Source organism: Sessilibacter corallicola, assembly GCF_021290925.1.
Taxonomy (GTDB): Bacteria; Pseudomonadota; Gammaproteobacteria; order Pseudomonadales; family Cellvibrionaceae; genus Sessilibacter; species Sessilibacter corallicola.
In genome coordinates this window covers 448014-909386 of sequence record NZ_JAJSLX010000002.1, presented here as the reverse complement: position 1 = coordinate 909386, position 461373 = coordinate 448014, and the positions used below count along the sequence as shown (strand labels likewise).

Genomic DNA, 461373 nt, shown 5'->3' with positions numbered 1-461373 from the left:
GGAATTAACGGGAATGAAAGCGGTAACTGAGATGTTGGTTTCTTAAATAAGAGGAAGTTGGGCAAAAGACAGAAGAAAGGAGCAAACAGAAAAGATGGGAAATTAAAGGAGAAAAAAGGCCGCGAAAATGATTCGCGGCCGGGATCGTATCAGTAATTACAGAGCATCAGAAATGTAAGAGTGCACTTTTTCAATATCGTTTTCTAAAACGGTGTATTTTTCTTCGCGTTCAAACAAATCGCTCATGTGATGCGGTAATGGTGGTTCAGCGATATCAACCGCTTTTTTGACCGCATCAGGGAATTTAGCCGGATGCGCAGTTGCTAGGTTTACTACCGGAGTTTCTTGATCTGCCCGAACTTCACGGCCTGCCTTTAGGCCAATAGCCGTGTGCGGATCTAACAAGTATTCGGTTTCTTCAAACACTTCGGCGATTACCTTAACGGTTTCGTCGTCGTCCAAACGGTAACTGCTAAACTGGCTTTGCAAACGCTCCATCACGGTGTCGGTCAATGCCATACCGCCAGACTTAAAGCCGTCCATTAACTGCGAAATTGCAGAACCGTCACGGTCGTACAAATCAAACAGCAAGCGCTCAAAGTTACTGGAAACCATAATGTCCATAGACGGCGACAGCGAATGCACCAAGGTCTTTTTGGTGTGATCGTTGGCGCTGATACAACGGTGCAAAATATCGTTTTGGTTGGTCGCGACAATCAACTGTTTGATCGGCAAACCCATTTGCTTAGCGAGGTAGCCCGCAAAAATATCACCGAAGTTACCCGTTGGAACCGAGTAAGACACTTCACGATTAGGAGCCCCTAGCGCGATGGCCGAATAAAAATAGTAAACAATTTGCGCCATGATTCGGGCAAAGTTGATTGAATTCACAGCCACCAAGCGTCGGTCACTCGGTAAAAAGGACTGATCGGCAAAGCTTGCTTTGAGCATGTTTTGACAATCGTCGAAGTTGCCTTGCAAGGCAATATTGTGAACGTTCTTGGCGATAACGGTCGTCATTTGACGGCGCTGAACATCACTCACTCGCTCATGCGGGTGCATGATGAAAATATCCACGTTATCGCTGTGACGACAACCTTCAATTGCGGCTGAGCCTGTATCGCCCGAGGTTGCACCAATGATAACAACCTTTTGATCGCGCTTTTTCAAGATGTAATCCAGTAGATTACCCAAAAACTGCAACGCAAAATCTTTAAACGCCAAAGTTGGCCCTTGGAACAATTCCAACACCCACTCGTTGTGACCGGTTTGCACCATCGGCGCAATGGCTTTGTGGCGGAACGTTGCGTATGACTTATCGATCAAAGACTTAAGGTCTTCCTCAGCCATGCAATCGGCCACAAATGGCTTCATCACTTTAAACGCCAGTTCTTGGTAAGAAAGACCAGCCCAAGACTGGATTTCTTCGGCACTGAATTTTGGCAACGACTCAGGCACATACAGGCCGCCATCAGAAGCAAGACCGGTTAATACGACATCCTCAAAATTTAAGGCAGGCGCTTGTCCACGTGTACTTATGTATTTCACTGCTGTATTCCTGAACGGTTTATTTTAGAGATTCAACGCGAATGTGGCGGACATCACCAACCACAGACGGCAAGCTCTGAATTTTTTCTACCGCTTTCATTAAGTCTTTTTCAATGGTGCGGTTTGTTAGAAGAATCACTGGCGCAGTCTCGGCGGATTCAGGTTGTTCTTTTTGAATCAACGCTTCGATACTGACCCCAGCATCACTCAAGATTTGGGTAATCGTAGAAAGCACACCTGGCTTATCCACAGCACTTAAACGGATGTAGTAAGAAGTTTCCGTTTCAGTGATAGGCAAAATTTCTAAGTCGTTGAGAAGATCTGGCTGGAAGCCTAAATGCGGCACGCGGTGCTCTGGATCGGCAGTGAGTGTGCGAGCAAGATCAACGACGTCAGCAATAACAGCAGAAGCGGTTGGCTCATCACCAGCACCAGCGCCGTAATACAGGGTTGGCCCCACTGCATCACCTTGCACTAATACAGCATTCATAACGCCATCGACGTTAGCAAGTAATCGCTCTTTAGGAATCATGGTTGGGTGAACACGCAATTCAGCGCTGTTACCCACACGTCGAGCAATGCCCAAATGCTTGATGCGATAGCCTAATTCTTGAGCGTAGGCGACGTCTTCTTCGGTAATTTTGGTGATGCCTTCGGTGAACACTTTGTCGAATTGCAAAGGAATACCAAAGGCGATTGACGCGAGAATAACCAGCTTGTGAGCAGCATCGATTCCCTCAACATCAAATGTTGGATCTGCTTCGGCGTAGCCAAGCTCTTGCGCTTCTTTTAACACATCTTCAAAGGCACGACCCTTGTCGCGCATTTCGGTAAGAATGAAGTTACCAGTGCCGTTAATGATGCCAGCCAACCATTCAATTTTGTTCGCCGCCAAACCTTCTTTAATAGATTTGATGATTGGAATACCACCGGCAATACCGGCTTCAAAGGCGACAGTAACGCCCTTCTCTTTTGCAGCCTTAAAGATTTCATTGCCGTGCTCGGCAATCAATGCCTTGTTGGCAGTCACTACGTGTTTGCCGTTCGCAATGGCTTTTAGAACTAATTCTTTGGCTACCGTTGTTCCGCCAATAAGCTCAACAACGATGTCAATATCAGGGTTCACAACCACATCGAAAATATCGCGGGTGATAGAGATTTGACTGGTGTCGCAGTTAGGATTGTCTCTTCGGGCACCAATTTGCTCGATAATAATATTGCACCCAGCACGAGAGTTAATTTCACTTGCGTTGCGCGATAGAACGTTAACTGTACCACTGCCAACGGTGCCAAGACCGCAGATGCCAATTTTTACCGATTTCAAAATCTCTTCCTCTGAATTACGTGGCGAGTCACCCCAGTTGAATAGCAATTGACCGCCTTTTAAAAGGGTAGGCAACATTACTGAGGCAAACACTTACTGTCAAATGAGCAGAGGAATTTGGCACAATTTTATTGAAATCAGGTTACTCGTCCTGAAGTTTTGAAAGTTTGTTTTTCGCTTCAATCCACTGAGACATAAACTGAGTTGCACGGTGATGCTGATGCCTCAGAATCTGACCCACGAAATTACCCGAGCGATGCCGATCAACATCGGCGCTTATTTGAGCAATAGCATCAACCAGATTTTGTCCCCATTGATCCGATCCATAGCGTTCTTGAGCGATCATTAATGACAATTCGTGACGACTCTGCCAAGCGGATTTATTGGTGTACAGCTCCACGGCTGACTGCGCAATCTCATTATCCGACTCAGCCAACAGACCGGGCCACTGATCATCCGTCATGGATTCTGCGCCAACGGCGGTAGTGACACTGGGCGTGCCCGCCGACATAGCAAGTAATAACTTCCCTTTCAGTCCAGCACCGAAGTGCAGCGGCGATAAACACACTCTGGCTTGCTGCATGACCTCGTAGGCATCATCGACCCAGCCGTGAACCAAAAACCCTTGTTTTTGGTTGTGAAGCTCCGAGGCTTTTTTCGGTAGATAAGCGCCATAAATATGCAAATTAACACCGGGGAGCTGTCGTCGAATCTCGGGCCACAGCTTTTTCAACCAGAGAACGGAATCCCAGTTTGGCGGATGACGAAAGTTACCAATGGTGATGAAATCTTTGCGCTGTTCAAACTCTGGGGTTTCTTGACTCGCGACCTTAGACTTATGAGCCTGGGGTAAACAAAACGGTAAGTGATGAAGAATACTCTGCGGCAACTGATAGGTGTTCTGGAGCAATTCAAACTCCGCCTTGGAGATAATCAAAGACAGGTCACAGCGATAAATAGACGCCACTTCTCGTATGCCTTTGTCAGAATGAAGCTGCGCATTCTCAGATAAGGCTGTGTTGTCGTTATTGGAGCCCGCCTTGGCTTGTTGTTGACGATATTCGCGCAAACTGTGTAAATCTTCGGTATCCAATACCCGAATTGCGTCAGGGCACACCTTCTCTACCCGCCAACCAAATTGCTCTTCCATCATGTAGCGATCAAACACCACTAAATCGGGATTGAGTTGCTGTAAAAACGCGTCGAAAGACGCATCATTAACTTCGATTGCCTGACAATGAACGCCGATGGATTCCAGTGGCGCGGATAAATCGGTCTTCTGAGCGGGACTGGCGAACGTGATCTGGCAACCTTGCGCCTTCAACAACTGCAAGATAGACAACATGTGATCCCCGGCCGCAGACGCTTTTGGCTCAGGCCACACCCAGCCAATCACCAACACATTTTTTGGGAATTCACCGTTTAACATTCACTAATCCTTCCTACTCAGACCCTGTGGTTTTTACCGAACACTTAAAACAAAAAACCCCGCATAAGCGGGGTTTTGACGACATGATAGAAGCTGAATTAGTTAACAGCAACACCAATGCGCTCGGCCAATTCTTTCGCAGGTAAATAACCTGGTAGCAAAGTGCCGTCAGCTAGCAATAACGCTGGAGTACCGCGAACACCGATTTCATTACCAAGTGCGAAATGTTTCGCTACTGGGTTGTCGTTACAAACATTAGTTTCGATAGTTTCACGAGACTTAAGCTTATCCATGGCTTGCTGTTGATCTTTTGCACACCACGCTGAGGCAATCTTGTTGTACGAATCACCTTGAAGACCGCTGCGTGGGTAAGCCAAGTAACGAAGCTCAATACCTAATTCGTTGAGCTCAGCAACTTCACGGTGTAAACGCTGGCAGAAGCCGCAATCAACGTCGGTAAATACGTTAACGACGCCTTTTACTTCACCTTTTGGTGAGTAAACAATCAAGTCTTCGTGATTCTCTTCAAGGTCTTTTGCCAGTACAGCGCGCATTTCTTGGCGCTCAACTTCTTGAAGGTTAACAAAACCACCAGCGACAACTTGATACATATCAGTAGCTAAAACGTACTGGCCATCGCCACTGACGAATAACGTCGGGCCATTTTCGATGTGAGCCCGGTACAAACCATCAACAGGACTCTTGGAGACAGATTCTACAACCAACTGAGGACGTGCTTTGCCGATACCTGTGATAATTGCTGTTTCTACTTCTTTTGAAACGCTATCACTTTTCTCCTGAGCAAACGCAAAACCCATGGTGACAGCCGCAACTACCGCAATTGCCGCTTTCATTGAAGAGCGAAACGCAGCGCGACCATTTGAAAACAATTTGAAACCAGCTTGATTTTTACCCATTTTGATAACCTTTGATATTTCTAACCGCGTCGAATATTCGCGATTCAATGAGTTTTGCACTATTAGACTCGAAAAGCGTTGTTAATATCTAACCAACATTCGGGGATTTGGAACACTCGACCTCAATGTGGTTCCACACAATAACAACATTTCTTTAAATTTAATCGAATTACCTAATATAGATAAAACCACAACGTAGAAAATCGACCGTAAAAACGAAAAAAGCCGGCTATTGCCGGCTTTTTAAGCGATTAATCTATCTTAGTTAAGCTTTTCTTTAATACGAGCCGCTTTACCAGTCAAGTTACGCAAGTAGTATAGTTTCGCTTGACGAACATCACCACGACGCTTAACGGCAATGCTGTCAACTAACGGGCTGTGTGTTTGGAAAGTACGCTCAACACCAACACCGTGAGAAATCTTACGAACGGTAAACGCAGAGTGTAGACCACGGTTACGCTTACCAATAACAACACCTTCAAAAGCCTGAAGACGCTCACGGCTACCTTCTTTTACTTTTACTTGAACTACAACGGTGTCGCCTGGGCTGAATTCTGGAACGTCTTGCTTAATCTGTTCGCTTTCGAGTTCCTGAATAATCTTGTTAGTCATCTTATGCTCCTAACCTTAGCATGGGTGTGTAGCTTCACAGCTATACAAATTAAATTCTATATCAGTCTTTCAAAACCGCTGCTGTCAGCCTTTAACTCGGTGACGCTTGGTCTTGAAGATAGTCATTCAGTAACGCGCTTTCTTCTTCACTGAGTGTTCGATTGCTCAGGAGATCAGGTCGGCGCTGATAAGTACGAATTAATGATTGCTTTAGTCGCCACTTGCGGATTCTCTCGTGATCCCCGGATAACAATACCTCCGGTACTCGCTGACCTTCGTAAACTTCCGGTCGCGTGTAGTGCGGACAATCCAACAAACCTTCAGCAAAAGAATCTTCTTGTGCTGACGCACTGTGCCCTAAAGCACCAGGTAATTGACGAATCAATGTGTCGATTAACACCATTGCCGGCAACTCACCACCACTTAACACATAGTCACCAATAGAAATTTCGGTATCGATCATCGAATTAATAATTCGCTCATCAATGCCTTCGTATCGGCCGGCAACTAACACCAAGTTATGAATTGGTGAACTCGTTAAATCATTCACGATCGACTGATTTAACGGCGCGCCTTGGGGGCTTAAGTAAACCACGGTCACTGAACCAGTTTGGTCGCTGCACCACGCTTTTGCTGAATTGATTGCATCCTGTAAAGGCTGAATCATCATCAACATACCTGGGCCGCCACCATAAGGGCGGTCGTCGACTGTTTTGTGTTTATCCATAGCGTAATCTCGAGGATTAAAACACTGAATATCTGCGATACCTTGCTTTATTGCTCGGGAGGTAATCCCGTAGGCAGTAATAGCGTTAAGCATTTCAGGAAACAGTGTCACTACCGCTAAACGCAACCCAATCACTCCTTTACGTTATCCGAAGGTTTCTCACCGATTTAGAATTCACTATCCCAATCGACGAGAATCTGTTCATTGTTCAAATCAACTTCAACAATGAATTGCTCGGGCACGTATGGAATTAAGCGCTCGCGGGTATCAATACTGTTTTGGTCGCCTAAAACAACCAGAACATCATTTGCGCCCGTTTCAATAATGCGCTTAACAACGCCGAGATCTTTTGGTTCGTGACCACCGAATTGGGTTGCTACACGAAGCCCGATTAACTGACTCCAGTAATATTCACCCGAATCCAATGGCTCAAGTTGTTGCTGGTCAATCGCAATCTCAACACCCACTAATTGTTCAGCGGCGTTTCGATCATCTACCCCTTTAAAGTGGGCGATTAAACCATTTCCGTGTGGCTGAAATTGATCACACTCATACACTTTGACGCCGTGTCGAGTTTTCAACCACCAAGGATCGTACTTAAAAATATTCTCTTTTGGCTGAGTATCAGAATGAATCTTTACCCACCCTTTAATACCGAAGACTGTGGTAATTTTTCCAACCGGTATTAAGCCAGACTTCTTAGCAACCACAGGTTTCAATCACTTATGCAGCTTTTTGAGCGTCTTTCAAAAGCTTGCTTACGCGATCTGATACTTGCGCACCTTGGCCAACCCAGTATTCAATACGGGCGGTATCGATACGCAAACGTTCTTCTTGACCACGTGCGACAGGGTTGAAGAAACCCAAACGCTCAATGAAGCGACCATCACGAGCTTTACGAGAATCAGTTACAGTCACGTGATAAAAAGGACGTTTCTTAGAACCACCGCGAGCCAATCGAATGCTTACCATTGAATTTTTCCTGTAATAAAACCTTTTTGTGCCTTGCCTCCCGGCAATGCGAATTTACAACGTGTAAATAAAAAGAAAGAACAACGACGAAAACCAGTTTAGTAAAAGCCAATTTTTACGTTGCTTAGTTGCGGGCTAAAACCAAAAAATTGATCCAGAGCCCGCGAGGCGCGCGATTATAGAGGAATCGCGCAGAATTGTATAGATCTGAGAAGAGATATTGGCAGGAATTAGCGACCAAAACCCGGTGGAAGATTGCCACCGCCAGGCATACCACCCATCATGCCGCCAAGGCCACGCATCATTTTGTTCATGCCGCCGCCTTTCATTTTTTTCATCATTTTTGCCATTTGCTTGTGTTGCTTTAACAAACGGTTCAAATCTTGAACATCAGTACCAGAACCCATGGTGATTCTGCGTTTACGAGAACCATTAAGAATGTCGGGGTTTCGGCGCTCTTCGGGAGTCATGGAGCCAATAATCGCTTCCATTTGCTTAAACTGATTAGAAACGTTGGCCTGCTCAGCCATTTGCGCCATATTGCCCATACCTGGAAGCTTCTCCAACATAGAAGACATACCGCCCATGTTGGCCATTTGTTGCAGTTGGTCGCGCAAATCTTCAAGGTCGAACTTCTGACCTTTTTGGACTTTCTTAACAAGCTTTTCGGCTTTCTCTTTATCAACCTTTTGCTCGGCTTGTTCAATCAGTGACATGATGTCACCCATGCCGAGAATTCGCGACGCAATACGCTCTGGGTGGAATGGCTCTAAGGCATCAACCTTTTCACCAACCCCCAAGAATTTAATGGGCTTACCGGTAACATTTCGTACCGATAAAGCCGCACCACCACGTGCATCACCATCCGCTTTGGTCAGGATAACGCCAGTGAGCGGCAAGGCTTCATTAAATGCTTTCGCCGTATTCACGGCATCTTGACCGATCATGGCATCGATAACGAAGAGTGTTTCTACCGGCTTAACCGCTGCGTGTAAGCCTTGAATCTCTTCCATCAACTCTTGGTCTACGTGCAAACGACCGGCGGTATCAACGATAACAACATCGAAAAACTGGCGTTTTGCATGATCAATTGCGTTGTTGGCAATATCGACGGGCTTTTGATCGGCACTGGATGGGAAAAACTCAACCTCAATTTCGTTCGCTAAGGTTTCGAGCTGATCGATCGCGGCTGGGCGATAAACGTCCGCACTGACAACCAATACTTTTTTCTTTTGACGATCTTTGAGGAATCTTGCTAATTTCGCAACAGAGGTAGTTTTACCCGCCCCTTGCAAACCGGCCATAAGAAGAACCGCCGGCGGTTGGGTTGCCAAATCCAAAGATTCATTGGCCTCCCCCATTACACTGACTAACTCACCTTCAACAATCTTCAAGAATTGCTGACCAGGATTCAGTGCTTTAGAGATTTGCTGGCCTAACGCTTTCGAGCGAACTTGGGCGATAAAATCTTTAACAACAGGCAGCGCAACATCCGCCTCAAGAAGTGCTTTTCGAACTTCTCGCAAGGTTTTTTGGATATTGTCATCGGTAATTCGAGATTTACCGGTAATTGAACGTAACGATTCCGTTAGGCGATCTGAAAGACTTTCAAACATAGAATTAGCAAATTGGCTGAAATTAGAATGAATTTTTAATTGGCGGCAAGTATACCCAATGCGTTGGGAAATGCACGGACAAGCGCAACATTGCCGCAGATACTGAACCAAACGGCAACACTGATCAATGACAATACCGTAGCCTCAATTATTGCTAGTAATGGCTGCTAATAAACAGAAGCAATCGACCCCCAAATAAGCTCCCAAAGCCCGTGAGCCGTTAGAATTTGATCATTATCCCCCAAATAAGAAATTTTCTTGGTAAGGAGCCTCTGATTAACCTCAAGATCACTCAGGCCAAGGAGTTTTTTTCTGATTAAGGCGTGCTTTTGAAGGTCTAACGGGTTAAATCGAAAAAGCACAACGCAAAGCAGGAAAAAACTGGCAGGCCCCGAAGGGCGTGATCTCAAACGCACATTTGCGGCGTTGCCGTTTTTATTAAGGACTAAGGCCATTAATTACAAACGGCGCCTTGCAACTGCATGCTTGAGATCACGCTGAGTAATATTGAGGTTAGTCAGAAGCTCCTTAAATTCTTACCACTGAGAAAATTACACCTTCAATTGATACTAACCTTATGACACACTTGTTAGCTTGATTCCAAACCCATGTATTAAATAGTTGAAACCCTATCGAAATGATCGCTTCAGCGCCGAGTATTACAGCTATCTTGCTTTATCTGGTTTCCGGTGGTTATTTATCGGTCCAAATCGCTAAACTTCAACAAATTCAACGCAACTGGCTGATTCCACTGAGTTGTATCGCCGTTGTCGCCCATGCCCTTGGAATCTATCACTTAGTATTTGTAGACGAAGGCTACCGACTGGGTTTCTTCACTGCGTTGTCGCTGATTACCTGTGTGGTGAACCTGCTGGTTGCTTTGAGCGGATTGCGGCTGCCTATTCTTAACCTATTTGTATTTTTGTTTCCGTTTTCAGCCTGTGTGGTCTTGGCATCACTGTTCACGGAAAGTCCAATCACACCGTCGCACAACATTTCTCCGGGATTATTTACCCACATAACCCTGTCGGTATTGGCCTACAGTCTGTTGACCATCGCTACTCTGCACGCGCTGCTATTGGCGTGGCAAAACCATCAGCTCAGAGCCAAACATATGACCGGCCGCGTGCGCTTACTGCCGCCGCTACAAACCATGGAATCACTCCTGTTTGATGTCGTCTGGGCCGGACAAATTACTTTGACATTGTCTATTTTTTCCGGTTTTCTCTTCCTGGAAGACATGTTCGCACAAACTTTGGTACACAAAACGATCCTGTCCATTCTCGCCTGGGTACTGTTCGCCATATTATTGTGGGGAAGGCACATTTGGGGCTGGAGAGGTAACAGCGCAATTCGTTGGACTCTGGCGGGTTTCTGTTCGCTGATGGTGGCGTATTTCGGAAGCAAGCTGGTGATTGAGTTTATCTTGAATAGACCCATCGTTTAGACCGAAGACATATAACGAAAACACGTTATAATCGCGACCAGATTACAAAATTCACATAACAACTAATTCACATAACAAATATAGGTTACTCCCTGCTTGAACGACGTACCCATTAGCATACTATTTGGTGTCCTTGCCGGATTAATCGTGTTGTCAGGTTTCTTTTCAAGCTCTGAAACCGGCATGATGTCTATTAACAGATATCGTTTAAAACACGCCGCCAATAAAGGGGAGAAGTCCGCAATGCGGGTGATGCACCTATTAGCCCGTCCTGATCGCTTGATTGGCGTCATCTTAATTGGCAACAATCTAGTCAATAATATTGCCGCCGCACTCACGACCATTATTTGTATCCGCCTTTACGGTGAAGGTTACGTGCTCCTTGCCAGCACCGTTTTAACCATCGTCGTGCTTATCTTTGCGGAAGTAACCCCCAAAACAATCGCAGCACTGCACCCAGAGCGAGTCGCCTACCCGTTCAGCTGGGTTTTGTTACCCCTGTTAAAATTATTTTATCCACTGGTATTGGTCGTTAACTATTTGTCCAATTCTTTGGCAAGAATTTTTGGCGTCGATCCAGACAAGGCTTCCAAGCAAGACCATTTGGCGCCGGAAGAGCTTCGCACCGTGGTCGACGAAGCTGGCGATCTGATTCCTGATCAACACCAAGGCATGCTGCTGAACGTTCTCGATCTGGAAAAGTCCGTGGTCGAAGACATCATGATTCCACGCAACGAAGTGGTAGGACTCGACCTAAACGCAGACATGGAAAGCTTGATCGAACTGATTCGCTCAACGGATTACACACGCCTTCCTGTTTATGAAGGCGACATCAACAATGTGATTGGTACGCTGCATTTAAAACACGCCTCGCGATTCTTAACCGGTGACGACAGCACCGTCACCCACGCATCGATTCGACGTTTCACTCGCAAACCCTACTTTGTCCACGAAGGCACGCCTCTGAGCAATCAGTTGCTGAACTTCCAAAAAGAGAAAAGCCGAATGGGTATCGTGGTGGACGAATACGGCGAGGTGCAGGGTTTAGTTACCCTGGAAGATTTGCTGGAAGAAATCGTCGGTGATTTCACTACCAACACCGCAGAGGACAAACACGAAGATATCACCGAACAGGAAGATGGCTCTTACTTGATTGATGGCAGCACATCAATCAGAGACATTAATAAGCTTCTCGATTGGAATTTGCCCACCGAAGGCCCAAAAACCCTAAACGGTTTAGCGGTAGAATTCTTACAATCCATTCCAGATGGCGTGATATGTTTTCAACTGGCGGGTTACGTGTTTGAAGTTACCAAACTTAACGAGAAGATGATCGAAAAAGCCCGAGTTGCACCTATCAAGCAATAACGGATTTAGATCAAAGCACTAAAAACACTAAAGAAACGGATTCATCTTGCGGGCGCGACCGTGACACTCACTGAGCACGGCGCGCTTGCCATCGTTGTCCAACCGTCCCCACTTTGAAATCTCTTCGCCGGTTCTGTAACAACCGACACAAATATCTTCGTCGTTTAACACGCAAACCGAGACACATGGCGATTTCACCATCGCTTCGGCAGGTGTCGCCTCGACATGGCCGGTAACTTGAGATTTCGAAGACTTTAAGGTTTTGAACGTCATAAACAACTGCGCACTTAATAAAATTTGGCGAAGTCTACCAATATTAGAACGTTAATTGAAAACCCTTTCTGGCGCGGAATGCGATCGATCCAGCTTGACGCCGAATCCGTAATCGAGCAAATCGACGAGAATTCTTGCGGTTAAGCCCCAAACTTCAAAATGTTCGAACTGCCACGCAGGTGCCCAATGACTGGCACCGCCGCGCTTGAAAACATCGGTTCTGATGCGATTATCGGATACGAGGTATTCAACCGGAATCAGAAAGACCTCATCCAACTCGCCTCTGTTCGGGGTAAACACCGGTTGGCCTTCAATCACACCAACCACTGGCACAACACGAACCCCCAGTTTTGAGATTCGCTCAGGCAAACAACCGACAACGTCAACCAGATGACGGGGTAAATCAACCTCTTCTTCCGATTCTCGCAATGCCGTTTCAATCAGCGTTGAATCGTTTGGTTCCCACTTACCACCGGGCAAAGAAACTTCACCGGCGTGTGAGTTTAAGTGCAAGGCACGCCGTGTTAAGACGATGGAATAACCGCCAAACTGCTGGATTAAACCCACCAGCACAGCAGCCATTCGAGGCGAATTCGCTTGAACAAGCTTATTTTCTTTAGAAATCAAGTTATTTTCTAACAATTTAGACATAAGACAATAAAGTTACTGAACTCCTTGAAATTAGCCAACATTGGAACGAATTTCTAGATCCCGTTCCTAAAGGAATGATAGGTATCCTTTAAGAGCAAAGATGATCACTTTTGGTTCGATTAAATTTCTTTTCGTTATAATAATTTATTATTTAAAACCTATTTTAACGATTGATACCATCAAATGCGTTAAGTTAATTAAATTCTAGAAGCACAACCCAAGGATTGAAAAATAAAACCAAGGATTGTTACAAATGGAGTCGATTATGATCAGTGAATTACCAGACTTTGACACACTAATGGAAATGGCCAAGTCAAACCCAGAAGGCCTAGAAAAGCTTCGAGAACAACACATCCAATACTTGATCGAAAACGCCACACCAGAACTGCAAAATCGTCTTCGCGGTTTACAGTTTCAAATAGACGCGAAACGAAAAATCAGTGGCACACCTCTGAACGCCTGCATCGAAATATCGCAAATGATGCACGAAAGCTTTTTTGAGCTGCGCAAAGCCCTTAACGAAGGCATGGAATCCGAGCAACCTGCACAGCCTGAAAACACGACCAGCGCAAAAATTTTATCGTTTGAGGCACCTGCAGCCGTCCACTAAATTAGGTTATACTGCAAAACTCATTCTCGGAAGCAGTTCATGAAATTTTGCAGTATTTGCGGCTCAGCCGTCACGTTGAAAATCCCACATGGCGACGACAGACAGCGCTATGTTTGTGATGAGTGCAACACAATCCATTACCAAAACCCAAAAATTATTACTGGGTGTTTGCCCGTTTACGAAAATAAAGTGCTGCTTTGTAAACGTGCGATCGAGCCTCGCTCTGGGTTGTGGACTCTGCCTGCAGGTTTTATGGAAAACGGCGAATCCATGGAACAAGGTGCTGCGCGTGAATCTTGGGAAGAAGCCCGTTTAACACTGAAAAACCATACGCTTTATCAAGTTTTTAGCCTTCCACACATCAGCCAAGTTTACGTTTTTTACTTGAGTGAAATCGCGTCATTAGATTTTGGTCCTGGCCCCGAATCTTTAGAAGTCGAGTTATTTACCGAAGCAGAAATTCCTTGGGATAAGCTCGCCTTTCCAGTAGTAAGATCAACGCTAAAAGACTACTTTGCCGATTTTCCTAACAAAGAATTCCCCATCAGAAACAGCACCGTTACTACAAACGATTAGTAAATTTCTGTTTTTCTATACAATTTTTCCACACAAAAAGTATTGGAAAATTTTTTAGAAACTGAACATCCATTTAATTACAAATTTTCCAACGTAAAAAAAGGAATAATTTGATACGCAGGTTGTTCATAAGGATGAGCAACCAACATGGATGTTATCGCTGCTTTAATACACTGCTCAGTGCAAACCAGTTCTAACTTTGTTTCTTTGATCTGTTCAACCTTGCCAACAACACCTATAAATGGGTCACTGCCCTCACCCGGTTTAAATTGACCAATCCCTTCACTCTGCCAACAACATTGTTCGTAATTACCTATTTTCCCGGCGCCACTGTCAAACAAAGCACGCTTCACTGAATCAACGGATTCACAAGGAACATAAACAATAATTTTGTACATACATCACCTAGGGCCTGTTCACACTAACCAACGTGGAATAAATGCACGCCAATAATCATACAAGAGAAAGAAAACAGAGGGCAGTGTAAATAAAAAAGAAAGGCGGAGAGATACGAGGAAAACGAACAATAAAAGGAAGAATAAAAAAGTGGGGACTAAACGTCCCCACTAGCCAGGAAAGGTTTCTGAACGATGCTCATATAATTCAAAAAAACCCGGAAAATAATTTGACGTCAAATTATTGGAAGTTTGACACCATTGAAATCATAACGCCCGCTGCAACCGCAGAACCGATAACACCAGCAACGTTTGGACCCATCGCATGCATCAACAAGAAGTTGTGTGGGTTTGCGTCCATACCCACTTTATTGGATACACGCGCCGCCATTGGAACCGCCGATACACCCGCTGAACCAATAAGGGGGTTAATTTTCTTCTCACTGAGTGCGTTCATCAGTTTCGCCATCAATACACCCATGGCAGTACCGATACCGAAAGCGACAATACCCAGCGCTAAAATACCCAATGTTTTTGGATCCAAGAACTTATCAGCTGCAAGTTTAGAACCGACGGACAAACCCAAGAAAATAGTGACGATGTTGATCAGAGCATTCTGAGCAGTATCGCTCAAGCGGCTAACCACACCACACTCTTTCATTAGGTTACCGAAACAGAACATACCTAATAACGGTGCCGCTGACGGTAGAAATAGCGCAACCAACACCAATACAACGATTGGGAAAACAATCTTTTCGCGCTGAGAAACCGGACGCAACTGGCTCATTACGATTTTGCGCTCTTCTTCGGTAGTCAGAGCTTTCATAATTGGCGGCTGAATCATAGGAACCAACGCCATGTATGAGTATGCAGCAACCGCAATAGCACCCAACAAATCAGGAGACAATAAAGAAGCCACGTAAATCGCGGTTGGGCCATCAGCGCCACCGATAATGCCGATTGCAGCTGCATCAGCGACGGAGAAATCCATGATACCGAAATGCCCGAGTGCTGCCGCACCCATCACCGTAGCGAAAATACCGAACTGAGCAGCGGCCCCTAAAAATAGGGTTTTAGGATTCGCCAACAGTGGACCGAAATCGGTCATCGCACCAACGCCCATAAAAATAAGGAGCGGGGCCACACCAGAGGCAATCGCAACAGAATAAAAGTTGTACAACATCCCGTTGCTGTAGTTGTAGTTGGATGCGATTTGCTCCGCAGTCAACAACGCCTCAGCGGATGCATTTCCGTATGCCTCTTTGAGAAGCTTCACGTTTTCCCATTGCTCAACCCCAAAAGCGGCTGCCAGGGCTTTCAGCACCTCAGGATCACCACCGGCAATCGCAGATTCGGTGGCTGAAATTGCCAACTCAGCACCTGGGATATTGGCTAAGATACCGCCAAAACCAATCGGTACAAGCAATAGAGGTTCAAAGTTTTTGTTGATAGCCAGGAACAACAGCAGCATACCAACGACGATCATGACTAACTGACCGCCGGTGAGGTTATACAGGCCAGAGTCCTGCCAAAGAGTAAGTAAACTTTCCACAACAGACTCCGCTTATGCGATGCTCAATAGACAATCGCCAACAGCAACGGCATCGCCGACTTTGACGTCAATGGTGGTAACCGTGCCAGACTTAGGTGCGGCAATGTTGGTTTCCATCTTCATAGCTTCAAGAACGATGATTGTTTCACCTTCTTCAACCGCTTGCCCTGGCGCGGCAATAATCTTCACGATATTCCCCGCTAAAGGCGCAGGTACTGGATCACCGCCAGAAGCAACAGGAGCCGCAGAAGAAGACGCAGCCGCTGGTGCAGAAGCGCCACCTACTGGAGAAAGCGCAGAAATTTCACCGCCGTTGGCAACAGCTACGGTGTAGCTTTGACCTTCAACAGTGACTGTGTAGATCTCTTCGCCTTTTTCGTTTTTAACCGGTTCTGGCTTACCAGGCTTCGGTTCGAACGCATCAGGGTTGCCACGGTTTTCTAGGAACTTAAGACCAACTTGTGGGAACAAGGCGTAAGTCAGTACATCGTCAATCTGACCTTCACCTTCGGTCAATGAAATGCCTTTTTCAGACGCAAGACCTAAAAGCTCGTCGGTCAATTTCGAGACTTCTGGCTCTAGCACGTCAGCAGGACGGCAAGTGATTGGCTCCGCGCCTTCAAGTACTTTTGCTTGAAGTTCAGCGTTTACTGGCGCCGGAGTTGCACCGTACTCGCCCTTCAACACACCTTGAGTTTCTTTCGAAATAGACTTGTAACGCTCGCCAGTCAACACGTTCAGTACTGCTTGAGTACCGACAATTTGTGAGGTCGGCGTTACCAATGGAATAAAGCCCAAATCTTCGCGAACGCGCGGAATTTCTTCCAATACAGCGTCGAATTTATCGGTTGCACCTTGGTCACGAAGCTGGTTTTCCATGTTGGTCAACATACCACCAGGGACTTGAGCCGTTAGAATTCGGGAATCAACACCGCGCAAAGAGCCTTCAAACTTAGCGTACTTCTTACGCACTTCACGGAAGTAAGCCGCAATTTCTTCAAGGAGTTTCAAATCCAAGCCGGTATCGCGCTCGGTGCCTTCAAGGATTGCAACAACAGATTCGGTAGGGCTGTGACCGTAGGTCATGGACATCGAAGAAATCGCGGTATCGATGTTATCGATTCCAGCTTCGATACACTTCAGAGCTGTCGCAGTAGAGAGACCCGTGGTTGCATGGCATTGCATGTGAATTGGAATATCGCACGACTCTTTCAAGCGCTTGACCAATTCGTAGCCGTAATACGGTTTAAGTAGACCTGCCATGTCTTTAATGGCAATGGAGTCAGCACCGGCATCTTCGATACGCTTACCCATGTCTACCCACATTTCTAAGTTATGAACCGGGCTGATGGTGTAAGAGATAGTGCCTTGAGCGTGCTTACCGACTTTTTTAACGGCTTTCAAAGCGGTCTCAAGGTTACGCATGTCGTTCATTGCGTCGAAAACACGGAATACATCTACACCGTTAACGGCGCAGCGCTCAACGAACTTTTCAACAACGTCATCGGCGTAGTGGCGGTAGCCAAGAATGTTTTGACCGCGAAATAGCATCTGCATAGGAGTCTTAGGCATCGCTTTTTTAAGCTCGCGAATACGCTCCCATGGATCTTCGCCCAAGTAACGAATACAGGCATCAAACGTTGCCCCACCCCAGGTCTCTAAAGACCAAAAACCAACTTGATCGAGCTTCTCAGCAATTGGAAGCATGTCGTCTAAGCGCAAGCGGGTCGCAAACAAGGACTGATGCGCATCACGCAGCACCACATCGGTTATTCCTAGCTTATTTTTCGTGTTAGCCATAACTAATCTCTCAACTTCTCAAAAAGGCCGCTTATTGTTTGCGGTGTTGATCTATCGCTGCTTGGATAATTTTCATTAACTTCGCATCAACTGTCGGTTTCGCAGCACCTGGTTTTGGTGCCTCTACCATCTCTTCGGCGGGTAGTTTTGCTACCACGGAAGACATAATCATGGTTGCTACAACTAACAACGCTAGGAACACAAACACCGTTCCCATGCCGTATAGCAATAGATCAAAGCCTTGCTGAATGAGCGTATCTTTCATAACTGCGTTACTCGTTTTTGTTCTCGTTCGCGTAGGAAATCTGGATTAAGAAATTTCCATGGTATTCGCGGCGAAGCTTGCGTAATCCTTGTATTTAGAGGTTTTCTATCGGTTATTTTGAAAATAAAAAACTTCTAAATAACAAGGGGTTAGCACCCTAAATTAGCGTCGGCCAATGTAGCCAGGAAAAAATTTGTAGGCAAGTAACGAAAAGAACTACAAAATCAAAATAGACAAAATATATAAAAAAAAATTTTTATATTTCAAAAGGTTACAGACTAAAGAAATTAACCGATAAAAAATTTATAATAGCTAAAATCAGCCTAAATGTAGTTAAAACAAACTATCACTACAAGTTAAAAACCGGGGACAAACTCGCAATTTTATGAAGAAAAAGAAAAAATATTTTTACCTCAAATAAAAAATTAGAAACTGCGTGTTTTTAAAATATGACCAATCAAACAACTTGATCCTCCAACGCCGTTATTACCGAAAAAACAACATGAATGTACTGCTCGCACCGATGGAAGGTGTCATTGACTTTAATATGCGTCGCATATTGACCCACATTGGCGGTTTTAGCCGTTGCGTTACTGAATTTATTCGAGTGACTGATCACGGTCTGCCCAATCGAGTATTTTTACGACATTGTCCAGAATTAGACCAAAATTGTGAAACCGCTTCGAACGTTCCTGTAGCCGTTCAATTACTCGGCAGCAATCCCGAGGCAATGGCGAGTAACGCCCACAGGGCTGCCATTCTTGGCGCAAAAACCATCGATATCAATTTTGGTTGCCCAGCAAAAACAGTGAATAAAAATGAAGGCGGAGCAAAACTTCTGAATTCACCGGAAACCATGTACCAAATTGTTCGCCACATAAAACAAAGCCTCCCCGAAGGTATTAAGCTTTCAGCGAAAATGCGCCTGGGCTACGAACAAAGACACGGCTATCTGGAAAATGCGATTGCCGTAGAAGCGGCAGGGGCCGATGAACTGTGCGTGCACGCGCGCAGTAAGACCGACGGTTACAAACCACCGGCATACTGGGACCTAGTCGACAAGATTCAACAACAACTGTCTATTAACGTGGTGATAAACGGCGAAATATGGAATCTTGACGATTGGCAAGAAGCAAAACGTCAAAGCGGATGCAGCGATACCATGATTGGTCGAGGAATTCTTGCCCAACCCGACCTAGCAAAACAAATACAAGAATTTCAACAAGGCATATCACCAAAACCATTAACATGGGAAGAGATTATGGTGTATGTTCACGAATACTTTTTAACAACAACGGTATGCTACCCGAAAAAATTTTTAGGTAACCGGTTAAAACAATGGCTATCCTATTTAAAAATCAATTATCCTCAAGCGGCGAGATTATTAGAGAACATAAAGCGAAGTAGAGATTTTGAATTTATAGACCATCATCTTAAAAATGAAATGAATGGCAAACTTTAACGCCTCAAAATTCGAAAAATAAATAACTGAAGAATTTCAAATAATAACAATACATATTAATTCAAGCTTTTATTATCAACTACAAGCACCGCAGGTCACAGTTATGAACATGGTATTTCCAGCGACAACACCAGCAACATTACCCGTTGTTGGCAGTGACAATCGATTTCCGGTAAGAAGAATTTATTGCGTAGGCAGAAACTACGCCGAGCACGCTCTCGAAATGGGCGCCAACCCAGACCGAGACCCACCTTTTTTCTTCACAAAACCTGCCGATGCCGTGGTGCCACCAAACCACAAAATCACTTATCCCACAAAGACCAACGAACTGCATCATGAAGTCGAAATGGTGGTTGCTCTGCAACGTGGCGGCAGCAATATAAATACCGACGACGCCTTACAAGTAATTTTTGGTTACGCCGTTGGCTTAGATTTAACACGACGCGATTTGCAACGAGCTGCCAAAGAAAAAAGTCATCCTTGGTGCACGGCCAAAGCATTCGACCATTCAGCCGTGGTCGGTGCAATAACACCAGTGCAAATTTGTGGTCACCTCGATAAAGGTGCCATCTCTCTAGACGTTAACAACGAATTACGTCAATCAGGTGATATTAATCAAATGGTTTGGAGTGTAGCCGAGATAATCTCTAAATTATCGGAATATTTTTTATTACAGCCTGGAGATTTAATTTTTACCGGAACACCCGCTGGTGTTGGCGAGCTAAACAGAGGTGATCGACTCGAAGCACAAATTGAAAACTTAGAACCCTTAACAACTCAAGTTGAATAAAGAAAAAGAAAAAAGAGAGAATAAAAAAAGCCCGGGAAACCCGGGCCACAACTACAAGCGCTACAACAAGTTGATGGATATTAAAAACAGAAAATCTGACGTTAATTTAATATCGAAAACTACGAACTAAACATAAAAACTCAATACTTTAAAAGGTGTTGCATTAAGTGTTTCGTATAAATTCAACTTGAATCAATAATAATAGCTGCTAGCAATTCGGTAGCCGTCAATGAAAATCAATTAACGGCAATTTTAAAACTCATTAGACTTCAGCAAATTAATTTGAAATAAAAGTGCTCAACTCAAAACTCGTTATGTTAAATAATTAGAGTTTACGTTAAGCGTAATGAATCTGGATTACACACCAGATTCATTACCAATTTAGGCTGTTGTACTGCTTGACTCAGTTGCTGCTTTCGCAGGCGCTTTAGATTTAGCAGGAGCTTTTGCTCTTGTTGTTTTTGTTGCCTGCGGCGCTACTGCCGCATCAAACTTTTTTATTTCTGAAAATGCTCCATTAACAATCTCGGATACTTTTTCAGAGGTATCAGTCATAATTTCGTAGGTTTCTTTCGCATTAGTCATCATTTTCTCTTGAAGACCTTCTGCGTAAGTTTTTTGAGTCTCATAGATGCCAGCAAGATCTTTTTGAGACGCTAGATCTTTAGCATACTCGATACCGTCGTTCATCATACCGGTGAACAACGAGGTTTGTTTCTCAGCCAACTTTTCCATAACTTCAGCATTGATGCTCATGATTTCGCTAAATGGTTTAGAGGCTGATTGCGCTTGTTCTACAATTTTGTCAAACATGGGTTATCTCCTGGTACTTATTTCTATTAATGCTGCAATGCACAATGAAGCTGTTGAGAATAATAAGACCATAGGTTTCTATGTTCAACCACTTTTTGCTGCAAAGCAGCAAAAAGAAAAGACAATTTTATAATAAACGCATTTTCGATTATTCCTTAGGGTTTTTATCCTCTTCTTTAGCCGCCACATTGCGCCAAAAGTCCATATTCTTCTCGAACATTTGACCAAATATCCCAATTGGAGAGGAATCCAGAATGTTTTTCATGACATGCTGCATTGCGTCTTGCTGCTCCAGGAAATTGGCCATGCTCTGCTCTAAATACATTCGCAAAAACACTTGCATATCGGAATCGTAGAAACGGATAAGCTGCTTGAGTACTTGATTGGTTAACACAGACTGTTGATCGTTCGTTTCTTGTTCAGAGATGATTTGCAGCAAGATACTCTTGGTCAAATCTTCCTCAGATTTAGAATCAATAATCTGAAACTCCTGGTGCTGCATGACCAGAGTCTTGATGTACTCTAAATTGATATACTGGCTTTGCGAAGTATCATACAAACGTCGATTTGGGTATTTTTTGATAATAATCACAGAGATTCTCGCATTGGTATAACTATGCCTGAGTATAGCGAGTTTGATGAAGGTGTGACAAAAAGTTGAAGGTGGTTAGGAGGACTATTTTATATTTCAGCACGCCTATAAACCGGTCGTGCTCCAGGATCAACGGATGAATCCCTTCATAATGTTGCGGGAGCCAGCATTCACCGGCCCCCTCAAACTCAAACCCTAGTGGACAGCATCAGCGGTTTCTTGCTGACTGCTTTTTTCAGATTCTGACTTCTCAACTCGTACCTTCACATATCGACCTGGTGCGGACTCAACGATGGGGTACTTGCGGCTGCCAGACACAGGCTTAGCGTCGATTTGATCGCCAGATAGCGGCGCCAACCAATCCTTCCAATCCAACCACCAAGAACCGTCGTGTTGCTTAGAACCAGTGAGCCACTCTTCCGCCGATTTTGGCATTTGAGTGTTGGTCCAGTGACCGTATTTACCATCGTCTGGTGGGTTCACAACACCTGCTACGTGGCCAGAACCGGCCAAGACAAAGCGCATTTTTGAATTGGAAAGCACTTTTGCACTTTCATACGCCGCTTGCCACAAAACGATATGGTCGTTGGACGTCGCGAGCGCATAAACGGGAACATCAATCTGAGACAAGTTGATGTCAACTCCGGCAATGTTCAGTGCATCGGGAACTCGAACCTGATTATCCATGTATGTATTGCGCAAGTAATACAGGAACGCCTCGGCAGGAATATTGGTCGAATCACTGTTCCAATACAAAATATCAAACGGCATTGGATCTTTGCCTTTGAGGTAGTTATCCACAAAGAACGACCAAAATAAGTTATTTTCTCGCAGAAGACTGAAACAATACGCCAGAATTCTTCCGTCAAAATACCCCTTGGTGCGAGCGGTTTGCTCAACCAACGCGTAGGATTGCTCGGAAATATAGTTGCCCGCCTCACCCGGCTCAGAAAAATCGTACAGGGTCGTCAAAAGTGTCATGGAATTGATTTTCTTGCTGCGCTTTTTCTTCAGCACAGAAGCTGCGATCCCAAGCACCGTACCACCAATACAATAACCCAAGGTGTTTACTGGTTTGCCGCCACTAAGCTCAGAGGCGACGTTAATTGCAGTGATCACCCCTTCGGTAACATACGACTCAAAGGTCTTGTTAACGTGGCGAGAATCTGGATTTACCCACGAGACAAGAAAAACGGTAAAACCTTGGCTCGACAGCCAACGAACCATCGATTTACGTTCGTCTAAATCCAATATATAGAATTTGTTAATGAATGGCGAAACAATCAGCAAAGGCTTTTCATGAACCTTTTCTGTCAGTGGTTCATATTGAATCAGCTGCAACAAATCGTTTTCGTGGACGACCTTACCGGGCGTGGTCGCAAGATCGCGCCCTACCTCAAAATCGTCAACGCCAACCTGGCCAATTTTGAACGCTTCAAGAGGACTGTTTTCTAAATCGCGAATAAAGTTATCGACGCCTCGGGCCAAACACTCGCCTTCGGATTCTAAAATGTCACGACACACCTCTGGATTGGTCAAAACATAATTAGACGGAGACATGGAATTTATGTATTGGCGAGTAAAAAACTTTAATTGTTCTGCGGTTTTTCCATCTTCGAATTCAAACAAATCGACCATGTTTTGCATCAGTTTAGAATTCAACAAATACGCTTGTTTGAAGTAACTGAACATTGGGTTGCTCGCCCATTGATCGTCTTTAAAACGGCGATCACTGCGATGGGGTTCAACAATGGATTCTGGTGGTTGATTATTCAAATAAGCTTGAGCAGTACTTTGTAACAGAGCCATTTGCGACTCAATAAAACTCATTTGCTCTTGTAGGATTTTACTGGGATCAACTTTTACCCCACGGGATAAAGCAGTCATAAATTTATCGGCATTTGTTAGCGGATTGACTTCAGCCTTACCTCCAGCTAAGAACCGTAACATCACTTCATTAGTAATCTCGTTGAATATACCTCGATATTTATCTAAATATTGTAGGATTTGTTTCTGTTCTTTTTGATCGACTTGATCCACCTGGACTACCCCCGAAGAATATAGCGCTTGATGTCCTTACTGCATAACTCGTTTTTATTGACTACCTCTATTACCCCAAAAACCAAGATTTACCACTTTATAATTCGAAAAAATAATTAAAAAATATTTTTTAATTATTTTTCAGATTTATTTGACCCAACAGTCTCCATGCTCTTTGTGTACTTTTCTACCGCTTCTCTACTTTGATTTAAAAACGTCTGATAGAGATCAAACAGCGGATGAGTTTCTTGAGACGCTTGATTTTGCAGAGCATCAAAGAAAAAGCGCTGGGCATTGTCCATAGCGCTCATTCCAAATAACTCGCGCGCTTCTTGCGGTGTCAAATCAATTTCAACATGAATTTTCAAATTGCCACCTCCGTTAATCTCTAACCAACTCTAAAATGGCGTTAAGCAATTCTAGAGTCGATTAGTATTTATAAATTTACCGAGCAGTCCAAGCGCCATCAAGCACTATTGTTTGAGCGGTCATATTTTTTGCGACAGGTGATATTAAATAATCAACAGCACCACACAATTCTTCAACAGAAATAAACGATTTCTTAGGCATTGGTTGTAACATAATATTATTAACCACTTCCTCCTCAGAAATACCGTGCTCTTTTGCCGACGCTTCAATTTGTTTTTCAACCAACGGCGTTTTTACATAAGCGGGACACAAGGTATTTATCGTAATATCAAACTCTGCTACTTCTAAAGAAATTACTTTAGAAAAACCCAGCAAACCGTGTTTTGCCGCAACGTAGGCACTTTTAAATGGCGAGGCAATTAATGCGTGTATCGATCCGACATTAACAATTCGACCTTTACCCGCAGCTTTCATACCGGGTAATACCGCACGAGTGAGCATGGCGGGACCAGTTAATAAAATATCAATTAATAGTTTCCATTTATCAACGGGAAATTCTTCGAGGCGAGCGACATGCTGAATGCCGGCATTGTTCACCAAAACATCTACTGTTCCAGCAAACTCTATCGCCGCATCAATGTCTTCTTGGCTGGTAACATTAAGCGCAAATGGCGCAGCCACTCCACCAGAGGCAACAATTTCATTGGCAGCGCTTGTCGCGGCATCAATATTTATGTCGGTAACCAATACTTTATGGTTTTGTTCCGCGAGGTGTTGAGCAATACCAAAACCAATACCACTTCCGGCTCCGGTGACGAGTGCTAACGGTAAATTGGACGACTGAAATTCTGAAGTTGACATAAAAATCCTCTGACGAAATAAAGCGAGTAATGTGAAATGCCAATAATAATATGCACAAATAGGAATGAGTCTCCTACTTTAATAGGATTCCCATCGATTACCGTACGATTATAATTTTGTTACTGTGCCTTTTTGTTGGAGCAATAGACAGTAATTAAAAGCCCGACAAATACTCAACTTATTGTTTTTATTTTCAATGATTATTTCTGTGCAATGTGCACATTTAACCCTACACAAACCCTTAAACAATCGCAATTGAATTAAGAGGCCAGTTTAACAGTCTGCTGAGCTGGGGCTACTGAGAAAAGCTTTAGGTTGCAATTGGCCAAGTAACCATTCTGGATCATCCAACGGCAAGTCATGGCCTGCGGTGGGATGAACCAAAAGGCGGCCCTGGTAATAAGATGCCAAGGTGTGGGAACACACCGGAGAAACCAACTTGTCACAATTGCTGGCAAGAAAGGTTAAGCGGCAATGCTGCAGAAGCTCTGGGTTAACCACTGGTGCTCTCGCGGCCAAATACAATTGTCGAAGCACTTGTTTGATATGAATGGGTCGACGACGAGCAATCTCTGACCACAAGCTCAGTACCTGTTTGGATTTCATCTCGCAATTACTGACAATCGACAAAATTTTCTCTTCTCGATGGTCTTCGTTTTTATCGCCAATGAAAAAACGCATCAGCTGCCAAACTTTCTGGGGTTGAATTCGTTGATGAAAACGATTTAAGCGCGAACTGGAGTTGACCGCAGTTACCGATGCCACACGGCTATCAGCACCCGCCCAATTCAATGCCACCAAACCGCCTAGCGACACCGCAAGAATATTAATAGAAGTGAGGTGTTGAGTTTGAGCAATGAGAAACGACACCATTTCTCTCATATCGATGGGACAGTTTTTGTCGGCGTTGCGACCGAAACCTGGCAAATCGATGGTAATCACACGCTCCCCCAGCGCTTCTTCTGCTCGCCGAGGCAAACCACCCCAATGCCCAGATTCCCGTGCCAAACCCCGTAACCACACCCAAGTCATAACAGATCCTGATACCAAAGATTAACCGCTGATTGCCACAAGCTGTCGCGATTGTGGTCGTTGGGCAACCAAGATTCGTAACTGGCGGCTGCACTCAATAAAAATTGCAGCAACATCTGATGGTCACGCACGGCCCTGCGCAACCGATGAGGAACCATCGGATGGAACAATCCGAGTCGACGAAACAACTGGCTCGGACGTTTGCGCACCCAATTCCACGATCCCAATTCCAACGTTAACGGTAAAAACAAATCGTCGTCGCCCATCTCCAAGTGCAAGTAATCCCAAATGTCACCGTGCGTTAAATACTGGCTCGATTGCGGCTCAAACTGGTAGTTGTGGTGAGGGCAACTGCGCTGCCACAACAGCTTAAGCGCCATCGTCTCAGACAAACACGACCAAGGCGTTCGACAATGGGCGTAGGGAAACCAAATACGGTCATAAAACCCAAAACCCGAGTGCACATCCAAACTGATCGACGCCGGCCTGCCACTTAAATTTCGCTGCACCAAATTGCGTAGCGTGACGTTTTCGGGTTCGAGCTGATCGGTATTGCCGCGATACCAAGGCAAACGCGAGGTCATGGTTTGGCCACCGGCCAACCAATGCGGTCGCTGACGATCAATAAAAGGCACATCAACTGGCGAATTACGATTCAGATCTACGCCGTTTTTATTGGCTCTGGTGCGCAAATACATGCCGCTGGGATTGAGAATGGGCACCACAGTGAGCGATAAACGCTCAAACAGCATTTGATAATTTTTGTCCCACTCCAAACGCTCCAGCAGCGCCTGCAAAAAACCAATAATGACTTGCGTACCAATGCGCTCCACGCCGTGCATACCTGCGGTAAATAATATCGCAGGATTGGTTTTATCGGCATTGCCGACATTGACAGAGTAAATAGGTAGCTGAATCTCTTCGGTGAGCGGTATTTGATGTTCAACACGCCAATGAACCGAGTCATTGGGTTTGGCGATCATCTGTTCGAGGGTAAGTAGCTCTGGCAGGTTGAGTTGCAACAGGCGCTTGGCACTGCGCGAGCGTTCGGGTATTCGAACCGATCCCGGCTCGCTGGGAACACAGGGCTTGGGAACAGAATTTAAAAACGCCGATGGATTCAAAAAAGCACCCCGAAACAAGAGTCGCTTGTTCAGTATAGCCAAACGACTTGTTAATAATGTGCTTTCTAACAGAATTCGCGGTGACAAATCGGTCGGAACTTTCTATCATCGCCGCCTTTATAGCGCAGCGTGTTCTTCCGTGCACAAAGAGCACGCAACTGCGTCCACCAAAGTCGTCATTCGGTGGATTCAAATGAGCCGCACCGTTCATTAGCATCACAATAAACCAAGCAGAAGTGGAGAGAGTTTTGTCTGATTTTCAGTACGCAGTAGGACAAAGATGGGTAAGCAACGCCGAAAAAGAATTGGGATTGGGAGTTGTTATTGAAATACAAGAACGACGACTTACCGTTTCCTATCCTGCTTGCGGAGAATTGCGGACTTACTCGGACAGAAACGCTCCTTTAACTCGCGTGCGTTACGAAGAAGGCGATTTTGTCTTCGATATGGACGACAAACGCTGGAAAGTGATTTCTCTCGAAGAACGCGGTCACATCGTTTATTTAGTCGAAGACGAGGACGGCAACGATCAACCATTGAGCGAAGTCGAGCTGAATCCCTTCGTTCATTTCAGTGGCCCACTGGAACGCCTGTTGGCAGGCAACCTCGACAAGCCACGCCATTTTCAACTTCGCCTAGACACCCTCTCCCACCACCAAAGACTGCAAAGTGCCGGTTCAAGCGGCTTACTGGGCGCTCGCGTGGATTTGTTGGAACACCAACTCTACATCGCCAACGAAGTAGCCAACCGTTACGCACCGCGCGTATTGTTGGCCGACGAAGTGGGCTTGGGTAAAACCATTGAAGCCGGATTGATTTTACATCACCAGCTGCACAACCAACGCGCCGAGCGCGTGCTTATTGCCGTACCAGACAGCTTGGTGCACCAATGGTTGGTTGAGATGTTGCGCCGATTCAATCTCAAGTTCGTGGTTATGAGCGAACAGCGCGCCCAAGACATCGAAGAAAGCCAAGGCATCAATCCATTCGAATCCGCGCAGTTGGTATTGTGCCCATTGAGTTTATTTGTCGAAAACGAACTGCGACTCGACCAAGCCTGTGCTGCGGGCTGGGACATGCTCTGTGTTGACGAAGCTCACCATCTAGAGTGGAGCGAAGAAGACGCCAGCGAAGATTATCGCGCGGTGGAAGATTTGGCCTCGTGCAGTGAAGGCTTACTGCTGTTAACCGCAACACCAGAACAGCTTGGACTGGAAAGCCACTTTGCCCGCCTGCGCTTACTGGACCCAGATCGATACCACAACCTGGCAGCGTTTATTGAAGAAGAACAACGCTATCGCCCGATTAACGACGTTATTCAAACCTTGCTCAGTGACGACGGCGCCGATCAGCTCATTTCCAATACAACCATTCAAGCCCAGCTCGCGGAATTTGTCGGCGCAGATGTGGTAGCCGATCTGGTCAAAAAACTGCAAACCTTAAATTCCGAAGCCGAAATTCAAGAATGTATTTTTAGCCACGTTCGCGAATTGTTGGATCAACACGGAACCGGTCGCGTGTTGTTCAGAAACACGCGCTCCAGTGTACAAGGCTTCCCAAAACGTCTGCTAAATACTTACGCGTTAGAGCTGCCTGAAGGCTGGTCAAACACGAACCTTTACCCCGAAACCGAACAAGACAGCGATTGGCTCGAACACGACCCACGCCTACCCTGGTTAAAAGAATTCTTGAAAACCAAAAAACAAGAAAAAGTTCTTTTAATTACCGCCAATGCCAATACCGCACTGGATCTCGAAGCCTACCTGCGCCTTCGCCAAGGCATTCGCACCAGTGTTTTCCATGAAGGCATGAGCCTATTAGAGCGCGACCGCAGTGCCGCTTACTTTGCGGATTTCGAAGGTGGCGCTCAGCTGTTGATCTGTTCGGAGATCGGCAGTGAAGGCCGTAACTTCCAATTTGCCCACGACCTGATCTTGTTCGATCTGCCCAATAATCCCGATCTATTGGAGCAACGCATTGGTCGCTTGGACCGAATCGGTCAAACCCAAGACGTTCAGATTCACGTGCCTTACTTTGAAGAAAGCGCCGGTGAAGCACTTTGGAATTGGCTGCACAAAGGCATTAATGCCTTCGAATCAACCTGTGCCACGGGTGCCGCCATCAATGAAAAATTTAAGTCCGAATTAACCGAGTGCTTAAATAATCCACAAGATCATCAGTTGTTGGACCAACTCATTGATAAAACCAACGCCTACAACCAGTCACTCTCCGAAGAGTTACAGTCTGGTCGCGATCGCTTGTTGGAATTAAATTCGTGTAATTCACAAGTTGCACTAGAAACTATCGCCAGTATTCGCGAAGCCAGTGCCGAAGACCAACTGCAAGAATACATGTTGCGCGTTTTCGACCAGTTTGGCGTCGATCATCAAGATCACAGTGAACAAACCCTGGTACTTCGCCCTAGCGAAACCATGCACAGTCCGTTTCCTGAATTACCCGAAGACGGCATCAGCGTTTGCTTTAATCGCGAAAAATCCCTCAGCCGAGAAGAGCTATCATTTTTATCCTGGGAACACCCCATGGTCACGGCGGCAATGGACAACATCACCAGCGGTGAACACGGCAACGCCAGCTTCTGTACACTGAAATTACCGGCACTTCCGGCGGGCACTTGGTTGTTGGAAGCAAACTTTGTCACCCATTGCCCAACCTCAAAATCACGACAATTGAGTTATTACTTGCCAACAACACCGATTCGCTTATTGCTGGATCAATCCGGTAAAGATCTCAGTGGCGTTATTGCCAGCCAGCAACTGACGCAAATGGCGAAAACCATTCCGCTAAAACAAGCTCAGAACATCATCAAACACATACGTGAAGATGTTCGCGATCGATTGGAGCTGGGTAAAACGCAAGCGGATAAAACTGCGAAAAACATCATGGATGCGGCGCGTAAAAAGCTCGAAGAATCTCAAGCCTACGAACTTGGCCGACTCGAAGCCTTGGCGAAAGTAAACCCGAACATTCGCCAGCAAGAAATTGAGTTGCTAAAAACTCAGAATGACGAGTTAAAAGCTATTTTGGATCAGGCACAGCTTAGACTCGACGCTATTCGAGTATTAGTACTAACTGAATAGCATTAACTGAATAGAACCAAACCCTAAAAAACCTCCATAAAATAAAAGCGAGTTAATACTCGCTTTTATTTTTTCTGAATTCTCGATCGCAACTTACAAGCTTACTCATCGAGTGTGCTGTAAAGCGTGGATACCCAAACATTGGCTTTAATACCGCCTTTGTTCCAAGTTTTGTCGTAATCAGCCGTCGGCGCCTTTGCTAGAACCTCTTGCCTGGACAATCCCTGCGCTTTCATATCAGCAACGCGCTTTAGCGTTGTTTTCAGCATATCCAAATACGCCTCAAGATCGGCACGATTACTCAACGGGCCGTGACCTGGGATAATCTTTGTTTTGCCGTCGGCTTTTTCCAGCATTTTCTCAACCGCCGAAATCACACCCTGAACCGAACCGCCGTTGCCAATATCAACGAACGGGTAAACACCGTTAAAGAAAATATCACCGGCATGAATCACATTCTCTTTTTCAAAATAGATCACGCCGTCGCCGTCGGTATGGGCGCTGGGGTAATGTTGGAGAGAAACGGTTTCGTTGTTAACGTGAAAAACCATGCGGTCATTAAAGGTGATGCTTGGCAAGCCAACATCGGCTGTGGCTTCAAAAGTACTGTTGAAAGCTTTAATTTCACCGCCTGTTGAGAGTGTTTTTCTGACATTATCGTGGGCCACAATGATTGCACCGGTTTTACCGAAATGCTCATTGCCACCAGTGTGATCGCCGTGAAAATGCGTGTTTAACAAATATTCCACCGGTGAATCGGTAATTTCAGCAACCGAAGCAATAATAGGCTTTGCTAATGGCGCGAATTTATCATCGATTAAGATGGTAGTATCTTCGCCAAAAAATAGCCCGACATTACCGCCACGTCCGGTAATCATATAAATAGAATCCGTCACCTTTTCGGTCGAAACCTTCGGCTTTTTCTCTTCGCCATAGCTTTGGGCGGACAATGTTGTCGCTGCGACCAAAGTCATCGCGTATCGTTTTACTAATCCCCACTTCATACCGGTTCCTTATCTGTTTTATGCTAATGACACTAAATTTCTCACACCGAGCGTACAACCTACCGCGCTTATGCGATAATTGCAGTTTGATGACGGCATTACGGACCCTCGTTTTACCTCAGAAGCAACCCCAGCCAAACACAGCTGGGTAATAACTGAGTAAAACCGAGGTGCCTAAGCCAAAACAGGGCTTAACGCTGCCGCTTATTAGACGCTCATACTTCATTGAACCATAATTCGTTCAAATTAAAGTCACGCCGTTTGTCTGTACCGCTAAGCTTTTAAAATTCGTTATACATTTGAGGCCAGCCTTGAGCGAACCAACAACCACTTTCAGTAACTTCAATTTCGATCAAAAGATTAACGCAGCGCTTGCGAACCTAAATCTTTCTGAGCCGACCGCCATTCAGCAACAAGCCATTCCTACCATTCTCGAAGGCCGCGAAGTCATTGCCTCGGCACAAACGGGAACAGGAAAAACCTTGGCGTTTTTGCTACCGATCATGCAAAAAATGCTGACTCAGCCCTCGCCTCGCACCGGTTGCCGAGCACTGATCCTGACGCCTACGCGTGAGCTAGCCGAGCAAATCGGTCAGCAAATCAAAAACTTTGCAGCGCACGTGCATTTGAATTACACCTTGCTTACCGGTGGCGCAGAATTTAAATACCAAGCGGCATTACTGCGGAAAAATCCCGAGTTTATCGTAGCAACACCGGGCCGACTCACCGACCATTTACGCCGCAATTCCACCGATCTCAACGATCTGGAATTTTTGGTTTTCGACGAAGCCGATCGAATGTTAGATCTCGGCTTTAAAGACGACATCGAAGCCATCGCCGAACAAGCCAACGACCAACGCCAAAATCTGCTGTTTTCCGCTACATTAGAAAACCCTCAACTGGTCAGAATCGCCCATTCGATTTTAGACAATCCAGTGACCATCAAAGATCGCGAGCGCCTAAAGAGCAACTCAAACATTACGCACCAGTTTGTTTTGTGTGACGATGAAAAATTTAAGCAAAAAGCGATTGATCAGCTGCTAAAAACCAGCGACTTCGAAAAATGCATTGTCTTTACCAACACCAAAGCACAAGCCAATCGCTTGAGAGGCGTGCTCGATTATTTGGGTCATCACGCAGGTTGCTTACACGGCGACATGACTCAAGATCAGAGAAAGCAAATTCTCAAGGCATTTCGAACCCATAAGTTTAAAGTACTGGTTGCCACCGATGTTGCCGCGCGAGGATTAGACATCACAGGCGTTAAAGGCGTTATCCAATACGACATGGCCCGCAGCACCGAAGACTATATTCACCGCTCGGGAAGAACAGGCCGCGCCGGCGCCACCGGTTTATCGGTTTGTTTTATTTGCGCTCCAGATTGGAACAATAAAGCGCGCTGTGAAAATGCCGTGGGCGAAACCTTTACCAAAATATCGGTACCCGGCCTGACAGCAAAATACAAAGGTCCAGAAAAATTAAAATCGTCAGGAAAAGCCGCCGGTAAGAAAAAAACTGCATCGAAACCTGAGAAAAACGCGAAACCCAAAAACAAAGTTAGGGCGCGTGACACACAAAATAAAGGTCGACCAAAACGATTTGGTCCTGCGCCGAAGAAATCCCAAACCGCAGAAAAAGCACCAGATCGATCATTAGACGACGGTTTTGCGCCCTTTAAAAAGGCAAAAAAAGATTAAATAGGCAACTTCAAAATATAGGCACGCATCAATCAATGATTTGCCGGTACTTTAAAGCCTTTAGCTAGATCCTAGCTAGGAACCTCTGAGTAACTCCAAAATTACTCAGCGTGATCTCAAGCGTGCAGTTGCAAGACGCCGTTTGCAATTAATGGCCGTAGTCCTTAATAAAAACGGCAACGCCGCAAATGTGCGCTTGAGGCCACGCCTTACAGGGCCTTCCGGTTTTTTCCTGCTCTGCGTTGTGCTTTTTCGATTTAACCCGTTAGACCTTCAAAAGCACGCCTTGATCAGAAAAAAACTCCTTGGCCTGAGTGATCTTGGAGTTATTCAGAGGTTCCTAATCAGCCTCTGAGTAACAATAACGTTGACCAGAGGCTTTTTTGTATCGAAATTTTGCTCATTTCCCTCAAATTAGAAACACATTTCTTCTCATACCCCACAAATGGCATAACTATTGAAAGCTCTATTCAATATGAACGATTAGACCGAGAGCACTATTACTCAACAATTTTCATGTCGAGTGAATCGGAGTTTAAATCTAATTTCGCCTTTACCTAAATGAGAGCAGTGTTACCATGCAACTGACCAAGCATACTGATTTTGCCTTTCGAACTCTGATTTATTTGGCGTCTCACGATGAATCACTGACAACCATACAATCCATTGCCGATACCTTTGAATTATCGAAAAGCCACTTGATGAAAGTAGTCAATAAATTGGTCAATATTGGTTGGGTGGAATCTGTTCGAGGAAAAAAAGGCGGTATTCGCTTGGCCGTGGCACCACACGAGATTGAAATAGCAGACATTATTATACGAATGGAAAAAACGCTTTCGCCGGTAAATTGCGAAACCCCTAAATGCACACTTAGCAGCAACTGTTCGCTAAAAACCTATTTATGGCAGGCACAACGAGAATATTTAAGGCATCTAAAAAAGTATACCCTTGCCGATGTCGTTAATGATTCAACAATGCAAATTTTGAAATTTGCTTAGTGTGATTACCATCAAACTGAATCGCAAATAACGTTGATACGCCTAAAAGTAATCAAGCTACTCCGCAACTGGGCATACAAGTCATTTTAGAACCAAACGTCTGCAAAAGCCTTTCAATAAAATCGCTATTAAAACGCATTAAACTCAACAGACGTTGTGATTTTAAAATGACTTCACCAAGCTGAACAAATCAGCGATCTAGTGTAAGAAAATAATCAAAAATTTCTGGCACATTGCCACTTCCCATATCGGCGTTTACAGCGGCGCTCAAATTGGACGACGTTCCTTCAGCAATTAACGCACGCGTACCCAAGTCGTTAACCATTTCTAGGAAATAACCCAAATCTTTGTTGGCATTCGCAATCGAGAAACCTAGATCACTCACGCCATCAACCGCGTAGTTCTTACAAAATTGCATGAAAGGAGAACTCGACGGACCCGTCGACATAATGTCGAATAATTGTTGACGATCAACGCCCGCGCGATCTGCGACAGCAAAGGCTTGTGACATAGTACAAACGGTCGTCATCCCCATAAAATTATTGATAAGCTTTGTGGTATGGCCTGCGCCTAACGCACCAAGGTAAAAAACATTTTCGCCCTGAATTTCTAACACTGTTTTAACCTTGTCGAAATGTGGTTTATCTCCAGCCGTCATAATATTCAGCAAACCCTCTTTGGCGTGTGCAGGAGTACGCCCCAGTGGTGCATCTACCATACCTGCACCTTTCTTCGCTAGATCGGCACCTATTTTTCGGGTAGATGCGGGAATTGACGTGCCGTAATCAACAACAACCGCGCCTTCTTTAATACCCGCTAAAATTCCATCTTCCGCATACATTAATTTTTCTACCACCGCAGAAGTGGTCAGACAGAGCATGATAATATCACACGCCGACGCAAGCTCCGCAGCGGATGTTGCTTCCGTTGCACCACGAGCAACCACCGCAGCAACGGCTTCTTTATCTAAATCCATTACTATGGGTGCAAAGCCATTTTTTTGCAGGCATTCAACCATATTACCGCCCATAAGGCCCAAGCCAATAAAACCAATCACAGGTTTAGTCATAATAAACTCCTAATATTTTAGACTTTGCTCGTAAATCAATATCTATTTTTGAGACAAGCGAACCCGTCACGCCCAATTAATCGAGCGAAGCGAAATAGAAGTTGATCTGTAAGCGGTTAATGACTTCCAGCAACACCCAGAGATTGTCAGTTAGCTGGTTTAAGGCGTTAGCCTAAGTCGTTTCGTACTGTTTAATTTACTTTCAGGAAAAACGGCCCTTGCCATTTGTAGGTTGTATTTGAGATTTTAATTCGATGACTTTTGGAATCATTGGCATCGGTGTTTGCAACGATCAATAGCATTTGTCCACCGTTGACAGTTTTTATATCAACCGCCGTGTAATGTTTGTCATCGCGCACCACATTTATACGGTCAACATTACTGTTGGAATTAAGTGATAATTCCGTCACAGGACTGTAGCTACCATGAGGTTCGATAATAGACGCAAAAACTGTGTTGCTTGTATTTTTTCTGCGCAGCATAAAACCTGCGTCTCTGCGAAGATTAAACTTCGGATCATTGGCACCCAAACGGGTTAACAAAAGTTCGTCTGCTTGATCAACCACCGAGGTTAACGTGTAATATTTGTGATTTCCCAACCAGGTGAATTGAACATTATCGCCGGCAGCAGACCCTTTGCCTTCTAAATACAAATGCTGATAACCGTTGGATTTACCCAGTGCTTGCAGCTGTTGCGGTGATTGATAATCAAAGTTGGTATCAATCATTTGTCCTAGATAATAAAATGGTAAATCGTATTGGTTTTTACGCTTTGACGAAACTTTTAACAGATCTAATACGAATGGCTTTTCGAAATCGTGGTGTTTAATCATCGCCATCGTGCGATGAAGTTCAGTACCTGGATAAGCGTTAGTTTCTTTAGCACTGACAATTTGAATATTTTCGTTGTCGTCATTGTAAAAATGCAAAAACGAATGATATTGGCTGCCAGTGGCATAATCGCCGTTAAAATGGGACGTTTCGTTTTGAACCAGGGTGTTATGAGCAACGGTTTGCTTTGCCCAGGTATTATTTTCTTTTAGATAATTGCCACCACCTTTTTGCTCAATGTTAACAAAACGCACCAGTCCGTAATCTTGGAGAACTTCATTACCGTGTTCAAAAAGGGAGAACGATAATTTATCGTAATGACCGTGGCTTAGCCCATGCGCTGTGTATTTAAACACCAGCGATAAATCCTCATTACCATACCGAATAACGCTCACACCACCTTGGTTGCCGCCAGGGCCATCCGATAGATTAACTGACTTCTTAATAAAAGTTTGCGCTTTACCTGAATGAAGGTCTTTCGCCACAGCCAACCCTGCTTGATCTAACGTAACTTGATTTTGCGCTTTGGCGACATCCAGCAATTGAGGATTAAAACCACCGTAATAATAAGCAATGTCGACCGCTGTCACTAATTCACGTGATTTATAAGACATTCCCTTTTGAGCATCATTCAGGAGAAAAAACTCACCATCGGCGTCCGACAGGTTTAATAACGCAGTAACGGCTTTCATTAATACGCCATTTTTGTGCTCCAGCACAGCCAACTCCGGCTTTTTATTGTGCATTGCTAATGAAAAAATAAGGAACGGATACATGGCGTAACGCTGATAATACGGACCTTCGGTAAAATAGCCATCGGGCGAAAATGGCTCCTCTAAATTCGCCAGAAAACCGGCTTTTTGACCTTCAACCTTAATAAAACCGCCATCGTTATCTTTTAAACCAGCCTCAAGGCCATCGTTTTCAATTCCGTACAGAGCCCTTTCAATGAGTTCTTGATCGTCAAGCACTAATCCGAGCATTCCGACGGCAGCATTACCCCAAGTACTGTGATTATGAATTCGATTATAAAATTGAGGGTTTTCTATAGAAATAAAATCGGCAAATGGACGAAATAAATTATTTTCTAATTGCTGACGCTCACTTGGTGAAAGCCATTCGTAAATCGTATCGTACGCTTGGCTCATAAAAACCAGCCAATTGCTGTCGTTCAAGCACTGCCAAAATAATTTTCCGCGAGCATAAGATCGTGTCTGCGGATGAACAGGTAGATCTTTGTACATAGCTTCATATTGAAACAACATATCGCGAACGTATTTCGCATACTTTTCGTCTTGAAGAATTTGAAAAAGCACACCCGCTTTTTGCGCAACAATGAAATTTCGCTTATGTCGCTCATGGGTATAACCGCCCGAATAATCTTTGGGAATCGGCATGTAAATACCTGTGGCAATCTCAGCATCAATCTCTTCTTTGACATCACGTAAGGTCTGATCAAATAAAGGAACGCTGCCCAAATTCGTTCTTATTTCTTCGACGCCCGATTTTGTTAAAATTAATCCCGGATGATTTTGAGCCTGTGAAATCACTGAAAAACACAGTATTGAGGCAACTAAAAATAGCTTGATTAAACCCTTATTGTTCATTGGCGCAGTCCAACTTAAACCGTTGAAGATGAATTAGGCATGCTATGCATGGGAATAATAGCCCCGCGGTGCTGAATCACTACCGATGCTAAATTGTGGCCTTCCAATGCCGCTTCCTGTGGAGAACTGCCTTTTAATCGAGCCGCCAGATAACCCGCGTTAAAAGAATCTCCGGCAGAGGTGGTATCAATCACATCGACTTTATGCGAGGCAACCAATTCACTCTTATCATTACACACCACCTGACAACCGGTGCCGCCCATCTTCAACACAATTTCTGAAACGCCCCATGTTTTAATTCTGTTGATAATCTCGTTTTTATCGTTATCACCAAACAGTGCTTGTTCGTCTTCGAGCGTGGGTAAGGCTAAATCAGTTAGCTGATACATCGATTGATACGCTACCTGGGCACTGGCCACGCTCTCCCATAATTTGGGGCGATAATTACTGTCGAATAAGACTTGTCCACCGGCAGCTCGATAACGGGCAATTAAATCAAATAAGCGTTGACGCGATGACTCTTGATAAATTGCCAGTGTAATTCCCGATAAACAGAGCCAATCGTATTCTTTGAGCTCAGCAAATAAATTTTCCGATTTTTTTTGATCGTCAAACAAACGTCGAGCCGGTGCGCTGTCTCGCCAGTAAGAAAATGATCGTTCACCAGAATCATCAACTGAAACCAAGTAAATACCGGGCACACTGTCGTGAATACGCTCAATTAATTCACAACCCACGTTTTCATCACGCCATTGCTGAATCATCCAAGCACTCATGGCATCATCGCCCAAGGCGGTAACGTAATCTACATCGACGCCTAAGCGAGCCATGTAGACGGCGGAATTTAACGTATCGCCACCGTAGGATAAATTCATGGATAAATTACCGGACGACAACTCACGAGATTGTCGAGAAAGCTCCAGCATGCTCTCTCCGATTAAGGCGACTTTTTTAGACATCGGTCATTACTTCTCAATTTTTTGCGAATCAGAATGGAAATTGACAATCGTTGCGTTTAGGAAAATAGCAAACCGCCATTCACATCTAAATTAACACCGGTTATAAAACTCGATTCATTAGATGCTAAATAGGCAACAACATCCGCCACTTCGCTTGATGTTCCCTCGCGACGCAACGGTGTTCCACTGGCAATATTTTTACGGCCTTCCAATGTATTGAAGGTATCGTGAAAGGTGGTACTGATTACGCCACAGCACAAAGAATTAACGCGAATATTTTTCGGTCCTAATTCTTTTGCCAATGAACGAGTAAAGGTAGTTACCGCGCCTTTAGACGCCGCATAGGCAGACGCCCCAGGTCCTCCACCATCTTTCGCTGCTTGAGACGAGAAATTAATAATCGAACTACCCTCAGGCATATAAGGAAGCACCGCTTTGGTGACCAAAAAAGTACTGTTTAAATTGAGCTGAATAACGTTATTAAAAAATTCGAGATCCATTTCAGGCAGGGTTTTACGAGCAACCAATCCCCCCACTACATTTACCAAAATATCAATAGAGGCACCAAATGCCGCTTGGGTTTTTTCAACCATTGCCTGAACATCGGCTTCGACAGTCATATCACCCTTGAAGAGAATGGCTTCACCTCCAGCGGATTGAATCTCCGCAAGTGTTTCATCTGCCGATGCTTGGCTTCCGTAATAATTCACCACCACCTTCGCGCCTTGAGAAGCTAAACGCAAAGAGATAGCTTTACCGATATCTCGGGCACCGCCGGTAACCACCGCAACTTTGTTGGTAAAGTTCATAATCATTTGTACCTCTAGATTACTTTTATAGCGTTAATGAAATGGATACTAACTTGTGGCCGTATTTTTAGATTGTTCATCGTCACGAGAGGACTGCTTTGGCGAAAGCGGTCCGATGTTGGGGCATAAAATCCAAATGCTTGCCATGGCCGTTACCGCGAGCGACGCACCAATGACAAATGCCGGTGTGTAATTACCACCGGCTGTCAGCCAAGGCACTAAAGAAGTTAAAGCAGCAGCGCCTAATTTTGCTGCCATGCCCGCAAAACCGGCTAAGGTGCCAACGGTATCACCGCCGTAAAAATCGCTCGGCAGGGTTTGTACGTTGCCAATAGCGGTTTGAAAACCGAATAAAATAACAGCCATAAGTATTACCGCGATAACCGGCTCACCTGGGTTTGCCATAGCGATTAATGTTGGCAACATAATTAAACAACCAAGCGTAATCGTCAGCTTTCTCGCCCGATCAACACTCCACCCTATTTTTAATAAATTTTGAGCAAGCAATCCGCCAAACCAGGCACCCAACATGGCTCCTATATAAGGCACCCAGCCGTAAATACCGATGGTTTTTACGTCCATCGCGTAAACTTCTGAGAGATAAATAGGTATCCAGAAAACAAACAGCCACCAGATTGGGTCGATTGCCGCAGAAGCGATAATGACGCCCCAACTTTGTTTACGCGATAACATTTCCTTGGTTGAAGGGTTGTAGCCCTCGTCGGCATTGCCTTTTTCATCAACCGAGACATTTTTTTGGCCCGTGAGAATGTACTCTCGTTCTTCTGCCGTAATCCACGGATGAGTCTTAGGCGGTGCTTTCACCAAAATTACCCAGGGAATTAACCACAACAATCCGACCAAGCCGACTAAAACGAAAATGGCTTTCCAGCTAAAATAAACCGATAAAAAGGCAATTAGTGGAATCGAAATAATTCCACCAATAGCAGCACCCGAATTAAAAATACCCTGGGCTAGTGCTCGCTCTTTCGTGGGAAACCACTCAGCGTTTCCTTTTGTTGCTCCCGGCCAATTACCTGCCTCTGCGATACCTAAAATTGCTCGGAAAATACTGAAGGTAATAATGCCTCGGGCAAACGCATGAAGCGCGGTAGCAATCGACCAAATACCAATCGAAAGCACAAAGCCCAGACGCGTACCAACCCAATCAAAAATTCTTCCGAAAATTGCTTGGCCAAAGGCGTACGAAAAAACAAATACTACGGAAATAAAGGCGTAAATTTCCTTTCGTTCATCGGTGGTTTTGTCCGGATAAAGATCAACCGCAATCTCAGGCCAAAGCACATTCAATGATTGGCGGTCGATGTAATTAATAACGGTGGCCAGGGCAATAAGAGCAATGACCCACCAGCGCAAATTTCTAAGCTGCACTACTCGCCTCCTTTTAGAAAGTCTTCTCTAACGGGGCTAAAAACATCAATTAATACGCCTGACTGCTTACAAATGGCACCGTGGGCAATGTTTGGCTCCATAAAAAAGCAATCACCAGCGGTTAAGGTTTTCGTTTCATTACCAACGGTTACTTCAAATTCACCTCTTTCTACATAAGCCACTTGAGAGTGAAAATGATCGTGAATGTAACCTTGACTGCCTTCTTCAAAATACACTTTGACCATCATAATTTGGTTATTGAATCCCAGTATCTGACGGGTAATGCCTTCATCAACCATTTCGTGTTTAATTTCTTTACCAAATAAAAACGGAGCGCTTTGCATAATCTTTCCTAATTTTTAATGTTCGATGATGAATCAGCGATTGTCGTTAGCAACCAAACCTAGCCATCATTACTGGTATTATTTTCGATTAAAGCGGTATGTTCTTTGTCGCTAAAGTGAAACTCAACAACCGCGGGCAACGGCGTATTAGAGAACGAGTTATCAACAATATGAGTTTTTGGATCGCCAACAGTGTGGTTAACCTTAATGGGACTACTGTTGATAAAGCGATTATTTTGTAGGGTCGACACTTGAACACCGTGCAAATAAATAGAGGCTTGAGACTTATTTCGGCTACCCAAGCCAACACGGTTTAACACAGAATTTGTTAACGAAAAATGCGGACCAAAGGTGCTTTCGTCAGTGCCACCACGATAAAAATCAACCAGTGATCCCTGAATATTTTCGAAGCTTGAGCCAGAGATAGTGACGTATTCAGCGTTATAAATTCCAAAATCGTCAGACTCTTTATCCAGCTTTAAAATTGACCCACTGACATTGCGAAAATTAGAATTAATAATCTCAATGTTATCGGCCATAGTGCTTTTGGAAACACTCAAAAAATTGAAAAAGCGATTGACGTCTAAGTCAGACACCTCACAGTCTTCAATTTTTATCTGGTAGTTATTCAACATGGAATAACGACTGGTTCGAATCACCGAATTACCAACGTAATCAGGAGAGTTCTTACCCGTTATCGACAAACCTTTCAGATACAAGCTGCCACCGTTAACAATTTCAAACAGAGTGGATCGCGCAAACTCGACCGTTACCTTACCGTTACCAATAACAGTTAATGGTTTATCAACGGTTAGAAATTTATTAACCAAATAATTTCCAGGTGATAAATAAATACTGTCTCCCGTTTGAGCGTTGGCAACGGCACGCTCAAATTCTCCCGCGCCTGGAGTAACATGAATTGTCTTACCGGTTGAGAAAGTTTCCGAGGCTTCTGTCTTGGCATACCAAGACACACCTGTTTTATTTTTCGCGATAGGATCCAGTGTTCGCGCCACACCCACATCAGAGAAAGATTTCTTAGTTGGGTAAAAAAGCCTGTTTTTAGCGCGTTTTATTTTTACGTTTTTACTCTCAAAACCTTCTTTTATCTGAAAATCTTTAACCTTGTGCACTAGGTTATTATTAAAACTGATGCCACTGATATCATCGTACACAGTAAACGTGTTTTTCTTATCTTTGTGATAAAAAAGGTTATTGTTAAATTGAGTACGAACAGGAACCGCGCTTCGTTCAGAGTCACTACCTGCAGCCAATTGCACGTGATCACTGTTAATTAAGGTGTTGTTTTCAATAATAGAATCTTCAACACGGTCGTAGCGGTTTATTGGTGAATTAGGCACACCATTCATCACCACAAGTGCGCCACCAAAACGGTACCCGGCAAGCCCTTCTAAATAGTTGTTTCGAACCGTTTGGCGCTTGTTAATCACCCGAATACCGCCGGTATGATCGGCGTTGTTGCCGAAAAACACGTTGTTTTCGAGAAGATTATCGTGGCCGTGACGAAGCGTTAGCGTACCTCTTGATTGATAGAACACGTTTCCTCGAAATACGTTACTGCCGGATTTGTTAGAAATAATTTCTAATTCACCGTCGCACCGATCAAAATAATTATTTTCAACCGTGGTGAACGAGTTACTGCGAGAATAATGACTGGTGCCAATTCTCAGCGTTTCACCACCATTGGAACCCAAGATGGGTCTTGGACCAAAATAATTATGATCAATACGATGGTAATTTTCTCGACTGGCTTCTGAGTCTAGTCGTACCGCTAAGGTCACACCTTTATTGCGTTTACCCTCAAGGTGATTGTGATCAAAGCGATTGTGTTTACCATAGATTGCCACCCAATAATCTTGTTCAAAACGCTCTGGATTATTAAAGCTGTCGATGACAACTTCTGTTACTCGAGAATAATTGGCTAACTGGATTTTACTCTTTCTGAAAGAAATAACGGAATCGGTTGGCGTATACCCGTCTTTAAAAATTAAGCCTGAAACAACCAGGTATTCACCGGTCAACTTTAAATTCGATTTCCCGGTAATAAAAACACTGCCTTTGTTTTGTGCTTTCAAGGTAATTGGTTGTTCTGCCGTTCCGTAGCCTTCAAAAACGATTTCAAAATCATTCCAAACACCGTCTGCCAAAATTAATGTATCGCCAGGCGCTAAGCCTTGGGCACGACTGTGATAATCGCTTTTATTTTTTACAACGTATTCCGCCGCCACAGCCACATTGGAGATCACCAAGGTGAGTACGACAGGAATGATTATTTTTCTGAAAATATCCATGAAATTAATTGTTCCGCTGACGTCATTATTTTTATTTTTGTTTCTTTTATGTTGCACCCAGCTTGTTGCTACCAAGTAGCAACTGAGTCGCAATCAGGAGACTCATATTAGACATAACGCTCAATCACGCTGAACGACCAGAATTATCTTTTCCAAGTGCCTATGAGCGACGATTGAAAGGCACTATAAACCGCTCAAGATTATACTGTCAACAAAATTGGTCTTAATTTTTATCTTTAAATTGTATTACCAATTTGGTTAAAAACCAATAAATCAACGTACAATGCCGCTTTTATACCCAATACTGGCATTAAAAATAGGAAACAACGCCGGCAAATGCCAAAAATGCGTAAGCCAATGAACAAAGAGGCATAGAGAAAGAAGCACAGAGAAAGAAGCGAAGAAAAACAGAGAAAACAGTAAAAAATAGGAAGGAAAACAGTGGAAGGAAAAACATGACAAGGCTCTGAAGAATTTTCAGAGCCTCTCAACGGTACTAACCTCAACCCATAATGCTTGCGCCAGAAGAAACGAACAATAAAAGCCGAGATTTACAACGATTCTATCGTTCCACCTTGATCAACATTGACCAAACGGTCTGACGAAAAACGCTCTCGGGTTTCAGATAACTGACGACGAACCGCTGCCACCGCTTCGGCCTCAGCGGCATTGTGAAGAGCTTCAATACCGCGCGCAAAATGCTGACGCATCGCCATTCTTGCTTCGTGAGAATCACCCGCTTCGAGCGCCTCAACTATCGCCCGGTGTTCTTTTAACCGCTGTATGGGATTTTCCTGACAAAGCGATAAATGCGCCTGCTTGATATTGCGCTGCTCTTCTTGAGCGGCCCACAAATTCTCAACCATCCAGGAAAGCACTTGATTATTAGTGGCCTCAGAAATAATAGCGTGAAATCTTCGGTCGGCGTCATCGGAGCCAAATTCGCGCTCTTTATTTTCATTTTCCATATCGACCAAAACATCTTTAAGTGCAGCAATTTGTTCCGCTGAAATCATCGACGCCGCCAGCGCAGCAACCTCGCCTTCCACCAACACTCTGGCCTCCAGCAACTCAAATGCACTCAGCCGAGAGCTGATATCTCTGGGCTGCTTTTTATCGGTGACGTAAATTCCCGAACCAGTTTTCACTTCCACTCTTTCATTGGCTTCTAACGCAATGATGGCTTCGCGAATGGTAGGACGACTGACGCCAAAACGTTCGGCGAGTTCTCGCTCAGGCGGAAGACGAGATCCTGCGGGAAATTCGCCTGAATTAATTAACGCCGACATTTTTTCCACAACCTGTCGGTACAACCGCTTTTCACCCATGTCTCAATCCTGAATTTGTGCGACCTAATGATGTCGAGATTAACGTATTCATCATAATACACCGAATTATTGGTAAGACAATACAGAGCTAAGGTTCTTAAAAACCGTAAGACTTATTCTCTCACTTACCGTTAAAACCAAATTTTAACCCTCTCTTTTGCCTTTTCCATACAACAACCCTCTCAATGAGCACATCAAAAACCCAATAAAACACGCATTGCATTGCTTACCAATAACTGTGATCAGCTAACAACCAATCGCTCATTCAACACAACCTACAGTAAGATCACTCAGTGAGATCAATGGTCCAAAAACACTCAAAAAGAGCAGAAAAAACATCAAAACCTAATTGGTATTACCAATTTAATTGACTAAAAAGACCCTAAATCGGCGCTATTCGTAATTTATTTTGCGTCAATAACTATTAAAAAATAAATGATAAATAACGACTTAATTACTTGTTTTTTATAGCTTTAATCACATAAACCAAAACAAACCATCCTGTTTTTTGAACGCTTTTCGAACATAATCGAGTTGACAGGCGATTTATCAAGCGCGAGAATCACTTTGCGCTACAAATACTTACCAATTTGACTACCATAAAAATAAAATTGGTAAACACATACAAAACCGCTCTGATAATAATTTATTCAAGGGAGCATCTAATGAGTAAATCTCGCTATACCAAGCTAGCACTCGCTTGCTGTCCTCTATTTCTGATCAGCTGGAATACAGTTGCACAAGAAGAAGAAAAATTGCTTGAAGAAGTTGTCGTTACTGCTAGCAGCATCCGAGACTCCCTTCAAAGTGCGCTTGACCAAAAACGCGACGCGGCGAGTTTGGTCGAAGTAATTAAAGCCGAAGATATCGGTAAACTTCCCGATCAAAATCTTGCCGAGGTGCTTGAAAACGTAACCGGCATACAAATTACTCGAACAGCCGGTGTCGGCACCGGTGTTCAAATTCGCGGAACCAGCTCCAATCGCACCGAAATTAACGGTGTCTCTACAGTTGGTTCTGGCACCGGGCGCAGTGGCATCAGTTTCGAAGACGTTTCTGCGGCAATTATTGCTAGTGTAGAAGTCGTTAAATCGCCAGAAGCCAAAACCATTGAAGGCTCTGTCGGCGGAACCATTAATTTAAAAACCATTCGTCCGTTGGATCTTGATGAGCCACTGGTTGCCGCACGAGTTCAAGGCGAACAAAGCAGCTTGTCAGAAGACGGCGGCACCTCACCGCGCTACTCCGGCACCTTTGGTAATGTTTGGGAAACCGAGTACGGCGACTTTGGCGCAGTCATCAGCGCGAGCTATTCCGAGCAAGACGCCAACGCGTTCCGACCTCGCGCAGACCGCGATAATTTTGTGGCCGCAGGCGAAAGCGCCAGCGCCGATTTTGATTTTCTTCCCGCTCAATTTTTTGTGCAGGATTACGATGACTTTGAATTTGAAACCACTAACTTCGCCGGTGCTTTCGAATGGCAAGCCAACGATAATTTAAAACTGTATTTTGATGCAGTGTTAAATGATCAAGAGCGCAATGAAGAAAGTTCACGAGTTCAAACCTCGGGAATCAGCACTCAACGATTCGCGGCAAATATTACAGAATTTGAAACTGTCGATTTTGGTTCTCTTCAAGGCATCAACGGATCACAAGATTTAGGCAGTATTGCCGCTGCGGTTCGCGGAATTATTCCAGCGCAAGTTGACGATCGCTTCGACCCTAATTTACGTTTATCCGGCGACACCAATTCGCGAAATACTGAAAGTGAAATTTTCCGTTTCGGCGGCGAATGGGAAAATGAAACATTAAAATTACGCGTAGAAGCGTCGACATCAACTTCCGATACTCGCACACCCAGCATTAATACCACGCTCAACTTTATCAATCCGAACACACCCATCGGCGACGATAACGAAAACGCAACCCCTATTGAGTTTGACCTTACCGGTGGATCACTCACGTTTGGTATTGCCGAGAGCGAAGCGAATGCACCAACCACAGCGCAATTGCTTGATCCAGCAAATTATCGTTTGCGCGATGTTAATGTACGACGCGATATTGCCGAAAATACCGAAGACGCTTTCCGCATTGATTTATCATATTACCTAGACTGGAAAGGTATTCGATCAATCGACGTTGGTTATCGTTACAACGAAACCACAAGCCTGCAAGACCAAGTGCGATCCAATCTTGGATTACGCAGCTTGGATGACTCGCCATCGGGTGATACTTTTGCAAGCCTTTTAACCGCCGGACCGGATAACTTTGATGAAGCCGACGGCAGAGATTTATTTTTCCCTGATTTTCTTACTATCGATCCATCACAAGTAATTTCTAATCAGGACGCAGTATTAGAAACTTTAAACGCCGCCATTCTTGCTCACCAGGCAACAACAGGATCAACGCGCGGAGGTATTGATTCTCCGTCATCAAGTACCGGAGCATTTTTTGATGTTACCGAAGAAACTGATGCGTTTTACGCCCAAGCTAATTTTGATTACGACGTAGTGCGCGGTAATTTCGGTTTACGTTATGTCGATACCGAAATTAATTCGCGCGGTAACGCAGTTCTCGACGGCGTTGCGACACCAACATCGTCAAGTGCAGACTACGATTTTCTTCTTCCACGACTTAATTTATTAGTGGATGTTACTGAAAATGTATTGCTACGTGCCGGTTGGGGAGAAGACATTAGACGGCCAGATTTCAACGATCTATCGACCGCATTTTCTTTTAGCACCAGTCCAAACCCTGCCGTTAGCTTAGGTAATCCAGGCTTAGTGCCCGAAGAAGTTGAATCGTTTGATATATCCGCAGACTGGTATTTTGCTCCTGCCAGTGTAATCAGTATTGGTTATTTCCATAAAGAGCGCGAAGGTGTGTTCACGGTACAGGATTCAGATCCGGTTGAAGACGCAAACGGTTTCCGAGACACAACAGATCCCTGTGAAGACGGCGGTATTTTTAATCCCATTGCCGATCCGAATGTTTTCGCACCACCAGGCACACCGCCCGGAGTGTGCGTTCCAACCTCACAAGTGGTTAACGGCTCGGCAGAAACCACCCAGAAAGGTTACGAAATTACTTTCCAATATGACCTGGGTCAGTTTGAAGAACAATTGGGTTGGGCATCGGGCTTTGGGTTTATTGCTAATTTAACCGAGCAGGAATTCAGTCGCAGTGGCGGCGATGAATTTTTCCAAGCAACCTCGCGAGCACAAACGATCTTTAATTCATTGGGTGCAATAGACACCGTAACTTTTGAAGCGCCTCTCGTAGATTTGTCCGAAACCGCTTACAACTTAACGGTTTATTATGAAAAGTACGGACTTTCTGCTCGCTTACGTTATACATGGCGAGACGAACACCGATCCAATGATTTTGGCAGCACTCAGAGTCGGCCCTTTGGATTCCCGGTCGTTCAGGAAGAAAGAGGACAACTCAACGCCAGCATCAGTTATGACATTAATGAAAAATTTAATATTGGCTTAGAGGCGGTTAACATTACCGAAGAAGAAACCGAGCAAAACTGTGTTAACTCGGGTTCATTATTGTGTTTCCAAGGCTTAACTGATCGCCGAATTACCTTTGGGGTTAGCTACCGAATGTAAGGCAGCAAGAATTGCATCAATCCTTAGGCGCAAGTGTGTTTCGTTGCGCCTCTTTTTTTGCGGACTATGGCACCCAGTCTTTGCTTAATGTTAGAAACATTAATGCAAAAGCCACGCTGTTCGTCCTGAAGAATCACGTTTAGCTTTCTTCTCCTATTCAGGACGAATCTATTTTCCACGCAGGTTGCACCCGTGTTTGGTGCAGCCTTTTTTCAACGACCGTTATTTCAAAACAGCTATTTCAGAAAATCTAATTCAGCAAACTCTTAAATTAAATAAACCATAAATTCTCGGTCAGCAAACTTCCGTTAATTTTTTATTGTCGATAAAACGATAATTCACCGGACAACTCCCGCTTGCGCACACATATACAAAAACCAAACACAAATTAAACATAAGACCGTTAACACCCAATCACTCGCCGCCCTTTTATTTACGCAACATAAAGTTATGTTTACTTAAAACAAATAACTGCCCTCACAAATAATTCACACAACTTATTCTTAAGTTTCGAATCCTACTAATAAATAAAATTCTTCAGAAATAATTACAAAGCTTATAAAAAATCACTCATTTTCCATAGGGAGAAAAATAATTTTCTAAAATAAAAAATATTAAAATACATATATTCATATATTAATTTTAATATTTGCACCAAATACAAACAACTTATTCGTTTCATTCAATATACGCCATGGGAAATTTATTTTTTTAAATAATTTCTAAACACAAATCGACATTAAAAAAACAAACCTAAGAAAATAATTTTTTCCAAAAATCACGCAATAAAATATCAAATATGTCATCAACCATATTTGGAATATTCGATCAATAACAAATGTGTAATTTTCCCGGTGATAAAATTTTTCCTTCCTATCAACCGAAGGTAAATAACTACAATGTTAAAAAACTTGTCTATAAATAAAAATTGCTTTTCGTCGTTATGCAAAAGTGTAACTGCGGCCAGCGTTTTATTGCTTTGTTCACATACAACAACTGCGCAAGTTGATGTCCCTGTACACTTAATTCCGGCCGACGGAAGCTATTATTTATCAGCTCGATCTACCGACGAATTACTTGAAAACGCCTTAGGAAAAGGTGACGAATTTCTCGATTCCATTGATGAACAAGCAGGCGACCTTCCGTTCTGTGACGACGCCCCTCAAGCTGGGTTAAAACTGCTTGAGTCTTTCTTTAAGTTCGTTCCCGGCGCAGGAAAAATACCTGAGCTTGTTAAAATATTTACTCAGTTTGGTGTTATTGCGACGTGTAAAGGTGGCGGTCTTAATTACACCTGGGATGAGATCATGGAAGCGGTCGATAAAAAAATCGACATTGCTCTCACGGATTTACAACGCCGTCAGATGAAAGATTTATACGGTTACTTTTCACTAGAATTTGCTTCTCAAACCGACTTGATAGAACTTGCCGGTGAAGGCCAGTTGTCCGAAGATGAAATTCTTCTCGTTATCGGCCAACTTGAAAATATTATTACCGATGTCGAAGCCGCTGAGGTTATGTTTGGTGTCGGTAAGAAATGGGCGCAAGTAACCTACCTGCCCTACTTATACTCTTTAAAGTACAACATTCAATTGGTTTTGGTTGAGCTGTATTCCGCTCATGGAAATTTAGAAAACTTAGCGCAAAATCATTTGAATCTTAGTATTCCTCAATCGCGTATGAGAGCGATCAAAAATCTCGAAGAAGCCAACGATCACTATGGCCGATTTGTATACGATTACAGTAAAGCAAATGCAACCTATCAACTGAAAGTGGGTCAAACTGGGCCATTCAGCAGCTACGAGCGCTTCTTTACTCTCGATATCTACCAGCCTAACGGTGATCGAAATCGATACGAAAGCGAATGCCACGGTGCTCTGTGTAACGGTTCGGTGAGCAGCTGGTACAACCACGTTGACGACAAACTTGCCGATGCCGCTGACACCTATAAAAACATGTGGAAAAAAATCTACTCCACAAGAGATGAGACTTTCCGCGATTTTGTTGAAGCCAGCAATTATTTTAAAGGGGAACAATTAGTTCTGGTTCCGTTCAGCTCAAACATCCCGTTTGCTGGAGAGCGCAACGCTTGTATGCGTGCCGATAACCACAACTACAAATCAGCTGATGTAAAAATGGCAGTGTGCGAAATGAATCAAGGACACAACCATTTGAGCGGATTAAACATTGATGATCGCAACAATAATCCAGACACCTGGCGTTTCCACGACAAATCAGGTTTATTGATTAACGAAGCAACTGGTCTTTGTTTGGACATTGCATCGAACGATTCAGACATTGTTCTCAATCAATGTAACTACGACTTAGACCCAGAGCGCGAAGAAAAAACCAGCCAAGAATGGGCGGTTCTCGAACACGGATTTATCGTAAACCGCAAGACAGGCCAATGTTTGAATACGCCGTCTGACAACAGTAGCTTTGCTGTATTGGGTACTTGTAAGGTCGCCAATCTAAAAACCAGAACCGTTGATTTAGGCGATCACATATTCAGACCAACCCAGGGTTATCGATGGAAAGTGCTTCGAACTGAAAACTGTGACGATACCGGTGCTTGCGAACTTGATCGTAACAACTGGCCTTACTCGACCGAAACCTCAGTACCAAGTCGACGTGAGCAGGCGAAAGATCGTTTCGTATTGCCAGCGGATACTATCGATAAATTCCACCGTTATGCACGCATAGATGACGTAACCAATGGTTTTACCGATACCGGGTTTTTGGAGATGTCCAGAGACAAAGACTACGCCCAATGGGAAGACCTTGAAGTTATCGCCGGTAAATACCAAATGACGGTTTATTACAACGGCGGTAAAAAAGGTACTCGCAGCGGATTGACTATTGATCTTAAAGTTAATGAACAACTGATTGATGCTAACTTAGCGGTGCCTGAGCTGAACGCGGGCGATACCCAAGCTGAGACCTACATTATCGACCTGCCTAAATTCGGCAACAAAGTTGCTCTTGCTTCAAGCGGTAACTCGGGAATTTTCTTGATCGATAAAGTGATTTTCACTCCGATCTCGGAATAATACCAACAAATCGTAAATACTGATTAACGCTTAGAACCCTTGGTTTGCTCAATAAAACCAGGGGTTCTAACGCTTAACAACATTGCCGATACACGTAAACGGTGAATTTTCTCAAAGACGAGAAATACCAGTCGAAAGTAATTTTTACACTAGTCGTTAGAATAAATTTTGGCAGTTGTTTTTCGCGCACTTAATTATCGAACCGTCGATAAATTAATTCGAAAGCTCTGACACCAACGCGGCGAATAATTGCTCTATTTTCTCAAGCACTGGGTGGCCTTCTAGCTGATAATTGCGGCAGTAATCTTCAGTGGTCATATGAACAACCAAGGTGTCGCCACCGTCTTCTACAACCGAAATACGAAGCGGCAAATCCAAACTCGCAGCAATGTCTTTTTGCATGAGCTTGGTTCCGGCCAACGGATTACCAAAAATCAAAGCTCGCGCAGCGGGTAGCTCCAAATCGACGGAATTGGCATTAGCCTGATGATCAATATCACAAAAGAGGGTGAAACCTTTTTCCTGCAGTGATTGCTTAATGCGCTCAGCGGATTCAGCTACTGACAAATCAACTTTGACCTTTTTCATTTTTTATTCCTGTATTAACTTGCTCGTTAGGGATTTGAATGAGTCAACGACCGCTCCGTATTTGAATAGTTTCACAATGGCAGAGAGAATATTTTCAGGTAGAAAAATAAAAAGTTACACACTTCGACTTTATTGATACACACAAAAATATATTAGAAATTTGTAGGGAATATAAAAAGAGAGGAACCAAGTTAATAACTATAAAACAAATAAGCTTAGGCAAAACTGCTTGAGAAGATAACTCAGGGTTTAACTATCAGAGAAACTAAATTTTAAAAGTTCTTAAAGAATCAGAAATGATTTTAAAAACTATTTTAGAAACAATCTTAAAAACAATTGCAGAAGAAGAAAATGGTGGGTCGTACTGGATTCGAACCAGTGACCAATTGGTTAAAAGCCAACTGCTCTACCAACTGAGCTAACGACCCGGAAACAGAATTCAACCTTTCTGTGGAGGCAGCTTAAAATTACCGAAGTAATTTCACGCTATTTTAAAATGGTGGGTCGTACTGGATTCGAACCAGTGACCAATTGGTTAAAAGCCAACTGCTCTACCGACTGAGCTAACGACCCCGGAAGAGGCGCATATAGTACTGATATAAAAACAAAACTCAAGTAGTTTTTTCGATTTATTTTTTATAAATATTCACTCGAAACAAAGGCTTAGCATCATTGGCTAATTTTGATACATAGTGGGGTCATTTACACCAGCATCAGCAAAACCTTGCTTTCTTAATCGACAACTATCGCAACGTCCACACGCTCTACCCTGCTCGTCTGCCTGGTAACATGAAATAGTCTTCGAGTAATCGACACCTAGCTTGCTGCCCTTTTGAATAATTTCAGCTTTGGTTAGGTTGATTAACGGCGTCTGGATACGCAGCCCTTTGCCTTCTACGCCTGCTTTAGTGGCAAGATTCGCCATACATTGGAAAGCGGCGATAAAGTCAGGGCGACAGTCTGGATAGCCAGAATAATCGACAGCGTTCACACCAATAAAGATATCAGATGAGCCTAATACCTCGGCCCAACCCATCGCTATCGACAAGAAAACGGTATTGCGTGCCGGTACATATGTGATCGGGATTTCGCCTTCCGCAGTTTCTTCCTCTGGCACAGCGATATTGTCGTCAGTCAGAGCAGAGCCGCCAATGGCACTGAGATCGAGTTTGATGACTTTGTGGCTCTTCGCCCCCAAAAGCTCGGCGGTATCGTTAGCCGCACGCAACTCTGAGCGATGGCGCTGACCATAATCAAAGCTCATGGTGTAGCATTCAAACCCTTGGGACTTGGCAATTGCCAATACTGTGGTGGAATCAAGTCCACCGGAAACTAAGACGACAGCTTTCTTCATTGTTTTAAATAGGTTTCGGTAATTAAGACTGGATAACAGTCAATTTAAGGGATGAGCAAACCGCCGCAATTAACGACCCGGCTCATCTCCCCAGAGAATTTTGTGCAACTGGAGCTGGAAACGGACATTCAATTGATCTTTCAAGATCCACTGAGCGAGATCAGCGGCGTCTACTTGTCCGAAACTCGGTGAAAAGAACACCGTTGTAATAGAGTCTAGACTGCATTCAGCAAGCTTAAAACGGGCCCATTCGTAATCGTTGCGACTGCAAATGACGAATTTTAGCTGATCGTGCGGAGTTAAATGTTGCAGGTTCTGCCAGAGATTTCTGTCGACTTCACCGGAATCGGGGGTTTTGATGTCAACCACCCGTGAAACTCGAGTGTCAACGTCTTCAATGGGCATCGCGCCACTGGTTTCTAGCGAAACCTCAAATTGTTCGTCGATGAGTCGGTTAAGCAGCGACAAACACGCTTTCTGCGCAAGCGGCTCGCCACCGGTAACACAGACATTGCGTGCATTGTGCTGGCGCACTTGCTCAACAATGGCGTCTATCGATAAGCGTTCACCACCGTGGAAAGCGTATTCAGAATCACAGTATTGGCACCGCAAAGGGCAACCGGTCAGCCGCACGAAGACCGTAGGCACCCCCACCGTTAGGGATTCCCCTTGGAGCGAATAGAAGATTTCTGTAATTTTTAAACTCAAATCAGGCATGAACGATGTCGACAACAGATCAAATATAGGTTTCTCCACCGCGGCGGAAAAGCGGCGCAGTTTAGCTAATAATTGACCAATTGAGCAACTACTTCCAACAGAAATTTACGGGAAAGTTCAGGAAAAACAACACCATAAACGGTGGGGAGATGAGACTAAAAAGGCAGCCAATAAGCGAGCTGCCTTTTTATAGAATCGTATTATTTGATCGCGGATTAAAGCTGATTGGCGGCCATAAAGTTGCGAGCCAATTCAGCAGCAGCGGTTCCGCTTTGAGATACTTCAACCAATAACTGGCGCGCGGTTGCGGTATCACCCTGCTCAAAGTGGATTTTGCCCAACTTAAATTTCGCGTCTGGAATTTTTGCGTGTCCGGGATAATCATTCAGTAATTTGCTGAACCAGCTTTTCGCCTGTTCAGTCTCGCCATTACTCAAATGGATTTCGCCCAACCAATATTGGGAATTCGGAGCAAATAAGCCTTGCGGGTAGTATTCCAAGTACTGTTCCAATCGCTGTGCAGAACCTTGGAAATCTTTCTGTTTGAGCAGCAAATCAATAGCTTGGCGATACAACTGACGTTCGCTTGGAATGTCGGCTGTGCCCGCAGTAGCGGTTTGATTGTTCGGCAAATCAGGTTGCGTGTTTTGCGTCTGATTTGGCAGCGGATTAATGCCTGGATTGATCGCAGGAACAGCTTTACCGTTGAGTAGTGCCGAAATTCGCTGATCAAGATCGGTGTAGTCATCCAAGCGCTGTTGTTTCAAACGCTTTATTTCGAATGCTTGTTGCTCCACCAATCCCCTGAGTTCCAACACTTCTTGTTGCAGCAGCTCCATACGGGTGAGCAAATCTGCGCCGGGAGAAACCGGTGCCACGGCAGTGGTTTGAGTTTGTGCGGCGGTTACTGGGGAGGAATCAATGACTTTGACTTGCGCGTTACTCGGCAAAGCGGCGACCGATAATGTCGCCGCAAAGACCCAGAGTGTAGACCTTATTGGGTTAACCATGTCTGAGTTTATTTCTCACTTCTCGAAGATTATTACTTGATTTCTACGCGACGGTTTTGAGACCAAGATTGCTCGTCACGGCCAAGAACCGCTGGCTTTTCTTCACCGTAGCTTACGGTTTCAAGCAAGCTGCTATCAACGCCTTGAAGTACTAGGAAATCACGAACCGCGTTAGCACGACGCTCACCTAGAGCAATGTTGTATTCGCGAGTACCGCGCTCATCGGCGTGACCTTCTAGACGAACAGAACGTGGGTTAGCTTTTAGCGCTTCTGCGTGTGCAGTCAAAACAGAACGGTATTCTGATTTGATGGTAAATTGGTCGAAATCGAAATAAACAGTGGTTTCCAACGCAACTTCTGTAGGCTCGTCAGTGGTTACAGAAGAATTATCAACTGCACTGGATTCTGCACTTGAAGAAGTCTCAGTAGCAGAAGGGGTACCGGTGTTGCCGTCAGTATTAGTAGCTGTAGAACTACAACCCGCTAAAACAGCTGACAGAACAACTAAACCTAACCCTGTCTTAAAAACATTCATGGTCTTACACTCCCAATAATTATTGTCGGATCGACTCTTAATTTGCGTTGAAAATAGTAACGATAAAAATAAATTATCCTTAGCGGTTACTCCACTAATTATTAGTAAAAATAGTTAGTGATGAAAGAAGTGTGATCACAAGGAAACCTAATTAGCTGGAAAACTCATACATACTGACTAAATTTCGCACAAATTACACTTCTTACCTTTAGAGTTTATCCACTAATTAAAAAATGGAGACCAAGCGGGTTCTCGAACATCACCACGCTTTGATGGTAATCGGAATTTTACCCCAGCATCCAAAGATACCGCGGCAAGTATACCTTTACCGTTGGCCTGTGTCGCGTACAGTAGCATAGCTCCATTAGGAGCGATACTTGGTGATTCATCTAACTTGGTTTCCGTCAATACTCGAAGGTCTCCGGTCTTCACATTTTGCGCAGCAATGTGAAAGATTCCATTTTCTCGATGAACCATGACCATTGTTTCGCCATCGGGCGACAAACTCGCACGCGCATTGTAGTCACCGTAGAAGGTTAAGCGTTCTATGCGACCACTGGCAAGGTTCATTTGATAAATTTGCGGCTGGCCACCACGATTAGAGGTAAAGATAATTCCCTTGCCGTCGCCAGAAAAGCTTGGTTCTGTGTCGATACCAAAGTGACGGGTAATTCTTTGGAAATTACCGGTGTTTAAATCCATGGTGTAAATTTCCGGGTTGCCATCTTTCGACAACACAAACGCCAATTTTTGACCGTCGGGCGACCATGCAGGTGCACCATTTAGACCTTTAAAATTCGTCACTTGTCGGCGCTCGCCGGTACTGATGTTTTGAGTGAAGATCGCCGCGCGCGACGTTTCAAACGAAACATAAGCCACTTGTTTGCCATCGGGAGACCAGCGCGGTGACAACAGTGGCTGGTCCGACTTTAATAATTCTCGCTCACGAGCGCCATCGGCATCTGCGTGAATTAAACGATAGGTTGCTTTGGTTGGATCGTTTGGATTACGCAACACTTCCACATAAATAATTTTGGTTGAGAAAGCGCCGCGAATTCCGGTAATTTGTTCGTATATTTCGTCCGCCGCGTAATGTGCCAAACTTCGTAAATCGCCAGCACCTGCGGTGGCAAACTTTTTAAAGACTTGTCTTTGATTGAGTACATCGTAGAGCTCAACGCGTAATTGATAGCCGTTAGCCACACGCTCTACGCCACCAATCACTAAATACTCGGCACCTAAAATGCGCCAATCGCGATAAAATACATCGGCTTCTTTTTGCGGCAATGACAATAAATTCTCCCGATCAACCGGGGCGAATTGTCCGCTGCGTCTTAAGTCTGCCGAGACAATGGATGCCACATCTTCGGGCAGAGATTCAATTCCCTGAAATGGAATGACTGCGATGGAGGTTGGATTATCCACACCACGGGTAATCTCAATGGTTAATTGGGCAAAACTCATTGAGCTAAACAGGATTAAATTTAAAGCGATCAGTAGTCGCTTAAAAAATAACATCACTAATTCCACCTTTTATTTTTTATAAACGCAGATCCTGGGGATTAAACACAATTCGTAATTCACGAAAATAACGTTCAAACACCTCGGGTTCCAGTTGTTGTAATTCTCTAAATTGTTCTGCTTTCAATACGGCTTGCTCTGCGGAGCGATCAAAAGCGCTGTTTCCGCTGCTCGATGCGATACTGACATTAACAACGCGCCCGGTGGGCACTAACTGAATAAGTAATTCACATCGCATGCCGGTTCGCGCCGATGGCGGTCGACTCCAAAATTGCTCAATTCTCTGAGAAATTAACGCAACGTAACTCTGTGCGGTTGCCTCTGCTTGTTGCTCTGCAATTAGCGCCCGCTCGGCGGCCTCTGCAGCTTCGATTTCTTCCTGCAATTGTTGTTGAAGCCGCTCTTGCTCGACGCGCTCCAATTCTTCTTCCAACGCTTTTTGTCGCTTTAACGCCTCAGCTTTAGCCAGTTCTTCCTGTTTTCGTTTTTCTTCGGCTTTCTTTTTCGCTTCTCTTTTTTTCTTTTCTTCTAATTCTTTCTGACGTTTCTTTTCCGCAATTTGTGCTTGGCGTTTTTTCTCAGCCAATTCTGCTTCGCGCTTTTTCTTGGTTAAGTCGATTTTTTTGGGCTTGGGTTCTTCCTTGAGCTTTGTCGCTTGGGTCGGGGCTTTTTGGGTCAATTCAACAATCGTAGCTTGCACGACTCGAGGCGGGTTTCGCACTTCGGACTGCTTGGTTTCTTCCCAACCCAGCGCCACGAGATAAATTAATATCCCGTGAAAAATCACGCTCACTGAAATAGAAACCATCAATCCGGGTTTAGCCAACGCCGTGCGCATTATTGTTGTGGCTCCGTCACTAAACCGACCGACGGCGCACCAGCAGCTTGCAAACTGGTCATAACACCGACGACTTCACCGTAAGGAACGCGATGATCACCCCAAACGAGAACAGGCGTTTGAGGTTTCTCTCGCAAAACTTTGCCAACGATGTCTTGGATTTGTGTCATGGCTTTGGGCGAGTTTTGATCTTGCCCTAGGTTTAAATAAAAACTGCCGTCTTGTTTTACCGACACAATCAACGGTTCGTCTTGCTCGCTATCGAGAGGTTCTGACGGCGCTTGCGGTAAATCGACTTCCACCCCCTGCATCAACAAGGGCGCAGTAATCATGAAAACAACCAACAGTACCAACATCACGTCGATGTAAGGTACGACGTTGATCTCAGCCATGGGTTTGCGTTTTTTATTTCGTACGGCCATAGCGCAATAACTCAGGCAACGTTGGAGTGAAGTTTACGGTGCAAAAACGACGACAACTCTTCAGAGAACGTCTCGTAATTACCGGCCAAAGATTCGGCTCGGGCAGAGTAGCGGTTGTAGGCAAGTACCGCAGGAATCGCGGCAAATAAGCCCATCGCAGTAGCAACCAAGGCCTCTGAAATTCCAGGCGCAACAGTTGCTAAGGTTGCTTGGTGAACATTGGCCAGGCCGCGAAACGAGTTCATGATTCCCCAAACCGTACCGAACAAGCCAATGTAAGGGCTAACAGAAGCAACACTGGCGAGGAACGCAAGGTTGGCTTCTAGCTTTTCTTCTTCGCGGGCAAGGGCAACGCGCATTGCCCGTTCGGTTCCTTGCATGACCGCTTCGGCATCCACCGCACCTTGCTGGCGTAAACGAGAAAACTCTTTAAAACCCGCTCTAAAAATATTTTCCACACCGTCAATAGCGCCGGCATTCGCCCGATTATTACCTTGTTTGTAGAGCTGGGTTAGATCAATGCCCGACCAGAACCGCTTTTCAAATTCGGTATACAAGCGTTTTGCTCGACGTTGATACATGCCGCGATTGACGATCATTACCCAAGAGACCACGGACGCTAACAATAAAATTGCCATTACAGCTTGAACAAGAAAACTCGCTTGTACAATAAGCGACCATATAGAGAGGGATTCTGACGCCTGCATGGGCTGAGGTAACTCCAAATGACTGAATGTTAATTATGGACAATAGTATCAAAGGATTAGTTTAGTGTGGGAAGATCAAAAACGAACCAGTACGGCACTATAGCTTGAAATGAATGTTTGGACATTTATGTGTGTTTGGGCATTTAAGTGGTTCACAAAATGATGGGTAAACTTTTATTAACGCCGCCTGACCCAATCGAAAATACAACAAGATGCATGAGCGCTGTTAGGGTGCAATTCGAGCGAACGGTTCCACCGTATTGAAAGAATTGCCCCTAATAAGAGTCAATTGTCGAATTAAGAGCGGATTTTTTCCAACATTTCTTTTGGCAACGACATGGGCCGCTTTGTAGCACTGTCAACACAGGCAACCTTGATGGTTCCAGTGCACAGTAATTCATCGTCGCGCCACACTTCTTGCTTAAACACCACGTAAACCCGAGCCACTTTTTCTATTACAGCAGTGACTCTAATTTCGTCGTCGAGGGTCGCAGGGCGTTTGTAATCGACATTAACCGATGTCACCACCAGTAATCCGCTCTCCCCCACCAATGCAGGTTTTGGGAACCCGTGACTGCGCAATAATTCCGTGCGCGCACGCTCCATATATTTTAAATAATTCGCGTAAAAAACAATGCCACCGGCGTCGGTATCTTCAATGTACACACGCACGGGGATAAAAAAATTCGACATAATGAATGATCAGTTGAAATACTAATGGGAAATTTAGGCGTCTGAGTCTGGATCAGAAGCGATGCCGAAGTGATCGTAAGCACGTTGTGTAGCGATTCGACCTCTGGGTGTGCGAGTGATGTAGCCCTGTTGAATCAAATAGGGTTCAAGCACATCTTCGATGGTGCCTTTCTCTTCACTGATGGCGGCGGCGAGACTTTCTACACCCACTGGGCCTCCGCCGAATTTCTCCATGACCGCAAGCAGCATGCGTCGATCCATATGGTCAAATCCGAGAGAATCTACATTCAGCATATTTAATGCAGAATCGGCTATTTCGGCCGTGATAACACCGTCGCCTTTAACCTCGGCAAAATCGCGTACCCGTCGCAACAGTCGCAGAGCAATTCGAGGAGTGCCCCTTGAACGTTTGGCAATTTCGTGGGCGCCGTCTTGCTCGACCGAAATCGACATCAATCGCGAAGCGCGCAGCACAATGTGAGTCAAATCACGAACGCTGACGAATTCTAAACGCTGCACAATTCCGAATCGATCGCGCAGCGGCGAGGTTAGCAATCCAGCTCGGGTGGTGGCACCGACCAAGGTAAACGGCGGTAAATCAATTTTGATCGACCGCGCTGCGGGGCCTTCGCCGATCATAATATCCAGCTGAAAATCTTCCATGGCCGGATAAAGCACTTCTTCGACAACAGGGCTTAATCGATGAATTTCATCGATAAACAAGACATCACCAGAATCTAAGTTGGTCATTAAAGCCGCTAGATCACCGGCTTTTTCAAGCACCGGGCCAGACGTTGTTTTCAGTTCTGTTCCCATCTCTGCGGCAATAATGTTGGCGAGCGTGGTTTTACCGAGCCCGGGTGGGCCAAAGATTAAGGTGTGGTCGAGAGCTTCACCGCGTTTTTTTGCAGCACCTATAAATATTTCCATCTGCTCGCGAACCACAGGCTGACCGACATAATCGGCCAACTTTTGCGGCCGAACCGTTCGGTCAAGCACCTCTTCGCGTTGATCGGCAACGGAGGAAACAATTCGGGGAGCGTCGATTTGATCTTTATCGATCATACAATGGCAATGGCCTCAATCTAGAATTAACACAGCTACGCAGGAAGCATGCTCTTTAGCGCCAAACGAATCAGTTCTTCACTTCTCGATGGCGTGTGCTCTTTACACACTCTTGCGATCACTTTTGCGGCTTCGGTAGGCTTGTAACCCAGTGCGACCAGCGCACTTTCAGCCTCGGCGATCATATCATTTTGAGAGAGGCCTTGTTGGCCCGGATTTTCGCTGGCCGATGTGTCTTGAGAAGATTCGGTTGGCGCAACCGACCAATCTTTGAGTCGGTCTTGCATTTCCACCACCAAACGTTCAGCGGTTTTTTTTCCCACACCGGGAATTTTCACCAACCGCGTACTTTCGCCATTCAATACCGCTTGCACGAATTCGTTGGCTTCCATCCCCGATAAAATCGCCAGCCCTAATTTTGGGCCGACGCCACTTACTTTTATTAGATGGCGAAATAACAACCGATCATCTTTATCTTTAAAAGCGAAAAGCTGCTGAGCGTTTTCGCTGACGGAAAAATGCGTAAACAAGGTGACTCTTTCACCGAGCGCAGGCAATTGATAAATACTTGTCATGGGTGCCTGAACTTCATACCCCACACCGTTGACGTCAATCAGCAAAAAAGGAGGTTGCTTCTCTGCCAACACACCGGTTAAACGACCAATCATAATTACGATAATTCCTTATTTTTACGGTGTATAAGCCACTGAACAAATGGAATTCACACTAAACGACCACGGCGATAAGTCACCGAACGCGTGCTGCGAATCAGCTGTTGTTGTGTGTGTGAGTGACACAATGCAACCGCGAGCGCATCGGCGGCATCTTCTTGCGGCACGGAAGAAAGTTTTAGTAGGTGAGTCACCATGTGCTGCACTTGGAATTTATCCGCAGCGCCCGTGCCCACCACCGATTGCTTCACTTTTCTGGCTTCGTACTCAGCCACGGGTAAATTTTGATTCACTCCCGCCACAATCGCCGCGCCACGCGCCTGTCCGAGCTTTAACGCAGAACCGGCGCTTTTTGCCATAAACACTTGTTCGACGGCCATCTCATTGGGCTGGTACTCAATAATGACATCGGTAACGGACTGAAAAATAATTTTCAAACGTTCGGGCAAGGATTCATTCGCTGGCAGGCGAATAACACCGCTGGCGACGTATTCATTTTTGCCGCCAACCGAATTAACGATACCGAAACCTGTTTTTAAGGAACCCGGATCGATTCCCAATACCAATGCCATAGATAACACCTGAATTTATATCCAGTGTAAGTCTGTCAGGCAAAGTAAGGTCGGTCAAGAAATGGAATCAGATTGAACGAAAGGAGGAAGGTATTCAGGCGCCCGAACAGCGCCTGAATTGGGGGTAATGTTAAGGGTTTTCCGTTGCCGGCATCACTCGAATAAGCTCGCCATTGGATTCAACGATTTGGCTGGATTTGGTGCTGATAGGAGCGTCACCAACGACAATGGGTAAGGCAAAACTGCGCGATTGCTTATCGCCTTTTACCATCGAATCAACCATAACATTCAGGTAATAGCGACCTTCAGAGCCTGATTGAATCAGCACGGGAATGTTCACCGGTTGTTGACCGATTGCCGGCCCCTGAAAAGAAATATCGCCACCGACCATGATGCCATCCACTGAGGTGATGCGTACGCGTAAGGTTTCCATATTGAACGAAGGCAATATTTGTACATTGACCAACTCTTGTTCCGACACGTCGGTTTTACCGTCGTAGTCGTGATCAAACAGTACCGCCGCGCCTGGTTTTAAATAATGACGACCAAGACGTAAACCACTTTGTTCATCAACGGTTTCGGTATGTGAATCTACCTCGGGGGCAGAAACCGACGCAGTCAGTCTGTCATCGCTCGATTCACTGCCGCAGCCAATCAAACCAACTCCAAGAGTTAATACTAAAGGCAATAATAATTTTGACGTATTCATAAGATTTAACCCAGTGGGTTGCCTAACTCATTTATGTAATTGCTCGCAAAGTACGCTTTTACTTTACCCGCTGTTTGTATTTTCCAATTAATTAAAACTCACCCGATAACATGCATCAGCACGGTTAAAATCGAAAACATTGAGCACAAAATTACCGCTGGGTAATTGGCCAGACCAGAACTCGGTATTAGCAGCCCCGGTTTGCGCAGCGGCAACAAAATTACCCGACTGCAAAATAAATAAATCTGGGTCTGTCACCGGGTCACCGGAAATACGGTCAACTCGAATCGTGTAGTTACCAGCAGTTAAACCTTCGAGCAAAATATAGCGGAAGTTTCCTAAACGATTTTGGGGTCCAAAATCATTAATCAAGCAAAAGTCTGCCGTTTGCCCCTGGCTTAGCATCATATAAACCGGCAAGGTCACAGGATTACCACCATCGTTAGTCTCACCTGTAGCTATGGCGTCATTAACCGTAACATCTTGGCCTGCGGCCAAGCGGTCAATGGCATCGGCATCACCGGGGAAGACCGCTTTGTATTCGGCCAAAAACAGATGCAAACTGGTGAGCAGGGGTGAATTAACGTATTCGTCGCTTCTTAGGATTTCGTAAATTGGCGCAAGCCCTGCGGAAATTTCATCGCTGGCTTCGGGATCGCCGACAGGCACAACGGTAATTCCATCGAAGATATCGTAAATAATTGATTGTACGGTGCCTTCATTAAACCAACCAATATTAACGTTATCGTTGCGTTCTACGTCAATTTGAAAACCAAACAGCTGTCTGACACCCAAACTGTCAATATAGCGAGAATCATTGAGAATAATGCCAGATAGCGCATTACCGAATCCTTCACTGAACGCTAAACGCATGTCTAGTCGATCATTAATTGAGTGGGAACCGCCTAAGGAATCCGAGCGCGACATGATGTCCTCAAAATAATGTCCCCACTCGTGAACAATCACGTGACTGTCGTATTCGTCCGTGTCTTGGTCAGCACCGCCCAAGATATAAATCACCTGCTGAGCAGGACTGTAAAAGGAGGTGGAAATCATTCCGTTGGCTAAATCGGTGGCAGATCCATTACCCGTTGGCACATTGTTTTCACTCCAACGCACTTCTAAGGCCGGCAATTGAATGGTGGAGTCTATGGCAACAAACGCTTGAATGGCTTCGTAAATAGCATCCAAAATAGCAAAGGGTGCAGCCGCTCGCGGATCGAGATAATCCATCTGGCTCAGATCCCAACCAGATGCAGCGTGGAGATTGCGAGTGACGTCTGCGTCGCCCGAATTAAAAGCTTGGCCATCGAGAACATACAAAGCGTTGCTGTTGGTGTTATCGGTAATGGCCACTTCCCACGAAGAAGAACCCGCTGGCGACAATAATTCCGCACGGGCGCGAATAAACACTTGAGTGTCGACGCCAACTGTCAATAAATAATCGCCATTACCATTGGTGACAGTTTCATCAATCACAGCACCGTTAACATCAATGGCCTGAACAACAACACCGCGTGCGGGTTCGATGGTGGTCGATTCAAAATCAAGACCTAATGTGAGTGGATTATGGGGTACGCTATCAAATGTTACGCTGCCTGATACATCAACAAACGAGGGTGCGTCCGATGATGTTGACGACGAACCGGTATCGCCTCCACCGCCACCGCCGCCTCCACCACAAGCTGTTAAAGCAAAGGCTGCAACGAGAGCGAATAATTTGGAGTTCCGTTTAATCATATTAATTCCAACATCAAATTAAATAAGCGAGGTAATCGTTCGTGTGAAGATTACATACTGAATATAGGAGCCTCTGATTAACCTCAAAATTACTCAGCGTGATCTCAAGCGTGCAGTTGCAAGACGCCGTTTGCAATTAATGGCCTTAGTCCTTAATAAAAACGGCAACGCCGCAAATGTGCGCTTGAGAACTCGCCCTACGGGGCCTGCCAGTTTTTTCCTGCTCCGCGTTGTGCTTTTTCGATTTAACCCGTTAGACCTTCAAAAGCACGCCTTAATCAGAAAAAAACTCCTTGGCCTGAGTGATCTTGAGGTTAATCAGAGGCTCCTCTAGGTTTTCGGCCAAAAATTTCGAAAAATTACTTTTTGATTCGAAATTTTAAATTACTTATATAAGCGGCCGACACCGATAAAATAACTATCGACTGAATTGATATTAGTTTAGGTCATCTTGACATTAATTTAATGAGCAATGATCCGTGACTTACAAAAAATCGAGTTTTTCAACGGTTATAGATTGTTAAATTTAAATAACTAAACTGCGCACGTTCTAATATATTCGTGAAAGTTTTCCCCAACAGAAATGCTTAAATAGAGTGTAAATAAACCCTAATTTACGCGTTAAAAATTTAGGTAGTATCAAACCTCGAATTCAGGAAAATAGTGATCACAATTTGTTAAAATATTCGAAAAAAGCGAAATAATTTTTATACAAAGCAGATGTTTTTTCTTTAGTGATCTACCACCATTTTTATTTTTAAACATCGCTCAAAATTAACCAACATTAACAGTCCATATTTCATCATTGTGAAACAACAATGAAGGTCAGTATTTAGACGCGGATAAAATATTCTCTGAGTTTCATAACATCTCGTCTAATTTAAATTTCTTTGATTCTTTTCCAATTACAGCGGCTGAGCCGATTTACGTTTGCTTGGGCTCTGTTACACTAGGGCCTGTTAACACTCATTTGAAAGTGCCCTGCTGTTTTTATTACTGGCTACTGATGTTACTGGTCATTGATGCTGCTCGTTACTGATTTAGAATGACTAAATCACGTGCCTCGCGCCTCAATCAGGACATATTCAGAGACAACAGAAACGGCTTAATGAGTATTAACAGGCCCTAGCCTTAATTTAGAATTAGAAGACTGACTAGAATATGAATCTCAATGACTTTTCTCTAAGAAAGCTGTTCCCACTTGCGTTGATCAGCACCTGTCTTGCCGTACCGTTAGCAGGTTGTGACTTCCAGTTAGGTCCAAGCGACGATAACAACAATGGCGGTAATAATGGCGGCGGAAACAACGGTGGCGGTGGCAGCATCGGCGGTGGCAACGACGGTGGCGCGACTATCGGCACTCTCACTGACGCCTCTGACCTTGAGGTTAATTTCGACAGCAACTTCTCCCTAGGCAACATTGATATCTCAATTGATGACATTCCCGCCGTCTCTTCAGATTTAGAAGATGGTATGGTCGTCACATTAATCATCGAAGACGGCGCGCCATCAAACCTAGCAACGGGCACGGTGACAAGCCTTGAAGTGAATCACCTGTTGGTTGGCCCTGTTACCAGCTTGAACCCATTCGAGGTGTTATCTCACGAGGTGATCACTACTGCTGACACCGAACTTCGAGATATTTCTGGTGAAGATGTAACCAACTTAGCCATTGGCGATATCGCCCGAGTGAGCGGTTTTGCCAATCGCCAAAACGGTATCTTGGCGACCCGAGTTGACTTGCAACCGGGCCAATTCAGTATTTGGAAAATGACCGGTACTGTTGAGAATTTAACCGCCAACCAATCATTCACCATCGCCGATCAAAACATCATTTTAAATGGTACCTTCCCCGATTGCGGAACTCGTGAACTTGCCGAAGGAGACTACGTTGAAGTTACGGCAATTCCCGAAGAAAACTTCAGTCCGGGCGATGACCTTTCCACTCTACTTGCCGTTGAATGTCTAACCGTTGCCTTACCCGCACTGCGCGCCGACGACGATGACATTGAAACCCTACCGGCGCAAATGGAAGGCACAGTCACCAGCATTAATTCGATCACCGAAATCTTTGTCGACGATCAGGAAATCGAGCTGGGTTCAAACGTTAGCTATTTAGGCGGCACGGCAACCGATTTAATTGTCGGCGCAAAAATTGAAGTAGAAGGCGATCTTGATCTCGATACACAAGTACTTACCGCCAATACAATTATTTATCACGAGCGTCGTATTTTGATCGAGGCGCCGTTAGCGTCCAGCGATGTTACCGTAAACACTTCGGTAAATTTCTTCGGCTTAGATATTCCAATCACTAACTTAACCGTTGACGACGATTTAATTGTTAGCTCAGGTATTGCTGATCGCCAAGTACGCCTGTTTGGTTTTACCGACGAAGATCAAAACCCGTTCGCAATTTCATTGAGCAATGAAGGCGTGATTGATGACGAAGATGTTACTCTTCAGGGGCCGGTATCGCGTGTGGGTGGCAACGAAATTGAAATTATCGGCATTTCGGTTGACGGCGGCAACGTACTTAATATTCAAGGTTCTGTTGAAGAAGAAGACTTAGTAATTGTTGAAAATGCCGAAGTAGATGGTAGCACCAGTATTACCGACGGTGTTGTCAGCGAAATTGAAACTGTATTCGAGCAAAGAGAAAATAACTAATCTTTTGCCAATCTGGCAACCCATCCAGATTGGCAAAGCCATAAAAAATACCGAGGGTATTATTATGAGTCAGTTTATTATCACCTACTTTGGCGGAGAACATCCCAAAACCCCCGAAGAAGGCAAAAAGCATTTCGAATCTTATCAACAATGGTTGCAATCATTAGGCGAAGACGTTGTAAAGCCAATGGTGCCTTACAAAAACAGCCGCACTCTCAATGCCGATGGCTCCCTGATGGAATCCAGCGCAACGAGCATGAGTGGTCACACCATCATTAAAGCTGCAAACATTGACGAGGCTATTGCAAAAGTAAAGTCATGCCCATTTTTCGACATCAATGGCACGCTTGAAATTGCAGAAATTGTCGAAATGTAATTTTACGACTCAGTAATCATATCTCTGGCTATTAAAAAATTTCTCAGAGTACAAAAACAAAAAAACCGGCAGTTGCCGGTTTTTTTGTAGAAAAGAGTATAGAAAATTATTTAATTAACCTTCTTTTTCCTTTTCTTTCTCTTTTTTGCGCAACTGAATATTCAACTCTTTAAGTTGATTTTTATCAGCCATTCCTGGCGCGTCAGTCATAACACACGCTGCGGTTTGCGTTTTCGGGAAGGCGATAACGTCGCGAATTGAATCAGCACCGGTCATTAACATGACTAAGCGATCCAAACCAAAAGCCAAACCACCGTGTGGCGGTGCACCGTATTTTAGAGCGTCCAACAAGAAGCCGAATTTTTCGTTTTGCTCTTCTTCGTTGATACCAAGCGTTTCAAAAACAGCTTGTTGCATTTCTTGACGATGAATACGAATCGAACCACCACCTAATTCGGTGCCGTTTAAGACCATATCGTAGGCAACAGAAAGCGCTTCAAGCGGCTTCGCTTTTAGCTCTTCTGGTGTGCAAGAAGGTGCGGTAAACGGATGGTGAAGTGCGGTCATGCTGCCATCGTCGTTTTCCTCAAACATTGGAAAATCAACAACCCAAAGTGGCGCCCACTCAGAGGTTAATAGATCGAGGTCATGACCAACTTTGATTCGAAGTGCGCCTAACGCTTCGGTCACAACTTTGGTTTTGTCGGCGCCGAAGAAAACGATATCGCCATTTTTAACATTCAGGCGTTCCATTAATTTCAACGTAACGTCGTCGCCAATAAACTTGATGATTGGCGATTGCAAACCTTCGATGCCTTTTTCAAGTTCGTTGACTTTAATCCACGCCAAACCTTTAGCGCCATAAATACCGACAAACTTAGTGTAATCGTCGATTTGTTTTCGAGACAACACCGCACCGCCATCAACTTTTAATGCTGTGACGCGACAAGCAGGATCATTAGCCGGACCTGCGAACACTTTAAAATCAACATCTTTTAAGTATTCTTTGATGTCGACAAGCTCTAGTGGAATACGCAAATCAGGTTTGTCAGAACCGTATTTTTCCATTGCCTCAGCGTATGGCATTCTTGGGAATTCACCGAGATCAACACCCTTCACCTCTTGGAATAGGTTTTTGATCATTTCTTCGGTTAAGCCCATGATTTCTTCATCGTTTAAAAACGACGTTTCGATATCAATTTGGGTAAATTCCGGCTGGCGATCCGCACGTAAATCTTCGTCGCGGAAACACTTGGCAATTTGGTAGTAACGGTCGTAGCCAGAAACCATCAACAGTTGCTTAAATAACTGAGGCGATTGTGGCAACGCAAAGAACTTACCGTCGTGGGTACGCGAAGGTACTAAGTAATCGCGAGCACCTTCTGGAGTAGCGCGAGTTAGAATCGGCGTTTCGATGTCTAAAAAGCCGTTTTCGTCGAGGAACGTGCGGATAGCACTGGTAACTCGGGCACGCAAGCGAAGGTTATTTTGCATTTCACCGCGGCGCAAATCGAGAAAACGGTACTTTAAGCGAACGTCTTCACCAACATTGGAGTGCTCATTTAGCGGGAACGGAGGCGTCTCAGCAGCGTTTAAAATTTCGAGGTCATTGCCGTAAACTTCAATTTCGCCGGTGGCCATGTTCGGATTCACGGTCTCTTGCGAGCGCGCACGAACACGTCCGGTAACTTTTAATACGTATTCACTTCGAATCTTATCTGCAGTTTCAAAGTCTGCGCTATCAGAATCAAAAACTACCTGTACGATACCATCGCGATCACGCAAATCGATAAAAATGACACCACCGTGATCACGTCGGCGATCTACCCAGCCACACAATGTGACTTCCTGATCAATGTATGAAGCGTTAAGAACGCCACAATACTGAGAGCGCATATTACTTTCCTGTTGTTTACCAATGAGCCATTTGGCTGCTTAAATTTTGTCGAGAGCGACCCGTTGCAAACTTAACTGGTCGCCGCTGGTGTACTTTTTGTCTTACTCGAACCTGAAGACTGCGTTCCAGACTCTTGGGATTTGCTATCAGACGAAGAAGTGAGGTTTTTCTTCTTACCGGATTTGAAGTCTGTTTCATACCAGCCACTGCCGGATAACCGAAAACCTGCCGCTGAAATCTTCTTGGTCAAACTTAAATTATTACACTGTGGGCATTGAGTGAGAGGGTCGTCAGACATTTTCTGTAATGCTTCAAACTCATGGTCACACGACTTACATACATACTCATAGATAGGCATAACAATCTCCTAGTCCTTCCACATACCGCTTTACACGTGGCTTCGGCGAAGCTGGAATACAACTCTCAAGCCCGAAACGCTCGCCTAGCGTCAATCGGCGCCTGAACCCTGTGCAAAGTATTTTACATCTGCAAAAGCGGCGCATTATAGCGCAATAGCCAACGATATAAACATCAAAAAACACCATTTAACCGTTGTATAAATAGCTTTTGCCTTATCTCGCAGATACAGACTATTTCGGGACAGTTAGCGCTATTTTAAAGGTTGATGAGTTCAACTTTTCGAAACCGGTGCAGACCAAAGACCGAAAACACAAATAAATCCCACCCAGAAGACTAACCGAACAAATTATTCACCAATATCAAATTTTTGATTGTTTATTACACATATAACTCACTGATTTATATACTAAAGTCTTGGTAGCTACTGGTGAAGTAAAAGCGTCATTTTCCTCTGCTAGTCTGAAATACAACAATTCAAATTGGCTCGATTCTCTCGTTTATGACGCATAAAGCCAAAGGAACGGCAGCAACACGCTTTTCATCAGAGGAGTCTCACAGATAATGCTATTTAGCTCGCCAGAATTTCTAGAAGAAAGTTCAGGAATGGACCTGCTAGAAAATATTGATCAGTTTCATACAACCTGTACGCAATTGCTCTTGCATCTTGAATTTTCCCCCAATGACAAATCGGCACTGGAAAATTTGAATCAATCGGTACGTCAAATAAAGAGCTTGTTGTTAGTTGAGCGAGTTAACGTTTTATCGCCACTGATTCAAAGTGTAGAAGACTTACTGGAAGAACTGAGTTCAAACACATTAGCGTTAACTACTGCGCTTAACGATGTCTTGCTGTTGTGTTTGCTGCTCATTCGAGAAACTGTCGAGAAAATCACATTCGGTAAAATTGAAGAGCACGAAAGCCAAGAAATTAAAGATTTGTGTCGACACACAACAAAAATTGTTACCGCCGATGAACATCAAGTAACACAACAAATTGAAAATGCTCTGAGCCAGTTATTACTCGAACATCAAACCGTCCCAACTCAGTTACTGCCGACATCCGCAACAACAACCACGCTTGAAAAATTGCCTCAGTGGTTGACCAATTTTGGCATCGACCATCACGACGATTTACTGTTGATGCTCAATCTTACACCGGCTGTCGAAAGTCGATCGCCGCGCTGGGCAGGTCGAACAGAATTAATTACTAAATTATCGCTACTGATGAATCAGAAGGCGAATAATCCGTCAGACCCAAATCAATTAGCCATGGCGGCAATCGCCCACGATCTTGGAATGACATTTATTCCGCTTGAGATTCTGCATAAAAACCAGCCGTTTAACGACTTAGACCAATGTACTATGCGAGACCATTTACGCTTGGGAGCAGAACCGCTAAAACGACTGGGTTGGCTCGAAGCCAGTGAGATGGTTTTACAGCATCATGAGTACCATGATGGCTCCGGTTATCCGGTAGGCTTAGAAGAATCTCAAATTTGTGACGGCGCTAAAATTCTCGCCATTGCAGACAGTTATTTTGCGTGTAGTGTTGGTAATGAATATCGACAACAACGTCAAAGACCCCAATATCGCGCGATCATGGAAATCAATCGTTTCAGCGGCACTCGATTCAGTCCATTTTGGGTAAAAATGTTTAATCAAGTGACTACTCAGTAATTTTTTATCGAAAAAAATAGGGCAAAAACGTATTTTTTCAAATAAAATTATTGCGGAGCTTATTTTTATACTATATATAATGTGCTGCGGGCGCTATTGCGCGTCTAAGATGTAATTCTATACTTTAAATACAGTATTTCTTAGCCACAATAAGCGCACCTGTAGTTTTAAATTTCAACCTGCGCCCGTGTTTCAAACAAATATCAACAACAAGGAACCCAGTATGGCCGTCCGCAAATCTCCAGCTGCCGCTAAAGCAGCGCCTGTTAAACGTATTAAGCCTATTGCAGAACGTTACACTAAAACCCAAATCTTGACTCAAATCTCTGAAAACACCGAAGTCCCTAAAAAACAAGTACAAGCTGTTCTTGACGAATTATCGGACATCATGGCTGGCCATCTTAAAAAACGTGGCGGCTGCGGTGATTTCGTTCTTCCTGGTCTCTTAAAAGTAACTACTGTTAAGAAGCCTGCGAAAAAAGCACGTAAAGGTATCAACCCATTCACTGGCGAAGAGACCGTGTTCAAAGCAAAACCTGCTAGCATACAAGTTAAAATTCGTCCGCTTAAAAAATTAAAAGAAATGGCCGAATAAGTGCCGCCTGGCCAGACTCTGGGCTCACACTACACGCTACATCTGTTGATGAAACAAAAAAAGCAGCGATAACATCGCTGCTTTTTTGTCTTTATTTACTTACCTTTTCAATCGATCATGAAACTTTCATGACAATTTTCAATACAGAGTTTGTAATTTGTTAATAACCAACTGATTGCACGTACAATACATTTAATTAAGTTTTACTCTCACCCTTTCGAATTGACCCAATCAAGAATCCATCCCAGATAAACAATCCACTTTACATACCAGTGTTTGTTTTCAGCTTGTCGAATATCCTCAATTGCGCATCTCACAAAAATCTAGATGCTCGCCATCAAAACCCATGTTACGACTTACGTAGAATCCCTCTGGTAAAAATACCGACAGAACTTTTTGTGGCAGAGCGTTACTCGCCTTGCAAACAACACCCACTCTTTTTTGCAGTGCACAATTTGAGAGTCACAAGGCTTGGGGTTAATCACAGGTTTCTTAAGAATGTGTAGAAAACGTTTTACCACTGGCGTAACAGACCGAAATTATTTCTACCGGTGTCCCAGCTAGGTTCTTCAAGTTTGATATGATAGTCATCACACACGCCCGACTTGTTGTATTACCGAGGTTGATTTGACTCCAGAACAAACCCAAGCCTACTACCAAGACAATTCCAAAGCCCAAATCTACGCCATGCTCGTTGTTAGCTTTGGAGCTTTTTTGGGCCCGGTCACCTTGGCTACGGTCAACGTTGCTCTGCCAACGATTGCCAATGCATTAAATGCCGATGCGGTTTTGATCGGCTGGGTTCCGACTATATTCTTGCTGGGTAATATCGCGCTGATGCTACCGTTCAGCAAATTGGCCGATAACATCGGTAGAAAGCGCGTGTATCTGATTGGCATTATTACCAATACCGTCGGCACATTATTGGCTGCGATGGCCAATGACATTTACTGGCTGATCGCTTGTCGCTTTATTCAAGGTGTCGCCAGCGCCATGATTTTTGGCTGCTCCATGGCGATACTGACTTCCGTGTTTCCACCCAACAAACGGGGCCTTCCCTTAGGTGTTAATGCATTTGCACTTTACTGTGGTTTGGCCGTCGCGCCTGCGCTCGGGGGCTGGGCAACGGAGTATTTAGGTTGGCGAAGTGTTTTTTGGATTCAAGTTCCAGCACTGTTTTGCTTGATGATTGCCATTACTCGATTAAAAGGTGAATGGAAAAACCCGAGCGTCGGCAAATTTGATTGGCTCGGTTCCAGTATTTTTGCGGTTTGGAGTGTGTGTTTAGTCGTGGGTTTATCCGGCTTACCCAAACTTGAATATTCCGCCTTGTTACTGGTGGGCATCGCCTGCTTAGTTTGGTTTATCAAACATCAAAAAACAGTCGCGAATCCGCTGGTCAGGCTCAGTTTATTCACAGAACACAAAGGTTTTACGCTGTCTTTGATTGCGACTGTGGCAATGTACGCCGCCAGTTATCCGATTTCGATCATTGCCAGTATGTATTTACAATACATTCAAGGCATGAGCCCAAGCCAAGCCGGTCATATCATGCTCTTACAAGCCGTCGCAATGGCGCCACTAGCGCCAATTGCTGGCAAACTGTCTGATAAATTCAATGCTCGAATCATCGCCGCTATCGGCTGTGTGTTCGCGCTCGCCTCATTTATTTCATTCTCACAGGTACACGCCGATTCACCGGCAATGGTGATCAGTTTAATTATGCTGGGATTGGGGGTTGGTTACGGCTTCTTCACAACACCGAATAACAACGTCGCCATGCATTCAATTGAGCGAAAAGAACTGGGGGCGGCTGCAGCACTGATCAACTTATCGAGAACAACTGGCAACACTATTGGCATGGGTATCGTGACGCTTTTGATTAGCCACTACATCGGCTCTACGCCCATTACCGAGAACGAAAGTCCATTATTGTTGCAAACCATTCAAACCAGTTTGGTATTTGCCTCGGTTTATTGTTTTATCGCACTGTGTTTATCGCTGGCGGGAAAAAAGGGACAGTATTAAGATTGGATTGGCTACGCTGATTATGGTGAAACTGCAATCAGCGTTACCAATAATGGCACCAGAATGTGATTAATCTAACGCTTCAATTTTATTAAAACCGCTGAAAGCAACGCGATGCTGCTTTTCTCCTGACTCTGAAATTTGAGTCATAATTTTAAGCCGAATCATTCCGGCGAACGGAATCTCAAAAACTCTGAACTGCTCAAACGGCATTTTTAAAATATGCAGCAGCAACACACGCATCGCCGCCCCATGCATTACCTTTAAAACATGCTCGCCCAAATGGTCATCCACCACCTTCTGCCACGCAAGCGCCAAGCGTTTTTGAACATCGCTTATGTGTTCACTGTTGGGAGGAAAATAATTTTCAGGGTCGTTATAAAACTTTAATACAAACTCAGGATCGGCCTTATAAATTTCTTTCGTTAACTGACCTTCCCAATCGCCGAAACTCATTTCGCGGATATTTTCTTCGATTCGAAGAGGCACATTCCACTGCTCGGAGTGATGCTTGGAAAAAAGCAAGCAACGCTTTAAAGGCGAAGAAATAATTTGGCTCCAAGGAGCTTTGCCGTCATCGTTGAGTAACGGCTGCAAAGAATTAGCCATCTGCTGCCAGCCCAACTCAGTTAATACAACATCGGTTGAGCCCCGATAAATTTCACCGCCCTCACACTGACCGTGACGCAAAACATCAACCACGGTTGTTATCGTATTTGTTGAATTCATACTCTAGATTCTGTTTAATTTTAACAAATCAGTTAAGTTATTGATCGATACCACTACCCTAGTTTATCGGTCTCAACACTACATCGTCCAACCAAACTGCAACGCAGCGGCACTTGAATCACTACTTTCACTGATCGCTGCGTCCATTAAGAATCGACGCCAACGAAAGCCAAATCCTAGAGAAACTTGGCTGTCGGCGTCCGATGCCTGATCCTGTCGAAATCCAGCGCGCAAAGAAAACGTACGCCATAACTGCCAATTAAAACCGAGCGCAATTTCTTGGGTTTCAGACTCAGTTCCGACGGGTTTAATCGGGATTAAATCGTAATCTAAACCCAATTGAAAACGCTCACCTCGATAGGCAAGGCCCAATCTTGGCTTGGTACCAATAAACACTTCGTTGCCCAATTCGGTGTCGATACTGCGCTCAAACACATCTTTGACGGCAATACCAGCGGCCCAAGGACCGTAAGAGCTGGCGACACCAACGTCCAGATTTAACACTCTTTCACTCTGATCCGAGCTTTCAGTAATCACTTCGTTGTTTTGAATATCGAGAATCGCTTCGTAGGTGAAAATATTTGAAAATTTCGGCGTCAACCCAAACGCCACTGGCTGCCCCCAAACATCAAATTCGTAAGCAAAGCTAACCCCTACCTCAAGCGCTGCTGCACCCACAGCGCTGGCGCCACTGGTTAAACTGGTTCGTGGATCAATCAAACTGCCGTCGGCATTGAACAGTTCCGGGTGCGCCTCTCCTCGCGCACCGGCACTGGCGATGAATTCAAGCCCTTCGCTGTAATCGTTAAGAAGCTCCAGGTCTTGTGGCGTAATATCAATTTCTCCGCCGCCGAGACCACGAGCACCTAGGTAAAAACCGCCACCTTGGCGCACACCTGGTTCCACCAACGCTACGCCTGCGAAGCCATCGAGGGATAGATTTGAGTCTGATAAATTATTCAATGCAGACAGTAAATCATCGGCAGAGACTACCACCGCCGAGGCATTATCAACGCCTGGAGCGGCGTTAAATTGATCCACAGAATCGCTGAGTTGATCAACTAATTCGTCATCGTCAATGTCTTGAATATCAAACGCTGCTTCAGGAATTTGAATACTGGAGGTGGGCAGATAAAAGCGCCCGGTATTTTTAACGTCTTCGTCGGTGTCGTGAAACGCAAGCAACGCCGGGTTATAAAATTGGGCGTTGTCGATAGAAGAAACTGCAACGCTTGCGCCACCCATAGCTAGCGCCTTCGGTTCAAAAATTCCGAAACTGGAACTATGAGCGTGCTGAGTAAAAACGGTCACCGCAGAAATTACTGCAATTGCTCTGATCGGTTGAACAGTTTGTCTTAAAAGAGATTCCCAATAACTGCATTCCATTTGATGTGTTCCAAACCATTGATTGTCGAGCAGTACCTAAAAAACCGCACTGTCTGTTATTAAATCGAATAAATCCTAATATGGTACGAAATTCGTTACAGAAGTTCGCACACAGTTCATGGTTTTTGAACATTTAAATCGTTTCGAAGGGAGTTAATGCTGAAACCTAGAAGCAATCGACATTTCTGACTATTGATGAGGGAAATCGACAGAAAAGGAAACTTATAAAAACGCAGCCGATAAAATAACCACCCGGCTATTTTAAAACTACCGCACAAATTTCAGACACAAAAAAGGGTAGCAACGCTACCCATTAAGACAGAGAACAACTTTTGGTAAAATTGTAAAAAATTAGCTGGCTTTAATTTCTATTGATTCTCCGTTTTTACGCACAGAGAACGTTTTAATTGACACCTCAGAGTCTTCGACACACTGACCTGTCTGTAAATCAAAATGTTGCTTATAAAGCGGGCTAGCAACAACAATTGATTCGCCAATAGAACCAGTCATACCACGCGCCAAGACATTGGCATCACCAATAGGATCGTAGTTACTGACTGCAAATAATTGGCTGTCTTTACGAATTTTAAAAACAGCAACTTGCTCACCTTCAACCAAGGCACACAATCCCGTTCCCGGAATTAGATCTTGATCTTGACAAACTGCAACCCATTTTTCAGACACAGGACTCTCCTCTACCACGAATTTCAATGTGATATGTAATGACTAATCAACAAGCTCAATTAAATTGACTTTGTCTTCACGTTCTTGTTTTGTTGCCGGACGACGCTGACCACGTTCAGCGACAAAAGCAATATTGCTATCGGATTCGTCAGAATTAATAAAATGACTAAAGCGCTTTAATTTCTCGGGTGACTCTAGTGTTGTTTTCCACTCACACTGATAATTGGCGATATTATTTTTCATTTCAGCTTCAAGCTCATCGCCAATATTTAAGGAGTCGTCTAGGATCACTTTCTTGAGATAATCTAAACCGCCTTCAAGATTTTCTAACCATACCGAGGTTCTTTGTAAGCGATCTGCCGTTCGAATATAAAACATTAAGAAGCGATCAATTGTCTTAATTAAAGTTTCAGTATCCAAATCAGTAGCGAATAAATCCGCGTGTCTCGGACGCATACCACCGTTACCACAAACGTATAAATTCCAGCCGTTATCGGTTGCGATAATACCAACGTCTTTACACTGAGCTTCGGCACATTCGCGCGTACAACCCGAAACCGCAAATTTTAATTTGTGCGGAGCGCGCAAACCTTTGTAGCGATTTTCGATATCGATAGACAAGCCAACGGAATCGTCAACACCGTATCGACACCACGTACTGCCAACACAGGATTTAACGGTTCGAACTGATTTACCGTATGCGTGACCGGTTTCAAAACCTGCGGCAACAAGTTGTTTCCAAATTAGGGGTAACTCGTGCAATTGCGCACCAAATAAATCGATACGCTGACCACCGGTAATTTTGGTGTATAAATTAAATTCTTTTGCAACTTCACCAATTACAATTAATTTATCCGGTGTAATTTCACCGCCAGCAATACGAGGAACTACCGAGTAGGTTCCATCTTTTTGCATATTGCCGAGATAAATGTCGTTGGTGTCTTGCAAACCGATATGATTGTCTTCAAGAACGTAGTCGTTCCAGAAAGACGCTAAAATAGAACCAACGGTTGGTTTACAAATATCGCATCCGTGGCCTTTACCGTGACTTTCTAGCAATTCATCGAATGTGCGAATTTTTTTCACGCGCACAATGTCGGCAAGCTCTTGACGTGAATACGCAAAATGCTCACAAATATCGGTATTAACTTCGTAACCCAACGACAACAAAGACGCATCCAATACTTGTTTTGCCAGTGCCGCACAACCACCACAACCGGTCGAAGCATTGGTGACTGATTTAATCGCACCCATATCCGTTGCACCTTCGGCAACAGCGGCGGCGATATCGCCTTTAGTAACATCAAAACAAGAACAAATTACGGCGGTATCTGGCAGTGTATCCACACCCAGACCTGCAGCTTCGCCACCTTCAACCGACGGCAATATCAACGCTTCTGGTGATTCTGGCAATTCCATATCGTTGAGCATTAATTGCAGTAAACTGCCGTACGCGTCAACGTCGCCAATCAATACAGCGCCAACGACTTTTTTGCCGTCTTCAGAAACAATAAGGCGCTTATAAACTTGCTCGACATCATCGCTGTAGGTGTAGCTCAAACAACCGGGTGTTTTCCCGTGAGCATCACCAATACTTGCTACATCAACACCCAACAGTTTTAGCTTGGTGCTCATATCGGCGCCAAGAAATTGCGATTCTCCAGATTCAGTGATGGTCTCGGCCGCCACTTTTGCCATGGAATACCCAGGAGCAACCAAACCAAATATTTTTCCGTCCCAAAGCGCACATTCACCTACGGCATAAATATTGGGATCATTGGTTTTACATTGATTATCAATAACAATTCCGCCGCGCTCACCAATCTCTAAACCCGATTGTTTCGCTAACGCATCTTGTGGTCTGATGCCTGCGGAAAATAAAATCATATCAGTTTCTAGGTGAGAACCGTCGGCAAAATTCATGCGGTAACGACACTGTTCGCCCGCAACGATTTCGGTGGTAGCTTTTTCAGTATGAACACCTACCCCTAAATCTTCGATTTTCTTTCTTAATAATTCACCGCCGCCCTCATCGAGTTGAACCGCCATTAAGCGCGGTGCAAATTCTACAACGTGAGCTTCAATGCCAAGATTTTTTAACGCGTTTGCCGCTTCTAAACCCAGCAAACCACCACCGACAACAACACCGACTTTTGAACACTTCGCCGATTCGGTAATCGCCTCAAGGTCTTCAATCGTTCGATACACTAAACAGTGTTCTTGATCGTTACCCGGAATTGGCGGAACAAATGGATAAGATCCGGTAGCCAGCACCAAAGAGTCATAAGCTTCTTTTCTGCCACTGTCGGTAACTACGTATTTTTCTTCGCGATTAATTTCAGCAACGCGCTCATTGAGTACATAGTTAATACCGTTATCTTGGTAGTAGCCTTCGCTCGTTAGCATTAAATCATCTGCCGTAGCGCCAGAAAAATAACTGCTTAACTGAACACGGTCATAAGCCAAGCGAGGCTCTTCTGAAAAAGTAATAACTTCATATTGATCTATGCTAGAAGTTGCAAGCATGGAATCAATGAATTTATGCCCAACCATGCCATTACCGACAACCAATACGCGTTGCTTCGCCATAGTTATATCCTGTGTTAAACCAAATGTAGGTGTTGCTGAAAAGTATTAAGATTTTTTAATAACGTGAGTTCTTTCGCGACGGAAATAACCTTACCCACCACAATCAAAGCGGGCGCCGATATTTCGTGCGTGCTAACTGTTTTGAATAATTTATCCAATTGATCGGAATAAATTTTTTGATCAGGAGTGCAGCCTTTTTCTACGATCGCAAATTCTGTGGTTGCCGGCATGCCTGCGGCTATTAACTGCTCTTGAATCAAACGAGCTTTGCCAAGCCCCATATAAAAAACAAGCGTGTTGTTACTTTTGACCAAGCTGGACCAATCCACATCTAAGTGTTGTTCCAACCCTCGCTCCGTGCGTGCGTGCGCAGTAACAAAGGTGCAACCATGAGAAATACCGCGATGAGTCAGTGGAATACCCGCTGAGGCAGTACAACCAACCGCAGCGGTTATGCCGGGAATAACGTGCCAATCAATTCCAGCTTTCGACAGAGCTAACGCTTCTTCAGAACCACGCCCAAAAACAAAAGGATCACCACCTTTTAATCGACACACAGTTCGACCTTGTCTGGCCTCTTCGATTAATAGCTCACACAGTTCTTCTTGACTGACACTGTGATCCGAACAGCGTTTACCGACATAAATCGCCTGAACATTGGCTGGAAATAATTCTTTTATTTCTTCACTCACCAAGGCGTCGTAAAAAATTACGTCGCACGATTGAATTGTTTTAAGTGCTTTTACAGTGAGTAAATCAGGGTCCCCTGGCCCTGCGCCAACCAGAAACACACGGCCAAGATTAATGTTGGTTTGATCGAATGGCATTTATCACGGTACCAATTAAAAATTAGCTTATTGTTTGATTCGAATGCACCGATTTTCTGCCTTATAAAAGGTTTCACCAGAAAACCAGGTTGTATCGGATTTATTACATGCACTCGTAATTTCTGTATTCACTAACAGCAAGCTAAATGCCACTCTATTATTTTTTCCAGAGCATTAAATTTTTTCTATATATTTCAATAAGTTAACAAAACTCGAATTTTACTTACCGATTTTTCTGGGTTATTACGCCAATATCATTTTGCACCACATAAAACCAATAATTATGGAATACTTATTTTATGGTTTTATTTGGTGCAATTATTAATGTTATATTTTGCACCAATTTAGATCATTGATATTTTCACCATTCCAATAAAGGTACATAAAACCGAAAATACTCAGATATACCGGGCAATCTTCCTATAATAGGTGCTAGTTTCGCGCCATAGCCGTGCAAAAAAATGAATTTGGTTCGCTTATTGCACTTCGTTTCTCTTATAAAACTTCATGAGCTCAATAAATCAGGAGAAACGGGGTGAGCCTGACTTCATCTGTTAACTTAGACTGGATAAAAACCACGTGCGCCTATTGCGGCGTGGGCTGCGGAATTGAAGCGAAAGCAGAAGAAGTTTCGCCCGGCGGCGAAATTATTGTAAAAGTCAGAGGCGACGAAGATCACCCAGCTAACTTTGGGCGTTTGTGCTCTAAAGGGCTCGCGCTGGGCGAAACCGCAATCTCTGATGGCAGATTATTAAAACCCAGCATCAATAATGTCGATTGCACTTGGGATCAAGCGCTGGATCACGTCGCGGATAAATTTAAAAATATAATTGCTGAACACGGCCCGGATGCTGTGGCTTTTTATGTAAGCGGCCAGTTGCTCACCGAAGACTATTATATTGCCAATAAATTAATGAAAGGATTTATTGGCACCGCCAACATCGACACCAATTCCCGATTGTGTATGTCTTCGAGTGTGGCTGGGCATAAACGAGCGTTTGGATCAGACACCGTTCCCAATGTTTACACCGATTTTGAATTATCAGATTTAGTTATTTTGGTCGGTTCGAATTTAGCTTGGTGCCATCCTGTTTTATTCCAGCGATTAAAAGAAACCAAAGCACAGCGCCCAGAAATGAAAGTTGTTGTGGTTGATCCAAGAGCAACCGATACCTGTGCTATTGCCGATCTGCATTTAAAACTGCAACCGGGAACAGACGTCGCTTTGTTTAACGGGTTATTGGTTGAACTGGCAGAAAAAAATTGCCTCGACTCAACATATATCGATTCGTTTACCGAAGGTTTTGAATCCGCATTAACCAGCGCACGCAATGAATTTTCATCTCAACAAGCGCGCAGCGAGGCTTTAGGGATTCCTTTAAATGATCTACAACAGTTTTACGATTGGGTTTGCGCAACCGAAAAAACACTGACGGTTTATTCCCAGGGGGTTAATCAGTCAAGCGCAGGCGTCGATAAAGTTAACGCCATTATTAATACCCATTTTGCCACAGGCCGAATCGGTAAACCTGGTTGTGGCCCGTTTTCGATTACCGGCCAACCCAATGCAATGGGCGGCAGAGAAGTGGGCGGACTGGCCAATACCTTAGCGGCTCATTTAGAATTTAACGACGAAACCGCGTACAAAATTGTCAGTGAATTTTGGCAAACCGATCGTCTGGCACAAAAACCCGGTTTACGAGCGGTTGAATTATTTGACGCTATTGATGAAGGCAAAGTAAAAGCGGTTTGGGTAATGGCGACCAACCCTGTGGTCAGTTTACCAAACGCCAACAAAGTTATTTCCGCACTGCAAAAATGCGAATTGGTTGTGGTCAGCGATTGCATTGAACACACCGATACCGCCGAATACGCACACGTAAAATTACCCGCCCAAGGCTGGTCAGAAAAATCTGGCACAGTAACTAATTCAGAACGCAGAATTTCAAGACAACGCAATATTCTGCCCCCCAAAGGTGAAGCGAAACCCGATTGGTGGATTATGTCGGAAGTCGGCAAGCGCTTGGGCTTCGAATCGGCGTTCAGTTACAACAACGAAGCCGAAATTTTTCAGGAACACGCGCAGTTAACAGCGTTTAAAAATAATGGCAGTCGAGATTTAAATTTAGCGGGACTGTCTTCTTTAAATCTCGAGAAATACAATCAGTTATCGCCGGTACAATGGCCGTGTGACTCCCAAGAAAAAATTGCCGAACAAAACACCGACTCAGCACCCATTCGATTATTTTCTGAAGGCGGCTTTTTTACACCGTCGGGTCGCGGACAATTTATTGCTGTTGAACAAAAAGCGCCAAAAACAAAAACCTCAAAAGAATACCCACTGGTTTTAAACACCGGGCGCATCCGCGACCAATGGCACACCATGACTCGTACCGGATTAGCATCGCGTTTAGGTGCTCACAAACCGGAGCCGTTTTTATCCATTCACCCACAAAGCGCTGAGTCTATTAATGCCAAAAAAGGCGACATTATAGAAATCACCAGTCGCTGTGGTTCTGCTCTTGCCCGCGTTAACATTACCACCGATGTATCGCCCACTCAGGTGTTTATGCCAATTCACTGGACCAACATGACCTCCTCAGCCGGACGCGTGGGTGTGGTGGTAACACCAGAATACGATGATATTTCCGGTCAGCCTGAAGCTAAATTCACACCGGTTAACATCAAAAAGCACGATGTAAACGCCGAAGCGATGGTCGTCTCTAGAGACGATTTAGACCTGCCGTCGTCGATTTATTGGGCGCGACAAACCATTAATAACGGTTACTTATATTATTTGGCCACGCAAGACTCCCCACAGCAGTTGAAGCAAATCATCGACACCGTCCTCCCCCAAGAGGCCGACGTGAACAAACTTCAATTCAACGACAGTGGCAGTAATGGCGGATCGCGATTCGCTCGAATTCGAGCTGAGCAAATTTTGGATTGCGCCATTGTTGCTGAAAGCTTGGCAGAGCAAGATTACAGTTGGTTGGGTGAATTGCTGTCATCCAAACCGGACATTGAAGCGAAGCGATCGATCTTGAGTGGAACACCAAGCGGCCGCTTGGCAACCGGTAAGCTGATCTGTGCCTGTAAACAAATCGGCGTTAAAACTATTCAGTCGGCGATTGAGTCTAAGAACTTGTCGACAGTAAAAGAAGTTTCCTTGGCAACAACGGCAGGCACCGGGTGCGGCACCTGTATGAGTGAAATTGAACAAATTTTGAAAGAAACACTCAGTGCTTAGTGTGTAGTATTAAGCGTCTTTTTATGTCATGTTGGCGTTGATCTCCAGCATGACAGAAAGAACGCTCTTATATTCAATATTTGTTATTCAATAGGTTAGCATTTGTTTGGAACAACTCAGTCATCCCATGAGAATCGTCAAAATAACGCGTTGATTGATTCTTTTGGTAGAAAAATCAACTACCTACGCCTATCGGTGACTGACCGCTGTGATTTTCGTTGTGTCTACTGCATGGCCGAAGACATGACATTTTTGCCCAGAGCCCAGTTGTGTACGCTTGAAGAGCTGGTACACATTAGCCAGAGCTTTGTCGCACTGGGTATCCGTAAAATTCGAATTACCGGCGGCGAACCCTTAATTCGCAAAAATATACAGAGCCTATTTCAAGCGCTCGGCGAGATTGAAGACCTCGAAGAGCTGGCCATTACTACCAACGGCGCTCACCTTATTGAGCACGCGCAATCACTGCAAGCTGCAGGCGTAAAACGCATTAACGTCAGCCTTGATAGCCTTGATTCGGCGCAGTTTACTCAGCTAACGCGAACCGGAAACCTCGATAACGTGCTTTCAGGTATCGATCACGTTAACAAGCTCGGATTCGCCAAGATTAAGCTCAACGCAGTAGTTCTCAAAAACCGAAACGTTGATCAAGTTATTCCTCTCGTTCGCTTTGCCATCGATAACGGCCTTGATTTGAGCTTTATCGAAGAAATGCCTCTGGGCAATATCAGCGAGCACAATCGCAGTGAAGAATTCATCAGCAGTGAAGCCTTGCGCGAGTTAATACAATCGCAACTGAGCTTACTGCCCAGCTCTGAATCCACCGGCGGCCCTTCCAGATACTGGCAGGTGCCCCATTCAAACACCAAAATTGGCTTTATCTCCCCACACAGTGAAAACTTCTGCGACGCTTGCAATCGCGTTAGAGTCAGCGCCGAAGGCAAGCTGCTACTGTGTTTGGGCAATGAACATGCCGTCGACTTAAAACAGATCATTCGTGCGAATCCAGGCCAGCCGAAACAGGTTCAACAGGCGATTATTAAAGCCATGGAGATCAAACCCGAGCGCCATTACTTTGATAATGACGATGTACAAATAGTAAGATTCATGAATACCACTGGCGGCTAGCCGATAATTTTCACGTGTAATGAATACAATTTATGACAGCAGCAAAAGAATTCACACCGCTTAACATCGCGGTATTGACCATCAGCGACACTCGCGACGAATCCACAGACACCTCCGGCGACCTCTTAGTGAAAGGGGTAAAAGACGCAGAACATAACTTTGTCGAAAAAGTCATCGTCAAAGACGACATCTACCTAATTCGCCGCGAACTCTCTCGCTGGATTGCAGACCCGACTATTCACGCGGTGCTCACCACTGGCGGCACCGGTTTTTCCGGCAGAGACAGTACGCCCGAGGCCGTCACGCCTTTGTTTGATCAAGAAGTGGTTGGATTTGGCGAGTTATTTCGCAGTGTCTCCTACCAACAAATTGGCAGCTCAACAATTCAATCACGCTGTGTTGCGGGAATGGCGAATAAAACCGTAATTTTCTGTCTTCCAGGTTCAAACAACGCCTGTGCAACCGGCTGGAACGAAATCATTAAAGATCAATTAGACAGCCGACACCGACCATGCAACTTTGTCGGTCAGCTCACCTAATCATACAACTCACCTATTTACGTATATAACCTATTCACGTACATAAATAGGAATTCGTACCTGCACCACAAGGGTTCGCATTTATTATACGTTTCAGAATAATGACCAATTTCGAGTCAATTTGCGTCATTATTCTGAAAAACTTGCCGTTTAACCCCTATTTTCATACTTAGGTGTAGACTTATCGCCTACTTTTGTCTAAGAATACGGCACAATTCACGTTGCAACAGACAACGAACTTCTCGATCGGTATCTTTAACAGCCCCGGCCAGTTTGGTTACCTGAGAGAGAAACACAAAAATACAGCGGTCTTAGGGTTCTACCATATCCACTTTGAGCATTTCGGTATTTGGTGATGAACCTAAAATACACAATTACATATCCTTATATTTTCTATGTCCGTCAACTCGTTGTGACCTTAGTGTCACTGGCTTTGATTGCGACATCCACGGCGGACGAAAACAGTAACAACCATGAAGAATTACCACTATTTATCGTAACCACTCCGTCGCCGATCACCGACTACTCAACGATCTCAAACTCTCATATCCACATTTTAGAAAGTGTTTTCGAAAAGCTCGGTTTAAAACTGCAAATGCAATTGGTGTTGGCTGAAACCACCCAGAAGCAGTTCAAAGCGAATCGCTACGACGGCAGCATCTTCATTGAGGGCAAAAGTGAGCACGCTGGCGGAATAAGAATTGAAGAGCCTCTCGAGTATGTTTACTTCGATATGTTCTGTTTAGTGGAATCCTGTAAAGATCCTCACAGCATTCCCAACAACGCCGTTATTGCCGCAACGGGCCTTGGCAAAAACATCATTGATCGCTACTTCGGTGACAACAACTTGGATGTTGTGGTCGCCAATCACCCAGAACACTTATTAAGATTGGTGAAGTCTGGTAGAGCGCAATACGGGTTTACCGGCAGACCGCTGCTGCGTTCAGCGTTAGCGCGTAACGAAAACAACAAGAGTCTATTCACGACTGTGAAAGGTGCGTCGATAAAACGAGGCTTGTACTTGCATTTATCCAACACTAACGCCGAATTCACCGAACGGCTCGAACAATTGTTGCTCGAAGATTATCACCCGAAAGCGAAACACATCAGCAACAGCGACTAGTCACTGAATTTCCATGGTTATATCTATCGTTATGCCGATCGTTACATGACATCAATCGTTGCGTGAAAATCTGACAAATCAGTCTTGATCTTTCAGGTAGTTTCCCTAGAAACTACCTGCTACAAAACCTTTATTTCCTAGTCGACGTATTACCCTCAGTCATGCATAAACTCGAACAAATACTACCCTCAATTCTCGATCAAGCCACACCATCAACCGACGTTGAAAATACGCCACTTGCCGACGCCTGCAACTCTGTGGTGGCACAGCCGCAAATATCCCAAATCAATGTGCCACCGCAAGACAACAGCGCCATGGACGGGTTTGCTTTCAACTACGATCAGATTGAAGAAAATCAGCCCGTAACAGTCAGCCAAATTATCTACGCGGGCACCAGCCCAACACCATTAGCACCGAACACGGCCGCGCGTATTTTTACCGGCAGCGAAATTCCCGCTGGCGCCAACACCGTGGTAATGCAGGAAAACTGCGAATACGACGCAGAATTAAAACAGGTTATTATTAAAAAATTGCCTGCCGCTGGAGACAACATACGTCGCCAAGGCCAAGACATCGCCATTGGCCAAACCGTCTTGGCTCAAGGAACACGCCTTAAACCTCAAGATATTGGCATGTTGGCATCCATTGGCATTGATAAAATTCCAACCATCAAAAAACCCACCGTGGCTATTTTCTCAACCGGAGACGAACTGGTTGAACCCGGACAAGCGCTGGCGCCTGGAAAAATATACAACTCCAATCGGTTTTTATTGGCAACCTACTTACACGCCCTTGGCTGTAACACCGTTGACCTTGGCATTGCCAAAGACACGCACGAAGATACCGTCAACATCTTAGAAAAAGCCAGCCAATACGACTGCATTATTACTTCAGGTGGAGTCTCGGTAGGAGAAGCCGACTTTGTTAAACAGGCGGTTGAACACTTAGGTAAGCTAGATGTTTGGAAGCTCGCCATTAAACCGGGCAAACCGCTGGCTTTTGGCAACATAAACGATACGCCCTTTTTCGGATTACCCGGTAACCCGGTCGCTGTATTCGTGACTTTTTTGCTGGTGGTAAAACCGTTTCTTCAGAAAACTCTCGGCAACAACACACCGCTTACTACCCGAAAATTCCAAGCAAAATTTACCGTGAAAAGACCGGGTATTCGTCAACATTATATGCGAGTCAAAATAAATGCCGAGAATCAATTAGAATCGTTTCCTAATCAAAGCTCGGGTATTTTATCGTCTGTTTCGTGGGCCGATGGCCTAGCTATTATTCCCATTGACACAACCGTACAAGAAGGTGACTGGCTAGACGTTATACTGTTAAACGATTCCGTTTTTTAAATAACGGTAAACAACACTCACACTTCAAGCACTTAAATTTGAAACACTTACATTTAAAACACTTATATTGAAAACAATAGCAACCTTTGATCCACACAAGTGATCTTGGCGTTTATCAAAGGTTCTTACACACAGCTTAGGGTAAGATCATGTCAGAATATTCTCAAACCGAAATTGAATTACAAGCAGCCGCCTTTCGTAAATTATTAAGTCATTTAGACAGCCGCAAAGACGTTCAAAATATCGATTTAATGATTCTTGCAGGATTCTGCCGAAACTGCCTCAGCAAATGGTACATGGCCGAAGCAAAAGACAAAGGTATAGAAATGGATTATGACAAAGCTCGAGAAATAGTTTACGGCATGCCATACAGCGAGTGGAAAGAAAAATACCAACTCGAAGCCACACCCGAACAAATGGAAAAGTTTAACGCAGCTAACAAAAAGTAAGTTAGTGATTAGAAACATTTACGTATCAAAATAAGTACACCAGCCAAGTACGCCATATAATATAGAAAGTTATACGTACCAATAGAAACTCAAAAGCAGAAACCCCATAGCAGAGAAACTTGAGAACCAATAAGGGCCAATCACGTCTCTCTGCTTTTATCCAATAACGGATTTTTCTGTAAGGCAGCTCAGAAAGAAAAAGTTAATCTAAACAATCATTGGTTCTGGGAATTATTACTCAGAATTGAATATTCGTTTCCTGATTTTTAAACCAGTAAAAAAACTTCAACAATTCACCCGTATTTTGAGCTCACGAAAAGCACCCTAAAGCGGATTTCCGCTTCCGATAACATCCATCTAAGGTAAGCACATGAGAACAACCAAAATACTGGTTAACCTTATTCCATTGTTGCTTGTTGGTTTCTTCTCCAACGCAGCAGTGAGTGAAGCAAACAGAGAGTTTAATAAGTCATTTAAATTTAAACCCACCGCCCAAGTTGGCGCCAGACCGCAATTTTTAATTGATGGTTTACCCAATGGCAAACTAAAGCGAACCCTGCAACGGTGTGAAAACCGACGATTTGTGAAAACCGATTTTTCCATTGGTCATCGCGGCGCGCCGGCACAGTTCCCAGAACACACCAAAGAATCATACCAAGCGGCAGCAACAATGGGCGCGGGAATTCTTGAGTGTGACGTTACCTTTACTTCTGATGGCGAACTGGTTTGCCGTCACGATCAATGCGATCTTCATACAACAACCAATATTATTACCACCGACTTGAACAATCAGTGCACGGTTCCTTGGAACGCAGACGCTCCCAATCCAGGTTCGGTAAAGTGCTGTGCCAGTGACATTACCTTAGCACAGTTTAAAACTTTACAAGGCAAAATGGATTCGTTTGATCCCAATGCCACAACCGCAGAAGAATTTCTTGGCGGGGTTGCGGATTGGCGAACCGAATATTACGACAGTCGCGGTCAATTGATGACCCACAAAGAAAGTATCGCACTGTTTAAAAAATTAGGCCGAAAATTCACCCCAGAATTAAAAGGTCCAGATCGAGACGCCAACTTACAAATTGAAGACGTGTTCGGCTCACAAGAAAACTACGCCCAAAAAATGATTGACGAGTACCGAGAAGCAGGCGTGTCTCCCAGAAAAGTTTTTCCGCAATCGTTCAACTTGAATGACATACTTTACTGGATTGAAAACGAACCCCGTTTTGCCAAACAAGCGGTATTTTTAGATGGCCGCTACGCTACCGGTATTGATCCCAATAATGCAGAAACATTTTCGCCCAGCATGGAAGAATTAGTTTCTCAAGGTGTTGAAATCATTGCGCCACCAATTTTTATGTTGCTAGCTGTAGAAGACAACGGTGATATCGTTCCGTCGGTTTACGCCAAAGAAGCGAAAGCCGCTGGTTTAGAAATTATTACCTGGTCGCTAGAACGTTCTGATATTCGTCAAGGTTCCCGCACTGGGGTTGATGGCAACGGCAACATTACTGCGGATTTCTATTATCAGTTTGACGTAAACCCAGAAATACAAACCGTTAACAACGACAGTGATATGTACACCGTGGTTGATGTTCTGGCCCAAGACGTTGGTGTTATCGGAATCTTTTCCGATTGGCCTGCTACCGTGACTTACTACGCAAACTGTATGAACCTTCGATAAATTAAAATAGCTTCATAATTTATCGACCTCAAAAAACCAACAGCGCGAATACATGCTGCGTTGTTGGTTTTTCGCATTTAAAGAACCTAAAAAGAGCCTAAAACACTTTAGAGCTCTTCTGGCGTGCGCAAGGATTTCAAAAAGGCAATTAATTTAGCCTGATCTTCATCGCTTAAACCTCGGAACGCTTCGCGCTGATCAAACGCATCACCATCGTGCTGTAAAATGGCCTCAAACAACGTAGGAGCACGTCCGTCGTGCATATACGGCGCGGTATCGGCTACCCCCCAAAGGCGCGCAGTAATAAAACTGCGATTGACTTCATCCGAAACGCCACTGGCTTTTTCTTCCAATCGCGGCCCCATATTATGCACTTTCAAATCTGAAAAAGCGGGCACCTTAATTCCACCACGACCATTAGCTTGAAAACCAATGGTGGTTAAATCAACTTCGTAGAATTTGGTTTCAGGCGTAAATATTTTTAAGCCAGGCGAAAACTCTGGGAAATGGTAAGACAGAATTTTGCTTTTAGATTGAAGTTTCAATTTATGGCAATCCGCACAACCAATATCTTTAAATAAACGGCGACCTTGGCGCGCTTCACGACTTAAATGTTCCTGAAATGGCGGCGGTGTTGTGGTGTTGAAAATCGCCAAGGCTGACATCTGACCAATGGTAATTTCTTTTATGTAACCATCGCCGTCGTGGTCTTCATTGCCGAAGATTTCTTCTGCTTCAATACCGTGGTGAAAATGCATGGCATCGCAATCAAATTCGCGAGTTGTCACCCGGCTGGCTTTGCGACCAAAAGGACGAATGATTAAATCAGCTCCCACGCCCTCAACTTTGGAAACGTCCAAATGCAAAACAGAGCCGTATTCATTTTCTGCCCATTGGTCTGGAATCTTGTGTCGCTCACCAAAAATTGGGCTACCAACAGCGAGACTGGTTCCTTCAGGATTACACGCGTGAGCAAAACGCAATTGACTTTGATCTTTAACTTTCGCTAAAGCTTCTGCGGTTGCCTCATGCTCTTGCCAGCGGATTTTACCGAAATTCACACCGTGGGTTTTAAGATCATAGAAAACGCCAGGATTTCTTTTCGCGCGGGCTTTAATGCGATGCAACCTTTGGGTCATTTCCATCGCAACCAATTCAAGACCACCGGAGCCAAAAACAAACGGCGGATTAATTGGCCGACCATCGACGCGGGCGTAACCGTTACCGGCTTCGTCTGCGATATCAAAATCCGTCGTCGCCAATACATTATTCGAAATACTGCCGACACCGCCGACGGTAAATCGCATCGGAATCTCTGCCGCACTGCCAATACCATGGCACTCTAAGCAGGATTGAGCATCGCCACCGTTCACCCGACGAGGAAAAGGAAAGATAAGATCATCGTTGGGTTCAACGTAGGAAGGCCGACCACCCAGTGTTGCATTATTTTCTTGATTTAACGGTCCATCACCTAAGCCATCAAAGGTATTAAATGGCGTGGAGAACATTTGCATACCTTGCTGAAATATCGTGCCTAATGGAATTTCCCCAGAAGCAATTTCTTCTTGAGTAATGCTAACGGTATTATTGGCAGATTCTCCTGGAGGAGGAAGTAATGATTCATCCGTTGGATCAACGGGTTCAGCGGCAAATACGGAAGATGACGATGCACAAATTAATACTACTAACGATTTTTTGCGTAGGAATTGTGAGATAAACATCAGCGATATCCTTGGACTTTTCCGTTTTTTATTAGAAGTAAACTCAAAGTCTTACAACAAACAGGAGAACACCAAGGGAGTGGAATAGAACAATGAAGGGATTGACAGAGTTGTTAAATAACAATCATTAAAAGACAGAAAAAATTAATACACTAAATACCGATTACTTTTTTTGCATTCAGAATACAGGACAGAAATCGCCAAACTTGGCAAAAAAGAAAAACGTTACATAACCGATAAACCACTTGCAACTCTATTATCCTTGCAACCAATCCAATAAAAACCTCCAACCACGATTAAAGACTTACACACATTTTTCACCAGGAAATATAACGATTGCCAACCACCTTGTAAAGCGACACAAAATGAATCACAGCCGTTATGGTGGATAAATTCATTAATCAAATTCTTTATTTCAATCGCCGATATACATTGGCATGCAAAAAATTGAATCAGAACTTTTCTCGACTAACAATTCAAGAAATAAAAACAACATCTGAAAATTAAGCAATAAAAAAGGCGAACCAAAACAGTTCGCCTTTTTGAAGATTTAATCCAAGCTAATTATTAATGGTTGGAATGCGCTACCTGAGAATCTTGCTTTGCACTTTTTACCCAAGCATCAATTTTAGCTTCCAACATGGATAACGGCATTGGGCCATCTTCCAAAACCAAATCGTGGAAACGGCGAATATCGAACTTGTCACCAAGTGCGACCTTGGCACTTTCTCGCAATTCCAAAATTTTGATTTTACCGATTAAATACGCCGTCGCTTGCCCCGGATAAACAATGTAACGCTCGATGGCTTTAACGGTATCGTTTGCAGGGTTCGGAGTATTGTCTTGCAAATATTGAATCGCTTCTTCGCGGCTCCACTGCTTTGAATGAATACCGGTATCGACCACCAATCGACACGCACGCCACAATTCCATAGCTAAACGACCAAAGTCAGAATACGGATCTTGATAAAACCCCATTTCTTTTCCGAGGTATTCGCTGTACAAGCCCCAGCCTTCGGTGAATGCAGTAAAACGCGCGTTTTTCTGAAATTCTGGTAAGCCTTGTAATTCGGCAGTAATCGCTAATTGATTGTGATGACCGGGAATTCCTTCATGGTAAGCTAGAGCTTCCATTTGGTATTTCGGCATATCGGCCATTCGGTACAAATTAACGTAGTAGATACCAGGACGACTGCCATCCGGCGGTGGTCCTTGATAAAACGCCTTACCGGCACTTTTTTCTCTAAATTCTTCCACGCGTTTTACGGTAAGTTCTGCTTTCGGCAAAATACCAAAATATTGCGGAAGAACCTCGCGCATTTCGTCAATGGCTTTAACAGAGGCCGCTAAATAATCGGCGCGACCTTCGTCGGATTCTGGATAGAAAAACTGCTGGTCTTCACGCATGAAGGCAAAGAACGCCTGCAAATCGCCCTCGAAACCCACTTGCTTCATAATCACACGCATTTCGTTGTGAATGCGTTCAACATTTTCAAGACCTAGCTGGTGGACTTGCTCTGCATTCAAATCGGTTGTGGTGTAGTGGTTCAATAAGCGGTTGTAATAGGCTTCGCCGTTAGGCAAACGCCAAACACCGTCACCTTCTGGAGCCACTTCCGCTTGGCTTTCTAGCTCAGCTATAATTTTATGGTAAGCCGGTAAAACAATATCGGTTAGCGCAGAAGTCGCTTTTTCAAGATACGCCACCGAAGCTTCGTCATCTAACGATAAACTCTCAAGCTTTGCTTTAAAGTCAGAATAAATTGGGTTCTCGGTGTTACTGTCTTTATCGAAGGGCACGCCGCTAATGATATTTTTCGACGCCTCTAGCATTTGCGGGTAACTCCACTGGGGAGGATAAACACCCAATTCTGCTTGAGCCTTCATCAATGTGATCACTTGATCAAATAACGGACCGACCTTTTCTAGCCGGGAAACATAGGCTTGCAGTTCTTCTTCCGATGACACTCGATGTATATTGATCAACAAGCTTGGAACCAAGGTATGCCAAGCTCGGAACTGCTGCATAACGTAATCGTTATCACTGAATTCGTAGATTTTAATCGACCGATCCAAACGAGACTTAGAAATTGCCAAAGTGAGCTTGGCTTGATCGTCGAGGGCACTTTCATCGATTTGATTCAAGGCTTCACGTCGATTCAGATTTATTTGATGAGTTTCCTCGTCGTATTCGGCACTCAAATCACCCCACTGATCGTATCCCAGCTTTGAACCGCGAAATGACGCAAAAATAGGAGACCGCTCAAGGTTCTCTTGATAGTAACCGTCGAGTAATGCAATCAGTTTTTCTTTTTCAGAGACCACGGTTTGTTCGTTGGACGCAGTTTTTTCTTGCACTGAAGATTCTTGCGCGGACGTTTGTGCTTGTTGGGAAGAATCACAACCCGCCATAATCAGTGAAACCGTCGCGATCACAGCCCCTAACGCAGTTTTCATATAGATATTCATATCTTTTATAATCCCATTGATGGAAAAATCATCTCGCCCTAAAGGGTGACACCTGCAACCATTTAATTTGTGTTAACAGGCCCTAAGACAATGAACGAAACTAAGCCCGTCGACCTCAATAGCAGAACTAGAATCAATATCAACGAAGGTCTCGTTAAAAACAACGTTCAACAGATCTTTTATCTATGAAATAACCGGATCGTCTGAGAAGAGAATTAAGGCAGGAACTGAAACAAGAATTAAGGCGGAAACTGAAAAATAGACTTGGAGAAAATAAAAACTCTACGTAAACCGTCAAGCAAAAAGTACGACTGTAAGCTCAACTGAGAATACGATTAAAAGTATAATTAAGAACACAACTAAAAGACAAAGCAAGCCAGTTAAGCTTGCGGTATTTTAATCACTTTGTTTTATTGAGGTTCAATCAAACGATCGCGCGTAATCCATTCTTCAAAGATAGAAACCTTCAACGGTTTTTCGGGCTCAAATTGTGTGACGATATAATATTCTTGTGCTTCTTCGATGGGTAAATCAAACAACTGAATCAACTGCCCTTCTCGAATGTAATCGTGCGCTTCAAAGGTATTACACAAAGCTACACCGTACCCTAGGCGCGCGGCGGCTAACGCTTGGCTGGTATTGGAAAAATAAATGTTGGAATTCAGTTCTTCAATATTAACGCCGTACTTTTCAAACCAGCGCGACCAAAGCACTTCGCCATCGTGAATAATGGTGAAGTTAGTAATATCTTGCGGGCGCGACGCCGGTGCACGCCCCTGCAACAAAGCGGGACTGCAAACCGGAAATAACGGTGGTGCACCTAATTTTTTAACTGCGCGATTACCCGAATTTGGTCGGCCGTAGCAAATGGCAATATCGACGTCTAAGGGAATGTCTTGTTGTAAGGGTTCAATCTCTCGAACATGCAACTCAATGGTGGGGTACTTTTGGTAAAATTCGCAAATATGCCTTGCCGCCCAACTGGCCGCAATGGTTTGTGTGCAGGCAATGACAAGAGAGCCGCTTAACTCTTGGGGATTAATATTGCGAGCACCATCAATTATTTTATCGAACCCCTCTTTAACCGATTGATACAATCTTTGCCCGGCAGGAGTTAGCGCCAACTTATTGTGAGCGCGAGAAAATAATTTTACGGCTAATTGCTCTTCTAAAGCACGAACCTGATGGCTGATTGCGCCGTGACTGACACCCAGTTTTTCGCCAGCTCGCCCCAGGTGTAGGCATTCAGCAGCGCTCTCAAAAGCGCGAAGTGCAGACAAAGGCAATGTTCTGCGATCCAAGAGTAACTCCTAGAAATGAAATAATTGGCTGTTTATGATTTTTTAACAAAGGGTGAATAATTTTCACTAGAAGAGATTAATACGATTGATAGATTTTAACAAGCACGGTTAACCACAATTCTATATTACCGAGCGCAACATCAACTTTGTTAGTGAAAGCTAATTAATGCGAACATCTAAAAATATAATGGGTTAATAAATTTTTCAAAAATAAAAAAGCCTGTAAATATAGATTAAAATTAATAACACCTTTAATGACAGGCATAAATATTTCAAAACAGAAAAACACGATATACGTAATATCTAAAAATATATTTTACAAAACGCACTTTTAATCAGTCATTGAATTTAACAGAGTCGCCAAGCGTATTCCCGCAATCTGTAATCTTTGTCTGACGTAATTAGCATGCTTATCTGCGTATTGGGTCGTTACTTTTTGTGTTGAATCCAACTGTGCATAAATCAATTTAACCTGCTCGTAAGACTCTTTTGCCCATAGGTGAACATCTTGTTGCTCACTCCACGTTTGCTTTTGAGAGTTTGAAATATTTTTATTCAAAGAATTTGCAGCTTGCCTCCAATCCGACAATGACAATGTCTCTAACAACCAAGAATCCCAAATTTGGTGCAAGTTACTTGCTAGTACAGCACCAAATTTATTTTCCGCTGCCATTTTTATCTTGTTACCACCCCAATCCTGGGCGTAGCTGACGTGTAATGGTTGGTGAATATCCCCCACAAAATGAGATAACAGAAGCAAAGATTGTGACAAGTTTTTTCGTTCTGTTTTCAAATTAATTATGTGTGTGGTGATTGCTTTGGTCACGCAGGATTTTTTCCCACATATTGCAATTTCTTGGGAGTATTCACCGGCGTTTTTAGGAACGTTGACATAATGCATCGGCGCCAAATAGTTGAAACGATCATCACCGCGAATTTGATCGGCCCAGTTGCACGATTGGGCAAAGGTATCGAAACCTTTTTCCTTGTACAAAGGCTCAACCCAAGCTTGTGTTTTCTCAGTTAAATTTTGCCAGGCAATTTCACAAATAATTGCGTGCCCCGAAGATCCCCACGCCGATGCGCGAGTCGCGGAAAACATGAACAGAATTAAAACGGGTACCATTAAAAAATAGTTTGAACGAATCACGATTTGCATTCCTTGTTAAGCACGGTTCGCACCTGTCAATTTTTAACAGTTAATATGCATTTTTCACAGGCGAAAAAAAACCCGCCGAAGCGGGTTTTTCATTTGCGAAGCAGTTACTCTTCGCCAGCGTTAGAACCGTTAGATTCTGGCGCTGGTTGTTCAGGTGCTGGCTTTTCAAGAGTCTCTTTGATCGACAATTTAATGCGACCACGATTATCTACGTCCATGCACTTAACCTTAACGATTTCGCCTTCTTTTAGATAATCAGAAACGCTGTTGACGCGCTCATGAGCAATTTGAGAAATATGCACAAGCCCGTCTTTGCCCGGCAAGAAGTTTACAAACGCACCGAAATCAACAATGCGAACAACCTTACCTTCGTAGGTTGTGCCGATTTCAGCTTCTGCTGTGATCTCTTGAATGCGATCAAGAGCCGCTTGTAGAGACTCGCCTTCACCGTAAACTTTTACAGTGCCGTCGTCATCGATATCGATAGACGCACCGGTATCTTCGGTAATAGAACGAATGGTTGCACCACCTTTACCGATGATGTCACGGATTTTATCCGGATCAACTTTCAAGGTTTCAATGCGCGGTGCGCTTTGAGCAACAGAACCGCGAGACTCAGAAATAACTTTGTTCATTTCAGCAAGGATGTGCAAACGCGCATCTAAAGCTTGCTTCAATGCAATTTCCATAATCTCTTCGGTAATACCTTCGATTTTAATGTCCATTTGCAATGCGGTAACACCGTCGGCGGTACCAGCAACTTTAAAGTCCATATCACCGAGGTGATCTTCATCACCAAGAATATCGGTCAGAACAGCAAAACCGTTGTCTTCTTTTACCAAGCCCATTGCGATACCCGCAACTGGAGCTTTAAGAGGAACACCTGCGTCCATTAACGCAAGGCTTGAACCACAAACCGAAGCCATGGAGCTAGAACCGTTAGATTCGGTAATTTCACTCACAACACGCATGGTGTATGGGAATTCTTCTTCGCTTGGTAATACAGCACCAACACCGCGACGAGCAAGACGGCCGTGACCAATCTCACGACGACCTGTACCACCCATGCGGCCGGCTTCACCGACAGAATAAGGAGGGAAGTTGTAGTGCAACATGAAGTTGTCGCGACGCTCACCTTCTAATGCATCGATAATTTGCGCATCGCGAGTAGAACCCAAGGTTGAAACAACCAATGCCTGAGTTTCGCCGCGAGTGAACAACGCTGAACCGTGAACTTTTGGCAACACACCAACTTCAACCGCGATAGGACGAACGGTTTTGTTGTCACGGCCATCAATACGTGGCTCACCGGCAACAACGGATGAACGTACGGTGGTTTTCTCCAATTTGGAGAATTCTTTTTTCACGTCATCAGCGCTGTATTCGCTTTCTTCGGTAGCGATAGCTTCAACAGCTTGGCCGCGCAATTCACCCAACTTGGTGTATCGCTCTTGCTTATCGGTAATTCGGTACGCTTCGGCAACTGGAGCGGCCATCAATTCAGAAACAGCAGCTTTAAGCACCTCATCAACTGGCGGAGCAACCCAATCCCAAGCTGGCTTGGCAGTTTCACGAGCAAGCTCTTCTACGGCTGCGATTACCGCTTGTAGCTCTTGGTGAGCGTACAAAACAGCGCCGAGCATAATGTCTTCTGGAAGCTCGTTCGCTTCAGATTCCACCATTAATACTGCGTCTTTGGTACCCGCAACTACCATGTCTAGCTCAGAAGATGCGATGGCAGAATAGGTAGGATTCAGCAAATAACCGTCTTCTTGGGTATAGCCCACACGCGCAGCGCCAATTGGTCCGTTAAACGGAACACCTGAAATTGCTAGAGCGGCAGAAGTACCAATCATAGCGGCGATATCTGGATCGACATTTTTGTTTGCTGACAATACGGTACAAACAACTTGCACTTCATTGAAGAAGCCATCTGGAAAGAGCGGACGAATTGGACGGTCAATTAAACGTGAAGTTAATGTTTCTTTTTCACTTGGGCGGCCTTCACGCTTGAAAAAACCACCTGGGATTTTACCTGCTGCGTATGCTTTTTCTTGATAATGCACAGAAAGAGGGAAAAAATCTTGGCCCTCTACGGCTTCTTTTGCACCAACGACTGTGCACAGTACCGACGTGTCACCTACGGTCGCAATAACTGCACCGCTTGCTTGCCGAGCAACTCGGCCTGTTTCAAGGGTTACGGTGTCATTGCCGTATTGAAATGTTTTTATTACAGGATTCACGACAATATCCTTATGATTAAGTAGGTGCGCTCATTCGTGTTGATATCCACGACAATAAACAGAGCACACCAGAGAACTGAGAAATAACAAAGTGCCCGCAAAAGCGGGCACTTTGAATGGGATTAACGACGAAGACCCAGCTTTTGAATAAGAGCTGCGTAACGATTGACATCTTTCTTTTTGAGGTAGTCAAGCAACTTACGACGTTGGTTTACCATGCGGATCAAGCCACGACGAGAATGGTGATCTTGTTTGTGGTCGGCAAAGTGACCTTGCAACTTGTTGATGTTTGCCGTTAAAAGAGCAACCTGTACTTCAGGAGATCCAGTATCAGATTCTGAAAGTGCGTGTTCTTTTACGATTTCCGCTTTTTCTTGAGCACTTAGTGCCATGGTATTTTCCTCTAAACATTTAAAAATATGCCCACGATCAACTGTTAAAAACACATGATCATTCATTAGGCCTGCCCGCGCATATTTACAGACAGGTCAATACACTTGGAGCCACTACTTTTACTGCTCCAAGCTAGGAAGCCCTAAGGCTCCACATTCTTGCTACGTTGCTGAGTATTAAGCCTTGCTGATAATACTCAGCAAATCGATCAAACTTTGCAGTTTAACCACAAAGTACGGCTCAAAAACAACCATTCAATGGAACGCTGGCCTGGAATGACTTGCCCAGTGACCAGTTAAAAACCAAACCTATAAAACAACTAGGTTTATAAAACCACTAAGCGTTTCGGTTGAATTCGGCCATCATCGGTCACCGAACCCAACCCTAAAAACTGACCGCCTGTGGAGAAAACACGAACGGATTGCTCCACCGGTAATCCGCAAAATTGAGCATCGAACACGGATTGACCATGACTGAATTCTGTCTCGGTAAAATCAGGTAACGTCACTGACTGCAAATCCGCCACTGGTGAATCAATCGGCATTAAAAAATCGATTGAATCATCGCCGTCTTGCTCAAGTTTAGTGGATAATTCCTCCAAACTCATTGTTTGCGACAAATCGTAAGGTCCAGCCTGTGTGCGCCTCAACGACGTAACGGTTGCGCCAACACCTAATTTAAATCCAAGATCCAATGCCAACGATCGAATGTAAGTGCCTTTAGAGCAGGCAATCTCAACATCAATTTGGGCTTTTTCACCGGGACGAAAATCGTGCAGTTGGTAGCGATACACTCGAACACTGCGCGCTTTTCTTTCAACCTGGACGCCATTGCGAGCCAATTTGTACAGCGGCTGACCTTGGTGTTTCAGTGCTGAAAACATCGGCGGAACCTGTTCAATATCGCCAGTAAACAGCTCAATCGCAGATTCTACTTGTTCAACCGTGACCTGACTTGCATCGCACTCTTTAACGATTGGCGCATCCAGATCGCCACTTTCGGTTTCTAATCCTAGCTGAAATGTGGCTAGGTAGGTTTTGTCCGAATCCAATAAATATTGGGAAAATTTAGTCGCTTCCCCAAAACACAAAGGCAAAACGCCTGAGGCTAAAGGGTCAAGTGCGCCAGTATGTCCGGCTTTTTTTGCTCTTAATAAGTATTTTGCTTTTTGAAGGGCTTGATTGGATGAAAGCCCTAACGGTTTATCCAATACCAGCACACCATGAACTGGTCGGCGTTCAATACGAGGTTTTTTAGACATAAACTTCTGTATTAATCGTCGTCTTTTGAATTTGCACGATCAGCCGCAACGGCTTTATCGATAAGGTGTGATAACGCCTGACCTTTGGTGCTAGTTTCATCAAAAATGAACTGCAATTTAGGCGTAGCGCGAATATCCAACTCTTTTGCTAACAGTGATCGCAAAAAGCCAGCAGCTTTATTTAACGCAGCTACCGATTCATTGCGCTCGTCGTCGCTTTCGCGATCAACCAAGGTGACATAGACCTTAGCAAAAGAAAGGTCGCGGCTAACCACGACCTCATTAATGTTGACCATCCCAATGCGGGGGTCACGAACTTCGTTTCGAATAGTCGATGCCAAAATTCGCATAATGGCATCGGCTAAACGATCAGTACGATTGTATTCTTTAGACATATAAGTGATTCAGTTTCCAACAATACGTTTCAGAGATTAAAGCTCGCGAGCGACTTCTTTAATATCGTAAACTTCGATTTGGTCACCCACTTTTACATCGTAATCTTTCACGCCAATACCACATTCCATACCGTTTCGTACGTCGGCAACATCGTCTTTGAAGCGACGAAGTGACTCAAGCTCGCCTTCAAAAATTACTACGTTGTCGCGCAAAACGCGGATTGGCTTGGAGCGATAGACTGTACCTTCAACCACCATACAACCGGCAACCTGGCCGAACTTAGGTGATCTAAATACTTCACGAACATCGGCGATACCAACAATTTCTTCCACACGTTCTGGTGCCAACATACCGGCAAGTGCAGATTTAACTTCGTCTAATAGTTGGTAAATAATGCTGTAGTAGCGAATTTCAACCGAAGACTCTTCCGCCAAGCTACGCGTAGCCGCGCCCGCACGAACGTTAAAGCCTAAGACAACCGCACCGGAGGTTACCGCAAGGTTGACGTCGTTTTCGGTAATTCCACCAATACCGGAAGAAACAATGTTCACTTCTACTTCGTCGTTACCAACTTCAAGTAACGCTGCGGTAATGGCTTCTAGAGATCCGCGTACGTCGGCTTTTAATACAACAGGAAGAACTTTCTTCTCATTGCCACCGATATTGGCAAACATATTTTCAAGTTTAGCCGCTTGTTGACGACGCATTTTTTCTTGCTGTTCACGTTCTGCACGCTGCTCAGCCACTTCACGGGCTTTGCGCTCATCGGCAACAACAATGAAATCATCACCAGCATCAGGTGGTGCATCCAAACCGAGGATTTCCACAGGAGAAGATGGACCCGCTTCCGTGGTTGCCTTACCAAATTCGTTGGTCATTGCACGTACGCGACCGAAGCTCTGACCGGCCAATAAAATATCGCCGCGCTTCAATTCACCGCTTTGTACAAGAACGGTTGCTACAACACCGCGACCGCGTTCCATACGAGATTCGATGACCACACCGTTTGCAGGAACACCCACTTGCGCTTTCAGCTCAAGTAATTCTGCCTGGAGAGAAACCGCTTCAAGAAGATCGTCAATACCTTCACCAGTGTGAGCAGATACATTGATAAATTGCGTATCACCACCCCACTCTTCAGGAATGACTTCCACGGTGGTTAATTCATTGCGAACGCGATCTGGATCGGCTTCTGGCTTATCAATTTTGTTGACTGCAACAACGATAGGTACGCCAGCTGCGCGGGAGTGTTCTACCGCTTCACGAGTTTGCGGCATCACACCATCGTCGGCTGCAACGACAAGAATAACAACGTCGGTACACTGCGCTCCACGAGCACGCATAGCGGTAAACGCAGCGTGCCCTGGTGTATCTAGGAAAGCGATTTCGCCCTGAGAGGTTTTAACTCGGTAAGCACCAATGTGCTGGGTAATACCACCCGCTTCACCGGAAGCAACTTTGGTATCGCGAATGTAGTCGAGCAAAGAAGTTTTACCGTGGTCAACGTGGCCCATTACGGTCACAACCGGCGCTCGGCCAACGGTTTCGCCTTCAGCGTCGCTAACAGATTGGATTAAGTCGTCTTCAAGTTGGGTTTCGCTGACGTGCTTAATTTTGTGACCCATCTCTTCGATGATCAGCTCTGCAGTGTCGCGATCAATGGCTTGGTTAACCGTAGCCATTGTGCCCATCTTCATCAGATGCTTAACAACTTCTGCGGCTTTAATCGACATTTTCTGGGCGAGTTCAGATACGACGATCGTCTCACCAACTTCAACTTCATGCACTTTTTTACTCGTTGGCTTCTTGAAGCCATGTTTGTTTTTACTGCGAATCGGCGCTTTAGAACGACGGCGGGATTTACCATCTAAATCATCGTCATCGTCATCAGCGTAATTTAGTAAAGCTTTAAGGTTGGTTTTCTTCGGCCCCAAACCTTTAGGCTTAGCAGCCTTACCGCCCTTCTTCTTAGGCTCGTCACCATCATCTTCAGCAGTTTCACCATGGCGCTTCTTGCCAGGTTTTGCTGTAGTAGTCGCAGGAGCTTCAGCTGTTTTTGCCTTAGGTTTAGGCTTAGGCTTGGCAGCGTCGTCTTTTTTCTCTGCGGCTTTGGCTTGATTGTTTTTCTCTTCTAGAGCGCGTTTCTTTTCTGCCAGCTCAGCAGCCGCTTTTTCATCAGCTTCTTTGCGTGAGCGCATTGCTTGCAAACGGCGTTCTTCAAAGTCATCTAAGGTAAACGATGGTTTTGGCGCTTCTTGTGGTGCTGATTCCGGCTCAGCTTGTTCAGCTGTAGGCTCTTCTTCAACAGCAGATTCAGGCTCTGATGCTTGCTCTTCAACAACCTCGGCAACAGGCTCTGGTTCTGGCTCAGGAGTAGGCTCTGGTTCAACCGCTTCGGGTTCAGGAGTCTCTACTTCAGCAGCTTCCGCTTCGGCCACTTCGGCTTGTTCGGTCACGGTTTCAGCTTCGGCTTCTACGCTTTGCTCAACAATTGCTTCTGCAACTGGAGCTTCTACCTGACTCTCAACCACTTCATCGACAACCGCTTCTGATACTTCTTCAGCATCAGCGTGTTCGGCAACAGGCACGTCAACATTGCGTTTAACGTAAGTACGCTTTTTACGCACCTCTACGTTTACGGTTTTCTTGTTGCCGGTTTTCAATGTTGTGGTGGTTTTGCGTTTGAGGGTAATTTTTCGTGGCGCCTCAGACGCTTCGCCATGACTGCTTTTCAAAAATGACAGCAGTTTCTGTTTCTCTTCGTCGGATACCAATGAATCCGGGCTTTGATGCTCTAATCCAGCGTCTTTCATTTGACTCAGCAGGCGATCCACTGAGGCACCTACTGATTTGGCAAGTTCGCTTACTGTTACTTCAGCCATTATCACTCCTCAGTCTTTAACTATCTGCGCTGTCTGAATCTGAAAACCACGGCTCACGAGCTTTCATAATCAGCGCGGCGGCACGTTGTTCGTCCATGCCATCGATATCTAACAATTCGTCAACCGCCAACTCAGCCAAATCGTCCATAGTGGCAACACCACGGCTGGCTAGCAAAAAGGCAAGGTGACGATCCATTCCTTCCATATTCAGAAGATCTTCAGCAGGCTCTGCGTTTTCTAGCTTCTCTTCGCTGGCAAGCGCTTGAGTAAGCAACGCGTCTTTAGCACGTGCGCGAAGTTCTTCTGCAATATCTTCGTCGAACCCTTCGATTGAAAGCATTTCATCGAGAGGTACGTAAGCAATTTCTTCGAGGGTGGTGAAACCTTCTTCGACAAGCACTTCGGCGATATCTTCATCGATATCCAACGCTTGCATGAAGGTTTCCATGTAAGTGCCAGTTTCAGCTTGCTGCTTGCTCTGCCACTCATCCAAACTCATGACGTTGATCTCCCAACCGGTAAGATCACTGGCCAAGCGAACGTTTTGTCCACCGCGGCCAATTGCCATAGCGAGATTGTCTTCTTGAACGGCGACATCCATAGAATGGGCGTCTTCGTCCACGACGATAGATTCGATTTCAGCCGGCGCCATTGCATTGATCACAAATTGCGCTGGGTTATCGTCCCAAAGCACAATGTCAACGCGCTCGTTGCCTAATTCGTTAGAAACCGCCTGTACACGAGAACCACGCATACCAACACAAGCGCCAACTGGGTCAATGCGGCCGTCGTTGGTGGTCACGGCGATTTTAGCGCGTGAACCTGGGTCGCGAGCAGCGCTTCGAAGTTCGATCACTTCCTCGGCGATTTCCGGCACTTCGATGCGGAATAATTCGATGAGCATTTGCGGGCAAGAACGGCTTAAGAACAACTGAGGGCCGCGCATTTCGGTGCGAATCTCAAGTAAGATAGCGCGAACACGATCGCCCATGCGGAAGATTTCACGGCCGACCAATTGGTCTCGCGGCATCAAGCCTTCGGCATTATTGCCAAGATCAATGATGATGTTATCGCGCGTTACCTTTTTCACGGTTCCGCTGATCAATTCACCAACACGATCACGGTATTCATCCACCACTTGAGCACGTTCAGCTTCGCGAACTTTCTGAACAATAACTTGCTTGGCAGTTTGAGCAGCGATTCGGCCAAAGCCGACGTTTTCTACTTTTTCACGGTAGACATCGCCAACCACTAATTTGGGATCTTTTTCGATCGCCTCTTCCGTTGTAAATTGGGTACCAAGTTCCGCAACGACGTCGTCACTTACCACTTCCCAGCTACGGTAGGTTTCGTAATCACCGGTTCTGCGATCGATGATAACTTCGATGGTGGAGTCTTCGTCGTAACGTTTTTTAGTTGCCGTTGCTAAGGCAATTTCGATTGCTTCGAAAATTAAGCCTTTGTCGACACCCTTTTCATTGGATACCGCGTCGGCAACCAGTAGGATTTCTTTGTTCATTCTCGCCTCGTTCTACTCCACCCCTAAAACTGGGGAACAATTGTGGCTTTTTCTATGGAACTGATGGGCAATAGGTATTCCTCTTCGTCAACGGCTACCACGACGTCTTCGTTTTCGACGCCTCGCAGCTGACCCTTAAATTTGCGTTTTCCGTCAAATGCGGTGCGCAAACGAATACTGACTTGCTCGCCAATAAACTGTGTGTATTGCTCAAGTGTGAATAAGGTGCGGTCAGCACCAGGGGAAGAAACTTCCAATACGTACTCACCGGAAATAGGATCTTCAACATCTAGCACGCTGCTCAACTGTCGACTGACGCGTTCGCAATCAGTAACACTGACGCCGGAAGATTTTTCGATAAAAATGCGCAAGGTACTATGGCGACCTTGGGAAAGGTATTCGATACCCCAGAGGTCACAATCTAATGCCTCAACGGAAGGCTTTAGGAGTGCGGTTAACTGTTCAAGTCTCGCTGACATATATGTGCTTAACAATCTCTCCAGTGAGTAAGAAATAGGGATGTGTCGTCCCCAGAAAGTAAAAAAGGGCCTTAGGCCCATTTTTAGCTCCCGAACGACCGGGTAGAAATTTTAAATATGAAAAAGCCCCTAGACATTGAGGGGCTTTTTCATAACTAAAATTATAAGTGCAAGAGAGTAATAACCACTTGCAGCGAGGAATTAGCAATTCATGACTTAAGTCACACCTAAACAGGTTAACGAAGTAGGAAGCAATCCGACTTCACAAAATTATCTACGCTGCGACTCCAGTCTTGGAATCCACACTGAATTTACCCGGCACGTTACTTTCATAGAACCTTTGAGCGACTGAACAGATTAACATTCAGACCAGCTAAGTCTCAGATCAATTCAACTAAATCTCAGATCGACTAAGTTGTGTTGAATACTTAGATTGTTTCAGTAATAACGAAGTTACTTAAAAATAACGATATTACTTAAAGGTTCTTTAAGAGGGAGCCCGTACATCAGGTCGCGGATTATAACGACACAATCACGTTAATTCAATAACATCACCACTGTTGAAGCAAATTCTTATCGGGTTGTGAAACCGCATTCAATTCTCTGTCGCAATCGAGTAATCACTTTCTGTTTGCAAAGATTTTAGCGCGGTATTAACGTTTCCAACTCGGTACTCATAAGAGGGCTTTTCGCCCACCTTTAATGGCCTCTGAGGCGAGAAAAATCTACAACGATTTTCCCATCGGAATCCAGAAAACACGAGTAACTCAGTTTGAAACGGGTTTAGAAACCCCAAGCTGTCGACTTAATCCTTAGGAGATTCAATGACTTTCACTGCATGTATAACCGGTGCAACCTCAGGTTTCGGCAGAGCAGCCGCCGAAAAATTTGCTCAACAAGGTTGGCACTTGTTATTAACTGGGAGACGCGAAGAAAGGCTGAAAGAGATCAAAGAGCAGTTGTCTCAATACACGGTTGTTGAGACGATGGTTCTCGATGTTCAAGATACCGAAGCCTGCAAAGAAAAGCTCTCGCAGCTCCCTCCATCTCTCGCACCGTTAAAAGTACTCGTCAACAACGCCGGGCTCGCATTGGGTACCGCGCCTGCTCAAGACGCGAGTTTGGATCAGTGGCATCAAATGATAGATACCAATGTGAAGGGCCTATCAACAGTAACCTACGTTTTACTGCCAAAGCTCATCGAATGCGGCGCGGGCGCAAGCATTATTAATATTGGCTCAATAGCCGGTTTGTATCCTTACCCAGGCGGCAATGTTTACTGCGGAACAAAAGCATTTGTCGAACAATTCTCAAAAGCATTGCGCTGCGATTTGTTAGGCACAGGCGTACGGGTATCGAACGTAGCACCGGGTATGGCGGAAACTGAATTTACCCTGGTCAGAACCAGCGGTAATCAGCAAGCCAGCGATGACCTCTACAAAGGTGTTGATGCCATTCAAGCAAGCGACATTGCTGACACTTTGCTGTACTTGGCCAACTTACCAGACCATTTAAACATCAACGAACTGGAAATCATGCCGACACAACAAGCGTGGTCGCCTTTTGCAGTAAATAGAAAATCGTAAATATTTTATTGTTGTGCTTTTCATTTGAGCTCAACAGCCCTGAATGCAAGCTTCGATAATTTTTCAATCGAACACACATTCAGGGCGCTCAACACGCAGCGCTAATCCAAATCAGCAAATGGGTTTTTACTTAAACCCTGGGTATTGAAGTGATCGTCAATATGCATGGAAGTAACCGACTGAATATTGTTCGGTTCGTACTGAGGGTTTTTGTCTTTATCGACCAACAGTGCTCGCACACCTTCTCTGAAGTGACTTAAACGCAAGCAATTCACGGCAATGACCCAATCTTGATAGAACACTTCTTTCAGCGACATATGCAACGCTTTTTGCAGTAATACAGGCACTAATGCAACCGTAACTGGGCAGCCATTTTTAAGTGTCTTAGACGCTCTTGTTAACCACTCATCTTCGCCGCTGTAGCTGGCGATATTTTGGTAGGTCTCTTCAAACGTAATACCAGAGGTCAGCGTTTGAATTTCATCGAAATGCTCGCGAACAATGGAATCCGGGCGGTCGACAGACTGCGCTTCAAACTGAGTGATCAAACGTGAAATCTGAGTGTGATGCTCACTTGAATCACCCCACGACAGTGAAATCAAGCCGTCGAAAAAAGAATCCCACTGATCGTTATTTAAGAAATGATCGGCAAGACCAACAAACAAGGTATCGGCGGCATTAATTGGAACGCCTGTGAGCGCCATAAACAATCCCACGCGACCCGGCATTTTATTCAAAAACCAAGCAGCGCCAACATCGGGGAAAAGACCAATGGTCACTTCTGGCATAGCCAGGCGTGTAGTTTCGGTAACAATTCGATGGCTCGCACCCGCCATAAGACCAAGCCCGCCACCCATAACAACGCCGCTGCCCCAAACAATGATCGGTTTGGAATAGGTATGAATCGTGTAGTCTAAACGGTATTCTTTCGCGAAAAACTCCGCACCGACGCCGTCGTTGGCAATGCTGGATTCACGCAAGTGCACAACATCACCACCGGCGCAAAAGCCACGTTCACCCGCACCGCGCAATACAACACAAGCCACACTGTCATCAGTCTGCCACTGCGCCAAACGACTGAGCAGCAAATTAACCATTTCAAAGGATAATGCGTTAATGCTCTTAGGCGCATTTAGTGTTGCCACAGCAATTTTCAAATCGTTTTGACCGATAATTTCTTGAAAATCAACAGGCGACTTTAACTCTGTATCTGACATTAAGCCTCCGCAAAACAATGGGTTATGTACCTATAGGAGCTTCTGATTAACCTCAAGATTACTCAGGCCAAGGAGTTTTTTTCTGATCAAGGCGTGCTTTTGAAGGTCTAACGGGTTAAATCGAAAAAGCACAACGCGGAGCAGGAAAAAACTGGCAGGCCCTGAAAGGCGCGGTCTCAAGCGCACATTTGCGGCGTTGCCGTTTTTATTAAGGACTCAGGCCATTAATTGCAAACGGCGCCTTGCAACTGCACGCTTGAGATCACGCTGAGTGATGTTGAGGTTAATCAGAGGCTCCTATAGATCCTATATATACGTCTCAAATGATGTTAGCGGTTAAAAGTTACCAAAAACAACCCGACAAAAGTGCAACAAACGGTTAACATTTCTTTAAGCGCAAATAGAAACATAAAAGCTGTGCCGACAAAGTTGACCAAAGTCGCTTTTCGGCAGCTAAAAATCCATGTCCGTATTCCGCCAGAATTGCGGCGGTTGTCGGTTTAGTATTGGCACTATGCAACCGATTCCTAACAATTACCTTAAAGCTTTTTTTTCTCGCGACGAGCGATTTGACGGCATATTTTTTACCGGCGTAAAAACAACCGGCGTTTACTGCCGTCCTATTTGCAGTGCTCGTAAACCCAAGCAAGAAAATTGCATTATGTTTGATTCCGCCGCGCAAGCAGAACAGTCAGGTTTTCGCCCTTGCCTTCGTTGTCGCCCCGAATTAGCACCCCTGCCAAGTTTTCAATCCAGCGAACAAGACAACGCTCAACGAATTATTGCTTTTGTGCAAATGAATTTATCCTACGGAAAGGATTGCTTAACGGCAACACAATCCAATTTAGGCATTGGCGAACGGCAATTGCGCAGAATGACGGCGGAATTATTTGGTGTTACACCCACGCAATTAATTCAAACCTATCGTCTATTACTTGCCAAACAATTACTGACCGACACACAGTTGCCAATTACCGATGTCGCATTAAGCAGTGGTTTTGATAGCATCAGGCGCTTTAACGAAGTGTTTAAATCAAACTACAAACTAACACCATCGCAATTACGCCGCGAAACCGTCAATCACGGCAAGAAAAGCCAAACGGTAAAACTCAATGTAAGTTATCGTCGGCCTTTTTTGTGGTCTCGCTTATTAAATTTTTTAAGCAGTCGAACATTAAAAGGTGTCGAACTGATTCACGGCGACAGTTATTTTCGTACCATCGAAATAAATAATCACCGCGGCATTGTTAATGTGACCAACAATGAAAAACGCTCGGCATTGGAACTCACCATCAGTGAGGAATTAACGCCGGTCATTTCACAGGTTTTGGTCAGAATTAAACACCTATTTGATGTTAACGCGCAGCCAGAACTCATCGCCACTCATTTAAATCAAAAAAACTTACCGGGTAATTTCAGTGAAAACAGTTTTGGCTTGCGAGTTCCCGGCGCTTTCAACGGATTTGAGCTAGCCATCCGCGCCGTGCTCGGGCAACAGGTAACGGTCAAAGCAGCGAGAACGTTATCGGGAAGATTCAGCGAATATTTTGGTGACCCAATCGAAACCGATTTCGAAGAACTCAACCGAATGAGCCCATCGCCTGAAAGAATTGCCAGAGCAACACTCGATGAAATTTGTTCATTAGGCATCGTCAGCGCGAGAGCCAACGCCATTATTGAAATCGCACAACGTGTGTTGGATCAACGACTGACATTAGAACCCGGAGGGGATCCCAATTTAGTCATACAACAATTACTCGACATTAAAGGTATTGGCCCTTGGACCTCGCAATACATTGCCTTTCGAGTTTTACGCTGGCCCGATGCATTTCCGAAAGAAGATATCGGTATTCGCAACGCCTTGGGCAGACCAAGTCCTAAACAGGCACTGGAAATTTCACAAAGTTGGAGTCCTTGGCGCAGCTATGCGGTACTCCATTTATGGGATACATTAAATGACCAATAAAGTTTTAGATACAGAAGTTTCAGCCGTAATTGCAAGCCCACTGGGAGAATTGATTCTCACCGGAATCCCACTCAGTGATTCAGAAGTGGAATTGACGGGAATATTTTTTCCGGAGCATAAAATTTACGATCGCGTTTCTGAGTTACCCAAAAATAAAAAATTATTCGAAAATACGATCATACAATTAAACGAATATTTCGAGGGTACTCGACAAGAGTTCGATCTTCCGCTGCGACCTCAAGGCACCGAATTCAGAAAAACGGTATGGGAAAAGCTCGTTAATATTCCTTACGGAGAAACGCGAAGCTATCACGACATCAGTGTCGAAATAAATAACCCCAAAGCTTGTCGAGCAGTGGGCGCCGCCAACGGAGCCAATCCAATTTCCATTATTATTCCCTGCCATAGAGTGATTGCGCAAAACGGCGCATTAACAGGTTATGCCGGTGGCATGGACGCAAAACAATGGCTTCTCACACACGAGAAAAAATTCTCGAACAAGCAGCGTTAAAAAGTCAGCGTTAATAATCTACGATTAAATTATCTAAAGTTAACACAAGATTTACATTTAAATTTTCTTTATAAAATTAAATGTAAATCAAACACAATAATTATTAACGCTGCCTGCGGCAGAATGTCACACTTATTTTTAAGCCCCAGCCATTATTATTTCACACATTAAATTTTTGATTTAACGGTGAAACAACAATGGCCATCAAAAACCGAAAACTTCCTGTAAAATTCAACGCACTTTTTTTAGCAACCGCGGCTTTTTCTTGCTCACAAGCTTTCGCGCATCCAGGTGCGGCTATCGCCGGTAATGTTGATGCGATTAACGCAGATTCCCACGCCCCAATTGGTGTTATGGGCGATCACATGCACAAAGCAGGCGAATGGATGTTGTCTTATCGATACATGGAAATGGAAATGGACGGCAACCTCAACGGTGATGACTCCATTACACCCACAGAAATCGTAAATACTTTGGCAAATCCATTCGCTGGTCCGGCCAATGTTCGCGTAGTGCCAATCAACATGACCACCAAAATGCATATGATTGGCTTAATGTACGCGCCGACTGACAATCTAACGTTGATGGCAATGGTTAATCACACCACCAAAGAAATGGATCACATCACATTCCAAGGCGGTATGGGCACAACAGAACTGGGCAGATTCACCACCAAAGCCTCGGGTATTGGCGATACTAAAATTGCTGGTTTATATCGACTGTTCGACGATCCAACTCACCACGTGCATTTAAACGTTGGCTTTAGTTTACCGACAGGTTCTATCAAAGAGACTGACGATGTTTTATCGCCGATGAATACGCGTCCGAACTTGCGTCTGCCTTACCCTATGCAATTAGGCACCGGCACCTTCGATTTTGAACCAGGATTAACCTACACAGGAAAACGCAATCAGTGGGCTTGGGGCGCACAATACAAAGCGATGATTCGTCTTTCTGAAAACAGCCAGGATTACACGTTTGGCGACGCCCATCAGATTTCAAGCTGGGCGAGTTACAGCTATTCACCCTCAATCAGTTTTTCTGCACGATTGACTGGTAAAACCGTCGATGAAATTGACGGACAAGACGACAACATTACCGCCCCGGTTCAAACAGCAAATCCAAACAACCAAGGCGGCGATTACGTAAATCTCGGCTTTGGATTTAACTCAGTATTTCAAGAAGGTTGGTTGCGAGGGCACAGAATCGCGCTTGAATATTCAATGCCAATTATGCAAGACGTAAACGGCATTCAATTAGAAATGGAAAATATGCTGACTTTTGGTTACCAATACGCATTTTAATAAATAATTAAGAATACTGTGATTAACACAACGGACGCGTTAATCACAGCACTTCAATTACAGCGGGTATTTATGGGTAATTCAAAAAAGTTACAGTAAATTTTTTGCGTGGAATTTAATATGTTCGCCAATAAAACTGGCGACAAAAAAGTAACTGTGATCGTAACCAGATTGAATACGCAAAGAAATAGGATAATCCGCAGCCATTGCGGCTTGCTCTAACAATTTAGGCTTTAATTGTGCTTCTAAAAAGTTATCGGCGTCACCTTGATCAATTAAAATGGGCAAACGCTCAGTCGATTTTCTAATTAATTCTATGGTGTCGTACTTTTTCCAACGGCTTTCGTCGTCACCTAAATAATTACCGAATGCTTTTTGCCCCCAAGGACACTGCATTGGCGAACAAATTGGCGCAAAAGCAGAAACTGAACGGAACAGTTCAGGATTTTTTAACGCAATGGTCAGCGCACCGTGACCACCCATTGAGTGACCAGAAATAGAAGACAAATCGCTGTTGATTGGAAATTCAGAAGCAATTAATTGTGGTAATTCATGAACGATGTAATCGTACATGTTGTAATGTTTAGACCAAGGCTCTTGTGTAGCATTTAAATAAAAGCCCGCACCCAAACCAAAATCGTATGCCTCTTCTGGATCATCTGGTACATCTATTCCGCGAGGGCTGGTATCTGGCGCAACAATAGCAACACCAAAATCGGACGCGTATTCTTGCGCACCGGCTTTGGTAACAAAATTTTCATCGGTACAGGTTAAACCAGACAACCAATAAATAACTGGAACGGCACCTTCTTTTGCTTTTGGCGGAAGGAAAATAGAAAATTTCATTTCGCACTGCAAAACATCTGAATAGTGGACGTATCGCAACTGCTCACCGTCAAAACATTTTGCACTGCTGATTTTCTGCAATTTCATTTTTCGACTCGTAACCATTAGAGAATGACAGATTACCGTTTACTGTATTAGGTACAACGCATTTGCGAGTACGCCATTGTTAGCAAGAAAGAATAAAAAACAACGGCCCTATTACACCAGCGGATAAAAAATGTCGCAGATTACTGAATTAATCGATTAGTTCAAGTAGTTTTGTACCTGCCAACCGTATTATTTTTTGAAAGCCGATTATTAACCACACAAACAACCATGATTAATAATCCAAAAAAGCCTCTGACTAACTCCAAAACAACTCAGCATAATTCATCAAAAACAATGAATTAGCGTGAACAATCTTGAAGTTAGCCAGAGGCTCAAACACCCTACTACCCTTTTTTATTTAATCTTAATCGTATAAAACAACCGATCGAATACTTTCACCCGAATGCATCAAATCGAACGCTTTATTAATATCGTTCAATGGCATGGTATGAGTAATTAGATCGTCGATATTAATTTTGCCATCCATGTACCAATCAACAATTTTTGGTACATCTGTTCTACCACGCGCACCACCAAATGCCGTACCTTTCCAACTGCGACCAGTCACCAATTGGAATGGACGTGTACTGATTTCTTGGCCAGCACCGGCAACACCAACAATACAGCTTTCGCCCCAGCCTTTGTGGCAACATTCCAACGCCTGACGCATCACTTCAACATTGCCAATGCATTCAAAACTGTAATCCACACCACCGCCGGTGAGCTGAATGATGTGATCAACCACATTGTCGACTTCTTTTGGATTAATAAAATCAGTCATTCCAAAACGCTTGGCTAATTCCACTTTTGACGAATTAAGATCGATACCAATAATTCGCGTGGCGCCAACCATTTTCGCACCTTGAATAACATTCAAGCCAATGCCACCCAAACCAAACACGGCAACTGTTGAACCGGCCTCGACCTTCATGGTGAAAGCAACAGCACCAATGCCGGTAGTTACACCACAACCGATGTAACAAATTTTGTCGAAAGGAGCGTCTTCGCGAACTTTTGCCAGGGCAATTTCTGGCAAAACGGTATAATTTGAAAAGGTTGAACAACCCATGTAATGCAAAATTGGCTGGCCATCTAAGGAAAAACGGCTGGTGCCGTCAGGCATTAAGCCTTGCCCCTGAGTGGTTCTGATGGATTGACACAAATTGGTTTTTGGATGCAGACAGAAATTGCACTCTCTACATTCCGGAGTATACAACGGAATCACGTGGTCGCCCGGTTTTAGGCTCTTAACACCTTCACCGACATCAACAACAACACCGGCACCTTCGTGGCCGAGAATGGCTGGGAACGCGCCTTCGGGATCATCGCCCGATAAGGTAAAAGCGTCTGTGTGACACACACCCGTGGCTTTAATCTCTACCAACACCTCTCCAGCTTTAGGGCCATCCAGGTCGACATCAACCACTTCCAGTGGTTTACCGGCTTCAAATGCAACGGCCGCACGAGTTTTCATATCACGGTATCTCTTTTATGTAACGTTTTAATATGAGGAAGCATATCGGTTTCAGAAAACAGTATAAATATGCTAAATTTCATAACACTGTTGCACCACAGAAACAATAATAGAGAATCACGATGAGCCGCTGGGAAACCATTGAAGCTTTTGTCGCCGTGGTAGAAAACGGCAGCTTTTCCAAAGCCGCGGATAAATTAGAGGTGTCTAAATCTCATATCAGCCGACAAATCAGCCAATTGGAAAACCGATTGGATGTGCAGCTGTTAAACCGAACCACCCGCGTTATTTCCTTAACCGACATTGGCCAGAGTTTTTTCCCAACCTGTAAAGAGATTTTGGCAACCCTGGAAGACGCCGAACGCGCGCTGATCGACCAACAGCAGAAACCTCGCGGACTGCTAAGAATCAGCGCTGCCGGTTTGTTTGGTGAAGATTTTGTCGCGCCAGCGGCTATTCAATTTATGCAAAAATACCCAGACATTAAAATTGACATGGATTTTAGCAATCGCGTTGTCGATGTAATTTCAGAGGGTTATGACATTGCTATTCGAGCTGGCCGACTTCAAGATTCATCATTGATTGCCCGCCGAATTGCCCCACGCCGATTGGTGGTTTGCGCAAGCCCAAAATATTACGAAAAAAAAGGTAAGCCTAATAACATTCACACGTTAACAAACCACAATTGTTTAATGGGCACCCTACACACTTGGCGTTTTAAAGAAAATCAACGCCACATTGACCTTCGTTTAAGCGGAAGCTGGCAGAGCAACAATGGTCGTGCGTTGGTTCACGCCGCCTTAGAAGGATTAGGATTGGTTCAGTTACCGCTGTTTTATGTGGAAAAATATTTAAACCAAGGCTTGCTTGAAACCGTGTTAGAAGACAACAACCCAACAGACACAGGAACCTGGGCGGTGTACCCAAGCAGCCGTCACCTGTCACAAAAGGTTCGTTTATTTATTAATTTTTTGGTGGAAGAATTTTCTAAAATCTAGGGCCTGTTCACACTAATTTAACCGCACCTGTCGCCCCTAAAACGCGTCAGTCTAGGCGTGAGGAGTGCAGTTTAGCGCGCTAAATAAGCGACGAACAACAACGAATGGCGTGTTTTAGGGATGACCCTAGGGGCTCGGCGTATTTTTCCCGTATTTCGTGTTGCAGCTCGTTCATTTGGAACAACCAAATCACACTCACTGCGCCTAAAATACGAAAAAAATACGCTCCAGCAGGTGTGATTAAATTAGTGTGAACAGGCCCTAGAAAACTTCTTATAAAAACCGCTGACAAAAAACCTAATATTATTAACAAAAAACGAACACCTAAAATAACTCCCAGAAACATTCACATCGCTCTAACATTCTCGCTATTATCCTTTCACACTATAAAAACCCACTTAAAACCAAAGATTTTAAAATAAAAAATAACTGCCTAATAAAAAGTTATTGTTTCGTTAATTCTTAACCATCAATTGGCACCAATGAATCTTGTTCGAAATCATTAACGGCGATAATCTTGAAGTGATCTCCGCTGGAACCGAAACAACTCGGCACAACACATCCAATTACACCAGCAAAAACTTTAATTTTTCGATCTAAATTCAGTAGCGCATTACACACCTAACTTCATGCACTTGGTTTCGTATACTTAAAAGGAATAAAGCTGTGCCTACACACGGAAGAATCGAGTTAATTGATATTATTCGAGGCATCTCTATTTTATTGGTGATTATGGGGCATTTACCCAGTGTCTTTGGCTACGGCGGGCCGTTATCTGATTTGTCGTTATTTAGAATGCCGCTGTTCTTTTTTATTTCCGGCACGGTGTTTTCTCTTAACAAACCCACCACTATTTTTGTACTTCAAAAAACTGACCAATTACTTAAGCCCTATTTTGTTACCCTGTTTGCGCTTGTTGCCCTAGAAACTGTACTGACTCATCAGTTACCGTTGCAAGCAATCATGGGCGTTATTTACGGAAATCGAGACACCATAGAATGGAAGCCGTTATGGTATTTAACGCATTTATGGTTGGTGTTTATTTTTTGTTTTTTATTCAGCAAATCAATTCAACTGTTTCATAAAAGCCTTTTCCAAAAATCACTTGTTATCAGCACATTATTTTTGACAGGGTATTTTATCAGTTACTCTCTATCGCCTATTTCAGTTTCATTGCCAATTTTTCAAGAAGGTGCAAACCCTAACACTTCATCCGGTTTGCCATTCAGAATGGAATCTTTATTCATCAGTGCGAGCTTTTTTCTCGCCGGATCAATAACCAAAGAACGCGTAAAAAATTACCAGCCTAACATTGTCTATGCTGCTTTCTCGGCAATCGTATTTTTAATGATAGCCATTTTAACACCAGCCTACGTAGACATTGGTAAGGGAGAATATCGCTATCCTTGGTATTCGTTACCGGCATCTGTAGCGGGAATTTATTTAGTGGTTTATGTTTCTTACTTTATTAATCGAACCGTATTTGCAAAACGATGGTTGATTTTGTGTGGAGAATCGAGCCTTTTTATTCTTATTTTTCACTGGTTTGTGCAATTCAAAGCCTACGCTATTTTAACGAAGTTTTTTGGCGAAGAGTTTGTTGTTATCAACTCGATAATATCGTTTTTATTGGGCGTTTTTATTCCGGTGATGATTCGCTTTGTTGTTAGAATGAGCCCTTTACTCTCTATTTTTTACTTACCCGTGGTTGGTAAACCTATCTCCATTCAGTTGATAAGAAAACCGATTAAAGTTGATTACTCATAAAAAAACCGCCCTAAAAAGGGCGGTTTTTGCGCGTTTAGCATTGCAGCAAGGCAAGTTTTTGAAAACAGAAAACGTGTTATTCAAACAACACCTTGCTTTATCAATTGCTACTTAGCCAAGATTTGCAGCAGCGAAATCCCAGTTAACAAGATTCCAGAATGCGTCCATGTATGCAGGACGAGCATTGCGGTAATCAATGTAGTACGCGTGTTCCCAAACATCAACAGTCAACAATGGCGTTACACCTTCGTGAGTCAATGGGCAACCTGCGTCGTCAGTGTTAAGAAGATCGAGAGAACCGTCGGCTTTCTTAACCAACCAAGTCCAGCCAGAACCGAAGTTGTTGATCGCACTGTTGGTGAATGCTTCTTTAAAATCAGCAAAAGAACCCCAAGTTGCGTTGATTGCATCAGCTAGCGCACCTGTTGGCTCACCACCGCCACTTGGGCTTAGGCAGTTCCAGTAAAAGGTGTGGTTCCAAACTTGAGCTGCGTTATTGAATAAACCACCGCTAGAAGATTTGATGATTTCTTCTAATGATTTAGACGCGTTTTCAGTACCTTCAACCAAACCATTTAGCTTAACCACGTAAGTGTTGTGGTGTTTTCCATAATGAAAATCAATAGTCTCTGCAGAGATATGAGGAGCCAAAGCATCTTTTGGGTAAGGTAATGCAGGTAATTCAAATGCCATTGTCATGATTCCTATCGTTAGTTAGGCTGAATTCAGCGGTTTTGTTATTTAAGGTAAATACGTTCGAAAACAACGCAATACCTCTTATAAAAGTAATAATGTAACGACTCTAAATGACATTAATCTGTTGGCAATTGCTTGTTTGTGTATCTTTAGACTAAAGCCGTTACTCCAGTCGCACAATCATCGTCACAAACGGCAACGCTCTCAGAAAAGTCATCGTAATGAGCTAATCCAGAAAGAAAGTTTCTCACCATGCTATGTCTATATCAAGGTGAATACGGGTGGTGTCTCTATTGCCATACATCTCGGTTACTCAATAACCAATTCACCCAGAATTTTTTCGTAATTGAATTATTAACCTTTTATTTTATAAGCGTTAATACCAAAAATTACGGTACCCTTCTTTCAAACTACCATCATTGTTTGTGCCAAAACCGAAATATCAAGTCTTGCTCAGCATTTAATTTCTGGAGCGCGACCTTGTAGGCATGATTTTTTTGAGAATAAAAATCATTCTTAAAAAATATTCCAACAAACTCCGCTGACCAATAGTTGGTATTCCACTAAGGTGACGAGGACGATTCTTTGTACTCATCACGTACGCTTGCCGCTGGAAATCGGACCGTTACTGGCTCAGGTAAACCGTGTTCATTGATTATTTGGACGTGATCTGGATTTAATTGTCTGGGATCTGCGACGCCACAGGAATGCGCTATAACACCCACTTCTTTTATCAAATTAAGGGCGTAATGCTTTACCCGTTCCGATTTTTCCGTCGGGTCTAAACCTTTTTGTAGCTCTTTATTGTGGGTCGTTATACCCGTTGGGCACGTATTGTTATTGCACTGCAACGCCTGAATACAACCTAGCGAGAACATAAAACCCCGCGCACTGACGACAAAATCTGCACCCATCGCTAGCGCCCAAGCAACGCGCCCTGGATTAATTAATTTGCCACTGGCGATAATTTTAATTCGATCACGTAAACCGTATTCCACCAAAATTCGGTTTAACGTGGGTAAACTTGACTGAATAGGCAAGCCCATAAAATCGATTAAACTCTGAGGAGCCGCACCGGTTCCGCCATCGGCACTGTCGAGCGTAATAAAATCGGGCGCGTATTCAAAACCTCGCTTATGAATCGCTTCGCAAAATTGAGTTAACCAAGCGGTATTACCCAACACCAATTTAAACCCGCAAGGTTTACCGGTAACGTCGCGCACACGCTTAAGCATGTTGAGCAACTCATCAATATTGGTGATATCGACATGGGAGTTCGGACTGATCGAATCCTCGCCTTCTGGAATATGTCGAATTTTCGCGATTTCAGGCCCCACTTTTCGCCCAGGTAAAATACCGCCTTTGCCGGGTTTCGCTCCCTGAGATAACTTAATCTCAAACATTTTTACTTGAGCGTGAGAAGCCACATCTCTCAATTTGTCTTCGTTCAGGCGTTTGTGCTCGTCTTGCACCCCGTATTTTGCTGTTCCAATTTGGTACACCAAATCACAGCCGCTTTCTAAATGATAAGGAGAAACACCTCCTTCACCGGTATTCAGCCACAAACCAGCCTTAGCAGCACCGTTTGCCAAGGCGAGTACCGCCGGCTTCGACAAAGCACCGTAGCTCATTCCTGATACGTTAAAAAAAGACTTGGCTCGAAAAGGACTGTCGGCATAGCCAAAACCAATGGTCATTGAATCCGGCTCAACATGATCTTCTGAAATGGTCGGAAACAAACAATTCAGAAAGATAAAATCTCCGGGTTGGTTTAATGGACGGGTTGATCCAAACGCAGTCGTTGAATCAAGATTTTTCGCAGCGCGATAAACCCAGGTTCTCTGTGCCCGATTGAACGGCAGCTCTTCTCGATCTTGAGCGAAAAAATACTGGCGAAAGAATTCACCCAGATACTCAAAGTAATAACGAAAACGGCCAATAACAGGATAATTTCTGCGAATCGCGTGGGATTTTTGAGTGACGTCACTCCAATACAAAGCAGCTACCCAGAGTAGCCCACCACCAACAACAAAGATAAAAATAATGGCAATAACACCGAGAAAATCCAAGGTAAAATCGGCAAGAGTTAATTCATTCATAATGATTATTAATCAGATAGGTTGAGTAAAAGCACGGCTTGTAATGACCGAATTCTATCGGAACCAGGTACTGACTCAAAGCAGGTATTCAAAGAAGGAATTCAATAAAAGCAGATAAACTTGCCGACATTAACGGTCGAACTGCATAAACCGGATAATATCAGCAAATTTTTGGGCGAATTAAGCCTTGGGTAAGACTAATTTTGAAATGGGAGCCGAAAATACGTAAGAAAGACGAAAACGATTGAACAGGTAAAGAGCAATCAATGGAACAATTAATCCTGCACTAAAACCCGCCACCAGGTGTATAACAAAGCTGTCGACACCGAAAAATTTATCCAATATAACGCGCGCGCCACTGCCGGTGAGTATGTGCATGACGTAAATGGCCATTGACGATGAGCCCAAATACAAACACCACTTACTGGGTTTTTGTGCAGCCCAAACCGATATCGCAACAACCAATAAAATTCCAACCACTGCCAACCAAAGGGTAAATACGCCGCGTTGCTCAAAATGCATATCCATCACAAAATGGAAGAAATATTGGCTCAATAGAAAGACCGCGAACAGCGAACCAATCCACTTGGGTTGCCCCAAGAATGAAATGTCATCCAATTTTCTGAACACGGCACCCAGCAAGAAAAACAAATAATAGGTCGAGAAATAAATAAATATCATTCCGTCCAGTTCAAACAATGGAGGAAATAAATACAGGATTAACGCACCCACACACGCAAGAGTCAGCGATGCGGTAAATGTCTTATAAAAAATAACGATAGAAAATAAGAAAAAGAAAAATAAAGCGTATAAGAACCAAAATTGACCGGCTGGCTCCCACAAGATCGAGACTAAGGTATTTAAATTACTGGGGTGATTGGTGTACTGCGATAATAAGATTGCAAACGACAACTGAATAATCGACCAGACAAAATACGGATAAACAACGGTGTCCACCTTATTAGCCATAAACGAAATAGGACCGCGCTTTTTAAAAGAATCAAAGAAAAATAAACCCGACAAGAAAAAAAACAGCGGCATATGAAAACTGTAAACAATACTATCGCTGTAATGATAAAAACTTTCTGATAAAGGAATTCCCGATTCAAAAATACCTCTGAGTACATGACCAAACACAACCAGCACAATGCCAATTGCTTTAGCATAATCAACCCAATAATCCCTCGACAAAGCCATTAAGCTCTCCAACCTTAAATTGGTAAATCCTTTTTCGAATTAGGAAAAATAAATCCTGCCGCATTGTACGACACAATTCACATTTTACGAATGTCCATATCAAAGCACCGGATTAGTATTTGATTAATTTTACATCAATACATTCATTACACACTGAAGACAGTAATAACAATCTAGTACTTGTAATAATTTTAAGGAATATAATGAAGATGATTGTGAGATCTTTGTAAAAGATAAAGAGAAGCTACCAGAACAAAAAAGCATTAAAAGTTTAAATTAATTTTATTCTGGTAGTAAAAACGGGGAATTCAAACAAATATTGATCTTAAATTAAGCGTTATTTCAAAAAAACCTTAGTTCTATCGATCAAATAAAAATAATTAATAACTTTCTAGCCATTGACCCAACGTATCTCTCTCTTCCTGAGTCATACCTGTTAAATTACCGAGGGGCATATATTTACTGTCGACCGAAACAGACCTAATTCTATCCGCCAGTGCGCGTACGTGTGATTCATTTTCAATCACAATACCCGCCGGTGGTGCGGCAAAAGCTGGGTTACTCGGCTGAACAGCATGACAACCTGAGCAATGAGTGTTAACAATGACCATTGCCGGATTTTCATTCAGCGCAACGGAGCTTTCCACAGAACTATCAACAGATGCTGCCTCCACGTTTGATTTTGGTGCGGCCAATACAACCAACGCCACAATTAAGGCTCCGGCTATTACAAGAATTTGTGGTTTTGTAACGCCTTGGTTTTTCAAATTAAAGAAATGTCTAATATAAGCGCTGAGCACACCAATCGCGACAATCAAAACCCAACCCAATTCGTGGCTGTAAACAATGGGGTAATGATTCGAAATCATTAACAGCACCACCGCCAGCGTAAAATAGTTGTTGTGCAGTGATCGTTGTTTTGCAAAAGCCGCCGTTGCAGCATTCGGTTGTTGGCCACTTTCAATTGCACGCATAAACGCTTTTTGTGCCGGAACAATACCGAAGAACACGTTACCAGACATAATCGTTCCGATAGCCGCGCCAACGTGCAAGGCCGCAGCACGCGGTGAAAACAACTGAAAGGCAATGTAACTCAACCCTAAAAACACCAAAGACATAACCACGGCAAAAATGGCGCCTTTGGTTACAATGGGTGTACGAATAAGAATTTCGTAAATCAGTAATGTTGATGCTAAAAAGCCAATACCCGCAGCGACTGCTTGCCAAGACGCAGTAAACACACCATCAACAGGCATTAAATAAGTACTGGCTTGGCTATAATAAATAACCGAAACCAAAAGAAAACCCGACAACCACGTGGTGTACGATTCCCATTTAACCCAGTGCAGCACTTCTGGCATTCGCTCAGGCGCTAATTCGTATTTTTGAAATTCATAAATACCGCCGCCATGAATAACCCAAACATCGCCTTTAATGCCTTTATCGGCTTTCCATTGCGGGGGTTTCCTTAAATTATTATCGACCCACACATATTTTAGAGACGATCCAATCCAGGCAATGGCTGCAAGTACATGCAGCCAACGAAAAGCCATACTAAGCCAATCCAACAAATACGCCGAAGACATAATATTCCAAACAACAATTAATATTTAATAAACACACTCGCCATGAACATAGGTATGTTTGATGTTTCGATCATCACCCATTGTCATGAATAAAAAGAGTTTTTCTGATAGGGACTGACACAGCTGATAGCGGTATTCAAACACGGAAGAACTGTCGCTGCCGAGCACGATAAAGTCGGCGTATTTACCCGTGTTGAAATTGCCAAGCTCGTCGTCGATATTCAAGCTTTTCGCATTTGCTAAAGTCAGCCAATAAAACGCCTGATATGAATGCAGTGGATAATCTTGAAGTTGCGTCACTTTATACGCTTCGTTTAGCGTTTGTAACTGACATAAACTGGTGCCCGCCCCCACATCGGTAGCAATACTGGTTGCAACACCAAATTTTTCGCTGCGGGCTAAATCGTATAATCCGCTGCCTAAAAATAAATTCGAGGTCGGACAAAAGGCAATTTTCGATTGAGTGTCAGACAAGCGCGTTAATTCGCCATCCGATAAATGAATGCCGTGACCAAAGGTACTGTTTTCACTCAACAAGCCGTAATGATCGTAAACGTCTAAATAATTTTCGTGATCAGGGTATAAGCTTTTTACCCACTCAATTTCAGAAACGTTCTCCGATAAATGCGTTTGTAAATAAACACCCGAATTTTCCCGCAATAATTTACCCGCAAATGCCAGTTGTGCCGGTGTTGATGTCGGCGCAAAACGCGGCGTCACGGTGTACAGCGAGCGGCCGTTTTTATGCCATTGATCAATCAATGCCTGCGACTGTTCGTAGCTGCTCACCGCGGTATCTTGCAAATTTTCTGGGCAGTTGCGATCCATCATCACCTTGCCCGCCAACATACAGGCGTTGTAGCGGCTGGAAGTAGTAAAAAATGCGTCGACTGACTCAGGATGCACCGTGCAATACACCATAGCGGTGGTAGTACCGTGACTGAATAGCGATTGAACAAATTGTTCAGCAACCACTTGAGCATAGGCTTGATCGGAGAACTTACTTTCTGCTGGAAAGGTGTAATTGTTCAACCAATCGAGTAATTTCTCGCCGTAACTGCCAATAATATTAATCTGTGGAAAATGCACGTGGGTATCGATAAACCCAGGCATAATCAATTGCCCAGAATAATCCACCAAATCTATATTTTCTTGCTCAATTTTAGGCAGTAATTTTTCCGCCGAATCAAGCGCAGACACACGCCCTTGTTCAACCAATAAAATCCCGTCGTCAAAAAATTCAACGCCACCACCGTCGAGTGTCGGTTCAGAAACAAAATGCAGAATACTGGCTCGATACGCTTTCATTGAATTCATGCCTTAACTGCCACGGTAAGTTGAATATCCGTGCCCGCTCAACAACAGCGGCACGTGGTAATGTTCATCACAAGCAGCAACTTGAAAGCTGATGCTTACTTCAGGATAAAAGCTTGCCGTATTTTCTTTCTCAAAATATTCAGCCGTAGCAAAAATCAACTGGTAAAGGCCCGGTTTAAATCCATAGTCTTGGCGCCAGGATTCAACGCGACCGTCACTGTTGGTGGTAGCATCACTCAACAACTGCCACTGACCGTCGTGTTTATAAAAGAGCTTGACGTTAACATCTGCCGCAGGTCGGCCTTTATTTGTGTCTAAAATATGGGTAGTAATAGGAGGACGAGTAGTCATGATTTTATGTTTCTAAAAAATAATTTTTTGGCTAATTGGTAATACGGCTGGATAAACGCAAGTGAGTAATTTTACCCTGTTCAACAGCACCGTTTTTCAATTCGTCTTGTCGGGGATTGTCTAGTCTAGCTAACAACAAGGTCAACATCTCTTCGGCCGATTTACCCGTTGCACAAACAATAAAAATAAAGCCATTTTTATCGAAGTATTCGTTGTTTTTAACCAGCAGCTCTTGCAATACACGTTCGTCGGCCAACGCAACCTGGCCCTGCTCTTTTGATGCCGCACTGTATTTTTCTTTCATGGCCGATAAATCGCCAATGCGGGCATGCCCCTGAAAAGCTTCTAAAATTTCTGCTTCACTGGCCTCAGACCAAAGCGCCTCTGCCACAGATAACACCGCCGTCAAATCGGTAAATGGTCGTGCAGCACACATGTCATGTGCCCAGCGTTGGCAATGACAAATATGCGTAAAAAATGTTGTTGCTTCATCAGTATTCAATGCATTTAACTGATCAATGGAAATGTCTGTTATCACGGAACTTTCAACCACTGTGTGACTTTGAATTATTGGGATTAATATGAATTTCTTGACCGCTGATCTCGCCAACCTCGCTGAGGTTTTTCTTAAGATCACGCCAAGAAATGCCTCGTCGATCTCGCGTTGATTGCGGATCAATCTGTTGACGAGCAATTAATTGGGCACAAATCGACACCGCAATTTCAATCGGTAATTTTCCTTTGACTTGTGGAATACCAATAGGACACACAAATCGCGCAAGAGACTGCTCATCAACACCGTCTTTTAGTAAACGTTGCTCAAATCGATTGGATTTTGTGTCCGAACCAATGGTGCCCACCAAAGAAATATCGTCTCGCTGCAAACACGCTTTGGTCAATTCATAATCCAATGCGTGGTCGTGGGTTAAAATTAAAACATCCGACGTCGCAGGCAATTGCTCAACCGCGAGAGACACCTCTTCTGGAATCAACCGCAGCTTTATGTTTGTCTCAACGGGAATCGATAAAAACTCTGGGCGTTTATCAAACCAGTGCACCTGACAGGGCATGCGCGATAATATAGGAATCAATTGCTGAGCTACATGACCAGCACCAAAAACCGCGATCTGCCAGGCAGTGGCGGCGAAGGTTTCGATCATGACACTCACCTGGCCGCCGCAACACTGTGCAGCTTCGGCAGCAAGAGGAAATGCACGAATGACGACATCGGTTTCGTTTTTTTCCAACAGTTCTCGCGCTTGCTGAGTCACTAAAAATTCGAGCTGACCACCGCCGATGGTGTCAAACGTAGATTCCTTTGTAATAACCATTTTTGATCCCGGATCTCGCGGTGTTGAACCGGAAGTTCCCAACACCGTTACCAGGGCAAATGGTGCACCGTCTTCTTTGCAATCACCAACGGCTAAATACCAAGGTCTGTCCACAACGTTTTCCTCACTGTCTCGTGTTAGAAAAACACACAAAATTTACGAATGATTCGATTGAAATGCTCGCGCATATTCTATTGCTGCTAATACTTTTTCGGGCGTAGCCGGTGGGTCCAACGGCGGACTGCACTGATAGTTTGCCACACTCGAACACGCGTCTCTCAAAGCTGACCACACACTGATGGCCAACATTAACGGCGGCTCACCCACTGCTTTCGAATTAAACACGGTATTTTCTGGATTTGCGCTTTGATAAAGCGAGACATTAAATTCTCTGGGCACATCAAACGCGGTTGGGATTTTGTACGTTGCCGGTGTGTTCGATAAAACTCGGCCTTTTTCGTCCCACAGTAATTCCTCGGTGGTTAGCCAACCCATACCCTGAATAAACGCGCCTTCAATTTGGCCAATATCGAGTGCAGGATTTATGGAATGACCAACGTCGTGAAGAATATCAACGCGCTGAACTTTGTATTCCCCGGTTAAACAATCCACCAACACCTCGGCGCAAGCAGCACCATTGGCAAAGTAGAAAAAGGGATGACCTTTACCTGAGGCACGATCGTAATAAATTTTCGGGGTTTTATAATGCCCGTGCGCCATTAAAGAAATTCGATTCATGTAGGCCAATTGGCAAAACTTCGCAAAAGTATAGGATTCTTCGCCCACAAAAACGCAGCTGTCTTCAAAGCGCACGGATTCTTTTTCTACCGAAAAATGCTCAACAGCAAATGCAATTAAGTTGGTTCGAATTTCATCACACGCTAATTTCGCGGCATAGCCGTTCAGATCTGTACCAGAAGACGCCGCCGTGGGCGATGTATTTGCCACTTTATCGGTGCGAGTAGCACTGACCTGCACGCGGTCGATATCGACGGAAAATTCATTCGCCACAATCTGGGCGATTTTAGTGTGTAAACCTTGCCCCATCTCTGTACCGCCGTGATTGACCAAGATGGTGCCATCGGTGTAGATATGAACTAAGGCCGCCGCCTGATTCAAATGCTGGGCCGTAAACGAAATACCGAATTTTACCGGTGTTAACGCCAGACCTTTTTTCACGTACGTATTTTCGGTGTTAAAGGTTTTGATGGCCTCTCGCCGCGCCCAGTAATCGGACGAGTTTTCTACCTCGGCAATAATATCCTGCAAAACCAACTGTTCAACGGGCTGGGAATAATGCGTAGTATTTGCGCCCGGTCGATACAAATTTCGCTTGCGAACCGTCAGAGGATCAATATTGAGTTCACGAGCAATATCATCAATCACCGCTTCAATGGCGACCATACCTTGCGGACCACCGAAGCCCCGAAATGCAGTATTCGATACTGTGTGGGTTTTCGGGCTTAAACCAACAACGCGAGATTGATTGAGAAAATACGCGTTATCGGCATGAAACATAGCTCGATCGACAATGCCCTGCGATAAATCCGGCGAGCAACCACACAAACCGGCCAAGGTCATGTCGATACCATTGAAAATTCCGTCTTCGTTAAAGCCCACCGAATATTCGTAACTGAAATCGTGGCGTTTACCGGTGCGTTCCATATCGTGTTTACGCGGCATACGGTATTTAATGGGTCGATTTAATTTCACCGCCGCCAATGCCGCAGAACAGGCGAGCGCTGCTGCTTGAGTTTCTTTACCACCAAATCCGCCGCCCATGCGTCTTACTTCGGCAATAACTTTGTGGCTGCCAATGTTTAAAACTTCGGCCACTAATTTTTGCACTTCAGTAGGGTGTTGGCTGGAGGTAAACACATGCACACCACCGTCTTCCAGTGGCTGAACATAGGCGATGTGCCCTTCTAAATATAAATGCTCTTGACCGCGAATATAACCACTGCCAGTAAGCGTACGAGCGGAGGTTTTAATAGCGTGATCTGGATCGCCAGATTCAATGGTGTGTTCCGGTAAAACGAAGGATTGGTTTTTTATTCCTTGCTCAACGGTAATGTCAGGGGTTAACTCTTGATATTCAATATCGGCAAGCTCGGCGGCAGCGCAGGCTTGCTCATAGGTTTCGGCCGCCACAACAAACAGCGGCTGACCAACAAATAAGGTTTCGTTTTCTGCAAACAGTGGATCGCCGGGGAAAACCGGGCCGATGTCGCTATTTCCAGGGATATCGTCTTTTGTAAACACAGCCACAACACCCGAACTTGCCAACACGGGTTCTAAATTCATCGACAGAATTTTTGCCCGAGAAAATCGACTGCCGCCAGCGGCCATGTGCAATGTTCGCGGTAATTCCGGCATATCGTCGGTATAAATCGCCGAACCCAATACATGTTTAATAGCACTTTCATGGATGTATTCTTTACCGGCAACACCTTTCGAAGACTTTATCTTTTTTGGTCGTTGGCGAATGGCATCGGATTCGGTTGTGGAATTGTGTTGCGCTTTTTTTGCGAGTGGATCGTAGGGGCGAGTATTACGCATAATCACCTCCAAACTGTTGAGAAACTTTTCTCTCTACATTGGGCTGCCAAACATTTACGCATTGCGTCTTGGCCGCGTGATTATTAGAAAATTCAAGCCAGGCTTTCATTAATAAATTCTCGATCACCGTTATTCGATAATGAGCACTGGCGCGTACATCGCTGATTGGTGACAACTCGGTTTTAAAAAGTGCTTTCGCAGTCGAAATAGTTTCTTGGTTAGCAGGTTGACCTTCAAGAGCATTTTCAACGGACACAACGCGTTTTGCAGTACTTGCCATGCCACCCACGCTCACACGCACGTTTTTAAAATAATTATTGTCAACGCTCCAACGAACAACCAATAACGCCGCAGAAATATCATCTTCAAAACGTTTTGAAATTTTATAACTTTGTACAAAGTTGTCGTTAGGAATTTCAAACAAAACACGGCGAATGTACTCGCCCGGCTGTAATTCCGTTTTTTTGTAATCTATAAAAAAGTCATTGAGTTCGACAACACGAAGTCCATTGGGACCGTTCAATTCCAACGTTGCATCAAGGGCCAACAAAAACGGCGGCGAATCTCCAATCGGAGACGCATTGGCAATATTTCCAGCCAGCGTGCCTTGATTGCGGATCTGACGTGAACCAATTCGATGAAACAACGCAACCAAAGAAGGTAAACGGTCTTTTAATTCTCGTTCCAAGTCAGAAAAAGTAACGCCGCAGCCGACACTGACGTTATTATTGGTAATGGTTATTTCACGGAGACTGTCGATGTGTGTGAGGCCAATTAATTGCGGTAACGATTTAAACGCTTGTGTTTTCTCAAGCATTAAATCAGTACCGCCAGCGACAAATCGCGCTTGTGGGTGCTGAGTAATTAACTGAATTAATTCTTCTTCGCTCGCCGGGAAAATGCATTGCGCTGTGTCTGTTTTAAAGCAGGCTGTTTCTGTCGTATAAGTTTTTTCGGGTGTGGTTTGTTTTGAATAGTGGCCCACTTTTGAATACTGGCCCGCTTTTGAATATTGATGCGCTTCTAGTCCGGCATCAACAATAGGACGATAACCGGTGCAACGGCATAAATTTCCCGATAACGAATCCAGAATTTGATTTTCCGTCAACGCGGCTCCGCCATTATTTTCATAGGCAGTAAATAAAGACATCACAATACCCGGCGTACAAAATCCACATTGCGATCCATGATGTTCGACCAACGCTCGTTGTACAGGGTGTAAGTGCGACAAGCTCGCCTCACCCTCGTAACTCTCGGCAATTCCTTCCACCGTAATAATGTGTTTACCGTGAAGAGAAGCCAATAAGGTGATGCAACTGTTGATCGAATGGTACTGCCAAGATTGAGTTGCCTCGCTGTATTGAGCAACAACCACAGTACAAGCGCCGCAGTCGCCAGAAGCACAGCCCTCCTTTGTACCATTTTGACCAAGTTTGGTGCGTAAATAATGCAAAAGGGTTTCTGATGGATCAGAATTTTCTAGTTCGAGCCACTGTCCGTTTAGACACAGTTGAATCACAGATGAATACTCTCAGTACGGGTTAATCACGAAAAATACTATTTTTGTGGTGCGTTAGGCACCGGTTCGATTATTACTATCAAACTCGTCATAGCAGTAATCATGCAGGATTCTGACCATTCGGACAAGTTTTTAAATAAAAAACGACTCGAACATTCAAAAATGGCTCTTTCTTTACTTTTTAAGCGGCAATGGTCAAGAAACTAGGTTTCAAACGCTTAAAAATGCGTTAAATTACTGGCAAATTTTTTGCTGATTAGATTCAGAATGTAACTACTTAGACAACTAATTTAAATTACACACCATGCGAACAACCATAATCCAACGAAACTAATTGCTTCTGTACCCAAAACCAATCTAAGCGTTACAAAAAAGCCACGTCATTTTCTGAATAACGAAGCTTTTTCTTCGTCATGGTTCTTTTGTGTTTTAAACCGAATGACTTTGTTTCAGCTCGACCAATAAGGCCGCAAATCATCATGCTCGACAATTTATTTAAACTTAATCAAAACAATACCACTGTGCGTACAGAAATTATCGCCGGTTTAACCACCTTTGCTGCGATGTCGTATGTTTTGATCGTCAACCCCGCAATTCTTTCCCAGAGCGGAATGCCTATTGAAGGATTAATTACCGTTACCGCAATTGCTGCCTGTATTGGCACATTGATGATGGCTTTTTTCACCAACTACCCCATTGCGCTCGCTCCGGGCATGGGACTGAACGCGTTTTTCGCCTTCACCGTTTGTCTTACCCGAGAAATTCCCTGGGAAGGCGCGTTAGGGTTGGTATTTTGGAACGGCATTTTATTTTTACTGCTGTCGGTAACCGGGGTGCGAACCAAAATTGCTAACGCCATTCCCCACGCTTTAAAAATTGGCGTGCAGTGTGGTATCGGTTTGTTTATCGCCTTTATCGGATTGCAGAACGCACAATTGGTTGTCGATAATCCCGCAACCTTAGTAACACTTGGCGATCTGTCAAAACCTTCAGTGCTTCTTGCCTTAGTGGGTATTATTCTTACCGCAGTTCTAGTGATTCGAAAAATTAATGCAGCCATTGTTTTATCCGTCGTTGCAATCACCGTAGCCGGTTTTTTCATTCCCACAGAAGAAGGCACACTCACAAAAGTACCCGATGCCATTATCGGCCTTCCTAACAGTATGGCAGATACTTTCTTTGCAATGGATTGGATGTATCCGTTTACGCACTTTGCCGATACCTGGGACATTGTTTTTGCAATGGTATTCGTCAACATGTTCGACACAATCGGCACCCTGCTGGGGGTCTCTCGTCGCGCAGGATTACTCGATAAAGAAGGCAAGTTGCCAAAAATGGGCGGCGCTATGACTGCAGATGCAGCAGCGAGTGTTGCCGGTGCTGCACTGGGTACATCACCAGTAACCTCTTATGTCGAATCGGCTGCGGGAATTTCTGCCGGTGGTAAAACCGGTTTGACCGGTGTTGTTGTTGCAATCTGTTTTATTCTGGCTTTATTCCTAACGCCAATCATGGAAGTTATTCCGACAATGGCAACCACACCCGCACTGGTTATGGTAGGAATACTTATGATGGATTCCATTCGCCAAATTGATTTTGATGACCTAGCATCAATGGCAACTGCGGTTGTTGCACTGGTAGCAATGCCACTGACGTTCAGTATTTCAGAAGGTATTGCACTCGGCTTTATCGTCTACGTTGGCGTTAAACTTGGTACGGGTAAATTCAAAGAAGTTTCCCCCATCACTTATGTACTGGCTGCAATATTTGTTGCGCGTTACGTTTTCGATTTGAAATAAAATTAACGCCCAACTCAAGATATCTGAAGATTATTGTTATTGACCAAGCCTGCCGACCGGCTTGGTCACCTGTAAGAAACCCGTAGTTTTGACAGATTAGATAAAACCTTCATTCCAGACTTTTACGTCTAATTCGTTTTTAATACGTGGAGTTGAGTGATTGAAGGTTTAATCTCTGTGCCATTAAGCAATAACTCTTTCCAGCAATCTCAGCTGAGAAAATTATTCGTTTGGGCTTCACCCACTGAAACAAATCGCAATAACCATTTAGGGTGTTAAATAGGTTTTATATCACGGAAGGAGCATCATAAAATTGGAACTCAACCTTTGACACTCGCTAGATAAAATATCTACGAGTCAACACTTATGACAACAACCACGAAGAAGTATAAACCTGGGAAAATTCGGGAAAGAAACGAAGAAATTATTCTAAAAGCTGCGGAACAAGAATTCGTTTTGCACGGCTTTAAAGGCACTAGCGTACAAGCCATTGCGGACCGAGCCGGTTTGCCAAAAGCAAACATTCACTATTATTTTAAAAACAAGAATAATTTATATCGCGCGGTTTTAGAGTACATCACTCAACTGTGGAATGAAGTACTGTCTGGAATTTCAGAGGACGATGATCCAGCAACCGTACTGCACGAATTCATTCGTACTAAAGTCGAGTTATCCTACTCGCACCCACGCGCGTCAAAATTGTTTGCCATGGAAATTATCCAGGGTGCACCTCACATTCGCGAATACATTCGCAGCGACATGCGCAAATGGGTGCGCTCAAAAACCAAAGTGTTTGATGCCTGGATCGAATCTGGAAAAATGGACCCTATCGACCCGGTACATTTGATCTTTATGATTTGGTCAACCACACAGCACTACGCCGACTTTGAAACACAAGTCCTGACATTGATGAACCGAGCAGAATACGAGCGAGAAGACATCGATCGAATCACTCAAATGCTGTCTCACATCATACTGAAAGGCTGTGGCTTGGAAGTCCCTGAACTGACCAAACCCGAAGTTCAACTTGAGCCAACACCAGATTTGGTCGAGTAAGAACCGCACAGCCATCACCGTTGCATTGGCAATTGTGATGGCTGTTTCAATCACACAAAACCGCCTTATCTTCCAAAATTCAGCACAACCCGCCTCTTTTCTGTACAAAAATCACACAAAATCAAGGATTAACGCTTGGGTTAACCCACAAGCACCGCTAAACTTACGCTCCCAAAATGAGTCGCGATTAACGCACCTATAACGATTATCTTGCGTATCAATCGGATAATCGAATACTGCACGTGAATTGATGTGAGCCTATTAGAGTTATGATTCCTGCCATTAGCCAAACTTCCCCCGTACAAGGTCTGTATTTATCGTTCATTGATACCCTGAAAAGCTGCGGGTTTGAGGGGGATTTATCTCCGGATTACGCTAACAGAACCGTACTAGCCACCGACAACTCTATCTATCAAGTTTTGCCGCAAGGGGTTTTGTACCCCAAAAACATTGACGATTTGGTCAAAATTGCCGAAGTCTCCAACATGCGACAATTCCAGGGCGTCGTGCTTTCTCCACGCGGCGGCGGCACCGGCACCAATGGTCAATCGTTAACAGACGGTTTGATCGTCGATATTTCCAAACACATGAACCAAATTTTGGAAATAAACGTGGAAGAAGGCTGGGCGCGTGTACAAACCGGCGTGGTAAAAGATCAACTCAATGCCGCAGCCAAAGAACACGGTTTATTCTTTGCCCCGGAATTATCCACCAGTAACCGCGCCACCATCGGCGGTATGATTAATACCGATGCCTCCGGCCAAGGCTCATGCGTTTACGGTAAAACTCGCGATCACGTGTTGGAATTAAAAACCGTCTTACTCGATGGCACAGAGTGGGTATCGCACGCAATGTCTGATACCGAACTCGAAGCCGTAAAAAATCAGCCCAATCGCGCCGGACAAATTCACCGCGTAATCGACGACATTAACAACAATTACCGCGATGAAATCGAAGCCAAATTCCCAAAATTAAACCGCTGTTTGACCGGTTACGATTTGGCTCACATCCGCGATGACAACGGGAATTTTAATCTCAATAATATTTTGTGCGGCAGCGAAGGAACATTAGGTTTTATTGCCGAAGCAAAAATTAATTTATTAAAAATTCCCAAATACACGGCGTTGGTAAATTTACGGTACAGTAATTTTGACGCTTGTCTTCGTCACGCATCGCGATTAATGGCAGCCGGTCCAACGTCAATTGAAACGGTCGACTCAAAAGTCATGTCTCTGGCGCAAAGCGACATTATTTGGAATACCGTAGGCCACTTCTTTGACGACGATTCCGACAACGAATTGGCGGCAATTAATCTTGTTGAATACACCAACGACGATGAAGAACAATTAAAATCCGATATTAAACGTTTGACCGATCAGCTCGAAGGCACAGATGCTTCGAACCCAAGTTACGGCTACTCCATTGCCTACGGCGCCGACGTTGGCAAAATTTGGGCGATGCGGAAAAAATCCGTGGGACTGTTGGGTAAATCGAAAGGTGAAGCTCGTCCCATTCCTTTTGTCGAAGACACCGCTGTACCGCCGGAAAATCTTGCCGATTACATTCAAGAATTCCGCGCATTATTGGATGAAAACAATCTGAAATACGGAATGTTTGGTCACGTTGATGCAGGTGTTTTACACGTGCGCCCAGCGGTCGATATGAAAGATCCTGATCAAGAACCTATGATCAGAGACATCACCGATAAAGTGGTTGAACTCACCGATAAATACAACGGTTTGGTTTGGGGTGAACACGGCAAAGGGTTTCGATCTGAATACGCGACAACGTTTTTTGGCGATTTGTACCCACAATTACAGCGTATTAAAGCTGAATTCGATCCACGCAACCAATTAAACCCCGGAAAAATTGCAACGCCAAATTCTGGAATTCCACTGATTAAAGTGGACGAAGTGGTTACACGCGGCCAAGAAGATCGAAAAATTCCGGTGAAATCTTGGCAAGCTTATCAAGAAGCGGTTTACTGTAACGGTAACGGCGCGTGCTACAACTACAATCCAAACGATGCAATGTGCCCAAGCTGGAAAGCAACGCGCGAAAGAATTCATTCTCCCAAAGGTCGTTCGTCATTAATTCGAGAGTGGTTAAAGCAACTTGCCGAGCGCAATATTGATCCGCAAGTAGAAAGCGAGAAAGCAAAACAAAAAAGTTTTCTTGTGAGCTTACTGCCTCGCATTCAAAACACCGTAAAAAAACAAAAAGGCGAATACGATTTTAACCACGAAATCCACACCGCCATGATGGGCTGTCTTGCTTGTAAATCCTGCGTTGGTCAGTGCCCCATTAATGTCGATGTTCCCGAATTTCGCAGTAAATTTTTGGAGTTGTATTACGCGCGCTATTTACGCCCTTTAAAAGATTATTTTATTGGCGGGCTTGAATTCACCATTCCTTATTTAGCGAAAGCGCCTTGGTTGTACAACGCCCCGTTGTCATTGAATCCGGTGAAAAAGTTATTCGCTCAATATGCAGGCATGGTAGACAGCCCAAAACTCAGCGGTATTCACCTCGACCAAGCCTTAGCGGAGATCGGTGTTTTATACGCGGTACCAGAAAATATCGCCACTTTGGACGCCGAACAAAAAAATACCTCGGTCATTATCGTACAAGACGCTTTTACCAGCTTCTTTGAAACGCAATTTTTACTCGATGCGCTCAAGCTTTTAAAAGCACTCGGCTTTAATCCAATGTTGGCTCCTTACAAAGCCAATGGTAAGCCGTTACACGTGCACGGATTTTTAAAGCAATTTAAAAACGTAGCGAGCAAAACCGCCGATTTTTTAAATGGCTTAAATTACTCAGAAATTCCCTTGGTTGGGCTCGAACCGTCAATGACGTTGGCCTACCGCTCGGAGTACAAAAAAGTCTTGGGCGAAGACGCTCCCAAAGTGCAACTCATCCAAGAATGGTTGGCCGAGCAGGATTTGTCAGATAAGGCCGATAATTTCTCGGGCGAGTCCTTTACGTTATTTGGTCATTGCACCGAAAAAACCAACGCCGCAGCGAGCATGAAAGATTGGAGCAAAATATTTTCCGATCTTAATTTAGCGTACAAAGAAGAATCCGTCGGCTGTTGCGGTATGGCTGGAACCTACGGCCACGAAACCCAAAACGTCGACAATTCCAAAGCTATCTACGCACTGAGCTGGGAACCTAAAATCGATCAACTCAACGACACTACACAGGTGATGGCAACGGGCTACTCCTGTCGCTGCCAAACCAAGCGCCTAAGCGATGTGGAAGTCCCTCATCCTCTGCAAGCACTGCTCAAGGCCTACCAGCAATAGAGATAAATCGTATCCGCTAGTCCACAACCTCTGATGCACACCACAGTGAGTCAGAGGTTGTTATCAATCTCTCTCATGAATGGTCGTGGTCAGGATAGCTATAACTTTACGTGCTTACAAAAAGGCGAGTTAACCGAATAAGCTATAAGATTGCTTAAAATTCTTCCACTCTTCTCCTCTGAATAAATCGTTACAAATTCGTGATAACTTTTAGGCTACCCGTAGGGATAAAACCACGACAAGATAAGGTCCATGCAATGTAGCTAGTACTTAAGATTTAACATTCTCGGTGTATTGTCGAAGAGATCAATAAATCCTTTTTCGCGAAACACCGAATATTATTATTGAACAAAGCCACGTACCAAGCGTTGGCAATTAGTTAATTAAGAACAGGTAATTTTCAATTATGGCAACTGAGTTTAAAATTCGTACTTATGCGGTAAAAGTTATGGCAATTTTTGCTATTTTATTTGCCGGTTTTGCTAATGCAGCTGATCCAGTTTTCAGCAACAAAAAAGGTGCCATTGCTGGAGCTGACCCTGTTGCGTATTTTTCACTTCTACCTGGCGAACAAGCCATTCTTGGTAGCGATGACTTTACTTACGAATGGAACGGCGCAACCTGGAAATTCTCTTCTGCAGAGAACCGCCAGAAATTCATCGACAGCCCAGAAAAATACGCTCCACAATACGGCGGTTACTGTGCTTACGCAGTAGCGCACGGTTCAGCGGCTAAAATCAGCCCAAATGCATGGAAAGTTGTTGATGACAAGCTTTACTTAAACTACAACAAATCAATTGCTAAAAAGTGGGTAAAGAATCAAGACGATTTCATTAAGCGTGCTGACGAAGCATGGCCAGAAGTGCTAAAAAAATAAACGGATCTTAATCTCCCGCCGTTAAAAATAACCCGATTCGCTCGGGTTATTTTTTGTCTTCTAAAAACTCAAACAGAAAAATTTGTATTTTTATTTGCTTTTCATTTAATCCAATCTAATCACTCACCTATTCTCTATTTCTCACCTTCACCTTCTACTTTTCTTTAACGCTTAATTTTTCATTGTTAATTCAAGTACGTAAAAAATCGTAAAATCAATAACATACAATATTAATATTTTCACCTTGAGAAATATCGTGGCTTAACCAATAAATTTAACCGATTAAAATAATTAAATTAGGATTGAGTTATTTGTCAAACAAGAAAAATTACGCCAACATAAAACTCGTTTGAAGAATAATAAAAACGGCAAATATAAGAGCAGGTTTATCATAAGAATAAAGGCAGACGGTAAAGCAAATCGTATTTTTTAACCATAATTAATCGTACAACCTTGTTATTGCTTGTTTTTAGGTATTTAAAACAGCAAATTAACCCACTCTAGAATGATCAATCCAGAAAATCTGATCATAGTGAACGAAACATCAAATTTAAAAACGTTGGTTAATTAGTACAAAAACTTCAGATGAATCCGAAGTAAACAAATTCAATAAAAAATGCTTTGCCTAATTGCAATCCGCCATTATTATAGCTCGGCGGCGTCTCAAGCCTCAGATATTGGACATGATCGCTTGGGGAACAATATTTGCTAAGATAATCTGTAACTAAAATGGATTTGGAAAAGTGAATACAGACAAACAAACTATGAAGCAAATAATTTCACAGGATGCTGATGTTCTGCGTAGCTTAGAATCTGCGACTAAAGATCTAGGCTTTGATCTAGAAGAAGAAGTTATAAAACTGGGTTTACCGCCGAGTTTGCTCAATGATCCAGACTTGTTTGTGCCCTCCCAGTTATTTAACTGCCTACTCGAAAGAATCGCCAAGAGCTTAAATTGCTACGATTTAGGCATTCAAATGGCAAAACATCTAAGTGCGCCCCACCTTGGTCTCCCCACACGAGTCATGTCACTTTGCCAAAATGTTAAACAAGCGCTCGATAAAGCGACTCATTATAGTGCTTTCTACCGAGATACCGGACCTTGGCAATATCAGGTGAGTGACGAGACGGTAAAAGTGTTTAAAGTCCAAGATTGCGAAGATCAACAGAAATACCTGCAACGCAGTTTGTTTGGCACAGCGCAAATGTATTCTTTGATTATCAAGTTATGTGATTCTCAATGGAAACCTGCAAGCGTCAGTTTCAGCCATAAAAATCCGGGCGGAAAATTCGCTCAAACCTACCATGATTTTTTTGACTGCCCAGTATTATTTGATCAAGCATTCGAAGGTATTTCGTTCGACGCTGAACATTTAAACGATGCAATCGTATCTGCGGATAACGAGCTACTGTTCAATATCGAACAACATATTGAAAGTTTGAATAAAGAAATACTGTGCGGTGGTGATATTCTATCGAATGCTCGCCAGATTATTAATCAGCGATTAAATTTTGCCAATTGCACCTTAGAAGAAGTGGCACAATTTTTATCGCTCAGTCCAAATGACTTTTCAAAACGACTCGAACAGCGAGCAATTTCTTTTATTTCCCTGCTAGAAGAACAGGTTTGTGAAAAAGCCAACTTTTATTTAACTCAGTTAAACGCACCAACCGAACTCATTTTAAGTACTTTAATGCCAGGCAATGAACCACGACTCAACGAACTGTTAATGGATAAAATTGCAGCGAGTTCTCAGTGGTAAACACATTGAAAAATTAACGATGTATTTTCCAGAGTGCAGCTTATGTCTTACCAAAATTCATTAGTACGCATTACGAAAAAACCAGCAGTAACCTTTAAAAATTCTACCTTCGCATTTTTACTTACCACCACGCTGACGGTAAGTGGCGTTTTTTCTGCGCCATTGTTGGCAAGCCCTCAGCCTCTAGGGGTTCTTAAAACTAATCAATACGTGATTCATCTGCTGACCGATAATTCTCAAGCCAAGTACGCGGTTTTTGATCACGATGGTAATTTAATTTTATCGCCGTCGACGGAAGAAGAATTGGTGGCAAAGTTACCCGAATTACACGGTATTATTACCGAAGGCACAGCGGTTAAAGACGCAAGTTTAGGCCCAGAGAAATCACCGCTGTTTGAACAACAATAGAAGAATTGCCGTTTTATTTATTTAAGTACAAATTGTAAGGCGGCAAACTTTCGATCAGGGTTTTACCGTAACGGCGCGTAAGCAAGCGGTTATCTAAAACCGTGATGGTGCCTTCGTCGCTTTCTTTTCTCAATAACCGACCACACGCTTGCACAAGCTTAATCGCAGCATCGGGAACACTCATTTCCATAAACGCGTTGCCACCTTTCGCATCGATCCATTCCGCCAAAGAGGCTTCAACGGGATCGTCGGGAACGGAGAATGGAATTTTCGCAATAATGACGTGCTTACAATAGTTACCCGGCAAATCCAAACCTTCGGCAAAACTTGCTAAACCAAATAAAATACTGCCTTCGTCATCGTCGATTCTTAATTTATGCGTTCGAATCGTTTCTTGCTTGGAGCGCTCGCCTTGCAACAAAATAATCCGCTGCATTCGGCTCGGTAATCCTTCAAAAACATCCTGCATTTGTCGCCGAGAAGAAAACAACACCAGCGAACCTTCGTCAACGTTAATTAATTCAGGTAATTGCTCAATCACCGATTGCGTGTGCTGCTCTGCTTTACTGGCATCAAATGCGGTTGCGGGTACTTGAAAACGTGCATTGGCGAAATTAAACGGGCTCGGCACAATTTGATACACCGAATCTTCCGGCGTGCCGGAGCGCATGCGATAACGCTCAAAATGGCCCAGCGCTGCCAAAGTGGCCGAAGTAACTACCGCAGCACAACATTGATTCCATAAATTCGTGGTTAAATTATTCGCGGCAAGAATCGGGCTGGAGCAAATCTCGATATCAACATAAGCGCCGGTATCAAATAACGTGAGCCATCGCGCTTTTGGCATTAGGCTAGCCGCATCTTTGTGGGCGTAACTCGACCACAATTGAATGCTCGCCTCAGCTCGGCCTGACCACAATCCCAACACCGGAAACCAATTTTCTAAATCAACCTTGGGGATAGGACCGTATTTATCTTCCAATAAGTCTTCAACTTCCTGGCACAGCTTTTCAAACTTGCCGTGCAGGCGAACAAAATCTTGATGTAAATTTAACGCCAGTTCTCGCAGCCGCTCCGGTACTTCGCCGCCAGGAAAACGGTATTTAGGGCTTTTTTCTTGGCTGTCGGCGAGATCACCTGCCAGCGCTTGCAACTGCGGCCAAAGTAACTCCATATTGGATTTGGTCGCGGTAAGATCATTCGGCAACGACTCGACCAATCGACTGACCTGCATCGATTCACCCAAATCACTCAGCAAGGGCCCTACGCTTTTAATGCACTGGTCTAACCATCGCGTTGTGCTGATGACTCTAACGTGAGATGAGAAATGGTTGAGTGCTTTATCTGGTAAATGGTGACCTTCGTCGAACACGTAAATCGAATCTTCCGGTGCCGGTAAAATCGCGCCCCCACCCAGAGCCAAATCGGATAACACCATATCGTGATTGGTAACGATAATATCGACGTTACTTTGATCGTCGCGGGCCTTAAAAAAGCTGCATTGGCTAACGTTGGAACATTTTCGCCCAGTACATTGCCGATGATCGGTGGTTACTCGAAACCACACCTTATTTTCAAGTTCGTCTTTCCAGTCGTCTTTGTCGCCATCCCAATCACCACTGGCAAGAGCATCCATCATGCTGCGATAAAGAACGATGTCTTCTTCGCTAACATCGGGCATTTCATCTTCGTAGAGCGCGCGCGTGGGGTCACTGGCCGATTGCTGTTCGTGAAGCACTCGATCCAATTGATTTAAACACAAATACCGGCGTCGGCCCTTGGCCAACGAGTAGGAGAATTCAAGGCCAGAGTGTTGTTTCAGCTCGGGCAAATCTTTGTAAACAATTTGCTCTTGCAGCGCGACCGTCGCCGTGGAAACCACGAGTTTTTTATTCAGCAATTGAGCAACCGGAATGGCCGCCAGCAAATAGGCGACAGTTTTACCGGTACCGGTTCCCGCTTCTACAACACACACTTGGCCGTCGCTGACTCGGCGATGATTTTCGTCGGTTTTAATACCTGCCAAGGTTCGGGCAATTTCAGCGATCATCAATTTCTGACCGTAGCGTGCTTTTAAGCCTTGGCTGGTTAGGAACTGGCTGTACGCACCTTGAATGGTTTGCTTGATTTCATCGCTCAACATAGACGGTTTGAATACTGTGACTACTTTATGAATTTGGCGTAAAGACTAACGCTAGTGCTCAGATCATGGCAATGGTTAGGAATGGAGGCGGCTGGATTTCACCGCGCTAGAGAACAGCTCTCAATAAAACTGTGGGCAATTGCAGGGTAAATACTCACCCTGCAATACTGATTCTAGGTATTCATGGCAGATTCAAGACCGGAATCGTTATCGGAAAACGAAAACTTGGCAATGATTGGATTGGCGTAACCTTTCAAAAAGATTTCTCGCTCCCCAGCCGGAAGTGCTTTTAAGCGCTGATCCAACTCCTCTTCCGCGGCAGCGTATTGCGCTGGCTCAAAGGTTTCTCGGGCCAAGGAAACCTCGGGCTCCTCGCCGTACAAACGAATGTACGCGGCGACATTGCTCGGATGAATCAAGTAATTATTTTGAATTTGGCGCTCAATTTCGGTCGATACTTCTTCTGCATCGCTGAAATCCGATCCCAACACTTCACCAAACGCCAAGTGAACCTTACCTTTCTCACCTGAAATTCCTTTGGCAATGCTGGCGACGTCTTCGTGCTCTTGCTTTTCGTACATGCCGTCCACTTCAAGCCGATGCAGTTCATGGGCTTTCGCAGAATCGCACGGATCCCATTCGTAAGAAATAGACACCGGGACAATTTTTAATTCTGCAATGTAGTCGCCAAAAGCCATCTTTTTCGGCTTATTTAGCGAAAACATACTGATGATTGCACGGTTGGTGATGTCTCGACCGTCTTTGGCTCGCCCTTCACGTTGGGCAATCCAAATGTTGGAGTGATCCTCTGTTAGGGAATGATGAATGTAGTGCGACAGATGTTTGGCTGCTTTCAGCTTTTCTCTCGGCGAACTCGCTGAACGATTAACGATGAACGCTTTGTTCAAACGCATCAAATCCGAGACATAGGGTTTGGTGAGTAAGTTATCGCCGATGGCAATTCTTAAAGTGGTAAATTCATGGTGATATAACGCCCAATTTACGCACGCAGGATCCATTGAAATGTCTCGGTGATTGGAGACAAACAAGTAGTTCTGTTTGGGGTCGAGCTTATCGAGTCCCGAAACCGACAAGCCTTTGGTGGTGGTATTCAAGGTGCGTTTTAAATAACGCTCCAACACCGCCTGAACTTCGTCAATTCGACTTACAGAGCCAAACTGATGGCGTAAGTACAGAGAAACAATAGGCTTAATTAACCACGGACAGCGCTGGGAAAGCTGAGGAAACCGGAAGGTCGCTACAGTATCGAGCAACTCAGGATCTTTTAACAACCGGCGAAGGGTTGGTTTTACTTCACTATCCTCGTAAGGACGAATATCATCAAAATCTACCATGCGGAGTATTGTTTTCCACCCTATCTCGCAAACATTAAAAGCGAGTCTTCGCTCAATATTTAGCCCGTTTTGTGAGAAGAACCACTCACTTTACCGGGACATAAAAATGCGCAAACATACCTAAATTTACAGAAGATTACTACCAACAATCCAATGCCCAATTCAGATCGCCAAGGCGGCCCTAATTTATGCCCGTGTGGCAACAATGCCAGCTACGAAGAATGCTGCCAACCACTCCACCTTCGACAAAAATCCGCACAGACCGCCGAACAACTGATGCGCTCTCGTTTCTGCGCCTTTGTGAAGGAGCAATGGCAATATTTACTCGATACCGCCCACCCCAAAGAAACCGCTCCCAATGCCATTGAAGAACTGAAAAACTGGTCCACAACCAAAACCTGGGGAATGCTAAAAATCCTCAAAACTCGGCAGGGTAAAACCAACAATGACACGGGCGAAGTGGAATTTGTCGCGTTTTATCAAGAGCCTTCTGCGTCTTCTGGTTCCGAGGCGAAACCGATACTGCACCAGCACCACGAATACTCGCATTTTGAGAAGATCGATTCACGTTGGATGTTTACTCAAGGTATTGCTCAGGAACCCATCAAAATAAACCGCAACGAACCCTGCCCGTGTAACAGCGGTAAAAAAGCCAAAAAGTGCTGTTTAGCTTAAAGAGTTGGCCTTCCAAAATCAGACAATTATTTTTTGATCATGCTGACCGTTTCTTTAAGCGCAATAATGGCGTCGGTCAGTTGTTCATCGCTTAAATAAGGTGCCGGTCCAAAACGGATAAAATCGCCTCGGTTGTCGCAAATTACGCCAATATCGCGCAGTTGCGCTTGTAATCGTTGCGAATGAGGCGTTCGAAAGGCAACAAAACTGCCGACGTTATTTTCCTCAGCAAACGCCGAAATCATGTCGGGATCAAAATCCTGATCGTGGAATGTTTTCAGCAAAACGCTGATTTGATGCTGATTAATCGCTTGTAACAGTGCTTGGTTGAGCCCTTGGTTTTTAAAAAATTCGAACACTTTCTCGGCACGAAAATGCGGCAAGGTATCTTTGGTGGAGCCATCAAAGCGACTGGCAACAATATCGGCGTAAATCAACGGCTCTTTCGCCGGGGAATCCAAGGCTAAATCAAAGACGCCGTACCAGCCGGTAATCGTCGGGCTCAAATTGCGATGCGGAGGCACGTGCATAAAACAAACACCGTCGCCCATTTGGCAGTATTTTGCGCCGCCGCCAGCAACAAAGGCTTGCTTCAAGCCGTTGTCTTGTAAGTTAAAATCCAGCACATTGACGCTCAGATAAGCATCGACAAACAACTCGATTTCGCGCTGATGACAGCGTTCGATCAAGACATCAAGATCATCAATTCGTTGCCCCGTCACGTGATTAACCGTAGACACACACACGGCGGCGGTGTCATCCGTTAACGCATCCGCCAAGCGCTCGGTGACCGTTGCCGCGGGTTGGCTATCGAGCACCACAAGCTCCACGCCCTGTTTTTTTAACGCCACTAATTGCCGAAGAATGGAAGGATGCTCGTCAGAGGTGGTGATAATACGTCGGCGCCGAGTGATATCTAAACACGACAAAAAACGGATGAAGAGTTCGTGAATACTGCTGGCCAGCGCAATCTGGTGTGATTTCGAGTGAATGAGATGAGCGAACGCGTCGCGTATTCGCAAGCTTTGATCAAACTGTAAATCAAAGCATTCATGGCCGTATTTGCTCACGTATTGCCAATGTTCGGAATACGCATCGCGGGCGATGTCGGGTAACGCCTGTTGAACGTGTCCGGTTAACAGCAGTTTTAATCCGACGCTGGCGTCTTCGTAATGCGAAGCGAGCACGTTGGGAGATTGTCGATACGGAGAGATATCAGTCATAGGAGACATTCTGGCAATAAAGCACGTCGTTATTGATTTTCGGTTATTGATTTTATTGGGTGGTTTTCATCCTATGAGTATAGTCAAGCCTGTCGCTTTTCTATCGCCAACAGCAACTATCCCGTGATTAATCAGGTACAATGCCCGGCTCTCAAAAGTTGGACGGGCGTCCAATGGATAGCAAGCACATAAGCATGAGGTCGTGATGGTGGCAAAAGTTGAAGGTATTAGAGGTTTTTTTGACTACCTAGGGGTAAAAGCTTCGTACTACGATTTGGGCAGAAGAATTCGCCCGCTCAGCAAAAGCAGCTTTGAAGCGGCCGATGATCTCTCCAAACCCTACCCACTGCCTTATTTGAAATCCGCTTGGTTGGGCGTTGTGTTTTGGAGTAAAGAAAATTTTCAAAGCCCAATGGTGTGGACGCTAAAGCTGCCACTCGACGAAAAAGGGTTTCTGCAACCCAACGACCGTGATCAGTTTTTACAGCAACTGCTCATCACCATCGGCACCAACATTCACGCCGCCCGCACGGGCAAGGAACTCAGCGCGGTATTGGATAACAATCCCTACGCGTTTGATCTTCCCGAAGACAGAAAAGCCGCCTTTCACGCAAAAATCAGTGCGCAACTGAAAAGACCGGCAAGCCGTTTTTACGAACCCACCTTAGCGTACCTAGAAAATCCGACGGAAGACGGTTGGCAATCGCTGGGTATTCAAGGTTTGGCCGACGTCGCAGCACGCTGGCAAGACAACGATGCACTGTTGCGCAAAGCCTTAGAGTCCGCACCTAACCCCGCGTTTATCGGCCTTGCACAGTTGCTTGAGCACGAACAACTCAACGCCAAAGTCACTCAGTCAATCATCGATCGCCTAGAAAGAGAGTTAAAAACCGAAGCGCCGGCAGGCAATTTGGTGGCCGCGGCAATTCGCGGCATGTCTCACAGCGAAGCCAACGGCTTACGCCAGCAAGCACTGACCAAAGCAATGGCCTTAATGGGCTCCGCCGACGTTGAAGTGGTCGCTGCCATCGCTTCTCGCTGTTGCAATGATTTATCGAACCCTACGTTGGGCCTGCAATTTCTTGAACTCCTGGCTAAGCTCGGGCACGAGAACTTTATCCAAGTCATCAGTGACTTAATGGCACTGAGCGAGTTGCGCCCTCACCTGCTACAAGCCATGCGTCAACCCAATCGATCACAGGTGTTGATGGAAGCTATTGGTGCATTATTCGAAAAGATTAACCAACTTGCGGCAAACGCAGCGCAGTAATCTCGGCAATTGAACGGCTGAATTGCTAATAACTGGATCAGTATTAGCTAGATTAATAACGGCCAGATTTAGAAATAGAAATGTGTTGAGACTGCTTTTCCAGCGAATACGGAAAACGCAGTCTCAACAGATATGATAAACAACCGCTAGTTAGATTGCGTTCGCAGGCAGAACACCCACAAACAGCGAGTTTTATACTCGATTTCAGACTGTGCAGCTTTCACTTCAGACTCAGAAATATTGCCGTCGCCATCACCGTCAATGCTGGCGAACAAGCCTAGGTATGAGGTGTATTCTTCACCGTCAATAATGCCGTCATGATCAAGATCCAACTTGTCAAACCGCGCTTTTAGCAAGGTTTCACGGCGCTGAGCGTCGCTGACGATGTACTCATCAACACTGACGGCTCCGTCTTGGTTGGTATCCATAAACTGGAATACGCGCAGTTTTTTAGACGTTATTTCCTCCGCAGTAATGGTGTCGTCACCATTGAGATCATACTTAGCCAAAATCCAACGATGGTCTGACTGAGAAGTATCATCTGCGTTAATTGAGAAAGAAAATCCGGTAACTAACGTTAACAACGCGGCTTGCAAACCACGAACGTGTTTTGATCTTTTGAAAAACGGCATCATCCTAGCTCCCACCGATAACCCCTGAGCGGGCCTGATTTATATTTATGGTAGTGAAATTTGCCGTTAATGCACTTTCACTGCTTAATAAGACTACAATTAGCCCAAAAAATTACCATAAATACAAACAGCTCACGGGTTAATTATTATTAAGTATTAGAAGTGTTAAATTCTGCGCCAAATCAGCATACTCTAACGTGTCCCTACATTTTGTCGGTTCACTCACTCTGCATGTTCTAGAACTAATACATAAGTGTGAACAGACCCCAATAATCATAGGGGAAAGTTCATTCCATAGAGTGTCTACTTGGTCACAGAACCATCATTCATATAATTAATAATTGGAGCAAAAATAGTGCTCAAATAACCAAAACGCATAAAGCTTTAAAAACATTCTGTATTAAAACCAAAACCAATTAAAAGCTAACGGTTATAACCGAATAATTATCGGCTGCCGGTAAACCAGCGAACGTCGTGAGCGTACTTATCAACCAGATCTGCAACGTCCAAAACCAAGGCAAACAAAGCCATTCGCACCAAAATGCCGTTATCGGTTTGTCTAAAAATAGCCAAATTCGGGTTTTGATTGAGATCGTTGTCTAATTCATTGGCGTCTGCGCGCGAGTCTCTCGGTAATGGATGCATAATCACCGTGTTAGGCTCGCAAAATTGGGTGTAAATCGCTTGGTTTAAACGGAAACGGCCGCGGTACAAATCAGCTTCATCTTTACTGGTGAAACGCTCTTCTTGAATTCGGGTGGAATACACAATATCAACGTTTTTGATGCTCTCGGTTAACTCGTCGGTTACCGTAACGGAATGGTTACGCTCTCGCATTAACTCAATAATCGACTCAGGCATCGCCAATTCTTTGGGCGATACAAACACCAACTGCAAGTTCTCATAAAGGCTCAGTAATTTAGCCAACGAATGCACGGTTCGACCGTATTTTAGATCGCCAATCATGGCGATTCGCAAACCGTCGATACCGCGACTCTTTCCCGCCAGCTCTCGGCGAATGGTGTACAAATCTAACAAGGCTTGGCTCGGGTGTTCGTTGGGCCCGTCCCCGCCGTTAATCACTGGAACTCGGCTGGCTTCGGCAAATTCTGCCACAGACCCTGATTCGGGGTGGCGCATGCAGATTACATCGCTGTAACCGGACAACACCCGCGCTGTATCGTAGAGGGATTCCCCTTTGGCAATGGCGGAGGTTTCAAAACCGGTCGTTTCACGAACATTGCCACCGAGCAAATTAAACGCACAGCCAAAACTCACCCGCGTGCGGGTACTGGGCTCGAAAAACATGTTTCCTAAGATTGCGCCTTCAAGCACACGGGTAACTTTCTGCCGAGCGGCATAGGGTGCCATTGAATCAGCGACATCGAATATTCTATCGATGGTGGCTCGGTCAAATTGAGAAATAGACAAAATGTGGCTTCCAGTAAGCTCCACGGCGACTCCTAAACTTCGTATCTGGTGTTTTTGAGCTATGCTTTGTTCGAAAAGGTATAGCGCGTATTAGGTAATTTTAACGCCTATCGTTAAACATTGGTGCAAATTAAACGTGAATTTCCATCAATCACGCTAAAAAATAGCATTCAAAATCAATCAATGAGCTTGACCAACAAGCAGTAAACTTATTTTAACCATTGCCGATAGTTAGACTGTTGCCCAAAGCACGGTCAATAGCGGGGCACCAATGAAGCTTACTTTGTGTGAAAGGATAGCCTGTGGCTGATCAAACGTCTGATTACTTAATAAAGTTTTGTTCGGCCCAAACGGCTGACAAAATCCTTTCGACACGAACCCTTCGTTGGAGCGCCCCGCACCATTTTGAAGACCCGTTAGAATTGACCTACCAATCAGAACTCAATTTCTCCTCCTCAGAACTGCTCAAGACTTTGGTGAAGCGATCGTTGACCTTGATCTTTCAATTTGAAAAACCCACTGGCAACAGCAAAGTCATTCATGCCATCAATCGCTGGCGAGAAGAAGAACGCTTCGATGAGCAAGAAGAAGCCGAGGAAGTACTGACGGAGCTACTCTCTCAGGTCGTCACGGCAAGAAAACCCGCTTTAGATAAGTTGCTCAATAATTGGAAAAGCTATGCGTTACGCACTCGCATTTGCTGCTTTAGCGAACGCGTTGATAACTTAGTTGCGTGGCAGCGCTACGCCGACGCTCACACGGGTGTTGCGTTTAAGTTTCGATCGGGAGAAAACACCACATTGGGTGTTGCAAAAAAAATACTCTATCAGGATGATCGCCCGGAGATAACAACGCTCACCGAACAAGTCTTAGAAATTATGCTCGGCCGGGTTCCTAAATACGCAGAAGAATTTCCAAAAAAATTCCTCAGCAAACCCAAACCGTTTGCAGCCGAGGCCGAACTCAGATGTTTTCGTTTGCTGGCCAATTCGCCAGACATCATTTTAGATTCTAAAGAATTCGGCACCACCGATATTGGCTTTCAAGAAAACGATATTAAAGAAGTTTTTTTGGGCGCCGAAATGAACCCAAACGTCAAACTGAAATTGATTCAAAAAATCAGGAAGATCAATCGGCAAATTAAAATTTACGAAGCTCACATGTCGCCCCAGAAATTCCAGTTAGACTTTGTCGACACAAAAAAAATAACATCACAAAAACAAGAATCAAAAACAAAAGAAAGCACACCCAACACAGCTCAGCAACCCAGCTAATAAAATAGCGTTATATTTGCTTTTTGTTATCTGATTGCACACCAAAAATATCTCTTATTATTTTTTATTTCTATAGAACCAATTAATACTTTAGTCTCAAACACTCTCTGATTTAATCACCGTCACGCCATCAGCTTATTTCTTCAAAATCATGATGGGTTATTTTTAACTCAACGACACCTCATCAAAAAATTAATATAAATAAACTAAAGTGTTAGACGATTGATTAAATCAAAATCCTTTTTCTTTATCCTCTGCAAATTTGTTTAAGAAACAATTGAAAGACTATATACTCGCGCCGAAATTTATTAAGGAGAGTTTCATGAAAAAGGTATTAGGTGCATTCGCACTGTCTTCCCTATTGTTCACCGGTTGCGCATCCATCGTAGGTAACCCAAACCAAACGTTACCAATTTCGAGCACACCGAGCGAAGCAAACATCGTTATTGTTGATGAAACAGGCAAAAAAGTCTTTAAAGGCATCACTCCAACCAGCGTTACCTTACCGAAAAGCGACGGCTCTTACTGGGGCGGAAAAAGCTTTACGATTGAAATCTCAAAAGACGGTTACGCAACCACCAAAATCCCTGTTAAAGCGAAAGCAAACGGTTGGTATTTAGCCGGAAACCTAGTTTTCGGTGGTTTAATTGGTTGGTTTGTTTTAGACCCATTTAGCGGTTCAATGTACACACTTTCTCCAGGTGAAATTGAATCCTCACTAGGCGATCAAACCGCAGAAAACACCGGTAAAGATGGCAGCATTTCCATTGTTTTATTGCAAGATGTGCCAGAAGAACTACGCAGCAAAATGACTCGTGTGAACTGATGCTAACGTGGAGCCCAGGCTCCACTGCTGGCCGTTAACATTCAATTAATGAGCAGTTAGCTCATCAATAATTGTTCATTAATTGGAATGTAATCAGTAGCAGAATTAATCAATGAAGAAGCGGTTAATTGCGGAACACCGTAAACTTTTACCACCTTACTTTTTTGGGTTCTGACTTTATTTACCAACAAATCAAAGTCGCCGTCACCGGATACAAGAATAACGATATCGACGTCATCGGCAACATCCATCACATCAAGAGTAATACCGACATCCCAATCGCCTTTGGCAGAACCATCCGAACGCTGAATGTAGGGTTTTAGCTTTACCTGAAAGCCAATCGCTCGCAAGATATTCTGAAATTCTTCCTGCTTACGATCTCCTCGATCAATCGCATAAGCGTAGGCAGTTACCACTTCACCCAATTCTGAAACTTCAGACCAAAATTTATTGTAATCGAAGTTGCGCCGATAAGTTTGTCTTACCGTGTAATAGACGTTTTGCACGTCTACAAATACCGCCAATTTTTTCATGGATTTACCCAATTCGCATTTATAACTCAATGAACGTCATCCTAATTAAATTATAACTAACCAGTATAATTGAAAAATTTCCTAATACTATACACCATAGAAAAAAAGATTTAGAAACTTTTTGTTCTAACGAGCTTCTGCAATACCCGCCTATTCATCCAATTTTTATAACAATTGAAAAATTGAATTTTTATACATTTATTTTTTTATATATCTCACTAGAATTTCGCTTCAAATTTACTGTTAACAAATATTTTACGAATTCCTATTTATTGATGATTTTATTCTGAATAAGTTAAACCTTTTAGATTTGGCATCATTAAATATAACTAACAGTGACAGATAGATTTTCTATACGGGAGGCAAACAAGCATTGCCACCAGAAATACAAGATTTAGAGAAAAGTTTTCAGGCACATTTAACGTAAGTAACCACAACAATAAAAACAGCACCAAAAGAAATACATACTTTTTACAAACTATATTTGCTTTATAAGGAATCATTTATGCAGAAAGATTTAATTGCTCCATTTAAGCTGTTTGTTTTTACAGTTTTACTGAGCTTTGTTAATGTAAGTTACAGCCAAGCAAGTGAGAGAGTCGTCGTAGGAAACCTATCCAATTTAGCAACCAAAGAAGAACTTAGAAGTTTATTCACCACGTACGGTGAAGTTCTTTCGGTTAGTATTGCTAAAGACAGAGAAACTGGCAAACACCGTGGATTTGGTGTTGTAGAAATGAGTTCAAAAGAAAGTGCAGAAAAAGCGATAAGCACGCTCAATAAAACCAATTTTTTTGACAAACGAATTCTCGTTTATCAATCTCGAACGCAATATTAATAATATCGCCACATTTATTAGGGCTATTCAATCGCATAACGTCAATCCAGTAGACTTGAGTAAGCCCTAACATCCAATGCTTTTTCCCTTCACTTATTTTCAGTGTTATAACTGGAGGGATTCCTCTCTCTAACTTTCTTTACCAAACAACCGCTGTTAATCCCGCACAACTAATTTCTCTTAACTCGATTTAATTCCTCTCAACTTAATTCTATCTAACCTGATTAAATTCCATCTAACTTAATCCTACCCAATTCCATCGTCTTAATTTTTAATTTCATTATTGATACTAAAATTTTATTCTTAAATTTCTTTTTTCAATAAAAATTTATTTGTTTTTCAAGCAATGTAAATTAACTCACTCCTTTTGTAAAACGGCTGTTTTTATTCATTTTTGAGAGAGTAAAAATCGCCAACACTTGCACAAGTAATAATTATTCAAGCGCAATATATAAATCAACAAGGAGTTTGTTCTCATGATAAAACACAGTGCCGTTTTACTTTTAGAAACATTAATTTGCTATCACGAAAGCCATGATGATCCCGGTAAAGGCGACGACGAAACCTACATCAAAGTTTACGCTGATGGAAATTATTTGGGTCGTTATCCCGAAGGTGCCAGTGACGAAGTTTGGGATATGAATACTGGTGACAGAGACAGCATTGATTTAGAGATTAATGTCACCTATACCAACGAAATTGAAATTCAGGTATGGGATCAAGACTCCTCTACCGATGACGATAAGTTAGTAACACTCTACATCAACCGTGATACTAAACTCGACAGCAATAACTGTGGCGAAGTTAGAAAGCACCAAACCTCTGGTGATGCCGAAGCCGAATACGGAGTTAAATTCCGAGTCATTAAAAACCCAATCCCTACCGTACGAGTTCTTGGTATTCGCTGTGAAAAGTCTTCGGCTGGCATGAATACCAACGTTGCCGACGCTGTTGCAAAAACTGCAGAAAAAGCCTGTAAAGCGGCAGCTAACGTTATTGGTAAAAGCCCGCGCCCAAGCCGAAAGTTGATTGCCGATGGTTTTAAAGCAGCCTCGAAGGCATTAAAAGAAGTGGAAGAAATTGTTGTTTGGATTGCGGGAATTATTGAAGGCAAAGACGACGTTTATATGAAACACTTGGTGGAAACTCGTGGTCACGATGGTGGTTTTTTCCCGAAAGATTCTGCTGTTTATAAAATGGATGACGGCGATGAAGTGTACTTCGAAGATTTATACGGATCTTATTTCCGTTTTCCACTCGATCAAGGTCCTGTGACCATTCAACTTAGAGAACACGATGATATTTTAGCGGATATTAACATTGGAACCTTGACTATTACCCCCGACAATTTACGTGTCGACACACCTGACGGCGTTAACGGCACAACTTGCAACGGTGGTGTTGCAGAAATGGATGGCCCTGCGGTTATCGAAATTGCCGACAGCTACGGTAAACGTGATGGTGAAGGCGCGGTCTATCATATTTGCTACAGCGTTGGTATGGAAAACTGGTGTGCTGCTGCAAATTCCGAAGCTCAAGCCAACGCAGAAGTTCAATCTCTGCATAAACCCACAGCGCAGGATCAATGGAACTATAACCATGCTTTAAATTACTCTAATTCGTTACATCATATTCTTACCTTAGATGAAATGCGCGATTTAATTAACTGTGACTTCCCCAGAGCACATGGATGGCCGGACTATTGCGATTATTGGGTTCACAAAGAAACCGATGCTGGTAAGCGACTCGCATTCGACATTAAAACAGGAGTCGTATATTTCGTTCATAAATCAGAATACTTACATTACACTTGCCCAACCGATAACGGTTATTTGCAAACTGATGAAAGTCACTCATTTGATTACGCACTTAACAAAGGTACGAACGGAAAATTATTAAGTTACCAAAAAATGAAAAAGCTTTACGAGGAAGGGGAATTTAATAAATCGGGATGGAACAAGAACCAGAATTACTGGGTAACCTTAGATGACGACAAGGCTCCGGTAATTAATTTGAATACCCAAGAAGTGTCTCTGAAGAGTAAAACAGACGCTTATCACCTATACAGCTACAGAAAATAATATTTTTTAATAAGACGGAAAACTCTGAACCATCAGAGTTTTCCTTTTTAAGCTGCTACAAAATCATATCAGAATAATTAGAAACATCGTCTAACAGCTGAATCTTTTCCATGGAAAGCTCGCCGCTTTCTTGCAGAGAAAATATCAGCTCGTGCAGCTCATCTAATGTTAACGAACCAAAACCGGGTTCAGTTAAAACTTTCACCCGATACTCATGCCACTGCTCCTGTTCTTCATAGGACAAAGACTCAGGATAATTTCGTGCGCGATAACGAAACAAAATATCGTTCAGGCGAGAATCATCAAAGACAATGCCAGAGCGAGCGATTTCTTCACCCGTTGAACTGCGCACTTGCAAACATTTGGATTTATCAGCATCAGAGACAAAACCGTCATACAAAGCTTGCTCGGCTAACGTTGATTTAGAAAATGGGTTCGCGGTGAACACATCATTCATTTTATGGACCAATGTGTGCCCTTTTAACTTCTGCCAATTGGAGCGACAGATATTTAAATCAATTCCTAAACGATTGGCCGATGCCTCATCGAGCAATTTTGGCGTGGCTATTACTGGGCTTTTATTCAAATGAATTTCTTTTAACGCAATACGTTCTTCACCTTCGGCCAATTCTGCCGTTGGTGTGTATAACTTCTCTAAAATTTCAGCACTAGATAGATTAAACAGAGGCTCAGGATCACAGGTTAAATCAAAACAAATCACCGAGTTTTTATTTTTTGGATGCATTGCAATGGGTGCAATCAGCGATGCGCATCCTCGTATTGCCGGAAATTTTGAGGAAACATGAAACAGCGGTTTTGTGTTAGCGACATCAAACAACTCAAACGCTTTTCGTTTGTTGCGCAATCCAAAGCAGTAATCAAATAATTTCGGCTGTTTTTGCTTAATGAGTTTTGCCAACTCAATCGTCGCGTACACATCCGACAAGGCATCGTGAGCGGATTCATGGCTTAAATTATTAGCAGCCGATAACAACTCAAGTTTAAAGCTAACAACGCCGTCTACCATTGGCCATTCTATGCCTTCGGGTCGAATCGCGTAGCAAAGCCGAACCATGTCGATAATGTCCCAACGACTGTTGCCATTTTTCCATTCGCGCTCGTAGGGATCGTAAAAATTGCGCCACAAAGAATAACGAGTGACTTCATCGTCAAACCGAATACTGTTATAGCCAACACCACAGGTATCGGGCTGCGATAATTCCGCATGCACTCGCTCAATAAAATCTTTCTCGGGCATACCATGCTCTAAGGCATGCAGCGGATTAATTCCAGTAATTAAGCACGCCTGAGGGTGTGGTAAAAAATCGGGTGTGGGTTTACAGAGAATATTGACGGGATCATCGATAATATTTAAATCGAGATCGGTACGAATTCCGGCAAATTGCACAGGGCGATCTTTCGATGGGGTAGCGCCCCAGGTTTCGTAATCATGCCAAAAGAAACTACTCAAAACAGACCTTTACTACGTTTTAACATTAAATTATTAGGTAAAAACAGTGAACTGATTATAAGTTGCTGAAAAACTAATTGCCGTATTCCAACTCAACTTTTGCAATTCTAATTTTATAGCGGCTGTACCATTGTTCTCGACCAAGTGCTTGAGCAACTTGATGTTCCGCGTTTTGTTTCCACTGTTTAATAGAAGCCAGATCTTGCCAGTAAGAGACGGTCACACCAACGTCAACTCGGGCGGAATCCATTCCAATAAACCCCGGTTGTTTTTTGGCAAGCTCAATCATTCTCGCGCTGGTTTCAGCGTAACCTTGATCCTCTTCAATTTTGATGGAGGCAAAGATTACCGCGTAGTAAGGCGGCTCTGGCGTTTCAGCCAACTGAGTCATCTTAGCTGTACCTTACCGCCGTTCCGCTCACGCTGACCATCATCATACTGCCTTTTTCACCGACAACCTCGTAGTCGATATCGATACCAATAATGCCGTTGGCACCTAATGCGCGCGCTTTCTCTTCCATTTCATCGAAAGCGATTTGACGGGCTTTTCCCATTTCTGCTTCATAAGCGCCAGAGCGACCACCAACGATGTCGCGAATAGCACCGAATAAATCTTTAAAAATGTTCGCACCTAAAATAGCTTCGCCGACAACAACATCTAAATATTCAGTAATTTTGTGACCATCAATATTAGAAGTGGTAGTTTTTAACATAATAATCCTTATTTTTAATTCGCTTTTTGTAGGGTCCGTTTACCAAAACCCAATCAGTCTTAAATATTCTACCTATAGCAAACAGAAAATTTCTGATTATTGGGGAACAAATAATAAATCATCGGTTGCTCTGGCAAGATTAAAATCGGTCTCACTCAGGCCGTTGGCGGTGTGAGTCCACCACTGAACCGTCAGCTTTCCCCATTCGATAATCAACAAAGGGTGATGGTTGTGTTCGTCCGCCAAGTCAGCCACGCGCTGAGCGCTTTGAACCGCTTGCTGATAGTCTCGGTAACTAAAAACTTTTTCTAGTTTGGCGATTCCTTCAGACTCTATTTTGATCCAACCAATCAGACGTGATAATTCTTGATCGATATCACGTTCATTCATTTGAGAATATTGACTCATGATTAACCCGCCCCTTTCGTTATTATTTTTATCAGTTTGAAAAACTTGAGAATACTACAATGCCGATAAAACAAAAGCGGATTTATCAAAACTCAGGCACGTTCCCAATAACTTTTTAACCTGTCATAAGGTTGTATTGAGTCTTTGGAGCACTTTGCGATCTCATTAAAGAAAAAGGCCGGTTAAACCGGCCTTTTTTCGTGGAAGCTTATTGAACTTCGATGGTGCCTTCTTCAATTTTTGCCTTCCAGATTTGTGGGCCCGTTTGGTGAACAGATTCACCTTTGGAATCCACCGCCACGGTAACGGGCATATCTTCGATTTCGAACTCGTAGATAGCTTCCATACCCAAATCTTCGAACGCAACCACTTTCGCGGCTTTAATCGCTTTAGAAACCAAGTAAGCAGAACCGCCCACCGCCATTAGGTACACCGCTTTGCTGTCTTTAATGGCTTCAATGGCCGCAGGACCGCGCTCAGCTTTACCTACCATACCAGCAAGGCCGGTTTCTTCGAGCATAGTGCGGGTGAACTTGTCCATACGCGTCGCGGTAGTAGGACCAGCAGGACCAACCACTTCTTCACCAACAGGATCAACAGGACCTACGTAGTAGATCATGCGGTTCGTGAAATCCACCGGCAATTCTTCGCCTTTGGCGATCATATCGACCATACGCTTATGGGCGGCATCACGGCCGGTTAACAACTTACCGGACAACAATACGGTTTCACCGGGTTCCCACTCAGCAACGTCTTCTTTGGTCAGCTCATCAAGATTCACACGACGCGCAGAACCCACTTCCCAAGTGATTTCTGGCCAATCGTCTAGGCTTGGCGGTGTTTGCAACGATGGGCCAGAACCGTCTAGCGTGAATTTAACCAAACGAGTCGCGGCACAGTTTGGAATGATGGCAATTGGCTTGTTGGCTGCGTGAGTGGGGCAATCTTTAACCTTCACATCAAGAACCGTCGTCAAACCGCCAAGACCTTGGGCACCAATACCCAATTTGTTGACCTTATCCATCACTTCTAAACGAAGTTCTTCGGCACGGTTAGAGGCGCCGCGTTCTTTCAAATCTTGGATATCAATCGGATCAAGCAAGGCTTCTTTTGCCATTGCCATGGCTTTATCGGCAGTACCACCGATACCGATACCTAAGATGCCTGGTGGACACCAGCCAGCACCCATGGTTGGCAACATTTTCAAGATCCAATCGACGACAGAGTCAGACGGGTTCAACATCGCAAACTTAGTTTTTGCTTCACTACCGCCGCCTTTTGCGACAACGTGAACGTCAACTTTATCGCCAGGAACCAGTTTGTAGGTGATCATCGCAGGCGTATTGTCGCCAGAGTTTTTGCGAGCACCGTCTGGGTCAACTAACACCGAGGCACGAAGTTTGTTGTCTGGGTGGTTGTATGCTTGGCGCACACCTTCATTGACGATATCTTCGATGCTTCGATCAGTATCCCACTGAACATTCATACCAATCTTCATGATCACACTCACAATGCCGGTATCTTGGCAAATTGGGCGGTGACCTTCAGCACACATACGAGAGTTAATGAGAATTTGCGCCATAGCGTCTTTCGCGGCGGGATTGGCCTCTCTCTCATAAGCTTCATGTACGGCTTTAATGAAGTCTTTCGGGTGGTAATAAGAGATAAACTGCAGGGCGTCAGCGATGCTATCGATAAGATCTTGTGGACGGATTATAGTGGTCATTGCGCACTTCTCTTTTCATTATCGGCTAGGTTTTGGTTGATCTGGCGCAATTCTACAACATCCCAAAGAGCATTGCTGCTAGACTTGTGGGTAACCTAATGATTTATGTGTGGTTATTATCTGCACGCATAAAGATTATTTTTTATACAGCATAGTTAACTACTCAAAGATTCTACTTTCGCAAGTAGCGTTACATCTCCTGCCCACTGCTCCAACCTGTGTGTGTTCTCGTCGCAATGCAGTCGTTTAACTCCAACCGTGTAATACCATTTATATGCTGTCGAATTAAATTGGCGAGTTGATTAAAAGACATTTAAAAATTGTCGATTAACATCTGAAATACTCTGCCAAATTTCAAACATGTAATTGTAAGTGAAGATTGAAATTAATTGCTTTTTTTACGACAGACTGAAAAACAGTTGACTCATTAAACCGTAACAAACCGCCTAAAAGGGACTTAGAATTTTGTTACTGCTCACTACTTTGATAGTTATGTGTATTTGTTCCAACGAAATCTGACAACCACCCACTTATAAAAGACGCCTGTCAGATTAAATTTAAGCTACTTTCCTAAAATTGATACACAAACAGCAAATCAGCAGCAACCTACACAGTAGTATCTTCTACTGGTCGTACGGTTACGATATCTTGGTCTCCGGCCCAAGTGAGTACATCTTCCCGTTTTAACGCGGTTGCCATTAAATCGGGGAATTGATCGGGTGTGCAGGCGAAAACTGGTGAACCAATGGCGGCAAATTCTTGTGCTAAATGCGCACTGTAAGAAGGTTTTCCATCGTCGTTTAATGCCAATAAGGTAATAACATTTACGTCTTGTCGAATTAAATTGGCAACGCGGTTTTTCAATTCGTTAGCATCTCCACCTTCGTACAAATCGGTTATTAAAATTAAATGGGTTTTACTCGGCCGCTCGATTTTACTTTCGCAATAGGCGACGGCTTGGTTAATGTCGGTACCACCGCCCAATTGAACGCCAAATAATACTTGTACCGGATCGTTCAATTCTTCGGTTAAATCTAAGATCGCAGTATCAAAGCAAATCAATTGTGTTTTAACACCGGGCAACGAGGCCATCACCGCAGCAAAAATGGAACTGTAGACTACGGAAGTTGCCATTGAGCCGGATTGATCGACGCATAAAATCACTTCATCCAAATCAACAACGCGACGGTGTTGACGTTTATACCCAATTAATTTTTCGGGAATGATGGTGTTTAAATCTTCTTGGTAGTGGCGTAAATTTGCGGTAATTGTGCGATGCCAATCGATATCGGCGTGTCTGGGCCGAAAGGTTCGTTTGGATTTGTTAAGCGCACCTCGCACGGCTTCGGCGGTTTTTCGTTCGAGTTTTTCGATAAGTTCATCGACCACTTTTTTGATCACTTCACGTGCGGTATCGATGGTTTTTTCGGGCATAACCGAACGCAAACTGATGAGATCGGCCACCAAATGAACGTCAGCCTCTACTGCGGCAAGAAACTCGGGCTCGGTTAACATTTGCTTGAGCCCTAAACGGTCAAACGCATCTTTCTGGATCACCTGAACGACAGAGCTTGGAAAAAACTCTCGAATATCGCCAAGCCATTTCGATACTGTTGGCGCAGAGCGATTTAAGCCTCCACGCGCGCCTCTGCCGCCATTTTTACTGGAATTATTATTTTGATACAACGCATCCAAAGCAGAAGCGATTCGAACATCGCGCTCCGAAAGACATTGGCTTGAATCTTGTGAACCTAATACTAACCGCCAACGACGTTCTTTTTCATGATCATTATTCATTGGTTTTGAGTCCATTTAGTATCTCGGCGAATCAGTTTACTCACCGCCGTAAAGTGTTCCGTCCAAGAATCCGTTAATGACAGATCCGGCGTTGTCCCACGGGTTGCATTTTGTTTTCCGTTGAGTACGGTATCTAAAAAACGTCGATTTTCCATTGCATCCAATTGCGAGAAAACACGCCTAAATAACGGTAGAAACTCAACAAACACGTCTTCGTCTAAATCAATCAACCAATTTTCAACGGTTTTTCGAAGAGATGTATCAAACAATAACCGATCAATAACACCGTCAAAAAACCCTTCAAAAAATTTCGCCGATTCAGACACTTCAACCGACGAAGACAACATTCTCTGCAATAAAATATGCAGACGGTCAGCGTCTATTTTTTCGGAAACATACAACAGCCGTGCACTTAATCCGCGCACTTGAGCATCGGCAGAATCCAACGCCATAACGTCACGAAGAGAACTCCACCACTCGGACATTAAGTCTTGCTCAAATTCCGCGATCAGAATGGATTGATGCGCTTGGTTAATCACACGACAATAATGAATGGCTTCTTCTTGATTTAAATTGCGGCAACTGTAAGGAAGTGACACCGCCGCTTGCACCATAAGCCGCTCGACTAATTCGCCAATTTGATGCAACGACAGTTCGCGAGCGGTTCCGTAACGAACAATCGAAATTAACGGCGATAAGCTGGATAATAATTCGAGCGTGTCGGTGGTGTGGGTTGCGTGTTCATCGATACGTTTTAGCCCTACTTCCGCAGCCGCGTTTAATTGTGCTTCCAGCGCCAACTGAACTGAATTTGCCAACTGGCTGAGCTGATTTTCTTGGTTGAAGGCTTCAATTAATTTATTGTTTGCGGCCAGTTCTATGGTGTTTCCGTAGACTAAGTTTTCAATTAATTGCACTGAAAACTCAGGTTGCCAACATAGAATCCAACGTTCTCGAAAGGTACCGCGACTGTTCCCTGCATCCGTAATTTTACCCCAAGGCACATTAAGCACGGTCAGCCGATGAAGCAGAATTGATTTTGTTAGCCCCGCACTGGAGCGTAAATCCAGCGCTAAGTTTTTTTCTAAGGCTTCCGGTTTTAAACGCAGGGCTTTTTGTTGCTTTTGTAAATCTTCTAACAACGGAATAAGCGGTGCATCGTCGGGAATGGAACCGACCTCGTTGCCTAATAACAATCGCTGTTCGATCTCTCGCCACTGCAGTTCTTCGCCGAAACATACGCTCGATATAACCGAATCGCGAACTTCTTCGAGCCCAACATTGGGTTTATTGCGAATCACAGCCAATGCTTGATACAACCTAACCGCCTCAATAACCGATGCTGTAGAAACAATATGGCCTTTCTCTCGCAACGTTTGAGCAATTTTGCCAAGCCACAACGACAGCGACTGTGGGTTATCTCGGTGACGCCAAAGATGTTGATACCACTGCGGCGCTTTAACACCGGCACCGTAACCGGAAGCGACGGCCAAACGCGGTGACGTCCAGGGCACCCACGCCGATCTAACTTTGCTTTTGGTCAGCTTTGGCGGTAGCGATTTCAGTATTTCTCGATTGGCTTTTAAGGTGTGTTTTTCTTTTAGCGCAGGCACATGCCAAGCACCACAAATAACCGCAATTGGGCCTTCGGTTTGTTTACGCGCTTTATCGATTTCTAAACGCATGTAAGCTTCACGCTGAATGTCTCGATCAGAAATCTCCGTGTGAGCACGCAGCTCTGTCATAATGGTTTCGATCAATTCAAAAATCAGCGACTGGTTATCGCTGTTTTGCTCAATAAAATCGTTCCACCAAGATTCGCCGTCTTCGTAACCCGATAATTCTGCCAAATAAGAAAACGGATCTTTGGAGATTTCCGATGATTCGTTCAAGGGATTATCGGAACAAATAGGCTCTTCTGTTTCAGATTTGGCTTCGGGTTCTTGATCGGATTTTTCCAGCGTAGCTTCCGAATCGTCAAGCGCTGACTCTTCCGCTTGAGGTTCGGGCTTCGCCAATTGAATGGCAACGGGCAAGTCAATAAAAGCAACGTCAAGCTTGCGTTGTAATGCAAATAAGCACGCTTGGTACTCTGGAGAAAATTCCGCGAATGGGTAGTACAAACTCGAACCGCTTTGCTCTGCGTTATAAGCGAGTAACGCAACCGGCGGCGTCATGCCGTGCTTTGCTAACCATTGGATGTCTTCGGAACAATCACTGGGCCCTTCAATTAAAATCTTGGCAGGCTTTAATGTTTCTAATTCAGACAACAAACGCTGGCAAGAACCCGGTCCGTGATGACGAATACCAAAATAGTGAATGTCGTTTTGTGCAACTGCCATAACTACAACACTTCATTAATGTTGTGATAATAATCGGCAAAATCTCGACGTTTTTTAAGAACGGTTTCTAGATATTCTTCTAACACGACTTTGTCTTGCACGGGGTCTTTCACAATAGCGCCAACAATATTAGAGCTAATATCTTCAGCGCTTAAACTGCCACCGCCAAACCAGTTTGCTTGGCTTAAACCACCCACCATAACGGCAATGGCTTCGGCGGTGGATAAATTACCGGTTGGCGTTTTTAAGGTAATTTTTCCATCTAAGGTTTCACCACCGCGAAGCTCACGGAAAATGGTAACCACCTTTTTAATTTCTTCCACGGCATTTTTCGGCACTGGAATATCCAGGCTTGCTCCCATTTCCGCAACTCGCTGATTAATAATTTCCAGCTCTTGGTTAAGATCATTTGGCAACGGTAAAACCACTACGTTAAAACGTCGTTTTAATGCAGACGATAATTCATTAACACCTTTATCGCGATTGTTTGCGGTAGCAATAACGTTAAACCCACGTTCGGCAAAAACGGCATCGTTGAGTTCGGGAATCGGCAACATTTTTTCGGACAACACGGTAATTAACGTATCTTGGACGTCCGATCCCATTCGAGTTAATTCTTCCAGCCGGCACAGGGTGCCCGATTCCATTGCGCGATACAAAGGCGTGGGCACTAAAGCATCTTTGCTCGGCCCTTTTGATAATAACTGAGCGTAATTCCAACCGTAACGAATTTGATTTTCGTCGGTGCCAGCGGTGCATTGAATCACCTGCGTACTGTCGCCACAGATTGCGGCCGATAAATGTTCAGACACCCAAGATTTGGCCGTACCCGGTACCCCCAACAATAACAATGCACGGTCGGTGGCTAAGGTGGCTACGGCGGTTTCAATCAACCGACGGTTGCCGATGTATTTTGCAGAAATTTCCTTGCCAGAAGGCGATTTACCGCCCAACAAATAGGTAACAACAGCTTGCGGGCTCAACTGCCAATTACTCGGCTTAGGACCGGTATCTTCTGACTTAAGAATATCCAGCTCAGATTGAAAACTCAGCTCTGCAGGTTGTCGAAGAATATTACCCATAATTTTATCCTTTTGTATTTTCGCTAGACTCTAACTGAGTATTCAATTTCAGACACATCAGCGCGGGGTCAGATTGACTCATTCCAAGATCAATAATATGTTTAAGTGCTTCGGTGGCGCTCGGTTTCGGCAAATACAAACCCAATGTTTGTAATGACAGAATCAGTGAGCCTTCAACAAAGCCGCCAACGTCTGTTTGTTCTTTTAAATCGTTTATTAAATTCTTCCACGCTGAACTGGATTTAATATCAGCCCAGGTTATTTCTGTAGAAGGTTTATCAAGCAGTAATAGTACGTCGTGAACAAGAGTGTCTGAATCATTCTTCATCAATAAATTTATTACATACAACTCTCGTTTTTGATCGGTAAATCTATGCAGACAACGACTCAGCCAATAGATTAAATTGTTAAACTTTTCATCAGAATTCAAAAAATTCGCCACCAGTATTTCTAGTTCTTCCAGCGGCATGGATTCAGCGGCGTTTTCAACGAACGCAAGATTATCGTTTTGTGTATTAGCACCAAAATCCCAAATCGAGGCAAGCTCTGACAAAGAAAGATCAAATTCAGCTGCCAATAGAGCCAATGGTATTGTGCCAATCGTTTGTGTTCTCGTGCCACGCTGTACGCTATTTTTCAATTTTTTTGGCACGAACTTTTTGCTTTTACGGATGATTCCTGTGCTTGTAAGATCGTAAACTTGCGACAACTCTTGTAACGTTTCGGCAAAAGGTTCTCGATCTAATGGTGCAGATACGCTCGATAATCGCAATAAAAATTGTTGAGCAAGCGCTGTTACTTTTTTCGAACGATCAGACGCTAGAGTTTTCAGAAAATCCGCATCGTCTTGCGATAAATTCACGCTCAGCGTTTCAATTAATTTAACGCGTTTGTCGGCGGATTCATTCACTGCGTGCTTTTCAAGTAATAATCGAGCTTGCTCAGCATTATTAACGCGCATTTTTTTAAGCAGAGACAAACGCTCTGCTGGCAACCAGTGGTCCCAGTTCTCGCTGGTTAATTCCAACGCCTCGGTTGAACGAAACTGACTGATGTTTGATTGCCACCTGACCCAAGGCCAGTAAACTTCGGGGAGTTTATCGTCGGTGTTTTTGGGCAGCCAATCAAAAGGATGGCTCACATAACCTCTGCAATAAACCAAATGCAACAGCACCGAATCTAAATTGTGATAAGTTGTTTTGGTGACAGATTCTAAACAAGAACGAAACAAAAACCGTAAATGCTCCGGCAAAACCGGTAACGGCAATTGCGGTAACGTACGGCCAGACAGAAATTCAGACTCAGGATGGGTTGATCGAGCCAGCAGTGATTTCTGCTGCGCAACCAGTGCCAACACTGACAAATTACGCCGTTCTGGCGGAAGACTCTCAATCAATAAGCGCCACGAATTAGGCAGTTGGGCCGCGTCATAAAGCGTATCACCGCCGATTAACCAGCGTTGCTCCAGTTGTTGGCCACGATTAATTTCATCGATAAATTCTTCTTCGCTTAACACGGCATAGCCCCCCATTGTTTCGCCACCGCACTCAACAACAGCGCTCTGCTTCCGTCCCAAAGAATAAACGCACGCTCAATTTCACAACCCAACAAAACCGAACTGATTGTGTTGTTAGTCAGTAAATAGTGTTCTTCAAGATTATTGGATTGCCACCAGTATTCACCTTCTTTGGTCACGGCAATTCGGCCATCGGCTAAAATAAAAGGAATATTGTCTAGCCAAGGAATTTGAGATTGCAGCGTTAAAAACTGAGTCGGTAATCGCTGGGAAGTTGCCGGCCACAGAGATTCGCTGGGTTTGGGAATAATCTCGTAGTTCTGTAATACTCCACGCAGATTCACCCTGGACGGATAAAACACGATATCGCCGTGAACACACGATTTAAAACCCGCACCAATCATTTTGCGACCTGATGCCGCCGGAAAATGATCAACCAACTTCGCAAATTGCGGTTCACTGCTATTAATATTCAACAACCAAGTGGTTTGAGTAATTAATCCATCGCGACGAGTATAGCTTTGCTCACCGATGGTTTGCCAAATACCGCTGACGGCGTTGGTATCGGTATTGGCGTTAGTATTTGCGCTTAACAACTGATCTTTCTTTTCTGCCGAAGCAATGGCTCGGCGAGCGTCAAGATCATTGTTATCAGTAAACCAAGCGTTACAGAGCAGCACCAACCGCCCGAATTCTCGAACCACAATCGACGGCTGCTCTTCAATGGGATATTCGAGAATTTTCGCTGGCAACTCATCCAAGGTAACGCCTAAATTGGAAGCTTTGGAATCAATTAAACGAGCAGAAATATTGCGGCAACGACTGTGACTGTCTTTTAAAAACTGGCTGATGCCTGATCGTAATTGATCTTCCATCCACTGTTGCAGCTCTTCCAAACCCGCACTGATCAACGCATCGGTCTTGGCCTTTAAAGACTCAGCGCGTTTGCGTTTTTGCGCTTCGCTTTTTTCATTGATTTCAGGCGCTGTGGATTCGATTGAGGCGTCATCGGCATCAATAATTTTATCGATGTTTTTGTTAGTACTGCTATCAGTGCCCTTAGAGGATGTAGAAGTAGAAGCTTGAGAAGACGATGTTTTTCTGCGCCGACCGTGCCAGTCTAAAACCCACTGTGGGAGTTCTTGTTCCTGAAAATCGTGCAATTGTTCGCTGTATTGCCACAGCAACGCCAAAACATGCTTACACGGGAATTTTCGCGATGGGCAGGTGCATTTGTAACCTAAATTAGACAGATCTGCCATCGTATAATACGGCTTTGATCCCGACCCCTGACACATACCCCAAATGGTTTTATGCGCCTCGGATTGCCCAACACTTGGCCACTTCTGTTTTTTTAACAACTTCTTTGCGGCGGAAAGAGAAGATTGATCAGGTGCTAGCTCCTGAATACTCTCTAAAGATACTTCCATATTCACCGGTGCCTTATCTTTAGTTTAATGTCCTTTTAACCCGATAATAACAAGAGTGAAAAACAAGAGAAACCGTAATTAAGCCAAAGAGAGACCCAGTTTTTAACGTTAATTTATGTTATTTTTTGTCACCTCAAAACTAATACTTTAGTTTACTATCGCAAGCTAGAGGAGCCTCTGATTAACCATAAAATACAACAGTTATATTTCTAGTACACACCCCAAAAAATGGCACTTTCAATTAAGCATCTCTCCTGCAAAGAAAGAAGGAGTCGGTAATAAAAAAGTACGGAAACAATATTTTTATATTTGGTAAAGTGAAATAGACATTAATTAAAATTATTAATCTTTAGGATGGCAAAAGATTCACAATATAAAATGATGATATTTTTGAAACAGATATAGCTTCGGCGTGAAATACAGAATAATGAATTGTATGCCAAAAAACTCGAATTCAGAAATTACAGTCTTATTTTATGAGATATTTTCCTCAAACAGGTATAATAAATGAGTGCATATTCACGAAAAAACGACGTAGCAGTAGTTCAGTTCATGTGATTAGAAATAGAATGCATTTTGGATTTTAATTTCGCCCTTTGATCTCCAAAAAAAGAAAACAAAGACATTAGAAATCACACGCAAAAAAATTCTATTACGGACTAAATGCGGTGTAACTCGTCTAAAGTGCGGTGGTATAATTTCAACTGAAAATACAGGAACGAGAAATCATGCAAAAAAGAATGACGTTTCCGGAATTCAAAGAAAAATATTCCAATTATAGGGAGCAAGTATATAAAGCAGTACCTAATGTTATTAATATGCCACATGTCAATCTTACACCTATTAATAATGAAGCGTTAGCTCAAAATACTTCTTGGCACTCATCCGGTAGAATACCTCCGAATGGTGGATGGGATTGGGAATCGTGGGTAAGCGACTATAGAAGAAAGCACCATAAACGCTTCGAAGCTGCAATATGGTACGGAAATCAGCTTTGCGGCTTATGCTTGGGAAAAGCCTCAGGGGAAAACATTCACGTTCGACTTGAAATTCTTGAGGGATCTCCTAATTACAGACACCCTTTACGAGGAAGGATTGCTTTTATAGCATTAACAGCTACAGAATTATATGGATATGCTTGTGGAGCGAGCCAAGTAAGAATAATCGATCCAGTTCAGGGTGCAATAAATTCATATAAAGCATTAGGCTATGCACTGAAGTCCGGCAACAAGAATGAACCAAGGTATCTAGTTAAAAATTTAACTTGAGGGTAAATGAATGAGTAATTCTTCAAAAAAAGATAAAATAAAAGATGTTTCTGAGATAGAATTTTCACAAAAACTTAAAGAGTATGCTAAGAAAATTAAGAAAGCAAATAAGCCACTTATACCAAACGAACCCATAGGTCATATAAATACAACCAAAGCAATTGACTAACTTAGTGAGGAATTCTTCTATGAGCGATGATTGTAGCAATAGTAAGAAAGAGTTGAGCGAAACCGAAGGTATCGAACGACTAAATAAGAAAATTAAAGAGTTGAAAAAAAGAAATATCACGCCACCAATTGATGAAGATGAACCGACTGGGTTGTTATCAGGCGGCCCAGAGCATTTAGACCTTGATAACGAGAAGTAGCTAGAAATTTCAACAGAAATTAGTATTACTCGAACTGTAGACTGTAGTGGTTCGATATTTTTATAAATAAAGACCTGGTGTTGATCGTTATCCATAGTTTGAACACCGATTTTCTCTGTTTTGATTCTTATAAATCACTACAAAACCGAGGACTTTTTGCTCGAAATGAGTGCAGCGAAAAAACTCTTAATACATAAACGTAAATTTTACCTAACAAATTAATAATTAAAACAACTATAAACAGAAAAGAATCATAACTGATTTTTCGAAGAGATTTAATTAATACTTCTGAATTCTGGCATTTTATAATCAACCAAATTTATAAAATAGACTGTTACGAATTTATAAAAAATGTACTGACATCAAAAGATGAATTCAATGCCAAACACATCGAAATATAACCTTGATAGATATTACAGGGTTACATGGGGAGACACTTCCCCAAACCAAGTCTAACAGTGATAATACATTCTGGAATGTGTATTGAATTAGGAAAAAATTATTAGGACATTTATTAAACCGTTAATCTTCTACTCCCAATAACAAATAAATAATATGTCAGAGATTATACAAATAAAACTGAAAGGGAAGGAAATACGTCCACACAAATCTATCGTGTCCCCCGAGCTAACGGCCAGAAATGTACTTACCAATAGCCCCTGGGACTTTGTTGATCTGTGGATGAAGAAAGAAAAGCAGAAGAACGCGTTGTTTTACTGGAATCAAGCTAGGGTATTTCATGAAGCGTCAAAGGGTTTACCTACACAGTCAGCCCCACTTCTACACTATTACTCCTTTATGAATGCCGTTAAAGCCCTATTAACTACTAAAGGTATTAAATTTATAGAACAACATGGTGTTGTAGCCAATAACTTACGTAATCCGGGCAGTAAAATTAGCCTTACAAATGAGGGAGTAAAAATAAAAGAAAACGGCATATTACCGTCACTATCCACATATTATGGCGAACCAGAACAAGCCACTAAATTTAACTTGAAAGAGTTGTTATTTAACTTGCCGTACATCCATCGGACCTACTGCTTAACTTACCCATCACAAACGGATATGTTCATCCCCATAAAGGATGCGGAATTTGTCGTCGATAAATCAATTAAACGAGCATATTTTAGAGCCAAGCTCTCGAAAGATTTCTCAACCACACAGGTTATAAAAAGATTACCACCAGCTTTCACTCAAACCATCGATCAAGGAATAATTTGTTCCTCGGAAACGGTATCGTTTTTACGACCTGGAAAACCTACAGCTACTGATATTAATAACCTTCTAAGTCTTCACAAAACTCTACGTTACGACTTGCAGTACATTAATGGAGCCCAAACTTTATGGTATATAAAGTCTAAGGTTTCAGGACCCAAAAGAATCTCTAAACTACCTTCAACTTTAACGCTTGCAGCGATGCATAGATTAAGTGAACTGAGTCGATATAAACCTCTAGAACTTGATTCTTTTCTGTCAGGGCAAAAAAACTGGCTTCTGAGTGAATTTATACAACAAGCGCCAAATCAGTTTTTCGATGAAATAGCTTCCGAAATTACAGGGTATCAATTTCTAATACCAAATGTAAGGTCTGCAACCTAATGAACATCTACCTAGCATGTGCCCTAACACACGTCCCTGAATACTCATTTGAAGAGTACTCCAACCTACTAGTAAGCATTGCTGAGTACTTAACTGCTTCTGGTAATAAAGTTAAATATGCTCTTGCAAACAGCGATCCCCAACTGGCAAATCGAGAAGAATCCTGTAAAGCAGGACTATGTTATCAGTGGGATAGAGACATGGTACTTTGGGCTGATTTGATAGTAGCTGAGGCTAGCTTTCCTTCAACAGGAATGGGAATCGAACTCCAATTAGCTGACAGCAACGAAATTCCAATTGTAATGTGCTTTAGGCCTGATTCAAGCTACAAAGCTAAACCAAAAAAATATAGAGGTATTGATAATATTGATCATGAGTTGCAAATAGGTGAAGGTTATATTTCGTTGATGGCATTAGGGCTTCCATCACTACAAAAGATAATGAAATATAATTCCATAGAAGATCTATTTTACCAACTAGATAACGTAGATTTAAACCTAATAGGTCAAAGCACTCAGACCTAGAAAAACTGAAGCAGTATTTAAGACGTTAAATCTTTTTCAAACAACTACTTTCATCAAAACAAGGAAAAAAAATGAGCAACAATCAGATATTATTGTCGTACCCAGACTCAGGAAATCAAATAAGAACAATTACTGAAGAATCCGTAATTTACTTTTCTCTTATTGATGTCGTTAAAACTCTAGCGGAACAAAATACTCAAATTGCTCAAGGAGGTAAGGGAGACGGCCTTAGTGGAATGATAAAGGCTCAAATTGAAGTCCTTGAAGAAGATGAATGCATAGACGTTCAAGGTGAGTTGTACGTAACAGAACCAGGTCTTTTTCGGATTATATTGAGAGATAACAGTGCTGCTTGTAAACGTTTTCAACGCTGGGTATTACATGAAGTATTACCATCGATTCAGAAATATGGGACTTACCCGCCTCCGCTAGTAGAGCAAAACTCTGATGTTAAGCGAATCGTTCAATCATTATTGATGGAAATTGAGGAAAGAGAAAAGTTAGAACAAAGAACAAAAGAGCAATTTAAAAGGCATGAAAACATGCTAAATAATTTAAGTAAACAAATTGCGAATTCATCAACACCTCAAACTTCACAAAAATTTATCTCAGTTTCGGAATACTGTGAATCAAATGGAATTGATTTGTTTCATGAGCAGCATATTTTTGGTTGGTGCCTAAAAATAATCGCCGAAGAAAGTGAACCAAGCAGCAAACAGCTAGTTGATGGAAAAGAGGTTTTACATTTTCCTGAGCATGTTATCGCGAAAGCCAACAAAAATAGAACCGCTTAATTTGTTCTTAGTTGTGCAAGTAATTTCAGGTAAAAACACCTTCCTACTTTAGCAGCCAACTTTTGGAGCTATTATAGTTACTCATGAGAAAACAGCCTGAAAAATAACAACTAATAATAAATCCCACGTTTATATTTAATACACCCTACCCTATCCCTCCAAACCACAACGGGTACTTAAGCCACTAACAAATCCCTCTTTAGAATAACTCAAACACCCATCTATCGATTTTCCCATTAATTTAGTTTTTCGCTTCGGTGCATTGGTCTACCAAATAAACAATGGATTGATAATCAATGCCCGAATGGTGGCTTAATCCTATTTCGCAGGTGCGGCTGGTGGAATAACCGGTGTTACAATCTTTTACTTGGTCTGCCAGTGTGCTTAATGCCGATTCATTTAATTCTGGTGTGCTAAAACCTTTATCACCGGCAAAACCACAACAAGTGATTTGATCAGGAATAACTACGTTGGTGCTGCACGCTTGCATTAATTCTACAATTTTTTGGTCGAGCCCCATTTTACGTGCGGAACAGGTAATGTGTAGGGCGACTTTTTCGTCGGTGGGGGTAAAGTTTAATTTATCCATCATAAAGGTATGAATAAAGTCGACGGGTTCGAATAATTTAATCCGCGAATCTAGATGATCTTTTAATTGCATGGTACACGGGCTGGTGTCGCAATAAACTGGGATTTCACCGTTGTTGCTGGCTTCAAGCAAATTGTTAATAGTCTCTTCTGCTTTTGCGTCGGCTTGGTTAAACATACCTTTACTTTTAAACGGCATACCGCAACATTGATTTTCCAAGTTGTTAGGATAAATCACTTCAAACCCTGCTTTGCGTAACAGCGCTTCGGTTTTTTCTGCCAGTGGTGTTTGTTCTTTGGCATCGCGTGCGGGGCCCATGGTTCTGCTCGAACAACTGGGCAAATAAACCACTTTAAACTTAGAGTCGGTTGCTGCCGGGCGATCACTGGCAATTAATTTTGGTGCCGGTGTTGGCATTTCTGGGCTCCAATACCCCATTTTATTGCCCGACAATTTACGTGCGGTGCGTGTAACGGTGCCCATGACCTTACTGCCCAAAACGCCGTGGCTGACATTGGCAACACCAAACGCGGCTTTGGCGACACTGGTTACGGTACCAAAATGATCGGCAATCCATTGCGAAACCCCTTCGCGGTCGGCGTTACGATCGTGACGAAGTTGTCGCACTAAATCGCCGGTATTAATTCCCACCGGGCATACTGTTGAACATAGGCCGCATCCGGCACAGGTATCGATGGCCATGTAATCGTATTCGTCGGCAAATGTTTTTTGATTTTCGCCATCCAATAACGATAACTCGCGTTTACCAATAATGCGCTGACGAGGGCTGAGTGTTAAATTTTTCGACGGACACATGCGCTCACAAAAACCACACTCAATACACTGGTCAACAATATCGCTCACTGCACCCATTGGTTTTAAATTGCTGATATGAAGCTTAGGGTTGCGGGTGATCATCACGTCTGGATTGAGAATGCCTTGCGGATCAAAAATACGTTTGATCTCCAACATAATGTTGTAGGCTTCTTCGCCCCATTCTTTGCGCACGAACGGTGCCATATTACGGCCGGTTCCGTGTTCGGCTTTTAAAGAGCCATCGTATTTATCCACGACCACATCGCACACCTCGTCGATAAAACGTTCGTAGCGATCAATTTCTTCTTTATTGCTGAATCCTTGAGAGAAAATAAAATGCAGGTTTCCGTCTAGAGCATGACCGTAAATAACGCCGTCATCGTAACCGTATTTTTGCATCAGATTTTGCAAATCAACCAACGCGTCTGCCAGGGTTTCGATGGGAAAAGCGACGTCTTCGATCAGCGCAGTTGTACCTTTTGGCCGGGTTGCACCCACGGCGGGAAAAATACCTTTACGAATGGTCCAATAGGCTTGGTACTCTTCGGGTTTGTCGGTAAAACTTGCCGGAACCACTAATTCTAGATCGTCGATTTCTGCCAAAATGGTCGCCACGTCGCGCTCTAAATTTTCTCTCTCGTCGGCTTCGGCTTGAACCAAAATAGCGGTGGCGCCTTGGGGTACGTCGGCAATGTAATCGGGTACGCCATCCATATCTTGCACTGCTTTTAGTGCGTAGTAATCAATCATCTCGGCGGCGGTTACCGGCGTGTTGTTCATTTTAAAGCGCATAACCGCGGTACTTGCGGTTCGGATATCAGGAAATACCAAAAACGCAGACGCTTTCAATGGGTATTTGCGAATGGTGTTGTGAGTAATTTCTGAAATAAAACCCAGGGTGCCTTCCGAGCCGATCATCAATCGAGCGATCATGTCGATGGGATCGTCCCATTCGAGCAGTGATCGCAAGCCGTAACCGGTGGTGTTTTTCACTTCGTATTTACGCAATATGCGCTCGCTCAGCGCGGTGTTACTGCGCAATTGCTGAGAGAGCATCGACACTTCCGCAATCATGGTGGCGTGACTTTCTCGGAAAGCATTACGGCTTTCTTCGGAGCCTGTATCGAGCACCGTACCATCGAGGAAAACAAAGCGCGCCGACTCCATCACGCCGTAAGTGTCCATAGAGTTCATACCGGCGGCATTGTTAATGGCAATACCGCCTACGGTGGCGGCGTCAATCGACGCAGGCATGGGCGCTAGCTGATATTGCAACGGCGCGAGGTATTTGTTGGCATCACTGCCCAAAACACCACACTGCATACGAATCTTTTTACCGTCTTCTAGAATCTCATAGTCTTTCCAGTCCGGCGTTAATCTTAAAAGAATCGAGTCGGTAATTGCTTGCCCCGACAAACTGGTGCCTGAAGCGCGAAAGGTAATGGCAAGACTCAGCTCGGTTGCCAACGCCATCAAACGAATGACTTCATTTTCATTAGCAACTTGAACGATCACTTTCGGCAACAACCGATAAAAACTGGCGTCGGTGCCGTAGGCTAATGTGCGGAGATAATCCGTGATGATGCGATCTTGAGGAATGAATTCGGCAGCGCGAGTTTTGAATTCTTCGTACTTGGCGGAGTCTGGCATGTCGTCACCTTGGGGCTAAAACGTAGTTATTATGATTGGCGACAGATTAACGGCATTCCTATATATTAATTAATAAGCAATAATGAATTTGATTGATTCCCTAAGTTGATTAATAAGCCGTTTTTTAATAAGCATTGACTAATAAGAGTGACCAATAAGAGCCGTCATGAGTAATCTCGATGATATGCTACTGTTCGTTCAAGTAGTTAAACAGAAGTCGTTCCGGGCCGTCGCAGACCAAGAAGGCATCGCCAGTTCTGTGGTTAGTAAGCACATATCGCGTTTGGAAAAACGCCTCGGTGTGCAACTGCTGACGCGAACAACACGCAAACTGAATTTAACTGAGGCCGGTGAAGAGTTTTATGACCACTGTCTGCAAGTGGAAAACGGTATTAAGTTGGCGGAGCTGGCGGTTTCAGAACACACCAAAGAGCCCAAAGGCAAACTGAAAATTTCTGCGCCAATTGTTTCTGGCCATTATTTTTTGCCGCGCGTGATTAGTGAATACCTTAAACAGTATCCGCAAATGCAGGTAGAGATGGTCATTGAAGACAGCTTTCAAGATTTGGTTTCTGCAGGGTTTGATCTGGCCATTCGCACGGGCACATTATTGGATTCCAGCTTGCGAGCAAAGCTTCTGGTGATGTCGCACTGGAATGTGTATGCGTCGCCGAATTATTTAAAAGAATTTGGTCGCCCTGACAGTATTTTTGATTTGGAAAAACACAACTGCCTGCAATTCAGTTATCAAGAAACAGGCGCCAACGAATGGCCCGTTACGGTGGATGGCAAAGCCGACAGCATTCGTATTACCGGTAGCTTTCAGGCCGACTCACTGGTAACTCTACGTGAAGCCGCGTGCATGGGAATTGGCCTCGCATTTATGCCGGTTTATCTTGCTAATAATCAAGTGAAATCCGGAGAGTTGGAACCGGTTTTACAAGACTATATATACCGCGAAGTGGGCATTTATGTGGTTTATCCCAACATTCGCTATGTGCCGAAAAAAATCAGTGCATTTATTGAAATTTTAACTGAGCTTTACGCTGAATACAGTTATTCGTTTCAACACAATCTTCAAAAATCGGATGATTAAAAAGCCTTTGATTTACCTATAAATTAACCGATTTAAAATAAACGTACCTGAAACTCACAAAAGCTCGATAAATTCCGATTTATCAACGGACAAACCGGAATTTATTGCTACGCCTTTTTGACTTATTGGTAAATCGTTTTTAGGCCGCTTTATCGACGCTCGACAAATACTTTGGTGACCAGCCGCTGAGATAACGGCTGAGAGATTCATCCAATAATTTTCCGGTTAAATACAAGGTTGTATCCGCAACCTGGGCTACCGCCTGCATTTCTTCTTTGGTATGAACAAAGCCTGCGATGGCTTCTTCAACTTCCTCGGAATGCTTTTCATCAATGGTAGAATGCGCGACAAAAAAGCTCATGTCTTTATCAACCAACTGTAAGTCGGTGCGTATTTTTGTCAATAAACCATCGATATAACCGTAGCAGTCTTCGGCCCAAAAGCTGTACCCTAATCGGGCTTTTGCGCCTTGATTAAGTGCAGTTTGATAAATAAACGCGGTTAGCGCGTTGGTTGGCGGTAGCGGTAAAGACTCAACAACCACGTCTGGATCAACGCCAACGCGTTTTAAATCGGCAAGCACCATGTTTTCATGACCTAGCTCTTCGAGCGCGTGCTTGTATGCGAATTTCAACAAACCACGATCTTCGGGTGACGTTGCATTTGCCGCAACAGCTTGGTTAATCGAGTTATGACGCGTGTAATGATACAACTCGTACATAAAACTGGCGTAAAGGTCTTTATCCATTTGATTTTCACCAATGTAGGTAAAAAAAGCACCTTTATAAATCGATTCCCAACGATTTTTTACCAACACATTAAGTTCATCAATAAATGCAGTTTCAGCCATCTTTAAATTTCCTTAAGAATTAAATTATAGTGTTTACCTGAAATATCAAACTCGCCAACCACTGAAAAACCGAGCCTTTTATACAGACTCAAAAATCGACTCACACTCGATGCAACAATCGTATGGCAACTGGTTTCTCGCCCCATCCATTCGATGGTATCGACCAGATAGGAATAAGCCGCATCACCGCGGCGATAATCTTTTATTAATACCAACCGATTTGCTTCAAAACAGCCAAATGGATTACTGACGCACTCAACTATATTTGAATGCAACTCAGTGAACGTTAACCCGTGCCCTAAAGGACTGAATCGAATACCGCCAACAACGTTATTGTCGTTATAAAAACCAAGACTGTACGAACACCAATCGCGGTGCTCTTCCCTGCGTTCAATGTTTATTTCTTTACCCGGGTTTTTCCCCAACAACTGGTTTTTTATCAATTGAAAATCTTGATAGGACGGCGACGATGGTACTATTTGGTGTATTTTATAAGGAATATTTTCGTGCATCGATCACCCTTGCTGATTGCCACGTAGATTCAACGCCTTGATAAAAACCTTGATTTAACCCACCTGAAATGATCACCGTTGCGCGAACGCCCAGCTCTTTGTAAACATTCGTCTCAACTGACTTTATAAACTGTTTTTTATCAGCGATTTTTTCTGAGTCGATTTCCATACGAATAATCACAGTGTTATTTTTGCAAACCATCAAGTGGTAACTTAAAACATGAGTCACACCCTGCAAAATCGCTTGCTCTACCTGAACATTGGTGAAAGCACAGCGGTCTAAATTCAATTCTCTTGAAGACTGTTGATTCAAATTTGAATCAGTATCAACCGTTAAATCAACATTACAAACAAGATCTAAACCCCAGATTGATTTTAAATTTTTTATCATTGCATCAGATATTGAAAATCCATCAATCATCAACGCTCTAACACTGGAAATACTGCTGAGGTTTACGCCTTTTTGGTGAGTAAAATCAGCCAAAAGCAAAAAACTGTTAACAGACGCGATAATTACCGATACTTTTTGGCAAAAAATCAATTCCAACAAAAACTCTAATGATCGATGATTGGTTAGAGACTTAATATATAAGAAAGAATCATCTTCAGAATAAGAAAAAGAACGGCTGTAATTGACCAATACTTTTTTAGCATCCACCTGAAGACTTTCAAAATCAGACGTTGGCCACGGAAACTTTTTATCATCCGTATGGCTGAAATAAAAAATACTGTCAGCACAACCATCATCGATAATTTTCTTGAATACAACAGGATAAAAATCATTAACACTCTTAGATTCAATAGATGAATCTATTATTTCAAGTTCTGCTCGACATGAATTTAATCGCATAACTGTCACCCACAACCCAGACACGCCCGTTCAGCACAGCGCACGGAATTTAATAACGTATTTTTACGAATTAGAAACTTCGGGAATAACGAGAGACGGAACAATAAATCAAACAAAAGAAAAAATGCAGATCATTTAATCGAACTCTGTGTTTTGTTTTTTTAAACGCCAAGCAAACAGGAAAACCAAACAGTAATCAGTTCACAATTTCGATAATTTTCACCTACAAAAAACTGTAACTTCTTTTTAAAAAGCAATAAAGAAGTCATAAACACAAAAAAGTTAAAATTAAAAATTAAATAAAAAAAGAAACCAAAACAAGAAAAATTCTTTTAACGTTAAATCAAATAATTTTATACATTTATAGAACATATATCGCCAAGCAATAAAAATACGTCGGCAACATTTGTTTTTACAAAAATTTCAGGCGTTTAATCAAGAAGGAAAGAAAAATTTTGAAAAAGTGAGAAATTCAATCAAGGAGAAAATAAGGCAGGGCATTTATTGACAAAAACACTAAGTTATAACCATTTATTTTTTAAAACTTTATCTAAATAAACGGTTATAACTGACTGAAAAATTTGAATTACTGTACGGACACTTTCTTTTGCAGATCTACCAACTGGCGATTGATATTCAATCGGTAAGCATCAATCGCATCGATAGCCTCTTCGTTATTGGTAATGCGGCTGGTTAAATCGTCTATTTTGGCAAGCTGAGATTTTAAGCTGGCAATTTGTCTTTCGAGTGATTCAATATCGCCGTTATCACTGACAAGTTCGGAAAGCACTTTTTGCTCATCGGCAAGAGAACTTAGGCTTGATTCAATATCGGTAAGACTCGCTTTCTGTGATGACTCCAAAGATTTGATTTGCGCCAGAGCTTGTTGATCGCCTTTGTCGATTTTACTGGAAACCGCACCGAGGGCACTTTTGTTATCGCTGATGGCTTTGCGATTCACATTGCGTGTATCCCACAATTTGCGAATCTCAGACTCGGCGAATCTCAATTCGGCGGAGGTTTTCTTTAAGTTCGCCTGCAAAGCGGTCACTGATTGAGTCGACTCGTCATCGGAAAGCTCTAAGCGCTGCTCAAGACCGACGATTCGGGTTTCGGCATCACTCAGTGCGGTGCGGGTTTCATTGAGTTGCCAAAACGCGAACGCCGCAAGCCCCAGCCCCATCACACCAACAAATAGGGCAAAGCCCGCTAATGCCCCACCCCCAGATTTTTGAACGACTACCGGAGCAGCGGCTGGTGCAGCTTGCGCAGACGGTCTCGACGGTTTTTCGCCAGCTTTCGCAGCACCGGGATTGGGAGCCGCTGTTCGCTGCTTGGGTTTTGCTTTTCTTTGCGGCTCGTCGTCTAAGGCAGTATGGATATCAGAAGATAAAGTGGGTTCTTTTCTGGACTGCACCATAATGCGAGTATTCCTGTAACTTTAGATAATGAGTGTTAATTAATAACTTGATAGTAAACCAAATTTTTCGTGATTGCTGGTTAGAATCTACACCACGATCTTAGTTTCACCAAGATTCAACCGTGCTTGTACCAAAAGCCTTAATGCTTTGAATCAACGTGAACGCCACACGTGATTTTTAGGTACAAAAAAAGGCCCTTGAATGAAGGACCTTTTTTGACAGCAGGTAAACATAAGCTTGCCTGCTGGGGAACAGTGCCGGAAAGCGTGATTTACATCATGCCGCCCATGCCACCCATTCCGCCCATGCCACCCATACCTGGCATACCACCTGCGTCTGCGCCGCCGTCTTCTTTCGGAGAATCAGCAACCATTGCTTCGGTGGTGATCATCAAACCAGCGATAGAGCCCGCCGCTTGAAGTGCAGTACGAGTTACTTTCGCTGGGTCAAGAATACCCATTTCTAACATGTCGCCGTACTCACCAGTACCTGCGTTGAAGCCGAAGTTGCCTTCGCCGTCGCGAACGTTGTTAGCAACAACAGACGCTTCTTCACCAGCATTGGTAACGATTTGACGAAGTGGTGCTTCCATTGCACGACGTGCAATTGCGATACCTGCGGTTTGCTCTTCGTTGTCGCCTTCAAGACCAGCAATCGCTGCAACAGCGCGAACCAACGCAGTACCACCGCCAGGAACCACACCTTCTTCAACCGCAGCGCGAGTTGCGTGAAGTGCGTCTTCTACGCGAGCTTTTTTCTCTTTCATTTCAACTTCGGTTGCTGCACCAACTTTGATAACTGCAACGCCGCCTGCCAATTTAGCAACACGCTCTTGAAGTTTTTCACGGTCGTAATCAGAAGAAGTTTCTTCTACTTGCGCACGGATTTGAGCAACACGCGCTTGGATTTCACCAGCGTCGCCAGCACCGTCAACGATTACAGTGTTTTCTTTGTTCATGGTAACGCGCTTAGCAGTACCTAGGTGCTCTAAAGTAGCTGCTTCAAGGTCAAGACCAACTTCTTCAGAGATAACAGTCGCGCCAGTTAGAGTCGCGATGTCTTGCAACATAGCTTTACGACGATCGCCAAAACCAGGCGCTTTACACGCTGCAACTTTAACGATACCGCGCATGTTGTTAACAACCAATGTTGCCAACGCTTCGCCTTCAACGTCTTCAGCGATGATAACCAAAGGCTTGTTGGCTTTTGCAACGTTTTCTAGAACTGGAAGCAGCTCGCGGATGTTGGAGATTTTCTTGTCAACCAACAACAATAGCGGGCTTTCCGCTTCAACAGTCATGTTGTCTTGGTTGGTGATGAAGTAAGGAGAAAGGTAACCGCGGTCGAATTGCATACCTTCAACAACGTCTAGTTCGTTTTCTAAACCAGAACCTTCTTCAACGGTGATAACACCTTCTTTACCTACTTTTTCCATTGCTTCTGCGATAACATCACCAATGTTGGCATCGCTGTTTGCAGAGATAGTACCTACTTGAGCGATAGACTTGGTGTCTTCACATGGCTGAGCAACAGAACGGATGTTTTCAACAGCAGCAGCAACGGCTTTGTCGATACCGCGCTTAAGATCCATTGGGTTCATGCCCGCAGCAACAGATTTCAAACCTTCGTTTACAATCGCTTGCGCCAATACGGTTGCAGTGGTGGTACCGTCACCTGCGTCGTCAGAAGCTTTAGAAGCAACTTCTTTAACCATTTGTGCGCCCATGTTTTCGAACTTGTCTGCAAGCTCGATTTCTTTTGCAACAGATACACCGTCTTTAGTTACGGTTGGAGCGCCGAAAGATTTGTCTAGAACAACGTTACGACCTTTAGGGCCAAGGGTAGTTTTAACAGCGTCAGCAAGAATATTTACACCCGCAAGCATTTTTACGCGAGCGTCATCACCGAATTTTACGTCTTTAGCGGCCATTACTTTTTCCTTAATTTAAACTTTTTCAGATTCAAACGTAGTGTTTGCAAGCGGTGAATTAGACAACAACCGCTTTGATATCAGATTCACTTAAGATGAGAAGCTCTTCACCGTCTACGTCAATAGTGTCGCTGCCTGCATACTTACCAAAAACAACGATGTCACCAACTTTTACATCTACTGCGCGAACTTCGCCGTTATCCAAGATACGACCGTTGCCTACTGCTATAACTTCACCTTGGTTAGGCTTGTCAGTAGCGGAACCTGGCAACACGATACCAGCAGCAGTAGTTTTTTCTTCTTCCTTGCGGCGAACCACAACACGATCGTGTAAAGGACGAATGTTCATTTTTCATGTCTCCTGAAGTATTAAGATGACCCGTAATCACGGATTATCTGTGTCTGCGTTTATCAAGTAGATAGGGCGGAGCTTCCGCCAAACTTGGCTCTGGCCATTCTTTGCCAAAAGCCATTGAAACTCGTGGTTGAGAAAATGGGGATCACCGGAATGATTTCAACACCTTCAAGGCAAAAAATTTTGATTTTTTTCGTCTTTGTCGGATTTATCGTGATCTTGGTGGCTAAATTCGCCTTCGTAGGTATTTCCTTGGCGATAACGACTGTGGGCGCTAAAGCGATCGCCTGACAGAGCACCAAATTTACGCAGGATAAAACCAGCCAGTGCACCGCGCACTCCGGGAATGAGCAGAACAATACCGAGGGAGTCACTGACGAAGCCGGGAATTAACAAAAAAATCCCCGCTAAAAATAACGCAATACCCTCAAACACTTCTTTTGCTGGCGACTCGCCCTGGGCCATTTTTTCCTGAGCCCGCACCAGCGTTTTTAGCCCCTGGCGCTTAACCAACGCGATACCAATAATTGCCGTCAGCAGTGTGGCTGCAACGGTAGACAAAGCTCCGATTTCATCACCAATTTGAATTAAAACCCAAAGCTCGGTGATAAAAGCCGAAACAATAAAAAGAAGAATTAGGGGCACTGTGATCCTCGATTTCGTTATTAAAATTGCACCCAGACGACCAGTTTAGCAAAACTTTACATCAAAAAGACCTAGACCCTAGCCAACATCCGGGATGCGTTGGAAAACCCGTAGCTAGATAATTGGGGCAAATTCACAATGATCAACAGTTAAAAACGAATCGACGTATTTGTAAGGAAGCGACTGTTGTTTCCAACAATCAGGTTCAGAACAGATAAAATATTCATTCAAGGTTAATTGGGCCATTTCATTGCTAACACTCGCCAGTTCGCAAACACATCCTATAATTTTTAGTGAATTTCTGTAGTGAAGTTTTATGGATGCGATAAACTCCCCCGCCAAAATCTGCATCTGTGAACCGATCAATCGTCACAAGTAAGAACACAAAGGCGTTACTCAATGCAAACTCGCTTCTTACACTGCCATTGTGATTGGCACAGCCACTGGGCAGAAATTCGATTTCTACAGGAAATTGTTTACTATCAATATTTGATTTTCATGAAAGTTTAATTTTGGCAATTTCTTGCATGATGATCCAAAGATTAATCTAAGTTAGAACACACGGCGGTTCTCGACAGGAGTTATGTTTTATGCGAGCCCTTTTTACATTTTGCACCCTATTACTGACCTTATCCCCCACATTGGTTTCCGCCCAATGGGACGGCGTTGGCGAGGCTGGGTTAATTATTGTCGATGGTAATTCGCAATCAAAAACTTTAAATACCACTATAAAGCTGAGTAAAGCCAGTAAAAGATGGGAACACTCTACTGAACTTGCGGCAACCTCCGCAGAAAGCGAAAGTGAAAAAAGCGCCGAATCCTACACAGCCCAGTGGGATACCAAATTTCTCTTGAGCGAAAGGCTTTTCTTGTTTGGTGATATTCGTTATTTCGACGACAAGTTTGATTCTTTCGATTCCATCAAAACTGGCGGTGTCGGTGTTGGTTATAAGGTGTTGTTGTCAGAAAAAACACAGTGGGATATTTCCTCCGGTATTGGTTTTCGAAAAACCGAACTCGAAGATACCGGTGAGAACCAAAGTGGCTCAACGTTCTTAAGCACATCAACGTTTAGCCATCAGCTGACAGAAACCACCACACTCACCAACGACACTCGTTTGGAATCTGCCGCTGACAATACCTTTGTCCAAAACAAACTCGGCCTGAATGTTGCGATTAATTCGTCTCTGGCGCTAAAGCTCGGTTACGAAATTCGCTACAACAGTGAACCTGCCGAGGGTGATGAGAGTCAAGATACTATTACATCAGTGAACCTTGTTTATAGTTTCTAATGGATTCTCCCGAAATACTGTCTCTTTACGCCCAATTAAATAAGGTACCTAAAGGTACCGTCGTCACCTATGGAAGCTTGGCAAAAATGATTGGCAAACCCGGCGGCGCTCGCTGGGTGGGCTATGTGCTCAAAAATTTACCCGAAGAGACAAAACTGCCCTGGCACCGAGTGATCAACAGCCAGGGCAAAATTTCCCTTCCGGGAGAGAGAGGCGAAGTGCAAAAAAGGCGGCTTAAAAAAGAAAACGTGGAATTCACTAACGATAGAGTCAGGCTTAAAGCCTATCATTGGAATCCATAGCTGAGGTATTTTCAGCCAAATCGCCCTCTTCATTTCGAGTCTGAACAAGCTCAATTACCGTTATATTCATCGAGTCAATGTATGCATAACACCTGGAAAGATTCATTCAAGCTCTATCTCGATAAAAGGATGGCGTGGATTTTTCTGATGGGGGTTTGCAGTGGCTTTCCCGCTGCTTTAATAGGCAGCAATTTAAGCGGTTGGCTCAAAGACTCCGGTATCAGCCGAGGAGACATTGGCCTTTTGGGCTCGGTTTCTCTGGTTTATGCCATCAATTTCCTTTGGGCTCCGCTGCTCGATAAATTCCGTATACCGGTTTTTAATCGATTTGGTACTCGTCGCAGCTGGGTACTACTGTCGCAGACCTTTATGCTGTTTATTTTGTTGGCGATGGTAACGGTTAATCCGGCCAACGAATTGTTTATTTTCGGCGTACTCGCCTTTTCTATTGCCTGTTGTTCAGCAACGCAAGATGTTGCCGTCGATGCGTTTCGAATTGATCAATTCGGTAACAATGAAGCGGAAAAATTTCCCGCCGCCGCCGCAATGAGCGTTATCGGTTGGTGGACCGGTTATTCCGGGCCTGGGTATTTGGCATTTTCCAACGCAGATGCGCTGGGTTGGAACATGGTGTATCAATTGATGATCGTCGTGTTGATTGTTTTGATGCTCGCGGTCATGGCCATTGGTGATAATTCACCCGACCGAAGTAAGAATACCGCTACGGTTACCCCCGCAAACAACACGCCTTCCCATTGGTTTTATGAGACTCTGGTTCAACCCTTTGCCGAATTTTTCACCCGCAACGGCGTTAGAATCGCACTAACACTGCTTCTGTTTATTTTCCTTTTCAAAATCGGGGAAGCGTTCTTGGGCCGAATGTCGGTGGTGTTTTATCGAGAAGTCGGTTTCAGCAACGATCAAATTGCCACCTACAGCAAAGCCTTTGGCTGGTTTTTAACCGTTATTTTCACCTTGTTAGGCAGCCTATTTAACACACGCTTTGGTGTCATCAAGGGCTTACTGATTGGCGGAGTTGCCATGGCCTCAAGCAACTTATTGTTCGCTTTGATTGCTAAAGTCGGGCCGTCGGAATCTCTGTTTGCCATCACACTGGTGGTGGATAACTTCACCGCAGCGTTTTCATCCGTTGCTTTGGTGGCTTTTTTGTCCGCCATTACCGGGCGAACATTCAGCGCCAGCCAGTACGCGCTGTTTGCATCCATTGGTAATTTTGGACGAATCAGCTTAGCCGGAGTAAGTGGTCACACAGTAGATTGGCTTGGCAGTTGGGAGCTTTTCTTCATCATGACGTCAATTATGGTGTTACCGAGCCTACTTCTGCTTGTGAGTATTCGAAAAAAACTCGCCGCAATCATTCAAAATGGCTGATCACCATTTCAGCAAAATTCCTTAAGAAATTTTGCCCTGTCACACTCATTGAGTAATATTCATTGTTTATTTATTCATTGTTTATTTATTCATTGTTTACTGGCAGTTTACATTCACTCAGATAATCATTGTTGGAACCCACTACCCGTTATGTCGGCTATTTTAGAAATCAGAGATCTCCACAAGCAGTACAAAAACGTCAACGCCGTTAACGGAATCTCCTTTGAAATCGAAAAAGGAACCTGCTTTGGTCTGCTCGGACCTAACGGTGCGGGTAAAACAACCACCATTGAAATGATTGAAGGTATTACCCCACCCTCTTCCGGAGAAATTCGCTACAAAGGGGTGCCAAACAATCCACAGTTCCGCCACGAGGCCGGTATTCAATTTCAATCCACCGCGCTGATGGATTATCTAAAAGTCATTGAGGTGTTGGAGCTGTTCGGCGGCTTTTACAAAAACTCGCTGCCCATCGAAAAATTGGTAGAACAGTGCGCACTGTCAGAGTTTTTACATCACCCAGCATCAAAACTCTCGGGCGGACAACGCCAGCGTGTGCTGCTGGCAATTGCTTTAATTAACGACCCGGAAATTATTTTCCTCGACGAACCCACCACCGGTTTAGACCCACAATCGCGCAGAAACTTTTGGAATCTGATTAATAACATCAAAAACCTGGGTAAAACGATTGTCTTAACCACTCACTACATGGATGAAGCCGAATCCTTGTGTGATCAATTGGTGATTGTCGATAAAGGTAAAATTATTGCCGAAGGCACACCGCAAGCATTGCTCAATGAGCATTTTGGCGTGTCGTACATTTGTTTGAGAGACGGCGATTTAAGCCCTGACCAGTTTGATCAATTTGAAGTCACATCGACTGAAAAAAATGAAATTACTATCATCAGTAAAAATTTAGAGAGCACCCTTCAGCAATTGATTAATTGCGGCGCAAACCTATCGGCGCTGCAAGTGCGAAACCCAACGCTTGATGACCTATTTTTAAAAATAACCGGTCACAGTCTTCGCGATTGATCAGATTGTCTTTTTTAGGATTTTTCATGAAACGAATTTTGAGCTTATTCTTGGCTCGCAACAAAGAATATTACCGTGACCGCGCCTCACTGATATGGTCGTTTGTCATGCCACCTTTGATTATCGCGGTGGTTGCTCTGGCGTTTTCTCGTGGCGAGCAACCTTTGTTTAGACTTGGCGTTCTCGGTGAAACAACCGCCGAAATCAGCCAAAAAATTGATCAAAAAGGCGTACAGGTAATTCGCTACGATGATCAAGAAGAAGCGCTGCAAAAAATAAAGTACCACCAAATCGATTTGTTGATACAACCGTCCACCGAACAATTTTGGGTCAACCCTATTTCCCAAAAGTCGGATTTTGTAAAAACGCTGTTTATCGATCACGCCTCGTTCGAATCAGGTACCAGCAATTGGCAAGAAAATACCGTCAGCGGTAACAAGGTTCGGTACGTCGACTGGGCCATTCCCGGAATTATCGGCATGAACCTGATGTTCAGCAGTTTATTTGGGATTGGCTATGTGATTGTTCGGTACCGAAAAAATGGTGTGCTAAAACGACTGCAAGCGTCTCCCGTACGCCCCATCGAATTTCTTACTGCTCAGATTCTCTCGCGCTTAATTATTATGATAATCGTCAGTGCGATTGTGTTTATGGTGGCGAATTTCATCTTGGATTTCGTGATGCTAGGCAGCTACTTTAATCTGTTCCTAGTGGCGGTATTGGGCATGTTATCGCTGTTATCGCTGGGATTGATCGTCGCGAGCCGACTGGCCAACGAAGAATTTGCCAACGGTTTGCTCAACTTTTTTGCCTTCCCGATGATGCTGCTGTCAGAAGTGTGGTTTTCTCTTGATGGCGCGCCACAATGGATGTCGACGATAAGCTCGTGTTTACCGCTGACGCACATGGTGCAAAGTGCGCGAGCAATCATGCTCGATGGCGCAGGTTTGGCCGATATCAGTCACCACCTGCTGGTACTAGGGTTAATGACAATGGTATTTATGATTATCGCCACCAGCATTTTCCGCTGGCGAGAAAGTTAGCAAACACTTACAAACATGCTGGTAAACATGCTGTCAAACACAGGAGCCTCTGATTACTGTCGCTAGTAATCAAAGGCTTTTCTCTGCGAATTAATCCCTGAAATTATTGAATTGCAGCGGTAAATCGATATCGGCTTCTTTCAAAGTGGCGATAACATTTTGAAGATCGTCGCGCTTCTTACCGGTTACGCGTACTTGATCACCTTGAATTTGTGCCTGAACCTTGAGCTTTTTATCTTTGATCAGCTTGACGATTTTCTTGCACAAATCGGATTCTAATCCGGTTCTAACCGTCACTTCTTGCTTACATTGTTTACCCAATTGGTAACATTCCGCTTCTTCTAAGCATCGAATATCAATGCCGTTTTTGTGCAGAGTCGATTTTAAGATATCGAGCATTTGCGTAACTTGAAATTCCGCGTCGGCTCTTAATGTAACCAAATAATCTTTGCGTTCGAATTCGGCGTCAACGCCTTTAAAGTCAAATCTATTTTTGATCAATCGGTTTGACTGATCCACAGTATTGGTAAGCACTTGTTTATCAACTTCCGATACCACATCAAATGAAGGCATAACTGACTCTTATCTCTCTGAAATTTGCTGTTTTTAGTCGTTTTAGAATCGTAATTAGAAAACTAACGACCACACGGCGATAGCACATACCCATAGAATTAAGGTGCGAGAATACAACTGCGTCAGCTCATTGAGTTCTTTTTCACCACACTTAGGGTTTTCAATGTCATTTTTTGTAACATTTAAAGCGCTTTCAACGTAATAAATTAATAGACGAATCGAATTTTGCTCGCTGCACCAGAAATGCTGTTTCCATCGGTAAAAGCAGCTGGCAAAGTTACCGGTCAACGCCATGGATAGACCAAAAATACGAACTGGAATCCACTCAAAAAGCCACAGTATTTTGTCTAATTTTTCGAAATCATCGTTACTGTCGGTTTCAGCCTTGTAAAGCGCGAGCAATCGATAGGCAAGTGCACCGGCGACACCACCCAGTAACAACCAAAAAATTACCGCAAACATTCTCTCGAAACCGCGATAAGCAAGCGCTACCACCATTTGGTGGTTCAGATCACTCCAATCATCGGGCTCAATTTGGTGAACATTCACTTCTAAGAATTTTGCTTGAGAAATGGCGCCGTCCCAATCCGATTGTCGGTAAGCCGCAATGTATGACTTCGATAAAGAATTGAATTCACCTCGGCCAAAACTGTAAGTCAGAACCGCAATTGCCGCCAACAATCCCAACACGGACACAATGTGTTCTAAAGCACCGATAACAAGGAGAACAAAAATGACGGGTAGCAGAATAACGAACAGTATTTTAACGTAGCTGTTCGCTTCAAATATTTCCCATTGATTAACACGGTCGATCCACTGAAAAAACCAAGCATCTTTGTGAAACGGCTTTCCCGATCCCCAAATTTGGACTAAGAGTAAAGCGCCAACTAGTGTGATTAAAATCATCGCTGTCCTTTATTAAGGTAAATCACAAATTACGTGTTTGTTTTAATATCAATGAATTTTTCTACCTAACAACCCAGTTACTCGTTAAGAAAGAGTTGTTAGTCTCGATTTATATCGGTTCCAATCAAAAACATCACCTGGATCGGTTTTGCGCCCTGGAGCAATGTGTTCGTGACCGGTAATTCGCTCTTTTGTTATTTTAGGATATAACGCCAATAATAAATTGGAGACTTCAATCAGTGATTCGTATTGATCATCGGTGTATGGTATTTCATCTGTTCCTTCCAACTCAATACCAATAGAAAAGTCGTTACAATTCTCAATCCCAGCAAATTCCGATATACCCGCGTGCCAAGCTCGTTCGTTAAAGCTAACAAACTGAGTGCAATCGCCATTACGATCGATCAATAGATGACTGGAAACTTTAAGGCCTTTTAAGGAAGAGAAGCTTTCGTGCTGGCGGGGATCAAGAACGTTGGAGAAGAGCTTTTCGATATTACCAGCGCCAAAGACACCTTTTGGCAAACTGATGTTGTGAATAACCAATAGATCAATATCACAGTGCTGAGGTCGAAAATTGAAGTTGGACGAGTGCCGATGAACCACGGCAAAACGGCCCAATTCCATTAACCAACCACCATGATCGATCATCTTATTCTCCAGCGAAAACTGGACAATAACACAAACGGAAATCAAAGCACTAGAAATGCCGCAAAGGAATAGATAAGGATAAAGAATAAGATATTGATTCTAACGATTATCGAGATTGACATTGAAACCGCTAGAATTGAGCAGAAAATACTGCCGAGGGCAGTAAAGGCTTAGCTTAAGCCTTTACTTTGACGCAAATTGCTAATCACGGATTCTAACGCGCGATCAAATAGCATGCTGTTATCAAGCATTCGAACCTCACCACTGCGAAGGCAAATAGCCAGTTCGTTTCTGTCTTTTTCAGCGACTTTCATACCACTGCGATTAACAAAGATATACTTGCCTGTTGGACGAATAATCGCTGCGAGTCGACAACGAATTGGCACCGGACCTTCTTTGATTTCAAACCAACTGCCTTGAGACAAGCTATCAACTTGATCTAAGAATTGTGGTTCTGGGTCATTCGATTCTGCTTCTTCAACCGGCTCTTCTTGTGGCGACGTACTAATTGGGTTGCCAATGTTTCGGTTAACCAACGATTGTGCGTGAGCTTCGGGCGAAATTGGACGCTGATTTAAAGGATTGCGTTCAGCTACAGGTGTTGCAGGAACATCTCCGTCTTCGGCTTTTTCTGCCGTTCGACGATCTTGTCGTGCTTTTGCCAGCTTAGCCAACGCAGATTCAGAACTGCGCACCGGTTTTGCTGCTCCCGGCATATTCACTTTGGGCTCTGGGCGAGGCTGGCCTTTCAATTGCGCTAAATGCTCAGCTTCTAACTGCTTGAACAATTTGCCCATGTCGTAAGCGTTGTAGCTGATACTTTCGAGACCGGCTCGCAAGCGCTTCAACAATTCTGGTAGTAATTTGACCAACTTAACGCGATTAGAAGAAGTAATCTTAGACGTTAAACTCCACACAAGATTACGAACGGTACTTTGTGCAGACACCCACTTCGGGCTGTCCGTCCCTTCTTTTAAAGCAATTAGGAACATGAAATTTGCCCACGCTTCGTGCACTAGGGTTTGCATGGGCTCAGACAATTGATCAACGTTATTCAGTTTAGCAATTGACTCTTCAACAATGTGACGTGCGGTTTCAGCTTTTGCTTTACCAGCTTCGGCGTCTAAAGTTCTTTTTTCTAATATAGCGGCTTGCTTCTTCTCTTTCTCTACGAAAGACAAAAAGTCAGTCAGCATTTGTTCGAATACGTCAGCGCCAACGTTCGGGTCATCGCATATTTTATCGACAGTCTCTTCAACTTTTCCGAGCAGATTGTCGCGACCCTTAGCATTGGGAACCCAACCGAGGGCTGCTGTCGCCATTTCATTCAACAAGCGTTTCGCCGGATGGCCACCGCGATCAAAGAATTCTTTGTCGGAAATAGCAATTTTCAGCATTGGAATTTGAAGGCGACTCAACAGTGCCTTCATTTCAGCAGCCAAGTTTCGGTCATTAACAATAAACTCAAAGAGCATATTGATTAAGTTAATGACATCTCGATCCAATTGACCGATGGCGCCTTGATTGGTCGCTGAAACAATCTTTTGAAGATTGTTAACGTCTAGATTGGCTGTGTTGTTTTCGCTGGCCGACTGTTTTTTCTGGATTTGCGACAGCAAGTGCACAAGTGCACCTTCATCGATAACAACACTGTCTTCCTCAACTGGCGCTTGTTGACTGAGATCAGCTTCGGCATTGCCGATTAAGTTGCGGAATGTTTGGAGAACATCTTGAGGAACAAAACTGCCTTCTTGCGCCCCATTTTCAGCGCCGTTTTGATCGCCTTGTGGTGCAGGCTTGCGATAGCCGCGCGGAGAATTCGGTTTTGCCGCTCGTGCAGAACCGTCGTTTAATTCTGGCAGTACATCGCGCTGAATAAGGATGTCATTCATTTGGCCATAAAAGCCGCGCAAACCAGACACTAAGTGACGATCAAATAACTTCAACAGCACTAATTTAACTTTGATATTCGCTTCAAGTGACTCGGACACTTTCAAAAACGAATTGCAAATCTCACTAGGACCAATGGGGTTATTGCGCTGACTGACTTTAACTGGCACAAGGCTGTTAACACGCAAAGTAAGATTTTGCAGTGCAGTAGACGATTGCTCTACCGCTTTATTAACCATGGATTCAACGGCAACGTTTTGCTCAAGTTGATCGTTGTTGATTAGCGCGAGGTTATCTAAGTCTAGATTTTCGTTCCACTCTTGTTCCTCAGCGCCCTCTTCTTGGGACTGAGCTAAGCGGTCGAACGAATCGTGAATGCGTTGGATAAACTCCGTTTCCATCTCGCGTCGTTTCAGGCGAACCTGACGCATGGACTCGAAGTACAAATTTTGATCTTGGTTATTATTTGACTTATCGGCAAGCTCGAACAGGGTATCGTCTACGTTATCGAACAACGCAAGAAGAGAAGATTGCAAAAAATAAGTTGCTTTTTCTTTAACCAGATGAACTGCAGCGGGTAAACGAACCATTTTATTCGGACGTCTGCTAGGAGTGCTCGCCGGGGGCCTCAGCTCTACAACATTACCTTGGGATTTATGAGACATAAAACCTAACCACTTACCAGATACAGTTAATGAAAACGTTTAACTTGCAGGCAGCCGCGATACCCATTGCAGCGTAACCATTCCTTCGAGAGTGTTCGTCAGAGCTTTAGACTAAGCAAACTAAAAAGAGACAAGCTATAGCATTTTGATACTGCTTTCTTGGTTAGGGTGCTTAACCTACCAAAATACCTCATTGGTTGCCAGTTCCAATACCATCAAATGTTTGTGTTTTAATGTGTATTAAAAAGGCGCTGAGAATATCACGCAGATATCACTTAAGCTCTTACGAATTGAACATTTAATAATAACGTTATACCCCTAAATTTTGCTGCCGTATAACCCCAAAACTTTAGATCGAGATGAGTTTCACACAATCTATTTCATTGGGAGTATTCTTATTCCTCAAATTGCAAATCGCGGAAATAACCGACAATAGCGGGAATAAAAACAACAATCAGAGCCATAAAACAAGACAATCAATCTGATTGAACGACAACTAATTATGAACAATTTAGGGATGTATCTAAAAGAGTATTACCGCAAATAAAACACAAATTTTACGCTTAAAGAACAAATTCCAAACAATCATTTATTGATATCCGGAATTAAAGCCAAAACATGAACACGTAACACAATAACAACACACGTTATTATCAACGGGTAAAACATGTTTCCGTCAGTACATCAAACTCTTTGCGGTTCTTTATACATACGATACATACGTTGTAGCGCAAATAACTTTTGTATGGCTCTACACCCAAAAGTTATTTATTAGAGATAGAAACAATGGAAATCGAACGAACAGTGACATTAACACCGCTTTAAACTTTGTTTTAAACTGTTAGATAATGCAAATGCGATTTTTGACGCATTAATTTTTTATTTCATTGATCCAGCTGCTGCATAGAATTATTTTTTTACTAATTTATGCAAAGAGACTTAACAAATTGATATTTATATCAATACGATTGGAAAAATAAATTATTTATGGATGAGCATCATAACGAGTCGACAAACCCGTTTGCCAAAGCGATGATTTGGGGATTGTGGGTAGCCATCTTTTGCGTCATTTTCCTGATGTTATACCTTGATAATCGCAGCGAAGACTCTTTGGTTATCAACGGTTTTAACGGCTCTTATTCCACCACAGGCACCATCAACGATTCTCCCGTCTACTTTCTTTTAGATACAGGCGCCACTCACGTCGTGGTTTCTGACGAACTGGCCAACACACTTTCTTTAGAAAACTTGGGTCAAACCCGAATGCATACCGCAAATGGCATCGCCGTTGGTTACAGAACCGAACTTGATCAAATCACGTTTGGCCCGATTAAACTTAAAAATATTGAGGCTATTGTTAACCCGGCAATGGATGGCAAAGAGGTTTTGCTAGGAATGTCGGCGCTGAGACGAGTTGAGTTTTCTCAAAAAGGCGCCAACTTAACGATCACCCAGATTAAATAGGAAGCTCATTAACAGAGCTCCCACCTACCGAACAACCCCACCAAAACATAAAAAACTCTTTTTATTTCAAAGGGTTAAAATTCCATTATAACCATATAACCAAAAAACAAATACATTACAAGACATTTAATCGATTCTGCAGATATACAATAACAACACTACTATTTAGATGTCTCTGTACATTGCTGCTACAATCTCGCGCCCAGACCACTATGGGTCCTCAGTATTTTTAATTTTCCTTCAATTTAGCAACGGTTTATGGCGGAATTTGCAGCGATTTTACTCGGAACAGTGCTCGTAAATAACTATGTGCTTGTTCAGTTTTTAGGGCTATGCCCATTCATGGGAGTTTCTAATAAATTAGAAACTGCTATTGGTATGGCTGGAGCAACCACATTTGTACTGACCCTAGCATCCATTTCCAGCTACCTGGCGTACACCTTTATCCTTGAACCGCTCGGGCTAGAATATCTGCGCACGATTACCTTTATTATGGTTATTGCAGTTGTCGTGCAGTTTGCCAAGATGTTTATCGAAAAAACCAGTCCGCTGCTGTACCGCGTTCTCGGTGTCTTTTTGCCACTGATTACCACCAACTGCGCTGTATTAGGGGTTGCCCTTCAAAATACCAACAAAGACCTAAACTTCTTCCAATCGAGCCTGTATGGCTTTGGCGCTGCGATTGGATTTTCACTGGTCTTAGTATTGTTCTCTGCAATGAGAGAACGACTTGCAGTCGCAGATGTTCCCGTACCGTTTCAAGGTGCTGCAATCGGCATGATAACCGCTGGACTGATGTCTTTAGCGTTTATGGGCTTCGCGGGATTGGTGTGAGGTATCCACAATGATCGAGTTAATTACAAACCAACCGATAATCGCAGCCTTAGTGGCTTTGGGCTTACTAGCCCTCTTTTTCGGCGCTCTGCTTGGCTTTGCCTCCGTCCAATTTAAAGTTGAAGGCGATCCCATTGTTGAGCAATTAGATTCTCTATTACCGCAAACCCAATGTGGCCAGTGCGGTTATCCAGGATGTCGCCCCTACGCTGAGCAGATTGCTCAAGGCGACGAAATCAATAAATGCCCGCCCGGTGGACAAACCACCGTTGAAGCAATCGCAGAATTGATGGGCGTGGAAGCACCGCAATTAGACAGCGGCGGCGCAGAATCCGCCGACATAAAACGCGTTGCCGTGATTCGAGAAGACGAATGTATTGGTTGTACCAAGTGTATTCAGGCGTGCCCCATGGACGCCATTCTTGGTGCAGCGAAACAAATGCACACCGTAATTTCTGATGAATGTACCGGATGTGACCTGTGTGTTGAGCCTTGCCCAGTCGATTGTATCGACATGCTCCCAATTCCAGTCACGTTGCAAAATTGGGCATGGCAGAAGCCGAACCCAAACATTATCGCAACCGACAACCCTCAACACCAGGCAGCATAAATCATTAGCCGAAGGAAACATTAGTGACAGCAAAACCTATCACTACCGAATTAATCGCCACCAGCGCACAACACGCACGGAAAATCTTTCCAATCGCTGGGGGCGTACATCCGCCGCAAAATAAATCTCAGTCTTTACAACGACCGCTGGTCAGCGCACGCCTACCTGAAAAAGTCATTTTACCGCTGGCACAACACATTGGTGCGCCCGCAAAACCGCTGGTCGCTGTTGGCGAGCGTGTACTTACCGGCCAACTGGTCGCCGAAGCAAAAGGCTTTGTCAGCGCTAATATTCACGCCAGTATTTCAGGTACTGTCGAATCCATTGAAGAATTACCCATTCCGCACCCTTCTGGCTTAACGGGGCCATGCATCATTATTCATTCTGACGGCAAAGACGAAAAAGCCGCTCAAGATGAGTGTGAAAATTACATGGAATTGGGCCGCGAAGAACTGATTGAAAAAATTCGCTCCGCCGGATTGATTGGTATGGGTGGCGCAGGTTTCCCCACCTCGGTCAAACTTGCCGGGCAAGCTCCCATCGAACACTTGATTATCAACGGTACTGAATGCGAGCCTTACATTACCGCTGACGATATTTTAATGCGCAACTACCCCTATGAAATTATTCACGGGGTGGAATTGTTGGCGCATTTGCTGGGCAATCCTAAAGACATCGTCATCGGCCTGGAAGAGAACAAACCCGAAGCACTGGCAGCACTGCGCGACGCGGCGATGGGCACGAACATTCAAGTGGTTTCCTTCCCCTGCCAATATCCATCGGGTGGTGAAAAACAACTGATCCAACGTTTGACCGGTAAAGAAGTACCGAGCGGCAAATTGCCTATCCACGTTGGTGCTGTGGTTCAAAACATTGGTACTACCTATTCAGCATACCGAGCGGTGCGCTACGGCGAACCTCTGATCAAACGCATAACGACCATCGTCGGTGATGCCTTAGAACACAGCGGTAATATTGAAGCTAGAATCGGCACACCCGTGAGTGACTTGCTCGATCAGTTTGGCTTCAAGGCTAAAAAATCGTCCCAGCTCATTATGGGCGGTCCCATGATGGGCTTCGTTATTCCAAACGCGGACGTACCTGTTTTAAAAACCACTAACTGCATTATCGCCCCCAGCAAAAAAGAAATGCCTCCGGTAACACCGGCACAGGCGTGTATTCGCTGTGGCATGTGTGCCGAAGCGTGTCCCGCGCAATTGTTGCCTCAGCAATTGTATTGGTACGCACGCTCAGACGATCACGAAAAATTGCTGACTCACAACCTGTTCGATTGTATCGAATGCGGTGCCTGTTCTTACGTTTGTCCTAGCCATATTCCGCTGGTGCAATATTACCGTGCCGCTAAAGGTGCTATTCGAACCGAGCGAGAGGAAAAAGCAAAATCGGATCGTTCGCGTAAAAGGTTTGAATTCAAGCAAGAGAGAATCGCCAAAGCCGAGGCCGAAAAAGAAGCCAAACGTTTGGCTCGTCAAAAAGCGGCGCAAGAAGCTAAGAAGAAATTAGAAGAACAAAAAGCGCAATCGGGTTCTTCTGAGGCAACGCCAACAAAACCGGCGGCGCCTAAAGTCGAAGACGAACGAGCAAGGCTTGAGAGAACCTTGGCTTCGGCACAAACTCGTTTGGAGTCTGCAAAAAACAAACATCAAGAAGCAGTCGCAGAAAACAGCGATCGAGTTGAGCAATTAGCGGCGAAAGTAAAACAAGCAGAAACCCGCGTTGAGGACGCAAAATCCAAATTAGCCGCGCTAAAAACTGCACCGGCGAATACCTCAGCAGACAATTCTCAAGTAAGTGCTCCAACATCCAGCTCAACAGACGCCGACAATCCGGTTGAAAAAGCCATTGCAAAAGCTATGGCCAAACAATCCATGTCGCCTTATGAGAAAGTAAAAAGCTCGGTTGAATCACTCACCAACCGCTTAGAAAAAGCACAACAAAAACACGCTCAAGCGGTTTCAGACAGTGGCGATAATATCGATGCCTTAGCGTTGGGCGTGGAAAAACTGAAAGAAAAATTAGACGCCGCCCAGCAAGAGCTAAAAGAGTTAGCACCAGACGAGCCCTCTAAAGAAGCAGCTCAGAAAGAAGAACTCGATCCCGCTCAGGCCGCTATCGAAAAAGCCAAGGCAAAAGCACTGGCCAAACAGTCCATGTCGCCTTACGAAAAAGCACAAAGCTCGGTTGAATCACTGACTAATCGCTTAGAAAAAGCGCAACAGAAGCACGCTCAGGCAGTGTCGGACGGAAGTGAAAATGTCGACGCACTGGCATTGGGTGTCGAAAAACTGAAAGAGAAATTAAACGCCGCGCAGCAAGAACTGAAAGAGTTGGCACCGAAGGAGCCCGCCAAAGAAGCAGATCAAAAAGAAGAACTTGATCCCGCGCAGGCCGCCATCGAACGAGCGAAAGCGAAAGCTGCGGCTAACGCTCAGTTAACGCCAAAGGAAAAACTCGCAAATCAGATTGAGAGTTTAAAAACCCGCATTGGTAAAGCGCAAATCAAATACGACACCGCAGTAGAAGAAAACAGCGATAACCAAGAAGCTCTGTCGCTTGGCTTAAACAAGCTAAAACAGAAATTAGAAGCCACCGAAAAAGAACTGGCGGAGTTAGAAGAGTAAGCATTCATGAGTTTTATTAGCCAGTCCTCCCCACACGCTCACGCAACAAACAGCACGCAAAAAGTGATGCTGACCGTTGCTGCGGCAACCACACCTGGGTTTATCGCTCTGGTGTATTTTTTTGGTGTCGGTGTCATTATCAATCTTGCGCTTGCGATTATTTTTTCGCTCGCTTTAGAGGCCCTTGTTCTTTACTTAAGAAAACGGCCAATTAAATTTTATTTATCCGACTGCAGCGCTTTAGTGACCGCCATTTTATTGGGCCTAGCACTGCCGCCCTACAGCCCGTGGTGGTTAATTTTTGTCGGCTGTATCTTCTCTATCGTAGTCGCCAAACAATTGTACGGCGGTTTGGGATTTAATCCTTTCAATCCGGCAATGATTGGTTACGTCGTTCTGCTGATCTCTTTCCCCGTCAACATGACGCTTTGGACTGCACCGGTTGGATTTGCCAATGCACCGTCTCTAGCCGAAGCCTTTAGCAGCGTATTTCTAAACGCCCCTTTAGACGGCTACACCGGCGCAACACCATTAGATGCCTTCAAGCAATCACAAGGTGAAACCGTTGCTGAGATTTATCAAAATGAAAGTATCTTTTCAGACGCGGTAATTGCAGGCGCCGGTTGGGAATGGGTGAACCTCGGTTTCTTACTCGGCGGATTATTTCTGCTCTGGCGAAAAATTTTCAGCTGGCACGCACCCGTAGCCATGCTTGTCACACTCACTGTGTGTTCATTCTTATTTTATAACGGTGGATCTGACAGCGGCGCGCCTGTGCTCACGCACCTGCTTTCAGGTGCAACTATGTTAGGTGCATTTTTTATTATCACCGATCCAGTCAGCTCGGCGGTTTCACAAAAAGGCCGACTCATTTTCGGCGCTTGTATTGGCCTGTTGGTATTTATGATCAGACACTTTGGTAACTACCCTGATGCCATCGCGTTTGCTGTTTTGTTAATGAACTTCGCCGCGCCGTTTATTGACTACTACACACTGCCACGCAGTTACGGCCACAACAAGTCACGACGAGCAACCGAAAAGGTGGATGTGTAATGATCGGTCAGGCAATCAGTAAGAACAGTTTCATTCTCACAGTTTTTGCTCTGTGCACAGCGGGCCTGTTGGCAGTGACCTTTCAGGGCACCAAAAAAAGCATCGCCGCCAGTGAGCGTTCAGCGGCGCAAAAAGCTCTGCTCGAAGTCGTTGCCCCAGACCAACACGACAATGACATGCTGGTCGATTTAGTGGCAATTCCACAGGCCAACCTAAAGCAATTGGGACTTCGAAGCCAAGAAAACATACATATCGCCAAGAAAAACAACGAGGTTGTCGCAGTTATCGTACCGAGCGTTGCCCCAGACGGTTACAGCGGTGCCATTCGTATGATCGTTGGTGTTTGGGAAAACGGCGACATTGCCGGTGTTCGAATCCTAACTCACAACGAAACTCCAGGGCTCGGCGATAAAGTAGATTTGAAAAAGAGCGATTGGGTATTGAGCTTCAACGGTAAGTCTCTAACAGCCCCTTCTTTATGGGCAGTTAAAAAAGACGGCGGTGAGTTCGATCAATTCACTGGCGCAACGATTACGCCTCGTGCGGTCGTGAAGCAAGTTGAAAAAGCTTTGCAGTTCGTTCAAGCAAACCATTCAACACTTTTTGACCCTACTCCAACGACAGAGCAAGCGAATTCACAATGAGTGACGTAAATTACAAAGAAATTGTTCACAACGGTTTGTGGAAAAATAACCCGGCACTGGTGCAGTTACTTGGCCTGTGTCCACTACTGGCCGTCAGTGGCTCTGTGGTCAATGCGCTCGGGCTATCGATAGCCACAATTGTTGTTTTGGTTGGTTCTAACTTATCGGTTTCTCTGATTCGCAACGCCGTTACCGATGCCATCAAACTGCCCGCGTTCGTAATGATCATCGCCTCGTTCACCACTTGTGCTGAATTATTAATGCGAGCGTTCACCTACGAGCTGTACCAGATTCTCGGTCTGTTCATCGCTCTGATTGTTACTAATTGTGCAATCCTAGGCAGAGCCGACGCCTTCGCGTGTAAAAACAAACCCGTACCCGCAGTCATTGATGGAATCATGATGGGCTTTGGGTTCAGTGTTGTGCTTGTTATCGTTGGTGCCATTCGTGAGCTACTTGGCAACGGAACCTTATTTGCCGACATGCATTTGTTGCTCGGTGAATTCGGTCGAGGTTGGACTCTTCAACTCAGTGAAAACTATCCAGGCTTTTTGGTCGCCGTACTGCCACCGGGTGCGTTTTTGGTCACCGGCTTTTTGATTGCGTTAAAAAATATTATTGACAGTGAATTGCAGCGCAGAGAAAAATTGCGACAAACGCAAGAGACCGAAGCCGTTAGTCGCCGAGTCAGAACCACTGGTAATATTACTTAAGAAATTTTGGGTAACGTCTAACTTCAATTCCTTTATTTAGATGACACTTTTATTAAGTGTCACTAAACCTCTCTCGATTCGGTTCCGATTACATCAGTCAGTTATTGTGAACCGAATCCGATTTTAAATCTTTCTTCAATAAATATTAACGCGGTTTGATTTCCTACCCTGTTAGCCTGCACTATTCTCAGCCATACTGTTAATCGTATGTTCGTCGATATACACATCGATGCCTGTACTGACCATAACGCTATAGCCATTCACTATGGTTCTGAAAGCTTTGTCGACCTAAAAAATAATGACCAATAATTCAATAAAATTTTCTTGATGGTTTGATTCAAATTGAATTTATTGTCAAAAAAATAACTCTCACAACCACACTGTGTTTTACAACTTATTTTCGATTTTGGTCTAGATTAGATCCTATGCTTACAATTATATTGAGCGGTATATGCTTTATCTGACTTGAATATAAGCGGCTAATAATAACGAGTTCAAAGAAAACGGAATTACTTTTTTTAGACACTTTACCAACAGGAGCAACGCCGCTAGTTTAAAAGGAAATCGAGTCTGCTCACGATTGCATTAGCAATGAAAACTGAATGAGTGAGCAAACAAGAACCGCGTGTGAACCAGTTCCAATGTATTTGAAACGCTTACTTGAACGTCAACACGCACCGACGCTGAAACTTAGCTACTGAGTTCAGCAAACACTAGCAACCGATTTTAACTTTGCGAGCCAAATATGATTCAATTTTCACCGTCTGTCGTTTTGTTTTTTGGCGTTGGACTCATGTTCGTATTATTGGCATTGGTAAAATTTAATCGTCCGGATGACGAAGAAAGAAGGTCGAAACCGTCGCCACACAGCCGAGGCAACGGCAAAGATGAGAATCCTTACAAGGCGGTTTCAATTGTAACGTTACCGGGTTGCTGTCACGCGGCTAAAACCATTCAAAACAAAATGTTCCTCACTAACGAGGCCCCTTCTCTGCCACTGAATAAATGCACGCAACCGGATTGTTTGTGCTCCTACCGACATTTTTCTGACAGACGTCAGAATCCAGATCGACGCAATTTATTTGCACTATGGAAAGAACGAGGCATTCAACAAGGTGCCGCGCATGAGCGTAGAAAAACACGAGAACGCCGCAGCGTTGTATAAGAATTTTTATCAAAAATAAAAATATTTGCTCGGGATTATTTATTTTAACTATGCTTCTGTGCAGCTCTCTCTTGTCCACCAGAGCTGATACTAAAAACCTAAGTGTCTATTCCAACGTTTATTTAAGTTTCTATAACCTTAAGGATAAGAAATCAGACGATTTCACGGGTTGTCCAAAAAAGTTGGCATAACATCAATCTCTAATAAAACATCGTGCCTCAAATTAAGCCATAGCTTAAAATTCATTCCAAATAAACCCTCCCCCAATCTGCTTCCTTTGCTTTTTTGTCGTCTATACTTTAGGCAGATCTGATCTGTTGGGGACGGTATGCTGACACGATATTTTAAACTGAGTTCGCCTTTCAAAGCGGCAAAATTAAACCCGAGAAATAAAAAGAAAGAAAAAACCGTTTTCAGTACAGAAGTGCTGCAATCACTGTCGCCGTTTAATTCTGCAAAAGAAGTGACTAATATTCTGGCGATGGGTATTTACGAGTTACTGGAACTCAGCCAAAACAGTAAACTGCTCGACATCGGCATGAACGACGATTGGGATTACTATTTACTGTCTGGTTCCGCAAAACTCATTGCTGGTGATGGCCGCGAATCCGTTATTGAATCGACATCGACAAAAGCGTTGCAACCACTGGCCTATTTACGCCCCAGAAAATTTCAAATTCGCGCCAACGGCAAAGCCAATATTTTTCTAAAATTGCCGCACGGATTTGTCAGTTCTATTATCGACCAAAATAAAAAAACCACGGAATATCACAGCAAAGAAATTGTTTATTTTGGCCAGATTTCTAAAGAATCTCTGCTTGATAAAATTCAGCAAGAAATCAGGCTGGGAAATTTGCTATTACCTTCACCACCAGAGGTTGCGGAAAAGGTTCGTCTCGCGTGTGAAAACGAAGATTCGAATACAGAAGATATTGCTTATATTATTTCTCACGACACCTCTATTGCCGCAAAATTGCTGGCTGCCTCTAACTCTGCTCATTACGCAGGATTAAAAGAGATTACCACGTTGGAAGAAGCCGTTAATCGACTCGGTCGTGGAACGGTTAAAAACCTTGTTATTTATTATTCGACCAGAGAATTGTTTTCAACCAAAATTCCTCTGCTGAAAAAACTGTTTTTATCCACTTGGGATCGCTCATTTGAACGCGCCATGCTCGCTAAAATTTTAGCGCAGCATATTGGCGAGCCTTTCAATCCAGAAATTGCTTTTTTGTGTGGCTTGTTGTTTCGGCTCGGCGATTTAGTGATACTGCAATACGCGTCGGAATTCATCGAAGATTTGAGCGAACTCGATAAAATTCAAAAAATCAGTGATTTGCAATCATCCAATATCAGCGAACAAGTTTTGAATCATTGGTGCATTCCCGAACTGGTCAAAGTGAGTTTAAAATACGGTGGCAACTGGGCGTACAATTCCCACGCAGAAAAACCTAATTACGCGGATCTCATGGTAGTGACTAACCTGTATTTAAGAATGTATCACAACCAATTCAATGGCATCCCAGAATTCAGTAAAATTCCCGCACTGAAAAAAACGCTCAATAACAATTTCACTCCTCAAGAAAGCATTATTAACGAATGCAAAAAAGCGCTGAGCGAATTCGGTAATTTTTAAAGCCTTTGATAACACTCAACTTGTAATGCCCACAAAAAAAGCCTCGTAAAAACGAGGCTTTTTATTATCCACGGAATATCTAATGGACTTATTTAAAGACCAATACAAAATTCGTTGGAACCACTGGATTAATGGATTTTAGGTTTGCCAGCTCACGTAATTTCTCAACACCAGCTACTAGGTCGAAGTCACTTGCTTTCACCAAGGTAGGACGCAGTGTGCTCACCAAAATGCCGTCGTCGGTTTTTACTGCCAATACATCAAACGATACTGGAACCGATTTACCGTGCAACGACAGCTCACCGCTAACCGAGGCTTTAGCAGAACCGGATTTTTTAACGTCTTTTAATACGCCAGCAACATCGGCCGTAAAGGTAGCTTGAGTGAACTTCGTGGTTTCGAACAAGAACTTTTGCATTCTTTCGTCACGAATTGGAATCGCGGTATCAACACTGGCAAGATCGATACTTACCTTGACCATGCCTTTGTCGTCGATTTTGCCTGTTAAGGTTTTAAAAGAATGGACTTCGGTAACCGCAGAATTTTTCGAAGTGATGAAAGAAAGGCTAGATTCATCCCCAATCAGTGATTTGCCTGCATGTGCTGCACCAGCAGCCAGTAGACACACACTCACCAATGTCGGTTTAATCGCTTTAGCAACAAAGCTTTTAATATTATTATTCATTGATATTTCCTATCTGTTTTTTTGTTTAGACGCCAATAAATCAATCACTTGCCAATACCAATAGGGGTTTTACTGGTATTGTGATCACTACATAAAATTCCTGCTCAACGTTATTTTTATAAGGTCTGGTTTTATCAGAGCTTTGCATCGCGACTTTTCTGTTTGCGACCGCTCTATTTACAACCATTCTATTTGCGACAAGGTTACGGCTATTTCAGCACAACTTGTTTACCTATTTCATAACTACTTTTTCACAATTTAAATTCCACCAAAGTCGCACAGTGCAATTTTTCTTGGTAACCAAACAATCTTTACTGAGAAAAACCGCGATTAATCGCCAATTTAAGCGCTGTTGTAGCAATTTTGTAGCAATTGTGCCGCAAAGTAGCGTCTGAATTTTTCCTATCCTTTCCTGCCATTTGAGGTGCTCCATGTCCCGAGTAAGGTCATTCGCTTCGCTGGGTTTAATGACAGCTGTTGTTCTTGCAAACCAAAGTTTTGCTCAATCGTCTGAGCCCACTTCTGCCGATATCGTAGAAGTGATCGTAACCGCTCAGAAACGAGAGCAATCCATTCAAGACGTACCCATCACAATTTCTGCACTCGACGGAGACACACTGAGCGCACTCGGCATTGATCAGTTCGACAAACTGTCTGACTTTATTCCGGGCTTAGTAGTACAACAACAAAGCGTAAACAACAACGGTTACGTCATCCGTGGTATCACCTCTGATGACGGCGGCGCTCCTATTGCTCCGCGCGTATCGGTTTACCTGAATGGAACCGACGTATCTCGCTCTCGCGGCTCTTACTTCGAAGTGTACGATATGGAGCGTGTCGAAGTTGTAAAAGGTCCACAGGCGACTCTGTTTGGCACTGCGGCATCCATTGGTGCCATCAGCTTTATCACCAACAAACCTCAAGAAGAATTTGAAGCGCAAATTAACGTGCGTGCAGGTGAATTCGACACCCAAGAAATTGACGGCTTTGTCACCGGTGGTAATTCCATCGTCCAAGGACGTTTGGCGGTTTTATCGCGTGAGCGCGACGGTTACGTCGACAATAATGCAGAAGATGATTTAAACGGCTACGAGCGAATCGCTGTGCGCCCAAGCCTGCGCATTCTGCCGAGTGACACGGTCACCATCGATCTCGTCTACAACTACGAAGATGCCGACGATCCTGGCACTGGTTTTGTCGCCGAAGATTTACTCTTTACCGACAACGCAGCACTGAGTGCTCCGATTTCTTCAAACCTCAGCAGTAATAACATTGGCATTCAGCGCGAAACAAACGATTTTAACGCCACTGTTAACTGGGACTTCGATGAAAACTGGTCATTCACATACATTGGTGCTTACCGTGATCACGATTCCGAAGAAGTCTTCGACGCCGACGGCACCTCACAGGAATTTTTGAATTTTGCGGAGCTGGCTGACGGCGAACAGTACAGCCAAGAAGTTCGCTGGAACTTTACCGGTGATCGCCTCAATGCATTTTTTGGCGTGAGTTACTTCGAGGAAGAAGCGACCCAAACTGTGCCTTTCGCGACCGAAGAAGGGCTGTTTCTAAGTTGTAATGCTGGATTTGGAATTGCAGGCTGTAATCTAGGTACAACGGCCGCCGCAACCAATGGGTTAGTCCGTGCTCTTCCCTATGAATCGTTTTTCTCCAACAGCTCAGATAACCAATCGCTGTCGGTATACGCTGACGTTTCTTATCAATTTACTGACCGCTTAGAAGTTACCGCAGGCGTTCGATTTGTTGACGAAAAAAGGGAATCTTCTTACACGTCAAACGTTCCAGCCTCAGTGTTGCTAACCGGTATGTTTGGAGCCCCGACAGATTTATTTTTCGGCGCCGTATTTAACACCAATGGCGCAACCATTAGCGGTGATACCGACGACACCATCGTCTTGCCACGCCTAAATGCACGTTACCAGTTAACCGATACCGTTAATATCTACGCAACCTATGCACTGGGTGAGCGTTCAGAGGTATTGGATTTCTCAAACGGCTCTCCTAACTTGGTGCCATCAGAAGAGATTTCAAACTTTGAAATTGGCGTGAAAGGAACAGCATTAGACGGGCGTTTGAGTTACGCAGCGTCAACGTTCTATCAAGATTACGAAAACTTCCAGGTCACCGTGGTTGACGACAACACCGGTCAGCGCATTCCAGATAACGCCGGAGACGCAACCAACTTGGGGATCGAAACCGAAATTACGTTTGTTGCCAACCAAAACCTCACACTGTTGGCCAACTACGCATTTATCGATGCCGAAATCGATGACGATGCCGAAAACGGCGAATTTGCTGGCAACCAATTCCGTTTACAACCGGAAAACACTGCTGCGTTTAGCTACATCTACAAGCGTCCGATTTCCAACAGCTTACAATTTACATCAACAGGTAGCTGGACCTATCGCGACAATGTATTCTTCGACATCGAAAATGAATTTGAGGAAGACGCCGTTAGCCTAGTCAACCTTAAAGTGGGTATTGCCGCTTTGGACGACAATTGGTCGTTTGAAATCTTCGCCAATAACCTGTTCGATAAAGAATACATTATCGACGCGGGCAACACTGGCGACGCCTTCGGCTTCCCAACCTTTATTGAAGGTGCTCCACAAATTATCGGCGCACAATTTACCAAACGCTTTAACTAAGGCGTAACCAGAATACTTATTGACCATTAAAAATAAGTATTGGCTCCACGGCACAAGGATGTGCCAGCTAAATTATTGGTCACCCAAGCGGTATTTGCTGTTCATCGAATGAAACTCCGCAGTAAACAGTATCACTCAACAGCGGCCATTGCTGAGTAAGGAACAATTAAGGCAACCGGCCACCCCTTTCGGAAACAGAAATTAAATTGCTATCATCTCCGATCTAAATACACGGTAATTGAAGGGATTTTTATGTCAAAGCTTAACCGTCGCCAGTTTATTACCAGAGTTTCCGCAGCAGCCGGCAGCACGGCAATGCTGACCGCCTGTGGTGCACCCGAAAATGAAAATTCCGTTCGTATTAGTTTCGACCACGGCGTCGCCAGTGGCGATCCGTTAAGCGACCGAGTTATTATCTGGACGCGCATAACGCCGCAAATCACAGGTCCCGGCGCACCGGATGAGTACGACGTTGTTTGGCAGATTGCAAAAGATCCCAATTTTAATTCCGTGGTTTACGAAGACGTATTCAAAACATCCGCTGATCGAGATTTCACAGTAAAAGTAGATGTGAAAGGCTTGCAGCCAAACAATCATTACTATTATCGATTCAATATAGAGAACACACTCAGCCCAGTGGGAAGAACGCGCACATTGCCGTTGGGCGATGTCGATTCCGCAAAGCTTGCGGTAGTGTCTTGTTCAAACTTCGGGCACGGGTATTTTCACGTTTATGAAGAGCTGGCAAAAAACGACGAGTTATTAGCCATTGTTCATTTGGGTGATTACATTTATGAATACGAAGTTTCAAAATATTCCGACCCGGTTTTAGTCGGTAGCTCACGCGCCATACTGCCAGAAGGCGAATTATTGGCGTTGGACGATTACCGCCAAAGATACAGCCTCTATCGTCGCGATACCGCATTGCAAAACGCGCACAGCCAACACCCATTCATTTGCGTTTGGGACGACCACGAACTCGCAAACGATGCTTGGATTGAAGGCGCTGAAAATCACCAACCCGACGAAGGCGATTGGGAACAGAGAAAACAATTTGCCGTTCAAGCTTACCGCGAATGGCTACCTATTCGTGATTATCAAGACAGCGCCAACCCAGCAGTTACCTATCGCAATTTTGAAATCGGTAATCTCGCCGATTTAATTATGCTCGATACTAGAATTATCGGTCGCGACAAAGCGGTTGATTATTTAAAAGAAATGATCTGGCAACAAATTCCGTTTGATGTTTCTCAAGTGCCTTCTGGTGGCGCAGGAATTCCATTGCTTGACCCACAAAAGCTCAAAGACACCAACCCAGCTACCATTCAAATGATTACGGTACCGTTTGACGTTACCAAAAATCCACCGGTACCTGTTTTGGATTGGAACACAATCACCAAGCTCGATCCTAAAAACCTGCCTGCCGGACAAGCATTCCTGCCCGACGCCGCAGCCATCAAAGAAAAATTATTAAACGATCCGAACCGCAACTTATTAGGCGATACTCAAGAAGCTTGGTTAGAGTCGACTTTTAAAGCGTCTAAACAAAACGGTAAGCCGTGGCAAATTCTGGGACAACAAATATTAACCGGCGAAGTACTGATTCCAGAAGTTCGAGACATCCTTTCTGACGACGCGTATTTATCAAAACAAATTGTCGATGGTATTGTTACTTTAGGCAAACTCGGTTTGCCATTTAATACCGACGCCTGGGATGGATACAACGCTGCACGCCAGCGCCATTTACAATCGATAAAAGCAAACGCAAACAACGTGGTTAGCCTTGCTGGTGATACCCACAACGGTTGGGCGTTCGAATTAGTACCGGATGGTGAGGAAAGCCCTGTCGCGGTAGAAATGGCGACTGCGAGTGTCAGCTCACCGGGCATGGAGAACTACCTGGCAAATACCGACCCTCAAAAATTATCGGAACGATTGGTTCAAATAAACGAACATTTACACTACCAAAACAGCCACCAACGCGGCTGGTTAGAAGTTAAGATCACACCGGATCACGTGGTTGGTCAGTGGTTCTATGTAGATACCGTAAAATCCAAAACCTACAACATCATTACAGGGCCGAGTTACCAAACCGACGTTAACTCTCACACCCTTAAAAAAGTGTAAGGTTTTTTGTTGCGTTCAATGACCTAACACGCTGTTCCATAAATACTGTTAGCCCTGATTGATTCAGGGTTAACAGCGTTCAAAATCTTTTATAAACATCGCAAGAAAAATCTAAAGAAAGCTCGAAACAACTCTTTAACGCCTCTTAGTTAAGCGTATTTTTATCCTTAATTTCACCCGTCGCCCAGCGTACATTTAATTTACCTTTTTACGTATCGCCCGCCCATTAAAATGATTATTCCTAATGGAATTTTCATCCTAAAAAGCTTCCTATTTTTACAGTTATCGCGTTTAAGAATGGTTTTATAATGCCGCCATAAATTAAATCGAGCATGCTCATCAACAACATTTTGAACGTAAAATTTATAACCACATGGTCAAGAATTTGCTTTTAATTAAACACTGTAATTTTCTGTTTTAATCCAACATGTTATTTACAGCAACACATAAACACTAACCACCGATTTGAAATCTGAGGAATACCATGAGATTTATTCGCCAATGTCTCGTTTTGGTGAGCTTTTCTGTCATTATTGCAGGCTGTACTCCGCCACAAACACAATCAACCGACAACGCAAACAACGTTAATTACGGCCCGAGAACCTTCCAAGAAGATACTCCCCAATTTACGGCCGTTGTTGTCGCCTATGAACCCGAACTCAATGGTATTTTAGAAACCCTCGAAAAACATGATCAAGCTGACATAGATAAAGACCTAAAATTCAAAGGCATCACCTATCGGCTCGGCCAATTTCGAGGCGAACCTATATTGGTTTTCGCCACCGGAATGAGCATTGCCAACGCGGCTATGTCAATGCAAATGGCGTTTGATTATTTCCCCATCAAGCAAGTGGTTTATATGGGAATTGCGGGTGCGGTTAATCCCAAATGGCAACCCGGCGATGTGATAGTTCCTGCTCGCTGGTACTATCACGACGAAAGCGTGTACAGCAATCCACACCCTGAAAACCCGCAAGAATTTGTTATTCCCGAGTATTACCAGCGGTTTCTTAACGAACAACCGCAACGCAAAGCAAACGACCCTAACCTGCCCAACTACAAACCGTTTGGCTTAATTCATCCAGACGAAGTGGTTGTAATTAAAGACGGAATGGACAAACCCGAAGACAAAGCTTATTTCTCGGCATCACCACGTTTATTAACTGCAGCAGAAAATGCCATTAATAAACTCCCCACACAAAAAATACTGGATAAACGCGAAGCTGTATTAAGTGTAGGCGGCAACGGAGTGACCGGATCTGTTTTCTTAGATAACCGAGAATACCGACAATGGGTGAGAGACGTGTTTGATGCCGAAGTAACAGAAATGGAATCCGCATCAGTCGCGCAGGTGAGTTATATTAACAACGTAGACTGGGTAGTGATTCGAGCAATCAGTGATTTAGCCGGTGGCCAGGAAGGCGTTAATGTAGAACATATTTACGACGAAGAGGTTTCAAGGATTGGAGCAAAAGTTCTGTTCGCAACACTGGAAGAAATTATTCCAGAAAAGTGATCGATACACTTTTTAAAAGCAAACTACTTTTCAGCTTTTACAACCCCTCTGACTGAGTTTAAATATCAGAGGGGATTTGTTGCCAGGTAGACTTTTAGGCTTTGCATTTTATCTCAACATCTATTATTTCGACTTAATCTCAGCTCTATTGCTTACTGCTTTCTTCTTCAATTAATTCACGAATAGTCTCTTTGGCATATTGAGCCGTATACTCAAATTGCTCACTAACCATATCGTAATATTTACTTCCAACTCCTTTATACTCCTTCCTCATTTCTTCACGATTTATTGCACCCGCATCTTCCAAAGTATTCAATGCTCGATTAAAACCATCAGATATTGCACTTATCAAAATATTTTCGATTTTTCTATCCAATTCATCAGACATACTCAACAACCTTTTTAGGTTAATATCAACTCACCATGTTAGCACTAACTTACCTAACATATTCTCAGCAGGCACCATGCCCCATGTTCTACTGTCTAATGAATTATCGTGGTTATCCCCATAACAAAAAATGTATCTCTGGAATTGGCTTTAAGCAGCAATCATTGTATAGCGTACGAAAAAGAGAAATGTGTTCACGTTGAATTTGACTAATTTTTCAATCACCAGGCACTACCTAGCGGGTGCTCAAACCAGTTCTGAATTTAATGGCAATCACTCATATTTTCGCCATACAACTAAAGCACAAAAAGCAAGCATCTACTTCTTAAACACTTCTCGAATCTTCATAAGCACCATAATCAACACTAACACCTAATCACGAACTCGGCCGAATGCAGAAATTAAATATTTACACCAAGCACCTACCCTTATTCACGCATTAACAGCAATCCCAATAAAAATACGCTTTTTCTAACTCTCCGTTAGCAAGATTTTCTGGGGATATAAAGAGATGACCAACGCCACTATCTCCAAACATGATTTCATCATCGGTATCTAACTGCAGCAATTGGATATCAGTCGCCTGATCAGCCGAATAATCTCGTGGATCACCTTGCGTGAAGAATCCGTAACCTCCAATTTTATGCCCTTCGCTGGTGAAGAATTCGTTAAATGACTCTTTCTCTTCCTCAGTTAGAGTTTCCTCAAAATCCCAATAGTCTTTGCCGCCAAAGTCAAACGAGAACTGGCAATCTTCACTACTGCCAGTATCGAGTGCTTTTTTAAAATCCAACTTATGGATTTTCCAAATTGGAAGTTCTTCGTACGATTTTATATCAAGCGTAGGGCAAGCGTTGCTTTGACTTTTATTTAAGTTTTCTTCGGTTATATAAACGATTTTTTCGGTACCTGGCATATCCCACCATTCAGTGGTACTAAAATACAGCTGTAAAATACCACTTGTTGGGAAACCGTCTAAATGAGGTAATTCAGAAAAGTTGATTTGGGCAACCAGAACCATAGGATTACCGCCTTTGTCTTTTGGGTATTCCATGCCTTCTGGAACAAAAGGTTTACCCAAAAATTTACTTTGTTGTAATTCTAAGGGGTCTTTATCTAAGTTACATTCTAAGGGTGTGGCATTAATAGAAATATAGGGCCTTTGCTTTTCGGTTAGACCTTGTGAAAACTGCGCTAGCACTTTTGGTATTATTACTTTTTCCATAACATTAATCTCGTCTTCAACGGTGCATAACACTTAGGTAAATTTCAGTTGAGTAGTGAATCAATACAATAGACTGGTATTTCTGATCGATGTAACATTACGTGTTATTTCGCCCAACCGATATCGCTTGCACTTTCTATTGCGTGAACAACTTCTTCTAATATCATTCTAGCTTTATCTTCTGGCGTACGATTAGCTTTGCCAAAAACAACTTTGAAGAACGGAATCTTCTGCTCAGGCCAAATCTGCCATAACGCGGGCGACGACGGCTCCTGATTTCTACCCATATAGAACACCACCCTTTCATCATCAATACGCGATACAACGCTGCACATGAAACCAGCATCAATGGGTTTTTCCAGCTTCAAACCTTTTTCGGACAGCTTGGCGACAAAGTAATTTGCCATATCTTCATTTGAAGAAAACTCATCCGTCTTTAAATAAAGATACTTAGTCATGATAGATATCTCGATTGGTGTATAACGCTTAATGTATACGGTGAGTGAAGCGGGGGCAAGTACAGTGAAGACTATGTTTTACAGCAATGATGACTCCAAAAGCGTATCTCGTACGATTGTTCTTATACGCTTATTGATCATAGCATATAGCTGACCAAAAATTAGACTCCTCGCCTTTTAATGTACACCATTTAGGAAGTGAGCTATCGGAATTTGAGTGCTCTTTCATAGGAACCTATATCTCAATTGATATAACCTATTTATTAGGCCTCAACATTAGATGTATAGCACCTCAATCTCGGGTAGTAACAGAAAATATCTCCTTTGGATTACACAATTCACTTAGCAAGTTTGATATCGTAAGTATTATTTTTGCTCGCAATTAATCGGATATTCTGATTGATCGCAGAGGTTAATAACGTCGTGATACGAATGTAATCATTACCTCCGATTGCCAGTCTAAGAATATTCAGTACGTAACCGTTGTATTCATCGCTCCATTCAGTGTTCTGTTCGTAGATTTCGATTGGGCTATATTCTTCCCATAATATTTTTTTGACCCCTTTTCCAGAGCTTTTTCTGCTTTGAAGATGATCTTCTAATTTTTTATTCACAAGCGTTTTCAAAATAACAAAAGATTAAACACCTAGTACATATTTGCTCTGAATTTTTATGCCTTTTTTACTCTACGCATTGAATTGAAATATTTATATAAACGGCTAAAAAATTGTGCAATTAACACATTTAAAATGAGGGAAGAAAATAATGCCCAGAATGGTGTACAGTCACCTTCAGAAAATGCCGTATACACGGAGAAAGGCCAAGGGATTACTGTTGCCGAACCACAAATTATTGTTCCTGGAAACACAAAAACCGCAAGGAATAGTTTTAGATATTTTCTTAATTTATACTTTTGTAAAATAGAAATCACTATTACACAAAAAATCAACCAAGTCACAAAATTTTTAGGCGCTATGATACCCCAATAGATCAAGTAAAATGGGTATGTAATAAACCCCAAGAAATAGGTAGTTAAAAATTCAAAAAAGTATTCCATCAGTTTTCACCTATAACTAATGTTCCTTTATTGATTAGTTTTAACCACTTTAGTGCCGCCGACATAATCATGAATACAACGCTTGGATTTAGAAAATATAAATAGAATGTTAACCATACTAAAAAATTGACCAATTAAAGGTAATTGGGGTAATCCCCAGTAAAACCCATAACGCTTCGCCAGGGTTTTCAAATCAGCGTGATCGACATGAACGGTAACTATCTTAATCTTTTGTAATTTTTTACCCTAAGCTTGCCCATCCCTAAGCATGATTTTGCCATTTATCATTAAAAATATTATTGCGCTGACTACTGCTATGCCTATTGTATAGAGTAAAGATAACGATTGACTTTCAGAAAGATTCTCGAAACCACCAGTGACGTACAACAGCAAAATCGATACAGGAAAAATTATTAAGGTATCAATAATTGACGCTACTAGCCGACTGCCTCTCGACGCCAATTCAGCACTGCTTTGATTGATTTCGGGCTCTAAATCAGCATCTGGCGTTTTGTAGATTTCGTTTTCCATTTTCACCTCAACAACTATTGTAAAGATATCTCTCTAGAAAATTAAAATACAGAATAGCTCTGAAACCACTCAATTTAACATGAATTTAGTGAGCAAAAGAATAAAAATTTACTGGAATTTTAAATATAGGCGAATGGGAGTGTTTATGATTGGTTGCTGCGACAATGGGTTAATACTTTAGTTTATCCTAACCTGAAAAATAAAAATTGTAGAGTTAAACGCTGGAAAACATTTACTCTACAATAAGAATATTAAAATATTTATTACCTGAAATCTTGGAAAATAAACTGGATTACAAATGTCGACTGTTAGCTTTATCAATTAAGAAACACTCTTAGAACCTGCCTACCGACATCGGACAGCCTTATTCTAAGTGTTCCACCAAATATAATGAACCACTTGTTAATTACGATTGTTGCCGTCGAGTTTTTGTTTTCACGCTCGATACTCAAATACTGCCGATAAACACCACTCGACTTCCCAACCTTGGCTTTCACCTCACCAATGTCTTTCATCAGATATCTAATCTCTTCTAGATCTGTCTTAGATAAATTTATCTCCATTTTTTTATGGAAAAGCTTTGACTTTTTAGAGAACACCATGAACTGATATCTTTCATTTCCTAATTCCGATACTTTTATCGTGTTTTGTTCATTTTCGTAACGGTACGTATATTCCATAACTGAGTTTTAACCTGATGTAGTCGACATGCGCTTTTTCAGCCTTCAGCGAACAATATTTAACACTTCGTTAGGCTCTGAAAGAATTCATACAAAGCGCTTTTATAGAAATTACAAAATTCAGAAATTCCTCCTGGCTCACCTGATTATTCCCCAGGTTAACACTTCATGAAACCATGCTTGTTTTTGATTAAACTGAAGAAATTTGGATTTATACTATTTTCAATACCTAGAAAAACCGCAACTTAATATCGATCAATAAATACTACGGAAAAATAGTCATATACGACTGTAAGAGCATCTCTAAATTTGGTTCATTTATTGGCAACATAACACCTACCAACAAAAAACAGATGACGAAACAAACGCCAATCAAGCTGCTTTTCAATCTATCAATCGACTGGATTAATTTTATATAATCCCGAGCTATCAATCCAAAAATTAATAGCATACATGTAAGCAAATAAAACCAAACATAAGTCAATAACTATAAAGTTAAAACAAATAAAAGACATGTAATAACCGACACATAGACTATTTTGAGTTGACATATATCTAACCGACGGTAGAGGTACTATTAATATCGCTAACCCAACTACTGGGTAGAGGAACGGTAAGCGTTTCGAATAGTAGTATGAAAGCCATGACTCGTAAAACGCTAAAAACGGGATGTATGAAATCATCTAACCAAGAATGATCATGCCTACGAAAATTAGCAATTCCTTCTTATTGGTCAAGAGACATAGCGCTAAGATAACGGGTAAATATACGATACAGAGACAAGCATGTTAAGCGCTCTTCTGGCTATCCTACGCTACTGTTATTCAGACAGTAATTCCATACTTTATAAAAGTAAAAAATATAGCCTAACCCAAATGTAATTATTGTGATAAAGATCCAGAGAATAATATGACCGATACTTCCAAACAGATCTACATCACAGGTTAACTTATGACTAACACCGTTTGAGTCAATTAGCTCAGTTCGATTTATTACAAATTTAGAAAACGAATACGCAAAGAAAAATGCACCTATGCCGAAAGTGAGCAACACAACAAAAAACCACAATACTAAATGGCCTAAAATATCTAAAGTTCCAACATTTGCTTTTATGTTCATGAAAACTTCCTTTTAGGTAATAAATGTCACAGCCTCTCTATAAAAAGCACAGCTTTCGCTGTGCTAAACGGAGTGTAGCGAAACGACTTTTAATTATGTTTACTCACCTTGATATCTCTCTGGTTCAGATATTTCCATTCCCGCTAATTTCATAGCAGAACGAATATCTGGATGAACATCTTCTATATCCCAAGTATCCATATCGCCCTCCACAAATAACTTTAGAAGCTTTGAAGTGAAGTCAATTAACTCATCTTTATCTCTAATTTTCGACTGCAGAATCGGCCAGAATTCTAAGAATATTGCACTTCCTGTTCTCCAACTCATAATGTTCTCCAATTTATTTTTGAAATATAGCGTCTAATAAAACGACGCGCTTATACATCTGCTTACGTTACTTGTTAAGACTATACTGGTAATGCAACGGGATGCTTGAAAACTGATGCCGTTGTTAAAGGTCTATTATATTGACGAACGGGCTTAATACTTACTTTCAAATTTCGATTTGTCTCACACACAGAATCTGGAACGGCTACATAAACATGCTTTTTGAATTCAATATATGGCCAGCCTTTCGAATAAACCCACTTGGCGCTTTTTCTTGTATTACCACCAAGAATTGCTATCTTGTTTTCAGTTGAGTTTTTTTAACAAAATTGGAAATAGATAGTTTAAACCTCGCCATACTGAAAAAATCTACACCCACACCGGCTTTTGCATCGAATGGAAATTCGTGCTGAGGGGCATGTTTGGATTTCTTGTTGCGAGGAGAGATACCACCTATCCTCATGGATTTATGACCGACTTTTACCTCAATAAAAAGACGAGTCACTTTACTCCAGTCATGATGTTTTTCGAGTTTCTGTTCGCAAGAGCCAACCGTAATTGAGAACATATAAACTTTAGAGTTGTTTTCATCAATTTTGCCATCAAGGACTAGTTCCTCTTTGATTTTTGAATCAAGACTTTCCCAGCTAATCTGAGTACCATCATCAACATCAAATTTAAATAGCCCTGCAAAACTGTCCATTACCGTCTCCTGATCAAATGTCTAGATTACAGCTCTTTAAATTGTCATCCCTTTGTTATTTAATTATGACAACAACCCCTTAGGCTAGAAATTTTCTAACAGTTTAATACACACCCAAACAACACATTTTCCCAAATACACCGTCATGGTGACGCATATCTCAGGCAAATTTTTCTCAACGCTATCTCGAAAGTCGTACTAGGTCAACGTTCTGAACAATTTGGCACGTAAATCACTTTTTGCACTACATTGTTATAACAACCACCTACAAAACATTCGATTTTCTATAACTTTTTTCGCCTTAATTGTGTATTTCAAAAATTTTTAAAAACGTCAGAAAACCTAGCTTTAAGCTGTATTAATCGTCCAAGATTTTCCTGTTACAAATAAAAATTAGTTCTTTTGAGATAAACAAAAATATTCAAATACCAGCCAATTTACAAAACACAGACACCCACTCGGTTAAGAGTGGCTAGCATTATTTGATGAGTCACTTGTCGGATTTTTTGACGTTGAGGTAATACAACCGTCTTTGACGTAAACAGAAAGTTCGATGTCTATTGTGAAGCCGGCCTCATTGAGCCAGTAGCCTTTGAGCTGTATTAAGGGGACGGTTGGATACTTTTGTACCGATTGGCGTAGGCATCGCCGGGTATGTAGGGGTAAAAGCTCTTTCGAACCTTGAGCTTGCAGATTTTGGAAAGTTTTTCCTGGGTCAAGCGGCGCTCTGGCGTACCATTACGTTTAGCCGTGATTAATATCTCGAATATCGATTGTGGTTAGCTGCTTCCGTGTGTTCCCGCACCTAGAACTAGCGACTTGTTAATACTTAATTACACGTAAAAATCACTGTAAAAAACTAATTTTATTGCAGTAAAACAAGCACCCATTACTCACTAAAAAACTGTATAAATTAACAGAATAATCACGCAAGCAATGGCGTTAGTTTTAAACAATTAAAAACTCAAATTACTGAATAAAACCACACAAATTTTTTGCGCATAAACAGATTGTATTTATTATTGGCAATACTCAGCGATTAAACTCTTTTTTTACGGCATCAATAATCTGTAATTGATGTTCGCTAGGTTCACCGTCCATTTTGGCGGCGGATTCCATCAATTGAAGTAAAGAATCAACTTGTGCCAAGGTGAAGTTTGCTTTGTTGGGTTTAAGAATCGACGGAATTTCTAATTCGGCCGTGGTTACGTCTCGGGTTAAATAAGCGCAACCGTGATAAAACTCATCAGCTTGCGATTGCGGCACATGAAGCTGCTTAACAAACAATTGAATAAGTTCTTGTTTGGCTTCGCGGGTTAAATCGCTTTGACTTTTAGCGGTCAGCACCAGAATAACACCCACGGCTTCAAGCGGGGTTTCTAATTGGTGTAATGGGTTGGAACCGTATTGTTGTTGCCATTTGTATTTGCGATACCAAACGAATGGATTTAACGAATTAAGATCCACACCGGCTCTGTGCAGCCGAAACAATATCCAAAGTAAACCGGTTATCGCTGTAATCAATGCAAGTAAGATGTACATGGCATTTTTACCCAATAGTCTTCAATTCAATGGTATTTGGCGAACTGATCGTTTCTTGATGACATCAATACACTCAATTCTAGGATCAAGCAACAGTTCACACAGGAACAGTAGATATTTCATAGGAGCCTCTGATTAACCTCAACATTACTCAGCGTGATCTCAAGCGTGCAGTTGCAAGGCGCCGTTTGTAATTAATGGCCCTTTCTATAACAGATAGTGGGGCCTTAATAAAAACGGCAACGCCGCAAATGCGCGCTTGAGACCACGCCCGGCGGGGCCTGCCAGTTTTTTCCTGCTCCTTTTATTTAGGAAAAGGTTGTGCTTTTTCGATTTAACCTGTTAGACCTTCAAAAGCACGCCTTGATCAGAAAAAAACTGATTGGCCTGAGTGATCTTGAGGTTAATCAGAGGCTCCTACTCCAGTTTATTGACGATTCACTAGAATTTGCTAATGGGTAATATTTGAAAGGAATCCCGATTCGCTGAGAAAACGAATCGGAATTAATACAGAGGTTGGTTAACAATAAGAAATTAGTTAACAATAAAGATAACGCAGGATGCGGTAAGCACGCCCAATACTCGATTAAACATTTTGGCTGCTTTTGGCGATCGCATTATTTTTTTGATTTGGCTACCCAGCAATGCCCAAGTAGACGAGCATGGAAATACCAATAAAAATTGAGTCATTACTACAACAATTAAACTCAACCACAGTGCATCACCTTTTAAGCTGAATGCAGAAACCGCTGTAATTGACATAACCCAGGCTTTTGGATTTACAAACTGAAATGTTAACGCTTGAAGAAATGTTGTCGGCTTACTGGTTTCTCCCTCTACATCAACACCGCCTGAAGTAAATATTTTATAGGCTAACCACAACAAATACAGTGAGCCGATAATTTTTAAACCTGTGTGCAACAGCGGATAAGCTAAGAAAATATTACCCAAGCCCAAAGCGACTAAACTGAATAAAATCAAACAGCCAAATGCAATCCCTAAAATGTGCGGTACGGTTTTTACGTAACCGTAATTCATACCCGAGGCAGTCACCATAATATTGTTGGGGCCTGGGGTGATGTTAACGGAAACTACATAAGTTACTAACGACGAAAAATAACCGATGGATAAACCAGCGTAGGTTGTACTAAAACTTGGATCAATCACCGCTATCGCCCTCGCTTTCTAAATAACATTCACCTTTTAAATAGGTGATGGCTTTTCCTTTGAGCAATACGCGATCGCCCACACGCTCACACGTTAAATACCCACCGCGTGGAGAGGCTTGAAAGGCATCCAGTATTTCTTTATCGAGTTTATTACACCAGTATTGAACGATGGCACAGTGTGCAGAACCGGTCACGGGATCTTCTTCTATACCAATTTCTTTAAATCCAAAATAGCGCGAAATAATATCGAGGCCGTCGGTGTCTGTGGCTTCCGCCGTTAGAATCACACCGTGATCACCACTAATGTCGTAAAAGCTGTCTGAAAATTCTCGAACGTTTTGCTCTGTGGTTACCACAACAATAAAATCGGATGAACGCAATAAATCTTTAGGTTCGAATCCTAAGCGTTCGCGAATATTATCGGCAATTTCTGTGGGCTGCGGTTGATACGTTGGAAAATTCATTTGGTATTCATCGCCGATACGCTGCACGGTTAGCGCTCCACTGGCAGTAGAAAACTGAACAGAATCGGCATCAATACTATTTTCAGAAAATAAAACGTGAGCGGCTGCTAAAGTGCCGTGGCCACACAAGTCCACTTCGGTTGTTGGCGTAAACCAACGCAAGTGATAGCCGTCTTCGGCAGGCCATATAAATGAGGTTTCCGATACGTTGTTTTCGGCGGCAATTTGCATGCACATGGAATCTGAAAGAGCGTCACGGCTAATGACCACCGCCGCCGGATTCCCAGAAAACACACGATGAGCAAATGAATCGACTTGGTAAATTGGCAGTTTCATAATAATCTCCTTCAAGAATTGTATGCATACAATTAAGATGACAGTGAATACAAACACCGAATAACAAGCGAGCGCTACCCCCACTGGCAAGTGGTACAAAAAAACTCTACTATAGGGGGTAATTAGCGCTGTTTTCGGCGTGTAATGATGAGTTTAACTTTTAATTTCTATAGGTCAATTGGATTTTTGTCACCATGACAATTTGGAACCCCGATATCAGTCAATACGATCTTCCTAAATACAAAGCCTTGGCTACGGCCATTGACGACGCGATTGTCAGTGGCGAATTAAAAGCGGGTGACAAATTGCCTACTCATCGACGGCTCGCCGACACACTCTCGGTTACCGTAGGCACGGTTACCCGAGCCTACGCGGAGGCTGAACGGAAGCGTCTGATTGAATCTCGGGTCGGCAGCGGTACATTTGTTAGGGCACAATCAAAAATGGGCGATTTTGAAATCAATCACCCAAGTAAAGATGTTATCGATTTGAGTTTCAGTTTCGCTTTAGTTTTGAATCAAACGGAATTACTGGCCGAAGAACTGAAAGAACTCAGCAGTGATGCAAAATTACTGAGAGAAATTTTGGATTACCAAACCCCAGGCGGCATTTTGCGTCACCGCGAAGCCGGTATTAAATGGCTTGAAATGACGGGAGTTTATTCCGGCAATACCGACCGAATTATTATTACCAATGGCGGCCAACACGGTTTTCACACGGCAACGGCGGCGTTGTGCCAGTCGGGAGATACGGTGATTTCTTGCGGGTTAACTTACCCTGGGTTTTCGGTGGTAACGCAGCAATTAGGATTGCGTCACATTGGTATTGAATGGGACAGCGAAGGTATATCACCCAAAGCGCTGCGTTTAGCGTGCTCGCGGTTTAAACCAAGAGTTTTTTACGTTAATACACGCATTAATAATCCGACGTGCGAAGTTATGACTGAACAACGCATTGACGAAATTGCTGAAATTCTGCGGGAACATCAAATTTGGGTGATTGAAGATGACGTTCAGGGCTGCCTGCAAAATAAAACCATTCCGACGTTTGCCAATCGTCACCCAGACATTACGGTTTACATTACCAGCACCTCGAAGGCACTGACCGGCGGTTTGCGCATTGGGTACATTTTACCGCCGCCGAGTATTGATCGCCCTATTCGTCACGCGTTAAAAGCCAGTTGCTGGATGGCCGCGCCGATGATGGCAGAAATCACGTCGCGATGGATTGAGAAAGGTTTGGCGTTATCGATTATTCAAACGCAGCAACGAACCATGAAGAAACGCCAACAGTTGGTGGCTCAATATTTGGATCAGTACCATTATAATTCTGCGGAGCATTCTTATAATGTTTGGCTTAAATTGCCAGAGAGCCGAAACGCACAGGAATTTTGCCAATCACTCGCGGCGCAAAATGTATTAGTAAAACCATCAACGGCTTTTGCCGCTGGAAACTTTGTGCCACCGCAAGCAGTTCGATTCTGTTTGGGAGGCGACACCAACCGATCGGATTTAGAGAAGGCACTGGAAATTATTAAGGCAGAACTTCAGCAACCAGGGCCAGAAATTGATTTTTGCTTTTAACGCGATTCACTCTCAATAAAAACATCCCATTTTGGGAGGTTTATTCTAAAAACGACAATTTCCCTCCTTGTCGGGCTTCTGTAACATTTTGAATTTACAGTCACTTTTTCTTAAGCCACTCTTATTGGTAATTTCCACACAAAATATATTTCTTTTTTTGCTAATATAGGCTGTGACCTGTTAACACTCACTAAGCCATTCTGTTGTTCCTGAAAAGGCCCTGATTGAGGCGCGAGGCACATAATTTAGTCATTCTAAATCAGTAACGAGCAACAAAGAGCAGGGCTTTTTCAGGAGCAACCCTTCGGGCCGGGGTAATTTTTCCGTCAACGGTGTTATCGGTCGCTCACTTGGAATAACCAAGCTTTGCTACCTCTGCCGTGTTGACGAAAAAATTCTCTCCGGCAGAGGTGGTTTAATAAGTATTAACAGATCCCAAAAAACACTTGACCTTTATCAACTTTCATTTAATACTTTCAGAAATTTCTGAAAATTGAAAACTGCAATATGACGTTAACAGAACAAACACGCGCATTCATCATGCATTTCGGCGAAATGGGCAGCCGCTGGGGCTTTAACCGTACCGTTGGGCAAATGATGGCGCTGCTTGTTATCCATGAAGAAGCGTTAAACGCGGATCAAATTGCAGAAGTTTTAGAAATTAGCCGTGGCAACGTCAGCATGGGGCTAAAAGAGCTTCAATCGTGGCGATTGGTAAAGTTGCAGCATAAGCCGGGTGATCGAAAAGATTACTTCACCGCCATTGGCTCGGTTTGGTTAATGGCCCGCACGGTAATGGAAGAGCGGCAAAAACGCGAGATAGACCCAACGTTATCTTTATTGCGTTCTAATTTATTAGATCAAACCGACAACAACATTGATGAATACGCCTACCATCGCATGGAGGAAATTCATAATTTATTAGAATTTGTTGTTCAATGGACCGATCAATTAAGCAGCCTAAGCCCGGCGCAATTAGAAAGCTTAATGAAATTAGGTTCTGGCGTGTCTAAGTTGCTGGAATTAAAAGGCAAAGTGTTAGGCACTAGCGATAAATAAATTAAATAGCATTAATCGCTAATCGCATTAACTGCATGTTATTTTAATACAATATTTGACGTCAAAATTTGGCCATAGTTTTTATATTTTTAGTTGATATTCGTTTTTGATAAACACTCCTTTATTTATAAAGAAAAATTTCATCAACGTTTATCCGTATAGCCAAATAATTTTCTTATAAAAACTCTCATACAAAAAATAGAGACACAACTAACATTCTCACTTAAAAAGCGGTGCTTTTTGCAATAAAGAGCATCAACAATACGAAACATTGATTTTCGTTTTTATGAATCATTCTAAAAACAATAATCAATAAGTAAATTTTTAAGTGGTTTAATGCTCTATTAATACCAATAAAATGATTTTCTGCTTGAGATATCCGCAATAGATTTCAATACCTTAATATTAATGTGAATTTAGTTTAGCCAAAACAGCTTAACTGCAACTCTCTGAGCATTAATGCGTAGTGCAAAGCTCAATGCGCGTCTACGCCTGTAAAAAATTATTATTTAAACCATATTTAAAAACAATTTTAGCTTCATACTGGAGGAATTCGCATGCTCGATACATTAATGCTGTCTCGAATGCAATTTGCAGCGAATATAAGTTTCCACATTTTATTTCCAACTATTAACATTGCGTTATGTTGGGTTCTTTTGTATTTCAAAGTAAAACATGATCGTACACAAAATCCGGTGTGGATGAGGATTTATCGCTTTTGGGTAAAAGTTTTTGCGTTGTCTTTTGCCATGGGCGTTGTTAGCGGTATTACTATGTCGTTTCAATTCGGTACTAACTGGCCGGGTTATATGGAAACCGTCGGAAATATTGCCGGGCCATTATTAGGTTACGAGGTATTAACGGCATTTTTCTTAGAGGCAACATTTTTAGGCGTTATGCTCTTTGGAATCAATCGGGTTTCGAGCCGTGTACATACCTTTTCTACGCTAATGGTCGCGATAGGCACGTCGTTTTCCGCCTTTTGGATTTTAGCGCTAGACAGTTGGATGCAAACGCCCGCCGGTTTCGAAATGCGCGACGGCGTTGCGTATGTGACCAGTTGGTGGGATGTTATTTTTAATCCGTCATTCCCCTACCGACTTGCACACATGTTAATTGCCTCGGGTTTAACAACGGCATTTTTTATTGCGGGAATATCGGCTTATCGATTGCGAAAAGGCGACACAAAACTTGCGCCTAAAGTCGCTCTAAAAACCGCGCTATACATGGCGGCTGTATTGGCACCATTGCAGGCGTTTGTCGGTGATTTACACGGCTTAAATACTTTGGAGCATCAACCGCAAAAAGTCGCGGCGATGGAAGGTGTTTGGGAAACGCAAGAAGGCGCGCCCTTACTTTTATTTGCCATTCCTGACGAAGAATCCAGAGAAAACCATTTTGAAATTGGCATTCCAAAATTAGCGAGCCTTATTTTAACGCACGAAATGGACGGCGAAATTAAGGGCTTAAACGATTTTGAGGGAGATCACCCGCCCGTAAAAGCGGTATTTTTTAGCTTCCGGGTTATGGTGGGTATCGGCGTAGTCATGATTATTGTGGCTTGGTATTTTTCTTACCTAACCTACAAAAATAAATCGTTAGTACACTGGCAATTACGCACACTGGAAATACTGACGTTCTCTGGCTGGGTTGCAGTATTGGCAGGTTGGTACGTGACAGAAATTGGTCGTCAACCATGGTTAGTAACCGGCGTATTAGCAACCGCTGATGCCGTTACCACGCAACCAACTGGCAACGTGCTTGCGTCGTTTATTACCTATCTGTGCGTGTACGCAGGATTGCTGTGGGCCTATATACATACCCTACGAGTCATGGCGAGAAAATCCATCACGGTAGAAGAGTTCGAAACTAAAGAGCTTTCTCCCACCGGTAATACTCTCGCTAATAACGCGACACCCAACAAACATGCAACAGAACCTCAGGGAGCGTAACGATGATTAATGAAGAAACATTACCTATTATTTTCATCGGCTTGATGGGTCTGTCGGTTTTAATCTACGCGATATTAGATGGCTACGATTTAGGTGTGGGAATATTGTTACCCATGGGGGCCGATCAAGAAAATGATCGCGATATTATGATCGCTTCTATCGGTCCATTTTGGGATGCAAACGAAACCTGGTTAGTACTGGCCGTGGGATTAATGTTAATAGCTTTCCCTGCGGCACACTCGCTTGCGTTTTATCACTTATATATTCCAGTATTTATTTTACTGGTTGGTCTGATTGTACGCGGCGTTTCTTTCGATTTTCGGGCAAAGGCCGCCGTCGACTTTAAACACACTTGGGATTGGTTATTTAAATTAGGATCACTGCTAACCACGTTGGCGCAAGGATTTATGCTCGGCCAATTCGTGATGGGCTTTAGTTATACTCCGGCCAGCATCGCATTTTGTTTACTCAGCGCGTTTGGGGTTACTGTTGCGTACAGTTACCTCGGAGCAGCCTGGTTAATTATGAAAACCGAAGATGAGCTTCAAAGTAAATCCATTCGGTGGGCGCTTTGGTGCGGACGTTTAGCGTTGATTGGCGTTATTGCTGTATCGATTGTTAACCCGATGATTAACAGTGAAGTTTACTCCCGTTGGTTTGCAATGCCGTTAGTTATGTTCGTATTATTAATTCCGACAGTGTGCTTTTTAGCATTCGTGTGGAACGACCTGCTTTTACGTCGCTTGCCAAAACCCAACGACCGATATTGCTACGGACCATTTTTACTGGTGGTGGTTATATTTACGTTGTGTTTTATTGGTTTAGCATTTAGCTTTTTCCCGTACATTATTCCCAACGAACTGACTGTATGGGAAGCCGCCAGCGACGTTGAAACCTTAAAGGTTATTTTCTACGGCGCGGTTGTGGTAATTCCAATTATCTTAATGTACACCATTTTTGCTTACCGAGTTTTTCACGGTAAGGCAACTTCACTTCGGTACCATTAAGGTTTAAGCAACCTCTGATTAATTTTTACCACGGTGGATTAACGAAAATTCGTTAATCCACCAAAATTAAAACAATAAATTTCGTTATAAACAGCCTTTACTAAAAGGCATTTACGGCAGTAAAACTTGACAACTAAATAATTAGACTTCTAAGTACCGTGTTTAAACAACGGTGCTTATATCAAATTTTTGAATTACAGAAACAACCCTGTAATAAAAATTCAAAAACCAATAACACGTTCACACATTTGCATGCAACTAAACCGTGTAATAACGCGGTAATAGTTTTTTACATTATTACCATTGCACTATTTATAGCAAATCGCCTAAGTTTCAGTTTTGTTAAGTTTTAATTCATTTGCTGAATAAAATTATTAACTCCTTGAATTTCAAGATAAAAAATAATTCGCATTGTTAATTTTTTTGATTCATTAAAAAACCAGTAGATTTAACCTAAAAACAGTGCCATATTGTAAGATCCCCTCCAAATCACCCCCACAATTTTTCTGCTTTTTATCGGTCTAAACACTGGCAGTTTAGAAATTTCAGTGTTATAAAAGTCTATAAGAGAGTGCTTTAAAACAATATTTCACAGCATTTAATTATGTTAAATATTGTATTTAAATACTTTGCGACAAGGCTTTTTATCTCATGCAAGAGGAATCGTTGCTTATGGGTCAAGCGCACATCGCCATAACAAACCACACCCCTCAACCCACTCGATACGTTTTAGATACGAACGTCCTTATCCACGACCCCACAGCTTTATTAAAGTTTGAAGAACACCACATTATCATTCCAATCACCGTACTTGAGGAACTCGACAAACTTAAAAATGGTAAAAACGCAATCGGCGCAGATTGCCGACAAGCGATACGTGAAATCGATAAAATATTGGGTGGTGCCGATCCAGAAGCCGTGGAGGCAGGCATTCCAATTCCAAGAGCAGAAACCGGCGACAACGAAGGCTTGCTATCAATCTTAATGCCAAAAAGCCCAGAAAATGTCTCGCTCTTACCCACACATCTCAACGACAATAAAATCCTTAATGACATTCACTCGTTAAAACATGAATTTGCTGAACAGCGAGTCGTATTAATTACCAAAGACATTAACATGCGTCTTAAAGCGCGCGGTTGTGGTATTGAAGCTGAGGATTATCACAACGATCAATCCATCTCAGATATCGATCATCTGCATCAAGGGTTTATCGAATTTTCTGGGAATTTTTGGGATTTAATCGAAAAAGTAGAAACCGTGCAGGAAATGGGAAGAACCTTGCATCGCCTGCCAAAAGAAGATCCCATTGACGACATTTATCCAAACCAGTTTATTTTAGACGAACTCGGTTTCGTTGGCCGTGTTACTGAAGTCAACGACGATGAAATAACGGTGTTGCACCTAGACAAGCGACGCTTACTGGAGACAGAAGCCTGGGGCTTGGTGCCTCGAGATGTTTATCAAGCCTGTGCTTTAAACCTACTGCTGGATCCAGAAGTGCATTTGGTGAATCTCACCGGCGCGGCAGGTTCTGGTAAAACCATTTTGGCACTCGCTGCTGCCATTGAAATGACCATGGCAACGAAAGCCTATCGCAGAATTATCGCTACACGCAGTATTCAAGGCTTAGACGAAGACATTGGCTTCCTACCCGGTACTGAGGCTGAGAAAATGGAGCCTTGGCTTGGCGCTATCACCGATAATTTAGAAGCTCTGCACTGTGAAGACGAAGACTGTGATGGCAGTGTTGACTATGTTTTAAACAAAGTTCCTTTACACTTTAAATCATTAAATTATATTCGCGGACGCAGCTTTCAACACAGTTTAATCATTATTGACGAAAGTCAGAATTTAACCCCTCACCAAATAAAAACGATTATTACTCGCGCTGGTAACGGTTCTAAGGTGATTTGTTTGGGTAACCTGGCCCAAATTGACACCCCTTATTTGAATGCTACAAGTTCCGGCCTAACTTACCTTAACGAACGCTTTAAGAACTTTATTTTTGGCGGCAGCATACAATTACAAGGCGTCCCTAGATCCGCTCTTGCAGAATACGCAGAAGCCAATCTATAGCATTAAACCGATTACTGGTTATCGTCCTAAAATTACTTTCCTACGATAAGTATTCTACTTTCGTAGGAAAGTCCAACCTCGCCGCTGCGCACTTCCCATTTCTCAATTTGGCACACAGCTTGTTTATAAAACAATGCACAAAAACCAATACGGCCTATCGATTTAGAAAACTACAACTTTTTCATGCATTAAAATTTCAACAATTTTCTGAATGGGTAAACGTATACGGAAAAAACATCGTCATACAAAGGTTGTGAATTGACACATCACAACGTAAAGAACCTCGGATTAACCGGTTGCAATTAACGAACAGGTTCGAAAATTTTGAACAATGAAAATGTTGTAGTATCACAAAAATGACATCACACAATACGATGAGCCCTTTTAAATCAGGGAAATAAGCTCTTTTATGAATTGAAACTGACTTGCCATCGGCTCCGCGCTATTTTTCTATTTTTGTAAATTGAAAAACCATTAATTAATTCATGTTCATTTATTGTTAATGGTTGGGTGAGACAATTAATAAATGTTTATCACATAAACACACTGTATGTGATGCAACGTTATTAAAAGCAAATAGAAATGCTTTAATGCGAAATATTTTCACTAACAAGATTTTTTCTTGGAAGGTATCATTTTATTTTCCGGTTTGGGTTGCAATTGCGAACTTTGCCACTATTTCGGTTAATCCGTAATAAAGGCAAAATCATTCGAGAGTCTTTGATTTTAATTCTGACGACCGAACAATCAATTGATTATGCTTGAGGTTGAAATTTAGACGCGTTCATGAATTATTCACATTGCTGTCTAAATAATAAAGCTGACTGTTTTATAAACACACCGTTAAGAGCCGTGAATAAATCAGTGGTGTAGAAAATAAAAAATCAGAGGCAAAAAATATTAATTATTTTTTGAGGCTGGAACACAATATTTCGATTATGTGATATATTTCACACAATCGAATTTGAGGGGATTATAGTCGGAGTACACACAGTAGTCTTTACGCACATTATTGCTATAATCCGGCCCCCAAAAGTACATCATAATTATTACTAGCCTTCCTTTAAGTGTTTTCCACTTAAAAGACTTTTAAAGGGAACCCAGAGATTGGTTTATAAAGCAACCAATTAATTTGTGGCATGCCCTGATTTTTAACTTACATAAAAATCAATCTCTGTTTGCGTTACAGATTTACTTAATAAAATATCAATCCCTTTTCATTGGAGGAATACTTTATGTGGATTAGCAAGAAACAATTATCCAGTGCAGTAATCATTGCTTCCACTTTAGCGCCAGTAGCAAGCTTCGCTGCGGACGACACTGTAGAAGTTAAAGTTGGCGGTTTCATCCGCGCTGACTACGGTGACGGTGACCGTTACTCTGAAGAGCAAGGTGAAGACCGTTTAGGCGTTACCAAAGCTGCTTTGGCTGCTCAATCTACTTACAAAAACGTAACTGGTGTTTTGGTATTCGGTACTGAAATCCTTACTGACGGCGACGAAGACGCTGACGGTAATGTTGACGTTAAAGATGCATTCATCGTTCTTAACAACGTTGGCGATTCTGCAGTTAGCTTCTCTGTTGGTGCACAGCCACTATTGTTCGGCTTGAAGCCAGAAGGTTACCCAGGTGACCACAGCATCCAAGCTTCTATCGAATACGGTGCTGGCGGTTTGTTCGCTACTTCTAACCAAGCGGGTCCTGCGATCATCTCTTGGGTTGATTTCGGTGAGTTCACTCTACGCGGTGGTGTTTTCGATCTAAACAGCACTTACGACGACGTAACTTTCGCTGACTTCGACGACGACGGTTCTTCTGTTTCTGACAACCTATTCCTACAACTTCGCGGTACTAACATCGCTGGTACTGGTTTGTACGGTGTAATCGGTGCAGAGTCTATCTTCGTTGATCCAGAAAACGACGGTGAGTCTATCACTACTGTTGGTTTGGGTTGGACTAACGATGTATTCGACATCTCTGCTGAATTCCAACAAATCGACGAAGCAATCATCGAAGCTGGCGGTATCGCTCTTGATGATGACGAAACTTACTTGATCGTTGAAGCTTCTGTTAAAGCAAACGACAAGCTAAGCTTCTACGCAGACTACTCCGAAGCTGATGAAGTTGAATTCGAAACTTTCCGTTTCGGTGTTGACTACTTGTACAACAAATTCACTGTACTATCAGCTGAATGGTCTCAAGATGAGTTCGATGACGGCGACGACATCGACAGCATCGACTTCCGTATCGCTTTGAAATACTAATTAAAAGCTGTACAAAGAAGTTAAAAAAACCCGGCATTGCCGGGTTTTTTGTTGAGCGAAGAAAATATATAAAAAGCTAAAAGGCAACGAAGCTATCAGGCTTATAAATTTCTCTTATTATTTAATCACTCATTAATAATCGGTAAGAAAGCCACCTGACTGATGCCGCCACAACTGAGCGTACAATCCGTTTTGTTGTACTAGCTGATCGTGATTGCCCTGCTCAACAATTTTTCCTTGATCAAACACCAACAACCGATCCATTGCCGCAATGGTTGAAAGTCTGTGCGCTATGGCAATCACTGTTTTGCCTTGCATTAATTGATCGAGACTTTTTTGGATACTCACTTCTACTTCGGAATCCAACGCCGAGGTAGCTTCATCCAAGACTAAGATCGGCGCATCTTTTAACATCACGCGCGCTATCGCGATTCGCTGTCTTTGCCCACCGGAGAGTTTTACACCCCGCTCACCCACGTGAGCATCGTAACCGGTTCGGCCCTGGGAGTCAGAAAGCGTTAAAATAAAATCGTGTGCTTCGGCTTGCTTTGCCGCCAAAATCATTTCTTCGTCGCTGGCAAAGGGACGCCCGAATTTGATGTTCTCACGCACGGACCGATGCAGTAACGACGTATCTTGCGTAACGATACCAATATGTTCACGGAGACTTTCTTGCTGAACGTACGCGATATTTTGGCCGTCGATTCGAATGTCGCCTTTTTGGATATCGTAAAAACGCAGCAATAAGTTTACGAACGTAGACTTACCCGAACCCGAGCGGCCGACAATACCGACTTTTTCACCGGCAGAAATTTCAATGCCCAGGTTTTCAAATACCGCAGGTGCATTGGGCTTATCGCTTTCATAGGAAAAACCCACGGCATTAAAAGCAATTTTTCCTTGCTCAACAGTCAGTGGTTGGGCGTTGTCTGCATCTACCACGTCATGCGGTTTCGATAATGTGTTCATGCCATCGGTGACTGTGCCCATATTTTCAAACAAGCTGCTCACTTCCCACATAATCCAATGCGACATTCCCGTAAGACGAATTGCTAAGCTCATGGCAATAGCAATGGCGCCTGTGCTAATGGCATCTAACATCCACAACCAAATGCTCAAAGCCCCCACACTAAAGACCAATAACATGTTGATGACCCAAACGGAAAGGTTCAGCCAAGTCACTAATCGCATCTGTGGATGGACAGTTTCCAAAAAGCCCTCCATGCCTTCGCGCACATAGCTGGCTTCGCGATTGGAGTGCGAAAATAATTTCACCGTTAAAATATTGGTGTAGCTATCGACCACGCGTCCAGTCATCAACGATCTGGCATCGGCTTGCAACTCCGATATTTGTTTTAGCTTCGGCACAAAGTATCTCAGTACTGCGATGTAACCCAGTAACCACACCACCAACGGCAGAGCAACACGCACGTCGGCACCAGCCAACAACACCAATCCGGTCGCCATATACACGCAGGCAAATAAAATAACATCGAGTAATTTCATCACCGACTCGCGCACAGCAAGGGAGGTTTGCATCACCTTGGTGGCAATTCGACCGCTGAATTCATCCTGAAAAAAACCAAAGCTTTGGTTCAGTAGATAACGGTGCGCTCGCCAGCGGACTGCCATAGGGTAATTACCCAGCAGCGACTGGTGAACAACCATTGAATGAAGCACCACAATGATTGGCATGCCCACTAATATGAACAAGCTCATCACCAGTAACTGCGGCCATTGCTCTTGCAAAAAGGTCGATCGATCACTTTCTACCAGCCAATCAACCAATTGCCCCAAAATGCCGAACAAAAAAGCCTCACCAACGGCGAGTAACCCCGTCAATAACGCCATGATGATCAAGATTTTCTCGATACCCCGCGTGTAGTGACGGCAAAAGGCAAACAGTCCTTTGGGCGGCTGTTGAGTGTGCTCGGGAGGAAACGGGTCTACAAACCCTTCAAATTTACGGAACATAAAATGACTGCATCGGGGAATAGAAAGAGGTATCACTGCAATGTTGGCCTGCAGAATGAAAAAATTCGCACAAGACCTATTTTTCTAAAAGAAATTTATACGAAAAACTGAAGTGAGTACTATGACAATTTTGGCCATTTTACCTCATGCACCTAACAAATTCTCACAAACTGTCTTTGCTCGAATCTGTGTAGGCTCAAGTATTAAAACATAAACTTAACCGGTTTATTTGTATTCAACACCCATTTTTTCAATACTTTTCAGGATATTAAGCTTATATATTTGTATGGCATAGCCACAGTTTTAAAAAGAACAAAGTGGAATTTAGCTTCATCTTGTGCGACATATCCTACAAAACTTTTGTATTTGTCCTACATACGCCACCCCGGTTGAGGAGCACAATAGATCCATAGCTTGAAAACAGAAATAAAAAGCAGCTGTAATATTCCAGTCAAACAAGACAGAGATAATTACAGAAATATAGTGAGATACCATAGGATTTGGACACACTAGTAGATTAAGCTGAATTTCTTCTGGTTTTTGAGCACAAGTATCAAAGGATGATACTTCATAAATAGGACTCACTGGATAGCTGAATGAATCAGCTGTACAACAAAGGAATTCACGGAAGAGACCAAGGATTGGGACATTACTAAGGACAGTAACAGCACTAAGGATAGGAGCTGTAATCAAGGAAGGAAGCTGTAATTAAGGAAAAAGGTAAACGGAATTACACGCTCACGGATTTGAGTGAAACAGGAACCAGCACAGGGATTTTGAATAGGATTTTCAAATTGTGCCAATCATCAAGGAGGTGTCGCAGGAAGCATAAGGATTCAAGGACGCAGGCAGGAAGCTTGAAAGGGAAAGATTTAACAAGGAAAGAAACGGAACTTTACATTCAGGAAGAATGTGTTTTTAGGTTAGATACGGAAATCTTGTTGAATAATGGAAGGGACTAATAGAAAGGATTACGGGCTCAGGAAGGGCTTTAGGCAAGGGATATTGGTTCAAGGAAACGCGCAGGAAGCATAAGGGAATAACTGACATAGACCAGGTAAGGTCAAGGGAAGCTGGTCAAAATTCAAGAGGTCCATGCAACTTGCCAGTTGCATGGACCTGATAATTCTTTTGATCATTTTATTTTACTGTTTTTATTTTTAAACAGATTTTATTGCAATAATGTAGGCCGGATTTGGTGTCCTTATTTGGCGCTCTTATTTGGCACCCATCAGCACTTTTGCTGCCAAAACAAATGTATTCTTTGGAATGCTGACGAGCCAATTCCAACAGAAACTCCCCTTTCAGACAGAGCAAACTCTCTGCTGTTCTTTTATCTATTTATTCTCCAGTGATTAATTTCAGTCGATAACTAGCATTCCGTTAACTAATATTAGTGGCTATTACCGTCGCGCGATTCTCAACTGCTGCATGCCCTTCATGATCAGTTATACAGTTGGTCGAGCTAAGGTTGCACGACCCATTCTAACTCGCCGCAATCTCCGGCAATAAACTCCGCTTGAATCAACGCCAAAGCACTGGTTCCCATGCGGTAGCGCCCGGTTTCAAGGCCCGCCAGCCAATCCAAGAAAGTACCCACCAATGGTTGGTGCGTCACCAAAATCAATGAATCGACCCCGCAAGTCTCTAGTGCTTTCGCTAATCGCTGGGGGTTGGCATCGGGCACCAATAAATCGGTGGTATCAATGGATAAATCGGGGACACAGCGTTTAACAATCTCCGCCGTTTGTTGCGCCCGAACGTAGGGGCTTGCCCAAATGGATGTTGCATCACTCAATTCGGGCAGCTTGCGATTAATGATGGATTCCGTTTCGGCAATCCCTCTGGCGGTCAGCTTTCGACCGGCGTCATTTTCACAATAGTCTTCGGCTTGGCCATGTCGCAATAAAAAGAGTTTCATTGCAATACTCCCAATCATTAAAACTAAGTATGCGGTACGCCCAACTTGGCAAAGTTAACGCAAGCAACGTGTTAATCGTGGCTATTATCCGCTTTAGGCTGCGGCCAATCAGAAAAAGGAAAAGGCTTTTCTTCCGATTGGAAACACAAAAAGCGAAAACCCGTCGCAATTACCTGGGACAAAGCAGCGCCAAATGTCTTAAGGTTTTCGTTCGCTTGACCAGATACCGCGGTTATCAGTATTTGTACGAGTATTATCAGCCAACAGATGAATACACTCACATAAACCACCAAAGCGGTGATCACCATGAAGATGACTCGAATCCAGAGCGCTTCATTAAATATCGAATAATGTTTAGTGGTCATAGTGTTTAACCGTGAACTCCACGTCGTGATTTTGCTCGCCCTGCATCAGCTTTTTGGCAACTTCTGCAACCGGTAACCCCTCGAAAAGCACTGCGTGTAAACCGGAAACCAGTGGCATATACACTGCCAGTTCATCGGCTTTTTGCTTAACGAGTTTTACGGTATTAACCCCTTCGGCAACCTGACCAATTTCTTCAATGGCTTGGTCGAGCCCTTTGCCTAAGCCTATCGAAAATCCAACACGATAGTTGCGACTCAGGTCAGATGTGCACGTTAAGATTAAATCACCAACGCCAGAGAGCCCCAAGAATGTCAGCGGATTCGCACCCAGCTCAACGGCAAAGCGGCTCATTTCCGCGAGACTACGGGTCAATAGCATTGCCTGAGTATTTTTACCTGTGCCCATCGCTTCAGCCATTCCGCAGACAATGGCGTAAATATTTTTAAGCGCACCGCCAAGTTCAACGCCGTATCGGTCGTGATTTCCGTAAACCCGGAAAGTCGGCGAGCTAAGCACTTCTTGTACAGAAGTTACTAATGCGTCATTTTCACTCGCAATCACCGTACCTGTTTGCTGATTTTGAAGAATTTCCTTGGCAAAGTTCGGACCGCTTAACACGGCAATCGGGTGCCCTTTCAATTCCTCTTCCAAAATCTGGCTCATAAGCGTGAAGCCTTGTGGTTCAATACCTTTCGCGGTACTGATAACGCCAGCATTGGGCTCTAGCAGCGGTTTGATTTGCTGAACCACCGAGCGAAATGATTTACTGGGAATAGAGACAAAAACCAACTCGGCGCCAGTCAGGGCCAAGCCAAGGTCGGAGGTAACCTGTAAATTTTCGTTCAGAGTAAAACCCGGAAGGTATCGAGCGTTTTCTCGACTTTTTTGCGTATTGAGCGCTTGTTCTTCATTGCGCATCCATTGGTAAACATCGTGACCGTTGGACGCAGTGAAGTTTGCGATTGCCGTACCAAAACTCCCTCCCCCAAGCACCACGATCTTTTTAGAACCAGGCATGGTAATCCTTGAATTATTGTTTTGAGCCACTTTTATAGGACAAGCCAATAAAAAAGCCAAGCAAATGCTTGGCTTTTTTGCTTAGTTGGATAATTCCAACAACAGTTTATTCAGCCTTTGAACATAAGTTGCTGGATCAGCTAAGGTTCCGCCTTCGGCGAGATTCGCTTGATCGAATAAAATCTTAATTAATTCGCCAAAGCGATCCTCATCTGGCTCCATATCGAGCTTTTTAACCAAAGGATGGTCTGGGTTTAATTCCAGATTAGGCTTAGATTCTGGCAACGCCTGACCGGCTTGCTCCATCAGGCGACGCATCTGCGCACCCATGTCATGCTCGCCCACAGCTAAACACGCAGGAGAATCAGTCAAACGATGAGTGATACGAACGTCAGCGACGTCGTCTTTCAACGCTTCTTTGGCTCGCTCAATTAAGCTCGCCATTTCTTTTTCGCTTTCTTCCTGAGCTTTCTTCTCTTCTTCGGTATCCAAATCACCAAGATCGAGCGCACCTTTTGCTACGTCTTGGAATTGCTTACCGTCGAAGTCCATCATGTTGCCCATCAACCACTCGTCAACACGATCAGACAGGATAAGAACTTCGATGCCTTTTTTGCGGAAAACTTCTAGGTGTGGGCTATTTTTAGCCGTATTAAAGTTCTCAGCGGCAACGTAATAAATCTTGTCTTGGCCTTCTTTCATACGCTCAACGTAATCAACAAGTGATTGGTCTTGTGCGTCTGAATCCGTTTGAGTCGTCGCGAAGCGAAGCAACTTGGCAATCTTTTCTTTGTTAGAGAAGTCTTCAGCCGGGCCTTCTTTTAAGACTTGGCCGAATTCAGCCCAGAATTTCGCGTAATCTTCTGGCTCCTTCTTAGCCATTTTTTCCAACATATCCAATACACGCTTGGTCAGGGCCGAACGCATGGCGTCAATGTTAGGATCTTTTTGAAGAATTTCGCGGGAAACGTTTAGGGATAGATCGGCAGAATCGACCACACCTTTTACGAAACGCAGGTACATTGGCAAGAACTGCTCTGCGTCATCCATAATAAAGGTACGTTGAACGTACAACTTCACGCCACGAGAACCGTCGCGGTTGTACATATCAAACGGCGCCTTAGAAGGAAGATACAAAAGGCTGGTGTAATCTAGCTTACCTTCAACACGGTTGTGGCTCCACTTGAGTGGTTCGGCAAAGTCGTGGGAAATGTGCTTGTAGAATTCGGTGTATTCTTCGTCGGTAACTTCACTGCGTGAACGTGTCCAAAGCGCGGTTGCCGTGTTGATAACTTCGTCTTCTGGCGCTGGTGGTTCGCTGTCGTCGCCCTCTTCTGGCATAGGCTGCTCTTTCTCCATCACGACCGGAATCGAGATATGATCAGAGTATTTTTTCACGATGGAACGCAAACGCCAGCCGTCAGCGAATTCAGTTTGATCGTCTTTCAAGTGAAGCACAATGCTGGTACCACGATCTGCTTTAGCGACCGTTTCTACCGAGTATTCCGCTTCGCCGTCACACTCCCAATGCACACCTTCTTCAGCAGAAGCGCCAGCGCGACGTGTAAATACTTCAACCTTGTCAGCAACAATAAACGCGGAGTAGAAACCCACACCAAATTGACCGATCAAGTGCGAGTCTTTTTTCTCGTCACCGGTTAAGTTCTGTAAAAACGCCGCCGTACCAGACTTTGCGATGGTGCCTAAATGCTCGACCACTTCGTCACGGGACATACCGATACCGTTATCGGAAATGGTCACGGTTTTCGCGTCTTTATCAAACTCAACGCGAATTTTTAATTCACTGTCGCCCTCAAACAGGCTGTCATCTTTAAGCGCTGCAAAACGCAATTTGTCGGCAGCATCGGAGGCGTTTGATACCAATTCACGTAGAAAGATTTCTCTGTTGGAATACAGAGAATGAATCATCAAATGCAATAATTGTTTGGCTTCTGTCTGGAAACCACGGGTTTCCTTCTGGGCAGCTGTCATCGAGAGTAGCTCCTCAAATTATCTGTCTTTGCTCAATCTAATTCTGGGCGGAGCGGCTACTCCACCATGGTATGGCAGGTAGAATGGGGGCTGTTAAATGAATTTCAAGGAGTGGAAATTTGTTAATTCGAGCCTTGTGTAAAAATAAATCAACTCAACCGTTCAAGGCTCGCCGTGCAATCATGAGATTAGGACGACGGTAGTTCCAATGGTTCGGTAAGGAAATTGGCCCGAGCAGTTGCAATGGGTTGGGAGGCGTCATCTTGCCAAGCAGTAATTTGAATATTCGCAACCCGCGCACCTTGTCGCATGACCTCACACGACGCAAACGTATCGACGATCCTGCCGGCTCGCAAGAAATCAATCGAAAAATCAACAACGCGAGGGATAATTAATCGCTGCGAACAAAACAGCAAATACAACGCTGAAGAAACTTCCATAAAGCCAGAAAGCGCACCGCCGTGAATGGCAGGCAGGGTTGGATTGCCAACTACATCGTGGTTAGCAGGTAATACAAACAGCAACCGGTTTTCTTCTTGGGTTTGAATTTCCACACCCAGTGTTTGCGCGTACGGAATCAAACCAACCAGGTCTTGGGCATTGCCTGTTTGCTTGAGCTTTTGCAGAGTTTGCGGAAAATCTTGCATGAGGGCCAATCTGTCTATTGAACTAAAACCTAACGCTTAATAATGTAGGTAGTTGTTGTTATATTTTTATTAGCTGTTGTTACGTTTATAATTAGTTGTTGTTACGTTTACATTGTAGAAACCTCTGCCAAAGATTACTAACGTCCTAAAAAAGATTACTCACGCCCTAAAATAGCATAGATACTTTCTTTCATAACAGCCGTGTGTTTTGGGCTCAAGCGTGCAAAATTAGCGTGTACTTGTGCCACAGGTTTTTCTCGATTTTGATAAGCGATACCGCGCGCAAAAATAATACTGTCTGTCAGGCGATAAATTTCTGCCTGCGCCCAGATTTCACTTTGGTTATCACCGCGACTTAAATAATCAACCCGCAAATCCAACGTGGGGGCGAAAGAAAGATCCTTTAAAACACTCAACGCCGCGGCACCGCAACAGGTATCCAACAAAGTGGTAATTGCGCCGCCGTGCATAACGCCGTTTATTGGATTGCCGATTAAGGATTCTTGAAATGGCATTTTCATGACCACATCGCCCCGATCGATTCGGTCGTACTCCATTTTTAATTGGCTGACGTGATTAGGAATTTCGAGCCCGCCCAACACTTTGTAGCAGAGCTCGCGCACCTCAGCCATGGGCACGAGATCGGATTCATCACCGTAGTCAATTTTAGAATTAAAACCGGAGCCAGACATATCTTCACCACTGCATTCAAACACATTCTCGACAGATTTTAAGCATACCACTGTTACTCGCTAAATACGTAGTGGGCTTAAGTATTAGCGCTCGCCTGTTCACGCCAATTTTGAGGTTCATTGCAAAAAGAACTAAAAATAATCAACGTGAACAGGGTTTAGCTCATACGCTACTGGTAAAAATGTTTGCTGCCGTCGTTCGCCATTTCCCGCAGTGTATCGGTTACTTTGTACATATTACCAAACTCGCTGAATTTATCCGCCAAAGCAACAAACTCAGAAATACCTAAGGTTTCAATGTAACGAATGGGGCCGCCTCGAAATTGCGGGAAACCCAATCCGTAAATCATTGCCATATCCAAATCAACGGGTCGCTCGACAATATTTTCTTCCAAACATCGCACCGCTTCCAAACAGAAGACAACCATCAAACGTTCGGCTATGGTTTTTTCATCGACGTTTTTTTCGGATTCCGTTATTGAAGATAACAAGGTTTTAATTTCTTGCTTGTGTTGCTTGGTGATTTTTCCACGTTCGTCTTTTTCATAATGATAAAAACCGTGGCCATTTTTTTGCCCTAAGCACTCATTTTTCAAAAGACGCTCTGCTGCCGTGGTAAAGTCATATTTCATACGATCTGGAAAACCATCGGCCAGTACATTGGCCGCGTGCACGGTGGTATCCATGCCAATCACATCGCATAAATACGCAGGTCCCATTGGCCAGCCAAAAGACTCCATGGCTTTATCTATTTGTATAAAATCAACGCCCTCGTGCACCATTTGCATAAACGCACCTAAATAGGGGAACAACACGCGATTCACCAAAAACCCTGGGCAGTCTTTAACAACTACAGGTTTCTTTTTCATCGCTAACGCATAACCCACCGTCTTTGCCACCGCCGATTCGGAGGTTTGAGTTCCGCGAATAACTTCAACCAATGGCATTTTATGAACGGGATTAAAAAAGTGCATGCCTAAAAAATTTTCAGGGCGAGCCAACGGTTGCGCCAAATAATCAATTGAAATAGTCGAGGTGTTAGACGCAACAATTGCGGTTTCTTTTACTTGGGATTCTACCTCGGGTAGAACTGCATGCTTTACCTTTGGATTTTCAACCACGGCTTCAACGACAATATCAACTGCGTTAATTTCTTGGTAATTTAAGGTCCGCGTAATTTTATCGAGAACGTGCTGTTTTTTATCGGCGGTAATTTTGCCTTTGGTTTCGAGCCCATCGAGTAATTTGGTAGCTTCGCTAATGCCTAAATCGATACCGTTTTGCTGAATGTCTTTCATAACGATGGGCGTGCCAGTATAAGCCGATTGGTACGCAATACCACCGCCCATAATACCGGCACCAATAACGCCCGCTTGCTCAATTTTGGTTTCTGTTTTGGCAAGATTTTTAGCGTGTTTCATAACTTGTTGATCGCCCAAGAAGACATTAATCAACTGTTTGGAAGTTTCCGTTTTTGCCATTTGCGCAAAATAGCGCGCTTCTACTTTTATTGCTTCGGTTCGGTCCAACAAAATGGATTTACGCATGGAATTTACCGCCGCCATAGGCGCGGGATAATGGCCGGAAAACTTAGTCTGAACAAACTTGGCTGCGTTATCAAATAACGTGTTAAGTTCTGAGGCTGATAAATCATAGGGCGATTGTTTTTTCGCTCTAACATCACGCCAAGCCAGCGCACCCGAATTTGCATTTTCCAGAAATTCAATCGCCGGTTTCAGTAAATCGTTCGACGCAATTGTATCTACCGCACCTATCGCCAATGCTTTCGAGGCATTATTTTGCAAACCCGTGGTAATCCAAGAAATTGCCGACTCAGGACCAATCACACGCGCTAAACGCACCGTGCCGCCAAATCCAGGAATAATACCAAGGCTGGTTTCGGGCAATCCGATTTTTGCCGATTCACTCATCACCCGAAAATCACACGCCAGCGCGACTTCGAGACCACCGCCAAGCGCGATTCCATTGATTGCCGCAACCGTTGGGAACGGTAAATCTTCTAAGGCATTAAACACTTCTCGGTTAATGGTTAAAAATTCTTGCTCTATTTTTTCTGGAGGATGAGAAAACAGTTCTCCGAACTCTGTAATATCCGCACCAACCACAAAGGTGGGTTTTGCACTGGTGACCACCAACCCTTTAACCGCAGAATTTTGTGTTAATTCATGACACGCTTCTTTCAACTCAGTAAGACACCGCTGATCGAATTTATTAACCGATTCATTTTTCCGATCAAAACGCAACTCAATAAAATGATTCGGTAATTCAATCAGCGATAAAGTTGATTTTGAAAACATACGCTCAACCTCTTTTTCATGGGTTCGGATTTGTTGCAAATCTGCAACATTTACGTTTTTTTGAATATTTTCGAAAACTTTTGTCAGGAAGCCCAGTTTTGAGTTTCCATCGGCAAACTAAAACACCACAAAACTCAGTAGTATCAATGCGTTGAAATTATTAAAAATTTAGAAATTCTGTTTTCAGGCGTTTCAGATTAAATTTGAACTCGCCCTCTATTTTTATGCACAACGGTAAATCTACCCTAGTCGCGAGCGAATTAGTACTTTTGCGGCTCGCGAATGACTATTTCAGCCAAATCCTCAACGCTTACAGGGCTTAAATCAGCTTTCCTTTTTCCGATCAAACGTTAGAATAGACGCCATCCTAAGGGGTGGTTTTTGCCTGAGATGCATGTCGCAAACCCTTATGACCTGATCCGGTTAATGCCGGCGTAGGGATAGGAACTTCTTATTTTCCGCCTGATTCGCACCCGCATTCCGGGTCTCCTAAACGAAGCATGTTAATGGGAGGCTCCATGAAACTTTTCACTAAAAAATCCGCCACTTGTTTGGCCATTTCAACGCTATGTGCGCTATCGACAGGTGCTTTTGCAAACAAAGCGCCCACCATCGAAGAGATTTTGGTTACCGCAGAACTGCGCGATACCAACCTGCTTAAACAGGCCTCCAGCGTGAGCGTCTACACGTTAGCAGATATCGAAAAACAAAATGCGACCCACTTAGAACAAATTTTACACAATGCACCCAATGTCAATTTTGCCAGCGGTGCATCACGCGGTCGATTTATTCAAATTCGCGGCATCGGTGAACGCTCTGAATTTGTTGAGCCTGTTAACTTCTCCGTCGGTGTGTTGGTTGACGGTATCGATTTCACCGGTATCAGCACCACAGTCACCACGCTCGATATCGATCAAGTGGAAATTCTGCGTGGCCCACAGGGCACAGTGTATGGCGCTAATGCGCTGGCGGGCTTAATTAACGTCAAAACTCAATCGGTCACGGATGAGTTCAGTGGTAACGTAAAAACAACCCTTGCTGAGTACGACACCCGCAACATTGAAGGCGTTGTTAACCTGCCAATCAGCGACAATTTAGGCGTACGAGTAGCGCTGCAAAAAAATGAAAGCGACGGTTACATCGACAACACTTTTTTAAATCGAGAAGATACCCAAAATATCGACGAAACCGTGGCTCGCGGTACGTTCTCTTGGCAGCCCAACGAGCAACTGGATTTAGATCTGGTTCTTTTCTATGCAGATGCCGATAACGGCTACGATTCTTTCTCGCTCGATAATGGTCGAGAAACCCAAACCGACGATCCTGGCCACGACCGCCAGGAAACCTTTGCTACATCACTGACCAGCACTTGGCATTTAGCCAACGGCCAACGGTTAATCAGTTCTGTGAGCCGAGCGGATTCCAACATCGAATACGGCTTTGATGAAGACTGGACGTTTGTTGGCTTCTGCGATGGTTTAGCCTGCGACGAAGCCAATACGGGATTTCAGCTAGAGTATTCTTCGTTTGATAACTTTATCCGCGATAACGAAAATACCGCGATAGATGTACGTTGGTTATCTGACGAAGGTTCTGTCACGTGGTTGGCCGGTGTTTATTATCGCGATCAACAAGTGGATCTTCGTCGTGTTTACACATTTTTAGATAACGACTTTTTAACCGAATACGAAACCGAAAATACTGCCGTTTACGGTGAGATCAGTTTTGCCTTAAATGAAAAGCTCACGCTAACTACCGGTGCTCGAATCGAACAACGTGATGCCGATTATGCGGATAACGACGGCGTGGTTCTCGATGCCGATGAATCCGATTGGGGCGGCAAAATTGCACTGGAATACAACGTCAGTGACAATCACTTTATTTACGGTTTAGTATCGCGCGGGTTTAAATTCGGCGGCTTTAATCCAAACAACACGCTAGAACCTGAACAACGAGAATTCGATTCAGAAGAATTGTTAAATTACGAAATCGGCAGCAAAGGTTCTTGGTTTAACGGCCGTTTACAGAGCCAGGTGTCTGTATTTTATCAAGACCGCGAAGATGTTCAGCTTTCAGCAACCAACGTTGTTTGCACTGATGGGATGGATCAACCCTGTACCTTCAGTGATTTTGTCGATAATGCAACGGCTGGCAATAGCTTAGGATTAGAAGCGCAACTTAATTTCGCACTAAACGACAATATCAACGTGTATTCAAGCCTCGGCTTACTCGAAAGCGAATTTGAAGATTACGTCAGCTTCTCTCACGTTGATGCCAATCCTGAACAAAATATTGGTGTTGATCTTGACGGCCACGACTTGCCACAAGCACCCAACTATACGTTTACGGTTGGCACCAACATTCAGCTCACCAACGATTTAAATTTAGATGTGCAAGTGCAAGGAAAAGACGATTTCTTTTTCTCAAACGATCACGAATTTAAAGCCGACGGATACGAGCTGCTGAATATGCGTTTGGAATATGCTGCCGCTGATTGGGAATTCGCCGTGTGGGGCCGTAACATTACCGACGTAGATTATGAAGTTCGTGGCTTCGGCACGTTCAGTAATGACCCGAGGGATTTTTTCTCCGAAGTTGAGCTTTACACTCAATTGGGTGAACCACGCGTACTGGGTGTTTCTGCCAGTTATCAGTTTTAATAAAACGAAAAGCACGGATAAGGTTAATATCCGTGCTTTTATTAATGATAGGAGAAGACATTATGATGTTATCGGTAGAGTTGACGATGTATCCATTTAATGGCGATTACATTCCTCCGATCAAAGCGTTTATTGAAAAAGTAAACACTATCGATAATCTGGAAGTAAAAACCTTTCCGACCGCCACCATTATTATGGGCGAATACAATCACGTGATGGATTCGTTGAAAGTCTTGTTTAAATGGAGTTATGAAACTCAAGGCAAGGCCGTATTCGTTGCTAAATTCTTACCCAATACCGAAGTATTGTCTTAATTTTACCGATTAAAAATTACGGAGAGTTCTCCCATGCTTGAATCATTGTTTACCTGGGAGAATCTTGCGGTCTTACTGGCCGTCTCTTATCTGCTATTGATTTTATTCGAAAAACGCATCGGTTGGATTTGCGCATTTATCAGCACGTCTATTTACATCATTCTCTTTTGGGAAGTGTATTTATTTATGGACGCCGCGCTTAATGTCTATTACTTAGCGATGGCGGTTTACGGTTGGTTACAATGGAGCAAGCAAAAAGATTCTGGTGAAACGCTAAAAATTCATTCTTGGCCTTGGCAAAAACACGCTTTAGCCATCAGCGGTATTATTGCTGTATCGGCCATCAGTGGCTTTTTACTCAACAATAATACCGAAGCAGCTTGGCCCTACGTTGATTCATTCACCACTTGGGCGAGCGTATTTACAACCATTCTGGTAGCGAGAAAAGTACTGGAAAACTGGTTGTATTGGATTGTTATCGACGGAATTTCAGTGTTCGTTTATCTAGAACGAGGCTTAACCTCCACCGCGTTTTTATTCGCAGCTTATGTGGTTATTGTTATTGTCGGCTGGTTTAAATGGCGGGCGTTAATTGAAGCTGAAAAAAAAGAGCCTGAAAATCAAATTGCTTCCCAAATATAACGACTGGAAAGCAAAAATTAGATATTTTTAACTCTTACAATATTTCATCAATAGCTTTTAACTGTTGCTCTAGACCCGCCAAGTTGTTATAGCCCAGAGCAAGCGGGTACGCTTGATTGTTATCATTAATGTACAACAGCGCTGGAAAGCCCTGAATCTGTAATTGATGAGTAATACTTAAATGCTGCTGAAACCGCTGCTCAGTTTCTTCTGATTTAAAAACCTGAATAAATTCCTTTTCATCTAAACCTAATGAGCTAGCACAGCCAATCAGCGTTTCTTCTAACGATGGGTTTTTGGCTTCCAGATAATAAGCCGATTGGATGGCCTTAGCCATTTGCTGCGCACTGTTCGGCTTTAATCGCTCTGCAGCAATTACCGCACGGCAAGCTGGATACGTCGAGCGATAAGGTGTATTTAGCTTCCAAAAGTCATGGTTAAAAGTTACTTGAGTTTTCTCTTCTATTTGGTGCCAATAAGAAGAAATTGTTTGTTGTAAGCTTTCGTCCATGGGCTGGTTTGAGTCTGGCGCTAATCCACCCATAATCCAATCCACCTGTGCAGCTGGGTACTTTTCTAAAAACTGCTCTAGCTCTGGCTGAAAACCATAGCACCAACCACACATGGGATCCATTACGTACAATAATCGCATCTTCGCCTCAATTTTTATATACAGGAATTTCTGATCAAATTATCTCAATCTCCAATCAGATTTGCGGCTACACAATGGATTTCGCGTAGCTTTCTCGGTCGATATCGACAATTTCAACAGAAATAGAGCAATCTTTAAGAGCCTTGGCTTTCAAATTTTCCAACACCAAGTGTGAAAGTGCAGATTTCTGCTCTAAGTTACGTCCAGATAAAATTCTTAAAACTACGTGTACAAAACTGATATCCACACTGCCTGTTTTATAGTGCGAATAAGAAATAGCTCTTACTTTTATGTCGCTACCTTCTGGAGTAAATAATTCCGAGTCTAAAGCGCCCTGATGAACGGCTGATATTAAATCTGACCCATCAATGTCAGATGAGTGTTCGATGATACAATGTGGCATTACTCTTCCTTTAAAAGCTCTGATGTGCTCACACATTATACCGATAGAAATCGCATTGAGAGTAATACTATTATCAATAGCACTAAAGGAACGGAACTTCTCGTGCTTCAAAAGAAAGAGTGAATGAAATCAGACCGTCTTAGATCTATTTATTTTTCGAATTTACCCGGAGTGATCGAAGCAATGGTGCGAAACTCTCGTGTCATATGCGCTTGATCACTGAAACCAAATTGCACAGCCACTTCCGCCAAGTTTGCATCTTTGTTCTCACGCAAAAAGTTAATCGTTTTTTTGATTCGCAAAATACGCTGGTAGTATTTTGGCGTCATATCAAGCCAAAGTTTAAACTGACGCTCCATCTGTCTCTGGCTTAAAGCAATACTTTCATTCAGTTTACCAGGTGCTTTGCCTTGCTCGATGGCCTTCATGCCTTTTTCGACGGAATCGGGGATAACATCGGTAAAGTTTAGGTTTTCATCCACCCACTGATACAGGATTTCGATTCTACTGTTGTTGTCTTGCTTTGTTTGAAGTTCCGAAAACACCTGATAGAGATTAAACATCTGATCTTGATCAGGAGCCAATAAGGTGGGCTTATTGAGATGCTGGCGCAGCACGCCATAACCAACGGCTGGATGAAAGCGGATACCCGCTAAATGCGCACCGGGGGGTATTGCAACGGTTTTTGCTTGTTTACTCACCGGAAGGATGATTACCCCTTCGGGGATAATTTCATCATCAATGGCTAAATCGCTGGAAAAATTAAATAAAATACCGTTGCCTGCATCAGAGTACAGCGGCTTGACGACAGGGTCGGTATCGTTGACCGATGCCGACCATATTCCTTGCACAAACGAAGACAGCTGTCCCGTGGGCTGGGACAACTGAAAATTTAATGCAGGTGTTGTTGAGCTATTATGGCTTATAACTGCCTACCTCTGGCTTGAATGTTTTGGCAACTCGATTCCAACTGTTAATGGCATTAACAGCAATGGTTAAATCAACAACAGATTGCTCACCTAAGCAGTCTACCAAGTTTTGGTAACTCTGGTCATCAATGCGGTTACCATAGGTTAGGCTCTCGGCAAAATCCAGCGCGGCTTGCTCGGTCTTTGAATACATAGGCATATCACGCCATGCACTTAAGCCGATAATGCGTTCGTGGGTCTCCCCTTTGCTAACTGCATCAGTAGTATGCATATCAATGCAGAATGCACATTGGTTAATTTGTGAAACCCTTAGCTTAACCAGCTCCCAAGTCGAAATCGTGACGGTTTCAGAAACACTGAATTGAGCCCGTAAGTATTCTTCCTGACTCAGCAGTATTTCCATTGCTTTCGATGCTAACTCAAAGTAATTCGTACGCAATGCCATGTTTTGCCTCCTTAGATAGATAAACGTTGGAAAACAAACTAACTTTCAATTTTAGTCAGGTATTGAACAATTTCGACACAAGTTTTCTTCTGAAGATTTTCTCAAAATGGCAAATTATTCGAATATCTCAATCAAAGAAATATTGCGGTAATACAAGAATGGATTGAGAAAAATAACGATAAGACCTTTCGCGCTTTATATAACTCATATTATTTATTGATAACAATTTAGTTGAACAATAAAAATTGACATAAGCACCTATAAAACTTACACCAAAAACAAATAAAACAGTCAAAAATACAATTAATTTAAAAAAATAAAAAATAATTTTGTATCCGAAAAACCTTTCACCCAATATGAACCATTCCTCCACTCAACCTCGCCCTCACCACACACAATTGACCAATCCTGAAAATTAATTAGATTTTAAAGAACAAATCATTCTCAAAAATAACCACCACCTTACACCCATTAAAATAAGCTCAAAATAAACGCAACCACACAAACAAACACAACAATCCATTAATTTATCTTGAATAAAAAATCACATAAAAAATAAATTATCGCTTTAAATAAAAAATATAAGATTTCATACCCACATTAATTCTCTGACATTATTATCAGGTGAAGAATATAAAAAGCGGAATATATAATTAACCCAATAAGTTAACAAACGAATTATTAAAAGCTCTAACTCCTGCAGCATCTAAACTAGCAAACGAAAGAAAACGTGCTATCTGCCTGATAACGCACTTAGCTTTCCAGCATTATTTTATTGAATTTCTCAAAACAGTCAGAAAATTGAAAAATAAATTTCTGATTATTTATTTTATTTACACATTTAAACTTGGATGAAATTACACATCCAAAATTTAATTTATCGCTTTTTGACTATTTAAAAGGCAAAAAATCATTAAATAATTAACAAGCGCACTACTAAAATCAACAAAAAATTAAATATTAGGTTACTAATTTTCAACCGCAATAATTTTATATGCGGGACGGGCCACCATGACCTTTAAAAAATTTAAAAACTATAAAAACAGTACAACCAAGCAATTAAACACCAAAAACCGAACAAGCATTAATAAAATCGCAACACCAAATTTGAAAATAAAAAAATTTAATTTAGGAATATTATTTTAATGAAAAAATTATTTACCGCAGCATTGGTAACTTTATCTTTTTCATCAACTGCTATAGCAGAATCGATAATTGTAGATAATCAATCACCAGAATTCAGAATCACTTCAGGAAACTGGATTCCTAGTCAATTTAGCCCAGGTTTTTTCGGAAACGACTTTCTCCACGACAATAATTCTGACTCTTTTTTCGAAGCTCAATGGGAAATCCCCATTGATGACAGACAAAATTACGAAGTATTTGCTCGTTGGTCTATCGCTCGCCTAAGAGCAACCAATGCAACTTACATTGTTACTCACGCCAATGGTGAAAGTACCGTTCAGGTTAACCAACGAGAAAATGGTGGAGAATTTGTTTCATTAGGTACATACCTAAATCCAACTTTAGTCACCATCAATAACTTAGGCGCCGACAATCGAGTGGTTGCCGATGCAATTATGGTTACTTTGAATGCAGATTTAACCGATACCGACGGTGATGGCTTATCCGACGAACAGGAAATTAATGTTTTTTCATCTGATCCAAATAATGCGTTTAGCCTAGATGTATCGGGTTTTTTAAATGACGCACATTTTGATTCAGATGGTGATGGGTTTAGTAATATTGACGAGCTTCGACGTGGATTTGATCCGTTAGATTCGAATTCTGTACCTCCGATTTCATCGAGCGATAATACGTTTGATGGCAATGTAACCGTTGAAGGCGCGGTATTATTAACTCCGCAATTAACTGAACCTTTCTTTTGTGAAGCCGATACCCGAGGTGCCATTTATTTTGATGATTTCCTAAATGGGCCATTAATTTGTAACGGAATCGAGTGGTTAGAATTTAGAGGCCCGGCCGGAATCGACGGTGCAAATGGAATAGATGGAGAACAAGGACCAATTGGTTTAACTGGTCCGCAGGGTCCCCAAGGTGAACCAGGCATTATTGGATTAACCGGACCGCAAGGGCCTCAAGGCGTTATCGGTTTAACAGGTTTACAAGGCCCTCAGGGAGAACGAGGCCTAACTGGCGCAACTGGTCCAATCGGTCCTCAAGGCCCGTCAGGCACTAGCTCATGGACTGATCGCTCTGGCCGAGTGACTACCAATATCAATGTAGGTATTGGCACCACCAACCCAACCTCAGCATTACAGGTTATAGGGAATGTAACAGCCAGTAACCCTACCGCTCCGCAACATTTGGCCACTAGAGAATATGTGGACACACAAGTTGCCAACATTGTTGCAGAAATTCCTCGACAAGTTGGATTTGCAACCGTTGCTTATGCTACTGAATTAATAACAGGAAATACTTCATTCTTTTGTCAGGTAACCACAACTCTAACAAATAGTCAGGGAACGCCATATATACAAGGCGGGCCCATAGGTTGCCGATGTTTGTCTCCATCCAGATTAGTATCACAGTCAATAATTGAAGGATCTCTGCCTGGCACTCGACTTATCTGCGTTTTACCACCCAACTAATAACATGTAATCACCAAATGGGGGAATGACTTAAATTCCCCTTCCAACTTAAATTAAATTTATATTAAACTCATGAAAAAATTAAACTACGCTTTATTTATTGCATTATTTGCATCATCAACTGCTATGGCAGAATCGATGATTATCGACAATGAATCTTCAGGCTTCACTACTACTTCAGGAAATTGGCTTGTCAGTAGTTTCAACGAAGGATTCTTCGGCGAAAGCTATCTTCACGACAATAATTCTGACTCTTTTTTTGAAGCCCAATGGGAAATTCCTATTACTGACGGACAAAATTATGAGGTGTTTGCCCGCTGGTCTTCTGCACGCTGAAGAGCAACTAATGCAACTTACATTGTTACTCACGCTAATGGCGAAAGTACCATTCAGGTTAACCAACAAGAAAATGGCGGAGAATTTTTTTCGTTAGGCACATACCTAAATCCAACTTTAGTCACTATCAATAACTTAGGCGCCGACAATCGAGTAATCGCCGATTCAATCATGGTTACTTTAAATGTAGACCTAACCGATACTGATGGTGATGGCTTAACGGATGAACAGGAAATTAATATTTTTTCATCCGATCCGAATAATGCATTCAGTCTGGACGTTCGAGGATTTTTAAATGATGCTCATGTCGATTCAGACGGTGATGGATTTACCAATATTGACGAACTTCGACGTGGATTTGATCCAGTAGATTCAAATTCTGTACCCCCAGTTTCATCAAGCGATAATACGTTTGATGGCAATGTAACCGTTGAAGGTGCCGTGTTACTTACCCCGCAATTAACAGAACCTTTCTTTTGTGAAGCCGATACCCGAGGCGCCATTTATTTTGATGATTACCTAAATGTTCCATTGATCTGTGATGGTATTGCTTGGAGTGAATATCGAGGACCAGTTGGTGAGCAAGGCCCAAGAGGTGAACGTGGTTATACGGGTGAACAAGGCCCCATTGGCTTAACTGGTGTTCAAGGTCCTCAAGGTGAACGTGGATTGCAGGGTGAACAAGGTATCCAAGGTGAACAAGGTATCCAAGGTGAACCTGGTAGAGATGGTGTTGATGGAAGAGACGGCATCGATGGCGAAGATGGTGCTGACGGCAGAGACGGAATCGATGGCGAAGATGGTGCTGACGGCAGAGACGGAATCGATGGCGAAGATGGTGCTGACGGCAGAGACGGAATCGATGGCGAAGATGGTGATCGAGGTCCCAGAGGATTCACGGGCGCTAGAGGACCCAGGGGCTTCACTGGTGACGATGGAGAAGATGGCCGCCCATTTAATGGCTTACGAATTGTAGCAGCAGGTGCTTCTGATGAAAGATTTGACAGTCTCGGTCGCATTACACAAACACAATGCAGAGTTCAAATCTCACTGAATACCGCCAGCGGAGGGCCTCATTTACCAGCAAGAAACGGTTTTAGATCAGGTACCAGCGGCGAATGTAGATGTGTAGACGCGACACGAATAACACTTGATTTTAGAAACACGTCAGATAATACGGCAATTAGAACCATAATGTGTCTAGCTTTTCCAGAATAGATTGAAGAAATAAATAAGGCAGCCGAATTATCGGCTGCCTTATTTCAACGGACAAATGTTAAATTTCGATTATTCATGCCGACTTAGTATTAAAAGTATTAGTAATTTTATAGTTTATGAATCATCTTAATAACTTACCCGATATCCATTCCTGAAAATATTTCCAAACTAAGAATGCTTTCATAATCTGAAAACTCTACTGACAGAATTGACCATTTATGCTCGAACAACCTAGTCAATTTTAAGTACGCAATTGAGCCTTACTGAATTACTAGTGTGCTTCACAGGAAGAAAAGTAACACATTATAAAATATTCCTTCAGAACTTTTGACTCATTTTAAAATAAAGCACACCACTCTTATAAAACCTGTCACCTATAGGACTAAAACCAAATCGTTGATAAAAACCGAGTGCGGACTCTCTTGCGTCAAACCATAAGTGATCAATTCCAGATTCTTTTAAGTGACTCAATAGATAGTTAAGCATATAACTACCAACACCTTTATTTTGATGCTCTTTTAATGTTGCGAACTTTCTTAAGCGGGCAGAATCTTCTGAAATATAAATTGAAGCCACACAAACTAATTCTGCTTTTAAAAATGCGCCGTAATGCGATGCCTCGAAGTCGCCATCAACGATACAAAATTCTGGATTTTTATCTGGCCATAAAACTTGGTGTCGAATTGGAATGGTGTCTTCCCAAGTTATTTTTTTAATTTCCATCATACTTTTCGATTTAAATCTTAGCTGGTTATAGAGGCTGTTTTGCTCGTTCTATGGCTCCTCTAATTGCATTTTTTGATTGCGGGCTATTTTTCCAGCATGTGGAATTAAGCATGTTTGCTATCATTTCGGCAACATCGTTGGTTTGACACTTCTTTAACTGATCAAAAGAACAAATGCCAATTTCTTCAAATCGTTGAATCACCGTTGGACCGACACCTTTAACCGCTAAAAGAGCTTCTTTTTCTTTGTCCGTAAAACCCATACCCACTCATACCTCTTAATTCGCAATACTGTCGCGTCTTATTGTTCGTTCAAAATCAAAATTTCATCATACTGATAATACAGCCGTTAATATCGGACGTCTAACGATACTAAAAAGGTACTGGCCTTCGGCCAAGAAACACTACGAGATATTCTGTTTTAAGAATAGGAAAGGAAAGTATTGAGGTTTACTGAAATTTTGATGAAATTAATTGGGTAACGACGCCACTTTACGTGGCGCCATAAAATAATGTTTAAGCTAGCTTATCGCTTTAATCAAAGCGTCCGCCACAACGGATGAAGACGCTGGGTTTTGTCCTGTAATCAGCAAACCGTCAATTATCACAATTGGGTTCCAATCATCCGTTTTTTCATACAAACAACCCAAAGCAGTCAACTGATCTTCTACAAGACAAGGAACGATTTCTGTCAATCCCACAGCAGCTTCTTCAGAGTTACTAAATCCGGTAACTTTTTTGCCTTTAACGAGGGGCTCACCAAGATTGTCTTTTGCCTTTAACAGCACGGCTGAGGCATGACAAACCGTGGCAACCGGTTTTTCTGCGGCAATAAAACCCTCATGGAATCAGAGTTACTGTACGGATCCCACAACGGTCCATAACCACCGGGATAAAATACTGCATCAAACTCTTCATTCAACAAATCAGAACGCTACGTATATTTGGAGATTTTAACGGAAGGAGTTCGAACGGAATTAACCTGATGCGTACTAAGCTTTGTACCAAGTTTCGGGAGAACTGTTAATACAACAATTACCGCCGTTATTATCGTTAAACGAATTTAGTAAAGATACTGAACAATGGATTGAAAGCACACTGCGATTTATCGACCAAGAAGCTAGAGAATTAAAACCCGATGGCGAAACCACCATTACGCGTCTGGCGGATATATTAATTATTCAATTAATTCGTCAATGATTGGAGCAAGCGCTCGAAGCCAATTCTGGCTGGTTAGCCGCGTTAAAAGATGAACATATTGGACGCGCACTGAGAGCCATTCATTATCAACCTGAAAAGAAATGGACGATGATTTCATTAGCCGAGGCCTGCGGGATGTCACGCTCGGGATTTTCAGCAAGGTTTACCGAAATCGTCGGCATCAGCGTAAAAAATTATTTGATCGAATGGAGAATGAAGCTCAGATAATTAACCTTGAACTGTCAACCTCTCAATTTTAGTCGATTGATGCAACCAATCTGATTCCAACACCCCAAATGGTCGAATCGAATTAAACCATTTATCATGGCCTATCTTTTTAATGAAAAAATGATAAACAGTCCAACTAAACGCAGGCTCTTCAGTGATAATACAATGACTATAGAACTACTTTTTTCGAGTAGCTCTATAGTACCAAATTAATCAAACGGGTTCAGTGTCGATAGTAAATCAACGCAAAAGAATACAATTTGGCATGCACTTTAATTATAATTTTTCTTTTGATCAAAATATCAACCATTACCCCAATCATTAATATCTGATCGATTCGCGCTTATGAGGACCGAGGGTAACGGGTTGGTATGATCGATTTTTACATATGCATCTACTTTAGTGGCTAATTCATACAACCTCGTAACTCCTGCCGCTTTATCAACAGTTTCACCATCATCATTAATTGGATAACCCGTATACTCTGCGACAATTCTCGCGGAGCGGCTTTCATTTTGATTATAAAGGACAACATTAAATTGCCCATCAAGATTAAGACTGGGAGGAATAACAAATGTTGTCTCTAAAGTACCAACAATGAGACGTAAAAGTCCCCAATAGTTACTTTTAATTCCAAGTCGCATCATGCGAGCTTGGGCCTCACCTTCACCTATAGGAGGCATAAGAGCATAGGCAGCAGCAGCCATACCTCCCATTGCCGCAGCGTTGATTAGTGCTGGTGCAATTATTGGTAAAAGTGCTGGTACAGCGCGGCTCCCTCTGTTTGCTTCCAATTGTTCATTGGCTTGGTCTGTTACATTTTGTATGTAAGCATTGAGACTATCGAAACTCGTTGGATTAGACATTATTCTATTTTCCTTTTCACTTATTAAAGGGAGAAAGTTCACAACTCATCAATAGAATAAATTGAAAATAAAGATATCGATATTACACGCCATTACACGCCACTAATAAACAGTAAAACAACGTGATTTTTATTAAGGTATTTTTGGAAAATATGGCACGTAATGCAAGCCACATCAGTCATATACACATCGAAAATGAAAGAATTAAAAAGGAATTAAAAAGGAATTAAAAAGACATCCAATAATTAAAATTCATATCGACGCGGAAAACACACCAAGCAACGACAAGCAAGATTCAAAAAACTGGCTTGGGGCTCTGCGAGCAGAGCATAAAGAATTAATTTGAGATGCGTTTAAAGTTTTATTGAAATAAAAACAGTCAGGTTAAGTAGTGGTAAACCAAGGCGAGCTTTAACTTAACTAGCAATCTAGGCCATTAGCCTAATACCTTTATACCAACGCTTATTGTCTTTATCGGACTTGGCTTTTAAGGCATTTTTCGAACCAGCATTTGAAGCGTACAAAGAGGTGAAATTTTTGACGTGCGTAATCCACTGTTCTGGACTAAGCCCAAGAGCATGTATAGTTTTTTCAGATACCTCGGAAATAAAATCCCGTTTGTCGTCACGAATACACCGCCCGGTAATTTCGACCAGTTCTAGGTAATCAACAAATGTAATTGGAATGGCTTCAGCAATATCAGTATGTACGCTGCCATGAAGTTGTTTTAAACAAGATTTAGGAAGAAACTCTAATTGGAGCTTTGTTCGATTTTTTCTACTTTCTTATCTTTAATTGGATTCGCTTTTGATTGCTTTTTGTTAATTTAAGATTGGTTTTTTCTCATGATTATCTGGATTTTGTTTTAGTTTTGAATTTTTCTCAGCTTTATTTTTAATATTGACGAAATCAAAAATACGCTGCTGAATAGAAGTAAAATCACTATCAATTAAGTCGTCAGCTATACCAGCGCGGACTGGATTCAAATCAACATAAGCCATGCAAATCAATAGTGCTTGTTCATCAAGCAAGGCTTGAGATTTAAACCGCCCTTCCCAAAATCGGCCCTTGCAGTTATCTTCCTCGTTTGCCATCCAAGCAATAGTTTCATTTACGCCGTGCATAAACCAACTGATTGATGTTAATCGCTCACGCCACTGCTGGATAATTTTTTCGGTTTTTTGTAGTTCAGCTTTCGACATCTCAGCACGAAAAACAATCCACTTTTGAATTAATTTATCGCCTTTATACAACTGCAACCAGCGCTCAACAACCTCATCCAAACTCCATCCTTCGGCGCGAACATTATCGACATGTAAAACCACGTGGTAATGATTACTCATCACCGCGTAAGCACAAATATCGATAGCGTAAATGTAGGATAAAAAACGAAGACGAGAAACTAACCATTGTTTGCAATGATCAAAATTCTCACCAGCTTCATGGTCATCACCACACAAATAGCACAACGCACACAACGAACCATGCAGTGGTAAAACGGCGTGTCGTCGATGGAGATTTGTGCGGAGCGGGGTTTAATCATGCTTTGGGGTTATTGCAGGGATTGGAAGGAAAGTCAATTTCATGGATGTCCTTTTTATTGTCGGTTGATTGTGTTGTGGCTGCGTAGCGACCACCACATAAACAAGAGACGGAATAGCCGTAAGGCTTGACCGCTTTGTTAACCGCGTACGCTGAACCGAAAAAAGTGCATTTCGACACCGTCATCTAACTCAAACGAGTGTCGAAAATTACCGCCAGTTACAGCACCAACGGCGCTATTCCAAAATAGAAATCCCCTCTCATTCTCCTTCATAACTCTAACTATCCATTTACCCGGGAAGAGCTCTAGAGACCTATTAAAAGCGGCGCTTCCAATCCCCCATACGAGCGAACCTTTTTAGGACGAAAAACTGATCAATATCGAATACACCATCTTCTGAAGGGTAATGTCGAATGAAGACAAATCCAGCTATCTCTTCATCAGCAAGTATAAAGTAAGGGTAATGATTCTCCTTTTGCCAATATCGGTCGATAAGCTCTGTGTTCCTTATGTAGCTACCGTCCGGTTGTAATTTGCTTCTGGTTAAATCAGAAAACTCGTACATATAATAATTGAACAAGGAGGCTAATACGGGCTTTTCATCTTTTTCAATTATCCTTAATAGAATTTCCACTTATGCCTCTTGAGCGGTTAACGCTTGGGTCAGGTGCGCCGTAGGCGTCACCTGGACCCACTTGTTATATTTTCTCTGCGTATAACTCTCTGTTGAATGGTGGCTCTGTTTTTGTGCTGTCGTACAGAACATATTTAGCTACTTGGCTATCATTTTCATCAATCTCTACTAGCTCATATGTATCTGTGTCATAGCCACCTTTTACTTTCCATTTTGAGCTGCGTTCAATAAGCCTATGGTTTTCAGGAATATTTAGATGCTTTCTGTATTCTTCACTGGCTTGAATTGTTGTTGGCTTTTTAGGTGGCTTGCTGAAATCGAGTTTATGAGTGGCTTGTCCCTTAACCTCTTCTTCTGAACTCTTGACCGTTTCAACTACCTCTATATCTGCTTCAAATAACTCTAACAACCCGGACAAGCTTAATATGTGAAATGATTTACCATCAGTTACTTCTCTAAATTCATCTACTAACTCAAATCTAGGGTAAAGAGGTTTTTTCCCGCTTTGATGCCACCAATCTGCTTTTTCATCGCCTGAAACGAATACCACATGTTGTGATTGAGTTTTTCCCAGCTCTAAAAGTTCATGCCAAATAAGTAAGTCCCCAGCTTGGTTCTCATCTTTCGATTTGTCCTTGTACCCAGGTGGAATATTCAGTTCATTTCGCCGTTTCAGGTCTGTTGAAATATCATCAAGATTCAAAGCGGCATCATCGAGAACTCTTTCAGACAGCACCTCATGATACATTTTACTTACTGGGTCATTCCAGCCCCAAGCTTGTACTGCCCCCATCGTTTTTCGTATTCTATTTTGGTGTTCTCTTATTGCTTCCTTTAATAATTTCTCTTGCTCAAGAATATCTTGATACTCAGGAAGGCTTTCAAGCAAGGGATACTTACCGACATAGTTAAAATTTTGATTAGATTTTTTTGAAAGGCTTTCATTAATATTTGACAACTTGTTTGATCTGTTATCCAAATATTCTCTTATTGCTTGTGATGGAATAAAGATCTTATTACTGCCAACTAATCTCAAGTAGACATCTTTGATGGCATCAAGGCTTTTTACATCTGTTGTGTACGGAAGCAATAACACATTTGCATCTAATACATATAAACAGTCGTTCTTTATTTCTGATAAAGGTTTCAGAGTGAACATAAACGACTTTTTAGGAGACGGATAAATGTCTCGCTTTTTAAATTCTTTACTCATAGTTTACTGCTTAGTTTGAGTGAAAATATAACGCCCCGCTAAAGAGCCGAAGCGGAGTGGATTATTTTGTGCTATTAAAGCACAAAATAAGACGCGCAGCGAAGGTCCAAGCAGCTTTTGCTGCTGCTCTTTGAGCGGATTGTTAGATGTTTGCCTGATTAAAAACATATAGCCCGTAGAAGACCAAAAATATCGTAAATAAAATTGTAGGGGCGATACCCGACCAATAAATGATACGCTGGCGCAGCACCAATTGTTTTCCGTAACGTGGCTTTGCCAGCCCGACCCAACCTAGTATTAAAGTAATTAATCCGAACAGTATAAAAATTACTAGAGAGAAGGTGTAAAGGATCATTTGAATATCTGTCAAAACCACATCGCCCGAAGGTTCAGTATACCCAGGGCTAAAAACAAACCAGCCAATAAACAGAATTAATATCGAGTATGTGCTGACTATCCCTATCTCATCTTTCTCCATGTTCACTTTAGCGCTCTATTCGAATACATCTAACAATTTAATAGACGTTCCTACGACGCAGGTTCCAAAATCAACTGTCACCACGACGCTTTTACTCAAATGCACCGTCGTTCGTACATCTATCTGGAATAAATTTTGTCAACGCTAACTTGCAACCCGTACCACGTCAATATTTCGGCGATTTTTGGCACGCAATTCATTTTTATTTTCTAAATGACTGGTGCATTTATCCAGAAATACGCTGTCAGATTATTTTACTGGTTTGAGGTGTCCTTAATTACCTCTAAATTTAATCAGTATCGATTTATCTCAATGTATAATTCATTGTTTTACTACAAATAATATTTTCTCGCCCAAGCCGGGTATGAATTTCACTTCTTGTTTACACAATATGAAAATAAAAATTATAGGTCGATTTAGGGACAGCTAGATGAATGTATTAGTGGAAGGCTTTTCGACGATTTATAATTGAGAATGGAGTTCCAAATTTAGCCACATGTCGGAATTTTACTCCGTTTTTTATAAAATTTATCGGCCCTAATAGTTACACGGGTTATGATAATTAACACAAACAGTATAACGCTTATAATCCATTAATTCCTATTCGACTTATACAAGCTACACCCACGCAATTTATTATTTTAATTGTAACGTGGGTATAAGAGTTTTGAATTTTCTATTACGCTTTTTTAACAAACTTTGCTGTTACCATCATTTCTCCGGCACCATCCACTCGGCAATCCAATTCGTGATCCTTGCCATCTACAATTCGACGAATCATCGCTTTGGTACCAATTTTAAGCACTTGGGAGCTGCCTTTTACCTTTAGGTCTTTGATGAGTGTTACTTTGTCGCCTGCATTCAACTGTGTGCCGTTGGCGTCTTTTGCTGTGGGTTCGTCTTCATCAGCGGAGGTGTCCGCTGGATTCCACTCATAAGCGCATTCTGGACAAACGAGGTTGTCTTGGTCTTGGTATACGTATTCCGAGTTACATTGTGGGCAGGGAGGTAGTGACATGGATAATTACTTCGTTAATGACTTTTGCGCGATTATACTATGATGACGGCCAAATCGGGGAAGTAGTCTCCCTCATGTAACGTCGATAAACGGAAATTTCATGAATAATTGATCAAGGACACCGCAAACAGTCTCGTTGAACACATTTGCATCAATACAGTATGGATTTTCGATGATTTTATTGACGTTTCTATCAACGACGATTGTTCATGAAATATCGATAAACCATCCAATAGTCTGGGCTCTACATTTTGAATTCTACCGAAGAACATAGTTTACTAAATACTGCGTTAGCGACCTGGAATGATTGGCGGCTACCTTTAGATCGGCGTCCGTCAGTTATTTCAAAATCGGAACTGGGTTTAACTAACGGTACTTATTTTTTATCGTCTAGGTCGGATAAAAAAATAGAATTTACGTTACGGCTTTTTTCGAAAAAATCGGAATTATTTGGAATCAACCGATCCTATGAACGTATTATTCAATCTGCTGTTGCGGAAATTAATTTAGCGCCGAAAATTTATTATTACGACGAGACTCTTGGATTTAGCGTTTGCGAATATGTACACGGCTACGTTACTGACGAAAAAGAATTTAAAAAACCAAATCACCAAAATTTAGTAATCCATGCGATAAAACAGTATCAAAAAATAAAGCTTGAATTACCTAAGTTTAATTATTATCGGCATCTAAATAACTATGCTTCGCATTTGCAAAATCGTTTCACTGCCGAAGAACAACAACAGTGGTTAGATTTTTCAAAAAATTTACAAGTTTGGCAGGAAAATAATTGGCAACCGACTCTTACCCATCATGATCTTAATCATGCCAACGTAATTTTTACGGAAAACTCTTTATCAATTATTGATTGGGAATACGCGGGGTTTGGTCACGGGCAATTTGATCTAATCAGTATCGGTTCTCATTCAAAAACTGACTCAAAAAAAGACCAGGAATTTATCAAACAAATACAGCAATGGCTGAATACACTTTGGTTCAAATTTTAATGACTTTTTAATGAGATTATTTTTATACGTGCGCCACTAACCTAGTAATTCCAACAGTATTCCACAGAAACACTAGGGCAGTTCTTATGGCTGAGTTAGCACTCGACGACAGAAGTATTTCAGCGCTTTACAAGCTGGATATCGAATTTAAACGTGCAACCGGTTTACATCATCGCTTGTCGAGCGAAAGCGCTATTTTGGATCTCATTAAGAAAGCGTTTGTCTCTCAATCCCCGAAAATCAAAGCAGCGTATCTGGAGTTTATTGATACACTCAGTATTCAGCAAAAGACCAAGTTGAACGATGAAGGCATTGTGCCAATTCGCCTGAATTCACTGTCTAACAACAACGCTAAGAAAGGCTTTTTGAAGCAATTATTTGGATTTGGAAAAAGCGCATAGTCATAACTTTACGGTTTGCGCTTTTTCTCAATGGAACACCGCTCTAATCTTCGCTAATACGCTGACCGCGATAAATCACTGCTTTCTTATCTTTTAAAGTGGATTCTTGGGTGACACTTTTATCCGCTTGAGAAACCACACCTCTGTACACTTTCGGCTTATCAGAACTGACGCTTTGTCCGGTATGCTCGGCTTTATCGAATTTAACGCCACGATACGTGAGGGCTTTCTTTTGGTCGAGGTCGAGACTGGTTTCGAAGAATTTAAACGCTTTGCGAATTTTGGAATTTCGCGAGGTGCTGGCCATTTGAATTAATTCAAATAATGAAGCGTCTTGTGACAAGTTATGTCTGACACCAAATTCACGGCGCATTTGCGATTCAAGCTGGTTTAACGCAATTAAACTGGTATTTGAAAACGATAGAACGGTCATAGATTTCCCTTTTTATCCTAGTGCGGCTTCTGTCCTGTAGCGGAAAGTCATTAATAACTTTTTTCTGCGCCACACTTACCTTTTTATTATGTTTGTGCACTTAAGCATCAAGTGCTCTCATTACGGCTTAGGGCTTGCGGAATCTTTTTTTATTATTATGAACATCGTTATAGTAAGAATAAAAAAAGGCGACTCCAAGAGCCGCCTTTTTTATGCTGCAAGTATTTACAGTTAATTGACTGTAAAACTTACCAACCGGTAACTTCTTTCAAAGTTTTACCGATATCTGCAAGGCTGCGACAAGTCGCAACGCCTGCGTCGTTCAATGCAGCAAATTTCTCATCAGCAGTACCTTTACCACCAGAGATGATCGCACCGGCGTGACCCATGCGCTTTCCTGGAGGAGCAGTTACACCTGCGATGTAAGAAACAACTGGCTTGGTTACGTTCTCTTTGATGAACGCAGCTGCTTCTTCTTCTGCAGAACCACCGATTTCACCGATCATTACAATCGCTTCGGTCGCTGGATCTTCTTGGAACAACTTCAAGATATCAATGAAGTTAGAGCCTGGGATTGGGTCACCACCAATACCTACACAAGTAGATTGGCCGAAACCTGCGTCAGTGGTTTGCTTAACCGCTTCGTAGGTCAAAGTACCAGAACGAGAAACGATACCCACTTTACCTGGCAAGTGAATGTGACCAGGCATAATACCGATCTTACACTCTCCTGGAGTGATAACACCTGGGCAGTTAGGGCCGATTAAACGTACGCCTAGCTCATCACACTTAACTTTTGCTTCAAGCATATCCATAACTGGAATGTGCTCGGTAATACAAACGATAATTTTGATGCCGCCGTTAGCTGCTTCCAAGATAGAATCTTTACAGAAAGGTGCAGGTACGTAGATAACAGAAGCTTCTGCGCCTGTTGCTTCTACTGCTTCTGCAACAGTGTTAAATACAGGAAGACCTAGGTGAGTTTGACCACCTTTTCCTGGAGTTACACCGCCAACCATTTTCGTACCGTAAGCAATTGCTTGCTCAGAGTGGAAAGTACCTTGACCGCCAGTGAAACCTTGACAGATTACTTTAGTGTCTTTGTTAATTAGAATACTCATTGTGCTTTCCCCTATTAACCTTGAGCCGCTTTAACTACTTGCTCAGCAGCGTCGGTTAGGCTGGTTGCAGCAATGATGTTCAAACCACTATCTGCAAGTACTTTAGCACCGAGGTCTGCGTTGTTACCTTCCAAACGCACAACTACAGGTACTTTAACGCCTACTTCTTCAACTGCGCCAACAACGCCTTCTGCGATCAAATCACAGCGTACGATACCGCCGAAGATGTTGATCAATACAGCGTTAACGCTGTCGTCAGCCAAGATAATTTTAAACGCTTCGATTACACGTTCTTTAGTAGCACCACCACCAACGTCTAGGAAGTTAGCTGGCTTGCCGCCGTGTAGGTTTACGATGTCCATGGTACCCATTGCAAGGCCAGCACCGTTCACCATACAACCGATGTTGCCGTCTAGAGCAACGTAGTTAAGATCCCACTGTGCAGCGTGAGCTTCACGAGCGTCTTCTTGTGAAGGGTCGTGCATTTCTTTCAATTCTGGGTGACGGTATACCGCGTTACCATCGATAACCACTTTAGCGTCTAGACAGTGAAGATTGTTTTCGTCAGTGATCACTAATGGGTTAATTTCCAAAAGAGCCAAGTCTTTCTCTTGGAACATTTTCGCAAGACCCATGAAAATCTGGGTGAACTGCTTGATTTGAGCGCCTTCCAAACCTAGTTTGAAAGCAAGCTCACGACCTTGGTATGGCTGTGCGCCAACAAGTGGGTCAACAGTTGCTTTAAGAATCTTCTCAGGAGTTTCTTCTGCAACTTTCTCGATTTCAACACCACCTTCGGTCGATGCCATGAAAACGATGCGACGGCTAGAGCGGTCTACAACAGCGCCTAAGTAAAGCTCGTTAGCGATGTCAGTACATGACTCAACTAAGATACGGCTTACTGGTTGGCCTTTTTCGTCTGTTTGGTAAGTTACCAAACGCTCGCCTAACCACTTTTTAGCAAACTCTTGGATTTCTTCTTTGGAGTCAACTAGTTTTACACCGCCCGCTTTACCACGACCACCTGCGTGAACCTGGGCTTTAACAACCCACTTATCTCCACCAATTTCATCTGCGGCTGCTGCAGCTTCTGCTACAGTTTCAGCTGCAATACCTTTAGATACAGGCAGGCCGTATTCACGAAACAGCTGCTTGCCCTGATACTCATGCAAGTTCATGACTATTTTCCGTTTTGACTGAGTTAGCGAGTTACGATGACCAGGTTACGATCACGCCTCTTTCTAACCCGATTGACATCTATGAGGTTGATACCTCACGCCTTGGTTGCCCGGAGCAAGCACGCTTATCGGCTCCGAGCCTCACTCTCACTTATATCGCGAGTTGATGAGTTTGACGCCCAATTTAAAGCGCTGACGTCAAAGCTAGAAATCTGCCGTCTTAATGCGGCTTGGTTATGGCTTTTTAACCAATTTTATTTTTTACGCTTTGGACGGTTAGGCATGTGAATCGCGTGACCGTTAACTGCAAGCGCTGCTTCTTTTACTGCCTCAGAGAACGTTGGGTGACCGAATACAGTCATACCGATATCTTCTGCGCTGGTGCCGAATTCCATTGCCAATGCAACTGACTGAACAAGGTCAGACGCACTTGGACCCACAATGTGGCAACCAAGTACACGGTCAGTTTCTGCGTGAGCAAGCATCTTAACTTTACCTTCTGCTTCGCTCGCAGCTACCGCACGACCGATCGCAGTGAATGGGAAAGTACCAGAGTTGTATGGAATACCATCGGCTTTCAATTGCTCTTCAGTTTTACCAACTGATGCAACTTCTGGGTGGGTGTAGATAACGTTTGGAATGATGTCGTAGTTAACCAAGGTTTTTTCGCCAGCGATACGCTCAGCAACCATAACACCTTCTTCAGAACCTTTATGCGCAAGCATAGGTCCACGAACTACGTCACCAACCGCCCATACGCCAGGAGCATTGGTAGAACAAAGGTCGTTTACGTAGATGAAACCGCGCTCATCTAGGTTTACGCCACTGTCTGGAGCCAATAGACCTTCGGTAAATGGACGACGACCAACACAAACAATCAACTTATCGAAAGTTTGTTTTTGCTCTTCACCTTTCGCGTCAGTGTAAGTAACTTCTACTTCACCGTTTTTGACTTCGGTACCGGTTACACGACAACCTAGACGAATGTCCAAACCTTGTTTGGTGTAAATTTTCTTCGATTCTTTTGCAATTTCCTGATCCATAGTGGATAAGAAATCTGTCATGGCTTCAAGCAATACAACATCAGAACCTAAACGGCTCCATACACTGCCAAGCTCAAGACCGATAACACCAGCACCGATAACACCTAAACGCTTAGGTACTTCAGAGAATTCCAATGCGCCAGTAGAATCAACGATGACATCGTTATCAACTGGAGCGACAGGAATAGCAACAGGGATAGAACCTGATGCAAGAATGACGTTTTCAGCTTCTAGTGTAGAAGTGTTGCCGTCAAAATCAGTGTACTCAACTTTTTTACCAGCAAGTAATTTACCTGTACCGTAAAGCGACTTAACTTTGTTCGCTTGGAACAATGCAGAAATACCGCCAGACATTTGTTTTACAACGCCATCTTTACGAGTAATCATGGTTGGCACGTCAATCTTAACGTCGCCCGTGCTAATACCATGACCTTCGAATGCTTTGTGTGCATCGTGGAATTTGTGAGAACTATCTAAAAGTGCTTTCGAAGGAATACAGCCAACATTTAGGCAAGTACCGCCGTTTACACCTTTACCGTCTTTATTTTTCCACTTTTCAATACACGCAGTTTTTAAGCCCAATTGCGCAGCACGGATCGCGGCAACGTAGCCAGCAGGACCAGAGCCGATGACGATGACATCGTATTTATCCGACATACTAAAATTCCTAATTTGAAAATACTTACAACATGATGAGGGCGATAAATAACAACGTTATGAACGCCCTCGTATTTGCACTGAGCTTAAAATTAAACTTGAAGCAGAATTCGAGCTGGATCTTCAATCATGTCTTTGATCGCAACTAAGAATTGAACTGCATCTTTACCGTCCAGCAAACGGTGGTCGTAGGATAATGCCAAATACATCATTGGCAAAATTTCTACCTTGCCATTTACTGCCATTGGGCGATCTTGAATTTTATGCATACCCAAAATTGCTGATTGTGGTGGGTTCAAGATAGGAGTCGATAACAATGAACCGAATACACCACCATTAGTAATGGTGAAAGTACCACCCATCATCTCGTCGATTCCGATTTTGCCGTCGCGCGCGCGCAAACCGAAATCGCGAATACCACTTTCGATGCTAGCGATGCCCATGTCATCAACGTCACGCAATACAGGAACCACCAAGCCGTTTGGTGTAGAAACCGCAACACCGATGTCTTGGAAACCGTGGTAAACGATGTCGTCGCCGTCGAGAGAAGCGTTAACTTGTGGGAAGCGTTTTAGTGCTTCACAAGCAGCTTTAGTGAACATACCCATGAAACCTAGACGCGCACCGTCGTGAGTTTTCTCGAATAGATCTTTGTACTCTTTACGAAGATCCATCAATGGTTTCATGTTTACTTCGTTGAACGTGGTCAACATAGCGGTTGATGAAGTTGCATCCAACAAACGCTCAGCAATACGCTTACGCAAACGTGTCATTGGTACGCGTTTTTCGATGCGATCGCCGGCTGGTAACGGTGCTGCCGCCGCTGCAGGTTTCGCTGCCGGAGCTGGAGCCGCTGCTGGCTTAGCAGATGCAGAAGCAACGTCTTCTTTGGTGATACGACCGTCTTTGCCAGTGCCGGCAACAGAATTTAGGTCGATACCTTTTTCGCTTGCCATTTTGCGTGCTGCAGGGCTTGCAACAGCGTCTGAGTTGGAAGCAACTGGAGCTGCTTCGGCAACTGCTGCCGCAGGAGCTGCGCTGGCTGCTGCGCCTTCGGTGATTGCACCAATTACTTGGTTGCTCGCAATAGTCGCACCTTCTTCAGCAGAGATAGAGGTCAATACACCGTCTACTGGAGCAACAACTTCTAAAACTACTTTATCGGTTTCAATATCAACAATTAATTCGTCGCGAGATACTGCAGAACCCACGGCTTTGTGCCAGTTTGCAATGGTGCCGTCTTGTACAGATTCTGGGAAAGTTGGCGCTTTGATTTCTACTGCTGCACCAGACGCAGCTGGCGCTGCCGCAGGAGCTGCTTCAGCAGCAGGTGCAGGAGCCGCAGCGGCACCGGCTGCTGAAATATTTGCGATAACTTCGTTACTTAGAACGGTATCGCCTTCTTTTTTAAGTACGTCGCCCAAGACACCGTCTGCTGGCGCAACAACTTCTAAAACTACTTTGTCGGTTTCAATGTCAACCAACAATTCATCTCGACTGACTGCTTCGCCAGGTTGTTTGTGCCAGGTTGCAATTACACCGTCTTGTACTGACTCTGGGAATGTAGGCGCTTTAATATCTGTAGTCATTGTGGTTGATCTTCCTTCAGGATACAGCTTCGTTGTGGAGTGTTTATTTTTGCGGGCTCGCGCCCGCTTAGATTATGACCTTATGAACTCTTTGTGCTCATTCAACGATAAGCGCTTTGTTTACCAAAGTAGTTTGCTCTTCTACGTGCGTAGACATATAGCCTGCAGCAGGCGCAGCGGACGCATCTCGACCGGCAAATTTCAATGGTACATTGAGTTCTAGCTTATTAAGCACGCGGTACATTCTGTGTTGACAACTGAACCACGCACCTTGGTTCATCGGCTCTTCCTGACACCAAGTAAAGTCGACGATGTTTTTGTACGGCTCAAGAGCCTTGTACAATTCTTCTTCAGGGAAAGGATAAAGTTGCTCGATACGAACAATAGCAACGTCATCAATTTCTTTCTCTGTACGCGCTTCTAGTAAGTGGTAGTAAACCTTACCACTACACATCACAACACGTTTTGCCTTGGCTGGATCGATTTGATCATCGCCAATAACATTCTGGAAACTTCCTTCAGACAGCTCTTCCAAAGAAGAAGTCGCTAATGGGTGACGAAGAATCCACTTAGGACTCATCACAACCAACGGGCGACGCATTGGACGAATCGCCTGACGACGAAGCATGTGGAAAACCTGAGCCGGTGTGGTTGGGATACACACTTGAATATTGTGCTCAGCACACAACTGCATGAAACGCTCAAGACGTGCAGAGGAGTGCTCTGGACCCTGGCCTTCATAGCCGTGCGGCAATAGCATGGTCAAACCACACAAACGACCCCACTTGTGCTCACCACTGGTAATAAATTGGTCGATAACAACCTGGGCACCGTTAGCGAAATCGCCAAACTGAGCTTCCCAAATCACCAAACCTTTTGGTGTGGTGGTTGCGTAACCGTATTCGAAAGCCAGTACTGCTTCTTCCGAAAGGTATGAATCGTAAAGATCGAACGCCGGTTGATCGTCTTTAATATTTTCCAGAGGAACGTAGCGAGTCGCGTCTTGTTGACTGTGCAAAACGGCATGGCGGTGAGAGAACGTACCACGACCACAATCCTGACCGGTCATGCGAATGGAGTAGCCTTCTTCTAACAGCGTAGCGTAAGCGAGAACTTCTGCCATTCCCCAGTTAAGTGCGGCACTGCCAGCGGCCATTTTGCGGCGATCTTCGTAGATCTTAGCCACTTGACGCTGTACTTGAATTCCGTCAGGAACATCACAAGTTTTCGCTGCGATTTCGCTGAGTTTTTTGAATTCAACGCGAGTATCGCCTTCAGCGGTCCAGTCATGACCGATGTAAGGAGACCAATCAACGAACAGAGAGCTGTCTGGCTCAGAAATTAAGCCGTCAGCAACCGATTCACCGCGATCCAATTTCGCACGGTATTCTTTCGCCAGAGTGTCGGCTTCTTCTTGAGATAAAACGCTCGAAGAAACAAGATTTTCTGCGTAAAGAGTACGGGTGGTTTTTTGACCGCGAATTTTTTTGTACATCAATGGCTGTGTTGAAGACGGCTCGTCGGTCTCGTTGTGACCACGGCGACGGTAACACACCAAATCAATAACAACGTCTTTCTTAAATTCGTAACGGTAATCCATCGCCAATTGAGAAACGAAGATAACCGCTTCTGGATCATCACCATTAACGTGGAATACAGGTGCTTCGACAAACTTAGCAACGTCAGTACAGTATTCTGTAGAACGTGCGTCTTCTTTGTTATTCGTCGTAAAGCCCACTTGGTTATTGATAACCACGTGTACTGTTCCGCCGGTTTTATAAGCGCGAGTTTGAGACATTTGGAAAGTCTCAAAAACCACACCTTGGCCTGCAAATGCAGCATCACCGTGAACAGAAATAGGCACCACTAAATCACCGGTTGCGTCGTCTCTGCGATCTTGGCGAGCACGAACGGAACCTTCCACCACAGGTGAAACGATTTCGAGGTGAGATGGGTTAAATGCCATCGCCAAGTGAACTTCGCCACCTTGGGTCATCACATTTGAAGAGAAACCTTGGTGGTATTTAACGTCACCGGAAGTATCAACCAGTTTTTTACCTTCAAACTCGTCGAACAAATCGGTTGGGTTTTTACCAAGGATATTCACCAGGGTATTTAGACGGCCACGGTGAGCCATGCCCATAACGATTTCTTTTGCACCAAACGCACCAGCGCGCTTGATCAAAGCATCGATTAACGGGATGAAACTCTCGCCACCCTCAAGACCAAAACGTTTGGTACCTGGGTATTTACTGTCGAGATGGCGCTCTAAGCCTTCGGCTGCGGTCAAGCGATCTAATAATCGCAGCTGAACTTCGCGGCTGTAATTTGGATTTGCACGCACACTTTCTAAGCGTTGCAATAACCATTGGCGTTCAGCAGCATCATTAACATGAGTAACTTCTGCGCCAATTGAACCGCAATAGGTTTGTTGTAGAGCGGAAAGAATGTCGCGTAGAGGCGCTTGTTCAATACCCAACATCAAATCGCCAGTTTGAAAAACTGTATCCAAATCTGCCGTGGTCAAACCATGATAATGAATATCAAGATCCGGCACGTCTTTAGGAGGCGTAAGTCCTAAAGGATCAGTCTTAGCAATCTGATGACCGCGTGAACGATAGGAATTGATAAGCTGGACAACTTTTATCTGTTTAGACTCATGCTCTGAACTGACTGCACCGCCAGCAGAAGCACCTAAAGTCCCTTTATCGCGAACACGATCTTTTGCAAGTTGTGCAAATTGTTCACGAATAACAGAATGAGGAGTATCGGCGCCGATAACACCCTGAAGTCGAGGAAGCTGGTCAAAATATTCACGCCATTGTTCCGGAATGGCGTTCGGGTCGTGAAGGTACGTATCGTACATTTCTTCAACGTATGCGGCGTTTCCACCTGATATATGGGAAGTACTCCAAAGAGCTTCCATGATGCTGTCTTGCATTTCTGCCCACCTTTTAACTGGGGCATCCTACCTGCAAGAGGCGCTAAAATGTCATGGACCAATACCTCTAATCTTATTATTTTAAGACTTAAGGTTCTCTGACCTTGGCAATTATTTCCGTTCTGGGAACTACAAGGCGAAGCTAATCTTTTATTCCGCTTTCATCGTATTAACTACTAGAAAACGAACAATCGGCATAGAAACCTTGAGTGTCAGAACGTTTACCGCCTGACTTTTACAGATAGGCCGACGACTGTCGGCGCACCCCTATGATCGCTAAATCGCCGCTAGTTACAACGACACAGTTAAATTTGCCCAAAAAATAATCAGGCTTTTAGTTTCGAACAAAACAAATACCTGTTCGAATTTAGCTTCGTCGCGCAATGTACGCCTATGACAATCTAAGTCAAGTATTAAACCAAAAGACTGTGATATTTTTAATAATGAGCAGGTCTTCGGCCGTCTACAAAACAAATCTCAAAAACGTAAACGAATTAAAAATTTATCAGAGCACTCCACATGTGAATTCACAGTGAAGTGCTTATTTATAATTATATTAAGTAGCGCTGCTGAGCAACATGTTGCGAATGTGGCCGATTGCCTTGGTAGGATTCAATCCTTTCGGGCAAACATTCACACAGTTTTGGATACCGTGACAGCGGAATACGCTGAACGGATCGTCCAAATTCGCTAAACGATGCTCTGTTTCCGTATCACGGCTATCTGCCAAGAAACGATAAGCTTGTAACAAACCTGCAGGTCCAATGAACTTGTCTGGATTCCACCAGAAAGACGGACAACTGGTTGAACAACAAGCACATAAAATGCACTCGTATAAACCATCCAGTTTTGCACGCTCTTCTGGAGATTGTAGACGCTCAATAGCAGGTGCAGGAGTGTCATTCTGCAAAAACGGCTCAATTTTTCGATATTGCTCGTAGAACTGAGACATATCGATAACGAGATCGCGAATAACTGGCAAGCCAGGTAATGGACGCAAAATTAATTTGTTGTCTTTAACACATTCAGACAACGCCTTAATACACGCCAAACCATTTTTACCATTGATATTCATACCGTCAGAACCACATACACCTTCACGGCACGAACGTCTGAACGCAAGACTTGGATCTTGAGCTTTTAAAAGCTCAAGAACGTCAAGAACCATTAGGTCTTTACCCTGAGTATCTACCTCATATGATTTCATAAAAGGTGCTTTGTCGGTATCAGGGTTGTAACGATAAACTTCGACTTTCAACATAACCATTACTCCCGAAATTAATAGGTACGAACTTTTGGCTCAAAACGTTCAACCGTTTTTGGCGCAAAGTTAACCGCACGTTTTGCAACGCGTTTTTCACCAGGGAAGAACAATGAGTGACATAGCCAGTTTTCATCGTCACGTTCAGTGAAGTCTTCACGAGCATGAGCACCGCGAGATTCAGTTCGAACTTCTGCTGCAATCGCAGTCGCTTCTGCAGTTTCCATCAAGTTTTGAAGTTCAAGTGCTTCGATACGAGCAGTGTTGAATGCAGCGCTCTTATCTTCAAGGTGAACGTTTTCAATACGCTCACGAAGATCAGCCAGCTTCTTAACACCTTCTTGCATGTAGTCACCGCGACGGAATACACCGAAGTGGTTTTGCATAACAGTTTGCAACTCTTTGCGAAGTGCAGATGCATTTTCGCCAGAAGTAGACGTGTTCACTTTGTTCAAACGAGCCATTGCCGCTTCGATATCGGAATCGCTTGATTCGCGGTTATCGATGCCTTCACGCAGTGCTTTCTCGATGTACAAACCAGCCGCACGACCAAATACAACCAAGTCAAGCAGTGAGTTACCGCCAAGACGGTTAGCACCGTGTACAGATACACACGCAATTTCACCACAAGCGTACAAGCCTTCGATTACTTTATCGTTGCCCGCAGCGTCTTGAGTCAAAGCTTGACCGTGAATGTTGGTTGCAATACCACCCATCATATAGTGACAAGTTGGTACTACCGGTACTGGTACTTTTACAGGGTCGGCGTGTGCGAAGGTACGTGATAATTCACAAATACCTGGCAAACGGCTTTCAAGAACTTCTTCACCTAGGTGATCAAGTTTCAAGAATACGTGGTCGCCATCAGGACCACAGCCACGGCCTTCAAGAATTTCAAGAACCATAGAGCGCGCAACAACGTCACGGCCTGCAAGGTCTTTAGCGTTTGGCGCATAACGCTCCATGAAGCGTTCACCATCTTTGTTGATGAGGTAACCACCTTCACCGCGACAACCTTCAGTTACAAGAACACCTGCACCGTGAATACCGGTCGGGTGGAACTGCCACATTTCGATGTCTTGTACAGGTACGCCAGCGCGAAGAGCCATACCAACACCATCACCAGTGTTAATATGAGCGTTAGTGGTAGATGCGAAGATACGACCTGCACCACCAGTAGCAAATACAGTCGCTTTCGATTTTACGTAAACGGTTTCGCCGGTTTCGATGCTAATAGCGATAACGCCAGTTACAACATCGTCTTGGTTTTTCACAAGATCAACAGCGAACCACTCGTTTAGGAAAACGGTATTGTTCTTTACGTTGTTTTGATAAAGAGTGTGAAGCAATGCGTGACCGGTACGGTCCGCCGCTGCACAAGTACGAGCAGCCTGTCCACCTTTACCAAACTCTTTAGACTGTCCACCAAACGGACGTTGGTAGATACGGCCTTCTTCTGTACGAGAGAATGGAAGACCCATGTGCTCTAGTTCGAACACTGCTTCTGGACCTACTGAACACATATATTCAATAGCGTCTTGGTCACCGATGTAATCGGAACCTTTAACAGTGTCATACATATGCCAACGCCAATCATCATTTGGATCAGCTGATGCGATCGCACAAGTAATACCGCCCTGAGCAGAAACGGTGTGCGAACGGGTTGGGAATACTTTAGTGATTACAGCGGTTTTGTAACCAGATTGAGCCATCTGAAGTGCAGCGCGCATACCAGCGCCACCGCCACCAATAACGATGCCATCAAATGTAATAGTTCTCATATTAGCCATGACTTACAGACCCCACAATATTTCAACACCCCAAACGGTGTAAGTAATAGCTACAGCGCCAAGGATTACCTGAGCCACAATTCGAGCAACTACAGCTTTCGCACCTATTGCACGAGCGGTTAAGTAGTCTGTCAATACAGACCATAAACCAATCCAAGCATGAGCAATGATAGAAAGCAAAGTAACTAAACTAAAAACTCTCATCCATAACTGATCGAAAAGACCAGACCATTGATCGTAGGTCAAACCGGGGTTTGCAACCAAATACACAACAAGAAAAATTGTATATGCCGCCAACACTACAGCGCTGACACGTTGAATTAACCAGTCGTAAAGACCACTTCGACCAAAACTTGTAACTGCTGTTACCATACCCAAACTCCTGCTAACAGAATCAATACAATCGCTACTGCGATGACGACTTTGGCTCCAGCTTTACCCCCTTCGAGGGTTTCACCAATGCCTGCATCCATAAATAGATGGCGAACGCCAGCTACCAAATGATACGCAAGAGCTGCCAAACTGGCCCACATAATCAACTTAACTATAGGACTAGAGAAAACTTCTTTGACACTTTCAAAGCCACTTTCGGAACTTAAGCTCGTGCCCAACGCCCAAAGTAGGAGCGCGACAACGCCAAACAGAATGACGCCCGAAACACGGTGCAAAATCGAAACGTAAGCGGTAATTGGAAGGCTGAAGGTTGAAATATCTAGATTTACAGGTCTATTTTTGTTCACGGTTAGTGCTACCTTTTTCGCTACCAAACGGAAGCCATTTCAAGAAAGGCCATTTTTTACTCGGCGGGAAAAGCCTTGCTCACAAGCTACGGAATCAAGCGAATACGCACAAAATTCCCCCTGTAAGAACGCGCGAAATTATAGATATATGACTTCGAAATTACAATTAGTCAGACTATAGAGTGAGGTTCATAACCTTAGTTTTCAAATAACTAAAAGCCCCTATTTATGCGATAGTTATAGGTAATTCAAAGGTTTGAATGAAATTTTTGGCGTCAAAAAAAATTAATTAATTTGTTTCCAAAATTGTTAAAAACCGGTTTATCTACAACAATGAACATAGAAATTTTCACAAAATTCGGCCAATTCAGCGTTGTTGATCTTCCGTTTAAGAGCAAAAATGCATTGTATATATGCAATTAAATTTAACAGGTTCATTACTTGTTAAATTGATTTAAAAAAGTAAACTATAATTACACTTACGCAAGCGTTAGCCACATAAATTTAACAAGGGTCCAGTAAAGTTAACCAGACTTTAGTAGTAAATTTGGAAAATTTTATACGACTAACCGCTACCGTATTTTCACATATTACCGCAGTAAAAATTTGCGCTAAAAACAGTAGTAATGAGGTTCTGAAATATTGGATAACCCTGTATTTCAGAGGGTTCAAATAGTTTTTCCAAGAAACTTTAGGCAGGTTATTAAGTTTCTAGTATGGCATTTTGGCGCAATACAGCCTTTTTTCGACTCCCCTGTTCCAAATTAAACGAACAGATGTGGGCCACAGCTATACATTGACTTTCCACGGCACGGCCGTATAGTTTGCCAGCCAGCCCAAAAGGGCAGCTAATTCAAATAGGATGCCAGACGTCCGATAAATACAGGTGGCTGTACTACCAAAACAGCTACCATATAAAGTATCCAGAAAGATTTTCTTCCCACAGCCTGAATACTTACCAATGGCTTAGACAATTTGCAATTATAGGAGTCCGTTATGACTGATAAGAAAGCTTACCTTACGGTCGAGGGTTTGGACGAACAAGTAGAGCTGCCAGTATATTCTGGCTCAACAGGCCCTGATGTTATTGATGTTCGCGGCTTAACCGGCAAAGGGTATTTCACCTATGACCCCGGATTCGTATCCACTGCATCATGTGAATCTAAAATCACTTATATTGATGGCGAAGCCGGCGTTCTTCTCCATCGTGGTTACCCAATCGAACAACTCGCCGAGCACTCCGACTTTCTAGAAACCTGCTTCCTCCTCCTCAATGGCGAATTGCCAAATCCCCAAGAAAAAGAAGAATTCGTAAATATCATCACTAACCACACCATGGTTAATGAAGCTATGGCGCGCTTCTTCCGAGGCTTCCACCACAACGCACACCCAATGTCTATGATGTGTGGTGCAGTTGGTGCAATGGCATCTTTCTACCATGATTACCTAGACATCACCAATCCTGAGCACCGCGCAATCTCTGCACACCGCTTGATTGCTAAAATGCCAACTTTGGCCGCTATGTGTTACAAGCACTCTCAAGGCCAGCCGTTCATGTACCCGAACAACAAGTTGAGCTACTCAGAGAACTTCCTACACATGATGTTCGGTACTCCATGTGATGACCCAGAAGTTAGCCCTACTTTGGCACGCGCAATGGACAAAATCTTCCTATTGCACGCCGACCATGAGCAAAACGCATCTACTTCTACCGTTCGTCTAGCTGGTTCTTCTGGCGCTAACCCATTCGCATGTATCGCTTCTGGTATCACTGCACTTTGGGGTCCTGCGCACGGTGGTGCAAACGAAGCCGTTCTTAACATGCTTGCGGAAATCGGCGATGTTTCTAACATCGACAAGTTCGTTGCTAAAGCAAAAGACAAAAACGATCCATTCCGTCTAATGGGCTTCGGTCACCGCGTTTACAAAAACTTCGACCCACGTGCGAAAGTAATGAAAGCGACCTGTGACGAAGTATTGGCTGAATTAGGTCTTGATAACGATCCACTACTAGCCGTTGCTAAGCGTCTAGAAGAAATCGCCTTGGAAGATCCATACTTCATCGAGAAGAAATTGTACCCGAACGTTGATTTCTACTCTGGCATCATAATGAAAGCCATCGGCATTCCAACTGAAATGTTCACTGTGATCTTCGCAACTGGACGTACTGTAGGTTGGATCGCTCACTGGGCAGAAATGATCAGCGGTTCATACAAAATTGGTCGTCCTCGTCAGCTTTACACTGGCTACGATAAGCGCGACTTCCCAGCTTAATTCTCATTCGAGATGCAAGTCTGACAAAATAAAGCCAGCACCACGCTGGCTTTATTTTTATCTCCAAGATTTCCCCATTAACTCACCTGCTCTTACCTCATTTCTTTCCAACGTAATCCATTTCATATAATTGAATTTAATTCGAACAGACAGTTCTAGTGCAATTCGATCTTAATTCGTGTAAACCTTTTATTCTTCTAGCTACGTCTTAGCACCCAAAAGGAAGGAATTAAAAAACCATTGGACAAGACAGAATCGAAGCTTGTTAAAGCTGCTCAAAATGGCAACACCAAAGCCTTTGAGCGACTTTATCGAATTTACAGCGGTAGAGTTTTTGCTCTCGCGTACCGACTTTGCGGGGATCGACACTGGGCCGAAGATTTAAGCCAGGACGCCTTTGTGCGCGCGTGGAGCAAGATAGGCAGCTTCAAAGGAGAAAGCCAATTTGGTACATGGCTGCACAGAGTCACCGCCAATGTTGTTATCTCTGCGTTGCGACGCAGTAAAGCCAATTTAGAAGATGAACTTGATACCAATGAGCACGATGGCCAAAGCCAAACACCCCCTGACCTTGATGGCGATATGGAAAAAGCCATTCAAAAATTACCAGAGGGCGCTCGCTCAGTGTTGGTTTTGTACAGTATCGAAGGATACACCCATGAAGAAATTGCCAGCATGCTCAACATTGCCGTCGGCACCAGCAAGGCGCAGTTGCATCGCGCTCGAAATACTTTGAAATCGTGGTTTGCCAATGCTGAATAAACTTAATTTAAACAAACAGATTCGTTGTGAACATGACTAACGACCAAAACAAATTAACTGATGATCAGCTCGACAACATGTTGAGCCAGCTCCATAAAAATCCGCCGGAACTAGAGGCAGATTTATGGCCTGGAATAGAACAAAAACTGCCGAAACAAACTCATTGGTGGCAGCATGCCTCTGGCTTTTCGATTGCAGCCTCATTATTTGTTTGCGTATTAAGTTTGGGGTACTCAGTCTTTTTACACCAGGACAACAACCAACTCAGGACCCAACTGGCAACCGCAGTAACGTCTGATATTTTAACCCCACAAAACAATACCCAGGCCACGATATCTGCGATTCCCGTAAGCTTGGGTAATCAGTCTTGCTCTGAATCACCAGAAGAAGCCGTTATTCGTGAGAATTTACTCATCATAGAAATGGCGTTAGTCCAAATTAAAACAGCATTAAAAGAATCACCGAACGATCCGACGCTAAATAAACGCCTTTTAGATTTATCAAAACAACAAATTAATTTAGTTAACCGTGCAAATACAATCGCATTGTGAGGAAGAGATTATGAAAATTATTATGAGCTGCTTAGCGCTGACAATGCCTTGTATCGCCATTGCTGCCGGCCAAAGCATCGATGAAATTAAAGACACTGGCAGCAACCCTAAAATCCAAATTGAAAATGTTCGCGGTAATGTTTCTATCCAAGCTTGGGATAAAAACCAAGTTGCTATCAGCGGCACCCTAGACGAAAATACAGAAAAATTTATTTTTGACGCCAGCGAATCTCGAGTCAATATTGTTATTGAATCCGACCAACCTCGAAGCGGCTGGGGACACAACGCAGGCAATATAAACGGCAGTGCTCTTGTCATTAAAGTACCGTCAAATTCAAAAATCGATGCCGAAGGTTTTTCTACCGATTTTGTATTAGAAAATATTTTAAACGATGTGCAAATTGAATCCGTAAGCGGCGACGTCGACATTTACGGCAATCGCGCCCGTTTAAATATCGACACCGTCAGCGGCGATATTAATATTGAAGATCACGAAGGCTTAGTGTTTGTCGAGTCAGTCAGTGGCGATATCGATTACGAAGGATTAGCCACACGCATTGAAGCTGAATCTGTACAAGGCGATATTGATATCAACAATAAAGGCGAGCTTCGAGAAGGTGAATTCAGCTCCGTCTCGGGAGACATTGACACAAAAACCAACACAGACAGCGATCAATTGTCTTTGGAATGGAATGCCGTTAGTGGCGATATACAAGTCTTTTTCTTAAACCCAGTAAGCGCTACATTCCAAGTTGAAACCATGAGTGGAGACATCAGAAACTTACTGACTGAGGCCAAACCAGATAAAAATCGATGGGTCGGCAGTTCACTCACCTTTAATTCAGGAAATGGAGATGGTGACGTTTCAATTTCAACCGTCAGTGGAAATGTCAGGATCAAATAATTCTAACGGTCTATTGCATCGCAAAGAGTAATCACCGACTCTTTGCGATGTTTACATAAAAAATATTTAGGTGTTATTTTCTTTATTCAGATAGTTAATGTTATCGGAATTTTCAAATTCGCGAATTTCCTCACTCATTAAGTCACAACTTTTCGACCAATGCTCCAACCATTCACCTTTTTCGGGCGGAGTATCATCAAAACCAAGCTCTCGAAAAAATTCTTGTGGCGGCACGGTGTAACTCCTAGTTTTAAAAAGGCCACGTACAACAACAACACCAACAATGCGCTCATTACGCACAAAATAATGTTTAAAATAAAACCATTTTTCGTCCCAACCAATGATTTTTGTGTGTATTTCAAACGCTTCGAACAACTTTAATTCTTTACGAAATTTTCCCCAAGTATCCCCAACAACAGCTGTTGCCTTGTGTTTCCACGCCACCTTATGAGTACCGGTCTTCAGAGCAAAATCGATTCGAGCAATATCGCCAAAAGCAAAATAACGACCATTGGTAACATGGCGATTTAAATCCAAATCTGTCGGCCACACTCGCAATTTAATTACCGCCACATGGTCTTTATTAGTCACTTTGGACCGCCAAGGTCTACTGAACAACAGACCTATCAGCCTGAACCATAAATTCATTCATCTCTCCTAAACTCATGCAACCTTTAAGAATGCACAATAAAAACTGTTCTCACTGTTAACCACCAACACTCTTTACTTTTTTGGTATTTCTTTCAATAAAACGAAGTGGTGTGGCTCGTTATTCCAAGTCATAAAATTATAAAGTCATAAACCAATAACAAAACAAACAGAAAGCACGCTTACCCTTTTTGCCCTGTTATTGAGAAATCTCTACACAAATGATAACCGAGCCAATCTAAATCAAGTGGTACAAAAAAGAACTGATGAAAAGCGTCAACCTACTAACAACATCACTCTCGTGCAATTTGACTCAATAATATTTACGAAAAATCGTGTAAAGTATCATTAAGAACTCATTAATCGTTGAATTTTTAATCTGGAAGAAGTCATGTCTGCTCTGCACAAACTATTTGCCCGCTACGTTCCAACCATGTCTCCAGGAACCCTGAATTGGATCGGTTTACGGCCCGCCCGAAAAGCCCCCATGATCATCGTAGAGACAGCAAATGCCCTGGAAGAACTCGGATTAGAAGGCGATCGCCGCTGTGAGGCAACCCCAGGCTCGGCAAGGCAAGTGACCATCATCAATCAAGAACACATCGAAGTCATAGAAAAATTACTGAACATTGACTCCATCGATCCAAGCTTATTACGCAGAAATTTAGTGGTATCGGGTATCAACTTACAAGCGTTACGGCATCAGTATTTTCAGATTGGCGATGTGATTTTTGAAGCAACCGCACAATGCCATCCGTGCCGACGCATGGAGCAAAATCTAGGGGTTGGCGGCGCTGCTGCCGTATTAGGCCACGGAGGTATCTGCGCAAAAATTATAAAAGGTGGAAAAATCAGTGTAGGCGATCAAATCTTGCCGGTTTTAAAAGAAGAACCAAGCAACTAACAAACACAGAATAACCGCAAGACAATTAAGACGAATAGAGTTTTTCTGATTAAAACGTACTGTTGAGGATCTAACAGTTTAAATCGAAAAGGCACAACACAGAGCTGGAAAAATCATAACTTTAGAGCACAAAAAAACCCAGGCATTGCCTGGGTTTTTTCAGAGTTCTTATGTAATTTTTAAATTACAAAGAATCTTCTACAGTCCAACCTTCGAACCATAAGGTAGCAGCACCTGGCTCAACAGCACCCGCGTAATCAGTGTCTTCGAAGAAGTCACCAGCTTGAGAAGCCATTGATTCTGGGTGAGTTGCATCGAATGCAGTGAAGTCGATTGGCATTAAGCCATCAGCAGCAGCAGCAGCAGAAGCGTAAGTAGTTTCGTCAACAAGACCAGCGGTCAAAGTAACAGTAGCACGATCTAGCAACATGCTTGGAGTACCATCAGAGGTTTCGAACTCAGTACAATCGGCAATAACATTGTTATAAGCAATTGCTTCGTTCATTGCATTAGTAAGAGTATCTGCATCTTCAAGCGCAACACACACATCAAGAGGCATACCGCTAGCACTTGTTAGTACTGAGTTGTGGATAAAGCCACCAGTAGAATCTTTCAAGCGGTGTAATTCAGAGAAACCGTCACCAGCACCTAAGAAAGTAGCGTTTACAACAGTAGGAGCAGAAAGGAAGGTTGGGTTACCTAGAGTATCTGCTTCAATTGCGTGGTCAGAACCATCATTCTGAATAACCAACGCAAACTGGATGTTACCAACGTAACCTTCGTCCCAGTCAATAGACTCGTCTTGGTTACCAGTTAATACTAAGTGAGACGCGTTAACCGCACCACCGTAGAACTCAACACCGTCATCCGCATTGTTGTGAACTTGGATGAAGTCAACTTCAGTGCCAGAACCAACTGCAACAAATGAAATACCATTGATTTCGTTACCAACTGAGAATTCGAAGCCCGCTTCAGCAACAACAACGTAGTTCAATACACCACTGCTGTCAGTGTTGTCGTGACCACCAGCAAAGCCGGATTCACCTTCACTGTCGATGTTACAGTCAACTGGCATACCGCCCATGTCTTCTGGGTAATCACACACGTTATGCAAACCATAACCGTGAAGGATCAAACCACCCCACTCGCCAGAACCCTCTAGATCAGCATCAGCAGAACTGAATACGATTGGCTCAGCAGCAGTACCCATAGCCATGATTTGTGAGCCACGAGTAATAATTAAGTTAGCGAAGCTATCGTTCTGAGCAAAGACCTCAGTACCAGCTTCAATTGTTAATACAACTTCAGCAACAGGAGTATCGTCAGCGTCTAAGATTCCATCAGTAGCTGACATTTCTTGGTTACCATTACCAACAGTAACTCGGCTAGCCATAAACCAAGGCACATCTGAAGTTAGAGTAACATTTTCCATAATGGTCGCTGGAACTTGACACATTCCAGTATTATTAACAGTAACTTCTAGTGCAAAGTCAGGACAATCAACTGATGTTCCGCCATTACCGCCATTGTTACCAACAACAGTATCACCTTCGATAGTGATAGTTGCGTCTTCATCACCAGAGCAGCCGTATAATCCGCCCACAGCACCAAAAATTACTGTTGCCAGCATTAACTTTTTAATTTCCATAACATCTCCTAAAATGTCACGTTTAAATTCAAATTTATTTAAATGACTTTATTAGTTCCAACTGCTCTAGCTAGAAACTCCAATCGATACCGGCTTCAAACTCGATACCTTTTTTATAGCTTTGGAAAGTTCCGCCGCCCTGACTGAATTCAACTTCCGAATCCAATAGATTTTTTACTTTTGCTGTAAACGTTAAGTCACCGGCAAAAGTTTTCTTATAATTAATATTAAGATCGGAAAATGGCTCTAGTATTACATCGCCCTGATTACCGCGACCGGAATCTTTTTTGGTATCACCACTTTGGTTGAACAATACCGTTAATTCTTGATTATTCTCTAAGTCATCCCAACCAACGACCAAGTTAAAGGTATAGTCTGGCACACCTTCTAGATCACTAGTTTCACCACCTTCCAACTCAATTTCTGAATCAACTAAACTTGCATTCGTAGCGACAAATACAGATTGTGTGTATGCAGAGTTCAAAGGGAATTCAATTCGAGTGTCTACTTCAATTCCGATCAAATCAGCACTCTCACCATTTTCGAAAGTTCGAGAATTACCCGCTGTACCTGACGCATCCAAAATTACACGTTCAATAGGATTATCAAAATCTTTATAGAAAATAGCGACACTGATGTTTTCGGTATCCGACCAATAATATTCCCAACGGATGTCCGCATTCAGTACTTCTGATTCTTCAAGATCTGGATTACCGCGAACACGAACATTCAGTTCTTTATCAAAGAAAGTCGCGTTGGATACTTCTTTAAAGTCGGGACGACTGATTGTTTTGGCTAGAGCAAAACGTATTTGCTGTTTATCGGAGTAATACCAGTTAAAGGCTAAAGACGGTAAAAATATGTCTTCATCGATACCCGCTGGATCAAGCTCTTGAGTACCTGTCAGAAGGAAAGTATCGGTATTAAGCTCAAAATCTTCGTATCGAGCACCCAGAATAAACTGGTACTTAGAATCTAAAAATAAATCGTAAGACAAATAGGCCGTGGATAACGTTAGATCAGACTCGTAGGAATCACTAGGCAGTGTTCGGTCAAAAAACTGAATTCCGTCAGTAGGGTTACCAGAAACATTAGCATCATTAATAACATCAGAAACCAATAAATCTTCAGATATTGTTAAATCCGGAATGCTATCGTTATGGCGGAAACCATAAGTAGAAGATTCTGAATCGCGCTCACGATAAATGTATTGCAAACCAAAATTTAAAGTTTGATCAACACTTCCATCTGAACTAATTAGCCATTCGTAATTATTAGATACGTCGTAGTTAAAGTCTTCCAGCTCATCGTAACGGCGAATAGTCTCAGACAACTGTAGACGGAACGGCTCGTTCGGCTGTTCTAAATTAAATTGAACTTCACGTCGATCGGGGGCATAACGAGTGGCTTGGCTCACTGTAAATTGCCAATCCGTAGAAAGATTACCAGATTCATTTAGAAAATGTTCACCTACGAATTGCTGAGAAACATACTGGCGTTCTTCATAGTCAATAGTGTATTGGAAGCTCTCTTCGCCAGAATCACCCTCAACACCTTCAGACACGCGAACCTGATTTTCTGTTACTCGAGAAATTACAGTGTTCGATACAAATGAACTACTACCTAAATTGTAACCAACGGAAAGTAATCCGCTAATGTTAACGCTGAAGGTATTCTCATCAAAACGAAAATCATCTTCTACATCGCCACCACCTAAGGTAGAGAAGCTACGTGAGATACCGTCTTCTTTTTGCTCGTAACCTGTTTTGTAGTTAAGCGCAGCGAAATATCCCAGTTCGTTATCGCCAACGTAGAACAAGTCACCATAATTACCAGAAATACTGACATTTGGAGTCGCGGTGGTTTCATCTAAGTCAAAGTCATCAACCAAGAAAAACCCTGCCGCCTCACGTAAACTCTCGTCCACGTCTTGGCTAAACAATTGCGCAGGCAATTCCACATCACCGGGGTTCAGTCCTAGAGCAAGTACAGGGTCCAACAACGTTGCAATTGCTTCAACGGCAGCCGGCTCACGGCGAGAACCATCATCAAAACCTAAGAAATCAAAATCACCATTCGCTGGATCAGAAGCGACGGTATCACCAGTTAATCCAGCAACAAAACCGGTTTTGATTGAGAATTTACCAGCCCCTTCATCAGGAAAAGTACGGGTATTAATTTCCAAGTTACCGCCAGTACTTTCACCAGGTAAGCTCGACAAGAAAGTTTTCTTAACATCCAGCTGGCTAACGATATTACTTGGGAAAAGATCAAGAGGAACCGAACGTCGATTTGGGTTGGTACTTGGTAGTGTTGCACCGTTTAATGTTGTCGTTACATAACGACCACCTAAACCGCGAATAAATACAAAGCTATCGTCTTGAACAGTAACCGATGGCAAACGAATTACGGAACCTGCAATATCAGAATCCCCAAAACGTGCTAATTGCTCAATACCTAAAGTGTCAATAACGTTTGCAGAAAAACGCTCACTTTCTTCAAATGCATTTGGGTTGTATTGCGCAAGAACAGTAACTTCTTCAATTTGAGGGGTCGCAATGTTCAAACTTGGAGTTGAGCTACGACCATTCATGGTGAAGTTCAAACCTTTAGCAACGTTTGAAATCACTCGTACGTCGTCCAATTCAACCAACTTCATGTCTGGGTGACTAATGGTTAGGTTATAGACACCACGCGCCACTTCTACATCGTAGTTACCGTCTGCATCTGTGGTCGTAGAAACCGCAGAATCACTGGTAAGAGTAATGGTCGCGTTTGCAACAGGAACACCGCCGGAAGTAACACGACCTTTAATAGAGCCGTTAGGAGCAGATCGTTTTTCCGCTGCGGTTTCTGTTTTATAGAAAGACTCAACCGCCACTTTAGGAGAAGTACCTTCTTCTATAGCAACATTAATATCCGTTAACTGGCCTTGGGCACTATCAAACCGAAAGCTGTGGATAGTGGTGCCGTTTTGAATCAGCTGAACACTGTGCCCACCCGCTTCTAGATCGAAGGTAGCTGAGCCGCCACTTAGGGTTTGCTTATCAGTTTCACCATCTAACCGAACCGTAATATCTGACGCTGCTTTGCCATCCTTGTAAACGTAAATTACTAGCTCGTCGTCGGCTAGTGCAGAAAAAGCACTTAGCACAAGCGCACTCGCGGCTAAGCCATTGATTAGCGACGTTTTCATTGACACCTCATTAATTGTTCCGGCAGATATTGGTGTGCCGTAGCGGCTGTTTGAATTGAATCGTCAAATTAGATATGAGCGATGTATCAAATTTTGGGGCTAGATTAGTGGCAATTTATTACACTAATGTTTCAAAAGGCGCTTTTTTGGGGAACTAAACGGAAATAAAATAAATTACTGATGGAAAAAGAATTTTGACGTTACAACACTGACAAAAACTGAGCAAAAGATAAGCAAAAGCTCAACAACTTAAAACCGTCCAATAAATACACTTAAGCGAATATTCAAAAAAGATAAATAAGAATTTATTGATAAGAAAATTACTTGCTTTAAAAACAGCGGATAAAAATTAAGAATGTTTTTTCAAAATTATTCTAAAAAATTAGATTATTTATTAATGAGCAATTTGGGCCACTCGTATTTTTTATAAATATGTTTCTAGCAAACTTTTTATTTTTAATTTTTCTTCCAAATAACCAAATAGAAATAGCAATAAAAAATCCCATCGATTTGCACACCAATCAAAACTCACCCATAGAGTCAACTTTTAGTAATTACATTCACAATTACGTCCAGCCAATTACCCATAAACAAGATAGGGATTCTTACCTCAAAAGCGGATTCAAAAAGAACCAACATTCAAGTCACTCACAACTCCACACACAAACTGTTACTTGCTCAATACAGCTTATCTGTCAATTATATTTAAAACTGAATGTAACTAATCACCTGAGAAAATAACTGACAATTAATCATTGAAAAATTAATTCATCAAAATTTTTAAAAATAGAAAATACAAATACACTCTCCCGATTTATTTTCATAAAAATAAAAACCGAATATAAGTCGTTCAAAAAATACGGGATTTTTAACAGGCAAATTGGGCCACTATTAAAATCACTTTAATAAGCAAACCCAATTATTTAACGAAGCTATTTTGAACCCAAAATGCATAACAACAATAGATTTTGAATCATCATTTCGGCGCATTTTAATGCGCTACAATCCAACACCAGTTGAATAAAAATAAAAAATAAACTGGCGATACTTTTTAAAACCAAAAAATCAAAATATTGGTTACCTTATGACTGGAATGTATTAAGAAGAACATTCTCTCGGCAACAGAATCTAAACCCGGCAATACCATAAAAATAAATGCAGACTTGAATAGATTAACTATTGCTCTTACCCCACATATACTATAAAAAGTTACTTCGCTAAGTTTCGAAATATTTACGCGCTATATCAATGCCTGTGTCATTCAGTAAGTGCTCACAGTCATTTAAACAATACCGAAAAAAATTCGATCTGAGCTACCATTAGACAAGCACAATTATAAATTGCAAATTTAGTAACAGTGATTACAACCACGCACTAATTGAACCGCCCGTAATACACGGCCAGAAATAATCAGGCGTCTATTTTCGATAAATTCGTAAGCTCGAAGCCAAATACGATTAATTGTCGTCATTACGGCCGGCTAACTTTGCAATAAACGCTTAATTTAACAAGCAACCTTGATATCTCGAATTTTTTCTTTGAGATAAAATAATCAACAAACGGATGATCAATGGGAGATCTCACCATGGATGAAGCTCTCGCACTAACAGAGAGTGCTGTCGCCAATTTTCGAGCTAAAGTAAAAAAGTATTCTCACCAAACAGCGGCGATTACTGCCGATAACGGCGATACTTTAACGTTTTCGGAATTGCACAACCTTGCTGAAAAAATTGCCCTAGTTATCTCCGAGAAACTAAAAACCAAGAGCGAAAAAAAACGCCCATTGGTCGCGTTGTTGATTGAGCACAACACCGATCTGCTCGTCACTATGTACGCTGTTAATTTATCAGGTGCAGCGTTCATGCCGTTGGATACAAGAAACCCTACCGAGCGTATTCAACCATTACTCGACGAAACCAATCCTTTTATCATTATTGCCGACAACAAAAACTTACCAGTCGCAAACACACTTGGCTGTGAAGATTGCACGGTACTGCCTTTCGCACAAATACTGGATACAAAAGTTAAAGGCACGCTTCCATTAGTGCCTGATGAATCTCCGGCGTATTTATTAACAACCTCAGGAACAACAGGTAAACCGAAGGCAATTTGTCACACTCAAACCAGCCTCTATCGAGCTGCGTATCACTACCAAGAAGACTTGAAAGTCAGTCAATCCGACAACGTTGGCCTAGTTTTACCCTGTCATTATACGCCAGCCGTTTTCAGTGTTTTTGGAGCCTGGGCCTCCGGTGCGACTATTGCGCCATTTGATTTGAAAAGTTCCGACGTTAATAACTTGATTAACTGGATCGAGAAAAACGAAATCACGCTGCTTTATGTGACTCCAACCATTTTCAAAAAAATCATCACTCAGTGTGAACACCCAGAAAAATTAGCGTCAATAAGAAATGTTCAAATGGCAGGCGAGCCGTTATTTACCGCTGATTTAAAAGAGTGGCGAGAAAAATACGCCCATTTATTCTCCCTTTACAATGGCATGGGAACCTCAGAAACCAGCTGTTTAACCCGGCTTACCATTCAAGGTAAAGAGGATTTCACCACCAATCGTGTGCCTGCAGGCAAACCGTACGCTGATGTCGAAATCTTAATTGTTGACTCAAACAACAATCCGGTAGATCACGGCGCCGAAGGGGAAGTACAAGTTGTTGCCGATTACCTTCCAGAAGGCTATTTAAACAGCCCAGAAAAAACCGCAGAAAGATTTCAACATTTAACGTCCGGAAAAACCCTTTATAAAACCGGCGATCGCGGATATTTCCAAGATAACGGTAACTTGGTGATTCTAGGCCGAGCCGACGGCCAAATTAAGATTCGCGGCCAAAGGGTGGAGCTGTCGGATATAGAATCCAATTTATTAACATTCGATTCCGTCAATAACGCTGCGGTTGCCTATTACGAGCCCGAAGGCAGAGACCCGTTTATTGCCGCTTTTGTCAGCCCAGAAATAGAAAAATCTAAGTTGCGGGAATATTTATCCAAAAAACTGCCTCCTTATATGATTCCCACTCGAATCGTTTCAATGGCCCAGTTACCGCAGTTGTCTACCGGAAAAATTGACCGTAAAACCCTACAAGGTTTTAACTTTACGACCAACAAATCCACTCCCGATACCGTTCAAGAACCAGAAAACATTTTTGAAACACGGGTTTTAGACGCTTTTCGCGATGCTTTAAAAGATGACAGCTACCAGCTCGACGATGATTTTTTTGAGCATGGCGGCGATTCATTTACATCTGTTGATCTAAGCATTAACTTGTACAATCAACTGTGCATTCCAATTAACGTTTCCAGTTTGATTGAAGCCCCTACTCCACGTTTGTTAGCGAACTTAATCATCAAAAATAAAAATGATGGTAAAGGCCATTCGCTCATGCGCTTTAGTAATCATCATTCTGAAAGCTCGTCGGTATCAAATGCCGTTCCTATTTTTTGTGTTCCCGGCATGTTCGGCAACGCATTATCATTCCGTGCGTTAGCTTCTGAATTAGTGGATACCTATCCCGTTTACGCCTTTGAATATCCGGGTTATTTGGATGGAAACATCACCTTTAGTACTGTAGACGAACTGGTCAACTTACTTTACGAACAAGTTGTTGAAGTACACCCCAAAGGAGACTGCTGCATATTAAGCTACTCCCTCGGCGGCGCTATTGGCTTCGAATTGGCTAAAAAGCTGATTGCCAATGGCAGAACAATCAAATCTTTTATTATGCTCGATTGTTTCTCTCCGACCACGCTTTCTATTCGTCATTATAAACAAGAGCTCGTCCGTTTTATTGGCAAAGTCACCCATAGAAAACGCGCGGTTTGGGAAATTCGAGACGACAACGTCAACCGAGCTTTGACTACGGCAATTTTAAATCACCGTTTTTCTCCCTGCGAGATTCCAAACACCACGCTAGTCATTGCACAAGACGATAAAAACTACATTAAAAATAAATTGGATTTTGGTGATTGGCCAAAACTGATCAAAAACGACTTCCAAACTATTCGCACGGCAGGTAATCACCTAGACCTAGTCATGCCAGAAAAGGCAGAAGAAGTCAGCCAGCTGATTCGCCAATGCGTCGGTGAAAGCACCGGACCGATTGTGTCTCCGGTGATCACAACAGAAGATAAACTGAAAAAAATATGGTCGTTCGACAACGAACAACGAATCGAAACCAAACAGGCAGCGTCAGATTCAATTCCGACCACTCTGAATCAATATTTAAAAAATTCTGAGCAGTTAACTCGGTACTTAGAAAGGGATTTGAACGAAAAAATATCACCCATAACGATGAAAAGCGTTCAGGTAGGTAATTTCTATTATCGAAGAGTGAATCTTGAAACTCAAAAGACCAACAAAACTGTGGTTTCAGCGGTCCTCAAGATTTCCATGTCAGATTTACCAAAAGCGGTCGTAAAAGACATTATTGATGCAGAAACACCTTTTGGCAGAATTTTAGACCGCAACGCCATTGATTACTCCTGTAATGTAGAAGACGTATTTGAGGTCGCCGAAAATTCCAATCCTGGATTCAATGGTCAAACAACATCAGCAAACCAAAAGTTATTTGGTCGATACAACTGTTTTAAAAACGCCAAACAAAAGGTATTTGCCGAAGTTGTTGAAATTCTTACGCCGGACCTTCAGCATTTATTGAACAGGTAATAAAACAACTCATTCACCTGTTTCTCAGGCAGTTTTTCCATACTCTGAATATTTCTTTCAGGGATATCTTCAGGGTTGGGAAAATGCTTGAGAGCAGCCTCAAGGCTGTCTTCACGTAACAAATGAAACATCGGATAAGGCGAACGATTGGTCAGATTTTCTCGGTCACTCGGTTCGGTGCCCGAAAATTGGTAATCGGGATGAAAACTGGCAACTTGAAACACCCCTTCCCACTGATTAATTTTTATTAATCGATCAATCGAATCAAAATACAAATTGTATTCGTAAAAATCGTGCAGACAATTCGGCACTGCCACGAGCGTGGTTTCAATTTGACTAGTGTCACTCTTTTCAAGTGTGGTCAGTTCCTGCTCCAAAAAACCGAGCAGCTCTTCTGTGTCTGTTCCCAGAAACGCAGTAATACGAATGGTGTTCTCTTTTAGCGGCAACGAGGCAAATGGGCACAGGCCCAATCCAACCACAATATTTTTCAGCCAATATTCAACATCTTGATGAACAGTATTTGTTGTTTGATTCATTCACTTATCACAGCTTTTACGTTAAAAAATACATCATTGTTAACTCAGAGATAACCCAAGCCAACGAGTTAATAAACAAGGTCATTAGTAATAAAATAGGGTTATTAGTTACGAAACAGAGTTATTAGTTACGAAATAGAGTTATAGGGAAATTTCCCGATTGTATCAGTGCCGCACAATCCATACACAAAGCAATACCTGCATGGACAATAACGCCACCCCAAATGGAACGCGAACGCAACGCCAAAATTCCAAGGAAAATTCCAAAACCGATGGCACCGGTTGCTTCTAACCAAGGCTTGGGGAAATGCAACATCACATAGGGAACCGACATAATGGCGATTGCCACGCTGCCAAAACGAGGCTGTAAACTCGACAACAAAAATCCACGAAAGAAAAATTCAACGGTAATAAATTGAGAAATGTAAATGCATTCCCATAACAATAAATCAACAATTGAAAGTTTAGCGTCGGTATAAAAAGGATAATGATTGACAAAATCCGGCCGAGAACTGGCAAGCACTGCAAACACCATAATCGGTGTTAATAAAGCAAGATAACCCAACCAATGTTTATGTGTTTCTCCGAAGCCCCAACCATATTCTTTTAAATTCGACTTAAATCCCCAGCGAATTAATAGCCACGGCAAAATGAAGAAAAACAGCCAATGCCACATTCCCCACCATATATTTTGCAATAAATTGGCGTAAGGTAAACGCTTAAACTCCGCTATCCATTGCCGAGGTGACTCACCGAACAAAGACGCAACCAAGCCGATGCAATCATTAAGGGCAGAAAAAAACTTAAGGTAATTTAACCCCAGCAAACAGGCACTCGCCAGCAAAAACATCAACCACAGTTGACCGTTACTTAACGCAGGCTTACCTTGGGTTTGATCTAACTCGGTGAAAACATCACGGATGGATCGAGTCAATGTTGCCGACACAGCCCTGTTGCGAAATGACATCAAGGAGCCAAGCGTTGAATGTCCCAACGGCCATCATCGTCTTTTTGATAGACAAACCGGTCGTGTAATCGGTGACTGCCGCCTTGCCAGAATTCAATCTCGGTAGGAATAATGCGGTAACCACCCCAAAAATCCGGCAGCGGTATTTTTCCTGATTTAAACTTTTCCTTCATGCGCTGAAATTGAGACATTAACAAAGTTCTCGACTCCACCGGATGGCTCTGGTGAGAAGCCCACGCCGCCAATTGGCTTTCTTCGGGACGAGAGGAAAAATATTTTAAAGATTCGGCCGCCGATACTTTTTCTGCAACGCCGCACACTTTGACCTGGCGCTCAAGAGCGTGCCAAGGGAAATGCAAGCTGACCTTAGCGTTCTGACCGATATCCTGCGCCTTCTTACTGGCGTAGTTGGTGTAAAAAACGAATCCGCGATCATCCAACTGCTTTAGCAGTACGATTCGCTGAGAAGGCTGCCCTGTGGCGTCGACTGTTGCCACTGTCATTGCCGTAGGATCTTTTAAACCCAAGTCAATCACTTGCTTCAACCACAGCTCAAACTGCTCAATAGGATCACTCAGAAGCTCTTCTCGCTTCAGTTCTCCTAACGTGTAGTCACGACGTAATCCGCTCAATTCATCTTTCACAGCAATCTCTCTTGATGCAAATGGACAATCAGACCACACTATTGCGCAGTCCGGTCTTAAGTTGTTGTTTAATTATCAGTGAATTTACTCCCAATTTACACCAACTTGCACCGATACAGATCATAAGTGCGATTAACTGTTCAAAATACCATCAACATCAATATGAAATCCCATTCATCTGACAACACCAACCTCATCGGCTGTATTCTCGCTGGTGGAGAAAGCCGCCGTATGAATGGCGATACCAAAGCGCTAGTCACCTTGCAAGGCAAGCCAATGATCGCTCATATAGAACAACACTTGAAAGACGCTGGGATCGAGCGCTGGATTGTTTCCACCAACACAGACAACGACCAGCCGATCAAACAAGTAATTGATGAAGGCTCTGATACTGTTGTCGACACACAACAGGCTATCGGTCCATTGGGCGGCCTATCGAGCTGTTTTCAATGGCTGCACACACAAATGCCCAGCTGCCTCATTTATACCTGCCCCTGTGACACACCATTTATCAATGCTGAGGTTGTACATCAACTTGTTACACGCATGTTCGAAGATCAATACGACTGTGTTATCGCTCAGGCTCATTCCCGATTACACCCCACCATCGGTGTGTGGCGATCTGAGTTAGGTAATGTGTTGAATAATTACCTGGAAAACCAAAAAAATTATCGATTAATGAAATGGATTGATACGCTCCATTACACCACTTGCGATTTTTCTTACTTGCCAGAAAAAACCTTCGCCAATATTAATTCCCCAACTGACTTGTTGAACAACCAATAAAAATAATTTTTACAGTTTTAATAAATCCCTGATCGGTTGATAAGCTCACACTCATAAAAATACCCACTCGATTTATTGCCCCCTACTGGCATTCTCCAGAATTATTTAGAACCCGTGCAAATTTAGACCCCATTCAAATAAGGCATAAAACTAAGCCCAATAAATTCATGCATTTTATATTCATCAAATAAAAAATGAGTGTCGTAACAATTTATCTTGTGAGAACTGACCTACGCGTAATAAAAAACATTCTTCTCAATTAATAATAAAGTACCAATTTGGCACCAAAACAATGCAATTAAAAAGTACTGGTAAAAATAATCAGCAAATCTTTTTTAGTTTTTCTCACTCATAAAGACAAACACAAGACATGAATTATTTTTAATGCACCATCAAGAGTCATTTTTACAATCATTAAAAACACCATAATTGCACATATTTTTTTATTGCGCTTTTTTTGAGTGCCTATCAATTTATCACTTAAGCCATAAAACCATCCGCTGACGCCTCAGTAATCACCTGATTTATAAGCATTTTTTTTTGATAATGCGCCAAATTGTGACCTTGGCAAGACTTTTGCGAAACAAGAATCAGAGTGAAACCAATACTAAACACCATAAATGGGGTATGAAGGAGTCATTGATGGAAAAGCAAAACAACAATGCACCGACATTAACGAAGCGACTGACCTCGCTACAAAAAATGATCGGCGCCACACTTGCTAGCGTTACCTTTACATTAGCAACGCCCGCTTTCGCCGAAGAATTAGAGCTTGAAAAAGAAGATCTAAAATTCGGATTTATTAAATTGACCGACATGGCTCCGCTCGCAATCGCTTATGAAAAAGGTTACTTCGAAGACGAAGGTCTTTATGTAACATTAGAAGCACAAGCGAATTGGAAAGTGTTACTGGATCGCGTTATTGACGGACAGCTCGACGGCGCACACATGCTTGCTGGTCAGCCATTGGGTGCAACCATTGGCTTCGGCACTCAAGCACATGTAATTACAGCGTTCAGCATGGATTTAAACGGTAACGGCATTACTGTTTCAAACGAAATTTGGGATCAAATGAAACCCAATATTCCGAAGGACGAATCCGGCAAACCTGTTCACCCAATTAAAGCAGACGCGCTAAAACCTGTTGTTGAGAAATACAAATCTGATGGTAAGCCGTTCAACATGGGTATGGTTTTCCCAGTTTCTACCCATAACTACGAATTGCGTTATTGGTTAGCCGCTGGTGGTATTCACCCAGGTTATTACGCACCGCATAAAGGCGACACCTCCGGCACAATTGACGCCGACGCATTATTGTCAGTAACACCGCCACCACAAATGCCAGCAACACTTGAAGCAGGTACTATTTACGGTTACTGCGTAGGTGAACCTTGGAACCAACAAGCAGTATTTAAAGGAATTGGTGTACCGGTAGTAACGGATTACGAAATCTGGAAAAACAACCCAGAAAAAGTATTTGGCGTTTCCAACAAATGGGCCGAAGAAAATCCAAATACACACCTAGCAGTTGTTAAAGCGTTAATTCGCGCCGCTAAATGGTTGGATGACAACGACAACGCTAACCGTCCTGAAGCAGTAAAAATTCTTGCGCAACCAAACTACGTTGGTGCCGACTACGACGTCATTGCAAACTCAATGACGGGTACGTTTGAGTACGAAAAAGGCGACAAACGTGAAGTGCCAGATTTCAACGTGTTCTTCCGTTACTACGCCACTTATCCGTACTACTCAGACGCTATTTGGTACTTAACGCAAATGCGTCGCTGGGGCCAAATTTCTGAGGAAAAACCAGACAGCTGGTTCCACGAGATTGCGAAAAAAGTGTATAAGCCAGAAATCTATTTAGAAGCTGCTCAGCTATTAATTGATGAAGGTAAAATGTCAAAAGAAGATTTCCCATTCGATACCGATGGCTTCCGCGACCCACAAACACACTTTATCGACAACATCACTTACGATGGTCGCAAACCAAACGACTACTTGAAAAAGTTCAGCATTGGTCTTAACGGCGACACCGTACTTTAATGTTTAAATTTCCGGCCGCGCATACTCTGCGCGGCCAACACAAACTCTAATATAGCCTAAGCAACTTCATAAACAAATTTAGCCGCACACCACCCAACGGCTACCAGAAAAAACCTAGAGGTAAGGAAATGTTGAATCGCAGTATCCGGTTTTTCGAGTTAACCGGTATGAATTGGTTAATACCCATCGCCAATTTACTTGCCGGAAAAAATCCTAAAGCTCAGCTGAATCAATTACTTGCCAGCATTGGTGCACCGTTGGTGGCATTTTTAATTTTTCTTTTACTGTGGAGCACGGCAGCTTCCAACATTAAAACCAGTCTTGGTAACCTCCCAGGACCATCCCAAACGTGGGAACAATTCGAATCACTCGTTGATGAACATACCGCTGCTCGCGATAAAGAAGCCGCATTTTATCAACGTCAAGAAGACCGAAACGCAAAACGTATTGAACAAGGTAAAGAACCTAAAGACATTCGACCTTATACCGGTGCGCCTACGTTCTTCGACCAAATTTTTACCAGTCTTTATACCGTTTTTATCGGATTTGCCGTTGCAACTATTATTGCTATTCCCGTCGGAATTATCTGCGGATTAAATTCAACGATTTATACAGGATTAAACCCCTTAATTCAGATTTTCAGACCCGTGTCGCCACTGGCATGGCTACCCATTGTCACCATGGTTGTTAGTGCGCTTTACACCACCGACGATCCATTTTTCGCGAAATCATTTATTACTTCTGCGCTGACCGTAACCTTGTGTTCACTCTGGCCAACGCTTATTAACACCACGGTGGGCGTATCTACCATCGATAAAGATTTAATCAACGTGAGCCGAGTTTTACGTTTAAGCTGGATGACACAAATATTTAAAGTCGTTATTCCTGCATCTCTGCCTATGATTTTCACCGGTTTAAGATTGTCACTCGGTGTTGGCTGGATGGTATTGATTGCCGCAGAAATGTTGGCACAGAACCCAGGTCTTGGAAAATTTGTTTGGGACGAATTCCAAAACGGCAGCTCCAACTCATTAGGCCGAATTCTAGTTGCTGTGTTTGTTATCGGTATTATCGGATTCTTACTGGATCGCATCATGCTGACGTTACAAAAATCCGTATCGCACGATAAAACGCAAGAAATACGCTAACACCCAAAAGACACATAACAACGTCATTACTCACATTGTTAAGAATCACGAATACAGAATTTAGAGGCGAACATGGCAAACTCCTATTTAGATATTTCGGGTGTATCCATAGAATTCCCAACACCGAATGGTCCGTTTAAAGCGCTTGATAACGTCAACTTAAAAATCGAAAAAGGCGAGTTTATTTCGTTAATCGGTCACTCTGGCTGCGGTAAATCTACCGTACTCAACATTGTTGCCGGTTTGTACAACGCCACTCAAGGCGGCGTTATTTTGCAGGGTAAAGAAGTATTACAACCCGGCCCAGACCGCGCCGTAGTATTCCAAAACCACTCGTTATTTCCTTGGTTAACGTGTTACGAAAACGTTCGCTTGGCAGTAGACAAAGTGATGAAAGGAAAACCCAAAGCCGAGCGTCACGAATGGACCGAATATAATCTCGAACTTGTGCACATGGGACACGCAATGCACAAGCGTCCCGATGAAATTTCCGGTGGTATGAAACAGCGCGTCGGTATTGCGCGTGCGCTTTCAATGCAACCGAAAGTTCTATTAATGGATGAGCCATTTGGTGCACTGGACGCGCTAACTCGGGCGCACATGCAAGATTCATTAACCGAAATCCAAGCAGAATTAAATAACACCGTTATCATGATTACTCATGACGTTGACGAAGCTGTATTGCTTTCCGATCGTATTGTAATGATGACAAACGGCCCAGCGGCAACCATCGGTGAAATTCTTCACGTTGATCTTGAGCGACCACGTGAACGATTAGAGTTGGCCGACGACCCAACCTACAACCACTATCGCGCGGAAGTTCTTAAATTCTTACACGAACGCCACGCGAAAAAAGACGTTCCTCAATCGACCAAAAAAGCTACCACAACCACAAGCGACGCTGCTGACAAAAAGGAAGAAGATAAGAAAGACGTTGCCGCGTAATTTTTTATCCGAGCAAAAGGAATTGCTATTTTTTAACAACACCTAAAATAAAAAAACTATTGCATAAATAATCACCCCGATTATTTAAGATGAATAATAGTTAGTGAGTAATTGAGAGTAGCACATAAAATAATTGAAAATTTCTAAGCCAGAGAACAGTCCTTATTTAGCACTTCTGGAATCGACTCGTTAGGAGAAAATCACATGAACAAATTTAATAAATCTCTCATTGCTCTGGCCGTATGTGCCTCTAGCTTCGGCTCAGTAAACGCCTCAGCCGATATCCTCACAGAAATGCTAGAAGGAGCCGATCTTTACGGTAACCTACGTTTACGTTACGAAACTGTAGATCAAGACAATGCCTTGGATGACGCAAGTGCATTAACCCTGCGCACCCGTATTGGCTTTAATACCGCTGAGGTAAACGGCTGGTCTGCCACCGTTGAAATTGAAGACAGCCGAGTAGTCCTTGGAGAAGACGAATTTTCAGTACCGCCTTCTGGCTTCCAAACAGGTGAATTTTCTGTGATCGCCGATCCAGAAACCACAGAATTGGACCAAGGTTTCCTTAAATACAGCACCGATAAAATCACCGCAAAATTAGGTCGCCAAGTATTTACCCTAGACGGCCACCGTTTTATTGGTCACGTAGGTTGGAGACAAGATCGTCAAACTTTTGATGCGTTAACCGTAGTTGCCAAACCTGCCGACGGCATTACTCTGACTGGTGCGTTTATCGATAACCGCAACCGTATTTTTGCTGAAGACGCAGACATTAACTCTGAAGATTTTATCGGTAACGCAAGCTTCAAAACCCCAATTGGTAAAGTAACCGGTTACGCTTACCTGCTTGAAAACGAAGAGAACGATTCTGAGTTAGACACCTACGGTATCAGCCTAAAAGGTTCTGCACCAATTGGCGATGCGAAATTCTTGTACCACGCAGAATACGCAACACAAGAAACCGACACCGATTTTGATGCCGACTACCTATTCTTAGAAGGCGGCGTAAAAGTATCTGGCGTTACCGCTAAACTGGGTTACGAATTACTGGGTTCTGACGATGGCCAATTTGGTTTCTCAACCCCGTTAGCCACGTTGCATAAATTCAATGGTTGGGCTGATATCTTCCTAGGTACGCCTGCACAAGGTCTTGAAGATACCTACGTAAGCCTCTCTGGCAAAATTGGTCCGGGAACCGCTACCGTGATTTACCATGAATTTGACGTTGACGAAGACAGTGCAGCAATCTCTGATGCAGGCAGCGAGCTGGATCTTCAATACGCATTTAAATTCGGTAAAAAATACTCCGCCGGTATTAAAGCTGCGTTCTACAGCGCAGACGACATTGCCGTTGATACCGACAAAGTCTGGGTTTGGGTTGCCAAATCATTCTAATAACAACCCACAGCAATAAGAGCCTCACCTAACTCTTATTGTAACGTTGATAAAGACGTTATTTTCCCCCTGCTAAGCCTTCGATATTTCGAAGGCTTTTTTTGTTGTAAATTTTCTCTAAAGCATTAGGCCAGTTGATGACTCGTTTAAATCACAACGGCTCCAATGCATTTTCTCGCCAAGATTGGCGAATCTGAGCCATAAACAATGACTCTTCCGGCACTTGGATTTTACCTGCAACTTCATCAACAAAAGTTTTTATTTGACGACCTAAAGCTGCGTCGGCTTCAAACGTTGAACGAAACTTAATAAATTTATCTTCTTCCTGGTACAAATAGATCACGGTTTTATAGCGTTGTTTTTCTTCTGTTAAGTAATCACCAGACAAAGCGGCAAAAGAGACTTTTCCTTCGATACTATTCACTGAATAAAATTCGGGCTCGTCAAACTCCGCCTTTGAAGAATTGGATTCTTGCAACAATAAATCAATTTCGTTTTTAATAATTCCAATTTCACGTTCAATCAATGCTTTGCCGTTATTGAGATCCCAATGTCGAACTGGATAGACAAACACATCAACGTAATCGAATAAAAATTCTTGATGGGTATATCGATTAACCACACCGTTAAGAGGGTTGTGGAAAATAATATCTTCACTGAACTGATACTCCCCCACAAATTCGGGCAACGTAAGTTCGTCACTGTAATTACTGGATTCAATTTCTTTACTTAAAAATTCCGGCGTAAATACCTCAGATTCTTGAAAGCTTTTCATTAAATAAGAGGCAATGCTTTTTGCCATATCCGATTCAGGGTTGCGATTAGTACTGAATAAGCTGGCTTTTGCGGTGAAAGGAATGTCGTATTGATAACGCTGGATGACGTGATCTTTCCAGGTAATGGCTGCTTCGACTTTAATGTCTTGAGGATTAGTTAATGGTGCCAATAATAATGTGGCGCCAGCGATAGCAGCCCTGCCCAAATCTGCACCACTGCTGTGGTAGTAATTGGCAGTACTAATAAGCACTTTAAAATCAACGTCTTTTTCAGCGTAATAAACGTTTTCGAATAATTTAGAATCATTAAATTCATCGTAAAAATTTTCTAAATCAATAATATTCGTAAAGCAGTCATGAAGTGCCGACTTTTCTTTGTATACATTACAAAATTGACGCAATTCATCCGGTGGCGTTTGATAATAAACAGAAATAGGCGGAAATTTTTCTTCAACGATTTTTTCATACTCAGCCACAACAAATTGATTATTTGTCGCACACCCTGCTAACAATAAAAAACTTACCGAAGCGATCAATGCTTTAAAAGTCATACGGTTATCCATGTTTATAAGTATTTTTATAAGTTCTACCATTGTGTCGGCGCATCTGCAACTGACTCACTGAGATTCATCTTAAAGGCCAACACATAAATAGCCAGTCACACCAGAATCTAAGGCTGTCGCTCTTTTTTAGTTGGTGAACACTTTTGCATAAAAGTCGCACTCAGAAAGCAAAAAAGCGCAGCCTCTGTCTAGAAACTGCGCTTTTGGTAATAACTCTACAATGTTAAGAATACTGACTTAATTAATAGCCTGGTTATTCGTACTCGTACCCCATCGCAGTAACACCTGCAATTAATTCGTTCATTGCTAAACTGACTTTTTCAGCATTACCTTTTAATCCTAATTCGATCTTACGCGTTCCACCAACCACCATCGGTAAACTGAATAATTTCAGCTCTGGGTATTTACTGACTAACTCTTCCATCAACGGTGTAACCGCGCTTTCGATGGCACCAATCACTAAAATATTTTTCTCAACGTAGTTTTTATCCACAAGGTGACTGAGTTTGTTATCAAGTACCCATTCCATCATGGATTCGGCCATCGACGGAAAACCGGGTGTAAAAAAGTGATTATTGATCGCGAAACCGGGGATTTTATTGACAGTGTTTGGAATAACGTCTGCACCGTCAGGAAATTCAATCATTTGATAATGGTGCGGTAAAAGCTCACGATTATGGTCACGAGCAAATTCTTCCAATAACTGTACACCAACGGGATGTTGCACAAGTGGTAAACCCAGAGCTTGTGCAACAACGCCACGCGTTAAATCATCGGGAGTGCTGCCAATACCACCTGTGCTAAACACATAATCTGCACCGTTAAAACTGTCTTTAAAGGTGTTTAATAATAACTCGCGATCATCGGAGAGAATTTTTACCCAGCTCAACACCAATCCACGCGGTTTCAGCAAATTAATTAAATTACCAAGGTGTTTATCGGTTCTTCGCCCCGAGAGAATTTCATCGCCAATGACAATTAACCCAATACCCACAGTGAGCACTCCTTGTTTTGGGTTGGTTTTTAATGAGCAAGGTTTTTACGATTAAAAACCTTGCTTAATGCAGCGAGGTAGGAAAATTAACGACTAAAAACGACAGTTTTATCGCCGTTTAATAAAACTCTGTGTTGAGCGTGCCACAGCACAGCACGATTTAGCACCACGCGTTCGACGTCTCGACCAATTTCCACCATTTCTTCAGCAGAATTCGCGTGGGAAACACGCTCGACCGATTGTTCAATGATTGGTCCTTCATCCAAATCTGAGGTAACGTAGTGAGCCGTGGCACCAATCAGTTTTACGCCGCGTTTAAACGCTTGGTGATAAGGACGGGCGCCTTTAAATCCTGGAAGAAATGAATGATGAATATTAATTGCGCGGCCTTTGAGCTTTTGGCAAAGGTTGTCAGACAAAATTTGCATATAACGCGCTAGCACTAGGAAATCTGCCGCTGTCGATTCCATCAGTTCTAAAATCTCTTGCTCTTGCTGCGGCTTGGTTTCTTTATTAACCGGTAAGTAGTGATACGGCACTTCGTACCAATCGCACAGAGAACGCATTACTTCGTGATTCGACACCACACCAACAACGTCAACTGGCAATACACCGCGTTTCCATGAATTTAGTAGGTGTTCCAAACAGTGGCCCCACTGAGAAACCGCAATCAAGACCTTGGGCTTGTAGCAATAGTCGTGAATTTCCCAGTCCATTTCATAGCGAGTTGCTAGAGGCTCGAAGGCAGAACGTACTTGCGCGAGGTTTTTTGTACCTTCACAAGAACTTAACACGGTTCTCATGAAGAATTTATCGGAGTCCGGGTCTTCAAATTGAGAAGATTCAATAATATTGAACCCTTGAAGGGTAAACATGTTGGCAACAGCAGCAACAATGCCCGGTTGATCCTTACAACTAAAGCTAAGTACTACTTCTTCGACATTTTGAACGGATACTTCTTCTATTTTCTTGGTCATGACGGCTTAACTTTTCAAATTCCTTTCCAAAATCGCACCGCAATATACCACAGCCGCCTGGCAAGTCGATGAACGGGTACCGGTTTGTGTCATCGATTAATCAAACCGATTTGTTCGATAAAGCGTCTAACTAAGACAACTTTTGGTAAGCCAACGTCAGCCAATAACCTCAGTTTCAGGCGATACGGTTAAGTGCTCGAACCCGACATAATTATCTTTGCTATTTGCTTAAAGAACTTCAAAAGCAGGTCGATGAGAAGGTTAGTGGATTAGCTTGGCAGGGTATGTAACGGTGCAGAAATTATGCATTAAATGGGTGCGCGATAAATATAAAAGTACACTGTATTACATCGCTTAAAATTCATCACAGTTGAATTTTAATACCGATCGAATAGGTGCAATCGCGAGACAACATTTTCAGATTATTGTTGTCTGATAGCTAATAGGTCACGCTTGAAATATCGAAAATTAACCAAGTACTTCTTTCTGTTATAAATTTTTTATTGTTTTTGCGAGTAGTGATAGAAAAAGAATCAATATTCCCAATTATTTGAGTGTTTCAAAACAATTTATTGGATTAGATATCTTACAATTTCACTTCTGGCGAGCAAATTTGGCACTACACTTAAGGGACCTCTGGCGACCGCCAAAAAGACTCAAGCCAATCAGATTTTTCTGATTCAGGCGTAAATTTTGAGGCTCTGCTACAACAACAAAACAAAAACACGAACTCAGAATAAATAAGCAATCGTTGATTTAACGTGCACGAAAAACTGATACACGCCTATCGCGCCAATAAAAAATTGCGACTTGCATTCAATTTACTCGCCAACTAATGCATACAAGCGCAATATCAGCCGCGCATAATTAATGGTTGACACTTTCCGTAACAGGTACGGATCAATTTAAACAAATTTGATGATTTAATCGGTTTGTATTTAAAAGTGACGGTTTTCGCATTTCCAACAATATGTTAGAAATTACACAGCAGTTTGGAATGAAAAACACCCTTTATCAATAGACAACGAAATAAGAAGCGTTCATCTTTTAAGGTTTTACTGTTGGTGCAAAAGTTAGCATTTCAAAAACACGTCAAGACACATTCAGTTTTTCGAATATTATTTTTTTGTAACTCATGCGCCCCGTTTGAACGTAAAAGAAGACTTCAACTCAGAGTATGGGCTCTTTGACCTATGATTCGTTCACTGCCTACTATCAATATTAATACAAGCAACACTTATACAAGCAACAATTTATACAAAAGCGTCAATTTTGTTTTTTGCCTCCTGATGATTGCCGGTTATTCACTGTCATCTGCTGCCGAGGTTGCACCGAACGATCTTACTGACTCGACAAGCTTTACCGAATCAGAAACAGTCATTGATTCTGCTTCCGTTGAAAAACAAATTCAGCGCATTGAATCAGAGCAAGGACCATTCGGCGCGGGTTTAAGTGAGCATTTACAATCTCTTGCCACTCAGTACCAAAACGACGGCCTACACGAAGAAGCATTGACCGTATTTAACCGCGCCATACATGTACAGAGAATTAACGGCGGGCTGTACGATTTAAGCCAAGCTCCCATGATCGAGCAGGCAATACAAAGCCACATTGCCGTCGGTGATTGGGGCGAAGCCAGCAAACGCCACGAGCACCTATTTTGGTTACACCAGCGCAACTTCGGTCAAGACGATCCGAGAATGCTGCCAATTTTGGAAAAGTTAAGCTCCTGGCATCTCAACGCCTACTCGCTTAATCGAGGCCCTGTTGCCTCGCATTTATTGAATGCCTACTCGCTGTTGCAGTCTTCGGTATCCTTGATCAGCACCAACTTTGGCGAAAACGACACGCGCTTAATCAATCCATTGCGTGGCATAGCCATTTCTAATTATTACTTCGCGACTCTAACACTCGACCAAATCCAGCAAAAAGCCACAATATCAACCGGTCCAAGCAACGCAGCAGAAGCAGAACGCAGAGCCAGGCTGGAGCAATTTGCCCGCAATTCGTATTACAGCGGCAAAACTGCGATGTTGAAAATTTTGGATATCTTCGAGAAAAACGAAGGCACAGATCCGGTAGAAGTCATGGTGGCTCAGGTGCAATTGGGCGATTGGTACACGATGTTTAATCTGCCAAATTCCGCGCAAAAAGAATACGAATCTGCGCTTTCGTTAGTGCTAAAAAATGACAGCCACGAACCCCTTGCCCAGACTGCACGCGACCTGTTCAGCAAGCCAGTGGCACTGCCTGATCTGCCGGTATTTGAAACCGAGGTGTTCGACAACAACGAACCTCACGATTACGTGTTAGTGAAATTCGATGTTAACGAGCGCGGTCAAACCCGAAATATCGATATTATCGAATCTGAACCGAGCGACAGCGTGGGGTTGCGTGTGAATATTCGTCGCGCCTTGAAATCGGCGAAATTCAGACCGCGCTATGAGGACGGCAAGGCAGTCAAAACCGAAGGGTTAGTACACCGCTACGTATTCCCGAAAAAAAGCTAGCCGCCATTCACCTTTTGCGGAAATTTCACTGAACAGGGTCTTTTTCTATAAGCCGTCAGTTATTCCGCAAAAGGAAATTCAAGAGTTTCAGTCATTGAGTCAAACTGAGCACCACTTTCCTGACGTATTTGGTAGAGATCGACAAACTATCTATCCTCGTTTGAGTCAAAACGAAAAATTAACAAATTTATAATGGATGAAATCGTTAAAACCAAAGGTTCCTATATTAAGCTTTGGTAAATGTTCATCACCTATGCTTAAGCGTAAGCGTTGTTGTTTTCAGCGGTTAAACAACAATTCGTGAGGTACACCGGTTTCAACACAAACAACTATTGATGCCAACCATAGATTAGTTTATAGATATCAATTCAAAGAGCATTGAATATCCGCACCTAATCTGGCATCGAAGACGCTGCTTCTATGCTGCGCAATTACCTTTTTTGGTTTAGGGGAAATTAATGAGCTCAAAACGCGTTAGAATAATGAGTCTTTCAGTCATCACTGCCGTTATTCTGGCCGGTTGTGGTGCCCAAAGTCAGCAACAGTCATCGACGCCTAATCCGCCGAGCAGCTCTTCCTCTGGCAGTGCTTCACCTGCGAGTCAACCATCGTCCAGTGGCTCACCCAGTCAATCACCCTCAACCGCGTCGAGTCAGTCTCGACAACCCAGTGCTCCGGGCCAACCGTCTTCGAGCAGATCATCGTCAAGCTCGTCTTCATCCAGTAGTTCCCCCTCAACCAGCAGTTCAACAGGCCAAAGCGGCGGCCAACCCAGTGTCTCGGTATCGACCAACGGCGTTGAATTACCGGGAACCGACGTGTTTTCAGAAGGTACGGCTCCCACCGCAGGATCAGCCAGTGAAACCTCCAATTCAGGCGAATCCGGTTTTCCAGGTGAAAACGATAACTTCCCCGAAGACCAAGCGCCCTCCGCTGGCAATGGTCCGGAAAGTGACGAGATCGACTTCTCCGAAGAAACCTCGGGCGGCGGCAACAGTTCCGGCGAAGAAAATGCACCCGGTGGCACCGTCGGTACTGGTGGCTCAGGCCGCAGCGCTGCAGAAGAAGTCGCCGCTAAAGAAGCCATCTTTCAGGGCAGCGTCAGCGACTACGACGGTTTTATTCTCAAAGAGCGAGAGTACATCGCCAACCGCCGAAACCAAGCCGGTAGTGAAGACGACTTAGAAGATTACGAAGGCCCACTGTTTGAAGAAGCAGGCGGCCCAGGCGGCAGTTCACAAGCAGAACAAGAAGGCCCTGGCAGCGCCTATGAAACCAGTTCTTCCGGCGGCGGTTATCGTCCAGAAGGCCCCGGAGACAACCGCCAAGGGGATTTTGAAAATACACGAGTTTCAGCACCGCCACCGGCCGACATCCCGAGCGGTGATGACGACGACGTGGTTGCCCGACAAATTCGTGAAGCCGCGGAAAAAGAAACCGACCCACAATTGCGCGAAGCTCTTTGGGAAGAGTACCGAAAATACAAAAATCAGAAAAAATAAATCACTTAGTTTTCTGTTTTGGACAAATTAATCATTAAATAAGGCAAGCCATAACAGGCCCTAGGCAAACAATCACTTTTGATGAATCGGATTGACCAATGAAATCGTTAACTCATTGTCTTAAATTAGGAACCGTCTTAATCGCCAGCGTCGTTTTTGCATTACTGACAGGGTGCGCCAATAAGGTGGTTAAGTCGACGGCACAAACACCGTTGGAAGTTGAAAACGCGAGTATTCCCGAAAGCGAGTTACTCGATGTGGGCATCGTTATTTTTGATCCGGGTTTAGACTTAGAATCGCAATCGGTTATTCCGGTTTTCCCAGAAATTCGAAAAGCCGAATCGCAATATTTCCCTGTTCAACTGATGGAAGCCATGCAACGCAGCGCCGCCTGGGGTGCGGTGCGTGTTGTGCCTAACGATCAAGCGGCCGTGGATGTCACGGTAACCGGAGAAATCGGTTCATCCGATGGCGAATTGTTAATCCTTAAAGTGAACGCATTCGATGCCACGGGTGAAAAATGGTTTAGCAAAGAGTACAGCCAAAAAGCCAGCCGCTACAGCTACGATCCCGCCGCCCGCGTTCGGCGCGACCCGTTCTCGAGTGTTTATAATGAAATTGCGAATGATTTATTAGTCCACAAACGCAACTTATCCGCCGATTACGTGCGCAGAATTCGTTTAGTAACAGAATTAAAATTTGCGCGCGATTTTTCTCCCGAAGCGTTTAACAATCACGTCAGTGTAGATCAACAAGGTTTGTATACCATCAATCGACTGCCTGCCGACGATGACCCAATGTTGGAACGTATTCGCACAATTCGCGAACGCGATTACCTCTTTATCGACACACTTCAAGAATACTACGGCACCTTCGTTAAAGAAATGGAAAACCCTTATCAAGAGTGGCGCAGCCAAAGTTATTCCGAAGCCATTGAAGTGCGAAAATTACGTTCGCAAGCGCTCGGTCAAACCATTGCCGGTGTCGCATCGGTTGTTGGCGGTGTGTTGGCAGCGGGTTCTTCCAACAGCAGTGCACGCGCAGCTGGCTCAGTTGCCGTTGTCGGTGGTGGTTACTTAATCAAAGAAGGCTTTGATCGTCGTGCAAACAGTAAACTGCACGTTGAAGCGCTGCGAGAATTGGGCGAATCGTTGGGTTCAGAAGTTGAGTCTCATTACTTTGAACTTGAAGACAGAACCATTACTCTAGAAGGTAGTGTTGAAAACCAATACGACCAATGGCGCAGAATTCTAAGAGACATCTACGACATAGAAACCGGTGGCGTTGCACCTTAGATTTTATTGACATCAATTTGAGTCATTCTGTTGGTTTAAAAACGCTACTTTATCGAACACAACAATATGGCGCTGAGTGATTATTGTAACGTTGCGATTGTATCCAACGTTTCGTTTGAGCGGGTTTTGCTTTAGTTGATTTTACTAGGGTTGGGTCATTAAATAATTTTTTATTGACTCAATATTAATCAAAAAAATTACTTAAGCGTAAATAACCCAAGAATATTCACTCCGCCATATCGAAAACTTTTTTAAACAGTAGAACCAATCAAATTAGTGTCAACAGGCTCTAAGTTGATGTCACTGAAAGGCGGTAAGTTAGGGACACAATGAGCGACCTAAATTCAAATACTCCAAACGATAAAAAAATAGAACCGGCTCCCTGGGCGCAATCGCCAGTGATGACCGCACCAGAGAAACACTGGTGGCAAGATCCTAAAACACTCATACCGCTGGTGTTATTGGTCGTTTTATTGGTATTGGTTGTGTTTTGGTTACCCACACTGGTGTCGCCCCCAAGCCAACAAAAAGAAGAAGCCGTTGTTACCAACAGTTCGGAATCCGCCGCCGCAACCGCTGCTTCCGGTAAATCATTGGAATCTCCGTGGAGCGAAGCGCAACTGGCCAAACAACGGCGCGAAGCGCAAGACATCTTGGCGAAAATTCTAGATCAGCAGCGCGCTTTAGAAGCCGCGAGTGTGAATCGCTGGGAAGCCGACGGTTTTGCCGAGGCAATGGCAACGGCGGCCGAAGGCGATAATTTCTATCGCGACCGCGAATTCGAACAAGCCAAAACCAATTACAACACCAGCTTGCAGCAGTTCGAAGCGCTGGTTGCTAAAAAAGATTTAGTATTTGAAGAAAAGCGCAAAGCCGGTTTGGACGCTCTCGAACAACACGATCCGGTTGCATCCGTTGAAAATCTCGATTTAGCACTTGCCATAAAACCCAACGATAAAGATGTCGAAGCGGCATTAGAACGAGCCAATAACCTAGAGCAGGTTCTCGATTTAATCAAAGTCTCAAAACAATTACAGCAGCAAAACGAATGGGAGTTTGCTTTAGAAAAACTCAACGAGGCAAAAACCTTAGATTCCCAATCAAGTCTTGTTAAAGATGAGTTAAACAGTTTATCTCTGGTGTTGCTCGACAGAGATTTTGCCGAAAAAATGTCAGACGGTTACACAGCGCTAGACAGCAATCGTTACAGCTCAGCCATTACCGCCTTTAAAGCAGCGTTAAAACTCAAACCCAACGCCGCCGACGCAAAATCGGCACTGCTGCAAGCCCAAAATAATCAAACGCAATCCACCCTTAATCGACATTTGGTATCGGCGCAACAATCCGCCAGTGGCGAAAATTGGCAAGACGCCATCGGAGCCTACGATAAAGCATTAGCCCTCGACGCAAATTTAATCGACGCGAAAATTGGTAAAATCAAAGCCCAGGCTCGCTTAAAATTAGACGAATCGATGCAAGCGTTATTGTCCGACCCGCTTCGACTTTCAGACAATAACGTCTCTCAACAGGCGAGAACTGTACTCGCGGACGCCAATGCCATTCCCGATGCCGGACCGAAATTATCGGGACAAATTAGCCAATTAACCCAGGCTCTAGCAGTAGCACAAACGCCCATTACCGTGCGTTTTCAATCCGATAACGAAACCCAAGTAACACTCTACCGCATCGGCCAGTTGGGTAATTTTGAGCAGCACTCTATGGCACTTAAACCGGGGAAATACACCGTTGTTGGCTCGCGTCCCGGATATCGCGATGTGAGAAAAGTCTTTACGGTATCACCGTCTAATCAATCGCCCATTGTGAGAATTCAATGTGAGGAAAAAATTGCGAGCCTATAGCGCAAATACCATCGCCTAAAAATCGCAGCGCCAGACTAGGCAATATAAATGTGAGATTTGAGCGCGAAAAATTCGAGTAATATTCGCCAATAAATAAAATTAATTCCCCACGAATGAATTTATGGAACAGCAAAAACCCATCAAACGCCTCCAAGCGGCCGAATTTACACCAACGGTCACCGCAGTACAGAAAAATAAATCACCAATAAAACCCGTACACATTTTTTTACTTGCCTTATTTTTGGTGATTGCTGGTATTGGTTGGTATTTAGTAACCGCCCGCTCGTTAATTGTCTACCCAAACCCGCCAGAGTCCGACGTGTATTTATCCGGTGGTTTTCATTTAAAAATTGGCGAGAGTTTTCTATTACTTCCCGGTCAATACACGCTAGAAGCCTCCCACGATGAGTTCTACACCTACACCTCTGAATTCACCGTGACCGATGAAGACAACCAAACCACCGAAATTCAGTTAACGCCGTTGCCTGGCGACATTCGTTTAGTATTAAATCCCGAAGTAGAAGCAGAGGTTTTTATCGACGGCAATGAAGTCACAGTTGCCGATGGTTTAATTGCCGACATCGCCGCTGGAAATCACACCTACAGCATCACCACGCAACGCTATCAACCGACCTCAGGCGAAATCAATGTTGAAGGTCGAAAGAAAGAACAAAACCTAGAACTCACCTTAGAGCCTGCCTGGGCAGACGTAAAATTAGATAGCTTACCCACGGGTGCTGAAATTTATTTAAATGAACAACTTATTGGCACCACACCCAGCACCGTTGAAATTTTAGAAGGCGATCAAACATTAGATCTCCGATTGACCGGATACAAACACAAACAATACCCCTTTTCTGTCGTTGCTCAGAAGCCTCAAAATTTAGGCACCTTGGTTTTGGAAAAAATCGACGGGCTTATAAAATTAACGTCTTCGCCTTCTGGCGCCAGCGTTACCATTGATGGTCAATACGTTGGCCAAACTCCTATTTCCGCGCCCGTAAATCCGGCAGAAAAATTATCCGTGCGTTTATTTAAAGACGGCTATAAATCCGTTTCTCGTTCGGTGTCGATTAAATCGGGCGATGAAATTGACCTGAACGTTTCTCTCCCCGTGTTATTGGGAGAAGTGAAAATAAAATCGCAGCCTGAAGATGCTCTGTTGTACGTTGACGGTCGCTTAAGCGGACGGGCAAACCAGTCGTTGCAATTGCCGGCGAAGCAGCATCGCATCGTTATCAAAAAAGAAGGTTACGTTGATTTCACCACCAGCGTTATTCCGCGCCCAGGTTTGGCTCAAAATTTAAATCCACGCTTAAAAACCCTGGAAGAAGCAAAATGGGAAAGCGTGAAATTGGAATATCAAAACGTCACTGGGCAAACATTAAAACTGTTCCGGCCACAAGATACATTCACAATGGGTGCGTCTCGTCGCGAGCAAGGTCGTCGTTCTAACGAAGCCATGAAAAAGGTCCAATTAACGCGACCGTTTTACCTCGCAACTCACGAAACCACGAACGAACAATTTAAACGCTACAAGTCATCTCATTCTTCCAGCCATGTCTCTGGCAACAGTTTGGACAACGGCACTCGCCCTGTGGTTAATGTGAGCTGGACGGACGCCGCACTGTTTTGTAATTGGCTCTCTGAGCAAGAAAACCTACCGCCCTTTTATGAATTCGAAGAAGGAAAACTGGTGAGCTTTAATCCCCAATCGAACGGTTACCGCTTACCTACCGAGGCCGAATGGTCTTGGGCTGCGCGCTTCAAAGACGGAAATATGCTGCGCTATCCTTGGGGTAATGCCCTACCGCCACCGGCAAAAGTGGCCAATATTGGCGATCGATCTGCGGCCTCTATTTTGGGAGTTATCCAAGCCAGTTACGACGACGGCTACATTGTTACCGCCCCGGTAGGACAATTCCCAGCCAACCATTTAGGACTTTACGACCTCGGCGGCAACGCAGCTGAGTGGGTTCACGATTACTATCTCATTACCACCGGCGTCAGAGCAAAATCCGAAGTTGATCCACTCGGCCCGAGCGAAGGCGACTATCACGTGATTCGCGGAGCGAGTTGGTCCAGCGGCGGTATCACCGATTTGCGCCTGTCTTATCGCGACTACGGCAATGATCCTAAACGCACCATAGGTTTTAGAATCGCACGCTTCTTGGAATAACATCATGATTAACAATTTCATCAAATCTATACTGTTAATGAAAAGAATCACGACTTTGTGTGTTCTAAGCAGTCTGCTGGTTGCGCAATCTGTACACGCACAAACCAGCGCAGACAGTAACGATGCATCAGCAGTAACACCAAACGCCGAGCAACAAGCGGAAACAGAAAACGACGACTCAGCCAAAACCGACAATGACCCAGGGTTTGTTCCAACGGAAGAAATCTCTGAAGATTTATCGGTGTCATTTCCGACGGACATTTAAGGAAGATTTATGAAGCGCAATGCCTCAACCGAATTTTTGTATCAATTATTTGCGCTGATTACGGCGGCGATTTTGGTTCATGCTGTATACGTAACCCTGGTTCGCCCCCAAGCCGAAGCCATTGTGCAGCATCAAATGGAACTGCAAGAACAAGGTGAAGCGTTTGTCACCGAACGCTCACTGTTTGTGGTGTTAAAAGATTACGAACAAGAGGCGTGTTTTATCTTAATGCTCTGGGCGCTGGCCATTATGGGGTACAAGGCCCGCGAAGTGATGTCTGAGCGCAAACTGCTGCAAGCCTCTATTTTGAATTTACGCGAAGGCGTAACCATTTTGCCCGAAGACGCTCGCGACCTATCGCGCCCCATTCAATCGCTACCGATCACTCAACAGGCCATGCTATTACCGCGGTCACTCCTTAAAGCGTTGCAACGCTTTGATTCCTCAAAAAGCGTTACCGATGCCGCCAACGCCGTGCGCGAAACCTGTGAGACCGAATCCGACCGTCTAGACAGTGAACTGGCGATGATTCGCTACATCGCCTGGGCCATTCCTTCGATCGGATTTATCGGAACTGTACGCGGTATTGGTGAAGCCCTGGGCCAGGCCCACAAGGCCGTAGAAGGCGATATCGCTGGCGTTACCGTGAGTCTGGGTGTCGCGTTTAACTCTACGTTTATCGCCCTGGTAATCAGCATTGTGGTGATGTTTTTCACGCATCAATTGCAGTTGATGCAAGAGCGATTGGTGTTGGATACCGAAAACTATTGCGACTCGAATCTTTTGCGCTTTTTAACCGTACGCGACTAGTGCATCGATTAGGAAAACTGACGTGACTCAAGCCACTACTTTTATCCTAGAACTGAACGATCATCAGTTGTGCTTAAACAGCGCCGACGGTTACCAATGCCAACCTGGCTACGCTATTTTTGACGACAAAGGCGTAATGACCGGCGAGCCCGCAAAAGCGCAATATCGCCTGCGCCCACTCAATGCCAGCAATCAGTTTTGGGATCAGGTCAGCGTTGATCCCATTCGCAGCAATACCCCTCACGTTACTCACAACGCAGATTTGGTGTATCAACAGCTTAAATCGCTGCTGTCGTCCGTGCAGTGCGAAACACTGATCATCGCGGCACCGGGCAGCTTCAGCGATCGTCAATTAGCGTTGATCTTAGGTATTTGCCAAAGCTTGTCGGTACGTGTTGCAAGCGTTGTAGATTCTGCCCTGCTGCAATCAGTGAACTTACCCGATGGTAGCTACTTTCATTTGGATTTTTTACTGCATCAAGCGGTGATCACCCACATTGATATTCAACAGCGAACGGCTCTAAAACAGAAAACCTTACTGGTGCCCGGGTGCGGCATGGCCCAGTGGGAAGATATTTGGGCACGTGCCATTGCCGATGAATTTATCCGCCAGACGCGCTACAACCCACTGCACAATGCCGATAACGAACAAGAACTGTATTTGCAACTCAATGCTTGGATGCAAGGCTTAGAGTCAGGAGAAAGTGAAATTGATTTGGCCGGGCAATCCATCAAACTCAGCCTAAATTACCTGTTGGAAGCCAGTCAGTCGCTGTTCAAAACCTTAGATCAACACCTGGCCAGTATTGTCGATAGTTCTGGCACACTTGTACTGAGCCCAGTAGCCTCAGAAATTACGAAAATGTCGGGCAATTATGACCAGGCACTTGCTCTTACGAACGAGCAGATTCGCCCTGCAGCTTGCCAATATTTCGATCAGCTCAGCGATGACCACGGCGAAACCGCATTAATAGAAAGTTTAAAACTCCCCAACGCCTCCGAAAAAAACACCGACAAAACCACTGGCACACCTGTTGAGAAAGCTTACTCAGCAAGCTCGGCACAACCCACCCACATTCTTATTAATGCAACTGCTTATCCGTTAAATAGCAAGCTAACGCTGTCGCCAGAGTTCAACGTAAATCAAGCAAGTTCAATGGTCACTTTTGCAATAACGGCATCGGGTATTGTGGCAACCAGCGCGGATGACTCTGTGTTAGTGAATAACGCTCCCTTGCAGCCAGAAACCGCATTAAACATTGGCGATACCCTTCGCTACCAAGATCACCAAGCCACGATGATTCAGGTGCTTTGATATGGCGCGCTCCCGTCGATTTAGCACATTCAGCTTATCGTTTTTGGACATTATGTCTTGCGGATTCGGCGCCGTTGCTTTGATTTTCTTGATCATTAAACACGACGTCGACAATCAAATTGAGGATAAAAATCCTGAGTTGATTGCTGAAGTCACACTGTTGGAAGAAGAAATCAAAGTCGGTCAAGAAAACCTAGTTCGTGCGAAAAACACCGTTTCTGATGTCGACCAACAATTAGCCGAAGCACGAGGTCTGGCCAGACGAATCAACGAAGACATCAATGCCGTGCGCGGCTCTATCGAACAGCTCAACTCAGACGATCCCAATTCCGCCATTCAATCGTTAAAAGATAAATTAAAAGAGCTTGAAGAAGAGAAAAAACGCATTGAGGAAGAAGCCAAGCAAAATGCCAATAACGTGCGTCGTTTTGTCGGCCAGGGCAATCGTCAGTATTTAACCGGGCTTAATCTCGGCGGCCAACGCGTACTCATTTTGCTGGATGCCTCCGCCAGCATGCTCGACGAAACCCTCATCAACGTTATCCGTCGCCGAAATATGGACGATGCAACCAAGCGTCAATCGGCCAAATGGCAGCGCTCCCTCGCCATCGTCGAATGGCTGATTGCTCAGTTACCCGAAAATGGTCAATACCAGATTTACGCGTTCAACACCGACGCAAGTTCGCCTCTATTGGGCACCGAGGGCGATTGGCTCAACGTCGGTGATAAAGCACAACTGGAACGCGCCATCGATAATTTACGCCAAGTGGTCCCCAAAGGTGGCACTAATTTTTATCGCACCTTTAGCACCGCACAACTGCTGAATCCGACGCCCGATAACATTTTTCTTATTACCGATGGCTTGCCCACCCAAGGTCGTAAAGCTTCGCGTAAAAATACCGTCACTGGGGCTGAGCGTTTGAATTTATACAACGAATCGGTGGAATTATTGCCCAGGGGAATTCCCGTCAATACTATTTTGTTGCCGATGGAGGGCGACCCATTTGCGTCTTCTGCCTTCTGGCGACTCGCACAGATATCCCAAGGGGCTTTTCTCACGCCCTCAAAAGATTGGCCTTAACTGTGCGTGAGCTAGTGTTAAATTAAGTGAGCAACAATGAGTAACAATGACCAACACTGAGATCAACAAAAACAGGAGCACTAACCCGTGGCAATGAAGAAAAAACGTCGCTCCGGCGAAGAATCCAGCATGTCGTTTCTCGACGTGGTGTGCTGTGGCTTTGGCGCCATTGTTCTGTTGTTGATGATCACAAAAACTGTCGAGCCCCAGGTTTTAGAACAAACTGAAATTAAACTCGATGGCATTATCGCGGATTTGCAAAAGCAATTATTCACCATTCGCGGCGAAACTCAGGTGTTTAATCGCGAACTCACCGCCAAACACGAACAGCTCGATATCGAAGACAAACGCATCGCCATTTTAAAAGCTGAACTCGAAACACTGGAGCAACAATACGCCGCACTGAATCGCTCCAATACCGTCGATAACGTGGTTAAAGGTGAGCTTGAACTGGCATTGCAATCACTCACCGACGAAATGCAGCGGCTGTTAGGCCAGGGTTATCAAAGTAAAAACAATTTAGTCGGCGGTATTCCGGTCGATAGTGAATACATCATCTTCATTATTGATACCTCTGGTAGTATGTTTAACTATGGCTGGAATCGAATGATGCAGGAGATGGTGAACATCCTCGACATCTACCCCAATGTGAAAGGCATTCAAGTCATGAATGACATGGGGGATTACATGTTCGATAGTTTCCGAGGTAAATGGATTCCCGACACTCCGGCAAGACGTAACATTATTTTGCAACGCTTACGCACCTGGAACCCATTCAGCAACAGTAGCCCGGTGGAAGGCATTCAAAAAGCGATTGCGACCTATTATGACCCTGGGAAAAAAATCAGTTTGTACGTCTTAGGGGATGAATTTACCGGAACATCGATAAAACAAGTTATCGACACCGTGGATCGGCTCAACAGAAAGGATTCTCAAGGTGAACGCTTAGTTCGAATTCACGCCGTGGGTTTTCCGGTTCAGTTTTCCAGACCCGCGAATTTGCAAACTACGGGTTTAAGATTTGCAGCACTCATGCGAGAACTGACCCGGCGCAACGGTGGAACCTTTGTTGGTTTAAACGATTTTCGAACCTGACGATTGTGAACACCTGCGCAATATTGCATAGATTTGGATCGTCAACATTACTGGCTCAGTCGACATTACCCCTAATAACATAGGATTGACTAACACCATGCTAGGTCACATAAATATAAAATTCACATTGTTTCTTTTGTCGGTATTAGCGCTTTCCGGTTGCAGCAATTCACTGGTTGTTAACGCAAAATTCCCCAAGCCCGTCTCTGAGCCCATTGGCATAACCATGGGTGTGGTCTACAGCGACGAACTCAAAAATTACACCTACGAAGAAAAAGAAGACGAGCGCTCTAAGTGGAAAATCGGCATTGGTGAAGCGCATCAAACACTGTTTGAAAACGTATTTGAAGAGATGTTTGCCAACAGTCAAAAGCTGAGCACATTAGAAGAAAATTCCGCTAATCTCGATCTTGTACTCTTCCCCACCATCAGTGAATTCCAATATTCGTCGCCGCGCGAAACCCATTCAAAAATCTACGAAGTATGGATCAAATACAACATGCAGGTGTACACCGGCAACGGCGATCTGGTCGCAGATTGGATTATGAGTGCTTACGGTAAAACCCCGAGTGCATTTTTAAAATCCAGAGAAGATGCGATGAATCAAGCCATTGTTATCGCTTTGCGAGATTTGGGTGCGAGCTTAGTTTCAGGTTTTACCAAGGTGCCGGAAGTGAAAAGCTGGCTGGAACAAAAACGCGCGCCGCAATCCGATGACACCGACACATTCGAAGACGAAAGCAGTGGAAACCAAGCCGCATTATTGACGTTAAATCGCAACCACAATTTCAACTGAGGTACGCATCCATGAAAACACGGGTAATGAATTGTTTGGTTGTCTTTGCCAGTATCCTGTTTGCAGGCTGTACATCACTAACCATTGATGAGCACCGAACCAGCGAAGACAGAATTAACATTGAATCCGACCAAACCGTAGTCGTTCTCGGCCGACGTCATTCCAGTGAATACGAGACCGAACCGAGCTTAATTAGCTGCGTTGGCAACGTCTTAAAACGCGGCAGCGACGGTTTAAATGTGATGTCTGAAAGTGAATTCGTCGACGCACTATACCCGTGGTTTGAACCCAGAACGGCACCGTTACACGTCAATGATTTGGGACGATTTTTGGATGACTCCACCATTCACGGCACCATGGAAGCGCTCAACGTTTCTTACATTATCTGGATCGATGGCCAAACAGAAACCACCGACAGCTCAGGCTCCATCGGTTGCTCAATCAGTGTTGGCGGCGCCGGTTGTTTTGGTTTTGGCACCTGGGATAAAGAGTCCGATTACGAAGCCGTGGTGTGGGATTATCGCAACCGCAAAACCGAGGGCCAACTGAGCGCCGACGCCTCTGGCACCTCGTATATGCCCGCGATTATCATTCCAATACCCATTATTGCTCGGGTACAAAACAGCGCCTGTAAAGGCATGGGTGCCCAGTTAAAAAGCTTCTTTGCAACCCAAGAATAGAGGAGCCTCTGATTAACCTCAAAATTACTCAGCGTGAACTCAAGCGTAAGTCTGCAATTAATGGCCTTTTCTTTAACAAACAGTTAGGCCTTAACAAAAACGGCAAGACAGTAAATGTACGCTTGAGAACACGTCCTCCGGAGCCTGCCAGTTTTTTCCTGCTCTGCGTTGTGCTTTTTCGATTTAACCCGTTAGACCTTCAAAAGCACGCCTTAATCAGAAAAAAACTCGTTGGCCTGAGTGATCTTAAGATTAATCAGAAGCTCCTAAATACAAAAAATTATCTGTCTAAACGGCTTTATAAAAAGCAAATCGCAATCATCGATAGAACTCATTGTTGCGATTATCCACTGTTGAATACACTCAAAAACAGTTTCTTGCCATGAAAAAAAAGATGCCTTTTACGTTTAAAAAACGGTTTCTGAACCTTGTTATACCAGCAACCGTTATTTTAGGTGCAGCTGTTTTACCCGGCTGCGCCATCAACCCTGCCACAGGCAAAATCGATACGGTCACCATGACCAACGCCCGCGAAATTTCTTTGGGAAAAGAGCTTTACGAAGAAATGATTAAGGGGCTACCGATCTACACCGATGAAGAATTAAACGCGTACGTCGACGAAGTCGGACAACGTGTTGCCGCCGCCGGCGATCGCACCAATATCGAATATCACTTTACCGTTGTCGACAGTCCCGATATCAACGCCTTTGCCCTGCCTGGGGGGTACATTTTTATCAATCGTGGCCTGATTACGTATTTACAAAACGAAGCGCAACTAGCGGCTGTTTTAGGTCACGAAGTTGCCCACGTTACCGCGCGTCACGCCGTGCGCCAACAGTCTGCTCGCGCCGGTAGAAACGTGGGCGCGGTGTTCGCAGGTATCCTCACTGGCAGCTCTACCGTCGCCTCTGCCGCAGCTCAATGGAGCGATGCCGCCATTGCCGGTTACGGCCGAGAAATGGAGTTAGAGGCCGATGGCTTTGGCGCTGAATACATCCGCAACGCGGGCTATTCAGGCGAAGCCATGATTGATGTTATCGGCATCTTAAAAGACCACGAACGCTTTACCAAACAACAAGCCAAAGACCAAAAACGCAGCTTTGTTGCCTATCACGGCGTGTTCGCAACTCACCCCAGAAACGACAAACGTTTACGCGAAGCCGTGGAATCGGCAGACGGTCAAAACAATCGAGGCGAATTATTCGAAGAGAGATTCCAAGAAAAAACCGAAGGTTTAGTTTGGGGCGAAAACTTCGATCGCCCGGCTACCAAATCGGCGGATAAAAAACAGCCCAAGGAAAACCGTTACACCCACAATCGCCTTGGCTTTACTCTGTTGTTTCCAGACGAATGGACGGTCTCGAATAAAAACAAAGCCATTGTTGGAGAACCCGCAGATCAATCCGCCAGTCTAAATTTAACCGTTGCTCGTGTTGATCCGAAAGGAAATTTCGAAGACGTCTTACGCGATAAATTTAACGTCAATCTATTAAAGCAATCCGAGCCATTAAATCAGTTTGGTCTTCGCGGTCACACAGGTATTAAATCGGGAGAAGGCAACGACGAGCGAATTGCCATTTTAGTCCACGGTAATCGCGGCTACATTCTTCAAGGTAAAGTAGAGCAAGCAGACGAATCCGTTAATTACGATCAATTGTTCATGCGATCGATTCGCAGCTTTCAACCGGCGCGACCACAAGCACCACAAACGGCGAAAAAACGCAGCTCTAAAGTGATTAAATACGTCACGGCCAATCAAAACACCACCTTCGCTCGTTTGGCACATCAATTAAAACTCGGCCAATACGGCGAAGAACAATTGAGATTGATCAACGGTTATTACCCTCGTGGAGAGCCTCTGCCAGGTGAACGAATCAAAATTGTTCAATAACACCATTAGTGAGAAAAATACGCTTTAATCCACAATCTATTATCCAAACCCTGTCTTGATAAAAACACCCCAACGCTTACTGAGAATCAAAGTAACGTTGGGGTGTTGTATTGAAAGCCCATTTAAATTCCTCCCTCAACATCACTTCTTGGATCGACGTAATTTCTGCTAGCAATAGAAACCGGTTGCCTTGTGATCACACTCGTTCCTGCCCAAGATGGATTCGGCGACAAATAAGTCAGCTGAATTGCTTCACACGGGAGCTAACGTATTGTCGAAACGAGAAAAACTGAGATGCCGTCAGGCTTTCCTTCCCCCCGAAGTTTTACACCTGAAATCATCATCTCCAGATCAATTAACCGCTTTCGAACCTAGATCAAACAACATTCTACTGGTTGGTTTATAAATAAAATGTCTTTCGGATTTTTCTAATAAGGATTAGCAAGAAAAATAGAGGTATGAAATCTTACATAAAGCAATCCTGACGGTGGTCCATCAGCTAAAGGAAGCGAAACAATGAAAACTAAAATCGATAGCAAAACCCAGTTAATCAATACCGCTTACCGATTGTTTTTAAATAAGAGCTATAACAGTACAAGTACCAGTTTAATCTGCGAAGAAGCCAGCATAAACAAAGGCACGTTTTACCACTTCTTTCATTCCAAAGCAGACTTATTAATTGCATGCATTAAATTGCACGGTGAAAATATCACAACCGATATTAAAGCACTTGAGAATTTACGTTTATCGGGCAATGAAAAGCTCCAGAAATTACTCGCTTTATTAACCCAACGAATTAAAGAAAAGTTTGACGAAGAAGGCAAAGTCAGCGGATGCTTTCTGGGCAACATCACCTTAGAACTCAGCACCATTGACAACAAAATTCGCAACGAAGTCATCAACGAAGCAACAAAAATTCAACAGGCAATGGCGTCGATCATCGATCAATATGCGCGAGAAAATAATCTTGCCATTGACGTAAAAAACGCCGCTGAGCAAGTTTATTCTTACATCCAAGGTTTGGTTTTAATGGCAAAGTTACATAACTCGCCATACAAACTGAAAGAGATAGAAAAAGTTATTCCACAATTAATAGAATCTTTTTCGCTAGAAAGTTGTGATGTGTAACGCAGTTGTTAATGTGGCGTAAAAAAACACGACACTGAAATTCTAATAATGAAAACTTAAGATCCAACAAACAAGTGGCACCAAATGCCCAATTACTGAAAACTATACAGTGCCACTTATCGATCTGGTTTTAAACTATTGAATAACAGCCGCTGGATACGCGTTAACTGGCAAATTCAAAGCTTCTTCCCACGGCAACCAAGGTAATGAAGTACGGACACCATTAAGCATGTGTTCGTAGCCTTGGCCAAGGTAACCATAAACACGAATTCCGAATAAATTCAGTAATACGCTGGTGGTTTTACCTTTTGATTCTTCAGGACTCTCGCTCGTTTGCAATGCTTCTGCAAATAAATCTTCGAAGTGCTTTAACTGCTCAACAACAACAGTAGCAAGTGCGTCATCGCCGCTTGATTTAAGCTCTAATTGACTCTTAACAAGAAAACAGCTGCAGTATTCTGTTTCTTGTGCTTCACGCATCATTCTTAATAAAACGTTGCAAATACCGATGTCAATTGAAGACGCTTCGCTTAATTCTTTTGTTAAATTTTCAAAACTGGTTTTTGAGTAGTAGCGCAGTGCTTCCTCAAACAGACCTGCTTTGCTACCAAAGGCATTATACAAGCTACCTGGCTGCAAACCGGTGGCTTGAAATACATCTTGCATAGAAGCGGCTTGATATCCGCGTTGCCAAAACAGTTGCATTGCAGCATCTACCACTTCCGTGCGATCAAATTTTGCTTTAGCCATGATGTATTTCCTCTCTACCTAAAAAGGCCAAAAAAGTAAATGATATTATTGTAAATGTGTGTATCTAATATTGCGCGTGCGTTCAAAAAGCAATTATACGCGCCACAAAAAAAAATTAAACCACTATTCAAAGGAATTTAAGCGCATTTAATCGAATAAACCCTGCTTGTCTAAAAAACTGTATTCACAGGAAAACAACCATCATCCTGAACACGGATTACAAAAAACATTTGTAATTTCAAAGGCGTTTTAGCACGATAAATTTTTACACTTAATACGCAAAAATTGGTAAAACCAACATCCTAATTAACCATTCGCGACAATTGTTACTGCTGATATTTTCAGAGTTTTTATGAACCTTGCTTGGATCTACACCATCAAACTCGATATATAAAATTCAATAACTGATATTTTTCAGCAATAAAATTGATCGAAATTACCGTCCGACAAAACGCATCTAACACTCATAAAAAATCGGATAAATAGTAGTCTCTAATAAAAGAGATCACTTAACTTCAACACTTTTATTAATTTGTGACCAAATTATCCAAATGTAAAAAATAAATCAGATACAACCTTGAGCAGTTAACGCGTATTTTACAGCGGAGCCAATACAGCAGCCTTCGTTGGGTTATCGAAGCATTTATTCGTAACAACACGAATTAAACCAAGATAAACAAACCGCAGCTAAAGCAGTGTTACCCACTAAATAGAATCGCCTATCTAGTAAAGTACTCACCTAATAAATCCGGGCATTTAATCGGGAAAACGACAAAAACCGTGTTTTCTATATTACTAATCCAGTTTAACCGGATCTCCAGCCTGCCTGTTACCGATAAACCCACTGCGGGTTAACCAGGCTCATCTTCTATAGATAACTTCTATAAATACAGAACCTTAATGTATCTGATCCTTTAGTCGTTATCTTTAGCTATTAGATTCGTACCAAAGAATAACAACCAATGCTTTGTTATCGGCTAGTCTTCCAAAGCTTGATAAAATACAAAATTAAATAACGCTATTAAGGAAAAATTAACTCACGCTAAATTTAATGAAAAATTTCTTATCAAGAAAACTATCGATTATCGGTATTAAATTTATCTGAAAAATAATACCGAATAAAACAATGACAAAAATTAAACAACAAGGTTCGAAATTATTTATAGGACACTATTCATCGTACGATTTAATGTTTCGAAAAATGATCAAACCGGCTTACAAGTTATTTTAGAAATTAGCTTTTATTTTTAGGATCATCGAATATATCAATAAAGATATGCATCTCAGAATACAAATGAATTATAAACGACAACCTAAAAAACAAACGGTATTTAAAACCGGTGTTTACAATTATTTTACGCATGACGTGAGATAAATGATATTAACGTTTTTCTACTGAATAAACACAAATCTATGGAATACCAAGAGAAAAAGATTCCTGACATTAAAGAAGCAAACTAATCTTGTGCATCTGTCAAAGAAAATTGATACGCCGAATTATTTAATGTGTGTATTCAGGTTACGTTTATCTTTAGCAAAAAGTCCTTACCAAAAAGTCTTTACCAAAAAGTCTCTATCAGGTGTATTTCTATCAAGATCTTATTTTACAAGGTCTTATTTTAGAGTAACCAAACACTGCCTCGTTATTTTTCACATGTTCTCTAACAATGTAAAAATTAATCAAATCAGCATTCGAATTAAATCAACAACTTAAATTAACAACTAACCTCTAAAATAAAAATACAATTACAGCGCCTACTTAATTCTAAATAACCTTATTAGTTTTAGGTAACCCTAAAGCCCTCTATATAAAAAGCTGTAGGAAAAACTATATTAATTAGGCCACTATTAATTATAAAAATATAAATAAACTCAACTAATTTAAGAATATAAATAAACTTAACGACTGTTTATAAAAACACAGCAACGGAACCGGTAAGATTCATTGAGCAAATATTTTGCTAATTATGTATTTAAACTAAGGAGAGCTTAACCACACCAAAACCCGATAACGCATTGTTATGCCAAATTTCTAACAGTCTACTATTTTTAATAATAGTTCCAAAACAGTAAACTATCAAATAATCTCACAAGATTCCAACACCTTTACAATTGCAAACCTGTAACTGCAATTGAGAACCGATCCTCTTTTTTTGGGTTTGCTTGGTGTTATTATTTATTAAGACTGGGTAAATATTAGCAGTATTTTTTTAATAACCTTGCTATCAATATTTAAAACATCGGTAATATCAAGACCACCCCGTTAGAACAGATTAACTCAGCTCTTAATGCATTAAGCCACAAGCATTTTATTCAGATCATTAAACAGAAAATTGATTTTCCAAAACGCAACAAATCCTTCGTCACGTCAATTTATCATTTCTAAACATTTTTCCTCGCGCACTCAATTTTATATTTGAAAAAAGAAATATAAATACCCTATTTTCTCTGTACACATTCATAAAATCACTGAAAAATACTGGCTTTACTTTTTACATTTATGCATCACAGCTACGAATAACTTTCACAAATGAGACAATAACTCTGAAAAAGTTAAAGAAGACTCAATAAAGATAAGAATAACAAGCGAGTAAAAAACAGTTGAAACCGGCAGTTTAGAACAGACAAATGCACCAACGGGTGCGCCAACAATGACAATTGGCATGGCAGCAAAAATACAATTAATAACTTCCTCAGTTAATGTTTTATTAATAAAAAAATTAAAGCCGCTAGCAATCACAGAAATAACCGCCATTACCACTACCGAGGTTGCCGTTGCTTTTTTTAAGTCTTTTTTTAGTAACATGGTGAGTGTTGCAAACAGGATGATGTCTACACCAGAACCAACAACACCACTGAGAACACCGCCTAAAAACCCAATTGCGGGAAATAACCACATTTCTTTTATGTCATTATCATCACACTTCATCCGATGATGACCGAGAAACATCAAAATAAACGCAAACGACAGCAACAGAGAACTGAATACCGTTTTCGTCATTAATTGCGGCAAGCTGTCGGCAATCCAAATTAAAGAAATCAGCACCCCTGGAATAGCACCAACAAGAGTATGTTTTGCCGCTTGGCTGAAAATGGGTATTTTACGGCTAAAGATAGTAATGCTCGCCGCAGTCATGCCAAAGCTTTGAATGCCCAAAGAGAATAATTTTGCCGTAATTGGAGTGATAGAGAGTAATTTCGTCAGCACTGGGAAAGCCACAGCACCACCACCTAAAGCTGTGCCTCCAGCAACAAATGACCCAAAAATCATGGTGATGGCAATGGACAAATGTATCTTGAAGTTTTCGATGGCCCAATCCGGGCCGCGGTAACTCAGCCAGAAACCTAATATAAGGAGCGGGAAAATGACAAATGCATAATCTCGTGTATAGCCAATGAATCGCTGCATTACATTACAGGAACCTCTAATTAACGCCAAAACCGTCCGGATAAATTGATATCTGACTCATTAGATATATTAGCTAATATTTTGCTGCTCAAGTGGATTCTTAACGCACTGACGCACTTCCAGCTCGCCAAATAGAATTTAAGAAATGTCCTTTAAGACACGCCGTTAAGAAATACATAAGGAGTACATGTAAGGAGCATATAAAGAGATACGCGAATTTCCCAAGGGAAAATTCACGTTACAGATTAGGGAAAGACAAATAGATAAGATAAACGAAGCAAACAGGCAAACAAACTTGTTAAAAACCCAAACTGCTTATTTAACTCAGAGTGTCTCGGGCAATACTTTTGCTATTGACCTAGGAAACTTGCGAACCTTGCAATGCGTTTTGAGAATAACTTAATTCCAATAAATTAATAGCCTGATACAACACCGCCAGTGCGCTGGCTACGTCCTCTGGAATCACAGCTTCGTCAGGGTGGTGACTCAATCCTCTCGGACTTCTCAAAAACAACATCGCCATCGGGCAAACTTCTGCCAAGGCCATGGCATCGTGACCCGCACCGGAAGGCAATTTTTTCACGGAAAGTCCATGACCAAATGACTGCTCGATAGCGTCAGAAAAAATAGCCTGATACTCAGCATCACACAATACCGCTGGTGCTTGGTGGGTATGATTCCAACTCAATTCTAAATTGCGCCGTCCGGCAATCGCTTCTGCAACATCGTTAATTTGGTCAATCGCGTTATCCCGAACTAAATCGCTTTGCGAACGAACATCCAATGAAAGAATGGTATGTCCGGCGATAACATTCACGGCACCGGGCTTGGAAAACACTTGCCCCACCGTTGCCACTAAATCACCACCAATGGTTTTGGCAATGCGCTCAATGGACAAGATCAGCTCGGCGGCACCGGCTAAGCTGTCTCGCCGTAAATGCATTGGCGTCGTCCCTGCGTGGCCAGCCTGCCCTTTCAGTTTAATCATTGAACGTTTGGCACCGGCAATGCCAGTCACAACGCCCAGAGGTAAATCTTCGGCTTCAAGCACGGGCCCTTGCTCTATATGAAGTTCCCAAAAACCCAGTACCTGATCGGGGTTGAGTTGCGCAGACGCACAATGCTTGGGATCTAAACCAAAACGCTCCAGCGCTTCGCGCATGGTTACGCCGGAGTCATCTTCAATGGCCAACCAATCTTCTTGCCATTGCCCCGCCAGTGCCTTAGAACCAATTAACGTGGTGCCAAAACGCGTGCCTTCTTCATCGCAAAAACCCACCACCTCAATAGCAAACGGTAATCGACGATTCTCCGAATTTAATTGCGAAACCAATTCAATCGCGGCCAACACACCTAAAATACCGTCGTAGCGACCGGCGTAAGGAACGGTATCTAAATGCGAACCGATGATTAACTTAGGTGCGCCTTCAAGAGAACCTTCGTATCGCCCCCACTGATTACCCACCTGATCCTGCCAAGTGGTCATTCCCGCTTCAATCATCCACTGGGAAACCTGAGCATTGGCTTGGGCATGCTCGGGCGTGAGATAAGCACGTAAAATACCGTCGCTCAATGCCGAAAAACCTGCCAAGGTTTCACAGCGATTCAGCAACCGATTAGCACCGCGATGTCGATCCAGTTTTTTTTGCATACCTTAATAATCAAACGTTGTTGAATGAATTAGACTCGGCATAAACTTCCAGTGCCGCCATGATGCCAGCGCTGGCCGTAAAGGAATGTCCGCCGATTCTGAGTAGAGTTTCGAGTGCTGCTAGGGTGGTTAAAACCGTGTCTTTTCTGGCGTTGTAACCCATAGTGCCTACGCGCCAAATTTTGCCCGCCAATGGGCCAAACGACGTCCCAATTTCGATACCAAAATCCAACAACAACACTTTGCGTAATTCTTCGCCGTCGATACCGGCGGGAATATTCACGCCAACGACGTTAGTCATTTTATGACTTTGATCGCCGAACAATTCCAAATTCATGGCCGACAAACCTTTTGCCATTGCGTGACCGTGAAGTTGATGACGAGCGATGCAATTATCCAAACCTTCTTGCAAAACAATGCGGGCGCATTCGCGCGCGCCGTACAACATGGTTGTTGCTTCGGTGTGGTGATTGAGTCTTTCTTCGCTCCAATAATCCAGAATCATGGGTAAATCAAAATAATTAGAGCGGATGCGCGTACCTTCGCCTTCTTGATGGTGATCAGCGCGGATACCGGCTTCCACGTGGTGGCGTTTGCGAATGTGCTCAACAAAGTTGTCGCTTAAGGTAATCGGACCACTGCCCGAAGGGCCACCCAAACATTTTTGCAAACCACAAGACACGGCATCGAGTTGCCACTCGTCCACCAACATGGGATTACCAACAATTGACGCGGTAGCATCGCAATACAACAGAACGCCATTTTTCCGACAAAATTCGCCCAATTCTTCTAAGGGCTGCAACATAGTCGTAGAAGTGTCGCCTTGGACAATGGCCAACATGGTTGGCTTAACTTTTTTAATCGCCTCTTTAATGACACTGGCAGGAAATACCTGTCCCCAAGGGGCTTCAATCGTGTGCACATCAGCACCGGCACGCTCGGCAATTTCCGTTAGCAAATGACCGAAGCGACCAAACACCGGAATTAAAACTTTGTCGCCAGGATTAATTGCAGACACCAAACACGCTTCAATCGCTGCACGTGATGTGCCATCAATTAACAATGTCCATTGATTTTGAGTTTGAAAAATATCGCGATACAGACTCATGGTTTCGTTCATGTAATCCGTCATTGCTGGGTCGTACTGCCCCACCAATTGCGCAGACATTGCTCGCAACACTCGCGGATCGGCGTTAATTGGACCGGGACCCATTAACAAACGTGCAGGAGGATTAATTTGGCCGTGTTTTTTGTAATCAAACATAATTTATCCTCACACTAATGCACTGATAACTTGAATTAACATACGAACACCCGTAATTGCCAAAACAACGGCAAACACTTTTTTCAACATGGCACCATCGAGCTTTGCGCCAATTTTTGCACCCACTGGAGCAAACAAAACCGTCAGAGGCACAATGGCAACTAAGCCAGGAACATTAACTAAACCAAAGGTATATTCAGGCGCATTAACCGGAGTTTGGCCTTGAATTAACATCATTAACGCACCGGGTAAGGCAATCAATAACCCGAATGCCGCGGCAGTTCCTACTGCTCGGTGTGCGGCAACATTAAATGCTGTTAACGTTGGAACACCCAGCGTGCCACCGCCAATACCGACCATTACCGAGAAAAAACCAATTAAAGACGCAATAACACCTTTTCCAGGACCTCTTGGTAAGGATTCCGCCAGAGGTTTTGCTTTTGCGCGAAACAACATATTGGCAGACACCAAAACGGCCATAACACCAAACAACGCACTGAAGAAATGCCCGGTAACAATGGTTACCAAATAACTGCCAACTAATACGCCAACAACCATAAATGGCGCAAAGCTTTTTAATAAATCCCAATCGACATTGCCTTTACCGTGATGTGCACGAATGGACGAAATTGACGTAGGAATAATTGTGGCTAACGATGTACCCGTTGCAACCACCATGGCCGTTGCAGGATCAACACCCAACCCTTGAAACACAAAATACAACACCGGAACAATAACAATTCCGCCACCAACACCTAACAAACCTGCCAAAATTCCAGCAAAAATCCCGGTAAAAATCAGTGCGATAAAAACCGGTAACAATTCCATTATTTGATCCACAAACAACTCCAAAAAAATACGTAAAACATTCTGATGATTTGATAACTCGGTGCGAATTTATTAATTCACAACCGCTTGCAGTGCCGCACCGTCACTTCGTGGATCGGTTGCTACTTGTAAATCACCATTACGATCTAAAATAATGCCACCGGCGTGTCCCATCATTTCAATTTGACTGGGCACACTGGCAACTTCATGACCGAGTTTATGCAACGAGTCACCCACCTCGTTAAATAAATTCTCTTCAATTTTTAAATTATTACTGACATCACCCCAGGTTCGTCCCAACAACCAACGATCTTTCGCAATGGCTTCGTCGAGAGGTAAACCTTCATAAATATGACGCGCAAAGAGAGTTGCTTGCGTTTGCGGCTGACCTTCACCGCCCATAGTTCCGTAACTGAAACGGCGCCCGTCGTCGAGCAACGCAAAAGCGGGATTTAGGGTATGCAAAGGTTTTGCGTACGGGGTTAAATGGTTGTGATGATTTTTATCCAAATTAAAACTTAAACCGCGATTATTCCAAACCAATCCTAAATCAGGAATCACCACACCGCTGCCAAATTCCCAATAAATACTTTGAATAAACGACACCATAGTACCGTCTTTATCCAACGCTCCCATCCAAATGGTATCTCCGTGCTCGGCAGGCTTCGGCCAAGGTAAAGCAGCGTTAGAATTAACATTCTCCGCTAAGGAATCTAAAAATTTGGGATCTAAAAATTCTTGTGCCGCTTTATTCATACGAGCGCGATCGCACACGTACTGATCACGAATTAAAAACGCTTGTTTCGTACACTCAACAATATGGTGTACTCGCTCGGTTTCACTCCAACCTTTTTGATAAACGCGATCGTACAAACCCAAAATCATTAATGAAGCCAACCCTTGAGTCGGCGCGACCATGTTAAACAATTGGCCTTTCGAAATTTTTGTGGTCAGAGGGATAACTTGTTCGGCGTTAAATTTAGAAATATCTTCGCCAGTAATTGGGCTATCAACATTAGCCAAACCACTGATGACCGATTTAGAAATATCGCCGCGATAAAAATCCATCAACCCCAAATCGGATCGAATTAAATGATCGATCATATCCGCCAAACAGGGATTTTTGAGCGTACCACCAGCTTTTAATGTTTTTCCATCATCAAGATAAACATCTGAAAACGCCGAAAAACCGTTTAATTCATCAAAGGTTTTTTCAGAAGCCGCTTGTAAGCTCTCCGTAATCGTAATGCCTTTTTTGGCAAGTTCGTAGGCAGGATCTAACAACCGAGATAACGGTAATGCCTTGCTGTTATTAGAAATCTCACGCGCTAAATGCCACCCGGCAATCGTTCCCGCTTGAGTAATGGCCGCTAATCCGCCTCGGTTGGGAATGGCCTCTAAATTTTTCTCGGCCAATATTCTTTGGTAATGGTCAATAGTCGCCAAAGAACCAGAGCTGCCACAAGCATCGATTGCGACAGGTTCGTGACCCGGTTTTTGAATCACCCAAAACCCGTCGCCACCTAAACTGTTCATATGGGGATAAACTACAGCAATCGCCGCCGCTGCCGCGACCATAGCATCAACGGCACTACCGCCTTCTTTTAAAACAGACAAGCCAATTTCGGCCGCTTCACTGTGGGGCGCTGTAAACGCTACATTTGCCATAATAAATCCTGTATCAAATTCTATTTTTAGATATTTTTATTGTTAACTTCGCGGTCGTCGATCAATTTAGCCAAATTCAACACGGCTTGATCTGATAAATACTGGCCAATTAACGAAACACCCCACGGAGCGTGTTGATCATTCATTAATGGCAAACTGATTTGCGGCGCTTTTGCCAAACCCGCAGGCGCGGTAAGTCCCATTAAATGATTTCGATAACTGGCTAATTCATCGTCTGCCATTGTCAGCTTAGGCGCAGCACCGGGTGTGGTTGGGCACAAAACCGCTGTTGCTGAATCAGTAATAAATTCCTGCTGCCAATAGGCCAAAAATTCCTGCGCTAACAGCTCGGCGGAATCTTCATCCGCTTGAGTTAAGCTTTTGCACCATTGAAGCCGCGCACTAATATCGTCGGCAAAGGTGGGCTCAGCACCTTCAATCCAATCACCGTGTTCCCGCCAAATTTGTCGGCCTTGCAGTGCACGAAAGGCATCGCTGGCTTTGGCACACATTGCTTGTGGTAACTCTTTTACGCAGACATCAGAAACAATTGCGTTCAGTTTCGGTAATAACGCATCCACAATGGCTTTCCAATTCGATAACGCCTGTACCGATAACCCTTGTGGTAACGCCACCACCAACCGTTCAATCTTACTCGAAGGCTGTTCTGGCACTAGGCAGCTTGTAACACGGTGCAAGGTCGCAAAATCCCGTGTTAGCCAACCGACGGTATCAAACCCCGGTGCCAAACCGACCAAGTTATCCACAGCCACAACACCATGAGACGGGCGGAAACCGTACAGCCCATTATAACTGGCTGGCACGCGAATAGAGCCGCCGGTATCGGTTCCTAAACCAATATCTATTGTGCCATTGGCAACGGCGACCGCAGAACCGCTGCTGGAACCGCCGGGAATGCGTGTGTTATCAGCTGGGTTGATCGGCGTTCCATAATGGCTGTTCACACCATTCAAGCTGTAAGCAATTTCATCGGTGAGGGTTTTTGCGGTTAGCTCAGCACCCTGCTCGATCAATGTTTTAACCACCGAAGACGTCGAACTAGGCGTTGGGTGAGTCTTCAACCAATCGGGATTGCCCGCCGTGGTTGGTAAGCCCGCGATATGGAACAAATCTTTCACACCCAAACGCAAGCCGGACAAACTACCATTTTTATCTGTAATACAGTCAGGAATTTGGTAATTGGCGCAATCTAATTGGATTTCGGCAGCAGTGTTCATAGCGGCACGCAATGGACCTCGGGTTCAATTTACAAAACAAAAGATTCTTACAAAACAATAGGTACTTACAAAGCCAGTAGGTACTTGCAAAACAAGGATTCGGGCAGGATATAAGATTGATAAATCAATCTGAGTTTGGCATAACCTGACCAATTGATCAACTTTTAAATCGCAACTTTTCTAACATGTGCCACTCGAAACAAACAAATGCCACACTGAATTGATGAATATTAATTGAATAAAAAGAGTTTTTAAGTTGATCGACCAAACCGAAATAAAGCAACCTTTGATAAAGACCAAAATTATTTCGCGGTGATTAATTTCATGATGATCAGTTTCTAGGTTATAAAATCTAGAAATCTGACGAGTGTGTGATTGGTAGTGATTTTTTCTAAACAACCACTACCAACTACACATGCTGCTTTAAAGCTAATTGGCGCTAATTAGATTGAGCGACAGAATCGATTTTATCGAGCCAGGTTTGTTTTTCTTGATCAGTTAAAAAGCTGGCTAAAATACTGTTTTTTGCCAACAAAATAATTTGTTCTTTAGAAGGATTTAACGCTTCATCAACCGCATGGAAATTCTGATTCATATAACCGCCGAAATACGCCGGGTCATCTGAATTAATCATCACGCGCAAACCACGATCGAGCAATTCTAACAGCGGATGCTCTTGCATTTGTGAGTACACACACAAACGCACATTCGATAACGGACACACCGTAAGCGCAATATTGTCTTTGGCAACGCGATCCATTAATTCATCACTTTCGGTAATTCGAACGCCGTGATCAATGCGATCAATCTTTAAAATATCCAACGCTTGCTCAATGTATTGCGCTGGGCCTTCTTCTCCGGCGTGAGCAACCAATTTCAAACCCGCTTGTTTTGCTTTAGCAAAAACATTGGCGAATAAATTAGGCGGAAAGTCACGTTCAGAAGAATCCAAACCGACACCGCTGATTAAACTGAGCCAAGGCTGCGCTTCATCCCACGTTTTTAAAGCGTCTTCCTCTGGTAAATGACGGAGGAAACACAAAATTAATTGGCTGGTAATTCCGAGTTTTTCTTCACCGGCAACCAGTGCTTTGTGAATACCTTGAATTACATCAGCAAACGGTACACCGCGACTGGTATGGCTTTGTGGATCAAAAAATATTTCGCAGTGAACAACATTATCCTCTGCGCAATGTTCCAAATAAGCCCAGGTTAAATCAAAAAAGTCTTGCTCAGTTTGCAGAACATCGGTTGCCTGATAATACAAATCCAAAAAGGACTGTAAATCACTAAAATTGTACTTGGCTGCTAATTCTTGTGCATTCGCATAAGGCAGTTTTATATTATTTCTCTCGGCGAGCTGGAAAACCATTTCTGGTTCCAAAGTGCCCTCAATATGCAGGTGTAATTCTGCTTTTGGAATTTTTTTTATGAGTTCTGAATTACTCACGGTTTGTTCTCATGTAATTAGTATTAAATTCTGCACTTGGCTCAGAAAACTTGCGTTTACTGAGCCTTCATTAAACAGGTTTTTATTTTTTCTCAACTTCGTAAGGAAGCTGTTGTTTATAGACGTCCCAATTGTTGACGATTTCATGAACGACTTTACTGCCAACAATGTGCGCGGTTTCAAGGGATAAACCCAAACCTTCGTAACTTTCGCCTTCACTGGTCAAACTTTCCACCGCAGTTTTTCCTGGCTCAGGAATGGTAAAGTTACTGGCAGAGCGCATAACCATAAAACGATCGTAGTCAACTTTTCCGGCGCGGTCTAAATAAAACAAAGATTGCGCAGTACCAGTGTCTTCCATCGCAGAGGATACGAATTCACCCTTGCCTTCAGACCAGTAATCCACCCAGCGATTGGCCCACTCATTTAAAATTTCGCCGTGCCAGAATGTCATCGCTGCTAAGTTGTCACCTTTCAATACAAACGGCGGTTTTTGAGCGTTGGGATACTCGGTGAAATGCGCACGAGTTTCTGCGACCGCAGGGTCATCGGGCAAATCGATGTCTTTGGTCATTTCAAATGCCCAATTCGCTAGCTCACCATTAATCTGGAACATTTCGCCCTGATTTGGCGGACGTTTTTCAGGATAAGGTCCGGCACTGAACAGCGGGAAAAAGCCTGTGTCCCAATCTTCGGGAATTTCTCGGGCATCGATTTCGTGGCCGAAATCACCATCGACTAAGTATTCCGCCCAAGCCACCGAACCAATAGAAGCGTCTTCTGGATCGAAACCAGAAATACCTGCAACCAACCAGTACGCGTTGGTGAAATCAAAACGAGGATCTAAGCCCAACGCCATTACCGCAGACGTCGATTTCATGGTACCCATACCGGTGACAATACCCATCACGCCGGTTTCTTCGTTCATGTAAATGTCGTGGAATGACTGTGGGAATTCAAAGCGAGTGTTCAGCCCTTCACGCTCTTTCCACAACTGGAATTCACCTGCGGTATCGCCTGAGTCTTCACCGATTTCAAACATGGTAACAACAACGGCTTTAACTTCGATTGGTGCAGGTGCTTCAACAACAGGGGAAACCACCGCTGGTTCTGCTTGGTCTTTTGAGCCACAGGCCGACAAAATACCGCTGGCAACAATTACCGCTGGCACAAGTGACTTTCGGTGCAATAATTTCACGCAACTATCCTCAGATACTCTAGATTGATAAACTTAAAAACCAACCAATTGGTCAATATTTTGCTGTTTGCAATGCAAACTGCGTCCCAACAGTGTAAAGGAACCCGTATTCAACGCCCAAATGACTCGATATAACCTCTTAAATGCACGTATTGACTCGGTTTAGCCAAAGTCGATGACTCAACGCAGGTCATTCATAAAGAAAGCGAATATTGAAAACACAGACATAACCTGAGCTAAACCATTTTGGGGTTAAACAGATTCCTAAGCGTTATTTATGATCGTCTATTGGGATTAATAATTTGGGATCAAAGCATACACGAACATCACTGTGAATAACTCATGAAAAAGTGCCCAATAGAAACCGAAAAGCACCACCAATGCGCATTTTAAATCTCTGATCAGTCAAGACGCACAAAAAAGATTCTAAATTGCTAAAATCTAACCCAACATAAACACAGGCTCTATGAAAGAATTAACTCGCGACTTAATCGGCTACGGACAAACGCCACCCAAACCTAACTGGCCTAATAATGCCCGCATTGCGGTGCAATTTGTCATTAATTACGAGGAAGGTGGCGAAAACTGCATTCTCGATGGTGATCCTGCGTCTGAAAAATTCTTGTCGGAAATCGTCGGTGCCGAAGCCTATCCTGGCCAGCGCCATATGAGTATGGAATCCATCTACGAATACGGCTCGCGAGCCGGTTTCTGGCGATTGCATCGTTTGTTTACCGAACGCAACATGCCGGTTACCGTGTTTGGTGTCGGCCAAGCACTGTTAAAAAATCCCGATGCCGTCGAGGCTATGCTCAAAGCCAACTGGGAAATTGCCTGTCACGGTTTAAAGTGGATTCACTACCAAGACATGAGCCTAGAAGCCGAACGAGAAATGCTCGCCAAAGCAGTAGACGTTCACACTCAGGCAACCGGCAGCCGGCCTCTGGGTTGGTACACTGGCCGCGACAGTCCCAACACCCGCGCATTAGTGGCAGAATACGGCGGTTTTAAATACCACGCAGACTCCTACGCCGACGACTTACCGTATTGGTGTCACGACTTCGACGAACCCCTGCTAACCGTGCCCTACACGCTCGACAGCAACGACATGCGTTTTGCAACGCCTCAAGGATTTAACAGCGGCGATCAATTTTTTGCGTACTTAAAAGACAGTTTTGATTTTCTTTACGAAGAAGGCGAACATGCCCCCAAAATGTTAAGCGTGGGCCTCCATTGTCGATTGGTAGGTCGACCTGGACGAGCAATGGCATTGAAGCGATTTTTGGATTATGTGCAAAGTCACAGTAACGTTTGGGTGTGCACCCGATTAGAGATTGCCGAACACTGGCATAAACACCACAGCTCAAAACCGTAATGTATTGATAGAGATATTTGATTAAACCCAAAATAACTTTTTAACATTCATTTCATAACCTGATATGACCATGAAAAAAATAAATCTGGCTGAGAAATTCAGCAATTTTGAAGAACAATGGACGCCAAAAATAATCGCCGAGTCTAACGGTCAGTTGGTAAAACTGGCCAAAGGCAGCGGTGAACTTATTTGGCATGCGCACAAAAATGAAGATGAATTATTTTTGGTGGTTAAAGGCAAACTCACGATTAAACTTCGACAAGAAAATTCTGAACTAGAAGCCATTGAATTGAACCCAGGGGAATTATTCGTAGTTCCCAAAGGCGTTGAACATTGCCCCATCGCCGAAGATGATACCCACTTTTTAATGATTGAACCGGCAAGCACGGAACACACTGGCGAGCACAAAACCGACGTTACCGTTGCTCAAGAAAACCAAGCATGGATTTAATGTTGTGCTTATTTCCAACTCTATAAAATATCTATCTGAGAAAAACCAAAAAACTAAGAATTAAAAGAAAGAAGAAAATTAAGAGAAAAAATCTGAGAAAACAAACCTAAAAAATCATCCATTAATAACTCCTAAATTTGAAAGGCAAACTTATGTCACACCATATCAACCCTATCAGCATTATTTTAGGTGCGTTACTTTTGATTTCACAACAAACTGCGTTTTCAGAAACCTCACAGACACCATTTTCTTCCGATGAATCGGCGACAACCACTATGACTGACGTATCCGAAAATGATTTATCGATCCAAGCACTGGTAAAAACGCTTAATTTAGAGCCGCATATTGAAGGCGGTTATTATCGTAGAACCTACCAAGCAGACCACCGAGATAAACTCAACACAGCAGAGGGTGAGCGATTTTTGCTGACCTCTATTTATTATCTTCTAACACAGGATTCCGCCGTTGGCCATTGGCACCACAATAAATCCGACATCATTCACTATTATCATCTCGGTTCGCCAATCACTTATTACCTGATTCACGAAAACGGCGAACTCGAAGTGGTTCGAATGGGCAACAATCCGTTAGCGGGGGAACAGCTCCAACTTGTTGTTAAAGGCGGCACTTGGAAAGCATCGCATTTAGAAACCGGCAACTACGGATTAATCAGCGAAGCAGTCGCACCGGGTTTTGACTTTAAAGACATGTCGTTAGGGGTAAAACAAGAATTGTTGGCACAATTCCCTCAACACGCAGACGTTATCAATCAGTTCAGTAAACATTAAACAAGGTTTTGCAGTGAAGTATTTTCGATCTCTATGTTCAACATTAAAATTTACGGCCTCCGCGCTGGGTATTTCTTTTTTGGCCGCCTCAAATCACAGCCACGCCAAAGAGTCTGTAGATTTCATTGTATCCGGTGATTACGTTGTCACCATGAACGAAGAACAATTGTTGATTAACCAAGGTTCTGTGGCAATCGCGGGCAATACCATTGTTGCCGTTGATGAGCAGTCGGTTATTAGCGAAAAATACACTGCGACGCATTACATTGACGGCACCAATAAAATTGTCATGCCAGGGTTGATTAATGCGCACACCCATACTGCTATGACATTGTTTCGAGGAATGTCTGACGATTTGGAATTAATGGCGTGGTTAACGAAGTACGTTTTTCCATTTGAAAACGAATTTGTATCGCCAGAATTTGTGAAAGTCGGTGCAGAATTGGCGTGTTATGAATTAATTAAAACCGGCACAACCACCATCGTAGATATGTATTTTTATCCTGAAGTTATCGCTCAGGTAATGGTCGATTGCGGTATGAGAGCAATTTTAACCGCACCCATGATCGATTACCCAAGTCCAGGGTTTAAAGGCTGGGATGATTCTTTTGCCGCTGGAGTAAAATACGTCAATACCTGGAAAGACAAACATCCGCGTATCATCCCTGGATTTGGCCCACACGCGCCCTACACCATCAAACCTGAAAACCTACAAGAAGTTGGCGAAGCCGCTCGCAAGCTGAGTGTGCCCATTTCAATCCATATTGCAGAGACCCGCAATGAAAAAGCAATTATTGAAGAACGCTACCAAAACACACCCGTTTCACACGTGTTGGCAATGCTGGGAGACAATTGGATTATCGGCGCACACATGGTTCACCCTGAAACCAACGAATACAATAAAATTCGCACGTCTAAACTAGGGGCCATTCACAACCCAACCTCCAACGCAAAACTCAGTTCGGGATTATCGCCTGTACCTGAAATGCTGGCCGCTGGCGTGAACGTTGGTTTAGGCACCGATGGCGCCGCCAGTAATAATGATCTGGATTTATTTCAAGAAATTCGCATGGCTGCTTTAATGCAGAAACTGGTTTCCTACGACCCCACCAAGTTACCAGCCATCGATTCCGTTAAGCTAGCAACCAGCAGCGGCGCGAAAGCCATTCGAATGGAGCAAAAAATTGGGCAGTTAAAATCAGGGCTGGCCGCTGACATGATTCAAATCGATATTAGCGATGTGAAATCACGACCTATTTACGACGTTTTTTCGCACTTAACCTACGTTATTAATTCTGACCAAGTGGTAACCAGCATTATTGACGGTAACATTGTTATGGAAAACGGCGAAGTCGTTAACATCGATGCAGCTAAGCTGTTACCCAAAGTTGAACACTATTCGAAAGCCATCGCTAAAAAAATAGCTGAGGTTAAGGCACAACCGTAAATTCCAATTCAATGCCTCAACGATAAAAAGAATCCCAGTTCAGGATTCTTTTTGTCGGCACTGATATTAGCGCTTACATTGATACCTTTATAAAAAGCACTTTTACATTGAGTACTTTTATATTAAACCTAATAATATAAAACCTAAAAAGCCTCTAATTAACCCATTACCGGGGTTAATAACTCTCGAATAAAAGCTTCAAATAAAAAGATTCAAAGCTCTTATCTACAACTCGCGCAAATCGCCTTCACTCAAACCCGCCATCAGTGGCAACACAGCACAACGTTCGTTCTGAAACGTTTTAACTTTGAGACGTGCTTGCCTCTTCTGACTTTTTAATTTCTTTACGAACGTGTTGAATAATGTGTTTCAACGCGTAGCCCAATACAACACAAGTGGCTAATACAGTGATAATACCGGCAATAATAACATCGTCTAAATACATGTGATTTCTCCTAAGGCTATTTATATTAATTTCGGGGAGACCGTGCGTTTAAAATACGTGGAAAAATTCATTCAAACCGGCGTGAAGCAAAGTGCGTCTTCAGAAGTTTGTTTCCATTTCGTGATAACTTTACGACCCGTTCAGCCGTTTGCTCTTGATTCATATCAACCCAAAATTCTAAGAGAACTATAGAGTTGCTCCTTGGTTGATCCAGGCCAAATTGAAGAGACTGATTTGCTTTTTAGTTAACAAACCAGAACCAAATGTCTGATGAAGATTGAGCAATAAAAACGTTTTGGTGAAATTAACAACGATCAAAACTAATGAAAGAGAACTCGGGTTTATGCCTGCACACACTTCTACAAATTCAGACTTGTTAACTAGACTTGAATCGTTTCAGTCGCGCCTGTCTCCCTATCCGCCAATAGAAACGTTTAGCGAACTGGATTTTTCCCACGAAGCGTTATCAGAGTACCTAAATTTCAGCCAGACTCCCGCCATTAATATACACATCCCGTTTTGCAAAGAATTATGCAATTTTTGCAACTGCAATATTGTCGTGACACGACAATACGGGCTGGCGGCGCAATACGCCGAATTTTTACGGCAAGAAATACAATGGTATCGCGACGCATTAAAAGCACAGAACAAAGAATTTCCGGCACCCAATCAACTTTATGTCGGTGGAGGAACGCCCACATTTTTACTGGCCGACGATTTGCGTCGTGTCATGCTGGCCGTTGAAGGCGCCTTTGGAACCAATAAATCAATCGATCGCGATTACTGCATAGAAGTTGATCCACGCAATGTCGATCACGAAATCATTTCACTGCTAAAAAGCCTGGGCTTTAATCGCCTGCATTTTGGCTTTGAAGATTTTAGCAACGACGTTCAACAAGCCATTAATCGCAAATACTCGTTTGAGCGCATCAAACAATCGGCGTCCATCGCAAGGGCTCAGGGAATTCATTCGATCAGTATCGACATGACCTATGGTTTACCAGAACAGTCGGTTATTACTTTTTCCAACAGCTTGAAGCAAATTCTGCGACTGGCGCCATCGCGTATTGTCTTACAGCGATATTCCCACAATCCAAAGATCTTCAAATCTCAGCAATCGATTGACAGCGACACCTTACCGTCAGAGAAAGCCATCCAAGACATGCAAGAATTTGCGGTCAGCCATCTCAAGGAAATTGGCTTTCACGCCGTTGGCAGCAATTGCTTTGTCCACAATGAAGACCCGCTATCGGACGCGACCAAAAAAGGACGCATTCACTGGACCTATCGCGGCTACAGCAAAGAGCCGTCAGATACTGTGTTGGGCTTTGGTTTATCGGCCGTATCAACAACGCCGTCAGCAATTTGGCAAAACCAGCTCAGTTTGAGAAACTACACCAAGCAGGTTCGCACACAAGGTCACGCGGTATACCGTGGCACAGCGTTGAGTTTGGACGACCAGATTCGTCGCGATATCACCTTAAAATTGCTGTGCAATGAAGAAATCGACAAAGAAGCTTTTCAGGCACGCTGGAAACAAAATTTTGATACTTACTTTGCCAACGAACTTGAAACCATTCAGGAAACTTTTGGTAAACAGTTATTGATCAATAACGATCACGAACTAAAATTGACAACCTCCGGCCAGTGGGTTGCCAACCAGTTAGCAACCGTTTTCCAAGGTCATTGGCAAACCCACAATACCTAGCTGTATTGAACAAAAATTTCAGCTAGATGGAATATAAAATTATCTGAATATTTCAAATCGGTAAAACAAAATATTCTTAATTTAATATTAGTAATACAAGCTTTACGCTCAGTGGCTTAACCGGTAGGTTAGTCAATTTAACCAAAACGGCTAAAACAAAATACTGGTGATAATACTGACAGTATTACTGGGTTATTACCTGCAGGGTATGCCTGATAGAAACCCAACAACAGCAAGAACAAACGGAAACCTAAGAACAAAAAATAGCAGCTATGCAATTTTGCTTTTACCAAAGTCTAGGTTTTTATCAGGCAGGTGCTGAGCAAACATTTATATTTTATGATTTGATCTTGCTTTATAAGCACGATAGATAAACGCTAATCGCGTTAATACGATTAGCGATATATGCAGATTAAGAAGTTTGTCGAGATCCGCCAGTCAGTACACAGATCGTTCCACAACGATGAAAATTTTGACGACAAGTTGTTGAATATCAAGGCAACAACCTAGTAATTTAGTAAGACAATATGGATTAAATTTCGAATAATTCGTTAATACGGTCGACCAATAAAGGTGAATACCGTATATTTCTAATTCGTAGATTTAAAACTATGCACACCCGGTACACCCAGAAATTTTTACCGGGCAAATTTCGGTAGGAAGGCCCTCATGACTGTTACCTCATACGTTCGTTGCAGCAATTGCGCAGTAAGTAAATTTTGTCTGCCTCATACGTTGTCCAGTGAAGATATCGGACAGCTCGAAGGCGTCGTGCAGCAAAAACGAGTGCTCCATGCAGGGGAAACGCTGTACCACACTGGCGACCATTTCGAAGGTTTATTCGCCATCAGCTCTGGTAGCTTCAAATCTGTTGTTATCGCCACTAACGGCGACAGCCAAATTACTGAGTTTTCATTTCCGGGTGAAATACTCGGATTTGACGCCTATCACGGCAAAACACACAACAGTTTCGCCGAAGCACTAGAAACCAGCAGTGTATGCTTCTTACCGCAAGCGCAATTAGACCTGCTTTCTCAGAAAGTACCGGCACTTCAGCAACAGCTCTACAATCTGTTTTCCGCTGAAATCCAAAGCAACAATGAATTCCTATTAATGATGGGTAAACGCTCCGCAGAAGACCGTTTGGCCGCGTTATTGATCAATATTTCGAGCCGTTATTCACAACGCGGGTATTCAGCTACCCATTTCAGACTTTCCATGTCTCGCACCGATATCGCCAACTATTTAGGGCTCACCATTGAGACCGTCAGCCGCCTAATACGCCGCTTCCAAAAGGAAGGCCTTATCGAAGTATCACAGCGCGACATCACCATTATCGATCTGGTTGGCTTGAGTGAACTTGCAGGTACTCACTGTACCTACGAGGAACACGTACTTGATGCCTCATCTGGCACCGCTTAATAAAACCTTGATCAAAAGAGTTCTATGGATCAAAAGAGTCTCTAATTAAAACAACTTCAAATTAACGCTGTTTTTGCGATAAACATTTCTTTTGCGGCTATTATTTGGCAGTAAAAGTATTTCGCAGTAAAAAAGTCGGAAATTGAGGCAAACTGAAAGATCCGCAAAAGCCCAAACAAGAGCCACCATCAGCGATTCTCAAATAACTGACGGTGGCTTGCCTCAAACACCACAATTTAAAAACATCCGTATTAATAATTACCGCATTGAGATGATATCAACTGTTATCTAACAGGTTGCCGCTGTTGATGCCGGTTGAAATTCACGTTCCCCACCAAAAAGCAACACATCCCTGTGCTGGACTCTCCAAAGTAGTGGATTCAGTTAATCTCAATTTTCCTTTGTTCTGAGCTAGACTCAGTAAGCTTGGGAGCTTTAATAAGCAAAACGCCATCGACCAAACTGGCAGAAATATCACTCTCCTGCACTGCAGCCCCTAAGCTAAACGTACGCGTAAAGCTGCCTGCCCTTCTCTCCCTTCGAATAACTTTTCCATCTTGCTCTTCGGAATTTTCGCTTTCCATTTTTGCGTCCAGAGAGAGAACACCATTGTGTAACTGAATGTGAATGTCTTCTTTTTTTACTCCAGGCAAATCGGCCTTGATTTCGTAGTGATTATCCTTTTCAACAATATCAACCCGAGGCATAAATACAGAGTCACTCGGATTGTGTACGTGAGGAGCAAAAAAATTATCGTAAAAGTTGTCAAAATCGAAAAATGAATGACGAGGAATAAGGCTCATAATTCAATCTCCTATTGTCTGCATTAAAAATTAACAGAATTTTCTTAATAATTAATAATCAACAAATAATGATAAACAACAATTTCAAATAACGTCTCACTAATTTCAAGTACACTGTATTACGCCAAGAAAAATCCACATTGAGGTAAGTCAAGAATAAAATTTAATTATTAGTTTAATAAAAAACACACCAAAACGAAAAAAGCGCACTTAATCTAAATCAAATGCGCTTTTAACCTAAAGGAGCCAGCTTTTAATATTACTTCAAATTAACCTTGAAGTAAGTTATCTGCAGCTTCATCCCATATCTTTTCAGAGTCTTGAGTATTGTGCTTTAAAAAATTAGGATTAAAAGGAACCGGATGGAATTTCTGATATTCATCAAGCACATTTTTCCAAACATCCTTAATGGCTCGACGCACCAATATACTTCTTGGGCTATTTTGAAATAATTTAAGCTGAACATCTTTCGTAGGAAAGATAGATCGATCATCCCTCAACAACGGCTCAACGAACGGCAGCGACTTGGGAACTGGATTGGCGTAGCGGTTGTTATTGGTATTTTTCGCGGCTATTTCTGGGCGAGTTAAAAAGTCGATAAATGCGTGTGCAATATCGGTATTTTCAGATAACACAGGGATCGATAACATATCTACCCAACGGAATGTTCCTTCTTTCGGCAAAACATAACGCAGCTTAAGATTACTGTTTTCTGCCTTCGCGTCTTTTATTGCCTTAGCAATATCACCACTCCAACCAACAGCAACGCAGATTTTTCCAGACGATAAATTATCAAGAAATTCTTTTGAATCAAAAACATTCACATGCTGAGCAAGCTTTTTAAGATAGCTTTCTGCGCTTTTTTTATAATCACTTACGTTTGATGAGTTGGGATCTTTTTTAAGATAGTTAAGTACAAGGGAAGTCATCTGAGTGGATTCTTCCAAAAAAGAAACACCACACGCACTGAGTTTTTTAAGGTTTTCAGGTTTGAAAATCAAATCCCAAGAATCGATGGGAGCTTTACTGCCTAGAACACCTCGAACCATCGTTTCATTATAACCGATACCCAACGTTCCCCACATATAAGGAATACCGTGTGTATTCTCGATATCTAAGGTTGAAACACTGGACATAAAATCGGGATCAAGGCCGTCGTAGTTACGGATTTTTTGACGATCAATCGGTTGAAACAAACCTTGCTTTGACTGAGCCGCCATAAAATTTAAAGAAGAAACAACAACATCGTACTTGTTGCCACCGCGCAGGATTTTTTCTTCTACCTCAGAACTGGAATCGTACGTATCGTAGATAACGTCAACACCTGTTTCTTTTTCAAATGCCTCAATCACACCGTCGCCAATGTAACCACTCCAATTATAAACTCGAAGAGTTTTTGATTCTTCTTGAGCAGAAACAATTTGGCTTGAAATCGAAGCCACAATAACGGCCAATAAACCTAACATCCTCATTGGGTTAACTCTCCATACCACAAATTCTTATTTTACATTGTAAAAATGATGGATCAGTAACTGCAAAGCGTGCTAACACTAAAATGATTTTATTATCTTCAATAAAAACTGACACTCAACCAAGACACTGTTTTTCTTATAACTGATTAAATGACAATAGACTGAACGACAATAAATTGTTGGCAGCAGCGCTTAAAGTTACCCTATTTATCAATAACGCTTACACACGGTATAGGAACCAACTCTAACGAATATTATTAAACGCGCAACGCTTCTTTTATTTATTCTTGTAAATAAATAGCAAAAAAAACCTTTAGACCAATTATTTGTATTTTATAGATTCTTAAGTAGTAACTCTTTTCCACTAATACTTAAGGCGCACATGAAAAAACACTCAAACATTTGAGCTTTTTAATTTAACGCACAAGCGTTTTAACTTTAAAAACAAAAGTTAAAATTCAGAGAAAAATGCATTTAATTGCAAAGATGGTAGAAGAAAGGGAAACAACAAAAAGAAAAATGAGACAATTAACGATAAATCGATCGTTGATCAAACCCAAAACGGGGTAATAACCTCTTGGATTTGATTCAACATAACCTGTATCACACTTGTTCAGATAAAGAGCACTCACCAACTCTCACTTAAAAGTGCATCAGCACTCGCCACACATAGATTGAGTCATTAAACGACCAACGTCTTTTGCGGGCAAGTTTTGAGCGAGCAACCAGTGCAACTTAGTAAAAGCCGCCTCCAATGTTAGATCAGCACCGCCAATAACACCCATTTGATTAAATATCGCGCCTGATGAGTACGCACCTTGAACAACAGGCCCGCGATGGCACTGACTTAAATTCACAATAACAACACCCGACTCAATAGCCCGTTCGAATTCTTCCATCAACGCAACATTGCGATCCGGGGGGTTGCCGACTCCGTAGTTTAATAAGATTAATCCACGCAAATTGGGCGTAAGCAACGACTGAATGGTTCTCGCCTGCAGTCCCGGATAAATCGGTAAAATCACCACAGCTTCGGGATCAAATTCGGGGATGACCGGATTGAATTTCCCCGCAGGCATAAACAACTCTTCTCGCAGCTGGAAATAAATACCGATGTCTCCCAGCGCGGGAAAGTCTGGCGAATCAAAGGCATTAAAAGACGTACTATGAACCTTAGATGCGCGGTTACCACGCAACAGCTTGCCATCAAAGTAAATCACAACTTCGCAGAGCGTTTGATTGGCAGCCAACATAATACTGGTGACAACATTACTCAGTGCATCGCTTCTGGGTTGCACCAGCGGTATTTGCGAGCCCGTTACCACCACAGGGCGATCTAACCCCTGGAGCATAAATGAAAGCGCCGAGGCGGTGTATGCCATGGTGTCGGTGCCGTGCAAGACAACAAAGCCATCGTATTCTTGCCAATAATGGTTTATTTGCTGAGCGATAAAACGCCAATCTGAGGTCTGTAGATTCGAGCTGTCAATTAAATCATCAAACTCAATAATATCGAATTCAGGCAACTGAGCCGTCGAATCAGCCAATTGCCGACGAAATCGCTCATCAAATCCCGCAGACGGGACATACCCCGCGTCCGACGGCACCATACCGACCGTACCGCCGGTGTACAAAATAAGAATACGTTTGGTCATGTTTATGCCTAAATTACAATGAGCCTAATGTCTGCGTGGATAATCAATGATGACACGAGTAATAACTACCGCCATTTATCGTCAATACCCATGAGCAAATGTCATCCATGAGCAACTGTCGCGATTGGTATACGCCCCCATTACACGGCTGCACATAATACTCTATTGTTTGTGGTCGCCAAAACAAGCTTGATAATTGAGCATCCAGCACCGCGACTGGCAAGTTTGCTCAACCCATCGCAGGGCTTATGGATCAATGAGACACCACCGGCGACTCACGCACTAAATAACGATATCTGAAAACTAGAATTAGAGGGAAAGATGTTGGATATAAAAACAACGGAAGATTTAATCAATTACCTAAATACAGGGCACCAAGTTAAGTATGTATTTTTTTGGGGCCACCAAACCGCCAAATCAAAAGTGACAAAAAGCTGCTTTAGCCAATGGTACGAGGCTCCATTTAAGGTCGGCAATAAGCGTTTTATGACCGCAGAGCATTATATGATGTATCAAAAAGCCGTACTGTTTGAAGATCACTCAGCAGCAAATCAGATATTGTCAGCTGACAAACCGGGGAAGGTTAAAGCCATCGGCCGCCAAGTAAAGGGGTTCGACCAAACCATTTGGGAGCGAGAGTGTTTCAGTATTGTTGTTGAGGGCAACCTCGCTAAATTTAACAGCAACCAAGAGCTGAAAAAGTTTATTGTTGGTACTGGTGATAGAGTTCTTGTAGAAGCGAGCCCAGTTGATAAAATTTGGGGAATAGGCTTGTCACAAGACGATCCAAAGTGCGAAGACCCTAACCTTTGGCGAGGTAAAAATTTACTGGGTTTCGCACTAATGGAAGTGCGCAACCAATTAATTTAATAAATTTATAAAACCATAGAAAATTGAAAATAAAAATTCAATTTATTCTACTTAAATAAAAGTTAGACTCTGTGTCTAGCAATTAAAGAAAATAATTACACCTAATATAATTAGGGATTATGCCTCTAGCAACTCACTTTTACACGCTTGAGGCATCGATCAAAAAATAACTTTTCATTGAGGTTCCTCTTCACTAGTAATTTTTTCATTGCTAGTCACTGAAGTCTCAGTAACAAATACCAAATGCAGGAAGCAAAATCGTACCGGCATCACTTGCTGATGTTTTGGCACGCACTATGAACATTCAAAATACACAATTAAAAATACCAGTGTGCAAGATCCTTTAAAACTGAAATAAATGACTGTTAGTACAGCAAACATTTTGTTATCAGATGCTCTCCATCTGATACAAATACTTTTTATTGAATAAACAATTTCATAGACCCAAAACCAGCACCAATACAATTACAACAGAAGCAAAATTACGGCATTAGCCCGACAAAACAAGATACAAAAAAACAAATAATAAACACCGAAGAATATTTTTATTTATTAAAACCAACAATAAAAATATTAAAATCAAAACAACGCTAATTACAAAAAAGTATTCAACAAACAAAAGTAAATATTATTTTTTATAAGACAAAAAACCAAACACAATAAATACATCACAAAAATTCATATAACCCATAATAGATATTGGAAACGCTTTCTAAACTGACAAAAACTTTAGCTATACTAATCAACCAACAGCCTTTACCTTAATTTAAAAATAAGGAACTGATTAACTTCAACTCCTATTCAACTGGCAAAAGGTCAGCTAATTTTTAATTACGAATTTAAATCTATTTATTTCGTGGTTAGAAATACTGGAAACGCTAAGAGTTTCATCTAAATTAGGAATCAACAAACAAATCAATACTGAATAAATTTATTCTGTATTGTTTTATTGTTATGCAGTACCGATTCTTGTAGAGCTTTATACAAATAATATCAACGTCATGATCTGTTGTCGGTATACCCACCTTTATCGGTGTTTTCTTACCAGAAAATCAAATACGTAAATTATTAACTTTGCGTAGTTATTAATGTCTGTTTTTAATACTGCTTTACGCAACTAAGCACTATTACAAAGATGAAAAATTAGCGCATTAAAAACAAAAAATAACCTAAACCGAATAAAGGGTTTTTTATGTCTAATTTCAATAAGAGCAATATTCTTACTTCATTTTTATTTAAATTGTTTTTTGTTGTTACTGCGAGCCTCGGGGCGTCAACAACCGTAATCGCAGCATGTATTGATAACGTAGTCTTAGTTCACGGTAATACCGGAGCCCCTGACGACTGGGATTCAACTTACGACGAACTGCTCAGACAAGGATGGTTGCCCAACCAAATTTTCCGACCAAACTGGGGTTCAAAAACCTGCCCAGGATGTAACGATCACAGCGGCTCAGAGGAATTTCCCGTTCGAAACGCCATCAACAGCGCACTCGCCAATTCTTGTACGGGTAGAATCGATGTCATCGCCCATTCCATGGGCGTTACCCTAGCCGCACAACAAATCATCAAACTAGGACAAGCCAACAATGTAAACTCTTTTGTTGGTATCGCGGGTGCTTACCGTGGACTATTAACTTGCGGTGTCTACCCATTTAATGTTCCTAGCTCTACCTGTGGTAGCCAAGGTTTATCAGTAAGCAGCCCATTCTTAGATTGGTTAGACGGCAGAAAAATCGCAAACCGCGTTTATTCAATGAAAAGCTGGGTAGACCAAATTGTCTGTGGATCGGGTACGTGTTTGGTATTCGGTGTTCACGCCAGCCAAATCGACAACGAAAACAACAGCTTTACCTACAGCTTCGGTCATTTCGGATTGCAACAATTCACTTCACGAGATCAAGTGAATTTAATTCGCTAAATTCTGTGATTCCATCAGCACAAGGATGTGCTGTTACAGGTTTAAGAAGTCTCTGATTAACAACAATCAAGCCAATAAACGTTTAATTACCGATATTGTATATTAGTAATCTCTACCTATTTTTAAGCCTGGTAATATTACGGCTTTTCAAAACAACACACTGCGTCGCCCCCCTGCAGGTGCTGCTTGTTTATTCCCTCTTAGTTTTTACGCTTCCTTTTAAACCACCGCGCTAACACTAATATACCGCTCTCCAAAACTCTCATTTTTCACCTACACTCAAACCTAATTACAGCTTCTTAACAGCTAAGCTAATACACCTTGAGTTTCAGTAGCAATATTCCCGGAACATGAGTATTTGAACATGGTTTTCATAAAAAATTGGTCTTTTAAAACAAAGATGTTACTCCTAGTTGGACCGACAACACTGGTTTTATTAGTACTTGCTGCCATAGCCTTGTGGGGCAATTTAAGTGCAATGCGCAGCGCATCAGACACCCAGATCTTATTGCGACTCACCGCTACTAGCAGTTTACTGGTTCATGAGTTACAAAAAGAGCGCGGAGCAAGCGCGGTGTATGTGGGTTCTGAAGGAAATAGATTCAAAAGAGAATTGGATTTACAACAAGCGGAAACCGACAAAAAATTAAGTGCTTGGATCAGTGATTACGACAAACATCGAGACAATATCCAATACAAAGAAATACAAAACGTTATGGATATAATGCGCTCAAGGTTACAAAATTTAGAAAAAGTCCGTACTCAAGCAGAAAACCTGTCTGTGCCCGCAAAAGAAGTGATCGCATTTTTTACCGATACTAACGCCTACTTTATTCAGGGCATACCGTACATCGCCCGCATGACTCAGTATGACGAGGTTGCAAAAAATACCTTCGCGTATTACAGCTTTTTAGCAGGTAAAGAACGCGCCGGAATCGAACGCGCGGTAATGAGCAACAGCTTTGCGGTAGGCTCATTTTCTCAAGATTCACTGTACCGATTCGTACAATTAGTCACAGAGCAAAGTTTGCTTTTCGAAAATTTCTCGCGCTTTTCCACCCAAGAACAACTCGACTTTTTTGAACAAACCATGGCACATAGCTCGGTAAAACAAGTGAACGATTACCGAGCAATTGCTTTTGAGAAATCTTCTGCGGGGGGTTTTGGCGTTAACCCAGCCGATTGGTTTAATGCCGCCACTGCCCGTATCAATCAGTTAAAAATTATCGAAGATAAAATCAATCAGGATCTAATGAACCTGGCCGGAGACATCCACAGCAATGCTCAATCGTCTTTTTACAGCATTTTATCGATTGCATTAGCGGCTCTTTTGATAATCAGCATTTTTAGCTATGCGGTTTTCTCTCAATTAAACCAACAAATTTGCTCGGTAAAAGATACCATTCAGAACGCGGTTAAAAAGAAAGATTTAAGATTCCGAGCACAAGTTTTAGGCCACGACGACTTGGGCTCTATGGCGCATCAGCTCAACGGTATGCTTTCGGTTTTTTCAGATGTGTTGCATCAATTATCTGCGGCAAGTTCGGAATTAAAAACATGCTCAGAAAAAACATTGTCACTAACCCTAAGCAATAAAAAAGATTTAACAAAACAAAGTGAGGATTCTGCCCAAGTTGCCGAATCCAGCGAACAAATGGCGATCACTATTGCCAACGTAGCAAAAAACACTCACAGCGCCGCCAGCGCGACCGATAAAGGCTCTGTTATTGCTAAATCAGGCGCCGTAGCCGTCAAACAAAATACCGATAACGTACGTAAAATGGCTGATGACATCGAACAAGTTGGCACAGCTATGTCGCAGTTAAATGACAAAAGTACCGGCATTACCAATGTTGTGGAAGTTATCAAATCCGTTGCCGAACAAACCAACCTGCTCGCGCTAAACGCTGCAATCGAGGCAGCGAGAGCCGGCGAACACGGTCGCGGCTTTGCGGTAGTGGCTGACGAAGTCAGAACGCTCGCTCGACGCACACAAGAATCCACCTCAGAAATCAGCGCCATCATTACTGAATTCAATGAAACAACCACACAAGCATTTCAGGCAATAACAAGAGGAACCGAATCGGCACGCTCTGTTTCGGAAGAATCGGCGTCGGTGCAAACAGTGTTGTCAGAAATCGAACAAGAAGTGGGTAATATCAATGTTATGGTGGATGAAATAGCGTCTGCCTCCGAACAACAAGTAACAACGACTGATTCAATTTCCCAATCCATTCGGATGATCAACGAGCGAATGAATAATATGAATATAAATGCCGGGGAAATTGAAATTGTCACTAATGAACAAGTCGACCTAGCCAATAAACTGCATACTATTGCCGTGAGCTTTCAGAGTGTCGATACCGGTACGAGCTAATTAGAGTATTGTACAGACACAAAAAAAGCCCCAATGCGTGGAGCTTCTTTTAAATATTCAATGGCGGTGAGGGAGGGATTCGAACCCTCGAAGCCTTTCGACTTACACACTTTCCAGGCGTGCTCCTTCGGCCACTCGGACACCTCACCGTACGCCAAATATTCAGCGATTTCTATTTGTCGCCAAATTTTGGGAGGGCGAACTATACGTAAAGCAGCGGTCAGAATCAATCGCTTTGAGGATCATTATGCAAATAATCCCAAGCCAATTTTCAACTTGAACACTTATTGAGCACAAGTTTCGAGTAATACACACACCCGGCCAATAAATCCTAGAACAACAATTATTATTTCCAATCTTAATAAGTTCACTAAAACCGGACCAGATGTCGTCAGAAGTTGGCTAGATGGCGGATCATTGTCAATACTCAGCTATAAAGGTTAACTTTGAGGGCCACATGAACAATCATTATTGGCCCGACGGCTTCAGGTGTATTAATGGAAATCTCTAAATGGTTATTGATCGGTGCAGCGGAGATCTACGCTGTTATGATCTGCTTTTTGGTCTTTCTTTTATTCAATGTGAAAGGCTTGAAAAAGCTGATCAATAAACTCCAATCTCGCATTAAGGGTTTGAATGAGGAACTGGAGGAATTAAAGGAAGAGAAGGCGGCTTCCAGTGAATCAGCAACCGATGCACCTGAATTCTTACGCCAGCTCAAAGGGCAAGTACAGTTGACCAAAAAACATCATGGCAAGGTTGCAGGCCACCACGATGTCGATACCAGTTTGGCGGAAGCTGATTCTATCGAAGCGCAAGCGGTGGCGTTGCGGCATGCGTTTTTGAAAAATGAAATCCAGGCCTTCACAACGGATGAATCCAGTAAAACTCCAAAGTGGGCGTCTTTGTATGAAGGCTTTGCCGGTATCTTAGATAAAATAAAACCGTCGAATAACACAGAAGAAAATACCAGCGATAAGGCGCTGAAAGACAATTTTGAAGAAATAATCAACTTGGCAAAAGCGAAAGGCGCCGACGGTGAAATTGAGGCTGCACTGCTGCAATACCGAGATCTACTGGCAAATTTGCGTTCGGACCCTGTCACCGAAATTCCGTCAAAGGGAAAATCTGACGAATCGGTACAAGCGCTGAAAACGTTTCATTCGGATCAATTCAATAACATTAACCAGTGGTTAGACAAAATTGAGAAAAACCCGCAATCGCTGGCCGATTCTAAAACGGGCGAGGATTTAAAGGCGCAACTGCAACAACAAACTCGGTATTTGCAGGAATCCGAAGCTTGTGTCGCGCTCTTAGAGAAAGAGATAGAAACCTGCTACGCACAAATTGACAGCCTACAAGACAGTGCTAATACCAAAACCTCCGCAGAACCCGCGCAAGTGAATCAGTTGGTGTCTGAAAATCAAAAACTGAAAAAACACATCAAACAGCAAGATTCCGAGATCGAGCAGCTTTTGGCTCAAATGCATATGAGCGAATAATCCCTGTTAAATGTACACTCTCCTGGCGTGGACATAGCCTACAGCAACACGTTATATTCACTTGAACGACAAATATTCCTGAGAAATATTTTTAGAGGAATATTCTTATAACAAATCATATAATTCACTCTTTTTCAGCTACGGACCTTCCTTTAAAATTGTGATGAAGGTCACCGAAAGACCAATTATTAAGTAATCTCACACTGGAACACCATGGCGAAGGACAACAAACCATCCATTGATTTTTGGTCTCATCCCCAAAGGCATTTTTATTTTCGTTCCCTGATCGCTTTTTCCGTGGTCGGAACCCTGGTTTCTTACCGAAGCTGGCCGACGTTTGACATCATCTCTACGGTATTGGCCGTACTGACGCTGATTTACTTAGCTGTTACACGTTTGCTTGGAGACAAAAGCTCCGAAGAGAAAAAAGAGCAGCTTGAGCGTGTCTTTGGTTGGGCTGATGCTGCTCTTATTGGTGCCTGTTTGTGTTTGGTTGATTTCCAGATTTTACCGACGGCGTTGTTTGCGACCATCATTCAATTTAACGCCTCATTACAAGGTGGCAGCCGCAAGTGGCTTGAAGACAACGCTGCGTTCTTTATCGGCGCGGGTATTGGTGCTTTCATATACACGCCTGTGTGGGTGCTCAGTTCCAGCATTCAAATCAGTGCAACAACACTGATCGGCGTCAGCGTTTACATCATTCTCTACGGGTTATTTGTAAACCGAAAAATTCGCTCAATGACTGAGCAAATCGAAGAACTCAACGAAATCAACGAGAAAGAAAAAGAGAAAGGCTTTCAGTTATCCCACTACATCTCTCCAGCCGTATACAGCGCAGTGGGCACAAACGATCAAGCCAAGTTGCAAACGGACCGTAAACGCCTCACCGTTTTCTTCTCCGACATTCAGGGCTTTACCTCATTGTCGGAAGAGCTCGAAGCTGAAACCTTGGCTACCCTGCTAAACCTGTATCTGACAGAAATGACTAAGATCATTTCCCACTTTGGCGGTACTGTGGATAAGTTTATGGGTGACGGCATTATGGTTATCTTTGGCGATCACGAAACCCGCGGAACCAAGGGCGATTGCCTGCGCTGCGTATCGATGGCAATTGCCATGAAAAAACGTATGCGCGTGCTTCAAAACCACTGGTTCAGCCAAGGAATCAAGAAGAAGCTTCAAATTCGTATGGGCATTAACACGGGCTTTTGTACCGTCGGTACCTTTGGTGCTAAATCCCATCACTTGGATTACACCGCGCTGGGCACCCATGTGAACCTCGCCAGCCGCTTAGAATCCGCCGCTGATCCCGGTGAAATCTTGTTATCTCACGAATCTTGGGCGCTGGTGAAAGACACCATCATGTGTATTAACAAAGGCATGATTGAAGCGAAAGGTTTCAGTTACCCAATTGAGGTTTACCAAGTCGTCGATTTTCGTAAGAACTTGGGTTCAAACCAAACCTACATGGAAACTAATCTGGACGGTTTCTCGATGCACTTAGACCTAGAGAAGATTAGAAACTTCGAGAAAGAAAAGGTGCTTTATGATCTCGAAAAGGCCATCGAGACCATAAAAGACAAGGTGATTCAGTAATTACAACCTAACTCAAGTTACTGCCTGACCAATCGAACTGGGCGAAGGCTCAGTTCAGCTGCATCAACATTGGTTCTGAATGGGTTGATGTCCAACCCGCCACGGCGAGTGTATCGAGCGTAGACAGCGAGCGTATTCGGCGAACACATCCGCTCGATATCGAGAAAAATGTTCTCAACACACTGCTCGTGAAAGTCCTGGTGATCTCTCATCGACACCAAATACTTCAACACACCTTCTGCGTCTATCGCCTCACCTTGATAATAAATCCAAACACTGGCCCAATCGGGTTGGCCAGTCACCGGGCAATTGGTCTTCAATAGATTCGAAAACAACACTTGCTCAGTGGGTTCGTTTTGTTTTGCATCTAATCTCAATAACGACGAATTAACCTGGTAATCAGAAACGTCCGCATCAATCGAATCCAAATACACAACGGGAATATCGCGCCCTTGCGGCGAATCGGCAAATTCGAAGGGCGTCGAGGCTATACCATCGCTCATCGCAAAGAATTCACACGCCTCACTCAGCGTTAAAAGCTCGACCTCAACTGCGCCTTGAGCTGCCGCCGATAAGTCCTCAATGAGTACCTGTTTAACCTGATCCCAACTATTAAATTGCGTTTGTGTGAATGAATTTAAGTACAACTTAAAAGATTTCGATTCAATAATTGAATGAGTATTCACTGGCAACGAAAACTCCGCCACTGCAACCTGCGGTAAGCCTTTGGCGTTTAACCAGGAAATTTCCCACGCAGTCCACAAATCTCGACCCGCGAACGGTAATTGAGTATTGGAGATATTAAGCGCATCGCGCGCATTGGAACGTGCAATGGGATAAAGAAGGGATTTATCGTAGGTATTAACGTATTCGGTTTCTTTACCTAAGCCGCTGTTGGCAGCAGAGTTGTCAGTTGAGTGAGTATCTAAATGTGAAGCCATAAATCGATTTGAATGCTTGAAAGCCATGTAAAAATGAACGAGATACGAATGAACAATTCTTTGAGAAACCGCTGGTGAATACGGGTTACAAAGAATTGTTCATTGTATTTTCTAGTATACGCATACCAGTCTTGTTTACGAACGCAAGCGCGTGCCTTTATCCAACAAATGCAGCGCATACATAAACATAATAATCACAAAGACAAAAATACCACCAAAGGCAAAGCGAATATCAATATCAGTGATTCCTAAAAATCCATATCGGAACGCATTCACCATGTACAACACCGGATTCAACATCGATACCGACTGCCAAAATTCAGACAACAAGCTAATCGAATAAAACACACCGCCCAAATAGGTTAGCGGTGTCAACACAAAGGTTGGCACGATACTAATGTCGTCGAAGGAATTGGCGTATACCGCGTTGATAAATCCAGCAATGGAAAACAGCATGGAGGTGAAAAACACAATGGCAACGGTGACGGTCATATTGTGCATCGATAAATCGATAAAGAACAACGATACCAGCGATACAATTAAGCCAATCAACAATCCGCGAGCCACACCACCCAAAACAAAGCCCAATAGAATCACGTAGTTTGGCATGGGTGATACCAATAACTCTTCTACGCTATTTTGAAATTTTGCGCTGTAAAACGAACTCACCACATTGGAATAGGAGTTTGTAATTACCGACATCATAATTAAACCCGGCACCACAAACGACATGTAATCAAACCCGTCCATTTGCCCAATTCGAGAGCCAATCAACGCTCCGAAGATCACAAAGTACAACGACATGGTGATCACCGGTGGCAATAATGTTTGCACCCAAATGCGCATAAAACGGCGAATTTCTTTCGAAAGAATGGTAACCAGCGCGACCCACTGCTCTGAAAAACTCACGCTTGTACTCCTTGTTTTGACTTTTTATTGGCTTCTACCAAATTCACAAACAGTTCTTCCAAACGGTTTGCCTTATTCCTCATACTGATGACTTCAATGCCCTTGTCGTTGAGCTTATTAAATACCTGATTCATCGATTGACCTTTTTCCAAATCAATCTCAAAGCTGTGACTGTCGATGCGCGTGATGTCGTAACCATCAAGACATATGTCGGAGGAGACCGTTTCTTTCGCATCAAAAATAAAGGTCTCGCGATTGAGCTGCTTGAGCAAAGCTTTAATGCTGGTGTTTTCGACGATGGTACCTTGATCGATAATCGCAACATTGCGACACAAACTTTCGGCTTCTTCCAAATAGTGAGTGGTCAAGATAATTGTCGTACCTTGATCGTTAATTTCCCGCAAAAACGACCACATTGACCGGCGAAGTTCGATATCAACGCCCGCGGTGGGCTCATCCAGAATCAGCAATTCCGGTTTATGCACCAATGCTCGGGCAATCATTAATCGGCGTTTCATTCCGCCTGATAAAAAGCGTGCCTGAGTGTCTTTTTTATCCCACAGCCCCAATTGTTTTAGGTGGTGCTCGGCAATGCTACGTGCCTCGGCTTTGGGAATTCCATAATAACCGGCTTGGTTAAGAACGATGTCAAAGACCTTTTCAAATTGGCTGAAGTTAAATTCCTGTGGAACCACTCCCAACTTTTTCTTCGCCAACGGCCCTTCTTTATCAATGTCATGGCCAAAAATAGAGACACTGCCTTCAGTTTTTTTCACCAGAGAACTGATCACACCAATCGTGGTGGACTTGCCCGCTCCATTAGGACCGAGTAATGCAAAGAAATCGCCTTTCTCTACTTCAAGATCGATCCCTTTTAGGGCGGTGAAGCCGTTGTTGTAGGTTTTCTTCAATTGTTTAATGGATATTGCAGCGGTCATAAATTTTCAAATGCTCTACTACGTATTAAAAAACATCGTTCAAATCACTGGCGTTGAATACGATGAACCGTTTATTTTTAAGACAATAAATGAGATGAGAACCCAGCAAATCACCATCGATAAATTATCATCGATTAAATACTTTGCTTAGGTTGCATTGAGATTCACGGCGTATCTAAGAAAATCTCTGATTGCACCATTTAAACGCAACCAAGAGAGTAAACATCGAAAGTACAATCCCAATTTCTTATCATTTTCAATAACTTAGCGATAAAGAAAATGGTGACACACAAACACTTTGCAATCGCAGGAATACCTTCAATACCCAGGTAAGTCACCGCGCCGAACTATAAGAAACCTAAGTTTATTCAGAGTTTCCTACCAATAAGTGATCGGTGCTTTTTTGTATTAGAAAAAGAAGCTCGCCTTACTGAAAGTAAGCTTAAAGCAAGTTATAGCAAGGCTTCTATACAAACGGATAAAACCGAAAACACTACAAAATTATATTAGCCTGGATTCACACAACAGACTGAAACGCGAACTTACACAGCACAAACCAAACTTCAATTTACATCGGTAGTGTCAACTGTTTCACATTCATGAAGTCGGAACCGACTTCTTGAACGCAAAATTTTGAATGCGTGACGTTAAGCCAGTTTTCCTTGAATAACAATCGGTTATGCTACCTCAACACCACCACAAGAAAAATACTGTATTAATTGTAAATATTACAAGCAATTCTTTATGGATACACTCGATGTTAAACAAATGAAGCTGTTGTTGGCTTTATTAGAAGAAAAAAACCTCACTCGAGTTGCAAATAAGCTATCAGTCAGCCAACAAGCAGTCAGTGAACAGCTTAAGAAACTGAGAATGACATTCTCAGACCGATTGTTTGTGCGCGCAAAACACGGCGTTGTTCCGACGCCATTTGCTGAGAACCTGGGTGTTGTTGTTCGCGATGTCCTGGAAAAACTCGAACAAGCGCGACGACAAGATACGTTCAGCCTCACCAACGTCAGCCAGACGTTTGTTATCAGCGCGAGTGATTACGCCCAAAAAGTGCTTTTGATCGATCTGCTCAAGATCATTCGGCCTCAAGCGCCGGGTCTAAAGGTCATTATTAAAGACTTAGAAACCGACAATATTGAACGAGCGCTGTTAGAAGGCTCCGTGAATCTGGTCATATCGGCGCCAAATGGCCTGCCATCGTCACTGCCAAGCACCCGGCTGATGTCGGAATCGTTTACGTGCGTTGTTGCGGCGAGCACTCCCGAATCGGTCGCCCCCACCTGCATAGAAGATTTAGCGAACTGCCAGCATCTAATCGTTTCACCCTCAAGAGCTGCACTCAAAGGGTCGGCAGATTCTTGGTTCTCAGAACACGGTATCAATCGCCAAATTTCAGTATCCGTGCCGTCGTTTGAACTGGCTCCGGAATTTATCGAAGCCTACGGCGCGGTCGCGTTTTTACCAACACGGCTATTGCCGGACGAAAGACTGCGTCCAGTCAAATTAGAAACATTACCGCCGGGGTTTGAACTTCGAGCTGCGTGGCATCACCGCTGTTCACAAGACCCACTGCATCAGTGGATTGTCAGCGAACTCATGCAAATTGCACAAAGCAAGGAAGCTGATGAGAAATAAAAAATTAGCTTAGGTAAAAACTAGAATACTGACTGAAAGGAAAAAACTGGAGCGGGAAACGAGACTCGAACTCGCGACCCCAACCTTGGCAAGGTTGTGCTCTACCAACTGAGCTATTCCCGCAATGGCGTCCCCTAGGGGAGTCGAACCCCTGTTACCGCCGTGAAAGGGCGGTGTCCTAGGCCTCTAGACGAAGGGGACAAATAAACACAACTAATGTGTATTGATTTGCCGCTAGGCTTAATCAACAAAACACCTGCCAAGTGTTATCTTGATACTTCTTTTAAATTTCTAAGTCCAACCACAACTGCCAAAGAATAAAACACAGCAGCTACTTTAAAAAAAGTAACCTGAATAAACCGCAATGGGATTACCTCAGGACTACTGCCAATTTTGCTCTTACCGCTTAACAACACAATGCGCTAATCGACAGCAATTTGGAGCGGGAAACGAGACTCGAACTCGCGACCCCAACCTTGGCAAGGTTGTGCTCTACCAACTGAGCTATTCCCGCAATGGCGTCCCCTAGGGGAGTCGAACCCCTGTTACCGCCGTGAAAGGGCGGTGTCCTAGGCCTCTAGACGAAGGGGACTTAGGACTTTCAAAACTCAGAACACTTTAACTTATTGTGTTAGCAGCTTTTCAGCATTTGCTTTCACTTACGTTTGAATGTGTCCCTGTTCAGAAGTGGGGCGAATTCTATGTACCTCTTCGGCACCTGTCAACACCTTTAAAACATTTTTGTTTCCAATAACTTAGCTCTTATTAAACTGCGCATTAAAAGTAACCAGCTATACTAAATTATGTACTACTACAGCCGAAAACTTAGCCAATTGTTCAACGACCACCAGAAACAGACAACAACGGTTCGGGAATCACTGCTCATTGGAAAATAGAAAATGACATCAGTTTACATCGCCAGTGGCATTATCATTGTTCTCATCATAGTGCTCTGCTACGCCTTCATGATTCAAACTGTTGCCAAAAAGCGCGAGCAACAACAGCGCATGATTCAAATTTTAGAACAGAGAATCAAAAATTTTAGCGTCCTAATCAGCGGATTCCCTCAGGGTTACCTGCCTAAAGAATTAAACCTGCTCATTTATCAGCAATTGATCGACGCCACCAATCAATTGATTCAACTGAATTCGAAGGAAACGCGATATCGCGAAGAGTTGGAGATCTACAGCCGAGAACACGCGGAAATTCAGCGTCGCCCTCCGTCCACAAAGCGCGTCAAATTGAATTCACCAAAACAGTCGAAAGAAGTGAAGCAGTATCTGACCGAGCTGAACAAATTCGTGCATCGGCTGCACAAACGCAGCAAATTATCGAGTTCTGAATTCGACAACTACACCGCTCAAATTAAGCAACTGGTGCTGTTTATCGCCGTCGATAACTACTCTGCACACGCTCAAGCCGCGGAGTCTTCGGACAAGCCAAGAATGGCCCTGCACTACTACACCTTGGCGAAAAACCTGTTGACCAAAGAAGTGAAAGACAAAAGCATGAAAACTCAGGTCGACGCGCTCAACCAACACATTGAGCGCTTACAAAAGCTGACCTCGGTACCCGAAGAAACCGAGGCAGAAGCAGACAGCGACAATGGCAATTGGGATCAATTCAATTCAGACGGCGACGCCTGGAAGAAAAAAGCCATTTACGACTAGTCCCAACTGCACGCACGCATGAGTAGTTTCTTTCCAGAGATTTACGATTCCACAGGCGTGTAGCGCTCTAACCAGTAGGCGTATTGCGGTGGCAACACCCAAGCGGGTTTATTCACACCCAGGCGCTTACTGGCAAAATACGGCCAATTCGAATTCTCCAAATGCGCCCGGCCAACCATAACAACATCAATCTGATCATTCTCAATCACGCGATTAGCCAGCTCAGGGCTATCAACCCCCCACGCGGTTGCGGCAGGAAGACCCGTCTCGGTTCGAATCTGTTGTGACACAGGCGCTAAGAACCCTGGCCCCCAAGGAATGTCTGCTTTAGGTGTATTAAAACCGATACTGACACTAATGAAGTCGGTCCCTAATTCTTTGAAACGCTGCACCGTTTGAATGGATTCAGGCAACATTCTTTCGTCGTCACCATCGTATTCAATCACTCCAAAACGAATGGTCAGCGGCAAATTCTCGGGCCATACTTCTCTTACTGCTGCCAGAGTTTCAAGCATAAATCGACTGCGACCGTCTAAATCGCCACCGTACTGGTCGGTTCTTTGATTGGAATGAACCGAATAGAAATTCTGCGCCAGATAACCGTGCGCAAAGTGCAACTCCAACCATTCAAAACCAGCGGCTAAAGCGCGCTTTGCAGCATCGACAAAATTTTGCTTCACGCGTTGTATATCATCCAACGTCATTTCAGTTGGTGTTCGAGAAAGATGCTCGCCAAAGGCTACGGCCGAAGGTGCAATGGTTTCCCAAGCGTCAGGGTGATCAATGGCCAAGTGATCATCACCCTCCCAAGGGCGGTTTGCACTGGCTTTTCGGCCTGCGTGGGCAATTTGTATTCCGGGCACACTGCCGGCGTTTTTAATACGCGAGGCTATTTGAGCCATGCCTTCAACCTGATCATCGGACCAAAGCCCCGCACACCCAGGAGAAATTCGCCCTTCCGGCGATACCGCCGTTGCCTCGACGATCACCAAGCCCGCGCCACCACGCGCTAAATTAGCGTAATGCGCCAAATGCCAATCGTTGACGACGCCGTCGATTGCGCTGTATTGACACATTGGAGGAACCGCTATGCGATTGCGCAAGGTGATATCTTTCAAGGTAAATTCAGTGAATAACGCACTCATTCTTTGCTCTCCAAATTTCAATGGATTAAACCGTCCTCACCCGTTTTCGATCGCGCACCCCAACACACACTATTAACGCCAAAATCCCCAAAAACTGGCGAAAGTGTCGGTAAATAGCTAAAACCAAGTGCAATTGAATCAAAACCGGATAGGAATAATTTTCGAATGATTGAAGGTTACAAGAACTATTGAATGACGTAAAATTATCAATAATGATAAAAATGATGACGTTTTGTAATGATTAATACCAAGTGGTTACACACCTTTTGCGCACTCGTAGACGTAGGCAGTTTTACCCAAGCGGCAAAGCAGCTCTATATGACTCAATCAGGCGTCAGCCAACACATCAACAAATTGGAACAGTATTTGGGCCAGCCATTGATTGTGCGCAAGGGAAAAGGCTTCACGCTCACCGACAGCGGCGAGCGTCTCAATCTTGAGGCGAGGGTCATTCTCAAAGATTTGAAGATGCTCGAATCCAGCGTCACCAGTGATCACGCGTTTGAAGGCGAAGTAAGAATTATGTCGCCGGGCAGTATTGGTTTGAAGCTGTATCCGTTTTTTCTCAACATTCAAACCCAACATCCAAAACTGATCGTGGATTATCGCTTTGCGCCAAACTATGAAATCGACAGAGCCGTGGTTGAGAATAAAATAGACGCCGGATTTATTACCCAAACCTCCAACTTGTGCGACGTTATCAGCACCGAGGTGGGCCAAGAAGAACTCTTGCTGGTAACGCCAAAAAACGTAGAAAAACCGACTTGGAGTCAACTTCACGATCTGGGCTTTATCGGCCATCCGGATGTCGCGCACTACACGGGATTGCTACTGGGTGCGAATTACCCAGAATTTCAGCATATTGATAAATTTACTAAGCACGGTTTTTCCAATCAGGTCAGCTTGCTGCTCGAACCGGTGAGCTTAGGATTGGGCTTTACCGTCTTGCCAGCACACGCCGTTGAATCCTACCCCAAACAAGAGCTTATCAAGATTCACCAACTGCCAAACCGCATATCAGAGACTATTTACGTAGTTGAACACAGAGACAAGGCCCGATCAAAGCGCGCCGACACACTCTTATCGGCGGCGATTTCAATGTTGCAATCGTGTCAACGATGCCAACAGTTGATGCAACAGCATCAGGTGAGAACTTCCGCCATAACCGTATAAGAAACGATTCTGCTCACTTGGCACAAAGGTCGGCCGGATTCTTCGGCCCACTGGTTAAATACCGCTTGTGTGGCTTTTAATTCTTTCTGAGACGACGGGACTTTTTCAACAACGCCTTCGGCTTTCAGCACTTGAACAACATCGTTTGTCAGCAAGAAGGTGTCTTTTCCGGCCATACGCAAAAATCGCGAACCCGACATACCACCAAGCTGAGTGCCGACTTTTTTCAGGTAGGTCCACAGACCGACAATATCGTCACTCGGCCACTGCGCCAAAAACGTTCCAAAGTTGCCGTATTCTCGACACACTTCGAGCATCATCGAAGCATTGTTGCGAACGGATTTCATTTTTCCCAAATGACGAATCAGGTCTTTGTTACTCATCAGATCGTCGATATCAGAATCACTGAGCATGGCCGCCTGAACGGGATCAAAACCGTCAAACGCTTTTTCAAAATGCGGCCAACGTTGCTCTACCATGCTGTGTTTCAATCCGGCTTGAAACACCCGTTTGGACATAACTGACAGAAAAAACGAATTTGGCTTGGCCTGCAATTCTTCGGCGCTTGCCGGTACCGGTAACGTCGACTCAATTTTTTTAAGACTGCCTTTGTGAAGAACTGCCGTATCCAGTAAATCGGAAAATGAACGCATAATCGATCTTAATTATTTAGAGTGATTCTCGTCGTGTGCTTTTAGTGACAGAGAAGCGGAATTAACACAATACCGAAGCCCAGTGGGCGCGGGACCGTCGGTAAAAACATGACCCAAATGACTTTGGCACTTTGCACACAAAATTTCAGTGCGAGCCATACCAAAACCTCGATCTAACTTTTCTTTAATTTTACTTCGCTCAATTGGCGCGTAAAAACTCGGCCAACCACTGCCTGAATCGTATTTGGTTTCGGAATCAAACAAAGGTTCGGAACAACATTTACACAGATAAATACCCGGTGTTTTTGTGTCCCAATATTCCCCTGAAAAAGCCGGTTCCGTGCCACACTGGCGACAAATACGATACTCATCAGGAGACAACTTGTCTTTCCAGTCTTGGCTATCAACGTCGTTTTTTGCTGTGTTCTCTGCCATAATCTCTCACCTTTTTTTGTTATATACGACTCGTTGAGGAAAATTTCCTAGTGCTTCCGGTTTTTAAGGTATAAAAGCCGTTTTTAAAAATGAAGTACCAACAAACGATTCGTGCGTAAACCCAAAACAAATTTGTCGGTGATCAGTATTTCATTGAATAAAGATCGATAATACTGTTACTCGTAAGTTGTCTTATTATCGGTTTCCGTACGACAATTAATTCATTGTTGGATTAATCACAGTTTTTTAATAGATATTATTTTCATTGCCAAAAGTTTATGCAACCTATCGATAAGTCTAATAAGTTACATGGCGTCTGCTACGACATACGAGGCCCAGTGCTCGAACATGCAAACCGCATGGAAGAAGAAGGCCATAAAATTCTTAAGCTGAACATCGGCAATCCCGCGCCGTTTGGCTTTGATGCGCCGGATGAAATCATCCACGACGTTATCACCAATTTGCGCGATGCTCAGGGTTACACCCATTCCAAAGGTTTGTTTTCTGCGCGTAAAGCAATTATGCACGAATGCCAAACACTGGGAATCAAAGGCATTGAAACCGGCGATATTATTTTAGGTAACGGTGTTAGCGAACTGATCATGATGTCTATGCAGGCATTGATTAATAACGGCGACGAAGTGTTAGTGCCAGCACCGGATTACCCCATTTGGACTGCTGCGGTGAACCTATCAGGCGGCACCGCTCGCCATTACATTTGCGACGAGCAGGCGGATTGGTTCCCAGACTTAGACGATATCGAAAGCAAAATCACCGATAGAACTCGGGCATTGGTGGTGATTAACCCAAACAACCCAACCGGTGCGGTTTACAGTGAAGAGCTGCTCAAAGCCCTGGTTGAGATTGCGCGAAAACACAACCTCATTTTATTCGCCGACGAAATCTACAGCAAAATCCTCTACGATGACGCCACATTCACGCCGATGGCGCGTTTGGCCGAAGATATTTTGTGCATCAGTTTTAACGGTTTATCCAAGTCGTATCGCCTGGCCGGTTTTCGCTCTGGCTGGATGGTAATCAGTGGCGCAAAACGAAAAGCCGCCAGTTACATCGAAGGCTTAGAAATGCTGTCTTCCATGCGTTTGTGCGCCAATGTTCCGGCAATGCTCGCCGTACAAACCGCGTTGGGTGGCTATCAAAGCATTAACGAGCTTATTATCAACGGCGGGCGTTTGTGCGATCAAAGAAATCTAGCCTGGGAGAAAGTAAACGACATTCCCGGTGTGAGCTGCGTTAAGCCAAACGGGGCAATTTACTTATTCCCCAAACTCGACTTAGACATCCACAAAATTTCGGACGATCGCCAGCTCGTGCAAGATTTTCTGCTGGAAGAGAAAATTTTATTGGTCGAAGGTACGGCATTTAACTGGCCAACCCACGACCATTTCCGTATTGTTTTCTTACCGACCGTCGATGAATTGGGCCACGCGTTAGACCGCTTAGCTGAATTTTTGGACCGCTATCAGAAATAGCTTTTTGAATGCTGAAATTACGTTAAGTTGGGTTTCATGGCAGATATTCACATAGCAGATTTTCATCGCGATTGTGCGAACATATTAGTAACCCTGTACAGAAATTTTCCCCGGAAAATTCACTTGTACGTGGATGATATTGCAGGACCGGATGAACCCGACGAGTTCGGTTTGCCGAGCCCGCGTCATCAATCCTGCTTTGCCACCATGATTTGGCTGGCAGAAGCGGGTTACGTCCAATACGTTACCACTATCCGCCAAGAAGCCTTAGATCAAGCCTGTTTAACGCATCTCGGTTTTATCTTGCTGTCGTCGATTAAGCATCAACCCTCAAGAAGCGCAAGCGTTACCAAATCAGAAGAATACCCTGAAAACGTTCACAAGATGCCCTACTCCAAACAGGAGCCAGAGCCGCCGCCAAAACCCAGAACCTACGTGCAGCATCTGCGCAATGAAATCAAAGCAGGTTCATCGTTAACGTTAGAAGCCTCTATTTTGGAATTGTTTGAGAATTCCCATCAATATCGCTAACTCTCAGACTTACCGGTATTAGCGTATTGGTAATGGAATAACTTAAGCCCGTGATTGGGGCTTTGCTCCGGAAAATCCGGGTGAATTGCCAATCGCCCCTGAAGCTTAAGCTCTGGTAACGTCTCCGTAATCAGCCCTGGTAAATACGCTTCTGTCAGTTCAGGTGCATTTAAACACGCCAAAATTTCGCACGTTTCGCACGCCAATTCTGGGATGCGACGAATGACTTTTGCGTAATCGCGCTCAGCGACAAAACTGCCTTTTTGAAACGACGGCGGGTCAATAATAATCACGTCAAATGGCCCTTGTTTTCGAATTCGGCCCCAAGACTTAAGAATATTCTCGGCAAGAAAGACCACGTTAGCTGTATCCTGCCCATTCAAACGATGATTGTCTCGACCACGACTTAGCGCCCGGCTGCTCATATCAACGTTAACAACTTTTTCGGCACCGGCAGCTAACGCCACAACCGAAAACGCACAGGTATAAGAAAACAGGTTGAGAACACGTTTTCCGGCGCTAATCTGCTCTAACCACTGCCGCCCAGGTTCCATATCTAAAAAGAAACCGACATTTTGTTGCCTGCCAACTTCCAGACCAAAACGAAGGCCGTTCCTGTGGGCAAAAAAGCCTGCATGTTCACTGCCAAACAACCATTGCCAGGCGTCTTCTCGTCGATAGCGGTGATGAACCACCACCGATTGAACCAACGGATTGTTTTGCAATGTCGTCAAATAGACGCAAAGTTGCTCGATTTCAGGTTCTTCGATGGCTTCAAACAACGAAACAATCAACAGCGGCGCATGCCAATCGACGCAAATTTGCTCCAATCCGGACAGGGTTTTGCCGCGCCCGTGAATCAAACGACAGGAATTTTCACCGATGTTTGGCAACACCTGCGATAGACGATCAATTAAAGCCGAAATGCGCTCAGACATTGAGTTAACCCATTTTTACACAAAGCTCACCCTTCTCCTCGGAACAATCAGTAAGATACCAAGTACATTCTTCTGGAAAGAGTAAAGACCACAATTTGGCGCAGAGTGTATCGGGAATACGGCAAGCTGTCGTTAGTCATTGATCGCTAAGTATTTGAAATTCTAGAAAAATCGAACCGAACTGGCTGTTTAAGCCGCTTTTACGCCACTTGCCGCAGTGTGAAATAGCGTCCTAAAAAGGGGCAGTTATGAGATTATTCAAATATAAGCGACACTTAGAAAGAAATACCGACAACCAAAGAGTTGGTTAACTAACACACCGAAACCAGTGGGATTATTACTGATTCAATCGTCAAATATTAGACGTCGACATATTCCTGAAAAATTCTGCTGTAAGGATGACAGTTATAAAGCAATGGCAGCTGGAGCCTGACATGGTTATTGAGTTTTATCATCGTTGCTGTAACACCTTAGCTCGCGCAAGCGTGCACGCCCGATCTTTTTCAAATAAAAAGGCATGTGGCTATTGGTATGCCGAGGACGGCAAAGCAATCCCGATTACCCAACAAGCGGTAGATCAATGCATCGAAAATATGGAATTCGATAACCACTACCCCGACTTCAACGCACATCCATCCAACAAACCCAAAACCGAGCCGTTAAAAAACCGACTCAATCCTGTTCCGTATCTTCGTTTGTGTGCCTGGAAAGGTAAAAAGATTTGACCGCTACCGCTCAGTGTTTTGCTTGCTCCATCTGAAAAGAAAAAACGGAAGCAAACAAAACACTGGGTTATTCGCCAAATTTAGTGAAGCTCACGAAAACCAATGGCAATAAGTGAGTTTTTCAATCGGTCAGAGACCTGCGTTGGCAGGTAATAATTAGCAAACTCTCTTCGAATCGGATAATTTTTGCGAAGTTCATCAAATGCTTTGCCCGGCGAAATTGAATTCATCTGGCTAGCGCGAAATATCTTATCGTCATTAAGAATGTCGTAGCTTTGACGAACATAAGCGTAAATATCGCTAGGAAACCGATTACCGCTCCAATGCAGTGCTGGCGATTCTAATTCTCGCAACACATCGCCAACTTTAACCGTAGGCAATCTGCTTAAATGTTTGCACAACGCGCTATAAATCATTTCGGTGCCAGCCACTTTGCCGTCGTAACTGTAACCGGCAATGTGGGGCGTCGCTATAGAGACGTGGTCCAACAGTTTTAACATTATGTTGGGCTCACCTTCCCAAACATCCAAAACAACTTTCAAATTGCGCTGCGTAAGCTGTCTGTACAACGCTTGGTTATCGATAACTGCACCGCGACCGGCATTAATCAAAACCGCATCGTCAGCAATTAATTCAAGTTCGTTATCGCCCAGCAAATGAAACGTTGGATGAGGACCGGTTGTCGTCAAAGGCGTGTGTAAACAAATTACATTGGATTGCAAAACAATTTCAAGATCGGTTAAATCTGCGCACTGTCCATCACTCAAAAACGGATCATAGACACGACACTTAATCCCTAACTGCTTTAATTTGCGATAAAGCGCACCGCCGACATTGCCGCAGCCAATAATACCAACGGTCGAAGTAATCCAAGGAGCATTTAACGCCGACAACGCCGAAATTACATACTCCACCACAGAATTGGCGTTACAACCGGGAGCACTGGACCAATTAATATTGTGTTCTTGAAAATACGGTAAATCTAAATGATCAGTACCGATCGTACAGGTGCCCACAAAATTGACGGGCGTGTTAGCAAGTAAACGTTGATCAACTCGTGTTACCGAGCGCACAATCAAAGCCTGTGAATCTTGTAAATCCGCATTGGTAATTTCGCGACCGGGAAGCAATTGAATATCTGCTAACGATCCGAAGAACTCTTGCGCATAGGGAATATTTTCATCAATCGTAATTTTCACAACAGTACAGCGACCCTAAAGCATGAGAGCTCAAATAAAATAATAAAAACACTTTGAAGAAACGATTTAGCGTAAAGTCATCAAAGCACGTTCTGGTTTTTCAGCCTTTATTTTACCATTATTATCAACGAGTTAACCGCACTCGGATTATTTGTTTTTGGGTTTTAAAGGAAGTTTTACGTTCGCTAGAAAGCGGCCAACTATACCAGCCAAATCGAAGTAAATCTCAGAGTTCAATAACAAAAGCTTGAGAAATCTCTGAATAAAAAGACTTGCTGAATACCGGCGGAAAAGGTTAATTCAATTGAATTAACCTTTCAATACGATTTACTAAATTAGGAAATCCCATTTGGCAGCAAAATTTTGCAGCGCCATCGAAAGAAATAGGTTTGACGACGATATCGTCGCTCTTATCGATCAGAGTCAAATTTTTCTCAATAGTTACCAGTATTTTTGATACTGCAATTGAAGAAATATTATCTTGAATTTGCGATTGAATATTTTTGATATTTCTAATTTTTAACGTATTTAATTGCTCAATATTTTCTAAAATTCCGGTTAACGATCCGTACTGGTGCAATAACTGAGTTGCCGTTTTAACACCAATCCCCTTAACTCCGGGAACATTATCAACAGCATCGCCAACTAAAGTTTGAAAATCGATCCATTGCTCGGGCAGCAATTGCGTCAGCTCATTACAATCGCTCTGGGAAATTGGAGCTTTTTTCGTAATATCCCACAATACAACACGCGAATCGTCTAATAACTGATAAAAATCCTTATCACCACTAATAATAAATAGTGACTCACAAGAATTTTCCGAAGACAAATCTTCACACATTTGCCTTACAAGGCTGCCAATTAAATCATCGGCTTCGTAACGATTGTGCGCAAAAACGGAAAAACCTAACAGCTCGGCAATTTGCTTACAGGCACTCAACTGAAATTCAATATCTTCATCAGGTGCTGCTCGATTGGCTTTATACTGTGGATAAATATCGTTGCGGAAACACGTATCTAGCGCTTCGTCAAAACAACACGCGCCAAATCCAGGAGAGTATTTTTCTAAAATCGACAGCAAAAATGACGTAAATCCGTAAACACCGCCACTCGCATGACCTTCATCGGAAAAATACTGATAAACATCAGAAAAGTAATAGCGAAAAAAGTACGCACAAGAATCAATTAAAAAAGCTGACTGTTTATAATTCACGTTATTTTCAACTTACTTACAAACCAATAATAATGATAAAATTTTGAGAAAAGTATTTATAAATATATTAATAAATAGAAATCTTCAGCATTACAGGAATGACTCGGAATAAAATTTGGCTTGCAAACTATTCTCTGTTTGGTAAAAACCTTCCAAAGCCTGCATAAACGTTTTGGCATCGTCGGGCAATCCGTAAACACAGTAATCTCTGGCTTGAGCTGCAATATTGCGTTTAAACTCAAGGCTTGCACCTAAACCCATCGACAAATTATCGGCACTGACACGAAATGGGGCAGCGCAAGCTTGAGAGAATATCCATTCGATGGCTTGCGGTTTTATTTCGACCTTCTCGAACAAAGTTTGTTGTTCTTGAGTTCTTCCGTCAGGCGCATACCAATAACCAAAGTCAACTTTTTTGCGTCGCTCGTTTCCGGCAATACACCAATGAGAAATCTCGTGTAATGCACTGGCAAAATAGTCACGAGTAAAAATAATTCGGTTGTGTTTAGTAGTTTCATCGCAAGGCAAATAGATCGGTTCGTCACCATTGGCAACTAACACGGTGTTTTTAGTCACAGAAAAACACTGATTAAAAACGTGAACCAAATCCTTTGAATCGTGAGGCTGCGTATTGGATTGTTCAGATTGGAGTTCTGAATTTATTTGGGATACTTGGGTGTTCATACAACAGTAATTACAAGATTTAAATACATAAGGTTTAGACACATGAGCTTTTAAGACAATTAACTCTTAAGAAAATGAACTTTTATTAAACGATTAATGTCTTAGTAAAAATTTTTACTGAAAATAATCAAGCTTGTTTAAAGGTGCTCAGATACTGAAAATATTCATCACTTAACCAAGGCTTTCCAGCAAGTAAATGATTTAGATACCACGCCTCGGGTAATAAATTTTTACCGAGAGCTGCGTCGTTAGCAATGTACGTCCACGCATAAATAACACCTTGGCTTGTTTCTACGGGGAATAAATCTCGGCTATACAATATAGGCGTTGTTTCGTATACATCTAATTTCTTTATTTCTTCTTGCGATTTAAGCTTGTACAAAACGCCTTCGACGACCGATTGTCGGGAAAAATGCACGCTGGCATGCCCAAACGTTGGGCCATCTTTTTTATTAAATTTCAACGTTAAATCGCGAATTAAACCACTGCATTTATCGACAACCTGCAGCTCTCTGTCGCGCATACGATCTGGGTTCATATTAGAACCGTAGGCAAAATAATACTCGCTCAATGGAAATTATCCGTAATTAATAGGTGAACTGATTGTAAAGTAAATGGAATAAAGCAACTTTTTTTGTGTCAAAGTGTTGTGCTTTTCAAAAACACCATATACCTTATGTAGTGGTGGTGCCAATAATTCCATCCTAGTCCCGGAGTTAATAACGATTCTCGGGCAACTGCATGGAGGTGTATTATGAAGACCTCAAATAAAGGCCGCAACACGGATAATGTGGTCGATCTCTTCACCGGGAAGACGCTTTCGCAACTTCACGATGGCCGATTCATCAGGCTTGCACCTGAGCTCGACGGTCTAGAAATTCTTTACTCTAACGAAACCAGCGGCGATATGCTCTACAGCCTACAAATCCTTGCTTGGGGTTTGCGTGCTAATGGCGACGTTGTGGCCCTGGTACCCTGGCTAAACGACATTGTTCCTTGCACAGAGATCTGTGACCCGCTCAATGGCACATGGGAGGGTTATTTCGATCCTGGCATCGATGAAGTGTTCTACGAAGCCCCAATTCACAAAGTAGTTGAACTCGAAACCGCGGCCGAATACTACGAGCTGGAATGCGAAGAACCCGATACCATTGTTCAAGAAATTCCGGACACCATCGGTACTCACGCCGTGTTATCTGACAACGGCTTCCAAAGCTTAACGTTAACCCAAGTGATCAGTTGGCAGTTACTGCATGATGGCACAATGCTCGCCATGCTTGCCGATGAAGACAAGGTGGTTAACACCCCCGTTTTACCTGGGGATGACTGTTTGTATCCGGCTCAAGCCAGCGAAACGTTCAGGTACTTCTTCCAACACCAAATCGCCAATAAAATTAAGGCACAAGACCCAGAAGCAATGGCAGCAATCTCTTTGCTTGTTGACCAAAACTAACTAATTTCTTTATTAGTAACCCTGGACTTTTGTGTCCAGGGTTACTCCCACTGAATGGCTTATTCTGAACTAACTGTTCTGAATTAACTGTTCTAAACTAACTGTCCTGAACTAGTCATCGATGAATTAGCCATCGGTAAATTAATTGCTAAGCAAAAAGTATAAATTGAAGGCAATTAAAGTTTGTAATTCAAACGCAGCTTATTCTGACAAATAAAAACTATCAACAGCAAAGTTAAAACTTATATAAACCACTGTTTAAATTAAATAGCTAATTCTGTGTGATCGTCATCACTTATTTAAACAACGTCTGCCTATAAACAATACTTACCTTTACATGACACCCAATTTTTATTCTATTCGCTCTTTTTTATCCAATAAAAATACTTACCGTCACTTGTATCGAACCGTAACAGTTCGTGTCCTAAAAAGTGGCAAAAATTAGTAATATCTCGTTCGGTTGAAGGATCAGTCGCTATTACATACACAACCTCTCCTACTTTTGCATCGTTCATAGCTTGATGCAGCATCATTACAGGCTCAGGGCATAACAAGCCTTCAGCATCTAATTTGTGATCAAATTCCGCAGAATCGATTCCTTCATCACTCATAATTTATCCAAGATTAATAATAAATATTAAACACATCCTAATAATAAATTTAATCGGTAATTATTTACCTAATATTTTTGACAATTGCAATGTCGGAAACTTTTATGGTTAACTAAAGTGAAATTCAAATTTGCAATGCTAGACTTTCAGTAACATGCAATTAATTCATTTAAACAGCGCTAGGAATTGCTCAGGTTTAATGTAAAGTCGCCAAAAGCCAATAGAAGACATCTTTTAATTATAATTAATGAGATCACCGTCAATGTTAACTATTAAGCACCCGACAATTTACAACGGATTTAACACCAGCATTCACGCCGTTGATTTAAGAGAAACCTGCTTACTCTTAATGCAAACCTCTCCGGCACTCGCCGATCAACTCCAATACGAAATTCTACAAAACGATAAAAACGAGCTGTTAATAACCGAAGATAAACTGTCCATCACTCTTCACATAGAAACCATTGGCTCGGTTATTTCTGAACTCACTCGCCTGGGTGAACAAGCTTTACAAACGCCGTCGACTGCCGTTACCTCTAAAAAAATCATTAAGGAACTCATTGATTGCTGGAGTCAACTTGCAGAAGAACTTCTTCTAGGTGTCGAAATTGCAGACACTCAATTACACTAAAATTGATTCTTCTTGGTGTTGATTTCGCAGCAGTTGAAAAAATATTTACGGTTCGCTCCTGTTTAAAAATTCGTGCGCGCGGTTAACCATCTCAACTAAATGTTGTTCAAACGTATAACCCGATCGCTTTCGTGGCTGTAAATCGTGATCGCCATCTTCGAGCCAAATAATATTTACGTTAGCGTTCAAAGAATAGTTTTTTACTTCTTCACTTGTACCAAAAATATCTCGGGTTCCTTGTAAGATCAAAAGCTCATTATCAATGGCGTTTAGATTTTCAACTCTGAGTGTTTCTGGTTTTTGTGGCGGATGAAACGGATAGCCGAAACAGATCGCAGAACGTTTTTGCTTTGTAACGGGATTAATTGTCGCATCACTATCCGCCAATAAATGCGTGGCAACACGACCGCCCAAAGACTTTCCAGCCAAAGACCAAGCAATGCTTGGATAAACAGTTTCTGCCGCCGCCAAATTATCTTTAAAGCAATTAATCAGAACATCCATTTTATCCGGCGGCCGACGCTTACCGGTAATTTTAATGGTATCCATGTAAGGAAAATTAAAGCGAATCACGGCAATCCCGGCGTTGCACAGTGCTTGGGCCACGGTTTCCATAAAATCATGATCTTTTCCGGCGCCGGCTCCGTGCGCAAAAATTAATCCGAAACTACATTCAACACCACTGGGGATATTGACCAACCAATCGTTTTCACAACCCATACTGACTTACACCTTTTATGTTTTATGTTGTGATTGTTAACCCAATACCGTTACTGAACAATATCTTCTTTTCGCAGAATATTGACCGATTCTGTCGACTCATCGTACACAATAACAATATCGCCATTGCGCAACTGCCTGAGTATCTGTTCTCGCTTTTCTGCCAAGGTGAACTCAATCTCGCCGTAATCCGTTCCTTCACGGGTGATGAATTCTTCAACAACACCGTCCAAGACATCTTTAGGTAATTGATCGATGGGAATAATCATGCATTTTGCTCCAAATTATCTCTGTTCATCGAATTTAACCTGGCCATTATCGGAGTTCTCAATGTGTATAGGAACCTTTGAGTGATCTTGAGGTTAAGATGAGGCAATTATGACGGGCTGTCGACCAAGGTCGCTAGCTGTTACACTCGGGTAATATCGATAATAACGAGAGATTCACCATGCAGAGCCACGCAGTCTTAACCATATTAAGTGATGACAAACCTGGAGTTGTTGAATTAATAGCCAACGCGGTTGAACGCGTGGGCGGAAACTGGGTAGACAGCCACTTACAAAACGTCCACGGCAAATTTGCGGGTATCGTCGTTGTCTCTATTGGCACGAATATGGAAGATTCATTGGCTCAGAGCTTAGAAAAGCTCTCCCAAGAAGGCATCCACCTTCAATTCACCTGGACCAAACTTTCCGAGCAAGAAGCCAATCACACCGCTTACAAACGAATTCACGTTATAGGCCCAGACAGAACCGGTATCGTGAAAGAAATATCGGGTGCGTTGGCAGAGCGATCTATCAACCTAGTCGGTTTGGTCAGTGAGCGATCCAGCACTCCGTGGACAGGAGAACCGCTGTTTCAAGCAGAAGCAGAGATCGATGTTCCAACTACCATTGATTTCGACGAATTGATTGATCGCTTGCAATTAATCGCAGAAGAATTAGGTTTAGAAGTAACCATCAGCGATTGATCGCTTATCGATCAATCCACACCCCAGAATTGGCATAAACGCGTTATCATCAGAAAAAACGTGATCGCAAGAAAAAAGATATAAGAAAAAGAGATACAAGAAAATAAAGAACTGAGGGCGAATTTTAACAAAGAAGCCAGTTAAAATTTTGCAGATGTTTCTTTTTAAAAACATCGCATACAAAAATTAAAAAACGTTTTTGCAGTGGCCATAATTTTCAAGCAGCAATAAAAAAAGCCACAATAAAAAGTGATGATAAAAAGCAAAGACAAACACCTTTGCTTTTTATCGCTTTTTAATTTTTATTCACGGACAAGAACAAAAAACTTATAAAGCCGTATCAACCGCGGCTAAAACATCTTCCGCAGGTAATCGAATTTTAAAATTTGGATCAGTGAACGCGTAGGTGATCACGCCACGGGTATCAACCACAAATACTGAAGGTACTGGTAATGCATCGTGCTCTCTGAGCGATGAACCTTTCAGTGAAGAACGCGCTTTTAAAAACTGAATACCAAATCCAGACGGTGAAAAAGCAACGCCTAGCGCACTTGATGCTTGCATATCGGCATCAGAATAAATTTTGTAATTTAGGTCGTGAATTTCTTCTTTGGTTTTTTCTTTTAAGCTTGAATAGAGAACATCAGGGCGATCGCCACTGATAAACAAAACCTGAGCGCCTTTTGCACGAATTTGAGGCAAAACTTTACGCAAATCTTGTAACTGAACATTACAATAAGGACACCATCCACCACGGTAAAGAACCAATACGGTTGGTTTAGTGACTCTATCAGGACCAAAATAGAAATCTTTGCCGTCAGGATTTTTCACCATAAAAGCAGGAACACGTTCACCAGTTTTAACGGGGTGAATGTCATTTGCCGATTTAGCAATGTTTAATTTGCCTTCAGCCTGTGCAATTGCAGTAAAACCCACTAACAAACACAAGCCAACAGTCAACCTTAACTTCCTAAATAAATCTAATGTGAGAATCAGAGAACTCTGGTTACTCATAGATGAATTCCTTTTTTGAAGAGCTATTTTGTTCTTAACTGAATAATTTCATTCCTTATGAACGAACGATCTTACTACGGAGTCTTACTGAGATATAGGGGTAATTCTTATAACCAACAAATATATAGCTTCAAAAACTTATATGCAAAAACCAACTGTTCAAAGACTATACAAGAGTGGCGCTTAAATACAGTTTTATTTATCAAAAAAATATAAAATGTACCTATCTCAACCGACCATGCACCACTACCCCTGTTTACTGCAACACGGGCGAGCATCGGAAATGAGCGTTTTATGCTCGTTATCGTGGCTCTGCTTAAGTTAGGCACTCTTTCAGAGCAACCACTAAAACACTGTTTTTCGTATAAAAACCTTTTAGAAACCTCTAATTAAATATTATTGTGTTAGTTTGAGAAGCAACCGTTGTTCACCCATTTCTTTCGATCAGAAGTTTGAAGAATTATGCCTAAAGATGAAGCCCAGGTAGTTTTAACAGCTGATAATTTAAACAAGTCAATTCAACAAGGCGACGACAGTCACCAACAACAAACAATCCTGAATAATTTATCGCTCACGGTTCACGCCGGAGAAAGCATTGCCATACTCGGACGCAGCGGCACCGGCAAAAGCACCTTGCTCAATGCGCTCGCAGGAATTACACCGGTCGACAAAGGAAACATTACATTTTGTGGTAAAACAGTGAACCAATTAACAGAGCGAGAAAAAACGCTCATGAGACGAGAAAATATTGGTTACATTTTTCAGTTCTTTAATCTCGTACCGACGTTAACGGTGAAAGAAAATATTTTATTACCGCTGCAACTCAACAAACAATACAACACCGCAGATCAGCAATTAAACCAACAACTGTCTCAATTAGGTATTAAACGTTTAGAAGATAGATACCCACAACAATTGTCGGGTGGTGAACAACAACGAGTCGCAATTTTGCGAGCACTGATTCATCGACCAAAATTAATTTTGGCTGACGAACCCACGGGAAGTTTGGATTTAGAGACTGGCAATCAAGTTGCAGAAATTTTATTTAACAGCGTTACAGAAGATTCCGCTTTAATTGTTGTCACGCACAGCGAGGAAATTGCCGCACGGGCGCAAACGGTATATCGATTGGTTAACGGAAAACTCGTGCAAGAGAAATAGGTGCTGACGATGAATTATTTACTCCTCAGCCAATTGAGATTTCTTTGGCAACATCGATTACAAACATTACTCGCCATACTAGGCATAATGCTCGGCGTGTGTGTGGTTATCGCCGTGGAATTAACCAATAAAAGCGCTAACCAAAGCTTTATTAATTCATTTGACCAATTAAATGAAAATGTCAGTCATCAAATAACTGGGCCGAGCACGGGCATATCAACAGACATTTATCAGCATTTAAGACGCAATCTTCTCCCCAATTACGCCAACGGAAAAGCAGCGCCAATTATTGAAGGTTCAACACGTTTAATTTTACCAGATGCAGCTGACGACAATGGGCCATCGATTCAAGTGATGGGAATCGATCCAATTTCAGAAACGGCACTTCAAAGATTTAATCTGACATTATCAAACCAAGAATCTGAAAATAACCAACCGCCGCCGGACATCACCCAGTTAATGCTGAATGCGACAGGTGCATTTGTCAGCGAGTTATTGGCCAAAGACAACGCCTTAGCTCTCGGAGATACTTTTTCGGTACACGTAGAAAACGCTCAGCATACGCTTACCGTAGTTGGCATTCTTCCGGTGCTGAACGACAATCTACAAAACTTAATTATTACCGATATCGATACCGCGCAACGCTTGACGAGTGTCGACGGATTTTCTCGTATTGATCTGCAAATTGCGCCCGACGCACATGCCGAATTTGAAAATCAGCTGAGTGAATTTTTACCCAGTGGTTATTATTGGCAAAAGAAAGAAGCTGTTGCCGGTCAGACCCTGCATTTAACCCAATCTTTTCAGTTAAATTTGCAAGCGTTGAGTTTATTGAGTTTAGTTGTCGGAGTATTTTTGGTCTACAACACCATGAATAACTTTGTTATTCAACGTTTGCCGTTATTTGAACGATTGCGGGCACTGGGTGTGTTGTCTCAACAAATTACCACACTGCTATTGATTGAAGTTCTTATCATCTCGTTAATCGCAACATCCATTGGCATACTTTTGGGGCTAAAACTGGCTGAATTTTTAGTCGCTCTTTCAGATCAAACCATTAACGATCTGTATTACTCCACAGGCAAATCCCAACTTTATTTGTTATTCACGCCGCTTTTAAAAGGAGCCGCATTGGGAATAGGCGCATCAATTATTGCAGTTTTACTGCCGATAAAAAATGCGATTCACTTAAAAAATTCACGCGCGCAAACCTTCATACGCCTTACCAATCCGGCGTTACTGTTGCCGGCACTGGTTCTTATGATCATCGGTATTATATTCAGTGTGTGGGAAGCCTCTGGAGTATTCGGTGGCTTTTTTGCGGTTTTTTCTATCTTATTAGGCCTTGCTGCACTTACGCCTATTTTGATATTTCTTATCGGAAAAGCCATTCAGAAATTGTTTAGAACATTTGGTAATCCATCCAACTTCATTATCAATATGTCAATCGGTGATACCTATCGCAATTTAACCCGAACCGGTGTTGCTGCCATGGCGTTGATGGTAGCGGTCTCCAGCGCGAATGGCATGGGAGTGATGATTGGCAGCTTCCGTCTTGCGGTGGAAAACTGGTTGCACTCGCGAGTCAATGCCGACATTTATGTGCGCGCAGATCGAACGTCAAACTCTCAGGATATTTTTATTTATGAGGATGCAATTCAAGACGTCATACAAATTGATGGTCTAAAGAATTACACATTATTTACCGATTTTACGGCACAAGTAAAAAAATCAAACACAAACGAACCACAATACTTACCAGCGGACTGGACCTCGGGGCGTATTCCTACCATTGCCAAATCCGGCTATTCGTTTGTCTATCAAACCCAAGACGACGCCATTAACAACGCTTGGCAAAATTTTGCCAAAGGTGATGTTTTTGTCAGCGAAACCTTTGCTTCCACTCACTCGGTAAAACCAAATGACATCATTGATGTTCAGACGGATTCAGGAACGCAGCAATTTAAAGTTGCTGCTATCTATTACGACTACGGCAATCAAAACGGTCGAATCCTATCGAATCGAGAGAATCTCAAGCGTTACTGGCCCAGCAAAGGTGTTGAGTCTATAGGCTTATACGTAACCGATGCCGAAAGCTCGCAAGCAGTAAAGTCTTATTTGGATTCCATCAAAGAGAGCCATAAAATCCATTACTTTGTTGGTTCTGATATCGTCGATATCGGGCTAACCGTATTCGATCGAACGTTTATTATCACGCACGCGCTAAAAGCCTTTGTGCTAGCCGTTGCTATGATTGCAATATTCAGTTCCCTCACCGCCCTACAACTGGAGCGAGCAGCGGAATTTAATACGCTGCGTGCCATCGGTTTCAGCCGAACGCAAATAGCAACCTTTGCTCTAACCCAAACAGCTTTTCTCGGATTTATTGTTGGATTAATTTCTTTGCCAACCGGAGAATTGCTGGCGTGGTTATTAATTGAAATTATTCATTGGCGTTCGTTTGGCTGGAGCATGGAATTTACGCCGCAGTGGCCTATTGTTTTCGAAAATGCCTTACTCGCTATTTTCGCAGCAACCATTGCAGCGCTCTACCCTACCTGGAAAGTCATTAAACAACTGCATTCACCCACTCAGTATGATTAATAATTTTACCGACTATCAAATGATTACTTTACCCTTTTCCAGAAAAGCACATTTACGTTTGAAAGTTATACTAACGTGGGTTTTGTCTGCCTTCAGTGCAATTGCAGCTGCCCAAGACGATACCATTGATTACACCAATTTAATTCGTGGAAATGACGACGGTTTTGCTAAGGTTTTTGAGGCCAGGCCCTTTATTTTTCCACAAGACCACGGCAGTCATCCCGAATACCGAATTGAATGGTGGTACATAACTGGCAACTTAGAAGAAGATAGCAACCCTAATAACCAATGGGGTTATCAAATTACCTTTTTCCGATTTGCACTGGCCTCAGATACACATAAAACAACCAAACCCGATTGGCAATCAGAACAAATTTACTCTGCGCATTTCGCAGTTACCGATTTTCAACATCAGCAACATTACCAGTTCGAACGCTTCAGTCGTTCAGCTTTAGGATTAGCCGGTGCCCAACACACACCCTTTTCCGTTTGGTTAGACAACTGGGAGTTATCATCAGACACCAACAACTTTTTCCCATTAACACTAGACACCCTTGCTACCGACAATAACGCAGGCAAGGTTGCACTAAAATTATCTTTAAATTCAGATAAGCCAATGGTACTGCAAGGTGATCGTGGCTTTAGTGCCAAAAGCGAAGCTCCAGGCAACGCTTCGCATTACTATTCTTACACCCGCTTAAATACAACAGGAACAGTTACCATCGGCGATAAAACTTTTACGGTCAAAGGTTCAAGCTGGCTCGATCGCGAATGGGGAAGTTCCAGCTTGGACAACGATCAAAAAGGTTGGGATTGGTTTGCGTTGCAATTTGATGACAACCAGGAGTTGATGTATTACCGACTTCGAACCAACAATTCTGAGCAAAACTATCAACATCCCTCAAGCCGCGGCGTATGGGTGAATCGTGATGGTACTAAAATCGAACTCTCACCGAATGATGTCAGTCTGTCACCGCTCGATTACTGGTCATACAATTCCGAACAGAAATATCCAGTTTATTGGCAATTAAAAATACCGAAATTAAATGTCGATATAAAAATTAAAGCCGTGATCAATGATCAATTATGGAAGCAACAACTGCAATACTGGGAAGGCGCCATGATTGTTTCTGGCAGTCATACCGGGCGAGGCTATTTGGAATTATCGGGTTATTAGCTGGAGATCTTGCTACCAACTCCAACACGCTAGGGCCTGTTCACACTAATTTAACCGCACCTGTCGCCTCTAAAACGCGTCAGTCTAGGCGTGAGGAGTGCAGTTTAGCGCGCTAAATAAGCGACGAACAACAACGAATGGCGTGTTTTAGGGTCGACCCTAGGGGCTCGGCGTATTTTTTCCGTATTTCGTGTTGCAGCTCGTTCATTTGGAACAACCAAATCACACTCACTGCGCCTAAAATACGAAAAAAATACGCTCCAGCAGGTGTGATTAAATTAGTGTGAACAGGCCCTAGTATCGGTTGGAGCTGGTAATTTTTAGGCTAAAAAGCGCTTAAATTTGTCGTAGCAATTATTTTTCCATACTTTCACACGTTGTCGTTCAGCGGTAGACATTGCTTTTGCATTGTTCGCAGCCGCCCAAAAACTGAAATTATAGAAATCAATTTTTTGAGCCAACGCCGATTGCAGTTTAGGCAAAGTCAAAAAGATTGCTTTGTTCTCTTGGGCTTTTTCGAAAATAGACGACTTATCAAATAGTTCAAAATTATTGCCACGCCCCATATTTTTTACCACAACCAATTGAACGGGTGAATCCGAAAACTTATCTAAGGTTGCTTCTAATAATCGAGCGGAATCAGCGCCATCGTCCATCACGTGCCAAAGATACGCAGTGGAATCAATGGCGTTTAAGATTTCAAATAAATCGCTTTGCTCAATCCATTCATCTAACTTACGCGCAGTTTGAGCCGCCAAATCAACCACAATTTCACTGCGAGGTTTGTTCTCAGCGACTTCTAAAATTTTGTCCAAACTTTCGAAATCATCAACATCAATTAGGGAATTAAAATCCGAATAAAATCGACTGAACGTACTGTGAGACTGGTCTGAATCAAAACCTACAAATGGTAGTTCCGAATCAATTAAGTACTGCGCCAATATACGCGCTGTAAACGATTTACCAACACCGCCTTTTTCACCACTGATAAAATGAATCCTAGCCATACTTCCCTCTGGTTTTTCGAATGTGTTTGAAGCACTCAAACACTAATTTATTCAATGCAGCCTACTATTTTAACCCAAGCAAAATTTTAAGTGTTTTGATATTACTACCAGATGACAAATAACAAAAAGTAATACTTTGTTAAGCCGTTTATTTGATCGATTTCGGGAAAAAAATTTTCAAGTGATGAGTCATTAACATAAATTTCACTTATCTGTCAGCGACAAATAAGTGATTCCAGAATATTCGTTTACGACTTTTCTGTCACATAAGTCAGAATTCTTCAATTTAGATGAAAGTAGTCATAAAAATATCGATGAAATTGGGTTAGAGTCGCGCCAAAATCCACCTTGAAGGAGTAATCATGAATCGTAAAGGTATCTTTGGGCTCGTACTTTTGGGATTGTCCCAAATGGCCGCGGCTGAAATTGAAAATGCTAGCTTCGAAACTTTTAGCGGTAACACACCTGTTAACTGGACAACCATTGACTCTGGAATTTCAGTTAGCCAATCAAATTTTGCTCAACAAGGTAACAGTTCTGCAGCGGTCGTAGTAAACACCGCCAGCCAATCTAATACAGATTTCTTACAATCTGTTGACGTTGTTGCCAATCAAACTTATGAATTCAGCGCTTACGTTTATCACACCGAAGGTGGAGTTCGCGCACGTTTAATTGCCGACGGTTTCCGCGTCTATTCAAACCCAGCGCTGGTTAACCAGTGGCAACAAATTAACTTCACTTACACCGCATCTGCCAACGAAACCATTTCTGTTGGTTTGCGTTTTTACGATGTCTCTGGCTTCGACGGTTCTGAACTTGTCTATGTAGACAATTTTGCACCTGCCGCAGGCGGTTCTTCATCGGGTTCTGGTTGCAGCACCAATCCAGTAACCGTTTCTATTTTGACTGATAACTTCGGCTCTGAAACCAGCTGGACGTTGAGAAACAGCGCGTCTCAATCTGTGGCTTCTGGCAGCGGTTATCCAAACAACACCCAAATCAGTGAAGAATTGTGTTTAGCTGACGGCTCATACACCTTCACTATTAATGATTCTTTCGGAGATGGTATTTGTTGTAGCTTCGGCAACGGCAATTACGCTGTTACCGCCGAAGGCACCCAAGTCGCCAGCGGCGGTCAGTTTGGTTCTAGCGAAAGCACCACATTCAGCTTACCAGTATCAGGTAATACCGGCGGCGGAAACACAGGTGGTGGCGGTGAACCAACTGGCTATTACGCCAGTGCCGCAGGTTTAACTGGATTTGCGTTGAAATCAGAATTACACCGTATTATTCGCAATCATTCAGTACAAGGCTACAGCGCCGTTTGGACGTTCTACTTGAGCAACGAGCTGGATCGTTTCTACGAAAATGATTCATCCATTCTCGATATTTACTCAGAGCGCCCAACCAGCCAAGACGCCTACAACTACACACCAGGTTCTGATCAGTGCGGTACCTTCCGTGGCGAAGGCAGTTGTTACAACCGTGAGCACTCTTTCCCACGCAGTTGGTTCGGCGGCGATATAGAGCCAATGAACTCAGACATTCACCATATTTTCGCAACTGACGGACAAGTTAACGGTCGTCGCAGCAGCTTCCCATACGGTGAAGTTGGTTCTGCTACATTTACCTCAACCAACGGTTCTCGTTTAGGTAGTGCTCGCAGTGGTCTCGGTTATACCGGAACAGTGTTCGAACCTATCGACGAATTTAAAGGGGATTTAGCCCGCGCTTACTTCTACATGGCTACTCGTTATGAAGATCGAATTGCTGGCTGGGAAAATAATTCTTCATCCAGTAACGCGGTATTAAATGGCTCTAGCAACCAGCCGTTCGAAAACTGGGTGGTTAATATGTTGGTCGACTGGCACCAGCAAGATCCGGTTAGCCAGAAAGAAATTGATCGCAACGAAGCGTCTTTCTCACACCAAGGCAACAGAAACCCATTCGTTGATCACCCAGAGTTTGTTTCGCAAATTTGGGGCAACTAATAGCCAACAACATACAGCTACACCATTAAAGCAGCCCACGGGCTGCTTTTTTTATTTCTTTGTAACGTTATATAAGAATAAGTAATTCTCTTCTTTTACCCATCTTTTTACTTACCTCTTTACTGATCTCTTTACTCACCTCTTTACTCACCTCTTTTATCTGCTTCAAGCTTTTACCTTTTTACGATTTTCTCTGCGCTTTACTTCTCTATCGTTCGCTATTCATATTTTCTTATTCATCTCTATTGGCTTATCTACATTCGTATTTGTAAATTATGATTTTGTAACTACACATTCAAAATGGAATTACAGAAAACACTTATTAGATTCTAAAAGAGTAGACTTTTTACAAATGAGTAATTTGTCATCAAAGGTTCTTAACTATTTAATTTAACTTATATATAGAAACAACAATTAAAATGTAGAATAAAAATACCAAAATTATTTTACACAGTTAAATTCCAGCTTTATGCCAAAAAAACAATACGCAACTTATTTTTTTATACGATTTACCTATTAATTAAAATTTCTACTCACAGGTATGCTTATACAAAAAAATAATTTAAAAATAAGCTATCCAAAAGGGATCAAAATAAGTTATAACAAATTTATAAACATTAATTAAAATAAATAAAAAAGTTGGACTTCTTCGTAGATATTAATTAAAAAAGATTCGTCATATATTAGAACGATCTTCTATTCCTGCAAGTTTTAACGGAACAAAAACTTAATAATCAAAAACTCACGTAGTAATCACTAGGTTTATTCAAATCTCAGTGTAAAGAATTTGATTGTGCCGATTTTTTCGATATTAGAACTTCGATGTATCTCAAGTGATACCTCCGTGGCAATGAGCTTACGCTTGAGCACAAATTTTGACATTCACACTGGAAGCAAAATAACGGGATATAAAAATGGAATTCGAAGGTACAAGTTTGCGCGTCTCTAACACCAATGTCTCAGACTCTATTTCTAGAGATTTACAAAATACACTCGTTCAACTTTTCGACCTTGAAATATCTATTAACAACTCACTCAAGACGGTTCGATTTGTTGTATCCAACCAAGTACTGTTCGAAGACGCCCTTGAAAAACTGACATCTAACGCCGATGACGTTATTCAAGTATCTAATTTGCCACTGGATTGCGAAGGGTTAATTGATGAAGCGAAACTGATTGAATTCTATCGGTCATCTCAAAAATGTTCTCTAGAGAGTAAAAATCGAGTCATTTCTGATATAAAACAGCAAACGGATTATGATCATTCAGACAACATCCCTCATATCTTTTTAGGTGAACGGTCAATCAATATTAACAATATCCATGTTGACGAACTCATTGTTAAAAATATCCCATTACCAGAAATCGAATCGTCAATATCAAAATGTAAATTGCACCAAGCAACTGGTAACGAACTTCCTTTATTCTCAGACAATTCCAGCAATAACATTCAGAACAACAATACGGTTCCAGAGAATGCGATTAAAACCTCTGAAGTTCACAACAACGACAGCGAAACAGAGAGCTTACCGCCACACAACTTGATTGAACTTCTGGAAATCAGAGCCGGACAACAAGAATCGCCAGAATTGGTTTTTTTATCCAGCGACTCAGAAGCCACTGAAACTATAAATTGTAAAGACTTACACCAAGCCGCAAAAAAACTGGCCCAGAATTTAATCATCAATAAAACCAATAAAAACCCTTACGTTATTATTCATGTAAAAGATTTAAAAAATACCCTTGTGACTTTTTGGGGTTGTTTATTTGCTCACTGTATTCCAGTAATTACTACTACTTGGGTTTCTGCTCAACCAACAGAAAAAGACTTTGAGAAAATTGACGGTGTTTGGAAACATTTAAACAACGCCCAAATCATTGTTGACGAGAGTACCGGTGATTTTCTTAAAAATAACTGCGACAGTGACTTCGCCCGCAGTGATTTTCTAGACGTAAATTACCTGTTAAATGCACCATCAGAAGAAATTCCTACCCTACTTTCTTTTACAAAATGCAACGCGGAAGATATTGCATTTTTAAATTTAACCTCAGGAAGTACTGGCGTTCCCAAGTGTGTGGCTCTCACGCACAGTAATATTCTCGCCCGCAGTAAGGGCACCATTGAATTATGGGAAAATAGCCCGAATGACGTCACATTAAACTGGTTGCCGTTCGATCACATCGGCAGTATATCTGACTGGCACATACGCTGTTTGGTTTTAGGTTGCAAAAGTATTTACGCTCCAACAGATTTGGTGCTCGCTAATCCTATCAATTGGTTGGACCTAATCAATCAGCATCGAGTCACCCACACATGGGCTACAGACACCGCTTATAAAAGCATTATCAACACTATTAAAAAATCCACAGAGGAATACGACTGGGATTTATCCTGTGTAAATACATTTTTAAATGCCGCCGAACCCATTGCCGAGTCAACCGCTCGGGATTTAACCGCGGTACTCAAGCCCTACAATTTAAGAACAAACTGCATTGTGCCTGCCTTTGGCATGGCTGAATTAGGTTCGGGAATTAATTACAGCCGCCCACCAGAAGGCGAGTTTAAAAAACAGTTACCGATTGACCGCGATTCACTGGCTAATCACACCTTAAAAATTGTCAAAAAAGGCACCCAAAATAGTGTCTCGTTTACAAGCTTGGGGCCAGTCATTCCCGGCATGTCAATGCGTATTGTAGATTCCGAATTCAATGTGTTATCCGAGTTGAGCGTCGGCCAATTACAAGTGAAAGGCTCGTCACTGTCTAACGGTTATCTCAATAACGATGAAGCCAATAATGCATTAATTTCTTCAGACGGATGGTTCAACACCGGTGATAAAGGCTTTATCTACGAGGGTGAACTCTATCTGTCTGGACGAACCAAAGATACACTTATCATCAACGGCAAAAATTTTAGCCCGCTGGATTTCGAAGAAATTGTCGACGCTCTTCCTGGCGTATTAACGGGTTACAGTGCCGCCATCCAAACGAAAGGAACTGACGGCAGTAGCGAAAACTTAGTCGTTTTCTTCTGCCCGGAAAAAGAAGATCTTAACGATCAAGAATTGACTCAACTGTTAAAAACCGTTAACGATGCGATTTCTTCTTCGCACCAATTAACGCCCGATTATTTAATCCCAGAAATTCCAAAGAACATCCCCAAAACCAGCATTCAGAAAATTCAACGTTCACAACTGGTCAAACGAGTAGAAGCGGGTAATTACCAGGAAATTTGTAAAAAAATCGATCTACTAACAGGTTCAGAGCGAACCGTAAAAAACTGGTTTGCTCGCTACGACTGGACGTTGGATTACGGTTGCGCTGATTACTATCAATCAGCCGATAATCTATTAATTTTAGTGTCTGATTTAACACCGGAAATTTGCCGCTTCCTAACCATAGAATCCGCCTCCGCTAAAACCATTCTGATTATTGCCGACAAACGTTTGCAAGACAGCGCAACATGGCCGCAATCGATTCCTGCAGAACAAATTTTCTACATTGAAGAAGAAGACCCTGAAAAATCTCACAGCGAATACTACCTTGATCTTCGCAACGGTCTTTACGGTTACATGGATGAAACACCATTTTCAATCGTTGATTTCCGGCTGTTCTCATTTAATGACAAACAAGCACTCTCGTTTGAAACAATTATAATTGATTGTAATCCTCTGATTGCAACCTTGATTGCAGACGGAAAAATCATTTCAAACGTGATTGGCTACACTCTGGTGGGCAGCAATACCTTAATTGACAGCGCTTTGTTTTGGTCGATTTCGGTGTACTACCGAACACTGGTTTACGATTACATCAGCCGTAACTTAACCGCTGAAAATCGTAGCGACACTCTGTCACCACCAACGACAAAAGCTGTGTATTTTGATTTCTCTCTTGAAAATAAATTGGTTGATTTCTCTGAGAAACTAAAAACAGAAATTACTCGAAAATCTCCTATTCAAGAGGTTCGATATCGATTCGACCAACCCTACTCAGACAACAGCAATCAAAATGTCCAAACAATTAATGCGGCCAATAACACAATCGTCAGAGAAACAAAGCGATTGGAAAACGTTGTGTTTGATTCACCCTCTGCACGCATTGATCAGTTACAAGCCAACAGCTGGGTATTAGTGACAGGTGGCCTGGGTGGTATAGGTTTTGAAGTCTGTCAGTGGCTTCAGAAACGGAACATCAATTTGGTAGTTTTAGGCTCTAAAGACGAGCAGCACTTTATTATAGAAAACAGAACACAATATGAAAGATTACAATCTTTGAAAAAAGACGGAAATGTTATCTATAAGAACCACAAAATTAATAATGCTGCTGATCTCAATACAGAAATACAAAATTATCAATCAGAAATAAATACCCAATTTAGCGCGGTATTTCATTTAGCCGGTGTCATCGCCGACGACGACAGTCAATACATAAAAAACAGTCATTTAGAATCTGTCTGGAGAACTAAGGTTGAAGGCGCAAAAGCCATCAATCAACTGGTGGCAGTCCAACCAAACACATTGGTTGTATATTTTTCATCAGTGATGGCGTCTAACCACAAACTCGGCTCTCCAGCTTACAGTGCGGCAAACGCGTACGTTGAACAACTGGCGAAAACGCAGCAAGACAGCGGTAGACCGGTTTATACCATTGCCTGGAGTGCCTGGAAAGGCGTTGGCCTCAGTCAAGACTTACCTGTCGACATCATCAAAAAACAAGGACTGGAAGTATTAACGAAGCGAGCAGCACTAACGAGCCTAGAGGGTATTTTGTCGAGAGCGCCCACGAATATTTCAGTGGGCATCAATTCGAACTCTATCAATTTTCAAACCAGCAAATCTCAAGGCATAGACACCTTACACAAAATACTGTGCATCGAAAAAAGTCGAGAACAATCCGAAAGTGATACCAACTCGATTGAAAAGATCGAACCAATCATTCACTCAAGCCACGTGTATGCTTCAATGCTGGTTGTCGACGAAATTCCGTGTGACGACAATAACAATGTTGACTACTCAGCACTAAGAAAGCTATTCACAGTTTCATCGACAAAACGCATTGAACCAAGAAATGATCTCGAACAACAAATCGCTTCAATTTGGGAATCCGTTTTGGGGCACAACGATTTCGGTATTAACGACAGTTTTTACGCCGTGGGCGGTAATTCTATGCTCACCACCACGATGCATTCGACCATGTTAAAACTGTGGCACATAGAATTAAGCTTGGGAGATATTTACGAACACACAACCATATTAAAGCAATCGGAACTTATCAGTACTCGGCTACAGGAATACAGTACCTCAGTAACAACGGCAACCGAATCCGCCGACAACCGAAAAGATCGCGTGCTTTGCCTGCAAAAAGAAACGGAAAACACACCGATCTTCTGCTTGTGTGGCATAGAGCTCTACGCCGAACTCGCTAAAGCCTTTAAAGATATTGCACCGGTTTATGCAATTTATTTAAACATGGAAGAAGAAGCCATTAAGGAAGACAGATTGCTGAATGTGTATGAAATGGCATCAGCGTATTTGGCAAAAATAAAAGAAACCCAACCGTCGGGTCCGTACCGATTGATGGGACTATCTTTTGGTGCCGCCATCGCATTTGAGGTCGCTCAGCAGTTAACCGCAGATGGCGATAAAGTCGAACTACTTGGGGTATTGGATTTCAATCTGCCGGTAGATTTAAAATCTAACCGCGTAATTTCAGATATGAAATTTAAGATTAAAGACGGTATTCGAATCACTCGACGTAAATTTTTAAGTGCTCTATCTTCTGTCAACAGTTCATTTAAATTGAAACCGGAAATTATCGAAGTACATTACACCCGAGCATTTCATCCGTATAAAAAATCCATGAAGCAGTGGCCACACCCAGAAAATACCATCATATTTAGGGCAGAACACGAACCCAGCCATAAAGGTCAGAGTCTGGCTATCAACGGCGGTTGGAATCAATTAATGACCGACCCAGAAGCACCGCTGGAAGCACATCTGATTGAAGGCAATCACCTTGGTATTTTAAAAGATAACGGCCCCCATCAGATTGCCGCACTGGTAAAAGACAAGCTCGCACTTCTCAACTAATTTTTCAAAAAGACAGAAGCTCTGAATATCTTGGAGCTTCTGTTAGCTGTTAAACAGTAATGTTAAACGTGACTGAAAAATTTATTGATGGATTTTGAAATACAAACCGTTACTTTTTCTTGAAAAGATAACCACCGAAATACATCAATGAAGTACAAATAGTGATGTAGAAATACATCCAAAGGTAAGATTTTGAAATCAACAAGGTGAGAGGACTATCGTAGTTACCGGATAAGCTAAGCGTTATTCCTTGAACGGCAAGGAACACCACAAAAATACCAATTAATGTTGATAACCACCGAAACTTCGTCATCCAAATCACGAAAATAACGAGCGGCAACACGGATACAAAATAGCCAAACTGTCGAATGGCGGTAGTTATCCAATCTCCCATCAGATACCACTCGTTCAGTGTGCTCATGACAAATAATTTCGGCACCACAGTCCTAAAGATTTCATTCACCAACCATGAAAATGGTGCCGCGACCAACACTAAGGTGACGATTTCTTTTGGGGATATTCGAGATTCGCTGTGTAACTCTACTTTTTCTTCTGCATTCATAATAAAACCACAAACGTATTCACAACACTTTAAATCCAAACCCGTATTTATCCGTTCTCCCCAAATCAATTGAGTATCACTTTAGGGACGGCATATATAAAGACACAACTTACCGACTGAGCAGAATTTTGACGGCCATAAGATCGGTAAATTGCGATTATACCAACAATCGCACAGTAGAAATGAATCGAAGGTAGATCGAAGTGCGCCTTAAACGGTAAAACTCCCTTGGTTAATCGAGATTTTCTTTAACTGGGCGTGATACCGGAAACAGCAGTATAAAAACCGATAATATTGAGGAAGAAACAACCACCACGCTTAAAGGCATCAAGCCCGCATTGATAAACGGAGCCACCGTTGCCGTTCCAATTGCGGTAAACAACATAATGAACAAAATTAACAAGGCGCTGCCTCTGGAATCGTTTTCTCCGGCAGCCACTAGGGTTTTGTAAAACCCCACAGGCCCTCGAATACCCACCCCCAAATTAATGATCATAAAACACAACCATAACAAGACAATGGAATTCAATTGTAAGTAGGCAACAAACAATAGAGCCAAACAACCAACAGCGGTGAGCACAGAACCGATGACAATGGAGTTCTCATCGCCCCACCAACGATTGAACACGGGCGTCATATTGGCAGCGATAACGAATAAGCTGATTCCCAGAATTTGCATGACGATAAAATCATGAAGTTCGCCATTTAAACTGCCGGTTATGATTTTAGGCGCAGACAATACAACCGTGAGTAATGCCCCCAAGGTAAACGCATGGCTTAATAAATAGCGCATAAAATCGGGCTTTTTAATCAAGCTTGCATAGCCTTCTTGCGCAGGTTTAATGATGCCAAACTTTTCTTTGAGTGCACCTTGTAACATCCAGGTAATACTGAGTAACAACCCGATCACGGCAATCACATAGAACGAGGAACGCCAGCCAAATGAATTTAACAGTATTGCACCAAATATTGGCGCAATTGCTGGTGCCATGGCTTCAAGACTGCTGATTCGTCCAATTACGATCACAGCTCGGTCATTGGCAAAAACACTTTTTATCATCACAGGCGCATACACAGCAGCGGCCGATGCAAAAATTCCTTGAAGAAAGCGAATCACCGAAAGCTGAGTTAAAGACGTCACAAATGTGGCGGCCAATGAAAGAATGGAAAAAAAGACCAAGGCCATAATCAATAAATGAATGATTTTAAATCGCGCGCCAAGCTCACCAAAAATAATCAACCCAATTCCGGCCCCTAAAACATAGGTGGCAAGCACCCCTTGCGCTTGACTTGGGGTTCCGTCAAGAACATCTGGCAAACTGGGAATTGCTGGTAAAATCAGATCTGTCGCCCCCATACCCGCAAGTGTGCCGAGGGCAATCAATAAAATGAGGAATGTATGCTTGTCCGACGTATGTTCGCTGTTCATATATCTCTCGAATGCTGTCGATGGCGTGAAACGCTGTAGAGCCTGTTTTGTAGTAAATCGGTCCAACTGATATTAATAATAATACAAACACACGATAAATATAAAAATATGAATCGGCGATAAACGCTATCGTCAAGACTGAGTAACGGATAACGACAAAAACAAAAGCGAGACGAAAATAGTGAGACGAAAATAGTGAGACGAAAATAACGTTTGTCACTTTCACCGATTATCAATGAAACACTAAGAGAACAATAAAAGCTAATCGAACAGCAGAGAACAAAAAGAAGAGAGATCCAGAAAAAGAAAAGCTAACTCAATGACGATAATTAAGTTAGCTTCAATGAAAATAACAACACTAAGGAGCGTATAACGCGATTAACGACGACCGTTTGGTCTGCGACCACTTCTGTTGTTGCTTGACCGACCGGAACTTCGTTTGGCTCCAGCACGAGGCTTATTCTTTCCGGCTAACCCCTGCTGACGCTTATCCCCGCGCGCAGGCCGAGGTTTTATTCCTCGTCTCACACGGTATTCTTCATGCTCTGCCGGAACCAGCTTGTTATCACCAACACCAATTAAATCTTCTCGGCCAATTTCTCGGAGGCTTTCTCGCAATTTGGCCCAGTTGGCTGGATCGTGGTAACGCAAAAACGCTTTTTGAATTCGGCGTTCATCCAACGCTTTCGGACTGTAAATTTTTTCAGATTTGTAGGTAATGCGTTTTAGTGGATTGCGACCCGAGTAATACATCGCCGTCGCAAGTGACATCGGCGATGGATAAAACGTTTGTACTTGGTCGACTTCGAAATTGTGTTTTTTCAACCACAGCGCGAGATTCATCATATCTTCATCTTCGCAGCCTGGGTGAGCAGCAATAAAGTATGGAACTAAGTACTGTTTTTTACCTGCTTCTTTAGAGTACTTGTAGAACATTTTTTCGAAGCGATTATAGGTGCCCATTCCTGGCTTCATCATTTTGCTGAGCGTATTTTTTTCGCTGTGCTCAGGTGCAATTTTTAGATAACCGCCTACGTGATGGGTCACCAATTCTTTCACGTATTCGGGATCTTCAACCGCCAAGTCATAACGAAGACCCGAGGCAATCGCAATTGTGTGAACACCGTCAATCGCTCGCGCTTTTCGGTACAACTGCGTGGTTTCCGAATGATCGGTTTTTAGGTTAGGACAAATTTCTGGGTAAACACAACTGAGCTTTCTGCAATTGGATTGAATATCAGGATCTTTACAATTAAGTTTGTACATATTCGAGGTCGGCCCGCCCAAATCGGAAATGGTTCCGGTAAAGCCAGGTACTCTGTCTCGAATTTCTTCAATTTCTTTTAAGATCGACTCGTGAGAACGACTTTGTATGATTCGACCTTCGTGCTCGGTAATCGAACAGAATGTGCAACCGCCGAAGCATCCGCGCATAATATTGACGGACGTTTTAATCATGTCATAAGCCGGAATTCTTACCCCTTCATATTTCGGGTGCGGGATTCTCGCGTACGGTAAATCGAAAACCGCATCCATTTCTTCGGTTTCCAATGGAATCGGCGGCGGGTTAACCCAAACCTGTTTTGTACCGTGTTTTTGAATCAGCGCGCGTGCGTTATGAGGATTCGATTCTTGGTGTAGCACGCGTGAAGCATGTGCATACAACACCGGATCTTTACTGACTTTTTCAAAACTCGGTAAACGTATGCAGGTTTTATCTGCAGGCACTTTTTCTTCGTAGCGGCGCAGCGGCATTGGCACAATACGTACAACATCATCACGCTGAGGTTGCTGTTCAGGTTCGGCTTTATCAACAACATTGCCGTCGGCGTCGACATTTTGATTATTGTGGGTAGTTTCGTATGGGCTTGGAATATTGTCGATTTTCCCTGGCCAATCAACGCGAGAAGAATCCAACTCCGTAAAACCTAACGGCGTGTGGTCAACAACAATGGTGGTGCCGCGAAGATTATTGATCTGTGAAACGCTTTCGCCATTGGCCAATCGATGACTGAGTTCGACAATGGCTCGCTCCGCATTACCGTAAAGTAAAATATCGGCGGCAGCGTCAATCAGCACAGAACGGCGAACCGCGTTGCTCCAATAATCGTACTGAGCAATACGCCTCAAGCTTGCCTCAATGCCGCCAATCACGATGGGAACATCTTTCCACAACGCACGACAGCACTGACTGTAGACAATCACCGCCCGATCCGGACGCTTGCCCGCTTCGCCAGCAGGTGTGTAGGCGTCATCACTGCGTTTGCGTAAATCGGCGGTGTAACCATTGATCAACGAATCCATGTTTCCGGCGGTTACGCCAAAATACAAATTCGGCTTGCCAAGTACCGAGAACGCTTGTGGGTCTCGCCAATCAGGCTGACTAATAATACCGACTCTAAAACCTTGGGCTTCCAATAAACGCCCCATAATTGCCATACCAAATGAAGGATGATCGACGTAAGCATCACCTGTCACGATGATAATGTCGCAGCTATCCCACCCTAATTGGTCCATTTCCTCCCGAGAAGTCGGTAAAAACGGCGCGGTACCGAAACATTCGGCCCAATATTTAGGATAAGAAAAGAGATGAGGAGCTTTAATAGGCATGAGTTTTTTTGGTTTTAATAAATCGACGGCTAATTGGGCGGGCATTTTCCCAAATTATAGAGCAAAGTTATAGACACTTAGAATTTGAGGTTTTATTTATTAAGTCATTTGGCGATATCATGAGAAACCGTTGCCCCATCAATAACGAAAAATCACACCATTCAAAATCAGCCGCTTTTAAAATAAGAAAAAACTTAAGCTGATTCGTTAATTCAAGTTCGGAGATTCACATGAAAATTGGAGTCGATCTTGGAGGCACTAAAATAGAAGCCATTGCTCTTGACGACAATCATCAAGAGCTCATTCGCAAACGCCAATCTACACCCGTCGGAAACTACCAAAAAACACTTGAAGCCATCACTACAGCGGTGCTGGAGATTGAAGATACGCTCGGCTTACAGGGTTCGGTCGGCATCTGTATGCCCGGCTCATTTTCTCCCAAACATGGTCGTATCAGGAATGCCAACTCAACTTGGCTCAATGGCAAATTGTTGAACGAGGATTTATCAAAATTACTCAATAGGCCACTTCGTTTCGCTAACGATGCCAACTGTTTAGCCATATCAGAAAGTACCGATGGCGCCGGTAACAATAAATCGATCGTTTTTGCCATGATTCTTGGAACAGGCGTTGGTGGAGGTTTAGCGATTGATGGCAAGCTTCACGAGGGACTAAATCGCATTGGTGGAGAATGGGGGCACACAACACTGCCTTGGATGACAAAAGAAGAATATCCAGGCCCACTTTGTTATTGCAAACAAAACGGTTGCATTGAAACATTCTTATCTGGAACTGGATTTCAAAACGACTTTTATCAGCACACTCAACGAAGATTGAGAAGCGAAGAAATCATTGCCGAGATGGATGACGGCAATCACGATGCCGTAGATGCTTTTCATCGCTACCAACAACGTTTAGCAAAAGCGATTGCAATGGTTGCCAACATCATCGACCCAGACGTTTTTGTGCTCGGTGGCGGAATGTCTAACATCACAAAGCTGTACGATACACTGCCAATAGATGTCGAAAAACACGTTCTTGGCAATGAATTTAGCACACCGATAAGGCCCGCCAAACATGGGGATTCTTCTGGTGTAAGAGGAGCTGCTTGGCTTTGGTAAATAAATCCTGTGGTTAGATGTAAATAGTGTGAGCAACGAAAAAATGAATAAAAAAAGCCCCGATATCTCGGGGCTTTTTAGTTTACTGGGAATTAGTTAATTAATAGGCGAGCCATTAATTCAGCTTTTGCGCGAGCTTCTTCCTAACTCTCCACAGTAAAGGTAGTAGCAACAAGGCCAATGGACCGGATGAACCAGAACCACCACCGCTACTGCTAGTGACAGGATCAGTAGAGTTAACAGTTTCTTCCGGTGTGGTTACCACTGGATCATTACCTGTTTCTTCTTCTGGTGTTTGACCACCAGAACTGCTACCACTTGAACCACCAGCGTTTGGATTTTCAGTAGACTCTACGATTGTAGTAACAATATTCAATTCTGCGTCATCAGCAGGAGCATTGTTACCGTCAATCTGAGATAAGAATTCCAACAAGTCTTCTTTATCACCTACGGTTAATGAATTAAACGCTTGGTGAGGAGCATTTCGAGCAAGAGACTCTGGTGTAGAGACAGTGATATCGTCGATTACTACAGTCGCAGTATTGCTTTCAGATTCAATCGTAACGGCTGCATCAGAGGTTCCCGCTGGAACTGAGACTGCAAAGGTCAGCTCACGGAAGTTAACATCTTCACCACCAACAGTTGGTAAAACTTCCAGCTCACGAACGTATTCTTGATCGCCAATGGTGAGCATCATAGATGCTGGCTCATTCAGAGAACCGTAGCGAACACGAACATAACCTTCGAACGCTGAGTTAGTTACATCGGAGAACTCAACAGAGCTTGAAGCACCGATGCGAACACCTGCACCGCCTCTTAAGTAAGAGAATGCTTCAGGTTCAACAACCGCTGCATCACCAGAGATAGACGCAGTTTCCGCTTGGAATACCTCACCCCCAACAGTGGTAAATACGTCTTCTAGAGTTTCTGCACTACCATCGTGTAGATAAGGAGCCGAGTGGAATACACCCAGAAGCGACGGTGTTTTCAATCCTGGCAATTCAGCGTTCAAACGAGAGCCTGAGTAGCTTCGTGTGGTTCCGATGTCACGGATAGCTCCGTCAGTGAAAGCACCCACCATAGTGAAGCTACCACTGTCCTCTAAGGTTGTGTGGCAATTAACACAACCGGCTTCAGTGAACACTTCAAAACCACGTTGACCAGCTTCTGTTAATTCGCCGTTATCTTCACGGAAAGGACTGCGTGCAATAGAGGATTGACCAAGGCTATTCACGTAAGCAACCAGTGCATCTAGCTGTGGGTTAACACCAGCCTTGGGACTTGCCAACGGATCAGCGCCACCAGTATCGGTGTACTGTTGATCAGTCATCAAGCCACGACCTCGGAAGCGTTCACGAATATCGATTTCGAAGTCGTGAATTTCATCGAAGTTTCCTGACCAGTGAACAAAGCCGAAGCGAGTTCCCATACGTCCGTTCAGAGTGATGTTGTTACGCAAGCCTTCACCGCGACCGGTAAAGTCCCAAACACGAGCATCTGAGTCGCCATCCAAGTGACAAGTTGCACAACTTAAATAACCTTCAGCACTGGTGAGCGCACGGTTTTCAGCAGTTTCGCTGTCCAACCCTAATACCGCGTTGTAGAAGATCTGCTTACCTAACAAGACTTCGTCAGAAAGAAGCTCATTTTCTACGGTCGATACAGTTTCGATGTCTGGGTTAACGATACTACCCAACAAGAAATCACTCAGATCAACAAAGGAAACTGTGCGATCGGTAAGGTTTTTCACCATTAATTGTTCGCTGAAACTGTCGAACAACAAACCTTGCGGTGCAAGACCGGTGGCAATTCGGCTCGCAGCAGAACCCAGGTTACCGTTATCAACATCGCGGTTGATAACAAATACTTGGTTGGTTCCCTGTAGACCAGCGAGAAGGAAAGCACCATTGTTTAACAGAGCAAGAGAGCTTGGTGAGTCGGCGTTATCGAAATCGATTCGTCGCTCGCGTAACTCAAGACCAGAAAGTAAGTCGATTTGAGCGGCAAACGTTCGAACTGTGTTGTCATCATCAAGATCAACGTTTTCATTAACAAAACCGCCGGCAGTATTGTCTTTCTTACCAACAACGTAAGCGTACTTGTCGTCGGCATCGATAATGACGCTAGCAATTTGGTTAGGAACACCGCGACCGTTATCGATGTCGTCAGGCTCAAGGCTTTGATCCAACTTAATAACACGGCTGACCGTCATGGTTGTGGTGTTAATCAACCACACCTCACCCCAGTTCTGATCAGAAATAAAGCGTGTCGCCAATAATTGATTACCGTCGTTGGTCAACGCTAACGCTTTCACCGTTGGTAGGTTTTGAGCGCGTTGCGGCAAGACCGTCATAGTGGCGGTATCAATCTGAATAACTTCACCGGAATTGTACAAAGACACGTAAGCAAATGTGCCTTCACGGTTCATCACTATTCCAACTGGCGCACTACCGTAACCGGTTTCTATTGTCTCAATACGGTTGCCCGCAGAGTCGAGAATCGCGATAGCGTCTTCGTCGTGAAGAGTTACCCAAACGTTATCGTTACTATCAACGGCGACACTTCTTGGATCTTCACCGACAAAGATTTCGCCGGTTCCACCAACCGAAGTTTTCTGATGATTGGTGACAGATAACTGAGAAACTGTGTTGTTATCCGGGTTTGCAACCCAAACGCTTTCACCGTCTTGGGTCAGTGCCATCGGCCCTGATTTCAAGCTGCTTTCGCTAACCGCTAGGGTTTCAACGACAGCGATGTTGGCAACCGAAGTAACAACGTTGTTTGACGGAGTATCTCGAACCTGAATGGTTACTTGGTAAGTACCGGCTTCATCGTATGAGAAGGTTGCGGTATTTGAAGAACTCCAATCGGAATAAGCTTCACCGGCTGAGCGGCGGAAACGATACTCTAGCGGATCACCGTCGGCGTCGATGGCCAACAATGAAACGGTAACGGCTTCATTCAGAATAACGGTGGAGCGAGGTGATACATTCACTGCTCGAACTTGTGGTACAGATCGAACCACTTCATCACCGGTTGAGAATCGGAAGGTGAACTCGTCCATAACGTTATGAACAGCATCTTCAAGACCTACAAGCGTTACTTCATAAGTGGTTGAAGGTTTTAAATTCTCAAGAGGATCAACAGTAAGAACACCGGTATGTGAGAGTAAGTAATCGATCGGCACATCTTCGCCACCGACCTCAGATACTTTAATGTTCTCACCAATAACGATATTTTCAGTACGCAATGTTTCCGGAATCATGAATGAAATCGGAGCCATCAACGGGTAATTGGTTTGATCAGCTTGCGGAATGTGGTACGCAACAAACGGTGCACGACGGTCTGGCTCAGCTTGGTGTCCCCAAATACCGAGACCACCAGAAGCGATGCCCTGGCCTTCAATCAAGAAGTTATGACCACCACCGGTCAATAATAAGTTACCGATAGGTCGGCTGTATTGGCTGGTTTCAATTTCGGCTTCAACTTCGTCTAAGTGAAGCTCTACTTCACAGGTTTCAATATTGACTTTAAGCTGCTCCGAGAAGACATATTCGTCTTGGAAGCCAAGGTAAGTCGGACCCGTGGTGAAATCGAGATCCAAACCTAACGATGGGTCTCGATATAAAATTTCGCAGTGAACTCGCAGGTTAGTCGGATCAGAGAAATCAACGATTTGAATTCCTGGGTTCTCAAGTCGACGAGCAAAGACCATATAGTGGCCGTAAATTTCACTCCAATAACCGCCAAGACCGTACTGAATAGGTACATCTGTGGCCGCACCATTGATAAAGCGGCGACGAGTTAACGTTGGGTGAATTTCAGGCAGTTTTAAAACGTCGAGTAAAACTGGGTTGGTAGGATCGCTGACATCATAAGCAGCCATACCAGAGAAAGATTGGTCAGAGGCGTAGAGCATTAAGTTACCCATGAACGCCGGGAAACCAATAACACCCGTCATACCGAGGTGATCCCACTCAGCGGTAACTTCGCCATCTAATTGCAACCAAGACAAACCAGTTACGTTACCGTAGCTCCACCAGTGACGAGCCGCCCAAGGGTGCATCATACCACTCTTATTAAAGTGGGCATCTGGACCAGACCAACGCGTGTGGGTTAGAGAGCCGTCTTCTTCCAAACGAACTGCGTCATTTGGAAAACCGCCAAGGTAAACCTCGTTGCCACGTTTGTAGGTACCGTGAGCAAGAATGGGTTGGGCGGTGCGACCAAAAGTCTGGACGGTTACGGGGTTTGCTGGATCCGAAATATCCAATGCTCGAACAATAAAATCGCCCTCAGCCGTAGACGATGGGATTTCCGGAATTGCAATAATGTAGTCACCGAGGACTTCAATCGTGGTTAAACGACCAAGTTCAGGATGGGATTTACTAATCAACTCACCAGGCGTGGTGGACTGGTTAAGAAATTGGGCTGACGCGCCTTGCAACGCAAACAAAAAAATACCTGCGCATCCTGCAATATACTTCGCGTTCATTTTAATAACTTCCAATCATAAAATTTGTGAGAATCACCTAAACATGCCACAAGCTACGGCATGTAACCAATAAAACCATTATAAACGAGGGCTTTTTCTTAATTGGTACGTTTAGATGCCAATGTCTATTTATGTGGACTGGGTCTATTCCCCAGTTGAACAACCAACACGTTTTGATTATTTGCACGAACCAAAAGTTAGCCTGCATCAAATAATCGATAATAAAATGTCATTAGTTCATCGATCCTGATACTAAAAACACGCTTAACTGTGCATCCCAAAATAACGGTGTTTGCTTAAGCAAACGGCAAGTCAGTGGGATGTGGCATTCAAATCCACAGGCTAACGAGGATTGTCCTCTCGAAGCTCTATGAACGACTGAAAAATTGAACCAAAAGGTCAATCAACGTCGATGAATTCAATAATCAAATTGCCGAGTCGGTGCGATGCTAGCTATGTTTTATAGCATTGATCGGCAAATTACAAACTGGCATATCGTACCCATTACATATGAGTTATAAAGCTAATATGTCACAAAATAATCACACAAAATTCAGTGATTATTTTTTGTTCGCAAAACAATCCATATTATTCAATCCGGGCAGTCTGACATTGACGAATATATTCGGTTTCGTTGAAAACACATTATTATTCATAAGCAACTAATAAAATGAGATCTAGGTTATAAACATCAATATTTTCAATTGACATGGCGTGTGCAAACACTTACACACTGCATTGAATTGACGCTCTAGCAAAGCCGGCCGTATAGGATAGTGAGAGATTATTTCAGTCAATCATTCAAATATAAAAAATCAAATATCACAAAATCTAAAAGAATAAATATTCACCACAATTCACTTTATTCCTAGATAGGCAAAATTTCTTAAAACCTATAAAAACTAATTCTAATAAAATTAGAATTTCCAGAGAGCTCACGCCTAAGTTTTACAAATCAGCCGCCACAATCAGCCTCCCAAACTTAATTTTGGAAGCAACCAGTCCTAACCTTTCACGCCCAAGTGCAATCAAGCTGCTCAAGATCAAACGGCTTCCAATTCGTGTGGATAGAGTATTTAGGCGACAAAGTGCCAACCGCTCACTTAAAATTAAACCGCTCACATGTGGTCTATAGCATTGGGTGAAGGTTGTCATTGGAGAATTTCGTGAAAACTAACAGCCTTGATATCCAAAAAACTGGCACAAGATCTAATATTGAACAAGACTGATTAACAACGCAGTTATCGAAAAGCCGAATTCTAGGTTGTTCAGTGATGTTGGTTAGGAACAAGCAATGGGCTTTCTCGATCCAATACACAAAAGAGGCAGGAACCTATTATGGAATCACTTAAAGTTTCAGATTACATGACCACCGATTTCGTGAAGTTTCATGAAGAAGACCTTGTCATAGACTCCGTTAAGGAACTGATCAAGCATGAAGTTATTGGTGGGCCGGTAGTCTCCAACACTGGAGAAGTTATCGGATGGATCTCTGAACAAGATTGTTTGGGCTCAGCTATTCAAGTCATCTATTACAATCAACGTGTTGCTCAGGTAAGAGATATTATGAGAACAGAGGTTCTGAGCGTCAGAGAAGACGACGATCTGTTAAGCCTCGCGCAGCAAATGCTGCAAAACAAACCTAAAGTGTATCCGGTGCTCAGTGCCGAAGGAAAACTAACCGGAGTTATCAGTCGCCGACTCATCTTAAGAGCGGTCGATAAACGTTTGGCTCAGCTTGGTAAAGAGCCGAGAATCAATCAACCACACGAAGCACACCTTGCCTGATCACACGTTACCTGATCATACACAGGTAAGTAGCTTCAAATCAGCAAGCTGACCATCTATCTCTTTCCCACGGGCAGAAGGCTTCTCGCTTCTGCTCGATCACTAGCGGTTTCTACTCCCCTATTTCCTCTTTCAGCATTAAATTACCGCGCTGTTCAGAAACACATGTCGGCGCACGGTCTGAAAACACTCTACAAATTAAGCACTTGAGATACAGCAGCCGTTCCCTTTTTCCTGGAAAAAGATAATTTCATACAAATACGATTAAAAATTAAATCTTATAGAAATCGCTCTACGTATAATACAAACATCACTATTCCGTCATAAGAGTTATAAAAAAACACTTTTTCCTACAATTATCGAATAAAATTAGCGTAGAATAGTCGAAAGACGGATAACCTTAATTTACTAGAGCTTCCCCGATGGCGAACAAATCCACTCAATGCGCTAAAACAGGCTTTTTATTGGCAAACCGCATTGCCAAGGACATCATTGACCAAAACCTAAGCCCTGGCGTTTTGTTTGGACGAGAGCCGGAATTGTTAGCTCAGTACGGAATCAGCCGAGACCCTTTCCGCGAAGCGGTAAGAATTCTTGAGTGGCAAGGGTTGGCAACCTCAGTGAGAGGCTCTGGCGGTGGTTTACGAGTTGGCAATTTAAATCCAGAAACCATTTCCAACATAATCCGCGATTATCTGTTTCTGTCGAACACATCGGTTTCAGATTTGATTGCCGTCATTAAAGCATTCACCGAATACGGTATCGACTTGCTCACCACTCCCGAGCACGAGCAAATCAGAATCAGCCTACTGACCTTAAAAACGTCGTGGAAAGATCAACAATCATCAGAAAACGATTCGCTGAAGTTTTTTAAAAAGTTGTTAATTCAACTCATCAAATACACTCGCAACCCGGCAATCGGATTATTTCTAACACCCATCATGGACGTTATTAATAACGCCTACACGTCAACGGATGAAAGTACTGCCTTCAATGCACCCAGCATACAATTACTGTTTAACTGTATCGATCTCGCGGTTTTAGGTGAAAGTATAAAATCAAAATTCGAGATTAATAGTTATTTAGATTTATTAGAAAAGCAGTATCAAGAAACACTCAGTAAAACAGTTTGCGAAAAAGAATTCCCTAACTGGCTAGAAAATTCCTCCCCTAAAAAAGCACAAATACTCGTCTATAAAATTCATCGTCACATTGTAGAGAACCAACTCCAACCTGGAACCAAAATAGGGTTAGAACCCGATTTACTGGAACGCTATAAAGTATCGAGAGCTGTATTCAGAGAAGCGATTCGCCAACTGGAAATTATTGGCTTAGTGGAACAGAAAAAAGGCCGCAGTGGCGGGCTAATGGTTAGCCAACCCAACCCAGCGTCTTTAATTCCTGTTGCTGTTGTGTATTTATTCCACGCTAATTTTGGCTTCGAAAAATTTGACGAATCGAGAAAAATTATCGAAATTAAATCTGCTGAGCTGGCTGCAGAAAAAATTTCTTGCGACCAAATTATTACACTCAAAACATTACTGGAAAACTGCAATAGAACCAGTGCTGAGGAATACATTGCCACAAGTTTGGAGCTTCACGCAACGCTTTGTGAATTCTCCTGCAACCCAATTTTAGCGATGTATATGAGTATTCTGGCTGAAATCAGTAAACTGGCTACTCGCGATTCCGACCGCTTAGAGCGTCTGCAAAAAAATATTCACGATCTAAAAAACAGCCAACAAAAAGTTATTGATGCCATCGTCAATAAAGAACCCAATCTGGCAAAAACCTTAATGAAGTCTCACCGATTATTGGTCTCTCATTGTTTGCGTTAAAATTCACTTAGATTTTAAAAACAGTCGTATCACGAACAAACATTAATCGTGTTTGTTCACTCTTAAAAATACAGTTAAAAATTTCAAACCGTTACTTTCATTAACGAACGTACACCCAATTAACGTACGCCTGCCTGACAAAAACCTGATCAATACATCATTAATGTTTCAGGTTTTATACGACTACCACTCTTTTTATTTCTCCACAAAAAACTGGCAACCAATTTAATTAAGTTAATTCTTTAACGTCAGGAAATATAATTTATTAACATCTAAACCATACTTTTATATTCATAATATGAATTTCTTGAACAAACAGTCAATAATGATAAACGCGTCACATATATGGAATGATTAATATATTTTTCATAAATCTGTGAAGACAGTATTAACTATTTAATGCGAAAGTTTACCCTCCTTTAACACTTTATTAGGGTAATCTTAATGAGAAAGTTTTTTCTTGCAGTATCTCTTGTATTAACCTCATTTTCTGTGTTCGCAGTAAACTCCAGCCACTGCCCACACTCTTGCCCATCAGGCACACCCAGTTCTAACTTCGTCGTATTTCGTGCGCCTTACACCTTGAGCAACAACGCAACCACCAAATTCGCAGATTGGGTTGCTTACCGTATTGCTCCAGACACAATTCAAGGCGGTCGCTCACGTAACTTCCGTGCCGACCCACTATTGTTCTCAAGCCGTACTCTTGAGCCAGACGATTACACTGGCGCTCACGCGCAAATCGGCACTGACCGCGGTCACCAAGCTCCTTTAGCATCTTTAGGCGCGTTTTCTGATTTCCAAGCGTTAAACTACTTATCGAACATCACACCGCAAGCTTCTGGTCTGAACCAAGGTCCTTGGAACATTTTAGAAAGTCGTGTTCGCGGTCTTGTACAAGGCGGCGGCTTTAACGAAGTTTTCGTACAAACCGGTCCTTTGTATGAATTCTTCTTCGCTGAGCTTCCAGGAGCCAACGAACGTCACACCGTACCAAGTGGTTACTGGAAAGTGATTTACACCAACGTAAACGGCAATATCCAAACTGCAGCGTTCATCATGGAACAAACCACACCACGCAGCTCTAACTTCTGTTTCCACCAAGTGACCATCGACGAAGTTGAAGCACGTGCAGGATTAAACCTTTTCCCGAATCTGAGCGGCGCATCTACTGTTGAACGACGCACAGGTTTCTTGCGTAACGACCTAGGCTGTTAATAACTTAGATTAACAAAAGTTTAGATTGCTAAGTTAGATATAAAGCTAGCTATTTTATATAGCTAGCTTTAACCTCTTCACAAACACTCCTTCTTTATCTCCCCTCTAATCAATAAACTAAGTTTACTTTCTAAAAAATCACATAAAATTTATAAGGCAGTAAACCTTTCCATATCAGAACCCATCAAAGAGATCATATAAACTGAATTTTCTGCCATTGAGTTAAATAAGCTTGATGCGTTCAAGATTTAACACTTTACAGATTCAGCGATCATTTTTTCAAAAAATAATTTTATAAAAATCAAAATTTTCCACATCGCACAAAGAAAAATTTAATAGATATTTCAGCCAAGCAGCAACAGGAATTAAGTAATTCCTGCGAACAATCACGCCTGAAAAACGGCCTGTAGATTTAGTTGAATTTAAGTTCATAGCTTCATACAAACAGCATTTATTGGAGAATATTATGTGTAAGAACGCCAAACTCTTTCACTCAACAAAATTAATTATATATTTGCTGGCAAGCACTTTTTGCTTTGCAACTGCAGAAGCAAAAACATTGTCTTCTTATGAGGTAAACTCTCGCATCAATAAAATAGACAACTATCTATCAAAGAGTGAAGTGAATGGATTTTCCGGTGCAGTGCTTGTTTCCTACAAAGGAAACATTATCCTCAACAGGGGGTATGGGTTAGCAGATAAGAAGAACGAAATACCTGCAACCACCGACATGGTGTACGACATTGGATCTTTAACCAAACAATTTACCGCAGCAGGCATTCTCCATTTAGTCAAAGAAGGAAAAATATCAACGGAAGATACATTATCGAAATTTTTCGACAATCTTCCTTACAACAAAAAAGAGATAACAATACACCAATTACTTACACACACATCTGGAATAACCGATTATCCCTACGATAATAGAAAAGATTTCTATAAGCATATCGAGACCAATACTTATTTTGATAAAGTCTTTTCACTTGACGAACAATTTACATCGGGTAAAAAATTTGAGTACTCCAATACAGGATATTCAATATTAAGCAGAATTATAGAATTGGTAACTAACGAAAACTATGAAGTGTTTTTGGCACGAGTATTCTTTACGCCTTTAGGAATGACCCAAACCGGATATCTACTGCCTAATTGGGATGCTTCGCTCTATCCCAAAAGCTATCGTTTAGGAACTATACCGGGAGAAACGTATATTCCTCACTACCAAAAGAGAAATAAAGTACCGTGGCAGGTGAAAGGTGCTGCGGGAATCTACTCAACCGTGACAGACATGCACAAATGGTTAAATGCAATAGCACAAGAGCGCGTTTTAACACCAGAATTAATAACTCAATTGAAAACGCCGTATGTGCAGATGTCTCATAAAAGTAATAATTATTACGGTTATGGATGGGTAGTTCGAAACTCTAGCAGTGAGACTGAGCTATATCACAACGGTTCTAATTTATATTTTACCGCAGATATTCATTGGCAACCTATCGATAACCAATTGCAAGTTATTATGTTATCTAACATTAACTCTAAAAGTACTTTTGAAGTGCCCACACAAATTGTCGGCCTTTGGGAAAAACCTGAAACTTCTCCTAAAGAATTTAAATTACCCGCATGGAGAAAAGTATTGAGTTGGATATCTTAAGGCATTCCAACAATGCCTACAATTTGAATAACATTACATAAACAGGCATCGAACAGTAAAAACCCAACAATTGAGTTTTTACTGTTCCAAAGCAATATTACACTTCAGAGTGTTTAACGCGTTTATTTAGCCGACTTTTTACAAGTAAAGTCACACTGTACAAAATAGCAAACACGGCAAATGCTAAGGTCAACCAAATGCCGTGCTCAGCGGCATGCATCAGGCTTCCTTCGCTGCTGTGTCCAGGATGGGCCAGAGCAACCGCTGGAAACAAACTTATCAAACACAACGCAAACTGGCTTTTTACTTTATAAAAAAGCGATTTTATAACTGCACTCATTTAAAATAATCCTTGTACCGTGTTAATAATAATTTAGTGGTCCGAATTATATAAAAACTAAATTACTTGGTCTTTTCAGTCAACATCCCAGCATCGATAATAAAATCAATGATTTCCTGTAAACCCTGCTCAGCTTTTAGGTTGGTGAACAAGAACGGGCGTTCGCCGCGTTGAGCTTTTGCATCGCGATCCATAACCTCAAGCGAAGCGCCCACCAGCGGTGCTAAGTCGGTTTTATTGATAATTAATAAATCCGACTTGGTAATGCCTGGCCCGCCTTTACGTGGAATCTTATCGCCTGCGGAAACGTCGATAACGTAAATGGTTAGATCGGATAATTCAGGGCTAAAAGTAGCACTGAGATTATCACCCCCACTCTCGACGAAAACCACGTCGAGATCACCGTGTTTATCGATAAGATCGTCGATGGCGGCGAGATTCATGGATGCGTCTTCACGAATGGCCGTGTGTGGACAACCGCCGGTTTCAACACCAATAATTCGATCTGCGGTTAACGCTTCGTGTTTGGTTAAAAAATTAGCGTCTTCTTTGGTGTAGATGTCGTTGGTCACAACCGCAATATCAAAGCGATCACGCAATGCATTACACAAAGCCCTTAAAAGTGCTGTTTTACCAGAACCTACCGGACCACCTACGCCTACTCGTAATGTTTGTTTTTTCATACTGAATACAATCTTATCTTTTCAAATCTATCAATTAAATTAGCAGTCTCAGCTTCTAAATAAACGTGAGTACTGTGTTTCATGCAAACTGCTCGCGAGAGAAAGTCCCGGTAAGTTTCCACCAATATCATCGTCTTGAATTAATAGCGATTCATTAACCGACGCGGCTAACATCGGTTGTAATTCCAGCAATAATTGCTGGGCAACAGTTTGGCCTAACGGCACCAATTTAATGGCCGCCGCAATTTGATTTTCCAACCAAGTCCAACCAAAACCCATAACCGCAGCTTGTTGTTCAATATTCCAATGGGCACAAACGTAAGCGAATAGCACACAGAATGAGATATCTCCAGATATGGGTATTGAGATATCCAAACTTTTTAACAGGCGTTTTAACGCCGCGCCCATTGCTGTATCAGCAACATACAGCTCATGAGTTTCTCGACTGGCCAGTAAATATCGATTCCAATAATTTAATTCATCATTGTCTTGGTTTTCGGCCGCATGAAAAGCGCGAATAAAACACGGGAAATCTAATTTCTCTAAAGAGTGTGCAATTTGTGTTTCTATCCAGGTTTTTGTGTCTGTAGAATTGGCCACCCAATTTATTTCACACGCAGTTTCTAACCCCTGAGAGAAAGCAAAGCCACCAACGGGTAAATTTACGCTACACAATTGCAGTAATTTCAATAAACTCAAATCAGTGATGGTGATGGCCATGACCATAAGCACCCGATTCAGGAATAAAAACTGCGATCTCTTGTTGAGTGTGCAAGCCTAATTGCTGCAACATTTCTTCTAATACATGATCAGGAGTAATTCGTAACCAGCGCTCACCAATTTGGATTTTCACGTGTCGGTTGCCAAGATGATAACAAGCCGCAGAAAATATTGACCAATCGTCACAGGTTGCCAAAACAACGTTTTCAGGTGCGCCCTGAACAACCACGATTTTTCCGCACTGACTTTTTAGATATTCACCAACTTGCAATGCTTTTCCGCGATCTAAAAAAATTCGTACCTCGGTTCCGTCTTCGGCAAACGCTTTTAACCGGCCTTTGTCTCTTTGCTCATGAGTCAACGATAAAGTAACGTCGACGGATTCATGACAGTGAACGCCTAAACGTTCGTATATTTCTAACATAAAATTTCCAACTAAAATAAATTATACAAACGCGCTAACGGCAAAGACTCGGCCGGCTCACAGGTAAGCAATACACCGTCGGCTTTTACTTCGTATGTTTGTGGATCGACTTCAATATTTGGTTGCCAATCGTTGAGTTTCATATCACTTTTAGAAATCGTGCGAGTGTTTTTGCAGGCGACAAGCTCACGTTTTAATTCCAGATTTTCAGCAATGTTATTATTTAGTGCCGCTTCACACACAAACGTGACCGAGAGCTTAGACGCCGCCAACGACTGACTGCCAAACATGCCCCTGTAGTGCACCGGCTGCGGCGTTGGAATGGATGCATTCGGATCTCCCATTGGGGCGGCAGCAATAAATCCGCTTTTTAAAATCATGGACGGTTTAACCCCAAAAAAAGCGGGCTTCCATAATACTAAATCGGCAAGCTTACCGACTTCTATGGAACCAACTTGCTCCGATACTCCGTGGGTAATCGCAGGATTAATCGTGTACTTAGCGATGTAGCGCTTGGCTCTTAAATTGTCGGAATATTCACTGTCACCATCCAACACACCACGCTGCACTTTCATTTTGTGGGCGGTTTGCCAGGTGCGACAAATCACTTCCCCCACTCGCCCCATTGCTTGGGAATCGGACGAAATCATACTGAACGCGCCTAAATCGTGAAGGATATCCTCGGCGGCAATGGTTTCTTTTCGAATTCTAGAGTCAGCAAAGGCGACGTCTTCGGGAATACTGGAATCCAAATGGTGACACACCATCAACATATCCAAATGTTCATCGACGGTATTTACCGTGTAAGGTCGCGTTGGATTCGTGGATGAAGGTAAAACGTTGCTCGACGATGCAGCTTTAATAATATCTGGCGCATGGCCACCACCGGCACCTTCGGTATGATAGGTATGAATCACTCGGCCTTTAAACGCGTTTAAGGTGTCATCGACAAAGCCAGACTCATTTAACGTATCGGTATGAATTGCCACTTGCACATCGTACTCTTCGGCAACCGACAAACAACAATCAATCGCCGCGGGCGTGGTTCCCCAATCCTCATGCAATTTTAATCCGCAGGCACCGGCTTCTAATTGCTCACGCAGCGCCTGTGGTTGACTCGCGTTACCTTTCCCTAAAAAACCAAAATTCATCGGCATGGCGTCGGTAGCTTGCAACATTTTACCGATGTTCCAAGGGCCCGGCGTACAGGTGGTCGCGTTGGTGCCCGTAGCCGGACCCGTGCCACCACCTATCATTGTGGTAACACCTGACATCAACGCTTCTTCAACTTGCTGCGGACAAATAAAATGGATGTGAGCATCGATAGCACCGGCTGTTAAAATCGAACCTTCACCGGCAATAATTTCCGTCCCAGGGCCGATAATAATCGTCACATTTTCTTGTACATCGGGATTTCCCGCTTTGCCGATCGCCGCAATATTACCGTCTTTAATTCCAACGTCGGCCTTAATAATTCCCCAATAATCGAGAATTAACGCGTTGGTAATAACAAGATCCATGGCAAATTCGTTCGTAACTTGGCTTTGTCCCATGCCATCACGAATGACTTTACCACCACCAAATTTAACTTCATCGCCGTAAACGGTGTAATCTTTTTCAACGTTAATCCACAACTCTGTGTCGCCCAAACGAACAGAGTCTCCCACGGTGGGGCCAAACATTTGTGCGTAACCGGCTCGATCCATAGTCGCCATGACTGTCTCTCCAGGTCATTAAAATTAGATGTAAGTCAGGTAGGATTTAAATCAACGAATTAATCCAACACACCCATCACGTCGCCACGAAAACCATACACCTCGCGTTTACCGGCGTAAGCCACTAATTCCACGTCTCGAGATTGGCCGGGTTCAAATCTGACTGCGGTGCCCGAGGCAATATTTAAGTGAAAACCCCGAGTTTTTTCTCGCTCAAAAATTAACGCCGGATTGACTTCAAAAAAATGATAATGAGAGCCAATTTGTACCGGCCGATCGCCACTGTTTTCTACCGTAACGGTTACGGTACTGCGACCTGCATTTAACGCAATGTCGCCTTGCGTTGTGCGTATTTCACCAGGAATCATAATAAGCACCTGTCTTAATTAATAGGATCGTGAACGGTGACCAGTTTTGTGCCGTCTTCGAAGGTTGCCTCAACCTGAACCTCATGAATCAAATCTGCCACGCCATCCAATACTTGATCCGCTTTAAGCACTTGCTTGCCATAGGCCATTAATTCGGCCACCGATTTACCATCCCGAGCACCCTCGATAATTTCCATCGTGATATAGGCCACGGCTTCGGGGTAATTTAATTTCAAACCGCGATTCAATCGGCGTTCGGCCAACAGTGCCGCAGTGAAGATGAGTAATTTATCTTTTTCTTTCGGTAATAATTCCATAAGCCACTCGAATAGCGTTCATCGGTCCCATGTAAAAAAACCATTAAATAAAAACATTTTTAACAGGACCATATTCTCGGTAATACTGCTTTGCGATTCATTAAAATAGGACGCACCACTTTCCAGACCTCAGTCATTAACTGTCGGGCCTGCTCGGCGTTATTCCCTAAGTAGCGGGTAATCAACCATTGACCACGCAGTGTAGACGAAAAAAGAACGTCGTTACTATGCGTAATATTACGAATATCATTTAGCCATTGCTGATCTGATGGGCCATTGACTAACTCCTCATTAAACGGCCCAGACACCATAATCCCATTCACATTTTTCCCTTGAAGCCCAGTCATCGTTTGTTTAAAACACTTATCGGAACCGTCAAAGCTGAATTTATCAATTAATACAGGCAGCTTGTCTTGCCATATTTCTAAGGACTGTTTAACACCGCCGCTTAAAAATGGTGCAGTTTTTTCCGAAAGACCATAGCATGCAATTTCCCAACCGATAAAATGACAGTTGTTATTGCTGCTTTTTGGAAGGTTAACAATCGTATTCACCTCACTGAAACTGTCAGGGTAATAAATGGATTCTTGCGGCAACCATTCAGCACGGCTGTTTTCGGATAAATTAATCGTAACCACCTGCTTTTGCAGAGTTCGGTCTTCACGGGCCTTATAGACACGAAAGGCACCAGGGGCTGTCAATAATGCCGAGCTGCCGGTATCGACATCGACATCAATCGTTAAAGAATCCCCAGAGACCAAGCCTCCAGGCGGATGCAATAAGTACACATGAGGAAGATCTGGGCCTTCGGGATAAAACGGCTTTTGCACCGATAGCGGGCCTTGATGTTCATTTTTTGTAAGTCGCGCACCACGATGGGTCTTTTCGAATTTTAAATACAAATTGGCTTGCCAAGAGGACGGCAGGCACGTGGCGTTAGCACTTTGAGAGTTCAACATATTCGCGGGCATCGATGGTAAGTATTTTCACTTGTTATGAATTAATTATTTTAAATTAAACGACAAAATAATCATGGCTTGCAAGATCGCAAACTGTTTTGTCGTGTTTGTTAAAGCAAGAGCATTACCACCTTATTCGCCCATAAAATGATAAATTTTTGATCGTATTATTTTAATGATGTGTGTTAGGCTTTCTACGCGTACAAAAAATCAATCGCACAAGCCCTTCTCTTTAATTTAATTCGCACTCTTCGTTAACACTAAATCGCAGAATACCTTTAAGAAAAAACCTTAATACTTTTTAAAGCAAACCCTTAAAACAGTGATTCCAGTTGTTTTGTATACAACAAAAGGGGTTTTGTTTATTAACGATCCACCGCCGATTTATTAGAATTGTCTGGCAAAGTTTTAGCGATCTAGACGATGGTTGAACGCCTCAATCGTTGCGAAAAGTGCTGTAATATTCAAACCAAGGTGGCTAAGCTAAGAAGAGAATGCAGGAACAACAATAATGACTAAAAAATTACATTTTTCTAATTTACACGATTACCATGAGTATCTTGGTATCGCTGCCCCTGAACACCCAATGTTCTCCGTTATCAACATGCAATCGGACACCTCCGACGAAATCACCTGCACCACGGATGATATTGAGATGAGTACTGATTTTTATTCGATCAGTATCAAGCATATTTTGTCCGGAGACATATACTACGGCCGAACCCAATACGATTTTAGAAACGGCAGCTTAATTTGTTTCGGACCACGACAAGCAATTCGCACAAAAGGTGTAAGAGCAAAAACCCATGGTCGCTCTATTGTGATTCACGAAGATTTTTTGCGCGGCACCTCCATTCAAAAAAGCATGCGTGAGGCTAATTATTTTTCTTACGCAGTCAATGAAGCGTTGCATTTATCACCCAAGGAAGAAGCACTAGTAACCGGCATTGTCGACACATTAGAACAAGAGTATTTACAAAACCACGATGCTTTTAGTAAAGACATTATGGTTTCACAGCTGAATACTTTATTAACCTACGCAGAACGTTTTTATCAACGTCAATTTCGCCAACGAAAAGAAAGCCAAACCACCTCATTGAAAACACGATTTTACAACACGCTTCAAGCGGCAGCTTTAGAGCACATGCCTAGCGTGGAAGAAATCGCCAATCAGCTCAACATGACCTCACGCTACCTCAGCGACGCTCTAAAATTAGAAACCGGTCACACCGCGTTAGAGAACATTCATATCTACCAGATTGATCGAGCAAAAAATTTACTGCTCGGTTCCGAAGATTCGGTTGCTACAATTGCTTACGCACTTGGCTTCGAATATCCGCAGTATTTTTCTCGACTTTTTAAAAACAAAGTTGGTATGACTCCCACCGAATACAGAGAGACAACCAAACATTAAAAAGCCATTAATTACCGATTATCTTTTTATTAGTAATAAATAATTAAATCCGCAATTTCTAAAAGAGTTACACGATTAACTCTTACTATTGTTTAAAAGAATCACCTGATACATTGTGATTACAACATTAATGCATTCAAAAAAATCACAATAAGTAATTTACGTTTATTCCTAAATGTTACTTGGGTGCGATTTAGCGAGCATTCACAGCTGAACTATGCTTTATAAATCCACCCCGTGATAAATCTCAGGAGTAATTGTGAAATTACAGACGCTTATTGATGGCGCAACAAATCTGCCCAGTGTTCCCAAAATCATCCAAGAATTAATCGAATCTTTCAGCAATGACGATTTCGACATTGATGAAATTGCCAAGAAAGTCAGTCAAGACCAAGCACTGACAGCAAAAGTATTACGCCTGGCCAATTCTGCAAAATTTGGCGGCAACAGAACCATAGGGTCGGTCAACGATGCCATCGTTCGGATGGGGTTCGACGCACTGCGCACGTTGGTTTTGGCCTCGGGATTGACCTCAACGTTTAAAGCACCACCAGGGTTTGATCTGAAAAACTTCTGGCGGCGCAGCTTCATGGTGGCAAATCGGGCTAAATGGGTTGCCAATTACACCAAGGAAAACTCAGAGGTCGCCTTCACTTGTGGCATGATCCACGCCATCGGCGATTTGTTATTACACATACTCTTGCCCGATCAGGCCAACGACATCGATTCACTCGCTCAAAAAGGCGCATCGAAAGAAGAGCTGCAAAAGAATCAACTCGGCTTTGATTACACAGAAGCGGGCGAAGAATTAGCCATCCGATGGAAATTTCCCAAGGTTATTTCCGATGCCATACGCTGGCAAAATCACCCAGAAGAGCACGAAGAAGAAGGCGCAGCACTAGCATCTGTAGTGAACATAGCCATCTATTTAACCAACCACGCTGAGGAAGACAAACAAACGTTACTGGAATCTTTTCCTTCAGATTTGGGTAATACGCTGGGAATAAACCTTGTTGAGATGCTCGGTAGCATTGATCAACTGGATGACGTTGACGCCGGTATTGACGAGCTTATAAGCTAGCGCTTGTTTGCACTATCCAATTTTCCATATCCGAACCGGATACTTCCTAACTAGCGAACTCGAGTAGTTTGGGGTTCGCATTTTTAGTGCTAACACGCCTTTCGTTGATTTCCTCTGACAAAGAAATCGACGAAAAGCCTGATTCTATTGCTATTGTTCCTTGCTTTTACTCCTCGCTTATAGCCTTTCCCACACGCTCTTATGATGCTACACCGCGACTCCTGCCAGCGTTGATGCATCAATATTCGGTTTTTCGCATGCATACAGCTATTCCAGTTCGTATATCGATACATCGATTACACGTCGTTTCGACAATTCTACGAGGAATGACAAAATCCTCAAAAGTGTCCAATAACAGTTATTAATTTGTAATAAATAACCCCTTAAAATTGTCTTTAAAGGTTAGCAAAATAGTGAACGCTCAACCTTGATTGCACCTTTCGTAAGAAAACCGTAAAAACGGGTGTGAGAATACCTTTTTGATACCAATCGAAATTTGTATAATGCAGCGCATTTTCGATAACGGTAGGTGCAAAAAGCATTAAGTACCCGCACAGTGCAAACGTATATGCGGGAAGAAAGAACACAATCATTCAAAATTTGAGGCGCTCACCTTGAACATTCAAAGCTTATCGACTGAACAATTACAATCTCTCGAGCAAGAGCTAACTGCAGAATATAAAAGCTTTCAAGCTCAGGATTTAAAGTTAGACCTTACCCGTGGTAAGCCTTCCTCAGAACAACTCTCTCTATCCGACTCACTGGACGGGATTCTTACCGGCAATTACAAAAATGAAGACGGTACAGACACCCGCAACTACGGTGGTATTGACGGCATCATTGAGATGAAACGTTTGGGAGCCGCAGTTCTAGGCGTTGAGCAAAATGAAATTCTTGTCGGCGGTAACGCAAGCCTGACCTTGATGTATCAATGTGTCTTGCAAGCCTACCTGTTCGGCTTCGACGGCCCAGATTCCGCTTGGAACAAAGAAGAAAAAGTGAAATTTGCCTGCCCTGTACCAGGTTATGACCGTCACTTTAGTATCTGTGAAGCCTTCGGCATTGAAATGGTCAACGTTCCAATGACCGATACCGGCCCAGACATCGAAGCGCTAACCGACCTAGTTAAGTCTGACCCAAGCGTTAAAGGTATTTGGTGTGTGCCTAAATACTCGAACCCAACCGGCATCATCTACAGCGATGAAACCGTCGCCGCCATCGCAGGTCTTGCTAACATTGCCGGTCCAAACTTCAAAGTTTTCTGGGACAACGCCTACATCGTTCACGATCTTGTCGCGAATCCTGGCACACTTGCCAATGTTATGGCTAGCGCGAAAGAGCAAGGCACACAGGACAGCATCTTACAATTCTGTTCTACCTCAAAGATCACCCACGCAGGCGCGGGCGTAGCATTTTTAAACGCTACTGAGAAAAACTTAGCAACATTCAAAAAGTCTCTGGGCATTGCCACAATCGGTCCAGACAAAATCAACCAACTGCGCCACGCGATTTTACTGCCCAACATGGATGCCTTAGCCGCACACATGCGCAAGCACGCTGAAATCCTAAAACCACGCTTTGACTTGGTACTCAGTGCCTTGCAAGAAGCGTTCGGCGATAACGATCTCGGTTCATGGGAATCACCAGAAGGCGGTTACTTTATCTCTTTCGATACCCAACCGGGTTTGGCAAAAGAAGTCGTTTCCCTCGCGGGCCAAGCGGGCGTTAAGTTAACTCCAGCTGGTGCGACCTTCCCGTACGGAGAAGATCCAAACGACCAAAACATTCGAATTGCTCCGAGTGTTCCAACCTTGCAAGAAGTTGAAAGCGCAATGCAGATTTTTGTGAATTGTGTGAAGCTTGCGACCGTTCGCAAAGCGCTCGCGTAAGCATGCGTTATTAATACCGCTGGTATTGCTAGAAGCCTCTATTTCGAGGTTTCTAGCGTTTCTTCTATACCTGCTTATATCTCCCCTAGATATGTGCTTCTAAATACCTAGCCTTAAATACCCATTCATAGGCACCCATTCCTAAACACCCGGTCTTACACATCCGTCTCAAGTTCTCTTCCCACTCTCTCGAAGTTATCCCCTGTCGAAGTTATTCGCACCTCTGTCGAGTTCACATTAGCCGATGCCGGAAATACTGGTATGCTCGTACCGTGTAAATGTATGGTTGGGGAATTTAGAGGCTAGAATTAACTCCAAGCGTACAAATTCTATGAATCTGTGGGCATTGCCACAGTCAGAATCTATTGCAAGAACCAGAGACAGCATCACCAACCCGGAAAAGTTCTTATGTTGAAAGCCATCACGTCTATCGCAGCAACATTAATTTCTCTCAATGCACTGGCGCAACAGCCATCAGAGGCATCGATTGAATCTCTCTTTGAAGTTATGAACTCAAAGCAACTCGTCGAAGATTCACTCGTTAAAATTGATGCAACACTGCAATCGTCTCTAAATCGATCGCTAAAAGGCAAACCTGCTACGGCCTATCAAATCGGCATTGTTAAACAAGCAAAAGACGATATATCGGCGTTAATTCACAATCGGTTGAGCTGGCAAAACATGAAACCCGTGTTTATTCAGTCGTATCAAAAAACGTTTAGCCAAGACGAAATAAATGGAATTTTAGAGTTCTATCAAACAGACGCCGGAAAAGCGCTACTCAATAAATTACCCACCGCCATTAATACCAGCGTTGAATTAATGGAAAGCCAATTAAAAGATATGTCACCAGAAATTGATAAAATTCGCCAGGCGGCCATCGATAAAATGAAAGGTGTAAATGCAAACCCAGATCTAGAGGTCGGCAAAGGTATTAATAACGAGAAAGCCAGACCACCACATCACTGACTGATTGTTTTTCCCTTTTTAAAAAGAAAGCTCTGATTAAAACCGAAGTAAAATCAGAGCTTTCTATGGAGATTAAAAAAATCAATAACGTCATCATTTAATGACTAACAATAATATTAATTTCTTATTTTTCTCTCATCTTTTGTTACAGGCGCCGTAAAGAATTCCTCAACGTTAGGGTGATCAAGGAAATCTACTTGCCAATCATTGGTTGGGAAGCTTAAAACAATCGCCAAAGTTTTATTGCTCACATTCGCAAATGCGTGCGGTGTTAACGCCGGAATATTAATGACAAACGGCCCACGAACGACAAATCTTTCATCACCAATAATATAACGCACCAACTGACGTGTATTCACAGTATGACTGACTTCAACATCGTGCGTATGCAAAGGAGCACCGCTACCAGGTTCCGTAGAAGTCATGGCAATGGTCATTTCTGAGAAACCGTGGCGTTTGCCTTCGGTGATACGTACGTATTCACCCGGAACCGGATTAATAATTGCCATTTCGCTTTGAGTAATTACAGAGTCCTCAATATCATTTTCGTCAGGCAAATCGTAATACGGCGGCAGAAGGCTTCGAACGATGGGTGTATAGTCGTGATTCGCTTCGTGCAAGTTATAAATTTCACGCCCTGGAAGTATTTCCTTAAATAACTGCCCAGTTTCGGTGACAACATCACCGTCCAAAGCATCTTCAGGACCGTAAGTTACTTCTAAACCTTTAGACCCAGCAATTGCCAACGAAGACATCAAAGAGAACGCTGTCATTGCAAGTAGATTATTTTTTCCTAGTTTCATAGCTGTTTCCTTCCACTTTAAATTATTTATATTTTTATCTAACACCCTTAAATTAATAATTAATAAATAAAAAATCAGCAGCACAAACAGGCGTAATTTACGGACAAGAATTTAATTTTAATAAACCATCAATAAATTACAGACGCAGAATTTCACCCCCAGAAAAACTGGAATCAAATAAAATTTTATACAAACCGTTTATTTAAAAAATAGCCCGCAGCGCAAACTGATAAATTACACGCAGAAACTAACCGCCAGAAAATCGAACTGGAATTAACACTCGGACATTAAATACTAGATCTAACCACCCGAAGAGAAAGCCAGAATCATAAGACGAAAATTACATGCAGGATCAACTTTCAGAAGAGACACTGAAAATTAACATTGTATTAATTTAAGAAAAATTAATTTAAGAAAAACACCAATGTACTACGTTTTCCGCTCAGAAGAACCTTTATCAATTCATCGAAGCAAAATAAGTGTTTCACAAATTCTTATGAGAACACAACATTTTTTTATAAGAAAAATAAAAAATGAGACTCTAAGAGATAAAAATTTGATGAAAGTTACATTTTTATTTTTAGACTATAAAAATAAATTTTGATCATCTTCAATTCTTATTAACAAAATAAATTTTTAAGCAAAAAATAAAACTGGTGAAAAATTTAATTTTTAAAGCACCAAGAAACTATTTTAATAAATATAACTTAAAAGAAATAAAAAACTATTATTTCCAATTCAACAACAAACAATTACAAAAATAAAAACATTAAAAAAAACAGACACCCAACCAACAGCTTTACAATTATTTGAATCAGAATTACTCGATTTAACAAAAAATTAAAAAATGAGAAAAAATAATTTGCAAAAACTTCAATCAAAAAAATTACCACACACAACACCAAAAAAAGCAGCAAACAAAGAAACAACCAAAAACTTGTGGAAAAGATATTGTTATCTAATTTTTATTGGAGAGAAATTAAAAGAAGAGATTTTTAAAAAGAAAAGTAAGCGTTAATTTTTGGTGTTCATATAATAAGTGGCGGCTTTCGACCGATTACCACAAAGATCCATAGAACACCAACGACGTTTACCCGAGCGAGAAACATCTAAAAACATTAACACGCATTTGGGATTTGCACAGCGCTTAAGTTTGGTAAGTTGAGACGATGAAAGTAACAAAGCGGCTTCAGTTGCTACATGGCCAAGCAACATATCGACCGACAATTCGTGATACAGAGGCGACATGACAAATTGCCCCTCAATTTCTTCAAGGCGTTTTTCGACAACCCCTTTTGGCAACCATTGATTCAAGATACCAAGCGCGTCCGTTGGCGCAGGCTCATCATCGAGCTTAGCGCTAAACAATGAACGAATTGCATCTCTTAACTCTTTAACCGAACCCAAACGACAAGGTCCGTCAACGTCGATATGAACACTTAAGCCGGCGGAGCGCCCCCAGCGAATTAAGTCATCGACATCTTCTAGCAGTTCTATCTCATTGCCGCGGTCAACAATACTGGTATTGATGAAGTCGACAGCAAGATTATTTGCCAGATATAAAAAGTTTACTTCCTGATTTTCCATTCTAACCAGTTTAAGCACTGTTGACAGGTTATGCAAGCACTGATAATTTATAACCGTTCTAAACACCTTTTAACGGTTATAAATCACCTAGAGGCACACTATGTCTAAATGCACCACCCCCTTACGATTCTTATTAACAGTGCTAATCTTCGTCAGCGCAGCAAGCGCCCAAGCGCTATCGGGCGACGTACGCTATGGCACAGAGAAAGTCGATGGCCAGGAGATCTTTTTCCGTGAAGCTGGCGACCCGTCCAATCCAGCGATTGTTCTATTGCACGGATTCCCGTCTTCTTCTCATATGTATCGAGAATTATTGGCCTCCCTGTCTGACGACTACTACTTGATTGCACCGGACTACCCTGGATTCGGTAACAGTAGCTTTCCTTCTAAAGAAGAATTCACCTACACCTTTGATAACCTAGCCAAAGTCGTGAATACCTTCCTTGAGAAGAAAGGCGTCAAGAAATACTCCATCATGATGCAAGACTACGGCGCGCCAATCGGCTTCCGCATTGCCGCAGCAAATCCAGAGCGAGTTCAGTCAATCATTACCCAAAACGGTAATGCCTATGAGGTAGGAATTAATAAAGATTCTTGGGCTCCCATCATTCAATATTGGTCAACTCCAACCAAAGAATTAGGCGCAATCATCGAGAAAAATGTATACAGCGCTGATGCGATGAAATGGCAATACACCCACGGTACGCGCAACCCAGAATCGATTCTTCCAGACAACTGGATTTTGGATTACGCCAACATTTCACGCCCAGGACAAACAGAAATCCAATTGGCGTTGTTCTACGATTATCAAAATAACGTTAAATTGTACCCACAATGGCAAGCGTATTTGAGAAAAGAGCAACCACCGGTCTTGGTTGTGTGGGGTAAAAATGATGCGTTCTTCCCAGAATCAGGTGCAGAAGCATTTAAGAAAGACGTGAAAGATATTGATTACAATATTTTAAATACCGGACATTTCGCCCTGGAAGAAGATCACGCGATCATCTCAGAAAAAATTCGTCACTTTTTAGCAAAACGAAAAATTAAATAATTAATAGATAATCAATTTAAAACCGCGCAACAGTTATGTGGTTTTAGGGTGTTTAATACCAACCAAAGAAATTCCGCAGCTTTTATAAAATAATTAACGCACTCTGGTTGCCTTAAAAAGCAATCAGAGTTTTTTTGTTTAAGCGTCGGAAAAAGAAAAAGAATTAATTTTGTAGAAAACTGCGTGTTAGGCGAGCAATGATGGTGGGTTTTGCCGCATGCAACCAATGACCGGTTCCAGAAACAATTTTTAAATCGGCATTGGGAAAACGACTGCCAATGGCTTCGCGGTGATCTGGAGAAATGTAATCGGACTCAGCGCCTTTTAAAAATAAAACTGGCCCTGTGTATTTTTGGTCGTGTCGGTTAGGGCCAATAATATTACGATAATTCGAATGCAATGAATCCACATTAGCGCGCCAACCAAAACTGCCATCTTCCGCTTTATATAAATTTTTCAAAATAAAGCTTCGAACCTGCAATTCTTTGATAAACGACTTTAAGTGCTCATCCACCTCAGCGCGGGATGTGATTTCATTTAAATTGACGGATTTTAACCCGGCAAAAATGTGTTCATGGCGCGGTGTTTCATAATCCACTGGGGCAATATCAGCAACAACAAGAGACTTAACTCGGTGAGGGTGCGTCAAAGCCAATTCCATCATGACTTTACCGCCAAGAGAATGCCCCCACAAATTTGCCTGCTCAATGCCTTGGGCATCGAGAAACTCAACCACGTCTTGCGCACAGTCGGCCAATGTCATTTCGTCGGTATTACCCGAGCGGCCATGATTGCGCATATCCAGACTGTAAACCGTAAATTCATCGGCCAGCAGTTTTGCAATGCCAGCCAAATTTTCTAGCGAGCCAAATAAGCCATGCATCATGATCAAGGGTTCGCCTTGATCACTGAACTGTTTAAAGTTGAGCTTCATGAAAACATCCTACAGACGAAAGTCGGGATTAATCGTTTTTGGGAGCTTGACCTGGAAACGGCAAGGTTGCGATCTTATCCGTAGATTTTACTTCACTAATTTTACTGGTTCCTGACTTTTCGACTTCATCAATGCGAATTATCGCTTGCATAGGAATATACGAGCGCTTCACATCAGCAAACTCAGCTTTTAATTTTTCCTCTGCTGGATCAACCACGATTTGAGCGCGTTCGCCAAAAACAAATTCTTCCACCTCAATAAAACCGTACATTTCACTTTGGTAGATAGCCTTGGCAAAAATCTCATAAACCTGTGATTGGTTGTAAAAAATTACTTTGTACACGGGGTCCTTACTCATGCATGTATCCGTTAACTAATCGCCTGAAAATTGCGGCGGGCGAGAATAGCACATATGGGTCGAAATTCCCCCTATTTCAAGCCCAGATAATCGTTAGAGTACCGAAAATACGTTTTATTCCTTAAAATGACCATTCATACTTCGTGGCCAAATCTCGGCAAATACCTATCAATTAACTGCCGGTATCTCTGCAACTAACTGTCGGTATCTCTGGCAGCGCGAGTAGACTGGGTTTATAATCCCGCCTCTTTTTTAGATCACAAATTAACCGGATTTAATCATGCCCGAGTTGGACAACCCGAGTACCCTTGAATCAAACTCAGAGACTCAATCAACCTTCAGCAAACCTGTGAAGAAATTGTTTATTCAAACTCATGGTTGCCAAATGAACGAGTACGACTCCAATCGTATTCGCGACCTTTTGGGTGAATCCCACCAAATGATCACCACGGACGATCCTGAAGACGCCGATGTGCTGTTGGTGAATACCTGTTCTATCCGTGAAAAAGCACAAGAAAAGCTGTTCCATCAGTTGGGTCGTTGGAAAAACCTGAAAACCAAAAACCCTGACGTCGTCATTGGCGTTGGCGGTTGCGTTGCCAGCCAAGAAGGCGAAGCCATCGCCGAAAGAGCACCCTTCGTAGACTTAATTTTCGGCCCGCAAACTCTGCACCGACTGCCAGAGATGATGGAAACACCGAGGGACAACGGCGCCGTTGTCGTCGACATTAGCTTCCCCGAAATAGAAAAGTTCGACAGCCTCCCGCAACCAGAAGCCGACGGCGTTTCTGCGTTTGTTTCTATTATGGAAGGTTGCTCCAAATACTGCACATTCTGCGTGGTGCCATACACTCGCGGTGAGGAAGTCAGCCGTCCGGTTGCCGACGTTATGCTTGAAATCGAGCATTTAGCGGGCCAAGGCGTTCGCGAAATCAACTTGCTCGGCCAAAATGTGAATGCCTATCGCGGCCCAGACAACGACGGTGACATTGTCGATTTAGCAGAACTTATCCACAGGGTAGCGGCGGTAGATGGAATCGACCGCATTCGCTTCACAACATCGCATCCGGTGGAGTTTTCAGACGCACTTATCGATACTTACGCCACCGTGCCAGAACTGGTCAGCCATATTCACCTGCCGGTTCAAAGCGGTTCCGATCGAATCCTAATGGCGATGAAACGCGGCCACACCTGCTTGGAGTACAAATCTAAGCTGCGTAAGCTCAAGAAAATTCGTCCAGATATCAGCTTTTCATCCGACTTCATTATTGGCTTCCCTGGCGAGACCGAAGCGGATTTCAACGACACCATGAAACTGATCAAAGACATGCACTTTGATAACTCCTTCAGCTTCATTTATAGCCCGCGCCCAGGAACACCAGCGGCTGACATTGAAGATGAAACGCCAGAAAGTATAAAGAAAGAGCGTTTGCGCGAGCTGCAGCATCAAATCACCAGCCAGGCACAAATCATCAGCCGACAAATGGTCGGAAATACCGAACGAGTACTCGTTTCGGGCTACAGCAAGAAAGATCCGGGGCAACTGTCTGGCCGTACTGAAAACAATCGAGTGGTCAACTTCCGATGCGATGATGCCCGCTTGATCGGTAAGTTTGCAGACATCTTAATTGAAGAAGCCTTACCCAACTCACTGCGCGGAATTTTACTCGCCAGCGAATTAGAAGCGGATTTCTGATAGCGGAAATCACTAAACAGTCGCCAAAATTACAAAACGTGCAATCAACAGCGGCGTATATTAGAAATTTCACTGAATTTTACCTAGGATTCTAGTCTAATAACGCTTCTCTGATTGCCCGTTTTGGTTTAGGCTACTTTCAGAGTTTTCAACCGCGAAGGACGGTTACTAATTTCCATTGAATAATCACACAACTACAGCCTCCAAACCTGACAATGCCGCCGTTGACTCAGCAAGCCAAGATCAAAATGCTGAACCATCTGCAAACACCGCTCAGACTCAAACTCACCAACTAGCTTTAGAACCAGCCGACGCTAAGCGATTGGCAAGCTTGTGTGGTCAGTTCGACGAACACATTCGCCAAATCGAGCAACGATTGGGTGTCGATATCAGTTCCCGAGGCAACCAGTTTGCCATTTCCGGTGACACTTCGAATGTTGAAGCGGCCAGTGCATTGTTGGCTAACCTGTACAAAGGTACCGAAGCATCGGTAGATCTCACGCCCGATGAAGTCCATCTCGCACTTCAGCAAGCAAGTTTGGAAGTACTCACAAACGGCAACAAACCCAGCGTAGAATCCCAATCTGGGGCCGACGACAACATCACGCTGATTCGCACCAAAAAGTGCACCGTCAAACCGCGCGGTCGCAATCAGCAAAAATACGTGCGTGCGGTACAAACAAACGACATCAATTTCGGGATTGGTCCGGCTGGCACCGGTAAAACTTACCTCGCAGTGGCCTGCGCGGTAGAAGCCCTATTAAAAGACGAAGTCGAACGAATTCTATTAGTCCGCCCGGCGGTCGAAGCCGGAGAGAAATTGGGTTTCTTACCCGGAGACCTCTCTCAAAAAGTGGACCCTTATCTTCGCCCACTGTACGACGCGCTCTATGAAATGCTCGGATTTGAAACCGTCGGCAAACTCATCGAACGCAACGTGATTGAAGTTGCTCCCCTAGCCTACATGCGCGGTCGCACACTCAATGGCGCTTTTGTAATCCTCGATGAAAGCCAAAACACCACGCGTGAGCAAATGAAAATGTTCCTGACGCGAATCGGTTTCGGCAGCACCGCAGTCATCAACGGCGACCCCAGTCAAATTGACTTACCTCGCGGCCAAGCCTCGGGGTTAAAACATGCAATGCAGGTTCTCGATGGCGTTAACGGAATTAGTTTCACCTTTTTTGGCGCCAAAGATGTCGTCAGACATCCGCTGGTTCAACGCATCGTAGAAGCCTACGATCGAGCAGAGCAAGAGAACGAATCCGATAAATCATGAGTTTCGCACTAGACCTGCAAGTGGCCTGTGACAGCACAGAGCTACCGGATGAAGACTTACTGATGAGTTGGGCTCAGTCGGCGTTGAGTGCCGATAATACTGAGTCGGAAATGACCATCCGGATTGTCGATGAAGACGAAATTCAAACACTCAATCGCGATTACCGCGCAAAAGATAAACCCACCAATGTATTGTCCTTTCCGGCAGAGATTCCTGAGGAATTGGGACTGAGCTTGCTGGGTGATCTAATCATTTGCGCCGATGTCGTCAACGAAGAAGCCAAACAACAGGGGAAAACCCAAACTGCTCACTGGGCTCACATGGTGATTCATGGCACGCTACACCTCCAAGGCTATGACCACATTGAGCCAAATGACGCGGAAATTATGGAAAAACTGGAAATCGAGATACTGCAAAAACTCGGCTTTCCCGACCCTTACGTCATAAGTGAATAGCACAGACATGAACGTTTACCTAGGTACAGTTCGATTTCTAAACAGGAGAGTTTACCCCCCATGAGCGAAGACTCATCGAGTAGTCGATTGTCCTCACGAGGCCAAGATAAATCTTGGTTAGATAAGTTGATGTCGAGCTTTTCGGCAGAACCTAAATCCCGTGAGGACCTACTCAACATAATCAAAGAAGCCGCAGCCAATCAATTACTTGATGACGAAGCTGTCGGCATGATTGAAGGCGCAATCGACGTACAAGAACGCCAAGTCCGAGAAGTTATGATTCCACGCTCGCAAATGGTGGTGATCAAAGCTGATGAAGGCCCTTCCGATTTTCTCCCTACGATTATCGAATCCGCTCACTCACGGTTCCCCGTTGTCGGCGATTCTATGGATGACATCAAAGGAATTTTGCTTGCAAAAGACCTATTGCCACTGATTTTAAATGGCACCGATGGCTTCTCTCTCGATCATATTATTCGTCCGGCGAGTATCATTCCTGAAAGCAAACGCTTAAATGTGTTGTTGCGAGAATTCAGAGAAAACCGCTACCACATGGCATTGGTGATTGATGAATACGGCGCAATTGCCGGATTAGTTACCATTGAAGACGTATTGGAAAAAATCGTCGGTGAAATCGAAGACGAAACTGACGAAGACGACGACGGCTATGTGCGTAAAGTCTCCGACAGCGAATACGTCATCAAAGCCCTGATGCCCATCGAAGAATTCAACGAAGAATTCGAAGCCGGCTTCGACGAATCCGAAGTCGATACCATTGGCGGCATTTTGATTCGTGCCTTCGGCCACCTTCCGACCAGAAACGAAGTTACTGAGATCGACAATCACATATTCCGCGTTTTATATGCGGACAGTCGTCAAATACATTTGATACGCTTAACGCTTCCAGAGTAACAGTAATCAAACACTGCCTTTTCCACCGGAAAGGGCAGTATTTTTAAAGCGGCGAAGATTTTGACACAAGACTCACACTCTATTGTTGAAGCGCACCAGGCGTCTTCTATCAATTCTTACTACCCCAAGCTTTCTCGACTCCAGTCATTACTCACTCTCATTGCCACCGCAATTGCAGGCGCAATCGCCACACTCTCTATGGCACCTTGGGATTACTGGCCCATTGGCTTAATCAGCTTTGGCGTACTTACTTTGGCTCTAACTCGGCCCATGTCGCCTTTTTTGCTAACGCTGGTATTTGCCTGCGGTTTTTTCGGCACCGGGGCGTCTTGGGTATACGTGAGCATTCATCAATTTGGGATGACCTCAAAACCTCTGGCCATACTTCTTACCAGTGCCTTCGTGTTTGGCTTAGCCGTTGTTTTCGCGTTACCGTATTTGCTGTTTCGAAGACTCGTCGGCTTTTCTCCCACAACCATTATTGTTTTTGGTGCTCCCGGTTTTTGGTTGTTCGGTGAATGGCTGCGAAGCTGGTTTTTAACTGGATTTCCGTGGCTCTATTTAGGCTACGGCCACCTGAGTTCACCACTGGCGGGTTACGCCCCTGTTGGCGGAGTTCTGCTGATTACCGCAGCCTCGATTTTGAGTGTCGGGTTTTTCATTCAATGCGTGCGCTTAGTTGGGAAAAAGCAAAAATTATCCGCTGGATTATTAGCAGCAACCGTCGCCGGAATTTGGCTAACCGGAAGCGTTTTATCGACCATTACCTGGACCCAAAAGCAAGACACAGAAATTAACGTGGGTATTGTTCAAGCCAATATTCCCCAGGAAGTAAAATGGCTCCAAGGCTTTCGCCAAACCACATTGGACCGCTTCACATCAATGACCAACGAACTCTGGCACAACGATCTTATTATCTGGCCGGAGGCTGCGATTCCGATGTTGTATCAAAGCGCACGGCCTTATTTGGATGAAATGAGCGACGCCGCCAAAGAGCATAACAGCGCGATAGTGACCGGCGTTCTTTACGAAAATTTCGAATCCCGAAAAATTCACAACAGTATTGTTGGCATCGGTAATGCCGAAGGTATTTACCACAAAACACGTTTAGTACCCTTTGGCGAATACGTACCGCTTGAACAGTGGCTGCGTGGAACCTTGGCCTTTTTCGATTTACCGACGTCCATCATTGCTGCGGGAGAGCCCGGACAAAGTGGGCTAAAAGTGGGTGATTTAATTGTCTCTCCTTCGGTGTGCTACGAAGTCGTCTACCCAACACTGGTGGCAGGCTTAGCTCAGAATTCGCATTTACTATTAACAATTTCCAACGACGCTTGGTTTGGCGATTCAATCGGCCCATTGCAACACATGCAAATGGCACAAATGCGCGCACTAGAAACCCAACGTTACCTTGTACGAGCCACCAACAACGGCATCAGCGCCGTCGTCGACCCAACCGGCAAAATGACTGAACAAACAGCCCAGTTCACTCAAGAAACACTGTCGGGGACGATTGTGCCCATGACCGGTGCAACACCCTTTATGACCTGGAAAAACACTCCCGTCATTGCCCTCTTTCTAGGCTTAATTTTCTGTGCTTTTCTAACTCGTCGAGCGACAGCACCAAAATCCTATTATTAAGAATTGTCGTATATAAAAAATACTGGTTCAGGATCGATTCAATAATCAAATCCAATAATGCATCCACATACCTGAACCATTATTCACTTTGGGAGCCGTTACAATCGCTCAAAATCGCGAATAGTTCTCGTGCATTTTTTATGAAAAGCCTATAAATTAACCAAAGATGTATTTTGTGTTTTAACCAACTCGTTAATCTTTTTGGAATTGGCCTGTGAAAATTACACCGAATAGTCTGTTGACGAAAATACTGTTTGTCATCCTTTGTCTATCGCTCACCAGTTGCTCGCAAACCAAATTGGCTTACGGCTTTTTGGATAACTGGATTCGTTGGCAAGTCAACGACTACGTCGATTTGAACAAAGATCAAAGCAAAGCCTTAAAAAGTGCGAGTAAAGACTTTCATCGCTGGCATCGAGAAAACGAACTCGTTCGTTATTCAAGTTTTATTGAAGAAACCATCACCCAACTGGATCAGTCAGAAATTAATACTGACGATGTAGCGTCGGTTCTCGACCAAGTTCAGCAACTTTGGGATACGAGCGCCCAACAACTTCAAAAACCAACGATTTCTATTGTCTCTACGCTGAGCGAAGAGCAAGTTCAAAACATCTTAACAACCCTAGAAGAACAAGAAAAAGATAACTTAAAAGACATTGAAGAAACCACATTCGAAGAGCGTCAAGAAAAACGCATCAAAGGCGCCCAGAAATTCTTTGCAAAATACCTGGGAAAACTAAACGACGAACAAAAACAAATCATTGCCGATTCATACAATCTCGGTAAAAGCACACACCCCTACGGCACGGAAAGAAATAGAAAATGGCGCCAAGAATTTAAAAGCGCATTATCGAGTGATTTGAACCAACCAGAAAACGAACAACAGTTAACAACGCTTCTTTTCAAGTACCCAGAGCATCTCAATGAAGAGCACCAAAAAATCAGTGAGCACAATCAACAAATCACCTACAACATGATTGTGCAATTGCACAAAACACTCACCAAAAAACAAAAACGCAAACTGTTCTCTAAACTCCGAAAATATCAGACAGACTTTCTTGATTTAGCTGGAATTGACGCTAAAGAAAAGGTTTTGAAAGCGGGGATATAACCAACAATGATAGATAAAAGAACATGTTCTAAAACTTAAACAACCAATTCATATATAAAATTAGAATCAAGTAAAAAAGAAGTTACTACAAAACAATATATTGTGAACAGCATCACACCTTGACTGAAAAACCGAGTTTATTTATTTTACATATACCAATAAGCATAAAAACTCTCACTCGGTCAATAGTATGGATACTCGCAAAGAGAAGTTCTACATCAGACTAAAAGAAGCATTTCAAGAATATAAAAAGGAAATTTGCTTCATTCTAGTTATTGTCGCAATAATACTTGAAATCATTCCTGATGAAGTTTTCAATTTTTCTCCAGGAGTTAAAGAATCAGCTCAATCTTCACTAATCTTCTCTTTAATTTTAATTTGCATTGAAGTTTTATTTGATATTTTTAATAAATTAAAAGACAGCAACAAACAAATATCCATTGTAGAATCACCAGATTTAATCGACAGAATCTACAATCTAACCAGCAATGAAAACAGAATCACTATAAAATATATCGCCATAGCTGGAACGACCGGATGGGGTACCGTTCTATCTAAATTTCTCGATAAAAACGACAAGCATTCCCTACTGAACAAAAAGATAAAAATTGATATAGCATTAATCGATAATAAAATCTTAGATAGACTAGAAACCAGTCGAGAACGATACGAATCCGTCACGACTACAGTAAAAGAAATTCAAAGAATAAAACGTAAAATTGATTCCCAAAAACACCTCGATGTAAGCATTAACCTTTATCGATACAACCACCTCCCCAACTTCGTAGGCTATTTAATTAACGACAATTATCTATTTACAACGTTATCTTATTGGGAAGTTGAGGACGGATCTGAGAAAAACTTAGTCCTTCGTGGAGGCCGAAGACCTCACATTATTTACGATAAAAATGATGGTTTTGGTGGAGCCTATTACATTCAAAGGTTTAACGGCTGGTTTGAGTACATACAATCGAAAGAAAACCAACCAGAACCGACAACTCAAGAACACAATCTCGAAGAATTACCCGCGTAAATGTTTGTTTAAATTTCATAATTTGTTTTTTATTTTATACAAAATAAAACCCATCCAAGCGATAGAAAACAAAATCAGGCCACTGCCAATATAAAATGCAGAGTAAGCAATAAACTCTGTTTTATCGAGGCTGTTTGTCATAGTCAGTAAATTTCCCCAGTCGTGGCCTAACTCGTTACCGCTAATCAAGGGTAATGCTCGGTATCTAGCATCAAGAATATACGGCGATATATCAATAAAACTCTGACCACACCACCACAGCATTAATCCTGCGGCAAAATTATCTTTATTTTTCAGTGAAAACGCGAACATCAATGCTAATGGCATAGCCACCTGAAATAGGCTTCCACCTAAAATCGCCATAAACCGCCCGAAAGGGATAAACAGTACATGGCCAAATTCATGAAAAGGTAAGATAACACTGTGCAAAAACGACCCGCCAATACGCTGCCAATCGATACCGCCGACAATAAAGTACATTCCCCAAACAGAAAAAATAATCAGTGTGAATAATCGTCCGTAAAATAAGGGGGTGGATACGTTTTCTGGCACACTAAGAAAAACATTCGCTAAAGAGGAAGAGAACGAATGGCGCAGCGATTGACGCGACGAAGACTGCACAGCATCTAAAGATGGCTCTTCGTTAAGGTGCTTACTTTTATCTCGCCATTTCTGGTAAGCAATACCACAGCTTGGGCACAGCCCTTCATGTACATGTTGGTCTGTAGATTGTCTGACGTAGCCACAACTAGGACAGGGAGATTCAGGGTTCATAACGCTAAAGTCAGCTGAATTGATTGATTGGTAAACTTAACGAGCTTCTGATTAACCTTAGCAGAATTCTTTCTCCTCTAATCAGAATCAAGCTCAAAAATATCATTATAAATTACCGATTATTCCTACCAACAGTTTTCAACATCCAGGACCAATTCGGGATACGGCTGATCACTAAAGCAAGAAAAATAAGTGTGCAACCCAATATTTGCAGCTCACTCATGCGCTCATCAAACCAAAAGGATGCAATAATAGCAGCCCAAACTGGCTCAAGAGTCATCATCAATGCAGCACGGGTTGCAGTGGTAATTCGCTGTGCTGAGGTTTGAATAAAAAAACGCAAACTCGTTGCAATCAGCACACTGGCTAACAACCAATACCAGGTTTCTACCGGAGGTGTTAAATCCCACGGCTCTTGCACAACCAACGACAGCAATAAGGATATAACACCCACGCAGAGCAATTGCACAGAAGTCAATGCAACTAAAGGAACCTTAATAGCTGCACGACTGTTCAAGGAAAAATAAATGGCAAACAGCAATGCAGAGGTTAAAAAAGCGGACTCAGCTAAATTAAACCCAAAGGAACTTTCCAGCGATAAAGCAGCTAATCCTGCAATAGCAATGGGCAGTGTAAACCAAACTTTTCGGTCGGAACGCTCGCCAAAAAAGAGTTGTACGACCGGAACTAGAATAACACCCAAACTGGTAAGAAATGCCCCAACACCAATGTGTTCCGCGTAGTGAAGGCCATACACCCAAAACACAATGGCAATGGAGAAAAACACACCCACCACCAACGCGGTAATCCAGTTTTCTTTGGTTAACGCTAATAACTGACGTGTTCCAAAAATACCGAGAATCACAGCGGCTAAAATAAATCGAACACCAATAAACAACAGAGGCGCCCAATGCGTAAGCACCTCTTTAGAAAACATCCAACCAAATGCCGCTAAAACGGTAGCAACAATTAATAATAAGTCGGCGGTTAAGTAGGGCCTATGACTTTTAATACGCATTTCTCTCTGTTAAAAATCTATTGACTATGGACATTTATAATTACACTAATTTGTTTAAAGCTATTCTGCTTAAGGTCGTACAAACCGCAAAAAGAATTTTTGTTAAACACAAATTTGTTAAACACGCAAAAGCGATTATTTTGGATGAAAACTATTAAGAGTTTATTGAATGTTTTTTATCAAAAAATCCACCAGCACTCTTACTCTTTTCGCTCTCTGACTATTTTGCGGAAAATACAAAAACAAGCCCGGATAAGTAGCCCAATATTGTTTTAAAACGGGAATAAGTTGCTTGTTATCGAATTCAGTTGTCACAATCGGCTCGACAATTCTGCCGATACCCAACCCCTTTCTCGCAGCGTCAACCATCATATCGGTATCATTAACGATAACTGCCGGTGACGTTTTAACTTCAATTTTATTCGCTTCTTTTTCCAGTACCAATGGCGCCAACTGATTCGAAGTAATAAATCGATATTGAATCATTCGGTGTTTTGCCAATTCCTCTAGCGTTTGGGGAACACCGTAGCGTTCAAGGTAGCACTCAGATGCAAATAACGCTTCTTTCATGGAATGAGTTAATTGCTTCGCCACCATGCCTTCTTCTACTTTGTGGCCAAACCGAATACCGATATCAATGTTTTCCGATACTAGGTTCATAGTCGCATCAGAAATAACCACTTCTAACTGAATATCCGGATAAAGCTGGCAGAAATCCGCGTATATTGGCTTTAACAACCAATCATAAACAAACTTAGGCAAGGTAAGACGAACTTTGCCCGTGGGCTCTCGACTCAAATCGTGCACAGTTTCTAACGCGGTATTCAACGATAAAACCGCCGCCGTTGTGTTGTCGTACAGCAAGCGCCCCGCTTCTGTTAGCTCCATTGATCGAGTCGTACGAACCAATAACGGAAGTTCCAAATTTGCCTCCAACGCCTTGAGTGCGTTACTCACCGAAGGCGGCGCCAGCTCAAGCTTTCGCGCGGCACCGCGAATACTGCCCTCTTCGACGATGGCGTGAAATATCAGCAGTTGATTGTACGTAGCACCTCGCATGCGTACCTCTTACACCCTCACCCTTAGAGAAAAACCTGACTATTAACTGTTAGCTTAATACTAACAATTAAGTAGCTAATAAGCATCTAAATATTATGTATGGCACGGCATATACTGCTTGGCAGTTACCACCGTTTCTGCTGCTTGAGGAGATGTCATGAGTCGGGTTGTTGTTATATCGGGTCACCCTAATTTGGAAAAGTCACACACCAACAAAACCATTTTGAATTCACTTGCAGACAGCTCGCCGGATATTGAAATACGACGATTGGATCAACTCTACCCAAATTACAATATTAATGTTGATGCCGAACAAAAAGCATTACTTGAAGCCGACATTATTATTTTACAGTTTCCATTTTATTGGTATTCCGTACCCGGGTTACTTAAAAAATGGCTTGACGATACTCTTAGTTATAATTTTGCCTACGGCTCTCAGGGTGACAAACTGAAAGGTAAAGATTTTATTTTGTCGTTCACCATTGGCGGACCCGAAGAGTCATACAATCCATTGGGTTACAATCATTTTAACATTGAAGAATTAATAAAGCCGCTGGAGCAAACCGCATATTTAACGGGAATGAATTATCATCCGCCAGTCTACAGCCATCGAATGGTCTATATTCCTGGTGTTTATAATACTCTTGAAAATGTAGCGCAACGAGCACAGCATCATTGCAAAGTGCTACTTCAACAATTAAATCATCTAATACATTCCCCAGAAAAGAAACTACAACAATTTATTACCCAATGGTTTACCCAATTTGATGATTTAACACATAGCGAACTTTATTATTTATCGCATCTATCAAATGATGTTTCGTTACATATGCCCGAGGGAAACTTTACCGGCCACCAGGGTTTTATCGCGTGGTACAAAAAAGTCCAGTCTGCATTTAAGCCTAATTGCAACCATCAAGTAGAGCAAATAGACATCCATAATTCTGGAAAAGATTTTAAGGTCGAGCTACGTGTGCGCCTCGTTGCTGAAACCCACGAACATTCCGAATACCAAGGCAAGCCCGTTAATATTTTAGTCAATGAAACCTGGCTTGGAACCTTCAACCATCGAGAAGAATTTATTATTCATGATTACCGCGTAACACCAACAGCAAACTGAGTTGCTCACCAATTATTAAAGCTCATTTGGCAATCTTTTTAAAAATCCATTTAACAGTCCATTTAATACTCGATCGACACATTTTTAGGAGACATTATGACTCGTTTAAATTTGAAAAATACATCAACCCCTATCAATCGATTGGGTTATGGAGCGATGGTGCTAGAAGGTTATTACGGCGCCATCAGCGATGACGACAGTGTTAATGCATTAAAATACGCCATTGAAAACAATGTAATGATTGATAGCGCTGATGCATACGGCGCTGGGCGTAACGAGTCATTAATTGCAAAAGCAATTAATGGTCAACGAGACAAAGCGTTTATTGCGTCCAAATTTGGCATTGTCTTTGACGAAACCGAGCAAGGCAACACGATCGAAACAGGTTGGGGATTTGGTTTGAACATTAACGCAACGCCCAATTATTTTGCCAAAGCTTTGCGTGCCAGTTTAACCCGACTCAACACAGACTACATTGATCTTTATTACGCTCATTATCCAGATCCCAATTTAGACATCGAAGAAACCGTCGAGGCAATGGCACGAGAAGTTAAGGAAGGTAACATTCGTTATCTGGGATTAAGTAATGTTACCGCCGACCAAGTTCGTCGCGCTCACGCGGTGCATCCAATTGCTGCTGTTCAATACGAATATTCATTGTGGCGAAGAGAGGCCGAGATCGATTTATTACCCACACTTCGAGAATTAGGAATTGCATTAGTTGCCTGGTCGCCGTTAGGCTCTGGATTCCTAACAGGAAAAGTAAACGATCTCGCCGAAAACGATTTTAGAAATAATAATCCCAAGTTTGTCGGAGAAAATCTGAAAAATAACCAAGACAGATTCGCACCTTTATCAAAAATTGCACAAGATTTAGGAATTACAACCGCACAATTGGCACTGTCGTGGCTGTTACATCAGGGTGAGGACATTTACGCGATTCCTGGTTCACGCAAAATATCACGCATTAAAGAAAACGCCGCCTCTGAAAGCATCGATTTATCGCCAGAAATACTGAATAAAATTAATCAGCTGTTTCCAATTGGCGCCGCAGATGGAGACACATTAGTGTAAGCGTTTCTTAGTGGGCCAATACATTAGCGCATTCACACCGCAGGACACCACAGCACAATAACGTTATCGGAGAATATTCATTCATCATCTTTAGATTTCACTTGACAACAGTGACACTCTACACTAATTTCTGTAATTACAGAAATTAGTGTAGAGAAGAAAATGAAGTTAACACCGGTAATGGAAAAGTACATCCTCCACTGGGGAGAAATGGGCACACGCTGGGGCGTCAACCGAACCGTAGCCCAAGTTCACGCATTACTTTTCTTGTCATCAGAGCCAATGAATGCCGAAGAAATTACCGAAACCTTAGGGGTCGCTCGCTCGAACGTCAGCACCAGCATTAGAGAATTACAAACCTGGCAACTGGTTAAAGTTGTGCACCAACTGGGAGACAGGCGCGATCACTTTGAAACCACCAAAGACCCCTGGGAGCTGTTCTACACCATTATTGAGGGTCGAAAAAAGCGAGAATTGGATCCAACCATGACCGTTTTGCGCGAATGCGTGCTGGAAAGCGAGCAAGACAAGAAAACCCCCGCAGAAGTAAAAGAGCGAATAAAAGACGTCTTGGAATTCACCGAAACCCTAGATACGTGGCATCAACAAATTAAAGTCTTGCCGAAACCAACACTGCAAAAACTGATTAAGCTGGGATCAAAAATACAAAATTTTTTGGGGAAATAGCTCTCCCCTTTTTTGCCCTATAATTTCTGTTAATACAGAAATTACTGTAAAAAGAAGAAATGTTTTAATAGGAGACCGGATATGAACACACTCACATTACTTTTCGCCGAAGCTGCACTGTGCGTTGCAGTGAGCATTGCACTAATCCTACTGATCAAACCGCCGCTAAAAGCAATCCTAACCGACACCTGCGGCACGGTAGAACGAGCTAATTTCTGGGTCATGTTCACCCAACTTATGCTGGTAATTTCTCCCTTAATGGTAGTCATCTATTACGCACCGACAACCGCGTACGAACACATCAACCTTGCCGATGAACTGCGCCAAGCGGTATTTCGCATACTTCTAGGTGGATTCATCGCCTTAGCCGTAATCGGCAGAGTCATTGGTAAAAGCATCAAGGCAGACAACCCATAAAACGCAAATGGAGCACTACACATGCGTATTTTAATAACAGGAGCAACCGGTTTTATCGGGAAAAATTTAATTCCTAAATTAATCGACGATGGCCATACAGTTATTGCCTGCGCAAGAAATCCCGCATCCCTTAAAAATCAACACGCTAGAGTTCATACTCTGGCGGTGGATTTTTCTGAGGATTGCACGCCTTCAATGTGGATACCAAGATTAAACAATATCGACATTGTTATTAATGCCGTCGGAATTATTAAAGAGCAACAAAACCAGACCTTTCATCAAGTACACACCGAGACGCCCATCGCCCTATTTAAAGCGTGTGAATGTGTGGGCATACAATGCGTCATTCAAATATCTGCTTTGGGCGCCGACGAAAACGCACTCAGCGATTATCACATCAGCAAATTTAAAGCTGATCAATACCTGAGAAATAGCTCGCTCAACTGGACGATTATTCTACCTTCAATTATTTACGGTCCGGGAGCGAAAAGCATGGCGTTATTCAAAGCTGTGGCCGCTTTACCAAAAATTCCGCTGATTGATTCTGGCGATCAGCTTATTCAACCAATCCATGTTGACGACGTAACCCAAGCGATAACTTATTTGGTCAACAAGCCCTTTAATACCAATAAAAACCTAGAATTTGTAGGCCCCGAGCCGATCAACTTAAAAAACTTGTACATTCAATTAAGGAATTCTCTTGGCTTGTCAGCGCCGCAGTTTTTCACACCTATTCAATTTTCCTTTATATTAACAGTAATACTTAAAACCGGATTATTACAAAACACACCTATTTCAAACGAATCGATCGGCATGCTAAAAAGAGGAAATACCGGAAATCCTCAAGCATTTGTGAATGAATTCGGATTTACGCCACAAAGTATTGATCGTGCACTTGAGCAGCATCCCGATAATCAAGCGGATCGCTGGCACGCCAAATTATTTTTTATAGGTCCGCTTTTACGCGTAACTATTGCTCTGTTATGGATATTTACCGGAATTACGTCTGCGTTTATTTTTCCGATTGAAACCAGTTATAAAATGCTGGCAGACATAGGTATGCCGACAAGATTCCAGCCGCTGATGCTCTACGGCGCTGCTTTGGTTGATGTCAGTTTAGGCGTGGCCATGTTACTTCGTATCCACCTTAAAACCACGGTAATAATTCAGATTATTATCATACTTGCCTACACCTTTATCATTAGTGTCTGGCTACCTCACCACTGGATACATCCCTTCGGGGCAATCACTAAAAATTTCCCTTTAATTATCGCCACCTACGTGATGCTGATTTTGGAAAAGGATTAACACAAATGGAATATTTGCTGATTAAAACCCTTCACATTTTAAGTTCTACTTTACTGTTCGGAACCGGTATTGGCAGCGCATTTTATAAATGGATCACCGACAGAAGCGGAAATTTACAGGCGATAGTAAAAACGAATCGTTCCGTGGTATTGGCGGATTGGATTTTCACCACGCCCACCATCATCATTCAGCCCATTTCTGGATTTTGGTTATTGCATTTATTGGGATTTAGCCTCACTCAAGATTGGGTGGTCGCAACCATTCTACTTTACCTGTTCGCGGGTGCGTGTTGGCTGCCGGTGGTATGGCTACAAATACGAATGAGAGAATTAGCCGATAACGCGCTGGCGAATAATGAAAAACTCGGTGCAGACTATCAGCACTACGCACGCATTTGGTTTTGGTTGGGAGTTCCTGCATTTATCGCCATGATTATCATTTATTTTTTAATAGTATTTAAACCAACATTTTTGTAAAACGTTTCATTAAGGAGCCTCTGATTAACGATAAAAACAGCGGCCAACGGCGAAAGCTCTGTTTTCTACACAGCTTCAAACCTCATGATCAATGGTTTAAGTTCAGTGGTTTAAGTTCAGTGATTTAAAAAAGTAACTTAGAAGCTTCACCTTACCAAGTTAAGTCAATTTAATATAACCACCCAGTAAAACATTCATACAAATCGCGCCAGACAATTTTGAACAAACAAATACGCTTTCAATAATCATCATTCTTTGAATAACAGCGCGTTAATTAAGGCTTATCACGTTCAGAGCTTTTCTACGTTACTGTGACTTTTCTCGCAGTCGCCCGCCATAGAGGTTAGACAATTCTGTAATCGAAATGATACGATATAACATCAATGAATATCTGATTATTATTTAGATTATCTTTTCCTGACTGCTTCCACTGTTCCCGGTGAGCATTTCAATTAGGAGTAAATTGTGAAAAACCTTTCTGCGCGGGCAACGCTGTTGCATTCCGTCACCCTATCCAGTTGCGTATTAATGGCTAACGCCGCGTTGGCTCAAGCCAATGAAACCAAAGAAAACCGTGAACTCGAAAATGTCGTGGTTATTGGAAAACGCCAAGCCTATCAGGGACAATTTACTGCATTAGAAACACCTCAATCAGAACTGACAATTGATTCAGAAGCACTGCGCAATGCTGGTGCAATTGATCTTAATCAGGCGTTGGATCTTTCCAGTTCGGTTGCTCGCCAAAATAGCTTTGGCGGTTTGTGGAACAGTTTTGCAGTGCGTGGCTTTGTCGGTGATGGCAATCTACCAAGCAACTACCTTGTTAACGGCTTTAACGCCGGTCGCGGATTTGGCGGTCCACGCGATCTTTCTGGAATTGAATCCGTTGAAGTTTTAAAAAGGCCCACGCGCGGCGTTATTTGGCCGTGGCGAACCTGGCGGCACCATTAACCTTGTCGCTAAACGTCCAACGTTTGAAACAGACGGTGAAGTACGTTTATCTGCGGGCAGTTTTGATACCTACCGTACCGATGTCGATTGGACCTCACCGCTTTCCGATAGCGTTGCCGTTCGTGTTGTTGGTTTTTACGAAGACGCTGAAAGTTTTCGCGATACCATCGAAACAAAAAAACAAGGGTTAACGCCGTCTTTTACTTTCCTATTAAATGAACGTAGCCAACTGGTTTACGAACTTGAATACAGCCATCAAGAAATTCCTTTCGATCGCGGCGTTATTGCTATTGATGGTGAACTCGGTGTTATTCCTGAACGCCGTTTTCTTGGCGAGCCTGGCGATGGCCCGATAGAAACAGAAGCCGTCGGCCATCAAATCGAATTTCAACACGACTTCAACGATAACTGGAGCGCACTTCTCGGTTTTAACTACCGCGATACCTCACTAGAGGGCTTCGCCACTGAGAATGGATTTTCGGCCCCAGATGAAGACGGTAACTTCGGACGTTTTCGTCGATTCCGCGACTACGATGCTACCTATCAAGTATTTCGTGCCGAGATCAGCGGCAGTTTTGATACAGGTGATCTCGCCCATCGAATTATTGTGGGTGTAGATGCTGACGAATTCGAAAACGACCAATTTATTTTACGAATTCGCAACCGCGAATTTAATCAAGAAATTAATATCTTCAATCCCGTATTTGGCGCATTCGAATTACCAGAGCCTTTACCCAATGCTGATCGAATTGAAACTCAAGAATCGGTGGGCTTATACATTCAAGATCAAATCAGTTTGACCGAAAAGATTGATATTCGATTGGGTGCTCGTATTGATGACTACGATCAAAAGCTCAATAATCGCCGCTCGAATACAATCTCAACCTTTTCCGAAACACAGGTGAGCCCACAATTTGGTGTCGTTTATAAAGCCACCGAAGCACTGTCGTTGTACGCCGTTTACGGAGAAAATTTCCGGCCACTGTCTGGGGCAACCGATGATAATAATCTTGACCCTAATGAATCAAAATCAACAGAAATCGGTCTTAACTTTACCTTAAACAACGGTGCCATTGAGGGAACCTTTGCAATTTTTGATGTTGAACAGTCAAATATTTCAACGGTAGACGAAGACTTTAATGCAACTGCTGTTGGTGAAGCAGGCAGCCAAGGCGTTGAGCTTGATTTAAAAGGTGATTTAACCGATACATTGAGCGTTTGGTTGTCTTACTCGTATATTGATGCTGAAACCGAAAACGCGTTTAATGATCCTGATTTCGGCACTGTCGTTCCTGCGGGCTCCGATCTTTTAAATATTCCTGAAAACCAACTCAGTTTGCGCGTAGTCCAGCGCACGCAACTGGCGGGCAAGTCATTGGATTTAATCGGTGGCTTAACTTACGTAGACGAACGCAACGGTTTCTTCAGCGATCAAGATTTTAAATTACCCAGCTACACCACCGTTCAAATCGCTACCAATTACGAAATCTCAGAATTTTTGGAATTACGCGCAGAAATAAATAACTTGTTCGACGAAGAGCATTACACCAACTCTTTTGCCGACGTTTGGGTGCAACCAGGCACGCCGCGTAATGTTCGTCTATCCACAACATTCCGGTTTTAATGCTATGAAATTACAAACCCATTCACTGCACATTACCCGTTCTGGAAAAGAAATTTTAAAAGGAATTACCTTTGCCGTTGACACCGGAGAAGTGTACGCCCTGCTCGGCGGTAACGGTGCGGGAAAATCAACAACACTGTTGAGCTTTTTGGGATTTCTTTCGCCCTCAAGCGGTACGATTCAAGTCAACAATAAAGACGTGACTTCCGATGTAGCCAGCGCTCGTAAAATGATTGCTTATTTACCCGAATCGGCGTCTTTGTATGAGCATCTCAATGCCCGAGAAAATATCGAGTATTTTCTGCAATTAGCCGGTACCAGCGCCAATAAAAACGACATTGACGCAGCACTTGACCGGGTGTCGTTAGCAGCCGAAGCACGGCTGCGTAAATTGCGCGATTACTCCAAAGGCATGCGACAAAAAGTCGCAATTGCCTTGGCGATATTACGCGATACCGACGTGTTATTGTTGGACGAACCCACTTCCGGTTTAGACCCCAGCGCCATTGATGAATTTCATCAACTGATTCGCAGCCTTGCCGACTCGGGAAAAACCATTCTTATGGTTACCCACGATGTTTACGGCGCCTGCCAAGTGGCCGATAAAATCGGCCTGCTGCGCAACGGCACATTAGTGGGCGAATTTACCGCACAGGGTGAAGAAAGTATCGACACCGAAACCGTGCACAAAGCATTTTCATCATCAATTGGTACGTCATCACACGCAGAGCCGGCCTAAAATTTATGAAATCAATACTGCTTATTGCAGCCAGTGAATGGCGTTACTGGTTGCGATCACACCTTGCGCTCGCCGCAGCGCTTATATTTTTTGTGCTTATTATTGCCGTGAGCGTATTAACCGCCGCGCGCATGGAAGCAGAAAAACACGCCAGATCGCACCAACAAGCCGAAGCCGAAGAAACATTTTTAGCACAGCCAGACCGCCACCCCCACCGGATGGTGCACTATGGTCATTATCTTTTTCGGACGCCAGCGCCCCTGTCTATTTTCGATCCCGGTCTCGATACGGTAACAGGGCAATCGATTTTTCTTGAAGGCCATCGCCAAAACACTGTGATGTTTGCGGAGTCTTCAGCCAGTGCCGACTTTGGTGGTTTATCTTGGTTAAGCCCGGCGTTGGTGTACCAACTGTTTGCACCCTTGGTAATTATTTTATTGGGGCACGGTTGCATTTCTCGCGAACGAGAATCCTCAGTACTCACACCGCTGTTGGCAATGGGAATTAGCGGTCATCAATTAATACTGGGTAAAGCACTGGCATTGGTGTCATTTACAGTATTGTTGCTGTTACCGTTGATTGCCAGCGGTGCAATTGCGCTCGCCAATGGTGAAAGTGTTGTTGCCTTGCTGTCATTATTCGGTGTGTACGGCGCTTATTTATTGATTTGGGTTATTTTAACCCTGCTGATTTCCGCCACACTCAGCAAACGATCAACCGCGTTGGGTGCCATGACCGGACTGTGGATTGGTTTTTGTTTAGTGCTGCCTTCTATCGCAGTTAACATCACCACCGATGCAAAAACAGTGGCAGGAAAAATCGAAACAGACCTTACGATGCTATCGGATCTTCGTAAGCTCGGCGACGGCCACAATGCCAACGACCCAGCTTTCCAACAATTACGTGCAGATTTATTAAAACAACACGACGTAGAGCGCATTGAAGATCTTCCTGTTAATTTTCGCGGAGTCGTGGCGATGGCATCGGAAGAAAAACTCACAAAGGTATTGAATGAATACGCCGAGTCACGCATGTTGGCCGAACTGCAGCAAGAACAACATTTATTAGACTACGGCTTGCTCACACCGGTATTGGCCATTGCCTCTGCTTCGCGTGCAATCGCCGGTACCGATTTGGCCCATTACCATCATTTTCAAAGAGAAGCCGAAGCCGTGCGATTCGATTTTGTTCAAGGACTCAATCGAGCACACGTTGAAGAACTCTCTTACGAAAACGACATCAATCGCAACAAAGATGAAGCCTCTTGGCAACGTGCCCGCATTGACGCCTCTAATTGGCAAGTGCTCGAAAAATTTGAATTTCAAACAACGAATATTTCTGAGCGCGTATCAACGGTTTCTTCTTCGATTCAAATGTTATTGCTTTGGATGTTGATTGCGTTTGGCGCGCTGCTTTGGCGCGGAGGAAAAATAAAACCATGAGTACCTTTAATGCCTTAATGCGCGAAATAAAATTTACCGCGCGCGACCGAACCGTCGTATTTTGGATGGTAACGGTGCTTGGTTTATCGGCCATATCATTGGCTTTTGGTCTTGCAGAAGTAAAACATCAACAAGCGACTATTCAACAGTTGCTTGATGCCAATCAGCAAGAGCGTGATGCCGAATTTGAAAAACTGAAAGACTGGGGCAGCGCAGCTTATTATACGTTTCACCTAACATACGACGCCCCTTCCGACTTTGCTTTTGCGGCACTGGGACAGCGGGACGTACAACCCTGGAAACACCGCATTAGAATGCTTGCCCTTGAGGGACAAATTTACGAACGTGATGTGGGCAACCCAAGTATTGCTCTTATTGGTCGTTTCGATTTTGCCTTTTTTACCGCGTTTATTGTTCCGCTGGTGCTGATCATTCTGTTATACGATTTGAGAGCCAGCGAAAAAACCGCCGGTCGTTATAATTTATTAGAAGCAACTGTCGGGCAGTCATCATCTTTTTGGTTTTTACGGGCGGCGGTTCGTTCGGGCGCGTTATTTTTGTGTTTAATAGCAACACTGTTTATTGCTGGAATGATCGCAGGAACGGCGGTTAGTAAATTATTATTGGCCGGTCTTTGGGTGTTGATTTACATTATTTTCTGGACAGTCATTTGCTTTTTTATCGCCGCTTGGCGTAAACCCGGTTCCGTTATTTTAATGACGCTGATCACTGTTTGGGTTTCAACCGCTGTAATACTGCCAGCACTCTCTCGCCTCGCCATTGATAAATTAGTGCCCGTGCCTCCAGGCGCCGATATTTTAATGATGCAGCGCGAAACGGTGAACGACGCTTGGGATTTACCAAGAGAAACCACCATGAACGCATTTTTTGAGGAGCATCCGCAGTGGTCTGATTACCAGCAGGTGGAAAGCTCTTTTGAATGGCAATGGTATTACGCCTTCCAACAAGTCGGCGACCAAAAAACGCGAGATTTATCCACCGCGTATCAAAACGGTCGATTACAACGAGCCGACATTGCCGCGTGGGTTTCCCTACTGGCGCCGCCGTCGCTTCTCGAAAGATCGCTGCAAGCGTTGGCGAATACCGATTTAAACACCAGCATTGATTACGAAGAAAGCGTGCGCGCATACCACGCCGCGTTGCGTGAATTTTATTACCCGAAATTTTTCCTCAATCAACCTTTCGATAAAGCATTACTGAAGAATTTACCCAAGTTCGAACCTAATCAGTAAATGTTTGATATCTCACTAACCGGGAAGTAACAACGCTTACTTCCCGCATTTGATAGAATTCAGCTCCCCGACAAAATCGGCATCCTCACCTTCTCTCTGTCCTCTTCTTCTGCTTATTACGTTAGAAATAAACCTTTCTGCTAACCGCCAACTAACAACCAACTCATAAAAGCCCGCCAATAACGTTTAAGACTTAAGCAAAATGTTGACTGGGAGTTTTAGACCGCGCTGCTTGAGATGTACCTATTCCAATTACGTGCGACAATGGATGTCATGCTCTAGAACCGTTTTTATGTTTCTACACAAATACAATTACTACAAATACAACTACTCAGAACTATGAAATTTAGCGCTGCTCTATTGATAACCATTTTTTTGTCTTTACTGTTTTATGGGTTTGGCATTGCCACAGCTCAGTATAAAATTTTTCCTTACGAGTTCATTAAATCAGCAAAAAAATTCTTTATTGGCGAATCGGATGCCTACACGCCACCAAGATCCTACTACTACCAACATCGAAAATCGTTTTTCGACGCATTTGGCCAAGAAAACTATGACGTTGTTATGATTGGCGACAGCATTACCGACGAAGCGGAATGGGAAGATTTATTTCCCTCGCTAAAAATCGCCAACCGAGGTATCAGCGGCGATACCACAGACGGCATTGCAGAGAGGATCGACAGTATTGTTTCAACCAGCGCCAATAAGGCGTTTATTATGGTGGGCCTAAACGATTTTCAACGCGGAGATTCCGTTGACGCTGTATTTTCTCGCTACCAAAACATCGTCAACGCTCTGCTCGATAACCACACCACGGTTTATATTCAATCAACGATTTTAGGCGGCAAAAATGCCTCGCATTTAAACCATTCAATTACAGCACTCAATGAGCAACTGAAACTGTTTACCGAGACAAATTCGAATCTAATATACGTCGACATTAATAAAAATTTGAGTCACGAAAATCTTCTCAATGCAAAATATTCCAGTGACCACATACACCTAAACGCAGAAGGTTACCGAGCTTGGCGAGAAAGTATTTCGCAGTACATGCGGTGAGGAAGGAGAAGAAAAACGGCGACCTAGAACATGGTTAGAAATTCAAAGCAGGGTTGCAAGGCTTTCACCTGACAACCCTTTTTTGCTAGGACGTGCTTATGTACTTATGGAAGTAATGCTAACTGCCGAATGACCAAGAAGCTGGCCAAACGGCGGTTTATAATTCCTAAACCCGATTTATAGTTACTAAACCCACTGCCGCACTTTTTGTCTGATTGACGCCTGTTTGCGATAAAGCAAGAGTAATAACAATAACAAACCTGTTAATGGTGAAAACGACCCAGATCCGCCGGAGCTTGATTCATTATTAGCGCTATCGGCTGCATCACCGCTGTTGCTGTTATTATCAGACTCACGATTGCCGCTATTACCGCCATCTGTATCGTTACCGGAATCACCTGAGTCACTATTATTATCACCGCCTGAATCATTACCAGTATTGGTATCGCTGGACTCGTTGCTGTCGTTATCAGACTCACCGGTATCGCCATTATTACTGTCGGAATCGTCATCATTATTCGCGTCGCCGGATCCATCGTTACCGTTATCAGACTCACCCGCACCGCCGTCATCACTATTGGAGTCATTGCTGCCGGAATCATCGTCATTATTGGCGTCGTCAGATCCGTCATTACCAGTATCGGACTCACTCGCATCGCCATCATCGCTATTTGGGTCGTCGCCACTGGAGTCATCGTCATTGTTGGTATCGTCGCTGCCGTTGTCGACTTCGTCATTCTCGGTTTCGTCAGTACCGTCATCATCTATACCTGTGTCAACATCATCATTAATGATGCTGACAATAGCAATATTGGCGGTGGTATTGTCGGCGAAATAACCGGATGATGGATTGCCAAGCACTACCGAAAAGAACTCGTCATTTTCGATAATTTCATCGCCTAAAACAGCCACCGTGAACGTGATTGTTCTTTCGTTGCTTTCCAGTCTTAAGATGCCCGACTGAGTGAAACCATCGACAAAATCTTCACGGTTGGCAGAGCCAATAATATTGTATTCAACCTCCAAAACATCGCCTGTATTTTCACGCGTGACGGTGAACTCAACATTGGTAAAACCGGAACCGCCTTCTGGAATGGAATCTATGGCAGCTTCAATAAATATTCTGCCTGAATCATTTCCTGCTGTGCTGTTCATTGGCGAGACCGCAAAAAACACATTGTCGCTACACATCACCCTAAAGCGCGCTTCACCTTGCCCAAGCGAAGGCAGTGTTACTGTCTCGTTGCCGTCGTTTTCGGTCTCAGTGGCAAGATCAATATCGAAGCTGTTGCCGCCATTACGCGATAAGCTGATGTCGACATTTCTGCAATTGATCGGTGGGATATCGGTTTGCGCAACCTGCCATCGAACCGTGACGGTTTCGCCGCTGTTAAAAGTAACGCCTGAAGGTTGCGTCACTCTGAAAGGACCAGCATCACTGGCGACGGTGAGTTTTACATCGTCTTGGCTCATGGTGTTGCTGGTGCGAGCGGTCACTCGAAAGTTAATGTCTCTGTTCGTCGTGGGCATAACTTCGCCCAGCGAGGAAGAAAGATCATCAGCCATAATTGCCGTTAATGCTGGGAACACTCTGGTCGTTGATGGCACTGGAGCAAACGATCGGAATAACGGTCCTCTGCCGTCATCTACCCAGGTGCTGGAATTACTGTTGGTTGCACTGCCAAGATCTAACTGATCCCAGGTGTAGGTAAGAGCAGACGCATTGCTGCCCGCCTCTGGCAGTGCCGTTAACATAAACGGTGTATTCGCTGGAATTGTGTAATCCGCACCGGCACTAAACAAAGGCGCGGGCGTGTCTAAGTTAATTGTCGATCCACAAGAAGCGCCCTGGCTTTGGGTTACATAATCGATAATTTGTTGCTGCGACCCGGCATGGAAAACATGGTCTGCTCTCCCTTGCAGTGAAGGTCCACAAATACCGGCGTAGCCCATCAAAGTTGATCCCGAATGCATTTCCCAAGCCGTACGACCCACACGCTGCAAACACGAGCTGGCATTAAAGCTGTGTAAGGCCCCAAACTGATGACCAATTTCGTGCGCCAGTATCGTAATAGCGTTGTATTGCCACACCGGACCAAATGTCGAAATGCCCGAGCGCCCAAACGCTTTTTGAGTGTCATTACACACCTGACCAACAGAAGCCGAACCGCCGCCGCCAAGCGAGAGTACGTGGCCGATGTCATAATTTTCAAGACCGACAACATCGTTCAGTATGGCAGTAACGTTACGCTCAGGTCGTCTTATATCGGTATAAGGATCTGTGTTGGGATTGGTAAAAACAACATCGTCATTATTGGCAACCAGCTCTAAACGGATACCCACATCTCGTTCGAAAATTTGGTTGAGCACATTAACCGACTGCACAATAAACGAAACGCTTTGTGCTTTGGTGCCGCCGAGGCGCTGCGACAATTCACCAGTCATCGACAACGCTAATCGATACACTCGTAACTGATCACCAAAAGTACGTGAACCCTCAGTTTTTTGAAAAGTTGGATTGAACGTGTCGAACGAACGAAGATTGTTGTTAACAGGCTGAGCGCTCTCTTCTATTGAGCAACTAAAATCATCGTTTTTCTGGGCGAATATATCGTTGGTGTAAAAGGTACGATAAAGACGATCGGAATTGGACGCTACAAATGTTTCGGCATCATCGGTAGCGGACTCAATAACAACAGCTCCATCTGCTGTGTGTAAATAACCGTAAAAGCCATTGGCTGAAAAACCGATACGTCCACTGATGCTTTCATCATTAACGCCGAAAACTTTATACGTTTTCAGCGAAGGAAATTTTTCTTCCATCGCTTGAGCCATTACAGAAGAACGAAATACTTCGAGCAATACGTATTCGCCATTCGGCATTGGGACATAGAAGTAAACACCCTGCAAAGCACCTTCGCGAGGCGCGGATTCTAATTGAGCGCGAAGCTGATGCGTATCTGCTTGTTGTGTTCGGTAGGGAGTTTCGTATTGTTGTTTAATTGCATTAATACTCACCGTATTTTTTGCAGTTATCTGCGCACTTTGAGTATCTGGATTAAACCAGAGACCATCTGGCGAATCTCCAAAGGAGGAAATAGAAAACACGGTAAGAGGTAAAACAAGGCAAGCTTTGAGTAATGCGTATCTCATACGTTCAATCCATAACTTTAAGATATTCGAGAAATAGTTCAACAATTTCAAAAGCTTACTTAGAGCAATAGACTAAGACAATGAACTTATAAACACCTTATTAAATATTTTGATTGAATAAGAAGTGCGTCCCATTTTTTATAATTTTTTAAAAACACCTGTTTTAAGTAATGAAATTTTAGCCACAACATGATAGCAACGGCTTTTTATTTGAACGTCTTTATAATTATTTTTCTGGCAACATTTTTGATTTTTAATATTAAAGAAAACGATAAATACAACAGCTTTGGCTTTAACTCATCGTAAAGGATCTAAAAACCTTTAATACTTGTATTTAATGACTGCAAGTACGCTGTAAAAAATTAAAATAACGGCTTAATTAATTTTGTTATTTGCGATTGAATGGCACAAAATTACGCTGCGAATCGACATTAATTAACACAGTAAATCGATTTTACTTAATACAAAAACTTCTTAATTTATATGAGTTTTGGCCTTGGTTTGAGTCTTTGCCAATAATTGGTCAATGGCTTGTAAAAGATGCAAATTATTTATGAGTTTCAAAAAGTAACAGCATTGAACAACAACACCTACTTAACGGCTGCAATTAATGACGTAATGTTCGGTTTAAATTGGCGATATTTGAAAAGGCACAAAACGATTTTTGACAAAAATTAATTTTGGTAAAACTAATTTTGTTAAAAAATAATCTCGCATAAATTTTTTCGTTCTCCAAAACAGATTGGCCTTATCAAGTCTTATTCGATCCGGAAAGTCACTACTAATAATCACTACTTAACAACCACTACTTAATAATCACAACTTAAAAGCCACTGCTTATATGGCGATTTATTTGAGGTTTTTCTGCAAAGGATTCATATGTCGCTAAAGCAATCAACACAGATAAAGAAAAGATGCCATCAGATTAATGGAGAAGAATCTGGGGAAATAACGAAGAGAAAAGAGAAGTTGAGATAACAGATACAAAAATGCCCAGATATAGAGTCTCAAATAAGACTTTATATCTGGGCAATCTGTCACTGCAAAATGTGGTAGCGGGGGCCGGATTTGAACCGACGACCTTCGGGTTATGAGCCCGACGAGCTACCAGGCTGCTCCACCCCGCATCAACGTCATAAAGAGTCTGTGTTAACTTTAGTACTTCTACGCTCATCCATATATTGAAGCCATGAATTATACGTATGAAATTACAACCAGACCTTTAAATATAAAATTTTGCACATCTAGCTTAACACTAGAAAAATGATTGGTAGCGGGGGCCGGATTTGAACCGACGACCTTCGGGTTATGAGCCCGACGAGCTACCAGGCTGCTCCACCCCGCATCAACGTCGAATTGATTAAGCGCTTGTTCCGCCTCATCAATTGAGGCTGCGCATTATAGGGATGCGAGTTGGGGTGGTCAACAGATTGTAATAAAAAAACGTTTATTTCTACATTTCTGTGTAATAGACAAACAATCAGGCCAGTTTTGCCTCAAAACTGTAATCTTTCTCACCGGCACTCATCAAAAATACCCGCGTACACAAAAATAACACGACGCCGTTAATCAAATGCCATAAGAAATGCGTTCCAATCGGCCAAACTGAACAGATCGCGTTATCAATAGTACGAAACCCTAATGAACACACAAACACGCCGGTTGTTAACAACAGCATCCAGCTGCCGTTTTGCGCGGTTACCTTATGGTAGATACCCATCGCGGTAATAAAGAGTAAAGGCGCGAGGTAAGACTCTGAACCATTGATCCCCAGCGACAGCCTACCCAACATCGCTCCCGCCAATAAGAAGCCAATAAGGGCAATGGCGACAAACACCAACGAAACCCGAGCCACATAGCGAAGATAGCCCCCCAGAAAAACCAGCTGGAACAGCGTAATTGGAATAACATCGGCCATCAGCGACCAACGATTCGCCAAGGTATGGAATGCGGTGCTGCCAAAGCCAATAGCAAGCAACAGACCTAACAGCGCAATCAGAATGATCCGCTCACCTGCCGCGAGGTATTGAAAACGGGCTTTCGACAACGGCAGCAGACAGAAAAAAGCGATGAGAAATGAGATATTGGTGAACGCATTAATAGGTTCAGCCAATATGCCTGCGTCAATTCGCTCGCAATAATGGTCAATCATTCTAGCTGCACTCCATTTTCTTACAGGAAACCTCCCGAAGCTTACCCTTTTATCTCAAAGGAACTCAACTTTGAATGATTGATATTTCAAAGACCTGTAAATTATTCCCAGAAATCAGCGCGCACTTTTTCATCCGTTATCTACAACTCGCCAGCACAGAACTGACCGACCAGTAATTCTGTGGAAGGTAGCGTATTCTTGGTAGAATAATTTTGGCAATGAGTATCGTGGTGTCGAATCCCCTTTTGCCTATATAGATCAAGCCAGCAATACCGTATCTCAAGCCTTATTGGCGCGATAAGTTTATTGCACAAAAATAATTCAATATACAGTGACAAAAATCCACAATACACAACACCATGACAACTGAGATCTTGTTGCTGTGCTCAAAACTTTCCCGAATATCCCTTGAGATCTCTCTTACCTTTTTTACCTCACTTACCTCACTTACCTTTCTTACCTTGCCCAGCATTTCACACATCTACGTCATTGACTGTAATTCACCGTTAGAACCCAGCCATAAACTTTTTGATGATGCGCAAATAACTCGATTAGAGAGCTTTAAGAAATTTCCCTTTTATCAGCCACATTCGCCGTCCAACAAAAGAAATCAAACAATCATTCGTGGGAGAAATGCAAACGGATACACCTTAATTTTTAAGTCGATAATCTTTAGGGATAAATAAGGGTACAGAGTAGATTCCCAATACCGTTATTTTGCTATGACATAATTTCGATATAAAAAGCCATCCAGTTATTAATGAAACACCGACCGAATCAGAGAAAAGTTTATTGAATAGCAGGGAAACGAGGACGTAAATACGGTAAATGAATGTCAAGAAAAGCGCTATTTCGTTTACTTGTCGTCAATATCATTTATCGAACATTGCTTTATTCGGCGTAACACTTTATACCAATAATTGCAAAGGGGATTTGCATCAGAAAAACAACACTACGATAGATAGTAAATCAACACGGTTAACGTCAACGGACGTAATTTAAAACTTCAGCAACTTAGGGAATTTCATGAAAAAAATACTGTTACCTGTGGTAATCATTCTAGCCATTGTTTTGATCCCGCCAGCAATAACGGGCTCGAAAGCAGAGAAAGAACTTAATTCACTGACCGATCTGATATCTTCCAATCCGGGTTATTCAGCAACTTGGGAAAACTACAATAAAGGATGGTTCAGCACTAACGCCACTTTAACAATCTCATTCGATACGGCCTATTTTGATCCCGAATCCTCTCAAGTTATCGACATACCACTAACGTTCAACGCCAAACACGGACTGTTCTTGTTTTCTGATACCCAAACACTGGGCTTGTTTTCATACGAACTGGGTTTACAAGAAGAACAATCAAGCACTTTAGAAGGAATCCTTGATTTCGACAAAAACCAAGCGTTTTACACATCAACCGGCGCGATGGATCTCACCGGTAATTTGACCTTAAACGATAAAATCTCAGCATTTTCTGTGTCAGAAGAAGGTAATGAGTTGAGCTTCTCAGGCTACACCGGCAGCGGCACTTACAGCTCAAGCCAAGTTCTTGATTACGAAGCCATCATCGGACAGTTTTCATTTTCTGGAAAAGAAGATGAAATCATCAAAGTCAGCGAGTCATCACTAAAAATGAGCGCCGACTACGGCCAATCGATTGCTAAAAACCTTGCCCCTTCTACAGCGTCTTTTAATACCGATGAAATCGTCATCGAAACCAACGACGGCAACGGCAAATTTAATGATCTTGCCGTACTTGCGGAGTTGGTCATAGCTGATGATAAAAAAAGTTTTGACATGAATTTTGACATTTCACTTGCCAATGGAGTGACTGGGGAAGAAAACTTTGAAGACTTAAAGTTTGTGTTCGGCTACGACAATATCACAACGGCTTTTTACGAAGCTTATTTAGGTGCACTGGAAAACGTAGACAGTTTCGAAGATCCGGCTCAACTGTTTACGCCTGAGGTTTTAGACGAAGCACTGTCGAAAGGCATGGGTATATCGGCAGATCAACTCTCAGTTACCTTACCGAAGGGAAAAATGTCGTCTTCATTTAACTTCTCCATTCCACCGCAATCGAATCTTACCGGTGAAACCGTTTTACAAAATCCTCTCCTTCTAACACAAGCAGTCTTGGTAAACGTTAACATCAGCATGGACCAACCGTTAGCCGCTCAAATAGCAAGATCTCAAATGGAGCAAACCATCAACCAACAATTAGAACTTCAACGCGCCGCTGGCCAAGAAGTAACGTTAACCGATGCAGAGCTAGACCAGTTGATTGATCAAAGTGTAGATACAACGTTAGCAACCTTGATTCAACAAGGTTTTCTCATCGAAAATAATAACTTGTACGAGTCGGTGATGTCTTTCCAAAACGGCCAAGCCACAATTAATGGTGTTGAAATTCCATTAGAGGCACTTCTGCAAGGCGCTTTGTAATCGCCATCAAGTATTCTTCTACCTTTACCGGTAAATTCTAGGTGCCTATTTCGGGCACCTATTTTCCAGATATCTATTTTTCGAGCACCTATTTTTTCAGGCACCTGTTTCGAACATCTATTTTATGCGGCCATCCGTTATAAACAGATACATCAGGCTCTATATCTTACCCCTCTCCCTCTCTTCAAATCTCCCACAACCTTCTTTCTTCATCCAATTTCTTAAGCTTTGCTATTAAAAGCAAGCACAATCGTAGAGCAACCAAAAAGCAATATGACATTTACCTGTGCACAACAAATACTATGAAAAGTATAAACATAAACAAGCGTATTAAAAATAATTGGTAAAAAGAGCCTTGTTACCATAGGCAGAAGACTTAAAGGGAAATCAGACTACTTTAATTCTTAATAATTTAGAAATTATTACGCTCGTATCCGCAGACTTTTGTTATCCACCCAATAATCGTTTTTAGCTAAATTAACAAATCTAAATATCTGGTAGTTTTTGCAGTGTGTTCATACATGCTTTGTAAGGTAGGAAATAAATATCATCCATATAGAAACTCCTACCAACGAATCATTCATCACACATCAAAACAATCAGTTATAAAAAAATAGAACCACTAAAAAATTATCGTCTTGACAGATAAGAAACGAAAAACAACGAACCTATTTTTTTACTAAAACAATTAACCCGCGAAAAAATCAAAGATATTTGAGTAAATTTTATAAAAAACGTGGACATTGGACCGCTGATTACGTTAATTTGAGAAAATAACCGTAGAAATTCAATCTCCAGAGTTATACGATTTAAAAATTCACAACATCTTTAATCGGCTTACCTTTCGATAGAAGTCGATAAATCGACCTTACTGCATTAATTATAAAAAATACAAAGTTGTAGAATTTTATTTAATACAAAAAACTATAAAAATAACAGCACACTTTTATTTTATTAAAAATAAAAAACCAGTTATTGCTTAATACTGTTTAGAGAATTGAGAAATCCATTCTCTCGGTACCGTTGTGCCTCAAAAACCATAAGGAGAAAAGCCATGCTTGACAAATACTATTACTCTATAAAAACAAATAAAAAACCCTGCACGATAACTAATTTTAAACGCAACCTTATTGCCGTTGCACTGCTTTCATTTAATACAAGTGTATTGGCAATCGGGGAAGGTCCTAATCATACTCACATCGAACAATCACAAATAGAAAGTGGCGAGCTATCAACAGCCGAAATTGTTAAACACGGACAATTGAAATTCACCACAGATTTCAATCGCTTCGACGGCCACGGCGATCCTGAGCGTCCAGGAGTCAATGGCGTGGGTGTCAGCACCGGATTTAATAGAATCAGCGGCACGGATTCAGTAGCTTGTACTGCGTGTCACAGTAAACCTTTTGTAGGTGGCGCAAGTGATAACGCAGCCAATATTTTTCCCGGATTTAATCGCCCAGATAACATCGATTCTCCGTCTTTTGAAGGTTTAAACGTTAAAAACAGTCAGAGTGTATTTGGCGGTGGTGCAAAACAACGTATCGCAGAAGAAATGAATGCTGAGCTTGCCGCTATTGCTAATGAAGCTATCGAATTTGCCAGCGATCTTGGTGATTCATTTACGCTGCCACTGGTTGCCAAAGGGATTTCGTTTGGTGAAATTACCGCATTAGCAGACGGCACATTAGATACTTCTGGCGTTGAAGGCGTTTCCACAGATTTAGTGATTCGACCATTTAACGTTGTCGGTGCCGAACCGAATTTACGCAGTTTTGTCGTCGGTGCAATGGAGCAACACTTTGGTATCGAAGCAGAAGAACGTTTCGGCTTGGATGGCGATGGTGACGGTGTTGAACGTGAGCTAACCGTTGGCGATGTAACCGCGACTGCATTGTTCCAAGCAGCACTTCCAATTCCAACACAAGTGATTCCGAAAAAGAATCGAGAAGTACGTAGAGCGATTTTTGCCGGAGAAAAAACATTTAATAAAATCGGTTGTGCAAGCTGCCACACCCCCGAAATGAAAATTGACGATCCAGTCTTTCAGCAAACCGCACCAGGAACCGATTTTGTGACCACACTCGATCTAACCCGAGACAGCTTTGTTCCTCGCTTAAGACGTAATCGCGACGGCAGCGCTACCGCTAAAATTTATTCGGATTTAAAACGTCACGATATGGGAGCTGAATTAGCAGAACCCTTGTTACAGGTCGATCGTGCTAGCACCAGCCATTTCGTAACCAGCCAGTTGTGGGGAGTTGCAAGTACCGGTCCTTGGTTGCACGACGGTAGAGCTACGACGTTAACCGACGCAATTTTACTGCACGGTGGTGAAGCGGACGCGTCAAGCACCGCCTTCGAGTCATTGAGTGAATATGAGCAAGCGGAAGTTATCGAATTCTTGAAAAGTCTTCAAATTGTCATTCGAGACCCACGCTTAATTATTCCCAATCTACCACTGGGACAATACTAAAATTGGGACAGTACTAAAATCGGGATAATACTAAATCCCCCTCCCTTATAAATTAGACACAAAAAAGCCGACAACAAGTCGGCTTTTTTATAATGCGTTTTACGCTTTGGTGACTAATGCCATCAGCAAACCTTTCTCAATCCATAAAGTCGCTTTTAAGCCATTAATGACCACTTCTTTGGGTGTTTCCCCATTATCAACATTGGGAAATTCGCCAAACAATTGCTTATCGTAACCAACCTGATAAAACGTATACAGCTGTTCACCCTGTTGATATCGAAGCTGTGCAGCACTGTCGCCTTTGATAGAACAATAACGACCTCCAATAAGTTGATCGTCGTTTAAATCCCACTGATTATTCAGGTGACTTGATTGAGAAGGTACAAAATCCAATTGAACAAAAAAGTTTTGCGCTTGTGAAATAGAGTCAGCGTCGGTTTCCAAGGGTTTTAAGTTCATATGGTTTTCGATAACTTCATGAGCAACCGTTTGAACGTAATCAACTTTGTTACCTGAGTAGGTGTACCAAGTCATAGCCACAATAAGCAGTGTGACAACCACAAAGTTCGGGCGCCAGCGACGCCAAATATTTTCTTCCATTGTGTTATCCGCCATTTTGGAGGGCGTGAGGTCTCGTTGCATCATCGACAATTTTTCAAGCTGCTCTGGGTTCAGAGATTCACTTTCAGTGCATTTAACCACAGCTTCTTTCAGCGAAATAATTTTATCAGCATCATTAATTTGACTCATACTAACGACCCTCCTGCACGCCAAGCCCAGAATTATCTTCTGAAAATTTCTGACAATACTTTCGCAATCTATGCAACCGGGATAAAAAAGTGCCTCGAGCTAACCCCAACAATTCACACGCCTCATCGGTGCTATAACCTAAAACGGCCCAGTGGTAGAGAATATCTCGATCTTCAGCCGACAATTGTTCCCATATTTTTTTTAGTACACCCTGATTTATGGTGATGGCTTCAATGTCAACCGATGAAATGTCGTAGGAAGCCTGTTCTTCAAACAGCTCACTTTGCCATTTTTGCTGGTGCCGATACTGATCGATAAATTGGTTGCGTATGATGGTTCTTAAATACGACGTTTGATTTGAAATTTTTTTACCGCGACGTTTTTCGTTTAAAAGCTTTTCTAAAGACGTTTGCAAAATATCGTAGGCATCATCAGTATTTTGGCAAAGTACCACAGCATATTGATAAAAATCTTGCAGTTCTTGTGAACTAAAAACGGGAGTGTTGTCGACTGTATTATTCATAGATTAGCAGTTGTACAAGAAAACACAGACATAACTTGAAAATTTTCTCGGAATAGATTGGCTGACAAATACACCAGTTTTTCAGTTGACGTAATTGCACCAGAACCAATGAGTCGATTGATGTCTTTACAACTCGCTATACCATTGGGTAACGCTTTGCTGAATTCGGGATTAGATTTTTGAAAATTATACGACACCACCAATTGGGGATGATGGCGGCAAATCATTCCCTGGGCCTCGAAATCAAAGTGTTGAAAATCAATCGTAAGTTCTTCTGTCGTTGCATGGCCTGGGTAGTAATAACGGTCAATAATTGCGTACTCTAATTCAGCAATTTCGGCTATTTTCAACCAATTAAATTCTTGGCCTTTGGGGCTGTTCACCTGTGCTTTTAGAAAACCGGGAAACTCCGCGCCAAAAACATTAATGTCCCACCAACTGGAAGGAAAAACATTCGCATACACCTGGCTGAGGGCTGAAAATATGCGCTCACCCAATAACGCTTGCACCGTAGGAAAGTTATTGCGCAATACCATTAGCGCGGAAACGCGTCGATTGACTCTATAAGGGGAAAGCCGCCCATTTAATTGGGTATTTTTGTCATCATCTGATGGATTTGCTTTCACGGCATCGACAAATCGAGATAACGACTGTTCATAGTTCATAGCGTAGCCAGTAGCGTTTTAGACAGGTTCTAATTCAGAAGAATTTTCCAACTGCTGTACTTTATATTGATTAAGAATTCCTTCGGCAATTATACGCTCACGATCCAGCTCTTCAAATTCCGGCAAATTGTTGTCACGCTCAATAAGGACAGATCGAGGGCCATAACGGGCACAGTATTTTTGAAAAACCGACCAAATTTCATCGGGAATCGGCGCCGAATGTGTATCAACCAACCATTCGGAATCTTGGGAATAGCCTGCTAAGTGAATTTCGTGAATATGTTCGGCAGGGAGTTGATCAACAAAATCATCAAGATTAATTCCTAAATTACGCTGATTAACGTATGCATTGGTCAGATCTAACAACAATCCGCAACCGGTACGCCGGCACAATTGAGAGAGAAATTCGGATTCAGTGAACACGCTTTCAGGGTACTCAATATAACGAGATAAATTTTCGATCAATATCGGTCTGCCGATAAATTCCTGAACTTGCGATATTCTACTGGCAAAGTGATTCAATGATTCTTCGGTGTAAGGGACCGGTAATAAATCGTGAAAAACTTCGCCATTATGCGCAGTAAAACACGCATGCTCTGACACCAATCTAGGGTTTATTTCTTCGGTCAGTTGTTTTAAACGTTTTAGGTACGGCAAGTTTAACGGTTCTGTACCACCGAGATTCAAACTCACGCCGTGAAAACTCAACGGATAATTTTCCGCAACCTTCATGAGTAATTGCTGGTTTAAACCACCATTTATATAGTTGCAAATATGAATTTCCAACCAATCGATTTTTGGTTTTTCAGCAAGAATTTTATAGATATGAGGCGTACGCAGGCCTAAGCCTGCGCCGAGATACTCGTAATCGAAGTGATTGTAGGACTTCGATACTGAATCATTCATAGTCAATCCTGATTATTTAGCAGGCTTAACTTGGTATACTTTACCACCAGCAAGTTTTTCACAAGTACCTTCAGGAACGTATACCCACTCATTTTCTGAAGCTTCTTCTTTACCAAGACCAGCACAGCTGTGAGAGCCGTCAAGAGCACCACAGTCATTTTGACCAGCTTTGGCAATACCAGTACATTTTTCCCAAGCTTCAGGCGCGTCAGGAACTGCAAATGCGCTGGAAGAAGCCGCGGCTACACTGATCAAAGCAGCAGATAAAATAGTTTTGTTCGCCATTTTTATTTCCTTTTACTCAAGGTTGTTTAGGGGATTTAACAGTAAGACGTAATAGACGGTATTTTGATTGCAATACTTTTAGGAATTCCAGGCTTGGAAGCATTGTTGTGAACTACGTCACAATATAAAACTGAATACAGATCGATTATTCAACACTCTTAGATCAGGAAAACAGCAAACCCGTGTAATCTGTTATCACCTGAATCTGGCTAACTATAATGGTCGTAATCTGTGATTAACAAACACTCAGTTAAACACCAGTAATAATGAATAATCATTACAAATCTTGAGAGTCTTTTTAAATTAAAGTGAACGACGATGACGATAAGAAGGCAGCGCTATCAGCCGCCTTCACTAGAATTCAGTAGGAAAATTGAACAGATTGTAAGAAGAATAAAAGAAGCTTAAAGAAAAAATTAGCTAACCAATAAGTGTTATCCGTGACTCAATAGGCAGCGATTTAGATTTTATCGAAACTAGCAATGTTTCTAGTTTATGAAATCAGCCTGAATTAAACACCACCAACAGGAACTTTCATTGCTGCGTTAAAACCTTGAGACTTTAGCTGAGATCCTGAAATCACCGTGTAATCAGCACCCTGTTGGGAGCGAGAATTTCTGTTGTGTGCGTATTCTTTAGCTTTTACACGATCTTTATTTCTGTACACTAAATGATGGTATCGGTGATTAATAACATACCAAAACTCAGGATCAAATCCGCCTATCTGTTCCACTATATAAATCCTCAAATTAGTTAAACAAGTTCGACAAATTATTTATATCTGTTATTTTTTAAAATGCCTATCCAATGAAGAGAAGCTAATGCACTCCATCAGTTGACGACAAGCTTAGCATCAAATTTTACACGCACTACAAAATTGTCAATTTTATTGTGATTTTTAAGACGCACTTCTAAGTTAAATTGTTATCACTTTCACATATTCGTATTCGCCAGATTACTAAATACCCAACTCGATTACACAGCCATTTTTCTTTTTAGAATAATAAAAATTTTTTTATATTCTCATCGAAAATTTAGCAGCCATTATTTCAAGCGTAGGAAGATACAAATACTGAATGTGCAGTGACACGAAAAAATATATGGACACGAATACCCCAAAATAGGCACATCAAAAAGAAGGGAATGGAATGGAGCTTAACTATTAAGTGAAGGACTGAAACACTATGACAGGAAAGGTTTTAAATTGTCATAGCAGACTAGTATCCATACTGACAGCTATGACATTTATAAATAAAAGCAAACTTCAATATTAATTTTTAAAATTTGCAGGAATCAAGAATCGTTGTGCTTGTAATTCTTAAATTTTATTAGAATTCTAAAAACGGACTAAAAACTGGTTGGCAATCCAGACAACCATTGACGTCGCGTATCAATCATAGATTTAAAACTTTGCAACATACCAATATCTACAAATTCTGAGTCAATGCTGTACAGCTCAAGTCGACGCTGTAAATTAGTAATTTCTGCTTCAACTCTAACTTTCGCTAACCCAGACAATTGTCGATCTACATTTGAAGGTGGTTGCTTAGGGTGTTTCATATTAAGGATTCTCGTTTATTGGAAATTATAGTGTTAGTTATTATGAAAAAATTACCCGAATAATTAGGTAACTTTTCCTACTATTAATAGCCCGAAATTATGTCCTACTGCATCAAACACTTTATTTAAAATAATAAAAAGCGTTTCCAACAACATATCCTTGTAAATAATTTTCAGCTAAAAGTGCTGCTAATACCGGTATTAATACGGAATGTAAAAATACCTACTCGAATGAATAAACGTATTAGGAAATATCACTGTGTTAGCGAAACAAACATGAAAAATTAATCACAAAAATCTGTGACAGATTTAGCATTTCGCTCCGGACTCAGTGGATAAACCAATTTTTTAAGCTTCGAATGAGAGATGTACTGAAAACAGTGAATTTACATTCAACTGTGGTTAGTAAATTAAACCTATCGTTTTCAATCGTCAACTGCTAATTCAAAATTTAATGTTAAATGATGAAACAATGCTCGATATGATCTAATTGAATACATAAAAATTCGCCAAGCAATTAATCATTTACATTGAGCCGGATCAAATTAACTTTTAAAAAGGGCAAAACGACTGCATCAATACCAGTAAAAAGCCCTAATTCACTTTAGGCCACCATAATATTAGCAACCAGTTTGCAACAGACGAGGAATATTGGAAATTACACTGCATTACATAAAGAGAATTTATTTGGCTGAAAATAATTAACATAAAATCATTTTTGAGCAAATAAAATAGGCACATACAGAAAAACGATTTAACGCCAAGTTAAACAGTCAGCTTTTTCGATTAATTTTGATGTAGATTATTTTATTAACAGGTTAATGTGATTTTCCATATAAAATTAAATTAACCGTTTAACTGAACCACTTAGTTAAGGAAACTCTGATTAACACTAAAATCACTCAGACCGGTGAATTTTTTCAGATTAAAAATATGCTTTTATAGATCTAACCGGTTAAATCAAAAACACAACATAGAGAACTCTTAGCAGCACAAGCAAAATTCATTGAGTGAAGTCATTGAGAGATAGAAGTTTGTTAAGCCATTAACTTAACAAAAGAAAAGATACATTTTAAAAGATATAAAGGGCCTTTAATATCGAGGCCCTTTTGGGGAGACCGAGTTCGAGGATGTGGAGTTTATTATGGTTTAACAAGTATAAGCTGAAAAGCTCAAAAAATTACTCGGGTGAAATACCACGCCATTGATTTAGAGTTTCATCCCACGCGTGTCCAGTATCACCAATAACAAAAAAGAACGGGTTTAAGATATTGTCTTTTGTGTTGTATTTCAGCGTCTCAAACTCAGTCGTCATAACACGGCCGCCAGCTGCCTCAACAACCGCTTGTGCCGCTGCCGTATCCCACTCAGAGGTCAACGCCAAACGCGGATACAAATCCGCCTTTCCTTCAGCAATTAAGCACAGTTTTAAGGAACTGCCCATGCTTTTAGTCGTTACATTTCCGAACGCTTGAGTTAAGGCGTCAATCATGTCTTCAACTTCTTGGGCACCGTGGCGACGGCTTGCGACCACTTCAATCGGCAATCCCTGATCTACACGCGAATCCAGCGTTCTAATTTGAATGAACGATTCTTTACCTTGCTCTATCTTCCAAGCACCAAGACCTGCGACACCAACATAGGTAATATCAAGGACAGGAACATGAACAACACCCAAAATAGGCAGTCCGTTCTCTACCAAAGCGACATTGACGGTATATTCACCATTGCGATTAATAAATTCTTTCGTCCCATCCAAAGGATCAATGATCCAATAACGAGACCATTGGCTTCGTTGTTGGTAATCCGGTAACTCAGACTCCTCTGACAATATCGGAGTTCGCTCAACCAGAGACTCCAATCCCGCAATAAGCACTCGATGAGCCGCCAAATCAGCCTCTGTAACCGGAGAATCGTCAGACTTGGATTCGACGTCAAAACCACTTTCTCGGTGGTATACCTCTAAAATTGCTGCTCCAGCCTCTTTACAGATGCTCACAACTTGATCAGCCAGCAGTTTATTCATGTTTAACTCACAGAATATTTGGAATAATTGGGTAGATACTTTACCATTTTCGCGCTTGATTTTGACTATAAACGCGTTTGTCAGCGCACTCAAAAGTTGGGAGGCCCCATGCAAAATCTGATTGATTGGAACGCCATAGATACCGTTCTATTGGATATGGACGGAACCCTTTTAGATTTGCACTTCGATAATTATTTCTGGCTCACTCATCTTCCTCAAAAATACGCACAAGCGCGTGGAATTCCTCAAGAGCAAGCGACAGAAGAAGTGTTATCACAAGTTAAGTCTCATGAAGGTACTTTAAACTGGTATTGCTTGGATTTTTGGTCGGCGGCGTTGAAGCTCAATGTGGGTGAATTAAAGCGCGAGGTACAGCACAAAATTCAAATACGTCCTTATGTCGAGGGCTTTTTGAAAACACTGCAAGCAAAAAATAAAAAACTCGTGTTGATTACCAACGCTCACGAAGACAGCCTTAATCTAAAAATGGAAGTTACACAAATCGATCGTTGGTTAGACGTTGTAATTTCTTCGCATCAATTTCGCTACCCCAAAGAAAATCAATTGTTCTGGGAAACGCTTTCTGAGGTTGAACCGTTCGATCCGCACAGAACGCTGTTTATTGACGATACTGTTCGAATTCTAAAAGCAGCACAAATATACGGAATTAAACACCTTCTTTGTATTCATCAGCCCGACAGTCAACAGTCACGATTTGTCGATGAATTTCCAGCTATTCATCATTTCGATGAAATCATGCCATAACGTTGATTTGTAATCGGTGAACAATATATTAATGTCTGATTTAAATATTTTATGTATTAAAGATGGAAAACCTGGTCACGAAAAACAAACTCAGGCATTAATCGAAGGTATTAACCATTATCGTTCGGTTAATACGATAAACATCGCCCCGTTAAAAAACCTCGACTCGTTAAAAGCTTTTGTGTTTCGCACGTGGCCGACGGCTCTTTCTGACTCTGAATTTATTCCCGATATTATTATTGGCACAGGTCACAGTACACACTTATCCATTCTGGCTGCAAAAAAATCGTTTGATGCAAAAGCGGTGGTGATCATGAACCCATCTCTTCCCGCCAAGTTATTCGACGGTGTTATCACACCAAGCCATGACGGGTTCGCACCGGGTAAAAATCGTTTAACTACCCCGCTCGCACTAGCGCCATTAGTTGAGAGTAACCCGAATCAGGAGTTAGGATTATTCTTGATCGGGGGAATAAATAAACATTTCCATTGGAATACCTCAGTATTAATTGATCATATTCATTCGATAACAACACAACACCCCAAACGTCATTGGCAGCTGACGACATCACGCCGCACCCCGGTTGATACGTTAAATAAACTGAAAGCGTTACAAAAAAAGATTGAAAACGAAGGCACTGGTAATTTAACAGTATTTGATGTCAATGATTTAAGCCAGAACTGGCTGATTGAAACCATGGCAAAAGCCAGCTCAATTTGGGTTACGGTCGATTCTGCATCCATGCTGGCCGAATCAATGAATACACAAGCAACTATCGGAATAATAGATTTAGAAGAAAAAAAACCGAATAATAAATTGGCAATTTCAAGGGACAATTTAATCAAAAAAGAGTTGGCAGGTGTTATAAGCCAGGAGCGATATATTGCTCCACCAGAAAACAGCAAACCTCTCAACAGCCAAATGGAAACCGCAGAAAAACTGTTATCCTTATTAAACCTCTAAAATACGAAGCGAAGCAGTAAATATTTTTGATTTACTCAAAAATAACGCCTCATAAATAAGGAATTAAGTAGAAATTATTGTTAGAAAGGATTCTGAGATTGAGCATAAAAGCGGCTGTTTAAAGCCAGTAAATGCAGTTTTTAATTCCGCACTAACTTCTTAAACGCTGGCTTTTACCAACAGATTCTTCGGGAAATTCAGCCGGTGAATAATCGGAAAAATTCACCCAAAAATGGTACGAACGACGAAGACTGCGGTATAACTTAACTAAGCGATAGCCTACATTCACCATCAAACCGCCTTCAGTTTTACCATCGGTCTTAGCAATACTGGATTGCACATGGTTTTCAAAAATAATATGAGGTTCGACGGTAAACGAATGTAATCCCCAAAGAAAAAAGCTGTCATAGAATTTATCGATCGGCATGCTGATAACAGCACCTTTATCCAACACTTTTTTCATACCCGAGCGATTGAGCACATAACCTTGTGTGCCCAATGAACCTCTTAGCGGTCTCACTAAATCACAATGCTGCGATAGCGACTGCACTACTTTTCTCTTTCGTATTTTTAACGCCATTAACCGAAC

At 43.1% G+C, this 461373-nt stretch carries 385 protein-coding genes, 9 tRNA genes, 3 pseudogenes and 1 riboswitch (1 of these 398 cut by a window edge); of the genes and pseudogenes, 165 read left to right on the top strand and 232 right to left on the bottom strand.

The features are described 5' to 3' along the window. Positions 1-156: 156 nt before the first annotated feature. The 9 genes from thrC to ffh form a co-directional block, all read right to left on the bottom strand. On the bottom strand, positions 157-1548 hold the full coding sequence (thrC, locus tag LU361_RS11195; protein ID WP_233088929.1) for a threonine synthase: 1392 nt from the start codon (positions 1546-1548) through the stop codon (positions 157-159). A 19-nt stretch (positions 1549-1567) separates the two neighbouring features. Further along, positions 1568-2872 (bottom strand): homoserine dehydrogenase, encoded by a 1305-nt coding sequence (locus LU361_RS11190; RefSeq protein ID WP_233089533.1) that lies wholly within the window; start codon positions 2870-2872, stop codon positions 1568-1570. A 142-nt stretch (positions 2873-3014) separates the two neighbouring features. Further along, a complete protein-coding gene (locus tag LU361_RS11185; RefSeq protein WP_233088928.1) occupies positions 3015-4301 on the bottom strand; it encodes a glycosyltransferase in 1287 nt (428 codons plus the stop codon). A 98-nt stretch (positions 4302-4399) separates the two neighbouring features. Next, entirely contained in the window at positions 4400-5218 is an 819-nt protein-coding gene (locus tag LU361_RS11180) for a DsbC family protein (protein WP_233088927.1), read from the bottom strand. 261 nt (positions 5219-5479) lie between these two features. Next, positions 5480-5830, bottom strand: coding sequence for a 50S ribosomal protein L19 (rplS, locus tag LU361_RS11175; protein WP_233088926.1), 351 nt, complete (start codon positions 5828-5830; stop codon positions 5480-5482). A 91-nt stretch (positions 5831-5921) separates the two neighbouring features. Then, positions 5922-6683, bottom strand: coding sequence for a tRNA (guanosine(37)-N1)-methyltransferase TrmD (gene trmD / locus LU361_RS11170; RefSeq protein WP_286206472.1), 762 nt, complete (start codon positions 6681-6683; stop codon positions 5922-5924). Between the two features lie 41 nt (positions 6684-6724). After that, the gene (rimM, locus tag LU361_RS11165; RefSeq protein ID WP_233089532.1) at positions 6725-7267 is read right to left on the bottom strand and encodes a ribosome maturation factor RimM; all 543 of its coding nucleotides are present in this window, start codon (positions 7265-7267) and stop codon (positions 6725-6727) included. A gap of 13 nt (positions 7268-7280) precedes the next feature. Beyond that, positions 7281-7529 (bottom strand): 30S ribosomal protein S16, encoded by a 249-nt coding sequence (gene rpsP, locus LU361_RS11160; protein ID WP_233088924.1) that lies wholly within the window; start codon positions 7527-7529, stop codon positions 7281-7283. Between the two features lie 230 nt (positions 7530-7759). Beyond that, entirely contained in the window at positions 7760-9145 is a 1386-nt protein-coding gene (gene ffh / locus LU361_RS11155; protein ID WP_233088923.1) for a signal recognition particle protein, read from the bottom strand. Between the two features lie 637 nt (positions 9146-9782). On the opposite strand from ffh, the gene LU361_RS11150 reads away from it, so the two are divergent. Further along, positions 9783-10592, top strand: coding sequence for a cytochrome C assembly family protein (locus LU361_RS11150; RefSeq protein WP_233088922.1), 810 nt, complete (start codon positions 9783-9785; stop codon positions 10590-10592). A 96-nt stretch (positions 10593-10688) separates the two neighbouring features. Then, on the top strand, positions 10689-11960 hold the full coding sequence (locus tag LU361_RS11145; RefSeq protein WP_233088921.1) for an HlyC/CorC family transporter: 1272 nt from the start codon (positions 10689-10691) through the stop codon (positions 11958-11960). A gap of 27 nt (positions 11961-11987) precedes the next feature. Here the strand turns inward: LU361_RS11145 and LU361_RS11140 are convergent, their stop codons facing one another. Together LU361_RS11140 and LU361_RS11135 are read right to left on the bottom strand one after the other, a co-directional pair. Further along, a complete protein-coding gene (locus tag LU361_RS11140) occupies positions 11988-12233 on the bottom strand; it encodes a DUF1289 domain-containing protein (protein WP_350338013.1) in 246 nt (81 codons plus the stop codon). Positions 12234-12284: 51 nt separating this feature from the next. Next, positions 12285-12884, bottom strand: a complete 600-nt coding sequence (locus LU361_RS11135) for an NUDIX hydrolase (protein WP_233088920.1) — start codon at positions 12882-12884, stop codon at positions 12285-12287. Positions 12885-13149: 265 nt separating this feature from the next. Here LU361_RS11135 and LU361_RS11130 point away from each other — a divergent pair, with 265 nt between their 5' ends. Together LU361_RS11130 and LU361_RS11125 are read left to right on the top strand one after the other, a co-directional pair. After that, positions 13150-13494 (top strand): DUF3135 domain-containing protein, encoded by a 345-nt coding sequence (locus LU361_RS11130; protein ID WP_233088919.1) that lies wholly within the window; start codon positions 13150-13152, stop codon positions 13492-13494. Between the two features lie 39 nt (positions 13495-13533). Then, positions 13534-14070 (top strand): NUDIX hydrolase, encoded by a 537-nt coding sequence (locus tag LU361_RS11125; protein ID WP_233088918.1) that lies wholly within the window; start codon positions 13534-13536, stop codon positions 14068-14070. Positions 14071-14147: 77 nt separating this feature from the next. Here the strand turns inward: LU361_RS11125 and LU361_RS11120 are convergent, their stop codons facing one another. The 4 genes from LU361_RS11120 to LU361_RS11105 all read right to left on the bottom strand — a co-directional run bounded on the left by LU361_RS11120 (position 14148) and on the right by LU361_RS11105 (position 18082). Beyond that, a complete protein-coding gene (locus LU361_RS11120; protein WP_233088917.1) occupies positions 14148-14468 on the bottom strand; it encodes a YqfO family protein in 321 nt (106 codons plus the stop codon). Positions 14469-14706: 238 nt separating this feature from the next. Beyond that, complete coding sequence (locus LU361_RS11115; RefSeq protein ID WP_233088916.1) at positions 14707-16017, bottom strand: sodium ion-translocating decarboxylase subunit beta; 1311 nt, start codon at positions 16015-16017, stop codon at positions 14707-14709. Between the two features lie 12 nt (positions 16018-16029). Then, positions 16030-17817, bottom strand: coding sequence for a sodium-extruding oxaloacetate decarboxylase subunit alpha (gene oadA / locus LU361_RS11110; RefSeq protein ID WP_233088915.1), 1788 nt, complete (start codon positions 17815-17817; stop codon positions 16030-16032). 31 nt (positions 17818-17848) lie between these two features. Then, a complete protein-coding gene (locus tag LU361_RS11105; RefSeq protein ID WP_233088914.1) occupies positions 17849-18082 on the bottom strand; it encodes an OadG family protein in 234 nt (77 codons plus the stop codon). A gap of 502 nt (positions 18083-18584) precedes the next feature. Here LU361_RS11105 and LU361_RS11100 point away from each other — a divergent pair. Beyond that, entirely contained in the window at positions 18585-19544 is a 960-nt protein-coding gene (locus tag LU361_RS11100; protein WP_233088913.1) for a tRNA dihydrouridine synthase, read from the top strand. A gap of 103 nt (positions 19545-19647) precedes the next feature. Beyond that, positions 19648-20334, top strand: coding sequence for a fumarylacetoacetate hydrolase family protein (locus LU361_RS11095; protein ID WP_233088912.1), 687 nt, complete (start codon positions 19648-19650; stop codon positions 20332-20334). 381 nt (positions 20335-20715) lie between these two features. Here the strand turns inward: LU361_RS11095 and LU361_RS11090 are convergent, their stop codons facing one another. The 7 genes from LU361_RS11090 to LU361_RS11060 all read right to left on the bottom strand — a co-directional run bounded on the left by LU361_RS11090 (position 20716) and on the right by LU361_RS11060 (position 27165). Further along, entirely contained in the window at positions 20716-21147 is a 432-nt protein-coding gene (locus LU361_RS11090; protein WP_233088911.1) for a phasin family protein, read from the bottom strand. Between the two features lie 148 nt (positions 21148-21295). Next, positions 21296-21739 (bottom strand): polyhydroxyalkanoate synthesis repressor PhaR, encoded by a 444-nt coding sequence (phaR, locus tag LU361_RS11085; protein ID WP_233088910.1) that lies wholly within the window; start codon positions 21737-21739, stop codon positions 21296-21298. Between the two features lie 195 nt (positions 21740-21934). Beyond that, positions 21935-23779, bottom strand: a complete 1845-nt coding sequence (gene phaC, locus LU361_RS11080; protein WP_233088909.1) for a class I poly(R)-hydroxyalkanoic acid synthase — start codon at positions 23777-23779, stop codon at positions 21935-21937. 134 nt (positions 23780-23913) lie between these two features. Next, on the bottom strand, positions 23914-24147 hold the full coding sequence (locus LU361_RS11075; protein WP_233088908.1) for a hypothetical protein: 234 nt from the start codon (positions 24145-24147) through the stop codon (positions 23914-23916). 76 nt (positions 24148-24223) lie between these two features. Then, positions 24224-25009: a 3-hydroxybutyrate dehydrogenase gene (locus LU361_RS11070; protein WP_233088907.1), complete on the bottom strand. Its 786-nt coding sequence runs from the start codon at positions 25007-25009 to the stop codon at positions 24224-24226. Positions 25010-25282: 273 nt separating this feature from the next. Further along, positions 25283-26041 carry an alpha/beta fold hydrolase gene (locus tag LU361_RS11065; protein WP_233088906.1) on the bottom strand — a complete coding sequence of 253 codons (759 nt, stop codon included), beginning with the start codon at positions 26039-26041 and terminating at the stop codon, positions 25283-25285. Next, positions 26038-27165 carry a DUF2817 domain-containing protein gene (locus tag LU361_RS11060; protein WP_233088905.1) on the bottom strand — a complete coding sequence of 376 codons (1128 nt, stop codon included), beginning with the start codon at positions 27163-27165 and terminating at the stop codon, positions 26038-26040. Before LU361_RS11060 ends, LU361_RS11065 begins: the two co-directional genes overlap by 4 nt. Positions 27166-27413: 248 nt before the next feature. On the opposite strand from LU361_RS11060, the gene rapA reads away from it, so the two are divergent. Then, entirely contained in the window at positions 27414-30263 is a 2850-nt protein-coding gene (rapA, locus tag LU361_RS11055; RefSeq protein ID WP_233088904.1) for an RNA polymerase-associated protein RapA, read from the top strand. A 101-nt stretch (positions 30264-30364) separates the two neighbouring features. Here the strand turns inward: rapA and LU361_RS11050 are convergent, their stop codons facing one another. Next, a complete protein-coding gene (locus LU361_RS11050) occupies positions 30365-31267 on the bottom strand; it encodes an MBL fold metallo-hydrolase (RefSeq protein WP_233088903.1) in 903 nt (300 codons plus the stop codon). 311 nt (positions 31268-31578) lie between these two features. Here LU361_RS11050 and LU361_RS11045 point away from each other — a divergent pair, with 311 nt between their 5' ends. Then, positions 31579-32964, top strand: a complete 1386-nt coding sequence (locus LU361_RS11045) for a DEAD/DEAH box helicase (protein ID WP_233088902.1) — start codon at positions 31579-31581, stop codon at positions 32962-32964. Between the two features lie 578 nt (positions 32965-33542). Next, a complete protein-coding gene (locus LU361_RS11040) occupies positions 33543-33962 on the top strand; it encodes an RrF2 family transcriptional regulator (RefSeq protein ID WP_233088901.1) in 420 nt (139 codons plus the stop codon). Between the two features lie 190 nt (positions 33963-34152). On the opposite strand, the gene LU361_RS11035 is transcribed toward LU361_RS11040, so the two are convergent. From LU361_RS11035 to LU361_RS11000, 8 genes are all read right to left on the bottom strand, one after another. Further along, positions 34153-35031, bottom strand: a complete 879-nt coding sequence (locus LU361_RS11035) for an NAD(P)-dependent oxidoreductase (protein ID WP_233088900.1) — start codon at positions 35029-35031, stop codon at positions 34153-34155. A 191-nt stretch (positions 35032-35222) separates the two neighbouring features. Further along, positions 35223-37469 carry an alginate lyase family protein gene (locus tag LU361_RS11030; protein WP_233088899.1) on the bottom strand — a complete coding sequence of 749 codons (2247 nt, stop codon included), beginning with the start codon at positions 37467-37469 and terminating at the stop codon, positions 35223-35225. A 14-nt stretch (positions 37470-37483) separates the two neighbouring features. Continuing rightward, positions 37484-38428, bottom strand: coding sequence for a sugar kinase (locus tag LU361_RS11025; RefSeq protein WP_233088898.1), 945 nt, complete (start codon positions 38426-38428; stop codon positions 37484-37486). 56 nt (positions 38429-38484) lie between these two features. Next, the gene (locus tag LU361_RS11020) at positions 38485-39237 is read right to left on the bottom strand and encodes an SDR family NAD(P)-dependent oxidoreductase (protein WP_233088897.1); all 753 of its coding nucleotides are present in this window, start codon (positions 39235-39237) and stop codon (positions 38485-38487) included. Between the two features lie 48 nt (positions 39238-39285). Beyond that, a complete protein-coding gene (locus LU361_RS11015; protein WP_233088896.1) occupies positions 39286-40629 on the bottom strand; it encodes an MFS transporter in 1344 nt (447 codons plus the stop codon). Then, complete coding sequence (locus LU361_RS11010) at positions 40629-40973, bottom strand: cupin domain-containing protein (protein ID WP_233088895.1); 345 nt, start codon at positions 40971-40973, stop codon at positions 40629-40631. Before LU361_RS11010 ends, LU361_RS11015 begins: the two co-directional genes overlap by 1 nt. Positions 40974-41032: 59 nt before the next feature. Continuing rightward, a complete protein-coding gene (locus LU361_RS11005) occupies positions 41033-43285 on the bottom strand; it encodes a polysaccharide lyase 6 family protein (protein WP_233088894.1) in 2253 nt (750 codons plus the stop codon). Positions 43286-43836: 551 nt separating this feature from the next. Next, a complete protein-coding gene (locus tag LU361_RS11000; RefSeq protein ID WP_233088893.1) occupies positions 43837-44613 on the bottom strand; it encodes a FadR/GntR family transcriptional regulator in 777 nt (258 codons plus the stop codon). A 665-nt stretch (positions 44614-45278) separates the two neighbouring features. Between LU361_RS11000 and LU361_RS10995 the strand changes: the two genes are divergently transcribed. Continuing rightward, complete coding sequence (locus LU361_RS10995) at positions 45279-48227, top strand: TonB-dependent receptor (protein ID WP_233088892.1); 2949 nt, start codon at positions 45279-45281, stop codon at positions 48225-48227. Positions 48228-49201: 974 nt separating this feature from the next. Further along, positions 49202-51277, top strand: coding sequence for a ricin-type beta-trefoil lectin domain protein (locus LU361_RS10990; RefSeq protein WP_233088891.1), 2076 nt, complete (start codon positions 49202-49204; stop codon positions 51275-51277). A 213-nt stretch (positions 51278-51490) separates the two neighbouring features. Here the strand turns inward: LU361_RS10990 and LU361_RS10985 are convergent, their stop codons facing one another. From LU361_RS10985 to LU361_RS10905, 17 genes are all read right to left on the bottom strand, one after another. Beyond that, entirely contained in the window at positions 51491-51865 is a 375-nt protein-coding gene (locus LU361_RS10985; RefSeq protein WP_233088890.1) for a DUF302 domain-containing protein, read from the bottom strand. 352 nt (positions 51866-52217) lie between these two features. Next, positions 52218-52293, bottom strand: a tRNA-Lys gene (locus LU361_RS10980). A 69-nt stretch (positions 52294-52362) separates the two neighbouring features. Continuing rightward, a tRNA-Lys gene (locus tag LU361_RS10975) sits at positions 52363-52438 on the bottom strand. 103 nt (positions 52439-52541) lie between these two features. Continuing rightward, complete coding sequence (gene queC / locus LU361_RS10970) at positions 52542-53219, bottom strand: 7-cyano-7-deazaguanine synthase QueC (RefSeq protein ID WP_233088889.1); 678 nt, start codon at positions 53217-53219, stop codon at positions 52542-52544. Between the two features lie 69 nt (positions 53220-53288). Continuing rightward, complete coding sequence (gene queE, locus LU361_RS10965; protein WP_233088888.1) at positions 53289-53936, bottom strand: 7-carboxy-7-deazaguanine synthase QueE; 648 nt, start codon at positions 53934-53936, stop codon at positions 53289-53291. A 215-nt stretch (positions 53937-54151) separates the two neighbouring features. Then, entirely contained in the window at positions 54152-54946 is a 795-nt protein-coding gene (locus tag LU361_RS10960) for a tetratricopeptide repeat protein (protein ID WP_233088887.1), read from the bottom strand. Positions 54947-54978: 32 nt separating this feature from the next. Continuing rightward, complete coding sequence (gene pal / locus LU361_RS10955) at positions 54979-55482, bottom strand: peptidoglycan-associated lipoprotein Pal (protein ID WP_233088886.1); 504 nt, start codon at positions 55480-55482, stop codon at positions 54979-54981. 222 nt (positions 55483-55704) lie between these two features. Further along, positions 55705-57000: a Tol-Pal system beta propeller repeat protein TolB gene (tolB, locus tag LU361_RS10950; RefSeq protein WP_233089530.1), complete on the bottom strand. Its 1296-nt coding sequence runs from the start codon at positions 56998-57000 to the stop codon at positions 55705-55707. Positions 57001-57022: 22 nt separating this feature from the next. Next, complete coding sequence (gene tolA / locus LU361_RS10945; protein ID WP_233088885.1) at positions 57023-57841, bottom strand: cell envelope integrity protein TolA; 819 nt, start codon at positions 57839-57841, stop codon at positions 57023-57025. Beyond that, positions 57841-58263 (bottom strand): protein TolR, encoded by a 423-nt coding sequence (tolR, locus tag LU361_RS10940; RefSeq protein ID WP_233088884.1) that lies wholly within the window; start codon positions 58261-58263, stop codon positions 57841-57843. The genes tolA and tolR overlap by 1 nt, the downstream gene beginning before the upstream one ends. Positions 58264-58274: 11 nt before the next feature. Further along, complete coding sequence (gene tolQ / locus LU361_RS10935; protein ID WP_233088883.1) at positions 58275-58970, bottom strand: protein TolQ; 696 nt, start codon at positions 58968-58970, stop codon at positions 58275-58277. Between the two features lie 297 nt (positions 58971-59267). Beyond that, positions 59268-59663, bottom strand: a complete 396-nt coding sequence (ybgC, locus tag LU361_RS10930) for a tol-pal system-associated acyl-CoA thioesterase (protein WP_233088882.1) — start codon at positions 59661-59663, stop codon at positions 59268-59270. Positions 59664-59696: 33 nt separating this feature from the next. After that, positions 59697-60728, bottom strand: coding sequence for a Holliday junction branch migration DNA helicase RuvB (gene ruvB / locus LU361_RS10925; RefSeq protein ID WP_233088881.1), 1032 nt, complete (start codon positions 60726-60728; stop codon positions 59697-59699). Between the two features lie 35 nt (positions 60729-60763). Further along, complete coding sequence (gene ruvA, locus LU361_RS10920; RefSeq protein WP_233088880.1) at positions 60764-61396, bottom strand: Holliday junction branch migration protein RuvA; 633 nt, start codon at positions 61394-61396, stop codon at positions 60764-60766. Positions 61397-61449: 53 nt separating this feature from the next. Beyond that, on the bottom strand, positions 61450-61971 hold the full coding sequence (gene ruvC, locus LU361_RS10915) for a crossover junction endodeoxyribonuclease RuvC (protein WP_233088879.1): 522 nt from the start codon (positions 61969-61971) through the stop codon (positions 61450-61452). 130 nt (positions 61972-62101) lie between these two features. Beyond that, entirely contained in the window at positions 62102-62680 is a 579-nt protein-coding gene (locus LU361_RS10910; RefSeq protein ID WP_233088878.1) for a hypothetical protein, read from the bottom strand. An 87-nt stretch (positions 62681-62767) separates the two neighbouring features. Further along, complete coding sequence (locus LU361_RS10905; protein WP_233088877.1) at positions 62768-64420, bottom strand: hypothetical protein; 1653 nt, start codon at positions 64418-64420, stop codon at positions 62768-62770. Positions 64421-65581: 1161 nt separating this feature from the next. On the opposite strand from LU361_RS10905, the gene LU361_RS10900 reads away from it, so the two are divergent. Together LU361_RS10900 and LU361_RS10895 are read left to right on the top strand one after the other, a co-directional pair. Then, positions 65582-67087 carry a DUF5666 domain-containing protein gene (locus LU361_RS10900; protein WP_233088876.1) on the top strand — a complete coding sequence of 502 codons (1506 nt, stop codon included), beginning with the start codon at positions 65582-65584 and terminating at the stop codon, positions 67085-67087. A 64-nt stretch (positions 67088-67151) separates the two neighbouring features. Continuing rightward, positions 67152-67463, top strand: a complete 312-nt coding sequence (locus tag LU361_RS10895; RefSeq protein ID WP_233088875.1) for a YciI family protein — start codon at positions 67152-67154, stop codon at positions 67461-67463. Positions 67464-67577: 114 nt separating this feature from the next. On the opposite strand, the gene aspS is transcribed toward LU361_RS10895, so the two are convergent. Both aspS and LU361_RS10885 read right to left on the bottom strand, forming a co-directional pair. Further along, positions 67578-69359 carry an aspartate--tRNA ligase gene (gene aspS, locus LU361_RS10890; RefSeq protein ID WP_233088874.1) on the bottom strand — a complete coding sequence of 594 codons (1782 nt, stop codon included), beginning with the start codon at positions 69357-69359 and terminating at the stop codon, positions 67578-67580. Between the two features lie 71 nt (positions 69360-69430). Next, positions 69431-69718, bottom strand: a complete 288-nt coding sequence (locus tag LU361_RS10885; RefSeq protein WP_233088873.1) for an FmdB family zinc ribbon protein — start codon at positions 69716-69718, stop codon at positions 69431-69433. A 563-nt stretch (positions 69719-70281) separates the two neighbouring features. Between LU361_RS10885 and LU361_RS10880 the strand changes: the two genes are divergently transcribed. The 3 genes from LU361_RS10880 (at position 70282) to LU361_RS10870 (ending at position 74020) form a co-directional block, all read left to right on the top strand. Further along, positions 70282-71397 (top strand): HD-GYP domain-containing protein, encoded by a 1116-nt coding sequence (locus LU361_RS10880; RefSeq protein ID WP_233088872.1) that lies wholly within the window; start codon positions 70282-70284, stop codon positions 71395-71397. 223 nt (positions 71398-71620) lie between these two features. Then, on the top strand, positions 71621-71992 hold the full coding sequence (locus tag LU361_RS10875) for an HU family DNA-binding protein (RefSeq protein WP_233088871.1): 372 nt from the start codon (positions 71621-71623) through the stop codon (positions 71990-71992). Positions 71993-72619: 627 nt separating this feature from the next. After that, positions 72620-74020: an MFS transporter gene (locus LU361_RS10870; RefSeq protein WP_233088870.1), complete on the top strand. Its 1401-nt coding sequence runs from the start codon at positions 72620-72622 to the stop codon at positions 74018-74020. 69 nt (positions 74021-74089) lie between these two features. Here the strand turns inward: LU361_RS10870 and LU361_RS10865 are convergent, their stop codons facing one another. From LU361_RS10865 to cobA, 5 genes are all read right to left on the bottom strand, one after another. Beyond that, positions 74090-74749: a histidine phosphatase family protein gene (locus LU361_RS10865; protein ID WP_233088869.1), complete on the bottom strand. Its 660-nt coding sequence runs from the start codon at positions 74747-74749 to the stop codon at positions 74090-74092. Between the two features lie 78 nt (positions 74750-74827). Continuing rightward, complete coding sequence (gene traF / locus LU361_RS10860) at positions 74828-76135, bottom strand: conjugal transfer protein TraF (protein ID WP_233088868.1); 1308 nt, start codon at positions 76133-76135, stop codon at positions 74828-74830. Between the two features lie 351 nt (positions 76136-76486). Then, entirely contained in the window at positions 76487-76819 is a 333-nt protein-coding gene (gene nirD, locus LU361_RS10855; RefSeq protein WP_233088867.1) for a nitrite reductase small subunit NirD, read from the bottom strand. A gap of 42 nt (positions 76820-76861) precedes the next feature. After that, positions 76862-79408 carry a nitrite reductase large subunit NirB gene (gene nirB / locus LU361_RS10850; protein WP_233088866.1) on the bottom strand — a complete coding sequence of 849 codons (2547 nt, stop codon included), beginning with the start codon at positions 79406-79408 and terminating at the stop codon, positions 76862-76864. Positions 79409-79422: 14 nt separating this feature from the next. After that, a complete protein-coding gene (gene cobA, locus LU361_RS10845) occupies positions 79423-80235 on the bottom strand; it encodes a uroporphyrinogen-III C-methyltransferase (protein WP_233088865.1) in 813 nt (270 codons plus the stop codon). A 535-nt stretch (positions 80236-80770) separates the two neighbouring features. Here cobA and LU361_RS10840 point away from each other — a divergent pair. The 7 genes from LU361_RS10840 to LU361_RS10810 all read left to right on the top strand — a co-directional run bounded on the left by LU361_RS10840 (position 80771) and on the right by LU361_RS10810 (position 89760). Beyond that, complete coding sequence (locus tag LU361_RS10840) at positions 80771-83485, top strand: molybdopterin-dependent oxidoreductase (RefSeq protein ID WP_233088864.1); 2715 nt, start codon at positions 80771-80773, stop codon at positions 83483-83485. A gap of 102 nt (positions 83486-83587) precedes the next feature. Further along, positions 83588-84613 (top strand): GTP 3',8-cyclase MoaA, encoded by a 1026-nt coding sequence (gene moaA, locus LU361_RS10835; RefSeq protein ID WP_233088863.1) that lies wholly within the window; start codon positions 83588-83590, stop codon positions 84611-84613. Positions 84614-84645: 32 nt separating this feature from the next. Continuing rightward, positions 84646-85152 carry a molybdenum cofactor biosynthesis protein B gene (gene moaB, locus LU361_RS10830; protein ID WP_233088862.1) on the top strand — a complete coding sequence of 169 codons (507 nt, stop codon included), beginning with the start codon at positions 84646-84648 and terminating at the stop codon, positions 85150-85152. A gap of 355 nt (positions 85153-85507) precedes the next feature. Continuing rightward, positions 85508-86275, top strand: a complete 768-nt coding sequence (locus LU361_RS10825) for a transporter substrate-binding domain-containing protein (protein ID WP_233088861.1) — start codon at positions 85508-85510, stop codon at positions 86273-86275. Positions 86276-86436: 161 nt separating this feature from the next. Then, positions 86437-87627 (top strand): molybdopterin molybdotransferase MoeA, encoded by a 1191-nt coding sequence (locus LU361_RS10820; RefSeq protein ID WP_233088860.1) that lies wholly within the window; start codon positions 86437-86439, stop codon positions 87625-87627. Between the two features lie 149 nt (positions 87628-87776). Beyond that, on the top strand, positions 87777-88076 hold the full coding sequence (locus LU361_RS10815) for a DUF1244 domain-containing protein (protein ID WP_233088859.1): 300 nt from the start codon (positions 87777-87779) through the stop codon (positions 88074-88076). A 370-nt stretch (positions 88077-88446) separates the two neighbouring features. Continuing rightward, entirely contained in the window at positions 88447-89760 is a 1314-nt protein-coding gene (locus tag LU361_RS10810) for a glycerophosphodiester phosphodiesterase family protein (protein ID WP_233088858.1), read from the top strand. A 107-nt stretch (positions 89761-89867) separates the two neighbouring features. On the opposite strand, the gene LU361_RS10805 is transcribed toward LU361_RS10810, so the two are convergent. From LU361_RS10805 to rimP, 11 genes are all read right to left on the bottom strand, one after another. Then, a complete protein-coding gene (locus tag LU361_RS10805; protein ID WP_233088857.1) occupies positions 89868-91481 on the bottom strand; it encodes a di-heme oxidoredictase family protein in 1614 nt (537 codons plus the stop codon). Positions 91482-92048: 567 nt separating this feature from the next. Then, positions 92049-93950, bottom strand: a complete 1902-nt coding sequence (locus LU361_RS10800; RefSeq protein WP_233088856.1) for a DUF885 domain-containing protein — start codon at positions 93948-93950, stop codon at positions 92049-92051. Between the two features lie 410 nt (positions 93951-94360). Continuing rightward, entirely contained in the window at positions 94361-95251 is an 891-nt protein-coding gene (locus LU361_RS10795) for a LysR substrate-binding domain-containing protein (RefSeq protein ID WP_233088855.1), read from the bottom strand. A gap of 331 nt (positions 95252-95582) precedes the next feature. After that, positions 95583-96401 (bottom strand): S1/P1 nuclease, encoded by an 819-nt coding sequence (locus LU361_RS10790; protein WP_233088854.1) that lies wholly within the window; start codon positions 96399-96401, stop codon positions 95583-95585. 113 nt (positions 96402-96514) lie between these two features. Then, on the bottom strand, positions 96515-98653 hold the full coding sequence (gene pnp / locus LU361_RS10785; RefSeq protein ID WP_233088853.1) for a polyribonucleotide nucleotidyltransferase: 2139 nt from the start codon (positions 98651-98653) through the stop codon (positions 96515-96517). Positions 98654-98775: 122 nt separating this feature from the next. Beyond that, positions 98776-99045 carry a 30S ribosomal protein S15 gene (gene rpsO / locus LU361_RS10780; protein ID WP_233089529.1) on the bottom strand — a complete coding sequence of 90 codons (270 nt, stop codon included), beginning with the start codon at positions 99043-99045 and terminating at the stop codon, positions 98776-98778. A 326-nt stretch (positions 99046-99371) separates the two neighbouring features. Beyond that, complete coding sequence (gene truB / locus LU361_RS10775) at positions 99372-100307, bottom strand: tRNA pseudouridine(55) synthase TruB (protein WP_233088852.1); 936 nt, start codon at positions 100305-100307, stop codon at positions 99372-99374. An 11-nt stretch (positions 100308-100318) separates the two neighbouring features. Continuing rightward, complete coding sequence (gene rbfA / locus LU361_RS10770; protein WP_233088851.1) at positions 100319-100702, bottom strand: 30S ribosome-binding factor RbfA; 384 nt, start codon at positions 100700-100702, stop codon at positions 100319-100321. 36 nt (positions 100703-100738) lie between these two features. Further along, positions 100739-103585 (bottom strand): translation initiation factor IF-2, encoded by a 2847-nt coding sequence (gene infB / locus LU361_RS10765; RefSeq protein ID WP_233088850.1) that lies wholly within the window; start codon positions 103583-103585, stop codon positions 100739-100741. A 16-nt stretch (positions 103586-103601) separates the two neighbouring features. Further along, positions 103602-105104 carry a transcription termination factor NusA gene (gene nusA / locus LU361_RS10760; protein ID WP_233088849.1) on the bottom strand — a complete coding sequence of 501 codons (1503 nt, stop codon included), beginning with the start codon at positions 105102-105104 and terminating at the stop codon, positions 103602-103604. A 23-nt stretch (positions 105105-105127) separates the two neighbouring features. Next, entirely contained in the window at positions 105128-105583 is a 456-nt protein-coding gene (rimP, locus tag LU361_RS10755) for a ribosome maturation factor RimP (protein ID WP_233088848.1), read from the bottom strand. A gap of 824 nt (positions 105584-106407) precedes the next feature. On the opposite strand from rimP, the gene LU361_RS10750 reads away from it, so the two are divergent. Then, on the top strand, positions 106408-107169 hold the full coding sequence (locus LU361_RS10750; RefSeq protein ID WP_233088847.1) for an SDR family NAD(P)-dependent oxidoreductase: 762 nt from the start codon (positions 106408-106410) through the stop codon (positions 107167-107169). 101 nt (positions 107170-107270) lie between these two features. On the opposite strand, the gene LU361_RS10745 is transcribed toward LU361_RS10750, so the two are convergent. Next, a complete protein-coding gene (locus LU361_RS10745) occupies positions 107271-108386 on the bottom strand; it encodes an enoyl-CoA hydratase/isomerase family protein (RefSeq protein ID WP_233088846.1) in 1116 nt (371 codons plus the stop codon). A gap of 463 nt (positions 108387-108849) precedes the next feature. Here LU361_RS10745 and LU361_RS10740 point away from each other — a divergent pair, with 463 nt between their 5' ends. The 3 genes from LU361_RS10740 to LU361_RS10730 all read left to right on the top strand — a co-directional run bounded on the left by LU361_RS10740 (position 108850) and on the right by LU361_RS10730 (position 112167). Continuing rightward, on the top strand, positions 108850-110352 hold the full coding sequence (locus LU361_RS10740) for an AlkA N-terminal domain-containing protein (RefSeq protein ID WP_233088845.1): 1503 nt from the start codon (positions 108850-108852) through the stop codon (positions 110350-110352). Next, positions 110342-110863 (top strand): methylated-DNA--[protein]-cysteine S-methyltransferase, encoded by a 522-nt coding sequence (locus tag LU361_RS10735; protein ID WP_233088844.1) that lies wholly within the window; start codon positions 110342-110344, stop codon positions 110861-110863. The genes LU361_RS10740 and LU361_RS10735 overlap by 11 nt, the downstream gene beginning before the upstream one ends. Before the next feature lie 197 nt (positions 110864-111060). After that, positions 111061-112167: a transporter gene (locus LU361_RS10730; RefSeq protein WP_233088843.1), complete on the top strand. Its 1107-nt coding sequence runs from the start codon at positions 111061-111063 to the stop codon at positions 112165-112167. A 90-nt stretch (positions 112168-112257) separates the two neighbouring features. Here LU361_RS10730 and fghA read toward each other — a convergent pair whose 3' ends face one another. Together fghA and LU361_RS10720 are read right to left on the bottom strand one after the other, a co-directional pair. After that, a complete protein-coding gene (fghA, locus tag LU361_RS10725) occupies positions 112258-113094 on the bottom strand; it encodes an S-formylglutathione hydrolase (protein ID WP_286206492.1) in 837 nt (278 codons plus the stop codon). A 370-nt stretch (positions 113095-113464) separates the two neighbouring features. Further along, positions 113465-114574 (bottom strand): S-(hydroxymethyl)glutathione dehydrogenase/class III alcohol dehydrogenase, encoded by a 1110-nt coding sequence (locus tag LU361_RS10720; RefSeq protein WP_233088841.1) that lies wholly within the window; start codon positions 114572-114574, stop codon positions 113465-113467. Between the two features lie 122 nt (positions 114575-114696). Here LU361_RS10720 and LU361_RS10715 point away from each other — a divergent pair, with 122 nt between their 5' ends. Both LU361_RS10715 and LU361_RS10710 read left to right on the top strand, forming a co-directional pair. Beyond that, on the top strand, positions 114697-115572 hold the full coding sequence (locus tag LU361_RS10715) for a LysR substrate-binding domain-containing protein (protein ID WP_233088840.1): 876 nt from the start codon (positions 114697-114699) through the stop codon (positions 115570-115572). Between the two features lie 666 nt (positions 115573-116238). Continuing rightward, positions 116239-117339 (top strand): acyltransferase family protein, encoded by a 1101-nt coding sequence (locus LU361_RS10710; RefSeq protein WP_233088839.1) that lies wholly within the window; start codon positions 116239-116241, stop codon positions 117337-117339. A gap of 111 nt (positions 117340-117450) precedes the next feature. Here the strand turns inward: LU361_RS10710 and LU361_RS10705 are convergent, their stop codons facing one another. The 10 genes from LU361_RS10705 to xdhA form a co-directional block, all read right to left on the bottom strand. After that, on the bottom strand, positions 117451-118032 hold the full coding sequence (locus tag LU361_RS10705; protein WP_233088838.1) for a superoxide dismutase: 582 nt from the start codon (positions 118030-118032) through the stop codon (positions 117451-117453). Positions 118033-118598: 566 nt separating this feature from the next. Continuing rightward, positions 118599-120134, bottom strand: coding sequence for an FMN-binding glutamate synthase family protein (locus LU361_RS10700; protein WP_233088837.1), 1536 nt, complete (start codon positions 120132-120134; stop codon positions 118599-118601). A 180-nt stretch (positions 120135-120314) separates the two neighbouring features. After that, on the bottom strand, positions 120315-121331 hold the full coding sequence (locus LU361_RS10695; protein WP_233088836.1) for an acyltransferase family protein: 1017 nt from the start codon (positions 121329-121331) through the stop codon (positions 120315-120317). Positions 121332-121711: 380 nt separating this feature from the next. After that, positions 121712-122917 (bottom strand): urate hydroxylase PuuD, encoded by a 1206-nt coding sequence (locus LU361_RS10690; protein ID WP_233088835.1) that lies wholly within the window; start codon positions 122915-122917, stop codon positions 121712-121714. 24 nt (positions 122918-122941) lie between these two features. Further along, positions 122942-124225 (bottom strand): guanine deaminase, encoded by a 1284-nt coding sequence (guaD, locus tag LU361_RS10685; RefSeq protein ID WP_233088834.1) that lies wholly within the window; start codon positions 124223-124225, stop codon positions 122942-122944. Between the two features lie 12 nt (positions 124226-124237). Next, a complete protein-coding gene (uraH, locus tag LU361_RS10680) occupies positions 124238-124585 on the bottom strand; it encodes a hydroxyisourate hydrolase (RefSeq protein WP_233088833.1) in 348 nt (115 codons plus the stop codon). 31 nt (positions 124586-124616) lie between these two features. After that, a complete protein-coding gene (uraD, locus tag LU361_RS10675) occupies positions 124617-125123 on the bottom strand; it encodes a 2-oxo-4-hydroxy-4-carboxy-5-ureidoimidazoline decarboxylase (protein WP_233088832.1) in 507 nt (168 codons plus the stop codon). A 7-nt stretch (positions 125124-125130) separates the two neighbouring features. Further along, the gene (xdhC, locus tag LU361_RS10670; protein ID WP_233088831.1) at positions 125131-126030 is read right to left on the bottom strand and encodes a xanthine dehydrogenase accessory protein XdhC; all 900 of its coding nucleotides are present in this window, start codon (positions 126028-126030) and stop codon (positions 125131-125133) included. Positions 126031-126072: 42 nt separating this feature from the next. Next, entirely contained in the window at positions 126073-128475 is a 2403-nt protein-coding gene (xdhB, locus tag LU361_RS10665; RefSeq protein ID WP_233088830.1) for a xanthine dehydrogenase molybdopterin binding subunit, read from the bottom strand. Further along, positions 128468-129994, bottom strand: coding sequence for a xanthine dehydrogenase small subunit (xdhA, locus tag LU361_RS10660; protein ID WP_233088829.1), 1527 nt, complete (start codon positions 129992-129994; stop codon positions 128468-128470). The genes xdhB and xdhA overlap by 8 nt, the downstream gene beginning before the upstream one ends. 479 nt (positions 129995-130473) lie before the next feature. Between xdhA and LU361_RS10655 the strand changes: the two genes are divergently transcribed. The 6 genes from LU361_RS10655 to LU361_RS10630 all read left to right on the top strand — a co-directional run bounded on the left by LU361_RS10655 (position 130474) and on the right by LU361_RS10630 (position 139205). Next, the gene (locus tag LU361_RS10655; protein WP_233088828.1) at positions 130474-131793 is read left to right on the top strand and encodes an NCS2 family permease; all 1320 of its coding nucleotides are present in this window, start codon (positions 130474-130476) and stop codon (positions 131791-131793) included. Between the two features lie 366 nt (positions 131794-132159). Next, positions 132160-132849, top strand: a complete 690-nt coding sequence (locus tag LU361_RS10650; RefSeq protein ID WP_233088827.1) for a TetR/AcrR family transcriptional regulator — start codon at positions 132160-132162, stop codon at positions 132847-132849. Between the two features lie 269 nt (positions 132850-133118). Further along, positions 133119-136157, top strand: coding sequence for a D-2-hydroxyglutarate dehydrogenase YdiJ (gene ydiJ / locus LU361_RS10645; protein ID WP_233088826.1), 3039 nt, complete (start codon positions 133119-133121; stop codon positions 136155-136157). A 406-nt stretch (positions 136158-136563) separates the two neighbouring features. Then, the gene (locus tag LU361_RS10640; RefSeq protein WP_233088825.1) at positions 136564-137034 is read left to right on the top strand and encodes a YHS domain-containing (seleno)protein; all 471 of its coding nucleotides are present in this window, start codon (positions 136564-136566) and stop codon (positions 137032-137034) included. Between the two features lie 743 nt (positions 137035-137777). Continuing rightward, entirely contained in the window at positions 137778-138797 is a 1020-nt protein-coding gene (locus tag LU361_RS10635) for an AraC family transcriptional regulator ligand-binding domain-containing protein (RefSeq protein WP_233088824.1), read from the top strand. A 42-nt stretch (positions 138798-138839) separates the two neighbouring features. Continuing rightward, positions 138840-139205: a hypothetical protein gene (locus LU361_RS10630; RefSeq protein ID WP_233088823.1), complete on the top strand. Its 366-nt coding sequence runs from the start codon at positions 138840-138842 to the stop codon at positions 139203-139205. 13 nt (positions 139206-139218) lie between these two features. Here the strand turns inward: LU361_RS10630 and dinG are convergent, their stop codons facing one another. Next, positions 139219-141348 (bottom strand): ATP-dependent DNA helicase DinG, encoded by a 2130-nt coding sequence (gene dinG / locus LU361_RS10625; protein ID WP_233088822.1) that lies wholly within the window; start codon positions 141346-141348, stop codon positions 139219-139221. A 173-nt stretch (positions 141349-141521) separates the two neighbouring features. Next, complete coding sequence (locus LU361_RS10620; protein WP_233088821.1) at positions 141522-142703, bottom strand: lysophospholipid acyltransferase family protein; 1182 nt, start codon at positions 142701-142703, stop codon at positions 141522-141524. Positions 142704-142856: 153 nt separating this feature from the next. Here LU361_RS10620 and LU361_RS10615 point away from each other — a divergent pair, with 153 nt between their 5' ends. Beyond that, positions 142857-143378, top strand: coding sequence for a YchJ family protein (locus LU361_RS10615; RefSeq protein ID WP_233088820.1), 522 nt, complete (start codon positions 142857-142859; stop codon positions 143376-143378). 26 nt (positions 143379-143404) lie between these two features. Here the strand turns inward: LU361_RS10615 and LU361_RS10610 are convergent, their stop codons facing one another. Next, complete coding sequence (locus tag LU361_RS10610; RefSeq protein WP_233088819.1) at positions 143405-144601, bottom strand: aminotransferase class V-fold PLP-dependent enzyme; 1197 nt, start codon at positions 144599-144601, stop codon at positions 143405-143407. 205 nt (positions 144602-144806) lie between these two features. Here LU361_RS10610 and LU361_RS10605 point away from each other — a divergent pair, with 205 nt between their 5' ends. Beyond that, positions 144807-145871: a DUF3549 family protein gene (locus LU361_RS10605; protein ID WP_233088818.1), complete on the top strand. Its 1065-nt coding sequence runs from the start codon at positions 144807-144809 to the stop codon at positions 145869-145871. 146 nt (positions 145872-146017) lie between these two features. On the opposite strand, the gene LU361_RS10600 is transcribed toward LU361_RS10605, so the two are convergent. Both LU361_RS10600 and LU361_RS10595 read right to left on the bottom strand, forming a co-directional pair. Then, positions 146018-146506: an EF-hand domain-containing protein gene (locus tag LU361_RS10600; RefSeq protein ID WP_233088817.1), complete on the bottom strand. Its 489-nt coding sequence runs from the start codon at positions 146504-146506 to the stop codon at positions 146018-146020. A gap of 441 nt (positions 146507-146947) precedes the next feature. Beyond that, a complete protein-coding gene (locus LU361_RS10595) occupies positions 146948-147958 on the bottom strand; it encodes an aspartate carbamoyltransferase (protein WP_233088816.1) in 1011 nt (336 codons plus the stop codon). Positions 147959-148236: 278 nt separating this feature from the next. On the opposite strand from LU361_RS10595, the gene LU361_RS10590 reads away from it, so the two are divergent. Next, on the top strand, positions 148237-149208 hold the full coding sequence (locus LU361_RS10590; RefSeq protein WP_233088815.1) for a hypothetical protein: 972 nt from the start codon (positions 148237-148239) through the stop codon (positions 149206-149208). Positions 149209-149530: 322 nt separating this feature from the next. Next, the gene (locus tag LU361_RS10585; protein ID WP_233088814.1) at positions 149531-150034 is read left to right on the top strand and encodes a hypothetical protein; all 504 of its coding nucleotides are present in this window, start codon (positions 149531-149533) and stop codon (positions 150032-150034) included. Positions 150035-150090: 56 nt separating this feature from the next. Here the strand turns inward: LU361_RS10585 and LU361_RS10580 are convergent, their stop codons facing one another. Continuing rightward, positions 150091-150597: an NYN domain-containing protein gene (locus tag LU361_RS10580; protein WP_233088813.1), complete on the bottom strand. Its 507-nt coding sequence runs from the start codon at positions 150595-150597 to the stop codon at positions 150091-150093. A 475-nt stretch (positions 150598-151072) separates the two neighbouring features. Here LU361_RS10580 and LU361_RS10575 point away from each other — a divergent pair, with 475 nt between their 5' ends. Together LU361_RS10575 and LU361_RS10570 are read left to right on the top strand one after the other, a co-directional pair. Beyond that, complete coding sequence (locus LU361_RS10575; RefSeq protein ID WP_233088812.1) at positions 151073-151405, top strand: RNA recognition motif domain-containing protein; 333 nt, start codon at positions 151073-151075, stop codon at positions 151403-151405. 476 nt (positions 151406-151881) lie between these two features. Further along, on the top strand, positions 151882-153486 hold the full coding sequence (locus LU361_RS10570) for a hypothetical protein (RefSeq protein WP_233088811.1): 1605 nt from the start codon (positions 151882-151884) through the stop codon (positions 153484-153486). Between the two features lie 55 nt (positions 153487-153541). Here LU361_RS10570 and sbcB read toward each other — a convergent pair whose 3' ends face one another. The 10 genes from sbcB to LU361_RS10520 form a co-directional block, all read right to left on the bottom strand. Beyond that, positions 153542-154957 carry an exodeoxyribonuclease I gene (gene sbcB / locus LU361_RS10565; protein WP_233088810.1) on the bottom strand — a complete coding sequence of 472 codons (1416 nt, stop codon included), beginning with the start codon at positions 154955-154957 and terminating at the stop codon, positions 153542-153544. 73 nt (positions 154958-155030) lie between these two features. After that, positions 155031-155348, bottom strand: a complete 318-nt coding sequence (locus tag LU361_RS10560; protein ID WP_233088809.1) for an antibiotic biosynthesis monooxygenase family protein — start codon at positions 155346-155348, stop codon at positions 155031-155033. Between the two features lies 1 nt (position 155349). Next, positions 155350-155670, bottom strand: a complete 321-nt coding sequence (locus LU361_RS10555; RefSeq protein ID WP_233088808.1) for a heavy metal-binding domain-containing protein — start codon at positions 155668-155670, stop codon at positions 155350-155352. 96 nt (positions 155671-155766) lie between these two features. After that, on the bottom strand, positions 155767-156078 hold the full coding sequence (locus LU361_RS10550) for a 4a-hydroxytetrahydrobiopterin dehydratase (protein WP_233088807.1): 312 nt from the start codon (positions 156076-156078) through the stop codon (positions 155767-155769). Positions 156079-156286: 208 nt separating this feature from the next. Continuing rightward, positions 156287-157804: a fumarate hydratase gene (locus LU361_RS10545; RefSeq protein WP_233088806.1), complete on the bottom strand. Its 1518-nt coding sequence runs from the start codon at positions 157802-157804 to the stop codon at positions 156287-156289. Positions 157805-158410: 606 nt separating this feature from the next. Next, positions 158411-159601 (bottom strand): VWA domain-containing protein, encoded by a 1191-nt coding sequence (locus tag LU361_RS10540; protein ID WP_233088805.1) that lies wholly within the window; start codon positions 159599-159601, stop codon positions 158411-158413. Beyond that, positions 159598-161943 carry a DUF5682 family protein gene (locus LU361_RS10535; RefSeq protein WP_233088804.1) on the bottom strand — a complete coding sequence of 782 codons (2346 nt, stop codon included), beginning with the start codon at positions 161941-161943 and terminating at the stop codon, positions 159598-159600. The genes LU361_RS10540 and LU361_RS10535 overlap by 4 nt, the downstream gene beginning before the upstream one ends. A gap of 2 nt (positions 161944-161945) precedes the next feature. After that, the gene (locus LU361_RS10530; RefSeq protein ID WP_233088803.1) at positions 161946-163025 is read right to left on the bottom strand and encodes an ATP-binding protein; all 1080 of its coding nucleotides are present in this window, start codon (positions 163023-163025) and stop codon (positions 161946-161948) included. A gap of 4 nt (positions 163026-163029) precedes the next feature. Then, positions 163030-164556 (bottom strand): DUF5691 domain-containing protein, encoded by a 1527-nt coding sequence (locus tag LU361_RS10525; protein ID WP_233088802.1) that lies wholly within the window; start codon positions 164554-164556, stop codon positions 163030-163032. Beyond that, positions 164535-165971, bottom strand: coding sequence for an SWIM zinc finger family protein (locus LU361_RS10520; protein WP_233088801.1), 1437 nt, complete (start codon positions 165969-165971; stop codon positions 164535-164537). The genes LU361_RS10525 and LU361_RS10520 overlap by 22 nt, the downstream gene beginning before the upstream one ends. A gap of 728 nt (positions 165972-166699) precedes the next feature. Between LU361_RS10520 and LU361_RS10515 the strand changes: the two genes are divergently transcribed. The 6 genes from LU361_RS10515 (at position 166700) to LU361_RS10490 (ending at position 170524) form a co-directional block, all read left to right on the top strand. Next, positions 166700-167239: a hypothetical protein gene (locus LU361_RS10515; protein WP_233088800.1), complete on the top strand. Its 540-nt coding sequence runs from the start codon at positions 166700-166702 to the stop codon at positions 167237-167239. A gap of 10 nt (positions 167240-167249) precedes the next feature. Further along, positions 167250-167408, top strand: a complete 159-nt coding sequence (locus LU361_RS10510; protein ID WP_233088799.1) for a hypothetical protein — start codon at positions 167250-167252, stop codon at positions 167406-167408. A 19-nt stretch (positions 167409-167427) separates the two neighbouring features. Next, on the top strand, positions 167428-167607 hold the full coding sequence (locus LU361_RS10505; protein ID WP_233088798.1) for a hypothetical protein: 180 nt from the start codon (positions 167428-167430) through the stop codon (positions 167605-167607). 555 nt (positions 167608-168162) lie between these two features. Further along, positions 168163-169206: a YaaC family protein gene (locus tag LU361_RS10500; protein ID WP_286206469.1), complete on the top strand. Its 1044-nt coding sequence runs from the start codon at positions 168163-168165 to the stop codon at positions 169204-169206. Next, positions 169206-169730, top strand: coding sequence for a hypothetical protein (locus LU361_RS10495; protein ID WP_233088796.1), 525 nt, complete (start codon positions 169206-169208; stop codon positions 169728-169730). Before LU361_RS10500 ends, LU361_RS10495 begins: the two co-directional genes overlap by 1 nt. Positions 169731-169801: 71 nt before the next feature. Next, the gene (locus LU361_RS10490; protein ID WP_233088795.1) at positions 169802-170524 is read left to right on the top strand and encodes a BRO-N domain-containing protein; all 723 of its coding nucleotides are present in this window, start codon (positions 169802-169804) and stop codon (positions 170522-170524) included. A 241-nt stretch (positions 170525-170765) separates the two neighbouring features. Here LU361_RS10490 and LU361_RS10485 read toward each other — a convergent pair whose 3' ends face one another. Then, positions 170766-173579: an FAD-binding and (Fe-S)-binding domain-containing protein gene (locus LU361_RS10485; RefSeq protein ID WP_233088794.1), complete on the bottom strand. Its 2814-nt coding sequence runs from the start codon at positions 173577-173579 to the stop codon at positions 170766-170768. Positions 173580-173745: 166 nt separating this feature from the next. On the opposite strand from LU361_RS10485, the gene LU361_RS10480 reads away from it, so the two are divergent. After that, on the top strand, positions 173746-174675 hold the full coding sequence (locus tag LU361_RS10480; protein WP_233088793.1) for a LysR family transcriptional regulator: 930 nt from the start codon (positions 173746-173748) through the stop codon (positions 174673-174675). A 139-nt stretch (positions 174676-174814) separates the two neighbouring features. On the opposite strand, the gene LU361_RS10475 is transcribed toward LU361_RS10480, so the two are convergent. The 7 genes from LU361_RS10475 to LU361_RS10445 all read right to left on the bottom strand — a co-directional run bounded on the left by LU361_RS10475 (position 174815) and on the right by LU361_RS10445 (position 181238). Next, entirely contained in the window at positions 174815-175525 is a 711-nt protein-coding gene (locus tag LU361_RS10475) for an iron-containing redox enzyme family protein (protein ID WP_233088792.1), read from the bottom strand. A gap of 2 nt (positions 175526-175527) precedes the next feature. After that, positions 175528-176037 carry a GNAT family N-acetyltransferase gene (locus LU361_RS10470; protein ID WP_233088791.1) on the bottom strand — a complete coding sequence of 170 codons (510 nt, stop codon included), beginning with the start codon at positions 176035-176037 and terminating at the stop codon, positions 175528-175530. Continuing rightward, on the bottom strand, positions 176015-176887 hold the full coding sequence (locus tag LU361_RS10465; RefSeq protein ID WP_233088790.1) for a hypothetical protein: 873 nt from the start codon (positions 176885-176887) through the stop codon (positions 176015-176017). The genes LU361_RS10470 and LU361_RS10465 overlap by 23 nt, the downstream gene beginning before the upstream one ends. Before the next feature lie 586 nt (positions 176888-177473). After that, positions 177474-178307 carry a hypothetical protein gene (locus LU361_RS10460; RefSeq protein ID WP_233088789.1) on the bottom strand — a complete coding sequence of 278 codons (834 nt, stop codon included), beginning with the start codon at positions 178305-178307 and terminating at the stop codon, positions 177474-177476. A 272-nt stretch (positions 178308-178579) separates the two neighbouring features. Continuing rightward, positions 178580-180238, bottom strand: a complete 1659-nt coding sequence (groL, locus tag LU361_RS10455) for a chaperonin GroEL (RefSeq protein ID WP_233088788.1) — start codon at positions 180236-180238, stop codon at positions 178580-178582. 58 nt (positions 180239-180296) lie between these two features. Beyond that, positions 180297-180587 (bottom strand): co-chaperone GroES, encoded by a 291-nt coding sequence (locus LU361_RS10450; protein ID WP_233088787.1) that lies wholly within the window; start codon positions 180585-180587, stop codon positions 180297-180299. 174 nt (positions 180588-180761) lie between these two features. Then, positions 180762-181238: an FxsA family protein gene (locus LU361_RS10445; RefSeq protein ID WP_233088786.1), complete on the bottom strand. Its 477-nt coding sequence runs from the start codon at positions 181236-181238 to the stop codon at positions 180762-180764. 590 nt (positions 181239-181828) lie between these two features. Here LU361_RS10445 and LU361_RS10440 point away from each other — a divergent pair. From LU361_RS10440 to LU361_RS10420, 5 genes are all read left to right on the top strand, one after another. Next, positions 181829-182530 carry a DUF481 domain-containing protein gene (locus LU361_RS10440; RefSeq protein WP_233088785.1) on the top strand — a complete coding sequence of 234 codons (702 nt, stop codon included), beginning with the start codon at positions 181829-181831 and terminating at the stop codon, positions 182528-182530. Further along, entirely contained in the window at positions 182530-182832 is a 303-nt protein-coding gene (locus LU361_RS10435) for an MGMT family protein (RefSeq protein ID WP_233088784.1), read from the top strand. The genes LU361_RS10440 and LU361_RS10435 overlap by 1 nt, the downstream gene beginning before the upstream one ends. A gap of 81 nt (positions 182833-182913) precedes the next feature. Beyond that, positions 182914-184224, top strand: coding sequence for an AmpG family muropeptide MFS transporter (locus tag LU361_RS10430; RefSeq protein WP_233088783.1), 1311 nt, complete (start codon positions 182914-182916; stop codon positions 184222-184224). 150 nt (positions 184225-184374) lie between these two features. Further along, entirely contained in the window at positions 184375-185259 is an 885-nt protein-coding gene (locus tag LU361_RS10425) for an ABC transporter ATP-binding protein (RefSeq protein WP_233088782.1), read from the top strand. Positions 185260-185285: 26 nt separating this feature from the next. After that, positions 185286-186302 (top strand): ABC transporter permease, encoded by a 1017-nt coding sequence (locus LU361_RS10420; RefSeq protein WP_233088781.1) that lies wholly within the window; start codon positions 185286-185288, stop codon positions 186300-186302. 90 nt (positions 186303-186392) lie between these two features. Here the strand turns inward: LU361_RS10420 and LU361_RS10415 are convergent, their stop codons facing one another. The 4 genes from LU361_RS10415 to LU361_RS10400 form a co-directional block, all read right to left on the bottom strand. After that, positions 186393-186875 carry a YajQ family cyclic di-GMP-binding protein gene (locus LU361_RS10415; RefSeq protein WP_233088780.1) on the bottom strand — a complete coding sequence of 161 codons (483 nt, stop codon included), beginning with the start codon at positions 186873-186875 and terminating at the stop codon, positions 186393-186395. Positions 186876-186929: 54 nt separating this feature from the next. Continuing rightward, positions 186930-187781: a regulatory signaling modulator protein AmpE gene (gene ampE / locus LU361_RS10410; protein ID WP_233088779.1), complete on the bottom strand. Its 852-nt coding sequence runs from the start codon at positions 187779-187781 to the stop codon at positions 186930-186932. A gap of 84 nt (positions 187782-187865) precedes the next feature. Further along, positions 187866-188432: a 1,6-anhydro-N-acetylmuramyl-L-alanine amidase AmpD gene (gene ampD, locus LU361_RS10405; RefSeq protein ID WP_233088778.1), complete on the bottom strand. Its 567-nt coding sequence runs from the start codon at positions 188430-188432 to the stop codon at positions 187866-187868. 170 nt (positions 188433-188602) lie between these two features. After that, positions 188603-190987 carry a DUF1631 domain-containing protein gene (locus LU361_RS10400; RefSeq protein WP_233088777.1) on the bottom strand — a complete coding sequence of 795 codons (2385 nt, stop codon included), beginning with the start codon at positions 190985-190987 and terminating at the stop codon, positions 188603-188605. 987 nt (positions 190988-191974) lie between these two features. On the opposite strand from LU361_RS10400, the gene LU361_RS10395 reads away from it, so the two are divergent. The 9 genes from LU361_RS10395 (at position 191975) to LU361_RS10355 (ending at position 201748) form a co-directional block, all read left to right on the top strand. Then, the gene (locus LU361_RS10395; protein ID WP_233088776.1) at positions 191975-192451 is read left to right on the top strand and encodes a retropepsin-like aspartic protease family protein; all 477 of its coding nucleotides are present in this window, start codon (positions 191975-191977) and stop codon (positions 192449-192451) included. A gap of 258 nt (positions 192452-192709) precedes the next feature. Beyond that, complete coding sequence (gene rsxA, locus LU361_RS10390) at positions 192710-193285, top strand: electron transport complex subunit RsxA (protein WP_233088775.1); 576 nt, start codon at positions 192710-192712, stop codon at positions 193283-193285. A gap of 10 nt (positions 193286-193295) precedes the next feature. Continuing rightward, positions 193296-193895 carry an electron transport complex subunit RsxB gene (gene rsxB / locus LU361_RS10385; protein WP_233088774.1) on the top strand — a complete coding sequence of 200 codons (600 nt, stop codon included), beginning with the start codon at positions 193296-193298 and terminating at the stop codon, positions 193893-193895. Positions 193896-193918: 23 nt separating this feature from the next. After that, on the top strand, positions 193919-196537 hold the full coding sequence (gene rsxC / locus LU361_RS10380; RefSeq protein ID WP_233088773.1) for an electron transport complex subunit RsxC: 2619 nt from the start codon (positions 193919-193921) through the stop codon (positions 196535-196537). Between the two features lie 6 nt (positions 196538-196543). Beyond that, positions 196544-197590 carry an electron transport complex subunit RsxD gene (rsxD, locus tag LU361_RS10375; RefSeq protein ID WP_233088772.1) on the top strand — a complete coding sequence of 349 codons (1047 nt, stop codon included), beginning with the start codon at positions 196544-196546 and terminating at the stop codon, positions 197588-197590. Next, the gene (gene rsxG / locus LU361_RS10370; RefSeq protein WP_233088771.1) at positions 197590-198234 is read left to right on the top strand and encodes an electron transport complex subunit RsxG; all 645 of its coding nucleotides are present in this window, start codon (positions 197590-197592) and stop codon (positions 198232-198234) included. Before rsxD ends, rsxG begins: the two co-directional genes overlap by 1 nt. Further along, a complete protein-coding gene (locus LU361_RS10365; protein ID WP_233088770.1) occupies positions 198231-198947 on the top strand; it encodes an electron transport complex subunit E in 717 nt (238 codons plus the stop codon). Before rsxG ends, LU361_RS10365 begins: the two co-directional genes overlap by 4 nt. 745 nt (positions 198948-199692) lie before the next feature. Beyond that, positions 199693-200112, top strand: a complete 420-nt coding sequence (locus tag LU361_RS10360; protein ID WP_233088769.1) for a hypothetical protein — start codon at positions 199693-199695, stop codon at positions 200110-200112. Between the two features lie 328 nt (positions 200113-200440). Next, complete coding sequence (locus tag LU361_RS10355) at positions 200441-201748, top strand: HDOD domain-containing protein (protein ID WP_233088768.1); 1308 nt, start codon at positions 200441-200443, stop codon at positions 201746-201748. Positions 201749-201836: 88 nt separating this feature from the next. Here LU361_RS10355 and LU361_RS10350 read toward each other — a convergent pair whose 3' ends face one another. Beyond that, complete coding sequence (locus LU361_RS10350) at positions 201837-202433, bottom strand: YceI family protein (protein WP_233088767.1); 597 nt, start codon at positions 202431-202433, stop codon at positions 201837-201839. A gap of 431 nt (positions 202434-202864) precedes the next feature. Between LU361_RS10350 and LU361_RS10345 the strand changes: the two genes are divergently transcribed. The 3 genes from LU361_RS10345 to LU361_RS10335 all read left to right on the top strand — a co-directional run bounded on the left by LU361_RS10345 (position 202865) and on the right by LU361_RS10335 (position 208745). Further along, a complete protein-coding gene (locus tag LU361_RS10345) occupies positions 202865-205102 on the top strand; it encodes a TonB-dependent receptor (RefSeq protein ID WP_233088766.1) in 2238 nt (745 codons plus the stop codon). A 252-nt stretch (positions 205103-205354) separates the two neighbouring features. Beyond that, entirely contained in the window at positions 205355-207229 is a 1875-nt protein-coding gene (locus tag LU361_RS10340) for an alkaline phosphatase D family protein (RefSeq protein WP_233088765.1), read from the top strand. A 484-nt stretch (positions 207230-207713) separates the two neighbouring features. Further along, positions 207714-208745 carry a 5'-methylthioadenosine/S-adenosylhomocysteine nucleosidase family protein gene (locus LU361_RS10335; RefSeq protein WP_233088764.1) on the top strand — a complete coding sequence of 344 codons (1032 nt, stop codon included), beginning with the start codon at positions 207714-207716 and terminating at the stop codon, positions 208743-208745. 145 nt (positions 208746-208890) lie between these two features. Here the strand turns inward: LU361_RS10335 and LU361_RS10330 are convergent, their stop codons facing one another. The 15 genes and pseudogenes from LU361_RS10330 to LU361_RS10270 all read right to left on the bottom strand — a co-directional run bounded on the left by LU361_RS10330 (position 208891) and on the right by LU361_RS10270 (position 218744). Beyond that, positions 208891-209133, bottom strand: coding sequence for a hypothetical protein (locus tag LU361_RS10330; protein WP_233088763.1), 243 nt, complete (start codon positions 209131-209133; stop codon positions 208891-208893). 30 nt (positions 209134-209163) lie between these two features. Next, positions 209164-209265 carry a S26 family signal peptidase gene (locus tag LU361_RS20335; RefSeq protein ID WP_350338017.1) on the bottom strand — a complete coding sequence of 34 codons (102 nt, stop codon included), beginning with the start codon at positions 209263-209265 and terminating at the stop codon, positions 209164-209166. Positions 209266-209572: 307 nt separating this feature from the next. Further along, positions 209573-210358 carry a YwqG family protein gene (locus LU361_RS10325; protein WP_233088762.1) on the bottom strand — a complete coding sequence of 262 codons (786 nt, stop codon included), beginning with the start codon at positions 210356-210358 and terminating at the stop codon, positions 209573-209575. A 104-nt stretch (positions 210359-210462) separates the two neighbouring features. Next, positions 210463-210816: a hypothetical protein gene (locus LU361_RS10320; RefSeq protein WP_233088761.1), complete on the bottom strand. Its 354-nt coding sequence runs from the start codon at positions 210814-210816 to the stop codon at positions 210463-210465. A gap of 338 nt (positions 210817-211154) precedes the next feature. Continuing rightward, positions 211155-211430 (bottom strand): hypothetical protein, encoded by a 276-nt coding sequence (locus LU361_RS10315; RefSeq protein ID WP_233088760.1) that lies wholly within the window; start codon positions 211428-211430, stop codon positions 211155-211157. Positions 211431-211486: 56 nt separating this feature from the next. After that, on the bottom strand, positions 211487-211873 hold the full coding sequence (locus LU361_RS10310; protein ID WP_233088759.1) for a hypothetical protein: 387 nt from the start codon (positions 211871-211873) through the stop codon (positions 211487-211489). Positions 211874-211900: 27 nt separating this feature from the next. Further along, positions 211901-212404, bottom strand: a pseudogene (locus LU361_RS10305) (RDD family protein). A 317-nt stretch (positions 212405-212721) separates the two neighbouring features. After that, a complete protein-coding gene (locus tag LU361_RS10300) occupies positions 212722-213084 on the bottom strand; it encodes a hypothetical protein (protein WP_233088758.1) in 363 nt (120 codons plus the stop codon). 804 nt (positions 213085-213888) lie between these two features. Continuing rightward, on the bottom strand, positions 213889-214203 hold the full coding sequence (locus tag LU361_RS10295; protein WP_233088757.1) for a DUF6693 family protein: 315 nt from the start codon (positions 214201-214203) through the stop codon (positions 213889-213891). 99 nt (positions 214204-214302) lie between these two features. Continuing rightward, positions 214303-214530: a hypothetical protein gene (locus LU361_RS10290; protein WP_233088756.1), complete on the bottom strand. Its 228-nt coding sequence runs from the start codon at positions 214528-214530 to the stop codon at positions 214303-214305. A gap of 295 nt (positions 214531-214825) precedes the next feature. Then, entirely contained in the window at positions 214826-215233 is a 408-nt protein-coding gene (locus LU361_RS10285) for a hypothetical protein (RefSeq protein ID WP_233088755.1), read from the bottom strand. A 462-nt stretch (positions 215234-215695) separates the two neighbouring features. After that, positions 215696-215926, bottom strand: coding sequence for a SymE family type I addiction module toxin (locus LU361_RS20330; RefSeq protein WP_350338016.1), 231 nt, complete (start codon positions 215924-215926; stop codon positions 215696-215698). A gap of 339 nt (positions 215927-216265) precedes the next feature. Continuing rightward, the gene (locus LU361_RS10280) at positions 216266-216775 is read right to left on the bottom strand and encodes a hypothetical protein (protein WP_233088754.1); all 510 of its coding nucleotides are present in this window, start codon (positions 216773-216775) and stop codon (positions 216266-216268) included. Positions 216776-217309: 534 nt separating this feature from the next. After that, the gene (locus LU361_RS10275) at positions 217310-217942 is read right to left on the bottom strand and encodes a LysE family translocator (protein WP_233088753.1); all 633 of its coding nucleotides are present in this window, start codon (positions 217940-217942) and stop codon (positions 217310-217312) included. Further along, positions 217935-218744 (bottom strand): PhzF family phenazine biosynthesis protein, encoded by an 810-nt coding sequence (locus tag LU361_RS10270; RefSeq protein ID WP_233088752.1) that lies wholly within the window; start codon positions 218742-218744, stop codon positions 217935-217937. Before LU361_RS10270 ends, LU361_RS10275 begins: the two co-directional genes overlap by 8 nt. A 194-nt stretch (positions 218745-218938) precedes the next feature. On the opposite strand from LU361_RS10270, the gene LU361_RS10265 reads away from it, so the two are divergent. The 6 genes from LU361_RS10265 to LU361_RS10240 all read left to right on the top strand — a co-directional run bounded on the left by LU361_RS10265 (position 218939) and on the right by LU361_RS10240 (position 228685). After that, positions 218939-220327, top strand: a complete 1389-nt coding sequence (locus LU361_RS10265) for an aminotransferase-like domain-containing protein (RefSeq protein ID WP_233088751.1) — start codon at positions 218939-218941, stop codon at positions 220325-220327. Positions 220328-220834: 507 nt separating this feature from the next. Next, on the top strand, positions 220835-221386 hold the full coding sequence (locus tag LU361_RS10260; protein WP_233088750.1) for a GbsR/MarR family transcriptional regulator: 552 nt from the start codon (positions 220835-220837) through the stop codon (positions 221384-221386). A gap of 557 nt (positions 221387-221943) precedes the next feature. Continuing rightward, entirely contained in the window at positions 221944-223338 is a 1395-nt protein-coding gene (locus LU361_RS10255; protein WP_233088749.1) for a cytochrome ubiquinol oxidase subunit I, read from the top strand. A 2-nt stretch (positions 223339-223340) separates the two neighbouring features. Further along, the gene (locus LU361_RS10250) at positions 223341-224345 is read left to right on the top strand and encodes a cytochrome d ubiquinol oxidase subunit II (protein WP_233088748.1); all 1005 of its coding nucleotides are present in this window, start codon (positions 223341-223343) and stop codon (positions 224343-224345) included. Between the two features lie 672 nt (positions 224346-225017). Then, the gene (locus LU361_RS10245) at positions 225018-226421 is read left to right on the top strand and encodes a PhoH family protein (RefSeq protein WP_233088747.1); all 1404 of its coding nucleotides are present in this window, start codon (positions 225018-225020) and stop codon (positions 226419-226421) included. A 1235-nt stretch (positions 226422-227656) separates the two neighbouring features. Further along, on the top strand, positions 227657-228685 hold the full coding sequence (locus LU361_RS10240) for a hypothetical protein (RefSeq protein ID WP_233088746.1): 1029 nt from the start codon (positions 227657-227659) through the stop codon (positions 228683-228685). A gap of 132 nt (positions 228686-228817) precedes the next feature. On the opposite strand, the gene LU361_RS10235 is transcribed toward LU361_RS10240, so the two are convergent. The 8 genes from LU361_RS10235 to fadB form a co-directional block, all read right to left on the bottom strand. Next, positions 228818-230659 carry an ABC transporter ATP-binding protein gene (locus LU361_RS10235; RefSeq protein ID WP_233088745.1) on the bottom strand — a complete coding sequence of 614 codons (1842 nt, stop codon included), beginning with the start codon at positions 230657-230659 and terminating at the stop codon, positions 228818-228820. Positions 230660-232124: 1465 nt separating this feature from the next. Next, complete coding sequence (sixA, locus tag LU361_RS10230) at positions 232125-232580, bottom strand: phosphohistidine phosphatase SixA (protein WP_233088744.1); 456 nt, start codon at positions 232578-232580, stop codon at positions 232125-232127. A gap of 71 nt (positions 232581-232651) precedes the next feature. Beyond that, positions 232652-232945 carry a DUF4389 domain-containing protein gene (locus LU361_RS10225; protein ID WP_233088743.1) on the bottom strand — a complete coding sequence of 98 codons (294 nt, stop codon included), beginning with the start codon at positions 232943-232945 and terminating at the stop codon, positions 232652-232654. Next, positions 232935-233963, bottom strand: a complete 1029-nt coding sequence (locus LU361_RS10220; protein WP_233088742.1) for an NAD(P)H-dependent glycerol-3-phosphate dehydrogenase — start codon at positions 233961-233963, stop codon at positions 232935-232937. The genes LU361_RS10225 and LU361_RS10220 overlap by 11 nt, the downstream gene beginning before the upstream one ends. An 81-nt stretch (positions 233964-234044) precedes the next feature. Continuing rightward, positions 234045-235955 carry a molecular chaperone HtpG gene (gene htpG, locus LU361_RS10215; RefSeq protein WP_233088741.1) on the bottom strand — a complete coding sequence of 637 codons (1911 nt, stop codon included), beginning with the start codon at positions 235953-235955 and terminating at the stop codon, positions 234045-234047. Positions 235956-236143: 188 nt separating this feature from the next. Further along, positions 236144-236602 carry a PaaI family thioesterase gene (locus LU361_RS10210; RefSeq protein WP_233088740.1) on the bottom strand — a complete coding sequence of 153 codons (459 nt, stop codon included), beginning with the start codon at positions 236600-236602 and terminating at the stop codon, positions 236144-236146. Between the two features lie 155 nt (positions 236603-236757). After that, positions 236758-237294 (bottom strand): PaaI family thioesterase, encoded by a 537-nt coding sequence (locus LU361_RS10205; RefSeq protein WP_233088739.1) that lies wholly within the window; start codon positions 237292-237294, stop codon positions 236758-236760. A gap of 170 nt (positions 237295-237464) precedes the next feature. Beyond that, positions 237465-239612, bottom strand: coding sequence for a fatty acid oxidation complex subunit alpha FadB (gene fadB, locus LU361_RS10200; protein ID WP_233088738.1), 2148 nt, complete (start codon positions 239610-239612; stop codon positions 237465-237467). Between the two features lie 360 nt (positions 239613-239972). Then, a riboswitch (TPP riboswitch) is annotated at positions 239973-240070 on the top strand. A gap of 60 nt (positions 240071-240130) precedes the next feature. Between fadB and LU361_RS10195 the strand changes: the two genes are divergently transcribed. From LU361_RS10195 to pnuC, 3 genes are all read left to right on the top strand, one after another. Then, on the top strand, positions 240131-242272 hold the full coding sequence (locus LU361_RS10195) for a TonB-dependent receptor (RefSeq protein ID WP_233088737.1): 2142 nt from the start codon (positions 240131-240133) through the stop codon (positions 242270-242272). 62 nt (positions 242273-242334) lie between these two features. Next, positions 242335-242586 carry a YkoF family thiamine/hydroxymethylpyrimidine-binding protein gene (locus tag LU361_RS10190; RefSeq protein WP_233088736.1) on the top strand — a complete coding sequence of 84 codons (252 nt, stop codon included), beginning with the start codon at positions 242335-242337 and terminating at the stop codon, positions 242584-242586. Positions 242587-242619: 33 nt separating this feature from the next. Continuing rightward, on the top strand, positions 242620-243228 hold the full coding sequence (gene pnuC / locus LU361_RS10185; RefSeq protein ID WP_233088735.1) for a nicotinamide riboside transporter PnuC: 609 nt from the start codon (positions 242620-242622) through the stop codon (positions 243226-243228). Between the two features lie 34 nt (positions 243229-243262). Here pnuC and LU361_RS10180 read toward each other — a convergent pair whose 3' ends face one another. The 4 genes from LU361_RS10180 to LU361_RS10165 form a co-directional block, all read right to left on the bottom strand. Further along, the gene (locus LU361_RS10180) at positions 243263-243880 is read right to left on the bottom strand and encodes a DsbA family protein (RefSeq protein ID WP_233088734.1); all 618 of its coding nucleotides are present in this window, start codon (positions 243878-243880) and stop codon (positions 243263-243265) included. A 67-nt stretch (positions 243881-243947) separates the two neighbouring features. Continuing rightward, on the bottom strand, positions 243948-244283 hold the full coding sequence (locus LU361_RS10175) for a 5-carboxymethyl-2-hydroxymuconate Delta-isomerase (protein ID WP_233088733.1): 336 nt from the start codon (positions 244281-244283) through the stop codon (positions 243948-243950). A 149-nt stretch (positions 244284-244432) separates the two neighbouring features. Next, the gene (locus LU361_RS20325; protein WP_233088732.1) at positions 244433-245134 is read right to left on the bottom strand and encodes a helix-turn-helix domain-containing protein; all 702 of its coding nucleotides are present in this window, start codon (positions 245132-245134) and stop codon (positions 244433-244435) included. 64 nt (positions 245135-245198) lie between these two features. Next, positions 245199-245657: a carboxymuconolactone decarboxylase family protein gene (locus LU361_RS10165; protein WP_233088731.1), complete on the bottom strand. Its 459-nt coding sequence runs from the start codon at positions 245655-245657 to the stop codon at positions 245199-245201. 1145 nt (positions 245658-246802) lie between these two features. On the opposite strand from LU361_RS10165, the gene LU361_RS10160 reads away from it, so the two are divergent. The 3 genes and pseudogenes from LU361_RS10160 (at position 246803) to LU361_RS10150 (ending at position 249823) form a co-directional block, all read left to right on the top strand. Beyond that, on the top strand, positions 246803-248269 hold the full coding sequence (locus LU361_RS10160; protein ID WP_233088730.1) for a golvesin C-terminal-like domain-containing protein: 1467 nt from the start codon (positions 246803-246805) through the stop codon (positions 248267-248269). 72 nt (positions 248270-248341) lie between these two features. Next, positions 248342-248773: pseudogene (locus LU361_RS20460) on the top strand (golvesin C-terminal-like domain-containing protein); the annotation flags it as partial. A gap of 3 nt (positions 248774-248776) precedes the next feature. After that, positions 248777-249823 carry a collagen-like domain-containing protein gene (locus LU361_RS10150; RefSeq protein WP_233088728.1) on the top strand — a complete coding sequence of 349 codons (1047 nt, stop codon included), beginning with the start codon at positions 248777-248779 and terminating at the stop codon, positions 249821-249823. Between the two features lie 318 nt (positions 249824-250141). Here the strand turns inward: LU361_RS10150 and LU361_RS10145 are convergent, their stop codons facing one another. The 3 genes from LU361_RS10145 to LU361_RS10135 all read right to left on the bottom strand — a co-directional run bounded on the left by LU361_RS10145 (position 250142) and on the right by LU361_RS10135 (position 251336). Next, the gene (locus LU361_RS10145) at positions 250142-250549 is read right to left on the bottom strand and encodes a GNAT family N-acetyltransferase (RefSeq protein WP_233088727.1); all 408 of its coding nucleotides are present in this window, start codon (positions 250547-250549) and stop codon (positions 250142-250144) included. 25 nt (positions 250550-250574) lie between these two features. Then, positions 250575-250811 (bottom strand): helix-hairpin-helix domain-containing protein, encoded by a 237-nt coding sequence (locus LU361_RS10140; protein ID WP_233088726.1) that lies wholly within the window; start codon positions 250809-250811, stop codon positions 250575-250577. 258 nt (positions 250812-251069) lie between these two features. Beyond that, positions 251070-251336, bottom strand: a complete 267-nt coding sequence (locus LU361_RS10135; RefSeq protein WP_233088725.1) for a type 1 glutamine amidotransferase family protein — start codon at positions 251334-251336, stop codon at positions 251070-251072. 211 nt (positions 251337-251547) lie between these two features. Between LU361_RS10135 and LU361_RS10130 the strand changes: the two genes are divergently transcribed. Together LU361_RS10130 and LU361_RS10125 are read left to right on the top strand one after the other, a co-directional pair. Further along, positions 251548-251748 (top strand): cupin domain-containing protein, encoded by a 201-nt coding sequence (locus tag LU361_RS10130; RefSeq protein ID WP_233088724.1) that lies wholly within the window; start codon positions 251548-251550, stop codon positions 251746-251748. Beyond that, a complete protein-coding gene (locus LU361_RS10125) occupies positions 251749-251976 on the top strand; it encodes an AraC family transcriptional regulator (RefSeq protein ID WP_233088723.1) in 228 nt (75 codons plus the stop codon). 302 nt (positions 251977-252278) lie between these two features. On the opposite strand, the gene LU361_RS10120 is transcribed toward LU361_RS10125, so the two are convergent. From LU361_RS10120 to LU361_RS10090, 8 genes are all read right to left on the bottom strand, one after another. Further along, on the bottom strand, positions 252279-252842 hold the full coding sequence (locus LU361_RS10120; protein WP_233088722.1) for a hypothetical protein: 564 nt from the start codon (positions 252840-252842) through the stop codon (positions 252279-252281). An 821-nt stretch (positions 252843-253663) separates the two neighbouring features. Next, a complete protein-coding gene (locus LU361_RS10115; protein ID WP_233088721.1) occupies positions 253664-254125 on the bottom strand; it encodes a hypothetical protein in 462 nt (153 codons plus the stop codon). A gap of 119 nt (positions 254126-254244) precedes the next feature. Continuing rightward, on the bottom strand, positions 254245-254385 hold the full coding sequence (locus LU361_RS10110; RefSeq protein ID WP_233088720.1) for a hypothetical protein: 141 nt from the start codon (positions 254383-254385) through the stop codon (positions 254245-254247). A gap of 138 nt (positions 254386-254523) precedes the next feature. Then, positions 254524-254658, bottom strand: coding sequence for a hypothetical protein (locus LU361_RS20175; RefSeq protein ID WP_286206468.1), 135 nt, complete (start codon positions 254656-254658; stop codon positions 254524-254526). Between the two features lie 43 nt (positions 254659-254701). Beyond that, the gene (locus LU361_RS10105; protein WP_233088719.1) at positions 254702-255019 is read right to left on the bottom strand and encodes a hypothetical protein; all 318 of its coding nucleotides are present in this window, start codon (positions 255017-255019) and stop codon (positions 254702-254704) included. A 64-nt stretch (positions 255020-255083) separates the two neighbouring features. Further along, positions 255084-256232, bottom strand: a complete 1149-nt coding sequence (locus LU361_RS10100; RefSeq protein ID WP_233088718.1) for a PIN domain-containing protein — start codon at positions 256230-256232, stop codon at positions 255084-255086. A 142-nt stretch (positions 256233-256374) separates the two neighbouring features. Next, positions 256375-256710, bottom strand: coding sequence for a hypothetical protein (locus LU361_RS10095; RefSeq protein WP_233088717.1), 336 nt, complete (start codon positions 256708-256710; stop codon positions 256375-256377). 679 nt (positions 256711-257389) lie between these two features. Further along, a complete protein-coding gene (locus LU361_RS10090) occupies positions 257390-257728 on the bottom strand; it encodes a zinc ribbon domain-containing protein YjdM (protein WP_233088716.1) in 339 nt (112 codons plus the stop codon). A gap of 251 nt (positions 257729-257979) precedes the next feature. Here LU361_RS10090 and LU361_RS10085 point away from each other — a divergent pair, with 251 nt between their 5' ends. After that, entirely contained in the window at positions 257980-258735 is a 756-nt protein-coding gene (locus tag LU361_RS10085; RefSeq protein WP_233088715.1) for a phosphotransferase, read from the top strand. 86 nt (positions 258736-258821) lie between these two features. Continuing rightward, complete coding sequence (locus tag LU361_RS10080; protein ID WP_233088714.1) at positions 258822-259136, top strand: hypothetical protein; 315 nt, start codon at positions 258822-258824, stop codon at positions 259134-259136. 43 nt (positions 259137-259179) lie between these two features. Here LU361_RS10080 and LU361_RS10075 read toward each other — a convergent pair whose 3' ends face one another. The 11 genes and pseudogenes from LU361_RS10075 to sdhC form a co-directional block, all read right to left on the bottom strand. Beyond that, positions 259180-259569 (bottom strand): DUF4278 domain-containing protein, encoded by a 390-nt coding sequence (locus LU361_RS10075; RefSeq protein WP_233088713.1) that lies wholly within the window; start codon positions 259567-259569, stop codon positions 259180-259182. 248 nt (positions 259570-259817) lie between these two features. Beyond that, positions 259818-260690: a succinate--CoA ligase subunit alpha gene (gene sucD, locus LU361_RS10070; protein WP_233088712.1), complete on the bottom strand. Its 873-nt coding sequence runs from the start codon at positions 260688-260690 to the stop codon at positions 259818-259820. 14 nt (positions 260691-260704) lie between these two features. After that, complete coding sequence (gene sucC, locus LU361_RS10065) at positions 260705-261868, bottom strand: ADP-forming succinate--CoA ligase subunit beta (RefSeq protein WP_233088711.1); 1164 nt, start codon at positions 261866-261868, stop codon at positions 260705-260707. A gap of 254 nt (positions 261869-262122) precedes the next feature. After that, entirely contained in the window at positions 262123-263568 is a 1446-nt protein-coding gene (lpdA, locus tag LU361_RS10060; RefSeq protein ID WP_233088710.1) for a dihydrolipoyl dehydrogenase, read from the bottom strand. Positions 263569-263660: 92 nt separating this feature from the next. Further along, positions 263661-264842: a 2-oxoglutarate dehydrogenase complex dihydrolipoyllysine-residue succinyltransferase gene (gene odhB / locus LU361_RS10055; RefSeq protein WP_233089528.1), complete on the bottom strand. Its 1182-nt coding sequence runs from the start codon at positions 264840-264842 to the stop codon at positions 263661-263663. A 99-nt stretch (positions 264843-264941) separates the two neighbouring features. Continuing rightward, a pseudogene (locus tag LU361_RS10050) lies at positions 264942-265157 on the bottom strand (biotin/lipoyl-containing protein); the annotation flags it as partial. A gap of 97 nt (positions 265158-265254) precedes the next feature. Continuing rightward, on the bottom strand, positions 265255-268098 hold the full coding sequence (locus tag LU361_RS10045) for a 2-oxoglutarate dehydrogenase E1 component (RefSeq protein ID WP_233088709.1): 2844 nt from the start codon (positions 268096-268098) through the stop codon (positions 265255-265257). A 556-nt stretch (positions 268099-268654) separates the two neighbouring features. Continuing rightward, entirely contained in the window at positions 268655-269359 is a 705-nt protein-coding gene (locus LU361_RS10040; RefSeq protein WP_233088708.1) for a succinate dehydrogenase iron-sulfur subunit, read from the bottom strand. Between the two features lie 17 nt (positions 269360-269376). Next, positions 269377-271149, bottom strand: a complete 1773-nt coding sequence (gene sdhA, locus LU361_RS10035) for a succinate dehydrogenase flavoprotein subunit (protein ID WP_233088707.1) — start codon at positions 271147-271149, stop codon at positions 269377-269379. Between the two features lie 3 nt (positions 271150-271152). Further along, on the bottom strand, positions 271153-271521 hold the full coding sequence (gene sdhD, locus LU361_RS10030) for a succinate dehydrogenase, hydrophobic membrane anchor protein (RefSeq protein ID WP_233088706.1): 369 nt from the start codon (positions 271519-271521) through the stop codon (positions 271153-271155). After that, entirely contained in the window at positions 271515-271889 is a 375-nt protein-coding gene (gene sdhC / locus LU361_RS10025; RefSeq protein WP_233088705.1) for a succinate dehydrogenase, cytochrome b556 subunit, read from the bottom strand. The genes sdhD and sdhC overlap by 7 nt, the downstream gene beginning before the upstream one ends. A 996-nt stretch (positions 271890-272885) precedes the next feature. On the opposite strand from sdhC, the gene gltA reads away from it, so the two are divergent. The 4 genes from gltA to LU361_RS10005 all read left to right on the top strand — a co-directional run bounded on the left by gltA (position 272886) and on the right by LU361_RS10005 (position 276380). Beyond that, positions 272886-274163 (top strand): citrate synthase, encoded by a 1278-nt coding sequence (gene gltA / locus LU361_RS10020; protein ID WP_233088704.1) that lies wholly within the window; start codon positions 272886-272888, stop codon positions 274161-274163. 240 nt (positions 274164-274403) lie between these two features. After that, the gene (locus LU361_RS10015) at positions 274404-274925 is read left to right on the top strand and encodes an RNA polymerase sigma factor (protein WP_233088703.1); all 522 of its coding nucleotides are present in this window, start codon (positions 274404-274406) and stop codon (positions 274923-274925) included. 32 nt (positions 274926-274957) lie between these two features. After that, on the top strand, positions 274958-275476 hold the full coding sequence (locus LU361_RS10010; RefSeq protein ID WP_233088702.1) for a hypothetical protein: 519 nt from the start codon (positions 274958-274960) through the stop codon (positions 275474-275476). Positions 275477-275486: 10 nt separating this feature from the next. Further along, complete coding sequence (locus LU361_RS10005) at positions 275487-276380, top strand: DUF4097 family beta strand repeat-containing protein (protein WP_233088701.1); 894 nt, start codon at positions 275487-275489, stop codon at positions 276378-276380. Between the two features lie 66 nt (positions 276381-276446). Here the strand turns inward: LU361_RS10005 and LU361_RS10000 are convergent, their stop codons facing one another. Continuing rightward, the gene (locus LU361_RS10000; protein WP_233088700.1) at positions 276447-276971 is read right to left on the bottom strand and encodes a thioesterase family protein; all 525 of its coding nucleotides are present in this window, start codon (positions 276969-276971) and stop codon (positions 276447-276449) included. A 448-nt stretch (positions 276972-277419) separates the two neighbouring features. Here LU361_RS10000 and LU361_RS09995 point away from each other — a divergent pair, with 448 nt between their 5' ends. Then, complete coding sequence (locus tag LU361_RS09995; protein WP_233088699.1) at positions 277420-277932, top strand: MOSC domain-containing protein; 513 nt, start codon at positions 277420-277422, stop codon at positions 277930-277932. Between the two features lie 184 nt (positions 277933-278116). On the opposite strand, the gene LU361_RS09990 is transcribed toward LU361_RS09995, so the two are convergent. Continuing rightward, complete coding sequence (locus LU361_RS09990; RefSeq protein ID WP_233088698.1) at positions 278117-279580, bottom strand: beta-helix domain-containing protein; 1464 nt, start codon at positions 279578-279580, stop codon at positions 278117-278119. A 70-nt stretch (positions 279581-279650) separates the two neighbouring features. After that, positions 279651-282776 carry a TonB-dependent receptor gene (locus tag LU361_RS09985; RefSeq protein WP_233088697.1) on the bottom strand — a complete coding sequence of 1042 codons (3126 nt, stop codon included), beginning with the start codon at positions 282774-282776 and terminating at the stop codon, positions 279651-279653. A gap of 1585 nt (positions 282777-284361) precedes the next feature. Here LU361_RS09985 and LU361_RS09980 point away from each other — a divergent pair. Further along, on the top strand, positions 284362-287454 hold the full coding sequence (locus LU361_RS09980; RefSeq protein WP_233088696.1) for an alpha/beta fold hydrolase: 3093 nt from the start codon (positions 284362-284364) through the stop codon (positions 287452-287454). On the opposite strand, the gene LU361_RS09975 is transcribed toward LU361_RS09980, so the two are convergent. From LU361_RS09975 to pdxH, 3 genes are all read right to left on the bottom strand, one after another. Beyond that, entirely contained in the window at positions 287433-287993 is a 561-nt protein-coding gene (locus LU361_RS09975) for a DUF1415 domain-containing protein (RefSeq protein ID WP_233088695.1), read from the bottom strand. The two genes, LU361_RS09980 and LU361_RS09975, sit on opposite strands and share 22 nt — an antisense overlap. 124 nt (positions 287994-288117) lie before the next feature. Beyond that, on the bottom strand, positions 288118-288960 hold the full coding sequence (locus tag LU361_RS09970) for a CPBP family intramembrane glutamic endopeptidase (RefSeq protein ID WP_233088694.1): 843 nt from the start codon (positions 288958-288960) through the stop codon (positions 288118-288120). Then, entirely contained in the window at positions 288960-289604 is a 645-nt protein-coding gene (pdxH, locus tag LU361_RS09965) for a pyridoxamine 5'-phosphate oxidase (protein WP_233088693.1), read from the bottom strand. The genes LU361_RS09970 and pdxH overlap by 1 nt, the downstream gene beginning before the upstream one ends. 126 nt (positions 289605-289730) lie before the next feature. On the opposite strand from pdxH, the gene LU361_RS09960 reads away from it, so the two are divergent. From LU361_RS09960 to LU361_RS09940, 5 genes are all read left to right on the top strand, one after another. Next, positions 289731-290390, top strand: coding sequence for a molybdenum cofactor guanylyltransferase (locus tag LU361_RS09960; RefSeq protein WP_233088692.1), 660 nt, complete (start codon positions 289731-289733; stop codon positions 290388-290390). Positions 290391-291092: 702 nt separating this feature from the next. Further along, positions 291093-292436, top strand: a complete 1344-nt coding sequence (locus tag LU361_RS09955) for a CmpA/NrtA family ABC transporter substrate-binding protein (protein WP_233089527.1) — start codon at positions 291093-291095, stop codon at positions 292434-292436. 131 nt (positions 292437-292567) lie between these two features. Beyond that, positions 292568-293584 carry an ABC transporter permease gene (locus tag LU361_RS09950; protein WP_233089526.1) on the top strand — a complete coding sequence of 339 codons (1017 nt, stop codon included), beginning with the start codon at positions 292568-292570 and terminating at the stop codon, positions 293582-293584. A 72-nt stretch (positions 293585-293656) separates the two neighbouring features. Next, positions 293657-294529, top strand: a complete 873-nt coding sequence (locus LU361_RS09945; protein ID WP_233088691.1) for an ABC transporter ATP-binding protein — start codon at positions 293657-293659, stop codon at positions 294527-294529. 204 nt (positions 294530-294733) lie between these two features. Beyond that, entirely contained in the window at positions 294734-295927 is a 1194-nt protein-coding gene (locus LU361_RS09940; RefSeq protein WP_233088690.1) for an alginate export family protein, read from the top strand. Positions 295928-296078: 151 nt separating this feature from the next. On the opposite strand, the gene LU361_RS09935 is transcribed toward LU361_RS09940, so the two are convergent. From LU361_RS09935 to purU, 3 genes are all read right to left on the bottom strand, one after another. Beyond that, a complete protein-coding gene (locus LU361_RS09935) occupies positions 296079-297254 on the bottom strand; it encodes a hypothetical protein (protein WP_233088689.1) in 1176 nt (391 codons plus the stop codon). A 265-nt stretch (positions 297255-297519) separates the two neighbouring features. Next, positions 297520-298260, bottom strand: coding sequence for a competence/damage-inducible protein A (locus tag LU361_RS09930; RefSeq protein WP_233088688.1), 741 nt, complete (start codon positions 298258-298260; stop codon positions 297520-297522). A gap of 86 nt (positions 298261-298346) precedes the next feature. Next, positions 298347-299237: a formyltetrahydrofolate deformylase gene (gene purU, locus LU361_RS09925; protein WP_233088687.1), complete on the bottom strand. Its 891-nt coding sequence runs from the start codon at positions 299235-299237 to the stop codon at positions 298347-298349. A 1193-nt stretch (positions 299238-300430) separates the two neighbouring features. Here purU and LU361_RS09920 point away from each other — a divergent pair. The 14 genes from LU361_RS09920 (at position 300431) to LU361_RS09855 (ending at position 317643) form a co-directional block, all read left to right on the top strand. After that, on the top strand, positions 300431-301747 hold the full coding sequence (locus LU361_RS09920; protein ID WP_233088686.1) for an energy transducer TonB: 1317 nt from the start codon (positions 300431-300433) through the stop codon (positions 301745-301747). A gap of 458 nt (positions 301748-302205) precedes the next feature. Next, a complete protein-coding gene (locus LU361_RS09915) occupies positions 302206-303249 on the top strand; it encodes a hypothetical protein (protein ID WP_233088685.1) in 1044 nt (347 codons plus the stop codon). A 98-nt stretch (positions 303250-303347) separates the two neighbouring features. Then, complete coding sequence (locus LU361_RS09910) at positions 303348-304544, top strand: hypothetical protein (RefSeq protein ID WP_233088684.1); 1197 nt, start codon at positions 303348-303350, stop codon at positions 304542-304544. Positions 304545-304873: 329 nt separating this feature from the next. Continuing rightward, a complete protein-coding gene (locus LU361_RS09905) occupies positions 304874-306403 on the top strand; it encodes a tetratricopeptide repeat protein (RefSeq protein WP_233088683.1) in 1530 nt (509 codons plus the stop codon). Positions 306404-306524: 121 nt separating this feature from the next. After that, entirely contained in the window at positions 306525-308582 is a 2058-nt protein-coding gene (locus LU361_RS09900; protein ID WP_233088682.1) for a PEGA domain-containing protein, read from the top strand. A 4-nt stretch (positions 308583-308586) separates the two neighbouring features. After that, positions 308587-308847, top strand: a complete 261-nt coding sequence (locus LU361_RS09895; RefSeq protein WP_233088681.1) for a hypothetical protein — start codon at positions 308587-308589, stop codon at positions 308845-308847. A gap of 9 nt (positions 308848-308856) precedes the next feature. Continuing rightward, complete coding sequence (locus LU361_RS09890) at positions 308857-309657, top strand: MotA/TolQ/ExbB proton channel family protein (protein ID WP_233088680.1); 801 nt, start codon at positions 308857-308859, stop codon at positions 309655-309657. A 22-nt stretch (positions 309658-309679) separates the two neighbouring features. Continuing rightward, positions 309680-310972 carry a hypothetical protein gene (locus tag LU361_RS09885; RefSeq protein ID WP_233088679.1) on the top strand — a complete coding sequence of 431 codons (1293 nt, stop codon included), beginning with the start codon at positions 309680-309682 and terminating at the stop codon, positions 310970-310972. Between the two features lies 1 nt (position 310973). Further along, on the top strand, positions 310974-312053 hold the full coding sequence (locus tag LU361_RS09880; protein ID WP_233088678.1) for a VWA domain-containing protein: 1080 nt from the start codon (positions 310974-310976) through the stop codon (positions 312051-312053). Positions 312054-312146: 93 nt separating this feature from the next. Then, the gene (locus LU361_RS09875) at positions 312147-313148 is read left to right on the top strand and encodes a VWA domain-containing protein (RefSeq protein WP_233089525.1); all 1002 of its coding nucleotides are present in this window, start codon (positions 312147-312149) and stop codon (positions 313146-313148) included. A 97-nt stretch (positions 313149-313245) separates the two neighbouring features. Continuing rightward, positions 313246-313944, top strand: a complete 699-nt coding sequence (locus LU361_RS09870; RefSeq protein WP_233088677.1) for a hypothetical protein — start codon at positions 313246-313248, stop codon at positions 313942-313944. A gap of 11 nt (positions 313945-313955) precedes the next feature. Beyond that, the gene (locus tag LU361_RS09865) at positions 313956-314624 is read left to right on the top strand and encodes a hypothetical protein (RefSeq protein WP_233088676.1); all 669 of its coding nucleotides are present in this window, start codon (positions 313956-313958) and stop codon (positions 314622-314624) included. Positions 314625-315006: 382 nt separating this feature from the next. Continuing rightward, positions 315007-316515, top strand: coding sequence for a M48 family metalloprotease (locus LU361_RS09860; protein WP_233088675.1), 1509 nt, complete (start codon positions 315007-315009; stop codon positions 316513-316515). Positions 316516-317031: 516 nt separating this feature from the next. Continuing rightward, entirely contained in the window at positions 317032-317643 is a 612-nt protein-coding gene (locus LU361_RS09855; protein ID WP_233088674.1) for a TetR/AcrR family transcriptional regulator, read from the top strand. A 135-nt stretch (positions 317644-317778) separates the two neighbouring features. Here the strand turns inward: LU361_RS09855 and LU361_RS09850 are convergent, their stop codons facing one another. The 9 genes from LU361_RS09850 to LU361_RS09810 all read right to left on the bottom strand — a co-directional run bounded on the left by LU361_RS09850 (position 317779) and on the right by LU361_RS09810 (position 331099). Beyond that, the gene (locus LU361_RS09850) at positions 317779-318393 is read right to left on the bottom strand and encodes a TetR/AcrR family transcriptional regulator (RefSeq protein WP_233088673.1); all 615 of its coding nucleotides are present in this window, start codon (positions 318391-318393) and stop codon (positions 317779-317781) included. A gap of 2524 nt (positions 318394-320917) precedes the next feature. After that, the gene (locus tag LU361_RS09845) at positions 320918-321802 is read right to left on the bottom strand and encodes a sulfite exporter TauE/SafE family protein (RefSeq protein ID WP_233088672.1); all 885 of its coding nucleotides are present in this window, start codon (positions 321800-321802) and stop codon (positions 320918-320920) included. Between the two features lie 358 nt (positions 321803-322160). After that, positions 322161-323453, bottom strand: coding sequence for an allantoate amidohydrolase (locus LU361_RS09840; protein ID WP_233088671.1), 1293 nt, complete (start codon positions 323451-323453; stop codon positions 322161-322163). Between the two features lie 10 nt (positions 323454-323463). Continuing rightward, a complete protein-coding gene (locus tag LU361_RS09835; RefSeq protein WP_233088670.1) occupies positions 323464-324717 on the bottom strand; it encodes a pyridoxal-phosphate-dependent aminotransferase family protein in 1254 nt (417 codons plus the stop codon). 9 nt (positions 324718-324726) lie between these two features. Then, on the bottom strand, positions 324727-325557 hold the full coding sequence (locus LU361_RS09830) for a sulfite exporter TauE/SafE family protein (RefSeq protein WP_233088669.1): 831 nt from the start codon (positions 325555-325557) through the stop codon (positions 324727-324729). Between the two features lie 60 nt (positions 325558-325617). Next, positions 325618-327213 carry a gamma-glutamyltransferase family protein gene (locus LU361_RS09825; protein ID WP_233088668.1) on the bottom strand — a complete coding sequence of 532 codons (1596 nt, stop codon included), beginning with the start codon at positions 327211-327213 and terminating at the stop codon, positions 325618-325620. Between the two features lie 26 nt (positions 327214-327239). Then, complete coding sequence (locus LU361_RS09820; RefSeq protein WP_233088667.1) at positions 327240-328451, bottom strand: amidase; 1212 nt, start codon at positions 328449-328451, stop codon at positions 327240-327242. 439 nt (positions 328452-328890) lie between these two features. Continuing rightward, positions 328891-329901 carry an adenosine deaminase gene (locus LU361_RS09815; protein WP_233088666.1) on the bottom strand — a complete coding sequence of 337 codons (1011 nt, stop codon included), beginning with the start codon at positions 329899-329901 and terminating at the stop codon, positions 328891-328893. An 82-nt stretch (positions 329902-329983) separates the two neighbouring features. Continuing rightward, a complete protein-coding gene (locus tag LU361_RS09810) occupies positions 329984-331099 on the bottom strand; it encodes a purine nucleoside permease (protein WP_233088665.1) in 1116 nt (371 codons plus the stop codon). A 466-nt stretch (positions 331100-331565) separates the two neighbouring features. On the opposite strand from LU361_RS09810, the gene puuE reads away from it, so the two are divergent. The 4 genes from puuE (at position 331566) to LU361_RS09790 (ending at position 335160) form a co-directional block, all read left to right on the top strand. Next, positions 331566-332474, top strand: a complete 909-nt coding sequence (gene puuE, locus LU361_RS09805) for an allantoinase PuuE (protein ID WP_233088664.1) — start codon at positions 331566-331568, stop codon at positions 332472-332474. A 70-nt stretch (positions 332475-332544) separates the two neighbouring features. Further along, the gene (locus LU361_RS09800; protein WP_233088663.1) at positions 332545-332925 is read left to right on the top strand and encodes a cupin domain-containing protein; all 381 of its coding nucleotides are present in this window, start codon (positions 332545-332547) and stop codon (positions 332923-332925) included. Positions 332926-333077: 152 nt separating this feature from the next. Continuing rightward, the gene (locus tag LU361_RS09795) at positions 333078-333713 is read left to right on the top strand and encodes a cupin domain-containing protein (protein ID WP_233088662.1); all 636 of its coding nucleotides are present in this window, start codon (positions 333078-333080) and stop codon (positions 333711-333713) included. Between the two features lie 79 nt (positions 333714-333792). Beyond that, the gene (locus LU361_RS09790) at positions 333793-335160 is read left to right on the top strand and encodes an amidohydrolase family protein (RefSeq protein ID WP_233088661.1); all 1368 of its coding nucleotides are present in this window, start codon (positions 333793-333795) and stop codon (positions 335158-335160) included. A 301-nt stretch (positions 335161-335461) separates the two neighbouring features. Here LU361_RS09790 and LU361_RS09785 read toward each other — a convergent pair whose 3' ends face one another. Then, complete coding sequence (locus LU361_RS09785; RefSeq protein ID WP_233088660.1) at positions 335462-335605, bottom strand: hypothetical protein; 144 nt, start codon at positions 335603-335605, stop codon at positions 335462-335464. A 343-nt stretch (positions 335606-335948) separates the two neighbouring features. Between LU361_RS09785 and hemN the strand changes: the two genes are divergently transcribed. Further along, positions 335949-337313, top strand: a complete 1365-nt coding sequence (gene hemN, locus LU361_RS09780) for an oxygen-independent coproporphyrinogen III oxidase (protein ID WP_233088659.1) — start codon at positions 335949-335951, stop codon at positions 337311-337313. 669 nt (positions 337314-337982) lie between these two features. Next, a complete protein-coding gene (gene fnr / locus LU361_RS09775; RefSeq protein WP_233088658.1) occupies positions 337983-338735 on the top strand; it encodes a fumarate/nitrate reduction transcriptional regulator Fnr in 753 nt (250 codons plus the stop codon). Between the two features lie 380 nt (positions 338736-339115). Here fnr and LU361_RS09770 read toward each other — a convergent pair whose 3' ends face one another. The 3 genes from LU361_RS09770 to LU361_RS09760 form a co-directional block, all read right to left on the bottom strand. After that, a complete protein-coding gene (locus LU361_RS09770) occupies positions 339116-339538 on the bottom strand; it encodes an Hsp20/alpha crystallin family protein (protein WP_233088657.1) in 423 nt (140 codons plus the stop codon). Positions 339539-339807: 269 nt separating this feature from the next. Next, positions 339808-341010 carry an extracellular solute-binding protein gene (locus tag LU361_RS09765; RefSeq protein WP_233088656.1) on the bottom strand — a complete coding sequence of 401 codons (1203 nt, stop codon included), beginning with the start codon at positions 341008-341010 and terminating at the stop codon, positions 339808-339810. Between the two features lie 653 nt (positions 341011-341663). Further along, on the bottom strand, positions 341664-342665 hold the full coding sequence (locus LU361_RS09760; RefSeq protein ID WP_233088655.1) for a type I asparaginase: 1002 nt from the start codon (positions 342663-342665) through the stop codon (positions 341664-341666). Positions 342666-342986: 321 nt separating this feature from the next. Here LU361_RS09760 and ybiA point away from each other — a divergent pair, with 321 nt between their 5' ends. The 3 genes from ybiA to LU361_RS09745 all read left to right on the top strand — a co-directional run bounded on the left by ybiA (position 342987) and on the right by LU361_RS09745 (position 347833). Next, positions 342987-343535, top strand: coding sequence for a riboflavin biosynthesis intermediates N-glycosidase (gene ybiA / locus LU361_RS09755; protein WP_233088654.1), 549 nt, complete (start codon positions 342987-342989; stop codon positions 343533-343535). A gap of 1192 nt (positions 343536-344727) precedes the next feature. Then, a complete protein-coding gene (locus LU361_RS09750) occupies positions 344728-345456 on the top strand; it encodes an esterase/lipase family protein (protein ID WP_233088653.1) in 729 nt (242 codons plus the stop codon). Between the two features lie 400 nt (positions 345457-345856). Beyond that, positions 345857-347833, top strand: coding sequence for a methyl-accepting chemotaxis protein (locus LU361_RS09745; RefSeq protein WP_233088652.1), 1977 nt, complete (start codon positions 345857-345859; stop codon positions 347831-347833). 61 nt (positions 347834-347894) lie between these two features. On the opposite strand, the gene LU361_RS09740 is transcribed toward LU361_RS09745, so the two are convergent. After that, a tRNA-Ser gene (locus LU361_RS09740) sits at positions 347895-347982 on the bottom strand. Between the two features lie 348 nt (positions 347983-348330). Between LU361_RS09740 and LU361_RS09735 the strand changes: the two genes are divergently transcribed. Beyond that, the gene (locus tag LU361_RS09735; RefSeq protein WP_233088651.1) at positions 348331-349335 is read left to right on the top strand and encodes a hypothetical protein; all 1005 of its coding nucleotides are present in this window, start codon (positions 348331-348333) and stop codon (positions 349333-349335) included. 213 nt (positions 349336-349548) lie between these two features. Beyond that, positions 349549-350934, top strand: coding sequence for an adenylate/guanylate cyclase domain-containing protein (locus LU361_RS09730; RefSeq protein ID WP_233088650.1), 1386 nt, complete (start codon positions 349549-349551; stop codon positions 350932-350934). 17 nt (positions 350935-350951) lie between these two features. Here the strand turns inward: LU361_RS09730 and queF are convergent, their stop codons facing one another. The 3 genes from queF to LU361_RS09715 all read right to left on the bottom strand — a co-directional run bounded on the left by queF (position 350952) and on the right by LU361_RS09715 (position 353722). Then, the gene (gene queF / locus LU361_RS09725; RefSeq protein WP_233088649.1) at positions 350952-351875 is read right to left on the bottom strand and encodes an NADPH-dependent 7-cyano-7-deazaguanine reductase QueF; all 924 of its coding nucleotides are present in this window, start codon (positions 351873-351875) and stop codon (positions 350952-350954) included. Positions 351876-352010: 135 nt separating this feature from the next. Then, a complete protein-coding gene (locus LU361_RS09720; RefSeq protein WP_233088648.1) occupies positions 352011-352784 on the bottom strand; it encodes an ABC transporter permease in 774 nt (257 codons plus the stop codon). Next, a complete protein-coding gene (locus LU361_RS09715) occupies positions 352781-353722 on the bottom strand; it encodes an ABC transporter ATP-binding protein (RefSeq protein WP_233088647.1) in 942 nt (313 codons plus the stop codon). Before LU361_RS09715 ends, LU361_RS09720 begins: the two co-directional genes overlap by 4 nt. A gap of 744 nt (positions 353723-354466) precedes the next feature. Here LU361_RS09715 and LU361_RS09710 point away from each other — a divergent pair. Beyond that, complete coding sequence (locus LU361_RS09710; RefSeq protein ID WP_233088646.1) at positions 354467-355369, top strand: LysR family transcriptional regulator; 903 nt, start codon at positions 354467-354469, stop codon at positions 355367-355369. 47 nt (positions 355370-355416) lie between these two features. Here LU361_RS09710 and LU361_RS09705 read toward each other — a convergent pair. The 4 genes from LU361_RS09705 to LU361_RS09690 all read right to left on the bottom strand — a co-directional run bounded on the left by LU361_RS09705 (position 355417) and on the right by LU361_RS09690 (position 355961). Then, positions 355417-355492: transfer RNA gene (locus tag LU361_RS09705), tRNA-Gly, on the bottom strand. Between the two features lie 2 nt (positions 355493-355494). Beyond that, positions 355495-355570: transfer RNA gene (locus LU361_RS09700), tRNA-Glu, on the bottom strand. Positions 355571-355807: 237 nt separating this feature from the next. Next, positions 355808-355883 (bottom strand) — tRNA-Gly (locus LU361_RS09695). A 2-nt stretch (positions 355884-355885) separates the two neighbouring features. Next, positions 355886-355961, bottom strand: a tRNA-Glu gene (locus tag LU361_RS09690). Between the two features lie 307 nt (positions 355962-356268). Here LU361_RS09690 and LU361_RS09685 point away from each other — a divergent pair. Next, on the top strand, positions 356269-357039 hold the full coding sequence (locus LU361_RS09685) for a hypothetical protein (protein ID WP_233088645.1): 771 nt from the start codon (positions 356269-356271) through the stop codon (positions 357037-357039). 41 nt (positions 357040-357080) lie between these two features. Here LU361_RS09685 and LU361_RS09680 read toward each other — a convergent pair whose 3' ends face one another. After that, a complete protein-coding gene (locus LU361_RS09680) occupies positions 357081-358184 on the bottom strand; it encodes an NADH:flavin oxidoreductase/NADH oxidase (protein ID WP_233088644.1) in 1104 nt (367 codons plus the stop codon). 237 nt (positions 358185-358421) lie between these two features. Here LU361_RS09680 and LU361_RS09675 point away from each other — a divergent pair, with 237 nt between their 5' ends. Continuing rightward, positions 358422-359357: a LysR family transcriptional regulator gene (locus LU361_RS09675; protein ID WP_233088643.1), complete on the top strand. Its 936-nt coding sequence runs from the start codon at positions 358422-358424 to the stop codon at positions 359355-359357. Here LU361_RS09675 and LU361_RS09670 read toward each other — a convergent pair. Both LU361_RS09670 and msrB read right to left on the bottom strand, forming a co-directional pair. Next, entirely contained in the window at positions 359327-360010 is a 684-nt protein-coding gene (locus LU361_RS09670) for a DNA-3-methyladenine glycosylase I (protein ID WP_233088642.1), read from the bottom strand. The genes LU361_RS09675 and LU361_RS09670 overlap by 31 nt on opposite strands. A 12-nt stretch (positions 360011-360022) precedes the next feature. Continuing rightward, complete coding sequence (gene msrB, locus LU361_RS09665; RefSeq protein WP_233088641.1) at positions 360023-360445, bottom strand: peptide-methionine (R)-S-oxide reductase MsrB; 423 nt, start codon at positions 360443-360445, stop codon at positions 360023-360025. A 278-nt stretch (positions 360446-360723) separates the two neighbouring features. On the opposite strand from msrB, the gene LU361_RS09660 reads away from it, so the two are divergent. Together LU361_RS09660 and LU361_RS09655 are read left to right on the top strand one after the other, a co-directional pair. Then, positions 360724-361938, top strand: a complete 1215-nt coding sequence (locus LU361_RS09660; protein WP_233088640.1) for a pyridoxal phosphate-dependent aminotransferase — start codon at positions 360724-360726, stop codon at positions 361936-361938. A 36-nt stretch (positions 361939-361974) separates the two neighbouring features. Continuing rightward, positions 361975-362469, top strand: coding sequence for a hypothetical protein (locus LU361_RS09655; RefSeq protein WP_233088639.1), 495 nt, complete (start codon positions 361975-361977; stop codon positions 362467-362469). On the opposite strand, the gene LU361_RS09650 is transcribed toward LU361_RS09655, so the two are convergent. After that, positions 362466-363407 carry a class I SAM-dependent methyltransferase gene (locus LU361_RS09650; protein WP_233088638.1) on the bottom strand — a complete coding sequence of 314 codons (942 nt, stop codon included), beginning with the start codon at positions 363405-363407 and terminating at the stop codon, positions 362466-362468. The two genes, LU361_RS09655 and LU361_RS09650, sit on opposite strands and share 4 nt — an antisense overlap. Before the next feature lie 398 nt (positions 363408-363805). Between LU361_RS09650 and LU361_RS09645 the strand changes: the two genes are divergently transcribed. Beyond that, positions 363806-364132 (top strand): hypothetical protein, encoded by a 327-nt coding sequence (locus LU361_RS09645; protein ID WP_233088637.1) that lies wholly within the window; start codon positions 363806-363808, stop codon positions 364130-364132. Positions 364133-364212: 80 nt separating this feature from the next. Here the strand turns inward: LU361_RS09645 and LU361_RS20320 are convergent, their stop codons facing one another. From LU361_RS20320 to LU361_RS09625, 4 genes are all read right to left on the bottom strand, one after another. Continuing rightward, positions 364213-365331 carry a 4-phosphoerythronate dehydrogenase gene (locus LU361_RS20320; protein WP_233088636.1) on the bottom strand — a complete coding sequence of 373 codons (1119 nt, stop codon included), beginning with the start codon at positions 365329-365331 and terminating at the stop codon, positions 364213-364215. 295 nt (positions 365332-365626) lie between these two features. Beyond that, positions 365627-366544 carry a 5'-3' exonuclease gene (locus tag LU361_RS20315; RefSeq protein WP_233088635.1) on the bottom strand — a complete coding sequence of 306 codons (918 nt, stop codon included), beginning with the start codon at positions 366542-366544 and terminating at the stop codon, positions 365627-365629. Positions 366545-366634: 90 nt separating this feature from the next. Then, positions 366635-367228, bottom strand: coding sequence for an elongation factor P hydroxylase (locus tag LU361_RS09630; protein ID WP_434064665.1), 594 nt, complete (start codon positions 367226-367228; stop codon positions 366635-366637). 127 nt (positions 367229-367355) lie between these two features. Beyond that, entirely contained in the window at positions 367356-367799 is a 444-nt protein-coding gene (locus LU361_RS09625) for a gamma-glutamylcyclotransferase family protein (protein WP_233088633.1), read from the bottom strand. Positions 367800-367982: 183 nt separating this feature from the next. On the opposite strand from LU361_RS09625, the gene LU361_RS09620 reads away from it, so the two are divergent. After that, positions 367983-368681, top strand: coding sequence for a hypothetical protein (locus LU361_RS09620; protein ID WP_233088632.1), 699 nt, complete (start codon positions 367983-367985; stop codon positions 368679-368681). Between the two features lie 356 nt (positions 368682-369037). Here LU361_RS09620 and tusA read toward each other — a convergent pair whose 3' ends face one another. Beyond that, positions 369038-369292, bottom strand: coding sequence for a sulfurtransferase TusA (gene tusA / locus LU361_RS09615; RefSeq protein WP_233088631.1), 255 nt, complete (start codon positions 369290-369292; stop codon positions 369038-369040). Between the two features lie 262 nt (positions 369293-369554). Between tusA and LU361_RS09610 the strand changes: the two genes are divergently transcribed. Beyond that, positions 369555-369923: a hypothetical protein gene (locus LU361_RS09610; protein ID WP_233088630.1), complete on the top strand. Its 369-nt coding sequence runs from the start codon at positions 369555-369557 to the stop codon at positions 369921-369923. 45 nt (positions 369924-369968) lie between these two features. Here the strand turns inward: LU361_RS09610 and LU361_RS09605 are convergent, their stop codons facing one another. Together LU361_RS09605 and LU361_RS09600 are read right to left on the bottom strand one after the other, a co-directional pair. Next, complete coding sequence (locus tag LU361_RS09605; RefSeq protein WP_233088629.1) at positions 369969-370643, bottom strand: alpha/beta family hydrolase; 675 nt, start codon at positions 370641-370643, stop codon at positions 369969-369971. A 50-nt stretch (positions 370644-370693) separates the two neighbouring features. After that, a complete protein-coding gene (locus tag LU361_RS09600) occupies positions 370694-370912 on the bottom strand; it encodes a YheU family protein (RefSeq protein WP_233088628.1) in 219 nt (72 codons plus the stop codon). Positions 370913-371091: 179 nt separating this feature from the next. On the opposite strand from LU361_RS09600, the gene LU361_RS09595 reads away from it, so the two are divergent. Next, positions 371092-371613 (top strand): glycine cleavage system transcriptional repressor, encoded by a 522-nt coding sequence (locus LU361_RS09595; protein WP_233088627.1) that lies wholly within the window; start codon positions 371092-371094, stop codon positions 371611-371613. Between the two features lie 327 nt (positions 371614-371940). Here the strand turns inward: LU361_RS09595 and LU361_RS09590 are convergent, their stop codons facing one another. Beyond that, positions 371941-372627 carry a peroxiredoxin-like family protein gene (locus LU361_RS09590; RefSeq protein ID WP_233088626.1) on the bottom strand — a complete coding sequence of 229 codons (687 nt, stop codon included), beginning with the start codon at positions 372625-372627 and terminating at the stop codon, positions 371941-371943. 462 nt (positions 372628-373089) lie between these two features. Here LU361_RS09590 and LU361_RS09585 point away from each other — a divergent pair, with 462 nt between their 5' ends. From LU361_RS09585 to LU361_RS09575, 3 genes are all read left to right on the top strand, one after another. Beyond that, a complete protein-coding gene (locus LU361_RS09585; protein WP_233088625.1) occupies positions 373090-373788 on the top strand; it encodes an ABC transporter ATP-binding protein in 699 nt (232 codons plus the stop codon). Between the two features lie 9 nt (positions 373789-373797). Beyond that, entirely contained in the window at positions 373798-376392 is a 2595-nt protein-coding gene (locus LU361_RS09580) for an FtsX-like permease family protein (protein ID WP_233088624.1), read from the top strand. Positions 376393-376474: 82 nt separating this feature from the next. After that, positions 376475-377569 (top strand): lipocalin-like domain-containing protein, encoded by a 1095-nt coding sequence (locus tag LU361_RS09575; RefSeq protein ID WP_233088623.1) that lies wholly within the window; start codon positions 376475-376477, stop codon positions 377567-377569. Between the two features lie 320 nt (positions 377570-377889). Here the strand turns inward: LU361_RS09575 and LU361_RS09570 are convergent, their stop codons facing one another. Beyond that, positions 377890-378576, bottom strand: a complete 687-nt coding sequence (locus LU361_RS09570; protein ID WP_233088622.1) for a nucleotide-binding protein — start codon at positions 378574-378576, stop codon at positions 377890-377892. 362 nt (positions 378577-378938) lie between these two features. Between LU361_RS09570 and LU361_RS09565 the strand changes: the two genes are divergently transcribed. Together LU361_RS09565 and LU361_RS09560 are read left to right on the top strand one after the other, a co-directional pair. Next, positions 378939-380567 carry an endonuclease gene (locus tag LU361_RS09565; protein ID WP_233088621.1) on the top strand — a complete coding sequence of 543 codons (1629 nt, stop codon included), beginning with the start codon at positions 378939-378941 and terminating at the stop codon, positions 380565-380567. Between the two features lie 914 nt (positions 380568-381481). After that, complete coding sequence (locus LU361_RS09560) at positions 381482-386656, top strand: SDR family NAD(P)-dependent oxidoreductase (protein WP_233088620.1); 5175 nt, start codon at positions 381482-381484, stop codon at positions 386654-386656. Positions 386657-386765: 109 nt separating this feature from the next. On the opposite strand, the gene LU361_RS09555 is transcribed toward LU361_RS09560, so the two are convergent. The 3 genes from LU361_RS09555 to LU361_RS09545 form a co-directional block, all read right to left on the bottom strand. Then, positions 386766-387218, bottom strand: coding sequence for a hypothetical protein (locus LU361_RS09555; protein WP_233088619.1), 453 nt, complete (start codon positions 387216-387218; stop codon positions 386766-386768). Between the two features lie 232 nt (positions 387219-387450). After that, positions 387451-388647 carry an MFS transporter gene (locus LU361_RS09550; RefSeq protein ID WP_233088618.1) on the bottom strand — a complete coding sequence of 399 codons (1197 nt, stop codon included), beginning with the start codon at positions 388645-388647 and terminating at the stop codon, positions 387451-387453. Between the two features lie 378 nt (positions 388648-389025). Next, a complete protein-coding gene (locus LU361_RS09545; RefSeq protein ID WP_233089524.1) occupies positions 389026-391257 on the bottom strand; it encodes a YgiQ family radical SAM protein in 2232 nt (743 codons plus the stop codon). A gap of 230 nt (positions 391258-391487) precedes the next feature. Between LU361_RS09545 and LU361_RS09540 the strand changes: the two genes are divergently transcribed. Further along, positions 391488-392378 carry an ROK family protein gene (locus LU361_RS09540; RefSeq protein ID WP_233088617.1) on the top strand — a complete coding sequence of 297 codons (891 nt, stop codon included), beginning with the start codon at positions 391488-391490 and terminating at the stop codon, positions 392376-392378. A gap of 115 nt (positions 392379-392493) precedes the next feature. On the opposite strand, the gene LU361_RS09535 is transcribed toward LU361_RS09540, so the two are convergent. Further along, positions 392494-396873 (bottom strand): Ig-like domain-containing protein, encoded by a 4380-nt coding sequence (locus tag LU361_RS09535; protein WP_233088616.1) that lies wholly within the window; start codon positions 396871-396873, stop codon positions 392494-392496. 1338 nt (positions 396874-398211) lie between these two features. Between LU361_RS09535 and LU361_RS09530 the strand changes: the two genes are divergently transcribed. From LU361_RS09530 to LU361_RS09515, 4 genes are all read left to right on the top strand, one after another. Continuing rightward, positions 398212-398661, top strand: coding sequence for a CBS domain-containing protein (locus LU361_RS09530; RefSeq protein WP_233088615.1), 450 nt, complete (start codon positions 398212-398214; stop codon positions 398659-398661). A gap of 422 nt (positions 398662-399083) precedes the next feature. After that, on the top strand, positions 399084-400499 hold the full coding sequence (locus LU361_RS09525; RefSeq protein ID WP_233088614.1) for a FadR/GntR family transcriptional regulator: 1416 nt from the start codon (positions 399084-399086) through the stop codon (positions 400497-400499). Between the two features lie 444 nt (positions 400500-400943). Further along, entirely contained in the window at positions 400944-401717 is a 774-nt protein-coding gene (locus LU361_RS09520) for a DNA/RNA non-specific endonuclease (protein ID WP_233088613.1), read from the top strand. A gap of 466 nt (positions 401718-402183) precedes the next feature. Further along, positions 402184-403371: a serine hydrolase domain-containing protein gene (locus LU361_RS09515; RefSeq protein WP_233088612.1), complete on the top strand. Its 1188-nt coding sequence runs from the start codon at positions 402184-402186 to the stop codon at positions 403369-403371. A 97-nt stretch (positions 403372-403468) separates the two neighbouring features. On the opposite strand, the gene LU361_RS09510 is transcribed toward LU361_RS09515, so the two are convergent. The 8 genes from LU361_RS09510 to LU361_RS09475 form a co-directional block, all read right to left on the bottom strand. Further along, a complete protein-coding gene (locus tag LU361_RS09510) occupies positions 403469-403711 on the bottom strand; it encodes a hypothetical protein (RefSeq protein WP_233088611.1) in 243 nt (80 codons plus the stop codon). A 62-nt stretch (positions 403712-403773) separates the two neighbouring features. Beyond that, complete coding sequence (gene ureG / locus LU361_RS09505; protein WP_233088610.1) at positions 403774-404394, bottom strand: urease accessory protein UreG; 621 nt, start codon at positions 404392-404394, stop codon at positions 403774-403776. 48 nt (positions 404395-404442) lie between these two features. After that, positions 404443-405114: an urease accessory protein UreF gene (locus LU361_RS09500; RefSeq protein ID WP_233088609.1), complete on the bottom strand. Its 672-nt coding sequence runs from the start codon at positions 405112-405114 to the stop codon at positions 404443-404445. After that, positions 405095-405538 (bottom strand): urease accessory protein UreE, encoded by a 444-nt coding sequence (ureE, locus tag LU361_RS09495; protein ID WP_233088608.1) that lies wholly within the window; start codon positions 405536-405538, stop codon positions 405095-405097. The genes LU361_RS09500 and ureE overlap by 20 nt, the downstream gene beginning before the upstream one ends. Positions 405539-405549: 11 nt before the next feature. Further along, on the bottom strand, positions 405550-407253 hold the full coding sequence (gene ureC, locus LU361_RS09490) for an urease subunit alpha (RefSeq protein ID WP_233088607.1): 1704 nt from the start codon (positions 407251-407253) through the stop codon (positions 405550-405552). Between the two features lie 59 nt (positions 407254-407312). After that, the gene (locus tag LU361_RS09485; RefSeq protein ID WP_233088606.1) at positions 407313-407621 is read right to left on the bottom strand and encodes an urease subunit beta; all 309 of its coding nucleotides are present in this window, start codon (positions 407619-407621) and stop codon (positions 407313-407315) included. 14 nt (positions 407622-407635) lie between these two features. Next, positions 407636-407938 (bottom strand): urease subunit gamma, encoded by a 303-nt coding sequence (locus LU361_RS09480; RefSeq protein WP_233088605.1) that lies wholly within the window; start codon positions 407936-407938, stop codon positions 407636-407638. A 59-nt stretch (positions 407939-407997) separates the two neighbouring features. Beyond that, positions 407998-408897, bottom strand: a complete 900-nt coding sequence (locus LU361_RS09475; protein ID WP_233088604.1) for an urease accessory protein UreD — start codon at positions 408895-408897, stop codon at positions 407998-408000. A 511-nt stretch (positions 408898-409408) separates the two neighbouring features. On the opposite strand from LU361_RS09475, the gene LU361_RS09470 reads away from it, so the two are divergent. The 4 genes from LU361_RS09470 to LU361_RS09455 all read left to right on the top strand — a co-directional run bounded on the left by LU361_RS09470 (position 409409) and on the right by LU361_RS09455 (position 414250). Next, positions 409409-410311: a helix-turn-helix domain-containing protein gene (locus LU361_RS09470; protein ID WP_233088603.1), complete on the top strand. Its 903-nt coding sequence runs from the start codon at positions 409409-409411 to the stop codon at positions 410309-410311. Between the two features lie 259 nt (positions 410312-410570). Next, the gene (locus tag LU361_RS09465) at positions 410571-411392 is read left to right on the top strand and encodes an HDOD domain-containing protein (RefSeq protein WP_233088602.1); all 822 of its coding nucleotides are present in this window, start codon (positions 410571-410573) and stop codon (positions 411390-411392) included. A 614-nt stretch (positions 411393-412006) separates the two neighbouring features. Continuing rightward, complete coding sequence (locus LU361_RS09460) at positions 412007-413281, top strand: aspartate aminotransferase type Ic (RefSeq protein ID WP_233088601.1); 1275 nt, start codon at positions 412007-412009, stop codon at positions 413279-413281. 408 nt (positions 413282-413689) lie between these two features. Beyond that, positions 413690-414250 (top strand): DUF2059 domain-containing protein, encoded by a 561-nt coding sequence (locus LU361_RS09455; RefSeq protein WP_233088600.1) that lies wholly within the window; start codon positions 413690-413692, stop codon positions 414248-414250. A gap of 116 nt (positions 414251-414366) precedes the next feature. On the opposite strand, the gene LU361_RS09450 is transcribed toward LU361_RS09455, so the two are convergent. Then, complete coding sequence (locus LU361_RS09450) at positions 414367-415053, bottom strand: cupin domain-containing protein (RefSeq protein WP_233088599.1); 687 nt, start codon at positions 415051-415053, stop codon at positions 414367-414369. A gap of 847 nt (positions 415054-415900) precedes the next feature. Here LU361_RS09450 and LU361_RS09445 point away from each other — a divergent pair. Continuing rightward, positions 415901-416071, top strand: coding sequence for a hypothetical protein (locus LU361_RS09445; protein ID WP_233088598.1), 171 nt, complete (start codon positions 415901-415903; stop codon positions 416069-416071). Here LU361_RS09445 and LU361_RS09440 read toward each other — a convergent pair. Continuing rightward, complete coding sequence (locus tag LU361_RS09440; RefSeq protein WP_233088597.1) at positions 416068-416640, bottom strand: CGNR zinc finger domain-containing protein; 573 nt, start codon at positions 416638-416640, stop codon at positions 416068-416070. The genes LU361_RS09445 and LU361_RS09440 overlap by 4 nt on opposite strands. Positions 416641-416740: 100 nt before the next feature. Between LU361_RS09440 and LU361_RS09435 the strand changes: the two genes are divergently transcribed. After that, complete coding sequence (locus LU361_RS09435) at positions 416741-417691, top strand: alpha/beta fold hydrolase (RefSeq protein WP_233088596.1); 951 nt, start codon at positions 416741-416743, stop codon at positions 417689-417691. 163 nt (positions 417692-417854) lie between these two features. Here LU361_RS09435 and LU361_RS09430 read toward each other — a convergent pair whose 3' ends face one another. Both LU361_RS09430 and LU361_RS09425 read right to left on the bottom strand, forming a co-directional pair. Continuing rightward, positions 417855-418625, bottom strand: coding sequence for an alpha/beta fold hydrolase (locus LU361_RS09430; protein WP_233088595.1), 771 nt, complete (start codon positions 418623-418625; stop codon positions 417855-417857). A gap of 28 nt (positions 418626-418653) precedes the next feature. Next, positions 418654-418983 (bottom strand): DUF1820 family protein, encoded by a 330-nt coding sequence (locus LU361_RS09425; RefSeq protein ID WP_233088594.1) that lies wholly within the window; start codon positions 418981-418983, stop codon positions 418654-418656. A gap of 280 nt (positions 418984-419263) precedes the next feature. On the opposite strand from LU361_RS09425, the gene miaB reads away from it, so the two are divergent. The 7 genes from miaB to LU361_RS09390 all read left to right on the top strand — a co-directional run bounded on the left by miaB (position 419264) and on the right by LU361_RS09390 (position 427110). Further along, positions 419264-420679 carry a tRNA (N6-isopentenyl adenosine(37)-C2)-methylthiotransferase MiaB gene (gene miaB / locus LU361_RS09420; protein ID WP_286206467.1) on the top strand — a complete coding sequence of 472 codons (1416 nt, stop codon included), beginning with the start codon at positions 419264-419266 and terminating at the stop codon, positions 420677-420679. Between the two features lie 178 nt (positions 420680-420857). Beyond that, the gene (locus LU361_RS09415; RefSeq protein WP_434064664.1) at positions 420858-421958 is read left to right on the top strand and encodes a PhoH family protein; all 1101 of its coding nucleotides are present in this window, start codon (positions 420858-420860) and stop codon (positions 421956-421958) included. Next, positions 421955-422413 carry an rRNA maturation RNase YbeY gene (gene ybeY, locus LU361_RS09410; RefSeq protein WP_233088593.1) on the top strand — a complete coding sequence of 153 codons (459 nt, stop codon included), beginning with the start codon at positions 421955-421957 and terminating at the stop codon, positions 422411-422413. The genes LU361_RS09415 and ybeY overlap by 4 nt, the downstream gene beginning before the upstream one ends. Before the next feature lie 60 nt (positions 422414-422473). Further along, positions 422474-423325, top strand: coding sequence for a CorC family transporter (locus LU361_RS09405; protein ID WP_233088592.1), 852 nt, complete (start codon positions 422474-422476; stop codon positions 423323-423325). A gap of 60 nt (positions 423326-423385) precedes the next feature. Next, positions 423386-424966 carry an apolipoprotein N-acyltransferase gene (gene lnt, locus LU361_RS09400; protein ID WP_233088591.1) on the top strand — a complete coding sequence of 527 codons (1581 nt, stop codon included), beginning with the start codon at positions 423386-423388 and terminating at the stop codon, positions 424964-424966. A 214-nt stretch (positions 424967-425180) separates the two neighbouring features. Further along, the gene (locus LU361_RS09395) at positions 425181-426077 is read left to right on the top strand and encodes a DUF6279 family lipoprotein (protein WP_233088590.1); all 897 of its coding nucleotides are present in this window, start codon (positions 425181-425183) and stop codon (positions 426075-426077) included. Positions 426078-426267: 190 nt separating this feature from the next. Then, complete coding sequence (locus LU361_RS09390) at positions 426268-427110, top strand: hypothetical protein (RefSeq protein WP_233088589.1); 843 nt, start codon at positions 426268-426270, stop codon at positions 427108-427110. Between the two features lie 15 nt (positions 427111-427125). On the opposite strand, the gene LU361_RS09385 is transcribed toward LU361_RS09390, so the two are convergent. The 3 genes from LU361_RS09385 to LU361_RS09375 all read right to left on the bottom strand — a co-directional run bounded on the left by LU361_RS09385 (position 427126) and on the right by LU361_RS09375 (position 429961). After that, positions 427126-427884 (bottom strand): hypothetical protein, encoded by a 759-nt coding sequence (locus tag LU361_RS09385; protein ID WP_233088588.1) that lies wholly within the window; start codon positions 427882-427884, stop codon positions 427126-427128. A 112-nt stretch (positions 427885-427996) separates the two neighbouring features. After that, complete coding sequence (locus tag LU361_RS09380) at positions 427997-428902, bottom strand: DMT family transporter (protein WP_233088587.1); 906 nt, start codon at positions 428900-428902, stop codon at positions 427997-427999. 162 nt (positions 428903-429064) lie between these two features. Further along, positions 429065-429961: a LysR family transcriptional regulator gene (locus tag LU361_RS09375; protein ID WP_233088586.1), complete on the bottom strand. Its 897-nt coding sequence runs from the start codon at positions 429959-429961 to the stop codon at positions 429065-429067. Positions 429962-430118: 157 nt separating this feature from the next. Here LU361_RS09375 and LU361_RS09370 point away from each other — a divergent pair, with 157 nt between their 5' ends. The 12 genes from LU361_RS09370 to LU361_RS09315 all read left to right on the top strand — a co-directional run bounded on the left by LU361_RS09370 (position 430119) and on the right by LU361_RS09315 (position 442111). Continuing rightward, positions 430119-431081 (top strand): NAD(P)H-dependent oxidoreductase, encoded by a 963-nt coding sequence (locus tag LU361_RS09370; RefSeq protein WP_233088585.1) that lies wholly within the window; start codon positions 430119-430121, stop codon positions 431079-431081. 96 nt (positions 431082-431177) lie between these two features. Further along, complete coding sequence (locus tag LU361_RS09365) at positions 431178-432155, top strand: aldo/keto reductase (RefSeq protein ID WP_233088584.1); 978 nt, start codon at positions 431178-431180, stop codon at positions 432153-432155. Positions 432156-432317: 162 nt separating this feature from the next. Further along, positions 432318-432842 carry a GbsR/MarR family transcriptional regulator gene (locus LU361_RS09360; RefSeq protein WP_233088583.1) on the top strand — a complete coding sequence of 175 codons (525 nt, stop codon included), beginning with the start codon at positions 432318-432320 and terminating at the stop codon, positions 432840-432842. Positions 432843-432923: 81 nt separating this feature from the next. Next, entirely contained in the window at positions 432924-433259 is a 336-nt protein-coding gene (locus LU361_RS09355; RefSeq protein WP_233088582.1) for a hypothetical protein, read from the top strand. A 21-nt stretch (positions 433260-433280) separates the two neighbouring features. Continuing rightward, entirely contained in the window at positions 433281-434567 is a 1287-nt protein-coding gene (locus tag LU361_RS09350) for an SDR family oxidoreductase (RefSeq protein WP_233088581.1), read from the top strand. A gap of 5 nt (positions 434568-434572) precedes the next feature. Beyond that, on the top strand, positions 434573-435043 hold the full coding sequence (locus LU361_RS09345) for a DUF2269 family protein (RefSeq protein ID WP_233088580.1): 471 nt from the start codon (positions 434573-434575) through the stop codon (positions 435041-435043). Positions 435044-435508: 465 nt separating this feature from the next. Continuing rightward, on the top strand, positions 435509-435994 hold the full coding sequence (locus LU361_RS09340; RefSeq protein ID WP_233088579.1) for a TonB-dependent receptor plug domain-containing protein: 486 nt from the start codon (positions 435509-435511) through the stop codon (positions 435992-435994). Further along, on the top strand, positions 435990-437618 hold the full coding sequence (locus LU361_RS09335; protein ID WP_233089521.1) for a TonB-dependent siderophore receptor: 1629 nt from the start codon (positions 435990-435992) through the stop codon (positions 437616-437618). The genes LU361_RS09340 and LU361_RS09335 overlap by 5 nt, the downstream gene beginning before the upstream one ends. Positions 437619-437622: 4 nt before the next feature. Next, positions 437623-438357, top strand: a complete 735-nt coding sequence (locus tag LU361_RS09330) for an ABC transporter ATP-binding protein (RefSeq protein WP_233088578.1) — start codon at positions 437623-437625, stop codon at positions 438355-438357. Between the two features lie 5 nt (positions 438358-438362). Continuing rightward, the gene (locus tag LU361_RS09325; RefSeq protein ID WP_233088577.1) at positions 438363-439799 is read left to right on the top strand and encodes an ABC transporter permease; all 1437 of its coding nucleotides are present in this window, start codon (positions 438363-438365) and stop codon (positions 439797-439799) included. Next, positions 439796-441052, top strand: a complete 1257-nt coding sequence (locus LU361_RS09320; protein WP_233088576.1) for a DUF3526 domain-containing protein — start codon at positions 439796-439798, stop codon at positions 441050-441052. The genes LU361_RS09325 and LU361_RS09320 overlap by 4 nt, the downstream gene beginning before the upstream one ends. Positions 441053-441412: 360 nt before the next feature. After that, on the top strand, positions 441413-442111 hold the full coding sequence (locus LU361_RS09315) for a GDSL-type esterase/lipase family protein (protein WP_233088575.1): 699 nt from the start codon (positions 441413-441415) through the stop codon (positions 442109-442111). A 186-nt stretch (positions 442112-442297) separates the two neighbouring features. Here the strand turns inward: LU361_RS09315 and LU361_RS09310 are convergent, their stop codons facing one another. From LU361_RS09310 to LU361_RS09295, 4 genes are all read right to left on the bottom strand, one after another. Next, a complete protein-coding gene (locus LU361_RS09310; protein ID WP_233088574.1) occupies positions 442298-445264 on the bottom strand; it encodes a reprolysin-like metallopeptidase in 2967 nt (988 codons plus the stop codon). 1050 nt (positions 445265-446314) lie between these two features. After that, a tRNA-Met gene (locus LU361_RS09305) sits at positions 446315-446391 on the bottom strand. 141 nt (positions 446392-446532) lie between these two features. Further along, positions 446533-446609: transfer RNA gene (locus LU361_RS09300), tRNA-Met, on the bottom strand. Positions 446610-446744: 135 nt separating this feature from the next. After that, positions 446745-447416 (bottom strand): hypothetical protein, encoded by a 672-nt coding sequence (locus tag LU361_RS09295; RefSeq protein WP_233088573.1) that lies wholly within the window; start codon positions 447414-447416, stop codon positions 446745-446747. Positions 447417-448442: 1026 nt separating this feature from the next. Here LU361_RS09295 and LU361_RS09290 point away from each other — a divergent pair. Both LU361_RS09290 and LU361_RS09285 read left to right on the top strand, forming a co-directional pair. Beyond that, positions 448443-449864 (top strand): YdgA family protein, encoded by a 1422-nt coding sequence (locus tag LU361_RS09290; protein ID WP_233088572.1) that lies wholly within the window; start codon positions 448443-448445, stop codon positions 449862-449864. A 1054-nt stretch (positions 449865-450918) separates the two neighbouring features. After that, positions 450919-452340: a di-heme oxidoredictase family protein gene (locus LU361_RS09285; RefSeq protein WP_233088571.1), complete on the top strand. Its 1422-nt coding sequence runs from the start codon at positions 450919-450921 to the stop codon at positions 452338-452340. A gap of 99 nt (positions 452341-452439) precedes the next feature. Here the strand turns inward: LU361_RS09285 and LU361_RS09280 are convergent, their stop codons facing one another. From LU361_RS09280 to cysQ, 8 genes are all read right to left on the bottom strand, one after another. Beyond that, positions 452440-453090 (bottom strand): hypothetical protein, encoded by a 651-nt coding sequence (locus LU361_RS09280; protein WP_233088570.1) that lies wholly within the window; start codon positions 453088-453090, stop codon positions 452440-452442. Between the two features lies 1 nt (position 453091). Continuing rightward, positions 453092-453613 (bottom strand): RNA polymerase sigma factor, encoded by a 522-nt coding sequence (locus LU361_RS09275; RefSeq protein WP_233088569.1) that lies wholly within the window; start codon positions 453611-453613, stop codon positions 453092-453094. Beyond that, positions 453610-454278, bottom strand: coding sequence for an HvfC/BufC family peptide modification chaperone (locus tag LU361_RS09270; RefSeq protein WP_233088568.1), 669 nt, complete (start codon positions 454276-454278; stop codon positions 453610-453612). The genes LU361_RS09275 and LU361_RS09270 overlap by 4 nt, the downstream gene beginning before the upstream one ends. Positions 454279-454296: 18 nt before the next feature. Continuing rightward, positions 454297-455184 (bottom strand): MNIO family bufferin maturase, encoded by an 888-nt coding sequence (gene bufB, locus LU361_RS09265; protein ID WP_233088567.1) that lies wholly within the window; start codon positions 455182-455184, stop codon positions 454297-454299. A 12-nt stretch (positions 455185-455196) separates the two neighbouring features. Then, the gene (locus LU361_RS09260) at positions 455197-455469 is read right to left on the bottom strand and encodes a BufA1 family periplasmic bufferin-type metallophore (RefSeq protein WP_233088566.1); all 273 of its coding nucleotides are present in this window, start codon (positions 455467-455469) and stop codon (positions 455197-455199) included. A 511-nt stretch (positions 455470-455980) separates the two neighbouring features. Next, a complete protein-coding gene (locus LU361_RS09255) occupies positions 455981-456202 on the bottom strand; it encodes a hypothetical protein (RefSeq protein ID WP_233088565.1) in 222 nt (73 codons plus the stop codon). A 614-nt stretch (positions 456203-456816) separates the two neighbouring features. Further along, positions 456817-457029, bottom strand: coding sequence for a hypothetical protein (locus LU361_RS09250; protein ID WP_233088564.1), 213 nt, complete (start codon positions 457027-457029; stop codon positions 456817-456819). Between the two features lie 1180 nt (positions 457030-458209). Beyond that, on the bottom strand, positions 458210-459055 hold the full coding sequence (gene cysQ, locus LU361_RS09245) for a 3'(2'),5'-bisphosphate nucleotidase CysQ (protein ID WP_233088563.1): 846 nt from the start codon (positions 459053-459055) through the stop codon (positions 458210-458212). Between the two features lie 117 nt (positions 459056-459172). On the opposite strand from cysQ, the gene yrfG reads away from it, so the two are divergent. Further along, entirely contained in the window at positions 459173-459820 is a 648-nt protein-coding gene (gene yrfG, locus LU361_RS09240) for a GMP/IMP nucleotidase (RefSeq protein WP_233089520.1), read from the top strand. 31 nt (positions 459821-459851) lie between these two features. After that, positions 459852-460784, top strand: coding sequence for an ELM1/GtrOC1 family putative glycosyltransferase (locus LU361_RS09235; RefSeq protein ID WP_233088562.1), 933 nt, complete (start codon positions 459852-459854; stop codon positions 460782-460784). Positions 460785-460935: 151 nt separating this feature from the next. Here the strand turns inward: LU361_RS09235 and LU361_RS09230 are convergent, their stop codons facing one another. Beyond that, on the bottom strand, positions 460936-461373 hold the 3' portion of the coding sequence (locus tag LU361_RS09230; protein WP_233088561.1) for a glycosyltransferase family 25 protein. The gene runs 354 nt beyond the window's last position; 438 of the gene's 792 nt are visible here — the last part of the coding sequence; its start codon lies beyond the right edge, outside the window; it ends in the stop codon at positions 460936-460938.

Bases quoted from the DNA above. Each gene is read 5' to 3' on its own strand.
- guaD (WP_233088834.1), bottom strand. From the start codon at position 124,225: ATGAAAGCGTATCGAGCCAGTATTCTGCATTTTGTTTCTGAACCGACA.
- LU361_RS09425 (WP_233088594.1), bottom strand. From the start codon at position 418,983: ATGAGTAAGGACCCCGTGTACAAAGTAATTTTTTACAACCAATCACAG.
- LU361_RS09470 (WP_233088603.1), top strand. From the start codon at position 409,409: ATGACTAAAAAATTACATTTTTCTAATTTACACGATTACCATGAGTAT.
- LU361_RS09685 (WP_233088645.1), top strand. From the start codon at position 356,269: ATGACATCAGTTTACATCGCCAGTGGCATTATCATTGTTCTCATCATA.
- LU361_RS09825 (WP_233088668.1), bottom strand. From the start codon at position 327,213: ATGGCAAATGTAGCGTTTACAGCGCCCCACAGTGAAGCGGCCGAAATT.
- LU361_RS10340 (WP_233088765.1), top strand. From the start codon at position 205,355: ATGTCAAAGCTTAACCGTCGCCAGTTTATTACCAGAGTTTCCGCAGCA.
- LU361_RS10520 (WP_233088801.1), bottom strand. From the start codon at position 165,971: ATGGAAGTATCTTTAGAGAGTATTCAGGAGCTAGCACCTGATCAATCT.
- LU361_RS11065 (WP_233088906.1), bottom strand. From the start codon at position 26,041: ATGACTTGGGTGTGGTTACGGGGTTTGGCACGGGAATCTGGGCATTGG.
- LU361_RS09440 (WP_233088597.1), bottom strand. From the start codon at position 416,640: ATGGAAAATCAGGAAGTAAACTTTTTATATCTGGCAAATAATCTTGCT.
- LU361_RS10180 (WP_233088734.1), bottom strand. From the start codon at position 243,880: ATGCGATTATTGTACGTAATGGATCCCATGTGTGGTTGGTGCTATGGT.
- ybgC (WP_233088882.1), bottom strand. From the start codon at position 59,663: ATGTCGAATTTTTTTATCCCCGTGCGTGTGTACATTGAAGATACCGAC.
- LU361_RS09405 (WP_233088592.1), top strand. From the start codon at position 422,474: ATGAGCGAAGACTCATCGAGTAGTCGATTGTCCTCACGAGGCCAAGAT.
- LU361_RS10815 (WP_233088859.1), top strand. From the start codon at position 87,777: ATGTCAGAATATTCTCAAACCGAAATTGAATTACAAGCAGCCGCCTTT.
- LU361_RS10995 (WP_233088892.1), top strand. From the start codon at position 45,279: ATGAGTAAATCTCGCTATACCAAGCTAGCACTCGCTTGCTGTCCTCTA.
- xdhB (WP_233088830.1), bottom strand. From the start codon at position 128,475: ATGCGTAATACTCGCCCCTACGATCCACTCGCAAAAAAAGCGCAACAC.
- LU361_RS09435 (WP_233088596.1), top strand. From the start codon at position 416,741: ATGTCTAAATGCACCACCCCCTTACGATTCTTATTAACAGTGCTAATC.
- LU361_RS10805 (WP_233088857.1), bottom strand. From the start codon at position 91,481: ATGTTTATCTCACAATTCCTACGCAAAAAATCGTTAGTAGTATTAATT.
- puuE (WP_233088664.1), top strand. From the start codon at position 331,566: ATGAAAGAATTAACTCGCGACTTAATCGGCTACGGACAAACGCCACCC.
- rimP (WP_233088848.1), bottom strand. From the start codon at position 105,583: ATGTCAGCGAGACTTGAACAGTTAACCGCACTCCTAAAGCCTTCCGTT.
- LU361_RS09765 (WP_233088656.1), bottom strand. From the start codon at position 341,010: ATGAGGATGTTAGGTTTATTGGCCGTTATTGTGGCTTCGATTTCAAGC.
- LU361_RS09480 (WP_233088605.1), bottom strand. From the start codon at position 407,938: ATGGAATTATTACCGAAAGAAAAAGATAAATTACTCATCTTCACTGCG.
- LU361_RS09285 (WP_233088571.1), top strand. From the start codon at position 450,919: ATGCTTGACAAATACTATTACTCTATAAAAACAAATAAAAAACCCTGC.
- LU361_RS09895 (WP_233088681.1), top strand. From the start codon at position 308,587: ATGATTAACAATTTCATCAAATCTATACTGTTAATGAAAAGAATCACG.
- LU361_RS09515 (WP_233088612.1), top strand. From the start codon at position 402,184: ATGTGTAAGAACGCCAAACTCTTTCACTCAACAAAATTAATTATATAT.
- LU361_RS09500 (WP_233088609.1), bottom strand. From the start codon at position 405,114: ATGGCCATCACCATCACTGATTTGAGTTTATTGAAATTACTGCAATTG.
- LU361_RS09530 (WP_233088615.1), top strand. From the start codon at position 398,212: ATGGAATCACTTAAAGTTTCAGATTACATGACCACCGATTTCGTGAAG.
- LU361_RS10425 (WP_233088782.1), top strand. From the start codon at position 184,375: ATGTCGGCTATTTTAGAAATCAGAGATCTCCACAAGCAGTACAAAAAC.
- LU361_RS10460 (WP_233088789.1), bottom strand. From the start codon at position 178,307: ATGGTGCAGTCCAGAAAAGAACCCACTTTATCTTCTGATATCCATACT.
- pnuC (WP_233088735.1), top strand. From the start codon at position 242,620: ATGCTTGAATCATTGTTTACCTGGGAGAATCTTGCGGTCTTACTGGCC.
- LU361_RS11140 (WP_350338013.1), bottom strand. From the start codon at position 12,233: ATGACGTTCAAAACCTTAAAGTCTTCGAAATCTCAAGTTACCGGCCAT.
- LU361_RS10875 (WP_233088871.1), top strand. From the start codon at position 71,621: ATGGCCGTCCGCAAATCTCCAGCTGCCGCTAAAGCAGCGCCTGTTAAA.
- LU361_RS10705 (WP_233088838.1), bottom strand. From the start codon at position 118,032: ATGGCATTTGAATTACCTGCATTACCTTACCCAAAAGATGCTTTGGCT.
- LU361_RS09360 (WP_233088583.1), top strand. From the start codon at position 432,318: ATGAAGTTAACACCGGTAATGGAAAAGTACATCCTCCACTGGGGAGAA.
- LU361_RS10245 (WP_233088747.1), top strand. From the start codon at position 225,018: ATGGGTCAAGCGCACATCGCCATAACAAACCACACCCCTCAACCCACT.
- LU361_RS11000 (WP_233088893.1), bottom strand. From the start codon at position 44,613: ATGGGTGAAAAGCGGTTGTACCGACAGGTTGTGGAAAAAATGTCGGCG.
- msrB (WP_233088641.1), bottom strand. From the start codon at position 360,445: ATGGCAGAGAACACAGCAAAAAACGACGTTGATAGCCAAGACTGGAAA.
- LU361_RS10640 (WP_233088825.1), top strand. From the start codon at position 136,564: ATGGCAACTGAGTTTAAAATTCGTACTTATGCGGTAAAAGTTATGGCA.
- LU361_RS10655 (WP_233088828.1), top strand. From the start codon at position 130,474: ATGCTCGACAATTTATTTAAACTTAATCAAAACAATACCACTGTGCGT.
- ybiA (WP_233088654.1), top strand. From the start codon at position 342,987: ATGTTGGATATAAAAACAACGGAAGATTTAATCAATTACCTAAATACA.
- LU361_RS10440 (WP_233088785.1), top strand. From the start codon at position 181,829: ATGCGAGCCCTTTTTACATTTTGCACCCTATTACTGACCTTATCCCCC.
- LU361_RS09540 (WP_233088617.1), top strand. From the start codon at position 391,488: ATGAAAATTGGAGTCGATCTTGGAGGCACTAAAATAGAAGCCATTGCT.
- bufB (WP_233088567.1), bottom strand. From the start codon at position 455,184: ATGAATGATTCAGTATCGAAGTCCTACAATCACTTCGATTACGAGTAT.
- gltA (WP_233088704.1), top strand. From the start codon at position 272,886: ATGACTGATAAGAAAGCTTACCTTACGGTCGAGGGTTTGGACGAACAA.
- LU361_RS11130 (WP_233088919.1), top strand. From the start codon at position 13,150: ATGATCAGTGAATTACCAGACTTTGACACACTAATGGAAATGGCCAAG.
- LU361_RS09990 (WP_233088698.1), bottom strand. From the start codon at position 279,580: ATGGAAATTAAAAAGTTAATGCTGGCAACAGTAATTTTTGGTGCTGTG.
- LU361_RS11050 (WP_233088903.1), bottom strand. From the start codon at position 31,267: ATGAAGTGGGGATTAGTAAAACGATACGCGATGACTTTGGTCGCAGCG.
- LU361_RS10825 (WP_233088861.1), top strand. From the start codon at position 85,508: ATGAACCTAAAATACACAATTACATATCCTTATATTTTCTATGTCCGT.
- LU361_RS10620 (WP_233088821.1), bottom strand. From the start codon at position 142,703: ATGGTAGATTTTGATGATATTCGTCCTTACGAGGATAGTGAAGTAAAA.
- LU361_RS10110 (WP_233088720.1), bottom strand. From the start codon at position 254,385: ATGATTAAACCCCGCTCCGCACAAATCTCCATCGACGACACGCCGTTT.
- LU361_RS09715 (WP_233088647.1), bottom strand. From the start codon at position 353,722: ATGACCGCTGCAATATCCATTAAACAATTGAAGAAAACCTACAACAAC.
- dinG (WP_233088822.1), bottom strand. From the start codon at position 141,348: ATGTTGAGCGATGAAATCAAGCAAACCATTCAAGGTGCGTACAGCCAG.
- LU361_RS10090 (WP_233088716.1), bottom strand. From the start codon at position 257,728: ATGTCACTACCTCCCTGCCCACAATGTAACTCGGAATACGTATACCAA.
- LU361_RS10160 (WP_233088730.1), top strand. From the start codon at position 246,803: ATGAAAAAATTATTTACCGCAGCATTGGTAACTTTATCTTTTTCATCA.
- LU361_RS10510 (WP_233088799.1), top strand. From the start codon at position 167,250: ATGAGTAATTCTTCAAAAAAAGATAAAATAAAAGATGTTTCTGAGATA.
- LU361_RS09570 (WP_233088622.1), bottom strand. From the start codon at position 378,576: ATGGCTAGGATTCATTTTATCAGTGGTGAAAAAGGCGGTGTTGGTAAA.
- LU361_RS11120 (WP_233088917.1), bottom strand. From the start codon at position 14,468: ATGTACAAAATTATTGTTTATGTTCCTTGTGAATCCGTTGATTCAGTG.
- rpsP (WP_233088924.1), bottom strand. From the start codon at position 7,529: ATGGTAAGCATTCGATTGGCTCGCGGTGGTTCTAAGAAACGTCCTTTT.
- purU (WP_233088687.1), bottom strand. From the start codon at position 299,237: ATGACCAAGAAAATAGAAGAAGTATCCGTTCAAAATGTCGAAGAAGTA.
- ureE (WP_233088608.1), bottom strand. From the start codon at position 405,538: ATGTTAGAAATATACGAACGTTTAGGCGTTCACTGTCATGAATCCGTC.
- LU361_RS09320 (WP_233088576.1), top strand. From the start codon at position 439,796: ATGAGTACCTTTAATGCCTTAATGCGCGAAATAAAATTTACCGCGCGC.
- rplS (WP_233088926.1), bottom strand. From the start codon at position 5,830: ATGACTAACAAGATTATTCAGGAACTCGAAAGCGAACAGATTAAGCAA.
- LU361_RS09900 (WP_233088682.1), top strand. From the start codon at position 306,525: ATGGAACAGCAAAAACCCATCAAACGCCTCCAAGCGGCCGAATTTACA.
- rsxA (WP_233088775.1), top strand. From the start codon at position 192,710: ATGGCGGAATTTGCAGCGATTTTACTCGGAACAGTGCTCGTAAATAAC.
- LU361_RS10550 (WP_233088807.1), bottom strand. From the start codon at position 156,078: ATGAGTCAATATTCTCAAATGAATGAACGTGATATCGATCAAGAATTA.
- LU361_RS09235 (WP_233088562.1), top strand. From the start codon at position 459,852: ATGTCTGATTTAAATATTTTATGTATTAAAGATGGAAAACCTGGTCAC.
- LU361_RS09850 (WP_233088673.1), bottom strand. From the start codon at position 318,393: ATGGCTAAAGCAAAATTTGATCGCACGGAAGTGGTAGATGCTGCAATG.
- LU361_RS10150 (WP_233088728.1), top strand. From the start codon at position 248,777: ATGGTTACTTTAAATGTAGACCTAACCGATACTGATGGTGATGGCTTA.
- LU361_RS09710 (WP_233088646.1), top strand. From the start codon at position 354,467: ATGGATACACTCGATGTTAAACAAATGAAGCTGTTGTTGGCTTTATTA.
- LU361_RS09595 (WP_233088627.1), top strand. From the start codon at position 371,092: ATGCAGAGCCACGCAGTCTTAACCATATTAAGTGATGACAAACCTGGA.
- LU361_RS10095 (WP_233088717.1), bottom strand. From the start codon at position 256,710: ATGGAGAAAGATGAGATAGGGATAGTCAGCACATACTCGATATTAATT.
- LU361_RS09445 (WP_233088598.1), top strand. From the start codon at position 415,901: ATGAGAAAAAATAATTTGCAAAAACTTCAATCAAAAAAATTACCACAC.
- LU361_RS10475 (WP_233088792.1), bottom strand. From the start codon at position 175,525: ATGGCTGAAACTGCATTTATTGATGAACTTAATGTGTTGGTAAAAAAT.
- moaB (WP_233088862.1), top strand. From the start codon at position 84,646: ATGACAGCAGCAAAAGAATTCACACCGCTTAACATCGCGGTATTGACC.
- LU361_RS09835 (WP_233088670.1), bottom strand. From the start codon at position 324,717: ATGTTTGATTACAAAAAACACGGCCAAATTAATCCTCCTGCACGTTTG.
- LU361_RS09840 (WP_233088671.1), bottom strand. From the start codon at position 323,453: ATGCAAAAAAAACTGGATCGACATCGCGGTGCTAATCGGTTGCTGAAT.
- LU361_RS09985 (WP_233088697.1), bottom strand. From the start codon at position 282,776: ATGAAAACGTCGCTAATCAATGGCTTAGCCGCGAGTGCGCTTGTGCTA.
- LU361_RS10690 (WP_233088835.1), bottom strand. From the start codon at position 122,917: ATGTCTTCGGCGTATTTGTTGGATTGGCTTAGTATGGCTTTTCGTTGG.
- LU361_RS09910 (WP_233088684.1), top strand. From the start codon at position 303,348: ATGAAATCGTTAACTCATTGTCTTAAATTAGGAACCGTCTTAATCGCC.
- cobA (WP_233088865.1), bottom strand. From the start codon at position 80,235: ATGCCATTCGATCAAACCAACATTAATCTTGGCCGTGTGTTTCTGGTT.
- rsxG (WP_233088771.1), top strand. From the start codon at position 197,590: ATGATCGGTCAGGCAATCAGTAAGAACAGTTTCATTCTCACAGTTTTT.
- LU361_RS09645 (WP_233088637.1), top strand. From the start codon at position 363,806: ATGACAGTTATAAAGCAATGGCAGCTGGAGCCTGACATGGTTATTGAG.
- LU361_RS10195 (WP_233088737.1), top strand. From the start codon at position 240,131: ATGAAACTTTTCACTAAAAAATCCGCCACTTGTTTGGCCATTTCAACG.
- LU361_RS09875 (WP_233089525.1), top strand. From the start codon at position 312,147: ATGAAGAAAAAACGTCGCTCCGGCGAAGAATCCAGCATGTCGTTTCTC.
- LU361_RS10260 (WP_233088750.1), top strand. From the start codon at position 220,835: ATGACGTTAACAGAACAAACACGCGCATTCATCATGCATTTCGGCGAA.
- tolB (WP_233089530.1), bottom strand. From the start codon at position 57,000: ATGTTATTTTTTAAGCGACTACTGATCGCTTTAAATTTAATCCTGTTT.
- LU361_RS11180 (WP_233088927.1), bottom strand. From the start codon at position 5,218: ATGGGTAAAAATCAAGCTGGTTTCAAATTGTTTTCAAATGGTCGCGCT.
- LU361_RS10495 (WP_233088796.1), top strand. From the start codon at position 169,206: ATGAACATCTACCTAGCATGTGCCCTAACACACGTCCCTGAATACTCA.
- LU361_RS11005 (WP_233088894.1), bottom strand. From the start codon at position 43,285: ATGGATATTTTCAGAAAAATAATCATTCCTGTCGTACTCACCTTGGTG.
- nirB (WP_233088866.1), bottom strand. From the start codon at position 79,408: ATGGCGAAGCAACGCGTATTGGTTGTCGGTAATGGCATGGTTGGGCAT.
- LU361_RS10695 (WP_233088836.1), bottom strand. From the start codon at position 121,331: ATGGCTTTGTCGAGGGATTATTGGGTTGATTATGCTAAAGCAATTGGC.
- LU361_RS10810 (WP_233088858.1), top strand. From the start codon at position 88,447: ATGAGAACAACCAAAATACTGGTTAACCTTATTCCATTGTTGCTTGTT.
- LU361_RS11105 (WP_233088914.1), bottom strand. From the start codon at position 18,082: ATGAAAGATACGCTCATTCAGCAAGGCTTTGATCTATTGCTATACGGC.
- LU361_RS10560 (WP_233088809.1), bottom strand. From the start codon at position 155,348: ATGACTCAGTTGGCTGAAACGCCAGAGCCGCCTTACTACGCGGTAATC.
- LU361_RS10910 (WP_233088878.1), bottom strand. From the start codon at position 62,680: ATGAATACGTCAAAATTATTATTGCCTTTAGTATTAACTCTTGGAGTT.
- LU361_RS11070 (WP_233088907.1), bottom strand. From the start codon at position 25,009: ATGTCAACTTCAGAATTTCAGTCGTCCAATTTACCGTTAGCACTCGTC.
- LU361_RS10190 (WP_233088736.1), top strand. From the start codon at position 242,335: ATGATGTTATCGGTAGAGTTGACGATGTATCCATTTAATGGCGATTAC.
- LU361_RS10700 (WP_233088837.1), bottom strand. From the start codon at position 120,134: ATGAATGAATTAACTCTTGCCGATTTTACCTTGGATTTTCTCGGTGTT.
- LU361_RS10735 (WP_233088844.1), top strand. From the start codon at position 110,342: ATGACCAATAAAGTTTTAGATACAGAAGTTTCAGCCGTAATTGCAAGC.
- LU361_RS11150 (WP_233088922.1), top strand. From the start codon at position 9,783: ATGATCGCTTCAGCGCCGAGTATTACAGCTATCTTGCTTTATCTGGTT.
- LU361_RS10100 (WP_233088718.1), bottom strand. From the start codon at position 256,232: ATGAGTAAAGAATTTAAAAAGCGAGACATTTATCCGTCTCCTAAAAAG.
- LU361_RS09475 (WP_233088604.1), bottom strand. From the start codon at position 408,897: ATGTTGAACTCTCAAAGTGCTAACGCCACGTGCCTGCCGTCCTCTTGG.
- LU361_RS10820 (WP_233088860.1), top strand. From the start codon at position 86,437: ATGCATAAACTCGAACAAATACTACCCTCAATTCTCGATCAAGCCACA.
- LU361_RS11090 (WP_233088911.1), bottom strand. From the start codon at position 21,147: ATGTTTGACAAAATTGTAGAACAAGCGCAATCAGCCTCTAAACCATTT.
- tusA (WP_233088631.1), bottom strand. From the start codon at position 369,292: ATGAGTGATGAAGGAATCGATTCTGCGGAATTTGATCACAAATTAGAT.
- LU361_RS09905 (WP_233088683.1), top strand. From the start codon at position 304,874: ATGAGCGACCTAAATTCAAATACTCCAAACGATAAAAAAATAGAACCG.
- tolR (WP_233088884.1), bottom strand. From the start codon at position 58,263: ATGGCCGTACGAAATAAAAAACGCAAACCCATGGCTGAGATCAACGTC.
- LU361_RS09290 (WP_233088572.1), top strand. From the start codon at position 448,443: ATGAAAAAAATACTGTTACCTGTGGTAATCATTCTAGCCATTGTTTTG.
- LU361_RS10255 (WP_233088749.1), top strand. From the start codon at position 221,944: ATGCTCGATACATTAATGCTGTCTCGAATGCAATTTGCAGCGAATATA.
- LU361_RS09330 (WP_233088578.1), top strand. From the start codon at position 437,623: ATGAAATTACAAACCCATTCACTGCACATTACCCGTTCTGGAAAAGAA.
- LU361_RS09510 (WP_233088611.1), bottom strand. From the start codon at position 403,711: ATGAGTGCAGTTATAAAATCGCTTTTTTATAAAGTAAAAAGCCAGTTT.
- LU361_RS09370 (WP_233088585.1), top strand. From the start codon at position 430,119: ATGAGTCGGGTTGTTGTTATATCGGGTCACCCTAATTTGGAAAAGTCA.
- lpdA (WP_233088710.1), bottom strand. From the start codon at position 263,568: ATGTCGGATAAATACGATGTCATCGTCATCGGCTCTGGTCCTGCTGGC.
- queF (WP_233088649.1), bottom strand. From the start codon at position 351,875: ATGGCTTCACATTTAGATACTCACTCAACTGACAACTCTGCTGCCAAC.
- LU361_RS10525 (WP_233088802.1), bottom strand. From the start codon at position 164,556: ATGGGGGGCTATGCCGTGTTAAGCGAAGAAGAATTTATCGATGAAATT.
- LU361_RS10140 (WP_233088726.1), bottom strand. From the start codon at position 250,811: ATGGGTTTTACGGACAAAGAAAAAGAAGCTCTTTTAGCGGTTAAAGGT.
- LU361_RS09680 (WP_233088644.1), bottom strand. From the start codon at position 358,184: ATGAGTGCGTTATTCACTGAATTTACCTTGAAAGATATCACCTTGCGC.
- LU361_RS09535 (WP_233088616.1), bottom strand. From the start codon at position 396,873: ATGAACGCGAAGTATATTGCAGGATGCGCAGGTATTTTTTTGTTTGCG.
- LU361_RS11125 (WP_233088918.1), top strand. From the start codon at position 13,534: ATGAAATTTTGCAGTATTTGCGGCTCAGCCGTCACGTTGAAAATCCCA.
- LU361_RS09365 (WP_233088584.1), top strand. From the start codon at position 431,178: ATGACTCGTTTAAATTTGAAAAATACATCAACCCCTATCAATCGATTG.
- LU361_RS10880 (WP_233088872.1), top strand. From the start codon at position 70,282: ATGCTATTTAGCTCGCCAGAATTTCTAGAAGAAAGTTCAGGAATGGAC.
- LU361_RS10730 (WP_233088843.1), top strand. From the start codon at position 111,061: ATGGCCATCAAAAACCGAAAACTTCCTGTAAAATTCAACGCACTTTTT.
- LU361_RS10240 (WP_233088746.1), top strand. From the start codon at position 227,657: ATGTGGATTAGCAAGAAACAATTATCCAGTGCAGTAATCATTGCTTCC.
- LU361_RS09605 (WP_233088629.1), bottom strand. From the start codon at position 370,643: ATGGGTTGTGAAAACGATTGGTTGGTCAATATCCCCAGTGGTGTTGAA.
- LU361_RS09455 (WP_233088600.1), top strand. From the start codon at position 413,690: ATGTTGAAAGCCATCACGTCTATCGCAGCAACATTAATTTCTCTCAAT.
- LU361_RS09855 (WP_233088674.1), top strand. From the start codon at position 317,032: ATGAAAACTAAAATCGATAGCAAAACCCAGTTAATCAATACCGCTTAC.
- LU361_RS10895 (WP_233088875.1), top strand. From the start codon at position 67,152: ATGAGTCAGTTTATTATCACCTACTTTGGCGGAGAACATCCCAAAACC.
- LU361_RS10490 (WP_233088795.1), top strand. From the start codon at position 169,802: ATGAGCAACAATCAGATATTATTGTCGTACCCAGACTCAGGAAATCAA.
- sucD (WP_233088712.1), bottom strand. From the start codon at position 260,690: ATGAGTATTCTAATTAACAAAGACACTAAAGTAATCTGTCAAGGTTTC.
- pal (WP_233088886.1), bottom strand. From the start codon at position 55,482: ATGAATGTTTTTAAGACAGGGTTAGGTTTAGTTGTTCTGTCAGCTGTT.
- LU361_RS10575 (WP_233088812.1), top strand. From the start codon at position 151,073: ATGCAGAAAGATTTAATTGCTCCATTTAAGCTGTTTGTTTTTACAGTT.
- LU361_RS09525 (WP_233088614.1), top strand. From the start codon at position 399,084: ATGGCGAACAAATCCACTCAATGCGCTAAAACAGGCTTTTTATTGGCA.
- LU361_RS10040 (WP_233088708.1), bottom strand. From the start codon at position 269,359: ATGTTGAAAGTCGAAGTTTATCGTTACAACCCTGATACCGACAAAGCA.
- LU361_RS10420 (WP_233088781.1), top strand. From the start codon at position 185,286: ATGAAACGAATTTTGAGCTTATTCTTGGCTCGCAACAAAGAATATTAC.
- LU361_RS10295 (WP_233088757.1), bottom strand. From the start codon at position 214,203: ATGAACATAAAAGCAAATGTTGGAACTTTAGATATTTTAGGCCATTTA.
- ureC (WP_233088607.1), bottom strand. From the start codon at position 407,253: ATGGCGACTATGGATCGAGCCGGTTACGCACAAATGTTTGGCCCCACC.
- LU361_RS10355 (WP_233088768.1), top strand. From the start codon at position 200,441: ATGCTGACACGATATTTTAAACTGAGTTCGCCTTTCAAAGCGGCAAAA.
- LU361_RS11040 (WP_233088901.1), top strand. From the start codon at position 33,543: ATGCAACTGACCAAGCATACTGATTTTGCCTTTCGAACTCTGATTTAT.
- LU361_RS09865 (WP_233088676.1), top strand. From the start codon at position 313,956: ATGAAAACACGGGTAATGAATTGTTTGGTTGTCTTTGCCAGTATCCTG.
- sucC (WP_233088711.1), bottom strand. From the start codon at position 261,868: ATGAACTTGCATGAGTATCAGGGCAAGCAGCTGTTTCGTGAATACGGC.
- LU361_RS09295 (WP_233088573.1), bottom strand. From the start codon at position 447,416: ATGATTGACCATTATTGCGAGCGAATTGACGCAGGCATATTGGCTGAA.
- sdhA (WP_233088707.1), bottom strand. From the start codon at position 271,149: ATGGCTAATATGAGAACTATTACATTTGATGGCATCGTTATTGGTGGC.
- LU361_RS11025 (WP_233088898.1), bottom strand. From the start codon at position 38,428: ATGTCTAAAAAAGTCGCCTTAATCGGAGAGAGCATGCTGGAGCTTTCT.
- LU361_RS10555 (WP_233088808.1), bottom strand. From the start codon at position 155,670: ATGTTAAAAACTACCACTTCTAATATTGATGGTCACAAAATTACTGAA.
- LU361_RS11185 (WP_233088928.1), bottom strand. From the start codon at position 4,301: ATGTTAAACGGTGAATTCCCAAAAAATGTGTTGGTGATTGGCTGGGTG.
- ureG (WP_233088610.1), bottom strand. From the start codon at position 404,394: ATGAAAAAACAAACATTACGAGTAGGCGTAGGTGGTCCGGTAGGTTCT.
- LU361_RS09520 (WP_233088613.1), top strand. From the start codon at position 400,944: ATGAGAAAGTTTTTTCTTGCAGTATCTCTTGTATTAACCTCATTTTCT.
- fadB (WP_233088738.1), bottom strand. From the start codon at position 239,612: ATGTTTTCAAAATCAACTTTATCGCTGATTGAATTACCGAATCATTTT.
- LU361_RS10535 (WP_233088804.1), bottom strand. From the start codon at position 161,943: ATGGCAGTTGCACAAAACGACATTCACTATTTTGGTATTCGTCATCAC.
- sdhD (WP_233088706.1), bottom strand. From the start codon at position 271,521: ATGGTAACAGCAGTTACAAGTTTTGGTCGAAGTGGTCTTTACGACTGG.
- LU361_RS11095 (WP_233088912.1), top strand. From the start codon at position 19,648: ATGAACATGGTATTTCCAGCGACAACACCAGCAACATTACCCGTTGTT.
- LU361_RS10900 (WP_233088876.1), top strand. From the start codon at position 65,582: ATGAATCTCAATGACTTTTCTCTAAGAAAGCTGTTCCCACTTGCGTTG.
- LU361_RS10415 (WP_233088780.1), bottom strand. From the start codon at position 186,875: ATGCCTTCATTTGATGTGGTATCGGAAGTTGATAAACAAGTGCTTACC.
- LU361_RS10320 (WP_233088761.1), bottom strand. From the start codon at position 210,816: ATGACTAAGTATCTTTATTTAAAGACGGATGAGTTTTCTTCAAATGAA.
- LU361_RS11030 (WP_233088899.1), bottom strand. From the start codon at position 37,469: ATGAACAATAAGGGTTTAATCAAGCTATTTTTAGTTGCCTCAATACTG.
- LU361_RS09660 (WP_233088640.1), top strand. From the start codon at position 360,724: ATGCAACCTATCGATAAGTCTAATAAGTTACATGGCGTCTGCTACGAC.
- LU361_RS10610 (WP_233088819.1), bottom strand. From the start codon at position 144,601: ATGACTGATATCTCTCCGTATCGACAATCTCCCAACGTGCTCGCTTCG.
- tolQ (WP_233088883.1), bottom strand. From the start codon at position 58,970: ATGCAGGCGTCAGAATCCCTCTCTATATGGTCGCTTATTGTACAAGCG.
- rsxD (WP_233088772.1), top strand. From the start codon at position 196,544: ATGAGTTTTATTAGCCAGTCCTCCCCACACGCTCACGCAACAAACAGC.
- LU361_RS10360 (WP_233088769.1), top strand. From the start codon at position 199,693: ATGATTCAATTTTCACCGTCTGTCGTTTTGTTTTTTGGCGTTGGACTC.
- LU361_RS09940 (WP_233088690.1), top strand. From the start codon at position 294,734: ATGAACAAATTTAATAAATCTCTCATTGCTCTGGCCGTATGTGCCTCT.
- LU361_RS09860 (WP_233088675.1), top strand. From the start codon at position 315,007: ATGAAAAAAAAGATGCCTTTTACGTTTAAAAAACGGTTTCTGAACCTT.
- LU361_RS09485 (WP_233088606.1), bottom strand. From the start codon at position 407,621: ATGATTCCTGGTGAAATACGCACAACGCAAGGCGACATTGCGTTAAAT.
- queE (WP_233088888.1), bottom strand. From the start codon at position 53,936: ATGCCTGATTTGAGTTTAAAAATTACAGAAATCTTCTATTCGCTCCAA.
- LU361_RS10325 (WP_233088762.1), bottom strand. From the start codon at position 210,358: ATGGAAAAAGTAATAATACCAAAAGTGCTAGCGCAGTTTTCACAAGGT.
- sixA (WP_233088744.1), bottom strand. From the start codon at position 232,580: ATGAAACTCTTTTTATTGCGACATGGCCAAGCCGAAGACTATTGTGAA.
- LU361_RS09880 (WP_233088678.1), top strand. From the start codon at position 310,974: ATGGCGCGCTCCCGTCGATTTAGCACATTCAGCTTATCGTTTTTGGAC.
- LU361_RS10395 (WP_233088776.1), top strand. From the start codon at position 191,975: ATGGATGAGCATCATAACGAGTCGACAAACCCGTTTGCCAAAGCGATG.
- LU361_RS10265 (WP_233088751.1), top strand. From the start codon at position 218,939: ATGACAATTTGGAACCCCGATATCAGTCAATACGATCTTCCTAAATAC.
- LU361_RS09555 (WP_233088619.1), bottom strand. From the start codon at position 387,218: ATGAATGCAGAAGAAAAAGTAGAGTTACACAGCGAATCTCGAATATCC.
- LU361_RS09590 (WP_233088626.1), bottom strand. From the start codon at position 372,627: ATGAGTAACCAGAGTTCTCTGATTCTCACATTAGATTTATTTAGGAAG.
- LU361_RS09915 (WP_233088685.1), top strand. From the start codon at position 302,206: ATGAGCTCAAAACGCGTTAGAATAATGAGTCTTTCAGTCATCACTGCC.
- LU361_RS10465 (WP_233088790.1), bottom strand. From the start codon at position 176,887: ATGCGATTAAATTCATGTCGAGCAGAACTTGAAATAATAGATTCATCT.
- LU361_RS09890 (WP_233088680.1), top strand. From the start codon at position 308,857: ATGAAGCGCAATGCCTCAACCGAATTTTTGTATCAATTATTTGCGCTG.
- rpsO (WP_233089529.1), bottom strand. From the start codon at position 99,045: ATGGCACTAAGTGCTCAAGAAAAAGCGGAAATCGTAAAAGAACACGCA.
- LU361_RS10435 (WP_233088784.1), top strand. From the start codon at position 182,530: ATGGATTCTCCCGAAATACTGTCTCTTTACGCCCAATTAAATAAGGTA.
- LU361_RS09735 (WP_233088651.1), top strand. From the start codon at position 348,331: ATGGAAATCTCTAAATGGTTATTGATCGGTGCAGCGGAGATCTACGCT.
- LU361_RS10720 (WP_233088841.1), bottom strand. From the start codon at position 114,574: ATGAAAACTCGTGCGGCCGTTGCATTTGAAGCCGGTAAACCACTGGAA.
- LU361_RS10885 (WP_233088873.1), bottom strand. From the start codon at position 69,718: ATGCCTATCTATGAGTATGTATGTAAGTCGTGTGACCATGAGTTTGAA.
- groL (WP_233088788.1), bottom strand. From the start codon at position 180,238: ATGGCCGCTAAAGACGTAAAATTCGGTGATGACGCTCGCGTAAAAATG.
- htpG (WP_233088741.1), bottom strand. From the start codon at position 235,955: ATGACAGCTGCCCAGAAGGAAACCCGTGGTTTCCAGACAGAAGCCAAA.
- LU361_RS09630 (WP_434064665.1), bottom strand. From the start codon at position 367,228: ATGAACACCCAAGTATCCCAAATAAATTCAGAACTCCAATCTGAACAA.
- cysQ (WP_233088563.1), bottom strand. From the start codon at position 459,055: ATGAATAAACTGCTGGCTGATCAAGTTGTGAGCATCTGTAAAGAGGCT.
- LU361_RS09430 (WP_233088595.1), bottom strand. From the start codon at position 418,625: ATGAAGCTCAACTTTAAACAGTTCAGTGATCAAGGCGAACCCTTGATC.
- LU361_RS10865 (WP_233088869.1), bottom strand. From the start codon at position 74,749: ATGAATTCAACAAATACGATAACAACCGTGGTTGATGTTTTGCGTCAC.
- LU361_RS09385 (WP_233088588.1), bottom strand. From the start codon at position 427,884: ATGAACCCTGAATCTCCCTGTCCTAGTTGTGGCTACGTCAGACAATCT.
- ampE (WP_233088779.1), bottom strand. From the start codon at position 187,781: ATGATTTTAATCACACTAGTTGGCGCTTTACTCTTAGTCCAAATTTGG.
- ffh (WP_233088923.1), bottom strand. From the start codon at position 9,145: ATGTTTGAAAGTCTTTCAGATCGCCTAACGGAATCGTTACGTTCAATT.
- LU361_RS10045 (WP_233088709.1), bottom strand. From the start codon at position 268,098: ATGCAAGACAGCATCATGGAAGCTCTTTGGAGTACTTCCCATATATCA.
- LU361_RS10250 (WP_233088748.1), top strand. From the start codon at position 223,341: ATGATTAATGAAGAAACATTACCTATTATTTTCATCGGCTTGATGGGT.
- LU361_RS09310 (WP_233088574.1), bottom strand. From the start codon at position 445,264: ATGAGATACGCATTACTCAAAGCTTGCCTTGTTTTACCTCTTACCGTG.
- LU361_RS10745 (WP_233088846.1), bottom strand. From the start codon at position 108,386: ATGTCAGATACAGAGTTAAAGTCGCCTGTTGATTTTCAAGAAATTATC.
- ruvC (WP_233088879.1), bottom strand. From the start codon at position 61,971: ATGGCATTGGTATTGGGAATCGATCCGGGTTCCTTAAAAACAGGTTTC.
- LU361_RS10270 (WP_233088752.1), bottom strand. From the start codon at position 218,744: ATGAAACTGCCAATTTACCAAGTCGATTCATTTGCTCATCGTGTGTTT.
- LU361_RS10960 (WP_233088887.1), bottom strand. From the start codon at position 54,946: ATGGTTAACCCAATAAGGTCTACACTCTGGGTCTTTGCGGCGACATTA.
- LU361_RS09795 (WP_233088662.1), top strand. From the start codon at position 333,078: ATGTCACACCATATCAACCCTATCAGCATTATTTTAGGTGCGTTACTT.
- LU361_RS09585 (WP_233088625.1), top strand. From the start codon at position 373,090: ATGCCTAAAGATGAAGCCCAGGTAGTTTTAACAGCTGATAATTTAAAC.
- LU361_RS09975 (WP_233088695.1), bottom strand. From the start codon at position 287,993: ATGAATCAAACAACAAATACTGTTCATCAAGATGTTGAATATTGGCTG.
- LU361_RS10225 (WP_233088743.1), bottom strand. From the start codon at position 232,945: ATGACCACTAAACATTATTCGATATTTAATGAAGCGCTCTGGATTCGA.
- LU361_RS20175 (WP_286206468.1), bottom strand. From the start codon at position 254,658: ATGAAGGAGAATGAGAGGGGATTTCTATTTTGGAATAGCGCCGTTGGT.
- LU361_RS10985 (WP_233088890.1), bottom strand. From the start codon at position 51,865: ATGAAAAAGGTCAAAGTTGATTTGTCAGTAGCTGAATCCGCTGAGCGC.
- truB (WP_233088852.1), bottom strand. From the start codon at position 100,307: ATGTCTAAAAAACCTCGTATTGAACGCCGACCAGTTCATGGTGTGCTG.
- LU361_RS10010 (WP_233088702.1), top strand. From the start codon at position 274,958: ATGACTAACGACCAAAACAAATTAACTGATGATCAGCTCGACAACATG.
- nusA (WP_233088849.1), bottom strand. From the start codon at position 105,104: ATGAACAAAGAAATCCTACTGGTTGCCGACGCGGTATCCAATGAAAAG.
- LU361_RS09390 (WP_233088589.1), top strand. From the start codon at position 426,268: ATGGATACTCGCAAAGAGAAGTTCTACATCAGACTAAAAGAAGCATTT.
- LU361_RS10290 (WP_233088756.1), bottom strand. From the start codon at position 214,530: ATGAGTTGGAGAACAGGAAGTGCAATATTCTTAGAATTCTGGCCGATT.
- LU361_RS09800 (WP_233088663.1), top strand. From the start codon at position 332,545: ATGAAAAAAATAAATCTGGCTGAGAAATTCAGCAATTTTGAAGAACAA.
- LU361_RS09350 (WP_233088581.1), top strand. From the start codon at position 433,281: ATGCGTATTTTAATAACAGGAGCAACCGGTTTTATCGGGAAAAATTTA.
- LU361_RS09970 (WP_233088694.1), bottom strand. From the start codon at position 288,960: ATGTCATTTCGCAACAGGGCTGTGTCGGCAACATTGACTCGATCCATC.
- LU361_RS10365 (WP_233088770.1), top strand. From the start codon at position 198,231: ATGAGTGACGTAAATTACAAAGAAATTGTTCACAACGGTTTGTGGAAA.
- LU361_RS10715 (WP_233088840.1), top strand. From the start codon at position 114,697: ATGAGCCGCTGGGAAACCATTGAAGCTTTTGTCGCCGTGGTAGAAAAC.
- LU361_RS10335 (WP_233088764.1), top strand. From the start codon at position 207,714: ATGAGATTTATTCGCCAATGTCTCGTTTTGGTGAGCTTTTCTGTCATT.
- LU361_RS09250 (WP_233088564.1), bottom strand. From the start codon at position 457,029: ATGAAACACCCTAAGCAACCACCTTCAAATGTAGATCGACAATTGTCT.
- traF (WP_233088868.1), bottom strand. From the start codon at position 76,135: ATGGAATGCAGTTATTGGGAATCTCTTTTAAGACAAACTGTTCAACCG.
- hemN (WP_233088659.1), top strand. From the start codon at position 335,949: ATGCCTGCACACACTTCTACAAATTCAGACTTGTTAACTAGACTTGAA.
- aspS (WP_233088874.1), bottom strand. From the start codon at position 69,359: ATGCGCTCTCAGTATTGTGGCGTTCTTAACGCTTCATACATTGATCAG.
- LU361_RS10740 (WP_233088845.1), top strand. From the start codon at position 108,850: ATGTCCGTATTCCGCCAGAATTGCGGCGGTTGTCGGTTTAGTATTGGC.
- tolA (WP_233088885.1), bottom strand. From the start codon at position 57,841: ATGCGCACGGCGTTGGCTAAACCCGGATTGATGGTTTCTATTTCAGTG.
- LU361_RS09745 (WP_233088652.1), top strand. From the start codon at position 345,857: ATGTTACTCCTAGTTGGACCGACAACACTGGTTTTATTAGTACTTGCT.
- LU361_RS11020 (WP_233088897.1), bottom strand. From the start codon at position 39,237: ATGAACTTTACCAACAAAGTTGCGGTGGTTACCGGCGGTGCCCGAGAT.
- LU361_RS10210 (WP_233088740.1), bottom strand. From the start codon at position 236,602: ATGCAAGATTTTCCGCAAACTCTGCAAAAGCTCAAGCAAACAGGCAAT.
- LU361_RS10430 (WP_233088783.1), top strand. From the start codon at position 182,914: ATGCATAACACCTGGAAAGATTCATTCAAGCTCTATCTCGATAAAAGG.
- LU361_RS09650 (WP_233088638.1), bottom strand. From the start codon at position 363,407: ATGTCTGAGCGCATTTCGGCTTTAATTGATCGTCTATCGCAGGTGTTG.
- LU361_RS09560 (WP_233088620.1), top strand. From the start codon at position 381,482: ATGGAATTCGAAGGTACAAGTTTGCGCGTCTCTAACACCAATGTCTCA.
- LU361_RS10175 (WP_233088733.1), bottom strand. From the start codon at position 244,283: ATGCCACATTGTATCATCGAACACTCATCTGACATTGATGGGTCAGAT.
- fnr (WP_233088658.1), top strand. From the start codon at position 337,983: ATGACTGTTACCTCATACGTTCGTTGCAGCAATTGCGCAGTAAGTAAA.
- LU361_RS09260 (WP_233088566.1), bottom strand. From the start codon at position 455,469: ATGGCGAACAAAACTATTTTATCTGCTGCTTTGATCAGTGTAGCCGCG.
- LU361_RS10650 (WP_233088827.1), top strand. From the start codon at position 132,160: ATGACAACAACCACGAAGAAGTATAAACCTGGGAAAATTCGGGAAAGA.
- LU361_RS09345 (WP_233088580.1), top strand. From the start codon at position 434,573: ATGGAATATTTGCTGATTAAAACCCTTCACATTTTAAGTTCTACTTTA.
- LU361_RS10165 (WP_233088731.1), bottom strand. From the start codon at position 245,657: ATGGCATTGCGTACGAATTACTTTGAGTTAGCATCGAAAGCAATGGAA.
- LU361_RS09380 (WP_233088587.1), bottom strand. From the start codon at position 428,902: ATGCGTATTAAAAGTCATAGGCCCTACTTAACCGCCGACTTATTATTA.
- LU361_RS10470 (WP_233088791.1), bottom strand. From the start codon at position 176,037: ATGCACGAAAATATTCCTTATAAAATACACCAAATAGTACCATCGTCG.
- LU361_RS10450 (WP_233088787.1), bottom strand. From the start codon at position 180,587: ATGAACATTCGTCCTTTACACGATCGTGTTGTGGTTCGCCGCAAGGAA.
- LU361_RS10350 (WP_233088767.1), bottom strand. From the start codon at position 202,433: ATGAATAATAATATTAAAAGCTTTGTTGCTAAAGCGATTAAACCGACA.
- LU361_RS09945 (WP_233088691.1), top strand. From the start codon at position 293,657: ATGGCAAACTCCTATTTAGATATTTCGGGTGTATCCATAGAATTCCCA.
- LU361_RS09920 (WP_233088686.1), top strand. From the start codon at position 300,431: ATGATTCGTTCACTGCCTACTATCAATATTAATACAAGCAACACTTAT.
- LU361_RS10300 (WP_233088758.1), bottom strand. From the start codon at position 213,084: ATGGAATATACGTACCGTTACGAAAATGAACAAAACACGATAAAAGTA.
- LU361_RS10075 (WP_233088713.1), bottom strand. From the start codon at position 259,569: ATGACCGTTCTATCGTTTTCAAATACCAGTTTAATTGCGTTAAACCAG.
- LU361_RS10280 (WP_233088754.1), bottom strand. From the start codon at position 216,775: ATGTACATCTTACTTGCATTGATTACAGCGATAACCGGTTTACTTTGG.
- LU361_RS10515 (WP_233088800.1), top strand. From the start codon at position 166,700: ATGCAAAAAAGAATGACGTTTCCGGAATTCAAAGAAAAATATTCCAAT.
- LU361_RS09325 (WP_233088577.1), top strand. From the start codon at position 438,363: ATGAAATCAATACTGCTTATTGCAGCCAGTGAATGGCGTTACTGGTTG.
- LU361_RS10540 (WP_233088805.1), bottom strand. From the start codon at position 159,601: ATGAATAATGATCATGAAAAAGAACGTCGTTGGCGGTTAGTATTAGGT.
- LU361_RS09670 (WP_233088642.1), bottom strand. From the start codon at position 360,010: ATGCGTTCATTTTCCGATTTACTGGATACGGCAGTTCTTCACAAAGGC.
- LU361_RS09935 (WP_233088689.1), bottom strand. From the start codon at position 297,254: ATGACTTTTAAAGCATTGATCGCTTCGGTAAGTTTTTTATTGTTAGCA.
- ampD (WP_233088778.1), bottom strand. From the start codon at position 188,432: ATGATCGATCATGGTGGTTGGTTAATGGAATTGGGCCGTTTTGCCGTG.
- LU361_RS10600 (WP_233088817.1), bottom strand. From the start codon at position 146,506: ATGATGCCGTTTTTCAAAAGATCAAAACACGTTCGTGGTTTGCAAGCC.
- rsxB (WP_233088774.1), top strand. From the start codon at position 193,296: ATGATCGAGTTAATTACAAACCAACCGATAATCGCAGCCTTAGTGGCT.
- LU361_RS10145 (WP_233088727.1), bottom strand. From the start codon at position 250,549: ATGATGGAAATTAAAAAAATAACTTGGGAAGACACCATTCCAATTCGA.
- LU361_RS10080 (WP_233088714.1), top strand. From the start codon at position 258,822: ATGGCTGAGTTAGCACTCGACGACAGAAGTATTTCAGCGCTTTACAAG.
- LU361_RS09375 (WP_233088586.1), bottom strand. From the start codon at position 429,961: ATGCGAGGTGCTACGTACAATCAACTGCTGATATTTCACGCCATCGTC.
- LU361_RS09355 (WP_233088582.1), top strand. From the start codon at position 432,924: ATGAACACACTCACATTACTTTTCGCCGAAGCTGCACTGTGCGTTGCA.
- LU361_RS11035 (WP_233088900.1), bottom strand. From the start codon at position 35,031: ATGACTAAACCTGTGATTGGTTTTATTGGCTTGGGCCTTATGGGCGGT.
- LU361_RS09610 (WP_233088630.1), top strand. From the start codon at position 369,555: ATGTTAACTATTAAGCACCCGACAATTTACAACGGATTTAACACCAGC.
- LU361_RS10750 (WP_233088847.1), top strand. From the start codon at position 106,408: ATGACTTTCACTGCATGTATAACCGGTGCAACCTCAGGTTTCGGCAGA.
- LU361_RS10285 (WP_233088755.1), bottom strand. From the start codon at position 215,233: ATGGACAGTTTTGCAGGGCTATTTAAATTTGATGTTGATGATGGTACT.
- uraH (WP_233088833.1), bottom strand. From the start codon at position 124,585: ATGACTACTCGTCCTCCTATTACTACCCATATTTTAGACACAAATAAA.
- LU361_RS11135 (WP_233088920.1), bottom strand. From the start codon at position 12,884: ATGTCTAAATTGTTAGAAAATAACTTGATTTCTAAAGAAAATAAGCTT.
- LU361_RS10205 (WP_233088739.1), bottom strand. From the start codon at position 237,294: ATGTCTGGCTCCGGTTTTAATTCTAAAATTGACTACGGTGATGAATCC.
- LU361_RS09275 (WP_233088569.1), bottom strand. From the start codon at position 453,613: ATGAATAATACAGTCGACAACACTCCCGTTTTTAGTTCACAAGAACTG.
- LU361_RS09845 (WP_233088672.1), bottom strand. From the start codon at position 321,802: ATGCAGCGATTCATTGGCTATACACGAGATTATGCATTTGTCATTTTC.
- LU361_RS10310 (WP_233088759.1), bottom strand. From the start codon at position 211,873: ATGGAATACTTTTTTGAATTTTTAACTACCTATTTCTTGGGGTTTATT.
- ydiJ (WP_233088826.1), top strand. From the start codon at position 133,119: ATGATTCCTGCCATTAGCCAAACTTCCCCCGTACAAGGTCTGTATTTA.
- LU361_RS10505 (WP_233088798.1), top strand. From the start codon at position 167,428: ATGAGCGATGATTGTAGCAATAGTAAGAAAGAGTTGAGCGAAACCGAA.
- LU361_RS09620 (WP_233088632.1), top strand. From the start codon at position 367,983: ATGAAGACCTCAAATAAAGGCCGCAACACGGATAATGTGGTCGATCTC.
- ybeY (WP_233088593.1), top strand. From the start codon at position 421,955: ATGAGTTTCGCACTAGACCTGCAAGTGGCCTGTGACAGCACAGAGCTA.
- infB (WP_233088850.1), bottom strand. From the start codon at position 103,585: ATGGCTGAAGTAACAGTAAGCGAACTTGCCAAATCAGTAGGTGCCTCA.
- LU361_RS10605 (WP_233088818.1), top strand. From the start codon at position 144,807: ATGGTGGCAAAAGTTGAAGGTATTAGAGGTTTTTTTGACTACCTAGGG.
- LU361_RS09750 (WP_233088653.1), top strand. From the start codon at position 344,728: ATGTCTAATTTCAATAAGAGCAATATTCTTACTTCATTTTTATTTAAA.
- LU361_RS10235 (WP_233088745.1), bottom strand. From the start codon at position 230,659: ATGTTCCGTAAATTTGAAGGGTTTGTAGACCCGTTTCCTCCCGAGCAC.
- LU361_RS10005 (WP_233088701.1), top strand. From the start codon at position 275,487: ATGAAAATTATTATGAGCTGCTTAGCGCTGACAATGCCTTGTATCGCC.
- queC (WP_233088889.1), bottom strand. From the start codon at position 53,219: ATGAAGAAAGCTGTCGTCTTAGTTTCCGGTGGACTTGATTCCACCACA.
- LU361_RS10905 (WP_233088877.1), bottom strand. From the start codon at position 64,420: ATGATTAAACGGAACTCCAAATTATTCGCTCTCGTTGCAGCCTTTGCT.
- LU361_RS10480 (WP_233088793.1), top strand. From the start codon at position 173,746: ATGAGTAATCTCGATGATATGCTACTGTTCGTTCAAGTAGTTAAACAG.
- LU361_RS09870 (WP_233088677.1), top strand. From the start codon at position 313,246: ATGCTAGGTCACATAAATATAAAATTCACATTGTTTCTTTTGTCGGTA.
- LU361_RS09565 (WP_233088621.1), top strand. From the start codon at position 378,939: ATGAATCGTAAAGGTATCTTTGGGCTCGTACTTTTGGGATTGTCCCAA.
- LU361_RS10220 (WP_233088742.1), bottom strand. From the start codon at position 233,963: ATGCCTGGTTCTAAAAAGATCGTGGTGCTTGGGGGAGGGAGTTTTGGT.
- LU361_RS10330 (WP_233088763.1), bottom strand. From the start codon at position 209,133: ATGTCTGATGAATTGGATAGAAAAATCGAAAATATTTTGATAAGTGCA.
- LU361_RS09280 (WP_233088570.1), bottom strand. From the start codon at position 453,090: ATGAGTCAAATTAATGATGCTGATAAAATTATTTCGCTGAAAGAAGCT.
- LU361_RS10570 (WP_233088811.1), top strand. From the start codon at position 151,882: ATGATAAAACACAGTGCCGTTTTACTTTTAGAAACATTAATTTGCTAT.
- LU361_RS10530 (WP_233088803.1), bottom strand. From the start codon at position 163,025: ATGGGTAATATTCTTCGACAACCTGCAGAGCTGAGTTTTCAATCTGAG.
- LU361_RS10585 (WP_233088814.1), top strand. From the start codon at position 149,531: ATGAAAAAGGTATTAGGTGCATTCGCACTGTCTTCCCTATTGTTCACC.
- LU361_RS10485 (WP_233088794.1), bottom strand. From the start codon at position 173,579: ATGCCAGACTCCGCCAAGTACGAAGAATTCAAAACTCGCGCTGCCGAA.
- LU361_RS09270 (WP_233088568.1), bottom strand. From the start codon at position 454,278: ATGAACTATGAACAGTCGTTATCTCGATTTGTCGATGCCGTGAAAGCA.
- LU361_RS10345 (WP_233088766.1), top strand. From the start codon at position 202,865: ATGTCCCGAGTAAGGTCATTCGCTTCGCTGGGTTTAATGACAGCTGTT.
- miaB (WP_286206467.1), top strand. From the start codon at position 419,264: ATGCCCGAGTTGGACAACCCGAGTACCCTTGAATCAAACTCAGAGACT.
- oadA (WP_233088915.1), bottom strand. From the start codon at position 17,817: ATGGCTAACACGAAAAATAAGCTAGGAATAACCGATGTGGTGCTGCGT.
- LU361_RS10615 (WP_233088820.1), top strand. From the start codon at position 142,857: ATGCCCAATTCAGATCGCCAAGGCGGCCCTAATTTATGCCCGTGTGGC.
- LU361_RS10545 (WP_233088806.1), bottom strand. From the start codon at position 157,804: ATGACCACTATAATCCGTCCACAAGATCTTATCGATAGCATCGCTGAC.
- LU361_RS10500 (WP_286206469.1), top strand. From the start codon at position 168,163: ATGTCAGAGATTATACAAATAAAACTGAAAGGGAAGGAAATACGTCCA.
- LU361_RS09730 (WP_233088650.1), top strand. From the start codon at position 349,549: ATGGCGAAGGACAACAAACCATCCATTGATTTTTGGTCTCATCCCCAA.
- LU361_RS11100 (WP_233088913.1), top strand. From the start codon at position 18,585: ATGAATGTACTGCTCGCACCGATGGAAGGTGTCATTGACTTTAATATG.
- LU361_RS11010 (WP_233088895.1), bottom strand. From the start codon at position 40,973: ATGCAAAGCGCTCCGTTTTTATTTGGTAAAGAAATTAAACACGAAATG.
- LU361_RS09450 (WP_233088599.1), bottom strand. From the start codon at position 415,053: ATGAAACTAGGAAAAAATAATCTACTTGCAATGACAGCGTTCTCTTTG.
- LU361_RS09785 (WP_233088660.1), bottom strand. From the start codon at position 335,605: ATGTATTTAGACGATGTTATTATTGCCGGTATTATCACTGTATTAGCC.
- LU361_RS09955 (WP_233089527.1), top strand. From the start codon at position 291,093: ATGATCGGCGCCACACTTGCTAGCGTTACCTTTACATTAGCAACGCCC.
- ruvB (WP_233088881.1), bottom strand. From the start codon at position 60,728: ATGATCGATAAAGATCAAATCGACGCTCCCCGAATTGTTTCCTCCGTT.
- LU361_RS09545 (WP_233089524.1), bottom strand. From the start codon at position 391,257: ATGCCTATTAAAGCTCCTCATCTCTTTTCTTATCCTAAATATTGGGCC.
- LU361_RS10800 (WP_233088856.1), bottom strand. From the start codon at position 93,950: ATGAATATCTATATGAAAACTGCGTTAGGGGCTGTGATCGCGACGGTT.
- LU361_RS09655 (WP_233088639.1), top strand. From the start codon at position 361,975: ATGGCAGATATTCACATAGCAGATTTTCATCGCGATTGTGCGAACATA.
- LU361_RS10630 (WP_233088823.1), top strand. From the start codon at position 138,840: ATGTCTTACCAAAATTCATTAGTACGCATTACGAAAAAACCAGCAGTA.
- LU361_RS10120 (WP_233088722.1), bottom strand. From the start codon at position 252,842: ATGTCTAATCCAACGAGTTTCGATAGTCTCAATGCTTACATACAAAAT.
- LU361_RS09675 (WP_233088643.1), top strand. From the start codon at position 358,422: ATGATTAATACCAAGTGGTTACACACCTTTTGCGCACTCGTAGACGTA.
- rbfA (WP_233088851.1), bottom strand. From the start codon at position 100,702: ATGTCTAAAGAATACAATCGTACTGATCGTTTAGCCGATGCCATTATG.
- ruvA (WP_233088880.1), bottom strand. From the start codon at position 61,396: ATGATTGGTCGTTTAACCGGTGTGTTGGCAGAGAAGCAACCTCCTTTT.
- LU361_RS09980 (WP_233088696.1), top strand. From the start codon at position 284,362: ATGGATGAAGCTCTCGCACTAACAGAGAGTGCTGTCGCCAATTTTCGA.
- LU361_RS09820 (WP_233088667.1), bottom strand. From the start codon at position 328,451: ATGAACACTGCTGCCGAAATCCAATTAGATTGCGCCAATTACCAAATT.
- LU361_RS10400 (WP_233088777.1), bottom strand. From the start codon at position 190,987: ATGTCTCATAAATCCCAAGGTAATGTTGTAGAGCTGAGGCCCCCGGCG.
- LU361_RS09760 (WP_233088655.1), bottom strand. From the start codon at position 342,665: ATGACCAAACGTATTCTTATTTTGTACACCGGCGGTACGGTCGGTATG.
- LU361_RS09600 (WP_233088628.1), bottom strand. From the start codon at position 370,912: ATGATTATTCCCATCGATCAATTACCTAAAGATGTCTTGGACGGTGTT.
- LU361_RS09770 (WP_233088657.1), bottom strand. From the start codon at position 339,538: ATGAGCCTTATTCCTCGTCATTCATTTTTCGATTTTGACAACTTTTAC.
- LU361_RS09550 (WP_233088618.1), bottom strand. From the start codon at position 388,647: ATGAACAGCGAACATACGTCGGACAAGCATACATTCCTCATTTTATTG.
- LU361_RS09580 (WP_233088624.1), top strand. From the start codon at position 373,798: ATGAATTATTTACTCCTCAGCCAATTGAGATTTCTTTGGCAACATCGA.
- LU361_RS09995 (WP_233088699.1), top strand. From the start codon at position 277,420: ATGTCTGCTCTGCACAAACTATTTGCCCGCTACGTTCCAACCATGTCT.